Below are 374,694 nucleotides of genomic sequence, written 5' to 3'. Positions count from 1 at the left end.
TCAGAGGCCACCTTTCCTTATAAGTTGATGCCAACTTATAAGCGTATCCGGTATTAGCCCTCGTTTCCAAGGGTTGTCCCGGTTTGTTGGGTAGGTTACCCACGCGTTACTCACCCGTCCGCCACTATCTAATACTTAACACTCAACATTCAGCTCTCCGACTGTGTTGGCACTTTTAATTGCGTGGAGCGCTCATGCTTCGCGCTCTCGCTGTCCCAACTTCACTGAACACTCAGTGTTAAGCATTAGACCGTTCGACTTGCATGTGTTAGGCACGCCGCCAGCGTTCGTCCTGAGCCAGGATCAAACTCTCCAAAAAAGTTATCTCAACTTCTTTAAAGAAGATGATATCTGCTCATGAATTCATGATTTGTTTGAAACTCTTGCGAGTTTCTCTCATTGGCTGTCCTTGTTGTTTAGTTTTCAAAGACCATCGATGCTTTTATGCTTTTTTAAAGCAGTTAGCAACTTCGAGATGTTTTGTGCCACTTTTGTGGCGCTCAGTTATAGTACCATTATTAGTGATGTACTGTCAACTATTATTTCACGTAATTTAAAATATATACGATCCAATTTATGCCATCTCTTTCCGGTTAATATTGTAACGTTTTTGATACTAGCTTCAATTGTCGGTTCTACTGTGCTTAACGGGAAATAATAATAACCCATCTGGCTCGAATAAGATCATAAAAAAGGCAACCACTAACACGCATGGTTTTACTCCAAAAAGCATACAACTTGGCCCCTAATAATTGACCTGTAAAATATGAACCTATAAGCAGAGGGAATGTTGAAAGGGCCCATCCTAATCCAAAATGAATTCGAAGAAAAACAATTACCGGAACGGGAAGATGAACGGACAAAAACCATGGCAGCGAAAACTTTCTGACGTCCTTTCGCCAATAACCAAATGGTACATTTAATAAAATCACGGATATCAAAACAAATAGCCAAATCATAAATCTGCTCCTTTGTAAATTGGCAGTTTTTAATAATCTTTTTTATAAATTATGTTTACGAGATAACTTCTTACAATATACATAAATTATGACTCAAAAAGGATTAACAGGAGGAGTGTGCTGACGAATGTATCACCGTCCTATAATATTATTAATACGCAAGCCTGTCCTTTTTAGTATGATTATAGTTACAATCTTAGTCATAATCGGTACAGGCACTTTTAGGTTTAAGACAGCACTTTCGCAAAGCCTTAAAAACAAAGTCATTGTAATTGATCCCGGCCACGGAGGCGCTGATCCAGGCGCCCAAAATTCAGGAGTGAAAGAGAAAGACGTCAATCTAGATGTATCACTTCGACTGCGCAAAGCATTAGAAGCTGAAGGTTGTACAGTCATTCTAACTCGTGATGTTGATAAAGACTTTTATAATCCCGGTCAATATGTAGGGCGAGCAGCTAAACGGATCGATTTAAATCGTAGAATTAGTCTGGCTTCCTTGAATAATGCGGACTTGTTCGTCAGTATCCATGCTAATAGTTTTCCAAGACGAAACACTTATGGAATGGAAACCTATTATCATCAAAAATCGCCAGCCGGAAAAATCTTAGCTGAGAACATTCAGGAACATCTCACTAAATTGCAGCTTGACAACAAACGAAAAGCAAAAGCAGGCGATTATTACCTGCTTAATCAAACAATGATGCCTGCTGTTATCGTGGAGGTGGGATTCATTTCTAATCCAAGGGAACGAAAGCTTTTATTAAGCAGCGACTACCGTGACTCAATTGCCAAAGCGATTGGCGACGGCATAGAAAGCTATTTTGAAACACCTAAAGAAATCCGTGAAATTCGCGAAGGGATTCAAAGTGTCACAAGTCAGGAAGGCCCCGCTCCAATAGGCAAGGATACATACAAGGTCTATTTTGCAAACGCCAGTCTGGACGGTTTAAGCCCTGAAGATAGGATCTTTAATCCTTCAATTTGGAACAAGCTAACCCTGACTCATAAAGCAGGTCTCATCTTGAAAGACCTGATTAAAGGTCCGACTTCACCCGATCATCTTTCGGCGCTTTCACCAAAAACTAAGGTACTTTCAATCTCTTCAAATAATAATATCGTCACCTTAAATTTCAGCAAAGAAATACGCGAGAACTTTTCGGGCAGTGCTTTAGAGGAGGACATTGCCGTTAAATCTATAGTTTGGTCTATGACCCAATTGCCTGGAGTTAAAGGAGTGACTATTTTAATCGAGGGGAATGATGGTGATTCGATCGGTGGCCACGTCATCTTTGATCATATTTTGAATCCCCGCTCGTAATTTTCTTAGATTCACTTTGATCGTAAAAGCCCGTTAAATCTATCATTGTAACAATAGTTTCAATTCAACGAGTTTACTCAAAAGATCAAACGTAATCTGTTATATAATATGGTAAATATGTGGAATGTTTTCTAAACAGATATTGCCTTTTCAAACATCTGTAGTATAATAATAGTAGCAAATCCGTTCTGTACAAGAGGAGGCTGAAGCATGCCATTGATTCTATTAAATGATAGTACTCCATCAGCGAATAAACCTATTTTGTACCCTCCTACCTGTTCACAATGTCCTGATCGCGGCAACTGCAGCCAATGCATTGCTTTTTGATTTTGTCGTTACAACGTTAAGCTTAACTCCACTTTTTATACCCCTTCTTTGTTTAGCCAGCTTTGCTGGCTTTTTTTAGTTAATTTAAAACAACGGAAAAGCCCGGGATCTTAAGTTCTTAAGTCTTTTCCCGAGCTTCCAAATACTTCTCTCCAAAGGTAAGTCATGAACTGGCCTAACAATTTTGCCATTTTTAACCACGTTAGCAAGAAGTCCCCTCCCTCAAATCGTCGCAACGATTAGGGAGGGGATGAATTGCAGTATAATAAACTTATAGGGAGGTGAAAAAGCCATTGCTTAAAGCCTATAAATATCGACTCTACCCGAACCAAGAACAACAAATCTACTTGGCAAAAACCTTTAGTTGTGTTCGATTTATCTATAATGCCAATGCTTCATGATAAAATAGAACATTACAAAACTACGTTTCCTTGGCTCAAAGAGGTCGATAGTTTGGCGTTAGCCAACGCTCAGCTTAACCTTGAGAAGACTTATAAGAACTTCTTTCGCGATAAAAACGTTGGATTCCCTAATTTCAAGAAAAAAACTAACTATCGTAGCCATATCACCAATAATCAAGGCGGTACAGTGTTTATCCAGAATGGATACCTTAAAGTACCGAAACTCAAAACTATGGTTAAAGTACAGCAACACCAAGAATTCAAATTAGGTTAAATGGATCAGTTCACTGTCAGTTCTTGTGGCTGAGTATAAAACTCAATCTCATAACGCTCACTTAACCATTTTGCCTTCCAATCATCTAATAATAAAACGGCATAATTTTCGTCTTTATCTAATACAACTGTACTCATACTTGACTCAGATAATAGTTTAACTGTTTTTTCATTTTTATCAATCCAGCGTACAATTTCGTATGGGAGGTGTTGGATATTCACCTTAACACCATACTCCTCCCGCAGACGGTATTCCAGGACTTCGAATTGTAATTGTCCTACCACTCCAATAATAGGAGCCTCAACCCCTACATGGAGATCCCTAAAGACGTGAATTGCCCCTTCTTCTTGCAATTCCTGAATTCCTTTAATGAATTGTTTGCGTTTCAAAGCATTAGCAATATTAATACGTGCAAAATTTTCAGGGCTGAAGAAGGGCATTGCCTCAAACTGAAGTCCATCTTTTTCGGTCAAGACGTCACCGATCCTCAAAAGGCCACTATCATGAACTCCAATAATATCCCCGGCATAGGCCTCATCAAGAATTGTCCGTTCTTGAGCAAATAATTGCTGCGGCTGAGCAAGTCTAAGGCGGCGATGAGATCGTGTATGGATAACATTCATCCCTCGTTCATAGCGTCCCGAACAGATCCGAATAAAAGCAATCCGGTCTCGATGCTGTGCATTCATATTTGCTTGAATTTTAAAGATATATCCAGAAAAAGTTTCGGTCTCCGGTGCCAATATTCCCTCATTGGTGCTCCGAGGTTGAGGTGCCGGTGCTAGTTTTAAAAAACTATGGAGAAAATTTGGAACTCCAAAGTTATTAAGTGCACTTCCGAAAAATACAGGAGTAACCTCTCCGCGGTTAACGCGTTCTTGAGAAAACGTATTCCCTGCTAAGTCTAAAAGATCAATTTCATCGTGCAATTGTTTAAGCAGGTCTTCACCAATACCTTCTCGCACAAGTGGATCGTTGATATCCCCAGAAACAGGTGGTTGGGAACTTTTCTTGCCGCTTCCTGTTATAAAACGTTCAACCATACCAGTTTGCCGATCATAAATCCCTTTAAAATCCTGGCCCATCCCAATAGGCCAATTCATGGCATAGGATTCAATGCCTAAAACTTTTTCCACTTCATCCATTAAATCAAGAGGGTCTTTGGCTTCGCGATCAAACTTATTGACAAAGGTAAAAATCGGAATGCCTCTCTGCCGGCAGACATGAAACAGTTTTTTAGTTTGGGCCTCAATTCCTTTAGCCGCATCGATCAACATAACTGCACTATCTGCAGCTGTTAACGTACGGTATGTGTCTTCGCTGAAATCTTGGTGCCCAGGGGTATCTAAAATATTAATAACATAACCCTGATATTTGAATTGGAGGGCACTTGAAGTAATGGAAATTCCCCTTTGCCGCTCGAGTTCCATCCAATCCGAAGTAGCATAACGTTCCGCTTTGCGGGCCTTAACCGAACCGGCCTCATGAATTGCACCTCCGAAGAGGAGCAATTTTTCAGTTAATGTAGTCTTACCGGCATCAGGGTGAGATATAATGGCAAAGGTCTTTCGAGAACCAATTTCCTCTCTTAAATTCGCTTGATTCAATGTCTTTAACTCCTTAATCTGTTCTACCTTTTTTGAATTGCAATTATCAATAATTATATCTGGGCTTTTTATCCCTCTTAAGGGTACTGTAACCAATTTTATGAAAATCATCTCAAATTGATATTATATCATGATTTATCAATAATCCTCAAATAAAACTTTCTTCGGACAAAATTATAGTTCTATTCACTGTACCTATTATTACTTCTGCACCATAGGGTTCCAACCAATTATGTTACCCAAAAAACGAAGAACAATCTAAAATTATCATTGCCGTTTTAAAATTTTATTTTCAATTTAAAAATGCAATAAAAAATGTCCTCAATCCACTTTGACCGTGTGGATGAGGACACTACTGATTTACTACTAAATTTCGAGAAAACATTCTAGTTTCTATGAACTAATCGTAAATTGCATATGCTCCGTTAACCATTGTTGACCAGCATAATTTAAAGGTAACGTTCTGACGTCTTCCCAAACTAAATCTACAGCGCTAAGTAACCTTAAATCAAATTCTTTAAAGAACTGTCCACAAAGATCACAAGTTACTAATTCAACTCCTGGATATTCTTTTGACAGCAAATAGTTTTGTGAACTTGCTTCTTCCCTTCCGCATAAAATGCATCCGACTCTCATCGTTGGCCACTCCTGGCCGCAGAAAATGCAGTGCAATAAGCGCTTTCCATGAGGAGGTACTAACACAGAAAGTACTGCTTTCTCTCCACAGATAGGGCAACAAGCGTCAATACCTTGCTTTTCTTCATTTTCTTTCATAAAATTCTGATCTTCCGCCTGAGAAATGACCGTCAGTCGGGCTAGCTGAGCTAAACCACTCAGAGCTAACTGAAGGGTACTTTGCAGCCAAGGTTCTTGAATCCCTTGTCCTTCTTTGAAATTTTGCCATACGTCCTTCAAGACCGACTCTGGTACATCCTCTTCCATAACCCGATTTAACCTCGCCCAAAGTTCTAATATCGCTGCTCCCGGCAAATTTACCAAAGGATAGTACGGAGGAGACTTCTCAGGATTTAGCTTTTTCGCCCAAAATGCTCCTCGTTCTTCTTGCCATACTTTGATTTCTCCCTTAAGGAAACGATAAGTTTGATAAGCTTCCTCAAGGTTGTTTTCCTCTGCTGTGTCTAGTGTCTCTTTTGGCTTATTCATTGTCGGTTCTCTCCAATGCTAACAGTTTAAGCTAGTTGTTATAATTTTTGCTGTTGGTTTTGAACCCGTTCATACCACAAAGCATGATGAGCTCGTGCAAACTTGGCAGACACATACCCGCTAAACATCCCCGGCAAAGCGGCCCGTGAATCAGGATGCAATACTCCCAAATAAATGTGCCCGAGTGATGCTGCCACCATCATAAACATTGATAAATCATGAACAGGGTATGCCCAGCGGACTAACCCGGCAGGAAACCAAGGAGCCATCCATATCATTGCTCCGCTTAAGGTAATAAAAAAGGAGCCAAAGATCGTGATCAAGGAGTTAATTTTTTCTCCCCCATTATACTTATCCTGCGGAGGATAATCACCATGTCCACCAAAGAACTCTTTAGGAAATGCACGAACATGCTGCCAGTCTGATTTCGTAAATTTAAAGACGGATTTTAGCCATTCCCAATGGTGACTGGGATTTCCCACAACAAACATTAAACCTACAATCACAACAAATACGATTGCAGCCCCCCGATGTATCAAACGTGCAATTTGTATGCCTCCGAATACATTCATGATGGGTTGAAATGATGGGTTCAAAATTCCAAGACCCGTGAAAAGTAAAAGAAAAAAGGCAATGGCATGAACCCAGTGGCTAATTCGCTCACCCTTAGTAAATCGCAGTATTTTATGTGATTGGCTTTCCTTCTGCTTTGTTTGAGTATTAGCGCCCATTAGTCTCCCCCCTATTTTATACTCACTTCAACACGAAGATTATTTTGAACTCAGTCGTCTCTAGAGCGATATGAACCTTTTACAATATTGGCAAAAACGCCGATTACAACCGCAGCCGCCGCTCCTCCCACTGCGATTCCACCTACGGGACGAATAACATCTTTCCAAAGCGTCAGGGAAAGCGGAATCGTCGGATTAACAGGAAGGCCATATATTTCTGGGCGATCCATGAGAAGATAAAGGTAAGTTGTACCGCCCATTTCCTTTTCACCATAGAGTTGAGCCTTCGGATGAGTTTTTTGGACTTCGCTGAGACGGTTTTTTGCCTGCCCAAGGACATCTGAATAATCCCCAAACATCAACGCACCTGTTTGGCACGTTTGCACACAAGAGGGTTTTAAATTGTTTTCGACTCGGTCAATACATCCATTACATTTAAATGATTTCTGCAGAGTTTGATCAACCTTCGGAACACCAAAGGGACAGTTTTCAGAACAATATCCGCAACCAATACACTTTGTATGATCTATAACGACAAACCCCGATTCTGTCTGCGTAATTGCTTTGGAGGAACAAGCCTTAAGACAAGCCGGATCTCCACAATGAAAACATTGTGCTTTGCGCATCAAGAAACTCATGGTGTGCTCTTCGTATTTCTCTGTAAAGGTTACATAAGTCCATGTCTTCGGACTAAAGTCCTTTTGAGATTGATAGCTTGTGACTAGCTGAGTTTTCTCGGCAGGAAGCTCATTCCATTCCTTGCAGGCAACGGTACAGGCTTTACATCCCGTACATTTCGAAGTATCAACGAAAACCATTTTTCTGGTCATTGCTAAGCCCTCCTTACATTAACTAAGCAAACCTTGTACTCTGGAGTTCCCGCTCCGGGATCCAGGGCAGCAATTGTCAACTCATTAGTGCTTGGTCCAGGACTTAAACTTGCAAATCCCCAACTCCAAGGCATGCCAATGGTTTCCGTTTCTTTACCGTTCACCTTATAAGTCTGCAAACGATCTGTAACAAGAGCTCGTACTGTGACCTTGCCCCTTGCTGATGAAACTTCCACCATATCTCCTTCTTTGACGCCTATTTTTTGGGCCAAATTTTTACTAAACTCGGCAAACGGTTCCGGCATAAGTTCATTGAGCCAGGGGATATTACGGGTGATTCCCCCGGCACAGAAATGCTCCACAACCCCATACGTTGTTAAAACGTGCGGAAAATCATTGGCCTTACCCATTTTTTGAATTTCAGGAGATGATGAAAGAATTAAAGCTACAGGACTTTTTGATACCTTTGGATGTAATAGGTTATCGGTCGGGCTTTCCGTCGGTTCATAAAATTCCGGCAAAGGTCCATCGACGCATAACCCCGCAGGGCGCACTCCTATAGCCGGCAAACCATCTGCAGGGAGAGTTGCAGGTAAACCGCTCATATAATTAGCTGCAAATAACCGCCCTACACCTTCCGGATTCATTCGAAAACTTTGCTTCCCTTCAGGTGTATCAGGACCTTTCGTCTTGTCGACAACATCCGGACCATCATTTCCAGCCCAAACATTATTGGCTGCATCCCACCAAATTAACTTGCGTTTATCATCAACCGGCTGTCCTTTTTCATCACAGGAAGCGCGGTTATATAATATTCGAATATTTCCCGGCCAAGCAAAACTCCAATCTTTAAAGAGCCCTAACCCGGTTGAATCAGAATTTTTACGTCGTTCCGCCAGATTTCCGTTACCAGTTACCCCTGCATAAATCCAACAGCCCGTGGAGACAGTGCCCACTGGCGCTTTCAGATAATCCGCCAAGGATTGCGTCAGCTTTCCATTAGTCTCATCATAGCCATTTAGCTCTTGAAGTACTTTTAAGGCACTTGCTTCTTCACCATAATCCCAGCGAGCGTTCAATATAGGAGCATCTTTGGCGTCTGCACTTCCGTCATAGAGTTTACGAATCCTTTTAAAAAGCGAATCAAGGATTTCGAGATCCGGCCTAGCCTCTCCTAACGGTTTGAGGGCGGCATTTTTCCATTGGATCCAACGAGAAGAATTTGTTAAAGTACCATCTTTTTCATAAACAAAAGCGGCCGGGAACATAATTACTTCTGTTTTGATATTTGCAGATTTAACCCCAGGCTCTCGCCAAAACTGAGCCGTCTCGACTTCAAAAAGGTCAGAAACAACCAACATATCCAGCTTTGTTAATGCCGAACGAACTAGTTGACGATTAGGGATAGAAACTAAGGAATTGGAGCCAAAGTTGAAGGCCAATTTAAATTGCCCTTTAGCCATCATTTCAAAAAGTTTAACCATTGAAGCATTTACGGAAGGATTAATTTTCGGCAGATAGCCGAAGGCAAAATCATTATCTTTCGTGGCATGCTCACCAAACCAAGCTTTTAGAAGCGCTACCAAGGGTTTTCCCTGGACTGACCCATTACGAACTTGATAATCTCGAATACTCTGATCCGTATTAGTAGGATGAGGTAAATAACCTGGCAAGTTATTAAATAAGTTTGCCATATCTGTTGAGCCTTGGACATTAGGTTCACCACGCAGAGCATTAATGCCCCCGCCTGCTTTGCCGATATTGCCTAACAGTAATTGAATCACAGCGTAGGCCCGAATTCCTTGAACACCTGTAGTGTGCTGAGTCATCCCTAAGGCATAAAGAATTGTCCCCGGCTTTCCTTTACAAAACACATCTGCAATTTCTTTTATCTTTACAGCTGGAATCCCGGTGATTTTTTCGGCAACTTCAAAGGTGTAACGAGAATAATGAATTTTCAGCTTAGAAAAGACGCTGTCAGGGTCCTCAAGGGAATCTGCTTTAAGAGGCTTATTATCTGAACCAAGTTGATACCCCCAACTTGTCACAGCATATTTCCGATTCTTCGCGTCATAACCTGAGAAAACACCGTCCTCAAATTTGTAATCTTTTGCTACTTTAAGTAAGGCATTGGTATAATTCAAAACATAATTCCGATCGAATAATTGATTTTCAATAATATAATTAATAATTGCACCTAAATAGGCGATATCTGTTCCAGGTCTGATTTGAGCAAAGAGGTCTGCCTTGGATGCAGTCCGAGTAAAGCGCGGATCAACGACAATCATTTTCGCTCCCTTTTCCTTCGCTCGGTTAATCCACTTCATAGCAATCGGATGATTTTCCGCACAGTTACTGCCGGCAATTAAAAAAACCTCAGCGTTTTGCAAATCAGACCAGGAATTTGTCATCGCACCCCTGCCAAATGAAGGTGACAAACTTGCCACCGTGGGAGCGTGTCATATTCTGGCCTGATGCTCATTATAAGGAGCACCAATAATTCGGCAAAACTTGGAAATGAGATATGACTCTTCGTTATCCACTTCGGCCGAACCTAAGAAGGCAATTCCTTCAGCACGGTTAACAGGCAACAGATCGCGCTGTCCCGTTTTAGCGTTAATAATCTCATCATTGGCTTTCCAAGTAGCCTCCCTGATTTCTTTGGTCTTTTGAGCCACCCGGTTTAAGGCATCTTCCCAAGAAATTTCTTCCCAATGATCAGACCCTGGGGCCCGACGTCTCGGTTTCGTGACCCGATTTGGCGAATAGGCAACACTCAGTAAGCTCGCAGCTTTAGGACAAAGAGCTCCTTCATTAGTGGGATGATCCGGATCTCCTTCAAGATGAATTAACTTTCCCTCTTTAACATATAAGAGCATCCCACATCCACCCGAGCAAAAATGGCATATGCTCGGAATTTTTTTACTTCCCTCAAGTTTCAGGACAAATCCCTTAGCTTCGGCTATCGTCGGATCAAAACCTAAACCCGAAGCCAAGGCAGCAATAGAGAGCCCTGAAAGCTTAAGGAAACCACGGCGAGAAACATCCATACCTTCTTTCCTCCTCTGATTAATCTTTTTATTAAACATACCTACAGCTCTCCACCAAATTTCAGCAATAGGAAATGCCTAATACTTTTAGTTTAAAGATTATGTCATATTTTTCAATATAGAATATTCTAAATATTCTACCCCTTAGCTTAACTCTCTTTTTCTCCGATGTCTTCATTATGAACATTATGTAAATAAAAAAAGATTTTGTAACCTAAAAAAGGCGTTGTCAACGCATCTGCTAATTCGTTAACAAGGCCTTTTTGACATTTTTACTGCGAGCCCCAAAATGCTCACAAATAATTAATCATTGGCTCAGTTGAAATAGTTTTACTGGTCTTCCAACTGTCCCATACTTCAACTCTGTATCTAAAATTTTTCGTAATTCGAGATAATCTAAATAGCGTCGCACAGTAACCCTAGTTAGTCGTACACCTTCTGCAACCGTTTCAGCTGAAACCGGTTCTGCAGTTTCCGATAAAAAAGCTAGAATTTGTTTTAAGGTAATAACATTCAAACCTTTGGGTAATCCCTCTTGCTCCATATTGTAATTCTTTAATTCCACGTTTTTTTTATAAATCTTTTGTTCTCCTTTATGATTACCATCTTCAGAGTCAGGCTCCCTAAACTCATCATCGAAACCACTATCATCAGCAAGTCTTATCTCTTCATTCTCGCGAAACCGTTCTTCTTTGCCTTCCCGGGCAACAGTCACTTTGCTCATTTCATCAGCTATATTACTTAACCGTTCTACCATTTGATTAAAAGCAACTGCTAAATCTCCAATTTCCTTGGGTCCCGTCACATTAACTTTTTCTGTAGCATGACCGGTAGCAACATCTCTTGTTCCCAATGTAATTTCTTTTAAGGGCCGGATAATTACCCTCTGAATGAAGAACCAAGTTAAGATGATTACGAAGAAAGCTAAACCCAACCCTAGCAGACTCAGACGTATTAAGGAATTCACAATAAATGATTGTGTGTAGTTTTTAGATATTCCGACATAAAACATGCCAATGATTTCTCCGTTGCTATCGCGAATCGGTTCATAGGCCGTCTGAAATAACTGTCCAACTACATTTGCTTCTCCAAGATACATTTGACCATTTTTTAAAACTTTTTGGGCAACAGCATCGGAGACTTTCGTTCCAATAGCTCTTTCTCCATTGCTATCACGAACTGTTGTAGCTGTACGAGTATCGGCTAGAAATAAAGTAACCGTATCACCTGTCAACTTAGATAAATGATCCACAAGCTCTGTTCGATAAGATAGTTGAATATCTCCTTTGTAGAGAATCCCAGATTTTATTTCCCAAGGTCCCGGAACCTTGTCATTAATAATTTCCATACATGTTTTCAGATCCGTCTCTGCTTTGACAATAGCTGCGTCAACGGCCCGTTCCCTCATATACCAACCAAAAATAAAAATGAAACTCGCTGCTAACAGAACTAAGGAACCTAACATAAGTAATAAAATTTGATGTTTTAGAGAACGCATGTCAGTCAATCCCTCCTTAGGGAGATATCAATTCCTATATTCTTCGAGATATTTCCACGTATACCCTTCTTTTCCAAGTAAGTATTTTTTTCTTCCCTTATTTTATCGGTGCAGGAATTAAAGACCTTCACGTGGAAATGTTAGATAACAAACGGCATAATAAGGAGGGTGCTGACCGTGTCTTTATTTCAAGTACTCTATGAAGTTCTTAATCAAAATGGCTGGGATTTTGACTTTGACACTAAGAACGAAATTATTAAACTTGAGATTCGAGGGGTTAACGCTAATTTTCATGCCTTCCTCCTCGTTGATGAAGAGCAGGAATCTTTACTTTGCAACACACATATTAATCAAAAAATCCCTTATGCCAAACGTCTCGAAGTATGTGATTTTATGAGCCGTGTCAATTATGAACTCGCGAACGGTAATTTTGAAATGGATATGGATAACGGTGAAATCCGTTTTAGAACCTTCTTGGATCTTGCTGATGCCGAACCCTCTAGGGATCAAATACTGAATATAGTCTGGAATGGAGTTCTCGGTTTTGATACGTATTATCCAGGCTTGATGAAACTCGTTTATGGAAATTATAGTGCCGAAGAAGCCACAGCCTATTGCAACGATGAAAATCATCGCACAGAAGACTGACATTATCTCCATGAGGAACAATATTTTAAAAAAGAGAGTGGCAATTTTGCCACTCTCTATACGTTATGCCGCCAAAGGCACAATATAAACAAGCATCATAATAAAATGAACTAAGCTACCTACTGCAATAAAAAGATGGAAAATTTCATGGAACCCAAATCGTTTAGGAAAAAAGTCAAAAATTTTTGTCGCATAAATCACTGCACCTATGGTATAGACCACGCCGCCCACAGCCATTAGGATGATTGCCCCTTCCGGAAGATGACGAATAAGCTGTAAAAAAGGTACCAAGGCAATCCACCCAAGAGATACGTAAAATGCTGTTGAAACATAACGCGGGGCGTGAATAAGCCATAATTTCAAGATCATTCCAATTAACGCCAAAGTCCATACTGATATAAGCATGACCCACCGCCAGGCGCCGTCTAGTCCGAAATAAAAAACCGGTGTGTAGGAACCTGCAATAAGGAAGTAGATAGCAATATGATCAATCTTTTTTAAGAGAAGCTCCTTTTGTGGTGTTGTTCTGACCCAATGATACACCGAACTTGCTCCATAAAGGGCTATCACACTCAAGCCATATATTGTCATCGTGATCAACTTTGAGATATTGTCTTTACAGTTAATGATCAAGCAAACTAAACCAATAATTGCGGCTACAAATGGAACAAAATGTGTCCAAGTATTAACCGGTTCTTTCATCTTGAAACTCATTATGAAAGCCTCCTGAACATTTCTTTCTCTTGGTATTTCGTACTAACCTAATTTTAAACCTTACGAAAAACAAAATCAATTATTATAAAAACGCGTTATTCTCATATGTCCATTATCATGATCCTGCCGATAAAAAGGGAAGCAATATATATTGTAGCAATAATTACCTGAGTATTTAAAGCCAACTAAGACATAATAAGAATGTTCCAGTACACAAACACATTTTAAAAGGAGGGTTCCTATCATGGCAGGAGAAAGAAACACGAACACACCAGCAGCTCAAGGTGCTTCACAACAATTGGATCAGTTCAAGTATGAAGTTGCAAATGAAATGGGACTCCAACTCGGTGGTGACCGTACCAGCCGCGAAAATGGTTCTGTTGGCGGTCAAATGACCAAACGTATGATTCAATTCGCTGAAGAGCATCTCAAAGGCGGAGCAAAAATCTAACGTTAATCAAGTTGAATAGCTTCTAACATAAGAAGGATATCGTTAGATATCCTTCTTATTAATTGGCTTAGAATTCAACACTCACCTCATTATAGTACCCATCGCACGAAGTATTTAAAGAGGACCATTAAAAAGGAGCTTTATGCTCCTATTTAATGGTCCCATCCGTTTCTTCTAAATGTTTTTTCTTCGAAGCCAATTTTGACTTAACATCTTTAATTTGATGTGCAGAAAGTTCTTCAGCATTTTCCTCCAGAAATTCTTCATTTTTATGGATATTTTTCAAGGTCAATTCTAGCTTTTTCAAATCCTCAAATTTATTTTTATTGCCATCATTTCTTGGCATGCTCTTCACCTCGAAACTATTTTATCCAAAACAAAAGGATTCATGCCAGAAAAGCAGCTAATGAGATAGTAATTACAAGAGTCTAGCCCTTTTAATGCCCTTTTCGCCAAATTTTTTGTTAACGTCATCAATAACCTTAGCTAAGGTCTCCAATTTCTCGTCTGACTCAGAAAATAATGAGAGTTGATTTTCACATTTTGAAGATAAGTTATTGATCGTAACTCCAAGCAAGCGTATTGAACCTTTTAGAGAAACATTTCTTAAGAGAACACGAGCTTCTTGGAAGATTTTTTCATCAAGATCCGTGGCTTGATCTAACGTTTGGGAACGCGATACCGTTTTAAAATCGTCATAGCGAAGTTTTAGGGTTACGGTTTTACCTTTTAAACCCTCTTTTCGCAGTCGTCGCCCAACATCAACAGCAAGCTCTAATAAAGTGGTCTCCAAAGCGTCCCTATCAGTCACATCGACTGAAAAGGTAGTTTCTCGACCGATAGATTTGATAGCCCTCTCAGGTTCAACGGTCCGTTCATCAATACCTCGGGCTAACTGATACAGCTGATTCCCCAATACTCCGAATTTCTGAATTAAATATCCCAGCTCTAAATAACGCAAATCTTTAATCGTTTTAATATTCAATTTATGTAATTGTTCAGAAGTTCTTTGCCCCACTCCCCAAAGTCGTTCTATCGACAGAGGATCCAGAAATTCCTGGATTTTATCTGGTTGAACAAAGACAAAACCATCAGGCTTTTGTAAATCGGAAGCTAATTTCGCCAGAAATTTATTCCAAGCAATGCCTACAGAAGCGGTTAAACCGAGTTCCTCTTTAATGCGTTGTTTAATTTGCCAAGCAATAGAATCTACCGATCCAAATAAGCTTGTAGATCCTGTTACGTCTAAAAAGGCCTCATCCAAGGATAGAGGCTCTACTAATGGCGTATAGGTCAAAAAAATTTCCCGGATCTGTAAAGAGACTTTTTTATAGTTTGACATATTTACTGGTAAAAATATGGCCTGAGGACAACGACGATAGGCTTCTGCCATGGGCATAGCAGAATGTATGCCGAATTTTCGTGCTTCATAAGATGCTGTTGAAACAACGCTCCGACTATTGGGCTTACCGCCGACAACTACCGGTTTTCCTAATAAGGTGGGATCATCCCGCTGCTCTACTGAGGCATAAAAGGCATCCATATCGACATGGATTAGTTTACGTAAGCCTGTCCAATCTTTACAGGTATCACTATGATTTAAAGGCTTATCGCCAATTGCGCTTGTCACTATCATCACTTCCCTAATTTTACATCTCAGCAGGAAGTTTGTTTGTCTTCCATTGTCTAAAACAAACAATGCCGGATAATAGCATAATCAAAGAATCTCTCACGATATAATATATGGTAATCGTTTCAGGTCCGCTGAAGCCAAAACATCCACACCCATAGGGCAAAACATTGCTATAGTTAAGAAGGGTTTGGATTAAGAAAAATAAGGAAAGCAGCAATAAGAAAGCGCTCGAAAACTTTCCTTGCCAATTGACTCCTAGAGATAAACCGGACAAAATTTCCAGCCAAGGAAAGACGATAGCAATTAGTAAAGCCGCCACACCAGGCAAAAAGGGGTAATAAGCTAGAATAGTAGCTTTAAAAAGATATAAATTCAAAAGCTTTGATCCCCCGGCATATATATAAATTCCTGCAAGCAACAATCTTAAAAAAATCATATTGTTCCTCCTGTTTCTTGAAAAAACTTGTCATAATCCTCAAGATTTTCAAAGCCCCCAGTAATACCTTTAACTAACTTATGATTATTATAGACGTAAATTGTGGGTGTCCCTTGTATTTGATATTGTTTTCGCAAGGCATCATATTTTTGAACATCGACTTTTACTATATTTTTAACCGTAAGTTTTTTAACGGCTTCTTTAAGGTAAGGTTCCGTTTTAATACACTGTTCACAAGTCGGAGAGTAAAAATAAACGTAAAAATTATCACCCTTATCAATTTTCTGTTGTAATTGATCCGGACTAATCTCTGTCATCTGGTCTTTTTGAAACATTTGTGACTGCCATGAATAAATCCCAACAGATAACAAGATTCCTACCATGAATATTATTAAAAATACCTTCTTCATTACGCTAAACATTCCTTTCGCTTCGCGCTTAAGGCACAAATGTTATTAATTTTTTTATCGAATGAAGGCAGAGTTCATCCTTCAGCGCGATAGAATTTGTTATGGGCTAGGCGCTTTCGGCGGAAGTGCCCATAGGACACTTTCGTCACCGAACCCCCGATGTTTAGCTTTAGCTGAAGGAGTTCACTCTATAAACCCTTTGTTTTTCATATTAGCTGCGTTACAAAACAAGCCCATCCCAGTCTTCATTTTCCTAAAATCAAGTTTTTCATAAAACCCTTCTTTCCCCGGTGCTGCATATAAGATAATGTTACAGTTGGGGAGCGAATTTTTTATGGTGTTCACAATTATCCTTCCTATCCCTCGGCCCTGATATTCAGGCAATATTGCCAAGTCATACAGGGCGGCCTGATATATCCCATCGGAGATTGCCCGGCCAAAGCCAATGAGTTTTTCACCATCAAACACAAATACTACATTGTGACTATTCTCAAAGGCCTTCTTATGAATTTCCGGCGCATAACTTGCCATTCCAGCTAATTTTAAAGTCTGAGCTACATTATCCCATTTAATATTAGAACAGTTGTACTGAACTTTTAAACTCATGTATTTCTCACCTCTGTTTCCCCGATTTGCTGAAATATCAATTAAGGGAATTCCTTATCCTGATATTCAATGAAGATTGTTAAATCCCTCTTTGTGGGTAAGCACAAATTTTTACTGTCCCTATAAAAGGCTTGTCATTTTTATAAAGAATCGCACTCCAAGATAAATAAGCAGAATTGGCATCAATATGAAAAACGTAGTTTTTGACCATTGTTTAACACCACCGTTAATTTTGAGTCTAACAGTAACAGCACATTTATTCGCTATTGATGGAACTCACATTCTAATTATAACCATGCGCGATTGAAACATCAAAGGAAAAGTGCTTTGAGCCGAGGTTGACATGGAAAGAATAAACGTTTAGTATTTTTTATAACAATTAAGGAAAAGAGGCATATATAGTGGAACAGCCAATACCAACCAGGGAACAAGCCTATGATATTTTAACGAAATATAATAAGAGTGACAGCCTGATTACCCATGCTCTCTCTGTGGAAGCTGTAATGCTTCATTTTGCCGATATTCTTGGCGAACCTGAAAAAGAAAAGTGGGGCATTATCGGATTATTGCATGATGTTGATTATGAAATGTATCCTGAGCAGCACTGTCTAAAAGCCAAAGAGCTGCTAACAGAACACAACTTGCCCGAAGACTATATCCATGCGGTACAAAGTCATGGTTGGGGGCTATGCTGTGACATCGAACCAATTCACACAATGGAAAAGGTATTATTCACTATTGATGAATTAACTGGCCTAATCGCTGCCACAGCCCTCTTGCGGCCAAGCAAAAGCATTCTTGATCTTGAAGTTAAATCGGTTAAAAAGAAATGGAAGCAAAAAAGCTTTGCCGCCGGAGTAAACCGCGAAGTCATTGAACAAGGCGCAAAAATGTTAGGTATGGAACTAGACTATATTATCGGAGAGACTATCAAAGGGATGCAAAGCGCAGCAGAAGCTATTGGCTTAAAAGGACAACTTTAGGATTATTATATATATATATCACGTATATATCACGCACGGTTCATAATTTCAGAAACCTTTTGATGCAAACTGCATAAGCCCCCCTCATAAAACAAAACCATGCATAAATAGTGGTTAAACTCACTTGAATGCATGGTTTTATTTATGTATAAATATTCGTTATACAATAGCCTCATTTATTTCAGTTATTTTTTCGCAACCATATGCAAGCGGAGCCGGCGTCCTCTCCCGCCGCTCAAACAATAAAAGATACTCACTACTAAAATGGCAGTGAGTATCTCCCAAGACAAGACTATAAACCTAATATTACTCAACTACGGTATACCCGGCATCTTGAACAGCTTTAACAAGACTAGCACGATCTGCATTTCCCGTAACAACAGCTTCTTTAGCATCGAGATCGACTTTAACACTTTCAACCCCACTGACTGCTTGCAGAGCTTTTTCGGTTCTCATTTTGCAATGATTGCAAGTCATACCTTCAACTTTCAGGATTGTCTGGCTCAATTTATTCACCTCCGTTCCCACAGAATTTCTTTTATACCTTCTCACAAAAGTAAGTTAATATGCCTTGTGAGAAAAATTAGCCTTTGTAGTTTTAGGTCATTAAGCTTTTATCATACCGCCGCAGCAACAGGGAATTAGTCACAACAGAAACTGATGAAAAAGCCATGGCCAAACCGGCCCACTCGGGGGGCAGGAGCTGTCCCGTTAAGGGATAAAGAATTCCTGCAGCGACGGGTATTCCGATAGTATTATAAATCAAGGCCCAAAACAGATTTTGTTTAATCTTGCCAAGGGTTCTCCTGCCTAGACGAATTGCCCGTTCCACATCCAGAAGATCATTGCGTACTAACACCACATCACCGGTTTCCTTAGCGACATCAGTTCCCGAACCGATAGCAATTCCTACGTCAGCTTGGGCTAAGGCCGGAGCATCATTAATACCGTCTCCAACCATCGCTACCTTGTAGCCTTGGTCTTGATAGCGTCTAATAACACTAATTTTATCCTGAGGCAAGATTTCAGAAATAACTTCATCAATTCCAACCTGCCGGCCAACGACTTGAGCGACCCGATCATTGTCACCTGTAATCATGAATGTCTTCAAGCCTAAATGATGGAGTCGATCGATGGCTTCTTTTGTGCTCTCTTTAACCACATCTGCCAGGGCGATAATACCAATTACCCGACCATCTAAAGCAATAAAACTTGTTGTCCGTCCTAATTCCGCCAAGTTTTGAAAATCGCTTTGAGCTTCCTGAACATCAATCTTATAGTTATTCATTAGTTTCAGGTTGCCGATTAATAACTGCTGTCCGCTGTGCAAGCAAGTCACGCCATACCCAGGTTCCTCTCGATAATCAGAGACCTCTTGAATATCCAGCTGCTCCTGCTTCGCTGCTGCAACCACGGCTTGTGCCAAAGGATGGATTGAGGGATGTTCGCCGGCAGCGGCAACCTTTAAAACCTCTTGTTTTGTATAATTGGCAAAAGGGATGACATCCGTTACTTCAGGAGTTCCTTTGGTCAAGGTTCCTGTTTTGTCAAAGCCAATGGCTTGCAAATGAGCAATTCCTTCGAGAACAGCCGCAGATTTAAACAATATACCTCGGTTTAGCCCAACCCCGCTGCCTACCATGATGGCTGTCGGTGTTGCCAGACCTAAAGCACATGGACACGCAATGACCAAAACTGCAATTGCTGCTGTAAACGCGAAAACAAACGACCTATGGAGACCTAAATACCAAATCATAAAAGTAAGGACAGAAATGGAGACCACAGTAGGGACAAAATAATTAGAGATCGTATCTGCTAAACGTTGAATGGGTGGTTTAACCCCTTGAGCATCTTCTACCATTTTAATAATCCCGGAAAGAACAGTATCTTGCCCCGTTTTTGTTGTTTTTACTTTGATACTCCCCGAACGGTTGATCGTCGCTCCGATAACAGCATCGCCTGCTCCCTTATCAACAGGAATCGACTCACCGGTCAGCATAGACTCATCGATACTTGCTTGTCCTTCCACAATTTCGCCGTCAACAGGAATTCGTTCTCCCGCTTTCACAAAGACGAGATCGCCGATTTTTAAATCAGACGCGACCACTTCTTTTTCTTCTCCATTGATTATTAAACGGGCTCGATCTGCCTGCAGCTCCAACAGCCGCTTCAAAGCTTGTCCGGCGCGGCCTTTTGCTTTTGCTTCCAGATACTTGCCAAAACGCACGAAGGTAATTAACAAGGCAGAGGTATCAAAAAAATTAGGGCCCTTAAAAAATAACGAAGGGACAAACATATGCAGAGTTGTCATCAGACTATAACCGTAGGAAGCTGTAATCCCCAGGGCTACTAGAACATCCATATTCGCCGAGCGGTTTTTCAAAGCATGATAGGCCCCCCGGTAAAAGGCCCACCCGGCAGTAAATTGAACGATCGTTGCCAGTGCAAGAATTAAATACATCAAAGGTCTGCTCATCGGAAGATACATTAGAGGCATGATTGGCAGCGAAAGAACCGCACTAAAAATAAGCCAATTCCTTTGTTGCATTGCTATCCGATCCTCATCGTTTTCATCCTTCGATTCAATAGGCGTATATCCGGCTTCACGAACCTGTTCGAAGATTTTTCCTATAGAAACAACATTGGGATCGAACTCAACCATGACCGTTTCATTGGCAAAGTTCACGGCCGCCTTTTGAACTCCCTCAGTCCCGTTAAGTTTTTTCTCAATGGCCAGCGCACAGTTCGCACAGGACATACCGCCAACTTTAAATTGATGTTTCCCCGCATTAACGCTTTGAGCAGCATACCCAAGGTCCTTAATCTTAGCTAAAAGAGTTTCCTCTTGGATCTTATTAGGATCAAGGGTCACTGTTAATTTTTCCGAGGCGAAATTAACAGCAGCATAGTTAACCCCCGGCATGTTTTTGAGCCCTTTTTCAATAGTTAAAGCACAATTGGCACAGGTCATGCCACTAATCTTAAACTGCTGTTTTTTCTCCTCAGGACTCATGGAAATTGACTGTAACGGAATTATTGTTGATTCTTTGTTATCTCTTGAATTATCACTTGATTGTTGGTCGTTGCTTAATTCAAGTTTTGACTCAGGTTCAAGCTCCGACTGTTCATTATCAGGCTTATCTAAGGAATATCCGTCATCTTCGATTTGCTGCCGCAATGCATCCATGTCCAATTGAGATGGGTCACAGGTAAAACTGGCCTGCGAATCCTCTAAGGAGACCTTTACCTGCTCAACACTCGGTATGGACTCTAATAGTTTGGTGACATGATTGACACAGTGTTGGCAGGACATACCATAAACACCGATTGTTTTCTCCTCTCGCATAATGTTTTCTGTCATAGTAATCCCTCCTTTCGCCTAACACTCCTCTCAGCGTCTCATGCGAAAAATTGTTTTCAAGACTTCATCAACAACTTCAATTTCTCCATTTTGAAGCTGTTCTTTAACACAAGATTTCATATGCTTTTCTAAAAGCAAGCGAGCTACTCCGTCTAAGGCGGATTGGGCTGAAGAAATTTGGTTAAGAACATCATCACAATATACATGCCGTTCGATCATACCTTTAATTCCCCGAAGCTGCCCTTCAATCCGATTCATCCGGGTGACAAGCTCTTTAATTGTTTTATCATCGTGATGGCTCAAACGTTCTCCGGAAGTATCTTCATCCTTTTGACATTCCGTACATGTATGTTCAAACTCTTCATTAATTTTCATAGAATCACCTCTTGCCAATATAGTATACCCCCCTATTCTATCTGTCAAGAAAGAAAAAAGATTCATGGTCTTTTTCATGAATCTTTTCTTTAGAAGCAATATTATCATAACCTTATTCTAGTGAAATATCCTTTTAGTGAATAAAAGTATTCTACTGGTCCCCTTCTTCCGGGACAATACAAATCATTGAAAACAATTCCTTACTGCGATTGGAGAATTGGTGAAGAGCATTTTCCGGAACATAAGCGTAAGAACCTGCCTCCACTTCATGATCTACCCCATCGAGATGAAGAATTCCCTTTCCCCGGACAACATAGTTGATATGAGGCCAAGGGTGACTATGTTTAGGTGTATATCCTTCTGCTTCCAGATCAAAAAGCCGCATAACATACCCTTCCCATCCTTCACGCGGGGATACAAGAACTTTTTTATAGACATTTTTTACGGTATCACCTTCAAGTTTAATTCTGAAAGCATCTTTTTCCTGGGCAACAATCATGTAATCTCCTCCTCAAATAGTCTGATCTTCTACTAGATTCTACCTTTGAGCTTGAATTCCTCTATTGATTAGTGTTCTTCTATTATTTAGCGTAACAAGCCTGAACTGATGACACGAGTTTTCCCGAAGTGACTAATTCCTTAGCCCTTTGTACATCCGGATACATAATCCGATCCTCTTGAAGCTTGTTAATGTGGGAGCGAACAAGCTTATAAGCTCCGATGGTTCCCTTACCTAACTGCCGCTCCCCCGCTCTCTCTCTCAAATCAATACCTTGACAAGCAGCTAATAGTTCCATGGCCAAAACATTGGCTGTATTTTCGATAATACTTCGAGCTTTACGAGCTGCAATTGTCCCCATACTGACATGATCTTCCTGATTTGCCGAAGAGGGTATGGAATCAACACTTGCAGGATGGGCCAGTATTTTATTTTCCGAAACTAAAGAAGCTGCAGCATACTGTACAATCATGAATCCTGAATTCAGCCCGCCATCCGGCGTTAAGAACGCCGGCAAACCACTTAAATTGGGATTCACTAAACGTTCTAAGCGTCTCTCTGCAATATTTGCCATTTCTGCAACGGCTATTCCCAAAAAATCCATGGCTAAGGCAATTGGCTGACCATGGAAATTTCCGCCCGAAAAAACTTCCCCCTGCTCGGGAAAAATTAAAGGATTATCTGTGGCAGAATTGATTTCAGTTTCTACAACCTTTTTGACATACTCCAATGCATCTTTTGAAGGACCATGAACTTGAGCGATGCAACGTAAGGCATAAGCATCTTGAACACGCGGCCGCGGTTCTCCGGCTACATAGCTGCTCCCGAAGGTAAGCTGACGAATTTTCTCTGCTACCTCCATTTGACCATGGTGAGGGCGAACAGCATGTATTTTAGGATCAAAAGCATCAAGAATTCCTTCGAGGGCCTCCATAGACAAAGCTGCAGTTATATTAGCTGATTTGCAAAGCAATTCTGCATCCCAAACGGCTAAGGCGGCTATGGCTGTCATGATTTGAGTACCATTAATTAGGGCAAGACCTTCTTTCCCTTCTAAAGCAACCGGCTTAATTCCGGCTAAGGCTAAGGCCTCACTCCCTTTCATTTGCTGTCCCTGATAAAACGCTTCCCCCTCACCAAGCAAAACTAAAACCATATGGGACAACGGAGCGAGGTCACCGCTGGCCCCCAAGGAACCTTTTTCCGGAATAACCGGAATAATTCCGGCATTTAAAACCTCAAGCAATGTCTCTAACGTTTCCGGTCGAATCCCGGAATACCCTTTGGCAAGAGCATTTGCACGCAAAAGTAAGATTGCCCTGACGACTTCTGACGGAAGAGGTTCTCCCACTCCCGTGGAATGACTCATAATAAGGTTTCTTTGCAGCTTTTTAGCGTCATCCGTGGAAATCACCACATTGCTGAACATCCCAAAACCTGTTGTAATTCCATAAACTGATTTATTATCTTTAATCAATTGTTCCACAAATTCTCTGGATTTGAGAACCTTATTTTTAGCGTTCAATGTTAAATGCGCTTTTGCCCCATGCCTCGCAACTGCGATCACTTGCTCTAAGGTCAGGGATTCCCCATCCAAGGCAACTTCCAATGGTTTTTTAACAATCTCGCTCATCCTAATTCCTCCTAAAATTCAGCGCAACGAAAAAGAGGATTAAACTGCAAACCCTTGTTTACAGTTTAGCCCTCTGTCATCTAACATCTTTGAGCATACCCTATTCTCTTGCAATTTTCATAATTTCATACTGCTGTTTAGTGAATAAATCAACACTTATAAATGATTAATTCCCAATCCACAAACTTCATGTTCATGTCCTTTAATCGGAGCTCCGATCATCCCATATAATCCGACAGCTATCCATAAATCATCTTTTTCTCGAAGAGTCCGGGGGCCTATGACAATGGCAAAACGCAGACCGGCCGTACGCAGAACATTACCTAATTGAATTTGTCCGCGTCCAAGTCCTTGTAAAGCATCTAAGATAGCATGATAGAGCGCATGTTGAGAACGATATCGTTCATCAACAAGTCCTTCTCGTCGGCCAGCAGTTTCTATTGCTGCAATAATCTTCTGTATATCCATAGATCCCACTTTTCCAGAGGTCACCGCAAACCCTTTTTCTCGGGCATAGTCAATATAACTATCGCTAAGATCCCCTTCAGCCATAGCTATTAATAAAGCCGCTTTTCCCAAAGATGAACATTGTTCCATCATAACTCTCGACACACTCTCTAAATAGATTAATTCTCTCAACTCTATTAGCTTTTTTTCATAAGCTAACCCTACTCCTATCATAGCTGAGAAACGTAGTATCGACAATATTAATTTCAATTATTTTTGTATACCTGCTTGATCTTACTACTATTTGTTTTTAACAGATATTTCCTCATTTGCATTACCCAATCCATTTTTAATTCTCATGTTAAGTTTTTATACTATCAATCTCACCTTAAGTCTTTAATATTCAGTTTCGATTTACTTCAGTTAATTTATGCCTTTTCTTGTCTTTAAACTACAATTATGCTATAAGTTAATTATCTCCAGCAGAATTTCCCGTAAATATTATAGCCAATAATATGTTTACACAAATTTTACCCCTAAAATGACTTTTATTTTTCCCGAAACTTACCTTAGTTACTTTTGTAATTCACTGTGATTTGAATGGGAGGAATATCGTGAACAACATGTACACTTCAAAGGAAATCAGCAAATCTACTTCAGACTCGAACGCTGATTTGGGCGAACCTAAGACTATACTCTATCCCTATCACATCGTTTGTAAGGAATGTAATAAAACCATCTATTTTTCTGGAGTAACTGATCAAAAGACTTACGTCCTATGTGATCGATGTGCACATCTTCAGTGAACCTCTCGCTACAAAAAGATAAAGGTCTTTAACGTTAAAGCAGGGAGTGTTGCAAAACGGGCTTGAATAGTTGAACTCAAGATCGTTTTTACTGCACCCCTATTTTTTTGAACTTTACTCCCATTTTATGGTTAAACTATTAACTCTTAATATTCTGCGCTCTTCATCACTTGAATTCGAACGGACTATGGTGCTAGAAAAATTCTTAGAGCACTGGCTCTAGTTGAGATCTGACAAAACTAATAAATTCCCTTGCAGCAAACTTCAGGTAAGTATTCCTCCGCCAAATGAATGCCAAGTAACGAGGAATACCAGGCGGTGCCAAAGGGATTACCTTAATTCGCGAAGAATCCAAATTCTTGCATATACTATCCGGCAAAAAAGCGATTCCCAGGTTGTCTGCTACCATTTCACTAATAAAATCCCATTGCGAACTTTCATAAAGCACATTGGGATTAAAGCCTGCTTTTTGGCAGGCTTCCTTTATGTGATAGTAAAGGGCAAAGTTTTCCGGATAAAAAATAAACGTTTCCTCTTTCAATTCTTCTAAGCTTACTTCATTACTGCTTGCCAGACGATGTTTCGGATGGACCAGTAACTTCAAATGCTCTTCGACGACTGGCAGACATTCAAAAACGTCTTCACTAACGGGCAAGACGACGATTCCCAGATCGATATCACCTTCGGAAATAGAATGTTCCACTTCTCGGGCACCGTTTTCCAAAATCTGAATCGTTATGTGCGGATGAAGTTTCTGAAATTCGGCTATAATCCTTGAAATAAAGTTATAACCAATCATTGGGAGAAGGCCCATTCGTATATATCCTTTTCGCACTTGCCGTACGTCGTCTAATTCGGCTTCGAGACTTTCCATGGATTGAACAACGTTTAGCGCATGCCTGTAGACAACTTCTCCTATGTCAGTTAGTTCAACTTTTTTAGTTGTCCGTTCTAACAAAGTGACTCCCAATTCGTCTTCCATACTTTTGATCATCTTACTAATAGTAGGCTGAGTAATATGAAGGGATTCTCCTGCCTTAGAAAAGCCCTTGCGCTTTACAACCTCAGCGAAATAAACTAATTGGCGAATATCCATCGAAATATCCTCCTCTTGATTTTGTTTAGATAGTCAAACGGATTTATCGTGTTTTTAAGACCCCCGCTTCTATAAGTGGGGGTGGGTCCTTCGTTAACTTCAGGTGGGGTAGCCCCGATGTTCAGCTTAAGCTGAACGAGTTCACTTATATGCTATATGTATTTATTCACTTTGGCAATAAATTATATTCCAACTATGTATTTCACTTATGCATGAAAACGTTTTAAAATAATTACATAAACCAGGAGATGATAGATAAGGTAAAGCAAGGATGACTTTACTATAATTTACAAACAAAATTATTAATCATTTCACGTTTAGTATCTATAAAAAAGGGGGGTATATATAATGAAAAAACAACTTTTAATGTACGTTATGGGTTGCCCAGTATATGTTGAAGTTAAGGAATCAAATGAAACATTAGCCAATATTGCAGCGAAATAAAAATGGCCAATAAAAAACCCTGCGGTTTTTAAACTACTCTTAAAAATCGCAGGAATTTTTACTTTTAGAGGGATACATACATAGGACGTCACGTTTAACATAATGCGGTTGGGAAATAAGTAGATTTTTCCAAAATGATTTATCTTTCAAATGTCCTTCCTTGACATTCTTCACATAGCAGCTATGATAAGTTTAAAGCTTTAGCTGAACGAGTTCACTACCAAAAGAACGTTAATATTTCATCGAAAGGACGAACTAACCCCTATGAATGTAAAAATTTTCACTTCCCCCGATCCAAGAATTCTGGAAAAAGAAATTAATCAATGGTTCGAGGATAACAGTTGGGTTAAAGTTGTTAATATTACGCAAAGTACAGGATCAACAACTGTAATTTCAATTTGGTATAATGAACCCAATGTTCCTATCCTTGGCTAATGAAGTCTTTTTATCCTAAAGGTTCATTCTTGCTCATAAAGAGCTATGTACTCGATCTATGTTATGAGAGTTAATTCTTTTGCCATTAATTCCAGTAATACAAAGGAGAAGTTTAGGCTTATTTTGCCTAAGCTTCTCCTTTGTATTTATACCGCATCAAAACTCATAGTTTTAGGAAATACTAACTTTATACTATGGGTGAATAGTTTTAACGAAGGGATGGTCAGTTATGAAAGTTTCCCTCTTTGCCACCTGTCTGGCGAATGCTCTTTATCCGGACGTTGATCTGACGATGGCAAAAATTCTTACATACTTGGGGCATACTGTTGATGTGCCCGATGGACAAGCCTGCTGCGGCCAAATTGCCTTTAATTCCGGTTATTTCGATGATGCGCGGGAGGTAGCTCGTACACTTATTGATGCCTTTGAGAAGAGCGAAGTTGTCGTCGGACCGAGTGGATCATGCATAGCTATGATCCATCATTACTATCCGTTTCTTTTTGAAAATGATCCAGTCTATCTAGCTAAGGCCGAAGACTTGATTCACAAAAGCTATGAATTTACTCAATTCATTGTTGATGTCTTGCATAAACCCGATTTAGGAGCCAAATATAAGGCCAAAGCCACCTATCATCCTTCCTGTCATGCCACCCGGCTTTTAGGAATTAAAGAGCCTCCCCTTACCCTGATTGAACATGTTCAAGATCTTGAACTACTTCCTTTGCCGGAATCCCAATTGTGTTGTGGGTTTGGCGGAACCTTTTCGGTCAAGATGCCAAAAATCTCCGAGGCCATGGTCGCTGAAAAGGCGGAACACGTTTTAGAGTCAGGAGCTGATTTGCTGCTCGGTCTGGATATGGGCTGCCTCATGAATATCTCTGGTTATCTGGAGAAAATCAATAAACCGATTAAAACCATGCATATTATCCAGTTACTTGGGGAGGGAATGAAGAATGTCCACATATAAACCTATCGTTGAAAAACGAGTCGATAATGCTCTAACCAACGACTTTTTGCGTAAAGCGACTCGGCGAGCCACAGACCGTTTGCGCCATAACAAATACAGTGCAGCGGATGAGCTGGGAGATTGGGAGAAGTGGCGGCTAGCCGGTGATACAATTCGTTCCCATGTTATTGCTAATTTGGACTATTATCTCAAACAACTCATAACCCAAGTCGAAAAAAACGGGGGCCATGTCCATCTTGCCCAAACCCCTTCTGAAGCCGTTGACATTGTGAGTAAGATTGCCCGCGACCACGGCGCCAAAACAATTATTAAATCGAAATCAATGGTTTCCGAAGAAATTCATCTTAACAAAGTCTTAGAAAAGGACGGCATCAGCGTTGTTGAGACAGACTTGGGAGAATACATACTACAAGTTGCCGGGGAAGTACCTTCTCATATTATCGTTCCTGCTATGCATAAAACCCGTCAGCAAGTTGCCGAAATCTTTGAACCTCTCGCTGGCCACCCTCTTAGTTCAGATACACCCACCCTCACAAAGTTTGTGCGCCAGCAAATGCGTCAAAAATTTTTACAGGGTGATATTGGAATCACAGGGTGCAATTTTGCCGTTGCAGAGACAGGCAGTATCACAATGGTTACCAATGAAGGAAACGGGCGCATGGTAAGCACCCTGCCTCGTGTCCAGATTACCCTTATGGGGATGGAGCGCATTGTACCCTCCTTCCGTGAACTCAGCGTCTTACTCAATCTCCTCGGCCGAAGTGCGACAGGACAGCGTCTTTCCAGTTATACAACAATCCTTACGCCTCCCAAGCAATCAACCGATGCTGATGGACCGGAAGAATTTCATCTGGTCATTTTAGATCATAACCGTTCTGAAATTCTTGGCGATCCCACCTTCCGTCAGTCCTTAAAATGTATTCGCTGCGGAGCCTGTTTTAACGTCTGCCCCGTTTACCGCCAAATTGGAGGACATGCTTATGGATCTGTTTATGCCGGACCGATAGGCTCCGTCATCACGCCCCTCCTGGAAAAAGATTGGGAAAAATGGGGGCACCTGCCCTACTTTTCTTCTCTTTGCGGTGCTTGTACCGAAGCCTGTCCTGTGCGTATTCCTCTTCATGACCTTCTGGTCAAACTAAGAGCCCGCAAGACCATGACCGGCCATACTCCGCAAATTGAAAAGCGGATATTCCAGGCCTATCGCTATATGTTTACGCATGAAAAAACCTTGCGTCAGGCTCTGCGTCTAGGTGCGAGGTTTCAGTTCCCCTTTGTGCAGCATGACCGGATTGTCAGCGGTCCGCCTCCTCTCTCCAATTGGACCAAAAGCAAGACCTTGCCTAAAGTTGCCTCCAAATCCTTTATGTACTTATGGGCCGAAGCAAAGCATAAAGGGACCATCCCTACTCCCAACTCCAAAGAGTAAGACGAGGTGAGATCAATGACCAACACTAACGATTTTATTAGTCTCCTGGCATCAAAACTTGGGCGCTCAACTCCCCAATCAGCTCCAGAACCGGTAGCTTTCGACGTTCCTTCTTTCCAAGTCTCAAGCCAAGAGCGGGGAAGAACTTTTCTTGATAATTGGCAAGCTTTAGGCGGTAAAGGAGCCATTGTTAAATCACCGGATGAGGTGATCCAATGTCTCCAAGAATGGTTCGGTGATCTTTCCTTTGCTCAAACCACCAATCAAGGAATGATAGTTAGCTGGAACCTGCTCCCAGCATTTGCCGAATCCGCGTTTACAACCTTAAACTGGCCCCTGACCCGCTATTCACAAGCGGCCCCCTCCCCTCAAGACCGACACCAATTAGCTGCTCAGGCTGAACTTGGCGTAACAGGAGCGGACTGGGGGGTTGCGCTCTCCGGCAGCATCGTAACCAGCAGCAATCCTCAACGTGGACGGGCCGTTAGCTTGCTTCCTCCCCGCCACCTGACCATCATGGAAACGTCAAAAATAAGAAATACCATCGCTGACATCCTCTCTGAAGTTTCTGCCTTAGAGACCCCCCCGGCAGCGCTGGAATTTATTACAGGACCAAGCCGGACCTCGGATATTGAAATGGATCTGTCCATTGGTGTACATGGCCCGATAGAAGTCTACGTTCTTCTCATTGACGATTCTGAGGACACGGCTTCAAATTCAGGTGACTGATTACAATGGTTAACTTCTGGTAATCTAATTAGAGGGGGCTTTAGCAAAGGATCTTTAAAATACAAGGCAGTGAACTTGTTCGGCTAAAGCTGAACATCGGGGCTTCAGATACAATAATGTCCGGTGGGCATTATTGCCGAGCCGCCTTTCCCAATAGGAATACTTAACGGCGAAGGAGAACTCTACCCCACCTGAAGTTAACGAAGGGACCCACCCCCACTCATAGAAGTGGGGGTCTTAAAACTGGATAAATTAGCCTGAAAGACGCCAATTAATAGTATTCTCCCCTTGCCCGGGAGCATTTTGATTAATGTCTTTCAGGCTTTTTACTTTATTCCAGAATCATTGTAGAAAATGCTTGAGCAAATTGCTATTGTTAAGGGTTATATAAAATATTCCACTTTAGCCATAGGAAAATAGGTATCTGCTTGTTTTCTGAAGAATTCTTTTAACTCTTCGAGATCTTCATTAGGATAAATATATTTTCCATAGCCAAACTGACCATATTTAAACTTACGTTCCTCCTCTGCCATTGGCAATGAAGAATTCGGGTAAATCTCAAGAATTGTTGCTTTTGCTTTTAAAGTGTACCGGTGGGAAATAAACTCAAGAGTCAGCTGCTCCGGAGACCATCCCTTAGGTGCCAGGCGTGTTAATTCCTCCGCTGTTCTTTCCAATAAGCGTTCATATTCCTCTTTCCAGCCAGAAAACTTAAAAATAGGCGCAATAATAAAACCTAAGGGGTAACCTGCCTTAAGTATCTTACCGGAAGCAATAATTCGTTGTTCGGGAGAAGGCGTCAAATGTTCATACTTGCTCACAACATAATCGCAATTCAGACTGAAGCGAAAACGTGTATGCCCTTCGTGACGAGCTGAAAGCAAGGAATCCACATCAGTAAATTTCGTTACGAAACGAAACCGCCCATATTGATTTAAACCAAAGAAATTAATGGTCTGTTTTAGAGCGCCTGTATATCTCTCTACAGGAATGGGATCAGATGTCGCAGCTCCTTCAAAAAGAGTGATTTCGGGTGAACGCTCTTGAATTAGCTTTGAGGCAATTTCCAAGATCTCTTCTAAATTCACATAAACTCGAACATAAGGTTTCTTCCCCAAGGTCGTCGACAAATAGCAATATTCGCACATCCCAGGGCAGCTGGTCACTAAGGGCAGTTGGTAATGTGCCGATGGTTTACAAGTTTGAAATTTTGAACTCCGCCTTACGCCAATAACCAAGGTTCGTTTTGCTTCACGGTAAGCCTGAGGTGGATTATTTCCGGGTATTCCTGTGACTCTGTTGTGAGAAGGTGTCGGGGTCACGGAAACACCCATTCTGCGAAAGTCCTCTACTAAAAGCCTCCCTAAAGGATATTCAAGTGCTGATGGTTCGAAAAAGACACGGTGCGGAACAAATTCTTCTGTCACAGTCTTTCACCTCATACTTAGGTTACCCATGAGCAGAAGATTCAACCCCAGGACTCATTACATCAAAAAACAAGTCATATTAGAACTTTCTGGATCGGAATATAGAAATAAACAGCCCGACTAACATCAAGGCCGCGGCAATAAACCCTATTTCTATAGCTGGCATTTTCCAGAGCATGATTGGCTGCCGACCTAAAGCTGAAGCAATGATTAAGCCCATCATTACGATACTAAAAGACAATAGCACAATACTAAAGGTAATCTGATTAGAAATCCGATCCATTCTGCGCAAAAATACATCGAGCTCGGGTATACCTACATCTAAATGAATTCTTCCTCTTAAAACATCTCGCATTAAGGCCTTCATCTGTTTTGGCAAATCAACTAAAAGATCACTAAAATCCGAGATGTTATGCCACACTCGTCCTGCAACAGTTTTCGGATGATAGCGCTCTTTGAGCAAACGAAGTCCAAAGGGTTTAGCCATATCCATGATACTCAGCTGTGGATCAAGTTTCTCTACAATCCCCTCTAAAAGCAATAAACATTTTGCCAATAGGGTAAAATCAGAAGGAATTCTGATCTGATGCCGATAGGCCACCCCCAAAAGATCTCCAATGGCTAAGCCTAGACTTATCCGACTCATGGGAACATCCATGTACTTTTCCCGCAAATCATCCACATCCTTGGAGAGAAGCGGCAAATTTACGTCATCCGGAATTATGCCAATCCTTAAAATTGCCTGGATCATGCTTTCCGTATTCTGACGCATCATGGCAATGACCATAGAGGCAAAATTGTTTTTCATTTCCTGAGTAAGTCTGCCCACCATTCCAAAATCAATAAAGGAGATTATCCCTCCTTCTAAGATAAAGATATTTCCAGGATGAGGATCTCCATGGAAGAATCCTTCAATTAAAACCTGATGAAAGAGCGCTTTCACCAGGCGGTCAGCAATATCTTTGCGCTCATAGCCCTTGGCATCAATCTCGTCATACAAATTAAGCTTGAGACCTTCCACGTATTCCATAGTTAATACTTTACTGGTTGAATAATCCCAGAATATCCCGGGGATATGAATACTCGCATCATCTTTAAACTGTGTAGCAATTTTTTCGGCATTACGTGCTTCAATAGTATAATCCAATTCATTGCGCAAGGATTTGGCAAACTCTTCAACAACATCTCGCAATTGCAGGCGTTCCATTCGAACCATCCGATGTTCTGCTAAAGTCGCCAGATCAAGCAGAATTTCCAAATCCGTTTCAATAAGATCTTTAATGTTTGGACGCTGAACCTTTACTGCGACCTTCTCTCCGCTTCGTAATTGGGCAAGATGCACCTGCCCGATTGAAGCCGCTGCAATAGCTGTTTCTTCAAACACCGAAAAAATCTCTTCAAGCGGAGATCCCAATTCATCTTCAATAATCCGATGCACTTCCTGAAAGGAAAAGGGAGGAACATTATCTTGCAATTTTTCTAGTTCCTCAATGATCTCCTCCGGAAATATATCTGCGCGGGTGCTGGCAATCTGACCAATTTTAATGTAGGCAGGACCTAATTCTTCAAGAACTTGACGTACTCGTTCTCCCATAGACATGGGATCAATGTCCTCCCAATCTGTAAAAAGGCGTTTGGGAAGAGAAAGCATGTGAATAAGTCCGATTTCCTCAACAAAAAAGCCAAATCCATGGCGAGCGAGAACCTTTGCAACATCTCGATATCGTTTTAAATGCCGAATTCTCTTCCCGATCATCATAATGTCCTAATGTCCCCTCTATCAAAGTCGTTACTTTGTCAAAAGAAATTAACCCCTTCGCAGATTAGTTTTAAATTAAGGCTATTTTCATCTTTCTAGGCTAGGAAACGAAGGGACCCAATCGAGATAGGTCCCTCGCAATTCTCGAGATCAACTATTCCTGGTTCTTAACGATAGCCTCTAATTCCGAGATGCGCTTTTCCAATCGTTCAATATCCGCCTTTGTGGCTACATTCAGCTCTTTCAGCATTTTTTCTAATTGATTGTGAATAGTGCTATTCATTTCCTTTCTTTGAGCTTCACCTTTTTCGAGCAATTCCTGAATTAAATCCTTCGATTCTGAGGAGGTTACTTCTCCTTTTTTTACCATCTCATCCACAAACTTTTCAATCTGTTCTCTGCTGACAACCGCTAATCCCAAACCAAATGCCAGCCCTTTTCGAAGCAAATCTTTCATAATCAATAGTCCCCCTTTATAAAATTTTGCCTAATCATTTGACAACAGTTTTTTCATTCTATGATGCTTATATCTATTTTACCTTCTTTATGATTGTTTACAAAACAACTCTAACTTATTAGGTATGATTTGTTTATTAAATAGAAAACCGAAGTGCCGATACACTTCAGTTTTCCAGATTGATTGATTAATTTGAGGGAAATGAGTTTCTTAAACTTTTTTAAGATCTAGTATGAGATTTTGCTCTCATTTTCTTATATAAGTATTTTGTTTGTTACAACAGAAGTTAACCAGAAACTTAATAGCTTTAACTAATGACTCCCAGAGTCGACCAAAATTCTTTTGTTTGGGTAATATCTGACGGTTCCTTTCTCTTGTCCTCATGATCTTTAACTGTTGGGTTGCTACCTTTTTTCATTTAAAAATCACAGCCTTTCCCAGATAATTTAGACGTGTTTGAAAAATTAGTTGTTGATCATTTTTTATCCTTTGTTCTTAGTTCTGACTTTATTCCAATCGCAGCAAAACATAAAAATAATATATAATTGTAATCTTTACTATGATCGAAATTCATATTAGACTGTATCTGGAGGTGTTACTCATGGATATTCGACATTTAGAATATTTTATCGAGGTTGCTCGCCAAAAAAGCTTTAGTAAAGCGGCTTTGGTTTGCCATGTCTCACAATCCGCCATTAGCAAAATGATTAAAGATTTGGAAACTGAACTTAGCACTTCCCTATTTAATAGGAACTCAAAGTACGTTCAGTTGACCGATACAGGAGTTATTTTTTTAGAGCAAGCTCAACAGGTTGTTGTTATGTTTCATAATTTAACGACCGATTTTGAAAACAAAATCAAAATGGAAAAAGGGAAAATTTCAATTGGTTTATTGCCAATAACAAGCTCAACCATATTTGCCGAATTATTAGGAGAGTTTAAACAAAAGTATCCTTTAATTGAGATTAGCTTGTCTGAATATGGCTCCAAAAAAGTGGCACTTGCTATAAAAGACGGTACTCTGGACGCTGGGGTCGTATGCATAGTCCCAGATCATCACTACTATGACTCGATTTCTATTTCCAAGGACCCTCTTTTTGTTATCGTCTCCTCACAGAATCCCATAAGCAAGCTGCCATCCATTGAACTCTCAGCCTTAGCTAATGAATCTTTTGTTTTGTATAGTAAAGATTTTAGTCTTCACGATGAAATTATTAACCAGTGCAGGAATGTTGGTTTTTCTCCAAACATCATTTTTGAAACGTCACAGCTTGAGCTAATGACTCAAATGGTAGCAGCAAATTTAGGTATTGCTTTCTTACCAAGTGCAGTATGTTCCGAATTGGACCCACATCGTATAGTCTCTGTCCAATTAACTGAACCACAAATCATTCATAGCATGTCTATCATTTGGAAAAGAGGACGTTCCTTGCCACATGCCGCAAATTTGTGGCTGAAATTTGCCGAAGAGTTTTTCAGATCTAATGAACGTCCTCTTGCAAACTTCATTATTTCGTAATTCGCAGTTTCAGACATCCCGCTATCCTAGAGCACTAATTCATGTCCATGGTCTTTCAGCCACTTTCTCCAGGTCATATATTCCGGCATAAAGGTTTTAACCCGCTGCCAGAATTCCGGCGAATGGTTCAGATACGTCAAATGAGCCAGTTCGTGAATAATAAGGTAATCAATCACTTTATCGGGAGCCATAATAATTCGCCAATTAAGATTCAAGTTTCCGCGACCGGAGCAGCTTCCCCACCTTGTTCTTTGATCTTTTAAGCGAAAGTCTCGATATGTGACCTGCATTCGCTTTGCCTGATCATCAAGTTTTAGCTTAAAAAGATTACGTGCTTGAACTTTATACCAGGCTATAATAATCTTGCGCAGAGTTTCCGCAGATTGAGAATCAAGACCGTCCTGAGGCAATGACACAATAAGCATTTGTCCATCTGAATTTACCCGAATACGGCGATAATCGTGGCTTCGGAAACATAGTTTTAATTTTTCACCGCGAAAGGGAAATTGTTCACCATCAGTAAAGTTTTTTACCGAATGATCTTGCTTTTGGCGTTTTATGTGCCAGTATTTTAAAATCCAGTCCTCTTTAGCCTTTAATAACTCCTTTATTTGCCTTTTCGACACATTTTGGGGCGCTGAAATCCGAACTCGATCATTCAAGATGCTTAAGGTTATTCTTCGATAGCGAACGCTTCGTCGTTCTTCATAGGGGATTATTTCATCTCGGACATTTATCTGGCCCATGGTACGAAATCCTCCTAACTTGATTAAAACAATTATATTTACAGCAAGGTATGGGATAATTTAGGGACGGTTCAAACAACATCTTGTAAAATGTGTTGTTTGAACCGTCCCCTTAATCGTCTCTAAATACCTGTAATTATGTCCCACGATAAAACCAGCCAACGAGACCATATAAGATCATGCAGACAACTGCAACCAGAAGTCCCAGACGCAGTTTTAACTTTGCGTAGTCCATAACCGGGATTTTCATGACAGTTGCCATTGCCACAGTATTATCACTTAGGGGAGATACAAATCCGCCAAACGTACCGCTGGCAAATACGGCTCCTGCAATTAAGGGTAAAGCTGCGTGTTCAGTCGTCGCCAGCGAAAACCCCAGCGGCAATAAAATACCCCAAGTACCGAAGGATGAGCCGATTACATAGGAGAGCATGCATCCCAGTGCGAAAAAAGCCGGTGCAATAAACGCAGCCGGGACTAACCGTCCCACTGTCTGTTCCGTATAAGTAACAAACCCAAGATCTGTAGAGATTGCCGAAACAGCCCAGACAAAAACTAAAAGAACGTTCACAGCCATCATTTCATTGCCGCCTTGCATGAAACCAAAAAGAGTTCGTTGGATAGGTTCCTTTCGAAAGGCATACCAAATAAAAGAGAACAACAGCGTCGATAACAAGGCTTCCAACATCGCTTTTGCTGCATTAGCTTGGATAAAGGCCCCTAATATGTTGGAAGAATGAAGATGGCCATCCCACCAGGTAAAAAATAATGTTAAGGTTAGTAAAAGAGCTAAGGGTACTATAAGGTTAAGAGCATCTGGTTTTACCTTTTGAGCGACAAGTTCTATCGGATCAGGAAATAGTTCATCGCCAGAGTCATGCCTTCTCTTTTTCCTTTCCTTGGAGATAGGTGAAGGGATTGACAATTCCAGCGAAGTTTCCGCAAAAGCTAATTTCGCCGAACCAATCGACCTCATTTTCTCAATGGATTCAACAGGTTGAGCACTGGAATTTTTTTCCTGTGCTTTATCACTTTTGAGGAACGTATAGCCTAAAGCAAAAGCAAGCATCGCCAAGGAAAAAAAGTTAAAAGGAATGCTGAGTAAAAACAAATTATAAGGAGCCATAGGAATCCCTTGATGCCGGCTCGCCACCCCCAACAATCCGATACTATAACCAATAAAGACTGTTCCTAGAGGCATAATCGCACATAAAGGTGTCGCTGTAGCATCAATCACAAATGCTACCTTATTGACAGGAACTTGAAGACGCGAGAATACCTGTTTCATGACCGGGCCCACCGTAATGATCCGAAAATCAGGCGCCATAAAGGTAAGGAAGGACGATAACCAAGTTACGATAAAGGCGCCTCGTCCGGAATGAATCTTTGTTTCCATATATTGAGCAAAACCGCTGACTCCTCCGGTGATGCGAACTAAGCCAACGAAAGCTCCGAAACCATACATGAAGACGATCAGACGCAAATTGTCAGAAACAGCTAATTCTTTTAAAATGTATTGAAGTGCTGTATCCACCCCGCCTAATGGTGTAGGATTAATCATATAGGCTCCAATTAACAAACCAGCAACTAAGCCCGGCAAGACCTGTCTAGTGAATAGAGCCAGTGGAATTACCACCAGAAACGGTACCAAGGACCATACAGTTCCATGCATTTAAATACCCCTTTTCAACGTAGGCTATTGTTATAATATCCCGCGCTGAAAAGCAATCTATGCAGGGCCTTTTAAAGATTCACGAACAGGATATCAGAGAATCTAGGGAATTGAGCCAATGTAGTATGAATTATAGGCAAGCCATAATAAACAAGTGCGGCAATTATAAGTACTGCGATTGCCAACTTAAATAACTTTTTAAGTATAAAGCCCACGGCAATAACACCCAGGCCCAACATCAATAGTTTATTCAGAGTTAATCCCGCAATCATTGTCCCCATAAACTTCCTCCTTTACTTTAGCAGCATATTCCAACCTAAGAACTAATTTTATCCAATCGTAAAACTCCACTTCTTTTAGCGCAAACTGTAATTTCATCTTCACAAACGTTAAACGTTAAATTTGCTCACCAGTAAAGCCAAACTTTCACCAAGCTTTGCCAAGGCCTCGGCAGATTGACTCACAGAACTCATTGTTGCAGCTTGCTCCTCAGAAGTTGCTGAAACTTCTTCCACCCTTGCAGCTGATTGTTCAGCAATAACTCCAATACTTTTAACAGATTCCACAGCATGAACAGCTCCGCTGGCCATTTGTTGAGCAACAGAAATAACTTCCTGGATTTGTTTGACGACAGTATTGACCTCTTCGACGATAGTTCCAAAGGAACTTCCTGCCAAATTTACAGCTTCAACACCGGCATCGACCTCATCTTTGCCTTTCTCCATCCCCTCAACAACCCGTTCCGTGTCACGTTGTATAGTTTCAATCAAAGATGCGATTTGTGTAGCAGATAAAGAAGATTGTTCCGCTAACTTTCTAACCTCGTCAGCTACCACTGCAAATCCCCTTCCATGTTCACCTGCTCGAGCCGCCTCAATGGCAGCATTTAAAGCTAATAAATTCGTTTGATCCGAAATGCCCTGAATCACATCAACAATTTGTCCAATCTCTTTCGATTGCTCGCCTAAGTGAAATACTGCCTCAGCGGTTTGGACCGAAACTTCACGAATTTGTATGATTTTTTGCACTGCATTTTCAACCTGGAGAGATCCCACATCAGCCGCTTGTGCTGCTTTCTCACTACTTTGATTAACAATCTCCGTATTGGCAGCCACCTGTTGAGCACTCGAAGACATCTGTTCGATGACAACACTAGTGTCCTTCACCGATAATGCTTGACTCGATACGCCGGTCGTAAGTTGAACCAAAGTATTGGAAACTTGCTCACTCGCAGTAGTCGCTTCTTCGGCGGCTGCCGACAATTCTTCACTCGTTGCCGCTACACTCTCAGACTGATTTAATACTTCACCGATAATTTCTCTTAGTGAGCGAACCATATCCCCCACCGCTTGTGCTAAAACGCCTATCTCATCCCGATTTTTTATCTCTGGAATACTAACCTTTAAATCACCATTGGCTACGGATTGAGCAATCATCGTGACCTTATTAAGGGGCCGACTGATGTTTCTTGCCAATAACATTGTCAGCACTATTCCGAGGATAAAAGCGACTGCAATAAAAATAATCAGAAACTTTAAGCCAGTAGCATTTGTGAGCTGGGCGTCAGCAACTGCTTGTTCTCCTCCTTTATCCATAAAATACATCTGAGCTTCCATAGCCTTAATTACTTGGTCAAAACTTTCCTTACTCTTATCGATTAAAAAAGATCGAGCCTCTTCGTCGTTATTATCTTCAATCAACTTCCAAACCTGATCGGCATCTGTTATGTAAGCATCGAATGCCTTTTTCATAGATTCATTTCTGGTTAACCCCTCGGAGCTCGTTACATATCTGCTATAGGTCGTGAAATCATTTTCCCATTTCGTTTTATTATTAAGAAAACTGAACTTAATACCTTGATAAGCCGTCGCATCGCCTCGTTCCGAAAAGCCCAATAGGAGCGTCCTCTGCATATCTTCCGTATCCTCAACGACCAGTCCTAAGGCATTAGTGGCCTTGAGCCAATGATCACCCAGATCTTGTGCGCTCTGATTAAGTCGGTAAATACCATAATACCCCACTATCCCCACAAAAAGTGTCATAATAATTACGGCTAAAAAGCTAGCTTGTAATTTAAACCTAATCCCGTAGTTGATAACCGATTTTGAATTCATCGTTTTATTTTCCATAGGCAGACACTCCATTTCAATAGTTAATCTCTTACAACAGCTTTACTCAGGGCTATATTATAATCATTGCTTTTTTCTATTTCGACAACTAAGAGCAATAACCTTCTAATTACTGCCAATTACTCAAAACTTTCTCTTCAAAATGACTAACAACTTACAATTTTTTATAGTCAGTGCAAAATTTGCAAATAAGGGGGTAATCCCCTAAAATATAAGTAGATAAGATTAAGAAGATATGCCTTGCCTGATAAAATACTTAAAAAGTAATTTTAGTTTTGAAGAAAGAAGATGAATTCTATGGAATTACTTGCTGCTCTGAAAACCAGGCGGAGTATTCGACGATTCAAAACAGATGCAGTCCCTGAGACAGCGATCAGAGAGTTGATCGAAGCGGCTCGGCTTGCCCCCTCTGGCAGTAACCTTCAGCCTACTCGCTTTGTAGTTATCAAAAGTGAAGCTGCACGTGCCCAACTGACGGAAGCATCACCGCTGCCCTTTGTCAGCCAAGCACCTGTCGTCATTGCCTGCTGTGTGGACATGGAGTCCTTCGGAGGCATGGGAACAAGAGCCCAAGAACTTAAAGAAGCTGGAGCTTTTAATGATACTCCTCTTGAAAAAATGGACCCCGATGCCTACGCCAAACGCAAACCCATGGATCCGGCAGCCGCCGAAGGCTATTTGCGGTTAAATGCCGCCATTGCTGTTGACCATCTTACATTGCGAGCTGTTGATCTTGGTCTTGGCACGTGCTGGATCATGATGTTTGATCAAGAGAAGGTTAAGAAAATCCTCGATTTGAGTGACAACTACCGTGTAGTGGCCTTAATCCCTGTTGGCTATCCTGATCAAAACCCTCAACCACGCCCGAGAATTGATTTAGAGCAACTAATCCTTAAAGAAGTATAATGTTATCAATGCCTGCTGCATGCTTCCCAAAAATCCAAAACTAATCAAAATAGACAAAGGAAGGACTTTTTTTAAAAGTCTCTTCCTTTGTTGGCATAAGGATTATCTAATTGTTTTCACACCTTATAATTTTTTATTAGAGCTAATAAATACTTGGACTTGACCTGTTCACTTGCCATCATTTGTTTAAGGGGAGGCATTTTTAAGATTGCTCCCATAATTGCTGCCATGGCGCGGTGACTGAACAAAGCCTGATTATCAAAGATGAGATTATGAAGCTGCCCTTTCTCAATACTTTGCAAAACGATACGATGAACGGAGTTGACAGGTGTTATTACCCGTTTATCCCTGTGATTAAGCTTTAAGGCCCCATGATTACAATTTCTCACACAAACACCGCATCCCAAGCAGACATTCTCATCTAATTTGACTTTTTTAAGGACTGTGCTATCGCCTATCGTTTGAGATTCAATGGACAAGGCCCCCACAGGGCAGGCTTGAACACACCTTCCACAGCCTTTGCACCGGGCTTCGTCTACCTCTGGCAGGAAATTTGTTGTATTAATGGTGTTTAAGGTTCCGAACCGTTTTATGGCCAAGAGCGCTTCACAGCAACAGCCGCAGCAATTGCATATAAAAGGTAAACCTTCTTGTTCGTTTTCTCCAATTTGGACTAAATTATGATCATAAGCCTTTTCAATTAAACTCATACATTCGGAAACGGTGATTTCTCTGGCATAACCATATTTAATCAGGCTGGCTGCAGTTCCTCCAAACGTCATACAAATCTCCAGAGGAGCATCACATGCCTTGCCAAGATGACTCATCTTATGTCTGCAATAACATGTGCCAACTCCTATATGGGAGGCTTTTTTAATTATTTCACTACTTCGTTCATAATCCAAGATATGAAGATCATTTACAGTGCTTAACGCTTGTTCATTGACAAAAATCCGGCCTAATTTCGTTTCGGTAACAAATAAATCACGAACAAAATCCTCTTCCACGTTTAAGTACTGATAAAATAGTTCGGCAAGGAGTCTTTGATTACTGTTCCCATTAAGCCGCATTAAAGAAAATTCAAAAAAGCCAGCCATTGGCGGCGGCAGTACAAAGGTTCTTACGCCTGTGGGGTCCTCAATATCCAACAATAGGGCTCTGGAGGCAAGTTCTATTAGTATTTTTTCTGTATCTTTTAAATCCATAGATAAGGCCTCACTGGCAGCTTGAACCGTGAATGGCTTTATTGGCAGCTTGGACATAATCCTAGCTTCTTTTTCGCTCATAAGAACCTTAAGAATTTTAAAAAAATACTCGGTAGGCGGTGCCCCTTGCGGAAACCGATTTAAACGTTCGCTTAATTGCTCATATCCTGATTTCAACGTTCTATGTGCCATGAATACTCTCCTCTATGTACTTTACTTAATAGTCTAGAATTAATTATAGTACAAGATGGGATATTCTTCTATAAATTTGGAGACTGTTGCCAATAAGAGATTAGAGGGTCATTTTGATCTCTTAAAGTTTGTTAACTAACGCTAATGTTTCCAGCATTATGTAATTTCTTTGCATAAATAATTGATATTACAGAGGTGAAGGCTATGGAAAAAATAGGCTTAGTATTAGAGGGCGGAGGCATGAGAGGGCTCTATACCTGTGGAGTTCTGGAATATTTTATGGAGAACGATCTCTATTTCAACTATATCATTGGCGTATCCGCCGGCGCATGCAATGCTGTTTCCTATATTTCGAAGCAGCGTGGACGTAATGAGAAGGTTATTATTAATTATGCGCAAGATTGGCGGTACATGAGTCTAAGAAATCTTCTGCTCAGCAAATCGTATTTTGGCATGGATTTCATCTTTGACGAAGTTCCTAATAAGCATGTCGCTTTTGATTTTCAAACCTTTTATAATTCTCCTTGTAATTTTTTAGTAGGTGCGACAGATTGTAAAACCGGCAAACCTGTTTATTTAACCAAAGAAGAAATTGGTGATAAGTTTCAGGCTTTAAGAGCCTCAGCTTCCCTGCCTCTTATATCTCCTATTGTGCATTATAAAGGGTACGAATTATTAGATGGCGGGATCTCAGATTCCATACCTATCCGCAAATCTATTCAGGACGGCAACTCTAAAAATGTCATCGTCTTAACAAGAAATCGGGGCTACAGGAAAAATCCGGCTAAATTCACCGGATTCCTCAAAGTAGCTTACAGAAAGTACCCTTCCTTAGTAGAAACGATGTTGAATCGCTATAAAATTTACAACGACACCCTGGATTATGTTGAGCAGCTTGAGAGTAGCGGTCAGGCTCTTGTCGTCAGGCCATCTAAAACCCTAGAGGTTGGTCGAATTGAAAAGAATCCGCAAAAGCTTCATGGATTATTGCAAAACGGGTATCTGGACACAAAAGAAGTCTACCAAAAAATCCTGGAGTTTGTTTCCTAGTCATGAGGTTGCCAACAGATTTTATCTCTACAAAAATGAACTGCGGGCTTTGAAAGCCCGCAGTTAGCATTTAAATACGATGTCATCTTTCATCATCGAAAGACAAATAGGATATATGGGATACTTATAGCTTATCGAAGGTCTTCAATTAACGCCTTGAATCCCGGCAAGGCGTTCTCAATGGTTTTATATGCAACACAATAAGCAATACGTGCATAGCCGGGGCAGCCAAAAGCAGTTCCCGGTACAATAAGAATATTCTTCTGCTTGGCCAAATTGCAGAATTCCACGTCATTGTCGAGGGGGGTTTTAATAAACAAGTAAAATGCACCTTCAGGCTTAATACATTGGTAACCGTAAGATAAAAGTCCGTTATAGAAAAGTTCACGATTTTTATTGTAGGTCTCAACATCCACTTTAGCATTCAGACATTTTGCCACAACTCTTTGGAATAGAGATGGCGCATTAACATAACCCAGGGTACGATTTGCGATATTTGCCGCTATCAGTATATTTTCAAAATCTGCTGCCTGATCGGGAATAACTAAATAGCCAATTCGTTCCCCTGGCAAAGAAAGAGACTTACTAAATGAATAGCCGATAATTGTGTTTTCGTAATACTTAGTTACATAAGGAACTTTTACATGGTCATAGGCCAATTCTCGGTAGGGTTCATCAGAAAAAAGATAAATATCGGTGCCAAATTCTTTTTGTTTTTCTCTTAAAATGTCTGCCATGTTAAGGATCGTTTCTTCGGAATAAACCACACCGGTAGGATTATTCGGTGAATTTATAATGATCACTTTAGTTTTAGGAGTAATTTTTTGCTTAAATTCCTCAAGATTTGGTTGAAAATCAAGAGTATTAGGGGAGACTACGAACAGCTGGCCCTCAAAATTATTAACATAATTTCGGTACTCTCCGAAAAATGGGGCAAAGGTAATGACTTCATCTCCAGGATTTAGTAACGTTTTAAGAATAACGTTTATACCGCCGGCTGCACCGACGGTCATCAGTATGTTCTTCTGTCCAAAGGCAGTGCCAAATTTATCATTTATTGAGTCGGCGATTGTTGCCCTAACGTCTTCATATCCGGAATTATTCATGTAGCCGTGAATTTTAGTGGTGCTTTCTGTATTTAATATTTCTAGGATTGCTTTCTTAACATCTTCCGGGGGCTCAACACTTGGATTTCCGAGGCTGAAGTCAAAAACATTTTCTGCACCGTGAATTTCCGCCAATCTCTTTCCTTCCTCAAACATTGCACGAATAATCGAGCTGCTTTGGACCTGCTCTTTCATTTTATTGGATATCATTGCCTTCAACCTTTCTAACATTTATAATTTGTCCATTATATTCTCATATCTTATTATACCACTCAACATGATACATTGTTCAACCATCCAATTTGTATACACGATGATAAATATTATACGGAAGAGTCTAATACCCTAAAGTTTTAACAGTCAAAAACTTTTCAATGTTATCCTTCATCTCTCATATGTCAAAGCTTTTCGATAACTCTAGCTCTTCCTGGGTCGCAAGAGGGGCTGCTTACATCTGTAACAAGTGATAGCTTTGTCAAATAGTAGCACTCTTCCCGCAGCATATGGTCCGGCATTAGCGGGTCTAACATTCCTAAAATTGATTTATTGAGAAGACGTTCTAAAAGTAGAGTCAGAAAATGAATAAATTGCTGAATTTGATTTGCTGCCTCATGATTAAATGTCGTTAGAACTGAAAAATCCCGCATTGCTCTTGTTAAGCCCCTGATTTCATGAGCTTTGCGATAGCTGTCTTCGAAATCTTTAGTAAAGCGTTGACTTTCGTTTCTGAGGGATGCTTCCACAACATCAAGTGAAATGGTAATCGTATCGGCATGACCAATTGCATCTAACAACCACAGTAAGTGGTAATGGGTCGGATGAAGCAAGGGAACAGTTTCCCCCTTGACTATATAACTCAGTAATGTTTGGTATTCTTCCAGTTCATTAACCATATGGCTTATCAGCGAGGGTTCTAAATTGATTCGTATTTGACCTTCCAGCTGGCGGCTGATTAAATGCAACTTAAAATCCTTTAATTGCTGTACCTTCTGCCAAATGTGGTTGTGAAAGTTATGTAATTCCCCCATACCTGTTCCCTTACGGACTAAAGCAAGAAGACTGTCAAACTCGCGAATAAAATAAAGTGCACGACTAATCTCTTCTTTTTCAGAAGGTCCCAAAGCTTTTAAAAAGAATCGGCTATGGTCGCCAAGAACTTGTAACCAAAAACAGTGCTCAAATAAAGCACGTTCAGATGATTCAGCAGTCAAGTTAAAATCCTACCTCCTTCATAGAACATCCTAATGCTATGATATTGTTTGAGGAGGAAAGTTAGACTCCCAACCTAAAAAAGGTCTAGATTGTGCTGGAACACAAACTAAACCTTTTTTAAAAGTAAGATCAAATTTTATGAACTAAAATTTTCCTTGATAAATCCAATCGTTGAATATGATCTTTGTAAGAATTTCGCGACTTCGTTAATATGTCAATCCATTCCTCTTTGGAAAACAGAGTCGCCATAAGGGATTGATTATCAAGAAGCAGTGAATATTGACTCGGATAATCTGATTCAATCACATCTAATATTCCCACGGGAGAATCCTGAACATGCTTTCGATTTTTCAAACTGCGGTAGTCCGCTAAATCATACATAAAATACCTCATAAGTTGATCGTCTTGAACTTATTATAGCACAAATTTCAGGACAAACGATGTTTAAAATCTTCATAACCAAACTGTCTGATGACTTTAATTCCTTGTTCTTCGTTGAAAAGTGCAATAGCAGGAAGATTAACGCCATTAAACATATTGTTCTTTACCATAGTATAATGGGCCATGTCACAGAAAACAAGTCTCTGACCAATTTTTAAAGGTTGTTTAAAGGAATAATCTCCAATGACATCTCCTGCTAAACAAGTATGACTTCCCAGCCTATAGGTATAAGAATATTCGCCAGGCTTCCCAGCATCAATTATATTAGGTCTGTAGGGCATCTCAAGCACATCCGGCATATGACAGGCCGCAGAGGTATCTAAAATAGCAATCTTCATGCCGTTTTCAACAATGTCAAGAACACTGGCGATAAGAAATCCGGTATTTAAGGCAACCGCTTCCCCCGGTTCAAGATAAATATCCACGCCATATTTATCTTGAAGCCACTTGATCGCTTGAATCAACCTTTCGATATCATAATCAGGTCTGGTAATGTGATGACCTCCGCCAAGATTAAGCCATTTCATAGTTTTAATATATTGTCCAAATTTCCTGTCGACCACTGGAAGTGTTCGTTCCAGGGTGTCAGAATTCTGCTCACACATTGTATGAAAATGGAGGCCTTCAATTCCTTCCAGTTCATCGGATCTAAAATTCGACAGCGTCACACCCAGCCTGGAGTTTTGATAACAAGGATTATAAATAGGGGTCTCAATCTCCGAATATTCCGGGTTAATGCGAAGACCGCAGCTAATCTTCTTATTTCCATATTGCTGCACTTTTTCTTTATATCGATTCCATTGAGAAAACGAGTTAAAAACGATATGGTCACAGTTCTCAAGGATACTGTCAAATTCCTCTTCAATGTAGGCAGGTGAATAAATATGAACTTCTTTGCCCATTTCTTCCCGCCCCAGTTTCGCTTCGTACAAAGAACTTGCTGTGACCCCTTTAAGATATTTAGCCACAAGAGGAAAAACGGAAAACATGGAAAAGCCCTTTAAAGCAAGAAGAATACGGCATCCCGTACGCTCTTGTACAGAATTCAGAATTTCCAAATTCTTTATGATCAGCCGTTCATCCACTAAGTAACAGGGCGATGGCAAGGTATTAATATCAAAGTCCATGGCAATACCTCAATCAAGGAGTGTTGGCATGAACGATTCCTGCCAGGGCAGACCACATTTATTAAGGGCTTCCATAAAGGGATCCGGATCAAATTCTTCAACATTATAGACACCGGGCTTTTTCCAAGCACCTTTGAGCATTAACATGGCCCCTATCATGGCCGGAACACCAGTCGTGTACGATATAGCTTGAGAACCGACCTCTGCATAACATTCCTGGTGGTCACAAACATTGTAAACATAATATGTCCTGGGTTTTCCGTCCTTAAGCCCTTGGATAATACAACCAATATTCGTTTTCCCTTTCGTTCTTGGCCCCAGGGATGCTGGGTCGGGAAGAACTGCTTTCAAAAATTGCAAGGGGATGATTTGTCGTCCTTCAAATTCAATAGGCTCGATAGAGGTCATACCAACATTTTCGAGGACCCGTAAATGATTAAGATAATTATCCGAAAAGGTCATCCAGAATCTGATTCGTTTTACTCCCTTAATATTTACTGCCAGGGACTCTAATTCTTCATGGTACATAAGATAAATGTTTTTGGGACCGATCTCGGGAAGATCATAAACTTGCTTCATAGAAAGCGGAGGCGTTTCTATCCAAGTGCCGTTCTCAAAGTACCTTCCATTTGCTGTGACTTCCCGAATATTTATTTCAGGGTTAAAATTCGTGGCAAAAGGATAACCATGATCACCACCGTTGGCATCAACAATATCAATGGAATGGATTTCATCGAAATAATGCTTTTGGGCATAAGCGCAAAAGACACCGGTAACTCCGGGATCAAAACCGCTTCCTAACAGCGCCGTTAACCCAGCCTGAGCGAACTTTTCTCTGTAAGCCCACTGCCATTTATATTCAAATTTTGCAATGTCCGGTGGTTCATAATTTGCCGTGTCCATATAGTCAACACCTGCTGCTAAACAAGCATCCATAATAGTCAAATCCTGATAAGGAAGCGCAAGGTTCATGACAATATCCGGCTTAAAGCTCTTGATTAGTTCAATAACCTCGTCGGTATAATCAGCATCAAGCTGTGCCGTTTGGATTTTTGTTCGGCTTCCGGATAGCTTGTTTTTAATTGCTTCACATTTCTCTAAAGTTCTGCTGGCTATACATATTTCCTCAAAAACGTCCGGATTCTGACAACATTTATGAATTGCAACACTGGCAACACCGCCAGCACCGATAATCAAAGCCTTCCCCATGTCAACAACCTCCTATCACTTTTACAGCAATGCAAATTATACCTAAACAGCGTCAATTTAGCAATAACAATCTCGAAAAATAAAGAAAAACAAGGGTAATTCTTTGAATTATCCCTTGTTTTTATACAACCAACTATTTCTATTAATTTTCGCCTACATTCTCGTCTTTATTCTTTCAATCGCTTGCAACGTATTTTCACGTGTGCCGAAAGCTGTTAAGCGAAAATATCCTTCACCGTTTGCTCCAAAGCCTGCTCCCGGCGTTCCAATGACATGAGCATTCGTCATAAGTTTATCAAAGAACTCCCACGAGCCCATCGTTTTGGGCGTCTTCATCCAGATATAGGGAGCATTGACGCCTCCGAAAACAGTATAGCCGGCGGCTTGCAATCCTTCACGAATAATCCGAGCGTTTTCCATATAGTAATTAATTGTCTCCTTAATCTGCCGTTGGCCTTCTTCCGAGAAAACAGCTGCAGCAGCCGCTTGGACCGGATAGGAAACACCATTGAACTTGGTAGTTTGTCTCCTTAGCCAAAGTTGATTAAGACTGTACGCTTCACCTTTGGAATCATAAACTTTTACATCCTTTGGGACAATGGTATAGGCACAGCGAGTACCTGTAAAACCAGCCGTCTTGGAAAAACTGCGAAACTCAACGGCAACTTCTCGTGCGCCTTCGATCTCAAAGATACTGTGGGGAACTCCTTCTTCTCGAATATAACCTTCATAGGCAGCATCAAATAAAAGGATCGAACGATTTTCGCGCGCGTAGTTCACCCATTGTTTCAGGTCGTCTTTAGACAGAGTCATTCCGGTGGGGTTATTAGGAAAACAAAGATAGATCATATCTACTCTTGTCTTGGGAAGGGAAGGTTTCATACCATTTGCTTCCGTACAGGGAAGATAGACAATTTTACCATACTGTCCCTTATCACTGTCATACATTCCTGTGCGCCCAGCCATGACGTTGCTGTCTACATAAACAGGGTAAACAGGATCGGTCACAGCCATAATATTATTAACTCCAAAAAGTTCTTGGAAATTTGCCGTATCGCTTTTAGCACCATCGCTAATAAAAACTTCATCAACGGAAAGATCCACTCCGCGGGGAGTAAAGTCATGCTCAATAATTTTTTTAATCAAGAACTCATACCCTTGCTCTGGCCCATAACCCCGAAACGTTTCTGCCTTTCCCATCTCTTCAACGCCCTTGTGCATTGCCTCAATAACAGCAGGCGGTAAAGGACGGGTTACATCACCAATGCCTAAACGAATAATATCCGCTTGCGGATTGGTGGCTTTGAATTGATTAATTCTGCGAGCAATTTCAGAAAACAGATAACTCCCGGGTAACTTTAAATAATTTTCATTGACAAGTGCCATATGTATTCAAACTCCTTTATTTAATCCTCTTGCATGTTACAAATTATATTTATTGATTGGAAATTTTGCAACTCTATTAGTTAAGTATACAATGCTCAAACAGTTTATAATATGTTCTTTGTATGTTCCCGCTCTTATTATAGTATTCATAAGTAATGGGCACTCCCACCTGTAAAAGTGGGAGCTTACAATTGGGTAAATTGCCCAAAAACTCTTGGTTTACTATTCTTCCGTCGATAGTTCGATAACATCCTCCTTTGATTCTGCTTGACAGCAAGTTCCGCTGGAATCACACTCACCTGGTTTTTCAAGGCCCCAAAAGATAAATGTCAATAGGATCACTGCAACAGCCAATTCATAGATAATAATGCCCCCAATCAATATAGGCATGTTATTCGAATCCTTTTTACATTGGCATGAGCAGCTCGCTTCCTTTTCAGTCATAGCCATAGCCTCCCAACTGTTGATACACTTAACTATAGAATATTCCAATTTATTCCACGAGGAGCATGACTCCTTTAATACCTATAAAATTTAAATAATGTCAAAGCTTAAAAGTCATTTAGGGAAATTAGTGAACCATGAGTGGATTTTAACTATAAACTCGAGATTTGACGATATAGGTTCAAAAATTTTTCCCCAAGTACACAACAAATACGTAAACTATTATGCGTTTGGAACATAAAGTGTAGGAGGTTAATTGATAATGATTATCTTTTAAATAAGGAGGCAGAAATTTAATGTGTGGCATTGTTGGTTGGATTGATTGGAAACGTGATTTATCATCTCAGCAAGAAGTTCTTGGAAGTATGACTCAGACTCTTACTCCCCGAGGTCCTGATGCAGAAGGGTACTGGTTCTCACCACGAGCTGCCCTCGGACATCGACGTCTGATTGTTGTTGATCCTGAAGGCGGACTGCAGCCGATGAGTCGCCAGCGCGGAGAACATACTTATACCCTCATTTATAATGGTGAGCTCTACAATACGCAAGATGTTCGCTCAGAACTTCAAAGTCTCGGCTATCATTTTGATGGCCATTCGGACACAGAGGTTGTCCTTGTCTCTTACTTAGAATGGGGCCCCTCCTGTGTTGAGCGTCTCAATGGAATTTTTGCCTTTGGCATTTGGGACAGTAAATCTCAGCATTTGTTTGCGGCTAGAGACAGAATGGGAGTAAAACCTCTTTTCTACAGTGAACAAAACGGCTATTTGCTGTTTGCTTCAGAAATTAAAGCCATACTCAAACATCCGGAAATCTCCCCTTTAATTGGAAAAAATGGGTTAGCGGAAGTTTTTCTTATTGGTCCTGCCCGCACTCCAGGCAACGGTGTCTTTGAGGGGATTTCTGAATTAAGACCCGGACATAGCATGATTTATTCTAACAACGGTTTAAAAATTTATCAATATTGGGCTTTGCCCAATAACATTCATACTGATGATCTTGGCCAGACTTCAACGAAGATCCGAAACCTCTTTCTCGATACTGTCCAGCGGCAACTGGTATCGGATGTACCGATCGGCACTCTGCTTTCGGGCGGACTGGACTCTAGCGCTATTACCGCCATTGCCGCTAATACGATGGCATATCAAGGAAAAGGCCCCTTACCTACCTTTTCGGTTGATTACGCTGATAATGATAAATATTTCAAGCCCAACGATTTTCAGCCCGGAGCGGACGGTCCATGGATAAAACGAATGTCGGAAGCCTTCTCCACTCAACACACAAATTGCACCTTCTCGATTCCTGACCTCGTTGAAGCTCTCAAAATAGCCGCATCGGCACGTGACCTTCCAGGCATGGCAGATGTTGATTCTTCACTCTTTCTCTTTTCCCGAGAAATCAAAAAGCATGTAACTGTCGGGCTCTCCGGAGAATGTGCGGATGAGGTGTTCGGAGGCTACCCCTGGTTTCATCGCCCGGACTCCCTTGCTGCAGAGACCTTTCCCTGGGCACTTCATGTCGAAAATCGATTACAGGTCCTTTCACCCGAATTAATAGAATTTCTTCAGCCCTATGACTATATTCGCGAACGATATGAAGAAGCTTTAGCTGAGATCCCTAAGCTTCCAGGCAACGCACCGGTTCACCAAGACAGCAGAACCGTAAAGGAACGTCAACGCGAGGCTCGCAGCCGAGAAATTTCCTATTTAACTCTCACTCGTTTTATGCCCACTCTCCTTGATCGCAAAGATCGAATGACTATGGCTACAGGTCTGGAAGTAAGAGTGCCTTTCTGTGATCATCGCATCGTTGAATATGCTTGGAATATTCCTTGGGAGATGAAGGCCTTGGAAGGCCGGGAAAAAGGACTCCTGCGTCATGCTCTAACCGGCGTTCTTCCTGAAGATGTCCTTTGGCGCCGCAAAAGCCCGTATCCGAAAACACATCACCCCGCATATCTGCAGTCGGTGCGCAGTTGGCTGAATGAAATTGTTGCCGATCCTTCTTCTCCACTGCTGCCTCTTATTAATCTTCCTGCTCTTAAAGACCTAATGAAGCTTTCAGATACACTACCCTCAGGGCGCCCGTGGTTTGGTCAATTAATGGATATCCCACAACTTTTCGCCTTTTTAATTCAAGTTAATTTTTGGCTTAAGGAAAAAGAAATCCAAATTCTTTAGTGAATTAACCGTCACAAAGGCCTGCAACATACTTGCAGGCCCTCATTATAGTTCATCAAAATTGTTTGTTTCATCCTCTTTGGGTTCCGGAGGTTGCTTTTTGGTGACCTTAACTTTCGTTATACGGAAACCATTGACTTCAAGAACTTCAAAGAGAAAGCCATCAAAATATACCACGTCGCCTTTCAAAGGCTTACGTCCTAAGCGGGAAAAGACGTAACCGCCGATGGTAGATACAGTTTCTTCTTCAAGCTGAATTTCCAGCAATTCCGATACTTCTTCCATAAGAACACGGCCATTAAGAATGTATTCCTGATCACTAAGCTTTTCAACAGGAGGCTGCTCCAATTCAAATTCATCGTAAATTTCGCCAACGAGTTCCTCCAGCATATCTTCAATGGTTACAAGTCCCGCAGTGCCGCCAAATTCATCAACGACCACAGCCATATGAGTTCTTTGGCTTCGCATGGCTTGAACTAAATGTGAAATTGGCATTCCTTCCGGAACAACAAGTATGTCTCGTTTAATCTTCGTAATATCCTTTTCTTCAGATTGTTCCTGAAGCCAGAAGATATCTCGCATATGTACTAACCCAAGAACATGGTCTTTGTCCCCATCGCAGAGCAAATAACGAGTATGGCCATATTTCTTGATAAGCTCAAGACTCTCGGCAAAGGTATCCTGAAGAAAAATACAGACCATGTCCTGGCGAGGAATCATAACTTCACTGGCAATTCGGTCTGAAAATTCGAAGACATTATCGAGAAGCTTACCTTCCATTTTATCCAAATAGCCATGTCGTTGACTGGCATCTACTAACATGCGCAGTTCTTCTTCACTATGGACTAGATCCTGTTCATTAGCCGGTTGAATACCCAGGAGACGTAGGACAAAGTTCGCAAGACTATTAAGAGTCCAAATCACCGGATAAAAAACGCGATAAAATCCTTTTAATAAACCGGCCGTTGCCAGAGCCGTTCCTTCATCTCTCTGTATGGCCATTGACTTTGGAACAAGTTCGCCAAGCACAATATGCACACAAGTAATCAATAAAAAGGCAATAATTACGGAGATGGTTTCAGTATAAAGCCTCTCCCATCTTCCCAGCCCACTGAACAATGGTTCGATAAGTGCTGAAACAGCTGGTTCGCCCAACCAGCCCAGGCCCAGAGAAGCCAGGGTAATACCCAGCTGACTCGCCGATAGATAAGCGTCAAGTTTTGAAGTGACTTCTAAAGCCGTCTGAGCACGATGGGAACCGTTTTCAGCCAGCTCGGCCAAACGGGTTTTTCGGACTTTAACCATCGAGAACTCGGCAGCTACAAAAATACCGTTTATTAAAACTAAAACAAAAGCAAATAAAACCTTAAAAAGGCTCCAAAGCAGACCTTCTATGACGCTCCCCTGATTATGGAGTGTTCTCTCGAACACAACCTAACCTTTTCCTTTCCTAATATTTCTATAGAGAACCCCGTAATTTTTTCTTAAAACACTTATTCAACTTAGTGATTATATTACAATTATATATGATACATTATGACTTGTAAAAAAGGACATCTTTACTAAAAATAAGATGTCCTTCTTTAGGCTGTTTACTTTTTTAATCCGGCAACATATTCAGAAACTGCTTGAATATCAGCAACGCTTAAAGAACTTCCAAAACCAGGCATTGATCCTTTTCCATTTCGTATAGTATTGGAAACTTCATTCTGTGACCTTGTTTCCGTATTTAAGGCTCGCGCTGAACCACCTGCTCCAGCGGGGCCATGACAAGCGGCACAATTCTTGTCATAAATATCTTTCCCCGTGGAAGTTGGTGTCGATGATGGTGGTGTTGGAGCAGATGTTGTATTTGAATTTGTTGATGATGATTTTGATACTGATTGCCGAACCTGTGTATTCTTATCTGTTGGATTTGTGGGAACCGTTGGTTTCGTCGCACAGCCGGCACCTATGACCATAATTCCTAGGAGCAAGCAAATAATCTTGAAATTCTTCAAAACTGTTCCCTCCCTATGTTGATGGTTAAATAAAATGCAGTTAGTCGACAAGATTTAAATTTAGTAATTCCCCTTGCAGAATTACTACATACTGTTAGATTTTTCTTCGCTTAAATTGTTGTTATTTTCAACTAATCAACTTTTCCTGTCTTGAGTATTAGTAACTGTTGTGATATGCTATAGAAAATTAATCCATTTTAGGTGCCCTTAGGGGAGAATAGGGAAGTTCGGAATAAAAAACGACGCGGACCCACCACTGTATTCGATGAGCCTCGCTGACCACTGGCTTATGCTGGGAAGGCTGCGAACCGGCAATGATTCGAGAGCCAGGAGACCTGCCTAAAATGTTGACGGCTTCCCTATATTAGGAAGCGTCGGTGACGACGGCAAAGTCCCGACCACATTATTTGTGGCGGGACTTTACTTTTTTTCATCTTAAAATTAAGGAGGGTTATGTCATGAAAAATTTATCCGAAGCACAACTCCATGATCAACTTCAACATCTCATTGCCTCAATTTCTGACCTTGATGAAGCGGCTATGGCCAAAATTCAAGTACGTTTAGATTCCCTGACTAAACCACAAGGAAGCTTAGGACAGTTAGAACACTTTGCGAAACAGCTTGGCGGAATTCAACGCACTTCTCAGCCTAAACTCTTAAAAAGAGCCGTCCTCTTAATGGCTGGAGATCATGGAGTCGTGGAAGAAGGAGTCAGTGCCTTTCCTCAGGAAGTTACTCCCCAAATGGCGTATAATATAATAAACGGCGGTGCAGCTATTAACGTGTTGGCTCGCCAAGCCCAAGCTGATGTCGTTTTAACCGATGTTGGAGTTGCTTTTCCTCTCGAAGGTAACTGCCTTCATAAGCGTGTAGCCGACGGAACTCAGAATATGACGAAAGGGCCGGCCATGACGAAAAAGGAAGCGCTCCAAGCGTTGCTCACCGGGGCTGAAGTTGCCCAAGAAAAAATTCAAAACGGCTATAACCTTTTTGCTACCGGAGAACTTGGTATCGGCAATACCACTCCCAGTTCAGCTATTGTAGCCCTCCTGACGAATTCTTCCGTTGAGTCCGTTGTGGGACGAGGAACTGGAATTGATGACGAAGGTCTCTTAAGAAAATGCCAAGCCATTAAAAAAGCCATCGAAGTGAACCGGCCAGACGTAACAGATGCACTTGATGTCCTCGTGAAAGTTGGAGGTTTAGAAATAGCCGCCATTGCAGGCAGCATCATTCAAGCTGCTGCCAGTCATGTTCCCATCGTTATTGATGGATTTATCTCTACTGCAGGAGCTTTAATTGCTGCTAAACTTGCTCCCAAGAGCGTGGCTTATATGCTCCCATCCCATGGATCCGTCGAAATTGGGCACCGTAAAGCACTAGCTGAACTAAAACTGGAACCGGTGCTAAATCTTGATATGAGATTGGGTGAAGGCACGGGAGCAGCCTTGACCTTTCACCTCGTTGAAGCAGCCTTGCACATTTTAAACGAAATGGCGACCTTTGAAGATGCAGGCGTCAGTGAAAAAGCAAATTAGAGCCACGTGATTGGGTTCACTAAGACAATGAGGGGAGTCATTGAAAACTATGTCACAATTTACCCTTATAACGGGAGGGTCACGAAGCGGCAAAAGTAGTTTTGCGGAACTATTAGCTGCCCATACGGCGTACCCCAACCGACCTGTCATTTATATTGCAACGGCTCAAATCTTGGACGAAGAAATGGCGCACCGGGTCAAAAAGCACCAACAGCAAAGGCCCGCAACTTGGCAATTGATCGAAGAACCATTAAATATTCCCGACACCTTGCGGAAACTAAAAGAGACGAATGGGGTTATTCTCCTCGATTGTGTTACCCTTTGGCTCACGAATCTTCTTCTATCCGAGACAGAGAAAAATGCACAAGCTTCGCAATCAGCTCATATTACCCGAACCATTTATGAGATGATCGAACCTAAAATCTTATCCCTCGTACAAGAAGTAGGGCTCCTGGCGCAAAAAATTCAGCCGTCTGTTATTTTCGTTACCAATGAAGTCGGTCAGGGAATTGTTCCGGAAAATCCCTTATCCCGTGCTTACCGCGATTTAGCAGGACGAAGTAATCAAATTCTCGCCCAAAGCGCCGATAATGTTTATTGGGTCACTGCGGGTCTCCCCGTGGAAATCAAGCATTCCGGCGAGGCCTTGCTCTCATCCCTGGGCAAGGAGAGATAGCCAATGCGTGGATTTCTCATCGCTCTTACTTTCCTAACCAGACTTCCTTTACCCTCACCTAAGGTGGAGGTAACCTCAGAAGAGTTTACTGGAAGTTATCGTTATTATCCATTAGTAGGACTTTTAATAGGCTTTATTCTTTGGCTTTTGGCCAAAGGGTTGTTTCCATTTTTTCCGCCATTAGTGTTAGGGGCTCTCCTCTTAGTTGCCGAACTAATCCTCACCGGCGGGCTCCATCTTGATGGTTTCATGGACAGCATGGACGGATTGCTGTCCGCCCGCAGCCCGGAGCGAATCTTAGAAATCATGAAGGACAGCCGGGTTGGAGCCCATGCTTCCATGGCACTCTTTGGTTTACTGCTCTTTAAATTTTCTTTACTTGCAAGTCTAACTCTGGCAAAATTCTCTCTTCTTCTTATTATGCCTATGCTTTCGCGTTGGGTTTTTCAAATAGGCGTCATAGCCTTTCCATATGCTCGAGCTCAAGGATTAGGCAAGGGATTTCACGAGGCGACTCAATGGATTACACTTCTTATCTCGGGAGCCCTAGTCTGTGGAATCTCCTATTTATTATCAGGCTTCGCAGGTATAATCTCATTCTTCGTTTGTGTTATTGCTGTAACCCTTTGGGCCAAGAAAATCACTTCCCTAATCGGCGGCTTGACCGGCGATCTCTATGGAGCCATTATTGAGCTTTCTGAAGTACTTTGCCTTTTTGCAGCCTTTCCTTTTCTCCATTAGAAGTAAAAATACATCTTAAAATAGGGTCATTATTTGTGGAAGAGGCCGTAACGAATTAATCTTCGTTACGGCCCCAGTTTCTTATTAGTTCACTAAATCCTATTTAATCATCCAATTAATTATCCTGGCTAATCATCTCTTTGTTGATCAAAGAACTATAATTGCCTAGCCTATGATCGCCCGTGCTAAGCGCTTAATTCCCTCATCAATTACTTCCGGTGTCGAGCAGGAATAGTTCAAGCGTATCTCTGGAGTGACTCGCTGATCTGTGTAAAAGACCGCGCCAGGAACATAGAGAACATTCTGACGAATAGTCTCCTCAACATAATCAAAACTGTTGGCTATATTTTTAAAGCGAGCCCAAAGAAAGAGGCCTCCTGAAGGCACAATCATTTCCACCTGGTCACCGAGATACTTTTCAATAGCCTCAACCATAGCTTGTCTTCGTTCCTTATAGACCCTTCGTAAGGTATGAATATGTTCTGGGAGTACACCTTCTTTTAAGAACTCTAACACAGCACGTTGAGTAAGATTATTGCTGTGTAAGTCTACTCCTTCTTTCGTTTGGCAAAGGTGATCTGCAATGTCTGCATCTGCAACAACGTACCCGACCCTTAGTCCGGGGGCTAAAACTTTTGAAAAGGTGCCCAAGTAGACGACATTTTCTCCCAATTCCACCAAATTAGGCAAAGCTTCCCCTTCAAAACGCAGCTCCCCGTAAGGATTATCCTCAACAATCAACAAATCATAAATTTGAGCTACCCGCAAAAGCTGCAGTCTGCGCGCAAGTCCCATTACCTTACCGCTAGGATTTTGGTAATTGGGAATAAGATATAAGAATTTAGGAGTTACTTCACCAAGCATTTTCTCCAGTTCCTCGGGAATAATCCCCTGATCATCGCAGGGAATCATCCTGAATTGAGCACCAAAAGCCTGAAAGGCCTGAATCGCTCCCAGATAAGTCGGCATTTCCAAAAACACAACGTCACCCGGATCTAAAAAGGTTTGACCCAATAAACTTAAGCCCTGTTGACTTCCTGTTGTCACAACGATGTTTTCCATCTCAGCCGGTTTACCATTTCTTAAATGCTCTTTCGCAAGCCATTCTCTTAAAGGCGGATGTCCGGCAGTTTGAGCATATTGAAGAGCAGGTTTTCCCTGTTCCTCGAAAACGCGCTGAAAACTGCGCTGCAAGACCTGATCCGGAAAAAGTTCATGGGCCGGCAAACCGCCGGCAAAGGATATCATATCTGGATTCTGGGCAGCTTTTAGCATTTCCCCTATAAAGCTTTCACCTATATTAGCCATCCATTTTGCATACCGCATCTTAAATCCTCCTCAGTTCAGCTGATATATGTCACATTTTTATATTTTTCTCTCTTTTATATAGTTGGCTAATATATAATTCTACTTTCTGAAATAATTTCCTGCCAGAGATCAAGTTGTTGTAATCATTATGTATTAATCGGACAGTGAACTCGTTCAACTAAAGCTGAACATCGGGGCTTCAGATGGGGACTCTACCCCACCTGAAGTTTTACGAAGGGCCCACCCCCACTTATAGAAGTGGGGGGCTTAAAAACCGGATAAAAACTTTCGTTCAATGTCCTCTGCCATGAGCGGTTTACTAAAGAAATATCCTTGCATTTCATCACATTGTTTTTCTTTGAGGAAATGCCATTGGATTTTCGTTTCTACTCCTTCAGCGATTACTCTAAGGTGAAGACTTCGAGCCAATAAAATAATTGTAGTAATGACTTCTTCCCCATTATTATCTTCAGAAATATCTCGAACAAAAGACTGGTCAATTTTTAAAGTATCTACCGGCAATCGTTGTAAGTAATTCAGTGACGAAAATCCAGTTCCAAAATCATCAATGGAAATCCGAACTCCTAGTTCTTTAATACGATGTAATAAGTTAACGGAAGATTCCCCTTTTTTCATGGCAATGCTCTCTGTGATTTCAATTTCCAGCCACTGAGGGTCCATTTCGGTATCGTTTATTACTTTAGATAGTAATTCAATAAAATTGGCTTCCTGGAACTGTCGCGCCGAAATATTTACAGCAATGCGCCAGGGCTGATGTCCTTGTTTTTGCCAGGCAACATTTTGGGCACAGGCATTTCGCAATACCCATTCCCCAATAGGAACAATTAAACCTGTTTCTTCAGCAATAGGAATAAATACGTCCGGGGAAACGATTCCTCTCTCGGCAGAATTCCAGCGAATCAGGGCCTCCATACCAACAATCCGTCCTGTACTGAAATCCACTTGTGGTTGATAGTTAAGAACAAACTCTTCCCGTTCTAAGGCTTTACGCAGATTATTCTCAAGCGTGAGACGTTCCTGTGCCCGGCTGTTGAGTTCCGGTGTAAAAAATTGATAGTTTTTTCGGCCTTGCTCCTTGGCATAATACATTGCTGTATCTGCTTGTTTGACTAAAGATTCTAAATCACTGCCATCATTAGGATAAAGGCTTATTCCGACACTTGTACTAATGAATACTTCGTTCCCACTGAGCATAAAGGGCTCTAAAAAAACTTTTAAGATCCTATCAGTGACATAGGCGGCTTCTTCTCCCCGCCTAATTTCGGGAAGAAGAATCAAAAATTCATCTCCGCCTTGACGAGCAATAGTATCTCCTTCACGTATCGCTTGTTGAAGTCGCTCCGAACACAGCTGAAGGAGAAGATCACCCATATTATGTCCCATAGTATCATTGATTAGCTTAAAATGGTCTAAATCAAGGAACAAAACTGCCAGCATACTCTTCTTACGCCGAGCTTGTGCCAACGCCTGGTTCAGGAGTTCATTGAACAGAAGACGATTTGGCAAGCCGGTAAGAGAATCATGGTGGGCTTGATGTGCAAGTTCCTTCACTAAATTTCGCTTGTCACTAACGTCATGGAAGACCAAAACTCCTCCAATAACGCCACCTTGCCGATCGCGAATTGGAGCTGCAGAGTCTTCGATGGCTATTCTCTGTCCATTTTGATGGATTAAGACAGTATGGTTTGCTAAGCCAACAATACGCCCTTCTCTTAAGCAGCGAACAATAGGACTCTCAACGGGGGCGTTAGTATTTTCATTGACTATCCGAAAAACGTGCTCTAATGAACAGCCCACTGCTTCGGCATTACTCCAGCCAGTTAGGGCTTCGGCTATAGGATTAAGATATTCAACATTCCCCTGAACATCCGTAGTAATGACCGCATCCCCAATTGAGTCCAAAGTAACTTGAGCACGTTCTTTTTCCAGCCAAATGATAGCCTCAGCATTTTTTCGTTCTGTGACGTCACGGATGATACTTACGATAATTGACTGGCCACGAAAAACAGCCCCCTTAGAGCTGACATCGACCGGAAAAATACTGCCGTCTTTGCAGTGGTGCAGGCACTCAAACTGAATCCCGTTTTGTGCTAGTCTGAGTTGTTCGATAAGTTTATCACGGTCAGCATTTAGGCGTATATCATGGATATACATGCTCGTTAACTCTTCCCGGGTATATCCATAACGATTTATGGCAGCCTCATTGGCATCCATGATCCGTCCGTCCGGTTGGACAAACAGAATCATTTCCAAAGAGTCCTCAGCTAAAAGACGATAGCGTTCTATATGTTCTCGATCGCTTGCTGAATTAAACATAACCGCTAATTGAAACGAAAAATGTTCCAAAAAAGCCAGCCGTTTTTCATTAAAATAGTCAATTATTTGCGAATATAACGTCAAAACTCCAAAGGTTTCTCCCTGATGGATCAGAGGAAAAGCTGCCACTGAACGAAGTTCATTTTTCTCAATAAACTCTTTCCAAGCTTCGAAAATAGGGTTTCCCTCTAACACTTCCACATGTTTATAACCGGTTTGAATTGCACGTCCTACTGCTCCTTGCCCATATAAAGACTCATCCCAACGGATCGGATTGGAGTCCGAATACTTCAGACCAGCTTCTGCCCGAAACTCAACCATTCCATCGTCCTTTTTTACCCCGATCCAAACCCAAGGAAATTCCATCTGCTTGACAAGCTGTTCACAGAGATATCGTTTAATTTCAGGCAGGGTTTTTTCAGATAACACCATTTGATTGATCTCATTTAAAAGATGTTCATAGATTTCTAACATTTTCTCCTCTGTAATATCTACGAGGGTTGTTATGATCTCCTGATCATGATCAGAATTCAGATTTTGAATAATGTCAGAATGGATCGATAGCCAGGATTTCTGTTGACTCCCCTCTGAAACTACTAGTTCACGATAAAGAGTTGATTTTTCATTGTGAGCTAAAGCATCCTTAGGTAATTCCTCCCATTTAAAGGGTGTGCCATCAGAAAAGTAAGCTTGCCAAGAACCATCAATAGGAGAAGGCAATCTCAATTGGGAGCGACCACGCCTCAACAAGCGACAGGCAGCATCATTGGCATGAATAAGCTGTCCATAGCGATTCTGCACGATAATTCCGCTGGAAATCCCCTCATATACCCTTCGATAGTACGCCTCTTGTTCTTGAACTTCATAAAATTGCTGCTTCAGCTCTTCCTCGGCAGCAACAAGCTCTTCATGAGTCGCCTCCATTTCTTCATGGGCAATTTCAAGCTCCTTATGCTTTAACTTTAGCCGTTGATAACTGTCCTGTAGCGCTTCTTCAGAATCCTGAAGTGATTTTATTCCCCAGTAAAAGAACAGATAGAGAAAAACCGATGTAACAAAAACATAGAACCACCCCTTTAGGGTTGATAACTGAACATATAACGCCTGATCATGAATAAAAAGTCCCAAAATACGATCCGAAAATAGTATCCAAAAACCACTGATTAAAGCATACAAGATCGTTAAGCGCCATGGGGTAATTCGTTTTAAATTGTCCCATTTCAGGTTAGCCATCATAAAGGATCTCCTCCTTTAGAAATCCATTCTCCAAGATTTAATGAAAATCCTGCTAATAATTGGTTTTTTTCTAAATATAGACAAATTTTTTCTGTATAAAAAGACGGCCGCCATACGGCCGGCCGAATTTCAAAATTCGCTTTTCAGTTCAAGATAATTCTAGGATTAGTCTCTGACAATGATTTGTCCTTTCCCATTTTGTTTTCCGATATAGAGTCGACGATCGGAAACTTTATATAATGTTTCATAGTCCTGAGATTCTGTAGGAAATTCAGCAACCCCAATGGTTATACCCAAACCAAATTTTTCGAGGTCTAAATTTTTCTTTAAACGTTCAATAATTTTAATGGCGTCTGTACCTGCCTTTAAATCCGTAAAGACCACAGCAAATTCATCACCGCCTGTTCGAGCAACGATATCGCCTAACCGAACAGATTTTTGCAGGTTTTGGGCAACATGAACGAGGGCAAGATCTCCCGCGGGATGTCCTTGGGTGTCATTCAAATTTTTAAAACCGTCTAAGTCAAGAAGCAAAAATTGAAAGGTCGTTCCGCGCCTCAAGGTATTCGCCATTTCTCCCAACATCCGCTGTTCAAAACCTTGACGATTTAAAATCCCGGTTAAGCAATCTGTTGTTGCCAAACGTCTAAGTTCCAGCCTTTGGCGTATCGTTTCTAGAGACATACTTAAAATCCTAACAAAAGCCGATAGTATTTCTTGAGTTTGTTCAAGATTCCTGACTCCTGAGTCCATAAGCCAGAGTTCCCCGACAATCCCGCGATGGGCTATAATCGGATGGACATAAATCCGCTTTACAGGATATGGCATATCTCTTTGATCCGATTTTTCTAAAATCCTTAATGTTGGTGTCGAACGTGGTACATACCCCGACGGAAAATGGATTTGCTTATCGCAATTCATCCACTCTTGCCAAACTTTTTCTAAGTGCTTTAACCGCCCAAAGGGTGACCGTATGATCCACTCCCCATCTTGCTCCATATGAAAAAAGCCTGCTTCGAGATATAAAATTTCCATAGCCATTTCCCCGGCTTCAGCTAACAATTGATCCTCGGAAACAGCCTTTACTAAAATTTCAGTTCCCCGTAAAAGCAGGGATAAAGCCTGTTCACGGTCTAAAGCCGCCAAACGCAGCTGCTGCTCATAGACATTCGAAGAAATCAAGGGCATCAGTTGTTCCAGCCAATAGACGCTATTCTCATCAAAGGCGAAAGGATTAGGACTAAATAGAGCCAGCAAGCCAAAGAACTGGCCATAATGAACCAAAGGAACACATAAAATTCGCCGTATTTTAAACTCCCGTAGATGTTCGCTCCATTCTGTGAAAGAATACCCCTTTTTTAATGCTCTGAAATCATGTTCATACCCTTGCTCGTCAATTTCGTGGAGCGTAATTTTAGGCTCAAAAAAAGCATCGCTTTCTATTATACCTTTAAAAAAATCCCTCAAATCTGAAGAAAGAAAGCTATGCTTTAAAAATCTTTCTTGTTGTTCTGTAAGAGCACTAATGGTCAGAGAATGAAATTTTTGTTCTTCAAATAGCCAAATACCAGCCATCGTCGAATTAAAAAAATCAAGCCCACGTTTTGTCAGTAATTTTAGGGCGTCTTCTAAATTCTCTTGGTGATTAATTTCTTGAAGAAGGCCAAAGATGTCCTCGGGTTTGAGACGATACATATTAGATTGGGCCGGCATGGGTTTATCACCCTTTCATTCTCATATCATAACCATATTTTATCATAAACCAAGAAAAGAAAAAGTCTTTTCAAGATTGAATATCACTTCTATCCAAAAGAGTACATAATATGGTAGGATAAACAATAGGTACGCAGTTAAACTCTTCGTTGGGAGGGTATCTCTTGAAAAAAAAACATTTTTCCCTTCTCACCTTGTTGCTCTCCCTTTCTCTGGTGATTATCCTCTATCCCAAGCTTCAACACCCTTTTGTTCTTCAAACCTTTATTAAACAATGGGGAAACCTAAGTCTTTTTATTGATATTTTAATAATTGCACTACTAATGCTTTTTCCGGTAGTTCCCTTCGTATTGGTTGCCGGAGTGAACACTATCCTCTTTGGCTGGCTTGGCGGTTTTTCGCTTTCTCTGGCAGGGAGCCTTTTAGGTGCTGCTCTTGGCTTTTGGCTCTCTCGGTCCCTTGGCCAAGCTTGGGCCCAACCTAAAATCGCTCAATCAGGAAAATGGGGAAAGCTCATAGAGGGGAACAGCTTTTCGATTGTTTTTCTCTCCAGGCTCATTCCCATACTTCCCTCTGCGGCCGTCAACTATTCGGCCGGATTATCTCAAATGCCTTTTCCCTCTTTTATTCTGGCTACTCTTTGCGGAAAATTCCCAATGATTATTTGGGAATCTTGGGTAGGCCATGATTTCTGGCGAGCTTCCCACCATCCAGGCCGTCTTCTTATTTCTTTAAGCATAGGAATAATCCTTTTTGGCTTAGTAATTTATTATTGGTACATAACTAATAGAACAGATCCTCAGCATTAAAAACAAAGAAACCACTCTAGTTTCCTTTCCACCTTCTCTTCCTAATACTTAATAGAGAACTTCATCACATACTATAAGCAGCCTTCATGCAATGATTAAATGAAGGCTGTCTCAGCAAATCTTAAGCTCGGCTAAAGGCTCTGGCAATCCTCTGATATCCTGTTACGTTTGGGTGAGCAAAATCCGGGCCTATTAATTGTTGCTCCTTGCCGCGAAATTCTCGATTAATATAGGCAACATTTCCCCCATATCGATTTGACCAGACGGCAATCATCATATTGGCCTGGTCAATTATTTGCTGTGCTTCACAAGAGAACCGCGCATAGGGTCCTGCCGGTAAAGGATTATACAGAGTACCTATTTTTAATGTCGCCTTTGGATTTATCCTTCTGATTTCTTCCCCTATTTGGGATACGGTTTTCCCCATAGAAACGAGGGTCAAAGACAACTGAGCGGGATTAAAGATACAGGCAGAACTTCTCAAGGAATTCCTCAAGAATTGAAGAAGATCATTCGAACCAATCGTAATCGTTATTAACGAAGCCTGACAAACATAGAGACGTATTGCCTCGTTTTGCCGTAACAAAACTAAAAGTCCGCCGGTTGTCAAACCATTAACCCCAACGTTACGCAGCAGTAAATTCGGCTCATGCCTTCTTAGAAATTGGGCATATATCGACGGGAACGAGAAAATCGTTCCAACCCCATACCCAGCAGTGATAGAATCTCCCAATGCCAGATACAACGACAAATTCACACCTACTTTCCAAAGATCTTTCTTTTCTAATAGGGTATGATTTCCAATTCATTTCTGTCACGCCTGACGAATAAACACCTTTATTTCAGAGAAGCTAAGAAGAAACAATGATTGATTGGTGTGGATATTCATGAATAATCTCTGGCAATTAATTAAGAAGGGGAATTCCTCATCCTTATATGCTTCCATAGGAAATCTCATACTGGTTGTGATTAAAGGCATTGCCGCTTTCACCAGCGGAAGCGGGGCTATGTTTGCTGAAGCTATGCATACTGGGGCCGATACGGTTAACCAGATCTTTGTCTTTGTCGGCAGCATCCTTGCAGAACGAAAACCAACATCTCGTTTCCCCACGGGGTTTGGCAGACTCATTAATGTCTTTTGTATGGGGGCTGTAATCGTTGTAACAATTATGGCTTATGAAACGGTACTCGAAGGAATCCATCTCATTAAGCATCCCTCGTCATTTCAAACCTTGGGATTTACTATTTTTAGTCTTGTTGCTTCTATGGCAACGGATGGTTACGTTCTCCTTAAAGCAATCCGTGAAATTGGCAAAGAGACTCACAGTGATAAAAAAGGGCTAAATCTAATCCCTTTTGCACTCAAAAACGTCAGACAGGCTTCTCCCCCAACCCGTTTGGTCTTTTATGAAGACCTTGTAGCCACCTCCGGAGCAGTTCTGGCTTTAGGAGCGATCCTACTCACACGCTTTACTCCTCTCAAGGCTCTTGACGGATTTGCCGCGATCATAATCGGGCTGCTCATGGTCGGAGTTGCCTTTCGAGTGGGGTATGACAATATGGTCGGGCTTATTGGAGTTTCCGCCCCCAAAGAGGTGGAAGATAAAGTATCTCAGATAATTTTGGCCGATCCTGCTGTGACAGATATAAATAAAATGCGTATCCTCCAGGAAGGACGTTTTTATCACGTTGAAAGCTACATTGAACTGCGCAGAGGGTTTACCTTAGCAGAAGCAGATAAAATCAAAGCCAAAATTCGAGACAATTTATTGGCATACGAAGATGTCACAGATGTAACATTAGGCATTATTGAAGATGATGGGATTAGAGATTGGCAGCCAATTGAATCCTCTAATTAAGAAGCGCTGAACATCGAAAGTTGATGTTCAGCGCTTCTTACTCAAGAACTTTATCGTAACAAAAAAAGGGGGTTTCTTTAGACATGAAATTAATTTGGCCTATAAATTTGAAGCCGCATTTCATAAAGAGAGATTTCATTTTTTCATTTTTTGAATTTGTATCAGTTTTCAAATAAGGTAAATCATTGCTTTGAGCCAAGGTCTCAGCAAATTGAAGCAATTCGACAGCTAAACCACGCCTTCGATAATCAGGATGGACAGACATTCTGTGGATTACCATCCCTTCCCTTTGGGAGGACCACCGAAGATGAGAATATTCCTCAGGTTCAACCCTATTAACACAGATAAACGCCGCAAGATTACCCTTCTCTTCTCGTACGTATAAGTTTCCTGCCTTAATATCCATCGTAAAATCATCGGCTTGAGGATAATTGTCATCCCATTGATAATTCCCATATGAATGCATTTCCAAAATTGTCTTTTGGACAATGTCCATAATTTGCGGAACGTCTGCAACAACTGCTCTTCTCATCATCCGGAAAACCCCTAGATTCATAATAATTTAACGTTAAAAAATCATTTCCTATCCCATAAGCAGCAGCCAGGTATTTGCCCATTAGTTCTCTTTTTAACTAACAAGATTAGACATAATGATATGATAGAGCGTCAAATACGAATCCAAACGCTGGCTAAGCTTGATCACTTCAGGATCAATCAAGGACTTATGTTGGGCTAACATAACGAGTTGAGACCGTAGACTCTCAATTAGACCTAAAACTTCATCCTGATTCATAATCTCCCCTCCCCAATCATAATTCCTTATTTCCTGTCAACATATTACTCTAATCAGCAAAAGAATTCAATTCTTTAGAGGTTATTTTAGAGTTAAAATAAAACATTGTTTTAAAGATCGACATCGAAATGACATTGCTATCACGATAAAGTCCATAAATATAGTGAGGCTACCGAACCATAGGGAGAATATCGTTTTCGATAACGTTCAAATTTCTCTTTAGGAAGTTCCTTAAGATTGTAGAGATTCATCATACCTCTGCAAATGGCCAAATCTTTATAGCTTAAGACATCGGGACGGTTCAAAGAAAATATGAGAAGCATTTCCGCAGTCCAAATACCCACACCTCGTAAGGAAGTAAGCTTGGAGATGATTTCCCCATCCGATAACATATTTAAGTTTGGGAAATCGACAACTCCCGTTATGGCTGCCTCAGCAATCCCTTTAATATAGCTTGCTTTTCTTTCCGACATCCCACAGTCTTTTATTTCAGCAAGATCCATCTGATCAATGCTTTCAGGCGTCAATTCAGTAAATAGGGAATTCAATCTGTTCCAAACCGTTTCTGCCGCCTTATTGGAAATTTGTTGACTGACAATACTGGAGATCAGAGCAGTAAATGGATCTGGAGTAATTTCACGCCGGATCAGACCAATTCTGTCAATAGCGGCACCCAGTTTTTTATCCTTTCTTCTGAGGTAATCTATCTCCTTTTGGCCATAGACGAAAAAGGACTTTTCCTTAGTAACATCCATAATTACCTCCATTCCGCCACTGTCGCTGACGGCACTAATAAGCGGCTCTATAAGACTGAAATCAAATCATTACTTTAACTTCTCGTTAAAAACTATTTCACAATAAAGAACGATGGTATAGAACGTTCGCCATATCGGCTTGACGGATGATTAATGATCTTACCGTTATAATAAAGAACAGAAGATGCACCGCCATCAAGATTAGCAACATTATAGGCGCCATACTGAAGCATAATATCCTGTACATCTTTAAGGGTTGCACCCAAAGAACCAACTTGCCGCCCATCAATAACCAACATTAAGATTGTGCCATCCTTAGTCTGTCCGATGGCTGTTCTGGGAGCAATCCCCCATCCCCCGTCCCCATAAGTAATTGAAGGCTTGCCATCGACGACAAGAAACGGGCTAAAGGTAACTGCATCCCGTATATCCATTTGTTTAATTTGAGTTAAAGTATAATGTCCAAGAACTAATACATTATCACGATTTAACCCAATGATATCAAAAGATGAAACGGGATCTTTATGAAGAATCTGACCATTAGAGATTAGAATACCGAGAGGCTGCCCGCCATTGCCGGTCCCTTGTGGATCATCAAACACCCCGCCGTTGATTACGGCACTTGCTCCGTTCTCCTTGGCGATATCCTCAGCTTTTTCTCCCACCTTACCCAGATAACGCGTCGCAGCGACTTTAACGCGTCCCGGATCGTTAATCTTAAGCAAGTAACCCTTAAATCCCTTTTGACTAATATCAATTAGTTCCGTTCCACTGTTATTGACCGTTCCTTGAGTTCGAATATTATCAGGATGAGAATTCCCCAAATCGGCTATTCTGTTACTATCCATTATTTTTTTGATTTCCGCTTCACTAAATATAAAGGTGGCCAAATATTGATGATGCAGCGTAGTCATAGCACTAGTTACCCACAAATCACGAAGGGACGTAAAAGGTTCAATTGGTGCAAACAAAAATCCTAAAAAGCACAAGACAAAAATCGAGAAACTTGCAAACATCCCTATAAAAGCCTGCTTTAGCCGTTTTTTCCTACGGCTGTAATAATAAATTCCGGCAGGTTTTCGCTGAAGCCTCTGGTTCCCCATTGGATCAGATGATCGAGAAATTCCTGTATTACTCATTTTACCTCCATTCTCTTGGAGAAAACCCGATATCCTAAATATCTATATTCTACAACATATTTCACGATAACGTTAAACCAATTTTCGGAAACTAAATATGAAGGATAAACTCCATCTGGAAAAATGCGATACCTTTGAGCAATTGAAACAATTGTTTCCTATATGGATTACAATAGTAAATTTCTAATACCTATAGGAACTTAAGGAAACGGCTCCAAATGAATACTATAACTATTTACTGACTGGTACCTGCCATATTAAAAATCCACCCAGTAATTTGTTACTGGATGGACAGCCTTTTTTATTGTCCTTGACAAAGGGGAAGGTTTACCTCTTTGCCAATTTAATAATTATTGAGTTCAATAATTCACCTTCCGGTTAAAACGGTGAGGTTATTTAAATAAAGATTATTAATACTTACGTCATTAAAAAGATATATCTTAGTCAAAAAATTAGCATCCATAAATTACCTCGCCAAATCTTCCTTACACAGATTATAACCTAAATGCATTGGTCGTATTAACAAAGTAAGGAACTCTTTATGGCGTGGCCGACGATCTGAACTATCTCTTGGGAGGTGTAGCTTGAATAAAGTCAAAAATTGTTTTCTGGTTGATACTACGTTAATCTTGCTATTGTTGATAGTATCAATTACAGGTCTTCTCGTCTGGTTTATCTTTCCTTTTGATTCAGGAAATGACGAATTAGCCATGTTCTTTGAAACCATCCATAAATGGACTTCCATTATTCTTATCGTTGTCTCTGTTTATCATTTTGGGGGTCACTGGAAGTGGTATAAAAGGGTTTTCCAGAACTTAAGGAAATTATAATTCTACCTGTTTATCATACGCTTCTTGTAGAAATACAACAGCTTAACTGTTTTTTTAGAATGAACTACTAATACCAATCGGCGAGAGGTTTACTTCTTATAAAGCTTGAATGTTAAAGAATTGTCCCCAACAAAACTACGAATTAAGATAGATGCCGCTGTATTATTTTCAAACTTAAAATCAAGTTCTGGATAAGCAACAGTTGCATCTTGCCCAGGTGGTACGTAACTGATGGGCAACGTATGGCGATGTCGTTCAATAATTTCTAAGCCCGCAAGAATGACCGCATTATACAGCGTGGAGGAAACTTGACATACCCCCCCTCCAAGTCCAGGGGTAAAAGAATCTCCTTCTATAATCAGAGCTTCTTTATAACCCGCTTCAGTAGTTCGTTCTCCGACACTTTTATTGAAGGAAAAGCGTTCTCCAGGCGCTAAAAGTTTTCCATCAAGTGCTTTCGCTGCAAGGCGAATGTTCTCAGTTCTATTGGCTAAGCCAGGATCAAAGTAAGTCGTATATTGGGCGATTGGCAATGGTTCTCGGACAGTAAGGTTAAGCTTTATAGGATTAGCAACACCATCAATGACCCCGGTGTAAACTGTTGTACCTACTTTACTGGTATCAACCGTCTGGGGATTCCATTGGACAGGCAGACTCTCAATATCACTATTAAAGAGTTTTGCGGGGACTGTTGTGGGCAAAGAATAACTTTCATTTTGAGTTACTGTTTGATTAAGGTCATCTATGGAATAGATACTCGTACCTTTCACTGCTCCTGAAATTAAACGTTTTGAATTTGCCATTATTTCATCGGATACCACTCCGTTTCCGCCAAAGGCAACTAAATCGGGACTTAAGTTATTCATGAAAAAGTTCTCAAAATAACCCGCTGTTGATTTAGGTAATGTAGAGATGGAAGGATCAACCATAATTATGGGTTCTCCTTTTTGAGCAGCTACCGCACTTCCCGCTAAGGCATCTGCAAAACCATAACCGTTGGCAAGATAGACCGTTGCCGGATTGGTCACAAATGTCTTGGCAATAATCACATTGGTATCAAATCGTGATTGCCCCATTAACCGCTCGATACTTGCCTCAGGCAGAAGATCGCGGATTTCGGAGATTACATTGTTCGAGATTAGAACTTCTCCGCCAGTAACAAAAACCTTCGCTGGTTTTTGTTCTTGCAAATAATTTTTCAATTCTTCAGGGAGTTCCTTGGCAGGTGACAACAGAATTGGCCAGTCTTTATTAGCAGCAAAGCTAGAAATACTTAACGCATCGGAATAATCTTCTCCTGATGAAATTACAATGGATGATCCCCTCGCAGTGTGAAGAGATTCAGCTATTTGATAAGATGTATCATAGCGATCTAAACCGGCAATTCGGACAATTTTGGTAATTCCTAGTTCGTTAAGTTCAGCTTCGAACTCATTCCCAATAATTCCTGTTCCCCCAATAATATAAACTGTTCCAGAGGGATCAAGATGTTGGCGAATATAGTCAAAGGCATCTTGAGAATTCTCAACGGTTGAATTAACTAAGAGAATAGGAGCTTCTTTAGTATGAGCCAATACACTTGCTGAAATTCCGTCAGCGAAGTTATTTCCTGTTGCCAGAATAACATTATCAACTTTACCGCTGCAATAATACTCTGAAATGGCCTTGGCTGTCTCATATTTTGTCTTCCCAGCTAAACGATTCGGCTTAACACTTTGCGACATACTAATATCTGAACTTGAATTATTCGTTGCGGCATAAACCGGAAACCCTGCCATCATTGTGTTACAAACAATAATGATTGACGCGATCATCTTTTTGCTCATCAAATACTCACTCCTTCAATTATCGAGATAATTATCTCACGCTGAAGAAATGAAGAGTGTCGAAGAGAGCATGCTGCTGATGCGCTTTTAAACAATGAACGTGTCCTATTTAAACGAATTTGGGATATTATTCCAAAGTCGGGATCAACCGAAATTACCCATGGGAATCACTTCCACTTTAGAAGCGGATATCTTACGATTTGAATCAAAGGTTTGATAAAAAAAGGTTCAGCTTAATCTGCTGACCCTATTAGAGAAGTCACTTTTATTTTTTGTTTGTTGCCTACAATTCCTTAAAACGAACTCGAAAGTTAGCTACAACCTCCTCAAACTCAGAAAACCCTTCATTCTCAAGCAAACGCCCGTAATTTGCCTGTTTCGTCTTAGTATCGACAACTGTATTCCAGAAGTATTGTATCATCCCTTGAGCATCTCTCTGTTTCATTCGTAAACGTAAACCACGAGTCGCCTTCTTGAACCGTTCTGAGGCTGTTGGTGATTGCAAAATGGGGTTAAATAAATTGACTTCCAGATAATCGAGAATTTCTTGTTCTTTAGTCATAACGCCCCTCCTACTTTCTAATCAACCTGCAAATGAAGAAGAGTATATTAGTTATGACTATGAGACAAGTCGCCAACCTATGATACGAATAAAGAAAATCAATTCTAGCAATTATTGAATTCTTACATTCTCTTTCCATAATAATTAAACAGCACGATGGTTAAAATTAATTGAATTAAAATAACGGCAGTAACCATCAGAATAATGACACTCTTAGCACCCATGAAACTCAAGGTCAACACCAAAATACTCAAAAGATAAATCAATACTTGATTAACTTTAGCACCAACCTTTTCTCTTAATCGTATATTCCGTTCGTCATTACGTTCAATTGCTATTCTGCGTTTCATTGTTTCACCTTCAGTCTTTGATACCAAAAGATCATCAAAAAACTTCCCTATTCCCAGACAAAACAAAGCTGCACCAAGCCCAATGCCCAGACCTGAAAGTTGTTTTACTGCTTCACTGACCAAAACAAACTCTCCCAAATAAAACAGCACAGCTCCCGCGACTGTTAAAAGAGCGTATAACCATAATTTGGGTTTCTTCACTTTCTACTCCCCCTCATAGATAAATATCTCTTCTATACTCAGATTAAAGAAACGAGCAATCTTAAATGCCAGTATGATAGACGGGTTATAACGGCCATTTTCCAAAGAACTAATTGTCTGCCTTGATACTTCCAATCTATCAGCAAGTTCTTCCTGTGTAATTCCGCGTTCTTTTCTAATTTCTTCAAGCTTATTTTTCAAAGACATGCCTCCAAATACGAATGTAAAGGATACTTTCCATATAAACTATGGTAACATGATTACTGCACGATGTAAAGCTTACTTTACTATTGTGTCAAAATAAAGTCCCTGTATAATGCTTCGTCATTTTATTCCCTCCAGAATATGGCTTGACAGTTGAACGGTGTCAACAACTAAATTAATTGGTAAAACTTATTAATTTTGGAACATAAAAAAGAACGTTGCTCTTCGAACTGCTCAAGTTCGTTTTGCAACGCTCCCTTAAGAATAATAACGCCGGGTTAGACTATAATTGCTTTATGCCTTTTAAATCACGAGTCAAATAGATATCAACATCATGCCCAGTTGCTCTATGGCACTCTAAACAGGATTGGGATTTTTTAATCGTCTGATAATGATCTACTTGTGGAGTGTTTTTAAGTTTAGCTGCATTGGGAAATGATTTATCATCCCCTAGATGACATTGAAGACAATTCTGATCGGATACAATTGCATTGGTAGGAATCGTATAATCACCGCTGAAATGTTGAAAGACATAATTTAGGCCCCGAGCCTTGGCATGAAATTTTCCCAGCTCACCTCGCGGTTGATGGCAGTCCAGACAGTTTACATCGTTATGGACAGAGGTTTGCCATGAGGTTAAATATTTATTCACCTCATGACATGTGCCGCAAAAGGGTGGCGTTGATGTAGCATAATAACCGACTTGAAACAAAGCATATAAGCCAACAAAGGTAAAGGCAACGCTTAAAATAATTTTTTTCCACATAGTTTTAATCTCCGACAGTTTTCTTTTTCTGGTAGTATGTGAGAAATCAATCATTTTAATGAATTGACTTTGGAACATTCAAATTTCGTTCAAGACAACACGAAGTAGTAAACTTGTTCAGCTAAAGCTGAACATCAGAGCCTCACCCCTATACAATGTGCTTAACTATTTGATGCGACAGGTATTTGCTCTCCTTCATTTGATTTTGAAACCTGCCTAAGGCTATTGCTCTAATGGCTGCAATTTAAATAAAGTGGAGGCACCTTCCTTTCTCAGCTGGATAAGCTCAGCTCCATCATCGGAACAATAATTTTCATCTCCCTGCAAAACGACCTCTTTAAGATGTCCATCTCTAACGATATAGGCTTTCTGATTATCGCAGACAATTATTTGTCCATCAGCACCTATAATCGCACGTGTATTTGAGTTGAAGGGAATTGAACCTATCCATTCGGTTTCCAAAGAAGGGTTTTCTTTAACGTCCGGAAGATCATTCGTAGTTTTTATCGTTACAAGTTGATTGTTCTTCACTTCTCCGATATATATTTTTCCCTTTTTAACGCCGAGGATTCGATCTGAGGTATTTTTAGTGATGATATAACGTTTGTTCTTTTGCGAAGCAGTATTATACTGGATTGCTGTAATCTGTTGAAGAGCACCTAGCTTACTATCAATATAGAGGATTCCATATTGGTCAGAAGCGGCCATATTATCGATTTCCTCCTGTGATTCGCTGAGAACGCTAACCTTTTTCATAACATCGATCTTCATAAGCTGCTGCTCGGAGCCGGTCTTCACAGTTAGATACATCAAATTGGTAACAGGTGAGACAACAAATTTTTCAATTTTTCCGCCTGCTGGAAACTCTTTACTACCACTCTCAAAAGGATTCAGGCGATCATCCGGGACTGCATCTTCGTCACTATTCGGAAGTTCCAAAGAATATAGTTCCGTGAGCTGAGGATTGCCATAGCGTTTTTCAAGCTTGGGCTGGGGAGAGGTCTTGATAACGGTTTTGTCTTGCTTAGGGTCTTCTGAATTAAACGAAATTGAAGGCGTCGAGACTTCAGACTTTGCTGGATAGACTTTTACAGTCGTTACAGCATTTGGGTTTTTTCGAGCATAAAAATAGAGTAAAATATTTCGATCCGGCAGCCATTGGTAATCAAGTACCCCTAATGTTTGATCGTTAGCTGAGGGCGGTTTTTTCTCAAACACAACTTTTCCTTTTTTAAGATTAAAAACCTTCAGTACATTATTGTCCATATACGCGGCATAATCTTTAGAATAGGAAACCTGGATATTGGATAACCCTGAACCTGAGATCGTTGCCTGAAGCTCGGTAGTAATGGGTGGTTGACTATCTGTCCCCGAATTTCCCAGAACCCGTTCCATCTGCTTGTTTAAAAGAGAGTACCCTCCAAATTGCAGGATGAGTGAAACTAGTATCCACACCAAGAGGGTACGCATTTTCTTCTTCATGCCATAGTTCTCCTTTGGTGTCAGTATTTAAAATTCAAGGTCATTATTTGCTGTCCTCCGGCATAACCACAAAGGCGGTTGGCAGGTACCGCTCACCGGACCAATCCCAGAGTTTATTAAGTACTTTTCCGTTATAGAAGAGCTCCGAAGAGGAGCCGCCATCCAGATTAGCCGCATTGACTGCCCCATAATCCCTGAAAAGGTTGTAGAGGTCACTCATTTTGGCCCCCAAACTCCAAAGCGGCTGACGTCCGTCGATGACAACCAGGATAATCGTGCCATCTTCTTTCTGTCCGATAGCTGTGCGAGGTCCTATTCCCCATTCTGAATCCTTAAATTCACAGCGTTTTCCGTCCTGGATTAAAGGGGGCCAGAAAAATACCGCTTCCTGAATATTTTTCTTTTTGACTTCATCTGCTGTAATATGTCCTACAATCAGTTTGCCTTCTTTATCCAGAGCTACGATGTCTGTGCTATTACTGCCGATGTTGTTTTGGACAATCTCCCCCTTATGCACAGTTAACCCGTCGGGAAACCCACCGTTTCCCGCACCGTTAGGATCACAAAACGCTCCGCCATTGATTCCGGCAACAGCTCCTGTATCTTTCACAAAGTCACTCACCCGTTCTCCTTTAATCCCTAAGTCTTTAGTCACAGCAACTTTTATCCGTTTAGGGTCCTTGATGAGCATCACCTTGCCTTTAAAAGACTTACCATTAATTGTTTCTATTGTAATCCCAGCAGAGGCATCGGTAACAGTAGTCTTTATTGTCGGATCAGAGGCTGCATTTGAATTATCATAATTGTTCACAATGTCGCTTATTTCTTGATCTGAGAGAAATGCCTTAACAACCTGGGGGTGTCGTGACGTTAGAACAGACCCAACGGCTATTGTTTTAGTGGCTTCAAAAGGCCCCCAGAACGTGATAAAAGGGGCAAGGAGCACAGTAAAAAGGACATTGAACATAATAAAGCTAACAACCTTAGTAAGGTGTATTTTTCTTTTCTTCCTCATAATGCCTCCTTTAGTTGACGACAAAGGCTGTGGGAAGATAGCGTTCACCAAAAACGTTTCCCAGCCGATTCTGGACCTTACCCTGAAAGAACATTTCTGAAGAGGATCCGCCGTCCAGGTTAACCGCGGTGACTGCGTGATAATCGGCAAAGACTTCTGCCAGGTCACGTAAGGTAGCTCCAAGACTCCAGGTGGCTTGACGGCCATCAATTACAACAAGAATAACCGTCCCGTCGGCCATTTGACCAATGCCTGTCCTAGGAGCAATTCCCCAGCCACCGTCTTTATCGATGACAACCTTTCCCTTGACGATAAGATTAGGTTTAAAGGTAACAGCTTCACGCATGTTACTTTCCTGCAGCTGTTTTGCAGTCATGCTGCCAATAACAAGTTTTCCCTGCTCATCAAAGCCGGCAACGTTAACATTCTTGTCTCCCACATTGTTATAAACTACTTTCCCCTCATGCATAACTAAACCTTCGGGAAAAGCACCGTTACCTTTGCCATCGGGGTCAGAGAACCCCCCGGCATTAATTCCAGCGATCGCTCCCGTATCTTTGACCAGATCACTGACTCTTTCTCCGCTAATACCAATATTTTTAGTCATTGCTAAATTGACTCGTTTGGAGTCTTTAATCAGCATCACTTTGCCTTTATATGTTGAACCGGTAATATCCTCTATGATAATTCCCGAACTTGAAGCGATAGCCTTTGATGGTCCCTCTATTTGCTCATTATTATTGGTGTTTTGATTGTATAACGGCTCCGCACTTACTTTGGGACTAGTAAATGTTGAAAAGGCTATTAAGCCTATAACCGCGACACTCAGTAATAACCAGCTGACTGAAGTTTTTTTAGGCTTAGAGATCAGAATAAGTCTTTTCTTAATCAGAGTTTTTGAGCCGCCTAAACTCGCCATACAGGTCAGCGCCGGAACTGAAGAGTATGTCTCAGCCAGCTTGATCAAAGTATGAGCATAGTCGTTGGACTGTTCTGGGGCAAAGCGAGATATTACTATGGCATCGCAGGCTGTCTCCTGGTCCTCTTTCATTTGGAAAAAAGCATACCATAGTAAGGGGTTAAACCAGTGAATTGTGACTAATACCTGCGCTAGCCAATTAATCCAAAGGTCTTTGCGCTTAAAATGTACTAATTCATGTAACAAAATATAGTTGATTTGTTCCAAATTAAATGTTTGTTCAAAGCCAAGGGGTAATAATATACGGGGATGGAATAAGCCAAATAAGGAGGGACTCTTGACATGTCTTGTTGTAATTAAGGGGATTTCTGCCTTTATCTTCAATTTCAATTTGAGGCTATTGAAATTCGAGAGGATTCTATCGTCGGTAATTAAATTATTTCCGATTTTTGCCGCAAATTGTTTGTTACTAATTATAGTAAGTATTGACACTAACAAAACTCCGCAGAACCAATCTAGGTACATTAATTGAATAATAATGGGGAGGCTATTACTTGATATTTGCGTCGCCGCTGTCGACAGGGCCTTGCTGTCTGTGTTTATGACACCAAGAGTTTTGTCCAAATGAGTTTGAGTTTTTTGCATTTCAAAATAGGGTTGATATGGGCTCTTAAAGATCGTTGCAGCACCTTGCTGCAGTTTGGAAAAGTCAAGAAAATTGTAAACACTAACGGAACTAGTGGGGGTCCAAGGCAACAACAAACCAATGAGTAAAACTACCCAAAGCAGATAGTGAAAGCGAACTCCTAGTTTACTTCTGAGTGCAAACTTTACTCCTAACAAGAGAATTACAAAGATGCTCGCTTTGGCAGATATCATCATAACCCAGTTAAAAAGGTTGAGATAATTTACCAGTAGTTGCATCAGCATCTTCAGTCCTCCCTTTTTTCAAGGAGTTGCTTTAGCTCTTCAATTTCTGCTGGAGAGAGTTTTTCGTCCTTAAGAAAAGTGACGAGCATAGGCTTTAAAGCACCGCCGAAAACACGTGTTAGGAAAGACTTACTCTCAGCTTTAATACATTCTTCCTCGGTTATCAGCGGATAGTAGCTATAAGATCTCCCTTCTTCTTTGAAACCAAGGACTTCCTTTTTGACAAGCCTCCCGATTAAAGTCTTAATTGTGTTTGGTTTCCAATGTGTCGATTGTTCTAAGGCCTTAACGATTTCATTGGCACTGCATGGCGCTGATAACCAACATATTTTCATAACTTCCCATTCGGCATCTGATATATTAGGGATTTTAATCACTTAAATAACTTCCTTTCTTTGCGTTACATATTTTAGAGTTTAATTAAGTTTACATGTGTAATTGATAATTATATTACACATGTAAACGATACTTGTCAATCTTTAAAGATTTTTTTCGATTACAATCGGCATTCATGAGTTAAGAATGATAAAGAGTAAACTCGTTCAGCTAATAGCTGAACATCGGTGCTTCGGTGAGGGCGCTTATGCATGTCGCAGGCCCCTGGTACGATTGGATAAAAATTGCTCTACTTCCGCATTGTAATATGGTTGAATCACGAAATTACTATACTGAAAAGAAAAACCGTATAGCATACGTTGCTATACGGTAATTGCAGTGTTGCAGTGGCAGAGGTGTACCACAAGGCAATTATTTAATGACAATAAGGAGTTCGCCGGCTTTGACCTGCTGCCCTTCTTTAATATTGACTGAGCTGACGATCCCTGCGGCGGAACTGATTATTCTTGTTTCCATTTTCATGGCTTCTACGACCACAAGAGTTTGGTTTTCCGTAACCTTGTCTCCTTCTTTAACCATCAACGTCACGACAGTTCCTGGAATAGGAGAACCTATTTCATTCTTATTATCAGGGTCTGCCATTTCTGTCAAACTATAGTCGCCCGATTGGACGAGAGGGTTACTGTTGCTCCAGTTCTTATCCTTGATTTTAATTTCCCGTCGATTTCTGTTGACTTCGAACACAAGAGTTCTATATCCTTCCAGATCCGGTTTCTCAAGGGAACGAAGCTTAATCATCAAGCTTCTTCCTTCGGCAACCTCAGCCTCGATGATTTCCCCTTCACTAAGGCCATGGAAAAAGACATCACTTCCAAGCCTGCTCAAATCTCCATATTCAGCTATAACTTTCAAGAATCCTTCAAAAACTTCCGGATATAAAGCATAACTCAAGACATCCTTCTTCGTCGGTTCAAAACCAAACTTATCTCTTAAATACTTAAAGATCTCAGCAAAATCCTCAGCCGGAAGGAGTTCACCGGGACGTTCTGTTATCGGTCTTTCTCCCTTCAAGACCAACTCCTGAAGTTTTTCCGGGAATCCCCCCATTGGCTGGCCTATCATGCCTCTGAAATAGGCTACGACGGAATCGGGAAATGTCATATTCTTTGCTTTTTCATAAATATTCTCTGGGGTGAGGTGATTTTGGACCATAAATATGGCGAAATCCCCTACAACTTTCGATGAAGGAGTAACCTTTACAATATCTCCTAACATCTCGTTCACTTTTTTGTACATGTCTTTGATCTCATTGAACTTATGTCCGAGACCGAAGCTCTCAACTTGAGGCTTAAGGTTGGAGTACTGGCCTCCAGGAATCTCGTACTTATAGATCTCGGCTGATCCAGACTTCAATCCTGACTCAAACTTGCCATATACCGGCCGCACCGCTTCCCAGTAATCAGATACCCTTTGAATTCCTTTCAGATCGATCCCAGGGTCCCTTTCCGTATTTTTAAGTGCCGCAGCAATAGAATTCATGGCCGGTTGGCTCGTCAAACCTGACATGCTGTTAAAGGCGGTATCTACAATATCTACCCCTGCTTCCACGGCCATCAGAACCGTTGCTACCCCGTTGCCTGTAGTATCATGGGTATGAAGATGGATGGGGATTCCGATTTCATTTTTTAAAGCACTGACCAACTTATGGGCTGCATGGGGCTTCAGAAGAGCTGACATATCTTTGATGCATAGGATATGGGCATCGGTTTTTTCGATCTCTTTCGCCAGTTTAATATAATAATCTAAGTTATATTTTTCTTTCCTGTTATCGAGGATATCACCTGTGTAACAAATACAGGCTTCAGCAATCTTCCCATTCTTTAACACTTCGTCAATGGAAATCTCCATGCCTCTTAATTCGTTTAGAGAGTCAAAGATCCTAAAGACATCTATACCCGCGAGTGCAGACTCTTTAATAAATTCTCTGATAACATTGTCCGGATAATTCTTATAGCCTACCCCATTCGCACCTCTTATGAGCATCTGGAACAGAACGTTTGGAATTCTTTTTCTCAGTTGCTCCAGCCTTTCCCACGGAGATTCCTTGAGGAACCTGTAGGCTACATCAAACGTCGCGCCTCCCCACATTTCCAGAGAAAACAAATCCTTGCCAAAGACGGAGGTTGCCTTGGCAATCTTGATCATATCTTTAGTTCTAACCCTTGTCGCCATCAGCGACTGATGCGCATCCCGCATTGTCGTGTCGGTAAGCAGCACCTTCTTCTGGGCGTTTACCCAGTTAACAAGTCCTTCAGCGCCTTGAGAATCAAGGATCTGTTTAGTCCCGCTCAGATCGTTCGGACTGACAGCTTGAATTTGTGGTACTTTAGGGACATCGTATTGCAGCTTTATCCCCATCGTCTCATTAACTACGACATTGCCAAGGAATTTCAGGAGTCGGCTTTCGTCATCGGTCTTATGGGTAAAAGAGATTAGATCTGGATTTTCCTCGATGAAACCAGTATGACACTCGCCATGCAAAAACTGCGGGTGGTTGAGTACGTTAATCAGAAAGCCGATATTCGTCTTAACCCCTGTAATCTGGGTCTCAGTAATAGAACGAATGGATTTCTTAATGGCATCCTGGAAGCTCCTGGACCAAGAGATATTTTTGACGAGAAGACTGTCATAATAAGGGCTGATTTCTGCCCCGGTAAATCCGTTGCCGCCATCCAGCCTGATCCCGAATCCCGAACCGGTTCTGTACGATTCGATCTTCCCTGTATCGGGGGCGAAATTATTCGTGGGGTCTTCAGTTGTGATTCTGCATTGAATGGAATACCCGTTAAGTTTTATGTCCTCCTGAGCATTTATCCCGATCTCTGGAGAATTCAGAGCATATCCTTGGGCGATCTTGATCTGAGCTTGAACAATATCTATCCCCGTGACCATCTCCGTAACCGTGTGTTCAACCTGAATCCGCGGATTCATTTCAATGAAATAATAATTCCCCTGATTATCGACCAGAAATTCCAAGGTTCCTGCGCTCCTATAATTTACAGATCTGGCAATCTTCAGAGCATCCTGGTAAATATTTTTTCGGATTTCCTGAGGGATAGAAAAAGCAGGTGTGAATTCCACGACCTTCTGATGCCTTCTCTGGATTGAACAATCCCGTTCAAACATATGAACTATGTTACCGTATTTATCGCCAAGAACCTGCACTTCGACATGCTTCGGTTTCTCGATGAATTTTTCCATAAAGATATGATCAATACCAAAGGCTTTTTTGGCTTCACTTTTGGCACTTAAGAAGGCAGACTCCAACTCGCTCTCATTTCTGACAATACGCATTCCCCTTCCGCCGCCTCCGGCAGCTGCCTTAAGCATCAAGGGGTAACCACATTCTGCCGTATGAACTCTTGCCTCATTCACAGTTTTAATGTCTTTCTCGTAACCGGGAATGATCGGGACACCGACTTTCTTGGCAACAATCTTTGACGTAATCTTGTCCCCTAACTGCTCCATCATCTCCGCCGTTGGTCCAATGAATTCAATACCTTCCTGCTCACATCGTTTAGCAAATTCAGGGTTTTCCGACAAGAAGCCGTAGCCTGGATGGATAGCATCCACACCCTTCTTAATTGCCAAACTGATAATCTCCTCAATATTCAAATAAGCATCAACAGGGCTTCTGCCTTCGCCAATGAGATAAGCCTCATCGGCTTTGCTTCTGAAGAGAGAATATTTATCTTCGTTGGAGTAAATTGCTACAGTTCTTATTCCCAGTTCATTGCATGCCCTAAATACCCTAATGGCAATTTCACCTCGATTGGCGACCATCACTCTTTTAAAATTACCCATGACTGTTTTCCTCCATCTATGTTAGTTATCTTACTATATTTGTTATCTTAGACCCTATCGAGGCAGTTCAACAGCGAGTTTTTGCAATGCATCTATCTTGATTAACAAGCACTTAACAATTATACTTTATATTTCACTCGCTTACATTATTTTCTGCCCTTGAACAGATCAATTTAGCAACACTATGATCTATAGTAACACAAAATTAATTTCGATGTATTAATACTTTGAAATCATTAGCTGCCCTTGACATGAATGAATCTCTTTTCTAATTAAATATAAGCCTTATTATATACCAGGATTAAAGAGAATGCGTTGGGAAACCTCAAAAATAACCAAATAACCATAGTCAAGAGAAATATAACCTGATATACTCATTTTGGGCGGTATCATTTGAACTGCACCTATGGAACTTTAACAATTTAAATGGTTCTGCCTAGACCTGCTACAGGCAAGGACAGAGGGATAAAACTGTTATGTAAAAAAGTTCCTTCTGGCTTAGGGACTTTTTTTAATTAACTTGTTTTCTCGCCTCTCCTGAAAAAAGGAGGAAAAATTATGAAATCAACAACAGACTTCTTGGAAATGAAACGGCAAAGAAAGAAAATTGTCATGCTGACGGCTTATGATTATCCATCCGCTAAACAAGCTGAGCTGGCAGATGTGGACATGATTCTCGTTGGTGATTCCCTTGGCAATGTTGTTCTTGGTTATGATTCAACAGTTTATGTGACCATGGAGGACATGATTCATCACGCTAAAGCAGCAAAACGTGGTGCTAGTAACACGTTTATTGTCGTGGACATGCCCTTTATGAGCTATCATCTATCTGTTAGGGATACACTTATAAATGGAGCAAGGCTTATTCAGGAAACCGGTGCCCAGGCGGTAAAAGTAGAAGGCGCTGATGGAGTACTTTTACACATCGAAGCACTTGTTAAAGCCGGTATTCCAGTTGTTGCTCATCTGGGACTTACTCCGCAATCAGTAGGAGTCCTGGGCGGATTTAAAGTTCAAGGGAAAGACGTTGAAAGCGCCAGGAAACTACTCGAGGATGCAAAACGATGTCAGGATGCAGGAGCATTCGCTATCGTCCTCGAATGCGTTCCCAAACAGCTCGCCGAGGAAATTTCATCATCTGTGGCGATTCCTACTATCGGGATTGGTGCAGGAGTGCATACAGACGGTCAAGTCCTTGTCTACCATGACCTTCTCACCTATGGTGTGGAACGCGTCTCCAAATTTGTTAAACCCTATGCAACTATTAATAAACAAATTGTTGACGGCATACAGACATACGTAAAAGAAGTACGAAGTGAACTTTTCCCCGATGATCAACATAGTTTTACGATGAACGATGAGCAATTAAAAACACTTTACGGCGGCAGGTGATAAACGCTATCTCGCTGAAGGATGTGCTCAACCCCCGCAGCAAGTATGGAAACCACTCCCACTTGTAGAAGTAGGAGTATTACGATTGGATAAACTTAAAGAAAATGCTGATTCGCCGTTAGTGAAAGGGGATCAGCATTTTCACATTAATTGCCCTATTAAACCCGATAAGAATTGTTAATCAAAGATGCAGCAGTTTAGCGCAATTGCACATAAGTCCCGAGTGCATTACTAAACATTAAAATTTGGGGGCTAAAAAGGTCCGTAGGGTTTTAACGTCTTTATTATTTCCTGATTCGTTTATTTCTTGATCCAACTTCAGATCATTAGCGAAGGAACCATCTGCCTTTTGAAAATAGACTGCAGCCAAACAATTACTTGTATCATCTTCATCGTTAACAATAATGATTATGTCTTTTAGCCTATCTTTGTTTACATCCTCAAAGGAAACGGCTTTGACATCGACTCTATAGGGGAGTGTGGCACCAAAATCATAAAGGATGTCTCCCTCTTTGTCCGTTAAATAAAATTCCACAGGTACGTGACTGCCGCCCGTAAGTTTTCCTGATACAAATTTTACGTTGCCCCAAGAATTTAGGTTGACCATAAACGATTGTTTTTCAATCGGGCTGAAACCCTTTATATCGTTTATATTTTCCGGGACAAAATTAAACGTTCCTTGGGACGGTTGTACTGTTGTCTTTGATTTGTCTGTGACAGTAATAGTTCCTTCAATTTCGTGATTAGATTTAAAGACTAATTTCAAGGAGCCCTTATTACCCTTGGAATCATTATACTGACAAACTGCAGTATCGTTGTTAATTTCCCCCTCAAAATCAGCCTCAAAACTTAGCAGATTTTTATCTGCAGCAGTAAAGTTTAGGACAGTTAATTTGCCCATCGCCTTACTATTTTCAACTTTTGAAATCACGAATGATAGATCACTATCATTTTTTTGCTTCCATACCTTTTTAACATACTGATTATAGTCATCGGAATCACTTGTTACAGTTGCCGCTGAAGATTTATCCGCTGCTGAAGATTTCGCTGAGACATCACTTAGAGACGCAGTAGATGATTTTTCTGTATTTCCACATCCTGTTAAAAGAAGAGAAAGTGTGATAAAAACTAAAAGGATTCTTTTAGTAATATTGTTTTTGATAGCCATTTTTGTGACCGTTACCCCTTTCCAAGGTTTACTTAAATATGCATTTCTTCTTGGTCGTTCATTGAAAACCCATCTCTTTTAACATCACCCATATTTACTGAGTTATCTTTTTCTTCAATCATTTTAAGTTTTTTAACAGGTCCATAAGCTTCTTTTAGAGAAAGCTTATCTCCTCTTCCAGAAATAACCCATAACGTTTTATATCCCCTAGGTACCGTGAGAAGCTTATCTTCACCTTTGCCATCCGTAAAATAAACTAACAAATTAGCCTTATTATGATTTGCATATTCAAAAACCGGGCTAAATTTTGTACCTCCTCTGATATTAATCCTATCTCTTATATCCTTAATAGATTTGACATTATAAACACGTCTAATTTCATTATCACATTCGATAATGGTTATTTCATGGTTATAATTTTTCACGATATCCAGTACTTCTTTAATTGCTTGATAAAATTCCCCATCACTAATACTTCCGCTTATGTCTAGGGCAACAACAATTTTTGCTTTATGACTTCTGAGTTCACCTCTTAAGTCCAGTCTATTAGGCTGTCTTCTATTTCTTCTGGTTATAGTCTTCTTTTTATTACTTTCAACAGTTCCCATTAACCTCTTGAGATATAAATTCCAAGGCAATTCGCCTTTGTTATTTCTAAGTAATGATATCATGCCTTCCAAGTAATTGGGCAGATTACCTTTTAGAGAATCATTAATGATCTTCTCCGTAAATTCTTCAAGCGTTTTTCCATCGATATCACTAGATTCTTCCCATACATCATGGGCCTTTTCCGGATTATAGTCTGTTTCGATTTTATCATCTAGATTGCTTTCATCCGCAGACTCATCTTCATCTTCATCGTCCTCATCCGCTTCTAATAGGTCTATCGCAGCTTGAAGCTTTTCCGCGTAATACTCGAAAGGTTTAAAGGGTAAGAGTTCTAAGGAATAATTTAAATTTACCCATTCTAAAGTAATAGCATATGGCGGCAAATTATCTAAAAATGTATTCACCACTATATTCATTGCCATATTAATTGCTAATTTGCTATAACCAGCTTTAAGTTTCTTTGCTCTTATTAAATGAAGAGATATTATATGAAGTATTTCATGTTTAATAGTACTTTCCATTTGTTTTATATTAAGGTTTAAAAATATTAAAGGATTAAAAGATATGACATAGTTAGCTCCCCTAAAATTGAGAGCAGTAGGACTACTTATATCAAATCTTATCTCTCTTGCCATTTGCAGTAAAAAATATCCATAAAAGTTGTCTTTGTTTTCCATAAGACTTAAATTAACATGATCTACAAGTCCGAAAAATTTTTCTTTAAAATCTTTCGGGATATCGATTTTTACCTTATTATCTATACGTTTTGCGTTTAAATATATATCGACAATTTCTTTCGCTTTTTCATCCAGCTCGTTTACTTGATTATCAAAATTAGTTCCCACAGTCTATCACCTAATTAAACTATAAGATTCAAAATATAAATTAACAAAGGCTTCATCATCTATGGCGTATTTGTAAACTTCATTATAGCTATTTTTAATATCTTTCATAATTCCAATCATTAAGTCAACTGGATAAGCTTTTAAAAACTCAATAAGTCTTTCAATATAATAAGTCGAATTAAAATCATGACTTTTCATATTGGATTCTAAGGTTTTAAGAATATTCTTAGCAGTAAGATAAAGTCTTATATGGCTTTCCTTTTTAATTTTTTCAATAATTAGTTCAGAAAGAGAATCCCCTGAAAAAACATCCTTAAAAGATATCAATGAACAATAATCCGATTCAATAAAGGTCACAAACTCTTCAGCAATTAACTTGCCTACATTCCCTCTTATGACATTTAAAAACACAGATCTGGGTATTGAATCTTTACTCTCCTTGTAAATTTTAGTGATTCCTGAAATTCTTTCATAACTTCTCGGAGTTGCCCGTATATCATCTTCGTTTACCTTATGCAGATAATCGGGGAAGGTTGAAATAAACTCTATAACCTTTTGCTCGATTCCAGCTTCTAATGCCCACTCGATCCATTGGTTGTAATCAGGTTCCATATTCAACCAGACAAATCTATTTTCTTGAGCTGCATCCATATCGACGACTTGATAATCAAAATCCGAACCATATTTACTTGAAGGATTCATGGCAGCCAATATTTTTACGCCTTCGGGTAATTCATAGCCATTAATTTCTCGATTCAAAATCAAATTCATAAGTTCCTGCTGCACAGTATGTTCACAACGATTTATCTCATCGATAAATAAAAGAACAGTTTTCCCTTGAGCTATTTCTTCATCAATTTCTCTTAGCTTATGGTGGACGGCATAGACTGTAGTTTTCTTTTCATGATCATCTTTAACACCTATATAAGATTCTATTGTGGGAAGGCCACCTAATTCGCCCTCTTTAAGAAGATTTCCGTTAATAACAATTAAACTCCAATTATTTTCTTTCGCAATTTCCTTGGCTAACGCTGTTTTCCCTATTCCGCTTTCACCCACGATCAGAGGTACTTCTCCAATAGATAAGACTAAGTAAACACTTTTTAGCGTGTCTGAAAAATTCATTATGTCTCCCACCTATATCAGCTTCAATTTTTCATCTACAGTTATTTTTTTCGCCTTTTTGCTTCCATATTTATAAATAAACATAAGTTTGTCCATGGGCAAAATAGCACTATTTTTACCTAGGGTACTACAATTCAAATAATCCCTAACATATTTTTCTTCAACATCTTCATTTGCTAATGCTTCTTTCAACACTTGTTCTACTTCATCACTAGTAATTTCTATCGTAACATATTTAATCACTAAGATATTTACTTTTAAAAACTCGAGCAGTTTATTTTTATCTAAATCATTTACAAATGTAATAGCCTTTTCATTATTTTTAATAGCTATCAGCTCTACATTGTGTGTCGGTGAATTAATATAGCGTAAGGCATCATAACTTATTTTAACAGCTTCCTCTTGTACACTTTCATAAGGCTCTTTAATAAACTTTATGGCATCGTAATTTTTCCTAACAGCTAATAACTGCAATGCCTCGCTTGGATTATGGACATATTTAATAGCCCATCCGGCTTGATTTAAAGCTAATTTTATGAGTTTATCGGTTGGATTTTCAATATATTCTAAGTTAACCCAGCCATCTTCGATAGCTTTTATCATCATATCTTCTGTAGGGTTATTTATAAATTGAATTGCTCGCGGATTATTATCTATTGCTAATTCTTGCATCTCTCTAGAGGGACTGTCGATATATTCTAAGGTAAGCCCATTCCTTTTAACAGCCAAGAGCTTCATCTCATCTGTAGGATTATTTATATAGGCTATGGCATTGGGATTATTCTGCAGCAACTCAAATAGCTTTGTTTCTTCCATAATGTTCGGTTTCCTTCTGTCATTATTTTCTTATTAGTCCATCCTTTCAAAATAACAAACAGCCCAGTGCTTACTGGACTGTTCTGCATATCTTAGCGTTTTACCCACTTTACCACCACAAATCCAGGATTTCCTTCCCTTTTGGCCTCAAGAGAAAGGGCCTCAGATTTAGTTTTAACATTCGGTGGGAAGAATAGACATTCTCCGATTTCGGCAGATACACCAATCTGCCAGGAACGTATTTCCTCTTTGGTATAAAGAGCTGCACGGCTGAAGACAGACGTCGGTTTTTTACGAGCAGCCTCTGCATAGTATTCACTCCAGGCACTCATACCGGCGATAACTCCGATCATTAAACAGCCCCCGGGGTTTAAATGACTAAAAAGTTTTTTTAAGACGTTTTCCGGTTCAGGAACAAACTCAAAAGCAGTCATAGAGAAAATCCCATCGTAGGTTTCAAGTTGATCAAGAATTTCTGTAACATCAGCATGCCACCAGTGAACACGATCAGCTTTTGAGATACTCTCCTCAAGCATTGCTATTTTCTTTTGGGCTAGAGCCATCATTTCACCGGAAACATCAACGGCAGTAATCTCATAACCCTCTTGCACTAGCCAAGTCGTATATTGTCCAGTGCCACAGCCAATCTCCAGAACCTTCGGGCCAGGCGCCTTAAACATAGATTGGGCCAGATTACGTTCGGCTTGATCAGAGAGTGATCCTAACTCAGTATCATACCAGGAATCATAATGTGCAGCAACATGGTCAAATAGTGCTTCGTTCATTCACAATCACCCTTATATTATTTATACAACTATATTAATACTCTGCGTATTGCTTTGTCCTATTCTCCTTCTCCGGTTTCATTTCAATTTGTAAATTTCTACTTTTTACTTGTAAATTCCTCCTGATCACTTTTACAATTAATTTTTCCCCTTCCCTTCTCTCTTAAATTAACATATCTTTGATTATTTGAAAACCAGAGAAGAAATGGAAGGATAATTGATGAGATAAGACAAGGAATTAAAGTACCTGAATCTATTGCTATTCTATGTTCATATGCCACAGGGAAAACAATATTTATGGCCAGGGTGAACAAAGCCATTAAGATTCCGTATTTAACGGTGAAATTAAACATTCCCCTTTGACGTTGTCGTTCCCAATCCTTTATAAAATCTTTATCAAATGAATGTACGAATCTCAGGATACTCTTACTAGCCTTCAAATCAATCAACTACTTTCTACTAAGGACACTTAGTTCTTCCTTAAAAGGTAATCACCTAGTCTCCTCTTCCATGAACCCCCCCTTCCTAAATTTAAGGACTCACTTTATTATAATTCAACATAAATGTAGAAAACAGAACCCTCTAAATAAAAGTTATGTTAAAAGATGAAAATTTTCCTTTTGTCTGGAGATATTAATGTTAAAGCTTAGTTACTAACGGGCAGTAGTAACAGAAACCCTCATCGCGAACGATGAGGGTTTCTGCAAAAAGATTTCGATGCAATTATTAAAGTTCAATTGAAGTTGGTTTTTGTTTTAGTACCATAGAAAGAACCGCCAGATATATAATACCAAGAATAATCCAAATGCCTCCAAGCTTGATAGCGGCTATGTCCATGCCGTATAACACATAAGCGATAACAATAAAACCAATGATCGGTAAAACCAGATGTTTGAAATAATTTTTTGACTTACCACGAATAATGTAGTGGTTAATAACGGAGATATGCAGAAGCAAGAAAGATATCAATGCCCCAAAGTTAACTAAAACAGTTAGATTGGCGATCTGACTTTGGAAGAAAAGGCCAACACCCAGAGAAATTACTGCCACCAAAACAGTGCTAACATAAGGCGTTTGGTATTTCGGATGAACCTTCGAGAGAATCTGCGGCAATTTTTTGTCTCTGGCCATGGAAAAAAGGACACGTGATATGGCAGCTTGAGCTGCAAGAGCATTAGCAATTCCCCATGAAAAGGCGGTAGCAATAATCGTTAGATTCTTCAGCCACGCCCCCCCGGCGGCTCCAGCAATTTGATAGAACGCTGTATCGAGATTATCAAGTTTCATACCCCTGCCTAGATCACTAGCAACCCATGTTTGGATAATAAACAGAAATCCGACAGTTAAAAGGGCCAAAACCGTTGCTTTTCCAACTAACTTATTTCCTGCTTTTTCTCCGCCTTTAACCTCTTCAGAAAGGGTAGAGATCCCGTCAAACCCCAGGAAAGAAAGTACAGCAATTGAAACTGCACTCATTACTGTACTCATACTGAAACTCGCCGGGTCATAGATGGGTTTTAGAGTTAAACCACCATCACCCACACCATTCTTCAAAGCGATAAGACCAACAACAATAAAAATAGCCAAAACGATAAATTCTGCAATTAAAATTATGCGGTTAGCTCCCGCAGTAAATTCAATTCCTCTAACATTAATAATTGTATTAAACCCAATAAAGAGAATCAACCATACCCATATGGGAACCGAAGGAACTAAAGCCCCCAAGGCGGCTGCGCTAACCAGGTAAAGCAGCGATGGAATCAAAATATAATCGAGTAGGATTGACCATCCTGCCATAAAACCAATATATTCATTTATTCCTCTTTGAGCATAAGCATATACAGATCCTGCGATAGGAAAAGCCTCTGACATTCGCGCATAACTAAAAGCCGTAAAAATCATGCCAAACATTCCGATCATGTAAGCAAGGGCAACCATTCCCTTAGAACCATCGGAAACATAACCATAAACCCCAAATGGAGCAATCGGTACCATAAATATCATTCCATAAATAACTAAATCCCAAAAACTTAAGGCTCTCTTAAGTTCTTGCTTATAACCAAATTGTTCAATGGACATACCTTCTACCTCCCTATATAAGCTAAATTGAGCTCATTTCGTGTGGAAAGACACTATTTCGCAAAGTCTCGTCTGTAATTAGTTATTAATTACTTGCATGATCTAAACTTAACTACAGAAAAACTATCAAATAGTAATCCCTAATTGATCCAAATAAGCTGATTTTAATTCAAAACGAACGGTCTTTAAGGGATCGACGACCTGACAAATTTGCAAATTGCCAGTAAGGCTGAGAAGATTAACCGCATCGTAATCGTTTACCCTATGATTCGTCAAAGTTGTCAATAGACCCACAAGTTTACGAGTAGCATTCAAAACTGCTTCATCCAACGTTTTTGCGGACGAAATTACATACACAGAAGATGCAGTTTTGGCAAAAGGTACCGGCAATTGACGATCTTTAATTACAGAAATTGTCACTGTAACTTCTCCGGAGACCTCCAAACCACAAACAGAAACTTCGCCATCCCCCATGACTGCATGTAAATCACCCATCGCCAACAAAGCACCTGGAACGTTAACTGGTAAATAAAGAATTGTACCTTCACCGATGATAGTGCAATCCATGTTTCCGCCGTGTTCCCCCGGGGTACCACAGGCAACGGCATCACCCATCGGAGCAGTCCCAATAACTCCAATCATTGGTTTCAGAGGGATTTCAACTCTATCGTTATAAACAGCTTTATTGTTTCGAATAGGTATTTGGCGAATAACATTTTGCGTTAGTCTGTCTCCAAGCATTCCGAGCTGCGGCCCGGTCAACATAACGCCTTGCTCGGCAATTTTAATTTGTTTGATGTTAACCTCTAAAACGTCGCCTGGTTCGGCATTTTCTACATAGACAGGTCCGGTAGCCGGATTAATCCTATTCCAGTCAAGGGCTTCAAATTGCGTATCAGCTGATTTAATCTGATCTTCAAAGCAGTCACACGTTTCAAAGATCACAGTCGCTCCTTCTTCGACATGTAATACAGGTTTGTTTAATGCAGACATTTCATAAACAATTTGATCGCGTTTAATTCGATACATGATAATCTCCTCCACTAAACTCTAAATTTAAGTGGTCTCTTTTAGTTTAAATCGTGATAAAGAACTAATTTATAACCCAATTGGCTGTCTGATTCTCCGCTTAGAGCTGGCGCCTAACTCCAGGGGAACCAAATGCCAAAAATTATCAGCAACTATTTAATATTAATAAAGATCCAGATATTCTCTATACTCCCAGTCGGTCACTGTCGTTTCATATCGTTTCCATTCAGAAGTTCGCATGAAAATATAATGACTGTAGTACTCTTCTCCCAGTGCTTTACGAAAAAAATCATCTTCCTTTAACGCGTTTATTGCTTCGGCTTGTGAACGAGGTAACTGAATAAAATCTTGCCCATAGGCATCCTGTTTATCTAACGCTGACGGCGGGTCAAGCTTCAGCCTGATACCATCCATCCCAGCTGCCAGCATTGCCGCTAAAGCGATGTATGGATTAGTGTCCGCTCCCGGCAGGCGGTTTTCTAAACGAGTGTTTTCTCCTCGATGATTGGGAATACGGATCATTGCACCGCGATGCTCATAACCCCATGTAACGGTAGTAGGAGCAAAGGTATACGGTTGAAGGCGTTTGTAACTATTAATAGTCGGATTGCATAAAGCACATAACGCTCGCGCATGTTTTATCAATCCGCCAATAAACCATCGGCATATTTGTGACAAACCATCCGGCATAGTAGGATCAGAAAAAAGATTTTGGCCATCATCATTAAACAAAGAGAGATGAGTATGTGCACCGCTTCCACTGGAAGAGGTAATAGGTTTACTCATAAATGTTGCCGTATAACCCTTTCGTTGCAGAAGTTCTTTAATAACCGTCCTGTAATAAAAAGCCATATCAGCAATCTCTAATCCCCAAAACGGCGAGTTGGTTACTTCGAATTGACCTGATCCGTATTCTGTATTAGCAACTTCGGGCCCCGCCCCCATTTCCGTCAATGCAAACATCACAGACGTAATAATATCTTCCACCTTGGCTTGAGTTATCTCCGAAAAACACTGTAATCCACTCCAAGCCGGCTCTAAGGGTAAATTTGTTCGTCCTTCATTAGATAGAAAAACATAAAATTCGTATTCAAAAGCCCCGTATATCCGGTACCCTTCTTGTGCAAAATCGTCTAAAACCCTCCGTAAAACATGTCGGGGCGAAGTAGGGACGGGTTGTCCGTCCGGTAAAAAAATATCGGAAATAACGTGTGCCATGCCAGGTGAAAAGGGAATAATTCCAAATGTAGCTAAATCAGGTTTCAATAACCAACTTGGATATCCGCCATTGAATCCCTCTCCTGCTTCCGGCAGGAGTCTGGCTGAGGTGTCCATAGAAAAAAGCGCAGAAGGATAAGATAAAGAGCCATTCATAACATGTTCCATAAAATACCTTATAGGAACATAACGGGCGCGTTGTATATTGGCAGGATCATGTAAAGTAACTCGTACTGTATGAATTTGTTTTTCCCGCATAAGTTGGGTGATATGATTGCTTAAATCAGAAGTGGTCAAGATTTCACCGTCTTTCACAAGAAATTAATGTAATTCTATATAGAGCATTTTAGAATTTAGTCTAGCCATTTAAACAACTTTAAGTGAACTCGTTCAGCTAAAGCTGAACATCGGAATTTCAGATACAATAATGTCCAGTGGACATTATTGCCGAGCCACCTTTCCCATAGGAATACTTAGCGGCGAAGGAGGACTTTACCCCACCTGAAGTTTACGAAGGGCCCTCCCCACTTATAGAAGTGGGGGTTTAAAAAATCGGATAAAATCACGGCAAAGAATTTTTTATATGTGTTATAGTAATATGCAAAATTGATGCCACAGTAATAGTACATACCAGGTGAACAAAGCAGAGGAATTATACAACAGATGTATGTGCCTCGTAGACAATTCTATAATTACGGTTTAAAATAGAACCGGGTGATGCTTAATGTTGAACCAAGAATTGATTGCTCAGAGTCCAAATTTCGTTGCCCTTCTTGCTCGTGCAAAGAGAATTGCTCTGTTCCCTTCCACAGTCCTGTTAGAGGGCGAAACCGGAGTAGGCAAAGAAGTTGTTGCCAATTGGATTCACCGCAATAGTGAACGTGCCTCTTTTCCATTTATAAAAATTAACTGTGGGGCGATTCCCGAAACTCTCTTGGAATCAGAGCTTTTTGGCTATGAGAAAGGTGCTTTCACCGGAGCGAAAACCGATGGAAATCCCGGTCTTTTTGAGTTAGCCGATAAAGGTACGCTTCTCCTTGATGAGATTGGTGAGTTATCTCTGGCGATGCAAGTCAAATTGCTGAGAGTCTTACATGATCGGGAAATTCGTCGTGTCGGCGGGAGTTGGTCTCGTACAATTGATGTGCGAGTGATTGCAAGCACAAATAAAAATCTAAGATCAATGGTTGATCAACAATTGTTTCGTGAGGATCTTTACTATCGTCTGAATGTTGTATATTTATATGTTCCCCCATTACGCGAGAGAAAAGAAGACATCCTACCGCTATTGAACCACTATCTTCATGAAATCACCGAAGAATTCAGGATCAACAGGCGGTTCTGTAATGAAGCACTTGGTTTACTTTTAAACCACAATTATCCTGGCAATGTACGCGAACTGCGCAACTTAGTTGAAGGGCTTTGTGTAGCTTCAGAATTAGAGCTTATTTCAAAAGATGAAGTTCTGAATCGCTTGCAACAGGGTTTAAGCTCGTCAGAAAACTCGCCTGTATATAAGAGCGAGAGTGGTAACCTCCAGTCTAAATTAGAAGCTACTGAAAAAATAATTATTAAAGAAGCTTTAGAGACAAGTTCAAGCATTCGTTCAGCGGCTAAATTCTTAGAAATCAGCCACGCTACACTTTTACGTCGTATGCAGAAATACGATTTAAAGCCATATAGATTAACAATTGACTAATCTTTACTTATTGATTAAGTCCGTGCCCAAAGAGAGCTTTCTGCATCCTTAGGGATTTATGAATTCTTCGTCATTTAGCCATTCTCTCATTCATAGAAAAATATCCAACAAATAAGTTCTGATCGCATGTGAATTGTTGCTGGACTTCTAAAGTTATATTAAAATTCTGTCGATATCTAAAACAAAGGAGGAGATACATTGGATATTGCAGCAATATCATCAATGCTGAGTCAAAGCAATGTGCAGCAACAGGCAGGAATATCAGTCCTAAAAATGGCTATGGGCGTTGCAGCTTCTAATGGCAATTCCCTTGTTTCTATGTTAAGTGAGGCAACCAAATCCATGGAGTTGTCCGTTCAACCAAATTTAGGGGCTAACATTGACATTCAAGCCTAAGAAATCACTAAGGCCATAAAAACTGGCAAAAGACAAAGAGAGCTTTACAAACTACTTTCTTGAAGTAGAATGATATGCTCTCCTTTGTTTCTTAAGCATTCGAAAGTGAAAAAGTTCAGATTAAATCAGCTGGACGGATACATGCTATATCTTACCTACCAAGTTAAAATCTTTTCTAAGCCCTTGTTGTCCTGGACGCCAGCCGGCCTGAACACCTAACCCAGTCGCTTCTTCGTACTGCAGAGCCTGAATTACTCGGATTATTTCTAATACATTGCGCCCAACTTCAGGGGGATATAGACAGGAATATCTCACTTCCCCACCAGGAGCTATAATAAACGTTGCTCTAAATGTAAACCCTAATTCTTCTCTCAGAACTCCATACTCAAGAGAGATGCGGTGGGTTCTATCAGAGAGTAATGGATACTGTATAGTTCTGGCAGATGGAGAAACTTCAGCAAAAACTTTATGAGAAAAAACACTATCAGTACTAATTGCGAGCACCTTAACTCCTAATTGCTCAAAGAAGTGATGATGGGCAGCCACGGCTCCCAACTCTGTCGGTCAAACAAAGGTAAAATCGCTGGAATAAAAGAACAAAACAACCCAATCTTTTCTATAACTGCTTAATGTAACTGTAGTTCTATTACCTAAGAAATAGGCATCGGCTGAGAAATCGGGGGCAAGCATTGTAGGTTTAATCATTATAGTGCCTCCCTAATCATTTTACTAAAATTACATTACGCAAAAAGGTATGACTTTGACATTAGATCTGAAAGTTTTGAATCCTATAGATTGAAACTTTGCTCTATTTTTGATAGCATGTATTGGTATTTAATCTTCTGAAAAATTAGGGGTTTTAAATTATGATTAAAGAAAAAATTAAAAAGCTCTCGCCATCAATTGATGAATGGCTGAAAGAGGCAAAAGCTGATCGAGCGTCTTCACAGGAAGGAATGTTTTTAGTTCATAATGGCGTTGTGCGCCAAACTCCCAAAGCCAAGGTACGCCATGGAATTGACGATGGTTCAATGGTGACGGGAATGATCTTTACTTATGATGCAGCAAAGGTTGATGCAGCGATTGCCGAAACCTATAAAATGGACGGCATCTTCCATGTCAGGGTTTGGCTTAACGAAGGGCAGCTAGAACTTGGCGACGACATAATGTATGTGCTGATTGGCGGTGACATCAGACCACATGTCGTTGACGCCCTGCAATCCCTCGTTGAAAAGATTAAATGCGAATGTGTTACCGAAATCGAACAAAAAGATTAATTCGCTTTAATTGCAAGTCATTTTTCCTTATAGTATACAAATGGCGCAATGGCTCAATGAGCTCTGCCATTATATAAAGGCGTTCTCACTCCACTATATACTAGTGAAGCGAGAACGCCTTTGGCCATTTGCCAAGAAATTATTTGCCTCTGCTATAGCTTTCTAAAATTACAAGGAATACTACCCTAGTGTTCTTCCTCCGAGAGTATTTCCACATATCCTTCACTACCGTTTACCCGAATCTTCTGTCCGTCCTTTATCAGCGTAGTTGCATTTTCGACACTTACCACTGCTGGAAGGCCATACTCCCTGGCAACGACTGCTCCATGAGTCATCATCCCTCCAACCTCCGTAACCAATCCTTTGATTGATACAAATACCGGCGTCCAGCTGGGGTCGGTAAAAGTAGTAACTAGAATATCTCCCTCCTCGATTTGGGCATCCTCTAATCTGAGTATTACTCTTGCCCTTCCCTCAATAATTCCAGCTGAAACAGGCACCCCAGCCAAAGCACCTTCTGGGACATTACTTGTATCATATTCACCGGAAATAACTTCTCCATCAGAAGTAATAACACGTGGAGGGGTAAGCTTCTTAAAGATCTCATAGTCTTCTTTTCTGTTCTTGATCATTTGATAATCGATTTCGTTCGTTTCTATGACTTGTTTCAATTCCTCAAATCTAAGATAATAGATATCCTCAGTTTCTTCCAGGCGCCCCCGCCGAACTAAAGCTTCCGCCTCTTTCATAAGAACTTGCTTCACAATCCATTCATACCAAACTAGGACATATTTATTGAACTCACGATATCCGGCATAATTGCGAAGAACGCTGATTGCTTTCTTGGTCCTTTTAACTTTCCAGCTGCCACCTGGCAGCTGCTGAAGCCTGTCAATAATATCCTGCTCCTTCTGCTTAGCTTCCTTCAAGCCTTGCTCGAATTTGGCAATATGCTCATTCGGCGGATAAACTTTAATATTGCCAAGGATCAGAGGAGCCAATATAGTAGGCTTCTCATGCCAGCGAGTTCTGCTAATATCTATTTCCGCAGAGCAGCGCATACCGTATTTTTTCAGATACCCTCTTATTGCCTCACTAACCTCAAGCCCACCCTCTAAATTTGCTAGATCCTCAAATAGGCTTTCATTACTCGGGTTTTCCAAATAGCTCATGACGTCCGGGTACTTTCTAACGACATCGGAGACATCCAAAAGTTCAAGGCCCATTTCTGAGGTAACATTATTGGCTACTGATTGGGCAAGAGTATCCGCGGCATTCTTTTCTCCTAACCATTTCTCTATATGCTTATTTAGCCAGTTCGTTGCATAGGCTCCGGCAAAAACAACTCCATAAGTGTCAAAGATTATATCCTTTAATTGAACCATGCTCTGATCAATGAAATCAAAAAGTTCCTTTCCAGAAATCATCTGAGCCTGCTGCTCCAAGTCCATTAAGGCTGCTCTATTACGGGCCATAAAACCTTCCACTATAGCAGGATCATTTTTTCTATAGCATTCTATGGTCTTAAGAAGCCAGCGGGCAATCACTTTGCCTCCCACCATTGGCTTCTTACTTTTAGCGAGATGTTTCATAAAATCTTCTCGTTTGATCACATTGTAAAAGGCTTTCTGCATAAGCACATCGATGGCTGAGAGCCCTTTAACAAAAGATTTTCTCATAAACGGTGATCTCATTTCGTTAGAGACATCGACATATATTCTTCCGCCGGCTTCATACATTGGTGAATCAGTCATCAGTTTAAATAATACCTGAAAAAACGTTATGCTTAGGGGAGACATGGCCTCTGTCATCATCTGTCGGTGACCAAAAGAAAAGAAGACATGGTTCTTATCATTATTCACTTCCGGCACAGGAAACAACGTTGTAATCGGACGGCTTTGGACAATATAGATCTTATCTTCATTTATACACCATTCGATATCCTGAGGACGGCCAAAATGCTTTTCAATTTTCCTGCCCATTTGTTCCAGTTGTAATATCTGCCCTTCTGTCAGTGTTGGCGTATTCTGTCGGCAAATATCAATTTCCCTCTTTTCAGTTCCCCCTTGTTCTAACCCATAGATGGCTAATTTCTTGCTTGAAATCTTCTTATCGATGATCACGCCTTCTTTAATTTTGTAAATATCAGCATTCACTAACCCTGACACTAGTGCTTCACCTAGGCCGAAACTGGCGTCAATAGAAGTGATTCTTCGATTAGCGGTTACAGGGTCTGCCGTAAACATAACCCCTGAAGCCTGTGGAAAAACCATCTTTTGAATAACCACAGAAAGATAGACCTTGCGATGATCAAAGTGGTTTTGCAGGCGGTAAATAACCGCTCTGTCCGTAAAAAGCGAGGCCCAGCACTTGCTTACGTGGCGAAGAATGGCATCTTTTCCTATGATATTTAAATAGGTATCCTGCTGTCCCGCAAAAGAAGCCAGCGGTAAATCTTCGGCAGTCGCACTTGACCGAACGGCGTAAGCATTCTTTTCACCCAACCTTTTAAGGTAAACCATAATCTCTTCGTCTATATCCTGGGGAATTATTATTCCTTCAATTAAATTCCGGATTTTCCCACTTATTTCGCTTACTTTTTCCCGATCCTCCGCTTTAAGAAGAGATAATTCTTCAACCAGACTGATAAACTCCTCATTATTCTCCACGATTCTTCTATAGGCTTCCGTTGTAAGACAAAAACCCTCAGGAACCTGAATTCCTTCAATTCTTGACAGTTCTCCCAGATTTGCCCCTTTGCCTCCAACTATCGTAATCTGTGTTTTATCGATCTCCTCAAAGCTTAGTAACCATGAATTCATAGCTATTCCCTCCCATTTACTACTTTTAGAAATAACTATCCCAAAACTGACCAACAGACAATTTTCACTTACCGATTTTGCACGTATTCCTCTTTATATAAGTTGTTTTTAAGCATATCTAAGCATTCATTAAATTCATTCAACATGACATTAAAATCAAACTCTGACTGATTGGATAGTTGTTTGGTATATCCATCAGCTATCCAGGAAAGCATTTTCATTAAAAGCTTAAGATCAACCTCGTCTTTAAACTTAGAAGTATCCACACCTTCAAACGCTATTTTATTTCTAAAATCGTCTCCGCCAGCTAAAATAGCTTTTATATCATCTTTAACTTCTTCATCATTTTCAAAGTACATACTCGCTAAAAAAGAGGGTATCGCAGCGTGCTTTTTCATAACGGAAACTTCAATTTGTGATGACATTTTAATTCTGTCAAAAAAATCAGTAATGCTATTATCGAACTTTTCATTAACTTCATTCATCATGATAGAGCCGCACAAATTAATCAGATAGAGATACAAAGCCTTTTTGGTGCCAAAGTAATGAAATACCATAGCTTTGGAAATACCTGCTGCAGCAGCAATATCACTAACAGAGGCTTTTTTATAGCCATTAGAGCCAAACATTCTAAGTGCAGCATCAATGATGATATTTTGTTTCTCTTGAGGTAAACTTAAAAATTTCTCCAAAATCTCACCCCCAAAGTTTTTCGACCGAATCGGTTGAAGCAAGTATATCTCTTTAAACCGATTCGGTCAAGAGTATTCCCTATGACCTGAAAAATAAATTCCCTCACAGAAAATACAAAAAGCCAGTTCCTCCACTTTGAGGAAACCAGCTTTTTGTTATTTAAACGTATACCCTATAAAAATGAAATGACTATTACACGGATTATTACACATCTTGCCAATATGGGAAATTTCAATGAGTTAACCTATCAACTTCTCCATCCATAATATAAGGCAAAAATTGCTGTATCTTATCAAAAGACCAATTCCACCATTTTATTTGCTGCATTTTTTTAATTGTTTCTATATCAAAACGTTTTTTAATTTCTTTTGCGGGAATACCACCGACAATTGTATATGGAGGTATATCCTTTGTTACAACCGCTCTTGTTCCGATGATTGCACCATCACCTATATTAACCCCGGATAAAATAACTGCTTCGTATCCTATCCAAACATCATTACCAATTACGATATCGCCCTTGTTATCCCATGCGGATGTAACATGTTTTTTATCCAGATTCCATTCCTCAAAGAATAATGGAAATGGATAGGTGGAAAGTGATTTAAGAGTATGATTGGCACTGGTAAAAAGAAACTTTGCTCCGCAAGCTATTGAACAAAATTTGCCAATAATCAATCTGTCTTTATTAATGGGATAGTGATATAGCACATTATTTCTTTCAAATTGCGTGGGGTCAGAAGCAAAATCATTATACATTGTGTAATCGCCAACGATGATATTGGGATTTGTGATTACACTTTTTAGATAAACTGTTTTAAAGTCATTAGTCCGCGGGTATATTTTTTCATCTGGAATAGTCATAAAATCCTCCTTAGCCTTGATCTTTATTTAACTATTCCAGTAATTACAATGCAATTTTTCACTTTATCACCAACTTTCTAACTTCAAACTTGTTATTGTTTTAAATATGCCCGTAAAATTGATTCAACTACCTTATCCACTTCAGATTCCTGACCTGTCATATAAATGATACATTCCAAACCATTTCGGGGAACTGTAAACTTAGCAGCAGGCAAATTCTGATCATAGTTCTTTTTACGCAGCAGAACTTTAGTTGCGCCAATTTGTTTCGTATCAAAATCAGAGCCTGGCGTTAACAAGGGAGTGGATTTTCCGAAGGGGTGGTCCCCTTTACCTATCTCAACACTTAAATTTGAGGCTCCTGCTGTATATAACAATGACAAGACTTCCGACCTTACATCCCCTTCAATTTTTATACTAGAAGATTCGACCTGGAATTTAAACCCCTGTGGAATGGCGATATCTCCAGCTTGAGGAGTTTTAAAACTTAACCCCTCGGGAGCCGTAGGACCTGTTTTATCAATATAAAAGTTTGAAGGAGGACTATTCACGGGAACAGCTAAACTTTCGCAGATTTTCTTTAAGTCATCGAGCGAAATACCCCCATCATGTCGGGTACCAGCCGTATACTCAATACCATTCTTTATGAATTGAATAGCATTGGCATTGGCATTTTCACTCTCATACAGTGTTGCTGGCACATCACCAATTTTGATTTGCGTTTTTGTTCCTTGATCCATACCAGCAAAATAGAGAGGAGTCATCCCTTTTGGGTTTGTTGTCTCGTGAATCATAAAAAACTTCTCGCCGCCGCCATATCTAGCTAAGTAACGGCTAACATTATTGCTTGGAGGAGAAATTTCCTTATAGGCTGACGAATCTGTAAACAGGGATCCTGCAGTGTAACTAGGAAGTAAGGGGGTAAAAGAAAGGGACTTATTGTAATCAAAGCTTCCATCCATTACAGGAGATGACCGATTTAACTGAACCGGTTGTTTCTGGGTGTTAGCTCCCACTACAGGAGTGCTGTTTGATAGTGAGGTGGAACACCCGACCAAGCCTAAACTAATGAATAAAACGACCGCTGTACATTTCCATTTCAACGTGGGTTTATGAAAAGACTTAATCATTTTGATTCTCCTCTTAATTTGTTGATGGTTTTTATTCCCTAAAAAACCTGTAGTTCCTGGAAACTGTGAAGATTGTGCAGATGTAACTAAACTGATAATAGAAAAGCCATAACTTTGATACTCTTCCGGCTTCAAAAGGCTTAGTGTATCGACATCGCAAGCTAACTCACAGTCTTCACGCATTTTGGCAAAGGAATACCAAATTAAGGGGTTAAACCAATGGGCAATCTGGGCAGCAACGGAAAGCCAATTAATAAGTATATCTTTTCTTTTATAATGAACTAATTCATGGATGAAAATATGTCTTAAATTTTCTTCTGTCAGTCGATTTACCAGGGATTTTGGAAGAAGCAGTTTGGAACCGAATATTCCGTATAGACATGGTACTTCAATCTTATTCGTGATAATTATTGGCAGATTATTTCTAAGGCCTAGTTTACAGGTACACTCTTCCATAAGTTCGGACATCCTTACGTCAGGTGCGGATAGCTCTCGCCTCACTTGAAAATAAAATGCTAAGTTGTAAACAACTACACTAATAGCTAGAACTATAACTCCAACTAACCATACAATTGCTAATATCTTGCCATACGATAGATCTTTTAAGATAGATTCTTCTGCTTTGGTATTGCTTTGCTTGTTGATGCTAGACTGCCCCTTGGTTAACAGAACATCTTTATCGGATACATCGTTGATTTGATAAATGCTATCATTTGTCATAAGATTGACATTTTTAGCCATAGAAATTGAAATCGAATTGGGCATTAAACCATAAACGCTCCAAGGACTTTGAATATTGTAAGGTATAAGTAAGCGAAAAATTAACAGCATCCAAATCGCATATCGCCATTTTGCTTCAAGTTTATTCCTCAGTGCAAAGTTTACCAGTAAAATTAGAACTGCCATTATACTCGCCATAACAGACGTTTTAATAATCCAATGGAAAACTAACTCTAGTTCCACTAACATCACCCCGCTCGGATTATTTATGTTCTAATAGTTTCTTGAGTTCCTCTATTTCTTCAATCGACAACTCTTCGTTTTCTATAAAATTTTTCACGAATAGATTAAGAGAACCATTAAAAACACGACCTAAGAATGATTTCGATTCTTCCTTAGCACATTCATCTTCAGAAACTAAAGGATAATATGAATATCCTCGGCGTGCAATGTCATAAGATAAGGCTTTTTTGGCAACTAACCGACTAAGTAAGGTCTTAATTGTTTTAGGTTTCCAATCAGTTGTCCCATTCAGTTTTTTAATGATATCGCAGGAACCCAGAGGAGACTCCTCCCAAAGTACTTTCATTACCAACCATTCAGCATCGGTTATTTGCGGAATGTTCTTCAATTTCTCCACCACCTACATTTGTAATCCAATTATAAGTATAGCCTACAATTGTAGGCGTTAATTGTCAAGCTTTTGGGAACACATGTCGGTAAATTTTATTTGTTAGTATAATGACTTAAATTTATCTCCAAATTCTTTTTTTCACAAAAGTACTATTTGCCAAAATTATACACAGACGAACTTATCAACAGAAAAAGTCGTATCTTTTGCAGCATGAATATAACTCTGATATCTGGTCTATTGATCTTCAAAACGATCGGACTACTGCCGTTTAATATAACTATAATTGGTAAGCTTATAGTCAAATCCCGGTTCAACTTTCTTTAAGTTAAACCGGGATCTGTTTGCTGGGCATTATTACATTATTGTTTTACGTTACTTAGCTAACTCATAAATTGCGTGAGCATAGATCTTGGCATTAAGCACTAAATGTTCTATCTTAATATATTCATTAGCTTGATGGTCAAGATCCTCTTCACCAGGCATTATTGGCCCAAAGGCGACAATATTAGGCATTTCTTTGGCATAAGTACCGCCGCCAATGGCTAATAACGTGGCCTCCTTGCCGGTCTGTTCCGTATAAACTTTTTGCAAAGATTTAATTAAGGGGTGATCAACTGAAAAATACAAAGGCTGTTGATGCAGATTAAGTTCAACCTGAATTTCTGTTCCCTCAAGGCGTTTATAGATTAGATCCATCATATCCTCTAAGCAAAAGGTCACCGGATAACGCAAATTCAAACCCAAACGTACTTCGTTATCCTCTAAAGAAATAATCCCAACATTGAAAGACAGCTTTCCGGACTCCTTGTCCTCAAGGTCAACCCCAAATGATTTTCCGTCCGTCTCCATCCCAACATACTTATTTAAGAAGGCAATAAATTGGGCAGTGTCATTATCACCCAGCGGCAATTTCCCTAACAATTGCATCATTTGCATGATAGCATTTTTACCCAACTGAGGCAGGCTGCCATGAGCCGAAACACCCTTCGACTTAATAACCACTCCCTTATCTTGTGGTTCTGCAAAGACAGCATAACCAGTACTGCCTGCAAATTCTTCAATGGTTTTAATAAGTTTTGCTGAATCCTTCGCCACAACTTGAGCCTCACAGTAATCAGGTACCATATTCGCTCGTTGTCCGCCCTTGATAGTCTTGATTACAACGTCACCCTCATGGTTTGCCTCCAGCTTTCTCACCAAGTCAAAAAAAGTAATCCCTTTTTCGGCATAGATAATTGGATATTCAGCATCAGGGGTAAAACCGGAGACCGGTGCTTTTTCCCTGCCGAGATAATACTCCATTTCCTGACAACCGCTTTCTTCATTTGTGCCAAATATTACTCTAACCCTATGCTTCAGTGGAAGCTGGAGATCCTTGATAGCTTTAAGGCCATAAAGAGCAGCTATTATTGGTGCTTTATCATCCATAGTTCCTCGACCATAAATTTTCCCGTCATGAATCTCCGCGGCATAAGGAGGATAAAGCCAGCCATCGCCTTCAGGCACTACATCAAGATGTCCGAGGATACCGACGTAATCTTCACCTTCTCCGTACTCGGCATAACCGATGTAACCATCCAAATTAACGGTTCTAAATCCCATTTTCTCAGCAATTGCCAGCGCCTTATTAAGGGCATCGTCTACGTCAGCACCGAAGGGTTTACCTTCCTGTGCTTCACCCTGGACACTTCTAATACGAACAAGTTCCTGAACAGATTGAATCAGATCATTTTTATCTTGTTCTATTTGTTTGTTTAGTTCCATCTTTAATCCCCCTGTAGCTGCGGACCTCTCTTAAACAAGATCCAGCCTTTTTTATTAAGATAGTTCAAATAGGCAATTAGTCTTTGATACTTGGGATCAAACTCAGTCCCAAAGAGTTTTTGCAGTTTTTGTCCGATCTCGAACACCGTACACTTACCATCAATAAAGGACCAAACCTGTGAGCCTACTTCATCCAATTCAACATCACTAATATACGGCTTTTTTACCAACCAGCGAGCAAACCTCTCAATCAGTTTATCATGTTCAAAGAAGAGAAACACTTTTCCATTTCTTGATTCCCATTCCTGGTGTTGTTTCCATGGGATGTAACATAGATAATTATCTTCTCTGTTTTTCTTCTTAATCATAGATATATTCTCACCCATTCTGTTTCGTATCTTTCTTAACAGTAACTCGGTACATCCAGACAGCTAACAGAATATAAAGAAGCATTGCCGTATAGGGGCTGCCGGTAATTCCCGGTAAAATATTAGCTCCAAAGCCGATATTAATACTCAACGTAGCAAATACAGCAATCACGATGCCCATAATCGCATCCCCGGCAACAAGCCCGGATGCCAGCAGAATTCCTTTTTCCACCTTTTCCTTTAATTGATCACTATTGTTACGGAACTTCCGGTCAACAAAAACTCTGATCAAACCTCCTACTAAGATACCCGCGCTAAGATGAATCGGCAAATAGAGGCCCAGTGCCACCGGTAAAACCGGCAATCTCATTAAGGCACACATCACTCCGAACGTAACACCGATAATAACAAGAATCCAGGGGATTTGACCTGTCATAACACCTTTAACAACCATAGACATCAAGGTCGCCTGAGGTGCAGCAACAGCATCGGAACCAATCCCGTAAGTATGATTGAGCATGAGCAAAACCAAACCGGAAAAAACAGAGGCGAAAGCTACACCTGCGTACATGCTGAATTCCACTCGTTTCGGCGTGCCCCCAATGATATGGGTAGTCTTTAGGGCTTGGGCCGCATCACCGGACACTGCAATGGCAATACAGACAATAGAACCTGCCAGGATAGCAGCAACCATCCCCTGCTGACCAGTTAGCCCTGTAGCTTTTAACACAGCCGTGATAAAGAGCAAGGATGCAATGGTCATTCCAGACACCGGATTATTGGAAGCACCAACGATCCCGCACATCCGAGCAGAAACCACGGCAAAAAAGAAGGCAAAAACAACAACCAGAAGAGACCCAATCGGTCCGATAGAAATCATAGGCAACAACCAAGCAAGAAGGAATACAAAAACTGCCGCCCCAATAACCCAAATTATCGGAGCATCTATATCCGTACGTTTATCACTGTCAGTTCCTTTACCCAGGCCACCCATCGCTGATTTGAATGATCGGCCAATCGTGGGCAATGATCTGCCTAAACTGATAAATCCACCGGCGGCCACAGCTCCTGCCCCCACATATCTGATATAACTACTCCAGATCGCTGAAGCACTCATTTTCGAGATTAAGGTCGTGGAAGGGAACAATGGTGTAGTAAGCCCTGCACCTACGTATTTAATTAAAGGGATTAACCCAAACCAGGCCACCAGTGCACCAGCAAACATGTATAGAGCAGCTTCGATACCGATGATAAAACCGACTCCGGCTAGCGATGCCAATGTATCGACGCCAAAGACAGTACTCTGCAAAGGTTTGATTGTCCATTCCGGTTCTTCCATCCAGAGCGCAAAACCACCGGATAACAGTTTATAACCACCGCCATACAACAAACCTGTAAGTACCGTCTTAAATCCGGTACCGCCGGAACTGCCCGTAGCCAAGATTTCGGCAGCTGCCATACTTTCAGGAAAAATAAGTTTTCCGTGTTCTTCAACCGTCAGATATTTACGCAAAGGAACGACAAAGAAAATACCTATTAATCCCCCGAGCAGTGTGGCAACTATGATCGTTGATAATTTTAACTCTAACCCCCAAATAATAATAGCCGGTAAAGTAAAAATTATCCCGCCCGCTAAAGCTTCACCCATAGCGGCAATAGATTGAATCATGTTAGCTTCTAAGACGTTGTTGTGTTTGAACAGTCCTTTAAGTATTCCTGTAGCCAGGACCGCCGAAGGAATCCCAGCGGCAATTGTCATTCCTACCTTAAGTCCGAGATATGTATTGGCGGCAGCAAATAGTGCGGCAAATAAAACCCCCATGACTAACGACACTACTGTGACTTCAGGCATGGCTTCGCTGGCAGGTATGTATGGAATATAATCTTCTCCATTGACTCCACCGTAAGCCGAATGATCCAGACCTCTCTTTTCCATAAAATTTACCTCCCGGATTCAAATTTAAATATTTCGACATCATTCTATAGTATTCTGCATTTTGCTTTCAAATATCAAAATAATTATGCAACACCGTTTTTATACAAGTCTTTAATGATTTAGAGCTTTTAAGAACTTAATACACATTGTTTCAAAATAGGCATAAACAGTATTGTCTCTCTGAGGCGGACTTTTTGTGTTGTTGTCCACCATTGAAGAACGTTAATAGTATTAGAACAGAATAAGAATTTTAATACTAAAAACTAACTTCATGGATTAGAATTCTGCTACAGATTAATGTCATTTTTCTATCCGCGTTCACCAAGCCTACTACAATAGCCACCTTTGAAATCATGTACATACTGATCGTTTACGCAAAGTGAACTCGCTTACGCTAAAGCTGAACATCGGGGCTTCAGATACAATAATGTCCAGCGGATATTATTGCCGAGCCGCCATTCCCAATAGGAATACTTAGCGGCGAAGGTGGACTCTACCCCACCTGAAGTTAACAATGGCCCACCCTCACTTATAGAAGTGGGGGTCTTAAAAACTGGATAAACCCCCATCACGAATGATGAGGGTTTATTTGCAGTCAGGTTTTAGTGTAAATAACAGTGAATCACATAATAAGCGAACTTGCTCAGCTAAAGATAAACAAATATTGTCTTACTTATTTAGAAGCCTTTAAATCAAAAGTCTCCTGCTTGTTATTCCATTTAACTGTAAGCGTATAAACATTATCTTTTGGAGGCATCGCCCCACTCCCACCTATCCCTCCAAAACCAAGTATTACACCACCATAGTTCGCAGCACTATCATTTTCTGCGAATCGGCTTGCATCAAATCCCTTAGCATCCGTTCCCCCAAATTCATCAATGGCAGACTTAAATTCATAACTAAAATTTCCCTGAATATTACTTGGGTCCCCCTTAAACTCTATTACGGGTTGCCTATGATTCCAGCCATCAAATCGGAGAACCCCTTTATCATCTGTCCAAAAGTGATTGTAGTAATTAATTATGACTTTTCCGCGCCAATTATCTCCTTCTCCTTGATACACGATTTGTTGTCCTTCATTTAAATTGTAAAAAATCTCCTTACCCAAGTCCCTTAGTCTCGGTGAAATTTTACGAGCATACTCTTCGCCAGGAAACTGACTCAAACAAACAACTATGATTGTATTTTTGGCGGCGTAGGCTCGATTATATTGCCATTTTGGTGAAAACATATTTAAGTTTGCACTATTACTTTTTCTTCCATTAGTGTCTTGCCATTGATCAAAGATTGTATCCCTCTCCCCAATAGAAGTAAATTTATAGATAAATAGCATTCCATCAAAATTCTTGATTTCATAAATTTGGGGTTCAACTTGACCCATTTTGTAATCAGCTGGGTTCACCATTGAATTTGAAGTTAATGACAAACCGGATTGCACGACGGTGTGCTTAACATCTGTTACTGAGAGGATATCTTTATTAACCGCACTTCCTGCTCTGTTCCATAAAAGACTAATTCCAAGGCTGGCAAAAATGATTAGTACGAGCCCTATGAACCATGTTACTTTAAGTCGTTTCTGCCGCTTCTTAAGTTTATCAACCTCGGGTAAAGGGTATTTTTCCATCTTTCAGTCCTCCATTCCCCAGAATATCTGTATGAAGTTAATACATGCTCGATGACATACCAATTTATAGATATTCTCTATGCTTCAATCGATTACCTTCATATTATTTTGAACAATACAAAAAATTGTTCAGCTAAAGCTGAACATCGTGGCTTCGGTGGAGACTCTACCCAGGTATGAGAACCAGCCCTATTTGTAAAAGTGGGTGTCTTACGATCGGAAAAATATTGACAGTATTTAAACCCAATTCCGGATTTTCAAATAATAAATACAATTCATCCTGAATTTGGAGTTATGCATAGCGCAATTTTTATTGTTGGATTATCTCGTTTTTAGCATTTCTGTAGGTGGTTTACCTATTTTCGAGCCGCCTTTCCCAATAGAAATACTTAGCGGTAAAGGAGGACTCTACCTCACCTGAAGTTTACGTTAAGGGGGGATATAATGAAACACACTTATACTAAACCACCGACTCGATATTGGTTTACGAATACTTCTTGCCTTAGTTACCGGGTTTATTTTTAGTCGACTCAGCATTGCCCAAGGAAAAGCATTGGTAAATGCAGTACCATGGGGTGGCTTAGTCCTTTTTGTAACTGCCTGGCTTGGGACGAGCAAAAACGATTCATATAGGTTTGGAGCTGTCTTCGGCTTTTTCGTGTCTTACACATATTTATGGTTTGATAACCAAAATATTCATTCGGTAACTCAAGTTCTAATTCTCATCCCTCTAATCATTTTACCGTCCTTGTTCGGATTGCTTTGTGGGACAGCATTAGGGTACTTGGGATGGAGAATTAGACGGATGTTCATAGCAGTAAAGGCGCAATACGTGAAATAAACTCCCAATTATGCTACAAATGCCGTTCACTAACAGAGTGGACGGCATTTGTAGTAGCACGATGCAAGAGGGACTTTTATTCCATTGCCTGCCGGCTGACCTGTCAGCAATGCACAGATGGTCTCCACTATTAGGTCACCAGCTGATTTCGGCAAAGAGGCGAATTTCCGATCGATTGATTTTGTTATTTGGGATACTATGGCAGCGAATCCAACTAATGAGACTAGATCTTATTGTTTTTTCTAATCGGTATCCATATTTCACTTTTGAAAGCTGATGATGTCATATCTCTTTTTTGCTCGGTCCATAAGATTGATGGTCCCTCTGCACGCTCATAGTTTGAAGACGGAAACCATTCAGCATAAATGCGGCCCCATACATTTTGCAAAGTATCTGGAAATGGCCCTTCAGATAGAAAAACAGCCCATGTTGAAGCAGAAACATCAAGTTTTGTAAGGTTATCCGGGCATTCTCTTGTTGTCGCCACGCCTATATAGTGGTCAAGTTCTCCCTTTTCCTCCATGCGTTCATCTGAAAAGTTTACAGATGCATTTATTATCCCCAATGGCTCCTCATTAGAAAGCTCATTAAGTTTAAAAATCATTTCCTTATTTAGACTTTTCCACATAGAGGCAATCTCTGGATTAACCCCATTAAAGATTATCGGAACTCTTTTCTTGATACCAATGATTCTAAATGCTTCTTTTTCTACTATTCGATAGTTCAATTCATTTCCTCCTTTTATTGCTAATTGGAAGGTCATTCTTGGATATGCTTTTAGTAATTGACCATTAGACCTTGCTTCTGATGGCGTTATCCCGTGTAAGTTTTGAAATGCTCTTGTAAATGAGTCGGCGGAGTTGTATCCATATTTAACCGCCACATCAATTACTTTAATATTGCTATTATTAAGTTCAAAGGCTGCAAGAGTAAGCCGCCTGCGGCGAATGTACTCCGTAAGCGTGATACCAGCAAGAAAAGAAAACATTCTTTGAAAATGATACGCCGAGCAGAACGCTATTCTCGAAACTTCATTAAAATCAATCTCATTGATAAGATTCTCCTCAATATAATTTAATGCGTCATTCATTTTTTTTAACGAATCCACTTAATGACCTCCTCTCTAAGCAATAGAATATCAGGAGTTATAATTATCTATCCGACTTTTCCTGTATAATTAATGTAGGATTACTTATCAACCCAGCGAAGCCTTCTTTCAGCATGTCTTAATTGCAAACTTCGAATGGAGGAATACACAATGCAATACGATCCGTTATACCTTCCTTCTCGTCAAAACGCCAGACCATCTATGCTCGTAACGGTATGGTAGCTACCTCGCAGCCTTTAGCAGCTCAAGCAGGTTTGGAAATATTAAGACACGGCGGTAACGCTATAGATGCTGCAATTGCTACAGCTGCCTGCCTTACTGTCGTTGAGCCAACCTCAAATGGCATTGGCGGTGACGCCTTTGCACTGGTTTGGGTAAACAATCAAATTTATGGTCTCAATTCCAGCGGACCTTCTCCTCAAAGTTTAACCCTATCAGAACTATCCAACGCCGGTCATCATGAAATTCCTAAATATGGCTGGTTTCCTGTTGTCGTTCCAGGCATACCTGCTGCGTGGGCTGCACTTTCCGAGCGCTTCGGTGAGTTGCCATTGACCAAAGTCTTACGTCCGGCGATAGAATATGCTGAACGTGGTTATCCTATCTCTCCCACTTTAGGGCATCATTGGAATTCGACCTTTAAAGAATATAGCAACGAACTAAATAGTGAGAAATTCCGTTATTGATTTGAAACTTTTGCACCTCGAGGAAGAGCCCCTGAGATTGGCGAAATATGGCAATCACCTGACCATGCTCAGACACTGCAGATAATCGCCGATACAAAGGCCCAAGCCTTCTATCAAGGTGATCTGGCCAAAAAAATTGACCAATTTTCACGAACAACCGGTGGTTTTTTACGTCAGAAAGATCTTTCCTCTTTCCAACCGGAATGGGTCGAGCCAATTAAAGTTAATTATCGCGGTTATGATGTTTGGGAGATGCCGCCAAATGGACATGGCTTAGTAGCTTTATTAGCTTTTAATATCCTTAAAGGCTTTGATTTTTCAACAATGGATCGAAATGAAGCCTATCATACACAAATTGAAGCAACTTGCTTTTGCAGATGGAAAGAAATTTATCGCTGACCCCAAAACTATGACTTTGCGGGTTGAAGACCTGCTATCCGAACCCTATGCGGCGAAACGACGTCAACTCATAAGCCGGAAAGCCGCTTTACCCTCCCCAGGTTCACCTGATCGAGGTGGTACTGTTTATCTGGCAACAGCTGATTCAAAAGGAAATATGGTCTCCTATATACAAAGTAACTATATAGGATTTGGGTCCGGATTGGTTGTTCCCGGAACGGGTATCGCCTTACATAACCGAGGCCATAATTTCTCCCTAGATCCTTTACATCCAAATTGTCTAGGGCCAGGAAAAAAGCCATACCACACAATAATTCCCGGCTTTCTTACCAAGGATTCACAGGCTGTAGGGCCTTTCGGAGTGATGGGAGGCTTTATGCAACCCCAAGGCCATGTGCAGGTTATCATGAATTGCCTGGATTTTGGTTTAAACCCCCAAGCGGCTTTAGATGCTCCGCGCTGGCAATGGATCGAAGGAAAAACAGTAGAAATTGAACATCAATTGCCTGAGCATATTGCTCAAGACCTTGCTCGGAGAGGGTACGATATTAAATGGGGTTTGGGTTCAGGTGGCTTTGGCCGCGGACAGTTAATATGGCGTGATGAGAATGGCGTTTTAGCCGGTGCTACAGAGCCGCGTACGGACGGTTGCGTTGCAGCCTGGTAAGGGGCCTGGTTAAAGAGCAGAATTCCAATTTTCAGCAGCTTCATCAAATCTTCCTTCCTTAAATCAGCGGAACGCAGGCCTTGACCAGCACGCCGGCCACCGGCGTGCTGGTTATTTTTACGCGTACGCCATATACTTCCTGAAGATTTTCTTCCGTCACTATTTCGTCGGGCCTGCCTATTTCAAAACCTTCTTTACGGAGCAGGGCTACCTTTGAGGAGCATAAAAAGGCGTGATCCGGGAAATGAGACGTCATTATGACTCCTATTCCCCTAACGCTTAACTTTCTTATCTGCCGAAGCACCAGCATTTGGTTGCCAAAATCAAGATTAGAAGTCGGTTCGTCCATGACAAGAAACTGAGGCTGCTGAGCAAGAGCTCTGGCTATTAAGACCATCTGCCGCTCACCTCCGCTTATCTCCGTATATATCCTGTCTTTGAGATGCATTATACCCAACTCTTCCATTACGTCCCTGACAATGGTCCTGTCCGCCAGGGCAGGAGTTGAGAAAGAACCAAGGTGGGCCGTCCGTCCCATAATCACCACATCTGAAACAGCGAAAGGAAAGGAAGGAGTATGGGTTTGGGGAACATAACCTATGACCTGAGCATATTTTTTCCTTGACCATTGGCTGATATCTTCTCCGTCCACTTTAATTGAGCCTCCCCGCAGCTTCAAAAAACCGAGCACTGTCTTAAACAATGTGGTCTTGCCCACCCCATTAGGGCCGAGCAGGCAAAAAATTTCCTTGGATAAAACGCTGAAAGAAATTCCCTTTATCACATTTCTCTTGCCGTATCCGCAAACAGCGGAACATACCTCCAGCTTCATTCCCAGGAGCTCCTTCCTTTAAACAATAAATAGATGAAAAATGGGGCACCGATAATTGCCGTTAAGATACTCAAGGGTATTTCAGTTACGAGCACCGTCCGGGCCACGTCGTCAACAAGCAGAAGAAATACTGCTCCCATCAAGACGGAAGCGGGCAGCAAAACCTTATAGTTCGGACCGACGATAAGACGCGCTAAGTGAGGGATGATCAAGCCCACCCAGCCTATCATACCGGAGATGGCTATTGCTGCTGAGGTAAGCAGAGTTGAGGCCATTATTAAAATAACCCGGATTTTCAGAGTATCTATTCCCAGGGCCTTGGCTTCCTCATCGCCGAAAGAGAGAATGTTTATTTTCCAGCGCAGCAGAAAAAGTATCGCTAATCCAGTCAGAATGGGGAAAATCATCATCCAAACCTGTTTCTGTGTCGACGATGTAAGTCCGCCCATTAACCAGAACGTGATTTCGGGCAGTTTATTGTTCGGGTCAGCCTCATACTTGATTACCGAGGTGAAAGCGGCGAAAAGGCTTTGCACTACCATGCCCGTAAGTACGAGAATAAGCACGGCATTCATATTTCGTCCTATAGCCTGCCCTAGAAAATAAGTTAAAGCGACGGCCGCTATTCCGAAGAGGAAAGCTGTTAGTTCAATGCCTATAATGTTGTAATTATTCAGGATGGCGAAGGCAGCTCCGAAGCCCGCTCCGGCCGATGCACCCAGGATATCCGGAGAAACCATAGGGTTCTTGAAAACTCCCTGATAAGCAGCGCCGGAGCCTGCCAAAGCCGCCCCTACCATCATGGCACACAGGATGCGGGGGATCCGTACGTTGAATAAAACCTTCTCCAGCGTATCCGGCCAGGTCGGGGTCAGTCCGAATAGTTTCCCGAAAAGAATCTGCATAAGCTGCGGCAGCGGAATACCGTATCTTCCAAAGCTAAGGGATACTAAAAAAGCGGCAAGGGATAAAAGACCCAAAGCCGTCATCACTGAAATCAGCGGGAGCTGTGGGGAAGTTTTTAATTTGTTCTCTAATTTCTTCATGCTTCCCATTTAACCATTGATCAGAGAATCTGCCTGGCCATCCGTGACCTCCACACCGTAGAAAGTCTTGTAGAAATTTTTAACATCACTCTTCAAATCTACTTTGACATAATCCGGATACAATTTGGCTGCCAGCCATTCTACGCCTATAACTCTCGCAATGCAGGGAGGACGGTCAAACCAACCGAAAGGCAGCGAAGCGGGTAGGTAAATTCTCTTGTTCTGAACGGCTTTAACGTCGGCCCAGGTTTTGTCCGTATAGATAGTTTTAAGGAAATCGCTCCCGCCCATCTGGGAGTTGGCCAGAATAACATCGGGGTTCCATTCCAAGACCTGCTCCATGGAAACGGAAGCACCTTTGCCTGACGATGATGTATCCATAGTAACGACATTGGTTGCATTAACGAAATTAATGACCTCGGTATGCATTGAATCGTTGCCATCCGTTTTGAGACCGTCCGCGCTTTCAGCGTAATAAATTTTGACCTTTTTATTGGCAGGGACTTTGGCGACCATAGCGGCAGTTCGATCGAGGGATTTCTGGACATAATCGGCCAGCATGTTTCCTCTGTCTTCCACGCCAAGTATTTTCCCCAGCAAGCGGTATGAAGCAGCAGTCGATTTCAAGGCACTGTCCATTATTACAACAGGGATTCCGGTTTGCTTGCCCAGCTCAGTTACCATGTCGCTGGTTTGACCATTGTAAGCAAAGTCCAAAATGATATCGGGAGAAAGGGCGGTGATTGCTTCCGTATTGAACGTGTTTTGACCGCCCATATTTCCGCCCAGAACTTGAAGGCTTTTGTATTTAGGGCTTATGTATTTAAGCTCGTCCTCCGACATCTTGGAGTTCCAGCCCAGCAGCTTGTCCGGGGCTAAGGTATAGACAATGTAGGTCCCTATCGGGCTCGTGCAGAATACTTTGTTGATTTTAGCCGGGATCTTAACTTTATTACCCAGCATGTCGGTTATTTCCCGCTTATCCGACCCTGCGGATGAAGCTGACTGCGAGGCCGGCTGTGTGGCGGAAGTAGTTGAACAACCTGCGATAGAAAAGGTCAGAATAACAGCACATATAGCCCAGGCGATAAATTTAAACCGTTTACTTTTCATTTCTTGACTCTCCTCAATCTTTATTTTTTTATCTACAAGAGCGGTTAGCCCGCAATTATATTTAACTTTAGCCAGAAGTCTAAATAATTAAAAAGTTTCAGCTAGGCTTTTGACCAAGTTAAAGAAAGCATTTGCTCCGCTCAAACTGAGAAAGTTGCCATAGACACCGCTATTTTCTGTTGCCACAAGCTCAGTCAGTTTTCTCACTGGCATAAAAGAGGCTAATAGCCTTGAGACGTGCCCATTGGCAGGGATTTGTAGGGCCTTCCTCTGAAATTGCTGAACGTCCAATTTGTTTATGCTTGTTTTTATTGTGTTATATTATTAGTTATATTCAATTTATACATTTATTAGCGATATGTCCAGTTCTTTCATGTTTGTTTGTATTTGTTTTAATATAGTTTAGTTATGTTTTGCTGTATTTATCAAAGAAAATTACTCTTTTTGAAATTCGGATACAATTAACATCTAAATGCAAATATCAGGATAAACAAAATTACTTCTCTTGCTAAATTAAATAAGCCGCCACACCTGTGACGGCTAAACATAATCCCGATCTGAAAATTAAAGAACACCGCTGAGTAAATAAGCCAGCTGCTGCGGCAGCCGGTCTCTGTTTTCCCGGGTTACCGTGAGCAGAGTCACCTTGGCGTGCTCTCTGATTTGGTCCGTCCAGCCGGTGCTGGCCAGTTTGATGACCCCGAGTATAGGCTTAGTGCCTGCGAGGGCAGCTAAAATCTCCTGCTGAAATACCAGAGCCCCACTCTCCAGGCTGCCGCATTCGTCCATTAAAATCAGGGCCGAATCCGAATCAGCCCTAGCTGAACGAATCAACTGAGCACCATAGCTATCGAACCTTTCAGTCAGAACCTCCGGCGGCCGCCCTGTCCTAAAACGCACAATAGCCTTTTCTTCACAGCAGACCTGGGGCAACGCTGCCGAATTCAGATAAAGCAGCCTGTCCTCCATAGCCCGATCATGTCCGAAGTAAGTCTGGAAGCCCTGCGGAATTATCTTTAATAAATTCAGGGTTTTGTTAATGACTGTGCTTTTGCCTATTTGGATTTCGCCGCTCAAAAAGATATGCACCGCTCACAAACCGCCTTTAATCTCGAATACCCCATTCCATTCAAAATTCACGATTCTGCAGTTTTTCTGCCTTAAACGCGACTTTTTGCCCTGTGGCGAAGATCTTGACCCGTTCCGCTCCGGCAGCAACCCGGAACGCCCGCTGATTGTCCTTAATGAGAAATCCGGACAATTCATCAACCCCATAATCAAAAAGCACTGGAGCTAAAGGGGTAGCAGGTCCCACCAGGCTGACCCGGACAGCGTTTTCTGTCAATTCTAAAAGCCGGGGCAGGGTTTTATCCACCAGGGCTGTGCAAGTAAGATAGGCGTAATCTGCTTCGGGAAGCAGATACTCACAGGCCGGCATAGGGTAGTCCCCTTCTAATGGGTCCCATTCAATGATAGAAAAGTCGCAGACTGGTTCCAGCAGATTCTCCAGGTAAGGAAAATGTCCGACTACCACAACCCTTTTCCCTTTGATAACATTCTGGGACATGATAAATGGATCATAGCGCCGGTCTTCCACGCGCTGGGCATCGGAGAATTCCACCCCATTGTCTCTGGCCACTTGAGGATTGTTATAGTAAGCGTTCAGGGCTGCGGCACCTAAGGCCGCCTCTATTAAGTTCCATGATTTTACACAGGCTGCCACCTCGCGCAGAGGTGCACCCAAGAGGTTTTTACTGAACATGGGCATCCGCTGATCATAAAGCCGCCCCACAGCCACCCCGGAACCCTCTCCGCTGCGGACATAGGAATAGTGATAGCCACAAACCAGCTCGTCAATCAGATAATCTTCAGGTATCCCTTCGATTAAAGCATCATACAATTCCCACATTTTAGCCCCTCCCTTAGTGGTGTCCGTAATCCTTAATATAGCATTCAAAAGTTATAAGCTTGACTCGCTCAAATCCTTCATATGAATTAACTCCCCTGCCCGCAGGGCAGTGCGCAACCTTTGCATGGTATTATCAAGATTTTCAATCATCCCCAGACTTTCCTTTTCTTCCTCGGAAATGCTGATGACTTTGGCAATCCCCCCGTTTTTAATAATGATCCGCTTATGGGCGCTCAATGCCAAAAGGGGATCATGAGTGGAAACAAAAATAATCTTTTCTCGTTTGGCCAGCAGCCCAATAGCCTGACGCCGGTTGATCCCGGCATTTTCGATTTCATCAATCAAGATGATAGGAGAGTCACTCATATAAGCGGTGTCTGCGATCATCAGAGCCCGAGACTGCCCGCCACTGAGCTGAGTTACCAGCGTGTCTTCGGAGAATTTCTCCCCGGCCAGCTGATTGGCACGTTGAAAACAGATGGCCACCACTTCTCCGACATTGGGAGTAAGCCGGCATTTGGCATGCATCTCCAAGAATTGACGAACCGTCAGGTCCATGACAAAATTCATATTCTGGGAAAGCTGGGCAACCAATTTCCCTTCCATCTCGAAACGCTGAAGATCGTCTAACTCAGCCCCATTGACCAGGATTCTCCTGCCGGTGAGAGTGTCTCCCTGTGCCAAGCACTCAATGTCATTGAGAAGCCGGCTTTTCCCTGAGCCTGTCGGCCCGACAATGCTGATGATTTCCCCAGCGGAAATGGTCAGGCTGATATTTTCCGGCGTCCTGGATTTATTCCAACCACCGCTAATCGTAATCGACTTAACCTCTTCCAGAAGATTCTCCTTGGGGGTAAATTGCTCAAGAAACGCACCAAAACTCTTTAAAGCTCCGAACCGGTCTAAACCGAATTCGGCAAGAGCTTCGTCCTCCACCTTCAGCAGGGCCTGGGAGAAAGGGAGTTCTTTTTCTAAATTGTTTAAACGAAAATTACCCAGGAAATCCCAGCCAATGGGATATTCCTTCAAAACCTCGGCCAGAGATTTGCTTTCCAAGATCATCATCAATTCATTTACTGTCATAGGTTCTTAAACTCCATTTTCTTCATCATTCCCATCTGATAGGGCGCCCCTATTTTAGTTTCCCCGGTGCAGTAAGAGCAGACAGCAGCAGGTGTAGTAAAGCGCAGCTTCGTATCTGTGAGGCTCAGAATCTCCACGGCCTGCTGCAAATATTTAGCCAGAATGAAAGCACCTTGCCCGGTTATCCCATTGACAAATATCACCTTGGCCGCTGAATTTACTTGCCGTATATTAAAAGCAAATACTTCCCGCTCAGCCTGAGAAACAATATCCCCTTTAGTCACAACCACAATATCCGCAAATTTGAGCATGGGTCCTATTTTGCGGGGGGTATTGACTCCGGACAGATTGTCTATCACGCAAACTGCCAAAATCCCCCGGATATAAGGGGAACAGCGATTGCAAAGGCCGGCGCTTTCGGTGATGAGCAGCTCAAAACCGGACTCAACTCCCCATTGTACTGCATCCTCAATATTGCTCACAAAATAATGGTCCGGGCATATTTTTCCGGAAAATCCGGTTTGCACGGGAATTCCGGCCTCTTCATAGCTGAGATTATCAAAAGAAGTCAGGCAGTCAAATTTCACAACACCAATGCTGCCTTTGGCACAATTCATACATTCGATTAGCTTAAGTATGACAGATGTCTTACCTGAAGATGGCGGACCGGCAACTGTTATCAGCTTCATAACAACCTCCTACCCGTTTCTATCGATTAGTTATGTTTGATCTTGTAGTGTCGGTTTGTTTCATATATTAAATTTATACGTTAATTGAGTCTGTGTCCAGTTCATTTATATCTGTTTTTATTTGTTTATTTATAGTTACGTTCCCTTATGCTTGGCTGAGAGGAAGCATAGACCCTTTAATCCAAACAAAAACACCGGCCATGGGGACTCTCCGCCTCAACCGGCATATCAGTAATCTATTCAATTTCAGATTAATCGTACCTTCTAGAGAAGCAGGTTGTCAGGCAGTCTTCAAACGCCTCAAAAAAACGCTTTCAAGATCAATAATACTTTTTTATCTCTGATTGACAGCCATTAGCTTTTTTAAAAATAGCAGCTCCTTTTCCTGCAATTCCGGTTCTTCATACCATGGACGTTTCCGCCATAAATTCCCAGGAAGTATAAACCCATATCTTCCTTGGATCAATAGGTATATATAAAGGTATAAAAAAATGCCCATGAAGATAAAATAAATCCTCAGGGCACAATTCTACTATATCTTAACTCATTGCGAAGAAAAAGTAAAAATCAACCCGACTATAGGAATGGGCTTGAGATACTATAATTTAGGCCAGTCAATAGGAGCCATGTTCTACTCTTCCATTCCACGAGCAATTTTCGCTATTTCTAAGGCGTCTTCCTGATAAATACTTGCCAATAACCACTTCTCGTCCCGCCAGACGAACTTCCAAAATTCAGTAAAGTAAAGTCGATGATTATCGTTTCCGGATATCAGTTTTCCTGAGTTATCTACTGTATAATCTATTAAACTCGCAGAAACCATGACAATATAATACTGTGATTCTTCATCCAGATGACTATAAATAAACTCAATATCCCCCGTATTCAAAATCGGTTCCTTTATTATATTACGCTCTCCGCGAGCTTTCATACCTTGAAGATCTGCTTGGTACTTATTAGTCAACATAGTTATTAGATACTCTTCCGCTGTCGAAAGATCCTGCCGACTCCAGCTATCCTGTAGCCAAAAGAAAACCTGACGAACCCTTCCGATAAGAAAATCCCGATCCCAGCGAGGAAACGTCTCTGCTAAATAGCTCATATTCTCGTGTGTATAGTTTATCGCTTTACCAAAGCGCTGAAGATTTCCTGAATTCGAAATCGTTCGGCCATTTAAATCTATAGGCGTCTCACCTGAGTGGCGGTCATTATTCATAGATCTAGAACTTGTCATAGATGGGAATCGATCATTACGGCTCCATCTTCGTCTTTCTTGGCTTCCAGCATTGAAGAACCGCCATGCTATAAACAGGACAACGAGAAGGAGTAGTCCTCCTGATCCATAACCCCCAAAGAAAAAAGGAATAGGAAAGAACCCTCCAAGTCCTGCACCTCCCAAATGACCGCCTCCAGAAAAAGACCCGCCACTAAAACTACCTCCCGAGCTATGACCCAAACTTCCGCCTACACCGCCGCCGCCACGTGCTAAAGCTAATGATACTTGACTTCCCAAGAGAATTAGAGTCGTTAGAATTAACGCTATACGTTTTGCACAAGAATTCATGTCAATCACCGATCCTAAACATCTCTTTTAGAAACTCGTAATGACGATCTGTTGTAGCTTTATATAGAAGAACCTAATTCTTATCTAACTCAAGTTTATTTCTTTCCCTGAGTCTCGCTAATTCATCCTCAATTTCCGAATTAACTTTATTCGCTTCTAGTTCTGCAAATTGATCTTCAATTGTACTGGTGTGTACCATTGTTCCAGATGCCTTAGCTTCCGCCTCCGTGCGTTCAACCCGATCTTTCATTCGATCAAAGTCTGCCAACGGGTCATGGGCAGAGAGTCCGGATACAGCTTCATTCGCTTTTTTCATAGTCTCTGCCCGCCGTTGACGCATAACTAGGTTATTACGTTCAATTTTTGCCTTTTCCAGTTTTTCCGAAAGCATATGGAGATTATCTTGAAGATCTTCAACCGATTTAGCCTGTTCTGCCAGCTGAGACTCATAATCTCTCTTGCTGATCTCAGCCTGTTTTTTATACGTTAAAGCAGTCCTCGCCAAATCATCCTTTCCCTGCTGTACGGCAAGTGCAGCCTGTTCGTTGCGTACTTTTATTTCCTTGTTCAAGCCTTCAATGCGTTCCTCAAGTTGAATTTTATCCGCTAAAGCCCGATTGACTTGAATTTTAAAATTACGAACTTCCTCCGTTGCTCGTTCTACATAAAGATTTAACATTTTTTCCGGATCTTCGGCCTTTGTTATCAGATCCATAGTATTTGCTTGAAGCAGATCTTTTACCTTACTAAATAAACCCATCGCTTCCAATCTCCTTTCAAAGTTATAACCCAATAAATTTATCATTCAAACCCTTACTTCAACTTTATCTTCATCATAAGCATTATAACACTGTTTATGCGTAAAGCTCGAACAATGTAGTCACATTATTGCGACAAAAACATTCAAAGTTCTTCCCCCAATTCCAACGGTAATATTATAGTTACTGATTATTAGACTAGAATTATTTACCATGATCGCATAAAGGGCATGGTCCAAAATACATAAATAAAGCCCCCACCGTTTCTGATGAGAGCAATATTGAACAGATGACTAAGCCTATTAATACTAATCCACAAAAGAATCATTATTTTTTACTGGCACAGAACCAGAATTTTTCTTCAAACCGCCTAGGTTGGAAATAACATTCTTGATGTCTACTCCTGTCAATGTCTCCACCAGATCAGGAACTTGGGCAATCATATTAGTGACATCACGAGTGACTTTCTGCATCCCGGAATTATCCCCGCCAGTAGATACAACCGTAATCTTATCAATTTTTTCAAGAGGTGTCGTGACGGCTTTGGCAAGATCCGGCAAGCCGGCTAGTAATTTATCTAAGATAGCCGCTTGTGAGTAATTTGCAAAGGCTTCTGCTTTTGCTTCAATAGCCTCCGCTTCAGCGAGACCCTTGGAACGAATAATATCTGCTTCAGCGGTACCAACAGATTTAGTGGCTTCAGCCTTTGCTTCACTTTCCAACTTGATATTAAGGGCGGTGGCTTCGGCTTTAGCTTTATTCTCGATCACTGTAACCTGAGCATTAGCCTCAGCCTGAGCTTGTTGCTTAATTTTCACGGCCTGAGCTTCGGCTTCCGCAGGTTTAATAACATCAGCTTCTAATTCTTTTTGCTTACGAATAATTTCGGCTTCGGCGACAGCAGTTTCACCTTGGCGTTCAATCTGTTTCACAGTCCACTGCTTCTTGGTCAATTCCTGCTGCAGTTCAGCATCGCGTAGTTTATAGGCATTTTCCTTATCAGCCTGTGCCTTTTGCACTTCAGCATCATATTGGGCTTTCTTCAAATTTAGATTTTTCATATTCTCTGCTTGTTGTGTCTCGGACTGAGTCTGGGCTTCTACAGTCTTTTGCTGCGCCTCTGCCCTGGCAATGGCAGCGTCCCGCTCGGCTGCTGCTTTCTGGATTTCACTCTCTTTAAACGCCGTAGCCTTGGCTATCTCGGCCTCCTTAAGGACACGGGCGATCTCCGGTTTACCCATATTTTCAATATACTGATTTCGATCTTTGACACTCTTAATTGTAAATGACCGAACTTCAAGCCCCATCTTAGACAACTCGCCCTGACAGGTCTCAAGCATCTTTGTTTGAACCATATCCGGTTCCTTAACAATTTGTTCGACGGTTAACTGACCGATAATACTGCGAAGGTGACCCTCCATGACCTGTTTAATCATAATTTCTTGAGCTTCATCGCTCTTGGACAAAAACTGAACTGCCGCTGTCTTAATAGCATCTGAGGTGTCTATAATCTTAATCTGAGACACTGCTTCAATGGTTACCGCTACTCCCTGAGTAGTATATAAATCATTTGTCGGAGCAATGTCAAAGGACATCAAAGCTAAAGATATACGCTTGCAAGTTTGTACAAGGGGCCAGACGATGCGGCCTCCTCCCGTTATAACATTAGAACCTCCCATACCAAAAACAATTAAGGCTTCATCCGGGCCGGCCTTCTGAAACATACGAGCAAGAATGCTTAAGATAGCCAGCAAACCTACAACCGCTACAACTATAACGATTATAATACTCGAAAAAAACATCCACTTTACCCCTTTCTAGGTCTTTTACCTGCCAAATGAGTCAGCTGAAGATACGTAGGCTACTCCCCTTTCTACTTTAACGATTACCACACTTACACCTTTATTAATTTGACTTCCATCTAATGCTTTAGCCCTGATGATTCTGTCTGTACCTTGTAAAGGGTACATAACCTCACCCATTGAATCCAGCGAAATCCTGACAGTAACCAAACCGGTTACTCCCACTGCATCGGTATCCTTTATGTCTAAATAAGCGGTCTGATTCCTGAGCATGACAGTAATTACTCCTCGAACTGTCCACCAAAACGCTATGCCCCCAACTATAGCAAGAATAAGTGTGAGTAAAGCTCTATTAAAAACTTGAAAACCTACAAGGCCACCCGCCCCAAAACCCAACAGAAACGCAAATATAGCCTGGATATTTAATATAGGCGCAGTATAAAATGACGTACTTTCATTAGCAATGTTGCTATTATCAGTTGTATGCACAGCAGCATGCGTAGTATGTCCCATACTATAAGAATGACCTAAATGTGCATGGCCAATATGATCCATATGCCCGCCATGTCCTCCCAAACCTAAGCTTAACACGCTGAGGATAAAGCCTACTGCTAAACAAATTATGTAAATGCCCTCTAAAAAATTGACGCTTGAACTGAACACCATCATAAAAATCACTTCCTAAAGTTCGAAGTAAAAAAACGACTTTAATATAGAATATGCAGTTAAATATCCAACATAAATATAACCATAGTTAATAATTAAGGTTCACTAAAAATCAAATTCAAAAAATTCTCATTTTTACTAATTCCACTACTTTGCTCTAATTCCTGCTTAAGTTCACAAAAATGCCCACCTAAAACATTAAGATGGACTTCGTAAAGCAGCTCAAACCTAAGTCATTTTTGTTAAACGGAACGTTTGGTATGATAAGAGAGATTCTTTTAAATAAACGCTTCTTTGAGAGTGCCGTTGAGTATATGACGGCCATCCAGATTCGTCACTGGTGACGAATCTGAATATTATTCACAATTTCTGAAGGAAAATTGCAAGCTGGGTTCTGTCCCTAAAGCCAAGTTTCTCCATTAAGCCCGTGATGCCACTGGAAACTTCCCATACTTTGCTATCCAAACCGTTGCTTTGAATAGCAGTAAAAGCGTTAACCGAATTGATAAAACTTTCGGCGATCTGTCGGGTTGGTGTATTGTCTCTATTACTTCTAACCTGGCCAGCCTAATCAAAGCATTTATGGCAGTGGTTTTACCCGCACCATTTAGACCTAAGAGCCCAAAAATCTCACCCTCTTCAATGGTAAAGCTGAAATTGCCAACAGCTAGCACGTCTTTGTAGCGTTCAAGCAGATTTTTCACTTCAACTAACATTCCTAGCCCTCCTCGTCTTCTGTTCAGAATACTGCCAAGCGGAATGAGATGGTAGTGAGCAGAAACAAAACTTGATATGACAAATGTCACTATGAAAGCGGATAGACAAATCCAATAACCCGCCTAATTTAGAAAATGGAAGCAATATTTTTAAAACAAAAAATCCAGACCGTTAAAAAATGAACAATCTGGCAATTATCAACCTCTATTTTCTTAATTAATACTAAAATTCAGGTCTCATGCTGTTTTACGTTTTCTATTTTCTAGGTTGTAAAATTAGAATAAAGTTAATAATTCTTCAAAACTATCAATAGCATAATCATATTCTTCAACATTACCAAAGCCGTATCTTGCATATACAAATGGAATTTCTGCTACTTTTGCTGACTCTGCATCTCCATTAGTATCTCCTACATAAATTGGTTTTTTCAACATATTTCTTTTCATTATAATTTTATTACTTTCTCCTTTTGACAGTCCTGTTACCCCCCAACACTCAAAATCATCGAAATATTTACTTAAGTTATGTGCCTTAAAGAAACATTGTATGTAGCCATCCTGACAATTACTAACTATGAATAACTTGTATTTTTTTGATAACTTTTTAAGTGTCTCTTCTAAGTTAGGAAATAAAATTCCACCATGTTCGCCTAAATAAACTTGTTCTGTTTCACAGAATTCTTCTAATAATTTGATTTGAAAATCCCTGTCTAAATCCGGAAATAACCTTTTGCTTATTTCATCCATGGGAAGCCCCATGCATCCCTCCATATCCTCAGGAGTTATTACTTTTGTAATGTTTGGGTAGTTTGCTAATACTGTTTTCCATGCTTCACAAATTCCTTCTATTGCATTCCAAAGAGTGCCATCTAAATCAAAAATGATACTATCGATACTCATTTTTTTGTTATCCATCTCCTTAAATATAATCTTAAAGCATAACTTCTACTGATACATCAGATCAAAAGAATTCAAATCAACTTAGCTTTAGGCCCTGCTCATTTTACTCAACTATGCAAATGAAATTTACTTTGATACATGATAAGAGGGTTAGTTAGGTATCCCTAACATCTTGATCAATGATACCATGAATAAGATATAATCTATAGCATCCAACTGCGTTTTTTCAGTTGTTCTTCCAGAATACTATCCGTGTCTTCGATCTTATTAATGAGTAAATTTAGCAGACTTGCAGCTAATGACATCTGATTTCTACGATTCAGATTGAAATAATTACTATTTAGTGTTGCCTATTTTATAATACTATGTTAAAATAACTATAACATAAAACTACACTTTCACATGGGCTTTTTAAGGCCTACTAAGACATATAAGGAGGTTTTGAAAAATGAATTCTTATATTAATGGTGTTAAAGCTGAATTCAAGGATTGGAAAAAGGCGCTTTTAGTAACTGTTTTCACCATAGCAAGAATTATTTATGGTTATGCTTGGGTTCAAGCTGGTTGGGAAAAAGCAACTTCAGGTTGGCTTAACTTTGCCGGAGGTCACGCTAAAGGACTCATAGCAGGAATGGCAGTTAATATGCTTCCACCGAAAGCCCATGGTTATGACCCTCTCTATCTGAACAAATTATGGGCCTGGGTTGCCGTTCATATTTTTAACGGAATGCCTGGTCTAACGGATTTCTTAGTACCTATTTGCGAAATTGCCGTTGGTATAGGAATGATTATTGGCTTCAGACTTTTTTGGGTTGCCATACTGGGACTCTTCCTTAATATACAATTTATTACTGCAGGTTCCGCTAATAACTTCGGTTATATTTGGACAAACATCATTGTTATGAATTTATCTAAATACTTTGAGCTAATTGGTATCAGCGGCTATTTTAAATACCGTCAAAATAATCAACAAATTGTAGCTAAAGAAACCCCAGTCAAAGCATAAACAATACTGAAGTGCCTGTCTTAAACTGCATAACGCTCCTCATTAAATGGAACCCTGCATAAATAGTGGTTCAAATCATCCACACATATGCAGGGTTCCATTTTATAAAAACTATAAATATTCATTTTGCAACGGCAACTTTTCTATTATTACCAATTGCCAAAGGGATCCCCATATATTTATCACCATTCTTTAACCGGAAATATCTTATCCACAACTTGCATTGACCCAGAAATAAGTATTCAAACGTTTATATTCGGTTGCCTAGCATTCCTATATACTTCACATATTCCGGTATAGACATCAGCTCTGTTTGAAGTCCTGCTTTTGTATCTTCTAAGACGTTATTATACTTTACCATTTCATAGCCGGCTTGTTCGACAAATTTTAAATAATTATCTACTACACTTCTAATTTTCTCATCCTTACTTTTCAGTAGTTTTCCGCAGTTTCTATAAATCTCCAAAACAGGATTACACGATGCAAATACAACCTTCATTGTCTCAAAATTATTGTTGCCCGGAAAACCGCAATTTGAGATGACCATAAACCGCTGATTTTTAGCGGCAGAGTCAGCTAAATCAAAATTATCATTTTTACTTACAATTACAGGGCACTTTAAAGGCGCTAAGCGGTCAACGAAATTCTTTAGGGCAGCTGTCATATTCCATGTGTAAACAGGTGAAGCAAAACATACAAGATCGGCAGAGTTATATAGGTCAAGCAGTTCCTGCATATCATCTTGCAAGACACATTTTCCTGGTGTTTTAAACCAGCAGGAAAAACAACCTTGGCAATGCCCTATATTTTTCTCTATCAAAAATATAGTTTCAGTTTCGGCACCTGCCCGTCTTGCGCCACGTAAAAAAATTTCAGCAATTACATTTGTATTACTCCCTGCTGCCGCAGGGCTTCCGTTAAAAACAATTACTTTCATGCTCAAATCTCCTTTATACCAACTGATAAAATAATCCGTGCTGTGTACAATACCAAATAAGCATTCCGTGCCCTAGTTTGGGCACTCGTAGTTGCATATCCCATTCGGGGTATTGCTTGATAATTTGCACGCAGTCGCCTGTTGCAAAGGCAACAAACGAAATGTAATGCTCTTTTTTCATTGGGTGATGACTTGTGATAAACCAGTTGTCTTCAATTACTCCGGTAAAAAGTTTATTACTTTCATCAGCTTTGTGCATGATCTGTTCTTCCAATTTCCTGCCACAGCAGGATATCTCAGCATTGCCTGTACAAAGCGAAATATTGTTACACACAGTGCAGACGTAATACTTTGATTTTTTCATATTGCCTCCAACGAAATTATTCGCAATTAAATCGCCACTTAATAACGTTCCAATGTCAACCTCAAGCAGGTCGGACAGTTCTGCAAGCAGTGAAATATCTGGGCAACCAAAGCCACGTTCCCATTTGGAAATTGTTTTGTCACTGATGTTCATTTTATCTGCAAGCTGCTTTTGGCTCATTCCTTTTTCTATTCGCAGCGTACGAATGATGCTGCCGACCTTAACATTTTGCATAACGACTACCTCCATGTAACAATTGTAACCAATAACTATGATTATTTAAATCAACGCTCCGTAGAGTCCGGTATAAATCATAATTTATCTTCAAAAATCAGATGCGTTAACTAGTATATAAAAGCAAGCCAAAAACATTGTAAAAAGGTTTAAATTATAAAATAAAGGACGCATGCCATAAATGGCAATCCAATTTCTGTAACAAAAAAGACGGACTAACCTACTTATCCTTAAGGATAAGGGTCAGCCGTCATCTTTTTTCGTTAGTTCGACCTGAAAATGTATAGAATCAACTGTATTGTTCTCCATATTATGCTAATGGCTATTTGGTAAAAGAACCATCTTGTTTGGGTGAACATTTCGACGCCTGAACGGTAAATTTATATATGAAGGAAGCAGGTGCAGAAGCGTTTCTAAAAATCTAAATTTCAAACCTTTGAATTACTTGATATAAATGCTCTGAGGTTTTGGCCAATTCTGCAGCAATCGCAACAAGTTCTTGTGTTGAAATCATCTGCTGCTCAGCTGAAGTCGCTGATTGAGTTGCTCCCTCGGCAAATTGAGAGGCGATTGAGGTAGCCAATCTCTGGGCTTCTGCTAAGAGTTGGCTTCGATTTAATAAATGATCGGCATTTGAAAGATTTTCTTCTACCTTTATAGAGGTGGAGTTAATCACTTCATCAAGTGAGGTGATCGCGTCTCCTGCTTGTTCAATCACAGTTTTGCCGTGATTTACAACCTCCATTCCTTGATTAATATTCTTCACTGTTGTGTTGACCATTTCCTGAACATTGGAAATAAGTTGCATAATCTGTTGAGAAGACTGAGCCGAACTATCCGCGAGTTTTCTGACTTCCTCAGCGACAACGGCAAAACCTCGGCCATGTTCCCCAGCTCTGGCTGCTTCGATGGCAGCATTAAGGGCTAATAGATTTGTCTGAGCCGTGATCCCATTGATTACTGAGATAATATCCCCAATCTTTTGCGCCTGATCAGCTAAACTCAAGATCGATTCATTAGCTTGCTCAGTGACTTGATAAATAGCTTCCATCTCCTGAACAGCTTCTTTAACAGCTAAAGTTCCTTGTTGGCTTGTAGCTTTGGCAGAGGTCGTTAAAGATAGAACCTTCTGCGTGCTCTCCAAGATACTTTGGGCGGCAGCTTCAATTTCATCGACTTCATCTTGAGACTTCTTTATACTCTGAATTTGTTCAGTAGCTCCTGCGCTAAACTCTTCTAATGTGGCAGCAAACGTTTCTTGATTTTCAACTAACGCGTTAACATGAGTTGCTTGAGTTTGACTCATAGCCTGAGCTTTCTCGGTAATAGAAGCGAGGTCGGTAATGATAGATGTCATCCCGATGGAAACTTTGTTTACCTCGTAAGATAAATTTCCTAATTCATCATCCGAATGGGCTTTAGCTCTGGATTTCAAATTTCCCTTGGCAATCGCTTTTGTTACCTTGAATGTTTCTTGAAGAGCAGTTGCCAGTTTGTTTTTGAACCAGAAACTGTAAAAAGCATGAATCCCTAAAGGGATTAGAGAAAAAATAATGGATACTGGTGAAAAGGAACTGTAAATTATCCATGCTACTGCAAGAAAAAGTAAGGGGATCATGCCAATATACACTTGTTTAGTAAGTTGTCCTTTATTGAGAGGGATGTCCAAGCGAACAGCATAGGCATGTTTGCCTTTAACAAAGATTGGACTTGCAACTTCAAACAGAACTTCGCCAGTGTTGCGATGATAAATCTGAGTAATCGGTTCTGTACATCGCGCGCCCCGAAGTTCCGTCTCGTTGTTAAAGTAAATACCCTCTCTCAAACGATTTGAGTGAACCAAAGCCAACCCGTCTAAATCAAATAGACTAAGAAATTCGTTGTCGCCAAGGTTTCGATCGATCGCTTCTCTTAGCGGCTTGACAGCACTTTTCCAATCATCATATTGGTCTAAAATACCTTCAATTTCTTTGGCAATGCGTTCAATAGTCGCTAAGCCTTGTTTTTTTTGCATTAGACTAACTTTTACGTCTCTAGCTATATTCATCTACCACCTTTTTATAGAATCGAAATTAATTAAATAATTCACAAACCAGAGAATCTTAGTAAATCGACAAAATATTACTAATTATGAGTCTAACACTAACTTGCATTTATTTCAATATGAAGCAGGGATTTAATAGCTTGTAAATTGGGTGCATTTCCAAGGGGCCGCCATCTATGGCAGCACCCCAGCACTTGTATCTCGGGCTTTTCTTCAAAACCATCTGGTAAAGTTATAGTTTGAGTTTCCTGGTCTGTAAAGTAAAACACAGCAAATCTACAATGTGTATTCGTTCCAAGAAAAAGTGTATTATCCTCTCGAAAAAAACAAATATCTTCAGGTAAATCTAACACTCGGCCATTATTATCTAAATAAAATAACTTATCTATGTAGGAAGATAAAGTTGCTTTAGTTTTTTCGTTCAATCTGAATATGAAATCTTCTTTGGATTCCTAGGGTCCGAATAACCATCAAACCGAATCGATGTTAAAAATTGCTTAATAAAATTTGGCGATGTACTGGGAAAATCAACCCTATTGCCGATGAATTGATGGCTTGTTTATGTATATTCCAGTCAACCATGGAGATTAGCTCGGTATTGCCTATCTTGCATGCAAGAGTACGCGCTAACCACAAGGAATTTCCGGTACCGGTAAAGTACAATATAAATGGTTCAGCAAATTAATACTGAACCATTTATATTTCAATGTAAAGATCCAAAACAAATTGGAACCTTACTTATAGTTATAATCAAGAGTAATCATACAAACTGGTAAACTTACTTGATATTCTTGATTGAAGTCTCTGCGAACTTCGTGTTGACCACCTTTTCGTAAGGGGCAATTTGCTTAAGCTCCCCCGCATCCTTGATAATCTGCTGAAGGAGGTAAAAATCTTTTTCCTGAAGAACAGGATTTGTCTTATAGGTGTTCTGTTCTTTATATCGTTTAATAGAACTGGTCAAAATCTCCTCATTCTCATCCGGAAATTGGGGTTTGATTGCCTTGGCGATTTCTTCAGGAGAATGTTTTTCAACCCAGATCTGACCCTTATAGATGGCATTTGTGAATTTTTGGATGACATTCGGATTTTTCTCTATATAACTCTTTCTGGAAAAATAAGCTGTATACGGAACTTCGCCACTCTCCTTGCCCAATGAAGCTACAATAAAGGATTTACCTTCTTTCTCCATTACGGATGCTGTGGGCTCAAAAATAATCACATAATCCCCTTTACCTCCCAGGAAGGCCCCTGGCATGGCCGCGAATTGTATCGTTGTATCAATTGTAACATCTCGGCCTGGGGTAAGACCGGTTTTACCCAAAACATATTGGAGAACAATGGCCGGCATTCCGCCCTTGCGTCCGCCGATAATGGTTTTTCCTTTCAGATCACTCCATTTGAAACCAGGATCAGGCTTTCTGCCCATCAGGAACGTTCCATCTCCATTGGTAAGTTGAGCAAACACAACACTATTATCTTCTTTGCCTTCGTTATAAACATATACACTAGCCTCAGGTCCGGCAAAACCGATGTCCTCTTCCCCAGATAGAACCCCTGTCATAACCTTATCTGCTCCTTGACCGTTTGACAGTTCGACATCCAACCCTTCTTCCTTAAAGAAGCCCTGAGTTATAGCAACATATTGGGGAGCATAGAAAACAGAATGGGTCACCTCAGAAAGTTTGACCTTTGTAAGCCCGGTTTGAGTGCCACAGCCGGAAATCACTGTAGAAAGTCCTAAAAGCAATACACTAAACATTATAATTAATCGTTTCATAATGGCTCCTCCCTTTTATAAAGAAACTTATGTACCAATATTTAATCTCATAGTAGAACTTGTTATTTAAGCTTGGTGAAAATGATGACATTCCTGTCAGAGGTAAACATAGGATTAGATCCCAACAAGGACTAATATTTGGGATCATTATTTTTTACAAGCAGTCTTTCAAGATAAACCACCCCCTGATACATGATAGCTGCTGCTACTCCCAGAATTATTACACTGGTCATTACCAGGTCTAACTTAAAAACCTGTCCGCCGTAAATAATAAGGTAACCTAATCCAGCTTTGGAAACCAGGAACTCCCCTACTATCACCCCGACCCATGATAACCCGACGTTAATCTTTAAAGCATTAATTATGGTGGGGAAAGAAGCAGGGAGCACTACTTTTGTCAGGACTTGAAATTTGTTCCCGCCAAAGGTTTGAACCAGTTTGATCTTTTCCTGATCAATCCCCCAAAAACCGTTTAGAACCTCTAAAATTGTAACAATAAGGGAAATCGCCAGAGTCATGACAATAATAGATGCCGGGCCCGCTCCGATCCAGACGAGGAACACCGGACCAAGAGCAATCTTAGGTAAACTGTTAAGGATAACCAGATAGGGTTCAGCGACTTTGGATATAAACTTTGACCACCATAGGATAACAGCTAGAAATGTTCCCAGGAGTGTACCTAAAGTAAAACCAACTATAGTTTCCAGACAGGTAATTCCAATATGATAAAAAAGCACCCCCTCCTTATATAACTGGACAATTGTTTTTACAATCCTTGAAGGTTGGCTGGTGATAAAAGGATCAATAATTTTAGCATCCGCCATAATTTCCCATAGGACAAGAGCTAAAACTAAAAGAAGAATCTGAGTCATGCGAACAGAGATTTTACCAAACCTCTCCTTACGTAAGTATTCCTGACGTTCCAAAGAAATGTTCAGGGCTTGGGAAATGGCAGGAATGTTTTCTTCTTCATCTTCAAACATGAACATCCAGCTCCTTCCATATCTCCTGAAAATAGTGCCGAAATTCAGGGGCTTCCCGGCAAGTTAATGGAGTTCTGTTGCTGCAGCTTAACTTAATCTCATGGATGTTCTTAACCATTCCAGGTCTTTTTGAGAGAACAATAATCCGATCGGCCATGCTGATACTTTCAGAAATATCATGGGTAACCAAAATAGCGGTTCTATTTTCCTTTTTGATAATGGAATAGATATCATCATTGACAGCGAGCCGAGTCTGATAATCCAGGGCGGAAAACGCTTCATCCAACAGCAGAATCTGCGGATCCGTTACTAGAGTTCTGATCAGCGCCGCCCGCTGCCTCATCCCACCGGAAAGCTGATCCGGGTATCTATTTTTGAATTCATAGAGCCCGTAGGTTTTAAGAAGAATCCGGGCCCGCTCTTTGGCCTCTTGGGTCACAGCCTTGCGGATTTCCAGGCCAAGCATGACATTTTGCCAAATGGTTCGCCAATTGAAAAGATGATCCTTTTGCAGCATATAACCGATTTTTCCCGAGGTCCCCGTGACCTTTTCTCCGCTCAGCCACACTGTCCCTGAGCTAGGAGAAAGTAAGCCGGATATAATCGATAAAAGTGTTGATTTTCCACACCCGCTAGGGCCGACAATGCTCACAAATTCCCCATCCTGAACTGAAAATCCGATGTCTTTAAGAGCCGTAATTTCCCCGTTCAGGGATTGATATTTCATGCTGATGTTATGTACCTCGACGGCCTTCAATGTCACTCCCCCCCAGTCTTAGATTCTTTAATAGTGTATTGGGGAAGATAGAAAGCTGTGAATAATTCCAAAATAAAGATATACCTTCTCCTGCTTTTGAATGAATAACAGAAGGAAGGCATCAATACCACTTTCCTCATAGAACGTCCACGCCAGAAAGACATTTGATTATTCTCTATTCCTCTCGTATTCAGGTCTTCAGCGGGAATTCTTATAATTATCTTGGCCTGGATTTTGCCGACCAACTTAGTGATGAGGTTGGCTATTATCATACCGGTACTCCTATGGGTGCTCATTACAGTTGTGGCTTCTTATTTTTACGCTAAAAAGGAGTAGTTGTTCGAACAGAGGGCACAATCTTAGAAGATAACTTTTATATGTTTACAAGATGCTTATGAAGCAAGTTATATAAAGGTTATTTCTAGAACAAAGCAAATTTGGTATTTTAGAGCCGCAGTAAGATGGTGATTTTACGATATATCCCGTGAAGAGTTGAGCAGCATTTTAGAGATTACAGTGGAGGAAAACTATTATGAATAATATTGTCCTTGAAATTAACGAACTGTGCAAAGATTACCCGGATTTTTCTCTAAGAAACGTCTCATTTTCTCTGCCTATGGGTTCAATCATGGGATTTGTCGGTCAAAACGGTGCCGGTAAGACTACCACAATCCAGTTGATCCTCAATATGATTAACCGGAACGGCGGCGAAATAAAAATATTCGGTCTAGATAATGTGCAGGACGAACAGAAAATCAAGCAGGATATTGCGGTGGTTTTTGATGACACCTATTTTGTAGAGAACTGGAAGGTATCTGAAGTTGAAAAAGTCTTGAAAGGCTTTTATAACAACTGGAGCAGCACTTTATTCAATCAATATGTTAAGAGCTTCCATCTGTCCGCCAATAAAAAAGTGAAAGAGCTGTCCAAGGGCATGAAAATGAAACTGATGCTTGCAGTAGCCATGTCTCACGAGGCAAGGCTGCTAATACTTGACGAGCCGACGAGCGGGCTTGATCCCGTTGCCCGCGACGAGCTGCTCGAAATATTGGGTAACTATATCGCCGACGGGCGGAAAAGCATTCTTTTTTCAACCCATATTACCTCTGACCTTGAAAAGGTCGCCGATTATATTACACTGGTCGATGATGGGAGTATTTTTTATTCTGGAACGAAAGATGATCTGCTGGAAAGCTTTTATATCGTCAGGGGCGGCCCGCATGACCTGACAGATTCACTGAAAGAAAAAATCATCGGGCTCACTACAAATATTGCAGGATTTGCGGGACTGTTGCCGACCTCTGAGATAGAACATTTGGCTCCTGAAGTCGTTACTGAAACACCTACTATAGACGAAATACTAGTATCGATAAGCAAAGGAGGCAGAAACCATGACTAATATTCTCAAATCGGTTAAGCTCGATCACGATATAATGAAGTCGCGTTATCCAATATTCTTGATTGGTTACGTGGTCGGGATTTTATTCGCCGTGCTGTCAAAAACGCCCATTTTGGCAACTTCGATTGTCATGGTCATAGCGGCCCCCCTTGCCGGTCAGTATTTTTCCATATATGAAAAAAACAACCTCGAAAAATTGTATGGAGTATTGCCGCTCAGGAAATCAGAAATCGTCATAGGCAGATACCTATACGCCCTGTGCATCGTTGTCGTAAATGGTGTTATCGCGACGATAGTGGCATATATCATATCGTTTTTAACCGGCAGTGGAATGGGGGGCCTTGAAACCCTGAATTTTTTGTCCATAGCCTTCCTTTATTTCTGCCTGACCATCGCGGTGATATTTCCGCTGTACTTTAAATTTCCGTTCTCCAAAGTATATGTCCTTTCCAACTTACCGTTTTATTTGATTTTCATAATTACTCTTGGCGTTGCAAGAAAAACAAACGCTCTGAAACAGACGAGCTTATCGTTCCAATATCTGTCTTCCAACCTTACAATAGCGGCGATCGCGTTGGGCCTAGGGATCGTTCTGTTGGCCATTTCATGCCTTCTTTCCTCCGCTCTTACCGAGGGAAACCGGCCGGCACCTCTACCGGCGAAAGAATCGGGAAAGCGTCTGTTCTTCGCCGACAACCTGCGCACGTGGATGGTGGTCCTCGTCGTGCTCCAGCATCTGGCCGAAATCTACAACACGTTGTATTTGTTCATGATGCTGAACTCAGCTTACTTCATGGGCCTTTTATTCCTGCTCTCGGGGTATTTCACGCCCGGGTCGTTCGAACGCAGGGGACCAGGGGCCTTCTTGAAGGACAGGCTGCTGCGGCTCGGCGTCCCCACGCTCATTTACGTATTCATACTCAGCCCGATTGCGAGAATTGGCACGCATGGTTTTGTGGTCATTACAACGGCCGGCCTGTTTGCCTTGGGGCCGATGTGGTTTGCGGTGATGCTGCTCGTTTTCGACCTGGGCTACCTCGCCTGGCGGACGGTTGTGAAGAACAGACCGGAGCGCCCGGTACCGGAGAACCTCACGATGCTTACGTTCCCTAGAGTTGCCCTCTTCACGCTGGCGCTGGCGGCCGTCAGCTACCTGTTTCGGGTCGCTGTCCCGTACGGCATACCCGTGCTCGAATTCCCGTCACTTGGATATCTTCCCCAATATCTGAGCTTTTTCCTGATAGGAATGCTGGCCTTACGGCAGGACTGGCTCCGCACGGTCTCCGGTTCCCTCGGCAAGATCGGCTTCGTTTTGGCTGTACTTGCATCGGTTATACTTTTCCCTGCGGCGGTTTTTATCGGTAAGGGCAGCCCATGGATAGGTCACGGCACCTGGCAGTCGGCAGTCTTCGCTCTTTGGGACTCAGTCTTCGCCGTGGGAATGAGCCTCGCGCTCGTCACGTTCTTCCGCCACTACTTCAACGGCGGGAAGAAAATCGGCCGGTTCCTTTCGCATCATTCATTCACGGTATATGTCATCCACGCTCCCATCCTTGTTTTTCTTGCCTTGGCGCTGCGCGGCTTACAGATACAGCTGCTGCTGAAATTCTGCCTGACGGCGTTGGTGTATTTACCCTTGTCCTTCGTTATAGCCTGGATTATACGGAAAATACCGTATGTGAACAGAATCCTGTAAATCGCAAGATGCAAGTGCAAAATGCGCCCATTTTCTGAGAAGCACATTAAGATTGCTCACAAATTGATAATTAAGGGAAAAATCAAAACGATAGCGGAATTCTTACAAGACGAGACGCGAAAATGATTTTCGCGATTATCCCTTTAAGTATTCGCAAACCGCCGTAAGGCGGGGACGCAAATACACAAGTAACTCGCTATTAACCTCAATAATTGAAACAAATTAACGATGCACCCCTTCAAAAGGGGTGCATTTTTCAAACAGGTGCATTCTATTCTTCGATTTCTTGATCCGTGTTTACCTGAATTAAAATCATACCGTTTTTTCCTACATAACGTTTAGTGTTCGCAATAGATTGTCAAATACTTGCAACAACGTGCGTTCATCTGCATGAACTTCAACCTTTGACAATGGCCGTAAAATTTCAAGTTGAATATTGGCCACCGATAGTAATTCATAGGATTTCTTTCACATTAAGTTTAGCAATAAAATTTATAGGTTTACCATCATTTGGAGTGCAGGTGAGTGAAAAATAGAGGTTATCTTTGATATTTTTAATATCATTGTCACTGAGTAGTTTTTCACTGCTTATTTCTCCAATATCTCTGTTCAGTAATAACTCATCAGGAAAGGTCATCTTCATGACGCTTGTATAATCCGATACACGGTTAGATAAGATAGTGTCCTGACCGCCTTGTTTATCCAGATAAATAGTCTTGGAATAAAACTTTATATTGCCTAATTTGTTGCCTACGTACTGTATTTGACCACCATTAACAATATGTTTACCAGGAGTGATAATAATAACCCCATTATCTAATTGAATATTGTTAGTTTCTCCTTCGAATGTATATACTTTGAATACTTGATTGTCAATTTTGCTTCTATAAAAAACCGTTGTAGAAATAAATATTAGATTCGTAATTAATAATAAAATACTGATGAGCTTAGTCCTATTTTTTATCATATTACTTCTCCATGTAATTAATATATTCAATTAGCATATTACCTTTATTTAGGATGGCTAGCATTAACTAATATCAACATCAATCGAGTATTCTTTCAAAATATATGCTGTCACACCATTCTCCATTCTTATAGATATATTTACTAAAACGCCCAACAAACTGGAAATCATTCTTTATTAATACTATTTGAGATCCTATATTATAAGGTGATGTCCCAGCTTCTATCCTATGAAGCTTATGCTTATTGACTGCTTCATCTAAAACAAGTTTTACAGCGCTTGTTGCATATCCCTTTCCCTGATGTTCCTCGCCTATTCTATAGCCTAGTCCAGCCTTATTAAAACTTCCTCTTTCTATTGATAATAAATTTATTCTGCCAAGAATCATTCCGGTATGATCCTTTATTAAATACATATATACTAATCCTTTCTCTTGTTCCTCAATAGACTCCTTTATTATTCTATTGAAATTATTTAATTCATAATAGTTATCCCCTCTTGGGAAACCTATTCTCTCAAAAAATGCCCTATTTTTAAGTTCAAATGTAAAAAGCTCCTGTGCATCTGACTCTTCAAGAAAATTGATTGTAATATCTGGCATAAAAAGCCCTCCTTTACATCATAGTATTGTACGAATGCGTCGCAATATAAGAAAAACGCGTCTTAAGTTCTTGACCTCTTCAATTTCACAGCCAATATAACGGATTCGACTTGCTGAATTGGTTACAGCTATTTTTTTCATTACATCTTCAGCTATTGAGTAAAGTACCAACATTTGTTCCGCCTACCGAGACCAACTCTTTTCCACATTTGACTTCTATTTTTAATTATTTTTAGTCCCTTCTTGGAGCATCGGTTCATACATCATGACGGCATGATTCTCTGTAATAAACTCATCATCTATTAGGTCGTCTTTACCGTCAAATACCTTACGGCGTATTATGTTATTCCTAGTATACCCTCCCCACCACTCATGATTAATTTGGTGGTGGCTCTCATAAACTTCATATCTTTTCTCAAAAATTCGGTTACTACGCCATTCTCCATGCAAATGTGTCTTATCCAACCACACAAGTAGTTGGTAATCGTCTAAAGTATCATTTCTTACTTGCAAGTCCACATAATTGTAAACAATGGTTGCACCGCTTGCGAACGGCTGGGTACGGTTGACATCGGGAAATACATCATGTGTGTGCCGCCATCGCTCTGTCACTGTTAGAGGGCTATGCAAGGTCATCCAATAAATTAGGTTAGATAACTGGCAAAGTCCTCCTCCAATCCCAGCTTGAAATGTACCGTTCGAAAGTACCATTCCTTCTTTATAACCTTTTCGCTTGGTCGGTTTACCCACAAGTCGCCACAATGAAAAAGTCTCTCCAGGCTTAAGAATTAAACCGTGTAGTTTGGTGGTTGCCAATTTAAGATTGACTACTTTATTTTCCTGTAGCCACATGTCTACATCCCGAAGTTGACGATAAAGTGGCGTTTGATGTTTTACAATAATGTATCGTAGCGAGGAAGGTGAGCATTTATCCGCATATTTAGTGGTTCTGCTCAAATACCAATGTACATAACGTCGAAGGGTAAAAAACAACTTCCCCCAAAACAGTCGAATACTTGAACGATGACGCGGACGTTCTATCCGTTTGATATTAATGCTCACAATAAACACCCCAAAATTATTCTATTTGATTTCAAGTCTTATCCAAATTAGTGGCTCATATTTTTGAATAACTTAATCTTGTTCTACAATGCGGAACAATTGCCCTCTGATATGTATTAATATTCAATTAATTTGTTGCAAATAAGAATTATCCGGCTAATAAACTGCTGCTACTCGGGTAAAAGGGAATTAGGCTTCGACATAATATTGTGCAAAATAGCTTGCAATTTTGGAATGCAATGTCTTAAAACCAAGTGCTTAATACTCAATCTTTTTGATATTTGCCACGACGTGGAATTAAAGATGCCATAAACTTCCTTCATCTAGAGTTCAACAAATTCCTAAATATTCCTTCCGTAATGTTATCCGAAAATAATAACCCAGAATGTCAAAAACGTTCCGGGTTATTAATCGCACAAATTAAAATACCATATGTAGTTTACCAAACGCATTTTAACACTACATATGGTATTATTTTGTAAATAGTATTGTTTTTACACAAAATTGTAATTTTCACGTTTTACAACGATGTTGTCAAATCACCTGGTATAAACTCTGTACTTCTCGCCATTGCAAGTAGAATATAGCCCTGATGCCTAAATAAAGAAAACTATAGCGCTTACCACGCTTATCCCATCTGTCTTTTTACCATATTAGACTGCTTAGAACGGGCAATCATATCCCAAAGTAATTCTTCACGCCGGTAAACCGCATTTTCAAATTCCAGGGATAGTTTAAGCGCACCGGTTGGACAGGCTTGAGTGCATAACCCACATAATAGACAGCGCCCAATGTTCATTTGATAAGTCTTCAATATTCTCTTATTGTTCTCATCCTTTTCGCTTGTCAGATTAATAACCTGATTGGGACAAATGTTTACGCACAGTCCGCAGGTAATACACTTTTCGGGTTCAAGAGCCAGGGAACTCCGCGTACGAGGAGGAAGAACCGGCTTCATTTCCGGATAATATTCTGTAAGATTAGGTCCAAGGAAACGTTTGATCGTAATCCTTAAGCCTTTAACTAAACCTGCACCAAACACTCTATAACCCTCCCATCATCTGGTATATATAAATTCCTATACCGGTTAAGAAGATATTTACTAAAGATAAAGGAAGCAAGATCTTCCAAGCGAAATGCATCATATGATCGATTCTCATCCGTACAAAGGTCCATCGGGCCCACATCATTAAGAAAATCATCAATCCTATCTTAAGGACAAAACTTAGCCACCCCGGCAGAAAGGCAGGCCCGTTCCAGCCTCCTAAGAACATCGAAACAGCGATAGCAGAGGTTGCAACCACATTACCGTATTCGGCGAGCATAAACAGCCCCCATCTGAGCCCGGAATACTCCACCAAAGGCCCGGAAAGAATTTCCTGTTCACCTTGCACTTGGTCAAAGGGAGCCCTGTTAAGTTCAGCCAAACCGGATATTAGATAAATAATAAAGGCCAGGGGCTGCAAAAAAATAAAAGGAATGTTTTTTTGAGCCTCAACAATAGCTGAAAGCTTAAAGGTCTGGGTAATCATAATGACACCAAGCAGGGAAAAAAGCAAAGGAATCTCGTAACTGATCATCTGAGCAACAGCCCGCATACCGCCCAACATAGAATATTTGTTATTGGATGCCCAGCCGGCCATCAACATCCCCAAAGTGGTAACACCTGATACAGCCAGAAAATAAAAAATCCCTAAATCCAAATCAATTGGCACCATACCCTTACCGAAGGGTATTACGGCAAATGCCATCAAAGTTACACCCACCAGCATCATGGGAGCTAATTTGAAGAGAAATTTATCTGCGTTATCGGGAGTGATATCTTCTTTGCCCAACATTTTTACAGCATCGGCGATAAATTGGAACCAACCGTGCGGGCCGAGTCGATTGGGTCCGGACCTTTGCGATGTCCAGTGGGCAAATTTACGTTCCACCAGACTAAGAAACATAGCCGAAATGACCATAATCAGAAAAAGAATAATAAACACAAGAATATTGATCGTTAAATCAGCCCAAATTGAATGGGAATCGGCAAAAAGCCCCCGGATGGCAGCAGCAATGTTTACAAACAGATTGTTTAATGCGTCCATCTTTTTCCCTCCTTATTGGAAAAATTCCCTACTTATCAACTTCACCCAGCACTAAATCTATGGAAGCGAAAATAGTAATTAGATCTTGAATTAACCAGCCTTTCGCAATATCTGAAAGCATTTGGACATTCACGAATGCTCCGGGACGTATTCTGACTCGGGCAGGCTTTGTTGTCCCATTGCTGACGACATACCAACCCATTTCGCCTTTAGGGTTCTCAACTCGATGATATATTTTGCCAACTGGCGGTTTTATAACCTTTGGGACCTTCGCCTGGACTGGTCCTTCCGGAATGTCTCTTAAGGCTTGGCGGAGAATTTTCCCGCTCTCCTGAATCTCCAGCAGCCGAAGAAAGTGTCGGTCATAGGTGTCACAGCCATATAAGACCGGTATATTAAACTCAAACCTATCGTAAATACTATACGGTTCTGCTTTTCGGACATCATACTGTACTCCCGAAGCCCGTAGACTTGCTCCAGTAATGAGTAAGTTTTCAGCCAATTCCTTTGGCAGAATGCCAACACTTTTCATGCGTGATTGCACAATTTCATTACCAAAAAAGATCCCGTAATACTCCTCCAACATCTCAGGCAGATCATCGAGAAAGCTTTTCAGAGCGGGCTTGAATTCTTCCGGAACATCATGGCTGACTCCACCTATTCGAAAGTAATTTAACGTCATGCGATTACCTGCAGTCATTTCAAAAAGGTCGAGTATACGCTCGCGGTCACGGGTACAATAACTCCAGGGGGTCCAACCGCAGATATCTAAAGACCCACTGGCAATCATAAACAAGTGACTTGCTACCCGTCCCAATTCTGCAAAGATGACTCTGAGGTACTCAGCCCGCTCGGGTACTTCTATACCCGCCAATTTTTCCACAGCCTGAACAAACCCCAAACTGTTATGCGGACCGGCGAGATAATCTAGACGGTCCGTGTAAGGAATAAACTGAGTATACGTGCGGTTCTCAGCTATCTTTTCCAAACCGCGATGGAGATAGCCAATTTTAGGCTCAATTTTAGTCACGACTTCGCCATCCAAATGGACTATCATTCGAAACACGCCATGCGTACTCGTATGTTGCGGACCGATATTTAAGGAATATTCTTGAGTTCTTTCAATCGTCACTGTTTCACTCCCCCTATTCCCCTTCTTTGCGGACACGCATGGTAGCACGCTGTTCTTGGCTCTCAATAACAAAATCCTTTCGAAGTGGATAGCCAATATAATCATCCCACATATAGATACGCTTTAAATTGGGATGACCTCTGAATTGAATACCAAACATGTCAAAAGCCTCACGCTCTAAAAAGTCTGCCCCCTTCCAAAGAGAAGTAACTGAGTCAATCACAGGATTGTCGCGTTCAACTTTGGCTATAATGCGTAAACGCTGGGAACCGCGTAAACTAGACAATTGATAAACAACTTCAAAGTAATCCTCTAAATCCATACCACATAGATCATGCAAAAAATCACAAGGAACATCAGCAAAGTTCTTGGCACCGCTTAGCGTTACAATGGCCTCTGAGCAGTTTACGGTTAATTCAAGTACATCAAGGCATTCTGCAATTTCTCCCTTTACTTTGGCCGCCAACTCTTCAACCCGGGTTCTTAAAACATTACTTAGCATGTTTAATTAACCTCGCTTTGGTCGGATTTTGAACTTTCTGTTTTAGCTGCAACAACCCAAATAACAACGCTTCCGGTCGTGGCGGGCAGCCGGGAATATAGACATCAACGGGAATAATGCAATCAGCCCCCGGCATAACGGCATATGAATCTGTAAACGGTCCCCCTGCACAGGCGCAATTTCCCATGGCGATGACCCATTTGGGCTCAGCCATTTGATCATAGATACGTCTCGCTATTGGGGCCATTTTTCGTGTCAACGTACCTGCCACTATCATCAAATCCGCATTTCTCGGTGAAGCCTGAAAGTACTCATAACCAAAACGTGATATATCATAACGAGGATCACCTGTCGAGGCCATCTCAATAGCGCAGCAGGCTAAGCCAAAGGAAACAGGCCAGAAAGAATGGGCTCGGCCCCAATTCAGGAACTTGTCGACATTAGCAAGCAGAATGTTTTTTTCCTTCAGAGCCTCCGCATCGCGAAGCTCTTTCTCCATTTTTACATCCACTCTAAGGCACCTTCTTTCCAAGCGTACCAAAAACCGACTATAAGAATAACCATGAAGATAAACATTTCAATAAAAGCAAAAGCCCCTAGCTTGCGAAATGTTAGTGCCCAAGGATACAAGAAAATTGTTTCTACATCAAAGGCAGTAAAGACAATGGCATAGAGAAAATAGTTGCTCTTGAATCCAATCCACGCCCGTCCTATGGTCTCATTACCACATTCATAAGTAGTTAATTTCTCTTTATCAGTCTTATGGGGTGCTAAGAGATGGACCACAGCCATAACGATGATTGGTAAAAACACAGCAAAGCAAAGCAACAATCCTACAGCAGCATAATTGTCCGACATTTCCAATCTCCCCTTTCTAATATTAAGGTTATGATTTGTTTGTCTGCCTAATTCGTCATAATTAATCATAATTTTAATATTTCTTTCCATCCCCCCTCACCTTACGACTCCCACTCGCTTCGAAGTCATTGTTCTAAACTGTACAAACACGTTTGCTATATCTTCACCTCTATCAAGTAAGAGGGAAACACTCTTCGTCTTAGGGTTAAACATCTATACCTAAAAGTATATATCTACGCACAGTTTATACTCAAAGTAACTGTAATACAATAACTTTATTACCATATTCTGATATTTTAAGCATTAAAATTTCAACATCTTAGCGCTTCTACCACCAATAAACAAGTGCGTTGATCATCTCTGAATATACGCAAAGACGATGAGTTTTCGGTAAGTTATAACAACTGTGTAAGATTGAACAAGATAGTCACAAAAGAACAACTTGAACTTAAACTATTAATAGTTAATTAATCCTTAAATGTAGTAATGGGCCTGCTTTGCAGCAGGTAAAACTCTCCCAAGCCATAGCTCCACTCGATATCTTGAGGTACTCCATCGAAATGCTTTTCTATTTGGAGACATAGGCAGACCACCTCCCGAACCTGTTGTGAGGTTAGACACCCTCGGGCAGGGCGTTGTGTACGCAAGGGGAAAGGCGATTGTCCCTTCTTGGGAGCAGGCGTGAACTTAAGAATTGCACCATCGGGACGTCTGGCAATCCATTGATCAGGAATTATTTCTCCTTGAACCAAAGATTCCCCACTACCATGCACGGCATAAATAATCAGCTCACTTAAGTTATTTGTAAGTGGGTTAACCGTAAAGACCACTCCCGAGACCTCATGCGGGGCCATTTCCTGAATGATCACAGCAAGAGCTGCTTCGCTCTCTCCGAATCCTTGTAATAATCGATACTGCACAGCTCGGGAAGACCAAAGCGAAGCCCAGCATTTTTTTATGGCTTCAAGAACGGCTCTTTCCCCTTGGATATTAAGATATGTTTCCTGTTGACCGGCAAAACTGGCACCGGGCAAATCTTCAGCCGTAGCCGAGGAACGAACTGCAACTGCCGGACTGCCCATTCTTCTATAAGTCTCAAGAAATTCCAGCGTTACTTCCTCAGGCATGGAAACATTTTCTATTTCCATCTGAATTTTAGAAGTTACAGCTTCTAAAGCGAGTAAGTCTTGGACGTTAATTTTCGGTAAACGAATCTTTGGTATGCAATGCCGGTACGCTTCAACGGTTAAAACAAAGCCGTGGGGTACTTTCATTCCGGCCAATACTAGTTCACCTAGATTAGCCCCTTTCCCCCCGGCTAAGGACAGGTCTTCTTTTTTTAATTCTTGAAGTAACCGTACATATTTCATCGCCTCATTCTCCATTTAGCTATTTCACTTTAAATCTTTTCAATCTAGAACTTGAAGCTTTCCAGCGGTTCCGTCCACACGTACGCGTTGTCCATTATGCAACATTCTTGTTGCCTTTATCGTCCCGACTATCGAAGGAAGTCTATACTCTCGAGAAACAATTGCTGCGTGGGACAATGCGCCACTTGAATCAGTGACTAACGCCGCCACCTTCGGAAATAGTACTGTCCAAGTGGGAGTAGTAAAGGGACAGACTAAGACCTCTCCTTCTTGAACCAAGTTAAACTCCTCAGCCGTATGTATAATTCGCACCGATCCTTCGGCAACTCCAGGAGAACCTGGGATGCCAGACAACTCTCCCTCTGGAGATATCTCCAGCGAAGCTACCTGCTGTGCTTCAAGAAGGGAATATTGTTTCACAAAGATCTTCATTCTTTCCGCTGCAATTGGAGGAAATACATGAAAAGGAGGGGCAATGGGCATTTTTCCAATTGTCTGCGGAGGCACTAATGAGAAATTTTTGCTATGTTCAGCCCTCCTCTCAGCCACCAATCCTTTTAGACTAGGAAGGTCGAAATTTTTCCTAAGGGCAGAGATTAATTCTTCCCGATAGAGAAAGAATATATCATCCGGACTATCGAGAATATTCTGCTTAACAAATCTTCGTCCTGCCTCGATTGCAGCATAACGGGTAAGGCTAAGAGGAACAGTCAATAAAATGTAGTCATGGATTTCACTTAAGGGTTGCGCCTCTTCTGCTAATTCCAGCCAAGCGTCAAAATCCTCCCGCTCCTTGCCCTTTAAAGTGCTGCGAAATTCCTTGATACGCTGTTGCCGGTACGCTTGAAATTCGGAGTCTTCGGTAATGGAGTTATCTGAGTCCATTAATCCCTTGATAATCCCAACCACGATCTCCGGCATTTCTTTCAAAGTGGGTGTGAATTCAAAACTATCTGCCGGCCTATCGCCTTCACTCTCTAAAAATTGATCGAGTTCTTTTTGAAACCAAGTATGAGATAACCCCTGAAATGCTTTTTCACTAGGTAAAGACAATATCTCGCTGACCGTCTGATCTACGGCAGCACGCCGGGCCAAGGTTAAGAGACGGTTCATCGTATTAAGTACTGCGGGATCATTAACTTGTACCAATTCGAAGGCTTCATATTCCGTAAGGTTGAGAAGTTTTTCGCATATTTCCAGCCAGCACCCGCGTATGTACATACCCAGCATGACAATTTTACAATGTGGATTCCAAGCCCAGCATAAAAAGTCATATAATTGCTCCAGGTGATTGGCTATTTCCTCCATACTTGCGTTGGGAACGACCAGATATTCTCGGTTATCGAATCTATATTAAAAAAGTCAAAAATATACATTGGATATATGCCGGGAGATTTTAATACTCAAAGATTTATAAAGGATCTCAAGGAGTTTACTAAAAACAATAAGAACCTTTATTTCAAGGAACTCGCGGAGATACATGATACTACTATTTTGGCTGAACCTTATTTTTTAATTAATATTTATTACAGACCTTTAAAGATTGAAAATAATATACTTTTTGAGGAAATTCCTATGATAACTTTTTCTAAAGATATTATAGAATCAAGCCATATAAAATTTATGGAGAAGTTTCTTAATTAAACATTAATCCGTTTCTGAGTACATTTCTCATCTTTTCGGGGAGTGCATTATTTATTTGAATAAAGGGCGGGGGATTTTACCCCTGTTTTCATTCTTTATCAGTTTGTTTGGGCATGATTCTAAATAAACGAGGACCTAACTGGTTGCTTTTCCTGTCCGTTTGCATTTGTTTTTCAATAATCCATTCTAATAATAGACGAAAGTCTAATAGGTAATTAAAAAGAGTTAACGGCTGCTGCCTTCGTGATATCAGACTATCTAAATAAGACACCAACATTGTGTTAAATGTGAATTTAACACAATGTTGGTGTCTTATTTTTCCACATGTGGTAAAATGACATTGTAAAAATAGCAAATTCTATTAACTAATTGAAATGTCAATGAAAGAGGAAGTGAACTTTTTGAATAAAAATATGTGTTATATCCTTGGAACTGTGTTTATAATCAACAGTGGCCTAATTTACACCTTAGAAAGAGTAATTACAACGTTTTTATGGATTGGAGAACTTATTGTTAGAGTTAATGGCGTTTCCCCAAGTTATCACATCGGACTCCTAGAGCCTTTTACAAATTTTTTTGTTCCCATTTTTCTTGTTGCGGGCATAATTCTTTTCATATGCGGCACGAAATCAAAGGCATAAAGAAAATTCGCGCAGTTTAATACGTCTTAAAAAAATTATAAATAAAACAGGCTAGAAACATACATTAATTCGTCTCTAGCCCTTATTTATGAACGACCTTTATTCATGTCAGTATTATGGGAAAATTATAAAGGTAACGTTAATGATAGGTAATGAATGTTGCTCCTGCTGGCTTAAACGCATAACCAACGGCGTCTGTATGACCAGTAACCCAATTTACAACTTCGAATGCTTGAACATAATCATATTCATAACCAACAACCTTAGTATATACTCCATTAGTAGGGACGCTAGTGCTTGCCGAGACTATGGAACCATCGGTGACACTGAACCCCACGGCCGCCTTGATTTTTGCTACACCTACAGTGATATTACAAGAATATGAATTGTTGTAAGTATTAGATACTGTAGCACTTAGAGTTCCAGTACTTCCAATGGCAGTTACGAGCGGTTTATTATAATCTGTTGCATAAAATGGACTACCATATGCATAATAATCCTGAAAAACAGAATTGGGACTAATTGTGGACCCGTTCTTTGTTAAGGGGGTAGTATTTAATTGCACAGGGTTCATCTGAATTATCACTGCCACATCCCTGGCATCTTTGGTAATTGACATTTTTTGGGTTTTAAAAACCTTAATAGGGTCTTTGATTTTTATTTCAACATTTCCATTATTTAACGTTTTCATGTCATATTCATTAGCTGCCAAAAAACTCCCAAATTGGATTGACGCCCATGTACGGCTTATGAATATTTCGGAGGCGTCCCCAAGGTTACTATTCCTGACAATACCAAAACAGCCGTTATTACTCCAGACCGAGTAGACCCGATCCTCAATAAAAGTTATAACGAAATGGCAAGACATTACCGGACTACACTGGTTCCTGCTCGAGCTCTTCACCCAAAGGATAAAGCTGCCGATGAGAATATGGTGGGTAATGTATCCAGGAGAATCCTTGCAGCCCTGAGAAACCGACAATTTTTTAGCCTATACGAGATTAACCAAGCCGTTAAGGAGGAACTTTTAAAACTCATTAGCCGCCCCTTTCAAAAGATGGAGGGCAATCGCCTAACGGCCTTTGAAAAGATCGACAAACCTTTCTTACAACCCCTTCCTGCCACTAGATATGAGTTTGCGGACTGGAAAGAGACCAAGGTCCAATTTAACCATCACGTCGATTATGACGGCTTTTTCTATAGCATTCATTTTTCCTATGTAGGCCAATCATGCTCGTTTCGAGCAACATCTAATACGATTGAACTCTACATAGCCGGTGAGAGAGTCGCTGCTTTCCCCAGAAATTACAATCCGTATAAACGCTATACCACACTACCGGAACTACATAGTGTCATTTTTGCAAAATTATAATTTGGACACGGAACTTGAGCTAAATATTAGAATCAAGGGTTGCTGTTCTTTTTCTAAACTCTTAGAATGTAACCATTAGAAGCTAATCCTTAAAAGAATTATTAAAGTCCTAACGGATAATAATATTCAAAGACTTGTTATTACATCAAACCAAATTCCTCAGAAAAAAGGAGGTGTTGCCCATGACAACAAATAGTAAGCATATACCCAATAGATTAGCTAATGAAAAGTCCCCCTACTTACTCCAACATGCCTATAACCCAGTTGACTGGTATCCGTGGAGTGAAGAGGCTTTTCAAAAAGCAAAAACGGAAAACAAACCTGTTTTCTTATCTATTGGGTATTCGTAGTGTAGTTTACCGACCTGTCATTGGTGTCACGTCATGGAACGTGAATCCTTCGAAGACCAAGAGGTCGCAGACCTCTTAAATCGTTATTTTGTCTCAATTAAAGTTGACCGCGAGGAGCGTCCGGATATCGACCATATTTACATGTCTTTCTGTCAGGCTTTAACAGGGTCAGGCGGATGGCCGCTGACAATCATGATGACACCTGAGAAAAAGCCTTTCTTCGCAGGGACATATTTCCCCAAAAATGCACATTATGGCCGCCAAGGACTAATGGAACTTCTGGAACAAGTCGGTGTCCTTTGGAAAGACAAAGAATCACATGTCAGAGAGACAAGCGAGCAGATTGTATCAGCCGTTCAATCTCAGCAAGCTGTCCCAACAAAGGCCGTATTCCAGCCTTCTGCAACTGAGGGGATCCAGTCCTGGGGAAAAGACGTTATTGAAAAAGCTTATCAGACGTTAGACCGAAGTTTTGATTCTCGCTATGGTGGTTTTGGTCAAGCCCCAAAATTCCCCTCCCCCCACACACTAACCTTCCTCTTACGTTATGCCCAAGACCATCCCCAGAGCAAAGCCCTTGCTATGGTACGCAAAACTTTAGACGGAATGGCCTGGGGAGGAATTTATGACCATATTGGTTTCGGTTTTGCCCGGTATAGCACCGATGAGAAATGGCTGGTTCCTCATTTCGAAAAAATGCTCTATGACAACGCACTGCTTGCTTTAGCCTACCTGGAAGCTTATCAAGTTAGTCATCAGCCCAGAGATGCGCAAATAGCCAGAAGTATTTTTACCTATGTGCTTCGTGATATGACCTCTCCTGAGGGAGGCTTTTATTCAGCAGAAGATGCTGATGCCGAAGGAATCGAGGGGAAATTCCATGTTTGGACGCCTGAAGAAGTAGAAAACGTGCTCGGTCAAGAAGCGGGTTCAAACTATTGTGAGGTCTATAACATAACTTCAAAAGGAAATTTCGAAGGAAAAAGTATACCCAATTTACTTCAGGGAGATTTAGGAAAGAGTTTAATTGACAATCCTGATTTAATTCCTGAAGAGCTGGAATCTCTTGAAACATCTCGCCGTGCTCTGTTTGACACCCGTGAGCAACGAGTTCATCCTCACAAAGATGATAAGATTCTAACAGCCTGGAATGGTCTGATGATCACAGCCTTAGCCAAGGGCGCGCAAGTATTAGGCAACCCGGAATTTTTGAAGGCGGCAGAAACAGCTGTCAACTTTATCCTTACTAACCTCCGACGCAGTGATGGTCGGCTCTTAGCTCGATTCAGGAAAGGAGATTCAGCCTATTTAGGCTATTTAGATGACTATGCCTTTTTAATCGAGGGACTCTTGGAGCTCTATTCTGCCTGCGGAAAGTCCCATTATCTTAAAACTGCCCTTGAACTTCAAGATCAGCTTGAACGACTTTTTTTTGACAACAACGATGGGGGATATTTTTTGACTGGTTTAGATGCCGAAGAGCTTCTTATCCGCCCTAAGGAAAGTTATGACGGAGCTCTTCCGTCCGGTAATTCATTGACAGCGCAAAATCTAATTCGATTCGCGCGCCTTACCGGTGAAGAAGGGTGGAATAAAAAAGCAGAGCAGCTTTTCTTCTGCTTCCGTCCGCTGCTTGAAGAACATCCTTCAGGCTACACGTCATTTTTGCAAGCTCTGCAATTTGCTCTGAAGCCAAGCCAGGAGCTGATTCTTGCCGGATCCCTGAACTCTCCCCAACTTTCAGAGATGCGTAAAACCTTTTTCTCAGACTTCCGTCCCTTCGCTTCAGTTCTTTATCATGAAGGAAGCCTTGACTCTTTTATTCCTTGGCTTAAGGATTACCCGATAGAGACGGGCCAAACAACCGCCTATCTCTGTCAGGACTTCACCTGTCAAAGTCCGGTTCATGGAATTGAAGAATTCAAAAATCTTCTCACTTCTTAACTTGTCATTTGTTGATATCTGAAATCACTTTAACCTCCAACCTTATAAAGGAAGCAGGAAAAAAAGGGCTGCAACAAGTTTACTAGTCTACTTGTTGCAGCCCTTAATTCGTTGAACATATTCTCTTAACTATAAATGTAAAGTGACCTTTGTTAAATTCAATTCAAAAGTCGAAGCAAAACTTAACGATTATCAACTGCCATAATCATGATCGACGGACAATCGGCTAAATTATAATCAATAGGTTCGGAGAGTTCTTCTTCCCCTTGATAGAAAACTCTTACATAAGGACGATTAGGAAATAAAGAATTTTGTTTAACAACATTTCCCCTTTGTCCATTACTTAACAAAATACCCGAACCGGAAGGGTAAACAGCAATATGTTTCTTGAACAACTCTAACATTTTAGGGTCAAAATGAGAATTTGCTTGAGCAATAATATACTCATACGCCGCGTTGGGCTCTACAGCCTTACGATAGACCCTGCGGCTTGTTAATGCTTCATAAACATCAGCAACCGCGGCCATCCTGCCGTATTCATGGATTTCTGTACCCTTCAATCCCCGAGGATAACCGGAACCATTCCACTTTTCCTGATGTTGAAAAGCAATATGTGCAGAAAGCAAACTAAAATCATTATTTTTACGTAACATATCAAAGCCGTTTATTGTATGTTTCTTAATTTCCATAAATTCTTCATCTGTAAGGGGCGTTTTCTTATTAAGGATACATTCGGGTATCATAATTTTTCCGATATCATGCATCAGGACCCCCATACCAAATTCAAGCAAGCGTTGTTCATTATAACCGGAACCAATTCCCAGAACAAGGGCAATAATTGTTGTATTAATGGAATGGTGGAAGGTATAGTTGTCATACCCTTGGATATCCGTCAAATTGCCCAAAATATCTTTGCTCGACAAAAGATCATTAATCATTTCTTTAATCGTCAAACGAACTCCAGAAACAGGCAATGACTTTTCAGTATTGCATTCAATGTATTTGCTGATATTTTGAATTGTCTTATAAGCGACTTCACGGGTTTTCTCAGAAATAGTCGCAAATAATTCTACATCGTCAAGGCGGTCGTCTTCAATAAACAGAACATCGTAACCCATAGCAATTAAGCGTTCAATATATAATGCCGTCACACGAACCCCGGACTGTAATAAAATTTTGCCGGAAGAGTTAATCACAGGACGTGCCAGGACAGATCCTTCTTTGACGAAATGTGTATTCACCAAGCGCATTAATCTACTCACCCTATCCAAATTTAGTGTGATATCACCCCTAAATTTTTTAGTTCGTCAAAATATGCGAAATAACCTCTTTTATTGATAAATCAAAATATAATTTTCCCATTAGTCCTATTACTTTCTGGGTTCTATTTAAACATGAATGAAATTTAAACCTGTTAACAGGACAATGATAATCGCAATGGGGACTACAAACCTAACTAAAAACATGTAGACATTAAACAAGCCTTCATTAGCTAATTGGCCTTCATTGGTCATCTCTCGTTGGACATTAGCAAAACTCCATTGCCAACCTACAAACAAGGCAATAAATATTCCTCCCAGGGGAAGAAGCACATTTGAAGTCGCAAAATCAAAGAAATCAAAAAATGTCTTACCAAACAACAAAACATGTGATAACAAGCTATTTGACAAAGTGGCCGTTGAGCCAAGCAGCCCAATCCCTATAATTGTTAATAGCGTTGCTTTGCGTCGAGACCATTGATACTCTTCCGTCAAATAGGCTATAGGAACTTCTAATAAAGACAACATTGCACCAGTTGCGGCAAAAGCAGTTAATAAAAAGAATAAGACCATAAAGATTCTGCCTAAAGGCATGGAATTAAAGACAGTCGGAATAATGATAAACAATAACCTGGGACCAGCATCCGGTTTAAAGCCAAAGGCAAATACTGCCGGAAAAATAGCAACTCCAGCCATTAAGGAAACTAAGGTATCGGAAAGAGCAACTTTTACTGCCATCTTTGGCAAGTCTTCTCGATTATCAACATAACTGCCATAAGTAATCATAGCTCCCATGCCAACACTCAGCTTAAAAAATGCTAATCCTAAAGCCGCCAATATGGCACTGACTGTAATTTTGGAAAAGTCCGGTTTGAACAAGAAGGATAATCCGGCAGAAGCTCCCGGCAAGGTTAAGGATCTGATATCGATAATAATGAGCAGGATAAAAAGCATGGGCATCAAAAATTTCGTTACTCTTTCAATACCTTTTGTAACTCCTGCCATAATAATAATTCCAATCACTATGAGAACAACTACTTGCCAAAATAAGGGTTCGCTGACTCCTGAAACCAATGAGTTAAAGACTTGAGTTGTTTCCTGTGGTTTATTCGTCAAAAGTGCACCACTGGCAGATTTGAAAATATACGCATAAACCCAGCCTGACACCGTTGTATAGAAAGCCATAATCAAGAAAGCGCTGACTACCCCGGCTCCGCCAACTAAAAACCAGGGCCGTCTTGGCTCAAGTTTCTTAAAAGCAGCGACGGCATTAGATTTTGTAGCCCGTCCTATGAGATGCTCTGATAACATTACAGGCAAGCCGACCAGTGCTAAGCACAGGAGATATACGAGAATAAAGGCAGCTCCCCCATTCGCTCCAGTTACATAGGGGAATTTCCATATATTCCCTAAGCCAACGGCTGAGCCTAATACAGCTGCAATGACACCAATACTACTTGAAAAACCCTCTCTTTTAACATGCGACTCTTCTTTCAAAAATTCACCCTCCATTCTTTGGTCAAAATTCGTTTATTCGACATATTATTCTCAGATTCCTTCAATTCTACAACATGCTATTGGGATATTGATACATCCGAAAAAAAAAATTATGCTCACTCAGGATATTTTTGGTCGTAGAACCAAAACCATCTCGGTAAGCATAGACCGCTTTTTTTTCACTGTGCCGCATTAATTGGTATCGCTCAGACCAGAAGGCCGGTTAATTGAAATTTAGCCGCATTGACCAATCCCAAATCCGTCAGTTTTAATTCAGGTATTACCGGAAGAGACAAAAAAGCCAGTGTCATAAAGGGATCAATGGTTTCAAAAACACCTAAACTATGGGCTTGCTCATGAATTTCACTTAAAGTCCGAGCAACAGAATAGGCGTCTTGATCAGACATTAACCCGGCGATCGGCAGCGGAAGTTTGCCAATCACTTGCTCGTCCTCTATCAGACAAAGGCCGCCCCCCATTTCAACGCAGGTTTGAATAGCCAGATTCATTTCTTCATCACTCATTCCCACGACGACGAGATTATGAGAATCATGGGCAACCGTGGAGGCAATGGCTCCTTTGGTCAGACCTAACCCTTCGACAAAGCCGATACCCACGTTCCCCGTCTTATGATGACGCTCCAGAACGGCTATTTTGGCTATCTTTTGAGCAGGGTCGGCAGAGATACAATGATTAATTATCGGTAAGTCTCGCACAAGTTCTGAAGTTACGAGCGAATGTCCCTGAACTCCAATGACACGTACTCTTGCGGAATGTAATCCCTTAGAGTCTATTTTCACATTGAGTTGATCAAGAGACCTATTGCCAATATGAACACTCGCAGTCAAGCCTTTGCTGCTGGATCTTGTAAAGCGAGGAGGCTCACCTCTGTGACTTTGGCGTTTTCCCCGCCAATATACTTCTTCGATCTCAAACCGATTAAGGTCTTTTAAAATCGCAAAATCAGCCTGATATCCCGGTGCCACTGCTCCCAGCCTTGAAAGCCCTATGGCCCGAGCAGTATTAATAGTAGCCATCTGGATTACCCGAACGGGATTTACTCCCTCTTGAATCGCCAAGCGGACTAAATGATCAATGGAACCTTCTTGAATTAAATCCCTGGGATGCCGATCATCGGTAACTAACAAGCATTGGCCTGAGTTCTCCGGCGTCACAGCGGGCAAAAGATTGCGGAGATTTTTAGCGGCGCTCCCTTCTCTCAGCATCACATAAAACCCTCGGCGCAGGCGTTCTCTGGCCTCTTCAACGGTAGAACACTCATGTTCTGTATGAATTCCAGCTCGATAATAGGCATTAAGATCCTGGGGAGATATTCCGGGTGCATGACCATCTTTAAACCTCAGCGGAAGTTCCAATTTTGCCACCATCTCTTCTTTGGCTGCCAAAACTCCCGGATAATCCATGACTTCTCCAAGTCCGATTACTCTTGGATGATCAAGAAACTCCTTGAGATCATCCGCCCTAAGGCGGGCCCCGGATGTTTCTAATTCCGTTGCCGGAACACAGGAAGGAAGAGCTACAAAGGCATTGAAAGGCAAATCTTCAATGCTATCCAAGATATAGTGAATTCCTTGAACACCTAAGACATTGGCGATTTCATGGGGGTCAACAACAGCGGTGGTTACTCCGTGGGTAAGAAGAAGAGAACAAAATTCTTCAGGGCAAAGATGTGAGCTTTCAATATGGACATGTCCGTCGATAAGACCAGGAACGACGTAATCACCGCCTAAATCCTGGACTCTTTCCGCATCCTCATAAGTTCCAATGCCAACAAACATTCCCTCATGGATACCGATATCTGTCTCATGGATTTCGCCTGAAAAAACATTGACCAGCCTCGCCCTTTTCAAGATAAGATCCAGGCGTGCTAACCCTCTCGACTCATCCATTCTTTGCCTAAAGCTGGACACCATTCACTCCTCCTTCCAGAAAAGCACTATGAGTTAGGAATTTTCTCCTTCACTGTTGCAGACGCCTTCTCAAATCATTCCTACTCGTTTCATAATTCGATTCAAGCTTTGAGTTGCGCTTTTCTTAAGTTCAGGGACGTCAATTGTCAACAACTGGCGGTCTTTCATGACGATTTGTCCATCCACCATTGTGAGACGAACATCCGAGGGATAAGCCTGATAAACTAACTGAGAGTATACGTCCACATGTTGGTTGGGCCAGGTATGCAGTCCCTGAAGGCTGACAACCGCCAAATCAGCTTTTTTCCCGACCTCCAGACTGCCAAGATCTCCTTCGCGTCCCAGAGCACGTGCTCCCGCAATAGTTGCCAGTTCAAATACTTTTTGAGCCGGCATTGCAGTTGGACCATGTAAGGGCTTTTGCATTAAGGCTGCGTGGCGCATTTCACGAAATCCATCCAGATTATTGCTGCAGGGGGCTCCATCGGAACTGAGAGAGACTTCAGCGCCTCGCTCCAGGAGTTCTGGAATGGCAGCTATCCCCGAGGCCAATTTCAAATTTGATGACGGGCAATGTGAAATTCGCGTTTTGCTGCGAATTAGGATATCTTTTTCAGTCTCATCCAGCCAAATGCAGTGGGCAAGAATAAGTTTCGGACCTGTCAAGCCGACCTTATCTAAATACACAACATTGCGCATTCCCCGAGTACTTTCCACAACTTGAATTTCGCCCCGGTTTTCAGAAGCATGGGTATGCACGAAGGCATTCTTTTCCCGCGCCAACCGTGAAACTTCTTTTAATAAAGTATCGGTACAAGAAACGACAAAGCGAGGCGTAAAGGCAACTTCCAGACGTCCGTTTCCTTGTCCGTTAAATTTCTCAAATAAATCTACACTTTCTTGTAGTGAACCCTCTGTTGTTTCCTGCAAGGAAAGAGGTACATCCCCGCTGGGGTCATCCATCATGACTTTCCCGGCCAGAGCCCTTAACCCGCTTGAAAGAATGGCTTCAAAAGCATGCTCTGTATAATGCACTGTTTCCATATCGACAATGGTTGTCGTTCCGCCTAAAAAGAGTTCGCCAATTCCCAGCAATGCGGAATCGTAGATCGATTCCGGATCATGTCCGCCTTCCAAGGGCCAAATTCTAAGTTTAAGCCAGTCCAAAAGTTCCAAATCATCAGCCTGCCCCCGAAACAAGGTCTGACAGAGATGGATATGAGTTTGAATTAAACCGGGAATGAGCAAGTCACCATCCAAATCAATCACTTGATCTGCAGAAGGTTCCTTAACCTCCCCAACCGCTGCAATCCTTGAGCCATCCACTAACAGATCGCCCTTGATAACCTCACGCTGAGCATTCATGGTCACAATGGTCGCGTTTTTAAAAAGTATACGCATTCTATATTCCACCTTTTCCTCTTCCGAAAGAGTATTATTCACTTAAAAACCCAGGAATCAGGAGAGATGTTCTTAACGTTTCATACACATCTCTCCCTTATACCCGTGACTTATTAACCCCCACCAAGGATAAAGTGAATGATAAATAAGATAGTTAAGATATAGGTTACTGCATTGTTTTCTTTGTGTCTTCCGGTAATTAATTTAATAATGGTATAAGACATGAACCCAAATGCCAAGCCTTGAGCAATAGAATAAGTTAAGGGCATCATGACAATGGTGATAAAGGCTGGAAAAGCTTCCGTAAAATCTTCAAAATTGATATGGACTACTTCGCTCATCATTAAGACACCCACCAGAATAAGAACAGGTGCTGTTGCTTGACTTGGAATCAAGCCAACAAGAGGAGCAAAGATGATGGATAAAACGAAAAGAACTGCAACGGTTACTGCGGTTAAACCACTCTTGCCGCCCTCAGCTACGCCTGCCGTACTTTCAATATAGGACGTTACCGTTGGAGTCCCCATGATAGAGCCAAACATTGTGCCTATCGAATCGGACATCAAAGCTCTGCCGACTCTTGGCAGATTGCCATTTTCATCCAAAAGACCAGCTTTGCGGGAAATCCCCAGTAAGGTCCCTATATTATCAAATAAATCGACAAACGTAAAGGCAAAAAGAATTGAGATTAAACCACGGTCAAATACGCCCCCAAAATCAAGTTTACCCATAATCGGTGCTACAGCATGGAAAGGATTGGAGAAAGTAACGAAACTCGATAAACTCGTTGGGAACTGCTTAACGCCCATAAACATACTAAAAATCGTGGTCAGAAAGATTCCATATAATAGGCCGCCTTTAATCCGTTTAGCCATAAAGAATCCAGTTACAATTAACCCAAATACGGTCACAAGGACACTAGGAGACTTCATATTGCCTAATTGAACCAGAGTATCCTTATTGGCTGTGACAAGGCCGCCATCTTGCAAGCCGATAAAGGCAATAAATAATCCAATGCCGACACCGATAGAAAGGCGTAAAACCGTGGGAACTCCTTCCATAATCCATTCCCGGACTTTAGTGACGGTTAAGAGAAAGAAAATCAATCCAGAAATAAAGACCGCACCGAGAGCAGTTTGCCAAGGAAGTTTCATTCCAATGACTACTGAGTAAGTGAAAAATGCATTAAGTCCCATCCCGGGAGCCATAGCGATTGGATAGTTAGCATACACACCCATGATTAAGGTTGCGACAGCAGCAGCAATCGCCGTAGCAGCAAAGGTTGCATTCATGGGCATTCCAGCGGCGTTTAAGATATTTGGATTAACGAAGAGGATATAAGCCATGGTGACAAAGGTTGTCACTCCGGCTAGAATTTCGGTCCGCACATTGGTTCCCAGTTCGGATAGATGAAAATAGCTATCGAGGAAGCCATGATTGGCTGGAGGCGAAGAATTCTTTGACACGCTTGACATGAGCAGCCCTCCCTAAAATCGACATTTAATGCCTCATTCTGACTGACCTTGATGCCAAAACATAAAGTACAGTATTTTTATAGTTTACCCCAATTCCTCCTTTTTTTCTGCTAGTGCCTGCAGGATTTTTTCCGGTGTCGCTGGTAACGCAGTGATCCTTACCCCCACAGCATCATCGATTGCATTGATAACAGCAGCAACCGTCGGAAGCATCGCAGGTTCACCGAGGCCCTTGGCGCCATAAGGGCCGCTCTCTTCAGCTTCTTCGACAAAGTATGCTTCTATTTTAGGCACATCCAGTGCCGTGGGAATCAGATAACTGGAAAATGCCGGATTTTTAATCATTCCCTTTTGTAACTCAAGTTCTTCCAGCAGAGCATAACCGATACCCTGCGTCACTCCGCCTGCAATTTGCCCTTCGACTTGGGTGGGATTTAAGGCCTTCCCCACATCATGAACGGCGGTAACTTTAAGAACTTTCACCTTGCCTGTTTCCGTATCTACTTCCACTTCCGCCGCCTGACAGCCAAAGGAATAGGGCCAGTAAGGCGCCCCCTGTCCGCTCGTCAGATCCACGGGAGTCGAACGAGCTGTCGAACTTTCCGCGCTGATAAAGCGCTCCCCATTTAAACGGGCTTTAAAAACCATATCCCCCAAAATCATCCGTCGGGACGGATCACCCTTGACTCCGATATACCCTGCCTTAAGCTCAATACCTTCCGGTGTAGGACAGGAAAATTCACGGGCGGCATAGTTCAGTAAGCTGGATTTTGCCTGACGCACCGCTTTGAGAACCGCATTGCCGGTATTATACGTTTGACGGGTTGCAGCAGTAGTCCCCGAATCGGGAGTTACATCTGTATCTGCGGTATTAACACAAATATCCTCTGCTCGCAGGCCTAGTTCTTCAGCGGCAATTTGCGCAAAAATCGAACTGCTGCCCTGCCCCACATCCACGGCCCCAGTCAGGACCGTAGCTGAACCATCGTCATGAATTTCCACAAAAGCACTTGAAACATCAGGGAAGCCATTGCCGTACCCGGTCCCATACCAGGCGCAGCCCAAACCTATTCCCCGCTTTTTCATAGAGTTTCCACCTCTCTTCGGAAATATGGGGCGATCTTGGCTAAACATTGATCCAGAGGAACACTGCTTGTCAGCTCTTGTCCCGTTGCCGTGATGCTTCCCACCTGGAAACAATTGCGCAAACGAATTTCTAAAGGTGATATTCCCAACTTCTTAGCTAAAAGATCCATCTGGCTCTCATAGGCCAGTACCGTTTGAGCCGCACCGAAGCCCCGCATCGCACCCGTAAAGGGATTATTCGTAAATACTGCAAAACTGTCTATCTCAACATTGGGTATTGCATAAGGCCCTGTAGCATGAACAGCAGATTTGCGCAAAACATTGACGCTCCAGGAAGCATACGCCCCTGCATCACCAATAATCTTAGCCTGCAGGGCTACAAGCTTGCCATCCCTGGCAGCTCCTGTCTTGTAATACATGGTCATCGGATGACGTTTACTGTGGGAATAAAAAGATTCTTCCCGAGTATTCTCCATTTTGACGGGTCTCTGAGTCTTCAAAGCCAGTAAGGCCGCAATAATTTGCAGTGAGATATCTTCTCGTCCGCCGAAAGCACCACCGACAGCCAAAGTCTTTACTTGCACCTGGCTGTAACGAAACCCTAGGGCATGAGCAATTTCTCCGCGATCATAGTGCGCATATTGCGTAGCAGTCTGAACTACCATATGCCCTCGTTCGTCCAAGTAAGCGAGAACCGCCTCCGGCTGTAAAAAAGCATGATCTACATGCGGTGTCTTATAAACTTGTTCAACGATAACATCTGCTTTGGCCCACCCTTCCTCCAGCGATCCTCGGCGAATGGGCAGATGGTACAGAACATTAGTGGGCTGAAGTTCGGGGTGCAGAGGCGAAACTTCAGGCTTCATGGCCTCCTCGGGATCAAAGACGGCAGGCAGAATTTCATAATCGATCCGAATTCGCTCCGCTGCTTCACGTGCAGTCTCCATAGTTTCAGCTCCCACAACGGCGACCGGGTCCCCCACCATGCGCACATAGTCGGCGATGACCGGCTGATCCCGGAACAATACGCCATGAGAATTATGGGGCACATCCTTAGCCGTCAGAACAGTTGCAACGCCTGGGAGCTTCATAGCTTCTTCGCTGTTAATACTCAGAATCCGAGCATGAGGATGAGGACTGCGTACAACAACTCCGTATAATTGGTTGGGAAGGTTGACATCTGCCGGAAACTTCGTCTGACCAAAAACCTTTCCCCAAGAATCTTCGCGCAGGACTCGAGAACCTACTACATCAGTTTTCATTGTTTTCCCTCCTCAGCAGCCAGCTTGACAGCGCGCAGAATCTTATCATAGCCCGTACAACGGCAGAGGTTTCCAGATAAAGCAACTCCGATTTCCTCGTCGCTGGGATGAGGATTCTTGTCCAGTAAATTTTTCGCAGAAAGAACCATTCCCGGAGTACAAAAACCACATTGTACTGCGCCGACTTCCACAAAAGCCTTTTGAACAGGATGGGGGCTCTGACGATTCCCGACACCCTCAATCGTCGTAATCACGGAGTTATGGGCTTGGCCTGCCAGAACGAGACAGGAGTTGACGGTTTTTCCGTCTAAAATCACGGTGCAGGCACCGCATTCTCCTTCTCCGCATCCTTCCTTTGTCCCCATCAAGCCCAAGCGATTGCGCAGCACATCCAGCAATCGTTCCCTCGGATCGACCTCTAAAACATAGTTTTTATCATTAACGCTAAATTCAATTGTTATCATTTATCCAAACCTCCTTGCTGCCTCAAAGAAGCAATCGCCTCACGAAAAACACCGGCCACGGCAACCCGTTTATAAGGAGCTGATGCTCTGTCTCCCAAAGCAGCGCGGACAACACTTTGAACTTGACTAATCCCCAGTTCCAGCCATGATTCATTAAACTCCCGTTGGCTTAAAGCTTGAGCCAGCGAGTCACTTAGAAAAGCGCGCCTGCCGACGGCACCTAACGCGACCCGAACCTTTACAGCCTTTGAACCATCAAGTTCCAGAGCTACAGCAACACTTAAGCGAGCAATGGCTAAGGCTTCACGTCGGCCCAGTTTGGCAAATCCACTCAACTGATGAATTTTAGGTATTTTAAATCCGACAATCAGAGTACCTGGAGAAAGTAACGGCGTCTGCTCTAATAAGTCAGCAAGAGGCATTTGCTTCTCTCCTTCGCCGGAAATTATAACAGCCTCAGCCCCTAAGGCTAAGAGAGGAGGCAAGCCATCGGCCGCCGGAGAACAATTTCCGAGATTTCCTCCAATGGTCGCCTGATTGCGAATCTGCGGCGAACCCATCGTCTGGCAAGCTAACCAGAGAGAAGCTGCCTTCTCTGCAATTAATTGATTTTGTCCCAGATCAGAGAAGGTTGCCATGCTGCCGATTTCTATATACTCTTTCGTTTCTTTGATATCCCGAAGTTCCGGAATTCTGCCAAGGTCAATTAACGCCTTGGGTTGGATCTTGCGTTTCTGCATCTGAAGTACCAGATCCGTTCCTCCGGCCAAAAACATTCCTTGAGATGAATGTGCAATTTCTATGGCTTCATTGACACGTTGCGGTTGATAATACTTCATGGAATGTCCTCCCTTGCTTAGAGCCCGATAAAAATAGTACACAAAAAGCAACCGTAATTGTTTCTCCATAAACCATCATGGCTCATAGAGAAGCAATTACGGTTGCCTCGTAGACACCCTTGATCCGATTATCAAGGATATATGAGTTTAAGCAGAACTATTCATTTTTTCTTACTATACTATCTATTCGTCAGGCTCGGTAAAATTCCTACTTGTAATTCACAAATAAACGTAAATAATTATTGCCAATATTCTCTAAATATCTTCCCCTGAAAAAGTCCCTTTGGGACATTTACCCCAATATATTGATTTAGGATATAGATATTTGCGCGCTACAGCTTATACGTTGGGCAAGGTTTCATCTTCTATAAACATTCCATTATATTCCGAGAACTTTATGCGAACTATTCTGCTTTCAGACTAAGTGGATTCAACCGATTACTCTCTATAATCCCAAGCAGGACTGCAGCACCAATGGCACGGGCCTTTTCAGAAATCGTATAACAATACTCTTTCTTCCCTCGAGGATCAATATCGCCTACTTTGACTGCAGCATCTACCGGTGTTCCATCCAGCAGTAGTCCTCGTAAAACTCCGTCAATAGAGGATGCTATCTCCTGGGAACCAAGTCCGTCATCAATAATTCCCAAACATTCTCCCGCCTGAACCTTCTCGCCGATATTTCGTTTGGCCCGAAAGACTCCTGCCTGCTGAGAATATACGACGCGTTCTTTGGTGTATCCGGCAATATTACCAGGAATTCCTGTATTCGGCTGGGCTGGACCTGTGTAAATCAACCTGCCCAAGTCATGTCCTCGGTTCGTTTCTATGACTAGATCCACATCATCACCAGCCGTAAAACCAGGACCTAAGCCTATCGTTAATTGTGCCATATCCCGACGTGTCCCTATGTTGCGTTTCGCCAGAATGCCATCAACCAAGAAAGTCGGCTTCAATCTTGATAAGAACTGAAGCTCGGGGTCAATCAAAATTGGAATAGCACCGTCTTCCCAAACACTAGCGCACGTCTCTGCTTCAGAAACGAGATTCGCCGCAATTCCTTCAACTTGCCAATTGCCCTTCACAACAGCCGTGCCAAAACATACCGGCCAGCGAACCATTAAGGGCTTGGGGACTTCCGTCATGACGACTCGGAATCCCGCTTTGGCTAAAGTCCATCCGACCCCTGTAGCTTGCTCTCCGGCTCCGCGAACTAAGACAACGGGTCCATTCAGCTTAAGTTTCTTATCCATAACGCGATTCTCCTTATCATATTCTTTAATTAAATGGAGTTTTAAACTTTCTTTTGAATATAGTCCATCCAAGCCTGATACTCTTCAGGTGTATCCACATCCTGCAGGAAGGTTTCTTTTACTCTCTGCCGAGTCCAGCGTTCAGGATAACGGTATAAAACTTTCCTTCCCCCTTCTTCCCCTTGCAGCTCACGGAGTTCTGAAACATAGCGGCGGTGGAAAAAGACTGGAGAACCGACTCCTGTCTGCGAGACCGGCACTAAAAAGTCCGGAGCCTCTCTCAGGGCCTGTCCAAAACATCCTGCCAGTCCTTGAGAGGTAATGCCAACCTGATCCCCGGGTAAAAAGCCCACCATCAGAGTAGTTTCCTGTAAATCCCTTAGCCCAATCCGAAGAGTTTCCGAAAGAGGAATTGCTTGGGGGACTTGAAACCACTTCCCCCCCATTTCTTGAAAAGAAAGAAGCGTATCCTTAGTCAGATAGTCTTCCGGAGGCCGTCGCGTGACCACATGAATTTCTATTAATCCTTTAGGCAAATCTTGAGATAATTCTTGGGATAAATCCCGAGATAAGTTCTGTGATAACTTTTGCTGCAGTATAATTCCTTCTAAAATGGTATTGATGACATGCCCGAGGACAGTAGTATTTATGTAAGGTAACGCCAGTTTATCCCGTCCCATGCGAGTTGCTTGCCCAGCCGCCATTACCACAAGTCGAACCATTGCAGCTTCCCCCCTTTAGCATCACCTGCAGCCAGTCTTAAGCTTCTTGGCTTTACCTTCAATCCTTTAGAGCGCACCTCTTCCGTCCCCTTGCTGTAAAGGGCATCGAGCAGAACTTCAGGTTCGGGGGCCCTTAAATCAGAGAAATACGCTCCCTCAGAAGACTCCGCTTGTGTAGGATGTCGGTGAACAGGCCGCTGAGGAATATTAAGAAAGATAACCCACGCAAGATGTTGATACTGAGGGTAAAATACCGGAGACTTCTTAAAGTATCGCCAGGCGTTTTCCTCGGTGAACTGATGATGGACCAAATAAGGACAATATTCTGACCGATGGATATCCTCCTCTTTCAACTCCTGTCCCCACAGTCTGCCATCCAAAACCAAAACTCCGCATTCTGAACCTAGGGGAATTTGAGGTTCATGGGACGCCCAGCACTTTAGACGGCGCTCCCGTGCCCCATCGCCTTCAACAATCCAGTAGCACCGGCATTCCCCCAAGATTGCTTTATCGACTGTGGACGGAGAATTTCCCAACCATTTTCCGCTTCCTTGTTCTTCGCCTGCATACCAAAAATAAACGCCATGAGACTCAAAGGGCGGAGGATTGGCATGACGCCATGGCCGTACTTGATGATCCGGGTACACTTTCGTTGTGGTTGTGGCAATCACCGGATGTCCTGCAGCACGTATTTCTTGAGTCAAAGCCTGGAGGCAAGTAGTTTTTCCGCCTGCCCCAATCAAGGAAATGACTTGGGCATGCTTCGTCATTTCCCAAAGGCTTCCTCCCGCCCATTTTTTTCGAGAATTATTCTTGAATTCCGCCATATTCATTACCTGCACCTATTTGAGATTAACCTTTTTCTGAGCCGATATCAAGACCATTTCAAAGTTTTATCAAAAAATTATAAACTTTATCCCTTTTCTAACTATAAGTGCAACTTGTCAGTTACTAAACATGGACGCCGGGTGTCTAGGAAGTCAGGAATGGCTTGAATAGACACTCGGCGTCAGCCTCTTTATCTTATTTCTTATAGGGCGTCTCAGTCAGCGGAAGCGTACAGCGCACCTTGCCGTCAAACTTATGATAAGCTGAGGCAACAGCGGGTGCCGTGGGAATGGAAGAAATCTCTCCGATACCTTTAGCTCCGTAGGCCAAGGGAGAAGAATTCTTTTCGATAATCATTGTCTCGATTTCCGGGACATCAGTTGATCTTAATAACCCTAAAGTACCAAATTTTGCGGTTGGAACGCCATTTTGTAAGGGAAAATCTTCTCTCAAAGCGTAACCCAGCCCCATGACAACTCCGCCTTCAATTTGTCCTTCAACAGCTTTAGGATTAATGGCCCGCCCCACGTCGTGAGCTGCAACAACCTTTTCCACGAGACCCTGCTCATTAAGAATTACCACTTGAGTAGCGTAGCTGTAAGCAACATGGCTGACCGGATTTTGTTTGTCAGAATTGATGGGGTCCGTCTTTCCGAAATATTCTCCATAAAACTCCAAGCCCTCCAACTCTTCCAGAGACGATTTGTATAAAGCATGCTGAAGTTTCAGAGATGCCTGGCGAATAGCCTCCCCTGTAAACAAGGTTTGCCGGGAGGCTGTGGTGGTTCCCGAATCAGGAGTCAAAAAGGTATCGGGAGCGCCGAAAGAGATCCGTTCCAGTGGCAGGCCGGTAGCCTCGTTGACGATCTGGGTCGCCACAGTGGCCAACCCCTGCCCGATACAGGCGGCACTGGTGAGCACCATTACTTTTCCGGCTCGGACTTGCAGTTTCACCCGACCCGTATCCGGCAAGCCGACACCAATACCCGTATTTTTCATGACTGTAGCAATCCCTGCATAAGGATTGGACTCGTACACCTCACGTACCGCCAGGAGTGTTTCTTTAACAGCTGTCCCCTCATCGGTGATCTGACCTGTAGGATTAATCATTCCGGGCTCCAGGGCATTGCGGTAACGAATTTCCCAGGGAGAGACACCAACTTTTTCAGCCAAAAGATCAAGATTTGTTTCCGAGGCAAACGCCGCCTGCGGAACTCCAAAGCCTCTGAAGGCCCCGGCAGGAGGATTATTGGTGTAGACACAAAGTCCGGTAATATCGACATGAGCAATTTGATAGGGGCCGGCCACATGAGTACAGGCCCTCTGCAAAACGGCGGTCCCCAAGGAAGCATAAGCTCCTGTGTCAGCAACGATTTTTGCAGTCAGAGCGGTCAATCTCCCCTCTGCATCACACCCGGTTGTAACCTCCAGTTCCATAGCATGTCGTTTCGGATGAACGAGAATGCTCTCCTTACGCGAAAGGGTAAGTTTTACGGGTTTTTTAGTGATGTAAGCCAAAAGAGCCGCGTGATGCTGGACGCTCAAATCCTCTTTCCCCCCGAAACCCCCGCCTACAAGCTTACTAATGACCCGAACTTTTTCCGCAGGAAGTCCCAAAATTCCCATAATTCCATGTTGATCGTCATAAACACTTTGGTCTCCGACATAGACTAAAATTCCCCCATCGTCCTGCGGAATCGCCAAAGCACTTTCCGGTTCCATATAAGCATGTTCCGTGGGCGGCGTTGAATAACGTTGAGTTACCACATACTCAGATTTTGCCAGCGCTTCCTCAACATTACCCCGTTTAATTTTCGTGGTGCTTAACAGATTTCCTTGAGTATGAATTTTCGGTGCCTCTTCTGCTAAAGCCTCCGTCGGACTAAGAACGGGTTTAAGCTCTTCATAATCAACCTTGATTAAAGCTAATGCTTCGCGGGCCTGCTTCTTTGTCCGCGCGGCGACCAAGGCAATGGCGTCCCCGACGTAACGGGTTTCTTGTCCAACAGGAATCAGAGTCGGCCAATCGTGAAATATATGCCCGTGTTCATTAACCCCTGGAATATCATCTGCTGTCAAAACTGCCTCGACACCAGGATAAGCACGTGCTGCAGAGGTATCGATCCTTTTAACCAAGGCACGGGGATAACTCGTGCGCAAAACTGCAGCCTGAAGCATATCATCAACAAATAAATCATCCACATATTCGCCGCTTCCCAGTACTTTTTCCCGAGCATCCAAACGCTGAATGCTCGTCCCCACTCCAGCTCCGGTGCGGTTCACCGCATTAGGCTGAAGCTCACCGCGCAATACCTTAGCTGCTAACATAATTCCTTGTTCAATTTTGACATATCCGGTACAGCGGCAAATATTGCCTCGGATCGCCTCTTTGATTTCTTTGGAGGTAGGATTGGGAGACTTGTCAATTAAGGCTTTGGCACTTATGACCATTCCGGGAATACAGAATCCGCACTGGACAGCACCTGCTTCAGCGAAAGCCCAGGTATAGGCTTCCTTTTCCCGTTCGGACAACCCATCAACGGTTAAGACTTTTTTTCCTGCCACTTTAGCCAATGTTTGCGTACAAGCGCGCACCTTCTTGTCATCAACTAGTACAGTACAGGCACCGCATACCCCTTCACCGCAGCCGTTTTTTAAGGATGTGATGTGCAATACGTCCCTCAAATATTCCATAAGGTTCATATCGTCCTGACAAGAATACTCTGTTCCATTGACATTAATCTTAAACATTCTACCCATCCTTTCTCCTCAGAAATGGATTCCGGAACAAATACTTTCCTGCAGGTAATTCTTGGGTTAATTGGCCGTCTTGACACACCTGCCTGCCGCGTAAAAATACTCGAAGGGCTTTTCCCTGCTGTTTAAAGCCCTCAAAGGGGGTGTAGTCAACATCCTGGTGCAGCCTTTCGACTGAGATTTCGGAGGAAACACTCGGGTCCCATACCACCAGATCTGCATCACTGCCCGGTGCGATCGTCCCTTTGCGGGGGAATAACCCGAATAATTTTGCGGCATTAGTAGAGGTTAAAGCAACAAATTCATTAAGGTTTAATTTACCCGACTGTACGCCATAAGTGTACAGTAACCCCATCCTGGTTTCTACACCGGGTGCTCCGTTAGGGATCTTACTGAAATCTCCAAGACCCAGCTCTTTTTGACCTTTATAATTAAACGCACAATGGTCGGTGGCGACCGTCTCTAAAATCCCCGTTTGCAGGGCCGACCATAAGGCGGCTTGGTTCTGAACCGGACGCAAGGGCGGAGATATCACATATTTCGCACCATTAAAGCCTTCGGAACTGTAATAACTATCATCGAGCAACAAATACTGAGGGCAAGTTTCCGCATAGACTTCTTCCCCCTGTAATTTGGCCCTAGTTACAGCCTCAAGGGCACCACTGCAGGTAAGATGAACAATATAAAGAGGCGCATCGGCCAATTGAGCGAGAGTAATTACCCGCGATGTCGCTTCAGCTTCTACCTCGGGAGGTCGAGTTAATGGATGATAGCGAGGTGCTGTTTTCCCTTCCTGACAAGCCTTATGGACAAGATCATAGACCACATCACCGTTTTCGCAATGCACACAAACGAGTGCTCCGCATTTCCCGGCCTGACGCAGAGCCTGCAAGAGTGAACCGTCGTCGACTTGCAAGACATTCTTATAAGCCATATACAATTTAAAAGAAGGCACACCTTCCTGGTGAACCATTGTTGTCATTTCTTGAGCGATGGCATCGTTCCAATCAGTAATAGCCATATGAAAACCATAATCAACAAAACATTTGCCGTCGGCTTTTTTATGCCAATTTTCTAAACCTGTTTTGAGACTTTCCCCTTTAAATTGAGTGGCATAATCCAGGATTGTCGTAGTGCCTCCCAATAAAGCGGCTTTAGTCCCCGAATAAAAATCATCGGAAGTCGTAATATCTCCTGCCGGGAGGTCAAAGTGGGTATGGGGGTCAATACCACCCGGAAATATCAAGCAGCCGCCCACATTTATAACCTGATCACCAGGTTGCTTGATCTCGCGGCCAAGGGCCGCAATTCTCTCGCCTTCAATCCGGACGTCTGCTTGATACACATCGGCAGCTGTTACAACTGTCCCGCCATTTAAAACAATACCCATTCTAAAATCTCCTTAAGGCTTATTTTAGATGTTCTTGGGATTGGCTCCCATCCTTGCATGTTTACTAATCTTGAACTAACATTTATCGAAAACCTTCAGAGGATTCTAAAAGTTTGAGACAGAGTGCTTTCCAAGGAAAGCACTCTGGTTGACGAACTATTGTTACTCAATCTGATTCAATGTGAAAACTGAATTCTTAAGGATAGACATGAGTTCCTGTTTTTCCGGCTACAGCATCTTCAAGGGATTCCGGATTAGTAATGATTGCCTCTTTACCGCCATTTTCCAAGAATTTGATCACTGCCTGGACTTTTGGCAGCATGCTCCCGGGGGCGAAGTGATTTTCAGCCATATATTGTTTTAGTTCGGCCAGGGACACGTTCGTTAAGGCTTTTTCGTCAGGTTTCCCATAGTTGAGGTAAACCGTTGGAACTCCGGTTGAAATTATTAAGAGATCGGCTTTAATGTCGGAGGCTAAAAGGCTGGAAGCAAAATCTTTGTCAATCACAGCGTCAACGCCCTGGAAGGAATTATCTTCTCGTTTCATGACAGGAATTCCGCCGCCTCCAACGCTCACAACGCAATAGCCGTCGCGGGCCAGGCGACTAATGACGTCTTTTTCAACAATTTCTTGGGGCAGAGGTGACGGTACAACTCTGCGGTATCCCCGTCCTGCATCTTCAACCATCACCCAGGAAGGATTCGACCTTTTAATAAGTTCAGCCTGTTCCTTTGAATAAAAGGAGCCAATGGGTTTTGCTGGCTTTTGAAAGGCCGGATCATCCGGGGAAACCACGACCTGAGTCACAATGGTGACCGCAGACTTTTTCACGCCTCGTTTTTTAAACTCATTATCCATGGCCTGCTGAATTTGATAGCCAATAGCACCCTGGGTATCGGCTCCACAGCTCACCAAGGGCACCTGGTGCATTCTGGCAACATCCGTTGCAATTTCAGACCTTCTGAGAATAAACCCAACTTGGGGACCATTGCCATGAGTAATGATCACTTCATACCCTTGCTCAATCATGCCCACAATATGCTTAGCTGTTTCACAGACTGCCTGATATTGATCCTCAACGGTTTCATGTCCTTTATCCCGAATCAGAGAATTCCCACCGATAGCAACAACAGCTAACGTACTCACGTTTATTTTCCACCTACCAATAAAGTCATCACTGCTTTTGCAGTATGCAAGCGGTTTTCAGCTGCATCATAAACAATTGAATGAGGTCCGTCAATAACCGAATCTTCAACTTCGTTATTGCGGTCAGCCGGCAGAGCATGCATATACATAACATCTTTGCTGGCCGTAGCCATTTTAGCTTCTGTACATTTCCAGCTCTTATTAGCAATTAAAGCATCATCAATCACCTTGCTGGCACCGGTTTCGGTAGCTCCTGTTTGGTCTGTAACCCAGTTCCCCCAACTCTTAGGAATAACGATATCGGCATCTTTGTAGGCTGCTGCCTCATCATGGGTAATCGTCAGAGTGCCGCCGTGCTTCTCAGCATTGGCTCTGGCTTGATCAATAACCCAGTCAGGAAGTTCCCAGCCCTCGGGATAAGCCAACCAAACATCCATACCATAACGAGGGAAGAGCAGCACTTGGGTAACTGGTACGGAGATAGGTTTCTTATGGCTTTCAGCATAAGCCCAAATAATGGAGATTTTTTTGCGGCGTAAATCAGGAAGTTTCTCTTTAATGGTCATTAGGTCAGCTAATCCTTGGAAAGGATGATAGAGGTCGCACTGCAGATTCATAATAGGCACTGAAGACCAGCGAGCCATCTCGTTTAAGTAGGCATTTCCTCTGCCCCAGTTGCAGTAACGGCAGGCAATCATATGCCCAAAGCGTGAAAGGATGATGGCGGTGTCTTTGGCTGTTTCGCCGTGAGCAACCTGCATGGTGCTGGAATCCAGGAAACCTGCATGACCGCCTAATTGAGCCATCCCTGCTTCCATAGAGTTTCTGGTTCGGGTCGATTGTTCAAAGAACATTAAAAAACCGGTTTTGTTCGTAAGGTAGGGTGTATCTTCACCCATGGCAAACTTCCGCTTAAGTTCCATAGAAACTTCGAGCATTGTGTCAAGTTCTTCTTTAGTAAAATCCTCTAAATTGATGAAATGACGTCCTCTGAATACTGTTTGCATTGTATTGGTTCCTCCTACTAGTTAATTCTTTCAGATCAGTAAATGTGTTAAAATTCCTTGTCCATGTTGCAGTCGTTCTAAGACAACTTACAGCTTCACTAAATTTTCTGTAGCGCTTGGCATGAGATCGACATACTTTTGGACATATAAACTTGGAATGACTGCATACATAGCGGCACAATCCACGAGTTCCTTTTTCCAGGTACGCTCATTGGGCGCATGAGCCTGATCCTCATGACCAGGTCCAAAACCAATGCAAGGAATTCCATAACGACCCATAATGGAAACACCGTTTGTGGAGAAGGTCCACTTATCAACAACGGGGTCCTTGCCAAACAGTCCTTTGTAGGACTCTTCCAAGGTCGTGCTAACCGGATGTCCGGCCTCAATCAACCAAGTTGGGAAATACGATTCGGTAGGATAAACGAGATTCGTATAAGATGGTCGTTCATAAGTGTACATACTTACTTCGGCATTTGCCGCTTTGACAGAAGGAAGATTTCTTATTTGTTGAAGTGCGAATTCCCAGGATTCTCCGGCTGTTAAACGACGGTCGACCGAAATCCAGCAACTATCAGCTACGGCGCAACGTGATGGCGAAGTGTGGAAAATCTCTGAAACTGTTAAACTGCCCTTACCTAAGAAAGGATGATCCGTCAAGTTTTCATGTAAACTGCGAAGTTCCGTCAGAATCGGAGCCATTTTATAAATAGCATTATCTCCTCGTTCAGGAGCAGAACCATGGCAGCTAACGCCTTTCGTCATCACTTTAATTTCCATCCGTCCCCGATGCCCGCGATAAATTTTGCCATCAGTGGGTTCGGTTATGACCACAAATTCAGGGACAACTTTATCTTCTTTAATAATATATTGCCAGCATAAACCATCGCAGTCTTCTTCTTGCACAGACCCGACAACCACTAATGTATATTCATCTTCTAAACCAAGATCTTTAATAATCTTGCCGGCATAAACCATGGAGGCCATACCTCCGGTTTGGTCCGATGCGCCGCGGCCGATAATAATCTCTTCATCTTCGTACCCTTGATAGGGATCATATTTCCAAAGTCCCGGATCGCCGACTCCCACGGTATCAATATGGGCATCCATGGCTATAAGGTGTTTGCCATGACCGATATACCCGAGGACATTACCCATAGGGTCAATATCTACTCGATCAAACCCTACTTTAATCATTTCTTCTTTGATTCGCAGCACGACATCTTTTTCATCACAGCTCTCGCTTGGTATGGCGATAAGATCACGTAAGAAACGGCTCATTTCAGGTTCATACTTTTTGGCCAATTCCAGAACTTTTGCAAAATCGGTATCCAAAATAAATTCCCCTTTCACTACGTTTGGATTGTGGATTTTCGACCGTCATAGGTATTATGATCGTTCCCTTATAGATTAATGCAAGATTCATGCCACTTCCAGATACCTTATTTCTTTACAGTTAAGGGCTCTAAGCAGTTTGAATTTAATCAACAACATAGATATTTTAACTGCAATCTCAAATTGAGACCGTATAGTTAATGAAATAAACGTTGGAATGTTCTCGACCAGTGCCACAAGCAGAATCGAAGCCTCTAATCTCATTTTGAGACATTCGTCAAGTTTTGATACAGGAAAATGCCTCGTTATCTTCACCATCAAGCCTAAAAAAAGGTTTTATTTTCTCCAATTTGATACTCCTTTATCTTTCGATAAAGGGTAGCCCTACTAATCCCAAGCATATTGGCTGCATCTTCCTTATGCCCCTCTGTTTCGGCAATAGTCAGGGCTTTCGTAATAGCCTCTCGTTCAAGCTGTTTTAAGTTCAAAGAGCTGCTTTTAGGCTCCGCTTTAAGACCATCTCTAATACGTTGGGGGAGATTGTCAATGGTAATAAAGTCTCCTACAACCATGGTTACACAGTATTCGATGACGTTGCCTAATTCCCGAACATTACCCGGCCAAGGATAATGGGTTAATTTTACCATTGCTTCAGGTGTTAGGTCTTTGACCGCTTTTTCTGTTACGGAGGAATAATAATCCAAATAGAATTGAACTAGAACAGGAATATCTTCTTGACGCTCGCGCAAGGGAGGAATCATTAAAGGAATAACATTGAGCCGATAGTATAGATCTTCGCGAAATTCGCCAGTCTTCACCATCTCTTCAAGATCACGGTGAGTCGCGGCAATCACTCGAACGTCTAAAGGAATCGAACGTGTACTGCCGATACGTTCAACTCGGCGCTCCTGTAAAACTCTTAAAATCTTAACCTGTAAATGCAGAGGCATGTCGCCGATTTCGTCCAGAAAGATTGTCCCATTATGTGCCAGTTCAAATTTCCCCATCTTTCCGCCCCGCCGTGCACCGGTGAAGGAGCCCTCTTCATAGCCGAAGAGTTCACTTTCCAATAAGTTTTCAGGAATTGCCCCGCAGTTAATCGCAATAAAAGCATGCCCTTTACGATTGCTGCTCTGATGAATAGCCCGTGCCAGCAATTCTTTGCCTGTCCCGCTTTCTCCTTGAATTAATAGCGTAGCCTTACTGGGGGCAACATGCAAAGCCATGGTTTTAAGCTCATTCATCTTCGCCGAATTGCCTATAATCTGGGAAAAATGAGTTTCAATTTCACTCACTGTTGCCTCTTTAACTAACTTTTTAATCTGCTGAATATCTTTAATCGTAATAACGGCACCTTCAATGACTTCATTGTTCTTAATCGGAACAACATCACAATAAAGCTGAGTAGCTACACGTTTCCCTCGGATTGGACCAGAAAACTGTTCTCCTCTTTCCACAGCCAGCCATAACTTTTTATCATCTAATAACTGATAGAGCTCTAATTCCTGGTCCACTTCAATATCCAGCAGCTTTCTGGCATGAGCGTTAAAATGGGTTACTTTCTTCTGGTCGTTAATTAATAAAATACCATCAGGCAATAAATTAAGCACTGTAAGCAACTGACTTGTCAGAAGCTCACGCTCACGGTTTTGGTGACTTTCCACCACTTTGCCTACAAGAAGCTCAGACATCTTTTCCAGAAAACTCAAAAGCGATTGTTTATTATCCATCAAGCGATTGGTCTGCTCTTCATCAAAGCTTACCAGGCCTATCACACCAATAATATGATCATCGGCACGAATAGGAATCGCCACTTCGGCAAACTCAAGACAATTCCCCCGACAAGTACACGGCTTACAAAGCTCATTGTAACCGGGATTATCAATAATTACCGGGTCTCCGGTTTTCATAACATGACGATAAACAAAGCCATCATTCATTGGACTCCCGGAGCGAATCTTATACTTGCCTGTGCCGGCAACCCTAATTAAATCGGCGTCGGCAATTTCAACCTCGATTTTTAAAGCCGCAGCAATAGCATCTGCAGTCTGCTGTACTGTTGTTTTTATGTCACTTAGGTGATACATCTTAGCACCTCAATAATAATTCACTACATGATTACATTATATACAACTCTTAGTCTCATTTCGAGACTCGAAGTCCATTTACGGCAAAATTTGAAAAACAAAGGCAGCGAACTCATAAAGAAGGGAGCACTATTGATCTCAATAAGTGCTCCTTATATTCGAAACTTACGCTTGATTAAGAATTGCTGCTTTAGCGGCCTGTTGACGGCAATTCTCCATCCCAAACAATGCTTAGATATTTATAAGGATCAGTATTCCCTTCCGTGTTAAAGATGAGAATCTGTGATTGATCATTGATATTTAACTGCTCTCTGGCAGCTTTAAAGGCCTTATCCCTTAAAAAGGAGCCTAAGAGCCCTGCCGTCACTGCCCCAGATTCTCCGGATATAATCCTGGGATCTCCAAGCAAGGGATTCGCCAAAACTCTCATTCCTCTGGCAGCAACCCAATCCGGTGAAGAGACAAACATCTGGCTGTAGTCTCTGAGAATATTCCAGCCAATAAGATTCGGTTCGCCGCAAGCCAATCCTGCCATAATCGTCGACATATCTCCGCCGACGACCCGTGGCCTGCCATCTCCGGCAAGAGCAGACTTATATAAGCAATCCGCTTTATTAGCTTCAACCACTACCGTCTTAGGGCGATCCTCTTGAAAGAGTGAGGCGAAATACCCTTGCACCGATCCGGCCAAGGCCCCCACACCGGCCTGCACAAAGATATGAGTCGGTTTCTCTATGCCAAGGTTATTTAGTTCTTCCTGTGCTTCAGCCGACATAGTACCATAGCCCTGCATAATCCAAGAGGGAATTTCTTCATAACCTTCCCAGGAAGTATCCTGGACAACCACCCAGCCATTTTTTTCTGCTTCCTCAGCCGTCATGCGAACAGCATCATCATAATTCAGGTCCGTAATTGAAGCTTCTGCGCCCTCTTCTCTGATTTTATCCAAACGGAACTGGGATGATCCTTTCGGCATATAAACAACTGATTTTTGTCCTAATTGACGGGCAGTCCAGGCTATACCCCGGCCATGATTACCGTCCGTCGTTGTGGCGAAGGTTATATCGCCTAATTGTTCCTTAACTTCCGGGGAAGTTAGAACTTGATAAGGAAGCTCACTAATATCTTTATGGAGTCGCTGGGCAAGATATCGCCCAATAGCATAGGAACCTCCTAAAGCCTTAAAGGCATTTAACCCAAAACGAAAGGATTCATCCTTGACATAAATACCTTTCACCCCATAATTTGAGGCCAATCTATTTAACGACCGCAGAGGTGTAGGCTGATAATCAGGAAACGTCTCATGAAATCGTCTCGCTTTATCAATTTCATCTTTACTGAAAAGTTTGGTGGAAGAACCTTTGCCATAAGTTTTTAACATGTTATTTTTAATCCATTTAATTTCGTCACTCATGATAATCGCTCCTATTCCAAAATTACTATCGAAAACAATTTCTTGTTGAAACCCTTAGATTTTATCTCCCCCTAAATGAATTGTTCTCATTTAAATCAAGGAATATTTCATGCAATTATCATGCCAACTTTTAATGTGTCAGAGGTGTCAGAGGTGTGTCAGAGGGACGGTCCTTTTGACACGCTTTTTTCTTCTAACACACTTTGATAACATGCTATTGCGTTAATAATTTTTTCTGGGTTAAATTTTGGATTTCTGCATTGATTAATATTTCCAATAGAGTAAATCTGGAGATATACCTCTAGAATCAAACTATTTTTTTACCGAAATTAATCTCATTACAAAACCCAATATAGCAAAGAACCAGAACCAATCTTATGTTAAAAAACGAAAAAGACGATCCGCTTAATTTATCAAACTGATCGTCCCAATTTACTAACTTTTGAACTGATTCAACAGGCAAACTCTTTAAGACCTAACTCTCTCAACCATTCCTCTATTAATTCCGAGCAATTTGGCAATAGAGACCACCGATAGATTTGTGTTGGTTCGTAAATTTCTTATTACTGAAGTTCTAAAATTTTTGTCCGTTTTAATCATGTCTAAACTCATTTCTAACCAATTCTGGTTCAGGTATTTATGTAGATATACTTTACCATCCTGGATAGTTCGAATTGTACCCTCACCTTCATTGTCGTCCATATAGAGATTAGTATCATTATCATTTTCGTTTGAGAATTTAATAAACTCATTGATTGCATCCTTTTGATCTTCGGCAAACATTTTTAGGATATATAGAACATCCACAATCGTTGCCCCTTCTCTGTTCTGGTTTAAGTACCATTGGTAACTGCTCCACTGATACTGTTCGGCACGTTGTACTAAAAAGGCCTTTTGCGGATTCTGGTGAATATAGCGAATAACTGCTAATAGGGACCTGTCATTTTCAATTACCTCACTTCTATAGCGGCCCTGAAATACATGCCCTACACGACCATACTTTTTGTTGAAATGCATCGCATAGCTAGTTGCAATTCCCTTCATTAAAATTGAAATGTCATTATCGGTATCTTTTAGTGCTAAATGAACATGATTATCCATAAGACAATAAGCATATAAAATAAGCTTATTGTCAGTTTGCTTTTTATTAACAAAATTAATAAATCTTTGACGATCTTCATCGTCTAAGAATATATTTTTGCGTTCGTTCCCTCTGAGCATAATATGATAACATCCAGAATTACTATATCTCCGTTGTAATCTGGTCATTTAGATTCTCCCTTTCATCCCCTTTCCGTTCAGCATATCCACCATTTACCAAGATGTCAATATAATGTAATTGGTGTGTCAGGGGGGTGTGTCAGGGGGACGGTCCTTGCAACACACCTTCAACACATTCTGAGCTACCACTTACTTAAAGTTTTCTTTTTAGCATTTGAAAAAGCCATTTTTTCACGAAAACTCAATTAGTACAATGAAGTTCTTTGATATTATCCATTAACTCTTCTTTACTCCCATTACATGCAGCAGAAAAATACTGTCCTTGATATTCCCAAGTAATCATGTTCATAACCGAGCCAAAATTAAACTCGCGAAATACCCCTTTAACTTCACTTCCTGCAAACGTAAAATACATATCTTCACCAGATTCTTGAGAAGGGTTGTTAGTTTGAGGACCTTTTCCTTGGGTAAGTGTTAAATGGGCTATTGGTTCTCCTTTTTTCTTATAAAGGCTCACTACCGCTTCTTGCTTATCAGAAAAACGAACCCATTGGTGTTTGACGCTAAAATTTTTGGTTTGAAAACAATACATTGGACATGACAAACGCCGGCTTGCTTCTTCGAGAGAAATCTCTATGAACGGATGAATCTCTTCGCTCTCTTCCTCATCAATCTTAACCCCTTCAGGAATCTCTAATTCAAAAGAAGAGTCTGGAATACCCTGATTTACTTTCAATTCTTTGACAAGTGTTCTGAGTATAAGTTTTCCTTCTGAATTATAACGTTCTGTTACTAAGAGCATCCAGGAAACCTTATCCAGCCATACATGAGTATTCATGTCCTTCATATTATCTACTTTTTCCATAAATTGAATGTGCAAGGCAGGACGGCCTTCAATGTACTCCGTCCCTAATACTTTACAATTCTTATCAGCGGCCAATTTCTTCAGAGCATCAAGGTAATTTGGTCCCATTTGCTTACCTATCTCTTGACTAAACTTTAACCTTCTTGCCTTTTGACTCGATTTTGTCCAACATAACATTTCCTGCCCTCGAACGGTCGTGATCGTTTCATCAACCATCGGATTGGAAGACTCAATTCGAAGTTGTCCAGGTCGCTTAAACCAAATATGAGAAGAAATCGTTCCAGGTCCTGTTTCTTTAAAATAAGTTTGTTCTTGCACCATTTCATAGTCTTGGATCTGATCCCTTAGTTTCAGAGCCTTATCCGCTATCTCTTGGGAGGAAAGAGTAAGTCGTCCTGTTAAGGAATGAAGCAACGTTAAAAAGTTTTTATGCCTAGACAACTCCATCAACCACTCAGAATTATTTGACCATTGTTTTTCAAAATCCGCCCTCTCTTCTGAGGGCATTGTACCTTCTAAATAGTCATAAAATTGTTCCATTGTCGGCCATTTTTTTTGTTCATTACTCACGATCCAACTCCCCTTGTCATCGTTATTCTCCAAAGTGCAGCGGTTCTTGACCGTTTCCGCTCCTAACCAATCCCGAAGCTCCTTGCGCAAACGTTCTCTTGCCCGAAATAGCCGTGATTTAACCGTTCCCAATGGCAATCCATATTCTTTTGCCATATCATGCAGAGATTTGCCCCAGACATCCACCTCGATGAAAACTTGCTGTTGTTCAAAAGGTAACATCTGAAGAACACGAAATAATTCAACTTTCAAAGTTACTTGTTCATCAGGGGCAGCGCATTGATCAATTAGAAGCTCGGCATTTAGGCCTTCCGTTTCTTTCTGCCTCATTCTAAGGATTAAATACACCTCATTCATCAGAACTCTCCGGAACCATGCCTTGAAAGCTTCCGGTGTCTCTAATGTCGGGAGGAACTTGAAAACTTTAATCAGAGCATTCTGCAAAGCGTCTTCCGCAAGATCCTGATCACGAAGCAACATCTTTGCTTGACTTAGAGCTGACGGATAGACATTTCGCAAAAGAGACTCCCACGCTTCTTTATTCCCGCTTTGTACATCCCTAACAAATTCCGAGACCTGATCCAAAACCTTGTTTCTCCCTTCGTCCTGAGTTCACTCTTAAGATGCTTTTATCGTTTAGAAAGTTCCATTCTTTTTAAAAAAAATTGGTGATAAATATCTTCTCGATAATATCACCAAAACTAAAATATGAAAATTTATGTCTCTCCAAAAACATATTAGGAATCGTTTTGCAAACGTGTTAGAAGGACCGTCCCCCTGACACGCCCTGACACGTTAAAAGAGCGTGTCGAAAGGACCGTCCCCCCGACACGCTTGAATTACTCTGCCAGGCCGGTTCTGGCGTTAAACTGTTCAATAAGTTTGTCTAATTCTGGTCCCATCTGATGGAGTCTGCCCCAGTAATTGTCATAATCGTACCATTGGGCATTTAGTTCGTCTAAATCATACATTTGTTGTTCAATCCAGGTGTAATACTTCAGATTGTGAATACGTTTTTTGCTCTGGTAGGTTAATTCCTCCATGCTGTCTGTTCTGACACCTAAGACATTGCGGTTATGATCGATGGCAGCATGAATCAGGCTATATTCTTGACCTCTTTCTTCTTCCATCTCTTTTAAACGGGATTGATACATTTCAGCTGAATCAGTAAGGACGGTCATGACAATATCATCCTCTGTCAGCTCATAGTATTTAGCGAATTTTATAGCCGATAAAATATTAGCCGCTCCGGAAATTCCGACCCATGGGAGTTTGGCTATAACGTCTTCAGCGATACCTTGCTCTTTCAAATAGGTTTGTCCCGCTGCTTCATTAAAGAGCCGGAACATTCCCAAACTATCATTGTCATCGATGGCAATCACCATATCCGTGTTCTTAACATTATGGATCCAAGGAATATGTTTGTCACCGATCCCTTCGATTCTATGATCACCGAAACCATTATTTAACAATGTAGGACATTGCAAAGCTTCCCCGACGGCTAATTTGGCTTTGGGATATTGGTCTTTCAAGTAATCTCCGCAACCCAAAGTACCTGCTGACCCAGAGGTTAAACATACTCCAGCAAGTCTTCCCTTAGGACCGGCCTCAGCTTTGATGATCTCCTGCATGGCATTGCCGGTTACTTCATAGTGCCAAAGATGATTGCCAAGTTCTCCAAACTGATTGAAAATCACGACGTTATCACGGGTTCTTTTCAACTCCCAAGTTTTATCATAAATTTCCTTAACATTGCTTTCACAACCGGGAGTGGCAATAATTTCACCGGCCACAGTTTTCAGCCATTCAAAACGCTCTTTACTCATGTTCTCAGGTAAAATGGCAATTGATTTACAGCCCAGCAAGGCCGAATTATAAGCGCCGCCGCGGCAATAATTGCCTGTTGAGGGCCAGACAGCCTCATGATATTTGGGATCAAATTGACCAGTTACCAAGCGCGGGACTAAACAGGCAAAGCTTGCACCAACCTTATGGGCACCTGTTGGAAAATATTTGCCTGCCATGGCAATAATTCTTGCTTTAACGCCGGAAATGGCAGAGGGAATTTCAAGATAGTTCGGCAAAGAATTATAAAGTCCACCTTCTTTGACCGGCTCATTTTTCCAGGAAATTCGGAAGAGATTAATGGGATCGACATCCCATAAACCAGTCTTTTTCAATTTATCTTTTACTTTCGCAGGAATTTTATTGGGATCTTTCATTTGAGCCAGCGTTGGAATTAAAATATCTCGTTCTTTAACACTCTGGGCCGTTTTTGCGAGCTGCTCTTCATTAATCGTTAAATCAATTAAGTTTTTCATAGTCTTTCCTCCTTTATGATAACGAGTGAACTCGTTCAGCTAAAGCCGAACATCGTGTCTTCGGTGACGATAGTGTCCTGTGGACACTTTCGCCGAAAGCGCCAAGCCCATAACAATTTCTATCGCGCTAAAGGGATGGACTCTACTCCCACCAAAGCAATGTATCGGAACCCTACCTATAATTTTCCCATCAATTCGTCAAGGGAAGGCCCTACTTTTATAGGTTCACCCACTGCAGCGATGGCATTTTTGACATCTTTAAGGCCATTACCTGTCACTATAGCCACAACGGTTTCATCGGCCCCTATGACACCCTTTTTAACTAAAGCCTTCAGTCCTGCCATTCCAGTTACCCCCGCCGGTTCGCCGAAAATCCCGCTGGTTCTTCCCAGCTCTCGCATGGCTTCCAGGATTTCCTCATCGGGCACAGCGATCATCGTCCCCCCGGATTCGCGCACAGCACGCAAAGCCTTGTCCGGATTACGCGGCACACCTACAGCGATACTGTCTGCTAACGTGTTTTCCTCCGCCGGCTGCCAGGGGCGATTTTCTAAGAAGGCATCGACGAGGGGGCAGCATCCCGTTGATTGAACCCCGACAATCTTGGGCAGGCGCTCAATCCAGCCGGCTTGATAGAGATCTTTAAAGCCCTTCCAAACTCCGGCGATCGTACATCCGTCACCGACAGAAAGCACAACCCAATCAGGAACCTCCCAGTGAAACTGCTCGGCAATTTCCAGAGCCACTGTTTTTTTGCCTTCAACAAGATAAGGATTTATAGCGGCATTGCGGTTATACCAGCCGAAACGCTCGATAGCTTCAGCAGATAATCTGAAGGTGTCTTCATAAGAGCCTTGAACACTGATAACCTTAGCACCGAAAATTAACAATTGCGCTACTTTTCCCTGGGGAGCGCGGCTGGGGACAAAAATAACACTTTTCAGTCCCATGGCAGCAGCACTTCCTGCCAAAGATGAGGCGGCATTTCCCGTCGAAGAGCAGGAAACCGTTGGGGCCTTTTCCTCCACGGCTTTAACAACGGCAATAATCGAAGCACGGTCCTTTAAAGACGCTGTAGGGTTTTGCCCGTCATCTTTAATATACAGATTACTCATTCCTAACTGCTTGCCAAGTCCAGGCGGCTTATACAATGGGCTCCAGCCCACTCTCAGATGAGGCCGGGGAGTTTCCGGACGGATTGGAAGAAACGGCAGATAACGAAAGATTGAGTAATCTTTCGATTGTGATAATTTTTCCCGCGACGTCATCCTGTTTAGCGCTGAATAGTCATAGATAACATCCATAATTCCAGCTTTCGAACCGCAGGTCGGACAAGTATATACACCCGGTTCAGGGGCTAATTCTTTACCGCATTGAATACAGCGCAATCCCAATACATTTTCCATCTCCGTCACCTCAAATCCTATTCCAAATTGCTTGGGCCAATTCACGAGAACGAGCACAGATCGCTTCTTCGTCAATATCAACAAGTACCCTGTCTAGCATACGCACTCTTCCGTTAATCACCGTTGTTTCCACGTTATGACCGGAAACACCGAAAAGAAGATGTCCGCTCCAATTCGTCTCGTTCAAAGGCGTTGCAGGGATATAATCGACAACAATCACATCTGCCCAGGCTCCTGGGGTCAGTTCACCAAACGTTCCGCCGAATAAATCGGAAGCGATTAGGGGGTTATTGCCATATAACATTTGAGGAACTTCTGCCCAGGCCACACTGGGATCTGCGGCGGCATGCTTTTGCAGAACATTTTCTACTTTTGCACTTTCAAACATATCACAGGTATACCCATCTGTTCCCAAGCCGACTCTTACACCCTTATCCAACATTTTAAGAACCGGTGTTACACCAACTGCATTTCCCATGTTGGACTCAGGATTATGAACAACCTGAGTTTTGGAAGCTTTTAGAAGTTCTATTTCTCGATCATTGACATGGACACAATGTGCCGCGATAGATTTAGGCCCAAGGATTCCGAATTTCTCAAAGCGCTCAACAACCCTCATCCCGTGATTCGTCAAACAATCGTTTACGTCTTCAATACCCTCTGCCACATGAACATGAAATCCAGCCCCAAGTCGTTTCGCTTCATCACTGCACTGCTGCAGCGTTTTGTCTGATAAGGTCAAAGAAGCGTGAAGCCCAAACAATCCGGCAGTCATGGCATCGGGAGTTCCTTGACAGGCTTTAATAAAATCAGCATTCTCTTTAATACCTTCTTGGGCGATAGACTCGCCGTCACGGTCCGAAACCTCATAGCAAAAAGCGGCACGTACTCCTATCTCTTTAGCAGCCTTAGCTAACGCTGACAGGCTGCCTGTTACCGCATTTGGGCTGGCATGGTGATCAACAATCGTCGTTGTGCCTGTTTTAATACACTCAATAAGCGGAGTCAGAGCGCTGTAGTAAACATCCTCTATGGTCAGCAATTTGTCCAGTTTCCACCAAAGTCCTTCCAGGATATCGCGGAAATTGCGCGGTGGTTTGCTTTTAGCATCCATCCCCCGAGCAAATGTACTATAGAGATGCATATGAGTATTAATCAATCCCGGCATAATTAACTTTCCATGAGCGTCAATAAACCGAGCTTCAGGAAAACGTGTCTGCAGCTCTTGAGAGGGCCCAACTTCGATAATCTTGCTGTCCTGAATTAACACTCCGCCTTGAGGAATAACCTGGTTGCTCTTACCTAAGGTTAATACCATTCCATTCCCGATTATAAGCATTACTTAACTCATCCTCCCTTTAATAGTTCACTTTAGATATGATTAATTAGATTTATTTATCCTATCTGGGGAGATGAACGCTCTCCCATTAACCTGGTTAGCGAAATCGCCTGACTCGAGCACATTGCCTGACATAGCCCGCAGCCAATACATCGCCTTATATCAACCTCCGGCAACCCCTCTGTCCAAAAAACAGCATCATGCCCCCCGGTTCGGCAGACATCATAACAATCACCACACCGATTGCAGCGGTCCGCGTTAATATGAGAAACTACTTGTATCCCTCTCGGAAGATGAGAGTGTCCCACAAGATACGGCAGAGAACGCCCAATAACATCTGTTAGGCTCTGAAAGGACTTTTCCTCCATCCACCCTTGTAATCCCATAATTAATTCATGAATAATTCCGACGCCAAAGCGTAAAACCGCCGTACAGAGCTGCAAAGAACTTGCTCCCAGCAGAAGAAATTCTGCACCATCCTGCCAGGTGGTAATTCCACCGCTCGCTGCAATGTCGAGATTTAACTTTTGCGCAATTTCCGCAGTACATCTTAAGGCAATGGGCTTTAGGGCCGGTCCGGAAAGCCCTCCGTATGTAGAAAGCCCAGCGATATTTGGGGTGGGAATCAGGGTATCTAAATCCACTCCAGTAATGCTTTTCAGGGTATTTAAGGCACAGACACCCTCTGCTCCGCTGCGTTCAACCGCAGCAGCAGTAGCAAGAATATCCGAATCTTGCGCCGATAACTTAACAACAACAGGAACCTTCCCCGCTGCTTCCTTAACCCAACCTGTGATTTCTTCCGTGCTGGCCGGCTCTTGAATTTTCGAACCTAGTCCCCAATCAGCCCCATGGGGAAAGGAAATACTGCATTCCAATAAGTCCGCTCCCGCCGCCGCCATACGGTGAGCCAACATTTGCCAATCGCCCTTATTGTTGGCAATAATGCTTGGAATGACAGCCTTAAACGGAAAACGTTTTTTTAAATAACGAATAGTTTGCTCAATCTGTTCAACGGAATGCTCTGAGATTAAGTCAATATTCTGGAGGCCCAGAAAACCTTTAAGATGTTCCACCTTCATGACTAAGGGAAATACACGCCTGACTACGCTGGAGTCAATGCTGATTGTCTTTAAAACAGCGCCTGCCCAACCAGCTTCAAAGGCCCTAACTAACCGGTCGACTTGATCTGTACTTGGAGAAGGAGCCAAAATAAAGGGGTTTTCAAGTTGAAATCCGCAATAATCCACTGATAAATCAACTGGCATTTTTAATTCCCCTTTTAACACCCATAATTAGAGAGCATTATAACGTGGGAAAGAAGCAGCTTCTTTCCCACGAAATGTCTTAAGCATTCATTCCTGCATTATCGGCCAGTTCCTTTTGGGCCTCTTCGCCGCCTTTGCTGCCGTTAAACAGGGCATTGAGGATAACAGCCGCCACGGAACCTAGAGTAATGCCACTGTGCAAAATAGTTTGACTCCAATCAGGGAATAACTTAAAGAAATTTGCGTCAACAACCGGAATAACACCCAATCCTATACTAATAGCTACGATAAAAATGTTGTTGGGTCTTTTTTCGAAGTCGACTTTGGACAATGTTTTAATTCCATTGGCAGCAACAATACCAAACATAGCAATCCCAGCACCACCGAGTACAGCATTTGGCAGGGAAGCAATAATCGTCGCTAATTTAGGAAAGAAACCCATAACTACTAAAATCGCACCGGAGGTAGCAACTACAAAACGGCTTTTAACCCCGGTCAGGCCCACAAGACCAACGTTTTGAGCAAAGGCAGTATAAGGGAAGGCATTTAATATACCTCCAAGAGTCGTTGCCAACCCATCAGCACGCAGCCCTGCAGTTAGTTCCTTTTCTCCGATTGGTTTATCAACCATTACACCTATTGCCAGGAAATCTCCCGTAGACTCCACCATAACCACTAACATAACAATAATCATAGCAATGATAGACCCAAGATCAAACTTCGGCATCCCAAAAGCAAAAGGATAGTCGATGCCTAACCAAGCGGCAGAGGAAACCCCCGAGAAGTTCACAAGCCCTACGGGCATGGCGATGATAAGACCAATAATTAACCCTAGAAGCACTGAAATATGAGCAATGAACCCACGGAAAAACCTATTGATTAAAAGAATAGCGACAAGAACTATGGCTGCAACCCCAATATAAGTCATGCTTCCATAATGAGGGTCTCCGGTACCGCCGGCTGCCCAGGCAATGCCTACAGGCAACAGGGAGATACCAATTACCGTGATAACGCTTCCTGTGACAATAGGCGGGAAAAATCGAATCAACTTACTAAAGAAAGGGGCTAAAAGAAAGGTACATATACCGGCTATAATAATTGATCCGTAGATCGTCTCCATGCCTCCTGTTTTGGCCATAATAATCATCGGAGTAACAGCAGCGAAGGTCACACCTTGGATAACAGGAATCTTAATGCCTATTTTCCAAATTCCCAACGTCTGCAGCAAGGTGGCAATCCCACAAGTAAACAGATCTGCGTTAATAAGAAAAGCGGTTTGAGCTTTAGTTAACCCAGCGGCTCCGGCAATAATCAAGGGCACCGCTACCGCCCCGGCATACATCGCCAGTACGTGCTGCAAGCCAAACACAAAAAGTTTAGCTGCTGGCATCATTTCGTCAACAGGCGCTACAGAATGTTGTGTGTTAGCCATTTTTTTCCTCCTCGTTGTTTACTGCAGGATAACTGCTTTAAGCGCACACCTCCGTCCTCAAAACCTTGAATAGTTCCTGCTTTCAAATTCAGGGTTCCTCTCCTTGGACATAGATTGTTCCTAGATGAAAAGTTAGCAATATTCGTGCCAATCTGATAATACCTTATTTAATCCGACATTTACCTTACTTATCAGAGATTAAAAGCCATATCATTATCAAAGTGATAAGATTTTAAGATCATCTCTTTCTCTATCTCCAGTAATGAAACCATGTCAAATCGATAAGATAATTATCATATTGATAAGACTACCCACCCCTTTTTATCGAAGCTTAATCCTGAGGTATTTACATAAAGAGGTCCAACAAATTGTTCGACCCCTTTATATATGTCCCTAAAATTAAACTTTATACAGATAAGGATATTGTTGAATAACTGTCCACATAAAGGCTGCAAGGGAGCCATCAATAGGAGCATCCGTACGCCCGGTTTGATCAAAAGCTACCTCTATAACTTCTCCCTTTAGGCGAAGTTTAACGATAGGTTCCTTCCCATCCTTAAGGATTACAAACCCGGTATTCAAGGAATCTGCAAATTCCTTTTCACTCCAATATAATGTCATCTTTACTTTATATGGCGCATCATCATAAGGACAGAACGTCTCACAATTGCCGCACTCATTACACATGCCATCAACATGGAGAATTTGATTGCGATTCGTTAGTCCTTCACCTTCCACCGGAATCATTAAATTAGCACGATTCGGACACACCTCGGAACAAATATTGCAGATATAATTGCATTCCAGGCAGCGTCCTGTTTCTTCTTCTCCATCACAGACCGGCTGCAGAACTGCTTTTTTAGTCCGTACTTCAAGTAATTGTTTTTCCTTATCGAAGGAAATCCTGGAAGCATATTCCTGACTGAATTCCAAATGTTCTTTGGCAAGGATCGCCTTAGCAACTTTTGTACCATGAGAAATAGCACCAACCACAGTCCAAGGGCCGACTAAGGCATCCCCGCCGATAAAGACATTCTCGACGTTCGTTTCTAATGTATCTTCATTAACCTTAATTTTCCCCTTTTCTCCGACTTCAATCCCATTCGTCTTCAGGAGGTCATAATCAATCAGCTCGCCAATTGCCGACAAGACCGTGTCAACCGGAAGCTCTTCATAAATCCCTTCCCGCGGAACCGGACTCCGTCGTCCAGAAGCATCAGCCGGCCCCAAATCCATAACTTGGCACTTAAGAACCCCGCCGCTTAAAGATACCGGAGCCAGAAGCTCCTTAAAGATCACGCCATCCTTTTGAGCATAGGCCAATTCCTCCTCGTCAGCAGGCATGTAATCTTTCGTTCGACGATAGACAATAGAGACTTCTTCAACTCCCGGAACCCGAAGGGCTGCTCGTGCAGCATCCATAGCTGAATTTCCGCCCCCGACCACCGCCACCCTCTTGCCAAGATTCAACCCTTGGCGATCCGTATTAAAAGCTTCCAAGAAAGGAATAGCTCCGCGGATACGCTCCATATCGCCCTGTATCGCTAAAGCATTTGTTCTTCCTGCCCCTATGGCTAAAACGACATAATTAAACCCTTGTGCCTTATAATCAGCCACCGAAACTTTCGGGTTGACTCCAAATTTAAACTTAACCCCCATAGACTCAATAAGTTCTATATCCTTCTTAATCGCCTCACGGGATATCCGAAAATCCGGAATAACAAATTCAACTGTTCCTCCAGCCTTTTCACGCTTATCAAAGACGGTGACATTCATACCTGCCTTGGCTAAGAAGTAAGCCGCGGAAAGTCCTGCCGGTCCCGCACCGATCACAGCGACACTAGCCTTTGACTGCGATTGGCCTTTGGAAACCTTTTGCATATAACCAGCAAAACCTTTTTCAGCCGCCACAAGTTTCTGACCCCGAATGTGCACTGATTCATCGTAATCCAGGCGTGTGCACTTCGTCATACAGGTGTGTGTACAAATCGTTCCCGTAGTAAAAGGCAGCGGATTCTTAGAGACAATAACGTCAAAGGCTTCCTCATAACGTTTTTCGCCGACCAGGCGCAAGTACTCGGGAACGTCTTGTTCGATCGGGCATCCCTTTTCGCAAGGTGCAATAAAGCAATCTAACAGCGGCAATTTGAGCGAAGTTTTCCTGCTGAGCATATCCCGAGACTCCTTGATATGATTGGCATCATCAAAAGCACTTTCCGCTAAGGCTTTAAGCTTCTTCATATCTAAGCGGCTTGATTCTTGATTATCCAAAAGCGGTTCCAGACGTTCAGCTAATTGTTGGAAGCGTTGATAACCACCTGGTTTGAGCAGTGTTGTAGCTACAGTTATAGGTCGAATCCCCGCAGCAAAGATACGCTCAATATTAAAAGCGTCCGCACCGCCGGAATAAGAAATTTTAAGCTCCCCGTCAAACTCCGCCGCAAGTTTATATGCCAAATTAATTGTTAAGGGATAGAGAGCCCGGCCGGACATATACATTTCTTCTCCAGGCAGCTCATCCCGAGCTATCCTCACCGGCAGAGTATTCGATAGTTTAACGCCAAAGTCTTTCTTATTGTCCGCAGCAAAAACTTTCAGCCGCTTTAACATTTCTACGCCATCGCCGAATTGCAAATCATGAGTAAATGAAGCTTCTTTTAATTGAATATAGTCATACCCCATCTTGTCAAAGGTCTTGCGGACATACTCAAACCCTAATAATGTCGGATTCATTTTGACAAAGGTATGAAGTTTCTTTTCGCTAATCAGATACCGAATAATCGCTTCGATTTCAGTGGGCGGGCATCCGTGCATCGTCGATAGGGTGATGGAGTTGCATATCTGAGGCGAGATCTGGTCCACAAATGCGCTGTCCACATGTTTGAGCAGCCCCAATTCTTCCCGCAAGACGTCTTGACATTCCTGGAAAATCTTCGTTTTTGCGGCATCTTTCAAACCTTCAATAAACTCATCAACTTTAGGGGACTGAATGCCCTTCAAGTCATAGCCAACACTCATATTAAACATAAAGCGCCGCTCAGTTTGTTGAAAGAACTCTTTTTGTATAACGTGCAAGATGAACCAAGCTTTCACATATTCCGCAAAAGCGCCCATAATCGGAAGTTCTGTTGACCATTCTGTATTATAGCACTCGTCTTCGGCGGAAATACAAGGCTTGGCAATTTCCAACTCATCCATAATCTGAACAGATTTAAGCTCGAAAAAACGACTTCCGCTCATATAGGAAGCAATAATGTTTTGAGCCAATTGAGAGTGCGGTCCCGCTGCCGGTCCGACAGGAGTAGCGATGGCTTCCCCAAACAACTCCATATAATGATCGTTTGATTTTTTGAAGAATTTCTCTTCCGGAATACCAAATACCATCCCGCTGTGCTTATATTCCTCCATAACCCAATGAAGCAATTGTCTAAAGGGAATCAGAGCCATTTTGTCGCTCATAATTATTGTCTCTCCTTAAGTTGTTCTTGTTGCTGCTTGTAATGAGGGCTGTCCACACAGGTACAAATATGTCCTTCCAAAGACTTTTCCGCTGCCTTAAGAATATTTTGATACCCTGTACAGCGGCATAAATGCCCCGAAAGTTCTCGCTTAACTTCCTCACGAGTGTAGTCCTTACCGCTTTCTGTCATAGCTGTAGTGGTTAAGATAAGTCCAGGCGTGCAAAAACCGCACTGAACAGCACCTTCTTCAATAAAGGCTTTCTGAACCTTAGAAAGTTCCCCGTTCTTAGCGGCTACCCCTTCGATCGTCGTGATAACTTTACCATCCGCCCAAACGGCTAAATAAATGCAAGAGTCATAAGGAGTCCCATCAATCAAAACACTGCAGGCTCCGCATTCGCCGACGCTGCACCCTTGTTTAGCACCGGTATACCCCAGCTGGTTTCGCAAAAGTTCCAGCAGAGACATACGGACATCAACTTCCAAGGTATAAGATTTCCCATTAACCGTAAATGAAATCCTTTTAAACAAGATCTACACCTCCCGCCCTCACAATAGCCGTTTGCAAAGCCCTTTGAGTCAATTCCTCCACTAGATGTTCACGATACTCTTTGGACGCTCTCCAGGAGGTTCGGGCCTTGGTTGATTTTACAGCTAGTTTGCCGATTTCCTCGATTGTTTCCGGAGAAATTTTCTTTCCGCGAGCAAAATCTTCCGCTTCCACACAGCGCAAAGGTGTCGGTCCAGCGACGCCTAGCCCGATACGAATCTCACTGAAGTTACCGGAATCCAACTTACAGAGAACAGCAACTCCAAGCGTGGCGATATCCATAGCCTCCCGCATAGCAAATTTAATATACTGTCCTCCAAACCCCTGATAATCTTCCGGATAGATAAGGATATCTGTAAGAACTTCCCCAGGCTTTAAGTCAACCTTACCGGGTCCAAGATAGAATTCCCGAATGGGAATCACCCGTTCCCCTTGGAGGTTCTGCAATTTTAAGTGAGCATTAAGGGCAAACAAGGATGAGGCGCTGTCGGCTGAGGTTGCCCCATTGCAGACATTTCCGCCGATGGTAGCAATATTCCTGATCTGCGGCCCCCCCATTGAGATCGCCGCTTCTGTAAGAATAGGAACATACTTCTTCATGATTTGATCATTAAAGACGTTAGTAAACGTTGCCATCGGACCAATAGCAATCGTCCCATTCTCCAATTTGCGAATATCCCTCAACTCTTGGATCTTGCGAATGCTTAACAACTCGGCGTCTTCCAGCTGCCCGCCATGCATCTTTACAAGCACATCCGTTCCGCCTGCAATAATTTTAAGCTTTGGATTCACCCCAAGAAGTTCCATCGCTTCGCGAACTGTTTCCGCCTCGTAATATCCTCTAATGTCGTACATCATTTCACCGCCTTTATAATAATCCAGCCTTTTTAAAACTCTCAAAGACTCGTTGGGGATTCATCGGTATGCGATTGAAGGCAACACCTGTAGCGTCTAAAACCGCATTGCGAATAGCCGGAGCCGGGGAAATAACAGGAGGTTCTCCCAAAGCTTTTACCCCAAATGGCCCGGTCGGATCTTCGATTTCCACAAAGGCAGCGCCAATCTCCGGCGTATCCATAATGGTGGGAAGTTTGTAGTCCAGTAAATTATTATTCAAAGGTTTCCCCGTCGTTTCATCAAAAAGCAGTTGTTCGGACAAAGCATATCCTATGGCCATGCTCACACCGCCATGGACCTGTCCCGCCGCTAACTGGGGATTTACAATTTTACCCGAATCATGAACGTTGTAGATTTCCAAAACTTTTATCTTTCCTGTTTTAAGATCTACTTCTACCTCAGCAAAGGTTACACCAAAGGGCACGGCATTAATTCGGGCATTATTGGAAACATCGCTCGTTATCGGCTGGGCATTGACCCGATCATAAAAGGACTGCATCGCAACTTCCCAGAGAGGCAGGACAGGTTCTCCCGAATGTTTATAGACAATCATCTGCTCTTTAAGATCCAAACTATGCGCAGGTAGATCAGTAATTTTTTGAGCGAAGGCTAAGATTTTGCTCTTGACTTCTAAAGCAGCTTTTTCAACCGCCATCCCACTGACATAGGTTTGACGCGAAGCGTAGGAACCCGTATCAAAGGGAGAAATATCCGTATCCTGTTGAGAAATTACATGGACCATAGACACCGGGAGGCCCAAAATCTCCGCTGTCATTTGTGCAAAGACCGTATCACTTCCTTGGCCAATTTCCGTAGCACCAAGCTGAAGCTGAACTGAGCCATCTTGATTAAGAACGATGCGGGCAGCTGCTAGTTCCAAAGCGACAGGATAAGTTCCTGAAGCATAGCTGAAACAGGCCATTCCTACCCCACGGCGGATATCTCCCGTCTGATTTTTGTAACGTTCCTTCTTTTCATCCCAATGGATAAGTTCCTTGCCTTTGTCAATACATTCGCGAATTCCGCAGCTAAGGACTTTATTTTTGCTGAAAGGTTCAAGATAACCAACATCCACTAAGTTTTTCCGGCGCACTTCGATAGGATCAAGATTAAGCCTTTTGGCAATATCTTCAATATGAGACTCGAAGGCAAAAAAGATTTGTGGAGTTCCATAGCCACGCATAGCACCTGCCACCGGTAGATTTGTATAAACTGTGACCGGCGAGTATTTCATGGCTTTCACAGGATAAAGATAACGGAACTTGCTTCCTCCGCTCCCGGCAATTGAACTTCCGTGGGAGGCATAAGCTCCAGTATTGGAAATTGCCGAAATTTGAATAGCATTAATTGTTCCATCTTCATTGACACCAGTTTTAATCTTAAATTTGAAGGCATGGCGTGTTCGAGTATCAACCATTCCTTCCTCCCGGGAAAGTTCCAATTTAACAGGCCGACCGCCGACGGCCAAGGTCAGAGCTGCATTCAAAGGTTCATAACAAACATCTTGCTTATTGCCAAAACCGCCGCCGATATAAGGCTTGATAACTCTGACTTTTCCCCAGGGCAAACCCAGCGCTTGTGCTACAATACGCCGTACAATCTGGGGAATTTGAGTCGAGGTAACAATCACGATTCGGCCATCCGCATCCACATAAGCATGAGACGTCTGAAGTTCAAGATGACAATGTTGAACGATACTCGTCTCGTACTCTCCCTCAAAAACATAATCCGACTCTTGTAACGCAGCCTCCATGTCACCCCGTTCAAAGCCGCCTCCCGTAGAGAGAACGTTTCCCTCACTCTCCTCATGAATTCGAGGAGCGCCTTCCCGCATCGCCGCTTCAGGGGTTGTTAATGCCTCAAGGACTTCATATTCAACCTGAATTAATTTTAAAGCTTTAGCGGCAACAACTGCATCCACAGCAACAACTGCCGCAATGGCATCTCCCACATAACGAGCCTTCTTAGCTAAAATAAACCGGTCCTCTTTATCCCGATGCCCCGGGTCTAAAGAATAAGGATGTCCAGCGGTGGCAAACAAAGGCAAATCCACCTCTTGTTCATCATCTAAGACATCGTTCATAACGCCAGGTAAAGCGGTGGAAAACTTGATGCGTGGTAAATCTTTATACGTTATTACCGCTTCAACGCCCGGCAAAGATTTAGCCTCACTTACATCGATCGATTTAACAACGGCATGAGCATAAGGACTATGCAAGATTTTGGCGACCAACATATCCCGTTCCGAAAAATCATCCGTATATCTGGCCTTGCCGGTTACCTTAGCGACAGCGTCAACTCTACTGACACTTTTCCCTACAACATCGTAAGCCAATTTTACCCCTCCATCCCAAAACATTTATTTTAAAGCACAATCTTACAGGTGAAGACAAGACATAGTATATTCTTTATAGACAAGTAAAATTAGCCATCCCCTCTCTTATCTATCCGTGCAATATTCATGCCAGATAACAAAAATCTCTGAAAAATAGCATTTTTACGGAGTTTTTACTAAAAGACAAAAAAATATAATGAATTCTAATTCTCAAAATGATAAAAACCGAACGATAAACCTTTAGATAAAGGCATTTAAAGACTTATCAAAAATATAACTTATTATCATTTTGAGAAATTATACCTGCAAAAAAGTATTCCTTTTGTCAGTATTCCCTGAAAGCATCATTTTACTTAAGTTATTCAATATTGTAACGCGCTAACTTACGATATAACGTTGCTAGGCCGATCCCTAAAGCTTTAGCTGCCTTTTCTTTCCCTCTAGCCCCTCCCTCAGTCATCCGGTAACAGCGAAGAATAGTTTCCCGTTCAATCCTCTCTAAATTAAACCGATCTTGATTTTCTTCCCGTAATTCTGCTTGTTTCATTCTTACAGGCAAATGGTCTTCCGTTAATCTTGAATCCTTCGCTAGATTCATAGCATACTCGATAATGTTTTGTAACTCGCGAACATTACCAGGAAAAGCATAGCCCTGGAGTCTCTGGCGAAAACCTTCCGATAGGTCATGAACATTTTTATTCAATTGCTGATTATATACTTGGATAAAATGCCGAATCAAAAGCGGCAGGTCTTCTTTCCTCTCCCGCAACGGCTTGATATGCATAGGAATGACATTGATCCGATAATATAAATCCTCTCGGAATTCACCTTTAGCCATCATTTCCTCCAAATTGCGATGGGTAGCCGCTATGATCCTTACATCAACAGGACTTGCCGTGATGCCGCCGATGCGTTCAATCTTTCGTTCTTGGAGAACTCGTAGAATCTTAGCCTGTAAATAAAGAGGCATATCTCCGATTTCATCCAGAAAAACGGTTCCTTTATTGGCTAATTCAATTTTACCAATCTTCCCGCCTTTGCGGGCTCCGGTAAAGGCACCATCTTCATACCCAAAAAGTTCACTTTCCAGTAAATTTTCAGGAATAGCAGTACAATTGATAGCCATAAACATACCTTGGTGTCTCGGACTAAGATTGTGAATCGACCGAGCCAGCATCTCCTTCCCAGTTCCACTCTCTCCCCGAATTATAACTGTTGACTTACTCGCTGCGACGACTCTGGCCTGTTCTCGAATTTGACACATGCACTCGCTCTCTCCCAGAATATCTTCGATCGAATAACCGATCTCCCGGGAACTCAAGCGATGAACAATGCGACTGATTTCGTCAAAGGGCCGAAGAATCACAGCAAGACTTTTAACCCCGTCTTCGCCTTCCATAGGCAATGCCCGCAAAAGCATATGCTGCCGATTTTTCTTAGACTCAATATATACTTCTCGCTCAATAACATCTTCCGCACTTTTTCCAACCGTTAGAATTTCCGCAGCGATCTGCGGAGGAAAGAGAGAGTCTAAACGACTGCTGGGATGAAGCAGATTTGCGCTGAAAAAGCCTTGAGCTGCCTGGTTAAAATGAAGTATCGTTCCCTCAAGATCAGTTGTTAGCAGCCCTTCATCCAAACAATCGATAATTGAATTCAAATAATGGTTTGCCGAAACGAGTCCCGCCAAAAATTCCTGTTCTTTAAGTTTTAAGGCAATCGTCTCTGCCATTTTTGTTAGAAAAATGAGATATGATTGTTGATTCTCAGCTATAAGTTTGGCCTGTACTTCCGTAAAACAGATCATTCCAATAGCACCCACTGCCTTACCATCAACATTAATTGGCGATACCACCTCATACTTCTCAGAACAATTGCCACGAGCCATACAAGGACCACATAGAGGATGGATACCCGGGGTTTCAATGACAAACTGATGACCGGTGCGAAGAACTTCACGATACACATACCCTTGTCGGTCCATAGATTGCCCGACTCCTTTATGATAGCGGCCTGTTCCGGCAATACGAATTAACTTTTTATCAGCTATTTCGATATCTATTTTCACAACAGTCGCGATTGCTTCAGCAATCTGCTGAGCATAATCTTTCACATCGATCAGTTCAACCATGTGATTACCCCCCATTAGCTTTTTCGATTTTCTATCTCCAATCGAAGCAGTGAATCAATCAATCGTTTTGTCTTAGGCAATAATGTGCTTGTAAATCAAGAAACCCAGAATAGCTGTATTTAAAATCACAAATACAGGGGCAGCCACGAGAAATTTGGGATGAGAGGTTTTGTGGTGAAAATACTTCATGCCAGCGAACAGTCCCACTCCGCCAAAAGCCCCCATCCAGAGCAAGGTTGCCTCCGAAATTCTCCAGCGACCCAACTTTGCCTTTTTCTTATCTCTTCCCATGGTGATAAAAACATAACAATTCCAGAGAAAATAAATCAAAATGACATACTTAATAGGAAGCAATTTTTGCTCTCCCCTTTCGCTGATGTCTAACTGATGATCAAACCTCTTTCTAGACGCCGCTCCAACGTTCAAATAAAGCATGATCTACACCAAACTGATCCAACACCCGCCCAACTACATGATTCACTAGATCCTGAATCTCCTGAGGATGATGATAAAAGCCCGGCGAAGCAGGCATAATTGTCGCTCCAGCTCTTGCCAGCCGCAGCATATTTTCCAAGTGAATAATGTTGTAAGGCATTTCCCGCGGCACAACCACAAAAGGCCGACGTTCTTTCAACGTTACCTGGGCAGCACGTGCTAAGAGATGATCTCCTGTACCGGTTGCCATTAAACCTAAAGTATTCATCGAACAGGGAATAACAACCATCCCATGAGTTCGATAAGAGCCGCTTGCCAGAGAGGAAAACAAATTCGTATTTTCATGGATATGAACATTCTCAGGTAAGCTCTGCCTATCAGACCCTGTTTCAAAGGTCAATACTTTTTCGCCTGTCGACGTCATAACCAACTCAACCTGCCATTCCATTAACGCCAGAACCTTAATCAGGGTCAGTGCATAGATTGAGCCACTTGCTCCGGTTATACCCACAATGATCCGTTTAGTCATGATGCCCTCCTATAGTCTAATCCTCTATCTTTAATTCTCGATCATCGAAATCTTATCTTTGCGTATAAGACGAATTCCCCCGAAAATGATGACTGCTCCCACAATCTGCAAAAGATGAATCCTCTCTTTAAGAATCACCGCAGCCGTGATAACGGCAACAGCGGGGACGGCATACATATAAGCCATCACTCGATTTACTCCAATCCTGCTTATAGCATAATACCAAACCACCAGGCCGTAGGCTGTGACGAGGAGCGTTGAAAACAACACCGAACCCCATGCTGAAAAGGGGATCGTTGACCATGATAACTCGGTAACACCTTTTAGACCAACAATCAAAAGAAAAATAGTCCCAAAGAGAGAGGAGAAAGTAATCGTTTTCAAGGCAGAATACTTACTTAGCATGCGTTTGGCAAGTACAGGATATAACCCCCAGATACAGGAAGACAACAGGGCTATAAGATCTCCTCGCAATACTTCCCAACCGAGGGCTAATTTATTTGTCCCAAATAATAGAACAAAAATCACTCCCACTATTGACAAGGCGCTCCCCCTTCGCCCTCGTGAACCCAAACGTTCTTGTCCTGCCAGCCAAGCAAATATAGCCGTGAAAACCGGAGAAACTGCAACAATCAAGGAAGCATTTGTCGCAGTCGCATATTTTACGGCAGCCATAAACAACGTCTGATAGATCGTAACTCCTACTAAACCTATTAGAGCTAAACTCCAACAATCCTTTAATTCAACTCGTATGTTTTTTTCCAAAGTATACAAAAGCAGAAGAAGAATTGGAGATGCTCCCACAAAGCGAAGCACAGTAAACGACAGAGGATCAAATCCAGCCATTCCCCATTTCCCAACAACATAGTTTGCTCCCCATACTAAAACAACTCCCCAGATCACCCACTCCGGAAAATCTCCCCTTGACCGATTCCTCATAAGAAACTCTCTCTTCCCTCTCTATACTAAAGACCCCTGGCATAATTGTTAATGATGCCGGGGTCTACTCTTTTTTCCTAGAAAACTAGGTACAACGTTTCCTAGTTGTAACTTTTCATAATAAGATCTTATCAAGTTAATTCATGATTATATTGAAACCTTCGATAACTTATTCTTTAAGCCATAATTGTACCATAGAAAATCAGAACGCGAAATATTTAAGTTTCATTATACTGAATACAGATAATTAGGTGTTAACAATGGCAATGGCGAACACTACTAAAAAATATCTACAAAATAGGTTGACAAGATGAAGGTCATCTCCTATAATAATTAATGTTACGCGGTCGTGGCGGAACTGGCAGACGCGCTAGATTCAGGTTCTAGTGCTCGCAAGGGCATGGAGGTTCAAGTCCTCTCGACCGCACCATAATGCTGATAAACGTGATTCCCGTAGGGGAGTCGCGTTTTTTGTTTTTTGTTCGCTAAAACGCACAACCATCGTACTTGAACGTTATTTTATGGTGGTCTAGTGCGGTTTTTGCGTGGGAAATACGCAAATCTAGTGCGTGTCTTTATTCTAGCGGTGAAATTCGTATTAGTACAAGAGTTAATTTTTGACAAACATAAAAAGAAGGCTAGACACTTAACGTCTAGCTCCGAGATGGTTTATTTCAATTGGTCAATCAGCTTTCTATGCCTTGAATTTTGAATTTCCAATGCCTTTTCTATAGCCGACAGTCTGGTTCTCAGTGAGTTTAACTCTTTACGAACCTCGTCTGACTCTCTCTCTAACTCTTCAGATTTTTTTGGTTCAAACGGGAGAACAATGCCGCTTACAGTCTCAACCTCTCTTTTGGCAAATGTCCTTCCGTATTCCTTGCGTATGGACTGTACCTTTTCACCCAAGGCTTCGACTTGCTGCAAATATTCTTTCTTGAGTTCTTCTAAGTACTGGATACCTTCAGACTTAAAATCGATGGCATTTAGTTTGCTCATTATTTCCTCTATTTTTTCGTCACTGTTCAATCTTCTCACCTCCACAATCCTCACTCTAATGAAACTGTTCCATCTCTGACCATGAAATTCCTTCCAAATATTTAGGTTTGGATTTAACTAAGTGTTATAATTTGAAAGGAAAAATCAGTCATTAGTCTCTGCTAGCCACCCCGTTACGGGAAATGCCCCCGCCTCATACGACACTACGCCTAGTGTAAGCAAAAATAAGCAATCACTTTATTTCGAATGGGTTAATTAACAATTCTGCTACCCTCATGGATATTGGAGTACCATCTAATCGTTTGAATAGCGAGTATACGTAACATATCAACAAACTGTTGTTTTTCATTCTCTGGACATTCATTTCCTTTGAGGCTGTAATTTGCTTTCGCATGTGCGATATAATTCCTGGTGTCCGAAATGCTATCAGCTATCTGGTCAAAGGCAACTTCTAAAACCGTCTCTTTGACTGCCTTATCCTTTTGTAAGTTACTCTTCAGGTCTTGCACTTTTTTCAAGTAATCTGGTGCATAATCAACAACTTCAAGTACGTCACAACAGGTCTTAATAGTTGCTTTAATGGTACTTCTGTCGGTGTCAAATTTTTGTTTAAAATCAACAAACATCTGCTCAAGTCCCTTAATATAATTGGCATCTGGATTAAGGGCTTTTTGACTTAATAGTTTTGCCCTAGCTTTATTTGTAATCTCCTGACGTATTACCGTTTGTGACACAAATTCGATTACTTTGGCGTATTGAATAATACAGTAATCGTAATTCTGCATGCCTATATTAAAAAGCTTCAATACCTCGTCTATGCCCTTGCCAAATAACAAGGGTCTTAGTGGAAAGGTCTTTTGACTAATCTCCTCTTCATCTACTTCATCGAAATATAGCTCTGGTCTGGGATTTTCTTCAAGGGTGATGTTGTGAGAGGCATTCAATTCAAATATGTATGAATTAAGTACAGTATCAACTTGGTCGAGTCTCATAGGCTTATCAAATATAATCTCTACAAACATATCATCGTTCACAACGGACGGATAATACTTGTCATAATCATCAGCGAAATGAACCATAAGGCCAAAAATCGTAACTCCATTAACCAAAGAGCAACTAAAATTTACCTCGTCCAGGTTTGACGACACCTCGAGAACCCGTGGGTTATTACTAAGCAAAATATCCAAAATTGAAGTGCCTGTGTAATCCTTTGCAGTGACTCTGACTAAGCACCGTTTTTCTGTAAGACATATTTTGTTATCGATTAGTTTAGCAGTCCGTGTTTCATCAATTAGCTCTATGAACTCTCTTAGTGATAATTCAATACTCTCATCAGTGTGGTCAGGTGAAAAGTTAACTTGAAAGCTGTCATCAAAGCTGTCATCTATAATAATATCGTCGTATTCCGAAGGGTCGAAGTCCTCGCTAGTTAAGTCATAAAAGTCCAAGTTTAAGCCACTATATCCTGTTTGCTTTTGCTTTACATAATTTAAACAGGCCTTAAGCTCTGTCTCAAATTCCTTTGAACTGATTTGCAACATTGGTTACACCTACCTCATTTAAAACAGTCAGACGTTCAATCTAGGCACTAGAGTCCATCCCCAATCATTTTGAAACTAATGAAACATAAGTTTGGTCATTAAGATATTAGACATAGAGGTAATGTTTTCCTGCAATATTCGTACAATTATGCCGGACGAAAGGCCCGTGTCGAAGGCAGAAATTAAGAAGCTACCCATGTGCAAGAAATGCCCCCACCTCATATTCCACTACGCCTGATGCAGCCAAAAACAAAGCCCCAGGCCGTAAAAGCGTGGGGTTGAAGGTGCTTTCCAGTGTCAATGCGTGTCACGCACGTCCCGGTTTTTTGGCGGTATCCCTCTACCAGTAAATTCGGCCCGATGATAACCAAACAAGTCCCCCGGTACAAGTGCTTACTACGTTTAACCCAGTTTGTAATCATTCTTATCTAGCAGTACGGCCCCAACAATCACCTTTAACTGGTCGTCCTTTGCTTCTTGTTGATGGTGCAAAACGTTCTTGTCCGTGGCAGCGTCTGAACAGTCAAATAACGTGTCATACACTGACATACAACCTGCCAGTCGGGGGCACTTGTCTACCGTCCAGCACCCATAACGGTAAAGGACGTTCTTTCGTTGTAGCGTATTTTTGCCGTCCAAATTCAGATAGACACTTTCTTTATTGTTTTTTTTCGTTACTGTGTATTGTTCATATCGTTACTTACATTGCTAATACACTCTATACGTTATTATACATTATGTACGTCATTGGATGATCAGCCCCTTGGCTGTTCATAATATAATTCGTAAAGAATTGCATTCTTGTCTCACTATTGACCGAAGTTTTTTAAAAAAGTTGGCGATTTATATGAGACGGGATAGGAAGTTTTATTTTAACCCTGACGAACCCTTGAAGGATAGGAACTGGACTAAGGAAGAAAGGGACTTTGCCCAGGAACAACGGTTACAGAACAAGTACGGAAAAAGACGCAAATATAAGCTGGTTTGGGACGTAGAAGAAGCCTGGACTTGGTTGGACTATTACGCCGATTTTGACTGGCTTTTCGAGTTGCTTCAGGGGCTAGTCGTTACGAAGGCAAGGTCTGCAGCCAAGAATTGGGGCGGGCTTAGAATACCAGCAGCAGAGTTCGAGTCGGTGTTTTGGGAAGAGGCTTTACGCATTGCCGATAGCCACAGCCTTGACGATGAGTTCTTGCTGTATGAAACGCTGGAGTTGTCCATAAAAAGACGAACCGTTGATTTGGCACGTAAGTTTGGTTACAGCAACCAAGAACGGTTTGAGAGGGAGGCAGCGTCATTACAGGCTATGCAGATGGACCTACCCGATTGGCGAGTTGATGTAGGCGAGTCTGTAACGGACAAGTTGTTTCTGCAACAGTTATTAACCGACCCTGACATACTATTGCCGGATGAAAGGGAGTTACTTCAAATCCGGCTTTACCACCCCCATGCAACGCTTAGGGACTTGGCAGTCTTAGCAGGGTACAGCAAGGATAAGGTCAGCCGGATTATTGCCCGTGGTGACGCAAAGGTACGCCAGGAGTGTCCAGACCTGTTCCATCGAATTTCCTTCTACAGCACAGGCAAAAAGAGTAAGGCCAGGAAGTACAGGGACTTGCGGTTTGGGAAAGGAGATGCAACCGCCGAACTGCCGGATGTAGAGCCTCAACCCACAGAATTTGAAACAGCAGAAACTGCGATTTCGGACTAAGTGCCTACAGACCCGTAATTACCGATAACAATTGGAGGGCGTTCTCTATCGGGGGAACGTCATTTTTAGGTCGTAGTGGGTAAGCTGCAGGTCACCAGGACATGACCCTACCTCGCCCAGGAGCTACGTCTGGTGCAAAAAAAAACGAGCCAAGCCCAATGTGGACTTAACTCATCGTCATTAAAAATCATTAGGGAACATCAAGCAAGTGGAAGTGGTTTAGTGGTCCGTGTTTTGTTTCACCAGTTCCTTGATACTTCCTATGTTGTCGTTAATTTGGCCAATATAGTCTGTTTTTAAAGAATAAACTTGCGTTATTCGTCCTGTGTCTCCGAGGTGTCGCTCAAGGAGAAGCTTCATCGAAGCGATATCTACACATTCAGTCATCAGGAGTAGATCAAAGCTGTTAACAAACCTCATTAACTCCTCTTCCAAAGGCTTTATCGTTTCTTTATCCCATTTTTCTAATACATTGGTTATGATCCAATAATGCCAAATATCGTCCCTTTCCTCAAACGCTCTTTTAATGTGCGGTATCATGGGTGTTCCTATACTGACGATCAAGTCAGCGATGTCGTATGCACCAGGCCAGTTAATATCTTTTAACCAACCAAGTAATTCATATAAGACATTCTTGACTCTCGGATAGCCAATACCCTTTAATACTTTTGCCGCCCTACCGTCTTTATACCTTATTAGTGTCGGAATTAGATCATCATCGATTTGAATTAACTGGTTTAATGCTTTTTCTTTGTCCTCATCTGATGTATCCCAATTCAGTTCGTTAAGCAACAAGTCTATCATCGATCAACACTCCCTTTAGCTTTACACAAATAAGAGCACGGGACTAAACTACGACCGTACTTTTGTATTCACCATACGCTAAACCTGGTTCTTCCATCGTTTTCTTCGGTGATATATTCTACATTGTGAAACCCATTCTTGCTGGCGTTACTCCGAATTGTTTCAATTACAAAATCGTCCTTGGAATATATTTCGTAATAAATTACGTCTACACATAAAAGATTTAATTGGCAGTCACTTTTGATGAAGTCTTCGTAAGTTTCCAACTCGGTAGGCGAAGTGTTGGGTGGATAAGCCTTGATATTTGCAAAAATAACGTGATGATTTTGATTGGAAATGGTATCTACGAATGTTTTTCCGTTAATATAGTTTTCTGCAAATAACGGCTTATCCATTTTGTCATAGATTTCCTCCTCGGTAATATTCCACCAATATTTTTCACAGGCAACACCAGTGAAAATAGTCCGTAATATATTCTCACCGTTAGATACAGTGAAACCGATACCTCTCACAACCTCACCCCCGCTTTGACGCACTCATTTCGAAATACCCTAGGAACGGGTACGCCAAAAAGTCCTTCAACCGCCCCAAATCCAGCCGCAGTTTGGTCACCATGTCACATCGCCCTGGGGTTGTATTGGTAATAATAATAATCTATATAGCAACCCTGGTAAAGGCCAAAAATCAATAAAGAAAGAGCCATCCGTTCTAGACAGCTCTGAAAGAATTTCTTATTACATTTTCATTGAAATGGCCTTCCGGCCCTTGTTTTTTGCCATCGAGGAAAACGTATCGAGTGGTGATTTAAAGTTCTTCTTCAGGTCAGTATCGCTAATCTTGGCGTATCTCTTCACCATGTCTAGCGTTGAGTGAGACAACACTTTCTGTAGCTCAAAAATGTTTAACGTCTTGTTCACCAGGCTTTGGACGGCGAAAGTGTGCCTGAAGGTGTGGGGGCTACATCTAATCTCATCGGTGTTAATTCCCCGGTCGGAACAGTACCGTTCAACACGTTCCTCACAGTTCCTTTTGCTTAGCTGCTCGCCGTAGGAGTTACAGAACAGGAAGTCAGTTGGTTCGCCCTTTCTGACCTGGAGGAAGGCGTTTAAGACAGGTTCTAGGGAGTATGAGAGCGGAATTAACTGTTGCTTTCGGTTCTTGGTCGTGGTAAGCAGGATTTCCTTCTGCACGAAGTCAATATCTTTAACCTGCAGGTGAATTAGGGAACGCAACCTCATTCCTGTTGCTAGGAACGTACAAATCATCACCCAATCTCGAAATTCGGCAAATGTACACGTGCTGGCATCGGGCTTGGCAATTAACTTCTTTATCTGTTCTTCGCTGAACGTCTTGATGATTGGCTCGTCTTCCTTGAGCAGCTTAATCTTCATTTGGTGGGAGATATAGCTGGACTCGCTCAGATAAGTGAAGAATGGACGTACAGCACGTATTTTACTATTGACGGTGGTGGCCTTGTTCTTGCGAACCTCTAGCATGTAGCGTATCCATTGGTTCAAATGTTCTTTGCGGAAATGTTCGGGGGCATCGACCTTAATCATCAAGGCGAAGGAATGAAGGTAACTCAGTGCTTGCTGGTAGTAAACCAAACTTTGCTCGGTTAGATTTTCGGCACGTTTTTCGTTGAGGAACGCTTCTACCGATAAATCCCAACTCAGACCAATTCTTTCCCGTTTGTTGGCGTGTTGTGCGAACTCCAATACTTCCATGATGACCGCTCCTTTGCGTTTGTTATTCGCAAAAGATTGGCGGTATTTCACCTAGCATCGAACGAAAAACATCTTGTGCGGAAGTCGCCATTTCAGCGTGGTCTAGCGAGGTTTTACGTTGGGAGAACGTCCTAAACCGCATGAACACTAGCGTCGTGGCACGTTGCAGACCACGCAAAATTAAGGTTCTAGTGCTCGCAAGGGCATGGAGGTTCAAGTCCTCTCGACCGCACCACTTAGAAATAAGGCAATGTACACAAATTTGTACACGAGCTTATAAAAACCCGAGGTTGTATACCTCGGGTTTTTTAATGTCTTAGTTTTATTCAACCTTACCAATGTAGAGATCGTCTAGCGAGACATTATATAATCTTGACATCTTGTATGCTAAATTTATCGGCATTTCAGTACAATCATTCTCATATTTCTTTATGGTTATCGTTGGAAAACCACCATATTTCGCAGTCTCTTCTTGCGTGATACCACTTACGATTCCAGCTGATTTTACTTGTGGTAGGAATTGCTCCTTCATTGTTTCATCAATGGTATAGACCGCTTTGCGTAACCTCTTAGAATACTCAACCAAATGCTCCCTTGGTGATTTCTGATTGTATCTCGCCTGGGTATGGGTAGAATCTACAATAATAGATTTACTTTTTATGATACCTTGATCTAAAGCGATTTCCACCGTTTTATTAATCAATAGATCAAGCAGGTTTGAATCTTTGAGCCGCAACTTTCTACATTTGGTCAGTGAGCTTGCGTTGATAACGTCTTCTTCTGGGGTCATACCAAGAAAATACTTGAACGACATATCGTATTTTGATCGTTCAACTACGTCAACGTCTGAAATATCGAAAATGCTTTTTAGCAAAAGATATTTAAACATCCGTACTGGGTTTATTGCCACTCGTCCATTATTTTGACAATAAACATTGACCAGTTTACCGTAGATAAAATCAAAATCTACTAATTCATTTATCTGTCGTAACAGATTGTCCTTCGGAATGATCAACTCATATATGCCCATATGTGGGCTCAAGGCCAAGTTCATTTGCTTCTTAATCATTTTCTCACCCGCTCAAACGTTGATTCTGTGAGAATAAGAAGCAAAAATAAGCATGTAAGGAGTTGACAATTTTGGAGTATAGACAGTTAGAAGCGTTTATCTTCAAATACCCAACAAAATTATAATCATTATTGTTTAGGGGCCGGACTGTCTTCGATTTTGTAGCATAAACTGTAATAATTTGGCTGCCGAGTTTTCTTTACGAGGAACATACGTTCTGATAAAATAAGAATTGACATTCCTATCGTGAGGTGAAGAAAATGGTCAAGAGGATCATTTTTCATATAGACGCAAATTCCGCGTACCTTTCTTGGGAGGCGGCATATCGGCTTCAGCACGGCGACCCTTTAGACTTACGGACAGTTCCCTCTATCATTGGCGGGAATCCCGAAACCCGCCATGGCATCGTCCTCACGAAATCAATACCGGCAAAACAGTACGGCATACAGACCGGGGAAACGCTTTATACAGCCTTAGCGAAGTGTCCGGAATTAGTAATAGTACCACCAAACTATAGCTTATATATGCAGTGTTCTAAAGCCTTTGGCGATATTCTCCGGGAGTATTCACCTTCGGTTGAACAATATAGCATCGATGAATATTTTGTGGATTTCTCAGCTATGGAACGATTATTTAAAGATCCCATTAAAGCGGCTTATGTAATTAAGAACCGAATTAAAAATGAATTAGGCTTTACGGTCAACGTGGGAATTTCGACGAATAAAATTTTAGCAAAAATGGCTTCCGAACTTGAGAAGCCGGACAAGGTACATACCATATTCCCCGAAGAGATCGCGGAAAAAATGTGGGTTCTTCCCATCGAAGAGCTATTTATGGTCGGTCGTGCTACTTCCAAAAAATTAAGGAGCCGGGGAATCAGAACAATTGGAAATTTGGCAAATTATGATCCTAAATTAATTAAACTCTTCCTGCACAGTCATGGTCTACTTGTTTGGAACTACGCAAACGGTATTGAGAACAACCCAGTTAGAGAGAATCGGCGACCTATCATCAAAGGAATGGGAAACTCCACCACAATTTCTTTTGACGTTGAGGATCGAGACACTGCCCATCTGGTTTTACTCTCCTTGACAGAGACAGTCACTGCAAGGCTTCGACAAGCCGGTTGTTGTGCTGGGTTAGTATCTATCTCATTAAGAACGAATGAGTTTTATAATTGTTCACACCAAAGGAAATTATTCTCGGCCACGGATTGCACTAATACGATATATGAAATCGCTTGCGAATTATTTGATGAACTCTGGAAAGGTGAGCCAGTTCGGCATTTAGGTGTTAGAACATCCGAGCTATGTTTAAATGATTTTCATCAAATAGCCTTTTTTGAGAAAGATTACGACAAACAGCGAGCCGTTGACCGGGTAGTTGATGTGATTCGGGAGAAATACGGAAACGGTTCAGTCTTCAGATCAGCTTTTTTGCACAGCGGGGTGCGGTTCAGTAGCGGCGGAACAGTTGAGGATGAGGAATATCCGATAATGTCTAGTATATTGTAACTGATAAAAAAAATCAGCGAACGGATGGGTTAGTGCTTGAAGGGTTAGCTCCATTTGTTTAGGCATTACTTTTATTAAAATAAAAAATCTCTCTCGCAAGCAATTGCGGGATTTTTTATTTTAACCTCCATTCCGCCGCTACCGCTGGCGGCACAAATAGTAATGAAAATGGTGCGCGGCCTTCACCACTAAGCAATTCAATAAAAACAGAAATCAAAGTTAGTACAATTTAGATAGATAATATTTAAAAAATTGTTTTCTTTAAAATAGCTTATTATTAAATTGTTAAATTTGCCACTTGATTACATTAATGTAACATAATTGTTTTTAAAATCTAATTTAAGGAATGACTTACTTGTTTAAAACAGAACGTTATCATCGTATAATCATGGTTCGGGATTTTTTGTCCGGGTGAGGTCGAACGTTGATTTCGAACCAAGTGAGGACAGATATGAGGGTAGCGAGGATTTTTATGGGGAATGTATTCCTTGTGATTCACAGTTGCAATGATTGCTATTCTAGGTAACATACTAATCATTTAACTCCGAATCAAATCATAAAACCCTAGTCCGTTAATAATAAATCCATTGTATCTGTCGGGGTGGATATATATCCATTTTCAACTTATGTAATCCTTATTTTATATTCCTTGTCATTCTTGATGTCATAAGCGCCCTAAATATTCTTTCTTCCAAAAAATCCAACGTTAATCCCCTTCTCTTTAACAGTTTACTGTTAATATTGTCTAAAATAAAAAACAATTTATTAACTTTGGTATATAATTTTCTTCACGTCAATCTTCCGAAGGAAAACAGCTTGTTCTTACTGAAAATAGAGCTTTGGTGATGTAAATTTGAAAAGACATAAGCGTTGTAGGCTTTATGAAGATAACACAAGACCGATTATCGCAATTAACAGGTTATTCTCAATCTCTTTTATCTCACAGTTGGAGAAAAAGTTGATTACCTTTGGCCCGATTATCGTCATTAATAAGGCCCTAGCTTTTTCCAGCCGGGGTCTTACTATTTTCTTACATATTTGTCGCAGAACCATTAAGAATGTCGGAAAGCAGGAAATACCATAGAAACATAGAAAATCATTTTAAAATTGTGAAGGAGATGTTAAGAAAAAATGCAAAAAGCAGGCGGTATCATATCTTTAATCGCAGGCGTCTTTGGCATCCTATCGGCTGGAGTAACTTTACTCGTTGGAGGAGCCGCCTCGGCATTCAACGCCAGCGGATCGAGTACGGTAGTAGGGCTCGGTTGGGGTGGAGTTCTGTTTTCTTTCCTAGTAATAATCCTTGGCGCTATTTCAATTGGGGCCAAAGGAAAGGTTCCCGGAATACTGCTTATTATCTCATCTATCTTGGGAGCAATTCTTGGAGGTACATTAGTGGCTATATTCATGGCCCTAGCATTAATCGGTGGAATATTAGCAACGCTAGGTGTTAAATCTGCTCCTAAAGAAATAAATGCTTAGTAAATTAAAAGGAGAGAAGAGGATGAAAAAGCTTGTATATCTTTTAATAGTAGGAATCATATTTACATTAACCGGGTGCGGAACAACTAATGTTCCAACAAAAGTTACATCCAGCACTCCGACTACAGACCAATCATCGGCTCCAAAAAACGAAACATTCAAAGTAGGAGACACGTTTAAGTTAGGCGATTTACAATACAAGGTAAATGGCATAAGAACTTCAGGCGGTAAAAATGAATATATGAAACCTAAGGATGGAAACGTATTTTTGCTTATTGATATGACCATTGTGAACAACGGAAGTCAAGACGCTTCTATTAGTAGTATGTTATCATTTAAACTAACAGATAAAGACGGCAGGAGCCAAGACATAAGCATTGAAGCTTTAAGCGAAGCAAACGGTAAATTGGATGGGTCAATCCCACCCGGCAAAAAAATGACCGGTGAGTTAGGGTATGAGGTACCAAAAGCATCCAAATCTTTTGAATTAGAAATAAAAAATGACCTATTTAGTAATGGTACTGCAACTGTAGAGATTCCGGTTAACTAAGGATATGGACCCATGTTGCCTGGATCCTTCCAATAAATAATATTACTAGGTATTAACTATGCTAACATAAAAAGAGAGCGATTAAGCTCTCTTTTCTAATGGGACACAATAATATTAATCACCTGGCTCTTTTTCCTTGAACGATATAAGAATTCGTTAATCAATTTATCAAGTTTCATGCTAACTTGAATTACCCTCGGATCTCTTATGCCTTTATCGGCAGCAATTTTTATCATATGGGCTCTAGTGTTTTCAATTTGTTCATCAAGAGTCAATAAGAACACTCCTAAGCTTTATCATTATGACCTTTATAATTACTTCTATATAATAATATCCATCTATAGCTAATGACAAATATATAATAGTCATGTTAGGCATGAACAAAAGTTATATAAAATTAAAAAGGCTCCCATCGCGGGAGCCTCTATATCTTCCAAAGCATCCACTTACAACTATTCAATTCATACTTAATCTCAAACCGTTTCAGCTCTCCGTTAATCTCACTTTGGCACTAAACAACACCATCCAGTTCCCGGCGATCTTCTCCTCTTCCATGGAGATGGCCTGCTCGATCTTGACCGAGTTTGGACCAGACAAGAACAGAGATCGGTGTGGCATAAATTTTCATTTGTCTATCCCTATCTCATAATTACTTATGAATAATTCTTTGACAAAGCTGCTTTTATCGTTTCTGCAAACTGAATATTTAAATTTGGGCATAAAAATAACCGCTCATGGCGGTTAGGAGGAAACATATCGTCGATTAAACTTTTTCATAAAATGAAAGGCCCGAATTATCATATAATGTCTATGGGCGGCGAGCGTGCTGGGAACACGCTATTCCCGAGTACATAGCCTTATTGCTCGGAAATATACTTACTGGTTCGAATCCAGTCCGTCCTCCAGAAGATAATTTTGACACTGGCTAGTAGGACCAGGGGCTTTTGATTCAAGAAACGGATTTTAGCGATAAGGAAACAAAAAATAAACAGATAATCTCTTCTAACCTCATTCAACAATTTGGTAGACGAATAGAAGATTTTCAATTCAAGATATTGTGGTACTTAAACTTGAATTTGGATTAGAATTTATCTAGTGCATCAGCTTTTTGCGGCTGGCACTTTGAGGAGGTTGCTCAAGCCACTTGCGTTCAATGAGTAGATCAGTGCCGTCTTTAGCCAACGCAAGGAGTTCTTGAATTAAACGGTTAAAAGTTGAGATAACATCTTTTCTAGCACTATTTGTCAATGCGGTTCCATAGTCCAAAATACTATAAGATAATATGATTGCATAATAGAAAAGCATCAACAATGGGGTTCAAGATAATTGTATGAAACTCCAACAAGTAAAATTAATTTTTACTAGAGAAGAGCATTATATTGAATTAGATGTGTGTAATATTAATTATAAAGACCAATGAGGCGATATGTGGGGGAAATTAGAGTACTAACTGATAACAAAAAAATTGACCTAAATCAGTGGCTTTTTATAGTTGTAAGAAATGCAAGTGAATGAATGAATGTTTGTAGAAACTTAGGAATTTTCAGTTCAATTCCTTCAAATCTTTGTCCCATTTTTTTACTTCGTAATAAAATCCTCTATTACTCCAATCAAAACACCCTTCTTCAACTACTAATGTTTCTTTATTATGCCCCCATGGAATTAAGTAACCATCTGGATGGGTGCCGTTTTTTAGGTCTTTAGTTTGTTGCTTAATATCATCCAACAAATCTTTAATACTTGCTGGTTCATATAACTTCATAGGTTTCACCACACCAAAAAGATTCCCATCAGGATACTTATACAGAAATAATTTATTCATTATAAAACTCCTTTCACTCACATAGTTTCGACAAAAGAGAACAAGGTTATAAGCCTTGCTCGACGGCTATGTAAGTAGTTGACTTTAAAGTAGCACTTCTAAATAATACCTCAATCTTGTATTTTTATAATATTAGATTTTACAAAGAAGGTATCAGTATGGCTGAAAAATTTGATTACTCTTAGACGATTTCAATAACAATCAATAAAACATAAGCAAGTATTCTCCCCTTAGAAAAGCCAATGCCCTCAGATAGAAATATCTAAGGGCATCCCGTTTTATTGGAGTCTTCCTTCAAGTCTGGTCTCAAAATTCGCCATAACCCTAACCTCTTAAAAAAGTTTATTGGAATTATACTTTATTTGCTGTAGTATTAAATATCACTTAATAAATATGGGGGGTAATGGGAATGAGAGTGTTGTTCAGAGAACCAATGAATCAGCCGTTGCAATTGAAGGATATTGAAGGGACTTTTGAAGACTTTCAGGAGTTAGTCGGAGATTTGATTGAAATGGTTCCGATGACAGATGAAATAATGTGCTTGTGTAATGATGAGGCTGAAATGTTAGGACTGAAAAAGAACTTCTATGATGATCGACATGGTTGGATCTTTGGGACTTGTGTTTTCACTGCAACTAGGAACAGGGAATTTGCTTCACTTTCGGACAAGCAAATTGGATACATCTCAGAGTATATTGGTTTTCCTGTTGTTTAGTTAATTCAAGATTTCTGATATCACAAAGATATCCTAATTCCTCTACAGGAACATCCACGCTTATTTCAAAGTCATCTTCTCTATTACGTAACTCAATGTTAATTTCAGATAAAGGTATGTCTAAGAACTTTACCTCTTTTAGCACAAATTGCTTAAATTGTCCCTTATCAAAGCCTTGAATTCATATTCATGATTTGCCTTTGTACGCATAATTAGGAGCCTCCATAATTCGGCATCTCCGTTATTTACTATTCTGCATTAGTGCTCTTTGGAAGCCATTATAAACTGCTGACTTCTTCAAATCGCTAAAAGAGGTGCAGAACTAATGATAGAAAGTGGATGGTTAGAAAGGATACCTCAGACCGTAAACCGTAAAGTGTTAATAACGCACTAAACTATTGACCTTGATATCATTATTTATTAATTATTAAATCTAGCAATATACCATTATTTACCGACAAAAATTGCTGGTTTAAATATCTAAAATTTAAAGACCAGGGGGTGTCGTAAAACCACTTCTTTTAGTGGTGAGTGATGCTCCCCTTTTTTTCTCCTTTGAAAACTATTTTGTTGTTGGATTAAAATATTTTAGCAGCTGAAGGGGCTTCCCCATTCGTTCGTTTTGTACATTACTCAATCAAATTTTAAATTCGACACCTGTGAGCCTTTCGCTTAGATCCCATAGTCGCCGGGCTGATTCAGGATCAATTGCCCATGGACGAACGCCTGTGGCACTGAGGCTATCGGCTGATTCTGCGGTTGATATATCACAATCCTCACAATAGATCCCACCCATTCCATCAAGTTGATTACTGGTTGCACACCAAACGCTGGTCGCTGCGCCTTGTTCCACTGTCTTGAATTGGGCGTTGTTTTCATTACTAATAACTTGTCCCTGCTCATCTTTAATCGGTTTGGGCCCTATCTCTGCTTCGGTCAAATCTCGCCCTAGGTCGGTATACGGCACTAACCCAGGGTGAACAGAGAAGGCTCGGATATCAAGGTTTATGCCTCGCTTGTCTAATTCCAGGGCAAACAGGATGTTAGCAGTTTTAGATTGTGCGTAAGCTCTCCACTTCTCGTATTCATGATGCTTAAAATTCGGATCCTCGAAATCAATCCCACCGAGACGATGGCCTCGTGAGGATACCGCAACAACTCTTGCACCACAGGCTATTTTCAGGGCTGGGCAAAGTCTTGACGTCAACTGAAAATGGCCTAAATGATTCGTTGAGAACTGTGACTCATAACCACGCGCATCACGTCTAAGCGGAGGCGCCATCACACCAGCGCTGTTGACAAGGATGTGCAAAGGTCTGCCTGTGGTAAGAAAGCGTTGTGCGAAATTGTCGATAGAGTTCGAGTTCATGAGATCAAGTTCTTCTAGTTCCACATTCGGTATCTTTTCAAGTGAAGCTCGAGCCTTCTCTGGCGTTCTTGCAGGAACAATTACCGTGGCACCGACATTTGCCAAGGCACGCGTAGTCTCTAATCCGATACCGGAATAACCACCTGTTACAATCGCTATTTTTCCCGAAAGGTCGCAGTTTGCCACTATCTCTCTTGCCGTTGTCAGCGAGCCGTATCCTGATTGAATAGGTGACTGTTTTGTAAGATTCATTTTGCCACTCCCTACTGAAAATTGATAATGTCAGCTTATCTCTTAAAGTCGACTCTAAGTCAAGAGAACAAGTTTAAATAATCAATCTTGATGAGAGGAACTCTAAGTTATACATTTAATTATATTAATAGTATTAAGGAGTTAAGACGATGAAATATTCAATTAAAGAAGTATCCGAGAAATTCAAATTATCTGCTCATACGCTGCGTTTTTATGAGAAAGAGGGATTATTACCGACTATTCAGCGAGACGAGAGTGGTCGAAGGGTTTACAGTGATAAAGACCTTGGATTAATACAAATTATTTGTTGTATGCGTATAACGGGTATGTCTTTGGAATACATAAAAAAATACGTTAGGCTATGTATTCTTGGCGATAATACAATTCCGGAACGACATCAAATGATTCTTTCTCAAAAAGAAATAATTGAAGATCGCATTAAGGAATATCAAGATCTTTTAAATGTGGTCAATTGGAAGCTACAATATTATGATAACCGAAGGCATAAAAATGATCCCACCGCCATCAATTGAGCGTCCTTATCTATTCAAAATACCCTTTGCAAAACTTCCAACTAAAGAACAGCCCTGCAATACAAAGAACGCCCTTCGGTTAAGGCGTTCTTTGCGCATACTCAGTCAATATACTGTTTCTAACAAAAGACCAAAAGCCAGAAGTTTTTTTAAGTCGCTATGATCATTGGACCTTCTTACAATTTAAATTTACCCACTAATTGAGTTAGGGTTTCCCCTATTTTTGCCAAAGCTTCAGCAGATTGACTCACTGAGATCATTGTAGCTGACTGTTCCTCAGATGAAGCCGAAACTTCTTGAGTATTCGCTGCAGCTTCCTCAGCAATGATACCAATATTTTCTACGGATTTAACTGCTTGGAAACTCCCTTCGGCTATTTGTTTCGTTGCTTCAGTAACTTGATGAATTTGTTCAACGACTGTCTTGACCTCAGTCACAATGGCTTTAAACGAATTACCCGCAAGATTTACAGTTTCTACTCCCGCTGCAACCTCTCCTTTGCCCTTTTCCATAATTCCTACTGCACGTTTGACTTCATGTTGTATATTACTAATCAAGGTGGAAATTTGAGCAGCAGACATTGAAGACTGTTCTGCTAGTTTCCGCACCTCCTCCGCGACAACTGCAAAACCTCTTCCTTGTTCACCAGCCCGTGCCGCTTCTATTGCAGCGTTTAACGCTAGTAAATTCGTTTGAGATGCAATGCCCGTGATTACATCGACAATTTGACCGATTTGGCTCGATTGGTCTCCTAACTGGGCAATAACTTCCGCTGTTTGATTCGTAATCTCACGGATTTCCCCAATCCTCTGAACTGCATCTTCTGCTTGAAGAGCACCTTTTTCTGCGGCTATGGCAGCCTTATTGCCGCTAGAACTGACTATTTCCGCATTCTCAGCAACCTTTTGTGTATGTGCTGCCAGTTGCTTAATAACCTCACTTATTTCTTCAACGGTCCTAGCTTGCTCAGTTGCTCCCGAAGCAAGTTGACCCAGCGTCCCAGCAACTTGTTCACTAGTGACGGTAGCTTCTTGAGCTGCAGCTGATAGTTCTTCACTCGTGGCACCTAAAGTACTGGCAGTATCGGTAACTTCCTTCACTATGCTATGTATATCTCCAATAAATCGATTGAAGTGCTTTGAAAGCTTCCCTATCTCGTCATTAGATACTACTTTAAGCCGTTTTGTTAGGTCTCCATCCCCTTGTGATATATCTTTTAACACTTCACTTGTTTGTATGATCGGTTTTGTTATCCCTCCAGATACTAAATAGATAACCAAGCCAATCACTAAAATAGCAATTAAAGCAACGATAATCGAGAAATTCCGAATGGCGTTTGCCTGTGCAAGAATTGTCGCCATCGGAACTGTGATTTCCAGCGACCATGGTGTCGTAGTTTGACCAATGGTTATTGGTTCATACAACCTGTAATACTCATTATTGGATACAGTATATGTCTTACCATTTTTAATACTCTCTTTGACTGCCTGATTATCGAGATCCTTGCCAATCTCTTTAGAATCTGGGTTTGAAACATACTTGCCATTATTGGAAACAAGGCAAGCATATCCTGTGTTTAAAGGTTTAATATTAGAAATCATTTTTTGTACTGTATCTAATGCAATATCGGCTCCAGCAACTCCCGCGAAAGTACTATTGTTATTGATCATTATGGGTGCTATCAAGCTGGTCATAAGAACCTCTTTACCATTCACTTTGTATGAGATAGGATCGAGGATCGTTTCTTTATGAGTCTTTTTCGGAATTAAGTAATAATCTCCGGCACCTGGTGTTTCATAATCTTTAAGTGGTGCTAACTTGATATTTCCGTCTCCTCGATTCCAGTATGGTATAAAGCGTCCCGTTGCATCATATCCCGGCTGATTTTCATAGTCAGCATCATGCCCATCGAGTGCATTGGGCTCCCATACAGTCCAGGTTGCCAAAAATGAAGGGTTGTCTTGCAAAACGTTTACTATCATAGCATTCATAGTAGTGCGATTTGGGTTATTAGTCTCTTTCATTCCTTCAAATGATGATGCCAATGTTCTGACCGTGTCCATAGGAACATTTAATTCGTTTGTAACTTGATTACCATATTCATTGGCCGCATGTGATACCATCTCAAAAGAAGATGTCTTAGCCATATCAACTGATCTTGACGATACTAACAAAATTACGCAAACAAACGAAATCACGACAACTAAACCAGTCGACAATAATATTTTGTTTCTTATCCTTAAATCCCTCAAAGACATTGATAATCTCCTTTCAATATTTCGATCAAACCATATTCACTCAAAGAAAAAGGACACCAACAAATCAACCCTCACCGCAAAGCGATAAAACACGCCCTCCCTCGGGAGAGATTCATCTCTATCTCCTTCCATGAGACGAAAGATCTTTTTCTGTTATATGAAAGAAATGTTTCGTCAAAGATCGGTCATAGTACAGTTTAGAGCAAACTTTCGTTCTGCAAATGTTGAGTTGCTTAATGTATTAGTGTAAATTCATTGTTACTTTTTGTACAATACTTTTTGATTATATGGGGTATAAGCCATAATTAACCAGAACTATTATTTACGGAAGAGGAGAATTTGCCCAAAATTGATGGGACAAGCCCGTTATCAATACTCCTTTAGTAGCTAATGGGACGTTTATGAGAATTTTCTCTATTTTGGTAACTTATTAGATTTAGATCTTGCGTAAGTATCAATCGCCTTTTTCCTTGAAAATTTTGGCTAGTATCATTCCATAGGAAATATGAGAAACTAAATTAAAATCTATAAGGAAAGGAATTGATGACATGGGATTAATGAGAAGAAAAGAGAATTTACTAAGTCCTCGTTCGTTAATTATCCATACGATTGGTATCGCCGGCGTTGTTTGGTTAGGCAAGATTTGGGGGAGAAATGAATATTAATTCATTGTACTTTCTATAAGTTAAGGAGTAGATTTAATGCAGTTTTTCCGAAAGTCTGAGGTTCGTAGTGGCAAGTTCTCGTTGCTAAGATAGCATTAACGCCAAAGGCCCTCTTTACTTGAGGGCCTTTGGCGTTGGTCGGTTCTAGAACCATCTCTTTCGCTTAAATACTAAAATAACGATTGACACTAAAATAATTATTGATGCATAAAAGACATCCATGCCATATTTATAGTGAATTAATGGCATCCCATCAAAGTTCATTCCAAAAAAGCTTGTCAATATGTTAATGGGTAATAATACCGTAGCCAAAATGGTTAGAAACTTCATGATATCATTTGATTTATTATCCATTGAAGCTTGATAGGCTTCTCTAAGATTCTCCATTAGTTCTACTAGCTGCCTAGCATTATCTAATTCAGACTGTATGCTCATCACTAAATCGTTCCATAATGGAGTTTCCTGTTTAATGCGGATAAATACTGATAAATGTTCATTGATTTGTTTCTTCAATTTAATTACTTTTCTATGTAGTTTAAAAATTCTCGCCTCTTGGTATTTTTCAGGTCGTTCTAATATCTCTTCCTCTAACTCATCAACTGATGATTCTACGCCTTCAATTTTGTTTTGGATTTTCTCCAATGATTCAAAGCCAATGAGACATAATAAATCGTAAGAACTATGAACCAATTTACCGGATTTCCAGTTTTCGATCTTATGATCCAACTTGCTATTGCTATTCTTATCAAGCAAAAACCAATCGTTGACTAATAATATTCTGGTATGTAGATGATCATTTTTAAGACTAATAAAGCATATTGAATCACTTAATTGCTTTGAAAAACTTTTTCTTTTACTAAGACTATTCAGAGCGTTTACCTGTTCCAAACTAATTATATCTTTTTTGTCCAGGGTTTGTTCCAGAATGCTATTAACTTCTTTCCACGAATCAAAATCTATAACTCTTATTTTCATAAAAAAGCTCCGCTTATATTTATTGAAGATTTAAACCCTTCAACTAATATGTATTTTATGGAATTCAAATATTCGGGATTCCCATTAAAAACACCTCTTTTTGACCTGATTTATTTTCATTTTAAATACAAAAGACTTATTTACCTAGTTCCGCGAAGGTCTTATATCGCTCCGCGAGGCTGAATGTCCGGGATCTAGTAAATACTCCTTCATTAGAAATGGAATTAGAAAGTCAGTATTAGGCCATTGGCTTGGCCTACTTCCAGCCAAATTTAAAGGAGTAGATTTACTCTACTCCCAATACCTTATTCTTATTTTGGATTAAAACTATAGTCTTACAGTCAAAACTCTCTAATCGGCAGCTTCTAATAAATTATATTCTTCGGTCGCCAATAACTTTTCAGGGTCTAGAAAGATAACCATTCGGTTATCAATTTTTACAATTCCTTTTAGATACCCATTATTTTGGGAAACAAACTCAGGCGCAGGCTGAATGTCTTCTTCATTGAATTTAACAATGTCTGTTACTTCATCTACGATACATCCAGCAATTGTGCCGTGAAGATTCAGCATAACAAACTTGCTATCCTCAGGATATTCGTTAAGCGTTAAATTAAATTTCTTACGAAGATTAAAGATATAATTAACTCGGCCCCGCAAATTGATGATTCCTTCGATTGCGGAAGGTAGCCCGGGAACAGTTTGTATTTTAAACTTACTCGATCGTAAAATTCCATTTACAGTTGTCACATCTACACCATATTCTTCACCATCAAGTGCAAAAATCACCAACTGGTTAATAGACATTCGGTCCTCCCCCTTTCAGAGTATAAATTCTACATTTCAGAAGCTAACGCATTTAGCTGTTCGGTTAACGCAGAAATTTCCTCAATACTAGAAGTAACCTCTTGAATCGCTGCAGCTTGCTGTTCTACGGTTGCAGTAGTTTCATTTCCCATGTCAACTGTTTTATGAACCGAATCAATGATTGAAGTTGTGAGTTCTTTGATTTTTCCCACAGTTTGTTTGGAGTCCTCCGATAATTTTCGAATTTCTTGAGCAACAACGCCGAACCCTAAGCCAGCTTCTCCCGCTCTTGCTGCCTCAATCGCAGCATTTAAACCAAGCAGACGAGTTTCATCGGCAATTTCCTTAATGAAATCCATGACGTTATTGATTTGCCCTGTCACAGCATTAACATTCTTGATTTCTGAATTGAGATTTAATTGATTGTCATTTACAACGGTTGATGAAGCTGCTAATTGTTCCATAGTCGCAGATATCTGATGAAGACTATCATTTAGTGTTGCAGCGGTTGCTTTTAATTTTCGCTGTTGATACGCAGCTTTGGACAAGGTATTGGCTACGATGAAGAGAACGTTAGCAGCCGCCTCAATCCTTTCACGTGATAACTGTGTAACTTCGTGAACAGATTCAACGTATCCATCAGGATCAACGCCAATCTCTCCCGCGATACGTCGGTATTTAGTTTCGTCAGGAGCAGTAGTTAATACTTGGCCGCCCAAGATGGTTCCAATTTGATGCCCTTCAAGCATAATCGGAGCCGCAAAATCTATAAGACCTGCATGACATTCGTAGACTACTGGTTTCCCAGAACGAGCGGCTTCCTCGCCGCCTTTTCTATGGGATTCCGCACACCTTTTATCGCCCCGTTCGGTCGAATGAGTATAATGACTACAAAATCTTGTATAACTACTCGGATTGGTAACTGGATTCCCCTCTAAATCTACTGTTACACTAGCTAATCCGCAACCCTTTGCAAAGTCATCCTGAAACTGCTGTAGGAAATCAAGGTCAATAACATCGGAAATTTTTATTAGGGACAGATCGTTTTGAGAGAGAGTCAGATTACTTATTGTTTCCTTTTGTGCCATTTTTCATTTCCTCCCTAAATAATCTTAACAACAAAAACCTACTCTACGTTCCTTAGGATGTGTTGTTAAAGTTTGCCAGTAATAAAACCGCTAGAGGCCTTATATCAATCTCTCAAACCTTTTGAGTCTCAACATTAACATTCCAATATACGTTCGACTAAATTCGATATTATATTTATAATTTTATTACTATTGCTTAATTTATCCTATATTTCGACACTTGTCAAACCAATGTTTTCCAATAATAATCTTCCCCTAAAGTCCTTAGAAGACGATTATCAAAACAATGACAGCTTAAAGCTAAGCTCCTAAGTTAAAAACAGATACAAAACTATGGACTCAAAAGGGATAGCTCCTTGCTATCCCGTATTATATCCTTATACTCTTTTATGATTATGGTTTTCAGCCATTTGTTTCGAGTCAATTTTGTAAGCCTCTGTTGATCCTTTATGTCTTAGGAAATTTCTAAAATTTGATATTGCACAAAACCTGAGGGAGCAGCTACATTTACAATAGATCCCTTAGATTGGCCAAGAACTGCTCTCCCAACAGGAGATTCGTTAGAGATTTTATTGGTATCAGGATCTGCTTCGACAGAACCTACTATGTAATATTCTTCTTCATCATCAAACTCGACATCTCTCAAAAGAACTTTAGCCCCCAGAGTTACAACATCAGTTTTTTTAACATCGCGAATAACCCTCACATTACCAAGCATTTTCTCTAAGGCAATAATCCTTGTTTCAATAAAGGCTTGTTCATCCTTGGCATCATCATACTCTGAATTTTCGCTAATATCTCCAAAATCAATGGCCTGTTTTATGCGGCCTGCAACTTCCTTCCGTTTCACAGTCTTATAGAGTTCTAACTCTTCTTCAAGTTGCTTTAAACCTTCTGCCGTTATAATCGTTTCGTTTACAGCCATGTTTTCTTGCTCCCTTATTTTAGCTCATAGTTTACTAAGTAAGTGCAAAAATCATTGCAATTCGATTAGAAATATTATAATCATATTTGAAAATATTGTCAAATATTGAATAATATTGCACAAAGAATTGCACTGCAGTTATAAATCGAACTTTAGAACTGTAATTTATCCTACTAGGAACATAGCTAAAGTAGTTGAGTTGAAATAACTAGTAATGCGCTGATTAAATATTCCAACTACTTAAATCCTTAAATATTGTGAAAGGAAATCATCTGGAAGGATTTTATAACTTAAAACTATTTCCCGTTCAAGTGATTGTGCGGTTATAAGAAAACCTAAAAAATTGAGCACAACTTCTGAATCTTCGTCTTCTTGAATTAGAATTAAAGAACAATATTTATTATTCAGGAAGAAGGTCATCAAAATTGAACAAAGTGCCTCAACAAACCCACGTGAATTCTCTAAATTTGGCGAAAAATAAATACGTTTTCCTGTTAACGTTTCAAGCTCAATATGGGCAGGCAATAACTCTTTTATAAGTTCCGTCAAATCTTCACGTTCCCATCGTACTATCATTTCTTTCCCCCTTAGTCGTCCGTAGCAACGAGGGATTCTGTCTACTGTTATATTAGATGCCATATATAGTAATTTATGTTCGGGCTCGAGGAATAACCATAACAAAAAGAAATACTCCCATGTCGATGCTGGGAGTATTTCCGTGTTTAAATTGATGTGGAGTGGACATGAGTTGCTGAATTTACTTCATTGTTTATCACAGTTACTAATCGTTTATAAATAAAGTCTGACATTAGCTTATTACCCTTATCATTGGGATGAAGAACGTCTTCAAGCAGTTCACTTAAACTTTTATGATCCCTTGGAAATGCACTCCATACATCTAACAAGCATGACCCTGTCTTAGCGGAGACATCAATTATTGTAGATCTGATTCCGGTAAATTTGGACTCATCCGGAGAAATCATAGGCGGTTCTACAATGCAAAATATATCTGCGTTAGGCGCTCGGCTTTTGATAATAGTTATTAACTCTGTATATTTTTCACTAAATTGTTCTGGAGTTGAAAAATTCCTGTCAATTCTCCCTAAGCAAATAAATACAGCATCTGTGGTGCCGCTAATTTCCTTGGCCTTATTTAAGGCATAATCAATAAGCTTTCCTGACGAGCCTTTATTATCCCAGACTACTTTGTGTCCATAGGTGTCAAACAAGGATTTATTCAAATCTGAATTCCACCCCGTTGTAGATGGATCGGACGCGCCTTGACTAACAGAAATTGAGTCTCCCAGAATCACGGCGTTAATTGTACCATTTTTCAGCTTACTTAGTCCTTTCAAGGGTTGAACTTCAGTAACTGTTTTAGCAGTTGGAGCGGTCTCACCTTTCTGAGGTACCTGCATGGTTTGCCGAAAGCTAAGGGCCAGAGCCGCTGATGCGAATATCAGCAAAATTAATATAGATATACCTAACTTTTTCATTAATCCCTTCCTCTTTCTAATATCAAGTAATGGCCTTTTGTGAAGCAAAGCAATAGTCATCCCAAAAAATATTAATTAACTCCAACTCCTTAAAAGTTAATTACTTTTTGGTTGCAATATTATACTATAAATTTTAATATTTGCGGGTCTAATAATTTTGGCAATTTTTACTCATAAAAAAAGAAAAGACAATTAAAAATAATTGCCTTTTCGTATAATATAATTCCATTAAACACGCTTTTTACAACTATTCCGATCTCTCAGTCTAATTTATTGTAGCCAATTTCAATTACTGGATTTTTAACGCAAATTATTTATAAGAATACTACAATCAGCGAATATTAGTATAAGAAATAATATAAGTTTCAACTTGCTCACGCCCCATTATTTATAAGCCATAATAATTCGAGATCTTTCCAGTAACCTCCGGCATTCTTCATAAATAAACGACTTAGTTGACGCCCGAAGATAATTTCTTCCCACTTGTAAGGGTTTAATAATACAAAGAGATCCCCCCCACTTGGAGAGGTACTGTAAGAAGGAATAGATCTTATGGATAGAACTAGCTGCATGCTCTCTATAATGATAAAGCGGACTTGTGACTCTTCTATGATCATTATGTGAAGACTTTATTAAAAGTAACCCTTCTTGAGGAAATATCACAAAAAAATCCCCTCTCAGGGAGGGGTATAGTAATGAAAGGTGGTTAAAGGTTAAACTACGCTCTATGTCAATCGCTATTAAAGCGAAGTAATTTTTTGTTATACTAATTTTAAGCCTTTTATCTAATAAAGGCAAATTCATTATTATTGATCTAATTATGAGAATAAGTGATAGTTAACAGACTCCCTTCTGCCACTACTTAATCCTCTATTCTAAGGTAGGATCCTTCCCTTAACATTTGTTTTAATGGAATTGATGAAATGGGGTATACTAGGACCTGATTTACATAATTAAAAACTTGACTAAGTTAAATGATGTTTAAATGTCACATAAACAGGTGTTTCTCTTTTTATGTCGAATTTAGTTAGTTGATCAAAAAGAAATAGATATTATCATTTATTAAAGGAGAGAAATTATGAGTTATCAAATTACAGGTTCTGTTGTAAATGATCAAGGTGTTAAATATGCTATAGTTTTGGTCGATCATGATGTTGTGCAGAATATTAACCAAAACGAAGAAGCTATAAATGCATATCGCCATCTCTTCCCCGGTATGCCTATCATCCTATTAGGCCGTGATTGGCAGGGAAAATCTACTTATTACGGGCAAAAAGATATTGTAGATTATATTTCTCAAATAGATCCTCAAAGAATTCCCTGGAGACGGTATGTAATTGCCGACTAATGGCCCTGATTTCGTCCTGAAACCTATAAAACTCAAAGCACCTGGAACTCTAGTCGGCTGCTTTGAGTTTTATTAATGAAAAACCATATACATAATTGGGATAAATTGCTGTTGTAGAATATACTCTTTTGCAAAAACTAAAATAAATTTATGTAAAGGAGATAAAGACATGGCAACCTTAGGTAAAAGTAACAATACAAATTTCTTACCAGAAAAAAATTCTCCCAAACCCGGAATTGTTAGTCCAAAAACAAAAATAATAGCCCAAAAGACGGATATTCCCACAAATGAGAATACAGATCCAAGTCATGATTAAGGGATTTCACCATTATACAGAGCAGTTTTGGCTGCTCTATTTTTTATTAAATTATCTTTATCTTTATCCAATTTTTAAAACCCCCACTATAAGTGGGGGTGGGTCCTTCGTTAACTTCAGGTGGGGCAGGGTCCTCCTTCGCCGCTAAATATTCCTATTGGGAAAGGCGGCTCGGCAATAATGTCCACTGGACATTATCGTATCTGAAGCCCCGATGTTCAGCTTTAGCGTAAGCGAGTTCACTACGGTGAGTAGACACCGCAATTGACAAGTATTCTGATAAGGAACTTTCCTTGGACATGCTGAATAATCTATATCAAGCATTATTTGATTATGAACATCAAAGGGGCGAACGAGATGATTATTACGGCTTTACTCATTATAATTTTTTTATTGTCAATAATTATCCAGGAATTAAAAGGGCTGCGAAGATTGCTCATAACACGTCCTCCAAAGGACCAATACCATTTCTAGTTTCACTGCCTAGGCATCATTCCTAGGCTTCTATCATTAGAATTAAAGCATACTGAACTCATCTTACCCTCTATGTGTCTCCTTTTGCCTCCTATGGCAAAATAAAATATAAGATCTCCGCGTCCGGAGATCTTATTGCGCAATGTCCCATAGCCTTTTTTGTTTTTTTGTCTATAGGACAAATCTTACATTATAAAATTGAGATCATTTCCTTTCGGAAATTCTTAAAAATAGAAAAACGCTCCTTTGGGAACGCCTTTGTTCTCAATTGGTAAAAATTACAGTAGCATTATAACATGGTATATCATGCATGTAAATATTACTTTTTATTATCTTTCACGAAGCAGAAAAACGCTTATTTTTGGCACCTCTGACCTGAACAAACTGAACAAAAGGATAATGACCTTGAAATAAAATCGATCGCAATGCAGCTATCATTCAGGGGTACATTTATTAGCCAGAAATTCTTAGCAAGGTGATCATACATTTGGAATTTTGGGTTTTTGGTATATTTTCTCAGTTATGGGTAATTAAAAAAACATTATAAATAACATGGTCCTCCTTAACATAGAAGGTTAAGTTAACATACAATGCAAAAAAGGAGGGATGGTATTTTGAATCACCACCATGGTCATGATCATTCTCACGATTATCCTATGTGCTCCGTCTTGAGGGAAGGCTCGACTGGTCACGAAGTTATGAAATTACAGGAGCTTCTACGAGCTAGTGGAAATTCCCCCGGAAAAATTGATGGGATTTTTGGACCCATGACTAAAACAGCAGTGTTATCATTTCAAGCAAAAAATAACTTAGTTCAGGATGGAATTGTGGGAAAGAATACATGGAGCGCTCTCGGGGTGCACTGTGGTTCATCGCCAAGCGATCACTGTCCAACTCTTTATGAATGGACAACTGGACCAGCTGTCATTAATCTTCAAGGAATATTAAAACAAAGAGGATTTTACACAGGAATGATTGATGGGGTTTTTGGGCCAATAACTAAAACAGCAGTACTCTCGTTTCAATCAAGCATGGGATTAGTTCAAGATGGAATTGTTGGCAGCAAAACATGGAGTGCCCTGGGAGTTCATTGCCTCTAAGATCACCGGGATATAAGAAAAAGAGAGGGGTATAATCTACCTCTCTTTTTCTTGGTTACACTTGGCTTTACCATGTATTTTAGTTGCCAATTCCCCAGAGAATTCAGTGGACAAATTTCTATGGTAGTGATCTATCACCAAGTCTCGTGTTTTTAAGATGTTTTTTGCCGATATTTGAGGTCTAAATATTCTCATCCCTATATAAATGAGGGAATAAAGTATAACCATAACAATACCTGTTACTAATCCGGAGCTCTGTCCCGGAATAAACGGCATACTAATAAAGACCAAAATCATGCTGATTAAAGCAAACCAGGAGGTATAGGGAAAGCCAGGCATCTGGCATTTTCCATGAGGAGGGCATCCTTTCTTTGTCCGAAAACGAATGTGGCAAGCCATTATAACTGCATAGGTAAATAGAAGAGCAAAGCCGCCGGAAGTGATTAAGACAAGGTAAACTCTCGGAAATAAGTGGCCAAAACCTAATCCTAAGAGCATAGCCATACCGGAAAATAAGATTCCGCGATAAGGAACTTCAGTCTTATCCTTCAGCCACTTAGGAGCATGTCCTTCATCGCCTAAAGACCTGATCATGCGGCCTAAGCCAAAAACTGCAGCTAACATAGCAGAAAGACTCGCCGAAATCAGTACCCCATTAAGGACAGTACCAGCCCACAGTATTCCTCTCCGGTTAAGAGACATAACCATTGGACTCATATTATCACTAAGTACGGCTGTTGGAACCAAGGGCAAGAGAACAGCCGCATAGAGGATATATAATCCAACAAGGGATAAGACAGTAGAAGCAATCGCTATCGGGATCGTTTTTTGTGGATTTCTGGTTTCTGAAGCAGCTAAACCTATAATCTCAAAACCGGCATAAGCAAAAATAACAATTAGCATACTTCCGGCGATTCCTTTCAATCCCCCGGGCATTAATGGCTCATGAACTAATTCTCCGGCTCCAATCGGCCGTGTTCCTGGGATAATGCCAACAATAAGAACAATCCCTAAGATAATGAAGAACACAATCGCCATTAATTTTATTGAAGAGAGACCACTTTCAAGCCTACTTAACCAATGCGAACCAAGGAGATTTAAGAGTGTAACGCCTATGATAAGAAATGTTCCTATAAGTCCTATAGGCAGATTAGGAATCCATTGCCGCAAAAGAATTGGGATAGCCGTGGCCTCACTGGACATAGAGAAAATTGTACCCGTCCAGTATACCCACCCTACAACAAAACCTGTCCCCTCACCCAGCTCTTCCGCTGCAAAGGTACTGAAGGAGCCACCGTAAGGATTAGCTACCGTCATTTCCGACAAGGCAAAGAGGATAAAATAAACCAGTATTCCGGCGAAAATAAAGGATATTAAAATAGAAGGTCCTGCAGCATTCATTGCCACCGATGTTCCCAAGAAAAACGAACCCCCGATAACGCTTCCTAAAGCCATCATAGTCAGATGCCCCGCAGACATACCTTTATTTTTATTCTCCATAAATTTTCTCCCCTATTTTAGATTTGAACAAACCGGAAAGCAATATTTATTATTCCCATAAATTTATAATGTATTTTTCAAAAGAAAAGCCGGCAAAGGTGTCAATCACCCAGCCGGCTTCTATACTCCACTCCATCTCATTAATTTTCATACATTTCCCGATTTACTGTGCTCGATTATTGCTATTTTCAGACTTATTCTTCCTCAGGTGTATGATAGGGAACGCTTGTCACTAAAATGTTCTTGTGCAATAAAAGCAGCAATTTCATCAGTTGTCCCGTCTGATTGTGCAAGAAATTCTGCCATATCTTTGGCGGGACAAATTCCGGAATGACCAATGTTACTGTTGTAAAGTTAGGGTCTTTTTCGAGAGTGTCCAAGTAACCTAACAAATCATGAACCGTAGCTCTATATGGAGAATCTACAATGTCTAAATCGATTTGAATATTGTTTTGTTTCCAATGTCTTTGGAGTTTCTCAGTCCTTTCCTTATCCGAAGCTATGTGTACAGCCGATATTAAAGGCGTAAGCTCATAACCGTATTGAAGAGCTTTAAGAACAATTCTGTTCAGGTCAAATACAGGAATAACGATCTTGCTCCGATATTCAGAAAGCTCAACATTAGAACGACGATTGGCAATTCTGGCAATCTCCTTGTTAAATGTTTCGATGTCTTCTTTAGTCGGTTTAATAAGGGTAATTTCACGTTTGTAAACTTTTGAAACAACATGGAAGAAGAACATGAGTAACGGAATGATTATGGCAACTAACCATGCACCTTCCATAAATTTAGTAATCAAGAAGATAATAAAGACCAAAAAAGATATTAGTCCGCCGAATAAAAAGATTATTAAATCTTTGTAATAACCCTTTGGTCTAGTCTCAATACAATGTTTAGCTAGGCCGAAACCTGTCAGTGAAAAGCTGATAAAAACACCAATGGCATATAAGGGCAGCATGCTGTGGGTATCACCATCAAAGACAACAATTAATAGGATTCCAATAATACTCAAGGTCCAGATTCCTGCACTATATACTAAACGATCGCCTAAGTTTTTGAAATAACGGGGAGCATACCCGTCACGAGCCATGAGGCTTAAGAGAATTGGCAAACCCACGAAAGGTGTATTTGCTGCGATGACTAAAATAATTCCAATACCTGCCATTAAAATATAATACATAATTGTTTTGCCGAAAATTAACAGTCCGAGTTGATTAATGATTGTGTTGTCATCACTGGGGACTAAATGATATTTACTTGCAAGAAATACCAGGCCTATAAGGCCGACTGCGACGATAGAGCCAAGGATAAATAAGGTATGAATGGCTCGTTTCTGGGCAGGAGCTTTGAAAGCGGTTACACCATTACTTACTGCCTCTGTCCCCGTTAAAGCCGTTGTACCGGCTGCCATGGCTTTAAGAAAGAGAAATAAGGTCAAACTCTGAGTATTTGCCGCAATGATAGTATGAGAATAGGGCATGGGGGTAATTCCATAAATTAAATACTTTATTAAACCAAACCCAACCAGGCTAAAAATGCTGATGATATACATATATACGGGTATAGCAAAAAGTTTCGCTGATTCTTTGAGGCCCCGTAAGTTGACCACGGTCATAAAAATGATAATAATGCAATCTGCTAAAACTTTATGGGGGGTCGGTTCCAACCAACGGAAGATTCCGGTAAGATTCTCAACGGCCGAACTAACGCTAACTGCAACTGTAAGAATATAATCAATGCTCAGACTCGCACCGGCCAACAAACCTGCTTTTTCACCTAAATACGCATTGGCAACTGTATACGAGCCTCCTCCTTGAGCATATTTTTGAATAGTACGCCGGTAGAGCATTAAAATGCTTGCAAGAAGCAATACAATGGCACCAGTGACCTTCATGGAGGCTGCATAGCCAGCAGTTCCAGCTAAGATTAGCACGTATAATATTGCATCTGGAGCATAGCCCTGAGAAGAAATGACATCAGATCCAAAGACCGGAATCCCACCAAAAACTCCGATTTTATGACTTTCCGCACTCTGTGTTTCAAGAGGATGTCCGAATATTAATGTTCTTAGCTTTAACCAAAATATCTTTTTACTGGCAGAAGCCATGCTATTCTCCTCCGATCTTTTCCTTATATAGTGTCTCTCTTTTTTCTTTTTTACCCATGCAGCTGCTAGAAAAATAACGAGTTATAATAATCGATACCCTACCCCAGGTTCGGTAATAATATGGCGGGGGCGTGAGGGGTCAATTTCAATTTTGCGGCGAATTTGCCCCATAAAGACCCTTAGATACTGAGTATCATTTTCGTACGCCGGTCCCCAGACAGTTCTCAGGAGAAATTTATGGGTCAAAACTTTACCAGCATTTAATCCCAGATTTTTCATAAGCTCATATTCCGTGGGAGTCAGCTTAATTTCGCCCTCAGATACTCTAACCTGGCGATGAGATAAATCGAGCACTAAGTCATTGAATTTTAAGATCGGTTCTTCTTCAACTCTTTCCGAATGACGTAAAGCTGCCCGCATTCGGGCCAGCAATTCACCCATACTAAAAGGCTTTGTCACATAATCATCCGCTCCATTATCCAGGGCAATAATCTTATCCGCCTCCTGTTCTTTAACGGATAAAATGATGATTGGAACCTTTGACCACTCCCTTATTTTATTGAGAACGTCCATTCCGCTTATATCTGGCAGCCCTAAATCCAAAATCACAAGATCTGTACTGTTTAAGGCAACTTCGTCTAAACCGGCTTGGCCCGTTCCTGCTTCTCTCACCTCATACCCATGGCTGGTTAAACTGACCCTCAAAAACCTGCGAATCTGTGTTTCATCATCAATGATTAAGATTCGATGTCCTTTTGTATCTATGTTAATCTCCTCCTTCGACTTGAACTTGATCGGAGAGATCATAATCTAAGGGTAAATTAAAGATGATGGTTACGCCGCCTAGTTCATTATTTTCAGCCCAGATATCCCCGTTATGAGATTCAATAATCCCTTTGCAAATCGACAAACCTAAACCTGAACCACTAACTTGAAGCGGAGAGCTCAGTCGATAGAACTTGTCAAATACCTTACTCAAATCGGTTTCAGGAATAGGATTTCCCCGATTGGCTACAGCAATTTCTAAGGTTTGTCCAACTTGCTTGACATAAATGAGGATTTTACTTGCCGGATCCGAATACTTAACCGCATTGTCCAGCAAGTTAACTAAGACTTGCTCTATCAATGCATAATCCGCTTGGACTAAAGGCAGCCCCGCCGGAATCTTTATATCAAGAAATCGTTTGGCCAGAACGATATCTAAACGGTTAATAGCCACGCCAATAATATCCTGAATATCGCACCAATCTTTATGCAGTTTAAGCATTCCGCTTTCCAGTCGGGCCATATCCAAGAGGTTATTGACAAAGCGATTCATTCTTTCTGCACCTTGCAAAATCGTCTGTAATAAATCATTTCTTGCATCCGGCGAATAAACAGAATCATGGTCCTCCAAGAGTCCTGTGGCTGCACCGATAATTGAGGATAGCGGTGTTCTTAAGTCATGGGATAAAGAATTAAATAAAGCCGTACGCAGGCGTTCAGATTCAGCTAAAGTATGTGCTTGTCTTGCCTCATCGGCTAATTTTATGCGATTGATCGCCAGGGCAGCCAAACCGGCAAAGGCATCTAAAAAACGGATCTGTTGAGGATTGACGATCTCTTTTTTCTGAAAAAAGCAAATCCCCAATACTCCTTGAGTGCCTTGCTCAGTAACTAAAGGAATATACAATCCTTTAGCTGACCCTAAAGTCTCAGTTCCTTTTCCTGCCTTTTGTCCTCTCTCATAAACCCAATTGGCTGCCGTCATTTCGCTCTCAGTCATAAAGTGTTCTGTTGTTGAACTTTGCCGCATCACTAAATTATTTCGGTCATCGGGCAGCAAAATAACAACCTGACCATCTAACGTTTCGCCAATCTTACGGGCAATACTATCCAAAACTCTCTCCAACTTATCAACTGCCGTTAGATCACGGCTAAGAGAATATAACGCTGAAACTTGCTGCTCACGCTGCCGGGAATAATTGATCTGGTCTGTTAAACGACCGGAAAGAGTTCCAGTAACAAAACCGGCAAATATTAAAATAGCAAAACTTATAACATAACGAAAATCATAGACCGCAAAGGTATAGAAAGGCGGTACAAAGAAATAATCGAAGATAACAACACCCATCCCTGCGGTAATAACAGCAGGTAACTTACCCCAGCGGGCAGCGATGAGAAGAACGGGCAGCAAATAAAGCATGAGAATATTAACTGTACCCAGAAAAGATTCGATAGGCGTCACTGCAACTGTCAAAGCTATCATCATTACAATGGACATCAAATAAGGTGCTGTTGCCCAAGGCCATCGAGGGGAGATGCAACTTTCAGAAGGACTATCATCCGTTTCAATTGTTTTTAACTTTAGTTCTCGTTGTGATACTTCCTTCCGCCCAGATATTACGTGTACACTAATGCCATGATTCTTGCGGATCACTTTATCAACAATAGAACCATGCAATAATTCCTGAAAACGAGTTCGCTCCGGTTTCCCGATAATAACTTGAGAAACATTACGCTTTCGAGCCAATGTCAAGAGTTCTTCAACGATGTTATCTCCATGGGGAGTAACAATTTCTGCGCCTAATTTTTCAGCCATACGCAGGTTTTGTTCAATACTATCCTTTTCGGCTTCATTCTGGGACGGCCCACCTGGAAGAACCACATGGACAGCCAACCATTCTGAGTTTTGCCGTGCTGCCATTCTTTTCGCAGTTCGAATCAGCTTGACAGAAAAAGGATTGCCGCTTACACATACCATAACCTTTTCTCCCGATGGCCAGGGACCTGCAATACCATGATTCCGCATATATGATTCCATCTGGCAATCCACTCGTTTGGCGGTATAGCGCAAAGACATTTCCCGCAGAGCATTAATATTTCCGGGACGAAAGAATTTCTGAATCGCTTCTGCGGCTTCTCCGGGGACATAAACTTTGCCCTCTTTAAGCCTCTGTATCAGCTCATCAGGTGTAATGTCCACCATCTGAATTTGCGAAGCCATTTCCAGAATACGATCAGGCACGGTCTCCTTTACTGTAACCCCTGTTATTTGAGCTACAACATCGTTAAGACTCTCTAGATGCTGAATATTCAATGTGGTATAAACATCAATTCCAGAAACCAATAACTCTTCGACATCCTGATAGCGTTTCTTATGACGCAATCCGGGGATATTTGTGTGGGCTAATTCATCAACGACTACCAGTTGAGGTCGATGCGCTAAAAGGACGTCTAAATCAACTTCTTCAGAGTGGTTGCCTAGATATTCTTGGGTTTTAGCGATAATAGGAATGCCTTTAAGCAAAGCCTCGATTTCCGCCTGCCCATGAGTTTCAGCGAAACCAATAACCACATCCACACCTTCGGTTAATCGTTCCCTTGCTGCTTCTAACATGGCATACGTCTTGCCTACTCCGGCAGCCGCACCCAGAAATACAGTCAGTTTTCCCTGGTCTTTCATGATTGAATCACCTGCACATAAAACTTTAGCGTCAAAAGCAAATTATAAAAAGAATAGCAAAATTCAAATGCTGACTTATTATAGCCTAAAACTCCATAAAAATTGTCTAAATATCATCCTGTAAAGCATAAAGAAAATATAAAGATTCCTAAGATATTTAAGTAATTATTCTATCATTTTCCCGTGATTTTATTATTTCTCCCCTTGTTCCTGCATTATTTGATCCACAAATTTAAGTTCTTCTCGCAGGGAGCTCTTAGTATAATACTTGTTTACTCAATATTTGACAATATCCCTAACCAATAAACTAATTATTACCTGTAATAGTTAGCAGCTGAACGAGAGTATTCACCCGCCAAAAGATCGTGTAAGAAAATACATGGACTCAGTTCAGAATATAAGGTAAAATATCGTTGGAGTAAGTTTGCTGCATTATGTACGTCAGAATATGGAGGGCCATACTATGTTGAAAGATAATCCTAATAAAATATGGGTCGTTGCCAAACCATTCCAAGCGAATAATCCTGAGTATACCCAATATAACGAAGTTGCAGAGGCACTATCCGATTTTGACGATTGGACAGATGATACTGAAACTATTGCGGGGTGCGAAGTATTGTTTCGGGGAATTACTTTAATGCAATCGTTCAAAGGTAACGTCAACGGTGGACTTTGCGAGCGAATTCACCCTGATTGCTCTACCAGAAACAAATTACCCAATTCTGAAGAAATACTTAACTGCGAGGAATGCGTTACAAAGTTAATATTAGACCACGTTGAATAGGACTTAATTTATACCAAAGCTCTCAGATGAGAGCTTTTCTTTTTTTATTGTCTTTTCTTCATAAGTTGTAATAGAAGAGGGAGTCTCACGATTGGATAAAAAGAAAATGCCTGAAAGGCTTCAGAACGTCCTCTCAGGCTAATTTTCCATTCATATAATATCTCATGCTATTTGGCAAAAACTCATAATGGTTCAGGTTCTCTTATTGGTTATTTATTGGTACTGTGCTGCTTATTGGGCAGCTTTCGATCGGGATTTCCTTTTCCCTGATGTTTCTTATTTTGCTCGGCCTTCTCCTGAGCCTGAAGTATTTTATCTAAATTCTCCATGGTTAACCCCTCCTTGAATTTTGAACCCTTTTTACTTTAACCAAACTGCAGAATTAAATGCTCGGGTACTGAAATTTAACGGAGAAGGCTAGCCAACAAAACTTAAAGATAAAATAATACTTTCACTTCATTTTTAGCTTCAAGTTCTAAGCAGACGTCTTCCTGCCTGGGATTATAATTTATATTGATGATATCATCGAGTCTTATCCAAAAAACATTTGAATCAGATCCCCATACAGAAACTTTATCATCGGCGAAATCAATGTTGGTTACTATTCCGAAATCCATGGTACATTCTACAACACACAAAACCTCTAAACATTTTAAGTTCTTACCTAAAAATTTTTGCTTAAGAAATTTTACAAATTCTATTTTAGAGGATAAGGTCAACAATCACTATTCCCCCTTATAACTATACATTTTCGTTTATGACTTTATATCCCTCTATCAAATTATCATACAACAACTGGGAGAGATATTCCAAGAGATAATTAAAACTTCATTCCCCATTGATAGATCGTCAAAAAAAATTCCCCTCTTAAAGGGGGGGAATAAGGAGGAGGAAAGAAAAATGAAAAAACCTTTATGTTAACCGCTTAAGAGCGAGGAGTTTTCGTTTGTTTTTCGTTTGTTTTGTTGTAACTATCATAAAATATAATTGTTACTCTTCCGTGATCTTTATATGAAGAATGTGTTAAGAATTAAAATATCTTATTTCAAAACGCAATGTAAAATATAGCCAGCTAATTCTGGTCATTGAACAGCTTATTCACATTTTAGGACAATCGCACGTACTATAATTTGAAACAGATTCCAAAGGGAATTCGTTACAGAAAATTTAGCAAGTGAGGAAAACCTATGGCCAAAAAAGTGTATAAGCTTAAACAAGATAAGGCGGACGAAAGGGATAAACTATTTTACTCCTCCCTCTATAAGCAAATGCCCCTCCCCCACATCATAGATCTGCGAAGCGGATGTTCCCCTGTCGTTGATCAAGGTGAATTAGGCAGTTGTACTGCTAACGCAATTGCCTCTGGATTACGCGAATATCTGGAACTTCGCAGCGGAAAATTGACACCTCTAAGCCGTTTATGGCTTTATTGGGGAGAGCGCAAACTGGAAGGAACAGTGGATGAAGATTCCGGAGCTGGTATTCGGGATGGTATGAAGGTTCTGCATAAGTTCGGTTGTTCTCCGGAGAGTGATTGGCCCTATGATATTACAAAATTCAAAGAAACCCCGCCCATTGTTTCATTTATTGATGCTCTTCATTTTAGAATAAGTGAATATCACAGGGTACTGAACTTATCGGACCTCAAAACAGCTTTAGCAAAAGGGTACCCCGTTGTCATCGGAATCAAAATCTATGCAAGTTTTGAATCACAAGAGGTTGCCCAAAATGGAATCGTACCACTCCCCCAAAAAGATGAACAATACCTTGGTGGGCATGCAGTATTAGCTGTGGGATACAAAGACGATAATAATAACTCAGGGGTAGTTATCTGCCGTAATTCCTGGGGGGTAAATTGGGGAGATAATGGCTATTTCTTTCTTCCCTACGGCTATTTCGATGAAAATGTCTTAGATATGTGGACTGGTAAATGATTTTATAATTAATAGTACAAATACCAAAACAGATCCCCAGTTGCAGACCGGGGATCTGTTTTATCATAAAGCGCTAAATTTATTCAATAGTTAGGCCATTTCAAAAGTATCTGCCCAATTAGCGAGTTCTCCTCGGAAGTTTTTTGTTAGGCTTACTATCTTACAATAGGGTTGCTCTTTAAAATGTTCCATATAGGGAACAAAACCGCTCTTTGAGCTGGGAATATCGGTTTGACCGGAATGGCCAATGCAAATTACTTTACAGGAATCGTGTACTCGAGTAAATATTTTTCGCAGTTCGATGGCTGTGAAATTCTGGCATTCATCAATGATAATTGTCATATCTTTAAGGTTGGTCCCACGTAAAAACAAGGGACTTTTAGGATAACACCATATGCCATCCATAACACGTTTTACGCTGACTTTTCTGCGAATAGCCTCATTAGCTAAAACTTCTTCATTATAAATACACTGAACAGGATTTTCATTGATTTCCAAAAGAGCATCAATTAAGGGCTGATGATAAATGCTTTCCTTTTCCGATTGAGTTCCCGGTCTAAAACCCATAATAGCCTCTTGAACTGGATTAAAAATATAAGTAAGCGGTTTTTTTAAAATCTTAGCACATGCAACAGCCAAGGTCGTTTTCCCAGTTCCTGCTTTTGCATTGACCATTACTAATTGATAATCAAAGATGGCATCCACATAGTCACGCTGTTCAGGCGTTAATCTTGGGGCCAGGCCAAACAATAGATTATTTTCTGGAAGCGGCATATCTCTCACCTAATCCTTGTAGAATTAATTTCTAAAATTAAAAGTGCATCTAAAAAAGTATCCAAATCAGTTTTTTCTAAGACAGAAACACAAATCGAAGTGTTTATAGATAACTTCAACATTGTTTCGAAATATTCCTTCTCTGAAGTATTTTGAAGTCGTTTCTTATCTTTTTAGATTCTGTCAACTTCGTTCGTTTTATTCTAATACTCACCCTAAATGAATTGAGCGCTTTCCTTCTGATAAGGATAAGCGCTCAATTCATTTAGGGCATCACCGGTAATCAGAGTTTTGCTCTCATCTTCCCATTCCTCCGAAACCCTCTTCTTTGGGTTCCAATTAAAATAAAACAAAAGGCTGCAACAACCATTTTCATGAGTTTGTTACAACCTAGGATCCGTTAGCGTTAACATAATTATTTTATCCATATGAACAAACCATTTGTTGGAGATGGCCTAATTTGCTAATTCAAAAACTCCTTTAGAGGCATTATATATGAAAACCTCCCCAGTTTCAATAGTGTAGTACATACCAATGATATCAATTTCCCGCTTATTATATTTTTCAACTATAAAAGGATAGGTTAATAAATGTTTAATTTGTTCTACGATATTAATTTGCTCCGTTAACCATTCTCTCTTCATTATATCGTCTGGATCGCCTAATTCATCTAAAACTCTCGTTTTAACTGTTTGAGCAAGTTCGAGCCATTTTTTAGTAACAGGCAATTGGTTAAGTTCCTCATCTGAGAGATATATCGAACTGCATCCTCCGCAATTCGAATGACCGCAAATGATGATCTGTTCGACCTTCAAAACATTTACCGCATACTCGATGCAAGCGGTAGTTGCTGACATTGGAGCCTCCTGTTCCAGGACATGATGATACTGAGGAACGATATTGGCGATATTCCTTACCACAAATAATTCGCCTGGTAAAGACTTGGTAATTAGTTCCGGAACAACTCGGGAATCAGAGCAGCCAATAAATAAAGTGTGAGGCTGTTGACCTCGCTTTAAGCGACAAAATAAGTTTTTATGCTCCTCATAATCTTGAGTTCGAAATTTTACTAAACCAGCAATTAATTTATTCATATTAGCACCTCCCTAATTTCAAGGCTTCAAATCTTTATCACAACTGCAGATTAGCATTCAAGTTGTTATTAGTCAATCTCAGATATTATAAAGCGAAATGGTAATGATCAGGTATTTTTATATTCGCACCATTGTTGCAACTCCCGAAAGAATGCCCTGCTTAAAACAAACCAATTTTTGAGCAGGAGGTTATAAATTCATGATTAAAAAATTCATTAATGAGAGTACTAATAGAAAAACCAACGACAACCTTGTCGCTGGCTTCAGAAAGCATGTATAAATTTGTCATTAATTTTTAGGTTTATACGAAGTAGCCATTTCTTTGGCCGCTGCTTTGATGGTCTCAAGCTTATAGCTTTTATTTTTTTGAGTAACTCCAATTAAGTCAAATTTTTCTGCTTTCACTGTCAGAAAAAGTCTTTCCAGGGAAGTAAGGCATGAGGTGAGTCCATTTCCACTTCCCCCTGCAGCTGCTATTTCTATGATCGGTTTGCCTTCCAAGTAAGACTTATCTCTAAAGGCTTCGCAGCGGCGAAGGCGATCCGTGAAGGTTTTAGCTGATTCGCTCATCTCGCCAAAATAAACGGGGGTCACGAAAACAAAAGCATCAAAACCTGCTAAAGAAGCGTGCAGTGCTTGAAATTCATCTTGAACTTGACATTCATGGTCATTTCGACAGGGACCCCATCCACTGCCACAAGCATGACAATGACCGATCTTTTGCCGATTTAGATTGACTAACTTCACATTTCCTCCGGCTGCGAGGATACCTTCTTTGGCAGCGTTCCCACAGGCTGCCGTTAATCCATTTTGATTAGGACTACTCGTAAAAATTATAACATTCATCAAATCATCCTTAACCTTTCAATTACCATGTTACTATATTGTATCAAGAAAATAATATCTTTAAAAGTGTATTTTCTAACATAACTATGTACTATTTTATATGCACTATTTATGTTTCAGAAACGGTATCTTAGTTCATCCAAGTCCTATTCCGGGTATATTGGACGGCGATTTTTTTTGTTTTGAACCCTGATTAGGAAGCTTAAATATATTAAACTTTTAAAAGTAAATATTGTACACATAATAAACAAGTGCAATACTTGCCGGGATTGTAATTGCCAAAAGATAAGCCACAATGGTAGGTTTAATAAGTTCCTCCCAAATAGTCTTCTGTCTCATTACGACGTACTCCTTATTTTTCTCCGGTAATTCTTCTGCTGCTTATCTTCACTCAATCCTTTGTAGAAAACAGGCTCGCTGATCAGGAGCCTGTTTTAACTTGTAATTTTGCGAGTGAAATTTATCCAAGTTTAAGGTCCCGATGTTCAGCTTTAGCTGATCGAGTTCACTCTTTATTACTATTTAACTGAGTCCCTTCCATAATTCCTCGATTATGAAATACCTCATCGACTTCAAGTGTAAGCTGGCCTCCTTTTGCATTTTTTCGACCATTCGACCCGTATTTCGGTGTCTGATCATCATCGACAACACTGACTACACCTGCAGGCTCCCATGGTTGACGATTTAATTGAGAAGCATGCTCTTTGTCATTTTCATTGCCCACTGTTATACCTCCTCAGTGTCCCTATTTCAAGTTGAACCTAAAATGAACTGTCAATTTATGATTTCCCCCACAATTCAAAATTAGTCACTTTTTTTATGATTTTAGATATCTCGTGGATTTATAGTATCCAAAAATGTCCTTTCAGACATAATATAAAGGCGATTTGTATTCTAAATAGAGGGCTGAGGCTGATGCAATGAGTATTCAACAACTGTATAACTCCCCAAAAGCGACGTTAGACGCTTTAAGATTTCCTGAATTACTATTTGTAGAAGATCAACTTCATGAACTACTTAAGAAAGCTGATGGTTTAATTCAAAAAGCTTGTGTTACTTTATTAAAATCAGGCGGTAAACGTGTGCGTCCTTTCCTGACGCTTTACAGTGGAATGTGCTTTAGCCCTTTAAACCCTTTAATGATTAAGGCTTCAGTTGCCGCCGAAATGATTCACATGGCCTCTTTAATTCATGACGATGTCATTGATGAATCTGCGACAAGGCGTGGTAAACCGACAATGAATTCAATCTATGGTGATCATGCGGCCATTCTCACGGGAGATTACCTCTTTGCCGAAGCGTTCAATATACTCTCTACAGAACAGTTATTAAAAACTATGCGCTATTTTATCGAGGCAATTCAAGCCATGTGTGCCGGAGAAGTGAATCAAGCCGAAGCACAATTCTCCGATACTATTGAAAAGGAGCAATACTTTAAGAGAATTGCCCAAAAAACAGGAATTCTTCTGGCTGCCTGCTGCCAATCAGGTGCCCTATTGGCAGACGCCGGGACCGAAGAAATCGAAGCCCTTCGCGAATTCGGACTGAATATTGGATATGCGTATCAAATCACGGATGATATTCTCGATCTGAGCGGCAGCTCGGAATCATTAGGTAAACCTGTAGGAAGCGATCTGCTTAATGGCAACATAACATTGCCCCTTCTCTATCTTATGGATAACCCAGTTTATGGCGATTGGCTGCGAGAAATTTTGAGTTCTCATAAAATTAACCGTCAAGGACTCCAAAGTATTTATGAAGCCTTAATAAGTTCCCGCTCCCTGGAACAAGCATATCTCACGGCTACTCAGTGTATAGACAAAGCAAAAAACTGCTTAGGCAAAATTCCTGCGAGTCCTTACCGAACAGCTCTCATAAATCTCTCAGACTCCATTTTGCTGCGCTCATCTTAAAGGCGCTTATAGTTTCGTAACTGACAGCACAGCCAAAAGAGCACCTTTACGCCTACACCATTACCATTGAGCAATTGCCTGGTTATTAGGCGTATTTCCCGATCCTGACTTTTACCGTCCGATAAGTACATAGCGAGAAGGCCTTGAACGACAGCTCGTTCGAATTTTACAAAATGAAGTGTAGCTGCCTGTTCAAGAGACTTTCTGACAAAAAGTTTCAAGCGAGCAGCTACTCTTTCCGAACTGGAATAGTATGCTACAAAATTTAATTGGTCCGTTTCACGATCTTCACGAAGATCAATGAAATAGTCCAACAAAATATGCAAACCGCAGATCCAAGGAAAGTAAGCTTGATGTGTTTTAGCAACGTCATCTTCCCTTAAATGGACATCGTGAGAAGCTGCATACAAACGGAAAATTCCTAAGGTTGATCCTGTTGCAGCCGCAAATTCCCAGGCTGTAATTGCCGGGTAGAGTTTCGTGTAAGGCTCAATCCATTGAAGCATAACGGATTCTCTTTGGGCAGCGGCTAAATGTTTATAGGTTTGCAGCTTTGAATAAAGCCGAGCCAAATCTAAAGCTGTTTCTTGAACAAGATCATAGGATGGTAAGTCTTTAAGGCATGCTTGGCATGTCCGAACTAGTTGCTCGAGATACCCTCCATCCTGCTGATAAGGATAATACTTGTAATAATCTGACAGATCGGCCTTTGGCAGCAACGCTTCCTCCATTGCCAGATGTAATTGAGCAAAGGCCATTTCATTCTCTACGTCTAAGCTATCTACTAAATTATCCAGATAGTCGCTTATGGTCTGATAAGCGACTATAAATCGTACGGTCTCTCTTAGATTCGCACCGGGATATAAAGCATAGATACTGCCTCCTTGGCAGTGAAACGCTTTGAGACGAATACTTTCCTGGGCCTGCCTGCTAAGACGGGAATCAGGGATTAATTCAGCCCGCTGCTGCCAGATCATAAGTTCTTCTTTAACCATGGGAAAAACCTTAGTCACAAACTTATAGATTAATGTTGCCCGATTGACAGAACTCTTTTTGACTATGCTCATTCCTTGTTCTCCTTGTTTTGCTTAAGGTGTTGGACTTCAGATATAGTCTTGCCAAATATCTGCATTCCTCAACCTTTTTCAACACCTACCCCTTGGTACTTAACTCCGTCCAATATTTAGAAAACATATTCTTAAACGGAAGGGGAATACTAAAATCATTATGACAGAGGGGAGGTTGACTATGAACACAACAAAACCTGAACTCACAGCCAAAAACCTGGCCATCTTAAATGATCAACTCGGTGCTGAAGCGTTACTTGTTCACAAGTTTGCTCAAGCATCCCAAACTGTTCAAGACCCGGCAGTCAGCTCGCAACTATCTTCAATTTCTGAGCTGCATCGTAAACACTATGATACCTTGCTCAATTATCTTAATTCTCATCAATAAATGAAAACAACATCGAACAAATTGACGAGAGCAAAAACCTTACCAGAAAGGGGTGATTTAATTGGCCACACAGACCACATTGTCAGAACAAGAAATCATCACTGACCTGCTGACAAGTGAAAAACATGTTACATCAACTGTAAATACCTTCATCACGGAATCTACCTGTGCCAATTTAAGACAAAACCTGAAGACGATTCTCGATGAAGAGCATAATATTCATGAAAATCTTTACAATATCATGAATTCAAAAGGCTGGTATCCAACGACTGATGCTGAAGCCCAAGAGGTTCAAAAAGCAAAGGATAAATTTAAACCACTTCAATAAGACGCTTTGAGAACCATGTTTACACCGAGTCTCGGCAAGCGCGGTAGACGTTGGCTTACTTATGTATGCAACTATAACCGAAAGTGTAACTTAAAGTTATCTTTAAGTTACACTTTCTAAAAGTATAAAAAAGACGGGGTGCAGTTAACCCCGTCTTTTTTATAGTCTTTATTTTCTGTCACTGAGGCCCCGATGCTCAGCTTTAGTTGAACGATTTTACTCGGCTTTATCCAGATTAACTGCTTTATTTTCCGAAGGATTTGGCACGCTCTCGTCACCTTGACTCGCTGTCTTAAATTCTTTGATTCCCTTACCTAAAGCTTTCCCCACATCCGGCAATTTTCCCGGACCAAAAATAACTAAAGCAATAACCAGAAAGATACCTGCCTCCAAAGGGGACACAAAACCAAACGTTGTCAACATCTGATCCACCTCCATAAAATTTTGACTATAATACAGTAGAAAACTATTACGTCTTGAAATTAGAATATAGTACAAGTTAATCCTATCGTATTGCGAAACAACAAGCAATATGTTTTTTGTGGAAAGTTAGAAAAAGACTGCATGAAAGCAAGTCTTTTTCTTCAGTTCCTTCAATATTGATATCTCTTCGAGATATAACTTGCTCTTTAAAATAATTTACTTTTCGTTAAAGATTTCTTCGTAAGCGAGATATAAGTTCCAAATGACCTCCCATAATTCACCCTGAGCCACAGTAACATTCAAACCAAGATCCTTGGCCTCTTGATGCCCTATGGGATATCCATGAGAAAAATACCCCTCAGTCAATGCCCGAGCCACCCTTTCAATACGTTCCGGAGAATCCTTGAACATGTAGTTCGACATCAATATTTCTGCATATTGACGTGAAGCCTTAATTGTTTTTTCATAATCACCAATAAGCCAAGGGTCAAGCTTATTGAGCATTGGAGTTGCCAAAAATGAAACAACTTCGGGATCACCGCTGGTAGTAATTGATCGCTGCAAGTAATCAAAACAATGCCAAACGGCTTGAACTGGTACAAGAATATCCTTATACACAGGATGTTTCACAAGAGGATCAATAGGTCCCAATTCAGAAAGAGGCCCCATGATGACCTCATCAGCTCCGAGAACCAACATCGATGCGGCGGACTTAGCCGCAAAAGGGACAATAATAGAAAATTCCTGGCAAAATTCCCGAATTAACATAACCACTTTATAAGGAGTATCTACAGTTCCGCCATAACTATGCAGGATCAAATCAATTTTTGGAGTCGGTCCAATTTTCTTAAGTTGTTTATACAGAGGTACTAAAATGGAATCATCCAGCGGAGAATATGAAAAATAGACTAAGACTTTGGAATTCCTCAATCCTTCTAAACGTTCGAGCAAATTAACACGTTCTTCTTCGTTCAAACCAAGTCCCCTCCCAGCCATCCTCACGTACCATATTATTCCAATAATTGTTTGGTCGTGAATGTCCCGAGATCAGGAATGACAAAATGACAATTAGGAGGGCTTCTTGGGCAGGGTTACATTAACCTTTGATTTTTCATGACAGCTCTGACAAAATTCTTCCCCGCCAAGACCTTTTTTTTCATGACAAGGGTAACATTGTTTCCAAGGCTGCTGATTATTATTGACCGCATAACCATGACCATGCGGCCCGTTAATCCAGACGTCTTTAGGAATTGAAGCGTGTGGATTAGAAGGATCGTGGTTTTGCGAAATAATGATGACGGCAACTAAAGCCCCAAACAAAGCCACGGTAATGATCGTTCTTAATAAACGTTTTCTGTCCATAGTTTTAAAGCACCCCTGTCGAATCACACTTGGCGGTATTTATCATAGTGTCGTTGCTCTGGCAGCCAGTCAGCACCGACACTTTGGCCTTTCTAGAGGGTTTTTATGACTAAGCGGGCTTGCTCAAGAGTATTATCGATATCGGCATCAGTGTGTGCCGTCGATAAGAAAACCGCCTCAAACTGGCTCGGTGCTAAGTAAATACCCTTTTCAAGCATGCCGCTGAAGTACTTAGCAAACCGTTCGACGTCTGATGTACAGGCGCTTGCAAAATCTTTAACAGGACCCTCGGTAAAAAAGACGGAAAACATGGCCCCGAGAGCATTGACCCATACGGGGAGCCCAACCTCTTGAGCAATACGTTTTAAACCTTCCGCCAGGCGAGTTGTCTTGCGATTAAGTTCCTCATAAACACCGGGTTGTTGTAACAATTTAAGAGTAGTCAATCCGGCATTCATGGCCAAGGGATTTCCTGATAAGGTCCCCGCTTGATAAATAGGACCACTGGGCGCTATTTGCTCCATATAACGTTTTTTTCCGCCATAAGCCCCCACGGGCAGACCTCCGCCGATCACTTTGCCCAAACAGGTCAAATCCGGATCAATTCCATAATGGGCTTGGGCGCCGCCATAGCTGATGCGAAAACCCGTCATCACTTCATCAAAGATCAGTAATGAACCGTACTCTTCCGTCAAACGGCGGACACCCTGCAGGAATCCTTCTTCCGGCAAAACCACACCCATATTGCCTGTAACCGGTTCGAGAATTACTCCGGCAATATCTTCCCCTTCACGTTGAAAAATTTCCCGAAGTCCTTCCAAATCATTATACTTTGCGGAAATAGTCGTCGCTGCGGTTTGGGGAGGGACACCGGGGGATGTCGGTACACCGAAGGTCAGAGCACCACTTCCGGCCTTAATTAAAAGCTGATCGGCATGCCCATGATAACATCCTTCAAATTTGACAATCTTTGTTCTGCCGGTAACGCCTCTTGCCAGACGCAAGGCACTCATCGTAGCTTCCGTCCCGGAGTTAACCATGCGAATCATTTCCATTGAGGGGTATGCTTTAAGCACTTCCTCAGCCAGGTCAGTTTCGACTTCAGTCGGGGCACCATAGCTTGTTCCTCGTTCTGTTACTCGTTTAATCGCTGCCACGACCTCAGGATGAGCATGACCAACAATGAGCGGCCCCCAGGAACCCACATAATCCAGATAACGATTGCCGTCAATATCCCAGAGATAAGCACCCTCAGCCCGATCAATAAATACAGGATCTCTGCCTACCGATTTAAAGGCTCTTACTGGAGAATTAACACCGCCAGGAATAACTCTTTTGGCTTTAGCAAAGGCTTGGCTGCTTTTTTTATCAACAAACGGCAAGTGAATGACCCCCTTTAACGAGTCTAAAACGACTCTTCTTCAAGAAAATACTGCATGCTGCTCTTTTTCAATTCAGCCGTACTAAAAAGCATAGAATACTCTGTAACGCCGGTTGCCTGAGAAATTCTTTTCATAATCTCGTCACAATCCTCAATGGTCTTCCCGTGAATCATCGTGAAGACGTTATATGGCCAATCAGGCAAGGTTGGTCTTTCGTAACAATGACTCACTTCTTTAAATTGAGCCATTATTTTGCCAACCTCCTCTGCACGAGCAGGCTCAACCTGCCAAACGCCCATTGAATTGGCGACAAAACCAGCTTTTTGGTGCCGCAATACTGCACCAAAGCGACGCAAAACCTTAGCATCAAGTAGGTTCCTGGCACGGAAAATCAGCTTCTCAGCCGGCCAGTTAAGCCTTTCGGCCAATACACTAAACGGAGTTGGCGAGTCCGGCAAATCACCTTGAATTATTTGAATTACAGATATATCATCATTCGTTAAATCATAGGGTTGGCTGCTTGCACTATGGGTTATAGCTTTTTCTCCGTTTTCCGGAGAATTTAATGGTTCTTCCTGAGTATCTTCTTCTTCGCTAAAATCAAAGTTTACATTAATTTTAAATAAGTGCGTTGCCGGAAGGTTATAGACCTCAGAAATACCTAAATCCGTGCGAATGTTGTGAATGATATGCTCTGCAGCTTCTTCTGAACGGGCTATCAATGTAAACCAGACATTATAGTCATGATTGCGAACATAATTATGCGTTATACCCGGGATTTTATTAATCAATTTGGCTAGAGCCGGGATTTTCTCTGCCGGAACTTTTGCTGCACACAAGGTACTAAAATAACCTAACTTCCGCGAATCAAAAACTCCGCCCAGGCGACGGATAATTCCTTCCCGGCGGAGTTTTTGAATCCGCGAGAAGGCATCTTCTTCTGTCGTACCTACAATTTGGCCAAGAATTTTGTAGGGATGAACGTCGATAGGAAATTGTTTCTGGATCTCGTTAAGTAAAGCGCGATCGGCAGAATCCATACTAAACCCCCTTCCTTCCCTGATGCAAGCACCACGGCTCCTCAGCCATGTAGTCCCCTTCATTGTTGCAAGCATTTGTTGTATGCCAAGATACTAGCACAAACGCCCCTCCTCGTTTAACCAACGTGCAACATCAAGGGCATGATACGTAATCAATAAATCGGCTCCCGCACGTTTCATACTGACCAATGCTTCCATCACGATACGTTTTTCATCAATCCACCCGTTGGCAGCTGCAGCTTTTACCATGGAATACTCCCCGCTGACGTTATAAGCTGCGATAGGCAGTCCAAATCTTTCTTTAGTGCGATAAATGATATCGCCATAGGCCAATGCGGGCTTAACAATAATTAGATCCGCACCTTCTTCAACATCTAACGAAGTCTCCAGCATGGCTTCATTTCCGTTAGGCGGGTCCATTTGATAGGTACGGCGATCCCCAAATTGAGGCGCTGAACCTGCCGCTTCGCGGAAGGGCCCATAGAACCCTGAAGCAAATTTTGCCGAATAAGCCATGATAGGTATATGGGCATAACCTTCCTTATCCAGCAAATCACGAATAGCGGCAACTCTTCCATCCATCATGTCAGAAGGGGCTACCATATCCGCCCCGGCCCGGGCATGAGAAAGCGCAGTTTGAGCTAGAAGGTCTAACGTCGGATCGTTCAAAATCTGTCCTTGTTCAATCAAGCCGCAATGTCCATGGTCGGTATATTCACAAAGACATACATCCGTAATAACATACAGATCAGGATAATATTTTTTGGCGATGCGCACAGCTTCCTGGACAATACCATGCTCCGCATAGGCCCCTGAACCAACACTGTCTTTGCTCTCGGGAATTCCAAACAGCAAAATCGCAGGTATCCCTAATTTTACCACTTCATCCAAGGCTTTTACAAATTCGTCCAGAGAAAAGTTATATACTCCCGGCATTGCGGAAATTTCCACTCTCTTCTTCTCACCCGGCATGACAAACATTGGATAAATTAAATCATCAATGCGAAGATGATTTTCCCTGACCATCTTCCGAATTGTCTCACTTGCCCGTAAGCGCCGCGGGCGTCTTCTCAGATCCATGCCACTTACCTCCTAAAATACTTTATCCTAACACAAGGCATTTTTGCTGCTCCGAAAATTTATCGTCCTCAAAGGGAAATTGCCTCGTTCAGCTGCATCATTCTCTTAGTTTTCTCTTACCCCAATTTCCTCGTCTGTCAGATAGCAAGCTGGGTCAGATTCCCAGAAGTCTCCTGTCACAGCCTCCGCACGAGTCCGGAAGTTACCGTTACACATATCCAAGTACTTACAGGCAGCACAGCGTCCTTTCAGCAAGGGCTTCCTATCTTTAAGCCCGGCAAGAATGGGCTGCGACACATCTGTCCAAATATCGCCGAATTTACGTTCCCTAACATTGCCGAAGGTAATATGTTGGGTAAATTGGTCAGGATGCACATACCCCATAGGATCAACTTCGCCGAAGGCAATTCCTGAACGGTTCCCTCCGTTAAGGCCAATCAGGCCCTTAATCCTTTCAGCCTTCTCCGGGTCATCTTTAAGCGCTTGAACGTACATATATACACCATCACAGTGATTATCGACGGTTAAAATTTCCTTTTTCAATCCTCGTTCTTCAAAATCCCGCGTACGGCGAATGATTGTCTCCATTGCCCGGCGAGATTCTTCCGGAGTGACATCATCACTGATCATTTTACTGCCGCGGCCTGAATAAACCAAATGGTAAAAGCAGACTCTGTCTATATTTTCGTCTTCGATAAAATCAAAAATTTTATCTAATTCCTGCAGATTATGATGATTAATTGTAAAACGAAGCCCTACTCGCTGGCCAACGGCAACACAGTTTTGAATGCCCTCCATAGCTGCCTTAAACGCGCCTTCTTTACCCCGAAATTTATCATTCACATCTTGAAGGCCATCTAAGGAGATCCCCACATAGGAAACGCCAATTTCTTTCAGCCGTTTGGCAACCTCAGGAGTAATTAGGGTACCATTGGTTGATAAGGTTGCCCGTAATCCTTTGGAAATCGCATACTCTGCCAACTCGAAAAAATCGGGGCGAATTAAGGGTTCTCCGCCTGAAAAAAGAATGACAGGCGATTTAAAGTCCGCCAAGTCATCGATAAAATGCTTGCCTTCTTCAGTCGTTAATTCTCCTGTATATTTTTGAGCATCAGATTCCATATAGCAGTGAGCACATTTCAAATTGCACGTACGTGTCGTGTTCCAAACAACGACAGGACCGGAGTCCGTCGTTGTGCCATGTTTTGCACCATGGGAATTCTGACTGTAGCGCAAAGAATCCCCGAAATACTCAGTATCAAATAGAAGCTTAGTAATACTAATCATGTTTTTTTCCCTCCAGTAAGGCTTCAACAAGTCCTTGAATGGTATATTCTGAAGCTTCTCGATGAATTGTCAGGCCCATTTCCCGGGCGGTAGCACTCGTAATCGGCCCAATTGAATAAAGCACAACATTCTGCAATAACTCTATTTTTCCGTCCAATAATTTAATAAAATTCTTCACCGTTGATGAACTTGTAAACGTCACCCTATCTATTTCCTTATTTTGCAGCATTCTTTGCAGATCTGCCCGATTTGCATTGCCGAGAATTGTTTTATAGGCAGGGACATCCCAAACCTCAACGCCCATGGCTTTAAGGGAATCAGGAAGGATATTTCTGGCTTCTTCAGCCCTGGCCAGTAATACCTTATCCCCTGCCTTTACGCGGTGCCTTAAGCCTTCGACAACCTTTTCGGCCCGATACTCTTCAGGTACAAAGGCCACACGCAGTCCTCGTTTCTCCAGGGCTGCTTTTGTGGCCGGACCGATAGCAACAAGCTCTATGCCCGCTAAATCCCGGACGTCTCCTTGCTGTTTCAGAAGTTCGGCAAAAAACGTTTCAACTCCGTTGACACTTGTGAAAATAAGCCATTGAAAACTCTTCAATTCTTTTAGAGCTTTCAATAACAAAGACCCATCTGTTGGCGGAGCAATCTCGATTGTCGGAAATTCCCAGGCCTCTCCGCCCAGTGCCTCAATGGCTTGAGATAACTCACTTGCTTGATGACGAGCACGGGTGACAATAATTCTCTGGCCAAATAAAGGTTTCTTTTCAAACCATTGAAGTTTTTCCCGCAAAGAAACGACCTCGCCGACAATGATAATCGAAGGATTGGTAAACCCTTCTTCTTTGACCTTTTCGGCAATGTTACTCAACGATCCCACCAAGGTGCGCTGTTCCGGCCTTGTTCCCCATTGAATAATACCGACAGGAGTACTCGGTTCTTTTCCGTTCTCCATAAGTTTTTGGGCAATCAAAGGGAGATTCTCCATACCCATGAGAAATACAAGCGTCCCGTGAGATCGGGCAATATGATTCCACTGAATTGCGGTTTCATTTTTGGTGGGATCTTCGTGACCTGTTATAACAGCAAAGGATGAGGTTAAGTCACGATGAGTAACGGGAATTCCTGCATAAGCCGGAACTGAAATAGCCGATGTAATCCCCGGAACCACTTCGAAGGGAATTCCTGCTTCCAATAAAGCTTCGGCCTCTTCCCCACCTCTCCCAAATACAAAAGGATCCCCACCTTTAAGACGGGTAACAATTTTCCCTTCAAGTCCTTTAGTAACGAGCAGTTGGTTAATCTCATCCTGCTTAAGGGTATGACGATCCGGTGATTTCCCAACATAGATAAGTTCACACTCTGGACGTGCCAGATTCAAAAGCCTCCGGGACGCCAAACGGTCGTAAACTAAAACATCCGCTTTGGCAATACATTCAGAGCCTTTAAGGGTAATTAGCTTTGGATCTCCCGGACCGGCACCAACTAAATATACATATCCTTTATTCAAAACAGAACACTCCTATCTATGCTGAAAATGCCATTAAGAAAAGGGGGACGGTTCTAATTATCTAGAACCGTCCCATGTTCCTTGAGTTTGAAACCATGGGATTATCATTAATTATATCAAATCCTCAAACATATATTGTGATCTGAAGCACTTAGTCTCAAGTTTTGGCCATAACTCCAGGACAACAAACTAAATTTAGTTCCTAACGAATTTCCGCTAAAATTTCTGCGGCTCCTAAGCTAAGCAATTGATCGGCAGCTTCGACCCCAACCTTCTCAGGATCAATCCCTTTCCCCTGCACTTTAAGCAAACGATTACCATCAAGACTGGAAACCATTGCTTTAAGATGAATCTCTCCGGACTTAATCTGTCCCAAAGCACCGATGGGAACCTGACATCCGCCCTCAAGCCTGCGCATTAACGCTCGTTCAGCGCAAACGGCTTTTTCGGTCTCAGGGTGATTAAGCTGAGCTGACAATTCACGAATATCGTCCCGATGTTCAGCAATTTCAACCGCAATAGATCCTTGACCCACTGCTGAAAGCATTATATCCTCAGATAAAATTTGGGTAATCCTCTCTTCCCATCCTAATCGTTTTACCCCTGCCGCAGCCAATACAATCCCATCCATTTCAGACTCCTGCAGTTTGCGCCAGCGTGTTTGCAGGTTTCCCCGCAAATCCATAAAGCGCAGATCAGGTCGGTAATGTTTAAGCTGAGACTTCCGGCGCAGACTGCTCGTTCCTACCAAAGCTCCCTCAGGCAGCTCTTCCAGGAGTCTTCCATTCTTGCTTAAAAAAACATCTCTTGGTTCTTCTCGTTCACAAAAAGCACAAATATGCAAACCTTGCGGCAAAATCGTCGGCAGGTCCTTAAGGCTGTGAATCGCCATATCCAATTGATTATTTAACAATCCATGTTCCAATTCTTTTGTGAATAACCCTTTATCTCCGATTTTTGCCAAGGGTACATCTAAAATTTTATCACCTTTGGTCTTCATCGGCACGAGCTCAAAACTAAATTGAGGATAGAGGAGCTCAAGTTGGTGTTTCACCCACTCCGCTTGCCACATGGCTAATTGACTGTCTCGAGTTCCGATTCGAATGTTCTTCATTCTGCCCTCCCATGACGCACAGGTCCAAGATGCTGATTCACAATGGTCATTTGCCGTTTCGTTTCCTCTTCAACGTCTAAGTCAAAAAGGTTTTGTAAAATTTCCGTATACAAATGCCCTTGAGATGTGGATGCATACTCTTTAAGATTGGTGATTGGTAAATGTAAAAGCTGATTAACAATGGAGTTAGCCATTGAACTGACAATCTTCTCTTGTTTCGGTGTTAATCCGCCTAACCGCTCTAAGGCACGTTCGAGTTGGACATCTTTTATTTGTTGACCTTTTTGCTGCAAGGCAACAATGGTTGGAACAACAAACAATGAATTATGCCATTTTACGAAACGATTCATTTCTTCATCAATAATCTTTTCGGCTTTGAGAGCGGCGAGTTCGCGTTCCTGATGATGCCGGTCGATCACTCCCCGTAAATCATCGATATCAAACAAGGTGATATTCGCAAGCTCTCTGACCGCAGGATGTATATCGCGCGGAACAGCTATATCAATGAGCAATAAGGGACGTCCCTGACGTTTTTTCATGATCGTCTCCATACGCTCAGGTTGAATCACAAAATGAGTCGCTGCTGTGGCCGAAATTACAATATCTACTGTCTCCAGATACTTATCCATTTCATCAAAGCGTACAGCTTGTCCCGCAAATTCCTTAGCTAAGGAGACTGCTTTCTCATAAGATCGATTGGAAACCATGACTGTCGAAGCTCCAGCCGCTACTAAATTTCTAATGGTTAAGGTGCTCATTTCGCCGGCGCCTAAAATTAAAATCCCTTTGCCTTGCAGCTCTCCATACTGCTGCTTGGCAAGCTCAACCGCCGTATAGCTGATGGATACAGGATGTTGGTCGATTTGAGTCTCCGTACGTATTCGTTTACCCACAGCAAGGGCAGTTTGAAAGAAAACATTAATGGCCTTGTTTGTAACCTCGGCGTCATTAGCTTGCTGATAGGCATTGGCAACCTGGCCGATGATCTGAGTTTCCCCGCGAACCATTGAGTCTAAGCCTGCCGTCACCCGAAAGAGATGGCGTATAGCATCGTAAAGGGTATGCACATAGAGATATTGGCTCAAAAGTTTTTCTTCAATACCGTGATGAACCGACAAGAATTTTTTGATCGAGGCGGTACCCACCTCAACGTCAGTCGTTGCAGCGTATATCTCAGTGCGATTACAGGTACTGAGAATTAATACTCCTTCAAGCCCCGGATAACTCCTGAGGGTTTTTAAGGCATCCTGAATTTGGGAGGGATGAAAACTCATTTTTTCTCTGATTTCCACTGGTGTACTTTGGTGGTTTAATCCAACAGCGACAGGAAACACTGTTTAATCACTCCTTCCGCTTCGGATAGACGATCCCCTTGAATAAGTTTTCTTACTTCGCCGTCCGTTATACGATCCCAAAAAAAGCCCCGTTTTTCGGGAGGTAAACTTGTTTTTACTTTGCTACGCCAGGTTTTCAATAAGGACAGATACTCTTTCATCTCAGAGCCATAAAGCATTTCCAATTCCTGACGAATTTGCCGAGCTACAATGGGGCTGCTTCCACCTGTAGAAACGGCAATTTTTAAATCGCCCTGTTCCATAATGGAAGGAACAATAAAGCTGCATTTTTCCGGATCGTCCACAACGTTTACAGGACGATGTTGGGTTTTAGCATCAAGTGACACTCGTTGATTAACATCTTCATTCTCTGTACAGGAAAAAACAAGGCAAGCTTCTCCAATATCTTCTGAAGAATACTCTTTTTCCAGCCAATAACATGTTCTTTCATCAATTAAAGTCCTCAGTTCCGGCAAGACTTTTGGGGAAACAATCCGAACAACGGCACCATTACTCAAAAGGGTTTGAACCTTCCGCAGTGCAACGTTGCCTCCTCCGACGACCAAAACAGACTGATCTTTCAAATCCATAAAAATCGGATAAAACTGCGGCATAAAACACTGTCACCTTCTCCAACTTTCTCCTAGATATAATTCGCCCTATTCAGACATTTCCCCTGCCCATCCTTAAGATTTCTTACTATAAATACATTTCCTATTGGGCATAAGAGTGTAATCCAGGTAAGAAATAGTTAACGCCAAAAAAAGTAAAGAGCACGGCTACAAAACCTAAAACCGCCATCCAAGCCGCACGTTTGCCCTTCCAGCCATACATCAAGCGGGCATGTAAATAAGCTGCATAAATAATCCAAGTAATTAAGGACCAAGTTTCTTTAGGATCCCAGGACCAATAAGTGCCCCATGCATAATTTGCCCAGATAGCTCCGGTAATAATGCACAGGGACAAAAGCGGGAATGCAAACCCAACAACTTTATAGGACAATTCATCAAGAGTCTCTAAATCCGGAAAACGGGCGATGATTCCCTGAGATTTTGCTTCCCATCCTTTGCCTTCTTCTTTCAACTTTAGAAGGTACATTACCCCTAGACCAAAGGAAATAGCAAAAGCTCCATAGGCCAGCATAGCTGTCACAACATGGAAGGTAAGCCATTGGCTCTTTAAAGCGGGAGGAATTGCCTGGGCTACCCGTTCTTCAGGACCCATGCTCATGATAATAAACAGCAGGAGCAAAACAGGAATGGGCATTACGAAAGCACCCAATGACCTTAACTTATAGCGATACTCAATATACAAATAAACTGCCATGATTCCCCAAACAAACGTTAAAAGGAATTCATAGCCATTGGACAGCGGCGGATGCCCCGAAATCACCATGCGAATAATAATCGCTGCGGTATTGGCAATTAAGCCAAGACCCGCAACGTAGGTTGCCAAAGTACCAATCAGGTCTCTTTTTAAGCCCATCCAAACCCAGTAAAACATCATACAAAGAATATAAGCCATGACCATAACATAAAAAGCAGCCGATTCGAGATTTTGTAAGCCCAGATTCAAGATTTAATCCTCCCTTTCCACGGACAATATATCCACTATTTTGTTTGAATTTCCCGAACTAAACGCTCAAATACCTCTTTAACGCCTCCGGCGACCTTTCCTGATGAAACTCCCATGGTTATCTCGCCCTGATCACCTAGTTCAGCCTGAAAAATTCCCGATACAAGGATTGGGCGCCAATAAAAGGACAATATTAAACCCAGAAGCAACAAGGCACAGCCTAACCAAATAACCATAACCCCAGGATCCTGCTTGACTTGTAAGCCGGTAAAACCTGAGTTTCCATCAAGAGTGAGCTTATAGGCACCTTGAATATCAATAGTTTGTCCAAAATCTAGTTGTCCGGATTGTACCGCATCCTCCGACATGCCTTTAAAAACTTCGAAAAGCATAGAAGGTTTTTGAGGATCGCTAGTTATAGCTGAAGCAACGAGATAGAGATCTGTCCCCGGAGCCTGGAAATAATTCCCGCCCCGATCTTCCAGGATAACAGGAACCTTTTGTCCTTTGACATCGGCGGTCAAATGAACGCCATTTATAAAACTGGATTGATAGAAGGTTACCCCTTGATAGGTAAACGGATGATTCACGGATATAGTATGGCGGGCCATAACCTTGCCATTTTCCAAAATACTCAGATCAGTGTACCAATTATCTCTCTGACCATTGGCTAAGAAACGGTCTTCAGCTGAATTAATCAAGACATCAAACGTTTCTTTTACCGTTCCTCGGGATACTTGTATCGAATGAATAGGAACTGTTGTCCCAGTTCCAGCCATTAAGTATCCTTTAAAGCCCATTGAAGAGCCGATAACGGCTCCAATCACTAAAACGACAAAGGACAAGTGAGTAATAAAAGACCCCCAATTTCCCCATCGTCGCTTGATAGCGATAAAACTCCATTGCTTATCTTTTTCCTCAAAGACGACTTTAAATCCCCTGCTCTGTAAAACCTTTTGAACGGAACTTCGAAGGGATTCCCTCTCCCCCTTCCATGTCTCTTGAACCTTCTTGGGTATGTTGGTACGGTTTTCAGGGGGGTGAAGTTTAAAGGTACGATTATAAATTCCTTGAAACCTTTGGATACTGCAAATGATCAGGTTAATACACAAAACGCCTAATAACAAACGAAACCAATATGTACTATAAAGATGGGTGAATCCCAATTCCTGCCATATCTCCCCTACCGCCCGAGCTTTATCGGGATCAACATCTGCCTGAGGAAATAAGGTCCCTACACCTGCAAAAAAAGCAATGACTCCCAGTAAAACCAGTCCTAATTTCATGGAACTGAAGATGCGCCATAATTTATCCACGGCACTCTCTTGATGTTCCTTCATTTGATTGCCTCCTTACCAAGCCTCTCTGCTACTGCCGATAAAGCCGGCAATAGGATGAGTATCACACAAAAGCCGGGTCTATCGAACCTTAAATGAAAGGCTTTATAAACCCGACTTATTAGCTCTCCACTTACGAGGCCATAGATCCAATGTAACCCTCATTTGTACTAGTTTATCATTTCCAAAACCGGAATTCAAGCAAGCGCAGCCTCCAGCGAGCTTGAGGGAAGGCAACCTCATCATATGACTTATATATTATGTCATATGCAATAAAAACCTCCCGCAGCAAACATACGGAAGGCTAATATTCTGTAATATCTTAAAATTTTCGAATGGCTATGAAGTCAGCTAAATCTTCCAAAGCCTTGCGGGATGAAACCTTCGGGAGATCTTGGAGGCGTTTTTTGGCTTTGCTGATATAGGCATCGACAATCTGCATGGATTGATCAATTGCCCCTGTCCCTTTAATCAGCTCAATCGTCTCTGCGACTTCAGCGTCAGTTTTATCAACCTTCCTCAATAACTCATGAAGATGCGAACCGCTGGAAAACGACTGCAAAGCCAGAATCATGGGTAAGGTCATTATTCCCTGGCGAAGATCTCCGCCGATAGGTTTTCCAAACTCAGACGGTTTAGCCGTGATGTCCAATACATCATCAACAATTTGAAAAGCCATGCCCAGAGAATGTCCGTAAGCCCCTAAAGCCCAGACCTGATGTCTCGGGGCCTCGGAAACCAGAGCCCCCAATTTGCAGCAAGCAGAAATCAACAAGGCTGTTTTCCGTTTGATCCGGAAATAATACTGCTTTATGTTTTGCTCCACATCAAAAGAGGCTTTAATCTGTTGGATCTCTCCTTGACACATTTCCACACTTACCTCGGCCAAAATACGAGAAACCTCAGGATGATTTATTTGCGAGATGAGAATTAAAGCTTTGGCCAGCAAATAGTCCCCTGTTTCCACAGAAACTATATTTCCCCAATTGGCTTTAACGGTCGGTCTGCCTCTTCTTGTCAGAGAAGCATCCACAACATCGTCATGGACTAAAGTTGCCATATGAATAAGCTCTAAAGCCATAGCCACTGGGATGAGCTTATCTAAAGAATAAGCATAAAATTTTCCGGCTAAGAGAGTAAAAGCCGGACGTAAGCGTTTGCCTCCGGCAGTTAACAAATGAACGCCGGAATCCTGGAGAATCGGATAGTCCGTCTCCACAAATTTGGTAAGTTCCTTTTCAACCCGTTGAAGATCTGAATTTATCTGATTAAAGAGCCAGAGTTGTTTCAAAACCGATTCACCTGCTCGCACCCTTTTCTTCATAAGATACCATATCTGATGGCAGATCCGCCAGCGGATCTGCTGGATTTTCATCCTCAAACGTCAACAATTCTTCATCAGTTTCAGGCTTTTCCTTTTCCTTTTCCTTTTGCGCCTGAGGCGGTTTATCCCCAGGTTTATAGTCCGCCAAATTCAACGCTTTGTTAAACGTATTGCTGGGGGTATCCATTGTATTCTGAATTTCCTTGGTGACATCTTGAGTCGCTTTGCGAATCTCATAGACTATTTTGCCGATTGTTCGGGCAATTTCCGGTAGGTCCTCTGGTCCAAACAAAATCAAGGCAATACCCATAATTAGGAGGATTTCTGTAAAGCCCATTTTTCTGCCCCCTTTATCCCATAACCTGACTTTCTCACCATTATTGAATTTCACGTTTTGTTAAATTTTCACTGGCCGCGAGGGCTTTTGCTCTGTTCCGGGCAACAATGTACCCCAGCCAAATACTAATTTCAAAGAGTAGATACATGGGGGCCGCCATCAAAAACTGCGTAAATAAATCCGGCGTCGGGGATACAATGGCAGCCAAAATGATAATGATTAAAAGAGCCCAGCGTCTTTTCTTAGCTAAGGTTCTAGGTGATAACAAGCCTATGCGGATTAAGATTAAGAGAACGATCGGGAGTTGAAAAACAAGTCCGAAGGTCCCAAGAAAGGTTATAAGAAAACCTAAGTAGGAAGTTTTCGTCACAAAAGGTGTCGATTGAACTGCACCACCGCCGGCATAAAGCAAGAACTTAATCCCCACCGGCAAAACGACAAAGAAGCACAATGCCGCACCACAAATAAAGAGCAGGAGAGAACTAGGAACAACCATATAAAGATATTTTTTTTCGTTTTGCTTTAAGGCCGGCAGTATAAACCCCCAAACCTGCCATAAAATAATCGGAAGAGCTACTGCAACCCCTATCAAGAGAGAAACTTTCAGCTTGACCAACATTGGTTCCATCGGCGTGGTGGTAATAAACATGATATTTTTCAGTCGAGTGACGGGGTAAGCTAAATAGGCAAAAGCCTGATCACTGAAAAACCATCCCAGAACAGTTCCTATAGCTACGGCATATGCGGCAATAACGAGTACTTTACGAAGAGCGAGAACATGTTCCAAGAGCGGCATATTGCCATCTCCACGTGGTCGCCTGCGCATCCGGCTACACTTCCTTCCCGTAGACCTTTAACCGCTCATAATATGTATTTCGCTGAATTGCTTGGTATCCGGCATCTTCAATGCAACGGATGATTCCCTGTAAAGGAACACGAGTCTGCACTCCGGCAGCACGTACAACATTTTCTTCGAGCATGGTACTGCCAAAATCGTTAGCTCCAAAACGCAAGGCTACTTGAGCCATTTTAGCTCCTTGGGTAACCCACGAAGCTTGAATATTAGGGACGTTGTCCAGCATCAAGCGCGCAACTGCAAGAGTTCGCAAATATTCCACACCGGTACTGCCTTCTCCACCTAATTCTGTATTGCTGGGTGCAAAACTCCAAGGTATAAAGGCGGTAAACCCATTTGTCTGATCCTGGGCTTCCCGGACATGGATCATATGCAAGATGCGTTCTTCAAAGGTCTCTACATGACCAAACATCATTGTTGCAGTAGATTTCATTCCCAGGCGATGAGCCGTAGTCATGACCTCCATCCACTGCTGCCATTTTATTTTGTTCGGACTGATGAGATGTCTGACTCGATCTTCGAGAATTTCCGCCCCTCCTCCGGGAATCGAGTCCAATCCCGCATTTCTGAGACGGGCAATAACCTCTTCCAGGCTCAATTTTGATTTTTCGGCCAGATCCCAGATTTCAGGCGGGCTGAAGGAATGAATATGGATGTTAAAATGAGCTTTAATATCCCTCAGCATCTCTTCAAAGTATTCCAGGCTTAAATCAGGATGCAATCCTCCCTGAATTAAGAGTTGTGTTCCTCCGACTGCAACTGTTTCTTCAATCTTAGCATGTAAATCGTCTCTTGACAAAATAAATCCTTTAGGATCACCCGGTTTACAATAAAAAGCGCAAAACTTGCATTGACTGGAACAGATATTGGTATAATTAATATTTCGGTCGATAACAAAGGTAACAACTTTATCCGGATGCATTTGCTTGCGAATGAGATCGGCTCCCTGCCCCAAGGATAGAAGATCGGCGTCTTGTAACAAGCGAACGCCATCAGAAAGGGATAACCGTTCTCCGGCTATACGTTTCTCAATGATCTTTAAAGTCTCTAAATTCATGTCCTCTCACCCTCTCTATCCTAGTTGGTCTTCAGGACACGATAAAGAGTATCCCTTTCCACAGCATCTCTTCCGGCCTTTTGAATCATAGTAATGAGAGCACGTTTGCTCATAACTTGACTTGTCTCCGCTCCAGCTGAATGAATGATTCGCTCTTCAACAACTGTTCCGTCAAGATCGTCGACCCCAAAAGCCAGGGAAACTTGGGCCAACTTCGGTCCAAGCATAATCCAAAATGACTTAATATGATCAAAATTGTCCAGAAGGATTCTGGAAACTGCTAACATTTTAAGGTCTTCAAAACCGGTAGTGCTTTCGACTCCCATTTGTCCTTCTAATTTTGTGTTTTTCGGATAAAAGGGCATTGGAATAAAGGTTAGAAAGCCATGAGTACGATCCTGTAAGTCCCGAAGCTGAAGAAGATGATCAATTCGTTCCTCGGCAGTCTCAACGTGACCATAAAGCATGGTAGCGTTTGTCCGCATCCCTAAAGCATGAGCTGCTTCTTGAATTTCCAGCCAGCGCTGCCCGGAAACCTTCTTCTCGCAGATTTTGGCACGGACCCGCGGCGCAAAGACTTCTGCTCCCCCTCCCGGCAGTGAATCAAGGCCCGCTGCCATTAACTTCTGCAGAACTTCCTTCACCGAGAATCCAGTGATTTGGGTAAAATAATCCACCTCCACGGCGGTAAATGCTTGGATACAGGCCTGAGGCAAAATCCTTTTTACCCTCTGCAGCATCTCTAAATAATACTCAAAGGGGAGATCAGGATTTAAGCCTCCGAGGATGTGAATTTCCGAAACCCCTTCTTGAGTTGCTTCTAGTACCGCTTTTTCAATGTCTTCAAGGGATAACGTAAAGGCCTGAGGATCTTCCTTTTTAACACCATAAGCACAAAAATGGCAAAGATTCGTACAGACATTCGTATGATTAATATGCCGGTTGACGATAAAATACGTTTTGTTGCCATTTTTTTGCTCACGTATCAGGTTGGCCATATATCCGAGAGCCAAAATGTCCCGGCTTTTCATTAGGCGAACGCCGTCTTCAAAATCCAGACGCTTACCTTCTTCAACTTTTTTGATCAGGTCATATAATTCACTTTGCTTAAACAATGAGGTCAGTTCCTTCCCCTCCGCTTCTTAATGCAAAATAATTAAATCCAAAACTGAAAACACAAAGAGCATTACGCTCAAATAACCATTCAAATTAAAAAAAGCTACACCAACCTTAGAGAGATCGCTGGCCGAGACGATACGATGCTGGCGAAAAAGCAGAAACACCGCAATCCCTACGCCTAAATAGTAAAGCCAACTCATGGACATCACAACTCCCACCGCTATAAAGAGCAACGGAGCCAGAACATGTAAGAATGCTGAAATTTCCAACCCTCTCTGAACCCCAAAAATTGCCGGTATTGAATTCAACCCTTCCTTGCGGTCAAACTCTACATCCTGACAAGCATAGACAATGTCAAAGCCTGCCACCCAAGTGACGACACCCAATCCTAATAGAATTGGCGTCAAAGCCCAATGTCCCGTTACACCGATCCAAGCTCCGGCAGGAGCTAATCCCAAGGAAATTCCAAGAATGAAATGGCAGGCCCAAGTAAATCGTTTGGTATAGGAATAAAGGACTAAAAAAAAGACAGCGATGGGCATTAACCACAAGGCCAGCAAATTAAGCTTATAGGCTGAGTAACCCAACAATAAAAAAGAAAGCACTGTATAGCTATACACTTCAGTAACTTGCAGATGTCCGGCAGGAATAGCACGTTGAGCAGTTCTGGGATTTCGAGCATCAATGTGCCGATCAATCAGACGATTTAGGGACATTGCCGCTGTCCTCGCCCCAACCATAGCTAACGTGATCCAAAACAATTTAACACCTGAAGGAATTCCGCCGGAAGCTAAAAAAGCACCTAAATAGGCAAAGGGTAAGGCAAATAATGTGTGCTCAAACTTAATCATTTCCAAAAAAACTTTTAATTTATGCATCGTTTACTCCATCCCTGCATTAAACCTCTAAATCTCAGGGAGAGGCCTGCTTGCAGATAACTGTTTAACCATGAAACTATAAAGCTCACGAAGAGGCTGTAATTGAAGTTGAGTTTCCGCCGAAATTTCGGTAAGGATATCATTTGCCTTCTGAAGAATTGATTGGATAACAGCCTCTTCGAGGTGCTGCTTTGAAGCACCCCAAGCCATTCCTAACTGTAAACCAAAAGCTTCAATCTGGTGTTGCAGCGGAAGGGAGACAGAGGCTAATTCAGCACTTAAACGGGCTGCAATTGCCGTCAAGGACGCACATTCCTGTTCAATAATTTTCAGCCATTCGTCTTTTGATAGTTTCTTGTCACGTGAAAGCCAGCGGGAAATCCCGCCTTCACTCATAATTCCAATCACTTGAGCCAAAGGAGCAAGAAATTGCAGCAGTTTTTCCTGGCAAAGATGCAAAAAAAACTTTCCATACAGTAAATCTCCAACCAAGACCGGAAACTGACGAAGTTCTTCAGCAAGATCACTATCGTCTTTCATCAACTTATGAACTTGATTCGCCATATAAATAAACTGGATAGTCTCTGCTAAGGCATCAGATCTTTGGCCTTGATCTCCACAGGACCGGCTGACAGCTAAGACGATAGCCGGACAAACTGTTTTATCCAATTCATCCATATCTAAATGAACCAATTCTTCGAAACTTGCAGGTTTAAAATTTATTTCTTGACGCAGTCGCGCCTGTACCAAGTTCAGCTTCTCCACGAAACTGAATTCTAGCGGCATCATGTTATCGCTCCTTGTTCTCCATTCAGACATTAACCTATTACTTATTCTAGATATTTAGTAAAAGTCCTGCCCAGTTATTTATTCTATACAGATAATATGACATTATTATTCTTATTGTATGTAAAACACCACTCGAAATATAATAGACCTTGCAACTTCTTCAGTTACAAGGTCTATCTAGTACCCTTCAGAAAGTCAAACTTTTGCTTGATATAAGTCAGAATTTCTTTATCCGCACTCGTTTTAGTCCGGAGTAAAATAAATATCCCTCCTAAATATTTACCGCTTTCTTAGGATCCTCAACAATTCCTCGCTTAATTTCTGTAGCTGTCATATGACCCGCTTTGAAATGATCCGTCAGATAATTACATGCATCCCAGGGATTGACACGGTCCCCGCAAGTAAAGACGTCAACTGCCGCATATCCAAGTTCCGGCCAAGTGTGGATGGCTAAGTGAGATTCCGATATAACAACTACCCCACTTACTCCTTGAGGACTAAACTTATGAAACGCTACCTCACGCACCTCAGCACCTGCCTCCAGGGCTGCGTCGACCATTAATGCTTCGACTTTTTCCCTATCGTTTAAAATGTCGAAACTACACCCATAAATTTCAGCCAACACATGACGTCCAAGAGAATTTGCCAATTGTGATCTTTGCCCCCTTTTCTACTAAAAACATGAAGGAATCTGAGCCAACCGCATTCATAGAATGGGTCCTCCCAAATTTCCATCAGGTTAAATTTTAGCACAAAGTTTGGTGTTGTCAATAAAAATTTATACATATTCGTGATATCCTTGAATAGTCAATAATTTTCTCGGGATAAGGTTAATTAATGTCTGTTTTCCTTCGGATTACTCTAATATTCACTACTTATCACATGTATCATATGTAAGCCCATTAATCTGCGAACATCGTCCACTGCCACTGATTCGCCAAAACTTTTCAGGCCTTCTAAACACGGTTTTGAACTTTTATTAACTCTGCGAGAATGCATACAGCAATTTCTTCAGGAGTTTCAGCCCCAATATTCAAGCCAATCGGGGAATAGAGTTTTTGCAGAAACTCCTTAGGTATGCCTTCCTTTTCTAATTCAGATTTCAAAGCATTCACTCTCCTGCGGCTGCCAATCATACCGACATAGGCTGCCTGCTGCGTAATCACTTTTTTTAAACATACTTTATCATAACGATGACCTCGAGTAACGATAACGACATAGGTTTCTGGAGTAATCGTCAGAGAATCCAAAACTGCTGCAAAATCATTACAAAGAACGCGGTCTGCCATGTTAAACCGCACTGAATTAGCAAAACTTGGCCGATCATCAACAACAGTTATCTCATAACCGAGAATTTTAGCCATGGTTGCCAGAGGCAAAGCAATATGCCCGGCCCCCAAGATCAACAATTCTACCGTAGAAGACGGTGGTTCAATCAACATGCGATAAGCGGCCTTTGACCCTGATCCATTGATACTAGTAAACTCAGAATCCAGATTAATGAGTACCGGTTTGGAATATTTGATTGCGCTTCGAGCATAAACAAGCCCTGCTCGATTAAGTTCATCCTGGCCAAGATCACCCACAGCCTCTCCGGTATTACTTAAAAACAGCTTTTTCCCGATCAACTGTTTTTCAGGGGCTTCCAACACGGTCATAAGAAGCGGAAAATCTTGCTTTTCTATGGCGTTTAGATAGTCCTGATAAAACTGAATTTGTTCAGCAGGACTCTGGGGGCCCAAATATTCAATTAAAAGTCCCATCACGCCTCCGCAGACCATCCCCTCTTCTTGGGCAATATCTGCAGTCATATTCAAAGTATGTATTTTCGTTGAACGAGATGTTAAAACATTAAGAGCTTCCCGCCGAGCTTCAGCCTCCCCGCATCCGCCGCCAATAGTTCCTACCGTTGTTCCATCAGCATATACCAACATTTTTACGCCAGGCTTACGCGGAGTTGAGCCTAAAACACTGCAAATTGTAACCAATGCCGCCTCAATATTTTGTGCGAACACCTTCTTTAATCCCTGGAAAACCTCTTTCTCCATTAGCTCGCCTCCCTGATCACCGTGTTATTTTGTTTTAAGAACATTTTATTATTATATCAACAAACCCTTTGATTTACACTCATTTATCGAATCGTAAGACTCCAATTCTTGACCTCTTTACAAGAATAGGATACCATGCAGGTTAGGGACAAACTTGATTAAATATTTAGTAAAAAGACTTTTCATTAATGTATTGGAGGCTATCCTATGGAAAAAATTAAAGTTCAGGACGCTGTCGGTGCAGTTTTGATTCACGACATGACGGAAATCATTCCCGGAGTTGTCAAGGGTCCGCGTTTTCGCAAAGGACATGTCATCCAAAAAGAAGATATCCCCGTTCTTCTCGGAATGGGAAAAGAACATATCTACGTCTGGGATCAAACACCAGGGCTCATCCATGAAAACGAAGCGGCTGAGCGCCTTGCCCAATCTGTTAGAGGTCCGGGCCTGGATCTCGATGAACCTAAAGAAGGAAAGATCAACATAACCGCTGCCTGCGACGGACTTCTTTACGCTTCCGAAGATGGTATCTTAGCTTTAAATACCCTTGAAGATGTCGTCTTGGCCACTATCCATAATTATCAGCCGGTAAAAAAAGGAGATAAAATTGCCGGAACCCGTGTTGTTCCGCTGATGATCGATGAAAAAGTGATCCTTGAAGCAGAACGAATAGCCCAGACTTTTCCTAATCCAATTCTCGAAGTTCGCCCTTTGAAGAGCTTCAAGGTTGGAATTGTCACTACAGGAAGTGAAGTCTTTCACGGACGGATCAAAGATAAATTTGGTCCCGTGCTGCGAGGAAAAATTGAACACTGGGGATCTATCGCCCTTGAACAGACATTTGCCAGTGATGATATTTCTATGATTCAAAGTGCCATCCAAGATCAACTTAGGCAAGGGGCTGAGATGATTCTGGTTAGTGGAGGAATGTCTGTTGATCCCGACGATGTCACCCCCACTGCCATCAAAGAAATGGGAGCTGAGCTGATCACCTATGGCGCTCCTGTTTTGCCCGGCGCCATGTTCTTACTAGCTTATTTGGGAGATGTGCCTATTATGGGCTTACCGGGCTGCGTTATGTACTCCAAAACTACCGTATTTGATTTAGTTGCTCCCCGCATCCTTACCGGAGAACGGCTTACCCGCCTGGATATTGTTAAGCTTGGTCATGGGGGTCTTTGTTTAGAATGCCCGACCTGCACCTACCCTCACTGCTCCTTCGGCAAGTAAAATCGTTCTGCTTAAGCTGAACAACGGATCCCTAATTATATTATTTCTATAATCCCAAAAATGGCGAGGGCACAAAAGTCCTTAGCCATTTTTTATGTTTTATTACAATTATAAAGTCTAAGCAAATCGTTAATTATTATTATGCTTCATGCCTGTTAAAATGCTCTTTGGTTTTGATGATAGTTTGTTTTGTAGCAATTCAGGGGCTGGATGAATATCCTAAATTACTTAACATCCCTTAAGGAGGATTGGGTATGAGGATAAAAAGCTTCCTGCAGTTCTACATAAGAACCCTTCTGCCCCTTGCTGCCCCTTTTATGATTCTTGCGTTCTGTCGCATGTTTCTGCAAATGGATTCTAAACTGCTTATTTATGGATTTGCTTTTGCCTTTATTGCCAGTTTCTTTCTCACACTTAATTTATGGGAAGTACATTTCGTAGTTAACTTTGAGAAACGTCGCGAATACCTAACAAATCTAGAAAAGAATTTGGTAAAACTCGGGTTTGCTAAAAAATGCACTGAAGGATTCTTAACGACCTTTGAAAACAAAGACTCCTCATTTCTTAACCGAGAAATTAAAGTCTATCTATTCCACGACAGGGCTCTCATTATAACCCCTAAGAAATACCTGGCTTTTTTAGACAGAGATCATAGAACAAAGCTTTCCTTACTCTTTCGATACTTTGCCTGAAAAGGAAAAAGCCGAAGCGAAGTTCCCTAACCTCGCTTCGACTTTTAGTTTGGATTTTAGTCAAGTTAACAGGCCATGACATCAGCCTGCTTGCAAGCCATAGTTCGCGCACAAGGCTGCAAGTCCTCCGGAGAAGCCGCTCCCAACCGCATTAAATTTCCATTCTCCCTGATGGCGGTAGAGTTCACAGACTACTAGAGCAGTCTCAACGGAAAAATCCTCTCCTAAGTCATAGCGCATGATTTCCTGATCGTTAACTTCATTAATAACACGAACATAGGCATTGGAAACTTGCCCGAAATTCTGTCCACGGGCAATCGCCTCGTGAATCGTTACGGTAAAGGCGATCTTCTCGACATGACTGGGTACACTGGCCAAGTCAATTTTAATTTGTTCATCATCACCTTCACCTTCTCCGGTAAGGTTATCTCCTGTGTGCTGTACGGAGCCGTCTCCGCCTACGAGATTATTGTAAAATATGAAGTCTTCAATGCCCCCTGCGCGACCATTTTGGTCAAGCAAAAAGGCCGAGGCATCAAGGTCAAAATCTGCCCTGCCTGAATATTTATTGGTATCCCAGCCCAGTCCCACTATAATCTTCGAAAGCCCCGGATTTCCTTTGGTTAAATCAATTTTTTGTCCTTTTTGCAAACTAATCATGCTAAACACCTCATTATTTTAGTGAACTCATTCAGCTAAAGCTGAACATCGGGGCTTAGACATCCAAGCCAAAATCTTTGCATAATCCAGCGAGTCCATTTTGGTATCCGCTGCCGATAGCGTTAAATTTCCACTCTCCATTGCTGCGATAAAGTTCTCCTACTACAATGGCTGTCTCAACTGAGAAATCTTCACCAAGATCATAGCGGATGATCTCTTCACCAGTCTCCTCGTTAAGAACACGAACATAAGAATTGGAAACTTGTCCGAAATTTTGGCGGCGTTCCGTGGCTTCATGAATCGTAATGCCAAAGGAAATCTTAGCCACACTGCTTGGTACTGCAGAGAGGTCAACTTTTATTTGCTCATCATCGCCCTCCCCAACTCCGGAACGGTTATCTCCCGTATGAACTACAGAGCCTTCAGGGCTTGAGGTATTATTAAAGAAAATAAAATTTTTATCCTCAGCAACTTTTCCCTCAGCATTTAACATAAAGGCTGAGGCATCGAGATCAAAATCATTGCCGCCATCATACTTATTTACGTCCCAGCCAAGACCGACCACAATTTTTTTCAAACCAGGATTTCCTTTGGTTAAATCAACTTTCTGACCCTTTTGCAAACTGATAGCCATAATACTATCCCCTTTCAACTATACTTATTGATAACGGCGAATAATTTCGCTTAAAGATGCATCTCTAGTCGCTTCCCCAATAGCTGCAAATTTCCATTCACCTGAATGGCGATAAACCTCAGCTACGATTAAACTAGTTTTCCCTGAATAGTCTTCTGTTAAATTAAAACGGCAAAGTTCTTGGCTGTTACCAGAGTTAACCACCCGGATGAAGGCATTGGCAATATGGCCAAAATCTTGTCTCCGTCGGACACAATCATAGATGTTAACGACAAAAACAATTTTGTTAACTTCGCCAGGCACTCTGGTTAAATCCACATGGATTTGTTCATCATCCCCTTCTCCAGAACCCGTAAGGTTATCGCCGCTATGTTTAACACTTTTATCAGCACTTTGGAGATTCCCAAAATAAACCAAACGCTCTTTAGATGTGAGCTTATCGTTGGCGTCCAACATCAGGGCCGATGCGTCGCAATCAATCTCCGCAGGCTTGCTTCCTAAGAGATTACCTAAAAAGCCTCCCGATTTTGTTTTTGCTACTTCATCCCATCCTAAACCAACCATGATTTTCGCCAATCCTGGATTTCCTTTTGTGAGATCAATCTTTTGTCCTTTTTGTAGGTTTATAACAGCCATGACTCATCCTCCATTCCAAATTTAAGAAATTTTATTTTCCTTTTCATCATCTTTAGGATTATTTTTGCCAACCAGCGACTTAACGAAATGTAAGATAAATGTGCTAAAAAATACGACAACTAAAATCACAAAAAATATAGCATCAGAAACAATATAACCGAACACAGAGGCCATCATTTTAGCACCGATAAGAAAGATCAAAATATAGGCCGTTGTTTCAAGTTCAGGAAACTTCTCAATTAAAATGAGGAAGATTCGAGCAACTCCCCGCATCATTAGAATCCCAAAAATTGCACCGAGAAATAGTACCCAAACTTTTCCGCTTACTCCGAAGGCAGCTAAAACACTGTCGACACTAAAAGCAATATCCATCATTTCCACCTGGAGAACAGTACCCCAAAAGCTCTTTGACTTTCCTTCAACAGGAGCATCTTCTTCCTCATTGTTAAAGAAGAAATACTTCGCCGACATCCAGAGCAGGTAAAGAGCTCCTATCATCTTAATCCAACGGATTTGAACCAGATAGACTCCAAAACCAATGGCTAAAAAGCGAAAGAGGTAAGCACCCCATATGCCATAGAAGAGGGCTTTCTTTTGCTGCCGCTTAGGTAATTCCCGCACGATAACAGCTAAAACGAGAGCATTATCGGCCGATAAAAGTCCTTCCAAGATAATTAGGGAACCGATAATTCCAAGACTTACAGGGTCGGACAGCGTCGCCAGTAAAGCATGGAGTGAGAAAAACTGAGCGTAACTTTGCGATATTCCCTGAAAAAACGTTGAAACCGAATCCAATTCGAACCACTCCTATTGTCACTTGTCATAAGTTTATTTATCGTTTACGAATCTGCTTTTTTAAATCCAATAATTAGCGTTTTCTATGCCCTAGGTTTCTAGCTTGATAGTATCATAAGAAAGAAGAGCAAAACACAGATTTTGGGATGTTCACATAACTTTCACATTTTCCCTCCATTATGTTATTTTAACCATTACTTTAACACAAGAATACATTTTTAGCCAATATATCTTACAATGTTTTCCACATTTCATTGTACTTTATATGGATACAATATACAACTTCCTACAAAGCGAGTATTCTCAGAACATTTTGTAAAATTTCCTCCGAAGCACCTATACCGCTTGTCCTGGTAAATTGGATTCCTTTCGGGTCAATTCCTTTTGCAGTAAAAACTCCAGTTTGATATTGCAAATACAGTTCGCCGTGGGACGGTGCAAAAGCAACATCAGCCCTTTGCAGCAATTCAAGGTCTAAGAGGGAATCTCCGGCTGCCACAAGTGTACTTAGGCCTTCTTTTTCCTGAAGGTATTGAATGGCAGACTTTTTACTGACATGGTGGGGAATGAGATAAAGTTTCCTCCCTTGAATTGAAAGATTCCAATGCATCTTTCCTGCCCAAAGAGCAAAATCCTCTAATTCAGGAAGAGGGATTTTAGTACGATCAACAACACAATAATAGAAAAGGTCATCAGCCAGTTTATCTGAGTCTTTGAGTACCCAGGAAGGATGGGATATTTCCCGAAACTTACTGAGCAAATCCCGGGCCTCAGCACAATAACCCCATCCTGTTAGTACCCGTTTTTTCCAGACGTTATCTTCGCGGCCTTCTTTTATAATAGTACCGCCATTACTCGTTACTGCATAACGAGGATATAGCCCATATCCTTGGAAATTCACCCGCGAATATTGAAGCTTTGTCCGGGTAGTAACGGGTATGAAGAGAATCTGCCGAGACAGTTCTTTTAAAAGCTTGAGAGCGCTTGGAGACATAAATGAGATATCTTGATTATCTAATTGTTCGACAGCTAAAAAAGTTTCGGCCTCGAGAGAAGGGGTTATGGAACGGTGTGAATAGATTAAGGTTTGGTCAAGATCGCTGGCAAATAAAACAGGTTTCGTCATGGCAATTGTTTAATGACGCCGCAGCAGGCATAGGTCAATTCCGAAAATATTTCAACCGGAACTTGTCTATCCTTTGCCAACAACAGAATATGTTTCAAGTTTGGATTATCGGGATTGTTGACCAAAATCCTTTCAGGCAGCCGTCGTAAAAGCACCCGCGTCGTTTCCCCAAGGCCGGGTTTAAGAAGATTGATATCTCCGATTCTATAGGTTTTTTGAATCAACTCTAAATCCTTCTGACCTTTCCAGGTTACCTCAGGTTTCTTCGGACGCATATTCCATAATTCTTCACTGTCGAGTCGTTTAAATTGTTCCGAGACGGTATCGACAAAAAGACTCGAAACATTTTCGGCCTCAAGTTCTTGATAATATCTTGCTCCATGGAAATCCCGTTCTCCTATTAAATCCTTTCTTAACACCGTTCTGCTGATCAGCCCTGAAACTGTGGCGTTCAAACAGGCACTTGGAATGAGAAAGTCTTCTCGAGTCCCGAACGTTTTTACGCAATGTCCCGGGTCTGCGAGAACGGCTAAATCACCATCGAGTTTGTATCCATATTTTTGTTCAAAGTCCCGACATGCTTCCTGGAGTGTCTTGGTTATGGCCCCTTTTCCGGTCCAACCGTCGATGAACTGAAGTTTATGGTTAGGGTGTTGTTGGAGTATATAGAGAATAGCATTCTCATCCATACCCCTCCCGCGGATAATTGAAATACTGTAGTGCGGAAGGGTTAAATTGCGTTTTTCAAACAGATAACGTTTAATTAACACCCCAATCGGCGTTCCGGCACGGGCTAAGGACACAAGGACCGTTTGTGGTCCATTTCTGTGCAGAATTTGTTCAGAAGCAATCCCCACAGCTTCAGCAACTTTAGAGGAGCTCTCGCGCAATGATTGATGGAAAAGCCGGAGATATTCTTCTCCGGGTTGGTATTCAACAGGAAGCATTTCCGAATAATGTCCCCCAGATTGAATCAAACGCTCCCTGGTTTTTAAATCTGTTTCCTGAATCAGACCATTGAGGTTTTTTAAAAGAAAAATGACATCCTGCGGACAATAACTTCCCATAGGCAAAGGATCAGGGATTGGCTGCCGTGGGATTCTTAGGATCACTCAAAAATCTCCTTTCTGGCGAAGAACTACAAATAACGAATACAGCGCGAAAAATACCCTTAGCTTGAATTATTTGCTGGAGAGGGTATAACCTTTCACGACGGACTTCCCTTTCCATAAAAAAATAGACCTCATCATAATAATTTTCCGGCAGATTATAGACATAATTGATGATCCCCGGATCTTCAGGGCACGGGAAGCTGCATCCGTTTTTAATTGCGTAATCGGTTCTAGATACAGTATAAATAGGGCTCCTTGTCGTAGAATGGAAGCTTACGCCCTCTCCCATGTAAGTTGAGATCAACATAGGAAAGTACATAAATTCTCCGGTTCCCAGACAAAGTGTCTTTGATCCCTGTCGCATAAGTTTTAGCTTTCGGCCAATTTTTCGCGCCAAGGAGATGCTTTTCTGATGGTTACTCCACGACAGGCCGAACCTTCCCGTCAATCTGAGATAAGGCGTTTTATTCAGCCAGCCGCTGGAATCCTGTGAGTAAACAGCTACAAGCTCCGACTCATCAAAAGGAAAGTAATTTGAAATAAAGTGAGGTTCAGGCAATGGTTTTCCCTCTTCTTGTGACAGCTGTCCAAAAATCTGAGGTTCCCAGGAAGGATTGACATTAGCGCTTTGTTCTTTTGCCGAATCGCTATACTTAAATTCTCCTCCCATTAGGGATAAGGCTTGAATTTTTGTACCTAGTTCTGATTGCATCTGTTTAAACCTTGCCCGATGTTCCGCTGATCTCCAGTCCAATAAAGAAAGAATTACATAATTCTTCTTCGGGTATTGACGATGAATAGCCCGAATGATGTTAAGAACAGTACTTCCTGTCGTCAGCTCGTCATCAATAAAGACGATAGTTTGAGCAGTTTTTAATTCAGCATTGTTCATAACGTAACAGCGGTGGTTAACAGCATGAGAATGCTCCTCACGAAAATCGAGTTCGGGTTTCAGGCAAGGAATTTCTTCTCGTGTCGTATGAAGGTAACAAGCATTGTCAAATAGGCTGAAAACAGAATGTCCCAAAGCTGTTGCCGTTTCCGCAAAGCCGATAAACAAGGTCTTCTCAGGAGGTGCCATAAGTGGTTTTGTTATTAATGTTTCAAAAACCTCAGACATCTGTTGTTTAGTCTTTAGAGCCTGAATTATTGCCGCATAGCAAGGGTGTTCGATGCCTAAAAGCACCTTAGCGTATTGAACAGCCAAGGCGGCTCCCGCCAGAAGCGGCAATAAAGGATTAACAGGAATATGTTTGCCGAGAACTTTACTGACAAATAAAAACCTTCGCCGTCTATTTTTCCTTAACGCTAAGGCAAACAAAGCCTCAGGATCCAAATCAAAAGGGTTGCTTTGAAGACAGATTTCCAAGCTGAGGTCTTCCGCCTTATACTGATACGTCTTGGGTAAGTAAGCCGACAAAATTTTGTTGTTCATGAAATACTCCATAATTTTTTGCTCGAAGTAAGATTTTCTGTGCCCACTGATAATGCGGCTTGGGTTCATTCATTTTATTGGTATAAGGACTACTGATAACTCCTTGTTGACCATAGGTCCGTTCTAAAATAGCCATGGCATCAAGATATTCTTCATGGCCTACTACATATAACGCCTGAACAGGGATCAGATGGCTGGGGTGAATAATTGTTTTGCCGATAATTCCGTTTTCCTTATCTAAGATAACCTCACGCATTAAGCCGTCTACATACTTATTTAAGAGCTGACCGCGAACCTTCGTGCCATGTATTCCTTGATGAGTCTTCTGAAACTCTTCAAAAGGGCTTTTGCGCAGCAGAGGTTTTAAAACTCTGCCTTCACCCGCAAAGTATTCCCATACAGGCCCGGAAACTACATAACCGCTCTCTCCACGGCCGAAAATATTGAGAATATCGGCAATACAATCGCGAATGACTGCGATATCATATATGGTTACATCCGGACCTCGTCGAATTCCGAAAAGGCCGGAAAAGTCTGTTGCCCCTATCCGCACATTTAAAATATAGTCTTGATATAAATCAAGAAGCCGTTTTATCTCAGCCAATTCTTGGTTCCGAGTTTCGCGATACATAACTTGAGGGCTTTCGATAATCGGCATTCCATAGAACCGGTCAGAGGATTGATAGTTCAGGTCTCGAAGAATTTCGAGGTAACGAAAGCTATCGGAAGAGAACTTCGGGAAAACAAAACCGGTTATCAATTTTGAAAACCCTTCCAGCCTATTAAAAAGTCTAAGCATTTGGTTAGGATCACGAACTCGAATAAAAATCAGTGGAAGATCTTCGTTAGATAACTCCCCTTCTTCAAGCGCCAAAGCAAGTCTCTGCACTTGAGCAGTTAAGTTTTCTTCGGCAAGAGGTACTTCCGCATCTCCAATGGAATCTTCCAAACAAAATACGGTTGAAGCCAAACCGAGATACTTTTGCATAATAATATCATGAGCGATGGTTTCTCGAATCCCAGGCATATAAAGAGTCCCGCCAAGGGCAAATGCGAGGGCAGAACGCGGGGTGTATTTATCGAAAGGCTCCGGTGCTTTAAAAAACGTCATCTCCAGACTCTCGCGTGCTAAATAATTAAAATGTCTCACCTTGTCCCCCTAACTAACTATCTCTAATCCTTCCTTCAAAGTCTATTGCATCTGACCCAAAGGATCTGTTTTCATCCTTGCCGATGATGCCGCATTAGCGGCATAGGTATCTAATTAATGAATTCTAGCTCACTAATTTAAATCCCTTCTTTTGGCAAGCTCAATTTTTCCTCTTCTCAAGTAAAAATCCTTAATTTCTATCCAGTGAACTCGATTTCTCCTACTTAGTTTGAAGAATTAAGTTCATGAAATTCGCATAAAAAGTCGCCAATTGATGAATTCTTATTAACAATTGATAAATTGCCTTTGCAAAGATTGCAGATCGTAATTCTGGAAGAAAAATAAGAAAACATAGGAGATATTATGGACCCAAAATTACTGACACGGTTTAAGGAATTTTATACCCTGGAAACGTTTCAAGTTGCCTATTATCAAGAACAAATTAATGCCTCGACCGATGAATACTATTGCTATGCCTTTGAAAAGATGGCCCAAATTGAGAGCGGTCATGTCGCATTTTTTGCCGAGGAACTCGACAAGGCAAATGTGGAATTGCCCGTGATTAAGGGATCGGTGTTTAACCTCGCAGGTACTTTTCTCGGAGACGTCGTTCGATCAACAGGATCACATAATACCTGTAAGCTTGGTGTGGCTTTGGAAAATAAAGCCATAGAAACATATCAGGCGTTTATTCATGAGTGTATTGATAAGAAGTATTCAATTCTGCGCCGAAATCTCATGGAATATCGACTTGATGAAGAATTCCATAGTCTTTGGCTCCAGAGTTATATGAAAAGTCATCCGAATTGAATAGTATTGATTAAAAAACAAGAGCTTCCGACAAGCTGCCTCTGGAAAATCGCTTGGAAAAGAGTAGGACACTATCAACTTCTGCAGAACTTCCTTTAAGAATTAGATCTGCTAAAATACGTCCAATCGCCGGGGCATGCATAAACCCATGACCACTTAACCCACTGGCCGCGAAAAAACCTTTTAGTCCGGGAACTTCGCCGAGGATAGGATGAAAATCGCAAGTTTGTTCGCGGATTCCTGTATAAGTACGAAGCCACTTAATATTCAGGGCAGAAGGAATTGCCTCCATAGCCGCCAAAAAAAAGTCTTCCGCCAAGGATTTGTCAACGGTCTCCTTCATACCAGGCCGTGTATCTTTATCGGTTCCCCCCAGTAATATTGTCTTCCCGCTGGCTTCCTGATGGAGATAAAAACCGGTGGCCAAATCAACGATCAATGGAGCCGCTGCCGGCACGTCCTTAGGGTTTGTACAAACATATACCTGGCGGCGAAAGGGCCGAACGGGAAGCTTTATTCCGGCAGTCGCTGCCAGCCCAGCTGCAAAAGGACCGGAGGCATTCACAACCCTGGGGCTCCAAATCGTGCCTTTTGTGGTTTCAACACCTTGAATAGAATCCCCTTGAGTCATAATTTTGGTTACTTCCTGTTCAAAATTGACGGCAACTCCTCTGCGGCGCACCCAGGCATAAAGAGCGGCCAGGACAGCATAGGGATCTGCATAGGCGTCCCACTTGCCAAGAGTTCCCCCAAGATAGTGACCTCGCTGCAAATAAGGGAAATTTTTCTCCAAGTCTGCTTGGGAAAGCAGGTTAACCGGAATCCCCTCTATGTTAGCTTGTTCTGTTGTTCCTTTCAGATCGTTCCATCTCGATTCCTGAGAAGCCAACATTAAGTATCCTCGTTCCCGGTACCAACAGGGGACATCAAATACCGTTTCGAAATTGAGGAAAAAATCTCGGCTTTGGAGACTCAGGTGCCGGAGAAGCGGACTAGTGAATTGATAGCGAATGCCTCCGGTACAGGTACCGGTTGAACCTAAGCCCAGTAATTTTTCTTTTTCTAAAACAATAATCGAACATTGAGGATCAAGCTCTAAAATGTGATAAGCAATGCTTAAGCCGATAATGCCGGCACCAATTATAATCACGTCGGGGTTCGGCCCTTTACTGTTTTGGTTCATTGACATCTTAACCACCTTTAAACATATACTAAGTGTTTTTAGTTCATTTTTATCCAATCGTAAGACTCCTATTTCAATAAGTGGGAGTAAATCGCATACCTTGCTGTTCAGCTTAAGTTGAACGGGCTCACTCTTGCTTAAAAACTATTTGCACACTTTTTCCAACCGGTTCTTAAAGATATAGTTCGGCAAATGAACCCTCTCTTCCTGCGATGAAGATATTGAATCTTTTGAATCATTGCAATAATTATTTCTAGTTCCTAATCACCACGAGTAGCGCGGACAAAAAAATATAAGCCCTGTCCGAAGACAGAGGCTTATAAAGAGCATACAGTGATCTACCTTGCACCGTTATAGATAGCTTAATACCTAAAAATGATCTTGCGACCATTATCAAGCAGGTCACAACCTATAAAAATGGTTCGTTCGACTATACAAGATATCTACCCAACCATATACAACCTCACGGCTGTATATGACCGATCAATTCATAGCCACGCAAGTTTCCTTGTATATCTATGAAAAAAATCAACACCCAGTATAATCTTAGCTCGACCTTTTATAATAAGTTGGAACCCTATAACAATCAATAATAAACAATTAAAATCGACTGCAATAAAGCTTTTCCCCACCATAAAAGATCTTCCCGCCGACAATAGACAAGCGTTTTATCACCTGAAAATCATCTTTGGCCGACCCATATAAATCCGTAGAGAACCTATATGAATCTTGGCTCAACCACTGTATACCCTTGATACTATAGTGCTCAATTCCAAAATAACTATACATAAATTTGTCTTTATTTAAATTCCTTGTTTTTCCAGAGCTCATGTCTCTTCAAGAGTGCCTAAAATCTGTCCTGAGATGATAATCATCATCTCAGGACAATCGTTAGGGAATTCGTTTCTATACTTTAGGGTTCATAGACTTTCCGAACGTTATAAAAGGTATCTCGTTCAACGGCTGTTAAGCCAACTTCATTAATCATACGAATCAGTTCTTGTTCAGTTTGTTCTTGCGGGCTTGAGGAACCAGCAGTATGGTAAATCTTTTCCTCCCGGACTACTCCGTCCAGATCATTGGCGCCAAAATTGAGGGACATCTGCGCAAGCTGTAAACCGGAAGATACCCAATAGGCTTTAATGTATTTAAAGTTATCCAGGATTAGGCGTGCTGCGGCAATAACCTTTAACGTCCGCACAGCGCTGGCCTGGGGCAAATAGTCAAACTTTGTATTTTTGGGATGGAAGGCCGTGGGAATTAAGGCGTAAAAGCCGCCGGTTTCATCCTGCAGCTCACGCAGAGCCAGAAGGTGATCAATTAACTCTTCATCCGTTTCAATTATTCCAAAGAGCATATTCGCATTTGTGGGTATCCCTAATTGATGAGCAATCCGATGAATCTCTAGCCAACGCTCAGCGCTTAATTTTCCCGGGCAGATGATATCACGCACACGCTGACTAAAGTTTTCGGCTCCCCCGCCGGTAACAAAACGAAGACCAACCTGTGCTAAGGTTTTAAGAATAGTTTCTACAGGAACTCCCTCTAATTGAGCGAAGTAATCATATTCAGCGGCAGTAAATGCCTTAATGCTGACTTGGGGTACGCTTTCCTGGACTTTTTTCAGCATTTCTACATAGTAAGAGAAAGGCAGTTCAGGATGAATTCCTCCTACCATATGAATTTCATTAGCACCCAAGGCAGCAAAATGTTTAGCACGCTCCACAACCTGTTCAATACTCATGGTATAAGCACCTTGTTCATCTAAATCTTTACCAAAGGCACAAAAACCACAGCGCACTTTACAAACATTGCTATAGTTAATATGGGCGTTGTTATTGAAATAAACTTGATCACCAACTTTAGCATGACGTACCTCATTGGCTAAGTAGCCTAACCCTGTAAGGTTGTTTGTTTGCAATAAACTTACGCCATCAGCGCGATCCAAACGTTTTCCCTCATTCAGTTTCTTGTATATATCGTCCAATCCGGACAGAACAGAGCGAAATTGCACTTAAATTCCTTCTTTCAGTACTCTAACTTATTATGGCGAAAAAAACGTGTAAACATGGTACATCTACGAATTGAATTTCATTTTCCGTAACTGTCATAACTATAATTACAGAACAACAGTGAACTCGTTCAGCTAAAGCGAACATCGGGGCTTCGATGGGGATAAAAGCAGGTTAAAAGAAAAAATTAATCGAGCGTACCACCCGATCAAATCATCATAGAACCATTATTATAATTGTATCGCTTACAGAATTGTATTGTCAAATCATGCATTTTACCTATGGCTGACATAACCCTGTTGGATTAATTGCTGAATTACAGGCAAGGCATCCGTTATCGGTATCGCAAACCCTATTCCTTCAATACCATTTTGCGAAAATCTTGCCGAATTAATACCGATTACCTGACCGGAATAGTTGAGCAAAGGTCCACCGCTATTACCCGGGTTAATTGCAGCATCCGTTTGAATAAGGCTGAAACTGGACTCACTCTGTAAAATCCGGTTTGTAGCGGATACAATGCCAGTTGTAACCGTTCCCGCAAATTCTTCCCCACAAGGATTGCCAATGACGACAACCGGTTCCCCTATTTGTATCTTTGAAGAATCTCCTAGTGCTGCTGCAGTCAAATTGTCAGATATATTAATCTTAACGACAGCTAAATCAGTCTTGGAATCAGCTCCTACAACGCTGCCTTCAACATGGTTCCCATCAGCTAAGCAAACCATCAATTTTTGAGCACCCTCAATGACATGATCATTTGTTACAATATACCCCTGACGGACGTCAATAATAAAACCCGAACCATTGCCCATTTGGATCAAATTATTGCTGGCAGAAGAACTTAAATCGCTGTTTCCAAGATCGGAATCTTGATCGATCATGGATCGATAGTTACAGATTGTTACAACGGAAGGGCCAACCTTCTTAGCAATATTTACGACTGGGTAAGAGGATGAATTATTGCCGGCCTTGATAGACGTTAGCGATTGTTCTCCCGCAACATCCGCTAAAATTGGTTCAGCTTGAAGTTTATTGGTTAAGAATGATATGACAAGTCCTGCCGATAAAAACCCACCTATCAGGGCACCGAATAACCCGGCAACAAGGATCATGATCGGATTCGGTCGACGAACGCCAAAAAGAGCTTGGGGATAATTTCTGGTGATTTTATACTTATATCTATATTTGTACTTATTCTGATAACTCATTGTTTCACCTTTATTCTTATCACGCCTTGTTCCCTTACAGACGAATCAGTGAAGACAGCTGACTGTCAGAATCATTGAAAGAATCGGGTTCAGATGATGAGTTGTATAGACATTTTAGCAATATATTTATTCCACGTCGCTTCTTCATTTTCCTTCAGGGATTCTGGGAAAAACTCAATGGAATATAAAAAAACTTGGCTAAGGCCAAGCTGTTAAGGGCTGGCCATAACCATCCCGTACTATCCATCTATACATCCAGACCGTATGATATCAGGTTTATGACAGAACAAAAGCAAACAACCCATAAGCCATTAGTCACACAATAAACCAACGCTTATGTTATTTAGAAATTAATTTCAGTCAAAATCTCTTTGAGCTTTTCAAGTTCCTCTTTAGTCAATGTAACACCCTTTCCCATCTTAGTATGATCCGGCGACCATTCTCGCAGATCATACTTTGGGGTCTTATCGTTCCAACTAACAAGATTGAGTTCTTTTTTCCAGCCTTTCGGTGATTCCGCGAGAACTCCAATTATCTCTTTGATTTCGAATTTGATATCCGCCATTTCATAACCTCCATCTCAACAAATTATAATACCCAATTTATCTAATCCTAAGGCTTTCACTTCTACAAGTTGGAGTGGTTCCCATACCTTGCTTTGGTGGGGATAGAGTCCATCCTTCAGAGTGATTGCATTTGTTATTTATCATTTATAGAAGAAAAAAGAGCCTCTTAAGGCTCTAGAATTGTTTTAGTAAACATTTGTCATCACTCATTCGTTTACAATAATTAAACATCTTTCTGCCATTGGTATTAGGAATTTCCACATAACATTCGCTGCATTTATGAACTGTTTTTAATATTTTATCCTTGTCCCTCTCGTCTCTGATTTCTTTCCAAACGTCAATAAGGACGTCTTTATTTACTAGTTCGCAGTGCATTAGTAAATCCCTCCTTTCCTCATAATTATTTCGGCAGAAGGAAAGAAATTCCTTTATTTATCTTGAGAATTTCACAAATAATCAACCGATTACTTGCAATTCTTTTGGATAATGGTTCAGAACTTCACAACCACCCGCGGTAACCATCACCAGGTCTTCGATTCTAACGCCAAACTCCCCAGGCAAGTAAATTCCCGGTTCAACGGAAAAAATCATCCCAACCTCAAGGGGAATCTCTGAGGCAAGACTTACATCAGGAGGCTCGTGACATTCAAGTCCGATTCCATGGCCAAGACGATGGGTAAAGTACTTGCCATAACCGCCCTTAATAATAATATCTCTCGCTGTTTTATCGATTTCTGAGAGCAATACTCCTGGCTTTATTCTGGAAATAGCTGTTTCATTGGCAAGTCTCACAAGATCATAAACCTGACGTTGCTGATCGGAAACTGTTTTATAGAAAACCGTCCTTGTCATATCACACCAATAGTGGTTTAAAGGGGTAAATATATCAAGAATCACACTGTCGCCTGCTTTGAGAACCGTGCTGTCACTGTTATGGTGAGGGTCTGCACCGTTTGCGCCAAAACAAACGATTTGGGTCCCTTCGCAATCCGCCCCATTTTGCAAAAAATACTTATTTACTTGTGAAGCAAGATAGTTCTCTGTCACTCCATCGTTGAGCAGAGAAATAATCGTTCCAATAACTTGATCATTGATACGGGAATTATTACGCATGAGCACAATTTCAGGTTCATCTTTCATCATTCTCACCAGATCCACAGGTGAAGAACCGTGAACAGGTATAATATCCTTCCTCAACTCCATTAACTCAATTAAGAACTTGCTGTACCAGAACTTATCAATTCCCAATTTTCCCGGCTTGACCGTTTTGGCAAGATCTTTAACAGGATTATCGCTGTCAGTATGACAAATCAAAGGTAAATCGGACATGCTTTCCAGCCCAAAAATTTCATTGCCAAACAGAACAGCATTGCCCGAATCATCCAGATATAGGGCAATCATACGTTCATGAGGCTCAACCCAATAGTCAGTCAAGTAATAGAGGGAGGCTGTCGACGACACAATGATCTGTGTGAGCCCCTTCTTTTTCATAGTATCAATAACTCCATTAATACGTTGCTTTTGCATTCTTCTCGTCTCTCCAGTTTAATAAATTTACCTTCTTACGTCTCTCAAATTAAGCTCATATTTCGTACTATCATAGCAAACAAACAGTACTTTAGTAATTGTATCATTATTCTTCAGAAAACGTTGAACTTCATCGATAGCTATCTCCGCAGCTTTTTCTTTGGAGATAGCTATAAACCCCAGTGAGAATTCACCCGCCTCGGATTCGGTCAGTCACTCTACTCTTCGAATAGTTTCCGCAAATAAAGTTCTCGATTAGTCATAAAACCTTTCGTAATTTGATAATGAGAAGTATTTTCATAGTCTATCTCGGTGATCGGTGAGGTGTCAAAATCGAGAATCCGTGCTCCCGGGTAAGCTAAGATTATTGGAGAATGGGTAGCAATGATAAACTGAGATTGGCCGTCTCGTTCCAATTCTTTGATGATACTCAACAAACTCAGTTGACGAATCGGGGAAAGAGCTGCCTCAGGTTCATCCAACAGATATATACCTCTTTTTCCAAACCTATTGGCAAAAACAGAAAGGAACGACTCCCCATGTGATTGGGCATGGAGAGATTTGCCTCCGTAAGGTTGATATGCCTCTGGACCAAGACTATCAATATGTGAGGCAAAATTATACAAACTTTCTGCTCTGAGAAAAAAGCCATTTGCGATTTTAGGTGCCCAGGAAAGCCTGATAAAGTCACCTAAGGCCGTTTCCGATGCCGCTATCTCATAAACGTTATTCCTGCCTCCCCCAGCTGTGTTAAATTCACATTTATAAGCGATGGCTTCCATTAACGTTGATTTGCCCGTACCATTCTCACCAACAAAAAACGTCACATTGCTTTTAAAATCAATAGATTCTAATCCTCTAAATGCAGGTATGGAAAATGGATAGGCCTGTTCATCTGATATCCGATCATTTAAGAACGTTAATTTTCTCAAGAACATCCTTCAATCTCCTAACTCCATTAGCACTGATACTTCAAAGCAAGGCTCCACTGTTTAAATATTGCTTGGCTCTTTTCTGCGAGAGAATGTTCTTTCGCCAGCAACGATGGGTTCCATGGTAAACAGTTGCGCTGAATTATCAATAGGTACCTCAGATAAAACTGTCTGACGATAACCCTCAGCAAATTTACCATCATTTTACTACTTGTGGCCGATAATTAATAGTATAACAATCTCAAATTCTAGTTATCCGATTGACAATACGTAAGAGTCATTACGCTTTCGCTTTCGAAAGTGTCCTGTGGATAGTTTCGACGAAAGGGCCTAGCCAATAAAAACACATCGCGCTGAAGGGTAGACTATTCCCCCACTGAAGCAAGGTATGAGAACCACTTTCTCCCCATCTCCATCCTATCAAGCCATTCATCGACTAAAACATTAAATAAAGTCTCCTGCTCAATTTGCAGGTTGTGTCCTGCCATATCCAATACTGCATATGTTCCTCTCGGATAGCTTTCAACAATATTCCAGGCATCACGATAGCCAACACTTGAATCCTGACGTCCGGTTAAAATTAAGACAGGTTTATAGAAAGGTTTCATCTGCTTCAGGATATCCATGGAAAACTCAAAGCCATGATTTTGAATTCTCTGCAAAAACATCTTATCTGCAGCCATAAGTCCCGGCATAATTTCATCTCTATAGCGCTCCCAATTCCTTTGGCTTTGAATAACAGCCATCGATCCGAATTCATCTGCAGCTTCTTTAGTTAAGGAAGCCATTAATTCTGGGTCATTTACCAAAATACAATGTCCGGGTAAATCCCTTTTTGAATGATCAGCAACAACAACCGGGCAGATTAAAACCATTCCATCAATTAATTCACCTTTCAATGCAGTTAATCCATGAGCTAAATATCCGCCGTATGATTCACCTGCGACGGAAAAGTGCTGGTTAGGGATTACTTTTTCTACGAAACCCGCTACTACTTTAAGCATATCGTCGGAGTTTTTAATCCAGCTTTCGCCCTTTGTTTCTCCCATTCCAGGCAAATCTATATAAATTCTTTGCCATCCAATCCGTTGCGCAAATATAGGTTCCATACATCCTTCCATTAATCGATGATCTGGATAATATCCATGAATCATGAGTAATGGACGACCCTCACCGCAAATTTTATAATTAATTGTTATCTTATCCAGCTTACATTCCATACACTTTCTCCTTCTTTCGACAATTCGCTTCCCTGATCTAAAGAACATCCCGTGAACTAAAACTTATTGACCATCGCTGTCTCCCGTTTGGTTCCCAAACAAGAAGTCTTCCCATTTGATTTGATATCAAACTATCTTTGCAAAAAAAATTTATAAGTTTTTATAAATTTTATTTAAAATTCGTATTAGCTCCTCCTTTTCTTTTTCTGAGATGTCAAAATATAGGACGTTTAAAACCTCCCTTGATATTGTATTAAATATGGGTTTTAACTCGCTCCCTTTTGGTGTCAAAGTCACATAAATAACCCTTGTATCTACGGTGTCTCTTTCTTTTGTTACATAGCCAAATCTGACCAGCTTATCAACAAGTGTCGTAACTGTGGACTTATCCCTGCCAATCTTCCCCGCAATCTCTGCCATAGTCAATCTAGAGTTCTTAAAAAGGGCGTTAATAATATCACCATGAGAAGTTACGATTCCATCAACCCCATATTTTGTCATCTCTGATACAATAAATCTGTTTGCCTTTTCCCTGATCTTTGAAATTAAGGATACAACATCGTTTGTATTCATAACTATAGTATAGTTTGACGTCAAACTAATGTCAAGGGTTTATAATTAATACTAAATTATCATCCCAATGCTGCCGACAGAAATTTTATTTGGCATAATGCCTTAACGATCTATTAACTTTGCCAATTGGACAAGTTTAGTTATCGTCTTCCAGTTCCGCGTAGTCATCAAGACATTAAGTCTATACAGATTATTAGCAAGCTTCGAGTTCCGGATACTATTATAAAATAGAAGATAACTATCTCGGCCAATAATCTTAAATTGTTCAGTTTTGCTTTTATAATCATTCAATTGCAGAATTCTATCTTCCGAAGGGGGTTGAACTAGCAACCCGACATAAAGGCTCTCAGCCTTAGATGCAGACTGAGCTTCCCTCATTTCTTCCTCCGAGAAGGGACAGTTATAGATAATCTCTTCTAATTCCATTGACGTTCTTAAAATGACCGGAATAGAAAAACCAAATGCATCTTCAAGCTTATCTTCAATTAGCTGACGTAACTGTTCTTCTTCTTGATTAGACTCAAATAAGACATTCCCACTTTGAATATAAGTCTGTACCTTTTTAAGGCCAATATTCTCAAAAGCAAGTTTCAGATCAGCCATCTTTATTCTGTTTTTTCCACCTACATTAATACCACGCAATAGTGCAACGTAGATAGTCATTTTTGCTCACTCTTCTTTCCAAGTAAATTATCTGTTTCATCCCTAATTGCTCTCAAAAGATCAACAACTACTCTATCTTCTGCTCTATCAGCTTCAGAAATACCCGTTATGCATTCGACACTTGCAGTTCCAAAACAAAGAAGTACGACTACTACTAAGCAACTTTAACCTTGGGATAATGGGATAACCTAATTGACCAATAAGTTTCCTTAAGATCAATTAGGCACCCTGTAAGCAACACATCCCCAAGATTTGCCTTTAGAAGATTCAACTTACATCTGTTGTAAGACCGTTATGATTGACAATTAGACAACAGTTTTAATCCTGTTCAGTTAAAACCAAAGGACCATTTTTGGTAATAGCAATTGTATGCTCATACTGAGCCGACAAACTGCCGTCAGCTGTCCTTGCTGTCCATCCATTCTCGTCGATTGTCAGGTTGTAAGCACCAATATTGATCATTGGTTCGATGGTGAAAACCATCCCTTCTGAAAGCTTAACTCCCCTGTTAGGGTTGCCGTAATGGAGCACTTGCGGGTCTTCATGCATTTTCTGGCCTATACCATGTCCTGTAAAATCACGTACAACAGAAAAGTGATGGGACTCGGCATGGGTTTGAACAGCATGTGAAATATCGCCAAGCCGATTCCCAATAATTGCTTTCTCTATACCGATGTAAAGGCACTCTTTCGTCACTTTAAGAAGCTTGTCAGCTTCTTCAGAAATTTGCCCTACCGGATAAGACCAAGCGGAATCAGCTAACCATCCATTGAGATTAACAACCATATCAATGGTGACAATATCGCCATCTTGGAGAGGAGTTTGAGTTGGAAACCCGTGGCAAATTTCATCATTGACCGAAGCACAAGTCGCGAAAGGATATCCTTTATACCCTTTTTGCTCAGCCTTCGCCCCGTGAGAATTAATAAAGTGATCTGCGAAGTGATCGATTTCCATAGTGGTTACACCCGGACGAATAATCTCCCGGAGTTCCCTGTGGCAGGCAGTCAATATTTTACCCGCCTGAGCCATCAGCTCAATTTGCTGCGGGGTTTTCATGATAATCAATTTAATACTCCTCCTAATTTATCGCACATTTGATTATTTGAGCCAATCCTATCTGCTCCTTATATAGTTTACAACGGTTCGCTATTTTTCGTAACCCATACCCGTCAGAATAATAGCTCATTCGCCAATTTGCTGGCAAACTAGCCATTCCTTATTGAGTATATATTCCTTTTCTGGCGATGTTTAATACTATATGAAGGTCTTTATCCAGAACAGTTTTTATTAGATAAGGAAGTACATCGTCCCTAAAGTTTAAATAGTTGTATTTACCAAACGTTTATAAGATTAAAAAGCAAATACTTAATTATTTAGTATTTGCTTTTTAATCTTATACTTTTTTACTTTTAGCATGTTTTCTTTACGTTCATTCCTTTTAGGTTGTATATGCTCAAGACCAATCTCAGCTAGAATAGTTTCGAGTGTTTTAATTTCCTGTGCTGTCATAGTTTTTAAGTTTTCCTCCAATACATTGGCATACTGCCTGATTAATGAACAATCACTTTGTTTATCAATAGTATAACTCCCAAATGTGAAGTAACTGTTAAAAGAATCTAAGTTTTTGTTTAAGTGAACATCCAATCGAGCTTTAAGCTGGCTCAATCTTATGCTTATCTACACTACTATTACAAATGCTGACCGCAAGGCAGCCAAATAGTTACACAGGTACCTTTTCCCCGCTCACTTTGAATCTCAATGGTACCTTCATGATTTTTAACAATGGACTGGCAAATTGATAATCCTAAGCCACTGCCTCCGCCATCACGTCTGCGGGCTCCATCAGACCTATAAAAACGGTCAAAAATATGGGGCAAATCCTGAGGATGGATGCCAATGCCTGTATCTTTGATGACTAGTTCTACTCCCTCATCCCCTCCCAAACCGACTCTTTCTCGTAAAAACAATTCTATTAACCCTCCGGCAGGCGTATAACGAATGCTATTATGCAAAAGATTTCTCAATAACCGTTCTATAGCCAAAGGGTTACAATCCACTCGTATGTCATTTTCTATATTAATAATTACGGAGACTTGAGTTTGTTCTGCAAAATCTCCAAGTTCACTGTTCACCTTTTGCAGAATTGGACCTAAGGCAACGGATTCTGTAAATTGCATTTGCAGCCCGCTGTCAAATCTAGCCAAAGCTAACAGATTGTCTGTTAAAGAGCTCATGTAGTCCACCTCTGTCAAGCATCCCTTTAAAGCCTGAACGTATTCCTTCTCGCTTCGCTTCTGACGCAGGGCTATTTCCAACTCGGAACGAAGAGCACTTAATGGAGTTCGCAAATCATGCGCAGCGTCATTGACAAACCTGGTTTGAGTCATAAAGGCAGCTTCCAACCGTTTTAACATCGCATTTAAAACATCCACCAAATGGTTCAAGGTGGCATCTCGAACAGGAACATTAATCCGCGAGGTTAACGTGTTGGCATCAATGCTCTTGGCCACAGTAATTATCTTGCGTAATGGTTTAAAGGTACTCCAAACCAAATAAGCGGAGATAGCAGCAACAACCATGACAGCGCCTAAAGAAATCATGAGCAAGATTTTTCGCAGGTTGTAAAGCATATCGGCATTATTTGTCACAGGCGAGCCGACTTGAAGTACATAATTCCCAGCTTTGCCCTTGGTCAAAGGCCAGTAAAGAATACGCATTCCTCCTTCTTCAGGCCAAAAAGGACGCAGCCAATCGGGGAGCGAGGATGCGTTCAAATGCTCACGATGCCCATGAGACCCGTGACGCTCATATGAACGCTCATAGGCAGCATTAGAGAAAGACTCGAGGGAGTCGGTAAAACTTTCCCTTCCTTGTAAAGCCAGCTGCAATAAATCATCGTTTACAGGAAGGATCCCTTGAGTCGAAGAATGTACAATCTTGCCTTGGCTATCAATCACTTGGATATATAATTGTTGCTGCACTTCCTTATCAGTCGATAATTCTTGAGACCAACCTTTGTCAGACCAGCTATCGGCAATTGATTGGGCTAAAGAAGTTAGTGATGAGTCAAGGCTGCTTTTCAATAAATAATCCGTTGTCATATAGGAAGCAAAAAGGGCAGCAAAAAGGACCGTAATAAACACACTGCCGGTAATTACGGCAAGACGCAAAGGTAAGCTGTTTTGCCACAAACGCAAATCATTCTACCTCCAAACGGTAACCAACGCCACGCATGGTTTTAATCCAGGCACGATTGTCAATTAATCTTAGCTTCTTTCTTAAATTTTTTATCTGAGCTTCTATCGTATTATCTGAGGCATCCCAAGGGTCTTGCCAGCATTGTTCTGCCAACGTTTCCTTACTCAGTATCTGACCTGAATGACGAATGAAAGCATCCATCAGTTCATATTCCAGTCTATTTAGTATTACTGAACGCTCACGGTAAGTAAGAAGCCTGGTTTGAGGGTTGAGTTCCAACGTTCCTGCTTTTAAAAGAGGAGTGGTGTTAAGACTTCCACGACGCTGCAAAACTTCAATCCTGGCTAATAACTCAGCGAAGGCAAACGGCTTACAAAGATAATCATCTGCACCTGCCTTTAGTCCGGTTACTCGATCGGAAACAGCATCCATAGCTGTTAACATAAGTATAGGAGTGGTACAGTTATTTTGTCTCCACTTTTGCAGCAAATCCTCGCCCCGCATGTCAGGTAACATACGATCCAAGATAATTACCCTATAATCACGCTGGAGATTAAATAGCTCTGCTTCGCTCCCATCCACCGCACGATCAACATGATAACCTTCCTCAAACAAACCGCGCACTAAAATTTCCCCTAAATGAATATCGTCCTCCACCAGCAAGATCCTCATCATCGCCCTCCCTCATAGCAAAAACCTCACTGCTTTCTTGTATAATCATCATAACTCAAAATCAAGAGTTGGAAAATACTCCTTTCAATTAGGTGTTACAACTTACATATCTTCACAAATGAGTCGACATCTTCACTATAGTCTACTAAACTGAAATTAACCTGAAATACATTGTCAACAATCAGCCGACCGATTGTTTCGTAAGAAAACTACTGCATATCTGGCGAAAGAGTTTACAAAAAACTAAGAGGCATCGCAAGGCGATACCCCTTAGTTTTTTGTAAGATTATTAGACGCTGCTCTTTCTTATGTACTATCCGAGTTTGTTGTTAGGCAATAAATCCTTAAAATTTTCAGCAAACTGCATTGCAACTGTTTGCACTTCCTCCAGCTTTTCCGGCTTTAGCAAAGCTATCATTTTAGGAATAAACTGCATAATATCACCCTGTGTTAAATTGCCTTCCGCCATCTTCTTAAAGTTTTCTGCAAGTAAAACTTTTGCTTCTTCTACCTTCTCAGGTTGAACTCTTTCTAAAATAAAACTCAAAAATTGTTCCTGTCCGTTATTCATACTAACCTCCATTAAGTTTATAACATTCCATAGTATACCACAAATTAATCAGGTTAAAGCTAATCATGATGCAATATTGAGCAGGCCCTTCCCATGTTTTAATATGGGAGAATTTATAATTTTGCTTCTTTTATAGATATAGTTATTTTTTTGCGAGGCCAAGCAGCTAAAATGGCTCCTGATAAGACACAGGCAGCACCAATATTTTGGGTAGAATTCAAATATTCACCTAAGAAAATATAAGCTAAACCCACAGTTAACACTGGCTCTAAGGTACTGACAATTGAGGCTGTTGTCGGTCCAACTTTCCGTAGTCCCCAAAAAAATGTTAAGATTGCTATAATGGTAGGCAAAATTGCGATCCCCAAAATCTCCATCCACGTTATGGCAGCGATATTCCATGTGAATCCCTGAATCAGACCCGTTATCCCATAGGTTACACACGCTGCACTTGAAATGACCGCAGAACTGAGCAGCGGGCTAACCGAATTTATTATACGATTACTTGTTAGAATATAGACCGAATAAATTGCCGCCGCACCCAACGCACAAAGGATTCCGAGTAAATTCAACCCTTCAAAGCTTACTCCTAAAACGAGGACTAAACCCAAAATGGAAAAAAGCAAACCGCTGACTTTACTAATGGATAGTCTTTCCTCTTTAGTTGCTAGAGCTAGAACTGTAACTAAAACAGGATAGACATAAAAAATAAGAGAAGCCATGGAACTTGGTATGAATTTTACCGCTGAAATATATAACCCGGCTTGTCCTGCATAAACGACACCACCAAGTAACCAAATTCTAACAAAATCCCGTTTAGCTAAATGCTTCATACTTTTTCTCAAGAATACTAAACTCCAAAAGGCTATCGCCCCAATAAAAAACCGAACAAACAAAACCGTTGCCAAACTTGCTCCGCCCGCAAAAACAAATTTCCCAAAGATCGGATAGAAAGCAAAGCCTAATGCTGAAATAATAATTGCAGCAATTCCAGCACCGTGCCCATTACCCCTCACGTTATTCATTTTGCCACCTCAGTATTTAGTTTTCGTCAAATTATATTACCATATATTACTGTGTGATGACAATTTACCGATCAATGATTAGTATTATAGCCCCTGTTGAGTTTGTTCGTAATAATCTGCCTCACCAAAATCTTAATCCATACTAAAAGAATTTCCTTAATGGAAGACCATCTATAAAATTAAGATATCTCTCCATCAAATTACTAAAAACACCGATAATTTTTCCGTTGAGTATAGCACAAATTACTGTACCCAATTTCACACCTTCAAAATGAAAAAATCCAAAAAACAGAAACGACAATATAATTCCAAGCAAACAGCTAACACAATCATATCCGATCTTAAAATGATTAATATTGATCTGCGTTTTGGCGGAAACCTCTTTCACAAAAAGCTCATACACTTCCGGTGCAATATATGTATGAAAAACAAATGCAATACCAATAGCACATAGGATTAAGCCAATGATATAAAATGCAATATGCCCGGCAAAGGATGCAGCATCGATATTTGCAATCAGTTTCATACAGCCGTCTAGGGTAAAACCGTAAATAACCGCTGTAACAAAGGAAAACAAATAGGATACTTTAAACTTTCTTAAAAAGAAAGCCATGATAACGAGAAGACAGAACTGCAATATATACTCCGCCATTCCGAACGTCATAAAGGTCCAAATCCTAGATAATTCAAGATACATCAGGTATGCCGGAGCAACAACCATGGAAATACCTAAGTTGGCCTTTTCCATGAACGCCGTTCCCAGCGCTAAGACGGCAATGCCAAAAAGATATGCAAATTCCGTGTAAAACCTAGCTTTTTTCATAGTTCCTCCCAAAAAGAAAATACACCTTTACCTGTTTGATATAGAAACAGGTAAAGGTGTTTCTCAAATTATAAGTTATTTTCTCTCCGATTACAATGTGAAAAAGCTAATCTAATCTCCAAATGAAGGTCTAATAAACTCGTTCAACTAAAACTGAGCATCGGGGCATCGGTGACGGAAGTGTCCTGTGGACACTTCCGCAGGAAGCGCCTAGCTCATAACAAATGCTATCGCGCTGAAGGATGACTCGCCCCCCTAAAATTCATTATAAAATCCGAGAATACACTCGTTTTCTTAAACTTCTGATCGTCCAAAAATATATAGCTATAATCCAAACAGCCCATCCCAATAAGGCCAAAACTGGTCCGTGAAAACCAGGCAAAGCACTCATTGCCTCTTGAGAGGGACCAAAAAGTTCCTTCATTTGAGTTAAACGAATTGCTAAAATCCTTAGCAGGTCGGCAGGATTCAAAATTAGAATTCCGTAGAGCAAAGCCATCGTTGTTGTTCCCGTTGTTAACATTAAGATTTGAACCACAATCAAATCATAAAGGATAATCATCAAAAACCACAATGCTAAGGCTCCAAACAAGGCAACCATCCGGTTCTTTGCTTTAATCGAGATTAATGTTCCTAAAGTAATAAATACCAAGGACAATGCCAAGGAAATAATAACATTAATAATGAATGGTAGTACTTGATGCCCTGATGACAGTAACATTAACACAGCCCCTGATGCTCCGTACCCTATCAATAAGGCAGCCGCAACCGCTAACCACTCCCCTAAAATCCTGCCTAAGCATATTTGCCGTAAGTGCAGGGGCTGCGTCAGCATTAGATCCATGGTTCCATCTTCAAATTCAGCCGCAAATCCTTGCGAACTGATAATTAGACTGATAAGAGGTACAAGCAGAGTCGCTAAATTTAACATACTTACCCCAACACGACTAACTTGAATATCAGTAGCTCCCGGAGATATAACACTAAAGATCGACATGGCTAAAGAAAGCCCGAAAAAAATAATTCCAAATCCAAAAATCAAGCGGTTGCGTGATGCCTCTACTAATTCTTTTTCGACGAGTATCCTTAACTTATGATTCACCCTATTCACCTCTCAAATAATCTCTTTTATTTCACCGTTCACCATGACAATGCGATGATTAACAAATTCCTTGGCAAAATCGTTTTCAATATGGCTGGAGATAATCACAATTCCGCCCTTCGCCGCAAATTGCCGCAGCTCTCTTTTGACTGTTTCCACGGTTTCTTGATCAAGATTCACTGTGGGCTCATCAACGAGCAGATATTTTCCTTCTCCTAAAAATGCTTGCGCAACGACAACCTTCTGCTTCTGGCCTCCGGATAAGTTTTTAAGCAAGCGATCTTCAATTTCGGTTAAATCGAATCTCGCCGCTACCTCCTCTAAGTTTCTGGCCTCGCGAAGATTAGCAAAAAATCGTAAGGTCTCACTTACTGTTAAATTTGGAAAGAGACCTGCTTTTTGCGGTATGTAATGGACTAGGGCCTTAAATTTATCTAAATCTTCCGTTGGTGTAAATCCCCCCCAAGACAAACTCCCTTGATCAGGCAGCAACAAACCCGCAATAATTTTTAGTAACGTAGTCTTTCCTGCACCATTGGGTCCTGTTAAAGCCCAGACTTCCGAATCAGGTATTTCAAAAGAAACTTGATTTACTGCTTTAAAGTGCTTATATGATTTACTGATATGATCAACCTTTAACAACCGCGCACCTCCTTCGCCGGCTCATCCAAATTAGCCAAATTCCCAGTGCTAAAACGGTTATAGTTATAAGATCAAAGATTAGGATCTCAGGAAAGGAAATTGGGTTCTTGAGCCAAGGACTCCATTCAGCTTCTATGGCCGGAGGATGCATTAACGGATTTTCATCGGTAATACTGGGGAAATTCCATAGGGGAAAGAGTTGCAGCCCTCTGGCAACAGCTTGCAGCCCGGGACTGTCAGCGAATAACTGGAGTACCGGTTGATTAAAAATAGCTTGCGCTAAATAATTGATCGATGCATAAGGCCTTTCGCCGATCCCTCTGTCTAAAAAATCATAACCTACATAATCGCTCCAGTAATTTCCCTTCCCATCCTCAGTCCAAGTATTGGGTAGGGCGCCATAATCCGTTGCGACTTGCACAATATTGTCCCGGAGTGAATTACCTGTGAATAAATTTGCCGTAGAGTTTCCCAAAACTTGAAAGCCAACTCCACAATTTATGATAAGATTATTTTTGATTTCGTTGCCAATGGCATGATCAAACTGAACCCCTACATTACTTTCCAGAATTAAATTATCTGTAAAGGTACTCTGTTCGCAATCTTTAAGGAGAATTCCATAGGCCCTCTCCCCAGGCATATGGGCAAAGATGTTGTGAGTAAATACCATATTTTTGGAATACATAGGGGTTGCACCCGCAACACTATCGGAAAAAATATTCCGATTAAAGGTATTGTTGTTGGAGTACATATAATGTAAACCGTAACGAAGAAAGTCAAAACGATTACTTACAACTTGATTAAAGGGTGAAAACACAAAGAGTGCGCCATCTCGCACATAACTTATATGACTATTCGCGACTTGGTTATAGCTTGAATTCCAGAAGCCAAGGCCATCTCCGCGATCCTCAGGCATTAGTTCTTTTTTACCCGTAACCACGATATTGTCAAGCTTACAATGATTGCTGGTATCTAAATATACGCCATACTCGACTGAACTCATCGTAATCCGGCTAATATTTACGGCTTTAGAATTAACAAGTTTTATGCCTGCATATGGAGTTACAGCACTTCCGCCGCTGTTGCGTAAACTAAGCCGAGAAATGGCCACATTTTGGCTATTATCGACAAGAATAATATTCTCCTGCCCCCCGCCATCTATGACCACACCTTCTTCACCGATAAGGTTTAGAGGCTTGTTGATAGTAAGGCGCTCCTGATAAACCCCTTTTTGCAGTTTAATTGTATCCCCGGGTGACGCATGTACTATTGCACTGTTAATATCATGGAACATACCCGTAGGGCCAACGGTAATTTCATGACCATTTAAAGCCTTGGCAGGAACGGGAAACAAAAGCAAAGAACCTAATAAAACAAAGCAAAACGTAAATTTGCGGCTGATTTTCATGGTCTCCTCCTCCCCTGCTTTAAGCCTCTAACTCTCCTGAACTCGTCAACGCTCGGAGCGATAAAATACTGAGTATAGTAACAGAATGACACCGAGCATTGCCATTAAGCCGCCAAAACCAAAGCCTGTTGTCACCTTAAAATTGGCTAATGTATACTGACCCATAATTTTGGGGGTGAAACCCGGAACCTTGATTGCCGCGTCAGGTGTAAAGATATGACCATATTGATAAAGACGGTAATAAAAGTCTCCGCCCATGATTCCTAACCCAATAAGGACCAAAATTGTGCCGGTCATTAAAACTTTTTGGGTTGGACGAATCGCCATCCCGATACACAAGGCAATCAACAAGGCCATGACCCAAGGAATCCAACGAAATTCAGGAAGTGAATTATCAATATTCATCATCCCAATGTAGTGATTAAGAATATTAAGTTCACTGAGATCGCCGGTAACTTTAGTAGCATAAATATTGAGACGTAACCCATTGTAGTAAAAGGTGGAAACCAGCGTCATACCCCATAGCTTCCAAACCATAGCCAAGGCAAACGACACAGCAGCTGCTAACGATAATAATCTTTTCACAACGGATTCTTTGCCCAAATTGGAACCTCCCTTTAGACTTTGGCAGGGTGCTGGGTCTTTGCCCAACACCCTGCCTTTTTGGCTTATTCCGTAATTTTAAGTCGATGGTTTAATTAAAAAATAACCCATCATTTCTTCATGCAAAGCAGAGCAGAAATCAGAACAATAGAAGGGTATATTTCCTGCCTTATCAGCCGTAAAATCAATATGAACGGTTTCCCCCGGATCAGCAGCCACGTTAATATTGTAATCCTCAATCGTAATGCCGTGCGTCATATTGGGTTGCTGTTCAATGTTTGTTAAATAGAGGGTAACGTGATCCCCTTGATTCAGTTCGATATTATCTGGAGCGTAGTGACTACGGACAACAGCCATATAAATGGTGACGTTCTTTCCGTTCCTGACAACCTTCGCTTGGTCTTCACTCCAAATTGAGTTCGGACGGTTAGGATCCTTGGCATAAACATTGAGGGGATGGATAAGCTTTGCCGGAATGATTGAGGCAAAATGAGGTTCGCGATCACTGGGGGCCTCATTGACCAGCGTCATTTTAGGACCGCCGGATAAGTCAAATAACTGTTCGCTGACCGGATAGCCTGGGCCGACCGGTAGAAACCGATTCAAAGACATTTTATTTAAGGAAACTAACCAGTGGCCGAAAGGATGCATACTGTCCCCGCCGGCAACAGCGAGATGCCCAACGTTATAATTTACCGGCTCTTTATCAATGACTTTCCAGGTCCCTAATTGCCATTTAGCAATGGCACTTTCGACAAACAAAGACGTATAGGCATAACCTTGATCGTCGAATTGAGTGTGTAACGGACCAATACCCACTTGTACTTGAGCCTCTTGCACATCTTGATATTTGATAACCGGTAATCCCCATGTCGTTGTTTGGTAATCCTTGTTGGCAATAGCTTTCTTTAATTTATCGATATTAATGATGGTTACCACTGGATCTAATTTTCCAGAATAGCAGATCCATTTCCCATCTGGACTAATGTCTACCCCATGCGGGTTCTTAGGGATAGGCAGTAACCAGGCAATGCCGGGATGCTTACGAGGATCAAGCACCTTCACCCCATTGATAATTCCGTCATTTTGGCCAGCATCAATCAGCTTCTGAGCGGCTTTGTAATCCATGAAGAGTGTCAAATCCCGATCAAATGCCGTCGAGTTTTTTTCAGTATCCGTCGAGGCTTCCTCGCTATTATAAGCTGTAAAAAAAGTATATCCGGCAGAGGAACCTTTGCCAACAGCTGCGAGGTCATAATCATACGGAGGCATCAACATTTCATAATTGAGACTCATTTTTCCAGGTTGTCCCGCCTGAACCCCATCCCGATTTGTATTTACAACAGCAGCGATTCCGTAAAAATTATCTTTCCATTGGCTTAAAGGTGCGTAATTGGGCTTTCCATTGACGACAGGCACACTAAACTCTGAAGCAGTAAATAAATAGTTGCTGTCAGGATCTGTGGAAAGAGGATGGGCCCCGACTAAATTAGGAATATCGAGAATCTGAGTTGTCGTAAAGGTACGCAAATCCACCTGACCAATACGATTATTTGCTTTATCGTTAACCCAGACAAATTTCCCATCATAAGTTCCTTGCGTTTGGCTCATGGTTGGATGATGAACATCGCCCCATGTTTTATCTCCCAACATCTGTTTGGTTTCCGGTGTGTAGCCAAAACCGGTCTTAGGGTCCGGTGTGAACACAGGAATCGTCTTAATGGTACGCATCGATGGAATACCCCAGGCAACTAAAGTCCCGGCTTGACCACCTGATGCAAACATATAATCCGAATCAAGTTGACCCGGTGGTACCCACCCAACCGACCCTCCCGTAGTTGGTTGATTAGGATTGGTTGGTGTGAAGAAATATTTTCCGCCAAGTAATCCAAGAATTAAGCCCACAACTAAGATAACAATACCCGTTTTACGTCCAAAATGAATTAATCCCCCATACTGCCCATCCCGCAAAGGTTCTTCCTTATCAGCCGAAAAAATAGGGTCTAAGTAGACAAGGCCTCCCCATATGGCCAGATCACAAAAAAGGAGTGGGGCTAATCCGGGGGCACCATAAAATACTCTTCTCCAGCTAAATCCTCCTGATACATCCGACGAAAGGTGAAGAATAAAACCTAATAAACCAATTAACATACTCAGCGCCATGGTTATAGTAAAAAGCCGCGAAGTCATTTTATCTAAGGAAGAAAAGGCCTGAAGGAAAACAACACTTGCGGCAAAAAATCCTATATAAACAGGAAACCATGTGTAGAAATTGCCGAATCGAGTACTGGCATGATCGAAAAAGGCAACTAGGGCCGTAGCAAAAAACCAGAAGGCAGTGGCCATGAGCAGCCAACGTGTTTTTTGAGTCAGTCCATACTTTTTTAGCCGTGGACGATCATCCATTCCAGTAATTGCACCGATAATTCCCAGAGCTATGAATGCCAAAGGAGCGAAAACAGGATTACCACCTACCAATTTAGTGAGGCTAAAGGAATTACCACCTATTACACCTGTTAGATGAAAGATAAACCCTAGCACCCCGATACATATACCAAGCAAATTAAGCCCCATATACAGGGTATTAAGAGTACCCGGCTTTGGTTTAAATAAGACAAGAAGAGCGGCAAGAGCTGCAAGCGGACAAAATACAACTGGAATCCATTCGTAAACCGGCGAAAAAGCATCCGCTGCATGGGCAATTGTCACATCTAAAAATACAATCAAATAATTCAGGGCCAGAAAAAGCAAAATTAAACGAGTTTTTTCAATCGAGAGCTTAATTGGCTCTTTAGTTATCCATTTGTAAGAGAAGGCTGATGCAATATTTGATTTCAAAACTCATTCTTCCTTTCAACTTTTCTACGTTCCAGTTATCAACTACACCTCACTTTTATTTTTTAAGTGCAGCAACATAATCGCCAATAGCTTTGATTTGAGGATCACTTAACTGTCCTTGAAAACCGGGCATACCTCCTTTACCCGATTTAACGATAGTCTGAACCTTGGCTGAATCAGACCAACTTCCCGTGTTAAGGGCCGGTCCGCTCGCCCCGGAACCATTAGAGCCGTGACAAGCCGAGCAATAAGTGTTATATAAATTCACACCGCTTACTTGAGTCGTACTGGAAGACGTGGATGACGTATTTGAGGAAGGGGTTTGACCCGCTTGGTTAGACTGGGAAGTTTGAGCAGACTGAATTGATTGTGTTAATACTGCTACAGCAATAATTGTTACTGCGATAGAAATAATTAAGTTTCTCCAGACTTTTGTTTGAAGCATTTCTTCACCAACCCTTTTTAAAGTTGTTCTCTATCAAGTGAACTCGTTCAGCAAAAGTAGAGCATCGGGGCTTCAGATACAATAATGTCCAGTGGACATTACTGCCGAGCCGCCTTTCCCAATAGGAATACTTGGCGGTAAAGGAGGACTCTACCCCACCTGAAGTCAACGAAGGACCCAACCCCACTTATGGAAGTGGGGATCTTAAAAATTGGATAAAGGAGTAGCTTAATCCATTTGCTTTTAACTCGACATACAATCACTAATGACTTCGATAATCATCTAAATGCCCTTAAAAGCCTAGCATAGTTAAATTGCACCTAATTAACCCAGATTATTCTATAGAATTTAAAAGCTGGAGGAACAGGAATTAAAAATATCCTTATTGCTTTAAATAATTTTCGAATTCTCTTCTGTATAACCTTGATGATTTTGCTAAAAATAGGATGTGAATATTTACTTATATTTGATCAAAGCATTTCTCTAATTTGAGCCGATGTGATTATCTCTAACAAAAATAATATGTACATAATAATACTGATAAATGTATATAAAGGGATGTAAAAGGTTATAAGATGCTGATAAAATTGTCTGCAAATAATAAATTCCATATTTATTTCACAAAGGTTCTTATTTTTTTGCTACTATTAATTAGTTCTGTGAGTTGCGGGAAAATAAATTACCAGTATAGTCAAGAGAAAAGTGGGACCCTTGTAGAGATAGCTATTTCTCCTTACCCTCAAAAGAGTCTCACACCAACTAAATATACAATTCATGTTACCCATAACGGACATCCAATTGAGGAAGATGTTAAGGTAACCTTTCAGATGAAAGAAATGGAGATGGGAGACGATCTTACTGCATCCTCTAAAGGAAATGGTAATTATGAAGTAAACGAGAACCTGGATATGCCTGGAACATGGGATATTATTATTAATGTTAGCAGCGAGAAATTTACGTTTGAAACAACCGCACAATAGATATAATTGGTTTGAATTTCTGCGTTAATTTTTAATCCGCAGAAAGCACACCTCAATTTCATTTATAATCGGAATAAAAACCAAATACTTTTGAAACACTTAATTACATAATTAAAAAAATGATTGAGTGAGGAGGATATCAAATGCAATTAGCATCCCATGAGGCCCATGACCTACAGGAATTAACACTCAGCTGTGTAAACTCAATTACTAACATGGCTTTTTTTCTTAGTCAGGTTAAAGACCCTGAACTAAAGTCTATTATTCAAAGACATTTTGATTACCATGTAAAAGATTATAATCTAAAGGTCGAGTATCTTAGCAGACCTGAGGGTCCGACATCAACCCTCCAGGTTCCCCCATTAAACAATACCCTGCCAAATTATACTCAATCACAAGCAGAGGACCAATCTGTTACTCCAAGGACTCAGGTAAGTTCGCTAAATGACAGGGAGATCGCAACGTCTTATATGTTAACTTTAAAAAGAGCTGGCCGTGAATATGCATGGTCTGCAATGGAAGCAAGCAATCCGGGTTTAAGGGCCTTTTTAGAGGATGCATTTAAAATGTCATCCCATCATGCCTATGACGTTTGGCAATGGATGGTCAAAAAAGGATATTATCCTTTGGAACCTGCCGATCAAACCGTAATGCATACCCTTGGGCAAATGTATAATGTTGTACAAGGTCCTGCTGCAACTTTACAATAGAATTAAAATTACGAATTAAGCACTCTCAAATGAGAGTGCTTAATTCGTAAAATCATCTTTTTACATTTTGAAATTTCTTTACCCTTGTCAGTAAGATTTCATATTTTTAACGAAAGTAATTTACAAAACAATTCTTAGCCTTATGAAGGAATTGGAAGGGATGTATCTAAAGGTAATGTTAATTGCTGAGAAACACCGGGACACTTAAAGTAAAATGAAGTTCCTCCGCTATCTGTCTTATAGTCCAGAACAGCCCCATGTCTTTCGGCTATACTAAAACATACTGGTAAACCAAGCCCCGTTCCTTTGTCTTTGGTCGTCAAAAATGGTGTTCCTATCGATTTTTGCACCTCAACAGGTATACCGCACCCCTGATCTTGAACTTCTAAAACAACTTGACCATCAAACAAATATGTTTTAATTGTGATAGTTCCTTTATTAGACATTGCTTCCAAACCATTTCTAACAAGATTTAAAATACACTGCCTTAGTTCTTTTTCGTCACCTAAAATATTCGGTACTTCTTGCAACTCCAATTTTATCTCGTGTCCTTGCCGGAGAGCGTCAACTTCTACTAAAGGTATGATCTTCCCGATAACCTCATTGAGATCTATTTCCTTTTTGGGTATTTTTTTTGTTTTAGCTAATGACAAAAACTCTGTGATGATAGAATTAGCCCTATCTATTTCTTCGATCATTATATTAATCGATTCCTTATGGCTGGCAAACAGCTCCTTGGAAGAAAACATTTGTAGATAACCGCGAACAACCGTCATTGGATTTCTCACTTCATGACCTATTCCTGCAGCCATTTCCCCAACCAGATTCAAGCGGTCGAGCCTGCTTAATTCTTGTTTGTATCTACGATTTTCTGTGATATCAACAAGTGTAATTAAACAACCTAAATTATTAGGTTGTTCACCATATATGTAGCCAGCGTTAACCATAAAATAAATATTCTTATTGAATACAACTTCCTGGCACGACACAGGCCCCTTTTTCAATTCTTTTTGGATGAGAAATCTTGAGCCTGTAGTTTCCTTGTAGAGAGGAATAACTCTATCAAAAATTTCACCAATTATTTTATTACCAAAAATCTCCTTAGCGGCCTGATTTACTTTTATAACCCTGCCGATTTGATCACTTACAATTTGGGGTGAATTAGCTTGCTCAAACGCTAACGTGTTCAGTCTATTAGAGCGTTTTAACTCCGTGAGATCAGTAACTAACAGACAAATAAACGATTCATTATCAATTTGACAAAGGCTGGCGGAAATTAATACCGGTACATTAAGCCCGTTCTGTGTAATTAGGGATAGCTCTGTTTTGAAATGATCTTGGTTTAAATCTAGAATTCCATGAAGATACTCACGGTCAGAGGACGATAAAAATTCAAAAAAGGACTGCCCAGCCAGATATTGCTGAGGTGTTTTTACAATTTCAGCAAAGTTTTCGTTGCTAAAGAGTATAGTTCCATCTTGAGCAACAGTCAGACAGCCTTCCTGCATTTCTTCTACGAGGAGTCGATAAATATGATCAGCTCCCTCTAAAACATATACTTTACCGCCGTTATCTCCTGGGAGTAAAAAAGCATCAACTTCTCCATTGCGGATTGCGTTAATAATAGAGTTTGCTTCATCAAGCCGATGCCTGAGCTCTATATTTTCTTGTATAAGTTCTTCCTGAGATTTAACAGTCTCATTCACGAAACACAATCACCCAACCTAGTTAATATTTTTAAAAAGATCAGAACATATCATATCCCCAATGAACATTCGCTTAGGAGTTGGATATTTTTTTACGAGTACAGGAACAGCAAACACTTGCTCACTTTTAGCCAGTGCAGGTTGTTGGAAAATGTCAATTATTCTAAGCTTGTAACGGTCTTTAAATGATTCATCACACATTTTTTTTACATTAAATATTGCTCGTTGAGACCTTCTGCTCGTTCCTGCAACAAATAAATCGAAGACGTATTCCTGGGACGAAGCGCTAGAAAATTGTTCCTCGAACCTTTTTAGCATATTAAAAGCTCCCATCCGGATATACATTGAGCCCTACCAGAACCTTCTCCGTGTTTGATAAATCACCAATAATTTTCACCAACGGCGGCGGAAGTTTACGAACCAGCGTGGGAATGGCAAAGATTTGATCCGCTCGCCCAATCTCCGGTCTCTCAATTAAATCAACTATCTCAAGAGTGTATTTATTTTCAAGGTAAGTTTCACAAATCTTCCTAAGGTTGGCAAAAGCTTTAAGGGATTTCGGAGTTTGACCGGCTACATAGAGCTTTAAAATCCATTTGTCATCTATACCTTCTAAACCAGCTTTTTGTCGGATTCTATTCATACATTTCCCCCTGTTTAGTCCGCTTTGCGATGTTGTGCCAAATCGTCTTTGTTCTGAGCCTTCACCGTTAGTTCTCTTTCTTCCTGCACTATTAATTTTTCAAGTTCGTCTATTTCACTTTCGGTATTTCTCTTCAGATCTATAATTGCAGTTTCCAGTGCTTGCTGTTTTCTTGTGATCTGGCGTCGTTTCCTTAATATTTCTTCTTGACGCAACACTAATTCAGCCTTTTCTTTTGCTTCTTGGGCATAACGTGCAGAACCGGTAAGCACTCCTTCTGAACCAGTGTACACGTCCAACAAATCAATTCCGTTCTTAGTCAGAACAAATTCCCTAATTTGATTAGAATGAGCCATGCCCCTGGACTTAAGAATGTAGAGTCCTCTGTTACGTTCTCCGTTTATTTCAATATCCCTGAGCGAAATCCATGTATCGGTTAAGGACGATATTCCAATGTCAGTGTTCTCGGTTGAACTCAGATTGGACAAATCAAGAAGCACGACAGTTATCTTATGGAGCTTTAAAAGATCCAGTAAGCGGGTCAGCATTGATTTTACACTCCTGAAATCTCCAACAGCCACTAGATTAGAAATAGGATCCAATACCACCAGCTGCGGTGTAAATTCAGTTACTTTTTTGTAGATACTTACTAAATGGGCCTCTAAACCAAGTAATGTTGGCCTTGCCGCAACAACTTGCAATAAGTTGTTATTAATCCACTGCTGAAGGTCGATTCCAATTGAAGCCATGTTTCTAACTATCTGCTTTTCAGATTCTTCAAAAGCAAAATATATAACCTTTTCCCCCCGGCTGCAGGCAGCATTGGCAAAATGGGCGGCAGAACTAGTCTTTCCTGTGCCAGCTGTCCCGGAAATTAAAACCGCACTGCCTTCGTAAATTCCGTCCCCCCCAAGCATAGCATCCAAACGTGAAATCCCAGTTGATATACGCTTAGTTGGTGTTAAATTGGTCAAACCGACCGAGGTAATTGGCAATATGGAAATTCCTTGCTCATCAATGAGGAACGGATATTCATTAGTTCCATGAGCTGAACCGCGATATTTAACAACTCTTAAGCGACGAGTTGATACTTGATCTGTAACCTTATGATCTAATAATAAAACACAATCCGATACATATTCCTCAATTCCGTGACGGGTTAGACTGCCATCACCTTTTTCTCCGGTTACAATAGCCGTAACACCCTTATCCTTTAACCAGCGAAAAAGCCTCCGCAGCTCAGATCTCAACAAGTTGACTTGGGACAGGCCTGAAAAAAGTGCTTCAATGGTATCAAGTACTACCCTTTTAGCACCGATGGAATCAATAGCATAGTTTAAGCGAACAAATAGTCCTTCAAGGTCATAGTCGCCTGTCTCTGTAATCTCGTCCCTGTCAAAATAGACGTGATCAATTGTAACCAATTTCCTAGTTTCCAAATCATTTAAATCTATACCCAAAGAGGCAAAATTTTCTCTCAGCTCCACCTCATTCTCTTCAAAGGACATAAATACACCTGGTTCTTGATAATCAAGCGCGCCGTTAACTAAAAACTGCATCGCCAAAAGGGTTTTCCCACATCCGGCAGAACCGCATACTAGGGCCGTCCTCCCTTTTGGCAGTCCACCAAAGGTTATCTCATCTAACCCTTGTATTCCAGTTGGACATTTAGTCAGACCGTGAATGTTTTGATTCTGTGTTTCCATGCTGTAAAAAATCCTCCCAGATAGAGCCATAACTTTAAATTTGCTTAATACTTGTAAAGGATGACTCTATTATTTGTAAACTTTTTCTCAATTTGGATTCCATATTAATAAAATTATAAAAGGTATTATTTTCTAATACAACAACTTTCATCATATTCCATTAATATATTAGCCTTCAAGTTATTTTTTGTAAAATTGTCAAGAAAACTATTTTGTCTATATTACCTACAAAAATTTAAGGCAGAGACAATTTATATTTTTGCAAAAAATCATTAATAAAATTTAATTTCCTTATTTTTTGACAAAAAAAGCTACTGTCGAAACTAATTGTTTAAATTAAAAAACCTATAACATCTTCTCTGAACAACAAAGGTTCACCTGCTTCTACCACACGGAAAAAGGAGGGCAGAAGCCCTCCTTTTGGTCGATTAGCGAACTCTAATTCTTTCGCCAGGGTAAATTCGGTTAGGATTACAAATTTGAGGATTTAATGCTATCAGACGATGAACGTGTGTCCCATAGTTGTTAGCAATTATATGAAGCGTTTCGCCTCTGCGTACATAATGATACATTTTAAATTTCCCTCCTCGTAATGATTACATTCCATAATATTCCACAAGAAACTTGTTCGGTGTTTGCCCAGCAAAATAAATCTTCAAAAAAACTAAGAACCCCCGTCTGCACGAGGATTCTTGTTATCGTTTTAATTATTATTTAGCGGCTTGACCAAATCCTTTGCCGATTGCCGCTTTTTTCCCCGGTTTTACGAAAACCATGGCGATCATTCCAACGAGTGCTGCAACCATAGCTGCTTTAAACATTGAGGGATAACCGTAGCTTAAGACCAAAGCACCTGTCAAGGTTGGAGCAAGCACTGTTGCAATATTTGTAAAGAAGTGAGTCACTCCGCCGAAGACACCGGCTCTGTTCGGTTCGGTATCCAAGATAACAGTCCAATATACGGAATTGGGCAAGAAATTAAAGGCATTCCCCACAGCCATTAAGGTAAGCACGGCTGATGCTGTATGAACGTAAGGAATCAGCAGAAAACAAATTGCGGTGAATAACAGGGAAACCACAGCTAAACCGGAACGGGCTATTCTTAAACTGCCGGTTTTTCCGCGCAGGTAATCAGAAATTTTTCCGCCTAAAATAACAGTTGGAATAGCCCCTAACCATGGAATCATACCTAAATACCACAGAGAACTCAAATTGTAATGAAACACATCTTGTAAATATTTAGGAGTCCAAGTAAGAATTAAGAAGTTAACGTATTGAAATGCGAAATAGCCAACTGCATTGAAGATTAATGTCGGGTTACTAAAGAAATGATACCATTTGACATTTGAGTCTTGATTAAACCCAGTTTCGTTAGCAAGTAATGATTTCTTGGAACGAATAATTTCTAATTCACCGTTTGTAACCTTTGGGTGGTCTTCAGGCAAGTTTGTAAAGACCCTTGACCAGACAGTTACCCAAATCAAGCCCAAACATCCTAGAAGTACGAAGGTTACTTGCCAGTTAAATACTGATAACAGGGCAACTGCTGCAGGAGCTGTGAGCGCGGCGCCAACCGGCACACCGAGTAATCCTAAGGAAGTGGCGAACCCTTTTTCATGAGGTGCGGCCCAGTTAGCCATCGTTTTGTTCATCGTTGAGAAAAGGGGACCTTCCGACAGACCAAATAAGACACGGAAAATTCCAAATCCAGCCAGAGCCGATCCACCTAGGACCGCTAAGCCAATATTTCCAGCGAAGGCAGTACAAATTTCAAAGATGGACCAAAAACTGCCGGCCAGCAGCCAAACAAACTTCGGCCCTTTTTTATCGGATAGGGCACCGCCAAATAGAGCTCCGAACATATAACCGTAACCAAAATATCCAAGAACTTCTCCCCATGATTTGGCATTTAAACCAAATGCAGAGATAATGTCCTTTTGAGCGTAGGATATTGCTCCTCGGTCGATATAGTTTACCACGGTCATGAAGACGATCATACCCATAATGAAATGACGATAATTGTTTTTCTTCATGGTTCTGCTAAACTCCTTTCTACGAGTGGTTTAATAGATGAGAAAGTCACGGTTTTCGATATTGTTCTTTCCCTATTTCGTAGAGATTGTTGCCACAATGGTCGATGACCACAATTGCCGGAAAATCTTTGACGGTTAGGCGTCGTACCGCCTCTGTTCCCAGTTCAGGATAGGCAATGACTTCAGCTGAAATGATGCATTTCGAGATAATGGCTCCTGCTCCCCCTATGGCCCCGAAATACACGGCACCATGTTCTTTCATGGCATCAATGACCCCTTGAGAGCGCAACCCTTTGCCAATCATTCCCCTTAACCCTTTTGCAATTAACTTGGGAGAATAGGCATCCATCCGTCCGCTTGTTGTCGGACCCGCCGAGCCAATCACTTGTCCTTCTCTAGCAGGTGTCGGTCCTACGAAGTAGATAATCTGATCGTCCAAGGGAAAAGGAAGGTCAACACCTTGCTCCAAAGCCTCGACCATTTTTTTATGGGCCGCATCTCGCGCGGTATAGATTACACCGCTGATTAAGACATTATCCCCTGCCATCAAGCCTTTGATTTTTTCCAGGGTAAGAGGAGTTTCAATCCGCAGAGCTTCGTTCATTTGCCTATCCTTCCTTGCAAAACAATTTCTTTATGGCGAGTTGCATGACAGCCAATGTTGACCGCGACCGGCATCCCGGCGATATGAGTGGGACAGACCTCTAAGTTGACAGCAAGGGCTGTAGTCACTCCGCCAAACCCTTGAGGGCCAATGCCCAGCCGATTAATTCGATTTAGTAACTCCTCCTCAATTCTCGCCAGACGCTCTTCCGGATTATGTCTACCGACTTCCCGCAGCAAGCTCTTTTTAGCAAGGAAAGTTGCTTTTTCCATGGTTCCCCCTACCCCAACTCCCACAATAATTGGGGGACAAGGATTTCCACCCGCTCGATCGACCGTGTCTACAACAAACTGCATGGCACCTTCTAGGCCCTCAGAAGGCTTACACATTTTTAAGCCGCCCATATTTTCACTGCCGAACCCTTTCGGCGCCACTATCAGGCGCATAGAATCGCCCGGAACGATATCATAGTGAATAATTGCCGGTGTATTATCTCCTGTATTGATCCGGTCAAAAGGATCTTTCACGACGGATTTGCGTAAATATCCTTTTTCATAACCGCGGCGCACTCCTTCATCAATAGCCTCCGTTAGGAGACCACCGACAATGTGCAAATCTTGCCCGACTTCAACAAAAATTATCGCCATTCCAGTATCTTGGCACATTGGAACTCTTTCCTCTTCAGCAACTTTGGCGTTTTCAATCAAACGTTCCAAGACCGCAGCACCTAAAGGTGAGCGCTCATCCCGCAATGCCTTTTGAAATCCCCGCATGATATCGACGCCGAGGTTATAGTTTGACTCTATACAAAGTTTTTCAATTGCTAAAATGATTTCTGCCACTTGAATTTCCTTCACTCTCTTCCCCCCATATTGCGTATTCCCTCAATTTCGTTTTCCTCAGACTCCTTTCTATCACCGCATCGCTCAAACTATAAAAACTGATGCAGAGACCTTAAAATAGTTTTTCTTGTCATAATCATTTTGCAATAATTGTGCCAATTATTAGAATATTCTATTATGTATGAAAAGACCTAACGCCATGCTTTTCTATAGACTTCTCTCCTCGAAATCAGAGAGAACTGAATTCCAGATTCTAAAAATTAGATTAAGATATTAGAAATAAAGTAACTCAGAAGGGTCGCTTTCTTCGTTAACAATAAATTCCTAAAAATTAAATAACTTAACAGGGAATCCAAAGAATAAAGCGAATATTCTAATATCTAAAATCCAGAATGGAGTGTCGTCGATGGCTCATAAGGTAAGAGTTGGTATTGTGGGTATGGGACAGGGTGGAACAACGGTTTATAAGACCCTGCGCAAGATTGACAATATTGAGATCATTGTCGTTTGTGATCGTATAAATAAGAATGCCGGAATGGAAATGGCTAGGTTGGAAGGTGTGGCAACCTGCATGACCCTTGAGGCATTTCTGAAGGTTCCCAATCTCGACGTCATTATTGAAGCAACCGGCAGTCCAGAGGTACAAGAACATCTAGAACGTCAAAAGGCCAAGTCCAGCGCTTTAGTTGAAGCACAAGGCGCAAATCTTATGATGTATATCATCGAAGAAACAGAAAAGCTCGCGGAAATCAAACGGTTAAAAGGAGAACTGGATACGATTTTAAACTCCGTCCAGGAAGCCATTGAAGTCGCAGGAATTGACGGGAAGATTAAATATGTCAACCCCTCCTTTAGTCGGGTTACCTTAATTCCGGCGGGTGAAAGAATTGGCAGCAATATTTTTGAGGTCTCTCCCAACGGTGCCCTGGCACGCTCTTTGCGGACGCATGAATCCGTATTCGCCCACAGAGCACAAGTCGGGGGCTCCATTGTTGAAGTTATGTCCAATGCATCACCAATTATAGTTGACGGCAAAATGGAAGGGGCCGTCGTGGTCTTCCAGCCGCTGACAGACATTTATAAGTTAATGGAACAACTTAAAGCTTCCAATCAGGTGATTGATGATCTGCGAAGCCGCATTAATCAAATCTCTACCAGTTCCTATACCTTCGATGATTTAATCGGCAGTCACCCTGAATTTGAAAGCGCCTTAAATTTAGCCCGAAAAGCAGCGAAAAGCAATTCGACAATACTCATCACCGGAGAATCCGGCACAGGAAAAGAACTATTTGCTCATGCCATCCATAGCGCAAGCTTACGTTTTGACAAGCCTTTTATTAAGGTGAACTGCGCGGCAATCCCTGAGACTCTGCTGGAAAGTGAATTTTTCGGACATGAAAAAGGCTCCTTTACAGGAGCCTTAAAAACAAAGCTTGGAAAAATGGAGTTAGCCAACGGAGGAACCATTTTCTTGGACGAGATCGGTGATATGAATCCCTATTTACAAGCCAAACTACTGCGCGTTTTACAGGATATGGAGTTCGAACGGGTTGGGGGAACCCAAACGATTAAAGTGGATGTTCGCGTTATTGCCGCTACCAATCGAAATTTGCTGGCAATGGCCAAACGAGGCGATTTTCGTGAGGATCTTTATTACCGGCTCAATGTTCTGGAACTGCGCTTGCCGCCGCTGCGCAATCACAAAGAAGACATTCCGGCCTATGTTCATTCCCTCATCGTAAAATTTAACCGTAAATTTGGCAAGCGCGTTGTCGGCTTAACCGGCCATGCCGAAGAACTTTTGCTCAATTACAACTGGCCAGGCAATATACGGGAACTTCAAAATGTCATGGAAAGAGCCATGGTAACCGCCGAGGAGGAATTAATCAGCCACAAATCAATCCTTAATCTCTTAAATTCCGAGTCACCGGCTGCCCAGGAACCTGTTTGCGAAACTATCATGCCCATTGAGCAAATGGAGAAGCAAATGATCCGTTTGGCCTTAAACCATTACGGCGACTCCGCAGAGGGAAAAAAACAAGCGGCTAAGGCTTTAAAGATTTCTTTGGCAACTCTTTATAATAAATTAAAAACAATGCCTGACTTAAAATAAGCAATATTCTTTAAGTATGTCATTTAACGTATTCATATGTTTTAAGTTTATTTTTTAGTTTGTTTTTTAGTTTGTTTTTTAGTTTGTTACTTATATTCGTATGTCAAATTTCGCTCGTCGAATTTTAATTGAATTTCAATTGTGTTTCTAGTTTTTAGAATTTATCATCACCAAATTCTAAAAACTAGAATTTTTTTGGTTTACGAAGGGTTTGTAAATAACGTTTCTCTGGCCAACATATAATTCTAAATTTATTGTTGGATGGCTGAACATAGTGCAGATAAGACTTAACAATGGTTTTTGAACTATTTTCTGAAAATAAAGTTAATTCTTCTTAGTTTGGCATATCCCTTGCAATTACTCTTGCGCATCAACAGCGTTTTGCTATTAAGTGATTGAGAGGAGAGGATCCGGGATTTATGAGTATAACACAAAAACCTTATCATTTTTTAATTCGCAGAGTCCATTCTTTATTAGGTCTAGTACCCATCGGGCTGTTTTTAACGTTTCACATGATTCTAAATCTATCGGCCCGCGGGGGGCCGGAAATGTATGACAAAGTTATTGGTACCATGCGAAACTTCCCTGGGATTATTGTTGTTGAACTTATCGTTATCTTTATTCCCATTCTTGTTCACGCCGTGTATGGAACCTTGGTAGTTTATACCGGACAAAGCAATATTTTAGATTACAAGTATGCTAGAAACTGGTTCTATATCATCCAACGAATTTCTGGTATCTACACAGTCATCTTTATTATTACTCACGTTTACCTGCTGCGTTTTGGCGAAGCTAGTTTCGCAGCGCTCCAACATTTTGTCAGTAATCCATATGGACTGATCTTCTACGCTCTAGGCGTTCTGTTGGCAATCTTTCATTTTGTTAACGGCTTATGGGCTTTTGCTATCACATGGGGAATCACCATTGGACCTCATTCCCAAAAAGTGTTGGCTTATGCTTTAGGGATCGTTTTCGTACTGCTGTCGGCGGTTGGTTTAACCGACCTAACAGCATTCCTATAATCTATACATTCCACCTTAAAAAATCACTATAGACCTCAGAGGAAGCACACAGAAGATGTCCAGTAAACTACTAAAATTAGGAGGGTCAGGGATGAGTAAAGTCATCGTAGTGGGAGGCGGCCTCGCCGGGTTAATGGCAACGATTAAGATGGCCGAAGCCGGTACGCACGTCGACTTATTTTCTTTAGTACCGGTTAAACGTTCACACTCAGTATGTGCTCAGGGAGGTATTAACGGAGCTGTTAATACCAAAGGAGAAGGAGACTCTACATGGCTGCACTTTGATGATACGGTTTACGGCGGAGATTTTCTGGCAAATCAGCCGCCGGTCAAAGCAATGTGTGATGAGGCACCGGCAATTATTCACATGATGGATCGCATGGGCGTAATGTTTAGCCGTACTTCAGAAGGACTACTGGATTTCCGCCGCTTCGGCGGAACAAAGTTTCATAGAACCGCCTTTGCAGGGGCTACCACAGGTCAGCAGCTTCTCTATGCACTTGATGAGCAGGTTCGGCGTTATGAAGTTGAAGGCATGATTCAGAAATATGAACAGTGGGAACTACTCTCTGCCGTAATTGATGAAGGTGTATGCAAAGGGATTGTTGCCCAGAACTTGCGGAATATGAGTATCGAGTCCTTTGCCGGCGATGCGGTAATTATCGCCGCCGGCGGACCGGGCGCAGTCTTTGGCAAAAGCACAAACTCTTCCATTTGCACAGGAAGCGCTGCAGCGGCACTGTATCAACAAGGCGTAAACTATGCCAATGGAGAATTCATTCAGATTCATCCTACCGCTATTCCGGGTGATGACAAACTCAGGCTGATGTCGGAATCAGCACGCGGAGAAGGCGGCCGAATCTGGACCTACAAAGACGGGCAGCCCTGGTATTTCCTTGAGGAAATGTATCCGGACTATGGAAACCTAGTCCCCCGCGATATCGCTACCCGTGCGATCTACGAAGTCGTCTTCAACAAAGGTCTTGGGATTAACGGGGAAAACATGGTTTACCTTGATCTGTCTCATATTGATCCCAATGTCTTACAAGTTAAATTGGGCGGCATCCTGGAAATTTACGAAAAGTTTGTTGGTGACGATCCCAAGAAAGTACCTATGAGAATTTTCCCTGCTGTTCACTATTCTATGGGCGGGCTTTGGGTTGATTACAACCAGATGACCAACATTCCCGGACTTTTTGCTGCGGGAGAGTGCGAGTACCAATATCATGGTGCAAACCGCTTAGGGGCCAACTCTCTGCTTTCCGCAATCTATGGCGGGATGGTGGCCGGGCCAAAAGTAATGGAGTATATTACGAAAAACAAGATTAAAACCCCCAGCGGCAGTGAGCCGGCTTTTCTTAAAGAGAAGAAACTCCAAGATGAAAAATGGACTAAAGTCATGGCCATGAAAGGCCCGGAAAACCCCTACCTTCTCCACAAAGAATTAGGCGAAATTATGACATTAAATGTCACCGTTATTCGCTATAACGATAAATTGGCAGAAACCGACCTTGTACTTCAGGACCTCATGAAACGCTGGCATAACATTGGCAGAAGCGATACTGTTGAATGGGGAACTCAGGAAGGAACGTTCATCCGGCAGTTGTGGAATATGTTGGAGCTGGCACGAGTTATTACTTTAGGGGCTCTAAAGCGCAACGAAAGCCGGGGAGCTCATTATAAACCGGAATTTCCTGAGCGTGATGATGTTAACTTTTTGAAGACAACCATCGCCCGTTGGACACCCAGCGGCCCGAAAATCAGTTATGACGATGTCGATGTCTCCCTGATTCCACCACGTCCGCGTCATTATTAAGAGCATTGGAGGCGAAACATAGAATGGCTCAGCAAAAAGTAATCCACTTTAAAATTCATCGTCAAGACGGTCCGGATAAGCCAAGCCGTTGGGAAGAATTTGATGTTCCTTACCGGGAAAAATTAAATGTTATTTCATGTTTAATGGAGATTCAAAAGAATCCTGTCACCTCTTCGGGGAAAAAGACAACGCCCGTTGTTTGGGAATGTAACTGCTTAGAAGAAGTTTGCGGGGCCTGTACGATGATTATTAACGGGAAAGCGAAACAAGCCTGCTCTGCCCTGATCGACCAGCTGGAGCAGCCGATTGTCCTTGAACCTCTGACGAAGTTTCCGTTGGTACGGGATCTAATGGTCGATCGGCAAATTATGTTCGACAATCTCAAAAAGGTCCATGCCTGGATTCCCATTGATGGAACTTACAATTTGGGTTCCGGCCCGCGTTTGGCCGAAGCCAAACGCCAGTGGGCATACGAATTGTCTAAGTGTATGACCTGCGGATGCTGTATGGAAGCTTGCCCGCAAGTTAATTCCCGCTCAAAATTCATCGGACCGTCGGCAATATCCCAGGTCCGCCTCTTTAACGCTCACCCTACCGGTGAAATGAATAAACACGAACGGTTAGCTCCACTGCTTGATGAAGGCGGCATTGCCGATTGCGGCAATGCCCAGAACTGTGTCCGCGCTTGTCCGAAGGAAATACCTCTCACCACGAGCTTGGCGGACTTAAACCGCGAAATTAACAAATTTGCTCTTGACCGCTGGCTTCGAAAATAGTAGAACATCATATTTCCCCAAACTATAAGTGAAATTTTCAGAAGAAGGAGATTACTGAATGGGAACATTACGAGAAGATGCTTTAGAGCTGCATCGCAGCAATGTAGGAAAATTAGAGGTGCACAGCAAGGTTCCGGTACGCAGCAGCCGGGATTTATCCCTGGCCTACTCACCCGGAGTTGCTGAACCTTGTTTAGATATTCAGAAAGATACAAACTTAGCCTATGTTTACACGAACAAAGGCAATTATGTAGCCGTAGTCTCTAATGGAACAGCAGTTCTTGGCTTAGGGAATATCGGGGCACCCGCTTCTCTGCCGGTCATGGAAGGAAAATCCGTACTTTTTAAAACCTTTGCTGGTGTCGATGCCTTCCCCATCTGCTTAAACACGGAAGATATTGATCAAGTGGTTGAGACGGTAAAACTCTTGGAACCAACCTTTGGCGGGATTAACTTGGAAGACATCAGTGCACCAGCCTGCTTTGAGATTGAAGAACGTCTCAAAAGGGAAATGAATATTCCCGTTTTCCATGATGATCAGCACGGCACAGCCATCGTTGTTATGGCAGGTATGATTAATGCACTTAAAACTGTTGGCAAACGATTGAATGATATTCGCGTGGTAACCAACGGGGCCGGTGCTGCGGGTGTAGCTATTATTAAATTACTTATGAGTATGGGTGTTAAAGATGTGATTATGTGTGATACCAAAGGAACCATCTATCAAGGCCGCCCTGTTGGAATGAATAAATCCAAAGACGCCATTGCTGAAGTAACCAATCTTCAGAAACTGGCCGGAACACTCGCCGACGCCTTGGTAGATGCTGATATCTTCATCGGTGTTTCGGCCGCCAATACCGTAACACCTGAGATGATTAAATCCATGGCAGCTGACCCCATCATCTTTGCCATGGCAAACCCGGTTCCGGAAATCATGCCTGAACTGGCCAAAGAAGCCGGAGCTAAAGTGGTAGGAACGGGACGTTCCGATTATCCAAACCAAGTTAACAATGTATCCGCCTTTCCCGGGATCTTTAGAGGTGCTCTGGATGTTCACGCCACGCAGATTAATGAAACCATGAAAATCGCTGCAGCCTATGCCATTGCCAGCTTAGTTAGTGACGAAGAACTTAATCCTGATTACGTCATTCCGAAGGCCTTCGATCCCCGTGTTGCCCCGGCCGTTGCCGCAGCAGTCGCCAAAGCCGCTATGGACAGCGGCGTGGCCCGGATAACCGTTGACCCCGAAGAAATCTCCAGGAGAGTATGGGCAATCCGACCAGAATAATCACAAAAAAGTTATAAAAAACAGATGAAATTCCCTATACTCTTAATAATAGAGGCGTTGACGATAAGCTTTTTAAGCTTAGTCAACGCCTCTACAAATTAACGCAGCAAATTTTCCGAAGAACTAAACCAATCTCAATTTTATAGTTCTAAGGTATTATTACTTGTTCCTTTGCTAAATACATATTATTTTCCGTCATTTTACTGGGAATTGAGTACCTAATAACGCGTGCTGCATTAAGAATAGCGAGTACAGCAACTCCCACATCGGCAAAAACAGCCTCCCACATATTAGCTATACCAAACATTCCAAGAAAGATAAAACCCAACTTAATAATTAATGCGAAAGCAATGTTTTGCCAAATGATTTTCTTAGTATATCGTGCAATATCAATGGCATCAATAAGTTTAGCAGGTTGGTCTTCCATCAGAACCACGTCAGCAGCTTCAATCGCTGCGTCTGATCCCAAACCGCCCATTGCAACACCAATATCGGCACGTGTTAAAACAGGAGCATCATTAATCCCATCACCGACAAAAACAACGTTGCCTTTATGGGACTGCTTTATATAACTTTCTAACCAGGCTACTTTATTCTCTGGAAGTAAATTAGAATGGTGCTCGCTAATTTGCAAATCTTCTGCTATCACCTGAGCCACTTTTTCCTGATCACCAGTTAACATGACAGTTTTTATCCCGGCATTATTTAGACGGGTAATAGTTTCGCGCGACCCGACTTTAACCCGATCAGCTATCAAAATATAACCCGCATATGCTCCATCAATAGCGAGGTGGACCAAGGTTCCTGCTTCTTTAATGGAAGGAACTTTAACTCCCGCTTGCTTGATAAGTCCTTCTTTCCCCGCTAGGATGTATTGGCCATTAATCGTTGCCCGAATCCCTTGACCGCTTATTTCTTGGTATTGATCAATTTCTTCAGCCTTAGGAACCTTCCCATATTTATCTCTAATAGACTTTGCTATAGGATGATTCGAATGGGCTTCCGCTTTAGCCGCCAACTCGAGCAGGGTACTTGCCGTGAAATCTTGAGCCGGGGCAATTTTAACAACTTGGAAGACCCCTTCTGTTAACGTTCCAGTTTTGTCAAACAAAACAGCCCGTACATTGGTTAAAGCTTCGAGATAATTTGCTCCTTTTACTAAAATCCCATGCCTGGAAGCACCCCCAATCCCTCCAAAATAACCCAGGGGGACAGAAATGACAAGAGCGCAAGGACAAGAGATAACTAAAATTGTCATAGCCCGATATAACCAATCGCTGAAAACTCCAACCATAAAAAGCGGTGGAATTAAAGCAATCCCTAATGCGACTATCACAACACCGGGGGTATAATACCTGGCGAACGTCGTAACAAACTTCTCTGTATTTGCTTTGCGTGAACTAGCGTTCTCTACTAAATCCAATATTTTTTGTACGGAAGAATCGGCAAATTGGCGAACAACTTTAACCGTTAAGGCACCGGAATTATTAATCATTCCGGCCAAAATTGTATCCCCAACGTTCACCTTACGCGGAACAGACTCCCCTGTTAATGCCGAAGTATCAACAAATGAACTCCCATGTAAAATCTCACCATCGAGCGGAACTTTCTCTCCAGGACGGACTAAAATTTGTTGACCTACTAAGACATCTTCCGGATTAACTTTGGTGACGTCAAGTTGATTGATCAAATTAGCATAGTCCGGACGAATATTAAGCAAAGACTTAATGGAACGGCGGGAACGATCTGCCGCCCTGCCTTCTATAAGTTCACCGACAGAATAAAACAGCATAACACCGACAGCTTCTGAAAGTTGATGAATGGCTATGGCTCCAACCGTAGCTAATGCCATTAAGAAATTTTCATCAAAGATCGCTCCCCGAAAAATATTACGTATTGCTTTCTTCAACACCTTAAAACCGACAAGTAGATAGGCAGCCAAGTATATCACATAGTCCAGGACTTCCAGCCTACTGTCATGCCAATGTGAACCAAACAACAGCCCAATCGCTAAAAGCACTGCTGCAACTAGGATTGTCAGCAGCTGCTTGCGATCCAAATGTTCTTCGATATTATTTTTAGTTTCTTCAAGAGTCTTTTCTTCTTGGATTGCTGCCAGTTTTACACCTGGTTCAATCCCCGCCATAATTTTTTGGGCTTGATCCTTCATTGAAGGTGGCAAAAGCACGGTCTTTAATGCAAAGTTGATTGTTGTCTCCCCAATTCCTTCTGTTGAGCTCAATGCCCTTTCCATCTTGGCAGCACAGTTTGGGCAAAACTCGCCCTCTATTCGATAGTTCACCCGTTCTTGACTGTTATGGTTATGGGTTTCTTTATGATCAGCATTCGCAATTTTATCTGTCGCCACCTTTTTTCTCCTCTCTTTAACTTAATTTATATCCAAACATATTATCATATGAATATTTGTTCATATGTATAGTAGCAAATATCCTAATGGTTTGCAAAGGTTAGATTTTTTGAAATATCCCTTTTTCATGCATTTTATCCTGATAGCTTTTAAGAGATAATCGTTAACTATGATTTCCTGCGTATTTCTTACTTCGTCGTTGTATGCTCATTAATATGTTCAAGCCCTTGGCTATACAAGCCTAAAACGTGTTCGTCGTCCAAAGCATAATAAACCATTTTTCCCTCACGACGATATTTTACCAGCTTATTGCCACGCAGTACACGTAATTGATGAGAGGTTGCCGATTGGCTTAAGTTTAATAGTTCTGCTAAATCGCAGACACATAATTCAGCTTTGGCAAGAGCGTCGATTATTCTCACTCGCGTCGGGTCAGCCAAAGATTTAAACAACTCAGCTAAATCTTCAGCCTGCTCATGAAGGATGAGTTTATTGTCAAAGTTGTTAATTACCTCTGGATGAATGCATACGGTATCACAAATAGGACTATCGTTTTCTTTGGCAATAATCTTACTATCGAAATTTTTACTGTCCGAATTCAAACATATTCACTCCTAATAATCAAACATTACCTTTATATATAATTATAGCATTTATATAATTATAGCAAATTTCTCTTCGTTAAGCTTTCTTCATTAAACTCCAACTGCCAAGTCCCATTTTACGAAGGTTTACATTAAAGTTTAACACCTTTTTATCCCATTTCTTTAAGATCAGAAATAACCCCACGGCTGTCAGCAAGCTCATGCCTGTTCCAAAGTGAACTCGTTCAGCTAAAGCCGAACATCAAGGCTTCAGATACAATAATGTCCAGTAGACATTATTGCCGAGCCGCCTTTCCCAATAGAAATACTTAGCGGCGAAGGAGGACTCTACCCCACTGAAGTTAACGAAGGACCCACCCCCACTTATAGAAGCGGGGGTCTTAGAAACACTAAAGCCTGGAAAGTTCCCTAAGAATCCGGCGAACAACGAAGCCATTTTTTAAATTGCACAGCAATAATTTATTTAAGTCATGAAAAAAACAAGCTGTGCATAGACACAGCTTGCAATCATTAACGTACCATCATAATACAATTTTCGTTTACCGAGCGAAATTGTTTAAATTGAAACTAGTATGCTTTCTTGATTCCTGTTAATTGACTGGAAAAATCATCAAGTGCGACTAAATCTTTAGGGCTAAGCTCATGAAGAGACGTTTTACCCAAGCTGCGTAAAACTTGTTCCATTTCTACAACCAGTGAACGCAAAACATTAGCAACTCTCTCGGCACTTACCCCTATATCCAACTTATGGTTATATTTAGATGCATAGCTCACAAGAGTTGTAGGAGGTTCCCAGGGTAAAACTTTCTGATGTTGTTTATTAACCATAGCATATAAAGGAAGGGTTCCAAGATAAATAGCATCAGCGCCCAGTGCGATGGCTTTAAGACAACTTCCGGGGTTGAAATATCCGCCTGATACAATTAGGCTGACTTGGTCCCTTACCTTTTGATCATTTAAAAATTTAACTGCCCGAACTAAAGCATGCAGACTTGGAATTCCAAAGTCATCCTGCATCGTCGGATTTGAGTTTAAGGCGCCGCCCTGCGCACCGTCTATGGCAATAACATCAACCCCGTATTCCAAAGCCTTGGCCAACTCTTCTTCAATTTTTTCAGTTGCCATCATTTTAATTCCAATGGGAATACCATGAGTTCTTTGGCGAATCTCCCTGAAAAAAATTGGCCAATCATGGTTACTCCTAATACCAGGAGGTGCAGGCATTCGACTTATACCTTCATTCCGAGGTAACCCCATAAGTCTCCGAGCCTTTCCTTTGATTTCCTCCGGAGCAACATAGTAGGATCCCATTTGTGCTCCTTGTCCAACCTGGATTTCTAACATGTCCGCAGCCAAAATTTCTTCGTCTCTTCGCAAACCCCATGGCCAATTAGAGATTTGCAGGATATATTTACCGGCTTCCCGCCGCTCTTCCTCTAAGTACGGACCTTCACCAGAACAGATTGCAGTACCGGCCGTTTTTGCCCCTCTGGCTAGGGCCCTTTTAGCTTTTTCACTCAAAGCTATACCATAGGCCATTCCAGAAATAATCAATGGAATTGGCAGTATTAATGGTTTACTGGCCTTCTTACCAATCACAACTTCCATATCGATTTTGGTATCACCGGGTTTAGAAAGATCGGTAAGCTGTGGTGGTATGAACATTATATTGTCATAACCATCAAACTTTTTAGGCGTTCCTATTGGTCTTGTAATAGCAGTCCCTTGAGTCGCTCGTAGGTTGATTTCCATGATGTTATGGATATCTGCACGTTTTATAGCTGTCCACAATTCCATAATATTTTGGTTATATTCATCTGTTGTTATTGTGGTAACTGCATCCGCAACCTTTTTCTGAATTCGCTTACGTAAAAGGGGCTGAACAGATAAAGCCGCCAGTGGTAATGTAGCTAACATTATTCGCCGATTTCTTGTTTTTCTGATTGTTTCGTTTCGATGTTCTATTGCATACCCGGTCGCTATTAACGCCGACAAGGAACCCAAAACCTTTAGTTTATTACCTTTCATTGTTTGTACCTCCTAAGAAAGTGAACTCGTTCAGCTCAAGCTGAACATCGGGGCTCGATGGGGGGGACTTTGCTAATTCATGTGATAGTAGAGACGTTTCAGCCAGCAATAGGATAAATAACCACTCCCATATGAGATCAAGTAAGTGATAGATGTGTAAAAAATATTCCAACTATGGCAATAGGATAACCACTTAACCCAAATTAGAAAGTACTCGAAAAATGATGTCATCGCCGCAAAAATAAGCAGCAGCAAATATTTATTTACTTTCAAATTATCGGAAAAGTATAGAAAATAGCATCCTAGAGTTGGATAGAAAACTAAATTTACTGGTAATGACGTTAAACTATTATTACCTAGCAACGGTTTAAGGTACCAAAATCCTCCGCCGAATCCAATTGCGTTGATGACATAAGCCCCTATACAGGCGTAAGGAGCCATCAGTAAAACAAGCTTAGTTTCCAACTTCATTAAGATTATAAGAAATACCAAAGGGATCAATAAGCTAATCACCAGATACATTACACTTGTCATATTCATAATTTCAGTATTACCTATTGATACGGAAATATGCCCATATCTTTAAAGGGTCTGGGTATACTACATAAAATAAGTGCTGGAAATTGGAAGGTTAGGTGTTATGTTTAGAATTATACTGGTTGCCGTTTTAATAATCGCCTGCTGGAGGTGGGGAGATTGGAGAAATTGGGAAAGATATTACTCGACAATTTTATATTTCATTTCTCTTGATTTTCTGTATAACATGTTATATGCCAATTATCCATTATGGAAATATACGGGTTTATTGCCCAACCATACCTTTAACGATATTTTTGTAGCTATTTTTACCTTCCCCTGTATAGCTTTGATCTATTTACCATATTTTCCTCAAAAAATAACTAAAATAATTCTTTATATTTTAGCGTGGACAGTTGTGTACACGATTTTGGAATATACTGCTTATGCAGCGAATATTTTTATATATTTTAATGGCTGGAACATATGGTGGTCACTAGGATTTGATGCTGGACTTTTTACTACGCTAATTCTGCATTATAGAAAACCCAAACTTACATGGCCTTTAACCGCCATAGGAATAATTATTACGATGGTATTAACACATTTACCAATGAACAGCATGAATTAGCCGATTTAGGGGGTACTATCTTTTTGACTATGGATCAGGCAAATGAATTATTGCATCAAGCCAATATTGAACTGCAAAAAATATGGTTAGATCAAATTGTTTTTACTTGGAGATGGTGGTTGGCCGTTTGCATATGTGTACTCCCCTGGTGGGCATGGATAGTCTGGCGGGATAAAAACAATACCACACCTTTGTTGTATGCCGGTTTTTTTATCATGATCCTAGCGTGTTGGCTTGACACAATAGGTACGGCCATGGGGCTTTGGTCTTATCCAACCAAAACTGTGCCACTTACTCCGTCCTTTCCTGAATTTGATCTGAGCGCAATCCCTGTTGGAAATATGTTTATGCTGCAGATAATGCCTAACATAAAACCGATAACAAAATCTATCATACTCTCACTTGTGGCCTCTCTATGTATTCAACCTCTTGCTGTTATTGCCGGCTTGTACAACCCTAAGTATTGGTATCATTACTACTCCATCCCTTTTGTAGTTGTTATTTATTTATGTGCAAATTATTTATACGAAAAAATGAAACTTGAACAAAGGAATACTTGTAAACGATGATCTCGTCGCCATTAATCTTTTACGCGTAAGGAGTCAAGTCTATTGTGCGTTTTTATATCTTTCCCGAATTAGACAAAACAAACGACTTTATCCATCAGCTTAATGTTTTCGCTGATCGAAAAGTAGTTATCTATATTATCCCTGAATTAGAAAAAGTGCTTGAAAAAGTTCATTTAGCTAATGTTCAGGTTTATCACATATGGATTATAACGACTCTGTTTACATGGAAGTGGTGGCTGCTTTTAGCGGTAGGGGTTGTTACTTGGCTTTCATGGCTATATATGAGACCAAAAGATAAAACCCACCACCTGCTAATAGCGGGCTTTTTTGTTATGGTTGCCACCTATTTTATGGATGCAGTTGGTTTAGCACTTGGTCTTTGGTCCTACCCAATCAAAGAGATTCCTCTTATTCCACCGTATCTGGTTTGGGATTTATGTGTGATGCCTGTGTCCGCAATGGCAACAATTCAGTTCAAACCAACGATGAACCAAATCGTCAAATCAATTGGATTAGGATTGAGCGGGGCGTTTATCGTTCAGCCAATCGCCTCATGGCTTGGCTATTACCATCTAAAGCATTGGAAACATTCATACTCATTTCCACTTGTAATCATCATCTATTTATTGGCATATTTTTTTTACAATGAGAGATCATGGAAAAAGCGTTAACTCTTACTTCCCGGTTCTTTTCCTCTGAACACCCGATAGACGTACACAGTATAGACCATCACCAATGGCAACCCAATTAAGGTCATAATAAGCATAACTTTCAGTGCCAATGGTGAAGATGACGCATTGTAGATGGTCAGGTGATCCACGAGGGGGGTTCGTACTAATACAAGTGCTGGAAAAAGCCCTGCTGCCAGTGTAAATATGAGACCTACGACAACAAGTGAAGACCCTAAAAAGGCTAAACGGTATTTTTTCCTTGTTATTGCCGTATACACTATAATCAACGCAGCCATCAGCAATCCCGGATTCACATAGAGAATAGGGCAGATTCGGTAATTTGAAGTCATCTCAGGGTAAGCCCACCAGGTGTAAATTGTGGCAATAGCTATCAAGCCCAATAATCCCAACAATACAGGTTTTGCCAGGTTCAAGGCCCGTTGCCACACAAGTCCTTTCGTCTTGAGCAATATCCAGGTGATACCCTGCAGCAATATAAGAAAAAAGCCAACAACACCAAACAATAGAGCGTATGGATTGAGCAAGTCCCAAAAAGTACCGTTATAATAGTAGGAAACATTGAGGGGCAATCCACGGGAAATGTTGCCTATGGCTACACCAAAAAGCAGCGCGGGGATAAAACTACCGGAAAAGAACATTGCATCAAAGGTTTTCACCCCTCGCAGGGATTCCATATGGTTGCGAAATTCTACAGCAACTGCTCTTAGGCTAAGACCCACTAGGACAAACATCATCGGTAGGTAGAGTCCACTGAAAATACAAGTGTAAACTAAAGGGAATGCCGCAAATAGGGCGGCACCAGCGGCTATTAACCACACTTCGTTGGCATCCCAGACCGGTCCGATGGAAGCAATTAGCATCCGTTTTTCCTGCTCATTCTTTGCGAGAACATAATAAAGGGAGCCTACACCCAGGTCGAATCCGTCTAATACGATATAAATTATGATAAGTAACACGATTAACAAAAACCAGGTGATATTCAAGTCCACAAAATGTCCTCCAATACTATCCATTGGTAACTGCTTTAGAAATTTCACGTTTTAAAAGATGAATCACCAAGAATAGCAACGATACGTAAAGAAGAGTTATTGCGGAAACGGTAAGCAAAACATACCACCATGGCAATGGGGATGCTGCCTGATATGTCAATAAAATGCCGTAAACAACCCATGGCTGACGCCCCATCTCGGCAACTATCCAGCCAAGTTCATTGGCCAAAAACGGCAGTGGAATTGATAAAATTAACACCTTAAGAAACATCCGTTTGGATGCAAGTTTTTTCCTAAAGAAGAAGGCGAACAGAACTAAAATGGCAAGGAAGGACCAAATAATTATCATGAGGTGAAAAGAAAAAAAGCACACTGAGACTGGCGGCCACTGGTCCTTGGGGAAGTCATCGAGCCCGCGTACAGGGGCATCAATATCACCATAAGCAAGCAAGCTCAAAAAACCTGGGGCGATGATTTCTAAAATGTTTTGCTCCTCGGAGGGCAAGGGAATACCAACCAGCATTAACGGCGCTCTAGGTTGTGTCTTCCACAGTCCTTCAAAAGCAGCCAGTTTAACTGGTTGTGTTTCTGCTACCTGTTTGGCGTGGATGTCCCCGGTCACAAGCATAAACAAGGTGGCGGTCAAAGCAAAGATAAGGCCAACCCGCATTGAAACATTCGCTAAATCGGCACTTCTTCCCTTGAGCAAGAAATACGCACTAATACCTATGACAAAGAACGCTGCTGTCATAAAAGCACCATCGAGGGTATGCCAAAACCTTGGAAATGTTGATGGGTTAAAAATGGCTGCAGAGAAATCGACGAGTATCGCCCTGCCGCCTTTAATCTGATAACCGGCCGGTGTTTGCTGCCACGAGTTGGCAGCGAGAATCCAAAATGCAGACATGATTGCACCCAAAGACACCATAGTGGCAGAAAAGGCGCGCATTCGGGAGCTAATTTTATCCCGGCCAAAAATTAATAGCCCGAAAAATGTTGACTCTAAAAAAAAGGTGAAAATTACTTCAGCGGCAAGAGGCGGTCCGAAGACATCACCCACAAACCTGGAATATTCTGACCAGTTAGTCCCGAATTGAAATTCCAAAGCTATGCCAGAAGCCACACCAACCGTGAAGATTACTACCTGCAGTTTAAACCAAAAACGGGCTGCTTTATCATACACTGGTTTTTTGCTGAGCCAGTACAGCACCTCAAATACTGCAACAATTGTTGACAACCCGATTGTCAAGGGCACAAATAAGAAATGGAATAAGGTAGTTATGCCAAACTGCCACCGGGATAAGAGAACTGTATCCATCTTGATGCCTCCCGCTGGTAAATGAGCTTATTTTGTATTGGTTTTTGAAGAATTGAACAATAAGCATGTTTTATTATGCCAATTGATGCGTACTAATAACCATCTTATATAGCGTTTAAGGACTTAGATGGTAAATATTCGATTATTACAACAGAAGGCCGTTTTGAAACATTAGTTTCTCACGACCCTTAACAACATCAATCCTATAACAACTTTTAATCGATATTCATAGTTTCTTCGCTGCCATAATCAACATCGCCAACACCTATTACAAGGATCAGTTAACATAGAAAGGATAAAATGGATAGTCAAAGTCAGATTGTATTTTCCAGTTAAAAGAGTCTGGAAAATTCCAGCCTTTCCCTTAACTACGCGCTTACTGCCGGGCATCAATAAGGGCTTAAGAGGCATCATTACACAAGCCACATCATATTAGACTAATTTATACCCGACTCCGGGTTCATTAATAATGTGAATCGGTTCCGAGGGATCATGCTCCAATTTTTTCCTTAATTGTCCGATATATATCCTTAAATAGTGACTATTCGAATCTGTATGCGGCCCCCAAATCGTACTGAGAAGCTGATGATGCGTTAGTATTTTCCCTTTATTTTGGGCTAACAAGGTCAGTAATTGATACTCAGTCGGTGTCAACTTGATCAGATTACTATTAGTTCTTACTTCTCGGTTCTCTAGATCAATGGTTATATTTCCGAATTTCAAAATTTCTTCGTCACTTATGTCATAGCTATGCCTCAGAGCATTCCGAATTCTAGCAAGAAGTTCTCCCATACCAAAAGGCTTGGTTACGTAATCGTCTGCTCCTAAATCAAACGCTAGAACTTTATCATTTTCATGTTCACGAGCAGTCAGAACAACGACCGGTACTTTCGAGGATTCTCTTACCTTTGTGAGAACATCAATACCATCTAAATCAGGAAGCCCTAAATCCAAAACAATTAGATCGGGTTTAGTTCCGTTTATTTTTTTTAATCCTTCGTCAGCAGTATTAGCTTCATATACCTCATAGCCATGTACGGATAGCGAAACCTTTAGAAGTCTGAGAATCTGAGGCTCATCATCAATTACAAGTATCCGTTTTTCTTTCTCATTCATGGCAATCTCCTATTTCTTCTGGAATATGTGAGGGGATTTTGGTCAATGGAATTGAAAACGAAATAGTAACTCCTCCATTGTTTGAACTATTTTCGGCTTGTATTCTTCCACCGTGAAGTTCAACAATTCCCTTTGAAATAGCTAAACCTAACCCTGTGCCACTAATCTGGCGAGGAGAACGAACTCGGTAAAACTTATCAAAAATATGCTCTAAATCTTCCGGAGGAATAGGTAATCCCCAATCGCGAACGGAAACCTCTACTTGGTGTTCGTTATTTCTAATCATTATATAAATTTGACTATCTGGTTTAGAATATTTCATGGCATTATCCAAGAGATTGGTAAGAACTTGCTTCATTAAGACGAAGTCTACGTTAATCAATAAATCTTTATTGGAAATTTCGTAGACAATTTCTCGCTTGCTCACAACACTTTCATCAAAACTTTTGATGGCTTCTTTAATAATTTCGTTGATTGAACACCACTCCTTGTTTAACTTAAGCATATCGCTTTCTAATCGGGCCATATCGAGCAAATTGTTCACTAATTTATTCATTCGCATGGCGCCAATTTTAATCGTTTGAAGAAGAGCTTGCCTGGAAGCTGCATCGAAGAGTTTATCATTCTCTAAAAGGCTTGTTACAGCCCCGATCATTGAGGCAAGCGGAGTTCGTAAATCATGGGAAATTGAGTTGAGTAATGCTGTCCGAAGTTTTTCGGACTCACTTAATAGCTGAGCCTCTCTTGCTCTTTCGACCAGCGATATTCGAGCGATGGCTAAGGCAGTCAAACTTACAAAGGCATCAAGCAAGCTCCTTTTTTCAGATAACAGATACCTCTCTGAGTTCTTAAGTTGTACCCCAAGAACTCCGCAAATCCCTTGTTCTGATATTAAGGGCAGGTAAAATCCTTTGGCACCGCCAAGCGTATCCGTACCCTTTCCCGCCATTTGATTATTTTGAAAAGCCCATGCGGCAACAGCTCTTTCATTTTCGTCAAATGTGCTTTTCAAGTTTGAGCTAGCTCGTAAAGCTAACTGTCCATTTGCTTCCGGAACTAAGATAACGACCTCGCCTTGAATGATGTCCGATACTTTTTTCACAACACTTTCTAATACAATGTCTAATTCGGAAACAGCTGCAATTTCACGGCTTAAAGAATAAAGCGCAGCAGTTTGAGACTCACGCTGCCGAGAATTCATAATTTGTATTCGTAACCGAGTTGACAGATTACCCAGATAATAGCCTATAAGAATCATAATGCCAAAACTAATAAGATATCTCAAATCCGCTACAGTAAACGTTAAAACAGGGGGAATTGTAAAAAAGTCATAGGTAATAACTGATACAATCGCTGTGAAAACACCGATCTTTTTTCCGTAACGCCCAGCACTTAGAAGAACGGGCAGCAAATAAAGCATGGCGGTATTAACCAGACCCAAATCAGAACTTCCTAACCACGCTATGACTGTAATAACTGCCAGTGCAACAAACGTTGTCACATACGGAATAAGATTAGTGGCTTTTTTTACACTTATCTTTCTTACTTCATGATCTTGTCTAGCCTTTAAACCATCCCCCGGTATAACATGAACACTAATATTTTGGCTTTGTCTAAGAACCTTTTCAACGATCGACCCCGTAAAGCGTTCACGAAATTTAAGATTACCGGGTTTACCAATTATAATCTGAGTTACATTACGTTTCTGAGCAACTTCAAGCAGCTCTTCGACGACATCATTACCGCTTAATGATATGATTTCAGCATTCAATTCTTGTGCTAAATGCAAGCTTTTAGCCAATTGGTCCTTTTGCTTTTCGTGTTTCAGAAAATTGGAAGGTATATCAATATAAACAACAAGAAGTTCAGCTTTCATACCTTCCGCAATTCGTTTACCCATTCTAATCAGCCGTTCCCCAAAAGGACTGGTACTAATACAAACCATTACTCGTTCACCGGCAGGCCATGGACCCTCTATACCATGAACCCGCATGTAAGATTCTAACTGCCGATCGACTTTCTGAGCCGCGAAGCGCATGGATAATTCTCTTAAAGCATTAATATTCCCCGGCCTAAAAAACTTGTCTAAGGCATGTTTCGCTTGATTGGGAACGTAAATTTTCCCTTCTTCCAGACGCTGAATTAACGCCTCTGTCGGAATGTCGATTAATTGTATTCTAGCATTTTCCAAAATTGAGTCCGGAACCGTTTCACGTACGGTTACTCCTGTTATCTTAGCAACGATATCATTAAAACTTTCAACATGCTGAATATTAATCGTCGTATAAACGTTAATACCCACCGCCAAGAGTTCTTCAACATCTTGGTAACGTTTTAGATGACGTGAACCAGGCACATTGGTATGAGCTAATTCATCCACTAAGACAATATCGGGATGGATTGAAAGTAGTTCATCAAGGTCCATTTCCTTCAAGACCTTGTCGTGATACTCAAGGTCTTTGGGCGTAACTTTAGGAATCCCTTCCATTAAAGCTATCGTTTCAGGCCGAGCATGCGGTTCAACCCATCCTGCCACGAGTTTAATTCCTTCGGAGAGTCTTTCCCTGGCAACTTCTAACATAGCATAAGTTTTACCGACACCTGCGGCGGCACCCAGAAAAACCGTTAGTTTTCCCTTTGCCTGGTCTTGGATATCGGCCAAAAGTTCATCGGGGTTAACTCGTCGTTTCTCGTTCATCTTATCCTCCCTATTAAATAAGAAAACTCGGCTGGCGGACACGAATACACTGTCTTCGCCATCCCGATAGTCTCCAGTGGAGAGTATCGCACTTGTTTGGCTTCAGAGACACTCAGCCAATCCACACAAAGCAAAGCCAAGCAGCTAAATAATTAACTGCTTGACTGTTAATCTATTTTGTCAAGGTATCGAGACCAAGGTTTAGCCGTAAAACGTTAACCCTCGGCTCTCCGAATATCCCCAATTGACGCGGAGTAGTATCTTGGCGCACCAGATTTTCAACCGTTTCAACGGGAAGATCTCGTAATTTCGCTATTCTGGGAACTTGAATCATAGCTCCCTCTGGAGTTAGATCTGGGTCTAAGCCACTGGCTGATGCCGTTACAAGATCAGATGGAACAGCTTGATTTGAGCTTAATCCATTTTGTTGACGAATAGTATTGGCACGTTCAGCAACACTGTTTAAAAAATCCTTGTTTGTTGGACCCAAATTAGACCCGCCGGATGCTGTTGCATCATAACCATCTTTACCAGCGGCTGAAGGCCTGGGCTGGAAATACTTAAGGTCAGTAAAATTCTGTCCAATTAATTGTGACCCAACCACTTGACCATTTTTGTAAGCTAGAGAACCATTCGCTTGATGGGGAAAGAGCAACTGAGCAAGACCCGTTACAACTAAGGGATAAGCAATCCCTGTGAGAACGATCATAACAAGCAGCATGGCAAAACCTTTTGTAAATTGCTTTAGCATCTTTAAGACTCCCTCCTCACGCCCAGCCTAAAGCGGAGATAATCATATCAATAATTTTGATTCCGATAAACGGTACAATTAACCCGCCTAAACCATAGAACAAAAGATTTTTTCTTAAGATAATGTTTGCTCCCAGCGGTTCGTACTTAACCCCGCGTAAAGCGAGAGGAACCAACGCTACGATAATTAAGGCGTTAAAGATTACCGCTGATAGGATCGCACTTTGGGGTGTAGCCAGATGCATAATGTTTAATATCTTCAATTGCGGGTAGGTTGCAAAGAATAAGGCTGGTATAATGGCAAAGTATTTAGCCACATCATTTGCGATACTGAACGTTGTTAGAGAGCCTCTGGTCATTAATAGCTGTTTGCCAATCTCTACAACTTCAATGAGTTTTGTAGGGTTGCTGTCCAAATCAACCATATTCCCTGCTTCCTTGGCAGCCTGAGTACCACTGTTCATAGCAACACCTACGTCTGCTTGAGCAAGTGCCGGAGCATCGTTTGTTCCATCCCCCGTCATGGCTACAAGATGCCCTTTATTTTGATAATCTCTAATCAGCTTCAGCTTCGCTTCCGGGGTAGCTTCGGCTAAGAAATCATCAACCCCTGCCTCCGCAGCGATGGCTGCCGCAGTTAATGGATTATCGCCCGTAATCATCACCGTTTTAATACCCATTTTTCGGAGTTGGGCAAAACGCTCTCTAATACCGCCTTTGACAACATCTTTAAGATGAATAACTCCCAAAGCATGAGCTCCTTCTGCTACGACTAAAGGTGTGCCCCCTTTTTTGGCAATTTCCTCAACAGCGGTAATGACATCGGGGTCCATAATTCCGCCTTGTTCTCGGACATATTTTTCGATGGCATCTGTTGCCCCTTTACGGATTTCTCGCCCCTCAAGATCGACACCACTCATTCTTGTTGTAGCACTAAACGGTATAAAAGTAGCTCCTAAACTATTGATATCTCGTTCTCTTAGATTATATTTTTCTTTAGCTAAAATCACGATGCTTCGTCCTTCAGGGGTTTCGTCAGCCAGCGAGGATATTTGCGCAGTGTCGGCCAGCTTTTCCGCTGGCACACCCGGAGCAGGAATAAATTCAGTGGCCATCCTGTTGCCTAGGGTAATTGTGCCCGTCTTATCGAGCAGCAAAACATTGACGTCACCCGCTGCTTCTACAGCCCTGCCAGACATCGCTAAGACATTGCGCTTTAATAAACGGTCCATTCCTGCAATTCCAATGGCACTAAGCAGTCCTCCAATGGTGGTGGGAATAAGGCAAACTAACAAGGCAGCAAGTACAGGGACTGCTACGATAGTACCCGAATAGATAGCATAAGGCTCAAGGGTCGCAACGGCCAGTAAGAAGATAATCGTTAAGCCTAAGAGTAAAATCGTTAAGGCAATTTCATTGGGCGTTTTTTGTCGTTTAGCACCTTCAACCAAATGAATCATCCGGTCGAGGAACGTTTCCCCAGGGTTTGCTGTAATTCTTACTTTAATCCAGTCCGATAGAACTTTCGTCCCGCCGGTAACAGAACTTCGGTCACCACCGGATTCACGAATGACGGGGGCTGATTCTCCTGTGACGGCGCTTTCATCAACGGACGCAATTCCTTCAATGACCTCACCGTCACCAGGGATAACATCCCCGGTCTCTACTAAAACAACGTCATCTTTACGCAAATCGGGGGCCGGAACATTGACGATCTTTTCTCCATCAAGCTTTTTGGCTAAGGTTTCACTTCTTGTTTTCCTCAAAGCTGAGGCTTGTGCTTTCCCTCGCCCCTCTGCGATAGCCTCGGAAAAATTGGCAAAGATGACCGTAATCCATAGCCAAATGGCAATTTGAGTATTAAACCCTAACGTCTTGGCATGCGTTACTAAATCCCTCAATACGAAATAGGTACTTAACACAGCCACTACCTCTACCACAAACATCACCGGATTACGCCACATGATGGAGGGGTTTAATTTTTTGAAAGCATCTTTTATGGCTTCCACAATCATTGCCGAGTTGAAACTCCCAGAAGAGGTTTTCTTACCTTCATGGCTCACATTTTCTTGCATGTTATTGCCTCCAAGTTACAATAAAGATTATTTTCCGATCATAATTAAATGCTCAACAATAGGACCTAAAGCAAGTGCCGGGAAGAAGGTTAAGGCACTGACAATAATGACGATTCCGGCAAGTAACGCTCCAAAAAGAATTCCTGTTGTCTGGAACGTACCGGGGCCTTCAGGAACAGCCTTCTTTTTGACCATACCGCCTGCAATGGCCAGTACCGGAAGTATGATCCCAAAACGTCCGAGAAGAATAGCTATCCCCAGGGCAATGTTATAAAATGGTGTATTCGAATTTAAGCCTGCAAAAGCACTCCCGTTATTCGCACCGGCAGATGTAAACGCATAAAGAATTTCACTTAAGCCATGAGGACCGGGATTTAAAATTGACGATGTCCCGGCTTTGGTGACGCTCGCCAGAGCACTTCCAATCAGAATCGTTACAGCCGGTACTAAGATCGCAATTGTTGCCATTTTTATTTCCCAAGATTCAATTTTTTTACCCAAATACTCCGGGGTACGGCCAACCATTAAGCCTACTATAAAGACCGTCAAAATGACGAAGATAAGCATACCGTAGAGTCCTGCACCAACTCCGCCAAAAACAACCTCCCCCAACATCATTTGTAACATTGGTATCATACCGCCCAGTGGCGTTAAACTATCATGCATCGCGTTAACTGCTCCGCAAGAAGCCGCCGTTGTAATTGTGGCAAAGAGCGCTGAATTCGCAATGCCGAAACGTACCTCTTTCCCTTCCATTGCTGATGGACCGCTGATTCCTAGGGCTGTCACATTGGGGTTGCCATAGAGTTCACTGGAATAGGCAGCCCCCACAAAAATAAGGAATAATACAAGCATTGTGACAAAGATGACCCTTCCTTGCTTGGGATTACCTACCATCCGCCCGAAGGTAAAGGGTAAAGCAGCTGGAATAAGCAAAATAAAGAGCATTTCTAAAAAGTTGGTTATTGGAGTAGGGTTCTCGAAAGGATGAGTCGAGTTAGCATTGAAAAAGCCTCCGCCATTTGTTCCAAACATTTTAATGGCCTCTTGAGAAGCAACCGGGCCCATGGCCAGTGTTTGTTTTCCGCCATCAAGAGTTGTAAGGTGCAAATAGGTGCTGAAATTTTGTATGACACCTTGTTGAGTTAAAACAAGTGCCCCAATGATTGACAAGGGAAGTAAGACCCATAAGATAGTGCGAGTTAGGTCTACCCAGAAGTTGCCGATGGTTGAAGCACTTTTTCGGGCTAACCCTCTTGTAAGAGCAACGACGACAACTATTCCTGTTGCGGCAGAAACAAAATTTTGTACGGTTAACCCGGCCATTTGCACTAAATAACTCATGGTTGATTCGCCGGCGTAGGCTTGCCAGTTTGTATTTGTTACAAAACTAGCTGCCGTGTTAAAAGCCAGGTCCGGGGAAACTGCACCAAAGCCTTGAGGATTGAGAGGCAGATACTTTTGTAATAGTTCGAGAAAAAATAGGACTATAAATCCGCAGAAGTTAAAGATAAGGAGTGCCCCGGCATATTGCTTCCACCCCGTTTCAGTCTGTTCATCGGTACCTGTTAAGCGATATATTAGTCTTTCAAGTGGCCGAAATAGTGGGTCAATCCAAGTTTTCTCTCCACTAAATACTCTGGCCATATATCTCCCCAAGGGAACCGCCAAAAATGTCAGAATGACAACATAAAGTAATATTTGTACAATATCCATCGTGCTCATCAAGTGATCCTCCATTTTATTCGTAATGAAGTACTTCTATTGGGTTTAAACTTCGCATAAAATCTAGATTTTTTCGGCATTAATTAGTGCGTAGCTTAAATAACCCAAAAGGCTTATCGTAACTATCCCACCCAATATTAGGTCCAACATCCATAGCCCCCCTTTTCTGATAAACCATATGATAAATTATTTTGCTATAAAAAAGGTGTAAATAATCTCCTCTTCAGCGTAAAAAAAACGTAAAAATTTTGCTAGTAATTCTGTTAATTACTTTTTGTCATCAAAATAAACCTTTGTTACAAAAGCTCTTTCCGTTAATTGATAAATTTGTACATCCTTCTCAATTTTATTTTGGGGGTCTGTACGTTGATATACTTTTTCCAGAAAATCTATCAGTTTTTCTGTAAGCATTTTCCTTCCAGTCATTAACCTAGCTCTTTCGAAAATGATAAACGAGAATGCCGCCAATACTCCTAAAACAATGACTAAAGCTAAATAATTTAACATTTCGTATCTCCTGTCAAGTAAACTTGACCGCAACTAGTGGTTTTGCGTAATCATACCTCTTAAATCCATAAAGTTTCTATTTAGGGTTAATAATTAGTTCGTAAATTCAAAGTAAAAATTTCGTAAAAGCAACAAACAGGAGGCCGCTCGGCCTCCTGTTTGTTGCAGTGGAACTATCTAACAGTAATTTCATGGAGTTTTTTCAAAGACTGTCCAAGTTTAGCTACCTAATGATAGCATCGATAATCAGCATTTGACTGCCAACCGTGTCCTCGTGCTCTTTTCAAAAGTAACAATATCTAGATAATTTGGACTAAGGTTTTATTTATTTAAATTAAACTGTCGTCAAGCTATCATCGCTTTTATTAGAAATTCATCATAGTACTTCCGGTATTGGACCCCCGAATTCCGTTCATCATTGTATTACCCGAACTAGCAGCACCACTTCCGCTCATCCTATTTCCTTGAGCCTGGCTCATAAATTGATTCATTTTGTTAAGATTATCTTGCCCTATTTGAGCCTTAACAGCTGGGTCAGAATTCATCAGACCTTGCATTGAACTAACATCTCCTGTTTCCATGGCTTTTTGCATATCAGCTGAATTATGGAGATTTTGCATTGCTGATGAGTTCATTAAGGCCTGATGTTGAGCTGGGGTAAAGGTTTGCTGCATAAAATTTTGCATTTGACTAAACCATCCATTGTCTTGTCCCTGAGTCGTTCCCGCAAAAGCAGGTAATGCCATAAGTCCTACAGCCAATGTTGCCATTCCAACGATAGCTGTAATTTTGTTAGTTAACTTTTTCATAGTTTTAATCCCCCTATAGTTAATCTTCATTTGTTTCAACTGTTTTTCTATGTTTCTAGTTTAGCTCTTGGATACGACTATCTCATGAAAAAGTTATGAATTTCTTGTGAATAACGGCCCCATTAGCAGATCATTTCTGATGGCATTCCCAGCAGTAAAGCTTCACTCCAGCATATGTATGACATCTCTGACAAAACTGTTCTTCGTTGGAATGACACTTCAGACAGGTTTTTTCAAGACTAATCGTGTATTTCTGACCACGATTGTTAACATATATGGTGTTACCCTCCCGCACATACTCATCACGCCATTTATACAATAATTGCATATGATAATCTTTCATATACTCTGTCGGCTCAACGCATTGTTTGACCGGCATTGCGTTAATGACCGGTGTATCCAGTGATGGAACAGGTGGAACATTTGCCTTTCCTAAACTAGCAAGAAATGGCGAAATGAGCAAGATTATAAATATCAATATTCCCAGGTAGATTCTTTTACTATAAATCATACTCAGTACTCCCTTTCAAGAACTCGACCTTTAATCTTACACCTAGCTTACCGGAGGTTTTAGCCGATGTTTGCTTCATTTTCGGATGCACTCCATTGATACATCGGTTTTCTCGACGACATGGCCAGATAAACCAAAAGGCTGCTGACAAGAAATATATGAATAAATAGAATACTGTCAACGTTCGTTGGGAGAAAGGGCCTGAAAGTAACTAAGCCCATGCCCAATTCCTTCACACTCACTATGTCCACTCGCCAAAAATACACCATAATGATTCCCGACAAAACACTCCCGAGAAGCAGAAATAAAGGGACATAGCTGAAAGGCACAGCGGTATTCTTCGTCAAGGAAGTATAAATACTGCGTAATATGATAACCGCTAAAGCCACCATAAACACGATGTCCGTAATATAAATTACATTGTGAGGAAAGCCAATTGTAAGGAAACTATCTATAGTCTCCAGGCCTTGGATAAACGAGGGTACCGGATTTAGGAACAACCGCAAGTGCCGTATTAAAATAATAAGCAGAGCCCCAAAAAAGATGTAGACACCTGCCCAAAACCAGTTTGAAGGCCCTGACTCTTCTTTCGATTCTTGCCTTTTAATTTTTATGTTTCCGAAGAATGAGCGGAAGTACAGTAATTCTAATATTCTTCTTACCGTCAGTTTTTTTGTCCCCAGCGAATTTTCGGGATTATTTTGTTCTGATTTTAATAGACGATTTATAAAACCAATTGCGAAAATGATTAAAGCTAAGTAGGGTATAACGATTCCAAATACAGCATAAAGTTTGAGAACTCCAACCCCAAACCAAGCAATAAAGGTCAAAGCCAAAACAACTAATAATGAAGACAAAAATTTCATTTAATTAACGCCTCACTTGTTTACAAACTTGAATAGCCCAATAATCAGGACTTTTCTGTTTGAAAAATAAATAATCTTATCTTTTTAGATAAAAGATAAGATTATTATTAGAGTGTGCCCTCAATCAGTTGTCCTATTCGTCTTAGTTTCTAAGTCTAAAACTTTGAATTTTGCCAAAGAAATTTCCCCATCATAACGTAAAAACCATGGAGCATAACTTGTTGTCCATGGTTTTTACGTTGATAAGACTATATTGTTAAGCTTAAAATTTCAGACCTATTAATTTGGCAAAGGCCGCTACATCCTTAACGGACTGAGGCGGTGTATCATCCTTATGTTGTGAATAATAATCATCAAAAAGATTTGGATAATTACTCCCATAGGGAACTTGACTGACGGCAGGCGTCCCTAAAGGAGAACCATTCACCGTAACTGGAGATCTTGTCGTGTCTAAGTCAAAGGCTTGAGTGATATCTCCTGAAACTTCATTAAAGTCCGGCAGAGACTTGTCTTGAGCAAGTACTTTTTTCATATTATCCTGCAGAGAGGGATTGATACTATAAATGTAGGCCATGATTTCCTTGATTTGTTCAGACGTTAAACGTCCAATCCAAGGCTGCATTTTAAAAGGCGCATACTCCTGATTGCCAATATCCGTAGGGTCATCATACATGGAACGAATAACCGCATGTTCAATTTCTTGCTTTAAAAGAATAGGATAAAAAAGGTTGTTACTAGATAGGTCGCTGGAATTCCAACCTGGAACGGCTTTATCCTTTGTTCCTGGGTTTTCATTGCCGCCCTTCCCTTCCGGACCGTGACAAGCAAAACACCCCTCTTGGGCAGAAATTTGCTTGCCTGCAGAAATAAGTTGTTGTCCATTCTGTTGGATTGCAACTTGATTGGACATATCCATTCTATTTAGAGATGAAGGAGCCGCATTTGTTGCATAATACCAGATGCCCCATAATGGTAAGACTATATAAAGTACTTTCAAAATGATAGGGATGCGGTTTTCGGCCATTTAACTCCCTCCTTATTTTAATGTTTGCAAGTAGGCAATTAGGTTATTCAGATCGTTATCACTTAGATAACTAAAAGGCGGCATCCAAGTCCCGGGATTTAACTGTTCCGGATTTTCAAGATGTGTTTTTTGCCAAGTAACAGAGGGCCAACGTGTCCAGACATGACTTAAATCGGGACCGCGTCTGTGCTGTTCAATGAGTAAAGGATTTTGGGCGGCATACCAGGAAGGAAGCGTAACTTCCCCAATATCCCCGCGACGGAAAACGGTACCTGAATTCTCTTCACCGGTGCGTACTTCCTGAGTGTGACACCAGTTACAGCCTTCACTCATGTAGATTTGACGGCCTTGTGCTTGTTGAGGAGTATAATGAACGGTTTCCGCTGTTTCTTTTATTCCTTGAGCACTAACTTCCGGAATGATATAGGTGGTTACTACGGCAAACGAAAAGAACAAAATGAAGCCAAAAAGTAAATGACCGAGGTGCTTTTCAAATTTAAGCATGAAGAGTGACCTCCTTTGGCAGCCGAACTCGTGAAACGGCGTTAATTCTCATGCTCATGACGTAGTTGATGACAAATATTATTTGAGCAGTACCAAAGAGTACTCCGCTAATAGCTAATACGACCATATGAGGGTGCACTGCACGAACTGTGGCATCAATCCAGTGCATACCGGCATTGGTGTTTTGCCAATCGGCACCTTGAATTAATCCGGCCACTGTAAGCCCCAAGAAGATCCCCACAATGCCAATTAAGGAAAAAATAAAATGTAAACTTTGGAGACGCCTGCTATACCAGGCCCCATTAAAGATCTCTGGAGCAAAATAGTAAATAGCGGCAATGCAGATAAAGGTAAAGCCTCCGCCTAGAGCCAGCATAGCATGTGCGGGAACCCATTGGCTAAAATGCAGATACTGTGAAACAAACCGCATAGCTTGGAAAGAGCCTTGTAAACTAACAAGAAAATAAAAGAATAAGCCGGTTGTTAAAAAGGCAAAGCTCGGTTCTTTGAAAAAAAGGTCCCATTTTGAGCCAATTGTTCTATGTATATTCCAAAGAGCAGACGTTACTGGGATAACCATCAAGACGCTGAAAACTGTCGCCTCGGCCATAAGCCAAACAGGAACAGGACCGGCGAGAGTATGGTGGGCACCGACTGCCGGATAACAAAGAACTAATGACCAAAAACCTATAATCGATAATTTATGATTATAGATTGGGTTCTCAGTCATTTGGGTAATGATGAAGTAGGAAGCCCCAATACCCAAAGTAGTAAACCATAAGCCCAGAATATTGTGTCCTAGAAACCAATTTGCGACATTATCAAAGACCCCAAAGAAGGGGTTGGTGAAGAAATCCAGCCACAGCCCCTTACCTAAGATAATAATTAAAGGCATCCAAACAATCGAGCCGGCTAAATACCATAACGACACATGAAGTGTCTTTTCTTTACGTTTAATAAGTGTTTTCCAGACAACGATATTAAGCAGGATAAATGAAAGGATCATTAAGGCGTCACTGGGCCAGATCAATGAAGCATATTCCCGAGCACGGGTTTTCCCCATATCTAAGGCAATAACCCCGATGATGATGGCTAAATTCCAGGACCATATGGCAGCAACAGCTAAACGAGGTTTTTCTAAAGCAGTATTGGTCAGTTTGGGAACAATGGCAAGCAGAATGCCGATAAAACCGATGGATAGCCAGGCAAAAGCCAAAGAATTGACATGAATTTGCCGTAATTTACCGAATTCAACAAAGGGCCTTAGCCGGATTGGCAGAGAATACATGATTTCCGGATGAGCATAAATGATAGATTCCCAGGCCCCAATAAACACTCCAAAAATTAGCCAAACTAAGGCACTCGAAAAAGCCAATCGGACAACATTGCGATTTCCTTCTGTCATATTAACGCTCCTTTCGATATAAATCTCACTATTTTGAATATATCTTCTACGCAAGTAAGTAAAATCCTTCTTAATAAGAAACAAATCAAAAATTAAAATGATTATTTTGATTAATAAGATGCGTATTCAAAGTGAACTCGCTTACGCTAAAGCTGAACATCGGGGCTTCAGATACAATAATGTCCAGTGGACATTATTGCCGAGCCGCCTTTCCCAATAGGAATACTTAGCGGCGAAGGAGGACTCAACCCCACCTGAAGTTTACGAAAGGCCCACCCCCACTTATAGAAGTGGGGGTCTTAAAAACTGGATAAAGAACAAAAAATATAAACTCATTAAAAATATGCCCTCCTTTGGTGGAGGGCATATTTTTAATTGCCGTCAGTTTGCGGGCTGTAACAACGGCTTCAGTAGTTCTAATCCTACTCTCTAATATTTCATGCTTAACTGACTTAGACCATCGACGGTTACCGATTGACTCACCCGCTAAGTTAATTACTACGTCAATTTCAGGTAGCTGATTAATAGGAGCTAACGGGGAATGATAGTCCCATTCAATGACCTTAACCCCATGTTCTAAGGTATTTGTGGTTTTGGAGCGATTCCTTGTTACTATGTATACCTGGTATCCATTCGCAAGTAATTCCACTGTCAGGTTTCTTCCAACAAAGCCCGTTCCTCCAAAGATTAGAACCTTCATTTTTCCCACCTCGTCCTCACCTCTATTCGGTCTCTCCATAAAGAACATAGTATTTTACGCTAACTTCCCGCAAACTTCATGTCTTGACAGTGTTATTCTTAGAAAGTAGCTTTGTTGCCATGAAGGCAATGAAATAGAGGGTTAAATTACCACAGCTAGCATCAGTCGCTTTAATGCTTGTAAATCTCCATTGGGCAAACCAGCTAATAAATAAAATGATACATATGATGGTTATTCTAATAATCTAGCTTTTATTTTTAAGAAAAGAGGTCATCGCATCCATACTGAACCCCCAAAAGGTCAAATATTTGCCAAATTATATGCTGTCTTGTAAGATGCTTCACGTTCTTGTCTCCGACCTAATACAAATGCTCTTCTGTAAAGGATTCTTGATAACGAGGAATGGTTCATAGCTCAATATATAAACATACATTAATATGTAGAAGTGCTTCCCGAATTCTGAAATCTCTACATGATCAATTCTAAAAATTTCGCTGATACTCATTTCGATAGGTTTAGTCGATTGCAATTCTACGTGGCAAAAAATGAAGACTATTATTGTCAATGAAAAAATCATCAAATTTCATAATCCACCAGCTTCTATATAATTAAACAATCCTTTCAATCATATATTGCCTGAATGTTCCATATTTTACCTCTATACTAGAATTCAACAAATTCCTAAATATTCCTGCCAAATATTGCATTGTGCCGCCAATTTCTAAATTAAATTCATTGTATTATAGATAAACAGGGGCGGATTTTTAACTGGCAATTATGAATAGACGTTGATGTTGTTGTCACAGTCGGCTAAATAAATTGTATCTGCTATCATTAATAGCCGTAATAAATTTGGAGCTGCTTAACGTAAAAATGATAATGAACTATAAAAAAAACATCTTACTGAATTGATTTCAATAAGATGTTTTAACCTTTATTTGACCGCTACTTGACCGACTACTTAGAGAAACTTAGGGTATCTTACGGATTTCTAATTAACTTTTGTTCACCCCCGTTCTGAGGTGTTAGAATCGTTGGTCAAAAAACATTGATTTGTTAAAATTCCCTTTCGCAACGACCGGTTAGTGATAACTTAACTATTAACAATCAGCCTAAAATTAATCACTCTCCTTGCCAATTCTTCTGTTGGAAGGAGAGTGATTGATTCGTGAAATCTTTAGTATAACTGAGATTTTAAATTATCTTTAACTGCTGAACAATCCAATCGCATAACTTCCTGACTTTTATCCAATACCACAACGGAGGGCGCCTTTTCGATTGAGTATTTGTGTGCTAGATTTTTCTTCGTGGTCATATCAACTTTCATAATCTTAAACCGTTCCATAAGCTCTTTGTTTACTTCTTCCAATAAGGTGGTAAATTCCAAGCTCTCATTATCTAAGGCATTGAAGAAAAGTAAGAGAACTCGCTTATCACTTTCCAGGACGTTCGAATTGAACGCTTTCATTTCTTCAATATAGCGCTCGGCGGCTACCGCCGCTGTTGCACCGTCTCCGGCAGCAGAGACAACTTGTCTTAAATATTTAACACGATTGTCCCCGGCGGCATAAACTCCTTCAAGGTTTGTCTCCATTAATTCATTGACTGGGATATACCCCCTTCTGTCCATCTCAAGACCGCTTTCTTTAAGAAAGTAGGTCGAAGGTACCATACCCACGAAGAAAAAGACACCCTGACATGCAAGCTCAGTTGAGCTGCCGGTTTTTAAGTTCTTAATCTTAACCCCTTCAACATTATCTTGACCCAAGACTTCTTCTATCGTGGAATTCCAGATAAATTCCATTTTTTCATTTTGAAATGCTTTTTCGGCACTCACTTTATTGCAATCAAGAATACCTTCGTCATGGAGCACAATCACAATGACTTTCCGAGCGAATTTAGTAATGTACATACCTTCTTCAATGGCCTGATCCCCGCTGCCGACAACAACAACATCTTCACCTTCGAAGAACTCAGCATCACAAGTAGCGCAGTAAGCAACCCCACTGCCTCGGAGCCGTTTTTCACCAGGGATATTCAAAAGTCTCGGTTCACTGCCGCAGGCGATAATAACTGCTTTGGCCGAAAAAACGTTGCCCTTTTTCGTGGTGATTATCTTATCTTCTTGTGAGAAATCCGTTCTTACGACTTCATCACGTAAAAATTCTACCCCAAAGGATTCGGCGTGCTTTTTAAAGTCCTGCATGAGATCTTCACCGCTGATTTGTCCATATCCGGGATAGTTAACAATTTCCCGAGTAGTATTTACCAACCCACCAACGGTACCTTTATTGATAACCAGTGTTTTAAGTCTGGCTCTTCCACCATAGATTGCCGCTGTTAGCCCAGCAGGTCCCCCACCGATTATAATAAAATCATAGGATTTTTCCACGTTTTCCAATCCTTCTCTCTTATTTCCTAGATTATTTAAGATATTCTTTGATTTTTTCTTCTATTTCCTCTTCATCAACATTCCCCGTGAGTTTACCTTGGTATTCCCCATCTTTGAAAAATAAAATTTGAGGAACTCCTTTGAGTGACAGAGATTGATATAAAGGCTTGTCCTCCTCAACATCAACATGGTAAAATCCAAATTCACCCTCATATTGGGGGATTAACTCTTCAACTTTGGGAACGACTTCCTTACATACATGACAGGTTTTTCTGGAGAAAACGACTAAACAAGCTTCACCTGCATCATATATTTTCTCTTCAAAACTATTAGCATTTAACTTTGATAATGACATTTTTATCCTCCTTGACAAATAAGAGCTAATACACAAAAAGGTTATGCTTGGATGGTAACACCTGTTTCATAAACTTTTTCATCAGCAACTAGTTTTACTTTATACTTGCCCGATAATCCTGTTTTGTTGATAAAGGTATCAACATTCCTAGGATCAGCTTTCTGAAATGTTCCTACACACATGGCTTTGAAATCTTGAGCCACTGTATTAATTGGGTATCTTAAGGCATCTCCGCTTTCAGGTACTAAAAGAATCTGAGCTATATCGCCGCTTTCAAAGATCCCATTGAAATTAAAACGATCTTCTTCTTCAATAATCCTTGCTTCATAATGTTCCGGAACAAATTCTCCCGTTTCGTTAGCTTTTATTTTCATCCGCGTGGTTTGCGTCTTAATAAGTTGTCCGAGTTTTTGGCCTTCGCCAAGTTCTGCAATTTCATGCGCATAATAAAGAGGAAGTTTCTCGGCTCGATAGCAGTTAGCTGGAACCTGTAATTCATAAACTAACTCATCATTTACAAGCTCGCACGTAATAGAATTGAATGTGTAAACATTGTCCTTGAATTCAGGAAGTCTAGCTTTTCTAACCGCTAGGATTCCTTCACTTGTTACACCGTTCTCATAGCCGATACCCCCAGAGTGAACCATATAATGACCTTCATTATAATACTCTACATTACATATATATGGAGAGAAAAAGTCGGCACCGCGTTCTTTTCCATATTGCCAAATTTGCTCAATCGTCATTTTATCTGTGTCAATCCGGTAGCGAACTCCACGAGAAAAGTTATTCTTATTTGCACGGTAGTTTTCTTTATTCTTTGACCGGAAATGCCCATTATCAAAGACCATGATGTCACCATCCGGCAAGACAACACAGGCATGCTGCTCATACTGCCAATCGAAATCTCCATCACCCACAGGAGTGAAGAAATATTTGTCCACCATGTCTTGTGGCCAACATTCTGGATCTCCAATGATCCAATTCAATTTGCCTGTCTCATAGTCAATATTAATAATGGCATCCTGGTGCCGCCCAGAAAGAGTCAGAGTATTAGTCTTTTTGTCATACCAGACAGCATTGTTATGAAACCAATCATGCTCATCTTGACTCCCTGAACCAGCTACATCTTGAGGTAATATTGTTTTGAAGTCCCATGTTTTAAGGATTTCACCGGTTTGATGATCAAGAAGCACACAAGTATCTTCTACCGTTCCAGAATAGAAGTCAAAGGTGAGTACTAAAATATTGCCATCGTCCATCACAAACTGGTCATGGTGATATCCGCTGGGCAATACATATTCTTTGAAAATTTTACCGCTGAAAGCCATTTCATATAAACCACTTGTAAAATAGGGCATTTTTACTAGACGCTCAGTACCAACCAAAAGATGTCCGTTCGGCATTCGCTTTAAATCAAAGTTAAAGTTCGTATTAGAATACCAACGTATATCACCGGCGTAATCATAACCGGCAGGCTTTGATCGCATAGCTGTCGTAAGGAGCATAATGTTATTGCTCATATATTCCGACGTTGTTTTAATGGATGTTGCAACTGCAACATCAGAGGGTAATGGATCTGTTTTTATTTGAATCGTTTTTCTTTCTGAATTGGAAAGAATAATATCAACAGTGTTTTCATAATCCGCATAAAGGCCATATACAGGAAGAATGTGTTTTGTGGCAGAGGGGAATGTGTGGCGGATATCCCCTGGATGTTTCTTTCCTTTCACAACAATGGTCGTTTCACAGGCTACCGGCGTATTAAATAGAAGCATTGCAGTTAAGGGAGCAATTTCATAAGGGTTTAGAACGATCAAGGGATTATCCAGTGTATAATTACCCATTTCAAGCTTATCAAGAAAAGCCTTTTCAAGTTCATTTTGTCTTGTGATAATGTGGGGAATCCTATCGTATTTAATCATATATTCATTCTCCTCATTAATAAAATATCCGTTTTGCAGAAATGTCTCATTCATAAAATCCGTTGTTAAAACAAACCTATTAGCTTCCAGAAGGGCACTGCAATCACAATAATAAAGATAATATTAAAAACTAGTTTGATACTAAACGCTTTCATTAAGTTTTTTAGTGATAAGTAGCCATAACTGTACGCTAGGAGAACCAGGGCATATTCATACGGAAAAATTACTTGTTCCATACTTTGATTCCAGACATACAGAACGGGCACCGGATTTACTCCGGCATGTTGGGCTAATCTTACGATTGGCTCAGTTAATGTAGCTAGAGCTGCTAAAGGTGTCATCAAAAATTTAATGATAATCCCAAACACCCATACAGAAGTTAAAGTATATAATTTTGAGCCACTCATAATAGGTGTAAGTAAGTCGGCTAAGAACTTACTGCCTCCAACACTACTGGCAACTGCTCCAATAGTCAGTGTTGCGGTGACGAAAATAATTATCGAGAAGTTAAGTTTTTTTAGTGAATCAGGTTTTGCCAAACCAACACCTGGTAAGTAAATGACTCCAACAAACAATGGGAACAACCAGCCAACTTGAACCTTATGATAGGGTTCTGTCAAAATCGCAATAACGATAAGAGCCAAAATTACAATCATTTTCTTTTCGGCAAGTGATAATTTACCCAACTTCTTTTTCTCTTCTATAAAATATGCTTTTGAATTAATATTCCGCTCCGATTTAAAAAGCATATCTAAAATGAAGGCACACAAGAAACACCAAATTAAGGTTATTAAGCCATTATTAACAAGATAAGATGTCCAACTACTGCTTACTCCTAATTTGGCTGCTGTTTGATAAGCAATCATTGTCTGACTTGCAGAAGTGAAGAAAATATAACCTGGGTTCAAGGCAGAAAAAATACCGGCGAGCATAATACCCGAACTAGCCTTTCCGCCGTTCTCAAGCTCTAATGCTTGACAAATACTGTAACTGATCGTGGCAAATAAGAGGACTCTAGCTGTCAAGTCAGTAATTGTTAAAGATAATATTACGCCAGCAATGGTCAAGCCATAAATGATACCGCGATAAGATCCCCCCGTTATTAAGATACACCAACAAGCTACTCTCTTTAGCAACCCAGTCTCTTCAGCAATACTTGTGAGAATCATCCCACTTAATACTAGCCAAGGTATATAGTTAGACCATGCACTAAATACAACATTTGTAGGTGCTAAACCAAGCAACATGTACACTACCGGTAAAAGCAGTGAAACAATCAGGTTTGGGACAATTTCAAAAGCCCATAAAAAGATAGCCCCTAGAGAAAGAGCAAAGAATTGTTTTATATGACTTGTAAAGTGGGCCGTTGTAGGGATAAAAAGAATTAAGAGTGGTATACCGAGTGATATAAACCAATATAAAATGCTTCGATTGAAATGGGTTACCTCATCTTGATGTTTTAATTGAGTGTTGTTATTACTCATACAAAACCTCCAATTATTTTTTGGGCTCATACATTTATGACACCTGTCTAGTCACCTTCACATACCATCTCCCTTATATGTTTATAAATAGTTCTTGTGATTACAATAACATCAAGAATCAGTTTCTTACTGTTGTTGAGACTACAATAATACAATATAAAAATTTTATAGTAGTAGCATTTCTCATACAATTTTCAATCTAATTTTAAGTTTTAATTCAGTAATTTATAATCTTTTTTAACATGCAAGAGACCTGAACTTTTGCGTAAGCATAGGTTCCAGGTCTCTTAAGGATCTTCCATATAAATACTTATTTTCGACTAAGTTATAAGCCTAAATTTTTTTAGCTTTATGTTAGCTTAGGTATTTTGTTCCTTTTCTATTAATTCTAATAAAATTGATGGATTGCTGACAACAATTCGTTTTCTTTTTATATCATGTTCAATAATTCCATCATTTTTTAAAGCAACCAATAGTTTATTCACTGTTACTCTATGAAGTCCAAGTAAATCTGCTAAATCTTGTTGGGATATGTTAGCGGTATTGCCAGGTCTAGTCTTCGTCATGAAATATAACATTCTATACAATCGCATTTTCGGTGAATTTAAACTCAAATCATAAATTTGTCGTGTAAGAGTTTGAATTTTGCTTGCCATTCGAGTTAACATATCTACCATTATTTCCGAATTATGTAGTATTATTTCCATAATTGCCTTACGGTCAAAAGCATACACGATTGAATCTCTTTCGCAAGAGATTAACATACTACATTCCCTTCCTAGGAAAAAAGGTGCTTCTCCAAAAATATTTCCGCTTTCTATATACCATACAGATTTTTTTTCACCCTCAAAATTGAGATAGCTCATCTTAATTTGGCCTTCATTTAAATAATACAGTTCATCAACGATCTGACCATTCCAAAGTATTATATCATTCTTTTTGTACTGTCTTTTTGAAGCAAATCCTAAGACCTTTTCCCAAGAAAACGTTGTAGTTGCAACCCAAGGCGACCAAAAATTTGAAATCTCATCTTCCATTACCATTCTCCTCAATATTTTCAATATAAGAATAACTATCGCCATAAAAACTTTAAATTGTTATATTTGAATTATTGTAGTTTAGACTACAGTCTCAAAAGTTTATAAGTGTTATCATACTCATAAGTATACCATTAAGTAGTGATTGGGCAGATAAGAATGACATTGTTGTCGGATATGAGTAAATATGTCTGAAAATTGATTTGGATTTTACGGCATATTACACGATCTTAACTTATTCTATTCTTAAATTATATACTATTTGTGGAGAATGGTGGTAAAAAAACAGATGCAAATGAAATACCTTAAACAATTTATTGAAATCATGCCAGTCTTAAATGAAGTTATGCAAGAGGATATCACGATAGTTGTAATTGATACCAAAAATATGACTGTCATGGCTTATGCACCCGGCAAACTTGATAGAAAGGTAAAAGTTGGAGATCCAATTGAAAGAACTAAGCATCACGATTATGCAATCAGAAACAAAAAACAAGTATTTACGAAAATCCCCAAAACATACTTTGGGGTTACAGCCAAAGGACTTCTTACTCCAGTTTGCGATGAAAATGGAGAGGTCTGTGCTTTAATAAATATAACCCAAAGTATTGAAAAGGAATCTAAAATTGAAGAAAGAATATCTATGATTTTCTCATCCTTGGAACAACTAAACGCTGGTATAGAGGAAGTTGCTTCCAGTTCGCAGGAAATATCTACTTTTATTAAAGAAATTGACGATTTTAGTTCGCAAACAGTAGATAAACTAAAGAACATCGAGCAAACAATTAATAATATAAAAAACATCTCTAAGAATTCGCATCTTCTAGCATTAAACGCATCTATTGAAGCGGCACGAGCTGGAGATATGGGAAAAGGATTCAGTGTTGTAGCTAACGAAATGGGGAAACTCTCTGATTCAAGTAAGGAATCAGCGGAAAGGGTAGCAGAATCTCTTTTAGAAATAAAAAATGCAATTGAATTTATTAGTGAGAAAATTAAAATAACCAGCCTTTCAACTGGGAACCAAGCCGCCGCAACTGAAGAGATGGCAGCAACTAGCGATGAAATTGTTTCAGTCTCAAAACAGCTCAATGAATTTGTTCAAATTGAAAGTTTCAATGCATGACAAATGGCCCTGAGCCAGGCAGTTAAGGCCCTTGGAAATGTTCACGTATAGGCTTACTCCTTTTGAGAACTAAATGTTATTCACCAAGACGTTATGTATCTGCTACATACGTATGTAGCAAAACCGTGCTCCGAAAAGCACGGTTCTTTCTTTAGTGACTAGAATAATAAAATGTCGGAAGAAATTTTATTACCACCACCAAGGGAAAAATCCGAAACCAAAGAACGGCCAACCGAAACCAAAACCGAAGCCCCATCTGCGACCCCACCACATAAGAACCCCTCCTTTTATACTGTAGTTATTATTGAGTGGTTACCAATTAAGCTAAAAAATAACTCCTAAGGCGACTAAAATAAGAACTGCGATAAAAATAATTCCTACGCCCGTGCAGACAGGAACAACCGGCAAAGGTCTACAACAGGTGTAAACAGGTCCGATGTGTGGCGGAGCACCAACAGGTGTAATGTGTGGAAAACGGCTTACACAACATCCGAACATAATATATCCTCCCTTCAAGAATAAGATTTTAGATTAAAACACAATGCCCATTGCTATAAGCAGAAGAATGATAACAACTACAATTCCAATACCCGGCAAGAAGTTAGGGCCACAACAACCATCTACAGCTGCTCCTCCGAATGCCATATTACATATCCTCCCTTAATCGTGTTTTTCCGTTTTGATCTATGTAATACATAATATGGTAGTCTCAAAGACATGTTACTAGCTTTAACGCGCGAAGTTCAAAAAATGATATATTAAGTCACAATATAAAGCGATGAGAAACCTGTCCACATTGAAAGAACAAAAGCATAGCTATTAATTTTTCTTCCTTTTATCTTAATTTCTTTTCCTAACGTTAGGGAATCGTACTATAAATAAAGGACCAACTGAGCCAGTGTAATTTGCCAGAGAAAAGTCCGGTTCAGTATATTCGGTTTCCAAGCAAGATTAAAGAGAGTAGATAAATATTAGATTACTTGTTCCAAAGAAGAATACTTTAATAATTACCATATTGTTCCACATATCAATGCTTGTGCATAATATGTACTATCTCTTAATAAAGGAGGAAATGCACATGGCATTTGGTGGTGTAGATGGAGCTGCTGGTGGCTTCGGATGGGGAGCTGGTATTGGTATTGTCGTAGTAATTATTCTTCTGCTTATTGCAATGGGTATCGTATTTTAATTAAGGAAGGAGGAAAATTGATGTACGGAATGGGTTATGGTATGGGTATGGGCTATGGCATGGGTTACGGCGGAGCAGGTTATGGTATGGGGGGCTCATGCTTAGGTGCAGGTATTATTGCCATCGCTATTTTGATTCTTATTGCACTTGGCGTAATCTTCTAGAAAAATCAGATAGTAAACGGGGCCTTCTACGGCCCCGTACCATTTTACTTAAGATCTATATATTGCTACATAACCTGTGCTCGTGTTTATTTGAGAATATTTATGCATACATGTGCATGATAAATAGCAATCCTGCACCTTCATCTTACGTCTAGTTTTACTTAGAATCTCCTGATGCTCTGGGTTGATGGGTTCATTTGTAGCACGAATCCTCTTGATTTCAACAGCCAGCTCCTCCTTGAGTGCTTCCTCGAAAGGGTCGTTCAAACCTACCTGACCTACAACCCATCCTTCCTTACCTGTTTCGCAACCCACTTGTCAATTTTTTACTGATGGGTACTGATGAATACTCTCTTTTTTTACCATAGGTTGTAATTGTAAGGTTTTCGAAATCAACGTGCCTCCACTGTAAGTTGCAAATTCCCCCCAGTCTCATACCAGTTCCTAATAGAGTAACAATAATGGCATAATCCCTGTAGGCAAAAAGGCTTATCTCTAGACATAGTCCGTTGAAAGTAAGTTAGCACCTGTTTAATTTGTCTATCTGTAAAAACCTCAATTTTAATGTCCTCTTTAACGTACTCTACCTTTTTAGTGGGGTTACTTTTCTCTTCTATAATTTCCTCTTGAACTAAATAGTTAAAGAATGCCTTCAAATTTTTCAACTTCGTATTAAGGCTCGTTGGATTATTGTTACGATTATTTTTAGGTCTATAAGATATCGTTTATAACTCCCGTTGTGATTTCCTTCACATAACTATTCCTTCATTCGTTAAAAATTCCTGAAACTTTCTCATACCTAATCTGTACCCTTCGATTGTTTTCGGAGATAAATTCTTGAACTCCCTGTCATCGATAAAATCCTTAACCGCGAATTTAAATAACAAAAAGACCACTTCCCATCTAGAGTAGTTGTACTCCTGGTAAGTGGTCTAACTATTAATAAACGTGTAAGTCTGCGACTGTCTTCCAAAATGATGAAAGCAAATCGCTTCAAACCCTTGATAATTCTTAAATTGGTCGGAGCGACACGATTTGAACGTGCGACCTCTACCACCCCAAGGTAGCGCTCTACCAAGCTGAGCCACGCCCCGATTCTTTCTCCAAAAGAAGACTTATATAGATTAACATACTAAGAAGGAAAATGCAACCCTATTTTAAACTCATTTCATTCTTTATCCTATTAATCAAGCAAATGATTAAGTAATCAGCTCTCTGTCCCTAGGTTTGACCAATTATCTCAATTTTTCGGACCCCGGTGATTTTACCAAGTCCGTTTAAGAGATTTTCAGGGATGTCATCCATTCCTGCTGTTTCCAAGGAAATTGAAACATTGGCAATGCCCTGAAGGGGAATTCCCTGATTGATGGTTAAGACATTTCCTTTTAAGGAAGCAATAAAATTCAGGACGTGAGAAAGCACTCCGGCTTTGTTTTCCAAAATCAGAGAAATGGTTAAGATCTTTTCGCGGCTTGCTTCATAAAACGGAAACACACCGTCTTTATATTTATAGTAGGCGCTTCTGCTTAAATCTACTCGTTCAACTGCCTCATTAATCGTATAGACATCTCCTTTTACCAGGAGTTCCTTTGCCTTTGCAGTCTTTAAAATGGCTTCGGGCAAAATGTCTTTACTAACTATTAAAAAATCGTTTGTCTTGCCGACCACCAAATCTCTCCTATCTCTCGATCATCCTAAATATCCAAGATTATTATAAGCTAATTAGTACAGGTTTTGCAAGAACTCGAACTTATTACCACACCATCTATAACTTTTGCCCCCTGCCCCAAGAGATAATTATCGGTAGTGTAATGGATATAATAAAGATTCCTTTACCCATTCCATAACACCACCTTATATCCTAGTTCCTCCAAAAGTTGCATATCTTGTTCAATGGAAATACCTGCGGTGGTAAGCATATCCGCAGAAATCGCAGCATTAGCTCCTGATTGAAAGCATTTTATACCTTGATCTTTCAACAACCCTCGACCACCCGCAAGACGGATAGAGGCAGTCGGAACAAGAAAGCGAAATATTGCTACGATATGACACATCTCTTCGTCAGACAATTGTTTATTATTTTCATATGGGGTTCCCGAAATAGGATTAAGCATATTTACTGGAATTGATCGAATGCCTAGTTCTCTAATCGTTAAAACCATATCTATTCTATCTTCCATAGTCTCTCCAAGCCCTACAATACCTCCGCTGCATACATTTAACCCCGCACGCTGTGCGGACATAATAGTCTTGATTTTATCCTCATAGGTGTGGGTAGAACACACATTGGGAAAGTAATTTCTTGATGTCTCTAAATTGTTATGAATTCTAGTTGCTCCTGCCTCTTTAATTTTCTTGAATTGAACCTCATCCAAAAGCCCGAAGGAAACACAAACAGCAATTCCGGTTTCTTTTCGTATTGCTTTGATACTTTCACAAGCCTTATCGACTTCAGCATCATTTAGCTTTTTTCCGGAAGTTACAATAGAATAACGAAGAACTCCTTTTCCTTCACTAATCTTTGCCTGTTCCAGAATTTCATTCGTAGCTAATAATGGATAATTGTTTATAGCAGTATGATAGAAAGAAGATTGTGCACAATATTTACAGTCTTCAGAGCACCTTCCGCTCTTTCCGTTAATAATTGTACAAATATCAAAATTGTTTCCGCAGAAACGTTGTCTGATTTCATTCGCTGCCAGACAAAGCTCTTCTAAGGGAGCATTAACGAGCAGTAATGCCTCTTCTTTAGATAAGAATTCTCCATTTAATACTTTTCCTTTAAGATCCTGTACATGACTCATTTTTATCTCCTTTATATTTTGCTATGACTAAGTCATAGTTTGTGCTACGTTTCTAATAACTTCTTTTATATCTTCATTGATTTTGTTCCATAATTAATTTCCTTGTAAAATAATTATAATTCAAATGCTTTAATTGTAAACTATTATTCAAATTATAGTTTACAATAAGTTGCAAAAAATTGCTTCCGTTAAAATTATAGTTTCCTGGCTCCAGAAATCATTGATTCTTGGCATATAGCGAGTTATAGCCACCACTGGCAAGATTTGTACCATGTATACTTACTATTAGGGGCTTGCTCCGTCACGATTGCATTAAATATTTTAGTAGAGATAATATTCTTTATCTTGGCATTGAAGACCGATTTTTCCATAAACCAGCTATACATAGAAAAGGAACGTCAGACACAGCCTTCAGGCACTCTAACGTTCCTATTTTTGCACTTCAGCATGAACAAAGGTTAACTGTCAAATACTTAATGAATATCCACATTTTTTAGGTTAGATTCTGGTCTATATAATGATACAGATCAGCCCTCCGTTGCCATCATTTACAATCCGCTGTAATGTGTCTTGCAGTTTATGCTGGGCATTTTCCGGCATCTTGTAAAGTTTATTTTGGATTCCTTCCCGGACTAAATCATGCAGTGATTTGCCGAAGATATTGGAACTCCAAACCTTTTTAGGATCGCTTTCAAATTCATCGAGAATGTATTTTACTAATTCCTCTGCTTGTTTTTCAGTACCTATCAAAGGGGTGATTTCAGTCGTGACATCTGCCCTGATGATATGAAGGGAAGGAGCACTTGCTTTGAGCTTGATGCCATAATGTCCTCCTTGCTTAACAAGTTCGGGTTCTTCCAAGAACATTTCTTCTAATTGGGGAGTTACAACACCATAGCCATTGACACGAACTTCTTCGATGGCGACGGACATTTTGTCCCATTCCCTCTTAGCTTTGCTGTAATCCTGAACAATACGCAGTAAGGAGTGATCTCCTTCGATTTCTAACCCTGTAAGCTCCTGTAAGACAGATTTAAAGAGGCCCTCAACAGCTGTCATCTCGATATTGGCTACACCTGTACCAAGGTTCATTTCCTTTAAAAGAACATCTTGAGCATACTCACATTCTGTTAAGGCATCCAAAGCTTGATCAATATCCCGTAAACGACGAACGCCTTCGATAGCTTTGCGGACAGTATCTTCAAAAGCCGCCCGCACCGGATGAGTGCTTTCAAGTTCTTCAACCCATTTCGGCAGATCGATGTTAACCTCAGCCACCGGGAACTCATAAAGTACTTCTTCGAGAATTTGAGTGATATCTTCTTGGGTCATATCCAAGCAGTTCACTGCGAGAACCGGAATGCTGTATTTTTCCTCCAGATCACGACATAATTCCATGGTGTTGTCCGCATAGGGACGGGTCGTATTCAGGAGTACAACAAAGGGTTTTCCAAGCTGACGAAGCTCGTATATGACTCTCTCCTCTGCATCTAAGTATGCCTCCCGAGGAAGATCGGTGATAGAACCATCGGTTGTAATGACAACCCCAATGGTCGCATGGTCAGTAATAACTTTGCGAGTGCCTAATTCCGCTGCCTCTTGGAAAGACATGGGTTCATCGCTCCAAGAGGTCTTCATCATACGTGGTTCTTCTCCATCTTCTGCCTCATAACCTATAGCACCCTCAACACCGTAGCCCACACAATCCACTAAACGCACATTCATATGGATAGAGTCTTTGACGACGATTTCCACGGATTCCGAGGGAATAAACTTCGGTTCTGTCGTCGTAATCATTCGACCTGTCCCGCTTTGAGGAAGCTCATCTTTAGCCCGTTCCCGCTCAAAGGCATCTTGAATGTTGGGTAGGACCAGGAGGTCCATGAAACGTTTGATGAAGGTGGACTTACCTGTGCGGACTGGCCCGACGACACCGAGGTAAATATCGCCCCCCGTACGTTCTGCGATATCCCTAAAAATGTCTAGTTTTTCCATTAGAAATTTCCCTCCCTTTTGAGTGCTGTCCCAAAAATTGGGGAAGGGCCTCCACCTTATCTCCCCTTCCACCTCCCTGTAACTCGTGGATACCCGATGACTGGACTAGCACATTAAGCAATATAATTATATTGGGGTTTTTCCGAAAATATGACAGTAGAAAAAAGGGGTTGCGTAAAAACTTAACTCTAAAGATCTAAATTGGGTGCAAATAACCAAAGGCGTTCTCGCTTCACTAGTAATAGTAAAGTGAGAACGCCTTTATTCAAGGATCAGGCAAGCAAAATTGAAGACTCAATGAGGGTGCCAATAAGTTTCGGTACAGCACCTTAACTAAATTGTTTTACTTACTTAAACCAACTCATTTCTACGACTTCCTCAAGTTCATGCCTTTTCCCGCGCATCATCAAATCAGTAACAGCAATCTGGGGATCAGCGCCTTCGAACAAGACCTTGTAGGCTTGTTGGGTAATCGGCATGGAAATATTCTTTTCCAGACTGAGTTGATAGGCTACTCGAGTATTTCTAACCCCCTCAACAACCATACCTACGTCATGAAGAACAGTATCCAGGGGCTTTCCCTGTCCAAGAGCAACGCCCGCTCGTCGATTGCGGCTATGTTGACTCGTACACGTCACAATCAGGTCACCAACACCGGAGAGCCCGGCAAAGGTAAGAGGATGACCACCCATGGCCACTCCCAAACGGGCAATTTCTGCCAGTCCTCGGGTCATCAAAGCAGCCTTTGTGTTATCCCCAAAACCCAGCCCTTCGGCAATTCCTGTACATAAGGCAATGACGTTTTTTAACGCTCCCCCGAGTTCCACACCGATTACATCGGGGTTGGTATATACTCTGAATTTTGGGGTCATCATTAAATCCTGAACTTTTTCAGCGATATCAACGTCAGAAGCCACTACCACGGTTGTCGGAATATCTCTGCCGACTTCTTCCGCATGACTAGGGCCTGATAAAACGGCAACAGCTTGATCGGTCAGTTCTTGTTTTAATACTTCCGAAAGACGATTATGTGTTTCTTCTTCCAATCCCTTCGCCGTATTAACCACAATTCCGCCCGGTCTTAAGTTAGGTTTTATAAACCGAGCAGCCTCGCGAATATTGTGGGAGGGGACGCTCAAAATCACGAGATCAGCGTTCAGTTCTGTGACATCTGTGGTGGGCGTGAGTCCTGAAGGCAAGACAACTCCCGGCAAATAGCGCACATTTTCACGGAGCTTGCTCATTTGTGCCATTTCATCAGCCTTCCGGCCAATCAATGAGACTTGATGACCCGCTTTGCTCAAGAGAACAGCCAAGGCGCTTCCCCAGCTCCCAGCTCCATAAACCGCCACTTTCGACATTAAGCTACCTCCTAATTCGATGTTAGGTCTTCTTTTTCCCAAACTTATTTTCAGTCCCGTGCAGAAGCCGTTTGATATTCGAACGATGAAGAACGATTACAATCGAAGCCCCGACTAAACCAAAAATCCGATAAGCCAGGGGCTCCTGAAAGAGGAACACAGATATGGCCACTGTAAGAGCCGCAACAATCGATCCCAAGGAAACGTAGCGTGTTGCCCAAACAACGAGAATAAACAACCCGACAGCCAGCAGCATAACCTTGGGCATTAGAACCGTGATAATTCCAAACCCAGCCGCTACCCCTTTACCGCTCGGCCGAAAAGCAAAAAAAGGATTCCAACTATGGCCGGCCATAGCCAATAATCCTCCTGCAATGCCGCCCCAGGCGCCAAAAGCCCAATAACCCAGAGCCGCCGCTAAAGCTCCTTTCATAAAATCGCCGAACAGCACAGCAATTCCTAATTTTACGCCTAAGAGGCGAAAGGCATTGGTGGTACCAACATTCCCGCTGCCATGCCGCCGGACGTCAATTCCTTTAAGGAGACCTGCGAAATAAGCAAAAGGAATTGCTCCAAGAAAATACGCTAAGATAAATATCAAGTAGCGTAACATCACTTACTCCTTCTCTTCATCTTTTTGGCGCACAACAATTCGGATTGGTGTTCCTTCAAATCCAAAATGTTTCCGCATCTGATTCTCTAAATAGCGCTTATAAGAAAAATGCATCAATTCCGGGTCATTGACAAAGAAAACAAACGTAGGAGGTTTTACACTTGCCTGTGTAAGATAAAGCACCTTTAATCTCCGCCCTTTGTCCGTTGGAGGGGGATTAAGATGAAGCCATTCGCGCACCAAGGTGTTTAAGGTTGCTGTTGCCACTCGCGTAGAATTCTGCTCGGTCACAAAATCAACGAGCTCTAATATTTTATGCACACGCTGCCCGGTTTTTGCAGAAATGAACATCGTAGGCGCATATTGCAAAAAACCCAATTCTTCGCGAATCATCTTTTCGAATTTGTTGATGGTCTTCTCGTCTTTTTCCACAAGGTCCCACTTATTGACCACGATAACCATGGCCTTACCGGCATCATGGGCATATCCCGCTATTTTTTTATCTTGTTCTGTAACCCCTTCTGTAGCATCAAGCAGCATAAGGATCACATCGGAACGGTCAACGGCATGTAAGGAACGCACAACGCTGTATTGTTCTGTTAGTTCCTCGATACGGCCTTTGCGGCGCATACCGGCAGTATCAATGAGAATATAATGTTTTCCTTCATACTCAAAGGGAGTATCGATAGCATCTCGGGTCGTTCCGGGAATGTTGCTGACTATGACTCGTTCTTTTCCCAGCATATTATTGACTAAAGACGATTTACCCACATTAGGTCGTCCAATAACAGAAATCCGTATAACATCGGGGTCATAATCCTCCTCAGGATTTTTCGGTAAATTGGAAACAACCACATCCAAAAGGTCTCCCATGTTCATGCCATGAACCGCTGAAATAGGAATCGGTTCCCCAAGCCCCAGGGCCAGAAAGTCATAGAGTTGCCCCTCAGCCTTTTCAAAGTTTTCAACTTTATTTGCTGCCAACAACACCGGTTTCCCTGAGCGCCGCAGAGTACGCGCAATCAAATCATCATCAGGCGTGGGTGCCAATTGGGCATCCACAACAAAAATCACCACATCAGCCTCTTCCACAGCAATCTCTGCTTGTCTGCGCATCTGTGAAGCGATAGGCGTCCCTTCAGCTTTAAACTCGATGCCTCCTGTATCAATTAAGGCAAACTTGCGGCCCAACCACTCAGCATCCCGATAGAGACGATCTCTCGTTACTCCAGGTTTATTTTCGACAATTGCCACAAGTCCACCGGCTATACGATTAAAAAGCGTCGATTTGCCAACATTAGGACGTCCGACAATTGCTACCACTGGCTTACTCAAACTGTTCCACCCCCAAGCTATATCCAACGACCTGTTCTAAAAACGCTGTTCCATGATTTTCAACAATTTTAGCCCGGCCGTTAACCTTTTCTTCTAACCATTGAATACTGTAATCATCGAGAAAGATCGGTTCATCCGCTTTCAGCATAACCTGGGGAATAAGAAAGTCGTCTCCCCCCAAATCACCCAGTTGAAGGGCAATATCTTGAGCAGTCAGCAAACCGGCTACTGTCACCGTGGTTCCGAAAAAGTCATTGCGAATGGCATGAACGGTTATCGTCAAGCCCCTCACATGATCCATTAATTTCCGGGACCATTTTTCAAAAAGTCCCTGGGCCGAAGTTCCGGTGACAAGATGCACATGTCTTTGGGAAATCGAATCTGGCAAATGGGGCCACCCTATTTCCAGTTCTGAAATAAACGTTCGTGCCATACCTACTCCGTTTTCTAACTGGGGAAAATCATCATAAACTGAAGTTTCAGGAAACTCCCGGTCTGCTAAAACATAAAACTCATCGGCAAAATAAACCAAATGCTGTCCTGTTCGCTGATAAAAATCCTTTTGCCACAGTTCAGCCTGATCCAATAAATTAGCCGCTTCTGCGGGAGTAAATCCACGCAGGGGCGTCAAACGTTCCCGATAACGGGTTAGTCCCACGGGAACTACGGCGATCGACTGTATGGACGGATAATGTTCTCCCAGCTTCACAATTGTCTCCGTCAGCACCTCTCCATCGTTGTGCTCAGGAACTAAGACAATTTGGGCATGAATAGCAATGCCTGCCTCCGTTAGACGTTGAATCTGCTGAGGAAGTTTTCCGGCTTGTGGATTCTTCATTAGCTTGACACGTACTTCCGGATTCCAAGCATGAATCGAAATATAGAGCGGGCTAAGATGAAAGTCAATAATCCTGTTGATTTCCTCATCACTCAGATTCGAAAGAGTAATGAAACTCCCCTGAGTCATGGAAAGCCGATAATCATCATCTTTATCATAAAGTGTAGCCCGCATCCCCTTTGGCATTTGAGCTACAAAGCAAAAGGTACAATTATTACAACAGAGTTTCGTTCCTTCTGAGCTAATGGTTTCAACATCTATACCTAAAAATTCCCCCGGACCCTTTTCGATTTCCAATTCCCATTCTTCGCCATTACCTTTTTCAATAAGTAACGTAAATTCCTCTTCAGAAATGCCATACTGAAAATCGATAACATCTCTCAATTCTTCACCATTTACAGCCAGAACCCGATCTCCGACCTGAATCTCCATTTCTTCTGCAATACTGCCTGGGCTAACCCCCGCAATCACCAGACCTTTAACCAAACGTTCCATCCTCCTAAGCAATCAGAGCAGGGAATATTATCCCAGTTCTTTACTGCCTTACAGTATACTATATTTAGATTGGACATGCTACCTGAGATCTTGGTCCTTTGAAGGATCAAAAGTTCCTTCGTCTCGGGCAGATATTAGACTATCGAGAGCAGGGATTACCCTTACTTCGTGTGCATTAGCCCTCCATTTTAAAGCTAAGAGCAATCCTGCCCAAACCGTTAAGAAAAGTGCTCCAAAGTTCCATATAAAAGGGTCTGGTAAATCTACGTGCCTGAGGATCCCCTCATAGACAAATCGTTCTAAGCCTTGATCCCAGAGAACACTTCCGACTAAAGCCAAGACTGTTCCCCAATAGGATTTCGCAGTTAACCAAGCAACTGACACAAGAGCGAGGGCAAAAAGCCAAGAACTGTAAGGAAGTACTCCAGGATCATTGACAAGGAATAAGGTTTCTATACTTATGACAAAGCTTGTTAAAATCAGAGGCCAAACTCTGCGCCGAGCACGTTTCCAGGCATATCCGCCAAGGTAGAGGATAACGGCCAGCCGAGCATAATGGTAGTGCCAAACACTTGATGAATCGAGGACTATCTCGAATAACTTCCCTCCGAGCCAGATGGCCGATAATTTCAAAAAAAACCAGCGTGAACGTTGCTTTTCAACAAAGGTTACCAGGGTTATACCTAAGAGAATCCATTCTCCAAAAGGAAAATTCACCGGGAACTCCTCCTCTAATGGGAAAACCTAGACTTATTATTCCCAGTTAGAAAGAGATTACACCGGGACGTTGGTTATACCGGGATTGTTACTTTTATTATTACTTTGGGGTTTTTGGCAATAACGCGTGACGTTTAAGATCATGCCTAGTTCCGTCAACGTGATAACCAAAGAGCTCCCGCCGTAGGAAATCAAGGGCAGGGTTATCCCTGTAACGGGTAAAACGCCAGTCACGACGGAGAGGTTAATTGCTGTTTGAATAGCCAGGGAAGAGATTAAGCCAAAACCTAAAAGGCGGCCAAAACGATCCGGACATCCCCGAATAACATAAAAGGCGCGGGCAAAGAGAACTGCGAAGAGAGCAATCAGCAAAAAGGTTCCGACAAGCCCTAATTCTTCACCAACCATAGCAAAAATCATATCCGTATGGTTTTCGGGAAGAAACCCATACTTCTGCAAACTCCTTCCTAAACCTACCCCAAACAAACCGCCTGAACCGAAGGCTATTTCGGCATTCGTAATTTGATAACCAATATCGCTGGCATATTTCCAGGGATCAAGCCAAACTAAAATTCGCTGCCATTGGTAGCCATGAATAAAATACATCAGAGGAAGTCCGAGAGCAGGTACTGCAGCTACAAACCACAGAGTCGGGAGCTCCGTCTGCAGCAGCATAACGGCGCTTGTCAGGCCCAAGACCATAACCGTTCCAAGGTCCGGCTGTTTGTAAACAAGAGCTAAAACCACACCGGTAAGGGGCAAAAGTATTCCTAAAGGCACACGCCAGTCTTTCCCCTTTTTAACTGGATAACGGTCCAGAATATGGGCGTAAAAAAGTACAAGCGTCAATTTAGTGATTTCTGAAGGCTGAATTTTCAAACCTGCAAATGAGATCCAGCGAGCTGAACCTTTAGCAGCGATACCGGCTCCTGTGAAGATAACAGCGATGAGCAGCAAAACACTCACGAGAATTCCCAGCCCCGCAAAGCGGCGCCAGAAGTTGTAAGGCAGTTTGATAGCAAGAGCCGCAAAGACGCCGCCGATACAAACCCATTTAAGCTGCTGCAGTACATAATAATAGGAATTTTGAGTTGCATTAAAACCAAGGACAGCCCCGGCGTCCAAAACCATAATCAAGCCAAAAGCGAGAAGCACCAGGGTTAAAAATAAAATAGGAAAATCAATAGGTGAAATCGGTCGCCGTTTAACCAGTTTAATCACCTTCCTGTTTTGTAGAAGGAAATGACTCCCTGCATTTATGAGCAAGAAGTCATTTCGAAACCAAGACTTTTATACCAGTGAACACTATTACTCGTTATTATTTTCCGAGGAAAGCTTTTCGCCTACTGCGTCTCCAATGGTCATGGATTTAACCTGCGGTTGTTCAGCCATAGCCTGTTGATCCTGAGCTTTATCAGCGTCTGCAGCTGCTTCGCGAATACTAAGGCTGATCCGTTTTGCTTCAGGGTTACATTCAATCACCTTAGCATTGACCATATCTCCTACTTTAAGTACCTCTTCAACTTTATTGATACGCCTGTTGGAAATTTGGGAGATATGTATCAATCCGTCCACGCCATCCTCAAGCTGTACAAAAGCACCAAAGGTCACAATACGTACAACTTTTCCCGTTACCGTCGATCCCACGGGATATTTTTGTACGGCTTGGGACCAAGGGCTTTCTTTAAGTTGTTTCAAACCCAAGGAAATCTTGCCGTTTGCCTGGTCAAGCTTTAAGACTTGAACTTCGACCCTATCCCCAACATTCAAAATCTCAGATGGATGCTTTATCCTCGAATAAGCCATATCTGAGATGTGAAGGAGTCCATCAAGCCCGCCGATATCAATAAAGACGCCAAAATCGGCCATTCTGCGAACTTCTCCCGTAACAATGTCACCTTCTTGGAGAGTCTCCAACAGATTTTTTCGTTTTTCTGCTTTTTCTTCTTCCAAAATACTCTTTTGGGAGAGAATAACTTTTCGTTTGGCTGGTTCAAACTCCAACATGCGCAAACGCAGGGTTTGCCCTAAGAATTGATTTAAGTCTTCAACATAGCCTAATTGTATCTGGGATGCCGGGACAAAACCGCGCATTCCCACATCAACAACCAAACCGCCTTTAACCACTTCAATGACTTTTGCCTGGATTTCCTCCTTACTTTCTGCTAATTTCTTGAGGTATTCCTGAGCATTTGCTTCATCAGCTTTACGTTTTGAAAGGACAGTATGTCCTTCTGAGTTCTCCACACGGATAACGACCGCCGTTATTTCATCGCCAATCGAAACCACATCTTCCGGGTTTGTTTGGCGGGTTACCTTTAGCTCCGACAAAGGGATTACACCCTCGGACTTCCAGCCGATATCCACGAAGACCTCATCATTCGTAATTTTAACAACCTTTCCCGTGACTTGAGCACCAAGATGAAGTTCCTGAAAGCCAGCGTCCCAACTGGCCATGTCCATTCCGTCATCATTCATTTCCGACATTTTCTTAAAAACCTCCTCAATTATCCAATCTGGAGTCGAAGCTCCGGCGGTCAAGCCCGCACTCTTGGCTTCGACAAACCAGTCAGGTTCTAATTCATCCGCTGTTTCGATAAGATAGGTTTTTGTACTTTCGGCGCAGATGCTTGCTAATTTACGTGTATTGGCACTGTTACGCCCACCGACAACAACCATAATGTCAACAAGTCCCGCTAACTCACGGGCGGCCTTCTGACGTTCTGCCGTAGCATTGCAAATTGTATCATGAACGGTTAAATGCTCCGAATGATGTTTTAATTCCTCGACGATCTCGGTAAAACTTTCCGCCAACTGAGTCGTTTGGGCTAAAACTGCTAACTGAGGGTAAACAGGAAGCTCACGAGCCTCCTCCACCGTCTGGATCGGGATAGCTTGTACACCGGCCCAGCCCAGAATCCCCTGCACTTCCGGATGGAGTTTGTCTCCGATGACAATGACCTGCTGCCCTTTTTGAGCCGATTCAGCCGCTAAGCGCTGAGCTTTTTGCACAAAGGGACAGGTAGCATCGACGATCTTGAGACCCTTTTTCTCCGCCTCCTGATAGACACAAGGAGCTACGCCATGGGACCGAATAATTAAAGCCTGGATGGCTTTTGCTTCTTCCAGCCCATTAATAACTCGGATTCCTCGCTCTTCTAAACGTTTCACAACCTGTTGGTTATGGATCAATGGCCCAAGAGATACTGCCGACGATGTTTCAACGGTTCGCTCTGCCATATCTAAAGCACGTTTTACGCCAAAACAGAACCCGGCTTTATCTGCCCGTTTGACTATCAAAACAAGACCCTCCCACAAAATTATACGAACTTGTCCCCTACTCTTTCTCTACTCTTGCTCAAAAATCCTGCTATTTGAACGAGTTTTATGGAATATGACATTTTTAGATTCTATCTAAGGTTCTTTCTGAATTATCCTGCCCTTTCTGCTAAAAAAGATGCGACAGAATAAGCGGCGTTCCTAATAATAGCCGCTTATTCTGTGCGCATCCCCTATTAAAAGCAAATGTATATCCAGTTTTTAAGCCCCCCCACTTTTTAAGTGTGGAGGTCCTTCGTTAACTTCAAGTGGGGCAGAGTCCTCCTTCGCCGCTAAGTATTCCTATTGGGAAAGGCGGCTCGTCAATAATGTCCACTGGACATTATTGTATCTGAAGCCTCGATGTTCAGCTTTAGCTGAACGAGTTCACCTACTGGGCTTTAGGCAGTTGCAGGTCCAGAACAGCCTGCATAATGCGGTCGGCAATCCATTCTCGCCGATTGTCGATCCCTGCCGGGGCCTTAAGCATTTCTGAAGTTAAGGGCTTGCCAATAACGACGAAAAGCTTCCCCCAACCTTTTGTAAACATATGTTTCGTTCCATTGACTTTAATGGGAAGGATGGAGGCCTTACTTTTTTCCATTAAAAGAACCATCCCGGGCATCCCTTTTTGTATTGTCCCGGTTTTTGAACGTTTTCCTTCGGGGAACAAGCCCAACACTTGCCCTTCCTTCAGAATCGCCAGGGATTGTCTGATGGCATTCATATCACCTTGTCCTCTTTTCACCGGGAAGGCCCCCAGAGTATTAAACAACTTTCCTAACAAGGGTAAAGAAAACAACTCCTCCTTTGCCATAAAACGAACAGGACGCGGCAGACTAGAGGCCGCCACAATAGGATCCCACATACTAACATGATTAATTGCCAAAATCACCGGGCCTTCAAGAGGCAGATTCTCAACCCCCTGAATTTTCCACCCCATTAGTTTGAATTGCAGGCGAAACATTCCTTTAGCAACGTTGTATAACGTCATTACTATCCCTCCTGTGCTAAACGAAGGATTTCTGTGACAATATCCTCAACCTTTAAGCCAGTGGTATCCAGAATTTTCGCGTCTCGGGCAGGTTCTAAAGGAGACACTTCCCGTTCCATGTCCTGACGATCACGTCGCTCCATATCTTGAGCCACTTCTTCAATGGAGACATTGCGGCCGGAATTCCGGAGTTCAATCCACCGGCGCCTTGCTCGTTCGTCAGCTGAAGCCGTTAAAAAAATTTTAAGATCTGCCTCCGGCAGTACATGGGTGCCGATATCCCGGCCATCCATAACTACTCCGCCTCGAGCCGCCTCCACACGTTGAAGCTCAACTAACCGTTCTCTCACCTTTGCATATGCAGCAACCGTTGCAACAGCTCGGGAAACTTCCGGATTTCTAATGGCTTGGGTTACATTTTGACCATCACACCATACGAGACGTTCATCGGAATGGTCTAACATCACCTCAGTTCTTTGAGCAATTTGACTTACTTGTTCCTCATCGTTAATGGGAATTCTGCTAGATAAAGCTTTATACGCTATAGCCCGGTACATAGCACCGGTATCGACATAAAATAAATTCAGTCCTTTGGCCACGAGTTTAGCGACCGTACTTTTTCCTGCTCCGGCAGGACCATCAATAGCGATTTGCAGGTCATGTTGTTTTCTATGTGCCACAATTATACTCCTGTCTGTTCAAAGAATATTCATAGTTTTATAAAATTAAGGCGATCTCACAATATCCTATTAAAGACCTTTTATTTTAAATATATTACACAAATTATAACATACGACTTTGAGCCCAAACAATCCTTCGTTTTATTGCCTATTGATTAAGGTATTCTTATTATAGATTATTAATTTTATTCGGGAAACTATTCAACACTTTGCCTCTATTTCTGCCCTAAAAACGAGGAAACAGAACTGATGCCACTTTCTCTAGTGCGGCTTCAGTTCTGTAGGCATTTTGCCCTTCTGCCATAGATCGCTTTTGAAACCTACGGCCTGGCTTTCTTATTATGGGAAGAGAGTTCAAATTTATAGCCATTAATCATTGAAGAAATTGTCCCGTCATCATCTAAAATGTCTTGGCGGAAAACCATATACAAGTGTCCGATTAAGAAGACAGCGTATCCCCAGGCCAAAAAATGGTGTAAATTACGCACCTGATACTCATTGCGTAAAAGAGGAACCACCCAGCCAAAAAGGGTCTGAATTATTCCGTTCGGATCTCCTCCCCCGCGCATCGCTAAACCCGTTAACATAATGAGCAAACCGCCGACCCATACAAAAAAGAAATACATTAACTGGGCGAGGGCATTATGACCCACGTGCTCCACGTGTTCTCGAGTCATGAAGGTATAATATTTAAAGGTGGTAACAGCATCCCGCCAAAACTCTTTCTTCCAAAGTCTCATTTTAGAATACTCATTGCCTGCCCAAAACCAATACAGTCGAAAAAGCATGTTGGCCATAAAAATAAAGGCAAATATTCCGTGCCAATAACGGACTCTTCCCATAAAGAAATGTCCAACAGCTTCACCTGGAGTATCCAAAATAGGATGTCCGATGTACATTCCCGTTAAAAAAAGAATCGTGATGGCTAATGCATTAACCCAATGAAAAAAACGCACAGGAAATTCCCAAACATATACCTGGCTTCGAAGAATACTCATCTTAAGAATCCTCCTTAAATCACTCGAACTTTGAGAACATCATTCCCTTGAGGATTTAACAAATGAGCAGCACAAGCTAAACATGGGTCAAAGGAGTGAATCGTCCGCAACAGTTCTAAAGGCTGATCTTGTCGGGCAATGGGGGTATCCAATAAGGAAGCTTCGTAGGGCCCCTTTTGACCGGATGCATCTCGAGGAGAGGCATTCCAGGTTGTCGGTACAACCGCTTGATAACTACTGACCTTGCCTTGATTGATCTTGACCCAATGCCCTAAGGCCCCGCGAGGAGCCTCAGCAAAGCCGACGCCTTGGGCTTGAGAAGGCCATTTTTCCGGGTCCCATTTTTCACCGTTGAAAGTCTGACTATCACCGGCTTTAATATTGGCTACTAGATCGCTGTAAAACCCTGCCAGATGATTTACCAGAAATTTAGACTCTAAAGCTCTGGCCAAGGTCCTTCCCAAGGTCGAATAGAGAGCTGTTACCGGCAGATTCAACCGATGAAGGGCATCATCAACCAAACCTTTGATTTCCTGATTGCCTTTGGCATAGGCTACAACAAAGCGGGCCAAGGGTCCCACTTCTACCGGGCGTCCCTTCCAGCGAGGTGTTTTTATCCAGCTATACCCTTTATTCTCGTCCAAATTGCTGTATGGCGGAAGTGGTCCATTATAAGCGACCTCAGTTTTTCCTTGCCAGGGATGTAGTCCGGCTTTTTGGTCATCATAACGATACCAGGAATGGGGAACAAATTCTTGAATTTGTTGAGGATCTTTGAGATTAACCTCTTCTACTTTACTTAAATTACGATCCAGAACAACTCCCCCGGGAAATAGAAAACTATCTGGTTCGCGAATATCAACCGTTGGAATACCGCCATAAGCCAGATAATTTCCCACACCACCGCCATAAAGATCCTGTTTATAAAAGGTTGCGATGGCAAAAATGTCCGGTATGAGTACCTGATCAACAAAAACCTGAGCTTCATCAATTTTAGTTTTTACTAAATTCAAGCGTTCCATATTAATAACGTCATTATCATTCATATTAAGAGTGCTGGCCATCCCTCCAACCAGGTAGTTGGGATGGGGGTTTTTACCGCCGAAAATGGTATGAATCTTCGCTATTTCTTTTTGCCAGGACAAAGCGTCCAGATAATGGGCAACACCAACTAAGTTAGCCTCCGGAGGAAGACGATAAGCCGGGTGCCCCCAGTAGGCATTGGCAAATATGCCAAGCTGCCCGCTTTCCACAAAGGTTTTAACCTTATTTTGGACATCTCGGAAATAGCCATCTGAAGACTTTGGCCAATCGGAAATAGAACGAGCTAAAGCACTTGCTTGAACAGGATCGGCTTTAAGAGCACTTAGGACATCGATCCAGTCAAAACCATGCAAATGGTAAAAATGGATCACATGATCCTGGACAAACTGGGTAGCGGTCATTATATTTCTGATTAAGTTGGCATTTTTGGGAATACGTATGTCCAAAGCATCTTCAACCGCCCGAATTGAGGCTAAAGCATGAATATGAGTACATACTCCGCAGATTCTTTGCACAAAGGCCCAGACATCACGCGGGTCTCTGTTTTCAACGATTTTTTCAATACCTCGAAAAACTGTACCGGCACTGATTGCATCGGTAATCCGATTACCATCAACCACTGCTTCAATACGCAAATGTCCTTCAATTCGGGTAATAGGGTCAACAACGATTCTTGTGGTCATAGTTCGCTTCCTTTCCAACGAAACATTGAAATTTCTAATCTTTACCTTCTTTAGCCTTTTTTTCGCTGTGTTTTACAACTGCTGTCATTCCGGCATGGGCTACCACTGCAAGACCGGCGACACCGATCACATCCATCCCTACCTGATCGACATCCTTACCAAGGGCGTTGTTCGGTATTTTGGCCAGATGAGTATAGAAGGGAGTATTATCAAAAAAGTTGTTTTCCGAACATCCTATACAAGGATGTCCCGATTTAATCGGATAGCTTACCCCATCATTCCACTCAGTGATGGCACAGGCATTATAGGTCGTAGGACCTTTACACCCCATTTTATAGAGGCACCACCCTTGTTTCGCTCCGGCATCATCAAAGGACTCAACAAACTGGCCCGCATCGAAAAAAGCTCGGCGAACACAATTGTCGTGGACACGATGTTCGTAGAATGCCTTAGGCCGTCCTTGATTGGTCAGCTCCGGAATTTCGCCGTAAGTAAGATAGTGTACGATGGTTCCCGTAATTACTTCGGCAATGGGAGGACAACCGGGAACGTCAATAACCGGCTTGTTTTTTATAACTCGCCGTATTGGTACAGCTTCTGTAGGGTTAGGATGAGCCCCTTGAACGCAAGCGTTTGTGGCACATGACCCATAGGCAATCACAGCAGCTGCTCCCTCAGCGGTTTGCTTGAGAATATCCGTTGAAGATACACCTCCAATAGTGCAATAGACTCCTCCATTCCCTAAAGTCGCGCTGCCTTCAACAACCAAAATATAACCGCCAGGATGATCCTTCATCGTTTTTAACCGTACGTCTTCCGCTTGTTTTCCGGCGGCGGCCTGGAGAACTTCCATATAGTCAAGTGAAATCATATTAAAAATCAAATCGGAGACTAATGGATGCGATGAACGCAAAAACGATTCTCCACAACAGGTACATTCCTGCAAGTTTAGATAAATAACTGGCAAGCGAGGTTTCGATTGTAAAGCCGAAACGATTTTTGGAAACTCTGTGGCCTCTAAACCCAGCATCGCTCCCATAAAAGTGCAGAATTTAAAGAAGTCTCTCCTGGATACCCCTTTGCGGCGAGCCCATTGGTAATAGGTTTCAGATTTCGACAAATAGTCTCCCTCCCTCAGTCAAGCATAGCAGTCCCGGATTTTTTTACGTTCTTTATTGTTTGTCACAAAATGAAAATTATTCCAAAGGAAAACTATTACACAAAAATAATAAAGGCGTTCTCGCTTCACTAGTAGATAGTGGAGTGAAAACGCCTTTATTTAATGAGTGAGCCTCCCCTACCTACACTTCGTTAAGAACGAGTAGGATAGGGGCTTCCGGCAAGCCCATAATGCATGTCTCAAGGGTATCTCGTCAGAGATGCCTCACCTGATAGGCGTGAGTCCATCATTTCGGTAAGGCCGGCAACTCTATGCATTTGCTGCATACAGGCCAGGTTCATAACTTCTACTACTTCTTACCTTAGGCAATAGTAGATACTTTGGCTCTTCTACAGGTAATTCTCGAAACAACCCATATTTGTAGTTGCTCAAGATATTTTAGCGGCAATTAAGGTTGCGATAATATTGTTTAAGGAGTGCAGCGCAACATTTGGATAAAGGGATTTGTATTTATCGTAAAGATAAACTAAAGCGATCCCAAGAATAAAGCGCGGAATGAAACCGTAAGCCTGAAAATGGAGTCCCGAAAAGATTGCCGCACTAATTACGGCAGCTGTCCATTTACCGCAATAAGTTCTAAGACTTCCAAAAATAAGTCCCCGGAACATGGTCTCTTCCACTAAAGGTGCTAAAACGCCTGCCAGAAGTAAATTCAAAACCAAGGCAGCTCCCGAAGATTGTCCCAGAAGCTTAGTATAGACATCTGTCGTGGGCGGGGACATTCCTTGTTTATATAAGAAAATAGCATAGGCAATATTGAAAAGCCAGGTAATCCCATAAATTCTCAAAATGTTAGGCAGGGCTTTCCGCAGAAAAACCGGCCGCCAGCCAAAGTCGGACCATTTCCAATGTCGAAGCTTTTTAACCAGCCAAAGCAAAAGAATAAATGAAAACTGGGTTAGAAAAGCATTTAAGTACATCAATACCCATTCATTGGGCCACCATTTCATCAACCAGACAGTTCCCAAAGCCAGAATAATATAGATCACGGCAATTCCAATCATAACTGCCAGTAAGTCGACCCAGTTTAAGGTGCGTTTTCGTTCAGGAGGTTCTAAGAGCTCTGAGTGTTCGTGATATTCAAGTCCTTCGTCCATATACACGCTCCCTTTTATGGTTTTAACACATAGTTTAATGGCAAATATCTCAGACTAACACTTAAGGGAGGAATAGAAATGCATTCCAATGAAACAACACTACAAGTTTACCATCGCTATTTTAAAATTCCCGTAGAACGCTATTTAAATACCGTAACTGATTTTTTAGATCCCTGGGACGAACGCGCTTACCAGCACTTTGTTCATCAACACCTCAAAACAATTGATGATCATGGCATCGTAGGCATGGTTCGTCAGGATAAGGATGAAAACTATGTTTATCTTGATGCAGCAGTACGATACCCTATAAACCATCCGACAGACATTGAAAAGATATCGGATTAAATGATCTAACCTTGAAGAAGCTGTTTCAGGTCTAGGACACTGGAAACAAAATAGTCCGGAGCTGCAGTTTCCAATTCTTCAAAAGTTCCGTAACCATAGCCCACAGATATAACCTTAATACTGTTCGCTCTGGCGCCTTGAACATCATAGAGACGGTCACCGATCATTACCGTTTTAGCCCGGGATTGAGGCGAAACACGTTTTAAGACTTCACGGATTAAATCTTCTTTCTCCACAAATTTCCCACTCAATTCGCTGCCCATGATTTCAGAAAAACTATCGTTCAAAGAGAAATGCTGCAGAATTTTTTCCGCAAAGACCTTCGGTTTTGAAGTCGCCAAAAAGTGTTGACAGCCTTTTTCCTTTAATAAGTCCAGAAGTTCAGGAATACCGGGGTAGACCATATTTTCATACATTCCAATCTCTTGGAAACGCTCGCGATAGAAGGTGACCGCCTTTGTTATTAAGTCTTCGTCGTCTGACTGAAGAAGAACTTTAAAACTAGCTTTTAAAGGCGGCCCAATAACCCACTCTAACTCGTCCTCATGGGGATAGGCAAAACCAAGTTTTTGCAGCGCATACTGTACAGAGCGAGTTATTCCTGGTTTGGGGTCTGTCAACGTCCCGTCAAGATCCCAAAGCAAATTATCAAAACGCACAACTGGACCTCCTCGTTTTTTCCTTATATTACCCCGGATGAAATTCCCCAAAATGGCTAATCTAAAACGTAAGAAAGGGGGATAAACTATGTTCTGGCAAAGACAACACTACCATTCTCATGGATTACTCTTTATCCTGAGCCTTATTGCAGCCTTTATGTTGGGCCGCAAATCCGAACAATATGGCTACACCATCGTCTCACGAGGAAGCGGTTACTCAGATTCAGATGACAACAATAACGAGATGGGAATGATGAACGATTCCCAGACAGAGAATAACTATCAAAGTTAGTCAGCAATGAAGCTGAACTTAAGCCCGCCACATATCTTTAATATGCTTTAACTGTCAAGCAAGTGACTATAACCCATGACTTTTACTATACCTAACTTAACACTAATTTACCAGCCGAAATCAAAAACTCCGAGTCTCTCGGAGTTTTTATCTATTTTTATTATCCCTAAAACGAAGTGAACCTTGATCAGGTAAAGCTGAACATCGGGGCTTCAGATACAATAATGTCCAGTGAACATTATTGCCGAGCCGCCTTTCCCAATAGGAATACTTAGCGGCGAAGGAGGACTTATAGAAGTGGGGGTCTTAAAAGCTAGACAAATCTCCTTCGCTCCTGACGCAAGTGATCTTCAATAGGCTCCTGGCGAAAATATGTCATCTTCTTCACCGGTACATAAGCTAAACCGCTGTCTAGAGACAAAGGGGGATAGCTCCGTAAAAGATCAGGCCATTTTTCCATCGATTCTGAACCTAAATGATGAAACAAAGCGACAACCTTTTCCACTGTTTCAGCAAAAAGCTGCTTCATAGTCATCTCAAAAGTTTCTCCCGTTACCGGGTGCTGCCAATGCAGACGGGAATCCAAAAAGGCTAAATTAAAACGCTGAGGATAAAATAAAGCCTCCTGTTGTTCAACCGTAGGATGCCCTAACCGCCGGTAAAGAGCTAAGATTCTTCGAGGTGTAGACCAGCGAAAGAATGTCTGAAGGAAGCGATGATTGCGCCAAGCCGTCATAAAATGCTTTTCAAGGCTTTTGTCACTTTTCCCGGCATAATAATCGATCAGCAATTGCAGAGCTTCTTGTCCAGTTGTCCCAGCTTCTCGCCAAAGATGAATTAAATCTGAGGGGTACTCAAGGGGATCAACAGCTTCCAGCCAAAGATCAATAGCCGTCTCGAAAAGACGATGTCGGAATACTGCCTTTCCCCGCTCCTCAGCACTCTCTGCAAAGTAATTGCCGCTCATATAATAGACCATTGGGTGGAAAGTGCTGTCTGCAATAAGATGGGACAGCATTCCCAGAAGGAAGACCAGCAGTGACTGCTTCTTATCTTGAACAAGAGCCCTTTTCGTAAGTTCAATCAACGGAAACAAGGTATTCTCTCCATTTACCCCATGGAGTTGGTTTCCTATACCTTCGATGCGAGCTTCAGGAGGCTGTGATAAATCGTAAAAGGCAATATCATGAGCAACAGCCCCCAGATAAAAAAGGGCCGAATCACGAAGAATCATCTCTCCCAGCTGTCCTGGGACACCTTTCTGCAAAGCAGCACTAGCAATGTGCCAATGTGTCAATTCTTTCGGCACAATCCTCCCTCCTCTCCAGCCCGCCAGGGATTTTGAAACCGAATTCCAGGAAAGATCGTAACTAGTTTGGTAATTTAGTCAAGGATTTTTTATTACCCACAAAGACCAAAATATCTTTATCCTCAATAACAGCTTTTGCCCCCGGCGCAACTACAATCTGATCTTCTTTCTTTTTAATGGCCATAACGGTGATTCCATAATTTTTCCGAAGATCCAATTCCCCTAGGGTTTTATTGACAAAACTGGCTGACGCCTTAGTTTCAAATATACTATAATCCGGGGATAACTCAATAAAATCCAAAACGTTTGTTGCTATTAGATTATGCGCCAGTCGTATTCCCATGTCCCTTTCCGGATAAATCACTTTATCCGCGCCGATTCGTTCCAAAACTTTGCCGTGCTGCGTCGATTGTGCCTTTGTTACAACAATGATTCCCATCTCTTTCAACATCAGCGTGATCAGGATATTCGCTTCGAGATCATCTCCTATGGCAACAACCGCCACGTCAAAATTTCGTACACCCAAGGCACGAAGGGTTTCCTCCTCCCGAGCATCTGCCTGAACCGCATGAGTAACATTATGCATAATAAGTTGGACCGCATGCTCATTCCTGTCAATGGCTAACACATCATGACCTAAATCGCTGAGAGTTTGAGCCACACTTCTTCCAAATCGGCCTAAACCAATAACTACAAATTGTTTACGCACATCTTCTCCCCCTAGCCAATCATAATTCGTTCATCGGGATATTTAATATGACAGATCCCTTTATTACGTTTCTGAGAAAGAACGAATGCTAACGTTAACGGGCCAACTCTGCCTATAAACATCGTTAAAATAATGGCTGCTTTACCAATTTCGGAAAGGTTTGGAGTAATCCCCAGGGACAACCCCACTGTCCCAAAAGCTGAGGTTACCTCAAAAAGTAAGGTGAGTATATCGGCATGTTCTGTTAGCGAAAGAATTGAGATCATGACAAATATTAATAATGAAGCTGAAGTGGTAATAGCCCAGGCTTTCTGTATAACATCCGGCGGCAGAGATCGTTTTTTTAAAACGACTTGGGGTTCACTGCGATAAGTAGCCAAAATAGAAACCATAATTGCAACAAAGGTTGTTGTTTTAATTCCGCCTCCTGTTGACCCTGGTGAAGCACCAATAAACATTAAGACAATGATGAACAGTAACGTCGTGTGATGCATACCGGCAAGATTGATCGTATTAAAACCGGCAGTTCTAGGGGAAACCGATTGGAAGAATGAGGCTAAAATTTTACTTCCCAGAGGAAGCGGCCCCAGAGTCTCAGGGTTCGTGAATTCCAGCACGAAGATAATCACAGCTCCAACTAATATAAGAATACCCGAAACTTCCAAGACGATTTTAGTATGTAATTTGAACTTATGGGAAGGAGTTTGCAGATCGACTAAAACGAAAAAGCCCAATCCACCTAACATGATTAAAACCATAATGGTGAGATTGATAATTGGATCATTAACATAGGCTGTAAAACTGGTAAAATCCCCCATGAGATCAATTCCGGCGTTGTTAAAAGCCGAAATTGAATGAAACACCCCGAAATATAAAGCTTGTTTCCAACCAAAGTTAAAAGACCAGCGCAGAGCTAAAATTAGAGTTCCAACCGCTTCAATGATAAATGAAAATTGAATAACCGATTTCGCCAAACGCACAATGCCTTCTACAGATACCTGGTTAAAGGCCTCCTGCAAGAGTAAGCGTTCCCTGAAGGTAATTCTGCGCTTTAAGATTAAGGCAAACATAGTGGCAAAGGTCATGAAGCCCAACCCGCCGATCTGAATCAGCATGAGAATAACTAGCTGCCCAAAATGCGTAAACGTCTTTGCCGTATCCACAACGACTAATCCTGTGACACACACTGCCGAAGTAGCTGTGAAAACTGCATTGATGAACGACAGCCCATCTCCATTAGTATTCGCAATCGGTAAGGTAAGCAGCAGTGCGCCGCATAAAATGACCGTGGCGAAGCCCAATACTAATACCCGAGATGGGGTCATTAGCTTACCCAGTATCTTCACCCCATTTCTCTCATGACTTAAATGCCTCAAATTTTGTAGTTAAGCGACGGAACCTGAGGATTTTATGAATAAAATCCCATTGATATTTATCATAACGCAAATAATCCTTGATATAAACACTTGATTTTTTAAACATTTGTGTCAAAGTTGTTCTCTATCATCTCATTATTACAAAAATTTATATCAAATTGTTATTTTATTCCAAAGAATACATTAACGAAAATCCGATATTTGATGCTTCCAGTTCAGCGTATGCCATGCCCAATAGGTTATTTCACTCTATCAATCTTTGTAGACGGAGATTCCCCCAATTGCTTTTTTAAAATAAAAAGAGCAGCGACAAACCTAAACCAATCAAGTTTGCTGCTGCTCCTAGAGACCCTTTCATAAGCAGACTAATGGAAAATAAGCAATAATTTATCGCATCCCCAATAGACGACCATACCAAAAAGAATTCCAAGAAAAAGATTAGGCACTCTACGGGCAAATAGAAATGTTAAAATTCCAGCCCATAAATAGGGATTATTAAGTACAATCGTTGATCCTCCGGGAGTAACCAACTCTGGAATAACCAAAGCTGCCAGAAGAGCAATCGGAACAAGCTCAATAAAATTTCGAACAAATCCTTGAACATTCTTTCCTTTGAATAGCAGAAACGGCAGCCACTTACCGATTAGTCCGCCCAAGATTGTAAAAATAACCCAGGAGGCATAAGCACCGGAATTGATTCCCAGCATAATTCTCCGGCGCTGTTCTTCTCCTGCCACTTCCTTGAGAATTCTGGAATTCAGGACAAAGGTCTCATCCGTTAAACCCTGTGCCAGCCCCAACGACCAGGTTAAAGATCTTTCTGGGAAAAAATGCACAACCGACAGACTCATAAGCACATGACGAATATTTACAATCAAAGTGGTAAGACCTATCATCCAGGCGGTAGCACCTTGGTGGAGCATTTCAATAGCAATAAACTGCGAAGCACCGGCAAATACGAAACAGGACATCAGTCCTGCTTCCCAAACACTTATTCCAAACTGGGTTGCCAAAATCCCAAACGTCACAGCTACAGGAGCGTAGCCAATAGCAATACTCAAAGACTGACGCTAGCCAAAGGCAAACCCTTGATCGCTATCCTGACGCGGTACAGAATTCATAGAATAACCTTCTTAATAACTTCCAAAAAGTTAGGGAATGAGACATCTGCCGCAGTCATGTTTTCCACGCTGACTCCTTTTTGAGAAAGCATACCGGCCACAGCCCAAGCCATAGCTAGGCGATGATCGCCAAAACTGCTCACTTCTCCGCCTCGCAGCATTCTTTGGCCATGGATTCTCATTCCGTCAGGCAATTCCTCTATCTTGGCGCCTAAAGCATTCAAGCCTTCAGCAACTCGTGCTATACGGTCAGTTTCTTTGACCCTTAATTCGGATGCATCCCGAATGACTGTCTCTCCTTCCGCCAGGCTTGCGGCTAAGGCTAAAATTGGAATTTCATCAATCAGGCGTGGAATCAGATCTCCCCCA

336 protein-coding genes, 2 tRNA genes, 1 rRNA gene, 6 pseudogenes and 2 riboswitches (1 of these 347 only partly in view) are annotated in these 374,694 nt (G+C 41.4%); of the genes and pseudogenes, 62 read left to right on the top strand and 283 right to left on the bottom strand.

The genetic code is table 11. From position 1 onward, the window contains the following. Positions 1-319, bottom strand: a 16S ribosomal RNA gene (locus tag ACPUYX_RS06475); the annotation flags it as partial. Positions 320-644: 325 nt separating this feature from the next. Beyond that, the gene (locus ACPUYX_RS06470; protein WP_426378881.1) at positions 645-959 is read right to left on the bottom strand and encodes a hypothetical protein; all 315 of its coding nucleotides are present in this window, start codon (positions 957-959) and stop codon (positions 645-647) included. Between the two features lie 127 nt (positions 960-1,086). Here ACPUYX_RS06470 and ACPUYX_RS06465 point away from each other — a divergent pair, with 127 nt between their 5' ends. Continuing rightward, complete coding sequence (locus ACPUYX_RS06465) at positions 1,087-2,277, top strand: N-acetylmuramoyl-L-alanine amidase (protein WP_426378880.1); 1,191 nt, start codon at positions 1,087-1,089, stop codon at positions 2,275-2,277. 620 nt (positions 2,278-2,897) lie between these two features. Beyond that, positions 2,898-3,267 (top strand): annotated as a pseudogene (locus ACPUYX_RS06460) (helix-turn-helix domain-containing protein); the annotation flags it as partial. A gap of 17 nt (positions 3,268-3,284) precedes the next feature. Here ACPUYX_RS06460 and ACPUYX_RS06455 read toward each other — a convergent pair. From ACPUYX_RS06455 to ACPUYX_RS06430, 6 genes are all read right to left on the bottom strand, one after another. Further along, a complete protein-coding gene (locus ACPUYX_RS06455; RefSeq protein WP_426378879.1) occupies positions 3,285-4,886 on the bottom strand; it encodes a peptide chain release factor 3 in 1,602 nt (533 codons plus the stop codon). Positions 4,887-5,279: 393 nt separating this feature from the next. After that, a complete protein-coding gene (gene fdhE / locus ACPUYX_RS06450) occupies positions 5,280-6,050 on the bottom strand; it encodes a formate dehydrogenase accessory protein FdhE (protein ID WP_426378878.1) in 771 nt (256 codons plus the stop codon). 38 nt (positions 6,051-6,088) lie between these two features. Next, a complete protein-coding gene (locus ACPUYX_RS06445; protein ID WP_426378877.1) occupies positions 6,089-6,781 on the bottom strand; it encodes a formate dehydrogenase subunit gamma in 693 nt (230 codons plus the stop codon). Positions 6,782-6,831: 50 nt separating this feature from the next. Next, positions 6,832-7,611 (bottom strand): 4Fe-4S dicluster domain-containing protein, encoded by a 780-nt coding sequence (locus tag ACPUYX_RS06440; protein WP_426378876.1) that lies wholly within the window; start codon positions 7,609-7,611, stop codon positions 6,832-6,834. 2 nt (positions 7,612-7,613) lie between these two features. Then, positions 7,614-10,661 carry a formate dehydrogenase-N subunit alpha gene (gene fdnG / locus ACPUYX_RS06435; RefSeq protein ID WP_426378875.1) on the bottom strand — a complete coding sequence of 1,016 codons (3,048 nt, stop codon included), beginning with the start codon at positions 10,659-10,661 and terminating at the stop codon, positions 7,614-7,616. A gap of 307 nt (positions 10,662-10,968) precedes the next feature. Beyond that, positions 10,969-12,159 carry a cache domain-containing protein gene (locus ACPUYX_RS06430; RefSeq protein WP_426378874.1) on the bottom strand — a complete coding sequence of 397 codons (1,191 nt, stop codon included), beginning with the start codon at positions 12,157-12,159 and terminating at the stop codon, positions 10,969-10,971. A gap of 177 nt (positions 12,160-12,336) precedes the next feature. Here ACPUYX_RS06430 and ACPUYX_RS06425 point away from each other — a divergent pair, with 177 nt between their 5' ends. Then, positions 12,337-12,807 (top strand): YbjN domain-containing protein, encoded by a 471-nt coding sequence (locus ACPUYX_RS06425; protein WP_426378873.1) that lies wholly within the window; start codon positions 12,337-12,339, stop codon positions 12,805-12,807. A gap of 63 nt (positions 12,808-12,870) precedes the next feature. Here the strand turns inward: ACPUYX_RS06425 and trhA are convergent, their stop codons facing one another. After that, the gene (gene trhA, locus ACPUYX_RS06420; RefSeq protein WP_426378872.1) at positions 12,871-13,521 is read right to left on the bottom strand and encodes a PAQR family membrane homeostasis protein TrhA; all 651 of its coding nucleotides are present in this window, start codon (positions 13,519-13,521) and stop codon (positions 12,871-12,873) included. 244 nt (positions 13,522-13,765) lie between these two features. On the opposite strand from trhA, the gene ACPUYX_RS06415 reads away from it, so the two are divergent. After that, positions 13,766-13,972 carry an alpha/beta-type small acid-soluble spore protein gene (locus ACPUYX_RS06415; protein ID WP_047811342.1) on the top strand — a complete coding sequence of 69 codons (207 nt, stop codon included), beginning with the start codon at positions 13,766-13,768 and terminating at the stop codon, positions 13,970-13,972. 148 nt (positions 13,973-14,120) lie between these two features. On the opposite strand, the gene ACPUYX_RS06410 is transcribed toward ACPUYX_RS06415, so the two are convergent. The 5 genes from ACPUYX_RS06410 to ACPUYX_RS06390 form a co-directional block, all read right to left on the bottom strand. Beyond that, a complete protein-coding gene (locus ACPUYX_RS06410) occupies positions 14,121-14,318 on the bottom strand; it encodes a hypothetical protein (protein ID WP_088226887.1) in 198 nt (65 codons plus the stop codon). A 72-nt stretch (positions 14,319-14,390) separates the two neighbouring features. Next, positions 14,391-15,602: a DNA polymerase IV gene (dinB, locus tag ACPUYX_RS06405; RefSeq protein ID WP_426378871.1), complete on the bottom strand. Its 1,212-nt coding sequence runs from the start codon at positions 15,600-15,602 to the stop codon at positions 14,391-14,393. 19 nt (positions 15,603-15,621) lie between these two features. Continuing rightward, entirely contained in the window at positions 15,622-16,041 is a 420-nt protein-coding gene (locus ACPUYX_RS06400; RefSeq protein ID WP_426378870.1) for a MauE/DoxX family redox-associated membrane protein, read from the bottom strand. Beyond that, positions 16,038-16,451 (bottom strand): thioredoxin family protein, encoded by a 414-nt coding sequence (locus ACPUYX_RS06395; RefSeq protein ID WP_426378869.1) that lies wholly within the window; start codon positions 16,449-16,451, stop codon positions 16,038-16,040. The genes ACPUYX_RS06400 and ACPUYX_RS06395 overlap by 4 nt, the downstream gene beginning before the upstream one ends. A gap of 183 nt (positions 16,452-16,634) precedes the next feature. Continuing rightward, positions 16,635-17,057, bottom strand: coding sequence for a GNAT family N-acetyltransferase (locus ACPUYX_RS06390; protein WP_426378868.1), 423 nt, complete (start codon positions 17,055-17,057; stop codon positions 16,635-16,637). A 401-nt stretch (positions 17,058-17,458) separates the two neighbouring features. Here ACPUYX_RS06390 and ACPUYX_RS06385 point away from each other — a divergent pair, with 401 nt between their 5' ends. Beyond that, positions 17,459-18,040 carry an HDIG domain-containing metalloprotein gene (locus ACPUYX_RS06385; RefSeq protein WP_426378867.1) on the top strand — a complete coding sequence of 194 codons (582 nt, stop codon included), beginning with the start codon at positions 17,459-17,461 and terminating at the stop codon, positions 18,038-18,040. A 306-nt stretch (positions 18,041-18,346) separates the two neighbouring features. On the opposite strand, the gene ACPUYX_RS06380 is transcribed toward ACPUYX_RS06385, so the two are convergent. The 6 genes from ACPUYX_RS06380 to ACPUYX_RS06355 all read right to left on the bottom strand — a co-directional run bounded on the left by ACPUYX_RS06380 (position 18,347) and on the right by ACPUYX_RS06355 (position 24,625). Next, a complete protein-coding gene (locus ACPUYX_RS06380; protein WP_426378866.1) occupies positions 18,347-18,547 on the bottom strand; it encodes a CopZ family metallochaperone in 201 nt (66 codons plus the stop codon). Positions 18,548-18,638: 91 nt separating this feature from the next. After that, entirely contained in the window at positions 18,639-21,401 is a 2,763-nt protein-coding gene (locus ACPUYX_RS06375) for a heavy metal translocating P-type ATPase (protein ID WP_426378865.1), read from the bottom strand. 30 nt (positions 21,402-21,431) lie between these two features. Next, complete coding sequence (locus ACPUYX_RS06370; RefSeq protein WP_426378864.1) at positions 21,432-21,776, bottom strand: metal-sensitive transcriptional regulator; 345 nt, start codon at positions 21,774-21,776, stop codon at positions 21,432-21,434. A gap of 151 nt (positions 21,777-21,927) precedes the next feature. After that, positions 21,928-22,275 carry a cupin domain-containing protein gene (locus tag ACPUYX_RS06365; protein ID WP_426378863.1) on the bottom strand — a complete coding sequence of 116 codons (348 nt, stop codon included), beginning with the start codon at positions 22,273-22,275 and terminating at the stop codon, positions 21,928-21,930. An 82-nt stretch (positions 22,276-22,357) separates the two neighbouring features. Continuing rightward, a complete protein-coding gene (gene hutH / locus ACPUYX_RS06360) occupies positions 22,358-23,908 on the bottom strand; it encodes a histidine ammonia-lyase (protein WP_426378862.1) in 1,551 nt (516 codons plus the stop codon). A gap of 156 nt (positions 23,909-24,064) precedes the next feature. Next, a complete protein-coding gene (locus ACPUYX_RS06355; protein WP_426378861.1) occupies positions 24,065-24,625 on the bottom strand; it encodes a HutP family protein in 561 nt (186 codons plus the stop codon). Positions 24,626-24,969: 344 nt separating this feature from the next. Here ACPUYX_RS06355 and ACPUYX_RS06350 point away from each other — a divergent pair, with 344 nt between their 5' ends. Beyond that, positions 24,970-25,161: a hypothetical protein gene (locus ACPUYX_RS06350; RefSeq protein ID WP_426378860.1), complete on the top strand. Its 192-nt coding sequence runs from the start codon at positions 24,970-24,972 to the stop codon at positions 25,159-25,161. 205 nt (positions 25,162-25,366) lie between these two features. Here ACPUYX_RS06350 and ACPUYX_RS06345 read toward each other — a convergent pair whose 3' ends face one another. Then, positions 25,367-26,257 carry a LysR family transcriptional regulator gene (locus tag ACPUYX_RS06345; RefSeq protein ID WP_426378859.1) on the bottom strand — a complete coding sequence of 297 codons (891 nt, stop codon included), beginning with the start codon at positions 26,255-26,257 and terminating at the stop codon, positions 25,367-25,369. Between the two features lie 708 nt (positions 26,258-26,965). Here ACPUYX_RS06345 and ACPUYX_RS06340 point away from each other — a divergent pair. The 4 genes from ACPUYX_RS06340 to ACPUYX_RS06325 all read left to right on the top strand — a co-directional run bounded on the left by ACPUYX_RS06340 (position 26,966) and on the right by ACPUYX_RS06325 (position 30,261). Further along, positions 26,966-27,136: a hypothetical protein gene (locus ACPUYX_RS06340; protein WP_170932689.1), complete on the top strand. Its 171-nt coding sequence runs from the start codon at positions 26,966-26,968 to the stop codon at positions 27,134-27,136. Between the two features lie 229 nt (positions 27,137-27,365). Next, the gene (locus tag ACPUYX_RS06335; RefSeq protein ID WP_426378858.1) at positions 27,366-28,103 is read left to right on the top strand and encodes a (Fe-S)-binding protein; all 738 of its coding nucleotides are present in this window, start codon (positions 27,366-27,368) and stop codon (positions 28,101-28,103) included. After that, positions 28,090-29,532, top strand: a complete 1,443-nt coding sequence (locus tag ACPUYX_RS06330; protein ID WP_426378857.1) for a LutB/LldF family L-lactate oxidation iron-sulfur protein — start codon at positions 28,090-28,092, stop codon at positions 29,530-29,532. The genes ACPUYX_RS06335 and ACPUYX_RS06330 overlap by 14 nt, the downstream gene beginning before the upstream one ends. A 15-nt stretch (positions 29,533-29,547) precedes the next feature. Further along, positions 29,548-30,261 (top strand): LutC/YkgG family protein, encoded by a 714-nt coding sequence (locus ACPUYX_RS06325; protein ID WP_426378856.1) that lies wholly within the window; start codon positions 29,548-29,550, stop codon positions 30,259-30,261. 383 nt (positions 30,262-30,644) lie between these two features. On the opposite strand, the gene splB is transcribed toward ACPUYX_RS06325, so the two are convergent. The 3 genes from splB to ACPUYX_RS06310 all read right to left on the bottom strand — a co-directional run bounded on the left by splB (position 30,645) and on the right by ACPUYX_RS06310 (position 33,904). After that, a complete protein-coding gene (gene splB, locus ACPUYX_RS06320; RefSeq protein ID WP_426378855.1) occupies positions 30,645-31,688 on the bottom strand; it encodes a spore photoproduct lyase in 1,044 nt (347 codons plus the stop codon). Positions 31,689-31,767: 79 nt separating this feature from the next. Next, positions 31,768-33,444 carry an AarF/UbiB family protein gene (locus tag ACPUYX_RS06315; RefSeq protein ID WP_426378918.1) on the bottom strand — a complete coding sequence of 559 codons (1,677 nt, stop codon included), beginning with the start codon at positions 33,442-33,444 and terminating at the stop codon, positions 31,768-31,770. Positions 33,445-33,601: 157 nt separating this feature from the next. Continuing rightward, positions 33,602-33,904, bottom strand: a complete 303-nt coding sequence (locus tag ACPUYX_RS06310; protein WP_426378854.1) for a phasin family protein — start codon at positions 33,902-33,904, stop codon at positions 33,602-33,604. A 601-nt stretch (positions 33,905-34,505) separates the two neighbouring features. Between ACPUYX_RS06310 and ACPUYX_RS06305 the strand changes: the two genes are divergently transcribed. Further along, positions 34,506-35,423, top strand: coding sequence for a LysR family transcriptional regulator (locus tag ACPUYX_RS06305; protein ID WP_426378853.1), 918 nt, complete (start codon positions 34,506-34,508; stop codon positions 35,421-35,423). A 26-nt stretch (positions 35,424-35,449) separates the two neighbouring features. Here the strand turns inward: ACPUYX_RS06305 and ACPUYX_RS06300 are convergent, their stop codons facing one another. From ACPUYX_RS06300 to ACPUYX_RS06285, 4 genes are all read right to left on the bottom strand, one after another. Then, positions 35,450-36,169 (bottom strand): M48 family metallopeptidase, encoded by a 720-nt coding sequence (locus tag ACPUYX_RS06300; RefSeq protein WP_426378852.1) that lies wholly within the window; start codon positions 36,167-36,169, stop codon positions 35,450-35,452. Between the two features lie 136 nt (positions 36,170-36,305). Next, positions 36,306-37,841: a Na+/H+ antiporter NhaC family protein gene (locus ACPUYX_RS06295; RefSeq protein WP_426378851.1), complete on the bottom strand. Its 1,536-nt coding sequence runs from the start codon at positions 37,839-37,841 to the stop codon at positions 36,306-36,308. A gap of 71 nt (positions 37,842-37,912) precedes the next feature. Then, a complete protein-coding gene (locus tag ACPUYX_RS06290) occupies positions 37,913-38,122 on the bottom strand; it encodes a hypothetical protein (RefSeq protein WP_426378850.1) in 210 nt (69 codons plus the stop codon). Positions 38,123-38,230: 108 nt separating this feature from the next. Continuing rightward, positions 38,231-39,970 carry a methyl-accepting chemotaxis protein gene (locus tag ACPUYX_RS06285; RefSeq protein WP_426378849.1) on the bottom strand — a complete coding sequence of 580 codons (1,740 nt, stop codon included), beginning with the start codon at positions 39,968-39,970 and terminating at the stop codon, positions 38,231-38,233. A 297-nt stretch (positions 39,971-40,267) separates the two neighbouring features. On the opposite strand from ACPUYX_RS06285, the gene ACPUYX_RS06280 reads away from it, so the two are divergent. Next, a complete protein-coding gene (locus tag ACPUYX_RS06280; RefSeq protein WP_426378848.1) occupies positions 40,268-40,876 on the top strand; it encodes a nitroreductase family protein in 609 nt (202 codons plus the stop codon). 116 nt (positions 40,877-40,992) lie between these two features. Here ACPUYX_RS06280 and ACPUYX_RS06275 read toward each other — a convergent pair whose 3' ends face one another. Beyond that, positions 40,993-42,273: a 4Fe-4S dicluster domain-containing protein gene (locus ACPUYX_RS06275; RefSeq protein WP_426378847.1), complete on the bottom strand. Its 1,281-nt coding sequence runs from the start codon at positions 42,271-42,273 to the stop codon at positions 40,993-40,995. A 204-nt stretch (positions 42,274-42,477) separates the two neighbouring features. Here ACPUYX_RS06275 and ACPUYX_RS06270 point away from each other — a divergent pair, with 204 nt between their 5' ends. Continuing rightward, entirely contained in the window at positions 42,478-43,323 is an 846-nt protein-coding gene (locus ACPUYX_RS06270; RefSeq protein ID WP_426378846.1) for a patatin-like phospholipase family protein, read from the top strand. Positions 43,324-43,454: 131 nt separating this feature from the next. Here ACPUYX_RS06270 and ACPUYX_RS06265 read toward each other — a convergent pair whose 3' ends face one another. The 7 genes from ACPUYX_RS06265 to ACPUYX_RS06235 form a co-directional block, all read right to left on the bottom strand. Then, positions 43,455-44,639: a pyridoxal phosphate-dependent aminotransferase gene (locus ACPUYX_RS06265; RefSeq protein ID WP_426378917.1), complete on the bottom strand. Its 1,185-nt coding sequence runs from the start codon at positions 44,637-44,639 to the stop codon at positions 43,455-43,457. A 188-nt stretch (positions 44,640-44,827) separates the two neighbouring features. Then, the gene (locus tag ACPUYX_RS06260) at positions 44,828-45,640 is read right to left on the bottom strand and encodes a DUF2935 domain-containing protein (RefSeq protein ID WP_426378845.1); all 813 of its coding nucleotides are present in this window, start codon (positions 45,638-45,640) and stop codon (positions 44,828-44,830) included. A 130-nt stretch (positions 45,641-45,770) separates the two neighbouring features. Next, positions 45,771-46,022, bottom strand: a complete 252-nt coding sequence (locus ACPUYX_RS06255) for a hypothetical protein (protein ID WP_426378844.1) — start codon at positions 46,020-46,022, stop codon at positions 45,771-45,773. A gap of 47 nt (positions 46,023-46,069) precedes the next feature. Next, positions 46,070-47,209, bottom strand: coding sequence for a carboxynorspermidine decarboxylase (gene nspC, locus ACPUYX_RS06250; RefSeq protein ID WP_426378843.1), 1,140 nt, complete (start codon positions 47,207-47,209; stop codon positions 46,070-46,072). A gap of 9 nt (positions 47,210-47,218) precedes the next feature. Beyond that, on the bottom strand, positions 47,219-48,418 hold the full coding sequence (locus ACPUYX_RS06245) for a saccharopine dehydrogenase family protein (RefSeq protein ID WP_426378842.1): 1,200 nt from the start codon (positions 48,416-48,418) through the stop codon (positions 47,219-47,221). Positions 48,419-48,571: 153 nt separating this feature from the next. Next, positions 48,572-49,804, bottom strand: a complete 1,233-nt coding sequence (locus tag ACPUYX_RS06240; protein WP_426378841.1) for an LL-diaminopimelate aminotransferase — start codon at positions 49,802-49,804, stop codon at positions 48,572-48,574. Positions 49,805-50,026: 222 nt separating this feature from the next. After that, complete coding sequence (locus ACPUYX_RS06235) at positions 50,027-50,248, bottom strand: hypothetical protein (RefSeq protein ID WP_426378840.1); 222 nt, start codon at positions 50,246-50,248, stop codon at positions 50,027-50,029. A gap of 296 nt (positions 50,249-50,544) precedes the next feature. Here ACPUYX_RS06235 and asnB point away from each other — a divergent pair, with 296 nt between their 5' ends. Further along, on the top strand, positions 50,545-52,428 hold the full coding sequence (asnB, locus tag ACPUYX_RS06230; RefSeq protein WP_426378839.1) for an asparagine synthase (glutamine-hydrolyzing): 1,884 nt from the start codon (positions 50,545-50,547) through the stop codon (positions 52,426-52,428). A gap of 45 nt (positions 52,429-52,473) precedes the next feature. Here asnB and ACPUYX_RS06225 read toward each other — a convergent pair whose 3' ends face one another. Further along, positions 52,474-53,733, bottom strand: a complete 1,260-nt coding sequence (locus ACPUYX_RS06225) for a hemolysin family protein (RefSeq protein WP_426378916.1) — start codon at positions 53,731-53,733, stop codon at positions 52,474-52,476. 287 nt (positions 53,734-54,020) lie between these two features. Further along, positions 54,021-54,428: a c-type cytochrome gene (locus ACPUYX_RS06220; RefSeq protein ID WP_426378838.1), complete on the bottom strand. Its 408-nt coding sequence runs from the start codon at positions 54,426-54,428 to the stop codon at positions 54,021-54,023. Positions 54,429-54,610: 182 nt separating this feature from the next. Then, positions 54,611-54,785: riboswitch (cobalamin riboswitch) on the top strand. 101 nt (positions 54,786-54,886) lie between these two features. On the opposite strand from ACPUYX_RS06220, the gene cobT reads away from it, so the two are divergent. The 3 genes from cobT to cobS are packed head-to-tail and all read left to right on the top strand — an operon-like array spanning position 54,887 to position 57,383. Then, positions 54,887-55,966 (top strand): nicotinate-nucleotide--dimethylbenzimidazole phosphoribosyltransferase, encoded by a 1,080-nt coding sequence (cobT, locus tag ACPUYX_RS06215; protein ID WP_426378837.1) that lies wholly within the window; start codon positions 54,887-54,889, stop codon positions 55,964-55,966. A 49-nt stretch (positions 55,967-56,015) separates the two neighbouring features. Next, a complete protein-coding gene (gene cobU, locus ACPUYX_RS06210) occupies positions 56,016-56,642 on the top strand; it encodes a bifunctional adenosylcobinamide kinase/adenosylcobinamide-phosphate guanylyltransferase (RefSeq protein ID WP_426378836.1) in 627 nt (208 codons plus the stop codon). Positions 56,643-56,645: 3 nt separating this feature from the next. Next, positions 56,646-57,383: an adenosylcobinamide-GDP ribazoletransferase gene (gene cobS / locus ACPUYX_RS06205; protein WP_426378835.1), complete on the top strand. Its 738-nt coding sequence runs from the start codon at positions 56,646-56,648 to the stop codon at positions 57,381-57,383. 165 nt (positions 57,384-57,548) lie between these two features. Here cobS and ACPUYX_RS06200 read toward each other — a convergent pair whose 3' ends face one another. The 3 genes from ACPUYX_RS06200 to ACPUYX_RS06190 all read right to left on the bottom strand — a co-directional run bounded on the left by ACPUYX_RS06200 (position 57,549) and on the right by ACPUYX_RS06190 (position 63,977). Next, positions 57,549-58,709 (bottom strand): PLP-dependent aminotransferase family protein, encoded by a 1,161-nt coding sequence (locus tag ACPUYX_RS06200; protein WP_426378834.1) that lies wholly within the window; start codon positions 58,707-58,709, stop codon positions 57,549-57,551. A gap of 249 nt (positions 58,710-58,958) precedes the next feature. Further along, positions 58,959-62,264 carry an EAL domain-containing protein gene (locus ACPUYX_RS06195; protein ID WP_426378833.1) on the bottom strand — a complete coding sequence of 1,102 codons (3,306 nt, stop codon included), beginning with the start codon at positions 62,262-62,264 and terminating at the stop codon, positions 58,959-58,961. Between the two features lie 165 nt (positions 62,265-62,429). Then, on the bottom strand, positions 62,430-63,977 hold the full coding sequence (locus ACPUYX_RS06190; RefSeq protein ID WP_426378832.1) for a sensor domain-containing diguanylate cyclase: 1,548 nt from the start codon (positions 63,975-63,977) through the stop codon (positions 62,430-62,432). Between the two features lie 164 nt (positions 63,978-64,141). On the opposite strand from ACPUYX_RS06190, the gene ACPUYX_RS06185 reads away from it, so the two are divergent. Beyond that, positions 64,142-64,786, top strand: a complete 645-nt coding sequence (locus tag ACPUYX_RS06185) for a TVP38/TMEM64 family protein (protein ID WP_426378831.1) — start codon at positions 64,142-64,144, stop codon at positions 64,784-64,786. Between the two features lie 121 nt (positions 64,787-64,907). On the opposite strand, the gene ACPUYX_RS06180 is transcribed toward ACPUYX_RS06185, so the two are convergent. Then, positions 64,908-65,543 carry a GDSL-type esterase/lipase family protein gene (locus tag ACPUYX_RS06180; protein ID WP_426378830.1) on the bottom strand — a complete coding sequence of 212 codons (636 nt, stop codon included), beginning with the start codon at positions 65,541-65,543 and terminating at the stop codon, positions 64,908-64,910. A 130-nt stretch (positions 65,544-65,673) separates the two neighbouring features. On the opposite strand from ACPUYX_RS06180, the gene ACPUYX_RS06175 reads away from it, so the two are divergent. Next, positions 65,674-66,645, top strand: a complete 972-nt coding sequence (locus tag ACPUYX_RS06175) for a cation diffusion facilitator family transporter (RefSeq protein ID WP_426378829.1) — start codon at positions 65,674-65,676, stop codon at positions 66,643-66,645. 37 nt (positions 66,646-66,682) lie between these two features. Here ACPUYX_RS06175 and ACPUYX_RS06170 read toward each other — a convergent pair whose 3' ends face one another. The 4 genes from ACPUYX_RS06170 to ACPUYX_RS06155 all read right to left on the bottom strand — a co-directional run bounded on the left by ACPUYX_RS06170 (position 66,683) and on the right by ACPUYX_RS06155 (position 69,332). Further along, the gene (locus ACPUYX_RS06170) at positions 66,683-67,180 is read right to left on the bottom strand and encodes a GNAT family N-acetyltransferase (protein WP_426378828.1); all 498 of its coding nucleotides are present in this window, start codon (positions 67,178-67,180) and stop codon (positions 66,683-66,685) included. 93 nt (positions 67,181-67,273) lie between these two features. Beyond that, on the bottom strand, positions 67,274-67,438 hold the full coding sequence (locus ACPUYX_RS06165; RefSeq protein ID WP_426378827.1) for an aspartyl-phosphate phosphatase Spo0E family protein: 165 nt from the start codon (positions 67,436-67,438) through the stop codon (positions 67,274-67,276). A 140-nt stretch (positions 67,439-67,578) separates the two neighbouring features. Continuing rightward, positions 67,579-68,193 carry a DNA-3-methyladenine glycosylase family protein gene (locus ACPUYX_RS06160; protein WP_426378826.1) on the bottom strand — a complete coding sequence of 205 codons (615 nt, stop codon included), beginning with the start codon at positions 68,191-68,193 and terminating at the stop codon, positions 67,579-67,581. A gap of 92 nt (positions 68,194-68,285) precedes the next feature. Next, on the bottom strand, positions 68,286-69,332 hold the full coding sequence (locus tag ACPUYX_RS06155; RefSeq protein WP_426378825.1) for a phosphodiester glycosidase family protein: 1,047 nt from the start codon (positions 69,330-69,332) through the stop codon (positions 68,286-68,288). Between the two features lie 584 nt (positions 69,333-69,916). On the opposite strand from ACPUYX_RS06155, the gene ACPUYX_RS06150 reads away from it, so the two are divergent. Next, complete coding sequence (locus tag ACPUYX_RS06150) at positions 69,917-70,162, top strand: DUF4405 domain-containing protein (protein WP_426378824.1); 246 nt, start codon at positions 69,917-69,919, stop codon at positions 70,160-70,162. 89 nt (positions 70,163-70,251) lie between these two features. Here the strand turns inward: ACPUYX_RS06150 and ACPUYX_RS06145 are convergent, their stop codons facing one another. From ACPUYX_RS06145 to ACPUYX_RS06100, 10 genes are all read right to left on the bottom strand, one after another. Next, positions 70,252-71,988, bottom strand: a complete 1,737-nt coding sequence (locus ACPUYX_RS06145; RefSeq protein ID WP_426378823.1) for a cell wall-binding repeat-containing protein — start codon at positions 71,986-71,988, stop codon at positions 70,252-70,254. A 283-nt stretch (positions 71,989-72,271) separates the two neighbouring features. Beyond that, positions 72,272-72,550, bottom strand: coding sequence for a hypothetical protein (locus ACPUYX_RS06140; protein WP_426378822.1), 279 nt, complete (start codon positions 72,548-72,550; stop codon positions 72,272-72,274). Between the two features lie 122 nt (positions 72,551-72,672). Further along, on the bottom strand, positions 72,673-73,101 hold the full coding sequence (locus tag ACPUYX_RS06135) for a hypothetical protein (RefSeq protein WP_426378821.1): 429 nt from the start codon (positions 73,099-73,101) through the stop codon (positions 72,673-72,675). A 3-nt stretch (positions 73,102-73,104) separates the two neighbouring features. Then, a complete protein-coding gene (locus ACPUYX_RS06130) occupies positions 73,105-73,302 on the bottom strand; it encodes a helix-turn-helix transcriptional regulator (RefSeq protein ID WP_426378820.1) in 198 nt (65 codons plus the stop codon). A 286-nt stretch (positions 73,303-73,588) separates the two neighbouring features. After that, a complete protein-coding gene (locus ACPUYX_RS06125) occupies positions 73,589-74,071 on the bottom strand; it encodes a cytochrome c3 family protein (protein WP_426378819.1) in 483 nt (160 codons plus the stop codon). Positions 74,072-74,293: 222 nt separating this feature from the next. Further along, complete coding sequence (locus tag ACPUYX_RS06120; protein WP_426378818.1) at positions 74,294-75,553, bottom strand: hypothetical protein; 1,260 nt, start codon at positions 75,551-75,553, stop codon at positions 74,294-74,296. A 43-nt stretch (positions 75,554-75,596) separates the two neighbouring features. Next, the gene (locus tag ACPUYX_RS06115) at positions 75,597-76,568 is read right to left on the bottom strand and encodes a phosphodiester glycosidase family protein (protein ID WP_426378817.1); all 972 of its coding nucleotides are present in this window, start codon (positions 76,566-76,568) and stop codon (positions 75,597-75,599) included. Positions 76,569-76,578: 10 nt separating this feature from the next. After that, positions 76,579-78,417 (bottom strand): M56 family metallopeptidase, encoded by a 1,839-nt coding sequence (locus ACPUYX_RS06110; protein WP_426378816.1) that lies wholly within the window; start codon positions 78,415-78,417, stop codon positions 76,579-76,581. A gap of 2 nt (positions 78,418-78,419) precedes the next feature. Beyond that, positions 78,420-78,794: a BlaI/MecI/CopY family transcriptional regulator gene (locus tag ACPUYX_RS06105; protein WP_426378815.1), complete on the bottom strand. Its 375-nt coding sequence runs from the start codon at positions 78,792-78,794 to the stop codon at positions 78,420-78,422. A 370-nt stretch (positions 78,795-79,164) separates the two neighbouring features. Beyond that, entirely contained in the window at positions 79,165-82,617 is a 3,453-nt protein-coding gene (locus tag ACPUYX_RS06100) for a pyruvate carboxylase (RefSeq protein WP_426378814.1), read from the bottom strand. A 558-nt stretch (positions 82,618-83,175) separates the two neighbouring features. Between ACPUYX_RS06100 and panB the strand changes: the two genes are divergently transcribed. Continuing rightward, positions 83,176-84,009: a 3-methyl-2-oxobutanoate hydroxymethyltransferase gene (gene panB, locus ACPUYX_RS06095; RefSeq protein WP_426378813.1), complete on the top strand. Its 834-nt coding sequence runs from the start codon at positions 83,176-83,178 to the stop codon at positions 84,007-84,009. A 238-nt stretch (positions 84,010-84,247) separates the two neighbouring features. Here panB and ACPUYX_RS06090 read toward each other — a convergent pair whose 3' ends face one another. The 9 genes from ACPUYX_RS06090 to ACPUYX_RS06050 form a co-directional block, all read right to left on the bottom strand. After that, on the bottom strand, positions 84,248-85,177 hold the full coding sequence (locus ACPUYX_RS06090) for a hypothetical protein (RefSeq protein WP_426378812.1): 930 nt from the start codon (positions 85,175-85,177) through the stop codon (positions 84,248-84,250). Positions 85,178-85,209: 32 nt separating this feature from the next. Further along, positions 85,210-86,631: a VWA-like domain-containing protein gene (locus ACPUYX_RS06085; RefSeq protein WP_426378811.1), complete on the bottom strand. Its 1,422-nt coding sequence runs from the start codon at positions 86,629-86,631 to the stop codon at positions 85,210-85,212. A 6-nt stretch (positions 86,632-86,637) separates the two neighbouring features. Beyond that, positions 86,638-87,756: an ATP-binding protein gene (locus ACPUYX_RS06080; RefSeq protein WP_426378810.1), complete on the bottom strand. Its 1,119-nt coding sequence runs from the start codon at positions 87,754-87,756 to the stop codon at positions 86,638-86,640. Positions 87,757-87,768: 12 nt separating this feature from the next. Beyond that, entirely contained in the window at positions 87,769-88,572 is an 804-nt protein-coding gene (locus ACPUYX_RS06075; RefSeq protein WP_426378809.1) for a hypothetical protein, read from the bottom strand. 92 nt (positions 88,573-88,664) lie between these two features. Next, entirely contained in the window at positions 88,665-89,357 is a 693-nt protein-coding gene (locus ACPUYX_RS06070; RefSeq protein WP_426378808.1) for a class I SAM-dependent methyltransferase, read from the bottom strand. 98 nt (positions 89,358-89,455) lie between these two features. After that, complete coding sequence (locus tag ACPUYX_RS06065) at positions 89,456-89,710, bottom strand: hypothetical protein (RefSeq protein ID WP_426378807.1); 255 nt, start codon at positions 89,708-89,710, stop codon at positions 89,456-89,458. 373 nt (positions 89,711-90,083) lie between these two features. Continuing rightward, positions 90,084-91,436: an APC family permease gene (locus ACPUYX_RS06060; RefSeq protein WP_088226822.1), complete on the bottom strand. Its 1,353-nt coding sequence runs from the start codon at positions 91,434-91,436 to the stop codon at positions 90,084-90,086. Positions 91,437-91,562: 126 nt separating this feature from the next. Then, on the bottom strand, positions 91,563-92,465 hold the full coding sequence (locus tag ACPUYX_RS06055) for an acetamidase/formamidase family protein (RefSeq protein WP_088226821.1): 903 nt from the start codon (positions 92,463-92,465) through the stop codon (positions 91,563-91,565). A 162-nt stretch (positions 92,466-92,627) separates the two neighbouring features. After that, a complete protein-coding gene (locus ACPUYX_RS06050) occupies positions 92,628-93,980 on the bottom strand; it encodes a glutamine synthetase family protein (RefSeq protein WP_426378806.1) in 1,353 nt (450 codons plus the stop codon). A gap of 427 nt (positions 93,981-94,407) precedes the next feature. Here ACPUYX_RS06050 and ACPUYX_RS06045 point away from each other — a divergent pair, with 427 nt between their 5' ends. Together ACPUYX_RS06045 and ACPUYX_RS06040 are read left to right on the top strand one after the other, a co-directional pair. After that, positions 94,408-95,382 (top strand): sigma-54 interaction domain-containing protein, encoded by a 975-nt coding sequence (locus ACPUYX_RS06045; protein WP_426378805.1) that lies wholly within the window; start codon positions 94,408-94,410, stop codon positions 95,380-95,382. A 198-nt stretch (positions 95,383-95,580) separates the two neighbouring features. Next, positions 95,581-95,778: a YjfB family protein gene (locus tag ACPUYX_RS06040; RefSeq protein WP_426378804.1), complete on the top strand. Its 198-nt coding sequence runs from the start codon at positions 95,581-95,583 to the stop codon at positions 95,776-95,778. 144 nt (positions 95,779-95,922) lie between these two features. Here ACPUYX_RS06040 and ACPUYX_RS06035 read toward each other — a convergent pair whose 3' ends face one another. Continuing rightward, on the bottom strand, positions 95,923-96,468 hold the full coding sequence (locus ACPUYX_RS06035) for a peroxiredoxin (protein WP_426378915.1): 546 nt from the start codon (positions 96,466-96,468) through the stop codon (positions 95,923-95,925). 176 nt (positions 96,469-96,644) lie between these two features. Between ACPUYX_RS06035 and ACPUYX_RS06030 the strand changes: the two genes are divergently transcribed. Continuing rightward, on the top strand, positions 96,645-97,055 hold the full coding sequence (locus ACPUYX_RS06030) for a molybdenum cofactor biosynthesis protein MoaE (protein WP_426378803.1): 411 nt from the start codon (positions 96,645-96,647) through the stop codon (positions 97,053-97,055). 185 nt (positions 97,056-97,240) lie between these two features. Here the strand turns inward: ACPUYX_RS06030 and ppsA are convergent, their stop codons facing one another. The 10 genes from ppsA to ACPUYX_RS05980 all read right to left on the bottom strand — a co-directional run bounded on the left by ppsA (position 97,241) and on the right by ACPUYX_RS05980 (position 111,559). Further along, positions 97,241-99,877, bottom strand: coding sequence for a phosphoenolpyruvate synthase (gene ppsA / locus ACPUYX_RS06025; RefSeq protein WP_426378802.1), 2,637 nt, complete (start codon positions 99,875-99,877; stop codon positions 97,241-97,243). Between the two features lie 68 nt (positions 99,878-99,945). Next, positions 99,946-100,569 (bottom strand): TetR/AcrR family transcriptional regulator, encoded by a 624-nt coding sequence (locus ACPUYX_RS06020; protein WP_426378801.1) that lies wholly within the window; start codon positions 100,567-100,569, stop codon positions 99,946-99,948. A gap of 232 nt (positions 100,570-100,801) precedes the next feature. Then, positions 100,802-101,434 carry a CatB-related O-acetyltransferase gene (locus ACPUYX_RS06015; RefSeq protein WP_426378800.1) on the bottom strand — a complete coding sequence of 211 codons (633 nt, stop codon included), beginning with the start codon at positions 101,432-101,434 and terminating at the stop codon, positions 100,802-100,804. Between the two features lie 92 nt (positions 101,435-101,526). Continuing rightward, complete coding sequence (locus tag ACPUYX_RS06010; protein ID WP_426378798.1) at positions 101,527-103,527, bottom strand: M56 family metallopeptidase; 2,001 nt, start codon at positions 103,525-103,527, stop codon at positions 101,527-101,529. A 19-nt stretch (positions 103,528-103,546) separates the two neighbouring features. Beyond that, positions 103,547-103,924 carry a BlaI/MecI/CopY family transcriptional regulator gene (locus ACPUYX_RS06005; RefSeq protein WP_426378914.1) on the bottom strand — a complete coding sequence of 126 codons (378 nt, stop codon included), beginning with the start codon at positions 103,922-103,924 and terminating at the stop codon, positions 103,547-103,549. 366 nt (positions 103,925-104,290) lie between these two features. Further along, the gene (gene pepV, locus ACPUYX_RS06000; RefSeq protein ID WP_426378797.1) at positions 104,291-105,682 is read right to left on the bottom strand and encodes a dipeptidase PepV; all 1,392 of its coding nucleotides are present in this window, start codon (positions 105,680-105,682) and stop codon (positions 104,291-104,293) included. 2 nt (positions 105,683-105,684) lie between these two features. Continuing rightward, the gene (locus tag ACPUYX_RS05995; protein WP_426378796.1) at positions 105,685-106,050 is read right to left on the bottom strand and encodes a PqqD family protein; all 366 of its coding nucleotides are present in this window, start codon (positions 106,048-106,050) and stop codon (positions 105,685-105,687) included. A gap of 10 nt (positions 106,051-106,060) precedes the next feature. Continuing rightward, complete coding sequence (locus tag ACPUYX_RS05990; protein WP_426378795.1) at positions 106,061-107,986, bottom strand: OPT family oligopeptide transporter; 1,926 nt, start codon at positions 107,984-107,986, stop codon at positions 106,061-106,063. A gap of 673 nt (positions 107,987-108,659) precedes the next feature. After that, positions 108,660-109,610: a hypothetical protein gene (locus ACPUYX_RS05985; protein ID WP_426378794.1), complete on the bottom strand. Its 951-nt coding sequence runs from the start codon at positions 109,608-109,610 to the stop codon at positions 108,660-108,662. A 1,064-nt stretch (positions 109,611-110,674) separates the two neighbouring features. Further along, positions 110,675-111,559: an AraC family transcriptional regulator gene (locus tag ACPUYX_RS05980; RefSeq protein ID WP_426378793.1), complete on the bottom strand. Its 885-nt coding sequence runs from the start codon at positions 111,557-111,559 to the stop codon at positions 110,675-110,677. A 215-nt stretch (positions 111,560-111,774) separates the two neighbouring features. Here ACPUYX_RS05980 and ACPUYX_RS05975 point away from each other — a divergent pair. Then, a pseudogene (locus ACPUYX_RS05975) lies at positions 111,775-113,311 on the top strand (gamma-glutamyltransferase family protein). A gap of 58 nt (positions 113,312-113,369) precedes the next feature. On the opposite strand, the gene ACPUYX_RS05970 reads toward ACPUYX_RS05975, so the two are convergent. From ACPUYX_RS05970 to ACPUYX_RS05910, 13 genes are all read right to left on the bottom strand, one after another. Beyond that, positions 113,370-114,143, bottom strand: coding sequence for an ABC transporter ATP-binding protein (locus ACPUYX_RS05970; protein ID WP_426378792.1), 774 nt, complete (start codon positions 114,141-114,143; stop codon positions 113,370-113,372). Further along, on the bottom strand, positions 114,140-115,189 hold the full coding sequence (locus ACPUYX_RS05965) for a FecCD family ABC transporter permease (RefSeq protein WP_426378791.1): 1,050 nt from the start codon (positions 115,187-115,189) through the stop codon (positions 114,140-114,142). Before ACPUYX_RS05965 ends, ACPUYX_RS05970 begins: the two co-directional genes overlap by 4 nt. Before the next feature lie 9 nt (positions 115,190-115,198). Beyond that, positions 115,199-116,302, bottom strand: coding sequence for an ABC transporter substrate-binding protein (locus tag ACPUYX_RS05960; RefSeq protein ID WP_426378790.1), 1,104 nt, complete (start codon positions 116,300-116,302; stop codon positions 115,199-115,201). Between the two features lie 564 nt (positions 116,303-116,866). Beyond that, positions 116,867-117,391: a nucleoside-triphosphatase gene (locus tag ACPUYX_RS05955; RefSeq protein WP_426378789.1), complete on the bottom strand. Its 525-nt coding sequence runs from the start codon at positions 117,389-117,391 to the stop codon at positions 116,867-116,869. A gap of 40 nt (positions 117,392-117,431) precedes the next feature. After that, a complete protein-coding gene (locus tag ACPUYX_RS05950) occupies positions 117,432-118,211 on the bottom strand; it encodes a Rossmann-like domain-containing protein (protein ID WP_426378788.1) in 780 nt (259 codons plus the stop codon). A gap of 51 nt (positions 118,212-118,262) precedes the next feature. Then, positions 118,263-119,294 carry an ATP-binding cassette domain-containing protein gene (locus tag ACPUYX_RS05945; RefSeq protein WP_426378787.1) on the bottom strand — a complete coding sequence of 344 codons (1,032 nt, stop codon included), beginning with the start codon at positions 119,292-119,294 and terminating at the stop codon, positions 118,263-118,265. Then, entirely contained in the window at positions 119,291-119,983 is a 693-nt protein-coding gene (locus ACPUYX_RS05940) for a GTP-binding protein (protein WP_426378786.1), read from the bottom strand. Before ACPUYX_RS05940 ends, ACPUYX_RS05945 begins: the two co-directional genes overlap by 4 nt. 631 nt (positions 119,984-120,614) lie before the next feature. Beyond that, complete coding sequence (locus ACPUYX_RS05935) at positions 120,615-121,547, bottom strand: TIM44-like domain-containing protein (protein WP_426378913.1); 933 nt, start codon at positions 121,545-121,547, stop codon at positions 120,615-120,617. 73 nt (positions 121,548-121,620) lie between these two features. Continuing rightward, positions 121,621-122,307: a PspA/IM30 family protein gene (locus ACPUYX_RS05930; protein ID WP_426378785.1), complete on the bottom strand. Its 687-nt coding sequence runs from the start codon at positions 122,305-122,307 to the stop codon at positions 121,621-121,623. Positions 122,308-122,613: 306 nt separating this feature from the next. After that, complete coding sequence (locus ACPUYX_RS05925) at positions 122,614-124,107, bottom strand: flotillin family protein (protein ID WP_426378784.1); 1,494 nt, start codon at positions 124,105-124,107, stop codon at positions 122,614-122,616. 24 nt (positions 124,108-124,131) lie between these two features. Further along, positions 124,132-124,776, bottom strand: coding sequence for a hypothetical protein (locus tag ACPUYX_RS05920; protein ID WP_426378783.1), 645 nt, complete (start codon positions 124,774-124,776; stop codon positions 124,132-124,134). A 416-nt stretch (positions 124,777-125,192) separates the two neighbouring features. Further along, a complete protein-coding gene (locus ACPUYX_RS05915; protein WP_426378782.1) occupies positions 125,193-125,489 on the bottom strand; it encodes an ATP-binding cassette domain-containing protein in 297 nt (98 codons plus the stop codon). A gap of 276 nt (positions 125,490-125,765) precedes the next feature. Continuing rightward, complete coding sequence (locus ACPUYX_RS05910; RefSeq protein ID WP_426378781.1) at positions 125,766-126,389, bottom strand: HAD family hydrolase; 624 nt, start codon at positions 126,387-126,389, stop codon at positions 125,766-125,768. Positions 126,390-126,837: 448 nt separating this feature from the next. Here ACPUYX_RS05910 and ACPUYX_RS05905 point away from each other — a divergent pair, with 448 nt between their 5' ends. Continuing rightward, positions 126,838-127,395 (top strand): DoxX family protein, encoded by a 558-nt coding sequence (locus ACPUYX_RS05905; RefSeq protein WP_426378780.1) that lies wholly within the window; start codon positions 126,838-126,840, stop codon positions 127,393-127,395. Between the two features lie 250 nt (positions 127,396-127,645). Here the strand turns inward: ACPUYX_RS05905 and ACPUYX_RS05900 are convergent, their stop codons facing one another. The 7 genes from ACPUYX_RS05900 to ACPUYX_RS05870 form a co-directional block, all read right to left on the bottom strand. Next, positions 127,646-128,332 (bottom strand): flavodoxin family protein, encoded by a 687-nt coding sequence (locus ACPUYX_RS05900; RefSeq protein WP_426378779.1) that lies wholly within the window; start codon positions 128,330-128,332, stop codon positions 127,646-127,648. Between the two features lie 13 nt (positions 128,333-128,345). Then, on the bottom strand, positions 128,346-128,930 hold the full coding sequence (locus ACPUYX_RS05895; protein ID WP_426378778.1) for a helix-turn-helix domain-containing protein: 585 nt from the start codon (positions 128,928-128,930) through the stop codon (positions 128,346-128,348). 421 nt (positions 128,931-129,351) lie between these two features. Then, positions 129,352-130,944, bottom strand: a complete 1,593-nt coding sequence (locus tag ACPUYX_RS05890) for a methyl-accepting chemotaxis protein (RefSeq protein ID WP_426378777.1) — start codon at positions 130,942-130,944, stop codon at positions 129,352-129,354. Positions 130,945-131,072: 128 nt separating this feature from the next. Next, positions 131,073-131,399, bottom strand: coding sequence for a hypothetical protein (locus tag ACPUYX_RS05885; RefSeq protein WP_426378776.1), 327 nt, complete (start codon positions 131,397-131,399; stop codon positions 131,073-131,075). Positions 131,400-131,752: 353 nt separating this feature from the next. Continuing rightward, positions 131,753-132,754, bottom strand: coding sequence for an ABC transporter substrate-binding protein (locus ACPUYX_RS05880; RefSeq protein ID WP_426378775.1), 1,002 nt, complete (start codon positions 132,752-132,754; stop codon positions 131,753-131,755). A gap of 131 nt (positions 132,755-132,885) precedes the next feature. Further along, on the bottom strand, positions 132,886-133,737 hold the full coding sequence (locus ACPUYX_RS05875) for an ABC transporter permease (RefSeq protein ID WP_426378774.1): 852 nt from the start codon (positions 133,735-133,737) through the stop codon (positions 132,886-132,888). Then, positions 133,730-134,464 (bottom strand): ABC transporter ATP-binding protein, encoded by a 735-nt coding sequence (locus ACPUYX_RS05870; RefSeq protein ID WP_426378912.1) that lies wholly within the window; start codon positions 134,462-134,464, stop codon positions 133,730-133,732. Before ACPUYX_RS05870 ends, ACPUYX_RS05875 begins: the two co-directional genes overlap by 8 nt. 562 nt (positions 134,465-135,026) lie before the next feature. Here ACPUYX_RS05870 and ACPUYX_RS05865 point away from each other — a divergent pair. Further along, complete coding sequence (locus ACPUYX_RS05865) at positions 135,027-135,893, top strand: ABC transporter ATP-binding protein (protein WP_426378773.1); 867 nt, start codon at positions 135,027-135,029, stop codon at positions 135,891-135,893. Further along, a complete protein-coding gene (locus ACPUYX_RS05860) occupies positions 135,886-137,589 on the top strand; it encodes an acyltransferase family protein (RefSeq protein WP_426378772.1) in 1,704 nt (567 codons plus the stop codon). The genes ACPUYX_RS05865 and ACPUYX_RS05860 overlap by 8 nt, the downstream gene beginning before the upstream one ends. A 454-nt stretch (positions 137,590-138,043) precedes the next feature. Here ACPUYX_RS05860 and ACPUYX_RS05855 read toward each other — a convergent pair whose 3' ends face one another. The 12 genes from ACPUYX_RS05855 to ACPUYX_RS05800 form a co-directional block, all read right to left on the bottom strand. Further along, positions 138,044-138,556 (bottom strand): hypothetical protein, encoded by a 513-nt coding sequence (locus ACPUYX_RS05855; RefSeq protein WP_426378771.1) that lies wholly within the window; start codon positions 138,554-138,556, stop codon positions 138,044-138,046. Between the two features lie 79 nt (positions 138,557-138,635). Further along, positions 138,636-139,157 (bottom strand): GNAT family N-acetyltransferase, encoded by a 522-nt coding sequence (locus ACPUYX_RS05850; RefSeq protein WP_426378770.1) that lies wholly within the window; start codon positions 139,155-139,157, stop codon positions 138,636-138,638. Positions 139,158-139,379: 222 nt separating this feature from the next. Next, a complete protein-coding gene (locus ACPUYX_RS05845) occupies positions 139,380-140,009 on the bottom strand; it encodes a VanW family protein (RefSeq protein ID WP_426378769.1) in 630 nt (209 codons plus the stop codon). Positions 140,010-140,847: 838 nt separating this feature from the next. Then, positions 140,848-141,261 carry a NuoI/complex I 23 kDa subunit family protein gene (locus tag ACPUYX_RS05840; protein ID WP_426378768.1) on the bottom strand — a complete coding sequence of 138 codons (414 nt, stop codon included), beginning with the start codon at positions 141,259-141,261 and terminating at the stop codon, positions 140,848-140,850. A gap of 1 nt (position 141,262) precedes the next feature. Continuing rightward, positions 141,263-142,309, bottom strand: a complete 1,047-nt coding sequence (gene nuoH / locus ACPUYX_RS05835) for an NADH-quinone oxidoreductase subunit NuoH (RefSeq protein WP_426378767.1) — start codon at positions 142,307-142,309, stop codon at positions 141,263-141,265. 28 nt (positions 142,310-142,337) lie between these two features. Then, positions 142,338-143,441: an NADH-quinone oxidoreductase subunit D gene (locus ACPUYX_RS05830; protein WP_426378766.1), complete on the bottom strand. Its 1,104-nt coding sequence runs from the start codon at positions 143,439-143,441 to the stop codon at positions 142,338-142,340. A 13-nt stretch (positions 143,442-143,454) separates the two neighbouring features. Further along, on the bottom strand, positions 143,455-143,943 hold the full coding sequence (locus tag ACPUYX_RS05825; protein ID WP_426378765.1) for an NADH-quinone oxidoreductase subunit C: 489 nt from the start codon (positions 143,941-143,943) through the stop codon (positions 143,455-143,457). Beyond that, on the bottom strand, positions 143,933-144,454 hold the full coding sequence (locus ACPUYX_RS05820; protein WP_426378764.1) for an NADH-quinone oxidoreductase subunit B: 522 nt from the start codon (positions 144,452-144,454) through the stop codon (positions 143,933-143,935). Before ACPUYX_RS05820 ends, ACPUYX_RS05825 begins: the two co-directional genes overlap by 11 nt. Next, the gene (locus ACPUYX_RS05815; RefSeq protein ID WP_426378911.1) at positions 144,445-144,801 is read right to left on the bottom strand and encodes an NADH-quinone oxidoreductase subunit A; all 357 of its coding nucleotides are present in this window, start codon (positions 144,799-144,801) and stop codon (positions 144,445-144,447) included. The genes ACPUYX_RS05820 and ACPUYX_RS05815 overlap by 10 nt, the downstream gene beginning before the upstream one ends. A 467-nt stretch (positions 144,802-145,268) precedes the next feature. Next, positions 145,269-146,171: a PEP/pyruvate-binding domain-containing protein gene (locus tag ACPUYX_RS05810; RefSeq protein WP_426378763.1), complete on the bottom strand. Its 903-nt coding sequence runs from the start codon at positions 146,169-146,171 to the stop codon at positions 145,269-145,271. Between the two features lie 39 nt (positions 146,172-146,210). After that, positions 146,211-147,479, bottom strand: a complete 1,269-nt coding sequence (locus tag ACPUYX_RS05805; RefSeq protein ID WP_426378762.1) for a PEP-utilizing enzyme — start codon at positions 147,477-147,479, stop codon at positions 146,211-146,213. Positions 147,480-148,595: 1,116 nt separating this feature from the next. Next, positions 148,596-149,168 carry a hypothetical protein gene (locus ACPUYX_RS05800; protein ID WP_426378761.1) on the bottom strand — a complete coding sequence of 191 codons (573 nt, stop codon included), beginning with the start codon at positions 149,166-149,168 and terminating at the stop codon, positions 148,596-148,598. 144 nt (positions 149,169-149,312) lie between these two features. Between ACPUYX_RS05800 and ACPUYX_RS05795 the strand changes: the two genes are divergently transcribed. Next, positions 149,313-149,828 (top strand): Mu transposase domain-containing protein, encoded by a 516-nt coding sequence (locus ACPUYX_RS05795; RefSeq protein ID WP_426378760.1) that lies wholly within the window; start codon positions 149,313-149,315, stop codon positions 149,826-149,828. Positions 149,829-150,010: 182 nt separating this feature from the next. Then, positions 150,011-152,122: pseudogene (locus tag ACPUYX_RS05790) on the top strand (thioredoxin domain-containing protein). A gap of 182 nt (positions 152,123-152,304) precedes the next feature. Here ACPUYX_RS05790 and ACPUYX_RS05785 read toward each other — a convergent pair. The 34 genes from ACPUYX_RS05785 to ACPUYX_RS05620 form a co-directional block, all read right to left on the bottom strand. Beyond that, positions 152,305-153,372: an HD-GYP domain-containing protein gene (locus tag ACPUYX_RS05785; RefSeq protein WP_426378759.1), complete on the bottom strand. Its 1,068-nt coding sequence runs from the start codon at positions 153,370-153,372 to the stop codon at positions 152,305-152,307. 138 nt (positions 153,373-153,510) lie between these two features. After that, positions 153,511-154,893 carry a sodium-dependent transporter gene (locus ACPUYX_RS05780; RefSeq protein WP_426378758.1) on the bottom strand — a complete coding sequence of 461 codons (1,383 nt, stop codon included), beginning with the start codon at positions 154,891-154,893 and terminating at the stop codon, positions 153,511-153,513. Between the two features lie 191 nt (positions 154,894-155,084). Continuing rightward, positions 155,085-156,812: an adenine deaminase gene (gene ade, locus ACPUYX_RS05775; protein WP_426378757.1), complete on the bottom strand. Its 1,728-nt coding sequence runs from the start codon at positions 156,810-156,812 to the stop codon at positions 155,085-155,087. A gap of 66 nt (positions 156,813-156,878) precedes the next feature. Next, a complete protein-coding gene (locus ACPUYX_RS05770; RefSeq protein WP_426378756.1) occupies positions 156,879-158,210 on the bottom strand; it encodes a 5'-deoxyadenosine deaminase in 1,332 nt (443 codons plus the stop codon). Between the two features lie 113 nt (positions 158,211-158,323). Further along, positions 158,324-159,685: an NCS2 family permease gene (locus tag ACPUYX_RS05765; RefSeq protein ID WP_426378755.1), complete on the bottom strand. Its 1,362-nt coding sequence runs from the start codon at positions 159,683-159,685 to the stop codon at positions 158,324-158,326. 84 nt (positions 159,686-159,769) lie between these two features. Then, positions 159,770-160,771, bottom strand: a complete 1,002-nt coding sequence (locus ACPUYX_RS05760) for a xanthine dehydrogenase family protein molybdopterin-binding subunit (RefSeq protein WP_426378754.1) — start codon at positions 160,769-160,771, stop codon at positions 159,770-159,772. After that, positions 160,768-162,033: a xanthine dehydrogenase family protein molybdopterin-binding subunit gene (locus ACPUYX_RS05755; protein ID WP_426378752.1), complete on the bottom strand. Its 1,266-nt coding sequence runs from the start codon at positions 162,031-162,033 to the stop codon at positions 160,768-160,770. Before ACPUYX_RS05755 ends, ACPUYX_RS05760 begins: the two co-directional genes overlap by 4 nt. Next, positions 162,030-162,497: a (2Fe-2S)-binding protein gene (locus ACPUYX_RS05750; protein ID WP_426378751.1), complete on the bottom strand. Its 468-nt coding sequence runs from the start codon at positions 162,495-162,497 to the stop codon at positions 162,030-162,032. The genes ACPUYX_RS05755 and ACPUYX_RS05750 overlap by 4 nt, the downstream gene beginning before the upstream one ends. Next, entirely contained in the window at positions 162,494-163,336 is an 843-nt protein-coding gene (locus tag ACPUYX_RS05745; RefSeq protein ID WP_426378750.1) for an FAD binding domain-containing protein, read from the bottom strand. Before ACPUYX_RS05745 ends, ACPUYX_RS05750 begins: the two co-directional genes overlap by 4 nt. A 65-nt stretch (positions 163,337-163,401) precedes the next feature. Beyond that, positions 163,402-163,501: riboswitch (purine riboswitch) on the bottom strand. Between the two features lie 239 nt (positions 163,502-163,740). Continuing rightward, positions 163,741-164,589 (bottom strand): selenium-dependent molybdenum cofactor biosynthesis protein YqeB, encoded by an 849-nt coding sequence (yqeB, locus tag ACPUYX_RS05740; protein ID WP_426378749.1) that lies wholly within the window; start codon positions 164,587-164,589, stop codon positions 163,741-163,743. A 41-nt stretch (positions 164,590-164,630) separates the two neighbouring features. Next, positions 164,631-165,311 carry a nucleotidyltransferase family protein gene (locus ACPUYX_RS05735; protein ID WP_426378748.1) on the bottom strand — a complete coding sequence of 227 codons (681 nt, stop codon included), beginning with the start codon at positions 165,309-165,311 and terminating at the stop codon, positions 164,631-164,633. Beyond that, positions 165,293-166,138 carry a selenium cofactor biosynthesis protein YqeC gene (gene yqeC, locus ACPUYX_RS05730; protein ID WP_426378747.1) on the bottom strand — a complete coding sequence of 282 codons (846 nt, stop codon included), beginning with the start codon at positions 166,136-166,138 and terminating at the stop codon, positions 165,293-165,295. Before yqeC ends, ACPUYX_RS05735 begins: the two co-directional genes overlap by 19 nt. 196 nt (positions 166,139-166,334) lie before the next feature. Then, on the bottom strand, positions 166,335-168,890 hold the full coding sequence (gene xdh, locus ACPUYX_RS05725; RefSeq protein WP_426378746.1) for a selenium-dependent xanthine dehydrogenase: 2,556 nt from the start codon (positions 168,888-168,890) through the stop codon (positions 166,335-166,337). 1 nt (position 168,891) lies between these two features. Next, complete coding sequence (gene hydA / locus ACPUYX_RS05720; protein WP_426378745.1) at positions 168,892-170,286, bottom strand: dihydropyrimidinase; 1,395 nt, start codon at positions 170,284-170,286, stop codon at positions 168,892-168,894. 196 nt (positions 170,287-170,482) lie between these two features. Further along, positions 170,483-171,433 (bottom strand): carbamate kinase, encoded by a 951-nt coding sequence (gene arcC / locus ACPUYX_RS05715; RefSeq protein ID WP_426378744.1) that lies wholly within the window; start codon positions 171,431-171,433, stop codon positions 170,483-170,485. Between the two features lie 2 nt (positions 171,434-171,435). Continuing rightward, entirely contained in the window at positions 171,436-172,440 is a 1,005-nt protein-coding gene (locus ACPUYX_RS05710) for an ornithine carbamoyltransferase (RefSeq protein WP_426378743.1), read from the bottom strand. Positions 172,441-172,527: 87 nt separating this feature from the next. After that, a complete protein-coding gene (locus ACPUYX_RS05705) occupies positions 172,528-173,775 on the bottom strand; it encodes a YgeY family selenium metabolism-linked hydrolase (RefSeq protein ID WP_426378742.1) in 1,248 nt (415 codons plus the stop codon). Positions 173,776-174,098: 323 nt separating this feature from the next. Then, positions 174,099-175,862 (bottom strand): sigma 54-interacting transcriptional regulator, encoded by a 1,764-nt coding sequence (locus ACPUYX_RS05700; protein WP_426378741.1) that lies wholly within the window; start codon positions 175,860-175,862, stop codon positions 174,099-174,101. Positions 175,863-176,052: 190 nt separating this feature from the next. Next, positions 176,053-177,276 carry a diaminopropionate ammonia-lyase gene (gene dpaL / locus ACPUYX_RS05695; protein WP_426378740.1) on the bottom strand — a complete coding sequence of 408 codons (1,224 nt, stop codon included), beginning with the start codon at positions 177,274-177,276 and terminating at the stop codon, positions 176,053-176,055. A gap of 468 nt (positions 177,277-177,744) precedes the next feature. Then, positions 177,745-178,545 (bottom strand): transposase, encoded by an 801-nt coding sequence (locus ACPUYX_RS05690; RefSeq protein ID WP_426378739.1) that lies wholly within the window; start codon positions 178,543-178,545, stop codon positions 177,745-177,747. Positions 178,546-178,738: 193 nt separating this feature from the next. Beyond that, positions 178,739-180,517, bottom strand: a complete 1,779-nt coding sequence (locus ACPUYX_RS05685) for a sigma-70 family RNA polymerase sigma factor (RefSeq protein ID WP_426378737.1) — start codon at positions 180,515-180,517, stop codon at positions 178,739-178,741. Positions 180,518-180,771: 254 nt separating this feature from the next. Then, positions 180,772-182,253, bottom strand: a complete 1,482-nt coding sequence (locus ACPUYX_RS05680) for a pyridoxal-phosphate dependent enzyme (RefSeq protein ID WP_426378736.1) — start codon at positions 182,251-182,253, stop codon at positions 180,772-180,774. A 176-nt stretch (positions 182,254-182,429) separates the two neighbouring features. After that, on the bottom strand, positions 182,430-183,659 hold the full coding sequence (gene thrC / locus ACPUYX_RS05675) for a threonine synthase (protein WP_426378735.1): 1,230 nt from the start codon (positions 183,657-183,659) through the stop codon (positions 182,430-182,432). Positions 183,660-183,669: 10 nt separating this feature from the next. Further along, positions 183,670-184,998 (bottom strand): putative aminohydrolase SsnA, encoded by a 1,329-nt coding sequence (gene ssnA / locus ACPUYX_RS05670; RefSeq protein ID WP_426378734.1) that lies wholly within the window; start codon positions 184,996-184,998, stop codon positions 183,670-183,672. Positions 184,999-185,054: 56 nt separating this feature from the next. After that, positions 185,055-186,266 (bottom strand): NAD-dependent dihydropyrimidine dehydrogenase subunit PreA, encoded by a 1,212-nt coding sequence (preA, locus tag ACPUYX_RS05665; protein WP_426378733.1) that lies wholly within the window; start codon positions 186,264-186,266, stop codon positions 185,055-185,057. Positions 186,267-186,345: 79 nt separating this feature from the next. After that, entirely contained in the window at positions 186,346-187,698 is a 1,353-nt protein-coding gene (locus tag ACPUYX_RS05660; RefSeq protein WP_426378732.1) for a nucleobase:cation symporter-2 family protein, read from the bottom strand. Between the two features lie 399 nt (positions 187,699-188,097). Further along, a complete protein-coding gene (gene ygfK / locus ACPUYX_RS05655; protein WP_426378731.1) occupies positions 188,098-191,157 on the bottom strand; it encodes a putative selenate reductase subunit YgfK in 3,060 nt (1,019 codons plus the stop codon). 2 nt (positions 191,158-191,159) lie between these two features. Next, positions 191,160-191,690 (bottom strand): xanthine dehydrogenase subunit XdhC, encoded by a 531-nt coding sequence (xdhC, locus tag ACPUYX_RS05650; RefSeq protein ID WP_426378730.1) that lies wholly within the window; start codon positions 191,688-191,690, stop codon positions 191,160-191,162. Next, complete coding sequence (gene xdhB / locus ACPUYX_RS05645; RefSeq protein WP_426378729.1) at positions 191,683-192,564, bottom strand: xanthine dehydrogenase FAD-binding subunit XdhB; 882 nt, start codon at positions 192,562-192,564, stop codon at positions 191,683-191,685. The genes xdhC and xdhB overlap by 8 nt, the downstream gene beginning before the upstream one ends. 13 nt (positions 192,565-192,577) lie before the next feature. Then, the gene (xdhA, locus tag ACPUYX_RS05640) at positions 192,578-194,941 is read right to left on the bottom strand and encodes a xanthine dehydrogenase molybdenum-binding subunit XdhA (protein WP_426378728.1); all 2,364 of its coding nucleotides are present in this window, start codon (positions 194,939-194,941) and stop codon (positions 192,578-192,580) included. A 358-nt stretch (positions 194,942-195,299) separates the two neighbouring features. Next, on the bottom strand, positions 195,300-197,072 hold the full coding sequence (locus ACPUYX_RS05635) for a sigma-54 interaction domain-containing protein (RefSeq protein ID WP_426378727.1): 1,773 nt from the start codon (positions 197,070-197,072) through the stop codon (positions 195,300-195,302). Positions 197,073-197,144: 72 nt separating this feature from the next. Continuing rightward, complete coding sequence (locus ACPUYX_RS05630; RefSeq protein WP_426378726.1) at positions 197,145-197,426, bottom strand: DUF1294 domain-containing protein; 282 nt, start codon at positions 197,424-197,426, stop codon at positions 197,145-197,147. 49 nt (positions 197,427-197,475) lie between these two features. Next, on the bottom strand, positions 197,476-198,036 hold the full coding sequence (locus tag ACPUYX_RS05625) for a UbiX family flavin prenyltransferase (RefSeq protein ID WP_426378725.1): 561 nt from the start codon (positions 198,034-198,036) through the stop codon (positions 197,476-197,478). Positions 198,037-198,066: 30 nt separating this feature from the next. Further along, positions 198,067-198,975 (bottom strand): DMT family transporter, encoded by a 909-nt coding sequence (locus tag ACPUYX_RS05620; RefSeq protein WP_426378724.1) that lies wholly within the window; start codon positions 198,973-198,975, stop codon positions 198,067-198,069. 343 nt (positions 198,976-199,318) lie between these two features. Here ACPUYX_RS05620 and ACPUYX_RS05615 point away from each other — a divergent pair. Continuing rightward, positions 199,319-199,405 (top strand) — tRNA-Leu (locus ACPUYX_RS05615). Positions 199,406-199,644: 239 nt separating this feature from the next. Here the strand turns inward: ACPUYX_RS05615 and ACPUYX_RS05610 are convergent. From ACPUYX_RS05610 to ACPUYX_RS05600, 3 genes are all read right to left on the bottom strand, one after another. Beyond that, on the bottom strand, positions 199,645-200,004 hold the full coding sequence (locus ACPUYX_RS05610; RefSeq protein WP_426378723.1) for a hypothetical protein: 360 nt from the start codon (positions 200,002-200,004) through the stop codon (positions 199,645-199,647). Between the two features lie 221 nt (positions 200,005-200,225). Next, positions 200,226-201,515: a hypothetical protein gene (locus ACPUYX_RS05605; protein WP_426378721.1), complete on the bottom strand. Its 1,290-nt coding sequence runs from the start codon at positions 201,513-201,515 to the stop codon at positions 200,226-200,228. Between the two features lie 402 nt (positions 201,516-201,917). Next, on the bottom strand, positions 201,918-202,058 hold the full coding sequence (locus ACPUYX_RS05600; RefSeq protein ID WP_426378720.1) for a hypothetical protein: 141 nt from the start codon (positions 202,056-202,058) through the stop codon (positions 201,918-201,920). A 220-nt stretch (positions 202,059-202,278) separates the two neighbouring features. Between ACPUYX_RS05600 and ACPUYX_RS05595 the strand changes: the two genes are divergently transcribed. Next, positions 202,279-203,226, top strand: a complete 948-nt coding sequence (locus ACPUYX_RS05595; RefSeq protein ID WP_426378718.1) for a hypothetical protein — start codon at positions 202,279-202,281, stop codon at positions 203,224-203,226. Positions 203,227-203,445: 219 nt separating this feature from the next. Here the strand turns inward: ACPUYX_RS05595 and ACPUYX_RS05590 are convergent, their stop codons facing one another. The 5 genes and pseudogenes from ACPUYX_RS05590 to ACPUYX_RS05570 all read right to left on the bottom strand — a co-directional run. After that, positions 203,446-204,030, bottom strand: coding sequence for a DUF5071 domain-containing protein (locus tag ACPUYX_RS05590; protein WP_426378717.1), 585 nt, complete (start codon positions 204,028-204,030; stop codon positions 203,446-203,448). A gap of 68 nt (positions 204,031-204,098) precedes the next feature. Continuing rightward, positions 204,099-204,542 (bottom strand): DUF2691 family protein, encoded by a 444-nt coding sequence (locus tag ACPUYX_RS05585; protein WP_426378716.1) that lies wholly within the window; start codon positions 204,540-204,542, stop codon positions 204,099-204,101. A 222-nt stretch (positions 204,543-204,764) separates the two neighbouring features. Further along, on the bottom strand, positions 204,765-205,757 hold the full coding sequence (locus tag ACPUYX_RS05580; protein WP_426378715.1) for a tyrosine-type recombinase/integrase: 993 nt from the start codon (positions 205,755-205,757) through the stop codon (positions 204,765-204,767). Between the two features lie 322 nt (positions 205,758-206,079). Next, positions 206,080-206,289: a helix-turn-helix transcriptional regulator gene (locus ACPUYX_RS05575; protein WP_426378910.1), complete on the bottom strand. Its 210-nt coding sequence runs from the start codon at positions 206,287-206,289 to the stop codon at positions 206,080-206,082. After that, positions 206,275-206,826, bottom strand: a pseudogene (locus ACPUYX_RS05570) (transposase); the annotation flags it as partial. The gene ACPUYX_RS05575 and the pseudogene ACPUYX_RS05570, both read right to left, overlap by 15 nt. A gap of 260 nt (positions 206,827-207,086) precedes the next feature. On the opposite strand from ACPUYX_RS05570, the gene ACPUYX_RS05565 reads away from it, so the two are divergent. From ACPUYX_RS05565 to ACPUYX_RS05555, 3 genes are all read left to right on the top strand, one after another. After that, the gene (locus ACPUYX_RS05565) at positions 207,087-208,340 is read left to right on the top strand and encodes a DNA polymerase Y family protein (RefSeq protein ID WP_426378714.1); all 1,254 of its coding nucleotides are present in this window, start codon (positions 207,087-207,089) and stop codon (positions 208,338-208,340) included. A 1,131-nt stretch (positions 208,341-209,471) separates the two neighbouring features. Then, positions 209,472-209,822, top strand: a complete 351-nt coding sequence (locus ACPUYX_RS05560) for a hypothetical protein (protein WP_426378713.1) — start codon at positions 209,472-209,474, stop codon at positions 209,820-209,822. A gap of 22 nt (positions 209,823-209,844) precedes the next feature. Continuing rightward, positions 209,845-210,372 (top strand): DUF4352 domain-containing protein, encoded by a 528-nt coding sequence (locus tag ACPUYX_RS05555; RefSeq protein ID WP_426378712.1) that lies wholly within the window; start codon positions 209,845-209,847, stop codon positions 210,370-210,372. A gap of 95 nt (positions 210,373-210,467) precedes the next feature. On the opposite strand, the gene ACPUYX_RS05550 is transcribed toward ACPUYX_RS05555, so the two are convergent. The 3 genes from ACPUYX_RS05550 to ACPUYX_RS05540 all read right to left on the bottom strand — a co-directional run bounded on the left by ACPUYX_RS05550 (position 210,468) and on the right by ACPUYX_RS05540 (position 212,194). Continuing rightward, positions 210,468-210,647 carry an aspartyl-phosphate phosphatase Spo0E family protein gene (locus tag ACPUYX_RS05550; protein ID WP_426378711.1) on the bottom strand — a complete coding sequence of 60 codons (180 nt, stop codon included), beginning with the start codon at positions 210,645-210,647 and terminating at the stop codon, positions 210,468-210,470. Positions 210,648-211,464: 817 nt separating this feature from the next. Beyond that, positions 211,465-211,677: a DUF3231 family protein gene (locus ACPUYX_RS05545; RefSeq protein ID WP_426378909.1), complete on the bottom strand. Its 213-nt coding sequence runs from the start codon at positions 211,675-211,677 to the stop codon at positions 211,465-211,467. A 238-nt stretch (positions 211,678-211,915) separates the two neighbouring features. Continuing rightward, positions 211,916-212,194 (bottom strand): hypothetical protein, encoded by a 279-nt coding sequence (locus tag ACPUYX_RS05540; protein WP_426378710.1) that lies wholly within the window; start codon positions 212,192-212,194, stop codon positions 211,916-211,918. 409 nt (positions 212,195-212,603) lie between these two features. Between ACPUYX_RS05540 and ACPUYX_RS05535 the strand changes: the two genes are divergently transcribed. Beyond that, positions 212,604-212,909, top strand: coding sequence for a DUF3846 domain-containing protein (locus ACPUYX_RS05535; RefSeq protein ID WP_426378708.1), 306 nt, complete (start codon positions 212,604-212,606; stop codon positions 212,907-212,909). A gap of 637 nt (positions 212,910-213,546) precedes the next feature. Here ACPUYX_RS05535 and ACPUYX_RS05530 read toward each other — a convergent pair. Continuing rightward, positions 213,547-214,530 (bottom strand): oxidoreductase, encoded by a 984-nt coding sequence (locus ACPUYX_RS05530; RefSeq protein ID WP_426378707.1) that lies wholly within the window; start codon positions 214,528-214,530, stop codon positions 213,547-213,549. A 149-nt stretch (positions 214,531-214,679) separates the two neighbouring features. On the opposite strand from ACPUYX_RS05530, the gene ACPUYX_RS05525 reads away from it, so the two are divergent. Then, positions 214,680-215,063, top strand: a complete 384-nt coding sequence (locus ACPUYX_RS05525; RefSeq protein WP_426378706.1) for a MerR family transcriptional regulator — start codon at positions 214,680-214,682, stop codon at positions 215,061-215,063. 176 nt (positions 215,064-215,239) lie between these two features. On the opposite strand, the gene ACPUYX_RS05520 is transcribed toward ACPUYX_RS05525, so the two are convergent. The 7 genes from ACPUYX_RS05520 to ACPUYX_RS05490 form a co-directional block, all read right to left on the bottom strand. Next, positions 215,240-217,321, bottom strand: a complete 2,082-nt coding sequence (locus tag ACPUYX_RS05520; protein WP_426378705.1) for a methyl-accepting chemotaxis protein — start codon at positions 217,319-217,321, stop codon at positions 215,240-215,242. Positions 217,322-218,130: 809 nt separating this feature from the next. Next, on the bottom strand, positions 218,131-218,961 hold the full coding sequence (locus ACPUYX_RS05515; protein ID WP_426378704.1) for a magnesium transporter CorA family protein: 831 nt from the start codon (positions 218,959-218,961) through the stop codon (positions 218,131-218,133). Between the two features lie 351 nt (positions 218,962-219,312). Next, positions 219,313-219,768, bottom strand: coding sequence for a chemotaxis protein CheW (locus ACPUYX_RS05510; protein ID WP_426378703.1), 456 nt, complete (start codon positions 219,766-219,768; stop codon positions 219,313-219,315). 29 nt (positions 219,769-219,797) lie between these two features. Then, the gene (locus ACPUYX_RS05505) at positions 219,798-220,856 is read right to left on the bottom strand and encodes a PocR ligand-binding domain-containing protein (protein WP_426378702.1); all 1,059 of its coding nucleotides are present in this window, start codon (positions 220,854-220,856) and stop codon (positions 219,798-219,800) included. 454 nt (positions 220,857-221,310) lie between these two features. Then, a complete protein-coding gene (gene greA / locus ACPUYX_RS05500) occupies positions 221,311-221,781 on the bottom strand; it encodes a transcription elongation factor GreA (RefSeq protein WP_426378701.1) in 471 nt (156 codons plus the stop codon). Between the two features lie 240 nt (positions 221,782-222,021). Continuing rightward, positions 222,022-222,357: a hypothetical protein gene (locus ACPUYX_RS05495; RefSeq protein WP_426378700.1), complete on the bottom strand. Its 336-nt coding sequence runs from the start codon at positions 222,355-222,357 to the stop codon at positions 222,022-222,024. 146 nt (positions 222,358-222,503) lie between these two features. Continuing rightward, positions 222,504-223,277 carry an SGNH/GDSL hydrolase family protein gene (locus ACPUYX_RS05490; RefSeq protein ID WP_426378699.1) on the bottom strand — a complete coding sequence of 258 codons (774 nt, stop codon included), beginning with the start codon at positions 223,275-223,277 and terminating at the stop codon, positions 222,504-222,506. Between the two features lie 1,078 nt (positions 223,278-224,355). Between ACPUYX_RS05490 and ACPUYX_RS05485 the strand changes: the two genes are divergently transcribed. The 3 genes from ACPUYX_RS05485 to ACPUYX_RS05475 all read left to right on the top strand — a co-directional run bounded on the left by ACPUYX_RS05485 (position 224,356) and on the right by ACPUYX_RS05475 (position 226,515). Next, positions 224,356-224,625, top strand: a complete 270-nt coding sequence (locus ACPUYX_RS05485; protein ID WP_426378698.1) for a hypothetical protein — start codon at positions 224,356-224,358, stop codon at positions 224,623-224,625. A gap of 169 nt (positions 224,626-224,794) precedes the next feature. Continuing rightward, a complete protein-coding gene (locus ACPUYX_RS05480) occupies positions 224,795-224,941 on the top strand; it encodes a hypothetical protein (RefSeq protein ID WP_426378697.1) in 147 nt (48 codons plus the stop codon). A gap of 1,088 nt (positions 224,942-226,029) precedes the next feature. Next, on the top strand, positions 226,030-226,515 hold the full coding sequence (locus ACPUYX_RS05475; protein WP_426378696.1) for a peptidoglycan-binding domain-containing protein: 486 nt from the start codon (positions 226,030-226,032) through the stop codon (positions 226,513-226,515). 36 nt (positions 226,516-226,551) lie between these two features. Here ACPUYX_RS05475 and ACPUYX_RS05470 read toward each other — a convergent pair whose 3' ends face one another. From ACPUYX_RS05470 to ACPUYX_RS05455, 4 genes are all read right to left on the bottom strand, one after another. After that, positions 226,552-228,015 (bottom strand): amino acid permease, encoded by a 1,464-nt coding sequence (locus ACPUYX_RS05470; protein WP_426378695.1) that lies wholly within the window; start codon positions 228,013-228,015, stop codon positions 226,552-226,554. Between the two features lie 194 nt (positions 228,016-228,209). Further along, positions 228,210-230,123 (bottom strand): APC family permease, encoded by a 1,914-nt coding sequence (locus ACPUYX_RS05465; RefSeq protein WP_426378694.1) that lies wholly within the window; start codon positions 230,121-230,123, stop codon positions 228,210-228,212. Positions 230,124-230,204: 81 nt separating this feature from the next. Further along, positions 230,205-230,930 carry a response regulator gene (locus tag ACPUYX_RS05460; RefSeq protein WP_426378693.1) on the bottom strand — a complete coding sequence of 242 codons (726 nt, stop codon included), beginning with the start codon at positions 230,928-230,930 and terminating at the stop codon, positions 230,205-230,207. Beyond that, a complete protein-coding gene (locus ACPUYX_RS05455) occupies positions 230,890-233,568 on the bottom strand; it encodes a DUF4118 domain-containing protein (RefSeq protein WP_426378692.1) in 2,679 nt (892 codons plus the stop codon). The genes ACPUYX_RS05460 and ACPUYX_RS05455 overlap by 41 nt, the downstream gene beginning before the upstream one ends. Positions 233,569-234,031: 463 nt before the next feature. Between ACPUYX_RS05455 and ACPUYX_RS05450 the strand changes: the two genes are divergently transcribed. Beyond that, entirely contained in the window at positions 234,032-234,352 is a 321-nt protein-coding gene (locus ACPUYX_RS05450; RefSeq protein WP_426378691.1) for a hypothetical protein, read from the top strand. A 209-nt stretch (positions 234,353-234,561) separates the two neighbouring features. Here the strand turns inward: ACPUYX_RS05450 and ACPUYX_RS05445 are convergent, their stop codons facing one another. Both ACPUYX_RS05445 and ACPUYX_RS05440 read right to left on the bottom strand, forming a co-directional pair. Then, positions 234,562-234,681, bottom strand: coding sequence for a DUF4023 family protein (locus tag ACPUYX_RS05445; RefSeq protein WP_088226741.1), 120 nt, complete (start codon positions 234,679-234,681; stop codon positions 234,562-234,564). Between the two features lie 102 nt (positions 234,682-234,783). Further along, the gene (locus tag ACPUYX_RS05440) at positions 234,784-235,071 is read right to left on the bottom strand and encodes a hypothetical protein (protein ID WP_426378690.1); all 288 of its coding nucleotides are present in this window, start codon (positions 235,069-235,071) and stop codon (positions 234,784-234,786) included. Between the two features lie 468 nt (positions 235,072-235,539). Here ACPUYX_RS05440 and ACPUYX_RS05435 point away from each other — a divergent pair, with 468 nt between their 5' ends. Continuing rightward, a complete protein-coding gene (locus ACPUYX_RS05435) occupies positions 235,540-236,286 on the top strand; it encodes a C1 family peptidase (protein ID WP_426378689.1) in 747 nt (248 codons plus the stop codon). A gap of 90 nt (positions 236,287-236,376) precedes the next feature. Here the strand turns inward: ACPUYX_RS05435 and ACPUYX_RS05430 are convergent, their stop codons facing one another. The 4 genes from ACPUYX_RS05430 to ACPUYX_RS05415 form a co-directional block, all read right to left on the bottom strand. Next, on the bottom strand, positions 236,377-237,060 hold the full coding sequence (locus tag ACPUYX_RS05430; RefSeq protein ID WP_426378688.1) for a PhoH family protein: 684 nt from the start codon (positions 237,058-237,060) through the stop codon (positions 236,377-236,379). A gap of 455 nt (positions 237,061-237,515) precedes the next feature. After that, the gene (locus tag ACPUYX_RS05425) at positions 237,516-238,154 is read right to left on the bottom strand and encodes a carbonic anhydrase (RefSeq protein ID WP_426378687.1); all 639 of its coding nucleotides are present in this window, start codon (positions 238,152-238,154) and stop codon (positions 237,516-237,518) included. Between the two features lie 288 nt (positions 238,155-238,442). Further along, entirely contained in the window at positions 238,443-239,000 is a 558-nt protein-coding gene (locus ACPUYX_RS05420; protein ID WP_426378686.1) for a flavodoxin family protein, read from the bottom strand. A gap of 505 nt (positions 239,001-239,505) precedes the next feature. Then, on the bottom strand, positions 239,506-239,724 hold the full coding sequence (locus ACPUYX_RS05415; RefSeq protein WP_426378685.1) for a hypothetical protein: 219 nt from the start codon (positions 239,722-239,724) through the stop codon (positions 239,506-239,508). A gap of 196 nt (positions 239,725-239,920) precedes the next feature. Between ACPUYX_RS05415 and ACPUYX_RS05410 the strand changes: the two genes are divergently transcribed. Next, on the top strand, positions 239,921-240,913 hold the full coding sequence (locus ACPUYX_RS05410) for a polyprenyl synthetase family protein (RefSeq protein WP_426378684.1): 993 nt from the start codon (positions 239,921-239,923) through the stop codon (positions 240,911-240,913). Here ACPUYX_RS05410 and ACPUYX_RS05405 read toward each other — a convergent pair. Further along, positions 240,910-241,980, bottom strand: a complete 1,071-nt coding sequence (locus ACPUYX_RS05405) for a tetraprenyl-beta-curcumene synthase family protein (RefSeq protein WP_426378683.1) — start codon at positions 241,978-241,980, stop codon at positions 240,910-240,912. The two genes, ACPUYX_RS05410 and ACPUYX_RS05405, sit on opposite strands and share 4 nt — an antisense overlap. A gap of 181 nt (positions 241,981-242,161) precedes the next feature. Here ACPUYX_RS05405 and ACPUYX_RS05400 point away from each other — a divergent pair, with 181 nt between their 5' ends. Beyond that, the gene (locus ACPUYX_RS05400; protein ID WP_047809385.1) at positions 242,162-242,368 is read left to right on the top strand and encodes a hypothetical protein; all 207 of its coding nucleotides are present in this window, start codon (positions 242,162-242,164) and stop codon (positions 242,366-242,368) included. Between the two features lie 61 nt (positions 242,369-242,429). Continuing rightward, positions 242,430-242,696, top strand: coding sequence for a spore coat protein (locus ACPUYX_RS05395; RefSeq protein ID WP_088226732.1), 267 nt, complete (start codon positions 242,430-242,432; stop codon positions 242,694-242,696). Positions 242,697-242,912: 216 nt separating this feature from the next. On the opposite strand, the gene tatA is transcribed toward ACPUYX_RS05395, so the two are convergent. The 22 genes from tatA to ACPUYX_RS05285 all read right to left on the bottom strand — a co-directional run bounded on the left by tatA (position 242,913) and on the right by ACPUYX_RS05285 (position 264,548). Continuing rightward, positions 242,913-243,119 (bottom strand): twin-arginine translocase TatA/TatE family subunit, encoded by a 207-nt coding sequence (tatA, locus tag ACPUYX_RS05390; RefSeq protein ID WP_426378682.1) that lies wholly within the window; start codon positions 243,117-243,119, stop codon positions 242,913-242,915. Between the two features lie 216 nt (positions 243,120-243,335). After that, positions 243,336-244,094, bottom strand: coding sequence for an SDH family Clp fold serine proteinase (locus tag ACPUYX_RS05385; RefSeq protein WP_426378681.1), 759 nt, complete (start codon positions 244,092-244,094; stop codon positions 243,336-243,338). 93 nt (positions 244,095-244,187) lie between these two features. Then, positions 244,188-244,481 carry a hypothetical protein gene (locus ACPUYX_RS05380; RefSeq protein ID WP_426378680.1) on the bottom strand — a complete coding sequence of 98 codons (294 nt, stop codon included), beginning with the start codon at positions 244,479-244,481 and terminating at the stop codon, positions 244,188-244,190. 92 nt (positions 244,482-244,573) lie between these two features. Beyond that, positions 244,574-245,863: a glutamate-1-semialdehyde 2,1-aminomutase gene (gene hemL, locus ACPUYX_RS05375; protein ID WP_426378679.1), complete on the bottom strand. Its 1,290-nt coding sequence runs from the start codon at positions 245,861-245,863 to the stop codon at positions 244,574-244,576. Positions 245,864-245,886: 23 nt separating this feature from the next. Next, positions 245,887-246,903 (bottom strand): Lrp/AsnC family transcriptional regulator, encoded by a 1,017-nt coding sequence (locus tag ACPUYX_RS05370; RefSeq protein ID WP_426378678.1) that lies wholly within the window; start codon positions 246,901-246,903, stop codon positions 245,887-245,889. A gap of 93 nt (positions 246,904-246,996) precedes the next feature. Further along, positions 246,997-247,983: a porphobilinogen synthase gene (gene hemB / locus ACPUYX_RS05365; protein ID WP_426378677.1), complete on the bottom strand. Its 987-nt coding sequence runs from the start codon at positions 247,981-247,983 to the stop codon at positions 246,997-246,999. A gap of 105 nt (positions 247,984-248,088) precedes the next feature. Continuing rightward, entirely contained in the window at positions 248,089-249,270 is a 1,182-nt protein-coding gene (gene nirJ1, locus ACPUYX_RS05360; protein ID WP_426378676.1) for a putative heme d1 biosynthesis radical SAM protein NirJ1, read from the bottom strand. Then, positions 249,263-250,780, bottom strand: a complete 1,518-nt coding sequence (gene cobA, locus ACPUYX_RS05355; protein ID WP_426378675.1) for a uroporphyrinogen-III C-methyltransferase — start codon at positions 250,778-250,780, stop codon at positions 249,263-249,265. Before cobA ends, nirJ1 begins: the two co-directional genes overlap by 8 nt. Before the next feature lie 202 nt (positions 250,781-250,982). Beyond that, positions 250,983-251,894: a hydroxymethylbilane synthase gene (hemC, locus tag ACPUYX_RS05350; protein WP_426378674.1), complete on the bottom strand. Its 912-nt coding sequence runs from the start codon at positions 251,892-251,894 to the stop codon at positions 250,983-250,985. Beyond that, positions 251,891-253,228: a glutamyl-tRNA reductase gene (gene hemA / locus ACPUYX_RS05345; RefSeq protein WP_426378673.1), complete on the bottom strand. Its 1,338-nt coding sequence runs from the start codon at positions 253,226-253,228 to the stop codon at positions 251,891-251,893. Before hemA ends, hemC begins: the two co-directional genes overlap by 4 nt. After that, positions 253,204-253,842, bottom strand: coding sequence for a precorrin-2 dehydrogenase/sirohydrochlorin ferrochelatase family protein (locus tag ACPUYX_RS05340; RefSeq protein ID WP_426378672.1), 639 nt, complete (start codon positions 253,840-253,842; stop codon positions 253,204-253,206). Before ACPUYX_RS05340 ends, hemA begins: the two co-directional genes overlap by 25 nt. 100 nt (positions 253,843-253,942) lie before the next feature. Continuing rightward, on the bottom strand, positions 253,943-254,803 hold the full coding sequence (gene ccsB, locus ACPUYX_RS05335) for a c-type cytochrome biogenesis protein CcsB (RefSeq protein ID WP_426378671.1): 861 nt from the start codon (positions 254,801-254,803) through the stop codon (positions 253,943-253,945). A 35-nt stretch (positions 254,804-254,838) separates the two neighbouring features. Continuing rightward, a complete protein-coding gene (locus tag ACPUYX_RS05330; protein WP_426378670.1) occupies positions 254,839-256,143 on the bottom strand; it encodes a cytochrome c biogenesis protein ResB in 1,305 nt (434 codons plus the stop codon). Between the two features lie 319 nt (positions 256,144-256,462). Continuing rightward, positions 256,463-257,431 (bottom strand): polyprenyl synthetase family protein, encoded by a 969-nt coding sequence (locus tag ACPUYX_RS05325; RefSeq protein WP_426378669.1) that lies wholly within the window; start codon positions 257,429-257,431, stop codon positions 256,463-256,465. Positions 257,432-257,438: 7 nt separating this feature from the next. Beyond that, positions 257,439-257,801, bottom strand: a complete 363-nt coding sequence (locus ACPUYX_RS05320; protein ID WP_426378668.1) for a Sec-independent protein translocase subunit TatA/TatB — start codon at positions 257,799-257,801, stop codon at positions 257,439-257,441. 40 nt (positions 257,802-257,841) lie between these two features. Beyond that, entirely contained in the window at positions 257,842-258,627 is a 786-nt protein-coding gene (gene tatC, locus ACPUYX_RS05315) for a twin-arginine translocase subunit TatC (RefSeq protein WP_426378667.1), read from the bottom strand. 4 nt (positions 258,628-258,631) lie between these two features. Next, the gene (gene mqnC, locus ACPUYX_RS05310; RefSeq protein WP_426378666.1) at positions 258,632-259,714 is read right to left on the bottom strand and encodes a cyclic dehypoxanthinyl futalosine synthase; all 1,083 of its coding nucleotides are present in this window, start codon (positions 259,712-259,714) and stop codon (positions 258,632-258,634) included. 20 nt (positions 259,715-259,734) lie between these two features. After that, positions 259,735-260,838, bottom strand: coding sequence for an aminofutalosine synthase MqnE (mqnE, locus tag ACPUYX_RS05305; protein ID WP_426378908.1), 1,104 nt, complete (start codon positions 260,836-260,838; stop codon positions 259,735-259,737). An 18-nt stretch (positions 260,839-260,856) separates the two neighbouring features. Then, the gene (locus tag ACPUYX_RS05300) at positions 260,857-261,711 is read right to left on the bottom strand and encodes a UbiA-like polyprenyltransferase (protein ID WP_426378665.1); all 855 of its coding nucleotides are present in this window, start codon (positions 261,709-261,711) and stop codon (positions 260,857-260,859) included. Between the two features lie 27 nt (positions 261,712-261,738). Beyond that, positions 261,739-262,500: a polyprenyl synthetase family protein gene (locus tag ACPUYX_RS05295; protein ID WP_426378664.1), complete on the bottom strand. Its 762-nt coding sequence runs from the start codon at positions 262,498-262,500 to the stop codon at positions 261,739-261,741. Between the two features lie 271 nt (positions 262,501-262,771). Then, positions 262,772-263,149 (bottom strand): adenosylmethionine decarboxylase, encoded by a 378-nt coding sequence (gene speD, locus ACPUYX_RS05290; protein WP_047809365.1) that lies wholly within the window; start codon positions 263,147-263,149, stop codon positions 262,772-262,774. 307 nt (positions 263,150-263,456) lie between these two features. Then, positions 263,457-264,548, bottom strand: a complete 1,092-nt coding sequence (locus ACPUYX_RS05285) for an XdhC family protein (protein ID WP_426378663.1) — start codon at positions 264,546-264,548, stop codon at positions 263,457-263,459. 207 nt (positions 264,549-264,755) lie between these two features. Here ACPUYX_RS05285 and ACPUYX_RS05280 point away from each other — a divergent pair, with 207 nt between their 5' ends. Continuing rightward, positions 264,756-265,778, top strand: a complete 1,023-nt coding sequence (locus ACPUYX_RS05280; RefSeq protein WP_426378662.1) for a molybdopterin-binding protein — start codon at positions 264,756-264,758, stop codon at positions 265,776-265,778. 254 nt (positions 265,779-266,032) lie between these two features. After that, positions 266,033-266,470, top strand: coding sequence for a hypothetical protein (locus tag ACPUYX_RS05275; RefSeq protein ID WP_426378661.1), 438 nt, complete (start codon positions 266,033-266,035; stop codon positions 266,468-266,470). Between the two features lie 81 nt (positions 266,471-266,551). Here ACPUYX_RS05275 and ACPUYX_RS05270 read toward each other — a convergent pair whose 3' ends face one another. The 8 genes from ACPUYX_RS05270 to ACPUYX_RS05235 form a co-directional block, all read right to left on the bottom strand. Further along, entirely contained in the window at positions 266,552-267,130 is a 579-nt protein-coding gene (locus ACPUYX_RS05270) for a TerD family protein (RefSeq protein WP_426378660.1), read from the bottom strand. A 55-nt stretch (positions 267,131-267,185) separates the two neighbouring features. Further along, entirely contained in the window at positions 267,186-267,764 is a 579-nt protein-coding gene (locus ACPUYX_RS05265; protein WP_426378659.1) for a TerD family protein, read from the bottom strand. A gap of 24 nt (positions 267,765-267,788) precedes the next feature. Further along, a complete protein-coding gene (locus ACPUYX_RS05260) occupies positions 267,789-268,400 on the bottom strand; it encodes a TerD family protein (protein ID WP_426378658.1) in 612 nt (203 codons plus the stop codon). A gap of 21 nt (positions 268,401-268,421) precedes the next feature. Continuing rightward, positions 268,422-269,195, bottom strand: a complete 774-nt coding sequence (locus tag ACPUYX_RS05255) for a TerC family protein (protein WP_426378657.1) — start codon at positions 269,193-269,195, stop codon at positions 268,422-268,424. A gap of 286 nt (positions 269,196-269,481) precedes the next feature. Then, entirely contained in the window at positions 269,482-270,321 is an 840-nt protein-coding gene (locus tag ACPUYX_RS05250; protein ID WP_426378656.1) for an HAD family hydrolase, read from the bottom strand. Then, positions 270,318-271,433, bottom strand: a complete 1,116-nt coding sequence (locus tag ACPUYX_RS05245) for a cysteine protease StiP family protein (protein WP_426378655.1) — start codon at positions 271,431-271,433, stop codon at positions 270,318-270,320. The genes ACPUYX_RS05250 and ACPUYX_RS05245 overlap by 4 nt, the downstream gene beginning before the upstream one ends. Beyond that, complete coding sequence (locus tag ACPUYX_RS05240; RefSeq protein ID WP_426378654.1) at positions 271,399-272,868, bottom strand: phosphoribosyltransferase family protein; 1,470 nt, start codon at positions 272,866-272,868, stop codon at positions 271,399-271,401. The genes ACPUYX_RS05245 and ACPUYX_RS05240 overlap by 35 nt, the downstream gene beginning before the upstream one ends. Beyond that, positions 272,819-274,018, bottom strand: a complete 1,200-nt coding sequence (locus ACPUYX_RS05235) for an HpcH/HpaI aldolase/citrate lyase family protein (RefSeq protein WP_426378653.1) — start codon at positions 274,016-274,018, stop codon at positions 272,819-272,821. Before ACPUYX_RS05235 ends, ACPUYX_RS05240 begins: the two co-directional genes overlap by 50 nt. Before the next feature lie 363 nt (positions 274,019-274,381). On the opposite strand from ACPUYX_RS05235, the gene ACPUYX_RS05230 reads away from it, so the two are divergent. Further along, a complete protein-coding gene (locus ACPUYX_RS05230; RefSeq protein ID WP_426378652.1) occupies positions 274,382-274,828 on the top strand; it encodes a demethoxyubiquinone hydroxylase family protein in 447 nt (148 codons plus the stop codon). A 10-nt stretch (positions 274,829-274,838) separates the two neighbouring features. On the opposite strand, the gene ACPUYX_RS05225 is transcribed toward ACPUYX_RS05230, so the two are convergent. The 23 genes and pseudogenes from ACPUYX_RS05225 to ACPUYX_RS05115 form a co-directional block, all read right to left on the bottom strand. Then, positions 274,839-276,068 (bottom strand): NAD(P)/FAD-dependent oxidoreductase, encoded by a 1,230-nt coding sequence (locus tag ACPUYX_RS05225; RefSeq protein ID WP_426378651.1) that lies wholly within the window; start codon positions 276,066-276,068, stop codon positions 274,839-274,841. Between the two features lie 856 nt (positions 276,069-276,924). Continuing rightward, the gene (mqnE, locus tag ACPUYX_RS05220) at positions 276,925-278,025 is read right to left on the bottom strand and encodes an aminofutalosine synthase MqnE (RefSeq protein WP_426378650.1); all 1,101 of its coding nucleotides are present in this window, start codon (positions 278,023-278,025) and stop codon (positions 276,925-276,927) included. 279 nt (positions 278,026-278,304) lie between these two features. After that, a pseudogene (locus ACPUYX_RS05215) lies at positions 278,305-278,832 on the bottom strand (S1C family serine protease); the annotation flags it as partial. A 745-nt stretch (positions 278,833-279,577) separates the two neighbouring features. After that, complete coding sequence (locus ACPUYX_RS05210; RefSeq protein WP_088226700.1) at positions 279,578-279,799, bottom strand: YdbC family protein; 222 nt, start codon at positions 279,797-279,799, stop codon at positions 279,578-279,580. A gap of 175 nt (positions 279,800-279,974) precedes the next feature. Then, positions 279,975-280,175 carry a hypothetical protein gene (locus ACPUYX_RS05205; RefSeq protein ID WP_088226699.1) on the bottom strand — a complete coding sequence of 67 codons (201 nt, stop codon included), beginning with the start codon at positions 280,173-280,175 and terminating at the stop codon, positions 279,975-279,977. Between the two features lie 81 nt (positions 280,176-280,256). After that, positions 280,257-281,327, bottom strand: coding sequence for a M24 family metallopeptidase (locus ACPUYX_RS05200; protein WP_426378649.1), 1,071 nt, complete (start codon positions 281,325-281,327; stop codon positions 280,257-280,259). Positions 281,328-281,545: 218 nt separating this feature from the next. After that, positions 281,546-282,265, bottom strand: a complete 720-nt coding sequence (locus tag ACPUYX_RS05195) for an AAA family ATPase (protein WP_426378648.1) — start codon at positions 282,263-282,265, stop codon at positions 281,546-281,548. Between the two features lie 359 nt (positions 282,266-282,624). Continuing rightward, complete coding sequence (locus ACPUYX_RS05190; RefSeq protein WP_426378647.1) at positions 282,625-283,479, bottom strand: alpha/beta fold hydrolase; 855 nt, start codon at positions 283,477-283,479, stop codon at positions 282,625-282,627. A 150-nt stretch (positions 283,480-283,629) separates the two neighbouring features. Then, on the bottom strand, positions 283,630-284,052 hold the full coding sequence (locus tag ACPUYX_RS05185) for a MarR family winged helix-turn-helix transcriptional regulator (RefSeq protein ID WP_426378646.1): 423 nt from the start codon (positions 284,050-284,052) through the stop codon (positions 283,630-283,632). A gap of 102 nt (positions 284,053-284,154) precedes the next feature. Then, positions 284,155-284,715, bottom strand: coding sequence for a DUF1697 domain-containing protein (locus ACPUYX_RS05180; protein WP_426378645.1), 561 nt, complete (start codon positions 284,713-284,715; stop codon positions 284,155-284,157). A gap of 318 nt (positions 284,716-285,033) precedes the next feature. Continuing rightward, entirely contained in the window at positions 285,034-285,783 is a 750-nt protein-coding gene (gene map / locus ACPUYX_RS05175; RefSeq protein WP_426378644.1) for a type I methionyl aminopeptidase, read from the bottom strand. Between the two features lie 300 nt (positions 285,784-286,083). Continuing rightward, the gene (locus ACPUYX_RS05170) at positions 286,084-286,227 is read right to left on the bottom strand and encodes a hypothetical protein (protein WP_426378643.1); all 144 of its coding nucleotides are present in this window, start codon (positions 286,225-286,227) and stop codon (positions 286,084-286,086) included. 179 nt (positions 286,228-286,406) lie between these two features. Further along, on the bottom strand, positions 286,407-287,915 hold the full coding sequence (locus ACPUYX_RS05165) for a sensor histidine kinase (RefSeq protein ID WP_426378642.1): 1,509 nt from the start codon (positions 287,913-287,915) through the stop codon (positions 286,407-286,409). A gap of 1 nt (position 287,916) precedes the next feature. Next, entirely contained in the window at positions 287,917-288,591 is a 675-nt protein-coding gene (locus tag ACPUYX_RS05160; protein WP_426378641.1) for a response regulator transcription factor, read from the bottom strand. 310 nt (positions 288,592-288,901) lie between these two features. Beyond that, positions 288,902-289,159 carry a hypothetical protein gene (locus ACPUYX_RS05155; RefSeq protein WP_426378640.1) on the bottom strand — a complete coding sequence of 86 codons (258 nt, stop codon included), beginning with the start codon at positions 289,157-289,159 and terminating at the stop codon, positions 288,902-288,904. 113 nt (positions 289,160-289,272) lie between these two features. Next, positions 289,273-290,184, bottom strand: coding sequence for a DMT family transporter (locus ACPUYX_RS05150; RefSeq protein ID WP_426378639.1), 912 nt, complete (start codon positions 290,182-290,184; stop codon positions 289,273-289,275). 142 nt (positions 290,185-290,326) lie between these two features. Further along, complete coding sequence (locus tag ACPUYX_RS05145; protein WP_426378638.1) at positions 290,327-291,007, bottom strand: DUF6198 family protein; 681 nt, start codon at positions 291,005-291,007, stop codon at positions 290,327-290,329. Positions 291,008-291,272: 265 nt separating this feature from the next. After that, positions 291,273-292,109: an ABC transporter permease gene (locus tag ACPUYX_RS05140; protein ID WP_426378637.1), complete on the bottom strand. Its 837-nt coding sequence runs from the start codon at positions 292,107-292,109 to the stop codon at positions 291,273-291,275. Between the two features lie 12 nt (positions 292,110-292,121). Beyond that, the gene (gene ccmA, locus ACPUYX_RS05135) at positions 292,122-292,751 is read right to left on the bottom strand and encodes a heme ABC exporter ATP-binding protein CcmA (protein ID WP_426378636.1); all 630 of its coding nucleotides are present in this window, start codon (positions 292,749-292,751) and stop codon (positions 292,122-292,124) included. Next, positions 292,738-294,159, bottom strand: coding sequence for a nitrous oxide reductase family maturation protein NosD (nosD, locus tag ACPUYX_RS05130; RefSeq protein ID WP_426378635.1), 1,422 nt, complete (start codon positions 294,157-294,159; stop codon positions 292,738-292,740). The genes ccmA and nosD overlap by 14 nt, the downstream gene beginning before the upstream one ends. A gap of 45 nt (positions 294,160-294,204) precedes the next feature. After that, complete coding sequence (locus ACPUYX_RS05125; RefSeq protein WP_426378634.1) at positions 294,205-294,762, bottom strand: hypothetical protein; 558 nt, start codon at positions 294,760-294,762, stop codon at positions 294,205-294,207. Positions 294,763-294,840: 78 nt separating this feature from the next. Next, positions 294,841-297,600, bottom strand: coding sequence for a Sec-dependent nitrous-oxide reductase (gene nosZ / locus ACPUYX_RS05120; RefSeq protein WP_426378633.1), 2,760 nt, complete (start codon positions 297,598-297,600; stop codon positions 294,841-294,843). 55 nt (positions 297,601-297,655) lie between these two features. Beyond that, complete coding sequence (locus ACPUYX_RS05115; RefSeq protein WP_426378632.1) at positions 297,656-298,045, bottom strand: c-type cytochrome; 390 nt, start codon at positions 298,043-298,045, stop codon at positions 297,656-297,658. 575 nt (positions 298,046-298,620) lie between these two features. Between ACPUYX_RS05115 and ACPUYX_RS05110 the strand changes: the two genes are divergently transcribed. Continuing rightward, positions 298,621-299,025 carry a FixH family protein gene (locus ACPUYX_RS05110; RefSeq protein WP_426378631.1) on the top strand — a complete coding sequence of 135 codons (405 nt, stop codon included), beginning with the start codon at positions 298,621-298,623 and terminating at the stop codon, positions 299,023-299,025. 143 nt (positions 299,026-299,168) lie between these two features. Next, the gene (locus tag ACPUYX_RS05105) at positions 299,169-299,735 is read left to right on the top strand and encodes a spore coat protein (protein ID WP_426378629.1); all 567 of its coding nucleotides are present in this window, start codon (positions 299,169-299,171) and stop codon (positions 299,733-299,735) included. Positions 299,736-299,875: 140 nt separating this feature from the next. On the opposite strand, the gene ACPUYX_RS05100 is transcribed toward ACPUYX_RS05105, so the two are convergent. The 8 genes from ACPUYX_RS05100 to ACPUYX_RS05065 all read right to left on the bottom strand — a co-directional run bounded on the left by ACPUYX_RS05100 (position 299,876) and on the right by ACPUYX_RS05065 (position 307,284). Next, complete coding sequence (locus tag ACPUYX_RS05100) at positions 299,876-301,441, bottom strand: ATP-binding protein (RefSeq protein ID WP_426378628.1); 1,566 nt, start codon at positions 301,439-301,441, stop codon at positions 299,876-299,878. An 18-nt stretch (positions 301,442-301,459) separates the two neighbouring features. Next, positions 301,460-301,759 carry a circadian clock KaiB family protein gene (locus tag ACPUYX_RS05095; protein WP_426378627.1) on the bottom strand — a complete coding sequence of 100 codons (300 nt, stop codon included), beginning with the start codon at positions 301,757-301,759 and terminating at the stop codon, positions 301,460-301,462. A 1-nt stretch (position 301,760) separates the two neighbouring features. Continuing rightward, entirely contained in the window at positions 301,761-302,084 is a 324-nt protein-coding gene (locus ACPUYX_RS05090) for a circadian clock KaiB family protein (RefSeq protein ID WP_426378626.1), read from the bottom strand. Positions 302,085-302,098: 14 nt separating this feature from the next. Further along, positions 302,099-303,790 carry a circadian clock protein KaiC gene (gene kaiC / locus ACPUYX_RS05085; protein WP_426378625.1) on the bottom strand — a complete coding sequence of 564 codons (1,692 nt, stop codon included), beginning with the start codon at positions 303,788-303,790 and terminating at the stop codon, positions 302,099-302,101. Positions 303,791-304,218: 428 nt separating this feature from the next. Continuing rightward, on the bottom strand, positions 304,219-304,362 hold the full coding sequence (locus ACPUYX_RS05080) for a LysM peptidoglycan-binding domain-containing protein (RefSeq protein WP_426378624.1): 144 nt from the start codon (positions 304,360-304,362) through the stop codon (positions 304,219-304,221). 138 nt (positions 304,363-304,500) lie between these two features. After that, the gene (locus tag ACPUYX_RS05075; RefSeq protein WP_426378623.1) at positions 304,501-305,823 is read right to left on the bottom strand and encodes an MFS transporter; all 1,323 of its coding nucleotides are present in this window, start codon (positions 305,821-305,823) and stop codon (positions 304,501-304,503) included. Between the two features lie 46 nt (positions 305,824-305,869). Further along, a complete protein-coding gene (locus ACPUYX_RS05070; RefSeq protein ID WP_426378622.1) occupies positions 305,870-306,427 on the bottom strand; it encodes a Fe-S-containing hydro-lyase in 558 nt (185 codons plus the stop codon). After that, the gene (locus ACPUYX_RS05065) at positions 306,424-307,284 is read right to left on the bottom strand and encodes a fumarate hydratase (protein ID WP_426378621.1); all 861 of its coding nucleotides are present in this window, start codon (positions 307,282-307,284) and stop codon (positions 306,424-306,426) included. The genes ACPUYX_RS05070 and ACPUYX_RS05065 overlap by 4 nt, the downstream gene beginning before the upstream one ends. Positions 307,285-307,675: 391 nt before the next feature. Between ACPUYX_RS05065 and ACPUYX_RS05060 the strand changes: the two genes are divergently transcribed. The 5 genes from ACPUYX_RS05060 to ACPUYX_RS05040 all read left to right on the top strand — a co-directional run bounded on the left by ACPUYX_RS05060 (position 307,676) and on the right by ACPUYX_RS05040 (position 314,284). After that, positions 307,676-309,382 carry a sigma 54-interacting transcriptional regulator gene (locus tag ACPUYX_RS05060; protein ID WP_426378620.1) on the top strand — a complete coding sequence of 569 codons (1,707 nt, stop codon included), beginning with the start codon at positions 307,676-307,678 and terminating at the stop codon, positions 309,380-309,382. Positions 309,383-309,801: 419 nt separating this feature from the next. Further along, positions 309,802-310,404 carry a succinate dehydrogenase cytochrome b558 subunit gene (locus tag ACPUYX_RS05055; RefSeq protein ID WP_426378619.1) on the top strand — a complete coding sequence of 201 codons (603 nt, stop codon included), beginning with the start codon at positions 309,802-309,804 and terminating at the stop codon, positions 310,402-310,404. Between the two features lie 91 nt (positions 310,405-310,495). Next, positions 310,496-312,220 (top strand): succinate dehydrogenase flavoprotein subunit, encoded by a 1,725-nt coding sequence (gene sdhA / locus ACPUYX_RS05050; protein WP_426378618.1) that lies wholly within the window; start codon positions 310,496-310,498, stop codon positions 312,218-312,220. A gap of 23 nt (positions 312,221-312,243) precedes the next feature. Next, entirely contained in the window at positions 312,244-312,996 is a 753-nt protein-coding gene (gene sdhB, locus ACPUYX_RS05045; RefSeq protein WP_426378617.1) for a succinate dehydrogenase iron-sulfur subunit, read from the top strand. A 58-nt stretch (positions 312,997-313,054) separates the two neighbouring features. Further along, on the top strand, positions 313,055-314,284 hold the full coding sequence (locus ACPUYX_RS05040; RefSeq protein WP_426378616.1) for an NAD(P)-dependent malic enzyme: 1,230 nt from the start codon (positions 313,055-313,057) through the stop codon (positions 314,282-314,284). 148 nt (positions 314,285-314,432) lie between these two features. Here the strand turns inward: ACPUYX_RS05040 and ACPUYX_RS05035 are convergent, their stop codons facing one another. From ACPUYX_RS05035 to ACPUYX_RS05020, 4 genes are all read right to left on the bottom strand, one after another. After that, a complete protein-coding gene (locus ACPUYX_RS05035) occupies positions 314,433-316,652 on the bottom strand; it encodes a heavy metal translocating P-type ATPase (RefSeq protein WP_426378614.1) in 2,220 nt (739 codons plus the stop codon). Positions 316,653-316,840: 188 nt separating this feature from the next. Next, positions 316,841-317,221, bottom strand: a complete 381-nt coding sequence (locus ACPUYX_RS05030; RefSeq protein ID WP_426378907.1) for an ArsR/SmtB family transcription factor — start codon at positions 317,219-317,221, stop codon at positions 316,841-316,843. Between the two features lie 603 nt (positions 317,222-317,824). Continuing rightward, on the bottom strand, positions 317,825-319,285 hold the full coding sequence (locus ACPUYX_RS05025) for an FMN-binding glutamate synthase family protein (protein ID WP_426378613.1): 1,461 nt from the start codon (positions 319,283-319,285) through the stop codon (positions 317,825-317,827). A 72-nt stretch (positions 319,286-319,357) separates the two neighbouring features. Next, positions 319,358-319,756 (bottom strand): CBO0543 family protein, encoded by a 399-nt coding sequence (locus tag ACPUYX_RS05020; protein WP_426378906.1) that lies wholly within the window; start codon positions 319,754-319,756, stop codon positions 319,358-319,360. 169 nt (positions 319,757-319,925) lie between these two features. Between ACPUYX_RS05020 and ACPUYX_RS05015 the strand changes: the two genes are divergently transcribed. Genes ACPUYX_RS05015 through ACPUYX_RS05005 form a run of 3 tightly spaced genes read left to right on the top strand, consistent with a single transcriptional unit; the run spans position 319,926 to position 321,672 of the window. After that, complete coding sequence (locus ACPUYX_RS05015) at positions 319,926-320,432, top strand: CBO0543 family protein (RefSeq protein WP_426378612.1); 507 nt, start codon at positions 319,926-319,928, stop codon at positions 320,430-320,432. A gap of 29 nt (positions 320,433-320,461) precedes the next feature. Then, entirely contained in the window at positions 320,462-321,001 is a 540-nt protein-coding gene (locus ACPUYX_RS05010; RefSeq protein ID WP_426378905.1) for a CBO0543 family protein, read from the top strand. 44 nt (positions 321,002-321,045) lie between these two features. Further along, positions 321,046-321,672, top strand: coding sequence for a CBO0543 family protein (locus ACPUYX_RS05005; protein WP_426378611.1), 627 nt, complete (start codon positions 321,046-321,048; stop codon positions 321,670-321,672). On the opposite strand, the gene cydB is transcribed toward ACPUYX_RS05005, so the two are convergent. From cydB to ACPUYX_RS04900, 21 genes and pseudogenes are all read right to left on the bottom strand, one after another. Next, positions 321,669-322,706: a cytochrome d ubiquinol oxidase subunit II gene (cydB, locus tag ACPUYX_RS05000; RefSeq protein ID WP_426378610.1), complete on the bottom strand. Its 1,038-nt coding sequence runs from the start codon at positions 322,704-322,706 to the stop codon at positions 321,669-321,671. The genes ACPUYX_RS05005 and cydB overlap by 4 nt on opposite strands. After that, positions 322,699-324,000, bottom strand: a complete 1,302-nt coding sequence (locus ACPUYX_RS04995; RefSeq protein ID WP_426378609.1) for a cytochrome ubiquinol oxidase subunit I — start codon at positions 323,998-324,000, stop codon at positions 322,699-322,701. Before ACPUYX_RS04995 ends, cydB begins: the two co-directional genes overlap by 8 nt. 432 nt (positions 324,001-324,432) lie before the next feature. Then, the gene (locus tag ACPUYX_RS04990) at positions 324,433-325,116 is read right to left on the bottom strand and encodes a response regulator (protein ID WP_426378608.1); all 684 of its coding nucleotides are present in this window, start codon (positions 325,114-325,116) and stop codon (positions 324,433-324,435) included. Continuing rightward, complete coding sequence (locus ACPUYX_RS04985; RefSeq protein WP_426378607.1) at positions 325,109-327,814, bottom strand: ATP-binding protein; 2,706 nt, start codon at positions 327,812-327,814, stop codon at positions 325,109-325,111. Before ACPUYX_RS04985 ends, ACPUYX_RS04990 begins: the two co-directional genes overlap by 8 nt. 172 nt (positions 327,815-327,986) lie before the next feature. Beyond that, entirely contained in the window at positions 327,987-328,565 is a 579-nt protein-coding gene (gene kdpC, locus ACPUYX_RS04980) for a potassium-transporting ATPase subunit KdpC (RefSeq protein ID WP_426378606.1), read from the bottom strand. 16 nt (positions 328,566-328,581) lie between these two features. Further along, positions 328,582-330,639, bottom strand: coding sequence for a potassium-transporting ATPase subunit KdpB (gene kdpB / locus ACPUYX_RS04975; RefSeq protein ID WP_426378605.1), 2,058 nt, complete (start codon positions 330,637-330,639; stop codon positions 328,582-328,584). 27 nt (positions 330,640-330,666) lie between these two features. Continuing rightward, a complete protein-coding gene (kdpA, locus tag ACPUYX_RS04970; RefSeq protein ID WP_426378604.1) occupies positions 330,667-332,364 on the bottom strand; it encodes a potassium-transporting ATPase subunit KdpA in 1,698 nt (565 codons plus the stop codon). 63 nt (positions 332,365-332,427) lie between these two features. Further along, the gene (gene kdpF, locus ACPUYX_RS04965) at positions 332,428-332,514 is read right to left on the bottom strand and encodes a K(+)-transporting ATPase subunit F (protein WP_426378904.1); all 87 of its coding nucleotides are present in this window, start codon (positions 332,512-332,514) and stop codon (positions 332,428-332,430) included. Positions 332,515-332,631: 117 nt separating this feature from the next. Further along, positions 332,632-332,871, bottom strand: a complete 240-nt coding sequence (locus tag ACPUYX_RS04960) for a hypothetical protein (RefSeq protein WP_426378603.1) — start codon at positions 332,869-332,871, stop codon at positions 332,632-332,634. Positions 332,872-333,236: 365 nt separating this feature from the next. Beyond that, entirely contained in the window at positions 333,237-333,680 is a 444-nt protein-coding gene (locus tag ACPUYX_RS04955) for a hypothetical protein (RefSeq protein WP_426378601.1), read from the bottom strand. Between the two features lie 130 nt (positions 333,681-333,810). Continuing rightward, on the bottom strand, positions 333,811-334,191 hold the full coding sequence (dsrJ, locus tag ACPUYX_RS04950) for a sulfate reduction electron transfer complex DsrMKJOP subunit DsrJ (protein ID WP_426378600.1): 381 nt from the start codon (positions 334,189-334,191) through the stop codon (positions 333,811-333,813). Between the two features lie 59 nt (positions 334,192-334,250). Next, positions 334,251-335,057, bottom strand: coding sequence for a sulfate reduction electron transfer complex DsrMKJOP subunit DsrM (locus ACPUYX_RS04945; RefSeq protein ID WP_426378599.1), 807 nt, complete (start codon positions 335,055-335,057; stop codon positions 334,251-334,253). Positions 335,058-335,319: 262 nt separating this feature from the next. Next, on the bottom strand, positions 335,320-336,081 hold the full coding sequence (locus ACPUYX_RS04940; RefSeq protein ID WP_426378598.1) for a c-type cytochrome: 762 nt from the start codon (positions 336,079-336,081) through the stop codon (positions 335,320-335,322). A 12-nt stretch (positions 336,082-336,093) separates the two neighbouring features. After that, complete coding sequence (locus tag ACPUYX_RS04935; RefSeq protein WP_426378597.1) at positions 336,094-336,585, bottom strand: cbb3-type cytochrome c oxidase subunit II; 492 nt, start codon at positions 336,583-336,585, stop codon at positions 336,094-336,096. Continuing rightward, positions 336,578-337,990: a cbb3-type cytochrome c oxidase subunit I gene (locus ACPUYX_RS04930; RefSeq protein WP_426378596.1), complete on the bottom strand. Its 1,413-nt coding sequence runs from the start codon at positions 337,988-337,990 to the stop codon at positions 336,578-336,580. Before ACPUYX_RS04930 ends, ACPUYX_RS04935 begins: the two co-directional genes overlap by 8 nt. Before the next feature lie 370 nt (positions 337,991-338,360). After that, a pseudogene (locus ACPUYX_RS04925) lies at positions 338,361-338,690 on the bottom strand (NAD-dependent epimerase/dehydratase family protein); the annotation flags it as partial. 1,177 nt (positions 338,691-339,867) lie between these two features. After that, entirely contained in the window at positions 339,868-341,091 is a 1,224-nt protein-coding gene (trxB, locus tag ACPUYX_RS04920; protein ID WP_426378595.1) for a thioredoxin-disulfide reductase, read from the bottom strand. Between the two features lie 22 nt (positions 341,092-341,113). After that, positions 341,114-341,437, bottom strand: a complete 324-nt coding sequence (locus ACPUYX_RS04915; protein ID WP_426378594.1) for a thioredoxin family protein — start codon at positions 341,435-341,437, stop codon at positions 341,114-341,116. A 41-nt stretch (positions 341,438-341,478) separates the two neighbouring features. Next, entirely contained in the window at positions 341,479-343,362 is a 1,884-nt protein-coding gene (locus ACPUYX_RS04910; RefSeq protein WP_426378593.1) for an aryl-sulfate sulfotransferase, read from the bottom strand. Positions 343,363-343,427: 65 nt separating this feature from the next. Next, positions 343,428-344,846, bottom strand: a complete 1,419-nt coding sequence (locus ACPUYX_RS04905) for an SLC13 family permease (protein WP_426378592.1) — start codon at positions 344,844-344,846, stop codon at positions 343,428-343,430. Between the two features lie 359 nt (positions 344,847-345,205). Further along, positions 345,206-345,883 (bottom strand): Crp/Fnr family transcriptional regulator, encoded by a 678-nt coding sequence (locus ACPUYX_RS04900; RefSeq protein WP_426378591.1) that lies wholly within the window; start codon positions 345,881-345,883, stop codon positions 345,206-345,208. Between the two features lie 271 nt (positions 345,884-346,154). Between ACPUYX_RS04900 and ACPUYX_RS04895 the strand changes: the two genes are divergently transcribed. Next, a complete protein-coding gene (locus ACPUYX_RS04895) occupies positions 346,155-347,009 on the top strand; it encodes a methyl-accepting chemotaxis protein (RefSeq protein ID WP_426378590.1) in 855 nt (284 codons plus the stop codon). Between the two features lie 324 nt (positions 347,010-347,333). Here ACPUYX_RS04895 and ACPUYX_RS04890 read toward each other — a convergent pair whose 3' ends face one another. Then, positions 347,334-347,507 (bottom strand): hypothetical protein, encoded by a 174-nt coding sequence (locus ACPUYX_RS04890; RefSeq protein WP_426378589.1) that lies wholly within the window; start codon positions 347,505-347,507, stop codon positions 347,334-347,336. A 711-nt stretch (positions 347,508-348,218) separates the two neighbouring features. Here ACPUYX_RS04890 and ACPUYX_RS04885 point away from each other — a divergent pair. After that, positions 348,219-348,362, top strand: a complete 144-nt coding sequence (locus tag ACPUYX_RS04885) for a hypothetical protein (protein WP_426378588.1) — start codon at positions 348,219-348,221, stop codon at positions 348,360-348,362. 295 nt (positions 348,363-348,657) lie between these two features. Here ACPUYX_RS04885 and ACPUYX_RS04880 read toward each other — a convergent pair whose 3' ends face one another. The 18 genes from ACPUYX_RS04880 to ACPUYX_RS04795 form a co-directional block, all read right to left on the bottom strand. Beyond that, positions 348,658-348,855, bottom strand: coding sequence for a tyrosine-type recombinase/integrase (locus ACPUYX_RS04880; protein ID WP_426378903.1), 198 nt, complete (start codon positions 348,853-348,855; stop codon positions 348,658-348,660). Between the two features lie 524 nt (positions 348,856-349,379). Beyond that, positions 349,380-349,456, bottom strand: a tRNA-Pro gene (locus tag ACPUYX_RS04875). Between the two features lie 127 nt (positions 349,457-349,583). Beyond that, positions 349,584-350,030: an ACT domain-containing protein gene (locus tag ACPUYX_RS04870; protein ID WP_426378587.1), complete on the bottom strand. Its 447-nt coding sequence runs from the start codon at positions 350,028-350,030 to the stop codon at positions 349,584-349,586. Between the two features lie 164 nt (positions 350,031-350,194). Beyond that, positions 350,195-351,166: a biotin synthase BioB gene (gene bioB / locus ACPUYX_RS04865; protein WP_426378586.1), complete on the bottom strand. Its 972-nt coding sequence runs from the start codon at positions 351,164-351,166 to the stop codon at positions 350,195-350,197. A gap of 510 nt (positions 351,167-351,676) precedes the next feature. Next, positions 351,677-353,161, bottom strand: a complete 1,485-nt coding sequence (gene spoIVA / locus ACPUYX_RS04860) for a stage IV sporulation protein A (protein ID WP_426378585.1) — start codon at positions 353,159-353,161, stop codon at positions 351,677-351,679. A gap of 347 nt (positions 353,162-353,508) precedes the next feature. Further along, positions 353,509-354,522, bottom strand: coding sequence for an NAD(P)H-dependent glycerol-3-phosphate dehydrogenase (locus tag ACPUYX_RS04855; protein WP_426378583.1), 1,014 nt, complete (start codon positions 354,520-354,522; stop codon positions 353,509-353,511). Positions 354,523-354,544: 22 nt separating this feature from the next. Continuing rightward, positions 354,545-355,135 carry a glycerol-3-phosphate 1-O-acyltransferase PlsY gene (plsY, locus tag ACPUYX_RS04850; RefSeq protein WP_088226608.1) on the bottom strand — a complete coding sequence of 197 codons (591 nt, stop codon included), beginning with the start codon at positions 355,133-355,135 and terminating at the stop codon, positions 354,545-354,547. A gap of 3 nt (positions 355,136-355,138) precedes the next feature. Beyond that, positions 355,139-356,470 carry a ribosome biogenesis GTPase Der gene (gene der, locus ACPUYX_RS04845; RefSeq protein WP_426378582.1) on the bottom strand — a complete coding sequence of 444 codons (1,332 nt, stop codon included), beginning with the start codon at positions 356,468-356,470 and terminating at the stop codon, positions 355,139-355,141. After that, on the bottom strand, positions 356,463-357,794 hold the full coding sequence (locus ACPUYX_RS04840) for a DUF512 domain-containing protein (protein WP_426378902.1): 1,332 nt from the start codon (positions 357,792-357,794) through the stop codon (positions 356,463-356,465). Before ACPUYX_RS04840 ends, der begins: the two co-directional genes overlap by 8 nt. Before the next feature lie 87 nt (positions 357,795-357,881). Continuing rightward, complete coding sequence (locus tag ACPUYX_RS04835; RefSeq protein ID WP_426378581.1) at positions 357,882-358,520, bottom strand: hypothetical protein; 639 nt, start codon at positions 358,518-358,520, stop codon at positions 357,882-357,884. A 57-nt stretch (positions 358,521-358,577) separates the two neighbouring features. Next, positions 358,578-359,732 carry a putative lipid II flippase FtsW gene (gene ftsW / locus ACPUYX_RS04830; protein ID WP_426378901.1) on the bottom strand — a complete coding sequence of 385 codons (1,155 nt, stop codon included), beginning with the start codon at positions 359,730-359,732 and terminating at the stop codon, positions 358,578-358,580. A 96-nt stretch (positions 359,733-359,828) separates the two neighbouring features. Further along, positions 359,829-361,820 (bottom strand): bifunctional 4-hydroxy-3-methylbut-2-enyl diphosphate reductase/30S ribosomal protein S1, encoded by a 1,992-nt coding sequence (locus tag ACPUYX_RS04825; protein WP_426378580.1) that lies wholly within the window; start codon positions 361,818-361,820, stop codon positions 359,829-359,831. Positions 361,821-362,229: 409 nt separating this feature from the next. Then, positions 362,230-362,832, bottom strand: a complete 603-nt coding sequence (locus ACPUYX_RS04820) for a lysophospholipid acyltransferase family protein (RefSeq protein ID WP_426378579.1) — start codon at positions 362,830-362,832, stop codon at positions 362,230-362,232. Positions 362,833-362,834: 2 nt separating this feature from the next. Continuing rightward, positions 362,835-363,512 carry a (d)CMP kinase gene (gene cmk, locus ACPUYX_RS04815; RefSeq protein WP_426378578.1) on the bottom strand — a complete coding sequence of 226 codons (678 nt, stop codon included), beginning with the start codon at positions 363,510-363,512 and terminating at the stop codon, positions 362,835-362,837. A gap of 320 nt (positions 363,513-363,832) precedes the next feature. Continuing rightward, positions 363,833-364,510: a Ni/Fe-hydrogenase, b-type cytochrome subunit gene (cybH, locus tag ACPUYX_RS04810; RefSeq protein WP_426378577.1), complete on the bottom strand. Its 678-nt coding sequence runs from the start codon at positions 364,508-364,510 to the stop codon at positions 363,833-363,835. A 14-nt stretch (positions 364,511-364,524) separates the two neighbouring features. Then, positions 364,525-366,237, bottom strand: a complete 1,713-nt coding sequence (locus ACPUYX_RS04805) for a nickel-dependent hydrogenase large subunit (protein ID WP_426378576.1) — start codon at positions 366,235-366,237, stop codon at positions 364,525-364,527. A gap of 34 nt (positions 366,238-366,271) precedes the next feature. Continuing rightward, a complete protein-coding gene (locus ACPUYX_RS04800; RefSeq protein WP_426378575.1) occupies positions 366,272-367,357 on the bottom strand; it encodes a hydrogenase small subunit in 1,086 nt (361 codons plus the stop codon). 428 nt (positions 367,358-367,785) lie between these two features. Next, positions 367,786-368,514: a CPBP family intramembrane glutamic endopeptidase gene (locus ACPUYX_RS04795; RefSeq protein ID WP_426378574.1), complete on the bottom strand. Its 729-nt coding sequence runs from the start codon at positions 368,512-368,514 to the stop codon at positions 367,786-367,788. A 78-nt stretch (positions 368,515-368,592) separates the two neighbouring features. On the opposite strand from ACPUYX_RS04795, the gene ACPUYX_RS04790 reads away from it, so the two are divergent. Continuing rightward, entirely contained in the window at positions 368,593-368,859 is a 267-nt protein-coding gene (locus ACPUYX_RS04790) for a hypothetical protein (RefSeq protein WP_426378573.1), read from the top strand. A 5-nt stretch (positions 368,860-368,864) separates the two neighbouring features. Here ACPUYX_RS04790 and ACPUYX_RS04785 read toward each other — a convergent pair whose 3' ends face one another. Beyond that, a complete protein-coding gene (locus ACPUYX_RS04785) occupies positions 368,865-369,518 on the bottom strand; it encodes an HAD hydrolase-like protein (RefSeq protein ID WP_426378572.1) in 654 nt (217 codons plus the stop codon). A gap of 88 nt (positions 369,519-369,606) precedes the next feature. Here ACPUYX_RS04785 and ACPUYX_RS04780 point away from each other — a divergent pair, with 88 nt between their 5' ends. After that, entirely contained in the window at positions 369,607-369,810 is a 204-nt protein-coding gene (locus ACPUYX_RS04780; RefSeq protein ID WP_426378571.1) for a hypothetical protein, read from the top strand. Between the two features lie 313 nt (positions 369,811-370,123). Here the strand turns inward: ACPUYX_RS04780 and ACPUYX_RS04775 are convergent, their stop codons facing one another. From ACPUYX_RS04775 to aroA, 5 genes are all read right to left on the bottom strand, one after another. Then, a complete protein-coding gene (locus ACPUYX_RS04775) occupies positions 370,124-371,119 on the bottom strand; it encodes a zinc dependent phospholipase C family protein (protein ID WP_426378570.1) in 996 nt (331 codons plus the stop codon). 61 nt (positions 371,120-371,180) lie between these two features. Beyond that, positions 371,181-371,828, bottom strand: a complete 648-nt coding sequence (locus ACPUYX_RS04770) for a potassium channel family protein (RefSeq protein ID WP_426378569.1) — start codon at positions 371,826-371,828, stop codon at positions 371,181-371,183. 11 nt (positions 371,829-371,839) lie between these two features. Further along, positions 371,840-373,174 carry a TrkH family potassium uptake protein gene (locus tag ACPUYX_RS04765; RefSeq protein ID WP_426378568.1) on the bottom strand — a complete coding sequence of 445 codons (1,335 nt, stop codon included), beginning with the start codon at positions 373,172-373,174 and terminating at the stop codon, positions 371,840-371,842. A 395-nt stretch (positions 373,175-373,569) separates the two neighbouring features. Next, the gene (locus ACPUYX_RS04760; RefSeq protein WP_426378567.1) at positions 373,570-374,265 is read right to left on the bottom strand and encodes an AzlC family ABC transporter permease; all 696 of its coding nucleotides are present in this window, start codon (positions 374,263-374,265) and stop codon (positions 373,570-373,572) included. A 56-nt stretch (positions 374,266-374,321) separates the two neighbouring features. Beyond that, on the bottom strand, positions 374,322-374,694 hold the final stretch of the coding sequence (gene aroA, locus ACPUYX_RS04755) for a 3-phosphoshikimate 1-carboxyvinyltransferase (RefSeq protein ID WP_426378566.1). It continues 914 nt past the right edge of the window; 373 of the gene's 1,287 nt are visible here — the last part of the coding sequence; its start codon lies off the right edge, out of view; its stop codon occupies positions 374,322-374,324.

The sequence above is a fragment of the Desulfosporosinus sp. SYSU MS00001 genome (genome assembly GCF_049943955.1).
In the GTDB taxonomy this organism is placed as follows: domain Bacteria; phylum Bacillota; class Desulfitobacteriia; order Desulfitobacteriales; family Desulfitobacteriaceae; genus Desulfosporosinus.
This window is presented reverse-complemented; position numbering and strand designations above follow the sequence as displayed.

Excerpts from the sequence above, each read along its gene's own strand:
- ACPUYX_RS05110 (WP_426378631.1), top strand. The coding sequence starts at position 298,621 with ATGCTGATAAAATTGTCTGCAAATAATAAATTCCATATTTATTTCACA.
- ACPUYX_RS06240 (WP_426378841.1), bottom strand. The coding sequence starts at position 49,804 with ATGGCACTTGTCAATGAAAATTATTTAAAGTTACCCGGGAGTTATCTG.
- ACPUYX_RS06245 (WP_426378842.1), bottom strand. The coding sequence starts at position 48,418 with ATGGGGAAGGCTTTGATTATCGGTGCTGGCGGTGTTGCCAGTGTTGCA.
- bioB (WP_426378586.1), bottom strand. The coding sequence starts at position 351,166 with ATGAGTCATGTACAGGATCTTAAAGGAAAAGTATTAAATGGAGAATTC.
- ACPUYX_RS06170 (WP_426378828.1), bottom strand. The coding sequence starts at position 67,180 with ATGATGAGAAGAGCAGTTGTTGCAGACGTTCCGCAAATTATGGACATT.
- ACPUYX_RS06200 (WP_426378834.1), bottom strand. The coding sequence starts at position 58,709 with ATGCGGTATGCAAAATGGATGGCTAATATAGGTGAAAGCTTTATAGGG.
- ACPUYX_RS04885 (WP_426378588.1), top strand. The coding sequence starts at position 348,219 with ATGTACGGAATGGGTTATGGTATGGGTATGGGCTATGGCATGGGTTAC.
- ACPUYX_RS05250 (WP_426378656.1), bottom strand. The coding sequence starts at position 270,321 with ATGACGAAACCTGTTTTATTTGCCAGCGATCTTGACCAAACCTTAATC.
- kdpF (WP_426378904.1), bottom strand. The coding sequence starts at position 332,514 with ATGTTGGACCTAATATTGGGTGGGATAGTTACGATAAGCCTTTTGGGT.
- ACPUYX_RS06335 (WP_426378858.1), top strand. The coding sequence starts at position 27,366 with ATGAAAGTTTCCCTCTTTGCCACCTGTCTGGCGAATGCTCTTTATCCG.
- ACPUYX_RS05785 (WP_426378759.1), bottom strand. The coding sequence starts at position 153,372 with ATGCGCTTGGTGAATACACATTTCGTCAAAGAAGGATCTGTCCTGGCA.
- ACPUYX_RS06315 (WP_426378918.1), bottom strand. The coding sequence starts at position 33,444 with ATGATCGGGAAGAGAATTCGGCATTTAAAACGATATCGAGATGTTGCA.
- yqeC (WP_426378747.1), bottom strand. The coding sequence starts at position 166,138 with ATGGCGGAATTCAAGAATAATTCTCGAAAAAAATGGGCGGGAGGAAGC.
- ACPUYX_RS04985 (WP_426378607.1), bottom strand. The coding sequence starts at position 327,814 with ATGAACGAGAAACGACGAGTTAACCCCGATGAACTTTTGGCCGATATC.
- ACPUYX_RS05435 (WP_426378689.1), top strand. The coding sequence starts at position 235,540 with ATGGCCAAAAAAGTGTATAAGCTTAAACAAGATAAGGCGGACGAAAGG.
- panB (WP_426378813.1), top strand. The coding sequence starts at position 83,176 with ATGAAATCAACAACAGACTTCTTGGAAATGAAACGGCAAAGAAAGAAA.
- ACPUYX_RS05185 (WP_426378646.1), bottom strand. The coding sequence starts at position 284,052 with ATGAATACAAACGATGTTGTATCCTTAATTTCAAAGATCAGGGAAAAG.
- ACPUYX_RS05925 (WP_426378784.1), bottom strand. The coding sequence starts at position 124,107 with ATGTTTTTTTCGAGTATTATAATCGTTATAGTTGTAGCGGTTGTAGGT.
- ACPUYX_RS06400 (WP_426378870.1), bottom strand. The coding sequence starts at position 16,041 with ATGATTTTTTTAAGATTGTTGCTTGCAGGAATTTATATATATGCCGGG.
- nirJ1 (WP_426378676.1), bottom strand. The coding sequence starts at position 249,270 with ATGATTAGTATTACTAAGCTTCTATTTGATACTGAGTATTTCGGGGAT.
- ACPUYX_RS06390 (WP_426378868.1), bottom strand. The coding sequence starts at position 17,057 with ATGAGTTTAAAAGTTCAGTACAACTGTTCTAATATTAAATGGGATAAT.
- ACPUYX_RS05455 (WP_426378692.1), bottom strand. The coding sequence starts at position 233,568 with ATGAAAGACCAGGGAAAACTGACTGTATTTCTGGGTGCGGCTGCCGGA.
- ACPUYX_RS05205 (WP_088226699.1), bottom strand. The coding sequence starts at position 280,175 with ATGCACTGCGAACTAGTAAATAAAGACGTCCTTATTGACGTTTGGAAA.
- kdpB (WP_426378605.1), bottom strand. The coding sequence starts at position 330,639 with ATGCAAGAAAATGTGAGCCATGAAGGTAAGAAAACCTCTTCTGGGAGT.
- yqeB (WP_426378749.1), bottom strand. The coding sequence starts at position 164,589 with ATGGATAAGAAACTTAAGCTGAATGGACCCGTTGTCTTAGTTCGCGGA.
- ACPUYX_RS04940 (WP_426378598.1), bottom strand. The coding sequence starts at position 336,081 with ATGGCCGAAAACCGCATCCCTATCATTTTGAAAGTACTTTATATAGTC.
- preA (WP_426378733.1), bottom strand. The coding sequence starts at position 186,266 with ATGCCAGTTGATTTATCAGTGGATTATTGCGGATTTCAACTTGAAAAC.
- cobU (WP_426378836.1), top strand. The coding sequence starts at position 56,016 with ATGTCACAATTTACCCTTATAACGGGAGGGTCACGAAGCGGCAAAAGT.
- ACPUYX_RS05080 (WP_426378624.1), bottom strand. The coding sequence starts at position 304,362 with ATGTATCATTATGTACGCAGAGGCGAAACGCTTCATATAATTGCTAAC.
- ACPUYX_RS05555 (WP_426378712.1), top strand. The coding sequence starts at position 209,845 with ATGAAAAAGCTTGTATATCTTTTAATAGTAGGAATCATATTTACATTA.
- ACPUYX_RS05230 (WP_426378652.1), top strand. The coding sequence starts at position 274,382 with ATGGACCCAAAATTACTGACACGGTTTAAGGAATTTTATACCCTGGAA.
- ACPUYX_RS06190 (WP_426378832.1), bottom strand. The coding sequence starts at position 63,977 with ATGCCGGCCCAATCTAATATGTATCGTCTCAAACCCGAGGACATCTTT.
- ACPUYX_RS05910 (WP_426378781.1), bottom strand. The coding sequence starts at position 126,389 with ATGAGTATCGATAGTATCATTTTTGATTTAGATGGCACTCTTTGGAAT.
- ACPUYX_RS05890 (WP_426378777.1), bottom strand. The coding sequence starts at position 130,944 with ATGCAAAAAAAACAAGGCTTAGCGACTATTGAACGCATTGCCAAAGAA.
- ACPUYX_RS05815 (WP_426378911.1), bottom strand. The coding sequence starts at position 144,801 with ATGTCGGACAATTATGCTGCTGTAGGATTGTTGCTTTGCTTTGCTGTG.
- ACPUYX_RS06075 (WP_426378809.1), bottom strand. The coding sequence starts at position 88,572 with ATGGAAGAAACAAAGCTATTTGAGTTGCTGCAGAATAATCCCAATGCC.
- ACPUYX_RS04795 (WP_426378574.1), bottom strand. The coding sequence starts at position 368,514 with ATGGACGAAGGACTTGAATATCACGAACACTCAGAGCTCTTAGAACCT.
- ACPUYX_RS06065 (WP_426378807.1), bottom strand. The coding sequence starts at position 89,710 with ATGTTTAATTTCACCGTTAAATACGGAATCTTAATGGCTTTGTTCACC.
- ACPUYX_RS04905 (WP_426378592.1), bottom strand. The coding sequence starts at position 344,846 with ATGAGTAATAACAACACTCAATTAAAACATCAAGATGAGGTAACCCAT.
- ACPUYX_RS06330 (WP_426378857.1), top strand. The coding sequence starts at position 28,090 with ATGTCCACATATAAACCTATCGTTGAAAAACGAGTCGATAATGCTCTA.
- ACPUYX_RS05270 (WP_426378660.1), bottom strand. The coding sequence starts at position 267,130 with ATGATTAGTTTGCAAAAAGGACAAAAAATTGATTTAACCAAAGGAAAT.
- greA (WP_426378701.1), bottom strand. The coding sequence starts at position 221,781 with ATGGCTGTAAACGAAACGATTATAACGGCAGAAGGTTTAAAGCAACTT.
- ACPUYX_RS05070 (WP_426378622.1), bottom strand. The coding sequence starts at position 306,427 with ATGAACGAAGCTCTGCGGATTGAAACTCCTCTTACCCTGGAAAAAATC.
- ACPUYX_RS06365 (WP_426378863.1), bottom strand. The coding sequence starts at position 22,275 with ATGATTGTTGCCCAGGAAAAAGATGCTTTCAGAATTAAACTTGAAGGT.
- ACPUYX_RS05200 (WP_426378649.1), bottom strand. The coding sequence starts at position 281,327 with ATGCAAAAGCAACGTATTAATGGAGTTATTGATACTATGAAAAAGAAG.
- ACPUYX_RS04910 (WP_426378593.1), bottom strand. The coding sequence starts at position 343,362 with ATGATTAAATACGATAGGATTCCCCACATTATCACAAGACAAAATGAA.
- ssnA (WP_426378734.1), bottom strand. The coding sequence starts at position 184,998 with ATGCTTATAATCGGGAATGGAATGGTATTAACCTTAGGTAAGAGCAAC.
- ACPUYX_RS05300 (WP_426378665.1), bottom strand. The coding sequence starts at position 261,711 with ATGCATAAATTAAAAGTTTTTTTGGAAATGATTAAGTTTGAGCACACA.
- ACPUYX_RS05770 (WP_426378756.1), bottom strand. The coding sequence starts at position 158,210 with ATGCGTATACTTTTTAAAAACGCGACCATTGTGACCATGAATGCTCAG.
- ACPUYX_RS05285 (WP_426378663.1), bottom strand. The coding sequence starts at position 264,548 with ATGGAGAAAGAGGTTTTCCAGGGATTAAAGAAGGTGTTCGCACAAAAT.
- ACPUYX_RS05115 (WP_426378632.1), bottom strand. The coding sequence starts at position 298,045 with ATGCTTCAAACAAAAGTCTGGAGAAACTTAATTATTTCTATCGCAGTA.
- ACPUYX_RS05825 (WP_426378765.1), bottom strand. The coding sequence starts at position 143,943 with ATGCTAAGTAATGTTTTAAGAACCCGGGTTGAAGAGTTGGCGGCCAAA.
- kdpC (WP_426378606.1), bottom strand. The coding sequence starts at position 328,565 with ATGCTAAAGCAATTTACAAAAGGTTTTGCCATGCTGCTTGTTATGATC.
- ACPUYX_RS06440 (WP_426378876.1), bottom strand. The coding sequence starts at position 7,611 with ATGACCAGAAAAATGGTTTTCGTTGATACTTCGAAATGTACGGGATGT.
- ACPUYX_RS05490 (WP_426378699.1), bottom strand. The coding sequence starts at position 223,277 with ATGAAAAAGTTAGGTATATCTATATTAATTTTGCTGATATTCGCATCA.
- ACPUYX_RS05605 (WP_426378721.1), bottom strand. The coding sequence starts at position 201,515 with ATGTTGCAAATCAGTTCAAAGGAATTTGAGACAGAGCTTAAGGCCTGT.
- ACPUYX_RS06090 (WP_426378812.1), bottom strand. The coding sequence starts at position 85,177 with ATGGCTATCAAAAACAATATTACTAAAAGAATCCTTTTAGTTTTTATC.
- ACPUYX_RS05590 (WP_426378717.1), bottom strand. The coding sequence starts at position 204,030 with ATGATAGACTTGTTGCTTAACGAACTGAATTGGGATACATCAGATGAG.
- ACPUYX_RS06375 (WP_426378865.1), bottom strand. The coding sequence starts at position 21,401 with ATGACAGAAAACATTATGCGAGAGGAGAAAACAATCGGTGTTTATGGT.
- ACPUYX_RS05680 (WP_426378736.1), bottom strand. The coding sequence starts at position 182,253 with ATGAAAAACTTAATTGATTTAACGATTAATGAAGAGCAGCTCGCAAAA.
- ACPUYX_RS05945 (WP_426378787.1), bottom strand. The coding sequence starts at position 119,294 with ATGACAGTAAATGAATTGATGATGATCTTGGAAAGCAAATCTCTGGCC.
- ACPUYX_RS06045 (WP_426378805.1), top strand. The coding sequence starts at position 94,408 with ATGTTGAACCAAGAATTGATTGCTCAGAGTCCAAATTTCGTTGCCCTT.
- nuoH (WP_426378767.1), bottom strand. The coding sequence starts at position 142,309 with ATGGACGCATTAAACAATCTGTTTGTAAACATTGCTGCTGCCATCCGG.
- ACPUYX_RS05760 (WP_426378754.1), bottom strand. The coding sequence starts at position 160,771 with ATGAAAAAGCGGGGAATAGGTTTGGGCTGCGCCTGGTATGGGACCGGG.
- ACPUYX_RS05240 (WP_426378654.1), bottom strand. The coding sequence starts at position 272,868 with ATGAACAACAAAATTTTGTCGGCTTACTTACCCAAGACGTATCAGTAT.
- ACPUYX_RS04805 (WP_426378576.1), bottom strand. The coding sequence starts at position 366,237 with ATGACCACAAGAATCGTTGTTGACCCTATTACCCGAATTGAAGGACAT.
- ACPUYX_RS05505 (WP_426378702.1), bottom strand. The coding sequence starts at position 220,856 with ATGGCACAAAAGGAAACAATAAGTAATCTGACTCTCTCTCAAAACGAT.
- ACPUYX_RS06305 (WP_426378853.1), top strand. The coding sequence starts at position 34,506 with ATGGATATTCGACATTTAGAATATTTTATCGAGGTTGCTCGCCAAAAA.
- ACPUYX_RS05690 (WP_426378739.1), bottom strand. The coding sequence starts at position 178,545 with ATGACCAGATTACAACGGAGATATAGTAATTCTGGATGTTATCATATT.
- ACPUYX_RS05400 (WP_047809385.1), top strand. The coding sequence starts at position 242,162 with ATGAACACAACAAAACCTGAACTCACAGCCAAAAACCTGGCCATCTTA.
- ACPUYX_RS04890 (WP_426378589.1), bottom strand. The coding sequence starts at position 347,507 with ATGTTCGGATGTTGTGTAAGCCGTTTTCCACACATTACACCTGTTGGT.
- ACPUYX_RS05320 (WP_426378668.1), bottom strand. The coding sequence starts at position 257,801 with ATGGGCTTTACAGAAATCCTCCTAATTATGGGTATTGCCTTGATTTTG.
- ACPUYX_RS04900 (WP_426378591.1), bottom strand. The coding sequence starts at position 345,883 with ATGGAAGATGAGATTTCAAATTTTTGGTCGCCTTGGGTTGCAACTACA.
- ACPUYX_RS05405 (WP_426378683.1), bottom strand. The coding sequence starts at position 241,980 with ATGAGCATAGTCAAAAAGAGTTCTGTCAATCGGGCAACATTAATCTAT.
- ACPUYX_RS05780 (WP_426378758.1), bottom strand. The coding sequence starts at position 154,893 with ATGGAGGGTGAATTTTTGAAAGAAGAGTCGCATGTTAAAAGAGAGGGT.
- hutH (WP_426378862.1), bottom strand. The coding sequence starts at position 23,908 with ATGAGCGAGATTGTTAAAAAACCATTGGAAGTTGCCTTGGATGGGGAA.
- ACPUYX_RS05560 (WP_426378713.1), top strand. The coding sequence starts at position 209,472 with ATGCAAAAAGCAGGCGGTATCATATCTTTAATCGCAGGCGTCTTTGGC.
- ACPUYX_RS05380 (WP_426378680.1), bottom strand. The coding sequence starts at position 244,481 with ATGGACAGAAAACGTTTATTAAGAACGATCATTACCGTGGCTTTGTTT.
- ACPUYX_RS05010 (WP_426378905.1), top strand. The coding sequence starts at position 320,462 with ATGGATCAGGCAAATGAATTATTGCATCAAGCCAATATTGAACTGCAA.
- ACPUYX_RS05530 (WP_426378707.1), bottom strand. The coding sequence starts at position 214,530 with ATGAATCTTACAAAACAGTCACCTATTCAATCAGGATACGGCTCGCTG.
- cydB (WP_426378610.1), bottom strand. The coding sequence starts at position 322,706 with ATGGATAGTATTGGAGGACATTTTGTGGACTTGAATATCACCTGGTTT.
- ACPUYX_RS05445 (WP_088226741.1), bottom strand. The coding sequence starts at position 234,681 with ATGGAGAATTTAGATAAAATACTTCAGGCTCAGGAGAAGGCCGAGCAA.
- tatC (WP_426378667.1), bottom strand. The coding sequence starts at position 258,627 with ATGCGCAGGCGACCACGTGGAGATGGCAATATGCCGCTCTTGGAACAT.
- ACPUYX_RS05145 (WP_426378638.1), bottom strand. The coding sequence starts at position 291,007 with ATGAAAAAAGCTAGGTTTTACACGGAATTTGCATATCTTTTTGGCATT.
- ACPUYX_RS05900 (WP_426378779.1), bottom strand. The coding sequence starts at position 128,332 with ATGAAAGTAATTGTTTTTAACGGAAGCCCTGCGGCAGCAGGGAGTAAT.
- ACPUYX_RS06445 (WP_426378877.1), bottom strand. The coding sequence starts at position 6,781 with ATGGGCGCTAATACTCAAACAAAGCAGAAGGAAAGCCAATCACATAAA.
- fdhE (WP_426378878.1), bottom strand. The coding sequence starts at position 6,050 with ATGAATAAGCCAAAAGAGACACTAGACACAGCAGAGGAAAACAACCTT.
- nspC (WP_426378843.1), bottom strand. The coding sequence starts at position 47,209 with ATGGACTTTGATATTAATACCTTGCCATCGCCCTGTTACTTAGTGGAT.
- ACPUYX_RS05095 (WP_426378627.1), bottom strand. The coding sequence starts at position 301,759 with ATGCTAAAAAGGTTCGAGGAACAATTTTCTAGCGCTTCGTCCCAGGAA.
- ACPUYX_RS06410 (WP_088226887.1), bottom strand. The coding sequence starts at position 14,318 with ATGCCAAGAAATGATGGCAATAAAAATAAATTTGAGGATTTGAAAAAG.
- plsY (WP_088226608.1), bottom strand. The coding sequence starts at position 355,135 with ATGTTACGCTACTTGATATTTATCTTAGCGTATTTTCTTGGAGCAATT.
- cybH (WP_426378577.1), bottom strand. The coding sequence starts at position 364,510 with ATGAGTATTCTTCGAAGCCAGGTATATGTTTGGGAATTTCCTGTGCGT.
- ACPUYX_RS05155 (WP_426378640.1), bottom strand. The coding sequence starts at position 289,159 with ATGAATAACGGACAGGAACAATTTTTGAGTTTTATTTTAGAAAGAGTT.
- ppsA (WP_426378802.1), bottom strand. The coding sequence starts at position 99,877 with ATGAATTCATGGTTACTAAGCTTTGAGGAGATCGATAAAACACAGATT.
- ACPUYX_RS05420 (WP_426378686.1), bottom strand. The coding sequence starts at position 239,000 with ATGAATGTTATAATTTTTACGAGTAGTCCTAATCAAAATGGATTAACG.
- ACPUYX_RS05340 (WP_426378672.1), bottom strand. The coding sequence starts at position 253,842 with ATGCCGCAGTTTTATCCGATTTTTATGGATTTGAAAGATCAGTCTGTT.
- ACPUYX_RS06060 (WP_088226822.1), bottom strand. The coding sequence starts at position 91,436 with ATGTCCATTGAACAATTTGGTTATAAGCAAGAACTTAAGAGAGCCTTA.
- ACPUYX_RS05580 (WP_426378715.1), bottom strand. The coding sequence starts at position 205,757 with ATGGAAGTATTGGAGTTCGCACAACACGCCAACAAACGGGAAAGAATT.
- ACPUYX_RS05965 (WP_426378791.1), bottom strand. The coding sequence starts at position 115,189 with ATGAAGAAATTAGAGAACAAATTAAAAACTTCCCCACAGCTCCCGCTG.
- ACPUYX_RS05750 (WP_426378751.1), bottom strand. The coding sequence starts at position 162,497 with ATGATAACAATTGAATTTAGCGTTAATGATAAAAACTATGTTTTAGAG.
- ACPUYX_RS05875 (WP_426378774.1), bottom strand. The coding sequence starts at position 133,737 with ATGTTTGAAGATGAAGAAGAAAACATTCCTGCCATTTCCCAAGCCCTG.
- ACPUYX_RS06225 (WP_426378916.1), bottom strand. The coding sequence starts at position 53,733 with ATGGTTAAAGTCCGAAAAACCCGTTTGGCCGAGCTGGCTGAAAACGGT.
- ACPUYX_RS04995 (WP_426378609.1), bottom strand. The coding sequence starts at position 324,000 with ATGGATACAGTTCTCTTATCCCGGTGGCAGTTTGGCATAACTACCTTA.
- ACPUYX_RS05950 (WP_426378788.1), bottom strand. The coding sequence starts at position 118,211 with ATGTGGGAATTGTATGATGCTTTAATCGAAGGGATACCTGAAGATTAT.
- ACPUYX_RS05180 (WP_426378645.1), bottom strand. The coding sequence starts at position 284,715 with ATGACTATCTACGTTGCACTATTGCGTGGTATTAATGTAGGTGGAAAA.
- ACPUYX_RS05710 (WP_426378743.1), bottom strand. The coding sequence starts at position 172,440 with ATGCAAACAGTATTCAGAGGACGTCATTTCATCAATTTAGAGGATTTT.
- nosD (WP_426378635.1), bottom strand. The coding sequence starts at position 294,159 with ATGAAAATCAGCCGCAAATTTACGTTTTGCTTTGTTTTATTAGGTTCT.
- ACPUYX_RS05765 (WP_426378755.1), bottom strand. The coding sequence starts at position 159,685 with ATGTCAAGCGTGTCAAAGAATTCTTCGCCTCCAGCCAATCATGGCTTC.
- ACPUYX_RS06175 (WP_426378829.1), top strand. The coding sequence starts at position 65,674 with ATGAATAATCTCTGGCAATTAATTAAGAAGGGGAATTCCTCATCCTTA.
- ACPUYX_RS05870 (WP_426378912.1), bottom strand. The coding sequence starts at position 134,464 with ATGAAATATCAATCCCTGAACGGGGAAATTACGGCTCTTAAAGACATC.
- hemC (WP_426378674.1), bottom strand. The coding sequence starts at position 251,894 with ATGAAGAACATTCGAATCGGAACTCGAGACAGTCAATTAGCCATGTGG.
- ACPUYX_RS05425 (WP_426378687.1), bottom strand. The coding sequence starts at position 238,154 with ATGAATAAATTAATTGCTGGTTTAGTAAAATTTCGAACTCAAGATTAT.
- ACPUYX_RS05265 (WP_426378659.1), bottom strand. The coding sequence starts at position 267,764 with ATGGCTATCAGTTTGCAAAAGGGTCAGAAAGTTGATTTAACCAAAGGA.
- ACPUYX_RS05515 (WP_426378704.1), bottom strand. The coding sequence starts at position 218,961 with ATGAAAATAAGAGTTATAGATTTTGATTCGTGGAAAGAAGTTAATAGC.
- xdhB (WP_426378729.1), bottom strand. The coding sequence starts at position 192,564 with ATGTACGACATTAGAGGATATTACGAGGCGGAAACAGTTCGCGAAGCG.
- ACPUYX_RS06430 (WP_426378874.1), bottom strand. The coding sequence starts at position 12,159 with ATGCGTTCTCTAAAACATCAAATTTTATTACTTATGTTAGGTTCCTTA.
- ACPUYX_RS05935 (WP_426378913.1), bottom strand. The coding sequence starts at position 121,547 with ATGAATTCTTGTGCAAAACGTATAGCGTTAATTCTAACGACTCTAATT.
- ACPUYX_RS06080 (WP_426378810.1), bottom strand. The coding sequence starts at position 87,756 with ATGAATTTTTCAGACACGCTAAAAAGTGTTTACTTAGTCTTATCTATT.
- dsrJ (WP_426378600.1), bottom strand. The coding sequence starts at position 334,191 with ATGATTTATAGTAAAAGAATCTACCTGGGAATATTGATATTTATAATC.
- ACPUYX_RS06345 (WP_426378859.1), bottom strand. The coding sequence starts at position 26,257 with ATGGATATTCGCCAATTAGTTTATTTCGCTGAGGTTGTAAAGCGCAAG.
- ACPUYX_RS05195 (WP_426378648.1), bottom strand. The coding sequence starts at position 282,265 with ATGTTCTTGAGAAAATTAACGTTCTTAAATGATCGGATATCAGATGAA.
- ACPUYX_RS06110 (WP_426378816.1), bottom strand. The coding sequence starts at position 78,417 with ATGCTGATGCAACTACTGGTAAATTATCTCAACCTTTTTAACTGGGTT.
- ACPUYX_RS05700 (WP_426378741.1), bottom strand. The coding sequence starts at position 175,862 with ATGTATCACCTAAGTGACATAAAAACAACAGTACAGCAGACTGCAGAT.
- ACPUYX_RS06300 (WP_426378852.1), bottom strand. The coding sequence starts at position 36,169 with ATGGGCCAGATAAATGTCCGAGATGAAATAATCCCCTATGAAGAACGA.
- ACPUYX_RS05480 (WP_426378697.1), top strand. The coding sequence starts at position 224,795 with ATGGCAACCTTAGGTAAAAGTAACAATACAAATTTCTTACCAGAAAAA.
- ACPUYX_RS05295 (WP_426378664.1), bottom strand. The coding sequence starts at position 262,500 with ATGATGCCGCTAGAATTCAGTTTCGTGGAGAAGCTGAACTTGGTACAG.
- ACPUYX_RS06120 (WP_426378818.1), bottom strand. The coding sequence starts at position 75,553 with ATGAAGAAGAAAATGCGTACCCTCTTGGTGTGGATACTAGTTTCACTC.
- ACPUYX_RS05970 (WP_426378792.1), bottom strand. The coding sequence starts at position 114,143 with ATGAAGCTGGAGGTATGTTCCGCTGTTTGCGGATACGGCAAGAGAAAT.
- ACPUYX_RS05450 (WP_426378691.1), top strand. The coding sequence starts at position 234,032 with ATGTTGAAAGATAATCCTAATAAAATATGGGTCGTTGCCAAACCATTC.
- cobT (WP_426378837.1), top strand. The coding sequence starts at position 54,887 with ATGAAAAATTTATCCGAAGCACAACTCCATGATCAACTTCAACATCTC.
- sdhA (WP_426378618.1), top strand. The coding sequence starts at position 310,496 with ATGAGTAAAGTCATCGTAGTGGGAGGCGGCCTCGCCGGGTTAATGGCA.
- ACPUYX_RS05025 (WP_426378613.1), bottom strand. The coding sequence starts at position 319,285 with ATGAAAGGTAATAAACTAAAGGTTTTGGGTTCCTTGTCGGCGTTAATA.
- ACPUYX_RS04930 (WP_426378596.1), bottom strand. The coding sequence starts at position 337,990 with ATGACAGAAGGAAATCGCAATGTTGTCCGATTGGCTTTTTCGAGTGCC.
- asnB (WP_426378839.1), top strand. The coding sequence starts at position 50,545 with ATGTGTGGCATTGTTGGTTGGATTGATTGGAAACGTGATTTATCATCT.
- ACPUYX_RS05995 (WP_426378796.1), bottom strand. The coding sequence starts at position 106,050 with ATGATTAAGAAGAAAAACAGAGAAGATAATTATCTATGTTACATCCCA.
- ACPUYX_RS05465 (WP_426378694.1), bottom strand. The coding sequence starts at position 230,123 with ATGGCTTCTGCCAGTAAAAAGATATTTTGGTTAAAGCTAAGAACATTA.
- ACPUYX_RS04990 (WP_426378608.1), bottom strand. The coding sequence starts at position 325,116 with ATGAATGAGAAAGAAAAACGGATACTTGTAATTGATGATGAGCCTCAG.
- ACPUYX_RS06100 (WP_426378814.1), bottom strand. The coding sequence starts at position 82,617 with ATGGGTAATTTTAAAAGAGTGATGGTCGCCAATCGAGGTGAAATTGCC.
- ACPUYX_RS05160 (WP_426378641.1), bottom strand. The coding sequence starts at position 288,591 with ATGATGAGGATCTTGCTGGTGGAGGACGATATTCATTTAGGGGAAATT.
- ACPUYX_RS06070 (WP_426378808.1), bottom strand. The coding sequence starts at position 89,357 with ATGAACGAAGCACTATTTGACCATGTTGCTGCACATTATGATTCCTGG.
- ACPUYX_RS06030 (WP_426378803.1), top strand. The coding sequence starts at position 96,645 with ATGATTAAAGAAAAAATTAAAAAGCTCTCGCCATCAATTGATGAATGG.
- ACPUYX_RS05210 (WP_088226700.1), bottom strand. The coding sequence starts at position 279,799 with ATGGCGGATATCAAATTCGAAATCAAAGAGATAATTGGAGTTCTCGCG.
- ACPUYX_RS05735 (WP_426378748.1), bottom strand. The coding sequence starts at position 165,311 with ATGGTTCGACTTGTGGTAATGGCGGCTGGGCAAGCAACTCGCATGGGA.
- ACPUYX_RS06470 (WP_426378881.1), bottom strand. The coding sequence starts at position 959 with ATGATTTGGCTATTTGTTTTGATATCCGTGATTTTATTAAATGTACCA.
- ACPUYX_RS05565 (WP_426378714.1), top strand. The coding sequence starts at position 207,087 with ATGGTCAAGAGGATCATTTTTCATATAGACGCAAATTCCGCGTACCTT.
- ACPUYX_RS06395 (WP_426378869.1), bottom strand. The coding sequence starts at position 16,451 with ATGAAGAAGGTATTTTTAATAATATTCATGGTAGGAATCTTGTTATCT.
- dpaL (WP_426378740.1), bottom strand. The coding sequence starts at position 177,276 with ATGAGTGACGAAATTAAATGGATTAAAAATAACATGTTAAAAACTTAT.
- ACPUYX_RS04960 (WP_426378603.1), bottom strand. The coding sequence starts at position 332,871 with ATGTTAAATTATTTAGCTTTAGTCATTGTTTTAGGAGTATTGGCGGCA.
- ACPUYX_RS06255 (WP_426378844.1), bottom strand. The coding sequence starts at position 46,022 with ATGTATGATTTAGCGGACTACCGCAGTTTGAAAAATCGAAAGCATGTT.
- ACPUYX_RS05275 (WP_426378661.1), top strand. The coding sequence starts at position 266,033 with ATGAGGATAAAAAGCTTCCTGCAGTTCTACATAAGAACCCTTCTGCCC.
- ACPUYX_RS05280 (WP_426378662.1), top strand. The coding sequence starts at position 264,756 with ATGGAAAAAATTAAAGTTCAGGACGCTGTCGGTGCAGTTTTGATTCAC.
- ACPUYX_RS06125 (WP_426378819.1), bottom strand. The coding sequence starts at position 74,071 with ATGTGGAAAAAAATTATTTTAAGCGTTGCCTTTACCTTTGTTGGCTTA.
- ACPUYX_RS06115 (WP_426378817.1), bottom strand. The coding sequence starts at position 76,568 with ATGAGGAAGAAAAGAAAAATACACCTTACTAAGGTTGTTAGCTTTATT.
- ACPUYX_RS05845 (WP_426378769.1), bottom strand. The coding sequence starts at position 140,009 with ATGTGGCTACAGGAAAATAAAGTAGTCAATCTTAAATTGGCAACCACC.
- ACPUYX_RS05575 (WP_426378910.1), bottom strand. The coding sequence starts at position 206,289 with ATGAAGGAGCAATTCCTACCACAAGTAAAATCAGCTGGAATCGTAAGT.
- ACPUYX_RS05370 (WP_426378678.1), bottom strand. The coding sequence starts at position 246,903 with ATGGATTCTGCCGATCGCGCTTTACTTAACGAGATCCAGAAACAATTT.
- ACPUYX_RS05915 (WP_426378782.1), bottom strand. The coding sequence starts at position 125,489 with ATGTTAGTTGAAGTGAAAAATCTGCTTGAACGCTACAAAGACGTGCTA.
- ACPUYX_RS05850 (WP_426378770.1), bottom strand. The coding sequence starts at position 139,157 with ATGCCAGATATTACAATCAATTTTCTTGAAGAGTCAGATGCACAGGAG.
- sdhB (WP_426378617.1), top strand. The coding sequence starts at position 312,244 with ATGGCTCAGCAAAAAGTAATCCACTTTAAAATTCATCGTCAAGACGGT.
- ACPUYX_RS05460 (WP_426378693.1), bottom strand. The coding sequence starts at position 230,930 with ATGATCTCTCCGATCAAGTTCAAGTCGAAGGAGGAGATTAACATAGAT.
- ACPUYX_RS05625 (WP_426378725.1), bottom strand. The coding sequence starts at position 198,036 with ATGACTAAACGGATCATTGTGGGTATAACCGGAGCAAGTGGCTCAATC.
- pepV (WP_426378797.1), bottom strand. The coding sequence starts at position 105,682 with ATGGAACTAAACAAACAAATAGAACAAGATAAAAATGATCTGATTCAA.
- ACPUYX_RS06145 (WP_426378823.1), bottom strand. The coding sequence starts at position 71,988 with ATGAGCAAAAAGATGATCGCGTCAATCATTATTGTTTGTAACACAATG.
- ACPUYX_RS06370 (WP_426378864.1), bottom strand. The coding sequence starts at position 21,776 with ATGAAAATTAATGAAGAGTTTGAACATACATGTACGGAATGTCAAAAG.
- mqnC (WP_426378666.1), bottom strand. The coding sequence starts at position 259,714 with ATGAATTTAGAGACTTTAAAGATCATTGAGAAACGTATAGCCGGAGAA.
- ACPUYX_RS04915 (WP_426378594.1), bottom strand. The coding sequence starts at position 341,437 with ATGTCATTATCAAAGTTAAATGCTAATAGTTTTGAAGAGAAAATATAT.
- ACPUYX_RS05920 (WP_426378783.1), bottom strand. The coding sequence starts at position 124,776 with ATGATGGTGTTCAGTTCAAGCGTCAATTTTTTAGAGGGCATTTACATA.
- ACPUYX_RS05930 (WP_426378785.1), bottom strand. The coding sequence starts at position 122,307 with ATGGGTTTATTTAGTAAGGTAAAAGATCTGCTTCAAGCAAATACTATG.
- ACPUYX_RS05520 (WP_426378705.1), bottom strand. The coding sequence starts at position 217,321 with ATGTCTTTGAGGGATTTAAGGATAAGAAACAAAATATTATTGTCGACT.
- ACPUYX_RS06310 (WP_426378854.1), bottom strand. The coding sequence starts at position 33,904 with ATGAAAGATTTGCTTCGAAAAGGGCTGGCATTTGGTTTGGGATTAGCG.
- ACPUYX_RS05430 (WP_426378688.1), bottom strand. The coding sequence starts at position 237,060 with ATGCCGCTTCCAGAAAATAATCTATTGTTTGGCCTGGCCCCAAGATTA.
- ACPUYX_RS05020 (WP_426378906.1), bottom strand. The coding sequence starts at position 319,756 with ATGAAGTTGGAAACTAAGCTTGTTTTACTGATGGCTCCTTACGCCTGT.
- ACPUYX_RS05865 (WP_426378773.1), top strand. The coding sequence starts at position 135,027 with ATGAATAATATTGTCCTTGAAATTAACGAACTGTGCAAAGATTACCCG.
- ACPUYX_RS05540 (WP_426378710.1), bottom strand. The coding sequence starts at position 212,194 with ATGAATAAATTATTTCTGTATAAGTATCCTGATGGGAATCTTTTTGGT.
- ACPUYX_RS05075 (WP_426378623.1), bottom strand. The coding sequence starts at position 305,823 with ATGAAGAAAAACAATTATCGTCATTTCATTATGGGTATGATCGTCTTC.
- ACPUYX_RS06340 (WP_170932689.1), top strand. The coding sequence starts at position 26,966 with ATGAATGTAAAAATTTTCACTTCCCCCGATCCAAGAATTCTGGAAAAA.
- tatA (WP_426378682.1), bottom strand. The coding sequence starts at position 243,119 with ATGTTGACAACGTTTGGTTTTGTGTCCCCTTTGGAGGCAGGTATCTTT.
- hydA (WP_426378745.1), bottom strand. The coding sequence starts at position 170,286 with ATGGGTATTGTTTTAAATGGCGGGACAGTTGTAACAGCTGCCGATGTG.
- ACPUYX_RS05535 (WP_426378708.1), top strand. The coding sequence starts at position 212,604 with ATGAGAGTGTTGTTCAGAGAACCAATGAATCAGCCGTTGCAATTGAAG.
- ACPUYX_RS05810 (WP_426378763.1), bottom strand. The coding sequence starts at position 146,171 with ATGAAATATGTACGGTTACTTCAAGAATTAAAAAAAGAAGACCTGTCC.
- ACPUYX_RS04780 (WP_426378571.1), top strand. The coding sequence starts at position 369,607 with ATGTTCTGGCAAAGACAACACTACCATTCTCATGGATTACTCTTTATC.
- ACPUYX_RS05660 (WP_426378732.1), bottom strand. The coding sequence starts at position 187,698 with ATGGCTAACACACAACATTCTGTAGCGCCTGTTGACGAAATGATGCCA.
- ACPUYX_RS05330 (WP_426378670.1), bottom strand. The coding sequence starts at position 256,143 with ATGAAGGAACATCAAGAGAGTGCCGTGGATAAATTATGGCGCATCTTC.
- ACPUYX_RS05190 (WP_426378647.1), bottom strand. The coding sequence starts at position 283,479 with ATGGAATGTAAGCTGGATAAGATAACAATTAATTATAAAATTTGCGGT.
- spoIVA (WP_426378585.1), bottom strand. The coding sequence starts at position 353,161 with ATGGAAAAACTAGACATTTTTAGGGATATCGCAGAACGTACGGGGGGC.
- ACPUYX_RS05015 (WP_426378612.1), top strand. The coding sequence starts at position 319,926 with ATGTTTAGAATTATACTGGTTGCCGTTTTAATAATCGCCTGCTGGAGG.
- ACPUYX_RS05510 (WP_426378703.1), bottom strand. The coding sequence starts at position 219,768 with ATGTCTATTAACCAGTTGGTGATTTTTGCACTTGATGGTGAAGAATAT.
- ACPUYX_RS04935 (WP_426378597.1), bottom strand. The coding sequence starts at position 336,585 with ATGCTTAAATTTGAAAAGCACCTCGGTCATTTACTTTTTGGCTTCATT.
- ACPUYX_RS05745 (WP_426378750.1), bottom strand. The coding sequence starts at position 163,336 with ATGAAGTATTATCAACCGCAACGTGTCAATGAAGCCATAGAAATTGCA.
- ACPUYX_RS05495 (WP_426378700.1), bottom strand. The coding sequence starts at position 222,357 with ATGATAGTACGATGGGAACGTGAAGATTTGACGGAACTTATAAAAGAG.
- ACPUYX_RS05990 (WP_426378795.1), bottom strand. The coding sequence starts at position 107,986 with ATGGAAAAGAGAGGTCTGGATCATTCGGCTTACGGTGGAGTCAATGGA.
- ACPUYX_RS06165 (WP_426378827.1), bottom strand. The coding sequence starts at position 67,438 with ATGAATCAGGATGAAGTTTTAGGTCTAATTGAGAGTCTACGGTCTCAA.
- ACPUYX_RS05105 (WP_426378629.1), top strand. The coding sequence starts at position 299,169 with ATGCAATTAGCATCCCATGAGGCCCATGACCTACAGGAATTAACACTC.
- ACPUYX_RS04895 (WP_426378590.1), top strand. The coding sequence starts at position 346,155 with ATGGTGGTAAAAAAACAGATGCAAATGAAATACCTTAAACAATTTATT.
- ACPUYX_RS05040 (WP_426378616.1), top strand. The coding sequence starts at position 313,055 with ATGGGAACATTACGAGAAGATGCTTTAGAGCTGCATCGCAGCAATGTA.
- ACPUYX_RS06155 (WP_426378825.1), bottom strand. The coding sequence starts at position 69,332 with ATGAGTAATACAGGAATTTCTCGATCATCTGATCCAATGGGGAACCAG.
- ACPUYX_RS05545 (WP_426378909.1), bottom strand. The coding sequence starts at position 211,677 with ATGCTTTTCTATTATGCAATCATATTATCTTATAGTATTTTGGACTAT.
- ACPUYX_RS06325 (WP_426378856.1), top strand. The coding sequence starts at position 29,548 with ATGACCAACACTAACGATTTTATTAGTCTCCTGGCATCAAAACTTGGG.
- ACPUYX_RS05410 (WP_426378684.1), top strand. The coding sequence starts at position 239,921 with ATGAGTATTCAACAACTGTATAACTCCCCAAAAGCGACGTTAGACGCT.
- ACPUYX_RS06290 (WP_426378850.1), bottom strand. The coding sequence starts at position 38,122 with ATGGGGACAATGATTGCGGGATTAACTCTGAATAAACTATTGATGTTG.
- ACPUYX_RS05805 (WP_426378762.1), bottom strand. The coding sequence starts at position 147,479 with ATGGAGGAAATAGCCAATCACCTGGAGCAATTATATGACTTTTTATGC.
- ACPUYX_RS06415 (WP_047811342.1), top strand. The coding sequence starts at position 13,766 with ATGGCAGGAGAAAGAAACACGAACACACCAGCAGCTCAAGGTGCTTCA.
- ACPUYX_RS05055 (WP_426378619.1), top strand. The coding sequence starts at position 309,802 with ATGAGTATAACACAAAAACCTTATCATTTTTTAATTCGCAGAGTCCAT.
- kaiC (WP_426378625.1), bottom strand. The coding sequence starts at position 303,790 with ATGGAAACACAGAATCAAAACATTCACGGTCTGACTAAATGTCCAACT.
- ACPUYX_RS05755 (WP_426378752.1), bottom strand. The coding sequence starts at position 162,033 with ATGAAAACTGATGTAGTAGGTTCTCGAGTCCTGCGCGAAGATTCTTGG.
- ACPUYX_RS05905 (WP_426378780.1), top strand. The coding sequence starts at position 126,838 with ATGAATTCTTATATTAATGGTGTTAAAGCTGAATTCAAGGATTGGAAA.
- ACPUYX_RS06270 (WP_426378846.1), top strand. The coding sequence starts at position 42,478 with ATGGAAAAAATAGGCTTAGTATTAGAGGGCGGAGGCATGAGAGGGCTC.
- ACPUYX_RS06015 (WP_426378800.1), bottom strand. The coding sequence starts at position 101,434 with ATGACTATTCCAGATGAAAAAATATACCCGCGGACTAATGACTTTAAA.
- kdpA (WP_426378604.1), bottom strand. The coding sequence starts at position 332,364 with ATGAGCACGATGGATATTGTACAAATATTACTTTATGTTGTCATTCTG.
- ACPUYX_RS04945 (WP_426378599.1), bottom strand. The coding sequence starts at position 335,057 with ATGAAATTTTTGTCTTCATTATTAGTTGTTTTGGCTTTGACCTTTATT.
- ACPUYX_RS04855 (WP_426378583.1), bottom strand. The coding sequence starts at position 354,522 with ATGTCGAAAGTGGCGGTTTATGGAGCTGGGAGCTGGGGAAGCGCCTTG.
- ACPUYX_RS06195 (WP_426378833.1), bottom strand. The coding sequence starts at position 62,264 with ATGATGGCTAACCTGAAATGGGACAATTTAAAACGAATTACCCCATGG.
- ACPUYX_RS05940 (WP_426378786.1), bottom strand. The coding sequence starts at position 119,983 with ATGAAGCTGATAACAGTTGCCGGTCCGCCATCTTCAGGTAAGACATCT.
- hemB (WP_426378677.1), bottom strand. The coding sequence starts at position 247,983 with ATGGATCTGAGAAGACGCCCGCGGCGCTTACGGGCAAGTGAGACAATT.
- ACPUYX_RS06140 (WP_426378822.1), bottom strand. The coding sequence starts at position 72,550 with ATGACTAAAGAACAAGAAATTCTCGATTATCTGGAAGTCAATTTATTT.
- xdh (WP_426378746.1), bottom strand. The coding sequence starts at position 168,890 with ATGTTTAAGATTAATGTCAATGGAACAGAGTATTCTTGTCAGGACGAT.
- ACPUYX_RS04790 (WP_426378573.1), top strand. The coding sequence starts at position 368,593 with ATGCATTCCAATGAAACAACACTACAAGTTTACCATCGCTATTTTAAA.
- ACPUYX_RS05895 (WP_426378778.1), bottom strand. The coding sequence starts at position 128,930 with ATGCAAAATGTTAAGGTCGGCAGCATCATTCGTACGCTGCGAATAGAA.
- ACPUYX_RS05090 (WP_426378626.1), bottom strand. The coding sequence starts at position 302,084 with ATGAATAGAATCCGACAAAAAGCTGGTTTAGAAGGTATAGATGACAAA.
- ACPUYX_RS06285 (WP_426378849.1), bottom strand. The coding sequence starts at position 39,970 with ATGGAAAATAAAACGATGAATTCAAAATCGGTTATCAACTACGGGATT.
- ACPUYX_RS05795 (WP_426378760.1), top strand. The coding sequence starts at position 149,313 with ATGGCAAGACATTACCGGACTACACTGGTTCCTGCTCGAGCTCTTCAC.
- ACPUYX_RS06160 (WP_426378826.1), bottom strand. The coding sequence starts at position 68,193 with ATGGATGTTACTAAGGAAAAGTCCTTTTTCGTCTATGGCCAAAAGGAG.
- ACPUYX_RS05470 (WP_426378695.1), bottom strand. The coding sequence starts at position 228,015 with ATGGAGAATAAAAATAAAGGTATGTCTGCGGGGCATCTGACTATGATG.
- ACPUYX_RS05635 (WP_426378727.1), bottom strand. The coding sequence starts at position 197,072 with ATGGTTGAACTGATCGATGTGAAAGATTATGCTCAGCAGATTGCTGAA.
- ACPUYX_RS05985 (WP_426378794.1), bottom strand. The coding sequence starts at position 109,610 with ATGGAAAAATACCCTTTACCCGAGGTTGATAAACTTAAGAAGCGGCAG.
- ACPUYX_RS05620 (WP_426378724.1), bottom strand. The coding sequence starts at position 198,975 with ATGAGGAATCGGTCAAGGGGAGATTTTCCGGAGTGGGTGATCTGGGGA.
- ACPUYX_RS06295 (WP_426378851.1), bottom strand. The coding sequence starts at position 37,841 with ATGCATGGAACTGTATGGTCCTTGGTACCGTTTCTGGTGGTAATTCCA.
- ACPUYX_RS05170 (WP_426378643.1), bottom strand. The coding sequence starts at position 286,227 with ATGACAGCACAGGAAATTAAAACACTCGAAACTATTCTAGCTGAGATT.
- cobS (WP_426378835.1), top strand. The coding sequence starts at position 56,646 with ATGCGTGGATTTCTCATCGCTCTTACTTTCCTAACCAGACTTCCTTTA.
- ACPUYX_RS06465 (WP_426378880.1), top strand. The coding sequence starts at position 1,087 with ATGTATCACCGTCCTATAATATTATTAATACGCAAGCCTGTCCTTTTT.
- ACPUYX_RS05525 (WP_426378706.1), top strand. The coding sequence starts at position 214,680 with ATGAAATATTCAATTAAAGAAGTATCCGAGAAATTCAAATTATCTGCT.
- ACPUYX_RS04820 (WP_426378579.1), bottom strand. The coding sequence starts at position 362,832 with ATGACGTTATACAACGTTGCTAAAGGAATGTTTCGCCTGCAATTCAAA.
- ACPUYX_RS05855 (WP_426378771.1), bottom strand. The coding sequence starts at position 138,556 with ATGATAAAAAATAGGACTAAGCTCATCAGTATTTTATTATTAATTACG.
- ygfK (WP_426378731.1), bottom strand. The coding sequence starts at position 191,157 with ATGAGCGACAAAATGGCTCTGATTCCCTTTAGACAATTGCTTCATTGG.
- ACPUYX_RS05880 (WP_426378775.1), bottom strand. The coding sequence starts at position 132,754 with ATGAAACGATTAATTATAATGTTTAGTGTATTGCTTTTAGGACTTTCT.
- ACPUYX_RS04955 (WP_426378601.1), bottom strand. The coding sequence starts at position 333,680 with ATGAAAAAGTTAACTAACAAAATTACAGCTATCGTTGGAATGGCAACA.
- trhA (WP_426378872.1), bottom strand. The coding sequence starts at position 13,521 with ATGAGTTTCAAGATGAAAGAACCGGTTAATACTTGGACACATTTTGTT.
- ACPUYX_RS06265 (WP_426378917.1), bottom strand. The coding sequence starts at position 44,639 with ATGATATCCAATAAAATGAAAGAGCAGGTCCAAAGCAGCTCGATTATT.
- ACPUYX_RS06235 (WP_426378840.1), bottom strand. The coding sequence starts at position 50,248 with ATGACTGAAAAGGAAGCGAGCTGCTCATGCCAATGTAAAAAGGATTCG.
- ACPUYX_RS06055 (WP_088226821.1), bottom strand. The coding sequence starts at position 92,465 with ATGTATCGAATTAAACGCGATCAAATTGTTTATGAAATGTCTGCATTA.
- ACPUYX_RS05485 (WP_426378698.1), top strand. The coding sequence starts at position 224,356 with ATGAGTTATCAAATTACAGGTTCTGTTGTAAATGATCAAGGTGTTAAA.
- ade (WP_426378757.1), bottom strand. The coding sequence starts at position 156,812 with ATGGTGTCCAGCTTTAGGCAAAGAATGGATGAGTCGAGAGGGTTAGCA.
- thrC (WP_426378735.1), bottom strand. The coding sequence starts at position 183,659 with ATGGAAAATGTATTGGGATTGCGCTGTATTCAATGCGGTAAAGAATTA.
- ACPUYX_RS05060 (WP_426378620.1), top strand. The coding sequence starts at position 307,676 with ATGGCTCATAAGGTAAGAGTTGGTATTGTGGGTATGGGACAGGGTGGA.
- ACPUYX_RS05150 (WP_426378639.1), bottom strand. The coding sequence starts at position 290,184 with ATGAATAACGTGAGGGGTAATGGGCACGGTGCTGGAATTGCTGCAATT.
- ACPUYX_RS06275 (WP_426378847.1), bottom strand. The coding sequence starts at position 42,273 with ATGGCACATAGAACGTTGAAATCAGGATATGAGCAATTAAGCGAACGT.
- ACPUYX_RS05860 (WP_426378772.1), top strand. The coding sequence starts at position 135,886 with ATGACTAATATTCTCAAATCGGTTAAGCTCGATCACGATATAATGAAG.
- ACPUYX_RS05260 (WP_426378658.1), bottom strand. The coding sequence starts at position 268,400 with ATGGCTGTTATAAACCTACAAAAAGGACAAAAGATTGATCTCACAAAA.
- ACPUYX_RS06280 (WP_426378848.1), top strand. The coding sequence starts at position 40,268 with ATGGAATTACTTGCTGCTCTGAAAACCAGGCGGAGTATTCGACGATTC.
- ACPUYX_RS05960 (WP_426378790.1), bottom strand. The coding sequence starts at position 116,302 with ATGAAAAGTAAACGGTTTAAATTTATCGCCTGGGCTATATGTGCTGTT.